The sequence below is a fragment of the Salmonella sp. A29-2 genome (assembly GCF_020150755.1).
GTDB classification, from domain to species: domain Bacteria; phylum Pseudomonadota; class Gammaproteobacteria; order Enterobacterales; family Enterobacteriaceae; genus Salmonella; species Salmonella enterica.
In genome coordinates this window covers 1-461,373 of record NZ_CP083731.1, presented here as the reverse complement: position 1 = coordinate 461,373, position 461,373 = coordinate 1, and the positions used below count along the sequence as shown (strand labels likewise).

Here is a 461,373-nt window from a genome sequence, read left to right as displayed (position 1 = left end):
GCAGTGCAACGCGGCTTTCGCTCACCGTTGCGAGGTGGCGTATATTACGCTTTCCTCTTTCAGAGTCAACCCTGAATTTCAGGATTTTTCTCTTCAACCGACCGGCTGTTTGTGTGAAGTGATTCACATCCGCCGTGTCGATGGAGGCGCATTATAGGGATCCCATTTTTTTGCACAAGCGTTTTTTGGATCTTTTTTTCTGTTTGTTGATTTTTCATCCCTTTCGCTCCATTCCTGCGCAAAGTGGCGATTTTTTGATGCTATCTCCCCTTGCACAACGCCATTAAAGCAACCAAAGTCTTCATGACTATTCATTTATGATGAGGTAGACATGTCTGACACATTACGTCCTTATAAGGATCTTTTTCCTGAAATCGGTCAGCGCGTGATGATCGATACCAGCAGCGTGGTTATTGGCGATGTCCGTCTGGCGGATGATGTCGGGATCTGGCCGCTTGTGGTGATTCGCGGCGATGTGAATTACGTTGCGATAGGGGCTCGTACGAACATTCAGGATGGCAGCGTTCTTCACGTAACCCACAAGTCTCCATCCAATCCACACGGCAACCCATTAATCATTGGCGAAGACGTTACCGTTGGCCATAAAGTTATGCTGCACGGCTGTACCATCGGTAACCGCGTACTGGTCGGTATGGGCTCCATTGTGCTGGATGGCGCGATAATAGAAGATGACGTAATGATTGGCGCGGGAAGCCTGGTGCCACAGCACAAACGGCTGGAAAGTGGCTATTTATATCTTGGCAGTCCGGTAAAACAGATCCGCCCCCTAAGCGATGCTGAGAGATCGGGCCTGCAGTACTCTGCCAATAACTATGTAAAATGGAAAGACGACTATCTTTCTCAGGATAACCATATCCAACCGTGATCGTCTTCCTGCTGGGCCAGGATTAATGCTTCAGCCTCTTCTTCCAGGTCCCAGCGATACTCACGAAAAATGGTCAGCCATTGCTCCGCTGTTTCTCCACCAAAGCGATACGCCAGTACATCTTTTTTTATTGCACACGTGAGTTGCATCCCATTAACCAGGGCGGGAAAGATGACAGCGCTGGCGGCAGTATCCCATTCTTCGCGATCAGGAAATTGTATGGCCTGGTTCACGCTAATAATTCCTGCTGTAGCAGCTCAATCACTGGCTCGACCTGCGGTAATACACCGTGCCAAAGCAAAACGGCATGTGCAGCCTGCCCCACCAGCATTCCCAGCCCATCTGCGTAGCGTTTTGCGCCCTGTTGTACACACCAGGAGAGAAATGGCGTATTCCCTTTTTGATAGAACATGTCATAGCAACAGAGGGAAGGGTGAATAAGTGACGCCGGAATCGCCGGGATTTCGCCCCGTATGCCGCTGGAGGTCGCATTAATAATCAGGTCAAACTCACAACCATCCAGCTTGTCCATATCCATGGCATGAACGCTGCCGGTATGAGCAAAGATTTTCGCCAACGCTTCGGCACGTGAAGCTGTACGGTTAGTGATAGTGACCGCGCAATCCAAAGAAAGCAGAGGTAACAGCACGCCCCGGGATGCGCCGCCCGCGCCAATCAGCAAAATACGCCATCCTGGGCGGATAAAATTTAAACGTTTGAGATCGCTTAATAAACCGATACCGTCAGTATTGTCGCCAAGCAAACGACCATCTTCCAGCCGTTTTAATGTGTTGACGGCTCCCGCCAGCGATGCTCGTTCCGTTAACTCATCCGATCGCGCAAACGCCTCCTCTTTAAAAGGTACTGTGATGTTTGCGCCTTTTCCCCCTGCCGCGAAAAAGGCATCAAGCGTATTAATGAAATTATTAATAGGGGCCAGCACGCGACCATAGGGGTGAACAATATCTAGCTGCTGAGCAAATTGCTGATGAATAAATGGCGATTTGCTGTGCGCAATCGGATTTCCAAAAACAGCATAGGTTTCCATCATATTACCCCTGTCGAAACAGTTCGCCCGTCAGAGCATCGCGAATTTCTGAAGGATTTAAACGCCCACCCGTTGCGCCTTCAACCACCGGAAAATCATCACCAAATTGCGCACGCACCTCTTCAACGGTACGGCATGGCGGTAATCCGCTCAGATTAGCGCTGGTGGAAACCAGCGGTTTGCCATACGCATTGCATAGCGCGACCACCAGCGGGTGGTTGGTAACACGAACGGCCAGGGAATCAAAACGTCCCGTGAGCCACCGCGGCGTTGTCGCGGGCGCAGGAAAAACAAACGTTACCGGCCCGGGCCAGCAATCAAATACTGCTTTACGCTGTGCGGCGGTAAGTATGCTGTCATCAACATAAGGTTTTAACTGCTCAAAGCTGGCGGCAATCAAAATGAGTCCCTTATCGACGGGCCGTTGTTTTAACGCCAACAGGCGCGTAACGGCTGTTTCACTATCGGGATCGCAGCCGACGCCGAAAACGGCTTCTGTTGGATAAGCGATGACATTTTCTTTATTCAGGAGATCTACCGCTGCGGCGATAGATCCTGTTGGCAGGTTATTATTCACTTGTTTATTCCACCGGAACCGGCTTTCCACATTGTTTACTGGCGCAAAAGCGCTTCACGCCCTGCGCGGTTTTCTTTTCGATGAGTAGCGGATAATGGCACTCGGGGCATTCCCCCGCAACCGGTGTGAAGTTAATGACGAACTGACATTCCGGGTAGCGATCGCAGGAATGAAAGATTTTACCGTAACGAGAACGGCGCTGGACCAAATGTCCTTGCTGGCAGGCTGGACAGGCAATCGCCGTTTCATCCGGTTTATCAATAACCACTGTATGTTCACATTGCGGATACTGACTGCATCCGATGAACATGCCAAAGCGCCCCTGACGCAGCACCAGTACGGCGCCACACTCAGGACACAGTTGCCCCTCCAGAATTTTAACGATATGCCCGTCCGCCTGACTTTTCAGCGGACGAACATAATCGCATTCCGGATAGCGAGAACAGCCGAGAAACGGACCATGTTTCCCGGAACGAATTACCAGTTCGGCCCCGCACTGCGGGCAGGGCTCATTTTTACGCACCGAAAACAGTGCTGATTTAGCCATATTCACTCATGCAGCATTAACACCTATCAATGCAGCATACCTTCATTTACCTCAAAGAGTAATTCTTCCATTTGCTGATAGGCGTTTTCACAGCCCGGAATGTTGAATAACACCATCAAAATAACCCATTTCAAGTCTTCCAGGTCAAACTCTGCGGTATCCAGCGCCAGCACACGCTCAATCACCATTTCTCGTGTTTCGAGGTTTAGCACCTGAATCTGCTCAAGGAATAACAGGAACCCCCGGCAACTGGCATCAAGCCTTTCACACTCTTCAACCGTATAAATGCGCATTGAAAGAGGGTCGGAAGCAAGTTGCATGGGTTCCGCGAGGCCATCCTGATAGTCAGCGAGTTTTTCCAGCCACAGCAGCGCATTGTAGATGTCTTCGCGATCAAACCCAGCGTCGGTGAGATCACGCTCCAGTCTGTCCTGATCCACGCGCAGCTCGGCTTCGTTATGGATGTATGTTTCAAACAAATACATTAGTACGTCGAACATGGCTTGCCCTCCTTAATCGGACATAGCCGCCGGGTACAGCTGCGATCCATCCTGCTAACTCCAGTTCGAGTAGCTGAGCCACTACCGCTGGCACAGGTTGGCCGGCACGTTCAGCGACGACGTCAACAGGTGTTACCTCATCTCCTACGTTAGCCAGGAGCTCAGGAAATGGCAATGCCGCCTCATCCTGATTTAGTGAATAAAGTGAATTTTCCGCCGTAGTTGGCAACCAGTGTAAGCCGTATTGCAAATTTTCCAGAATATCCTCCGGCGTCGTCACAAGCGTGGCCCCTTGTTTAATTAACCAGTGCGTGCCTTCGCTTCCCGGACTACCGATAGGACCTGGTAATGCAAAAACGTCCCGTCCCTGTTCAAGCGCGCAGCGCGCCGTCACCAACGAACCGCTACGCAACGCCGCCTCAATCACCAGCACGCCTTTGCTCAGTCCGCTGATGATACGGTTTCTGCGAGGAAAATGTTGCGGTAGCGGAGGCGTTGAAAGCGGAAATTCTGAGACCACTGCGCCGCCGGTAGCAATCAAGTTTTCAGCCAGCATGGCATGTCGGCGAGGATAAATCTTTGCCAAGCCATTCCCTAACACCGCTACACTTTTTCCCCCCATACTCACCGCGGCGTTGTGTGCTACGCCATCAATTCCCCGGGCAAGGCCGCTGGTGATCGTCAAACCGCTTTTCGCAAGGCTTTCGCAAAGCAGACGTCCCCAACGTTCTCCATACCAGGAGTGGCTCCGGCTCCCTACGACGGCAAGTTGGCAGGTATGCAGACAGGCAGGATCGCCGTCAATAAAAATAGCGCCGGGATAATCGTCAATAGCACGCAGTTGGGGAGGATAAATTTCACTATCCGCACACAGAAAATGGTGCTGCGGTAGTTCAAGCCAGCGTAACGTCTCATCAAGCACACCTGCTGGAAGCTGTAAAAAACGTTCAGCTTGCCGCGCGGTAAGACCAGCCTCCTGAAGGTGCGTGCGATTTATCTGAGGCTGGCGAATAAGCGAATTCGCCATGTTCAACATCGCCTCGCCATAAAGGTCGCCGACGTACATTAAACGTAACCAAATTTCGGTACGGGCCATCCTTTCCCTCCCCTGCCACAAGCAGTCTGAACAATCTTTGCGATTGGTCACTGATGCTGTCAATCAGGTGGGGATTTGTCTAGAATAGAGGTAATAATCTTTTCAACTCCTGAACACAACTCTGGATAATTATGTCAGTTTTGCAAGTGTTACATATTCCGGACGAGCGCCTTCGCAAAGTCGCAAAGCCGGTTGAAGAAGTGAATGCAGAAATTCAGCGTATCGTCGATGATATGTTCGAAACGATGTACGCGGAAGAAGGTATCGGTCTGGCCGCAACGCAGGTCGATATCCACCAGCGGATCATCGTGATTGACGTTTCGGAAAACCGCGACGAGCGCCTGGTACTCATTAACCCGGAATTGCTGGAGAAAAGTGGCGAAACGGGTATAGAAGAAGGCTGTCTGTCGATTCCGGAACAGCGCGCTTTAGTGCCGCGCGCCGAGAAAGTGAAAATCCGCGCGCTGGATCGCGACGGCAACCCGTTTGAGCTTGAAGCGGATGGTTTGCTGGCAATTTGCATTCAGCATGAGATGGATCATCTGGTCGGTAAACTGTTTATCGATTATTTGTCGCCGCTGAAGCAACAACGTATTCGTCAGAAAGTAGAAAAACTCGACCGCCTGAACGCCCGGGCTTAAAGGACAAGAACCAACGTGTCAGATTCACTACGTATTATTTTTGCGGGTACACCTGACTTTGCAGCGCGTCATCTCGACGCGCTGTTAACTTCTGGACATAACGTTGTCGGCGTATTTACCCAACCCGATCGTCCAGCAGGTCGCGGCAAAAAGTTGATGCCCAGCCCGGTAAAAGTGCTGGCGGAAGAAAAAGGCCTGCCCGTTTTCCAGCCCGTGTCGCTTCGTCCTCAGGAAAACCAGCATCTGGTTGCTGACTTACATGCCGACGTCATGGTTGTCGTAGCATATGGCCTGATTCTCCCAAAGGCAGTGCTGGATATGCCCCGTCTCGGATGTATCAACGTTCACGGTTCGCTGCTTCCACGCTGGCGCGGCGCGGCGCCTATTCAGCGCTCACTCTGGGCAGGCGATGCGGAAACCGGCGTCACAATTATGCAGATGGATGTAGGGCTGGATACCGGCGACATGCTGTATAAACTTGCGTGCCCGATTACCGCAGAAGATACCAGTGGCTCACTGTATAATAAGTTGGCTGAACTTGGCCCGCAGGGGTTAATTACCACACTAAAACAACTGGCGGACGGCACAGCGACGCCTGAAGCGCAGAATGAAGCGCTGGTCACTCATGCGGAAAAGCTCAGTAAAGAAGAAGCGCGTATCGACTGGTCTCTCTCCGCAGCACAGCTGGAGCGTTGCATTCGCGCCTTTAATCCGTGGCCAATGAGCTGGCTGGAAATCGACGGTCAGCCGGTAAAAGTCTGGCAGGCGTCCGTCATTGAGGACGCCACGCAGTCGCTGCCGGGAACCATTCTGGCCGCGACGAAACAGGGCATTCAGGTTGCAACAGGCAAGGGGATATTAAATTTGCTTTCGCTTCAGCCTGCCGGCAAAAAAGCGATGAGCGCCCAGGATCTGTTAAATTCACGCAGGGAATGGTTTATTCCTGGTAACCGTCTTGCCTGACGGTCACGTCTTTATAAGCCCGGTGTTACCGGGCATTTTTATTTTATACATATGAAAAAACAAAACAATTTACGTAGTCTGGCGGCACAGGCCGTTGAACAGGTCGTCGAGCAGGGACAATCATTAAGTAATGTGCTCCCGCCGCTGCAACAAAAAGTCGCCGATAAAGACAAAGCGCTACTTCAGGAGCTGTGCTTTGGCGTCCTGCGCACCCTTTCACAGCTGGAATGGCTGATCAATAAGCTGATGTCTCGTCCAATGACCGGCAAGCAGCGTACAGTGCATTACTTAATTATGGTCGGCTTTTATCAGTTGCTGTACACCCGCGTTCCTCCCCATGCGGCGCTGGCTGAAACCGTTGAAGGCGCGGTCGCCATCAAACGTCCGCAGTTGAAAGGGTTAATTAACGGCGTCCTGCGCCAGTTCCAGCGCCAGCAGGAAACGTTGCTTAATGAGTTTGCGACCAGCGATGCGCGCTTTTTACATCCAGGTTGGCTGGTAAAGCGTTTGCAAAATGCTTACCCCACACAGTGGCAACGCATTATTGAAGCGAATAACCAGCGTCCACCGATGTGGCTACGTGTAAATCGTACACACCACACCCGCGACGGTTGGCTTGGCTTACTTGAAGACGCAGGCATGAAGGGATATCCCCATCCCGATTATCCCGACGCTGTACGTCTGGAAACGCCAGCTCCGGTACATGCTTTACCCGGTTTTGCTGAGGGTTGGGTAACTGTCCAGGATGCCTCTGCGCAGGGATGTGCGGTTTTTCTCGCTCCTCAGAACGGTGAGCACATTTTAGACTTGTGCGCCGCGCCCGGCGGTAAAACCACGCATATTCTCGAAGTGGCCCCCGAAGCAGACGTGTTGGCGGTTGATATTGATGAACAACGACTCTCCCGCGTTTACGACAACCTAAAGCGTCTTGGGATGAAAGCGACAGTTAAACAAGGGGATGGACGTTATCCCGCCCAATGGTGCGGCGAGCAGCAGTTTGACCGTATTCTGCTGGATGCGCCCTGCTCCGCAACCGGCGTCATTCGCCGTCATCCAGATATCAAATGGCTGCGTCGCGATCGCGATATCGCGGAACTGGCGCAATTACAGGCGGAAATTCTTGATGCCGTCTGGCCGCGCCTGAAGCCTGGCGGGACGCTGGTTTACGCCACCTGTTCCGTACTGCCGGAAGAAAACCGCGATCAGATCAAAACCTTTTTGCAACGCACTCCCGATGCCGCGCTCAGCGAAACGGGAACACCTGATCAGCCAGGACAGCAAAATCTGCCGGGCAGCGAAGAAGGTGATGGGTTCTTTTACGCTAAGCTAATCAAGAAGTGATGAGATAACGGGCCACGACTGATGAAAATTATCATACTGGGCGCAGGGCAAGTTGGCGGAACACTGGCGGAAAACCTGGTCGGCGAAAACAACGACATCACGGTGGTTGATACCAACGGCGAACGGTTACGCAGTTTGCAAGATAAGTTCGATCTACGCGTAGTTCAGGGGCATGGTTCGCATCCCCGCGTGTTGCGCGAAGCGGGCGCTGACGATGCGGATATGCTGGTCGCTGTCACCAGTTCAGATGAAACTAATATGGTTGCCTGCCAGGTAGCCTATTCACTCTTCAACACTCCAAACCGTATCGCCCGCATTCGCTCCCCGGACTATGTTCGCGATGCGGATAAACTCTTTCATTCTGAAGCGGTTCCGATTGATCATCTGATCGCGCCGGAGCAGTTGGTTATCGATAATATTTATCGTCTGATCGAGTATCCGGGAGCATTACAGGTTGTAAACTTTGCTGAAGGGAAAGTCAGTCTGGCAGTAGTAAAAGCCTACTATGGCGGTCCACTAATAGGTAACGCGCTCTCGACAATGCGAGAACATATGCCGCATATCGATACCCGCGTTGCCGCAATTTTCCGTCATGACAGACCAATCCGTCCTCAGGGCTCAACTATCGTGGAAGCAGGGGATGAAGTCTTCTTTATTGCGGCTTCACAGCATATCCGTGCAGTAATGAGCGAATTACAGCGTCTGGAAAAACCCTACAAGCGCATCATGCTGGTGGGCGGCGGCAACATCGGCGCCGGGCTGGCAAGGCGTCTGGAAAAAGACTATAGCGTTAAATTGATCGAACGCGATCAACAACGCGCCGCAGAACTGGCTGAGAAACTGCAAAACACGATCGTCTTTTTTGGCGACGCCTCCGATCAGGAATTGCTGGCGGAGGAGCATATTGATCAGGTCGATCTCTTTATCGCGGTCACTAACGATGATGAAGCCAATATCATGTCCGCGATGTTGGCCAAGCGGATGGGCGCCAAAAAAGTGATGGTGCTGATTCAGCGCCGCGCTTATGTCGATCTTGTGCAGGGTAGCGTTATAGATATTGCGATTTCTCCGCAGCAGGCCACCATCTCTGCATTACTGAGCCATGTGCGTAAAGCGGATATCGTCGGCGTTTCCTCACTACGTCGCGGGGTTGCCGAAGCCATCGAAGCCGTCGCGCACGGCGATGAAAGCACTTCCCGCGTGGTTGGCCGCGTCATTGACGAAATTAAACTGCCGCCAGGCACCATTATTGGCGCGGTCGTTCGCGGTAATGATGTCATGATTGCTAATGACAATTTGCGCATTGAACAAGGCGATCACGTCATTATGTTTTTGACCGATAAAAAGTTTATTACCGACGTCGAACGTCTGTTCCAGCCAAGTCCTTTCTTCCTCTAATTTAAGGGGCGCTCATTCAGCGCCCTTTTTAATTCCCTTTATTTATCAAGGTTTAATTTATTTCGCTAAACAGAAGCCGTAAATGGAAAATGCCTTAGCATTTGTTAAACTTATAACGTCAGCTGCATAGGGAGAATAAAAATGAGTTTTATTAAAGAATTTCGCGAATTCGCGATGCGCGGGAATGTTGTGGATTTGGCAGTGGGTGTCATTATTGGCGCGGCATTCGGTAAGATTGTTTCTTCACTGGTTGCCGATATCATTATGCCACCGTTGGGATTGTTAATCGGCGGGATCGACTTTAAACAATTTGCTTTTACGTTACGCGAAGCGCAGGGAGATATTCCGGCGGTCGTCATGCATTACGGCGTGTTTATCCAGAACGTATTTGATTTTGTGATTGTGGCCTTTGCTATCTTTGTTGCCATTAAGCTTATCAACAGACTCAACCGTAAAAAAGCAGAAGAGCCGGCAGCCCCGCCAGCGCCTTCTAAAGAGGAAGTGTTATTGGGCGAAATCCGCGATCTGCTGAAAGAACAAAATAACCGTTCTTAATAAGCAGAAGGCCAGTGGTAAAAAAGTCACTTACTTTCTTGCCACTGGCCTCCCAGTTCCCTCGATTACCGTGTTTACCTTTACGCAGATAACTTCCTTTGCCTTTCTTATTTTTTTCAACGCGTTGCCTGAAAAGGGGATCGTGTAACAATGCCTCGATGGCATTGTCCTTTATCTGCCCTTTCTTATGTTGATAACGGCTCATAATGTCTCCCGATTGTATAAATTAACGGCGCGAGTGTAGCCCCGCCGGTTCAATAAATCAACATCCTGATTTCGCCCCACTGGCCCCCTGTTCCAGGGCTTCCAGAATGGAACAATAGACGCTACTGTGGGCCGTTCCGCAACAAGCATCATTAAGCCTTTGTAACGAACGCTGCATCGTTTGCAGTTCCGCAATCCTGGCTTCAACCTCCTGCAATCGCTCTTGCACAATACTTTTTGACTCCTGACAGGTATGGTGCTCAGGATCAATTCTGATCGATAAAAGCTCGCGGATCGAGTCGAGCGTGAAACCCAACTGTCGCGCATAACGAATAAACTTGAGACGCTGCAGATCGTTTTCGGTATACAGACGAAACCCGCCTTCAGTACGTACCTCATGATCCATCATCTGCTGTTTTTCATAGTAGCGAATGGTATCAGGCGTTACGTCTGCCAGCTTTGCCAGCTCACCAATGCGATACATACAAGCTCCGTTAATTATCGTTGATTTTATGCAGCAGTTTTTCTGCATACTCACCGTGTAAAAAGTCGGTACTCAACCCAGCCTGCCGAAGTTTTAGTTCAAGCAGCGAGAGCTGGCGACTAACCTGATGGTATCGAGGGTCATCTTCCCGGATACTGTTGAGGATATCAAGTAACTGAATAGCGTCTCTGCGCTGCTCCAGTTCAGGGGGAAGACAGCCCGCATTCTTGAGTAAGCGATAACCCGCACGAAGTTCCGCCGGCACATGAGAATCATCATCCAGAATAAGCGGCTCGCCACGGCCAGGCAAATTATCAAACTCGCCTTTACGCTGTGCCTCGATAATATGACGCTCTGCCCACTGGTCAAGTAACCACATACGTCGCTCCAGGGATTGAACGAAAAGAATACAATTATTGTAGATATGTGGGGTTCAGGAGGGTATAAAAAAACCCGCCGAAGCGGGTTTTTTTACGTTACTACAGATTACTCTGCAGCAGCTTCTGTTTTCTCTGAACGATCAACCAGCTCGATGTATGCCATCGGCGCGTTGTCGCCTGCACGGAAGCCACACTTCAGAATGCGAGTGTAACCACCGGCGCGGCTCGCGAAACGCGGGCCCAGCTCGTTAAACAGTTTTGCCACGATCTCGTTATCACGAGTACGGGCGAATGCCAGACGACGATTAGCAACGCTATCAGTCTTGGCAAGAGTAATCAGCGGCTCAACTACGCGACGCAGCTCTTTCGCTTTAGGCAGGGTCGTCTTGATGATTTCATGACGAACCAGTGAACCTGCCATGTTGCGGAACATAGCCTGGCGATGGCTGCTGTTGCGGTTCAGTTGACGACCACTCTTACGATGGCGCATGACCTTATCCTTCTCAGTAAAACCTTAACCTGTGATCCGGTTACTCGTCAGCGATGCTTGCCGGTGGCCAGTTTTCCAGGCGCATACCCAGAGACAGTCCACGGGAAGCCAGCACGTCTTTAATCTCGGTAAGAGATTTTTTACCCAGGTTAGGCGTCTTAAGAAGCTCAACCTCGGTACGCTGTACCAGATCACCGATATAGTGGATAGCTTCTGCCTTGAGGCAGTTAGCAGAGCGGACAGTCAATTCCAGATCGTCAACAGGGCGCAGCAGGATCGGATCGAATTCTGGTTTCTCTTCTTTCACTTCCGGTTGACGTACATCACGTAAATCAACGAAAGCTTCCAGTTGTTCAGCCAGGATGGTTGCCGCACGACGAATCGCCTCTTCAGGATCGATTGTGCCGTTGGTTTCCATTTCGATGACCAGCTTGTCCAGGTCGGTACGCTGTTCTACACGCGCTGCTTCAACATTGTAGGCAATACGCTCTACAGGGCTGTAGCAGGCGTCGACCAGCAGACGGCCGATTGGGCGCTCATCTTCTTCCGAATGAATTCGGGTAGAAGCCGGCACATAACCACGACCGCGCTGAACTTTGATACGCATACTAATAGACGCGTTTTCATCGGTCAGGTGGCAGATCACGTGCTGCGGCTTGACGATTTCGACATCCCCATCATGGGTGATATCGGCTGCAGTCACAGGGCCAATGCCAGATTTATTCAAGGTAAGAATAACTTCATCTTTACCCTGAACTCTCACCGCCAGCCCTTTCAGGTTGAGCAGGATTTCCAGGATGTCTTCCTGAACGCCTTCTTTGGTGCTGTACTCATGTAGTACACCATCAATCTCAACCTCGGTCACCGCGCAACCCGGCATCGATGAGAGCAGAATACGGCGCAGTGCGTTACCCAGAGTATGGCCGAAGCCACGCTCTAAAGGCTCAAGGGTCACCTTGGCGTGCGTCGAACTCACTTGCTCGATATCTACCAGGCGCGGTTTTAGAAACTCTGTCACAGAACCCTGCATTGTGTCCTCTCTTTGGTACTAAGCTTTACTTGGAGTAAAGCTCGACGATCAGGTGTTCGTTAATGTCCGCAGACAGATCAGAACGCTCAGGCTTACGCTTGTACGTACCTTCCATCTTGCCAGCATCAACTTCCAGCCAGGTTGGCTTTTCACGCTGCTCAGCCAGCTCCAGAGCGGCTTTCACGCGAGACTGCTTCTTCGCTTTCTCACGAATGCTAACAACGTCATTCGGACTAACCTGATAAGAAGCGATGTTAACAACACGACCGTTTACCATAATTGCTTTATGGCTAACCAGCTGACGTGCTTCTGCACGAGTGGCGCCGAAGCCCATACGGTATACAACGTTGTCCAGACGACCTTCCAGCAGAGCCAACAGGTTTTCACCGGTGTTGCCTTTCAGACGTGCTGCTTCTTTGTAGTAGTTACGGAACTGACGCTCCAGCACACCGTAAATGCGGCGAACTTTTTGCTTTTCACGCAACTGCACACCATAGTCAGACAGACGCGGCTTACGCGCACCGTGCTGGCCAGGAGCTTGTTCAATTTTACACTTGGTATCGATCGCGCGAACGCCAGACTTAAGGAATAAGTCGGTGCCCTCACGACGGCTCAGCTTGAGCTTAGGACCCAAATATCTTGCCATTTTCTTTCTCCAACTAACCTGGAAAACGAAGCGTTATACGCGACGTTTTTTCGGCGGACGACAACCGTTATGAGGGATCGGAGTCACATCAGTAATATTAGTGATGCGGAAACCAGCGGCGTTCAGAGCACGAATAGTAGATTCGCGGCCTGGACCCGGACCTTTAACCATAACTTCCAGATTCTTGATACCGTATTCTTTCACGGCGTCAGCGCAACGCTCTGCTGCAACCTGAGCTGCAAACGGAGTGGATTTGCGAGAACCACGGAAACCGGAACCACCGGCTGTTGCCCAACCCAGCGCATTACCCTGACGATCGGTAATAGTCACGATGGTGTTGTTGAAAGAAGCATGGATATGAGCCACGCCGTCAGAGACTTGTTTTCTTACACGTTTACGTGCGCGAACTGGTGCCTTTGCCATTATTCAATCACCCCGATTATTTCTTGATCGGTTTGCGCGGACCCTTACGGGTACGAGCGTTGGTCTTGGTACGCTGACCGCGAACCGGGAGACCACGACGATGACGCAAACCGCGATAGCAACCAAGATCCATCAGGCGCTTGATGCTCATGCTGATTTCACGGCGCAGATCACCTTCAACGACAAATTTGGCAACTTCGTCACGCAGCGTGTCGATTTGTTCTTCAGACAGCTCACTGATCTTAACATTTTCAGCGATACCCGCTGCAGCCAGGATGGCTTTAGAACGGGTCTTGCCGACACCGTAGATCGAAGTTAACGCGATCACGGCGTGTTTCTGATCAGGAATGTTAATGCCTGCTATACGGGCCACTATGCACTCCTACTATTTAATATGTACGTACCATGCTGAAAAGCCCGTTTTCAGGATACTCAAATGGAAACGTACAGACATACAAAAGATTGGCTGGCTAATCTAGCCAGCTCAACCCAACTTTGCAAGAAAAATATGCGAAAAAATCAGCCTTGGCGCTGTTTATGCTTCGGCTCGGCACTGCAAATCACACGGATGACACCATCACGCTTAACGATTTTGCAGTTACGGCATAATTTCTTGACGGAAGCACGAACTTTCATTTTTACTCTCCGTAACTTCTCAGGCGACCAATTAACGGCCGTAGCCTTTCAGGTTCGCCTTCTTCAATGCAGACTCATACTGACTGGACATCATCAGAGTTTGCACTTGAGCCATAAAGTCCATAATCACGACAACAACGATAAGCAGTGAGGTCCCACCGAAGTAGAACGGCACTTTCATTGCATCACGCATGAACTCCGGGATCAGGCAGATAAAGGTAATATACAGCGCACCAACCAGGGTCAGGCGGGTCATTACTTTATCGATATACTTCGCCGTTTGCTCTCCCGGACGAATTCCTGGTACAAATGCACCGGACTTCTTCAGGTTATCTGCTGTTTCACGCGGGTTGAAAACCAACGCCGTGTAGAAGAAACAGAAGAAGATGATTGCAGACGCATAGAGTAACACATAAAGCGGTTGCCCAGGCTGCAAATACAGCGAAATTGTTGTCAGCCAGTTCCAACCAGTACCGCCCCCGAACCATGACGCGATGGTCGCCGGGAACAGAATAATACTGGAAGCGAAGATTGCCGGGATTACCCCCGCCATATTCACTTTCAGCGGTAAATGTGTGCTCTGTGCAGCATAGACACGACGACCTTGCTGACGTTTGGCGTAGTTTACCACAATACGGCGTTGACCACGTTCAACGAATACTACAAAGAACGTCACTGCAAATACTAATACTGCAACCAACAGCAACACGAGGAAGTGCAGGTCGCCTTGACGCGCTTGCTCGATAGTATGGGCAATGGCTGGCGGGAGTCCCGCAACGATACCAGCGAAGATGATGATTGAGATACCGTTACCGATACCGCGCTCAGTAATCTGTTCGCCGAGCCACATCAGGAACATGGTTCCTGTAACCAGACTTACAACAGCGGTGAAATAGAATGCAAAGCCTGGATTCATCACCAGGCCCTGCATACCAGGCATATTCGGCAAACCGGTAGCAATACCGATCGACTGGAATATCGCCAGCACCAGAGTACCGTAACGGGTGTACTGGCTGATCTTACGACGACCAGACTCCCCTTCTTTCTTAATTTCTGCCAGCGTTGGATGAACCACCGTCAACAGCTGGATAATGATCGACGCCGAAATATACGGCATGATCCCCAGGGCAAAGATAGAAGCACGGCTGAGAGCACCACCAGAGAACATGTTAAACATTTCAATGATGGTGCCTCGCTGTTGCTCAAGCAGTTTGGCAAGTACAGCGGCATCAATACCAGGGATCGGAATAAAAGAGCCAATACGGAACACAATCAGCGCGCCGATAACAAACAGCAGTCTGCGTTTCAGCTCACCTAAGCCACCTTTGGCACTTTGAAAATCTAATCCCGGTTGTTTAGCCATCTGCTACTTATTCCTCGATTTTACCGCCAGCAGCTTCGATAGCAGCACGAGCGCCTTTAGTAACACGCAGGCCACGAACAGTTACCGGAGTAGTGACTTCGCCAGCCAGGATCACTTTCGCGAACTCGATCTGGATACCGATAATGTTTGCCGCTTTCAGCGTGTTCAGGTCTACAACGCCGCCTTCTACTTTCGCCAGGTCAGACAGACGAACTTCGGCTGTAATCGCTGCTTTGCGAGAAGTGAAGCCGAATTTCGGCAGACGACGGTACAGAGGCATCTGACCACCCTCGAAACCGCGACGTACGCCACCGCCAGAACGAGACTTCTGACCTTTGTGACCACGACCACCGGTTTTACCGAGGCCAGAACCGATACCACGACCCAGGCGTTTACCCGCCTTTTTGGAGCCTTCGGCCGGAGACAGAGTATTTAAACGCATCTCTTACTCCTCAACTTTAACCATGAAGGAAACCGCGTTGACCATACCACGAACAGCAGGAGTATCCTCGCGCTCTACGGTGTGGCCAATACGACGCAGACCCAGGCCAAGCAGCGTTGCCTTGTGTTTCGGCAGACGACCGATTGCACTGCGGGTTTGAGTAATTTTAATAGTCTTTGCCATGGTTTATTTCCCCAGAATTTCTTCAACGGATTTACCACGCTTGGCAGCGACCATTTCTGGAGAATTCATATTTTCCAGGCCATCAATAGTTGCACGAACCACGTTGATCGGGTTGGTGGAACCGTATGCTTTAGCCAGAACGTTATGAACCCCAGCAACTTCCAGAACGGCGCGCATTGCACCACCGGCGATGATACCGGTACCTTCGGAAGCTGGCTGCATGAATACACGAGACCCCGTGTGAACACCTTTAACCGGGTGCTGCAGGGTGCCGTTGTTCAGCGCGACGTTAATCATATTGCGACGGGCTTTTTCCATCGCTTTCTGGATCGCTGCTGGAACTTCACGCGCTTTACCGTAACCAAAACCTACGCGACCGTTACCATCGCCTACTACAGTCAGAGCTGTGAAGGAGAAAATACGACCACCTTTAACGGTTTTAGATACGCGGTTTACCGCGATCAGCTTTTCCTGCAGTTCGCCAGCTTGTTTTTCGATGTGAGCCATCTTACACCTCTACCTTAGAACTGAAGGCCAGCTTCACGGGCAGCATCTGCCAGTGCCTGGACACGACCATGATATTGGAACCCGGAACGGTCAAAGGACACATCTTTGATGCCTTTTTCCAGAGCGCGTTCAGCGACAGCTTTACCCACAGCTGCAGCCGCGTCTTTGTTACCGGTGTACTTCAGTTGTTCAGCGATAGCTTTTTCTACAGTAGAAGCAGCTACCAGAACTTCAGAACCGTTCGGTGCAATTACCTGTGCGTAAATATGACGCGGGGTACGATGTACCACCAGGCGAGTTGCGCCCAGCTCTTTGAGCTTGCGGCGTGCGCGGGTCGCACGACGGATACGAGCAGATTTCTTATCCATAGTGTTACCTTACTTCTTCTTAGCCTCTTTGGTACGCACGACTTCGTCGGCGTAACGAACACCCTTGCCTTTGTAAGGCTCAGGACGACGGTAGGCGCGCAGATCTGCTGCAACCTGACCGATCACCTGCTTATCAGCGCCTTTCAGCACGATTTCAGTTTGAGTCGGACATTCAGCAGTAATACCTGCCGGCAGCTGATGGTCAACCGGGTGAGAGAAACCTAAAGACAGGTTTACTACATTCCCTTTAACCGCTGCACGATAACCTACACCAACCAGCTGCAGCTTCTTAGTGAAGCCTTCGGTAACACCGATAACCATTGAGTTCAGCAGGGCACGCGCGGTACCAGCCTGTGCCCAACCGTCTGCGTAACCATCACGCGGACCGAAGGTCAGTGCATTATCTGCATGTTTAACTTCAACAGCATCGTTGAGAGTACGAGTCAGCTCGCCGTTTTTACCTTTGATCGTAATAACCTGACCGTTGATTTTGACATCAACGCCGGCAGGAACAACGACCGGTGCTTTAGCAACACGAGACATTTTTTCCTCCGATTAGGCTACGTAGCAGATAATTTCGCCACCAAGACCAGCCTGGCGCGCTGCACGATCAGTCATAACACCTTTAGAGGTAGAAACAACTGCGATACCCAGACCGGCCATAACTTTCGGCAGCTCATCTTTACGTTTGTAGATGCGCAGACCTGGGCGGCTGACACGCTGAATGCTTTCTACAACAGCTTTACCCTGGAAATACTTAAGAGTCAGTTCCAGTTCCGGCTTGGTGTCGCCTTCAACTTTAAAATCTTCAATAAAACCTTCTTCCTTCAGCACGTTGGCAATTGCCACTTTCAGCTTGGAGGAAGGCATGGTGACCGCAGCTTTGTTCGCGGCCTGACCGTTACGGATACGGGTCAGCATATCCGCGATCGGATCTTGCATGCTCATCTGTCTTTACTCCCGTGATTCAATTGGTGACAATTACCAGCTAGCCTTTTTCAGACCCGGAATTTCACCGCGCATAGCGGCTTCACGGACCTTAATACGGCTCAACCCGAACTTCCGCAGGAAAGCGTGCGGACGACCAGTTTGACGGCAGCGGTTACGCTGACGTGACGGGCTGGAATCACGCGGCAGAGTCTGCAGCTTAAGAACCGCATTCCAACGATCTTCGTCGGTTGCGTTCACATCAGAGATGATCGCTTTCAGTTCAGCGCGTTTCGCGAAGTATTTATCAGCTAAAGCTACGCGTTTTACTTCGCGTGCTTTCATTGATTGCTTAGCCATTTAGTAACCCTACCTTACTTGCGGAACGGGAAGTCAAAGGCAGCCAGCAGAGCACGGCCTTCTTCGTCAGATTTCGCAGTAGTGGTAATGGTAATATCCAAACCACGAACGCGGTCGACTTTATCGTAGTCGATTTCTGGGAAGATGATCTGCTCACGGACACCCATGCTGTAGTTACCACGACCGTCGAATGACTTAGCGGACAAGCCACGGAAGTCACGGATACGAGGAACAGCAATAGTGATCAGGCGCTCAAAGAACTCCCACATGCGTTCGCCACGCAGAGTTACTTTACAGCCGATCGGATAGCCCTGACGGATTTTGAAGCCTGCAACAGATTTGCGTGCTTTGGTGATCAACGGTTTTTGACCGGAGATTGCTGTCAGGTCTGCTGCTGCGTTATCCAGCAGTTTCTTGTCAGCGATCGCTTCACCAACACCCATGTTCAGGGTGATCTTCTCGACCCGAGGGACTTGCATGACAGAATTGTAGTTAAACTCAGTCATGAGTTTGTTAACTACTTCGTCTTTGTAGTAATCATGCAGTTTCGCCATCGTACTACTCCAAATTACTTGATAGTTTCGCTGTTAGACTTGAAGAAACGGACTTTTTTGCCGTCTTCGAATCTAAAGCCTACACGGTCAGCCTTGCCGGTTGCCGCATTGAAGATTGCAACGTTAGAAACCTGAATTGCAGCTTCTTTTTCAACGATGCCGCCCGGTTGGTTCAGAGCCGGAACCGGCTTCTGGTGTTTCTTAACCAGGTTGATACCTTCAACAATGACCTTGCCGGAAGACAGGACATTCTTAACTTTACCGCGTTTACCTTTATCTTTACCGGTTAACACGATAACTTCGTCATCACGACGGATTTTCGCTGCCATGATTCGCTCCTTAGAGTACTTCTGGTGCCAGAGAGATAATTTTCATGAACTTCTCGTTACGAAGTTCACGAGTTACCGGCCCAAAAATACGCGTACCGATAGGCTGCTCGCTGTTATTGTTTAAAATAACGCATGCATTACCATCGAAGCGAATGACAGAACCGTCCGGGCGACGAACACCCTTCTTGGTGCGCACCACTACCGCCTTCAGCACATCACCTTTTTTGACCTTACCACGCGGAATCGCTTCTTTGATGGTGATCTTAATGATGTCGCCTACGCCTGCGTAGCGACGGTGCGAGCCACCCAGAACCTTGATACACATTACGCGACGTGCACCGGAGTTGTCGGCGACGTTCAGCATAGTCTGTTCTTGGATCATTTTAGTGCTCCGCTAATGTCAACTACTACTGAGACCCGAAAATCAGGTCGTTAAAAAAACCCCATATCGAGGGCGCGGCATTATAACACCGCAAATCAGATATGGGTAGAAAAAATAAACGGCCCATCGCTGAGCCGTTTATTCGTTGAGAATGCGTACTGTATTACAGAACCGCTTTCTCTACAACGCGAACCAGAGTCCAGGATTTGGTCTTGGACAGCGGACGGCATTCGCGGATTTCAACCACGTCGCCGATACCGCATTCGTTGTTCTCGTCATGTACGTGCATTTTGGTCGTACGCTTGATGAATTTACCGTAGATCGGGTGTTTCACAAAACGTTCGATAGCAACAACAATGGATTTCTCCATTTTGTCGCTAACCACGCGACCTTGCAGAGTACGGATTTTATCGGTCATTACGCACCCGCCTTCTCAGTCAGTAAAGTCTTAACGCGTGCGACATCACGACGCACTTGCTTCAACAGGTGAGACTGTTGCAGCTGGCCACTTGCAGCCTGCATACGCAGGTTGAACTGCTCACGCAGCAGGTTCAGTAGCTCGGTGTTCAGCTCTTCAACGCTCTTCTCACGCAGCTCTTTTGCTTTCATTACATCACCGTCTTAGTTACAAAGGTGGTTTTAATCGGCAGTTTCGCTGCTGCCAGCTTGAATGCTTCACGGGCCAGCTCTTCCGGTACGCCGTCCATTTCATACAGGACTTTACCCGGCTGAATCAAGGCAACCCAATACTCCACGTTACCTTTACCTTTACCCATACGCACTGCCAGCGGCTTTTCAGTGATCGGTTTGTCCGGGAATACACGGATCCAGATCTTACCTTGACGCTTAACTGCACGGGTCATAGCACGACGTGCTGCTTCGATCTGACGGGCAGTCAGACGACCACGGCCAACAGCTTTCAGGCCGAAGCTGCCGAAGCTAACATCCGCGCCTGCAGCCAGACCACGGTTGCGGCCTTTGTGCATTTTACGGAATTTTGTACGCTTTGGTTGTAACATCAGCGACGCTCCTTATTTACGGCCTTTACGCTGCTGCTTTTTCGGTTGAGCAGCCGGTTTTTCCGGTTGTTCAACAGCAGCCATACCACCCAGGATCTCGCCTTTGAAGATCCACACTTTAACGCCGATTACACCATAAGTGGTGTGCGCTTCAGAGGTGTTGTAGTCGATGTCAGCACGCAGAGTGTGCAGCGGTACGCGACCTTCGCGGTACCATTCGGTACGTGCGATTTCCGCGCCGCCCAGACGGCCGCTAACTTCAACTTTGATACCTTTAGCGCCCAGACGCATGGCGTTCTGTACAGCACGCTTCATCGCACGACGGAACATAACGCGACGTTCCAGCTGAGAAGTGATGCTGTCAGCAACCAGTTTAGCGTCCAGTTCAGGTTTACGAACTTCGGCGATGTTGATCTGTGCAGGAACGCCAGCGATATCCGCTACGACCTTACGCAGTTTTTCTACGTCTTCACCTTTTTTACCGATAACGATACCCGGGCGAGCGGTGTGAATGGTCACACGGATGCTCTTAGCCGGACGCTCGATAACGATACGAGATACAGACGCTTTAGCCAGTTCCTTCGTCAGGTACTGACGTACTTTAAAATCGCTGTCCAGGTTGTCAGCGAATTCTTTGGTGTTCGCAAACCAGGTAGAGTTCCATGGTTTTACAATACCCAGGCGAATACCATTAGGATGTACTTTCTGACCCATTGCTAGTCTCCAGAGTCTCAGCGATCGGACACAACCACAGTGATGTGGCTGGTGCGCTTCAGGATGCGATCTGCACGACCTTTTGCACGCGGCATAATGCGCTTCATGCTCGGGCCTTCGTCTACGAAAATTTTCGTAACTTTCAGATCGTCAATGTCAGCGCCATCGTTGTGTTCAGCGTTAGCAATGGCAGATTCCAGAACTTTCTTGACCAGTACAGCCGCTTTCTTGTTGGTGTAGGTCAGAATATCCAGAGCCTGCGACACTTTCTTACCGCGAATCAGGTCAGCAACAAGGCGAACCTTCTGAGCAGAAGAACGAGCATGGCGATGTTTAGCGATAGTTTCCATCTCTTCCTCCTACCTTATTTCTTCTTCGCTTTTTTATCAGCAGCGTGGCCGCGATAAGTACGAGTCGGTGCGAATTCACCCAGTTTGTGACCGACCATTTCGTCGGAAACAAATACCGGAACGTGCTGACGACCATTATGGACAGCGATGGTCAAACCGATCATGTTAGGAAAGATCGTTGAACGACGGGACCAGGTGCGCAGGGGCTTCTTGTCTCCGCTTTCCACCGCTTTCTCTACCTTCTTCAGCAAGTGCAGGTCAATAAAAGGACCTTTCTTGAGAGAACGTGGCATGGCTTATCCTCTAAAATTATTTGCTACGGCGACGTACGATGAATTTATCAGTACGCTTGTTGCTGCGGGTCTTCTTACCTTTGGTCTGAACGCCCCACGGAGTTACCGGGTGCTTACCAAAGTTACGACCTTCACCACCACCATGTGGGTGGTCTACTGGGTTCATCGCAGTACCGCGAACGGTAGGACGAACGCCACGCCAGCGTGCAGCACCTGCTTTACCCAGAACGCGCAGCATATGCTCAGCATTGCCAACTTCGCCCAGGGTTGCACGGCAGTCTGCTTCGACTTTACGCATTTCACCAGAACGCAGACGCAGGGTGACATAAGCGCCATCGCGAGCAACGATCTGAACGTAAGTACCAGCGGAACGTGCCAGCTGACCGCCTTTACCAGGTTTCATTTCTACGTTATGAACGGTAGAACCAACCGGGATATTGCGCATCGGCAGGGTGTTGCCTGCTTTGATTGCAGCATCAACGCCAGACTGAATCTGGTCGCCAGCTTTCAGGCCTTTCGGGGCCAGGATGTAACGGCGTTCGCCGTCTTTGTACAGAACCAGCGCGATGTTCGCGGAACGGTTCGGATCGTACTCAAGACGTTCAACAACTGCCGGGATACCGTCTTTGTTGCGTTTGAAGTCAACAATACGATAAGCCTGTTTGTGACCACCACCGATATGACGAGTGGTGATACGGCCATTGTTGTTACGACCACCGGATTTGCTGTTTTTTTCAACCAGCGGAGCAAAAGGTTTGCCCTTGTGCAGCTCTGGGTTGACCACTTTAACGACGTGGCGACGACCCGGAGATGTCGGTTTACATTTAACAACTGCCATTGTATTACTCCTCCGACTTACTCAGCGCCGCCGACGAAGTCCAGATTCTGGCCTTCTTTCAGGGTGACGTAAGCTTTTTTCCAGTCGCTACGACGACCGATACGCTGTCCGTGACGTTTAACTTTCCCTTTAACGACCAGGGTGTTAACGACTTCGACTTCGACTTCAAACAGTTTCTGCACAGCAGCTTTGATTTCTGCTTTGGTCGCGTCTTTAGCAACTTTGAGAACGATGGTGTTGGTTTTTTCCATCGCAGTAGACGCTTTTTCAGAAACGTGCGGTGCGCGCAGCACCTTCAGCAGACGTTCTTCACGAATCATGCCAGCATCTCCTCAACTTGCTTAACAGCATCAGCAGTCATTACGACTTTGTCGAAGGCGATCAGGCTAACCGGGTCGATACCAGTCGCATCGCGTACGTCAACCTTGTGCAGGTTACGTGCGGCCAGGAACAGGTTCTCGTCCAGCTCACCGGTGATGATCAGCACATCTTCCAGAGCCATGTCTTTCAGTTTCTGTGCCAGCAGCTTAGTTTTCGGCGCTTCTACAGAGAACTTCTCGACAACGATCAGACGATCCTGACGTACCAGTTCGGACAGGATGCTTTTCAGCGCGCCGCGGTACATCTTCTTGTTAACTTTTTGACTGTGGTCCTGCGGACGAGCAGCGAAGGTCACGCCACCGGAACGCCAGATCGGGCTCTTGATAGAACCTGAACGCGCACGGCCAGTGCCTTTCTGGCGCCACGGTTTTTTACCGGAACCAGTTACTTCAGCACGAGTCTTCTGAGCACGAGTACCCTGACGAGCACCAGCTGCATAAGCAACAACAACCTGGTGAACCAGCGCTTCGTTGAAATCACGACCGAAGGTAGTTTCGGAAACAGTCAGCGCGCTCTGCGCGTCTTTCAATACTAATTCCATTGCTATCCCCTTACGCCTTCACAGCTGGTTTAACGATCAGGTCGCAACCGGTTGCACCCGGAACACCACCCTTAACCAGCAGCAGGTTGCGCTCAGCGTCAACGCGTACTACGTCAAGGCTCTGAACGGTTACGCGCTCATTACCCATCTGACCTGCCATTTTCTTGCCTTTGAACACTTTGCCCGGAGTCTGGTTCTGACCGATAGAACCCGGAACGCGGTGAGACAAGGAGTTACCGTGAGTAGCGTCCTGGGTACGGAAGTTCCAGCGCTTAACGGTACCAGCGAAACCTTTACCTTTAGAGGTACCGGTTACGTCAACTTTTTTAACGTCAGCAAACAGTTCAACGCTGATGCTCTGACCTACGGTGTATTCTTCGCCTTCAGCCAGACGGAATTCCCACAGACCACGGCCAGCTTCTACGCCAGCTTTAGCAAAGTGACCCGCTTCCGGCTTGGTGACACGGTTAGCTTTTTTAGCACCCGTAGTAACCTGAACAGCGCGGTAGCCATCGTTAGCCAGGTCTTTAACCTGAGTAACACGGTTTGCTTCAACTTCGATTACGGTTACTGGGATAGAGACGCCATCTTCAGTGAAGATGCGGGTCATACCCACTTTTTTACCGACTAAACCAATCATTGTATCAACCTCTCAATCGCTCGATGACCTGATTAACCCAGGCTGATCTGCACGTCTACACCGGCAGCCAGGTCCAGACGCATCAGAGCATCAACGGTTTTCTCGGTTGGCTCAACGATGTCAACCAGACGCTTGTGAGTGCGAATTTCGTACTGATCGCGCGCATCTTTGTTAACGTGCGGAGAGATCAGAACGGTAAAGCGCTCTTTGCGGGTCGGCAGCGGGATCGGACCGCGAACCTGCGCACCAGTGCGCTTGGCAGTCTCGACGATTTCCGCGGTTGATTGATCGATCAGACGATGATCAAACGCTTTCAGGCGGATACGGATTCTTTGGTTCTGCATGAGACCAGAGCTCCAATTATTTTATAAACGAAAATGATTACTCCTCACACCCATTACGATTGATGGGAGAGTGTAACCGTTCTTACGTAGCTCCCCGATTGGGAGCATTGTTAAATAGCCAAATCGGCTATTCGAGGTTCAAATCGAACCTGCCGTCAATTACGACAAGCCCGCGCATTATACGTAAATCTCAGCCTGACGCAAGTGTCGAATAGAAATTAAGCGCTTTATTCTTATGCGAGCACGATTCCAGATGGTACGCATGGGTTGGTAACGCGCATCTTTTCTTTGGAAGGCATCAGGCAAACCTGGCAATACGTCGTTGTCGCTGTCGCATAAATCTATAAAGGTGAGCACAAGCCTTGACGAGGATTTGCTTATGTTTGTTGCCCTCCCCTTTCTCATTTTTTATGCGTCGTTCTCTTTATTACTTGGCATATACGACGCGCGTACCGGACTGCTGCCTGACCGGTTTACCTGTCCATTACTGTGGGGTGGTCTGCTTTATCACCAGATTTGCCTGCCGGAGCGTTTACCGGATGCGCTTTGGGGTGCTATCGCCGGCTATGGTGGATTCGCGTTAATTTACTGGGGCTATCGCCTGCGTTATCAGAAAGAGGGGCTTGGATATGGCGACGTCAAGTACCTTGCTGCCTTAGGGGCGTGGCATTGTTGGGAAACACTGCCGTTACTGGTTTTCCTTGCCGCCATGTTGGCCTGTGGCAGGTTTGGCGTCGCGCTACTGGTGAGAGGTAAATCGGCATTAATAAACCCGCTACCTTTTGGGCCATGGCTGGCGGTGGCGGGTTTCATAACAGGTTGGAAAGTTTTCTTTCCAGACGGTTAATCGGTCACCTTAATTTGTGATTGCAGATAATTTTGCATACCAAGTTTGGCAATCAAATCCAGCTCAGTTTCCAGCCAGTCGATGTGGCCTTCCTCGTCGGCAAGAATTTCAATCATCATATCCCGGCTGACATAATCATGAACGCTATCAGCATAGGCTATTGCCTCACGTAGATCTTTTGCGCCTTCCAGTTCGAGTCGGAGATCCGATCGTAGCATCTCTTCGACATCTTCACCGATGCCCAGCTTGCCCAGATCCTGTAGGTTCGGTATGCCTTCCAGAAATAAAATACGCTCAATATACTTATCGGCGTGTTTCATCTCATCAATGGATTCATGGTACTCAACATCATTAAGCCGGGTCAGGCCCCAGTTTTTGAACATACGGGCATGAAGAAAATACTGATTAATTGCGACAAGCTCATTTCCCAATAGTTTATTGAGATAATTTATGATTTTAACATCACCTTTCATTTTATAGTCCCTCCGCTTCCACTCTCTAGAGCGTAGATGGGGCTACAGGGATGTCAAAAAAAAGAGTGTGACTCAGGCGATCTCTTTAAATTCCGGCATTTGCGTTAACTCATCCTGCATCACTTCTCGCGCGGCGCGAATACACTTACCACATTGATTTCCCACAGGAATAAATTTACGCAACTGTTGAAATGACTGCGGATGAAATTGTCGTACAGCCTGGCGGATTTTTTTATCGCTTATACCATTACACAAACAAACGTACATGATCGCTCCCGTTCAATTTCCGCACAAAGTGTAAATGAGAATGGTTATGATTACAATAGCACAAAGCGATTTACGCCACGGGAGAAGCGTTAAAAAAGGCAAATAAATATAACAGCGGCTAAATAGCAGGCAACAAAAAGGGCGCCGAAGCGCCCTCTTCAATTCAAAACTAATTAACGAGTAATTAGCCCAGAACTTTAGCAACAACGCCCGCGCCAACGGTACGGCCGCCTTCACGGATTGCGAAACGCAGACCGTCGTCCATTGCGATCGGGTGGATCAGGGTAACAACCATTTTGATGTTGTCGCCCGGCATTACCATCTCTACGCCTTCCGGCAGTTCGATGGTACCAGTCACGTCAGTAGTACGGAAGTAGAACTGCGGACGGTAGCCTTTGAAGAACGGAGTATGACGGCCGCCTTCATCTTTGGACAGAATGTACACTTCAGATTCGAACTTGGTGTGCGGCTTGATGGTGCCCGGCTTAGCCAGTACCTGACCACGTTCGATTTCTTCACGTTTGATACCACGCAGCAGAACACCTACGTTCTCACCAGCACGGCCTTCGTCCAGCAGTTTGCGGAACATTTCAACGCCAGTACAGGTAGACTTCTGAGTCTCTTTGATACCAACGATTTCAACTTCTTCACCCACTTTGATGATACCGCGCTCTACACGACCGGTAACAACGGTACCACGACCGGAGATGGAGAATACGTCTTCGATCGGCAGCAGGAACGGCTTGTCAATCGCACGCTCTGGTTCCGGAATGTAAGAATCCAGGAAGCCAGCCAGTTCGATGATTTTCGCTTCCCACTCTGCGTCGCCTTCCAGCGCTTTCAGAGCAGAACCACGAACGATCGGCGTGTCGTCGCCCGGGAAGTCGTACTGAGACAGAAGTTCACGAACTTCCATTTCAACCAGTTCCAGCAGCTCTTCGTCATCAACCATGTCGCATTTGTTCAGGAACACGATGATGTACGGAACGCCTACCTGACGACCCAGCAGGATGTGCTCACGGGTCTGCGGCATCGGGCCGTCAGTCGCAGCAACAACCAGGATCGCGCCGTCCATCTGCGCAGCACCGGTGATCATGTTTTTAACATAGTCGGCGTGCCCCGGGCAGTCTACGTGTGCGTAGTGGCGGGTCGGGGTATCGTATTCAACGTGAGAAGTGTTGATGGTGATACCACGCGCTTTTTCTTCCGGAGCGTTATCGATCTGGTCGAATGCACGAGCAGCACCGCCGTAGGTTTTAGCCAGTACGGTGGTGATTGCAGCGGTCAGGGTAGTTTTACCGTGGTCAACGTGGCCGATGGTGCCGACGTTAACGTGCGGTTTTGTACGTTCAAATTTTTCTTTAGACACGGCTATATTCCTTACTATAGCGCTCTCCCCTTCAGGAGAGAGCACGGGATTTTGGTTTTTAACCCTGCGGCTTATTTACCACGGGCTTCGATTACGGCCTGAGCAACGTTGTTCGGCGCATCATCATACTTCAGGAATTCCATAGTGTACGATGCGCGACCTTTGGTCAGAGAACGCAGCTGAGTTGCATATCCGAACATTTCAGACAGCGGTACTTCAGCGTGGATCTTAACGCCTGTAACTTCAGATTCCTGACCTTTGAGCATACCACGACGGCGGCTAAGGTCGCCGATAACGTCACCGGTATTCTCTTCAGGTGTTTCTACTTCAACCTTCATGATCGGCTCAAGCAGAACTGGTTTTGCTTTCTTAAAGCCTTCTTTAAAGGCGATAGACGCAGCCAGTTTAAACGCCAGCTCAGAGGAGTCAACGTCATGGTAAGAACCGAAGTGCAGACGCACGCCGAGATCAACTACCGGATAACCCGCCAGCGGGCCAGACTTCAGCTGCTCCTGGATGCCTTTATCAACGGCCGGGATGTATTCGCCAGGAATTACACCACCTTTGATGTCGTTGATGAACTCGTAACCTTTCGGGTTAGAGCCCGGCTCCAGCGGGTACATGTCGATAACAACATGACCATACTGACCGCGACCACCAGACTGTTTCGCGTGTTTACCTTCGATGTCGGTAACTTTCGCGCGAATCGCTTCGCGGTAAGCAACCTGAGGTTTACCCACGTTAGCTTCAACGTTGAATTCACGCTTCATACGGTCAACGATGATATCCAGGTGAAGTTCACCCATACCAGCGATGATGGTCTGGTTAGATTCTTCATCAGTCCATACGCGGAATGACGGGTCTTCTTTCGCCAGACGGCCCAGAGCCAGACCCATTTTTTCCTGGTCAGCTTTGGTTTTCGGTTCTACCGCGATGGAGATTACCGGCTCAGGGAATTCCATACGTTCCAGAATGATCGGGTTTTCCGGATCACACAGGGTGTCACCGGTAGTCACGTCTTTCAGGCCGATAGCAGCCGCGATGTCGCCCGCGCGAACTTCTTTGATCTCTTCACGTTTGTTGGCGTGCATCTGAACGATACGACCGAAACGCTCACGTGCGGTTTTCACGGAGTTCAGTACGGTATCACCAGAGTTAACCACACCGGAGTACACACGGAAGAAGGTCAGGTTACCCACAAACGGGTCGGTAGCGATTTTGAACGCCAGCGCAGAGAACGGCTCGTCGTCGCTTGCGTGACGCTCAGCCGGAGTATCTTTACCGTCGTCCAGAATACCGTTGATCGCAGGTACGTCTACCGGGGATGGCAGGTAATCAATTACCGCATCCAGCATCGCCTGAACACCTTTGTTCTTAAATGCAGAACCACAGGTTACCAGGATGATTTCGTTGTTCAGAACGCGCTGACGCAGAGCTTGTTTGATCTCTTCTTCAGTCAGTTCTTCACCACCCAGGTATTTTTCCATCAGCTCTTCAGAAGCTTCTGCGGCGGACTCGATCAGGTTCTGGTGCCATTCGTTAGCCAGGTCCTGCATGTCAGCCGGGATATCTTCGTATTCGAAGGTAACGCCCTGGTCGGCATCGTTCCAGTTGATGGCTTTCATTTTCACCAGGTCAACAACGCCGGTGAAACCTTCTTCAGCACCAATTGCCAGCTGCAGCGGAACCGGGTTCGCGCCCAGACGGGTTTTGATCTGACCAACAACTTTCAGGAAGTTCGCGCCCATGCGGTCCATTTTGTTAACGAACGCAATGCGCGGAACTTTGTATTTGTTTGCCTGACGCCATACGGTTTCAGACTGCGGCTGAACACCACCAACTGCGCAGTAAACCATTACCGCACCATCGAGAACACGCATGGAACGTTCTACTTCGATAGTGAAGTCAACGTGCCCCGGGGTGTCGATGATGTTGATGCGATGCGGTTCATACTGCTTAGCCATACCAGACCAGAATGCAGTAGTCGCTGCGGAGGTGATAGTAATACCACGCTCCTGCTCCTGCTCCATCCAGTCCATGGTAGCTGCGCCGTCATGAACTTCACCGATTTTGTGGTTTACACCGGTGTAGAACAGAATACGTTCGGTAGTAGTGGTTTTACCGGCGTCGATGTGCGCACTGATACCGATATTACGGTAGCGTGCGATGGGTGTTGTACGAGCCATTTGATTCCTCGTTGATATCTTTAGGCGTTCAGTTAAGTTATCCAAAACGGGCGACTTACCTGAAGCGCCCGCCTGGTGACTATGACTCCGAAGGGATTACCAACGGTAGTGTGCGAACGCCTTGTTGGCTTCTGCCATACGGTGAACGTCTTCACGTTTCTTAACTGCAGTACCTTTGTTTTCTGCAGCGTCAGAAAGTTCGTTCGCCAGGCGCAGAGCCATGGATTTATCACCGCGTTTACGAGCAGCTTCTACGATCCAACGCATTGCCAGAGCATTACGACGGACCGGACGGACTTCAACTGGTACCTGATAAGTAGAACCACCTACACGGCGGGATTTAACTTCTACAGTCGGGCGAACGTTTTCGAGAGCGACTTCGAAAGCTTCCAGTTCAGATTTACCAGAACGCTGAGCCAGGGTCTCCAGCGCGCTGTATACGATTGATTCTGCAGTAGATTTTTTACCATCTACCATCAGGATATTGACAAATTTAGCCAGCAGTTCTGATCCGAACTTCGGATCCGGCAGAATTTTACGCTGACCAATGACGCGACGACGTGGCATGGAAATACTCCGTTGTTAATTCAGGATTGTCCAAAACTCTACGAGTTTAGTTTGACATTAATTTAAAACGTTTGGCCTTACTTAACGGAGAACCATTAAGCCTTAGGACGCTTCACGCCGTACTTAGAACGAGCTTGCTTACGGTCTTTAACGCCGGAGCAGTCAAGCGCGCCACGAACGGTGTGGTAACGAACACCCGGGAGGTCTTTAACACGACCGCCACGGATCAGGATCACGGAGTGCTCCTGCAGGTTGTGACCTTCACCACCGATGTAGGAAGTCACTTCAAAACCGTTAGTCAGACGAACACGGCAAACTTTACGCAGTGCGGAGTTCGGTTTTTTAGGAGTGGTAGTATATACACGAGTACATACGCCACGTTTTTGCGGGCATGCTTCCAGCGCAGGCACGTTGCTTTTCGCAACTTTGCGAGCACGTGGTTTGCGTACCAGCTGGTTAACTGTTGCCATTAAATAGCTCCTGGTTTTAGCTTTTGCTTCGTAAACACGTAATAAAACGCCCTCACACAATATGAGGACGCCGAATTTTAGGGCGGTGTCGAAAAGGTGTCAAGAAATATACAACGATCCCGCCATCACCAGGCCATCTGGTTGGCATACTTAACCGTGAGTCTGACAAACTCAGTATAGTCAACCCTGACGACACTGTCTGAAATTTGACCACCCAGGCCGCGGGCGTCAATGTCTTCTTTCAAGGCATAGACCGTTATGGGGGCATCGCGCAGACTTTCAAGGAAGCGGTTACCTTCAATCGCGACGGTAACGCCATCCTGGAGCAACAAAAGCGCATCGCCCTCTTTTAGCAGGCGCAGCAAAGCGGGAAAATCAACGCCCGAGGCGCAATGAGGTAAGGTATGCAGCATAAACGCCTCAGAATCTCAGGATGACATCATAGTTGCCAAGCTCGCGGCGTAACGCCACGGGTTCCAGCGGCGTGGCGTCTACCACAAAATTAACGTTCTCCAGACCACGCTCGCGCAGCGATGCCGCGCAGATCCAGCATTGATCAATATCGTACAAATCAAAGAGCTTGAAAGTAGCAATATAGTCACGCGCCAGCACAGCGTCTGGTTTTTGTCCCGGTAATAACTGAAAGACGCCGTCGCTGATAAAAAAGACGCCCAACGCTTCCGTTAGCGCTGACGTCGCCAGCAGCGCATCCAGTCCTTCACGGCCTGAGGCGCTGCCGTGCGGCGCGGTGGAAAAGACAAATGCAATACGTTTCATTAAAACTGCACCACCCGATCGCAGGTGAGAGATGCCTCCGCCAGCGCGCCCAGGCCGCTTAGCGTAAAGCCCGGCTGAAGATTGGCGGACGGCAACGCCAGTCTGCCGGCTTCAGTTTCATCAATAATACCGCGACGAAGCGCCGCCGCCACACAGATGTTCAGCGCTACGCCATGCTGCGTATTCAATTTCTGCCAGGCGCGTACCAGATCATATTCATCGCTCGCCGGCGAGGTCAGGAGATTGGCGTTATAGACCCCTTCCCGATAGAAAAAGACGCTGGCTAACTCATGCCCCTCATTGAGCAGCGCGTGGGCGAACTGCAATGCGCTGCTGGCCTGCTGGGTGCCATATGCCGGCCCGGTGACCATAATGGCATAACGCATTATTTATCCTGCCCCTGAAAATCGCCGCTTTTGAACTGGCGAATATAGAGGTAAACCGTGTGCTTTGAGATATTCAGACGATCGGCTACCTGATTAATGGCGTCTTTAATATCGAAAATGCCTTTTTCGTACAGGTTAAGGACGATCTGACGATTTTTCGCGTTGTTAGAGACATTACGATCGGCATTCACTTCTTCGATCGTGAACTCCAGCGTCTGGGTGACTAAATCTTCGACTGAGGAGGCAAAATTAACCGCTGAGCCGACTTCCGGCGTTTCCGGCGGAATAAAGGTATTCATAATCTGTGAAAATGGCACATCAAGATTCATGTTGATGCACAGTAGACCAATGACGCGCTGCTCGCGGTTGCGAATGGCAATCGTCAACGACTTCATCAAGACACCGCTTTTCGCGCGCGTGAAATAGCATTTCGACACGCTACTGTCCGCCCCTGTCATGTCGTGCAGCATGCGCAACGCCAGGTCGGTAATCGGCGAGCCAATTTTACGGCCCGTATGTTCGCCATTGGCAATACGAATGGCAGAACATTTTAGATCCTGCAAAGAGTGCAATACGATTTCACAATGGGAACCTATAAGCATCGCTAACCCGTCCACTACCGCTTCGTAGGATTTCAGAATATCGAAGTCGGTTTGCTCGAAGGGACGCTGATCCAGCAAATCAAGTTCACTGGTTTCGTTGGTTAAAAGCGACCTGGACATGAAAAAAAACACTCCTTTTCAGGAGCCTGTCGTTATGTTTTCAGGGCAGGCTCATTATTTACGCGGATGATTAAATTAATACAGTGAGGGTTCATCTTTCCAGTACTAATTTGCTCGTCTATTTCAGACTACGTGTGCGTTGGCGGTCATTCAGCCTACGGTCTCGCCCTTAACGACCAGCGCAAGCGCCGTTATCCGCAAATCAAATTATGGTGAGTAATATATCCAGCCTGAATAAAAAAAACCGCCGCTATTACAAGCGGCGGCTCTCAGTTTTTATTTTTTAGCAGCATCTGCGGCTTTAGCGTCAGCCGCATCGGCAGGTTTAGCATCCGCTTTCGGCGCTGGTTTGATATCCAGCAGCTCTACGTCGAATACCAGGGTGGAGTTCGCCGGGATACCCGGAACGCCCGTTTTACCGTAGGCCAGCGCCGGTGGGATAACCAGTTTGATCTTGCCGCCTTTCTTAATATTTTTCAGGCCTTCAGTCCAGCCAGGGATAACGCCGTCCAGACGGAAGGAGAGCGGTTCGCCGCGCGTGTAAGAGTTATCAAACTCTTTACCGTCGATCAGCGTACCTTTGTAGTTCACCACAACGGTATCGCTATCTTTCGGCGCCTCGCCTGTGCCTTCTTTCTCTACTTTGTAAAGCAGACCGGTAGAGGAGGTTTTCACGCCTTTCTCTTTAGCAAAAGCGTCGCGGAACGTTTTACCTTTTGCTTCGTTATCGGCAGCGTCTTTTTCCATCTTCGCCTGAGCAGCGCTCTTCACGCGTGCTTCAAACGTCTGCAGCGTTTGCTCAATTTCCTGATCGGACAATTTGCTCTTATCGGCAAAGGCATCCTGAACGCCGGCAATCAACTGATCTTTATCCAGTTTGATGCCTAACTTTTCCTGCTCTTTAAGCGAATTTTCCATGTAACGACCCAGCGAGGCGCCCAGCGCATAAGCCGCTTTTTGATCGTCGTTTTTAAATGCTGCTTTGCTATCAGCGGTAGCTGCCGGTTTCGCCGCATCAGCAGCAAAAGTGATCGGTGCGTGCATAGCAACGGCCATCGTCGTTGCCAGCAGCGTGGCTTTAAACAGTGATTTCATCCATATCTCCAGGGCCGGGGCATCTCGCCCCATGTTAACTTACGTAAGAAGCGTACTATAAATCGTTGCAGAACAAATCAACATACAAACACGCCCTATTATCACTTCTTTTCAGACTCTTTTTGTTTAAATTAGTTTCGTAGTGCGCGTAATGGTTGCTGTGAAAGCCGGTAAAGTTAAGTAGAATCCGCCGACGGAGACAACATAAAGAGGTACATCATGCAGGATATCACGATGGAGGCTCGTCTGGCTGAACTGGAAAGCCGTCTGGCGTTCCAGGAGATTACCATAGAAGAACTAAACCTGACGGTAACCGCACATGAAATGGAGATGGCGAAGCTGCGCGATCATCTGCGTTTGCTCACGGAAAAGTTAAAAGCCAGTCAGCCGTCAAATATCGCCTCTCAGGCAGAAGAAACGCCGCCGCCGCATTATTGAGACGAAAAAAAAGCGGGGTTAACCCGCTTTTTTTGTGCCCGATGATTTATCGAACCAATGATAATACCCTAAGGATTTCGAGTCACGGCAAGGCGGCAAGCTTGAAAATTCCCCGGGAGCATAGATAACTATGTGACCGGGGTTTGAAAGCGTAGCCAACACCGCGGTGGCTTGAAAGACGACGGGGATTAATGGCAACCGCAGCCGCCTTTACCACCACCGCCGCAGCAGCCTTCGCCGCCGTGCTCGTGACCATGGTCATGACCATGACCGCCACAGCAGCCGTCTTCACCGTGATCGTGGTGGTGATCGTGCGCGCCGTGAACATGACCGTGAGCCAGCTCTTCTTCAGTCGCTTCACGAATCGCAACAACTTCTACGTTAAATTTCAGATTCTGGCCAGCCAGCATGTGGTTACCATCAACCACAACGTGATCGTCTTCCACTTCGGTAATTTCTACCGGTACCGGGCCCTGGTCGGTTTCCGCCAGGAAACGCATCCCTACCTGCAGTTCATCAACGCCCATAAAGACGTCTTTAGGCACACGCTGCACCAGATTTTCGTCATACTGGCCGTAAGCGTCGTTCGCGCCAACAGCGACATCAAATTTGTCGCCAACTTCATGGCCTTCCAGCGCCGTTTCCAGGCCAGAGATCAGAGAGCCGTGGCCGTGCAGGTAATCCAGCGGCGCACTCACCGGAGACTCATCAACCAACACACCGTCTTCTGTACGTACCTGATAGGCCAGGCTGACCACCAGGTCTTTTGCTACTTTCATGATATCTCCTGAGCATGGGAAGAATAGTGGCGCAGATTGTAGCGGAATTCTGCAGCCGTGTACCCCTTAGCTTAAAAAAACCTGCGGCATATCGCTAGTCCGGATGAAAAATCCCGATCACTTGCTCTTCTTTGCGAACATGCTCGCGAACGTCTTTATCCGCTTCCCGCATTTGATGCCCGCACTTAACGCATTCAACAATATCGACATTATTTTCACGCCACATCGCCATTGTATCCTGCGCCTGACAGGCCGGACATTTCGCGCCTGCAATAAAACGTTTACGGATTGCCATTGTTTACCCCTACTCAAATTCATCCCAGCCATCCAACTGGCGCCGTTCCTGTTGCATTTCGCGCTGAAAAATCTCCTCCAGTTCGCGTCGGGCCTCTCTGGCGCGCGAAATCTGTACCATGTCGCTATGCTCCGGGATCAGCTCCCGCAACATTCGCATATCCAGCCGACGAAAATGCAACTGCGCGCGTTGCGCCTGATGCGGATGCATACCTAACGACACCAGAGTTTTACGTCCCAATTCCAGCGCGCTGGAAAACGTTTCACGGGAAAACTGCGTGACGCCAGCCTGTAATAACTCATGGGCCTCCACACGTCCACGCGCTCGCGCAAGAATATGCAGATGAGGAAAATGCTGCTGACACAGCGCCACCAGCTTCATCGTGTCTTCCGGTTCATTACACGTGATGACTATCGACTCCGCCGCTTCCGCGCCCGCAGAACGCAGCAGCTCGACTTGTGTAGCGTCGCCGTAATACACTTTATAACCATATTTGCGCATCAGATTAACGGCGCCGATATCGCGTTCCAGCACGGTGATACGCATCTTATTCGCCATCAATAAGCGAGCGATCACCTGACCAAAACGGCCAAAGCCGACGACAATCACCTGGGGCTTATCATCCTCAACCCACGGCTTTTCATCATTCTCTTCCGGGCCATTAAGGCGGCGCGATAACCACTTATCAATCCCTTTCATCAGTAGCGGCGTGGTCATCATTGATAACGTGACAGTCACCAATAATAACGCCATCTGATCGCCCTGAAACAGGCGCTGAGAAGAGGCGGTAGAAAAGAGCACAAAAGCGAACTCGCCCCCCTGACTCAGCACGCTGGCAAACTGCATCCGTTCAGAACTTCTTATTCCATATAACCGCGCCAGCAGATACAGCGTCAGCATTTTTATGACGACCAGAATAACAACGCTCGCCGCCACCCACAGTAAATGGGTATAAAGTACGCCGAGATTTAGCGACATACCGACGGAGATAAAGAACAGCCCAAGCAGTAAACCTTTAAAGGGATCGATAGCATTTTCCAGCTCATGCCGGTATTCGCTCTCTGCCAGTAAAACGCCGGCAATGAAGGTTCCCAGGGCCATCGACAGTCCCAGCGCATCCATAAATAAGGCGGCGCTCAACACCAGCAACAGCGTCGCGGCAGTGAAGACCTCCCGCACGCCGGACGCAGCAATAAAACGAAATACCGGGCGCAACAGGTAGCGGCCGCCAATCAACATTACCGCGAAGGCCAATACCTTCATTGCCACTTTAAACCAGTCGAAATGCTCGTCGGCCGATCCCGCCAATAAAGGCACCAACGCCAGTGCGGGGATCACCGCTAAATCCTGAAACAGTAAGACGGAAAACCCTAACTGCCCGGACTCGCTACGATTCATGCCTTTCTCGCGCATCAGTTGTAGCGCCATCGCCGTCGAAGACATCGCCAGGCCAATCCCGCCGACGACCGCCGCCTGCCATAAGAAATCAGCAAGCATCAATAATCCCGCCAGCACCGCCGCGCTTAACAGCACCTGAGCAGCGCCGACGCCGAAGATAGAGCGCCGCAGTTGCCAAAGCCGGGACGGATTGAGTTCGAGACCAATGATAAACATCAGAAACACGACGCCCAGTTCGGAAAAGTGCAGGATCTCGTCAACGTCGCTGATAAATCCCAGCCCCCACGGACCAATCGCAATCCCCGCCAGCAGATAACCTAGCACCGCGCCGATGCCCAGCCTCGCGGCCAGCGGCACCGCCGCTACCGCCGCGAAGAGGAACAACACTCCCGCGGTCAATAAATCAGCACCTTCCATCAATAGCCTCCCGCGCTCACAGGATTCGCCAGCCACTCGCCATAGGCTTTCGCGTGACTGGCCAGCGTCTGCGGCGACTGGCGGCGCGCCCAGTACACAATAATGGGCGGCATCCAGTGCATCCGGCACATGGCCGCGGTCAGTTCAAAAGGGCGGAGTACATCGCTCATTGGATAGCGGTTTAACGCGTCATACCGGTAAGCGCTCTCCGGCTCGCCGGTCGTAATCACGCTACGCCAGTACTTTCCCACCAGTTGGTTTCCCCCTGGTCCGCTGGCGAACCCCCGACTCAAAACGCGATCAAGCCATTCTTTCAGTAAAGCCGGACAGCTATAGGTGTAAAGGGGATGCTGAAAAACAATGACGTCGTGCTCACGTAACAGGGCTTGTTCATAGGGCGTGTCGATAAAAAAATCAGGATAGCGCGCATAAAGATCGTGCACGGTTACGTTATTGTGCTGTATGGCCGGTTTAAGCAGTACCCGGTTAGCAACCGAGTCCTGAGATTCCGGATGGGCATACAACAGCAAGACTTTCGCTGGCTGAGACATCAATCCCCCTCCCGGTTGTTTTGGGTCGATACATGCCATTCTTCAGGCCGCTTCTACGTTGATAGCGTTTGTTCAACTCAGAAACGTACTCTATGTCCGCCGCTGGGGATTAATGAGAGATATTCTTGTCCCTCACCAAAGGCGGCCTGAATGATTTTGTGTATCGTTGTTGTTTTGAGCTACCATTGCGCTCCAGCGCGGCGGTACGCCCGAATATTACATTATCATAATGATAAATTAACATAGTCTGAACATACGGCGCCTTATGATTGTTTTCTCCTCGTTACAAATTCGTCGCGGCGTGCGCGTCCTACTGGACAATGCCTCGGCTACCATTAATCCAGGCCAGAAAGTCGGCCTGGTGGGTAAAAACGGCTGCGGTAAATCTACCCTGCTGGCATTGCTAAAAAATGAAATCAGCGCCGATGCCGGGAGTTTTACCCTGCCCGGAACCTGGCAATTAGCGTGGGTGAATCAGGAAACACCTGCGTTGCCTCAGCCAGCGATTGAGTATGTCATTGACGGCGACCGTGAATACCGGCAGCTGGAGGCGCAGCTTAACGACGCCAACGAACGTAACGACGGACATGCTATCGCCTCCATACACGGCAAGCTGGACGCCATCGACGCATGGACCGTTCGCTCGCGCGCCGCCAGCCTGCTACACGGCCTCGGCTTCTCTAACGATCAGCTGGAACGTCCGGTCAGCGACTTTTCCGGCGGCTGGCGGATGCGCCTTAACCTGGCCCAGGCGCTGATTTGCCGTTCCGATTTACTGCTGCTCGACGAACCGACCAACCACCTCGATCTGGATGCCGTTATCTGGCTGGAAAAATGGCTGAAGAGCTATCCGGGCACCCTGATTCTGATCTCCCACGATCGCGACTTTCTTGACCCGATAGTGGATAAAATTATCCATATCGAACAGCAGACTCTGTTCGAGTACACCGGCAACTACAGCGCGTTTGAAGTTCAGCGCGCCACGCGCCTGGCGCAACAGCAGGCGATGTATGAGAGTCAGCAGGAGCGTGTGGCGCATCTGCAAAGCTACATCGACCGTTTCCGCGCCAAGGCCACCAAGGCCAAGCAGGCGCAAAGCCGTATCAAGATGCTTGAGCGTATGGAGCTGATTGCGCCGGCTCATGTCGACAACCCGTTCCATTTCAGCTTCCGCGCGCCGGAAAGCCTGCCGAACCCGCTGCTGAAAATGGAAAAAGTCAGCGCAGGTTATGGCGATCGCATCATTCTGGAATCCATCAAGCTGAACCTGGTGCCCGGCTCGCGTATCGGCCTGCTGGGCCGCAACGGCGCGGGGAAATCGACGCTGATCAAGCTGCTGGCGGGCGAACTGGAACCGTTGCACGGTGAAATCGGCCTCGCCAAAGGCATTAAGCTCGGCTACTTCGCCCAGCACCAACTGGAGTTCCTGCGCGCGGATGAATCCCCGCTGCAACATATGGCGCGTCTGGCGCCGCAGGAACTGGAGCAGAAGCTGCGCGACTATCTCGGCGGCTTCGGTTTCCAGGGCGACAAAGTAACGGAAGAGACGCAACGCTTCTCTGGCGGCGAGAAAGCGCGTCTGGTGCTGGCGCTGATCGTCTGGCAACGTCCAAACCTGCTGCTGCTCGATGAACCGACTAACCACCTGGATCTCGACATGCGCCAGGCGCTCACCGAAGCGCTGATTGATTTTGAAGGCGCATTGGTCGTCGTGTCGCATGACCGCCACCTGATTCGCTCCACCACTGACGACCTCTATCTGGTTCACGACAAAAAGGTCGAACCGTTCGACGGCGACCTGGAAGATTATCAGCAGTGGCTGAGCGATGTGCAGAAGCAGGAAAACCAGGCCGACGACGCGCCGAAGGAAAACAACGCCAACAGCGCCCAGTCACGCAAAGATCAGAAGCGTCGCGAAGCCGAGCTACGCACTCTGACACAGCCGCTGCGTAAAGAGATTACCCGTCTGGAAAAAGAGATGGAAAAGCTCAACGCCCAGTTAGCACAGGCGGAAGAGAAGCTCGGCGACAGCAGCCTGTATGACCCAAGCCGTAAAGCGGAGATGACCGAGTGCCTACAACTGCAGGCCAGCGCCAAATCCGGGCTGGAAGCGTGTGAAATGGCATGGCTTGAGGCGCAGGAGCAGCTTGAGCAGATGATGCAGAACGACTAAGAGCCTATCCCATTAGGCTATTTTATTCGCCATTTTAGGGCCGGGCAGTGCTCGAAATCCTCACATACTATGTGTACGCTCCGGTTTCTGCGCGCTGTCCTGCCCCAAACTGGCTTCAACAATTACGCCTGGTGGGATAGGCTCTAACGCACGGGGCGGACGATGAACCTGTCAATTACCGATGACATTACCTTCCGCAAGCTCACCATCTTAATGATGCTTGTGGAGAAGGGCAACATCGCCCGCACCACCGAGGCGCTGCACACGCTGGAAGAGAACGTTCGTGGTCCGCTGTTCGTCCATAAAGGCCTCTTCGGTACTCGCCCCGGTATAAAGATTACCGTTGCGGTCGGCAGCACCGGAACAGAAGCCTGCGTTATGTGATTTAGCGGCAAAGGTTGCCGTGATTTATTTTCGTCAGCGCGTCGTTCACGCCAAATAATGTAAACGTCACCTCATCAACGCCAAGATTTTTCAGACGCGCAGTGTGTTTTTTAATATAAGCCTGCGCCGTTTCTTCGGATTCAAACAAGTAAATGCCGCCAGCTTGCTGGTTTTTCTCGCTTTCTGTCCAGATTTTCCAGATGAAGCCCGGCTCCTCATTGATAGACTCCGCCAGCCCGACCAGTTGCTGAGTCATCTCCTCGCCAAAAGGGCCGCTAAAGTTAAAATGGATCTGTAAAAGTGTTTTCGACATGCCTTCTCCTTGAGTCGCATAACTATCGTGTTGCCACACTACCACGATTAATTCGGCTGATGCAGAGGTTCACGCGATTTCTGTGGGGTATTGCGCGCGCCTTGCATACCGCCCCCGCTGGTGAAATGAGGCGCAATTTTATTTCGCCAGACGACCAATTGAACGTAAAATCACATATTGACTAATCTGTGAACCTTATGCGCGGTATAGTATTGTTTCCAATTATCAATTGTTCTGGTGCTATGGTTGAGATCACGTCCACAGAAATGACCCCGCCTGTCAATGACTCGCATGAATTTATTCCCATGCGTGGCATTCGTAATCGCCATTTACAAACTATGCTGCCGCGCTTAATCCGCCGCAAAGTGAAGTTCAACGCCCACTGGCAGCGGCTGGAGCTACCGGACGGCGATTTTGTCGATCTGGCATGGAGCGAAGAACCGCAACAGGCAAAGCATAAACCGCGGCTGGTGGTCTTTCACGGTCTGGAAGGCAGCCTGAACAGCCCCTATGCCCACGGGCTGATTGAGGCGGCGCAAAAGCGCGGCTGGCTGGGCGTGGTGATGCACTTTCGCGGCTGTAGCGGCGAACCCAACCGTCTGAATCGTATTTACCACTCCGGTGAAACGGAGGACGGAGCCTGGTTTTTACGCTGGCTACAGCGGGAGTTCGGCACCGTTCCGACAGCCGCCGTGGGCTATTCGCTCGGCGGTAATATGCTGGCGTGCCTGCTGGCGAAAGAAGGCCGCGATATTCCCATCGAGGCGGCGGTGATTGTTTCTGCGCCCTTTGTTCTCGAAGCCTGTAGCTACCACATGGACAAAGGGTTTTCCCGCGTCTATCAGCGTTATTTGCTTAATCTGTTAAAAGCGAATGCGTCACGCAAGCTGGCGGCGTATCCCGGGTCGCTGCCGGTGAATCTGGCGCAACTGAAATCAATGCGCCGAATTCGCGAGTTTGACGACCTGATCACCGCGAAAATTCACGGCTTTGCCGACGCCATCGACTACTATCGTCAGTGTAGCGCCATGCCGTTGCTTAACCAGATTGCTAAACCGACGCTGATTATTCACGCTAAAGACGATCCGTTTATGGATCATCATGTGATCCCTAAAGCGGAAGATCTGCCCCCGCAGGTGGAGTATCAGCTGACTGAGCATGGCGGACACGTAGGATTTATCGGCGGTACGCCGCTGCGCCCTGAAATGTGGCTGGAACGCCGAATTCCTGACTGGCTGACAACGTACCTGGAGGCGTCATCATGATCATTCCCTGGCAGGGGCTCGCCCCCGACACGCTGGACAACCTGATCGAAAGCTTTGTGTTGCGCGAAGGCACCGATTATGGTGAACATGAACGTTCGCTTGAACAAAAAGTCGCTGACGTAAAACGCCAACTGCAATCCGGCGAGGCCGTGCTGGTATGGTCTGAATTACATGAAACGGTCAATATTATGCCGAAAAAGCAGTTTCGCGAATAAAACGCCTTTGCCGACAATACATTATTACTAAAGCTCAATCATGGAGTTGCCATGTCAGCCAAACATCCGGTGATAGCAGTAACAGGGTCAAGCGGCGCGGGGACCACCACCACCAGCCTCGCGTTTCGTAAAATTTTCGCGCAGTTAAATCTGCATGCCGCCGAGGTGGAAGGCGACAGTTTTCATCGTTACACCCGCCCGGAAATGGACATGGCGATCCGCAAAGCGCGTGACGCCGGGCGGCATATCAGCTATTTCGGGCCTGAAGCCAATGACTTCAGCCTACTGGAACATACCTTTATTGAGTACGGGCAGACGGGTAAAGGCCAGTCGCGTAAATATCTGCATACCTATGATGAAGCCGTACCGTGGAATCAGGTTCCCGGCACGTTTACGCCGTGGCAGCCGCTTCCCGAACCGACCGATGTGCTGTTTTATGAAGGACTGCACGGCGGCGTCGTCACCCCGCAACATGATGTCGCGCGTCATGTTGATCTGTTGGTTGGCGTGGTGCCTATCGTCAACCTCGAGTGGATTCAGAAACTGATTCGCGACACCAGCGAGCGCGGACACTCCCGTGAAGCGGTGATGGATTCCGTGGTGCGTTCCATGGACGACTACATCAATTACATTACGCCGCAGTTCTCGCGTACCCATATTAACTTCCAGCGCGTGCCGACCGTCGATACATCCAATCCGTTCGCCGCAAAGGGTATTCCCTCGCTGGATGAGAGTTTTGTGGTGATCCATTTCCGCAACCTGGAAGGGATCGATTTTCCCTGGCTCCTGGCGATGCTCCAGGGCTCGTTCATTTCTCACATTAATACATTAGTGGTGCCGGGCGGCAAAATGGGGCTGGCGATGGAGCTGATTATGTTGCCGCTGGTGCAGCGATTAATGGAAGGCAAAAAAATCGAATAACCGCGGTGAAATGCCCGATGGCGCTACGCTTATCGGGCCTACGAGATAAAAACGGGTAGGCCGGATAAGGCCACGCCGCCATCCGGCATCACGTGTTACGCCGCAATCACTTCATACGAATGGGTAATATTGACCGCTTTTTCCAGCATTAGCGCCACCGAGCAATATTTTTCCGCGGAGAGATCGACAGCGCGCACAACGGCAGCCTCTTTCAGATCGCTGCCGGTAACGATAAAATGCAAATTAATGTGCGTAAACAGGCGCGGCGCGTCTTCCCGGCGCTCGGATGTCAGCTTCACTTCGCAGTTGGTGACATTCTGACGGCCCTTTTGCAGGATTGATACCACATCAATAGCGCTACATCCGCCAGCCGCCATTAATACCATCTCCATCGGACTCGGCGCTTTGTCACCGGAGTTGCCATCCATTAAAATCTGGTGGCCGGAGGAGGACTCTCCGAGGAACGTGAGCCCTTCAACCCACTTTACACGCGCTTGCATATTTCGTAACTCCAATGTTTCAATTTTCCTGAAAGATTACGCGCATACAACAAAAGTCGCAATGGAAGGCGACCTGGGTCATGCTGAAGCGAGACACCAGGAGACACACGGCGAAAGCTATGCTAAAACAGACAAGATGCTACAGTAATACATTGACGTACTGCATGTATGCAGAGGACATCACATTACAGGCTACAATCTATTTTCGTAGCCCCCTTCCCAGGTAGCGGGAAGTATATTTTTGCAACCCCAGAGACAGTGCCGTTTTCTGGCTCTGGAGACAGCTTATAACAGAGGATAACCGCGCATGGTGCTTGGCAAACCGCAAACAGACCCGACTCTTGAATGGTTCTTGTCTCATTGCCACATTCATAAGTACCCGTCAAAGAGCACGCTGATTCACCAGGGTGAAAAAGCAGAAACGCTGTACTACATCGTTAAAGGCTCCGTGGCAGTGCTGATCAAAGATGAAGAAGGGAAAGAAATGATCCTTTCTTATCTGAATCAGGGTGATTTTATTGGTGAACTGGGCCTGTTTGAAGAAGGCCAGGAACGCAGCGCCTGGGTACGTGCGAAAACCGCATGTGAGGTCGCTGAAATTTCCTACAAAAAATTTCGCCAATTAATCCAGGTCAACCCGGATATTCTGATGCGCCTCTCTTCCCAGATGGCTCGTCGCTTACAAGTCACCTCTGAAAAAGTAGGTAACCTCGCCTTCCTTGACGTCACCGGGCGTATCGCTCAGACGCTGCTGAATCTGGCGAAACAGCCCGATGCCATGACGCACCCGGATGGGATGCAGATCAAAATCACCCGTCAGGAAATCGGCCAGATCGTCGGCTGCTCCCGCGAAACCGTTGGTCGTATTTTGAAAATGCTGGAAGATCAAAACCTGATCTCCGCGCATGGCAAGACCATCGTCGTCTACGGCACCCGTTAATTCCGTCAGAATGGCGCGTTTTATCATGCGCCATTTTTGTTTGCATCGATGTGGCGAAGACTGATTTATCACCCAGAGATTAATTACGCACTACGGCAAACGCTGGTGCTGTGCCTGCCTGTGGCTGTTGGTTTATTGATAGGCCAGCTACACCTGGGCTTGCTTTTCTCTCTCGTTCCCGCCTGCTGCAACATTGCAGGTCTGGATACCCCGCACAAACGCTTTTTTAAACGCCTGATCATCGGCGCGTCGCTGTTCGCCGGATGCAGTCTGGTAACGCAACTTCTGCTGGCGGAATCCATCCCCCTGCCGTTGATCCTGACCGGGCTCACGCTGGTGCTTGGCGTGACGGCGGAAATTAGCCCGCTTCACGCGCGGTTACTGCCAGCATCGCTGATTGCCGCCATCTTTACCCTGAGCCTTGCGGGATACATGCCCGTCTGGGAGCCGCTGCTCATTTATGCGCTGGGCACGCTATGGTACGGCGTGTTTAACTGGTTTTGGTTCTGGCTATGGCGCGAACAGCCGCTGCGCGAGTCATTGAGTTTGTTATACCGTGAACTGGCCGATTATTGCGAAGCGAAATACAGCCTGCTCACCCAACATATCGATCCGGAAAAAGCGCTGCCTCCCCTGCTGATACGCCAGCAAAAAGCGGTCGATCTTATTACCCAGTGTTACCAACAGATGCATATGCTTTCGGCGCACAACAATAATGATTACAAGCGCCTGTTGCGGGCTTTTCAGGAAGCGATGGATTTGCAGGAGCACATCTCCGTCAGCCTGCATCAGCCGGAAGAGGTACAGAAACTGGTAGAACGCAGCCATGCGGAAGAGGTGATTCGCTGGAATGCGCAAACGGTCGCCGCCCGTCTGCGCGTGCTGGCGGATGACATTCTTTATCATCGTCTGCCGACGCGTTTCTCCATGGAAAAACAGATTGGCGCTCTGGAGAAGATCGCTAATCAGCATCCTGAAAATCCGGTAGGCCAGTTCTGCTATTGGCACTTCAGTCGAATCGCCCGTGTGCTGCGTACTCAGCGGCCGCTGTACGCCCGCGACCTGATGGCCGATAAACAGCGTCGTCTGCCGCTACTTCCGGCGCTGAAAAATTATATGTCTCTAAAATCGCCGGCGCTACGCAACGCCGGACGCATCAGCGTGATGATGAGCATCGCCAGTCTGATGGGCAGCGCGTTGCACCTGCCTAAACCGTACTGGATCCTCATGACGGTGCTGTTTGTCACCCAAAACGGCTATGGCGCGACGCGCGTACGTATTCTGCACCGTTCGGTCGGAACGCTGGTCGGCCTGGTGATTGCCGGCGTCACGCTGCACTTACATATTCCCGAAAGCATTACGCTGGCGGTCATGCTGGTACTAACGCTGGCAAGTTATCTGATTATTCGTAAAAACTACGGCTGGGCGACGGTCGGCTTTACGGTGACGGCGGTATACACCATCCAGTTACTGACGTTAAACGGAGAACAGTTTATTGTGCCGAGGCTGATCGATACGCTGATTGGCTGTTTAATTGCCTTTGGCGGCATGGTCTGGCTGTGGCCGCAATGGCAAAGCGGGCTATTACGTAAAAACGCCCATGATGCGCTGGAAGCCGATCAAGAAGCTATCCGACTGATCCTCAGTAACGATCCGCAGGCCACCCCGCTCGCTTATCAAAGAATGCGGGTCAACCAGGCGCATAACACGTTATTCAACTCGTTAAATCAGGCAATGCAGGAACCCGGATTCAATACCCACTATCTGTCGGATATGAAACTGTGGGTCACGCACAGCCAGTTTATTGTCGAGCATATCAACGCTATGACGACGCTGGCGCGGGAACACACCATGCTGACGCCGGATCTGGCGCAGCGCTATCTGGAATCTTGCGAGATTGCGATTCAGCGCTGCCAGCAGCGCCTGGAGTACGACAGGCCAGGCGGCTCCGGCGATGTCAATATTCTGGAGTCGCCGGACATGCCGTCACATGGCTTATTGAGCACTCTGGAACAACATTTACAGCGCATCATTGGCCATCTGAACACCATGCACACCATTTCGTCGATGGCCTGGCGTCAGCGTCCGCATCACGGTATCTGGCTGAGTAAGCGGCTACGGGATACAAAAAGTTAAGACCGACTGCCGGATGCGCTACGCTTATCCGGCAATCCGCCATCAGGCCACCACCTTCCCTACCGCCTGCGCAAAGCGCTGCATTCCTTCATTGATATCCGCCTCTTCCACCACCAGCGACGGGGCAAAACGCATCACGTCGGCTCCGGCATTGAGCACCATCACGCCGGCCTCCGCGCCTGCGTACAGAAAATCACGCGCCCGACCTTTGTACTTCGGCTTCAGTTCCGCGCCAATCAGCAGCCCCATGCCGCGAATATCGCTGAAAATGTCAAATTGCTCGTCAATCGCCTGCAAATGTTGCACAAACTGTTGCCGCTTAGTGTGAATGCCTTGTAGTACCTCTGGCGTATTAATAATATCGAATGCCGCGCCAGCCACCGCACAGGCCAGCGGATTACCGCCATAGGTTGAACCATGCGAACCGACATGGAAGGCCGAGGCTATTTCCTGCGTGGTCAGCATGGCGCTCACCGGAAAACCGCCGCCTAACGCTTTGGCGCTGGTGAGGATATCCGGCGTGACGCCGTAGTGCATATAGGCAAACAGGTCTCCGGTGCGCCCCATCCCGCACTGTACTTCATCAAACACCAGCAACGCCTGATGCTCGTCACACAGGTCGCGTAACCCTTTGAGGAATTCCGGTGTAGCCGCCTGCACGCCGCCTTCACCCTGAATCGGCTCGACCACCACCGCGCAGGTGTGGTCATCCATTACCGCTTTCACCGCATGAAGATCGTTGAAGGGAACGTGAATAATATCGGCGGGTTTTGGCCCAAAGCCGTCGGAATATTTCGGCTGCCCGCCTACAGAGACGGTAAACAAGGAACGGCCATGAAAGGCGTTATGGAAGGCAATGATTTTCGTTTTGAACGGGCTATGGCGCACGCAGGCATAATGACGCGCCAGTTTAAAAGCGGTTTCGTTCGCTTCGGTGCCGGAATTCATAAACAGCACGCGCTCGGCAAACGTGGCGTCGATCAGTTTACGTCCCAGACGCAACGCCGGTTCATTGGTAAAAACGTTACTGGTATGCCACAAGGTTTCCCCCTGGGATTTCAGCGCCTCGACCAGTGCCGGATGGCAATGGCCCAGCGCAGTCACTGCAATCCCGCCGGCGAAATCGATATACTCTTTGCCCTGCTGATCCCATACGCGGCTGCCTTTACCTTTGACCGGAATAAAGTCCGCCGGTGCATAAACAGGCAGAATTACCTCATCAAAAGTTGCGCGCGTAATAGCCGTTTGTTCAGTTGCCATATCATTACCACCCGGTTAAGTAGAAATGCCAGTGAAATTATAATCACAAAATATGAATAAAAAATCACTCAATAGCAACCACAAATCAACGCCGGAGGAAATTTTCCAGCAGAGCGTGTCCTTGTTCGCTGAGAATACTTTCCGGGTGGAACTGCACGCCTTCCAGATCCCACTCGCGGTGGCGAATGCCCATAATCTCCTGCGTTTCGCTCCAGGCGGTGATCTCAAAACACTCAGGCAACGTGGCAGGGTCGACAATCAGCGAGTGGTAACGTGTCACGGTTAACGGGCTGGGCAATCCCCGAAACACGCCCTGTCCATTATGCGTAACAGGTGACGTTTTACCGTGCATCACTTTCGCTGCCCGCACCACCGACGCGCCAAAGGCCTGCGCCATCGCCTGATGACCCAGGCAAACGCCCAGCATCGGAATACGTCCGGCATAATGGCGGATGACCGCCAGTGAAATGCCAGCGTCATTCGGCGTACAGGGGCCAGGAGAGATAACGATTTTTTGCGGGTTCAAAGCGTCAATGTGCGCCAGCGTCAGCGCATCATTGCGCCGGACCTGCACTTCCGCGCCCAGTTCACAAAAATACTGGTAGAGGTTCCAGGTAAAGGAATCATAGTTATCGATAAGCAGGATCATGGCGGCTCCGGGTCAGTAGAACCGCACTATTTTACTCAGTTTCGCGAGCTTCGCTTATCGCTTTCTGAAAAATCGCCTGCAAAGCGGAGAGATCGCCCATCGCGCCGCTCTGGTTCGCCTGCTTCCATGTTTCAACCGCAATACCTTGCCAACTCAGCGCGTAGCCTGCATGTAACGCCAGCTGTTCAAAGAAGATGCGCTGCGCCAGCCCGCTCCCCAAACGAAACGGATGAAGCACGTTAATTTCACAGTAGTAATGCGCCAGCCGCTCGACAAACTTCTCGTGCGCCAGACCGACCAGATAGCCCTCTTCTTCCAGATCCTGCATCAGAGCGTTGCCCTCTTTTTCGATATAGGCAAAGTGGCAGAAACGGGTATCGCCCTGGTAAATATCGACCTCCCGCAGTTGTCCTGCCCAGTCGAAAATATCCTGATAGAGCTGGCGATGAATCGCGCACAGATGAGGCAAGCCGCGTATCAGCGGCCCCAGTTCAATCGTGGCGGCACGAAGCGCGGTCATTTCATATGCCGCTTGCGCCAGTCGCTGGGCCTGATGAATCCCCAGCCGATTACGCATCACATTCAGCCCCGGATAGAGGTACGGATCGCGCCCTTCGCCAAATTTATCGCTCATAGTGCCTCCGAAGCTCGTCAAGACGTGCCAGCGCTTCATCGGCGGTCAGAGTTACTAAGGGGATCTCAATACCTTCGAGACGGCGGCTTTGCTGGAAGTTAACGTTGCGCCGCTGTTCCCAAAAGCGTGACTTTTGTTTATCGGTAAGTTTCTTCACCGGGCCTCCCTGAATATGTCTGTGCTTGACCACAAGTATAAGCAGCAATTTCAGGTTACGCTGAGACAGGGAGAAAACGCGGGCGGCTCGCGCCCGCGCAGGCATGTTTTATGGCAGGACTTTCGCGGAAAGGATAACGACTGGTTTTGTCGGCACATTCTGATAAGGCCCGACATCGTGCGTCGGTACCTGTGAGATTTTATCGGCGACATCCATACCTTTTACCACTTTACCAAATACCGCATAGCCAAAGTCGCGCTGGCCGTGGTCGAGAAAAGCGTTATCCGCGACGTTAATAAAGAACTGGCTGGTGGCGCTGTCTTTATCTGCGGTGCGCGCCATCGCGATCGTGCCGCGAGTATTACGCAGACCGTTGTCGGCTTCATTCTTAATCGGCGGATTCGGTTTCTTCTGCTGCATCTGCTCGTTAAAACCACCGCCCTGAATCATAAAGCCAGGAATAACGCGGTGAAACGTAGTGTTGTTATAGAAACCACTGTTGACGTAATCGACAAAGTTTTTCACAGAAACCGGCGCTTTCTGGCTGTTCAGCTCCAGCTCAATATTCCCGGCGGAGGTGGTTAACAGCACATGAGGATCGCCTTTTGCTGCCAACGCTGCGGGAGAAAGAGCAGAAAGAGCGAAAACAGCTGCGACAGCCGCCAGAGTCGATTTGAGCATGAGATTTCCTTAAAGAGAGCAGAAATAAAGCAAGTGGAATGATTTTAAAGAGCCTTCCTGGGCCAGGCCAGCCCTTTACCTAATTTTACGTATATGAAACAAATGTAACGTTACGACGCAACGCCGTATTCTTGCAATATGATGTGACAAACATCACATTAAAAAATGTAATGAACATTACTATCACTAATAATTATTTAAATGCATCACAAAAGCGCCTAAAATCTGCCCGCTTAACGCGCCCTCCACGCGCTTCACTTCTCTTCAAGGCCAGACATGACTAACAGCAACCGCATCAAGCTCACATGGATCAGCTTTCTTTCCTACGCCCTGACCGGGGCGCTGGTGATTGTCACCGGGATGGTGATGGGAAATATCGCAGACTATTTTCAGCTGCCCGTTTCCAGCATGAGTAACACCTTTACTTTCCTGAACGCCGGGATTTTGATCTCGATCTTCCTCAATGCGTGGTTGATGGAAATCATCCCGCTGAAAACACAGCTACGCTTTGGTTTTATCCTGATGGTGCTGGCGGTGGCCGGGCTGATGTTCAGCCACAGCCTGGCGTTGTTCTCAGCGGCGATGTTTGTGCTGGGGCTGGTCAGCGGGATCACCATGTCGATTGGCACCTTCCTGATTACGCAACTGTATGAAGGGCGTCAGCGCGGTTCCCGACTGCTGTTTACCGACTCCTTCTTCAGCATGGCGGGGATGATTTTTCCTATGGTCGCCGCCTTCCTGCTGGCGCGTAGTATTGAGTGGTACTGGGTCTACGCCTGTATCGGCCTGGTCTACCTGGCGATTTTCATCCTGACCTTCGGCTGTGAATTTCCGGCGCTGGGTAAACATGCGCAGCACTCTCAGGCGCCTGTCGTCAAAGAAAAATGGGGCATTGGCGTACTGTTTCTCGCCGTCGCCGCGCTGTGCTATATCCTTGGCCAGTTGGGCTTTATCTCCTGGGTGCCGGAATACGCCAAAGGCCTCGGCATGAGCCTGAATGACGCCGGGGCGCTGGTGAGTGATTTCTGGATGTCCTATATGTTTGGCATGTGGGCGTTCAGCTTTATCCTGCGCTTTTTCGATCTGCAACGCATTCTGACCGTACTGGCGGGTATGGCGGCGGTACTGATGTATCTGTTTATTACCGGCACGCAGGCGCATATGCCGTGGTTTATTCTGACGCTGGGCTTCTTCTCCAGCGCCATTTATACCTCCATCATTACGCTGGGATCGCAGCAAACGAAAGTGGCCTCGCCTAAGCTGGTTAACTTTATTCTGACCTGCGGCACTATCGGAACGATGCTGACCTTCGTCGTCACCGGCCCGATTGTGGCGCACAGCGGTCCACAGGCGGCGCTACTCACCGCGAATGGCCTGTATGCGGTGGTCTTTGTGATGTGCTTTGTGCTCGGCTTTGTGTCCCGTCATCGCCAACATAGCGCGCCGGCTACGCATTGATAATCCTTGCCGGATGGCGACGTCGCCCTCCGGCACTCTATCCCCCTCCTGACGAGGTAGGCCTGTTGGTCTAAAAACCCCTCATTTTGTATGTTATTTGTACAAACCTGAAAAGCCTGACAATTCCGCCACTTATAAAAATCCAGACAAATCAGCTATATACCCATTAAGAGGTATATAAAGGTGAATTTGATTTACATCAATAAGCGGGGTTGCTGAATCGTTAAGGTAGGCGGTAATAGAAAAGAAATCGAGGCAAAAATGAGCAAAGTCAGACTCGCTATTATCGGTAATGGTATGGTCGGCCACCGCTTTATTGAGGATCTCCTTGATAAATCCGACGCTAGCCTGTTCGACATTACCGTGTTCTGTGAAGAACCCCGTAAAGCCTATGACCGTGTCCACCTGTCATCCTACTTCTCTCACCACACCGCGGAAGAGCTCTCTCTGGTGCGTGAAGGATTTTACGAGAAGCACGGCGTGAAGGTACTGGTTGGCGAACGCGCAATTACCATTAACCGTCAGGAGAAAGTGATTCACTCCAGCGCGGGTCGTACCGTTTATTATGACAAGCTGATCATGGCGACCGGTTCCTATCCGTGGATTCCGCCGATTAAAGGCTCCGAAACCCAGGATTGCTTCGTTTACCGTACCATTGAAGACCTCAACGCTATCGAAGCCTGCGCCCGTCGCAGCAAACGCGGGGCGGTGGTCGGCGGCGGTCTGCTGGGGCTGGAAGCCGCTGGCGCGCTGAAAAACCTCGGCGTGGAAACGCACGTCATTGAATTTGCGCCAATGCTGATGGCGGAACAGCTCGATCAGATGGGCGGCGAGCAGCTACGTCGCAAGATCGAAAGCATGGGCGTGCGTGTACACACCAGTAAAAACACGCAAGAGATTGTTCAGCAGGGTAACGAAGCGCGTAAGACTATGCGTTTTGCCGACGGCAGCGAGCTGGAAGTCGATTTTATCGTCTTCTCTACCGGTATTCGCCCCCGCGACAAGCTGGCTACCCAGTGTGGTCTGGCCGTCGCGCAGCGCGGCGGTATCGTGATTAACGACACCTGCCAGACGTCCGACCCGGATATCTACGCTATCGGCGAGTGCGCCAGTTGGAACAACCGCGTTTACGGTCTGGTCGCACCAGGCTATAAAATGGCCCAGGTCGCCGTTGACCATATCCTCGGCAGTGCAAACGCCTTTGAAGGCGCGGATCTCAGCGCCAAACTGAAGCTGCTGGGCGTGGACGTCGGCGGCATCGGCGACGCGCATGGCCGCACGCCGGGCGCGCGTAGCTACGTTTACCTCGATGAAAGCAAAGAAGTCTACAAACGTCTTATTGTCAGCGAAGATAACAAAACGCTGCTCGGCGCAGTACTGGTCGGTGACACCAGCGATTACGGCAATTTGCTGCAACTGGTACTGAATGCCATCGAACTGCCGGAAAACCCGGATTCACTGATCCTGCCGTCGCACGCGAGCAGTGGTAAACCCGCTATCGGCGTGGATAAACTGCCGGACAGCGCGCAGATCTGCTCCTGCTTCGATGTGACTAAAGGCGATCTGATCGCCGCTATCAATAAAGGCTGCCATACCGTGGCGGCGCTGAAAGCGGAAACCAAAGCCGGAACCGGCTGCGGCGGCTGCATCCCGCTGGTGACGCAGGTACTGAACGCCGAACTGGCGAAACAGGGTATTGAAGTCAACAACAACCTGTGCGAGCACTTTGCTTATTCTCGTCAGGAACTGTTCCACTTAATCCGCGTGGAAGGTATCAAAACCTTTGAAGAACTGCTGGCGAAACACGGTAAAGGCTACGGCTGCGAAGTGTGTAAGCCGACCGTCGGTTCGCTGCTGGCGTCGTGCTGGAACGAATACATCCTCAAACCGCAGCACACGCCGCTACAGGATACTAACGATAACTTCCTGGCGAATATCCAGAAAGACGGCACCTACTCGGTGATCCCGCGCTCGGCGGGCGGTGAAATCACCCCGGAAGGTCTGGTGGCCGTGGGGCGTATCGCCCGCGAGTTTAACCTCTATACCAAAATCACCGGTTCTCAGCGTATCGGTCTGTTTGGCGCGCAAAAAGACGATCTGCCGGAAATCTGGCGTCAACTGATTGAAGCCGGTTTCGAAACCGGTCACGCGTATGCCAAAGCGCTGCGGATGGCGAAAACCTGCGTCGGCAGCACCTGGTGCCGCTACGGCGTGGGCGACAGCGTCGGTTTCGGCGTCGAGCTGGAAAACCGCTACAAAGGCATTCGTACCCCGCACAAAATGAAATTCGGCGTCTCCGGCTGTACCCGTGAATGTGCGGAAGCGCAGGGTAAAGATGTCGGTATCATCGCGACAGAAAAAGGCTGGAACCTGTACGTCTGCGGTAACGGCGGCATGAAACCGCGTCATGCGGATCTGCTGGCAGCCGATCTCGATCGCGACACGCTGATCAAGTACCTCGACCGCTTTATGATGTTCTACATCCGTACTGCCGATAAGCTGACCCGTACCGCGCCGTGGTTAGATAACCTGGAAGGCGGCATCGACTATCTGAAATCGGTCATCATCGACGATAAGCTGGGCCTGAACGAACATCTGGAAGAAGAGATGGCGCGCCTGCGCGCAGCGGTGGTCTGCGAGTGGACGGAGACCGTCAACACGCCAGCGGCGCAGGTTCGTTTCAAACACTTCATCAACAGCGACAAGCGCGACCCAAATGTCCAGGTCGTCCCGGAACGTGAACAGCATCGACCGGCCACGCCGTATGAACGTATCCCGGTCACTCTGGTGGAGGAAAACGCATGAGCCAGTGGCAAAACATCTGCAAAATCGATGACATCCTGCCGGGAACCGGCGTCTGCGCGCTGTCAGGCGGCGAACAGGTGGCGATTTTCCGTCCTTACCATAGCGATCAGGTGTTCGCGATCAGCAACATCGACCCGTTCTTTGAGGCCAGCGTGCTGTCTCGTGGACTGATTGCGGAACACCAGGGCGAACTGTGGGTCGCCAGCCCGTTGAAAAAGCAGCGCTTTCGTTTAAGCGACGGGCTGTGCATGGAAGATGAGCAGTTCTCTGTGAAACAGTACGACGCGCGGGTAAAAGACGGCGTGGTGCAGTTGCGCGGTTAATTATTTTTGGGAGGCGCAACGCCTCCCCTTTTTTGTATTTTTTTCATTTTAATTGTTATCACAAAATCATTTGTACTGCATCGCGGCGGCAACTGAGCAACAAATTCGTCAGGAACGAATTTGAACAGCCGCTGGCTGCCTTCGGTGAGGGACAAGGATGTCCCTCATTAATCCCCAGGAGCATAGTTCACTATGTGACTGGGGTGAGCGAGGGCAGCCAACAAAGAGGCAGTGCAAAGGATGAAGTGAGAAAAGGATAATCAAATGTTTACAGACACTATTAATAAGTGTGCGGCTAACGCTACACGCATCGCACGCCTGTCGGCGAATAATCCGCTCGGCTTCTGGGTCAGTTCAGCAATGGCCGGGGCTTATGTCGGTCTCGGCATCATTCTTATTTTCACCCTCGGCAATCTGCTCGACCCGTCCGTGCGTCCTTTGGTGATGGGAGCCACCTTCGGTATCGCCTTAACGCTGGTCATCATCGCCGGTTCCGAACTGTTTACCGGCCACACCATGTTCCTGACGCTGGGCGTCAAAGCAGGCACCATCAGCCACGGTCAAATGTGGGCTATCCTGCCGCAAACCTGGCTCGGCAACCTGGTCGGTTCCGTCTTTGTCGCCCTGCTTTACAGCTGGGGCGGCGGCAGTTTGTTGCCGGTCGATACCAGCATCGTTCACTCAGTCGCGCTGGCAAAAACCACCGCGCCCGCCACGGTACTGTTCTTCAAAGGCGCGCTGTGTAACTGGCTGGTTTGTCTGGCAATCTGGATGGCGATCCGCACCGAAGGCACGGCAAAATTTCTTGCTATCTGGTGGTGTCTGCTGGCGTTTATCGCTTCCGGCTACGAGCACTCCGTCGCGAATATGACGCTGTTTGCCCTCTCCTGGTTTGGTCATCACAGCGACGCCTATACCCTGTCCGGAATCGGACACAACCTGTTATGGGTCACTCTGGGTAATACTTTGTCCGGCGTCGTGTTCATGGGATTGGGTTATTGGTATGCTACGCCGAAATCGGAGCGTCCTGTTCCGCAAAAAACCAACCAAATTAAGGTTACAGCCAACCATTAAGGGGTAATGTCGTGGACCATTTGCCTATATTTTGTCAATTACGCGACCGCGACTGTCTGATCGTCGGCGGTGGCGATGTCGCAGAACGCAAAGCACGGTTATTGCTGGAAGCAGGCGCACGTTTAACGGTCAATGCGCTGAACTTTATTCCACAGTTCACCGTATGGGCAAATGAAGGCATGTTGACTCTGGTTGAGGGGCCGTTCGACGAAACGCTTCTCGACTCGTGTTGGCTGGCGATCGCGGCCACTGACGACGATACCGTCAACCAGCGCGTCAGCGACGCGGCGGAGTCACGCCGTATCTTCTGCAACGTGGTGGATGCGCCGAAAGCCGCCAGCTTTATCATGCCCTCCATTATTGACCGCTCGCCGCTGATGGTCGCCGTCTCCTCGGGCGGCACTTCCCCGGTGCTGGCGCGTCTGCTGCGCGAGAAGCTGGAATCGCTGCTGCCGCAGCATCTGGGGCAGGTCGCGCGCTATGCCGGACAACTCCGCGCCCGAGTGAAAAAGCAGTTTGCCACGATGGGCGAACGTCGTCGCTTCTGGGAAAAATTTTTCGTCAATGACCGGCTGGCGCAGTCGCTGGCGAATGCCGATGAGAAAGCGGTTAACGCGACAACCGAACGCCTGTTTAGCGAACCGCTGGATCACCGTGGCGAAGTCGTGCTGGTCGGCGCCGGGCCGGGTGATGTCGGACTGCTGACGCTGAAAGGGTTACAACAAATCCAACAGGCGGATATCGTGGTTTACGATCGCCTCGTCTCCGACGACATTATGAACCTGGTACGCCGCGATGCCGATCGGGTCTTTGTGGGGAAACGCGCGGGTTACCACTGCGTCCCACAGGAAGAAATCAACCAGATCCTGCTGCGTGAAGCGCAAAAAGGTAAACGCGTGGTACGCCTGAAAGGCGGCGATCCCTTTATCTTTGGTCGCGGCGGCGAAGAGCTGGAAACGCTGTGTCATGCCGGTATTCCTTTCTCGGTAGTGCCGGGGATTACCGCGGCTTCCGGCTGCTCCGCCTACTCCGGTATTCCGCTAACTCATCGCGATTACGCCCAGAGCGTACGTCTGGTCACGGGTCACCTGAAAACCGGCGGCGAGCTGGACTGGGAAAACCTGGCGGCAGAAAAACAGACGCTGGTGTTCTACATGGGGCTGAATCAGGCAGCGACTATCCAGGAAAAACTGATCGCATTCGGTATGCAGGCCGATATGCCGGTTGCGCTGGTAGAAAACGGTACCTCCGTGAAGCAACGCGTCGTCCACGGTGTGCTGACGCAGCTTGGTGAATTAGCGCAACAGGTTGAAAGCCCGGCGCTGATTATCGTTGGCCGGGTCGTTGGCTTACGCGATAAATTAAATTGGTTCTCTAATTATTAATTAAAATAAAGCCCTGAATAACAGGGCTTTATTTTACAACTACTCGTAATCTCAAATTATTTTTACTTAAAAGTGAATTAAGAAATCAACTTTAAATACACCAGAAAAATTTAAATAGTAATAATTCTGCCTAAAAACCCTTTTACTCGTCAAATTCACCTCTTATTCATTCATACAATAAATAACACCGTTAAGCACTCAATTTGACCTGATCTGGTTATCGGGTGATAAAATAAACACTAAAGCATAATTTTTCTTCTGGCCATTTCTTCATTGCCTGTATCGGTCGCTGCATATGTTTAGTACGCAAGGAAAATATTAATTAAGGATGAACCCTATGCAAAAGAAAAAACTTATTTCTATCGCTATCGCTTTAACGCTACAAAGTTATTACATTCCGGCCATCGCCGCAGAAAATAACGATGATGAAAAAGAATGTCCCAGTAATATCTCCTCCCTGCCTAAAGAAAAACGCGCAAAACTCTCACCGACCTGCCTTGCTACACCTGAAAATGATAATCACTGGGGCTGGGTTGCTGGCGGCGTTGCTGCACTGGTCGCAGGTGTGGCTATTGGCGTTGAAAATAACGGTGGCGGAGATTCTAATCATTCTTATACCCCCCCTACGCCCGATAATGGCGGCGACGTTACCCCGCCCGACGATGGCGGCGATGACAATGTGATCCCGCCCGATGATAGCGGCGATGACGATGTGACCCCGCCCGATGATAGTGGCGATGACGATGTGACCCCACCCGACGATAGCGGCGATGACGATGTAACCCCGCCTGACGATAGCGGCGATGACGATGTAACCCCGCCCGACGATAGCGGCGATGACGATGTGACCCCGCCTGACGATAGCGGCGATGACGATGTAACCCCGCCTGACGATAGCGGCGATGACGATGTAACCCCGCCCGACGATAGCGGCGATGACGATGTAACTCCGCCTGACGATAGCGGCGATGACGATGTAACCCCGCCCGACGATAGCGGCGATGACGATGTGACCCCGCCCGATGATAGCGGCGATGACGATGTAACCCCGCCCGATGATAGCGGCGATGATGATGTGACCCCGCCCGATGATAGCGGCGATGATGACGACACGCCCCCAGATGACTCTGTTATTACCTTCAGCAACGGCGTCACCATCGATAAAGGCAAAGACACCCTGACCTTCGATAGCTTCAAACTGGATAACGGCAGCGTTCTCGAGGGTGCCGTGTGGAATTATTCAGAACAGGACAACCAGTGGCAGCTCACCACCGCGGACGGCAAAACGCTGAACGTCACCGGCTGGGACGTGACCGACGCCAATGCCGCCGTGATTGAAGGCACCCAGGAAAACGGTCTCTACTGGAAGTACGACAGCCGTGGCTATCTGATTATTGCCGACGATAAAACCGCCGTTATCAGCGGCGATGACCAGGCGCATAATTCCGATCGCGGCATGGATATCAGCGGCCAGGATCGCACCGGCGTGATTATTTCCGGCGATAGAACCGTCAACACGCTCACCGGGGACTCCAGTGTGACCGACGGCGCCACCGGCATGGTTATCTCCGGTGACGGCACCACCAACACCATTTCGGGCCACTCAACGGTGGACAATGCTACCGGCGCGCTGATTTCCGGCAACGGCACCACCACCAATTTCGCCGGTGACATTGCCGTGAGCGGCGGCGGCACCGCCATCATCATCGACGGCGACAACGCCACGATTAAAAATACCGGTACCTCTGACATCAGCGGCGCAGGCTCCACCGGCACCGTCATTAACGGCAATAACGCCCGCGTCAACAACGACGGTGATATGACCATCACCGACGGCGGCACCGGCGCCCACATTACCGGCGACGACGTGGTTATCGATAACGCCGGGAGCACCACCGTCAGCGGCGCAGACGCCACGGCGCTGTATATCGATGGCGACAACGCGCTCGTTATCAACGAAGGTAATCAAACTATCTCTGGCGGCGCCGTCGGTACGCGTATTGACGGCGACGACGCCCATATCACCAATACCGGCGATATCGCGGTGGATGGCGCGGACTCTGCCGCTGTAGTTATCAATGGCGACAATGGCAGCCTGACCCAGGCGGGCGATCTGCTGGTCACCGACGGCGCGATGGGTATCATCACCTACGGCACCGGAAATGAAGCAAAAAATACCGGCAACGCCACCGTGCGTGATGCGGACTCGGTGGGTTTTGTGGTCGCAGGCGAAAAAAATACCTTCAAAAACAAAGGGGATATCGACGTCAGCCTTAACGGCACCGGTACACAGGTGAGCGGAGATATGTCACAGGTTACGCTGGATGGCGATATCAATGTAACCGCCGTCGAAGACAGCGATAGCGTCTATCGTGGCGCAACGGGTATCGACATTACGGGGGATAACAACACGCTGGATATTGTCGGTAACGTCACAGTCAACGGCGATTATGACAACGACAGCGTGATGGCTGGCAGCACTGATACCCTGCAGGGGATGTCCGTCAGCGGCGACAATAATCAGGTGGATCTCACCGGCACGCTCAACATTAACGTCAGCGATATGAGTAATGTAGACGGGCAATATCTGAATGCCGTTGGCCTTAGTGTAACGGGTGATGGTAATTCCGTGGACTTAACTGGCGGTATTAATATCAACTACACCCAGGATGCTGATGGCATCGAATCGCCCGTTGTCGGCATAAATATCAACGGCGACAGCAGCGTAACGCTAAGCGGTCAGTCCACGCTCGATATTACCAGCGTCACCGGCGGCGCGGTGACGCTGGCCTATGTGCAAAACGGCGGCAACTTAACGTTAGACCAAAGCTCAACGATTAATGTCAACAGCACACTTCTGCCTGCTGGTTATTACATGGAAAATGCGCTCTTAACCGCCACGGGTCAGGGCTCCACGATCAATAATCAGGGAACGATCGTGGATAATGGCGCGGTCTCTTTGTTGCTGGCGAACAGCGGCGCACAGGGAGGAAACAGCGGCGATATTACCGCCTATGCCACAACCGGTGAGGATAACCGTAATGCAATCACCGCCGCCAATGGCCAGGGCTCCACGTTCAACAATGAAACGGGAGGAACCATCACGGTAGTGTCGTCATTAACTCCGGTTGTGGATGGTGGCGCATTCGGATTCCCGCTTGCGTGGCGCAACAACACGCTTTACGCCATGCTGGCGGAGGGGTACGGCGAGGTGAGTAACGATGCCGGCGCCCACATATATTTGCAGGGCGCAGGAGTATATGGCGTATCCGCCAGTAAAGGCACGGCGTCCAATGCCGGGGATATTTACCTGGACGGTTTAGTCCCGACGCTGGATGATGAAAGCCATATCACCGACAAAACTTACTGGGCGCCGCCGCAACTTTATGTCACCAGTTCCGCAATGGTAGCGGGCTCCACCGATGGCGGTTATGGCGACGCCACCGCTATCAACACCGGCACCATTACCGTTAACAACGCCGGGTTCGGCATGATGGCGCTCAACGGCGGTACCGCCATTAACCAGGGCGTAATCACCCTGACCGCCGATGACGGCGTTACCGGCCAGGCAAACGAGTTGGTCGGGATGGCGGCGCTCAGCGGCGGCACCGTCATCAATGACACCAGCGGCATCATCAATATTGATGCCGATTACGGCCAGCCCTTCCTGACCGACGGCAGTGGCCTGATTATTAACTATGGCCAGGTCTGCTTTGGCGACGATTGCCAAAACAGTGAAGAGTACAATCCAACAAACGGTGACGTTTCAATCCCTTACACGGATGGCGCAACTATTGCCGATGCCGGAACAAGCACCACGCTTGAAAATAACGCCGTGGTGACAGGGAACGTCAATAATGCCGGAGAGGTCAGCGGCAAGCCAATCACAGTCCTGGATAGCGGCACGCTGACCAACAACGACAGCGGTGTTATCAATAGCGATACCAAGGTATCCGGTAACCTTGTCAATGATGGCACCATAAGCGGTAAACTGACGCAAAATGGCGGCGATATCGTTAATAATGGCACCATTGACAGCCGTAGCCTGACGACCGGCGGCGTATTAACTAACGGCACGGATGGCACCATGACCTCCGGCGCCAAAGTCACCGGTGCGAATAGCGCCATCATCAACGATGGTACCTTCCAGCTTGGCTCCGCAACAGACGCGACCAACGCCTCAATGCTGGAAATTAACGATTACGCACAATTCTGTAATACCGGCACGCTGATCCTTGATAACAACAAAAACGCCATTCACCTGAATCCGAATAACGGAACGCTGTATAACACAGGGACGATGGATCTTACGGCAACCTCCAATAAGGGGGCGATTAACTATTGGGGCGCAGGCGCTACATTCATCAATGACGGTACGGTCAATGCCACCACGGCGACACTGGCTTATGCGGCCGGTGGCGCAAGCAGCGCGCCGGATCAACACGCGTTCTTCTGGAACCAGTCAAACGGCGTTATCAACTACGATGCGGATAATGGCCGCGCGGTAGATTTTTCTGCCAACAGCAATTACGTGGCGGTCAACGACGGCACCATGAATATCAGCGGTAATAACGCTTACGGTATGTATGGCGGCAAAAATGCGCAACTGGTCAACAACGGCACCATTGAACTGGGTACAGAAGGCACCACCGACACGGGCATGGTGGCGATGGCGCTGGATAAAAATGCCACCGCCGACGCAGTTATTGAGAACAACGGCACGATTAATATTCACGCCAATAACTCTTACGCGTTCAGCGTGGCGGGCGCAGGTCATGTGGTCAATAACGGTACGGTCGTCATTGACGATAACGTGACGGGTTCCGGCCTCATTAAACAGGGTGACAGCGTTAACGTCGAAGGGACAAACGGTAATAACGGCAACAGCGATGAGGCGCATTATGCCGACTATACGTTGCCGGGAACGCCGGTTGAACCTGACGGTAACATGACTTCCGGCTCCACCACCGATGGCGCGTCCAACAACCTGAACGGTTATGTGGTTGGCACTAACGCCGACGGCAGCGCCGGTAAGCTTAAGGTCAGCAATGCCAGCATGAACGGTGTGGAAATTAACACCGGGTTCACCGCAGGCACCGCCGACACCACCGTCAGCTTTGACAACGTGGTTGAGGGCAGCAACCTGTCCGACGCAGGCGCGATTCAGTCCACTTCCGTAGTCTGGAACGCCCAGGGTAGCCAGGATGCCGACGGCAACGTTGACGTCACCATGACCAAAAACGCCTATGCCGATGTGGCGACCGACAGCTCGGTAAGCGACGTGGCGCAGGCGCTGGATGCCGGTTACACCAACAACGAGCTGTACACCAGCCTTAACGTGGGTACTACCGCCGAGCTGAACAGCGCACTCAAGCAGGTGAGCGGTGCTCAAGCCACCACGGTATTCCGTGAAGCGCGTGTACTCAGCAACCGCTTTACCATGCTGGCCGACGCCGCGCCGCAGATCAAAGATGGCCTGGCGTTCAACGTCGTGGCGAAAGGCGACCCGCGTGCGGAGCTGGGCAACGACACCCAGTACGACATGCTGGCATTACGCCAGACGTTAGATCTCACCGCCAGCCAGAATCTGACGCTGGAGTACGGTATTGCGCGTCTGGATGGCGACGGTTCGAAAACCGCAGGCGATAACGGCCTGACCGGCGGCTACAGTCAGTTCTTTGGTCTGAAGCACAGCATGGCGTTTGATGAAGGTCTGGCGTGGAACAACAGCCTGCGTTATGACGTGCATAACCTCGACAGCAGCCGTTCTGTCGCCTATGGCGATGTCAACAAAATTGCCGATTCCGACATGCGTCAGCAGTACCTTGAGTTTCGCAGTGAAGGGGCGAAAACTTTCACCATGATGAGTGATACGCTGAAAGTCACGCCGTATGCCGGAGTGAAATTCCGTCACACCATGGAAGATGGCTACAAAGAGCACAGCGCCGGAGATTTTAACCTGTCCATGAACTCTGGCAACGAAACGGCGGTAGACTCTATTGTCGGCCTGAAGCTGGATTACGCCGGGAAAGACGGCTGGAGCGCCAGCGCTACCCTGGAAGGCGGCCCGAACCTGAGCTACAGCAAGAGCCAGCGTACAGCGTCATTACAGGGTGCGGCGGGTCAATCGTTCGGCGTGGATGACGGTCAAAAAGGCGGCGGCGTTAATGGTCTGGCAACCATCGGCGTGAAATATAGCAGCAATGGTACCGCGCTACATCTGGATGCCTACCAGTGGAAGGAAGACGGTATCAGCGATAAAGGCTTTATGCTTAACGTTAAGAAAACATTTCGTTAAATAAACGACATTATATAACACTAATAAAGGCCGCTTATTATTAAGCGGCCTTTTTAAATCATATCCCCTGGTAAAGATAAAGTCCTTATTTGGACTACCTGGATGATTCATTAATTGCTATCGTACTATACGCTAAATAGATCTTATATTTATTCCATCAGTAGTGCTCGTTTTATCAACAAGGATTTTGAAATGTTTAAATTTGTAAAAATTGCCGTTGTGGCAGGGGTTCTGGCGACGCTCACTGCTTGTACTGGTCATATCGAAAACAAAAAAAATAACTGCAGCTACGATTATTTGCTGCACCCTGCAATTTCTATTTCTAAAATTATTGGCGGTTGCGGCCCGGCTGCCGATCAATAATAGAAACGACTGCGCAGATACAAAAAAACCGGGATTTTCCCGGTTTTTTTACAGGTCTGATAAACGGTACGGCGCAAATGTCTTGTCCAACTTACGCTCGTTTGTAGGCCCGATAAGCTAGCGCCATCGGGCAAGAAATAACCCTTACGGTTTCGCCACAAAGCCAATGGCTTCGTAAACGGCTTTCAGCGTTTCGGCCGCACGTGCGCTGGCTTTTTCCGCCCCGTCTTTCATCACCTTCTGCAAGAACGCTTCGTCGTTGCGGAAACGATGATAGCGCTCCTGCAACTCAGACAACATTCCGGAAACCGCCTCCGCCACTTCGCCTTTCAAATGGCCATACATTTTACCTTCAAACTGTTTTTCCAGTTCAGGAATGCTCTGACCGGTCACGGCGGAAAGAATATCCAGCAGGTTAGAGACACCCGCTTTCTCTTTCACATCATAACGCACTACCGGCGGCTCGTCGGAGTCAGTGACCGCACGTTTGATTTTCTTCACTACCGATTTCGGATCTTCCAGCAGGCCGATCACGTTATTACGGTTATCGTCCGATTTGGACATTTTCTTCGTCGGCTCCAGCAGCGACATCACGCGCGCGCCGGATTTTGGAATAAACGGTTCCGGTACTTTGAAAATATCGCCATACAGCCCGTTAAAACGCTGGGCGATATCGCGGCTCAGTTCCAGATGCTGCTTCTGATCTTCGCCTACCGGCACCAGATTGGTTTGGTACAACAGGATGTCTGCCGCCATCAGCACCGGGTAATCAAACAGGCCGGCGTTAATGTTTTCCGCATAGCGCGCAGATTTATCTTTAAACTGCGTCATACGGCTCAGCTCGCCGAAATAGGTATAGCAGTTCAGCGCCCAGCCAAGCTGCGCATGTTCCGGCACATGGGACTGAACGAAAATAGTGCTCTTTTCAGGATCAATACCACATGCCAGGTACAGCGCCAGCGTATCCAGCGTCGCTTTACGTAGCTGCTGCGCGTCCTGACGCACGGTAATAGCATGTTGGTCTACGATGCAGTAGATGCAATGATAGTCATCCTGCATGTTTACCCACTGACGCAATGCCCCCATATAGTTGCCAATGGTCAATTCACCTGAGGGCTGTGCGCCACTAAAAACGATGGGCTTAGTCATTTTTTATTTCCTGGTTATCGCTATGCGGAAGCCCAAGTGCGGGCAAAAGATCGTTAAAACTGTCATAAATGACGTCCGGCTCGCTAAGGGCGATCGCTTCGCCATAATTGTAGCCGTATGTCAGGCCAACCGAAGGGCAGCCCGCCGCTTTTGCAGCCTGAATATCATTACGCGAATCGCCGACAAAAAGCATCTGCTCCGGCATCATGCCCAGCCGGCTTGCCACCAGCAACAGCGGCTCCGGATGCGGCTTCTTATTTTGCACATCATCGCCGCCGATAACCACACTAAAGTATTTGGCGATATCAAGCGATTCCAACAACGGCGCGACGAACGGCGTCGGCTTATTCGTCACCAGACCTAATGACAATCCGCTGGCGTGCAGCGCGCCCAGCGTGTCGGCGACATGCGGAAATAAAAAAGTGCCTTCTTCCGCCACTTCGCCATAATACCTGTCGAACAGTTTACGCAGAATGCGTACCTGTTCCTCGGCAGGAATATCTTCATCAACGGGCGGTTTCCCCATCGTCTTACGCAGCGTGGCGCGCTCCTCGCGAGCCCAGGTCAGCGCGCGTTCCATCAATACGTCTGCGCCGTTACCAATCCAGGTAATCACGCGCTCCTCGCCCGCGACCGGCAGTTCCAGCGCATACAGCGCCATATCCACCGCCGCGGCAAGACCCGGCGCGCTATCCACCAGCGTGCCGTCAAGATCAAAGGCGACGCCCCGAATATTCTGCAACTTATCCATGAGTTACCTTTGCCAGCTCACTGCGCATTTCATCAATCACTTTTTTGTAGTCGGGCTTATCGAAAATTGCCGACCCCGCAACAAACATGTCCGCACCTGCTGCGGCGATCTCGCCGATATTGTTCACCTTCACGCCGCCGTCCACTTCCAGGCGAATGTCGTAACCGGAGGCATCAATGCGGCGACGCACTTCGCGCAGTTTATCCAGCGTCTGCGGAATAAAAGACTGGCCGCCGAAGCCTGGGTTCACGGACATCAGCAGGATCACATCCAGTTTGTCCATGACGTAATCGAGATAACTGAGCGGCGTTGCCGGGTTGAATACCAGCCCCGCTTTACAGCCGTGTTCTTTAATCAGCTGTAGCGTGCGGTCAACATGTTCGGAGGCTTCCGGGTGAAAGGTAATGATGCTCGCGCCAGCGGCGGCAAAGTCGGGCACGATACGGTCGACTGGCTTGACCATCAGGTGGACATCAATAGGCGCGGTAATACCGTACTGACGCAGGGATTTCAGCACCATCGGGCCGATAGTCAGGTTCGGCACATAGTGATTATCCATGACGTCAAAGTGTACAACATCAGCACCGGCAGCCAGCGCTTTGGCGGTGTCTTCACCCAGGCGAGCAAAATCAGCCGACAGAATTGAGGGGGCAATCAAATACTGTTTCATCCGCTTCTCCTTGAGAATTATTTTCTTGCAGGCGTTGCGACTCCTGGTTGGTACAGAGCCAGCAGTTCGTCCACCTTTTTACGTGTGCCGCCGTTGCTGCTTATACTGCGTCTAACTTTGACGACATGCAATTTTGCGAGTTGATACCACTCGCGTGTGAGCGCCGTATCATGGTTGGAAATGAGCACCGGTATCCGGTTACTGACCAGATTCTCAGCGATTTCCGCCAGATGCGCTTGTTGCGTCAGGCTAAAACTATTGGTGTGATACGCTGTGAAGTTAGCCGTGGCGGACAACGGCGCATAAGGCGGATCGCAATAGACCACCGACGACTTGTCCGCACGCGCCATACTGTCTGCGTATGACTCACAGTAAAAGAACGCATTCTGCGCTTTTTCTGCAAAGTGGTACAACTCCGCTTCCGGGAAGTAAGGTCTTTTATAACGACCAAACGGTACATTAAATTCCCCGCGCAAGTTATAGCGACAGAGTCCGTTATAACCGTAGCGATTCAGATATAAAAACAGTACCGCCCGACGAAAGGGGTCCTGGCAGGTGTTGAACTCCTCACGGAGTTGGTAATAGACCTCAGCCTGGTTAGTTTCAGGCATAAACAGCTCGCGCGAAGCCTGTACATACTCGTCAGTACGTAACTTCACGATGTTATAGAGGCTAATAAGGTCGCTGTTGATATCGGCGAGGATATAACGAGAAAAGTCGGTGTTAAGAAACACCGATCCGGCACCCACAAAAGGTTCGACAAGGCACTCACCTTTTGGCAAATGTCGTTTGATATCATCAAGCAGAGGGTATTTTCCCCCTGCCCACTTCAAAAAAGCGCGATTTTTTTTCATGCTGACTAACTAATTACACCTTCTCCGGCTGTGGAGAAAGCTCCGACAGCATCCTGCGCTTTAGGCTGTGCCGCGTTGCTTTACGGCGCATTTGACGGTAGCAAATGCGCCCCTCGCGCCTGTCCTGAACAAAAATAGCTGTCAGCGACACTCACAGGCAATTGCAGGACACAGCCTGGATTATTTCAGATCGGCCTGAACCTGATGCAACGGTTTTGCCCACGGGTTTTTCGCCTGCACATCGGCAGGTAAGGTGGACACCGCACGTTTAGCATCTTCTTTCGAAGCATACATCCCCGTTACCAGCACATACCACGGTTGTCCATTACGCGTCGTCTCGTATACCACATAATTTTTCAGGTTCTCTTTCTTCGCCCAACCGTTCAGGTTGTCGTAATTTGAAGAACTACTGAGCTGCAATGTGTAGTGGCTGGATGGCGCGCTCTTTAAGGCGCCAACGTTGCCGGCGCTTTTCCCGCCGCCTGCGACAGGCGTCGTCGAGGCTTGCGCTGGCTTCGCGGTTTGTACCGGCGCAGCGCTTGCCGTCGCTGTCGGCGCAGCCGTCGTGGTGGTCGCTTTCGGCGTCGCGGCTGGCGCTGCCGGTTCCGTGCGTTTCACTGGCGCGACCGGTTTCTTCGGTTCCGCAGTCGTGGTTTTCGCCGTGGTCTGCGGTTTCTTAGGTTCAATGACGGCCTGTTTACGTTCCGGACGCGTGGTATGACGCTCGGCAGGTTCGCTAACCGCCGCCTGACGCGTCGTGCTGCCATTGCGAACTGGCGCGACGGTTGCAGGCTCTGTCGGCAACGTAGAGTTCACCGCAACATTGTTCATCTGCTCTGGATTCTGCGTCAGCGCATTATTCAGATCGCCCTGCACTTCCACGCGCTGCTGACCGTCAGCGACCACAGGCGACTGTCCCTGCGTCGGCGTTGAAGAAATCGGCGGCAACGAAATATCCTGCGACGTATTGCCCGCGGTTTGTTCTGCGGAGGTGGCGCCCGGCGCAGGCTGGGTCGCATTCGCCTGATCGGCGGCGTTACCGGAAAGATCGATACTCTTTTCGCCAGAGGCCGACGGCTCGCTGGAAGACGTTGAGGGGGCTTTCAGCGCGGAGCCGATACCGATAATCAACAGCAGCAGCACCAGCACGCCAACGCCCATCATCATGTATTGACGAGAGGCTGGCTTATGGGCCGCTTTTTTACGCTTACGTGGACGGCGTTCAACACGCTCTTCGTCCACCGTATCGTCTTCATCGGATTCGTACTCTTCTTCAACTTCAGGTTCTTCACTACGCGCTTTACGCGTACGCGTCGGACGGCGATCGTCGGCATCCAGATCAACGTCATCAAAGTTGATCTGCGGCTCATTATCGCGTTCTGAAGATTGACGAGAACGACCAGTACGACGATCGCTGGGATCGGGTTTCAGCTCGTCTTCTGGTTTGAATTCATCCATTTAACACCCCACTCAAAGGTTAATGCTTACGACATTGCACATAACCTGAAGCTAAAAGACTGACATCTACGCAATATCAGTCTGACCTTTCTTGTTGTTACGCCTGCTGACAGTCAGCAATCGCGCTAAGAACGACTTCGTGCGACACTCCGCCGCGCACTTCACTTTTCCCTATGGCCAGCGGAAGCACTAAACGCAGCTCCCCCGCTAACACTTTTTTATCTCGCAGCATGTGCGGCAAATAGTCCTGCGCGGACATCTCGCAAGGGCCATTGACTGGCAGCCCGGCCCGTTCGAGTAGAGCGATGATGCGCTGCGTATCAGCAGAACTGAACTGCCCCAAACGCTCGGATGCGCGCGCAGCCATCACTATACCTGCGGCAACGGCTTCACCATGTAACCAATTGCCATATCCCATTTCCGCTTCAATGGCGTGGCCAAAGGTATGTCCAAGATTCAGTAAAGCACGTAAGCCCGCTTCACGCTCGTCGGCGGCAACAACTTCGGCTTTCAGCTCGCAACAACGACGAATACAGTACGCCATCGCCGGGCCGTCCAGACGCAATAGCGCATCCAGATTATCCTCAAGCCAGGTAAAGAAGTCCGCGTCGAGTATAATGCCGTATTTGATCACCTCTGCCAGTCCCGATGCCAGTTCGCGTGCGGGAAGCGTTTTCAGGCAATCAAGATCGACAACCACAGAAGCGGGTTGGTAAAACGCGCCAATCATGTTTTTGCCAAGGGGATGGTTGACGGCGGTCTTCCCGCCCACGGAAGAATCAACCTGCGACAGTAAGGTAGTTGGCACCTGGATGAAACGAACGCCTCGCTGGTAGCTGGCCGCCGCAAAACCGGTGAGATCGCCAATCACGCCGCCGCCAAGCGCGACCAGCGTGGTATCACGACCATGCGGTTTTTTCAGTAACGCCGTAAACACCGTATCCAGCACCGTCAGGCTCTTATACTGCTCGCCGTCAGGAAGAATCACGCTGTCTACGTTAACGCCCGCCCGTTCGAGTACGCCGCGAACCTTGTCCAGATAAAGCGGCGCCAGGGTTTCGTTGGTCACTAACATGACCTGATCGCCTGATTTCAGCGGCAAGAATGAAGCTGGTTCGTTAAACAAACCAGCCGCGATGGTGATCGGGTAACTACGTTCCCCGAGAGTGACTGTAATCCTCTCCATGACGCGACATCCACCTTAGTTACTTGTGCCCGCTTACCCAGCGTATTCTGCTTGAATTAGTTGCTTTCCAGCATATGAATAATCTGGTTTGCCACAACCTTAGCGCTTTGATCGTCGGTGCGAATGGTGACGTCGGCAATCTCTTCGTACAGCGGATTGCGTTCGTTAGCCAGCGCTTCCAGAACTTCGCGAGGCGGTGCTTCAACCTGCAACAGCGGGCGTTTTTTATCACGCTGCGTGCGCGCCAGTTGTTTTTCGATGGTCGTTTCAAGGTAGACCACGACGCCACGCGCGGAGAGACGGTTACGCGTTTCACGCGATTTTACAGAGCCACCGCCGGTTGCCAGCACAATACCCTGTTTTTCCGTCAATTCGTTGATAACTTTTTCTTCACGATTACGGAAGCCGTCTTCACCTTCAACATCGAAGACCCAGCCCACATCAGCTCCGGTTCGTTTCTCAATCTCTTGATCAGAATCGTAAAATTCCATATTGAGTTGTTGAGCTAACTGGCGCCCAATAGTGCTTTTTCCGGCACCCATAGGCCCAACCAGAAAGATATTGCGTTTCTCTGCCATTTTTTCGGTACTACTAAGACTATTCGTTAATGGTAAACCCGCTTCACAGACACCCAGCGCAGCAGGACATGAACTGAAACCTCATAAGATATTGCGAGAGTCAGACTGAAAATTATCTCAATACTCAAGCGGGTTTGGCAACTGAATAAATCACCAAGCCTGATTGTTGCAAAACCCGAGTTAGCGTTGCCGGATGGCGGCCAGAACAACATATCCGGCCTACAAATTGTTCTACTTTCAAACAATTGTGCGCAATCCGCAGAACCAATACGTCTGCATCAGCGGACATTCAGCCGTTTATCATCGGTCTTATGCACACCTTAGGCAAGGCAAAGCGCATTAATCAATGCGTAAGCAACGAAAAGCACGACTCTCAAATCGGTACTCCTTGTATGCTAAATACATCCGCACGTCAAATCCCGCAGATGCGTTCAGTGCAAAAACAGCGCTTTTTTATGCATAAATTATTCTGTCGCCACCAGTCTGGGGGTGATAAACACCACTAATTCGCGTCGCTCGTCCTCTTTGCCGTCATGGCGGAAGAGCTGACCAAGCCAGGGAATATCCCCCAACAGCGGCACGCTATCGCTACCCGATTTATTTTTTCGCGAAAAAATACCGCCCAGCGCCAGCGTCTCGCCGCTTTTTACCTCTACCTGCGTTTCAATTTCCTGTTTATCTATCGCCAGCACTTCGCCGTCAGCCTGTTGTAGTACCTGACCGGGGACATTCTGGCTGATATGTAACTTCAGGCGGATGCGCCCTTTTTGCAAAACGGTGGGCGTCACCTCCATTCCCAGCACCGCTTCTTTAAATTCCACGGAGGTCGCGCCGCTTTCGCCGCTGGAAACCTGATAAGGAATTTCGCTGCCTTGCTTGATACTGGCTGGCTGCAGATGGGAAGCCAGCAGCCGGGGGCTGGCGATAATATCCAACTGCTGCTTTTGCTCCAGCGCTGACAGCTCCAGATCCAGCAAGCGTCCGTTAATGCGCCCGATGTTAAACCCGACGCGTGAGGTGGCGGCGGCGACAGATAAATCACTGGAAAGCGTCGTCACGTCACCCACCGAGCCCGCTTGCGTCGCGTCAGCCAGCGTCCACTTTACGCCCAGTTCCCGTAGACTCTTTTCGTTAATGGTGACGATATGCGCCGCCAGCTCCACCTGCGCCACCGGCAGATCCATTTGCGATACCCATTTTTCCAGCTCCGCCAGGGCCGCGCGGTTATCGCGCAACAGCAGGCGGTTGGTGCGCTTATCTACCATGATGGTTCCCTTCGCGCTCAGGAGTTTCTCGCCCGCTTTCGCCAGTTCGCCGGCATCGGCGTATTGCAGGCTAATGCTGCGGTTTTCCAGCGGTAAATTAGCCTGAAGCCTTAACCGCTCGGCATCCTGCCGCGCACTGTGTTCTTTCTGCCAGGCCTGTGAATGAACATGGAAAATATTCCCCTCCTGACGCAGCACCAGCCCCGCGCTATTGACCACCGTCTGTAGCGCCTGTTTCCACGGCACATCCGTCAGATGTAGCGATAATGTCCCGCTGACGTCCGGCGACACCACCAGATTCTGCCGCTCCTGCTCGGCTAAAGCCTGCAAAACCTGCACCACAGGGACGTCGTCAACCACCAGCGTCACTTTCGCCGCTTTTCCCGCCTGCGCGGCGGGCATCAAGGCTATCAGTATTATGGCTATCCATCGCTTCATTGTCCGCTCCCTGACGTAGCCACCGCCACTGCGGCGGCGCACAATTTTTACCAGTCGTTAACGTTAAGGCTTCCGCCGTCAGGCGGACAATCGTCCAACCGTTTTCCAGCGTCTGCCCTTCTTCCACTCGCCGCCATTTTTGCTGGCTATCTTTAAGAATGCCTGTCCATCGCTCGCCTTTACGCACTGCGCCCTGATACCGCCACTGCGAGAGTTCCGCTATCCGGCAGCGATCTTCCGGCGGGCGGAAGGGATCGCGCATTCCTGTCAACGTCAGCAAACAAAAACAGAGCAATACACTACGGCTAGCCTTCATTCGCCAGGCGCTCCAGTTGCAGCGTTATCAATAATTCCGCCCCCTCTCTACGCAATGAAAACCGACTTACGCTCATCTCGCTTTCGGCCAACCGGACAAACAGCGACGGCATCGCATCCCAGGACGTTTTCAGCGCCATTTCTCCCCCCTGCGCCGATGGCTGCCAGTGCAGCAAACGCAGAGGAGGCGCCTGGAAATCTAACGGCGAAAAAGGACGCGGATTTTCAACGGTGCCCCCGAAAAGCGGTTCAGCCGCGACGCTCAGACGGCGCAGATGACGCCACTGTTGTCGGGCGGCCTCGCGCTGCTGGCTTAACCGCGTTTGTTGCGTATCCAGCGTTTTCCAGCCGGGATAGCCCACAGATAACGCGACCGTCAGCGTCAGGCACAGCACGCCTGCACACCAATAAAAAACCCGACCACGGCGCGACATCCCGTACCAGATATCAAAGAGCGCGTTCACGGGCGGCGCTCCTCGTTAACTGATAATGGAACTGCCAGCGCCCTTGCGCATCCTGCCGCGTGGCGCCCGTGCGGTTTAGCGGAAAACTGACATAGTGACGAAGCGATGTCTCAAGCGTGAGCAGGGCGTCAAACGTTCTCGCCAGCCCTTCCAGCTCTAGCGTCTCTTGCTGATAATTGAGGCTTGTCAGCCATGCCTGCTCTGGCAACAGGTTGGCAAGGTCAGTCAAGATAGATTGCCAGGCTTGCGTCAGTTCACGCTGCGCCTGACGTTGTAATCGCGCCTGTTGCTGTCGCTGACGCTGCTGCAACTGCGGTATGTTCGCCGCAAGCGCCGTCGTGCGTCCGTTTTCCGCCGTCAGTAGCAGTTCATTAATCCTCCCCTCCTGCCAAAAAACCAACCGGGCGATCGTCGCGAGGCTTGCTATCAGCAGCAGGGACGCGCCCCATACCACGCACCACAGCCGCAGACGCGCTACGTAATGTTGGCGCCGCCAGGGGAGCAAATTGACAGAATGCGCCATCAGCGTATCTCCCCTATGGCTAAACCCAGCGCAATCGCAAAGCGATAACCGTCCGGCGGAACCGGCGGTTGGCGGACGGTAACGGCGCGCCAGGGGTCGAATTCGCCTTCGGCGCATAATGAAATATGTTCCGGCACGACGGATAACGTCGCGGCAAGGTCATGCAGCGTCGTCGCATCGCGCGCCGATTTACGCCCCCACGCATAGCGCGTCGCCCACAGCCACTGGCTCTCATCGCGCCAGACCAGACATTGCCGCCCCGAAGGTATAAACGGCAGCAAGCGCTGTAACGCGCAGGCATCGGGCGTTACAGCAGCGATGCGCACATTGAGCGTTTGCGCCAGCGTTAACAGCGCTGAAATTTCTTTGCTTTGCACGGCGGTAACGTTGAACGCGGGGCTCAGCGCATCGTCCTGAAAGTCGAAACGCAATAAGTCCGGATCCATATCCAGCTCACGCGCCATCGTTTGTGAAAGCCATGCGACTTGCTCACGTTCCCGCAGACGCATTGGCGGATGTGGAAAAGCGCGTTGCAATGTCCGATTTGCGGGAAAAGAGAGATAAATACGGTGACGTAGCGGCAGCTCGCGGCTCCAGGGTCGCAGTACGTGAGCCAGCGATTGCGGGTCAGGAATCGTACCCTCTGCCGTGGAGGCGTTCATCAGCGGCAGTCGCCACCAACGTTGCAGGGACCAGCCCGATGCGCCGCGAATAACGGCGATGGCCAGCGCTTCATGCTGCTGAATATGCAATCCTATTTGCCAGGTTTTAAAAGCCATAACGGTCGATCTCCTTATCACCCGTCGCGTTAACGGGTATATCAATGCGTCTGGCTTGCCTTTATACTACCGCGCGTTTGTTTATAAACTGCCCAAATGACACTAAATGGGAAATCTCCAGTGAAGTTCGTAAAGTATTTATTGATCCTTGCAGTATGTTGCATCCTGCTGGGAGCAGGCTCGATTTATGGCCTTTATCGCTATATTGAGCCGCAGCTACCTGACGTCGCGACATTGAAAGATGTGCGTTTGCAAATTCCGATGCAGGTTTACAGCGCGGATGGCGAACTTATCGCGCAATATGGCGAAAAACGTCGTATTCCCGTTACGCTCGATCAAATTCCGCCGGAAATGATCAACGCCTTTATCGCCACCGAAGATAGCCGCTTTTATGAGCATCACGGCATTGACCCGGTAGGTATTTTCCGTGCGGCCAGCGTCGCGCTCTTCTCCGGTCACGCATCGCAGGGAGCAAGTACCATTACCCAGCAACTGGCGCGAAACTTCTTCCTTAGCCCCGAACGCACGCTGATGCGCAAGATCAAGGAAGCGTTTCTGGCGATTCGTATTGAGCAGTTGCTGAATAAAAATGAGATCCTCGAACTCTATCTGAACAAGATCTATCTCGGCTACCGCGCCTATGGCGTTGGCGCAGCGGCACAGGTCTACTTTGGTAAGACGGTCGATCAGCTTAGTCTAAGCGAAATGGCGGTTATCGCCGGGCTACCTAAAGCGCCTTCTACCTTTAACCCGCTCTACTCGATGGATCGGGCGATAGCGCGCCGTAACGTAGTGCTTTCGCGAATGTTAAGCGAGGGATATATCACTCAGGCGCAGTACGATCAGGCCCGTAGCGAACCTATCGACGCAAATTATCACGCGCCGGAAATCGCCTTCTCCGCGCCTTATCTGTCGGAAATGGTGCGCCAGGAAATGTATAACCGTTATGGCGAAAGCGCCTATGAAGATGGTTATCGTATTTACACGACCATCACCCGCAAAGTGCAGCAGGCCGCGCAACAGGCGGTGCGTAATAACGTGCTGGACTATGACATGCGCCACGGTTATCGCGGCCCGGCGAATGTGCTATGGAAAGTGGGCGAAACGGCGTGGGACAGTAAAAAAATTACCGATACGTTGAAAGCGTTGCCGACCTACGGACCGCTGCTTCCCGCCGTGGTCACCAGCGCTAATCCGCAAGAGGCGACCGCTGCGCTTGCCGACGGTACGTCCGTTTCGCTACATATGGAAGGAATGCGTTGGGCGCGGCCTTACCGCTCGGATACACAGCAGGGGCCGACGCCGCGTAAAGTTACCGATGTCGTCCAGACAGGTCAGCAAATCTGGGTTCGTCAGGTGGATAACGACTGGTGGCTGGCGCAGGTACCGGAAGTGAACTCCGCGCTGGTTTCGCTTAACCCGCAAACAGGCGCGGTACTGGCGCTGGTCGGCGGTTTCGATTTTAATCAGAGTAAATTTAACCGCGCGACGCAAGCTTTGCGTCAGGTGGGGTCGAACATCAAACCGTTCCTCTACACCGCCGCAATGGATAAAGGGCTGACGCTCGCCAGTATGCTCAACGATGTGCCGATTTCCCGCTGGGACGCCGGGGCAGGTTCAGACTGGCGTCCGAAAAACTCCCCGCCGCAGTACGCCGGACCGATTCGTTTACGCCAGGGGCTGGGGCAGTCGAAAAACGTGGTGATGGTACGCGCCATGCGCGCCATGGGCGTCGACTATGCGGCGGAATATCTGCAACGCTTCGGCTTCCCGGCGCAGAATATCGTGCATACCGAATCGCTGGCGCTGGGCTCCGCCTCCTTCACGCCGATGCAGGTTGCGCGCGGTTATGCGGTGATGGCGAACGGCGGTTTCCTGATCGACCCGTATTTCATCAGCAAGATTGAGAACGATCAGGGCGGCGTGATCTTCGAAGCGAAACCGAAAATCGCCTGCCCGGAGTGCGATATCCCGGTCATTTACGGCAATACGCAGAAATCCGACGTGCTGGAAAACACCAATGTGGAAGAGGTCGCGGTTTCGCAAGAGCAGCAAAACAGCGCCGTACCGATGCCTGAGCTGGAACAGGCAAACCAGGCGCTGGTCGCGCAAAACGGCACGCAGGAGTACGCGCCGCATGTGATCAATACGCCGCTGGCGTTTCTGATCAAAAGCGCGCTGAACACCAATATCTTCGGCGAACCCGGCTGGATGGGTACCGGCTGGCGTGCGGCGCGCGACCTTAAACGTCGCGATATCGGCGGCAAAACCGGTACGACCAACAGCTCGAAAGACGCATGGTTCTCCGGCTATGGTCCTGGCGTCGTCACTTCCGTATGGATCGGCTTTGACGATCACCGCCGTGATTTAGGCCGCACCACCGCTTCCGGCGCGATCAAAGATCAAATCTCCGGCTATGAGGGCGGCGCGAAGAGCGCGCAACCTGCATGGGACGCCTATATGAAAGCCGTGCTGGAAGGCGTGCCGGAACAGCCGCTAACGCCGCCGCCGGGCATCGTCACGGTGAATATCGACCGCAGTACCGGACAACTGGCGAGCGGCGGTAACAGCCGTGAAGAGTATTTCATCGAAGGCACGCAGCCGACACAACAGGCGGTACACGAGGTGGGAACCACCATTATTGATAATGGTGAAACACACGAACTGTTCTGATCAAAAAAGGCGCTCCGGCGCCTTTTTTATTGTGTTTAGCGGATGACGGCGAACGGGGAGACAAACTTTCCGTTAGCTTGATCAACGCCGCGCCATCAGGCAATTCGGCCCTGCGCTTTCAACCACTCGCGTACCAGAAACAGCGCGCTGACGTTGCGGGCCTCGTTAAAATCGGGGTCTTCCAGCAGATCCATTAAATGCGCCAGCGGCCAGCGTACCTGCGGCAATGGCTCAGGCTCGTCGCCTTCCAGCGACTCCGGATAGAGATCTTCCGCCACCACGATATTCATTTTGCTGGAAAAATAAGAGGGCGCCATGCTGAGTTTTTTTAAGAAGGTCAGGTTATGCGCGCCAAACCCGACCTCTTCTTTGAGCTCCCGGTTCGCCGCTTCAAAAACGGTCTCGCCCGGGTCGATCAATCCTTTCGAGAAGCCCAGCTCATAGGATTCGGTTCCCACCGCATACTCACGAATAAGAATCAGATGCTCATCAACGATCGGCACAATCATTACCGCCTCACGGGTTGATGGTCGCATACGTTCATACACGCGACGCACGCCGTTGCTGAACTCCAGATCCACGCTTTCTACGTTAAACAGTCGGGATTGTGCGACGGTTTCCACTTTCAGAATGGTGGGTTTTTGTAATGATTTGCTCATTGTGAGAATCTTTGCAGTGTAATCTGTGGTCATTGTGCGACATACCGCACGGTTTCGGCAATGCGAATTGCCGTTTATTTACATTTATGTAACGTAATAAAAATTAATTCTTATTTCAAATTAAAAGTCAATAGGTTGAAATAACTCCAGGAATTTGCTGATATTCCGTTTTTGGTGGTATTGCTATGATTTGCCTTCACTGGGATGCGCTTTACAATGCTCAAGTTCAACTCCACGCTTGCCGATAGCCAACCACAGAAAAATGTTTATTGGACAGGGTGCGACTGACCACGCCTGACAGACTTAGTAAGATGGGGAAAGCATGAGCACCATTCTGATTTTTATAGCTGCTTTGCTGGCCTGCTCTCTACTGGCAATATGGCGGTTCCGGGTAAAGTCCAGACGAGGAAGCTTACCGTGGATCAGCGCCTTTCAGGACGCGCAAACGCGTAAACTGTTGCCCGAAGAGCGCAGCGCGGTAGAAAACTATCTCGATAACCTTAGCCAGATCCAGCAAGTTCCGGGGCCGACAGGCGCCAGTGCTGCGCCCATCTCGCTGACGCTAAACGCGGAAAGCAACAGTGTCGTGATACTGACCCACTCCATCACCCGCTACGGCATTACCACTGACGATCCTAATAAATGGCGCTACTACCTCGACTCCGTCGAAGTCCATCTGCCGCCTTTCTGGGAACAGTACATCAATGATGAAAACAACGTTGAGCTGATCCTCACGGATACGCTGCCGCTGGTGATCTCTTTAAACGGCCATACGCTGCAAGAGTATATGCAGGAGTCGCGCGGCTACGCGCTACAGAATACGGCCTCTACGCAGGCGTCGATTCGCGGCGAAGAGAGCGAGCAGATTGAGCTGTTGAATATCCGTCAGGAGACCCACGAAGAATATGCGCTCAGCCGCCCGGCTGGCTTGCGCGAAGCGTTGTTAATCGTCGCCTCCTTTTTGTTATTCTTTTTCTGTCTGATAACGCCAGACGTTTTTGTACCGTGGATGATAGGCGGCGCTATCCTGCTGCTGGCAGCCGGACTTTGGGGGCTTTTTGCGCCGCCGTCGAAAAGCGCGCTGCGGGAAATTCACTGTCTGCGGGGAACGCCCCGCCGCTGGGGACTGTTTGGGGAGAATAATCAGGAGCAGATTAACAATATTTCGCTGGGCATCATCGACCTTATTTACCCTGCCCACTGGCAACCCTACATTACGCAGGATCTTGGGCAACAAACGGATATTGATATTTACCTTGATCGCCATGTCGCGCGCCAGGGCCGGTTTTTATCCCTGCATGATGAAGTGAAAAACTTTCCGTTGCAGCACTGGTTACGCAGCACTGTTATTGCTATCGGTTCGCTGCTGGTGTTGTTTATGCTGCTGTTCTGGATCCCGCTGGATATGCCAATCAAGTTCACGCTATCGTGGATGAAAGGCGCGCAAGCCATTGAAGCGACAACGGTAAAACAGCTTGAAAAAGCTGGCGTGCGGGTGGGCGATACGCTGCACCTGAGCGGTAAAGGAATGTGTAATATTCATTCCGGCGCGACCTGGAGCGGCCAGTCTAACTCACCGTTTATGCCGTTCGATTGCTCGCAAATCATCTGGAATGACGCGCCTGCGCTACCGCTGCCGGAATCAGACCTGGTGAATAAAGCGATGGCGCTAAGCCAGGCGGTAAATCGTCAGCTCCATCCAAAACCCGAAGACGACTCGCGCGTCAGCGCATCTTTACGCTCCGCGATCCAAAAATCGGGCATGGTATTATTAGATGACTTTGGCGATATTGTTCTGAAAACCGCTGATTTGTGCGCGGCGGAAGACGAGTGCGTGCGTCTGAAAAATGCGCTGGTTAATCTCGGTAACAGTAAGGACTGGAACGCGCTGGTGAAACGCGCGAACGCCGGCAAACTGGACGGCGTCAACGTACTGCTACGCCCCGTAAGCGCAGAGTCGCTGGAAAATCTGGTCACGACCTCAACGGCGCCGTTTATTTCTCGCGAGACCGCGCGTGCCGCCCAGTCGCTGAATAGCCCCGCTCCCGGCGGATTCCTGATCGCCAGCGATGAAGGCAGCGAACTGGTTGATCAGGCCTGGCCGTCAACGCCGCTGTATGACTATCCCGCGCAGGAACAGTGGAGCGCCTTCCAGCGTCTGGCGCAAACGCTCATGCAGACGCCATTTAGCGCCGAGGGCATTGTCACCAGCGTGTATACCGATGCCAACGGTACGCAGCATATCAGCCTGCATCGTATCCCCGATAAATCCGGCTGGTGGCGTTACCTCGGCACCACGCTGCTGATGCTGGCAATGATAGTGAGCGCGGTCTACAACGGCATTCAGGCGTTCAGACGTTATCAACGCCACCGTACCCGTATGGCGGACATCCAGGAATACTATGAAAGCTGCCTCAATCCCAGGTTAACCGTCTCTCCGGAAAATCTCATCTGATAGCGCCGCCGTGCGACAGGGTATGCTACCCTGTCGCGCAAATTGCGTTACCCTGGAGTTCCCCATGCATATTGATATTGACTGGCAAAATGTGGATACCGTTTTGCTGGATATGGACGGCACGCTGCTCGATCTCGCGTTCGATAACTATTTCTGGCAAAAGCTGGTACCGGAAACCTACGGCGCGCAGCAGGGTATTTCGCCGCAGGACGCGCAGGAATATATTCGTCAGCAGTATCATGCCGTACAGCATACGCTAAACTGGTACTGTCTGGATTACTGGAGCGAGCGTCTGGGTCTGGATATTTGCGCCATGACGACGGCGCAAGGGCCGCGCGCCGTTTTGCGCGACGATACCGTACCGTTTCTGAATGCGTTAAAAGCCAGCGGAAAACGTCGGATTCTGCTCACCAATGCGCATCCACATAACCTGGCGGTGAAGCTGGAGCATACCGGTCTGGCCTCACACCTTGATTTATTACTTTCCACCCACACATTTGGTTATCCCAAAGAGGATCAGCGGTTATGGCGCGCTGTCACTGAGGAAACGGGAATAAGCGCAGAGAAAACGCTGTTTATCGATGACAGCGAACCGATTCTCGACGCCGCCGCCCGGTTTGGTATTCGCTACTGTCTTGGCGTGACGAATCCTGATTCCGGCCTGGCGGAAAAGCACTATACGCGCCATCCGTCCCTGAACGACTACCGCCGTCTGATCCCCTCGCTGAAGTGAAGGAGACGCCATGAAAGAAAAGTCCTCCGTTGAGGTCAGACTGGATAAATGGCTGTGGGCCGCGCGTTTTTATAAAACCCGCGCGCTGGCCCGCGAGATGATTGAAGGCGGTAAGGTGCATTACAACGGCCAGCGCAGTAAGCCGAGCAAAATCGTCGAGCTGAACGCAACCCTTACCCTGCGTCAGGGAAATGACGAACGGACGGTGATCGTTAAAGCCATCACCGAACAGCGCCGTCCGGCCAGCGAAGCCGTCGCTCTGTATGAAGAGACGGCGGAAAGCGTGGAAAAACGCGAAAAAATGGCGCAGGCGCGCAAGCTTAACGCCCTGACCATGCCGCATCCGGACAGGCGACCGGACAAGAAAGAGCGCCGCGACCTGTTACGATTTAAACACGGCGACAGCGAATAACTGTCACCCGCAAGAGAGATGATTATGCCGCAACATGACCAATTACATCGTTATCTGTTTGAAAACTTTGCCGTTCGCGGCGAGCTGGTGACCGTTTCGGAAACCTTGCAACAGATCCTCGACAATCATAACTATCCGCAGCCGGTGAAAAACGTACTGGCCGAACTGCTGGTCGCCACTAGCCTGCTGACCGCAACGCTGAAGTTTGCCGGTGACATTACGGTACAGCTCCAGGGCGACGGGCCGTTAAGCCTGGCGGTGATCAATGGCAATAATCAGCAGCAGATGCGCGGCGTGGCTCGCGTTCAGGGTGACATCCCTGACAATGCGGATCTCAAAACGCTGGTTGGCAACGGCTATCTGGTGATCACCATTACGCCGGAAGAGGGTGAGCGCTATCAGGGCGTGGTGGGTCTGGAAGGCGATACTCTGGCGGCGTGCCTGGAAGATTACTTCCTGCGCTCCGAGCAGTTGCCGACGCGCCTGTTTATCCGTACCGGCGATGTCGACGGTAAACCGGCGGCAGGTGGAATGTTGCTCCAGGTGATGCCGGCACAGAACGCGCAGGCGGAGGATTTCGACCATCTGGCTATGTTGACGGAAACCATTAAAAGCGAAGAGCTGCTGACGTTACCGGCAAATGACGTGCTGTGGCGTTTGTATCACGAAGAAGAAGTCACGCTCTACGATCCGCAAGATGTTGAATTCAAATGCACCTGTTCACGCGAACGTTGCGCGGGCGCGCTGAAAACATTGCCGGATGAAGAAGTGGACAGCATTCTGGCGGAAGAAGGCGAAATCGATATGCACTGCGATTACTGCGGCAATCATTATCTGTTCAATGCGATGGATATCGCGGAGATCCGTAACAACGCCTCTCCTGCCGATCCACAGGTTCATTAATCGCCTTTCAGTCGACAACATCATTGCCTGATGGCGCTGCGCTTATCTGGCCTACAGCATCCCGCTCCGTAGGCCGGATAAGGCATTTATGCCGCCATCCGGCAAAAAACTTACTCGTTGTAGTAATCCACATCCAACCGCTGACCATCAACAATGATATCGCGCCAGGCTTTGGGGGCTGAGTCTAACTGATGCCCGGCAATCGCGTGCAACAGTTGCGTCTTAGAAAACCCGTCCGGCAGTCGGGCGAACGCTTTCTGCGTCCATTTCCCCTCTTTTAAGCCGTAGACCTGGCTCTCGGCAACAATAAAGTTATACAGCACCTGCTCAGGCTGACCGTCACCGTTAAGATCCTGACTCACCAGCACGCAGGCATCCGGTTCAAGGCAGGAATCGTCCGAATAACTCTGCTCTTTGACAAACGCCCAAAATGCGGCATCCGGCTTCTGGCTACCGGGCGCAATCATCACCACCCGCGCTAAATCGTCCGCCGTCGGAGAGACCTTATTTCTCTGCAAAAACGTCATCAGTTCACGATTGCGCTTTCTGTTCTGCGTAAACGCCTCGTCATCCCGCAACGATTTCAACGCTTCCTGGCCAGGTTTGCCGCTGTGATCCAGCATATACAGGCTGATCTGATCCGCAGTAATTTTACCGCTATGGTAACGCGCCATATGGCTGTTGACGCTAATACGCCAGACATCAAGTACAGGCGAGGCCAGCAACAGCAATATCACCAGCGTCAACAAAGAGACGCTCAGTACCACCTTGCCTTGCCACTCACCAGGGTCGCGTCCGCGGCGTAACAGACCGATCAGATAACCGAAGGACCATACCAGCAAGACAGACGCCGTCAGCGCGCCATACAGACGATCCGGCGTCCAGCCGTATTGCTGAATACGTACCCATAACGCCCAGCCCGCCAGCAGCATATATATCGGGGCAACGCACAGCGAGGCGCTAATCATGCCGCGTAGTACGCGCGGATAGGGTAATACGCGCTTTTGCGGTTCATTGACAATCGCCACGAGGAGCAGCAGCATCAGCGTCAGCGTGGATAGCAGCCCCGCAGCGGAAACACGCGCAGAAATCGCCTCCAGTCCGGTAAAGGGTAACGTCACAATAAACAGCAATGCCAGCAGCGACACCACCGGCAGTAAACCTGTCGCGATCAGCGTCAGCAGCTTTTGCACCGCCGCCACAAGGCGCGACTGCGTGCGGGCGAGAATGACCGCCAGCGCCGTAATCAGGCCGATGGTCACATAAATAAAGGCTTCAGTTTCAAAGAAAAGGGTGCTGAAAAAGCGGATGCCCACCAGCCTGAATAGCGCGCTCCAGAGCAGAAGCACCAGCCAGAACAGTCCGTTGGCGACCAGGACGATAAACAATGTCAGTACGTTATGCCATAACCGCAGATAAAACTGGGGATAACGCGCCGAACCGGTTTGCGAATGTAACTGATATTGCATCCAGGGTAAGACCAGCATCGCCATCAACACAAGCCGGAGACCATACAGCCAGAGGAGCTCGGCCAGGCGCCATTTCTCCACCGTCTCAACCTGCCATTTCAGCCAGCCGCTCATTGCCAGCACGACCACAAAGGTCAGCCCCAGCCAGCCCCACAGCGCGCGCTGTTTAAAAGAAACCACGGTAAGCAATAGCATTGACGACAACGCTATCGTTGCAGGCATACCATAGAACAGCCAGTCGCTATTTTGTGGTACCAGCCAGGCCATCAGCAGGTAGCACAAGACGCCCTGCAGCAAACCGGTGAGCAACATACCCCAGCGAGTAGTACGTGAAAGCGCTACACTTTCCATGTCGTTATCCAGAATGATGAGAAAGTCGCATTATTGCATCATCTGTTCACCGCCAGGCGTCGTCATGCATAATTCAGAAAAAAACGCAGAGAGGTGAATCGATATTGTTAATGTTGGTGTTACGTAACTTTCTTACATGAATGCGATTACAGTCACATTATGTCGGTCAAAAACACTTCCTTTTAACGTTTTCAGAACATTTTCCACAACAAAAGTAGGTTTCCTGCCATAATAACCGCCGCTGCGTGACAGGAGTCACAGTGTTTTTCGTCAATCGTGATTTTGTCCAGATACGTAAATCTATGAGCCTTGTCGCGGTTAACCAACCTCAAAAAACCTTACTATTTTCGGTAATATATATTGGCTAAGGAGCAGTGATATGCGCGTTAACAATTTAACCCCGCAAGATCTCAAGGCTTATGGTATCAACGACGTCCAGGATATCGTTTACAATCCCAGCTACGACACCCTTTATCAGGAAGAACTTAATCCTGGTCTGGAAGGCTATGAGCGTGGCGTGTTAACTAACCTGGGCGCTGTTGCCGTTGATACCGGTATTTTTACCGGTCGTTCGCCTAAGGATAAGTATATTGTTCGCGACGACACCACGCGTGATACGCTGTGGTGGTCCGATAAGGGTAAAGGTAAAAACGATAATAAGCCGCTTTCCCAGGAAACCTGGCAACACCTGAAAGGTCTGGTGACGCATCAGCTTTCCGGTAAACGCTTATTCATTGTTGATGCGTTCTGCGGCGCAAATGCCGATACGCGTCTTTCCGTGCGCTTTATTACGGAAGTCGCCTGGCAGGCCCACTTCGTTAAAAATATGTTCATTCGCCCAACGGACGAAGAGCTGGTAGGCTTCAAACCTGACTTTATTGTCATGAACGGCGCGAAGTGCACCAACCCGCAGTGGAAAGAGCAAGGGCTGAACTCGGAAAACTTCGTGGCGTTCAACCTGACTGAACGTATTCAGCTTATTGGCGGCACCTGGTACGGCGGCGAAATGAAAAAAGGGATGTTCTCGGTAATGAACTACCTGCTGCCGCTCAAAGGTATCGCCTCAATGCACTGTTCCGCCAACGTGGGTGAAAAAGGCGATGTCGCGGTCTTCTTCGGCCTTTCCGGTACCGGAAAAACCACTCTGTCCACCGACCCGAAACGTCGTCTGATTGGCGATGATGAGCACGGTTGGGATGACGACGGCGTGTTCAACTTTGAAGGCGGCTGCTACGCCAAAACCATCAAACTGTCGAAAGAAGCGGAGCCAGAAATTTATCATGCGATTCGCCGTGATGCGCTGCTGGAAAACGTCACCGTGCGCGAAGACGGCACCGTAGATTTCGACGATGGTTCCAAAACCGAAAACACCCGCGTCTCTTACCCGATCTATCATATCGATAACATCGTTAAGCCCGTGTCCAAAGCAGGTCACGCCACCAAGGTTATCTTCCTGACGGCGGATGCTTTCGGCGTGTTGCCGCCGGTTTCCCGTTTAACCGCTAACCAGACGCAGTACCACTTCCTGTCGGGTTTCACCGCTAAACTGGCCGGCACCGAACGCGGCGTCACCGAACCGACCCCCACCTTCTCCGCCTGCTTCGGCGCCGCGTTCCTGACGCTGCACCCGACGCAGTATGCTGAGGTGCTGGTGAAACGTATGCAGGCAGCAGGCGCGCAGGCTTATCTGGTTAACACCGGCTGGAATGGCACCGGCAAACGTATCTCCATCAAAGATACGCGCGCGATTATCGACGCCATTCTGAACGGTTCTCTTGATAACGCGGAAACCTTCCGTCTGCCGCTGTTCGATCTGGCGATCCCGACTGAACTGCCAGGCGTGGATACCCACATTCTCGACCCGCGTAACACCTACGCGTCGCCGGAACAATGGCAGGAAAAAGCCACCGCGCTGGCGAAACTGTTCATTGAGAACTTCGAGAAGTATACGGATACCCCGGCAGGCGAAGCGCTGGTTAGCGCCGGACCGAAGCTGTAAGGAACAGGCCGGATGGCGGCTTTGAACGGCGTCATCCGGCGTTGAGAAGAAAGGGAGGGTAATACCTCCCTTTCTTATGCCTCTTTTGTCGTCCCCTGGACGCGAGCCACAGGAACCGGTAGCCAGGCGCGAATTGACAATCCGCCACGCTCGCTGGTGCCAATCTCCAGCATCCCGTTATGGTTATCGATAATGCGCTGCACAATCGCCAGCCCCAGCCCTGTGCCACTGGTGCTACGGGCGCTGTCGCCACGCACAAAAGGCTGGAACAGATGTTTACGCTGCTCCGGCTTAATGCCCGGCCCGTCATCTTCTACCTGGAACCAGGCGCGATGCGACTCGGTGCCGCTGCTGACCTTAATCCAGCCGTTGCCATAGCGGGCAGCATTGACCACCATATTCGCCACCGCGCGCTTAATCGAGAGCGGGTGCATTTTCACCTGGATACTGCCTGCCTGAAGCGCAGTGTTAATCTCACGCTCATAGCCGCTTTCCGCCGCAATCACCTCGCCCAGTACGGAATTGAGATCCGCCATCTCCATTGGCATTTCCTGACCGGTACGCAGATAGTCAATAAACTGTTCGATAATGGCGTTACACTCTTCGATGTCTTTATTGATCGACTCCGCGAGATAACCGTCTTCCTCGCCCATCATCTCCGTCGCCAGACGAATACGGGTCAGCGGCGTGCGCAAGTCGTGGCTGACGCCCGCCATCAATAGCGTACGGTCATCGGCCAATTGTTTCACGCCGGCTGCCATATGGTTAAACGCCCGAGTCACAGAGCGCACCTCAGAGGCGCCATATTCACGCAGCGGCGGCGGAATAATTCCCTTCCCTACCTGCAAAGCGGCATGTTCAAGATCCACTAACGGTCGATTCTGTATACGAATAAACAGCCACGCGCCGCCTATCGCCAGGAGCATGATCGCCAGCGTGTAACGGAAAAGCGGAGAAAAATCGCCCTGATGAATCTCGGTCAGCGGCACGCGCACCCAGATATTGGGCGACAGCCAGGTTTTGAGCCACACAACGGGCGAGCTTTTGTTGACCTCAACGCGCACTTCCGTCGGGCCGCCTAATTGCTGCGCCATCTGGTGGCTTAAGAATTCGTAGTGTTGCGCCCAACGCAACCCGGCCTCTTCGGCGGCTTCGTTGGTGTAGAGAGAGATCCCCAGCTCGCGATAGATTTCCCGGCGAAACGCAGGCGGCACGACTAACTGCGTGCCGTCCTCCAGTTGCAGCTTATCGGTCATCAGCATACGGACTTCGTAAGCCAGAACCTTATTAAACTGCTGGAGGCTCGGCAAAATCGCGAAGTTCAGCACCACCAGGTAGGTCGTCACCAGGCTGACGAACAGCAAGGTGACGATGAGCAACAGCGTGCGGGCAAATGAACTTCGCGGCGAGAAGCGCATTCGCCTCATGCTTTAGAACCGTCCGGTACGAAGACGTAGCCCAGGCCCCATACGGTCTGAATATAACGCGGATGTGCCGGATCTTCTTCCACCATACGGCGCAGGCGGGAGATCTGGACGTCGATGGAGCGTTCCATCGCGGAATACTCGCGGCCACGGGCCAGATTCATCAGCTTATCGCGAGAGAGCGGCTCGCGCGGATGGCTGACTAACGCTTTCAGTACCGCAAACTCCCCGCTGGTCAGCGGCATCGGTTCATCTTCACGGAACATCTCGCGCGTACCGAGGTTCAGTTTAAACTTACCGAACGCGATAACGGCCTCTTCCTGCGACGGCGCGCCGGGCAGTTCGTTTGCCTGACGACGTAGCACGGCGCGGATACGCGCCAACAGCTCGCGCGGGTTAAACGGTTTAGGAATGTAGTCATCGGCGCCGATTTCCAGCCCGACGATACGGTCAACTTCTTCACCCTTCGCCGTGACCATAATGATCGGCATTGGATTACTCTGACTACGCAGGCGACGACAAATCGACAGACCATCTTCACCTGGCAGCATTAAATCCAGTACCATGAGATGGAAAGATTCACGGGTCAGCAGACGATCCATCTGCTCGGCGTTAGCGACGCTTCGAACCTGGAAGCCCTGCTCGGTCAGATAACGTTCCAGTAGCGCCCGCAGACGCATATCGTCATCAACCACCAGAATCTTATAATTCTCTTGCATTGTCTGTACTCCCAAAGGTTCGCAACAAATGTAAGTGTGTATTCTTAAAAAAGCTCACGTGAGTCACCAGCAAATTCTGGTATGAATTTCAGGCTAAATTGTTACAAAGCATATTTAACAGCAGCTTAAATATACAATTAATCGGCAACCCCATTATTTATTCTGTCGGGACGATCACGTTATACCCCGTGTGCGCAATATCGACAGCAAAGGTAAATCAACGAGATGAAAACGCCCCTGATCACCCGCGAAGGGTACGAAACACTCAAACAAGAGCTCAATTATCTCTGGCGTGAAGAGCGCCCGGAGGTCACCAAAAAAGTGACCTGGGCTGCGAGTCTGGGCGACCGCAGCGAGAATGCCGACTATCAGTATAATAAAAAGCGCCTGCGTGAGATCGACAGACGCGTCAGATATCTGACCAAATGCATGGAAAATCTCAAAATCGTGGATTATTCCCCACAGCAGGAGGGCAAAGTCTTCTTCGGCGCCTGGGTGGAAATTGAAAATGATGACGGCGATACGCTGAAGTTCCGCATTGTCGGCTACGATGAAATTTTCGGACGTAAGGATTACATCTCTATCGACTCGCCGATGGCGCGGGCGCTACTGAAAAAAGAAGTGGGCGATCTGGCGGTGGTCAACCCCCCTGTCGGCGAAGCAAACTGGTACGTCAATGCGATCGAATACGTCAAATAAGACAAGAAGAATCCTAAGCCCCCGCTGATGGCTGGCATTTTTGCCAGCCAATCCGTATAACTATCCCCTGATTTTTATCCTGAAGACGAAGCTAACCCATGATGAATGATTCTTTCTGCCGCATTATTGCGGGTGAAATCCAGGCAAATGCCGGGCAGGTTGAAGCTGCCGTTCGCCTGCTTGACGAAGGGAACACCGTGCCGTTTATCGCACGTTATCGTAAAGAAATCACCGGCGGTCTGGATGACACGCAGTTGCGTAACCTGGAAACGCGTCTGGGCTATCTGCGTGAGCTGGAAGACAGGCGTCAGGCCATCCTCAAGTCCATTTCCGAACAAGGCAAACTGACCGATGAGCTGGCTGGCGCCATCAACGCTACGTTAAGTAAGACCGAGCTCGAAGACCTCTACCTGCCCTATAAACCTAAACGCCGCACCCGTGGACAAATCGCCATTGAAGCCGGCCTTGAGCCGCTGGCCGATCTGCTCTGGAACGAGCCGTCCCACGATCCTGACGTGGAAGCGGCAAAGTACATTGATGGCGACAAAGGCGTGGCGGACACGAAAGCCGCGCTCGACGGCGCACGCTACATTCTGATGGAGCGCTTTGCCGAAGACGCCGCATTGCTGGCGAAAGTGCGTGATTACCTGTGGAAGAACGCCCATCTGGTCGCCACCGTCGTGAGCGGCAAAGAGGAAGAAGGGGCAAAATTCCGCGACTATTTCGACCATCATGAGCCCATTGCTAACGTCCCGTCTCACCGTGCGCTGGCCATGTTCCGTGGTCGTAACGAAGGCATTCTGCAACTTTCGCTCAATGCCGACCCACAGTTTGATGAGCCGCCAAAAGAAAGCTACTGCGAGCAAATCATCATGGACCATCTCGGCCTGCGGCTGAATAACGCCCCGGCGGATAGCTGGCGCAAAGGCGTAGTGAGCTGGACGTGGCGTATCAAAGTCTTAATGCACCTCGAAACCGAACTGATGGGCACCGTGCGCGAACGTGCGGAAGACGAAGCGATTAACGTGTTTGCGCGTAACCTGCACGACCTGCTGATGGCAGCCCCCGCAGGCCTGCGCGCCACGATGGGCCTTGATCCTGGCCTGCGTACCGGCGTAAAAGTCGCTGTCGTTGACGGCACCGGCAAGCTGGTGGCGACGGATACCATTTATCCGCATACCGGTCAGGCGGCCAAAGCGGCTACCGTGATCGCCGCGCTGTGCGAAAAATACCACGTCGAACTGGTCGCGATTGGCAACGGTACGGCCTCGCGTGAAACCGAACGCTTCTATCTCGACGTACAAAAACAGTTCCCGAACGTGACGGCGCAGAAAGTGATCGTCAGCGAAGCGGGGGCGTCCGTGTATTCCGCTTCTGAGCTGGCGGCGCAGGAGTTTCCGGATCTCGACGTCTCCCTGCGCGGCGCGGTCTCTATCGCGCGTCGTCTACAGGATCCGCTGGCGGAACTGGTGAAAATCGATCCGAAATCGATCGGCGTCGGCCAATATCAACACGATGTCAGCCAGACCCAGTTGGCCCGTAAACTGGATGCGGTGGTCGAAGACTGCGTAAACGCCGTCGGCGTCGATTTGAATACCGCCTCCGTACCGCTGCTGACCCGCGTCGCGGGCTTAACGCGCATGATGGCGCAAAACATCGTCGCCTGGCGCGATGAGAACGGTCAGTTCCAGAACCGCCAGCAACTGTTGAAGGTGAGCCGTCTGGGGCCGAAAGCGTTTGAGCAGTGCGCGGGCTTCCTGCGTATTAACCACGGCGATAACCCGCTGGATGCCTCCACCGTCCACCCGGAAGCCTATCCGGTTGTCGAACGCATTCTGGCGGCGACGCAGCAAGCGCTAAAAGATCTGATGGGCAACAGCAACGAATTGCGTCACCTCAAGGCCGCTGATTTTACCGACGATAAATTCGGCGTGCCGACCGTGAGCGATATCATCAAAGAGCTGGAAAAACCGGGCCGCGACCCGCGTCCTGAATTTAAAACCGCGCAATTCGCCGATGGCGTCGAAACCATGAACGACCTGCTGCCGGGGATGATTCTGGAAGGGGCGGTCACTAACGTCACTAACTTCGGCGCGTTTGTCGATATCGGCGTTCATCAGGATGGCCTGGTCCACATCTCTTCCCTGTCGACTAAGTTCGTCGACGATCCACACACCGTGGTGAAAGCGGGCGATATTGTGAAGGTGAAAGTGCTGGAAGTGGATCTGCAACGTAAGCGTATCGCGCTGACGATGCGTCTGGACGAACAGCCCGGCGAAACCGCCGCTCGCCGCGGCGGCGGCGCCGATCGCTCTCAGGGCAACCGCCCGGCATCAAAAGCGGCGAAACCGCGCGGTCGTGACGCCCAGCCAGCCGGTAACAGCGCCATGATGGACGCGCTGGCAGCGGCAATGGGAAAAAAACGCTAATCGGGTAATACGCAGGCCGGGTTACTTCTTATCCGGCCTGCGATTTTGCAATACGTCCAACCCTTTCTTTTTTAATTAACAATTAAATCTTACCCATTAGAATCTGTTAATTAATTTCCTTCTGCTATCCGCACTATTAATTATCACTTTATTAACAGATGAAACCTTAATTAAACATTAAAAACGGTGAATATTTGCACATTAGAGGTATTTGCAAAAAGACAAATAAATGTTGAGCCATATCAACATCGGCGCAAATTATCGCTTATTTGTACATTCCGTCACATTTTAATCGTTGAAGATAGAAACCATTCTCATTATCATTGTGTTGTTGATTATTTACTCTTTCCTTCGTTGGCTAAACATCGGGTCTCCTGCCGCCCCCCTGAGCGCCGCATGAGGTATACATCCAGTTAGTAAGAAACAAGTAGGTCGTATGCAATTCACTCCTGACACTGCGTGGAAAATCACCGGCTTTGCGCGTGAAATCAGCCCGGCGTATCGTCAAAAACTGCTTTCGCTCGGCATGTTGCCCGGCTCTTCATTTAATGTCGTCCGCGTCGCGCCCTTAGGCGATCCGATCCATATCGAAACACGACGCGTGAGTCTGGTTTTGCGTAAAAAGGATTTGGCGTTAATAGAAGTGGAAGCGGTTTCCTGTTAATACAGTGAGTCTATAAAAATGAAAAAATTAACCATTGGTTTAATTGGTAATCCTAATTCCGGCAAGACCACCTTATTTAACCAACTCACCGGCGCGCGTCAGCGCGTGGGGAACTGGGCGGGCGTCACCGTCGAGCGTAAAGAGGGCCAGTTCGCGACAACTGACCACCAGGTCACGCTGGTAGATTTACCCGGCACCTATTCTCTGACGACCATCTCGTCACAAACCTCTCTCGACGAACAGATCGCCTGCCACTACATCCTGAGCGGCGACGCCGACCTGTTGATAAACGTTGTGGACGCCTCCAATCTGGAGCGCAACCTCTATTTGACGCTGCAACTGCTGGAGCTGGGTATCCCCTGTATTGTCGCGCTCAACATGCTGGATATCGCCGAAAAACAGCAGGTTCGTATTGATGTCGACGCTCTGTCCACGCGTCTGGGTTGCCCTGTCGTACCGCTGGTATCGACTCGCGGCCGCGGTATCGAGGCGCTGAAACTGGCCATTGACCGTCACAACGCTAACGACAACGTCGAACTGGTGCATTATGCCCAGCCGCTGCTGCGCGAAGCAGGTTTCCTGGCCGACGCGATGGCCCAGGAGATGCCTTTACAACAGCGCCGCTGGCTGGGTCTGCAAATGCTGGAGGGCGATATCTACAGCCGGGCCTACGCAGGCGAAGCGGCGCAAAACCTGGACACCTCCCTTGCCCGTCTGAAGGACGAAATGGACGACCCGGCGCTGCATATCGCCGACGCCCGTTACCAGTGTATCGCCGCTATTTGCGACGTGGTCAGCAATACCCTGACAGCCGAACCCAGCCGCTTCACCAGGGCGGTCGATAAAATTATCCTGAACCGCTTCCTCGGCTTACCGATTTTTTTGTTCGTGATGTACCTGATGTTCCTGCTCGCCATTAACATCGGCGGCGCGTTGCAACCCCTGTTTGATGCCGGTTCCGTCGCCATCTTTATTCATGGCATTCAATGGATTGGCTACACGTTGCACTTCCCGGATTGGTTAACCATCTTCCTGGCGCAAGGTCTTGGCGGCGGGATCAATACCGTCCTGCCGCTGGTGCCGCAAATCGGGATGATGTACCTGTTCCTCTCCTTCCTTGAAGACTCCGGTTATATGGCGCGCGCGGCCTTCGTCATGGATCGCCTGATGCAGGCGCTGGGACTACCGGGTAAATCCTTCGTGCCGCTGATTGTCGGCTTCGGCTGTAATGTACCTTCCGTGATGGGCGCCCGCACGCTTGACGCTCCGCGCGAACGCCTGATGACCATCATGATGGCGCCGTTTATGTCCTGTGGCGCGCGCCTGGCGATTTTCGCCGTCTTTGCCGCCGCCTTCTTCGGGCAAAACGGCGCGCTGGCGGTCTTCTCGCTGTACGTGCTGGGTATTGTCATGGCGGTATTAACCGGCCTGATGCTGAAGCATACCATTATGCGCGGCGAAGCTTCTCCGTTTGTGATGGAGCTGCCGGTTTACCACGTCCCGCATATCAAGAGCCTGATCATCCAGACCTGGCAACGCCTGAAAGGTTTTGTACTACGCGCCGGTAAAGTCATTATCATCGTGAGTATTTTCCTGAGCGCGTTTAACAGTTTCTCGTTGAGCGGCAAAATCGTCGATAACATTAATGACTCTGCCCTCGCCTCTGTAAGCCGGGTCATCACGCCAGTCTTTAAACCGATCGGCGTCCATGAGGATAACTGGCAAGCGACCGTGGGTCTGTTTACGGGCGCCATGGCGAAAGAGGTTGTCGTCGGTACGCTGAACACGCTCTACACCGCCGAAAATATTCAGGACGAAGCGTTTAATCCTGCCGACTTCCACCTCGGCGATGAACTGCTGGGCGCGGTTGACGATACCTGGCAAAGCCTGAAAGACACCTTTAGCCTGAGCGTACTGGCTAACCCGATCGAAGCGAGTAAAGGCGACGGCGAAATGGCGACCGGCGCGATGGGCGTGATGGATCAAAAATTCGGCAGCGCCGCGGCGGCGTACAGTTACCTGATTTTCGTCCTGCTTTACGTACCGTGTATCTCGGTAATGGGCGCTATCGCCCGCGAGTCCAGCCGCGGCTGGATGGGCTTCTCCATCCTGTGGGGGCTGAATATCGCCTATTCGCTCGCCACGCTGTTCTACCAGGTTACCAGCTTCAGTCAACACCCGACATACAGCCTGATCTGTATTCTGGCAGTGATCGTCTTTAACGTTGTGGTGTTAAGCCTGTTACGCCGCGCCCGCAGCCGTGTAGACATTGAACTGCTGGCAACCCGCAAAAACGTCAGTTCCTGTTGTTCGGGCACTGCGGGCAATTGTCACTAAGGGATGTAAAAAATGGCTTCATTGATACAGGTTCGCGATCTACTGGCGCTGCGGGGGCGTATGGAGGCAACGCAAATCAGCCATACGCTGCACGCTCCGCAGCCCATGATCGACGCCATGCTGAATCAACTGGAGATCATGGGTAAAGCGGTACGTATCCCGGAAGAAGCGGACGGCTGCCTTTCAGGCAGCTGTAAAAGTTGTCCGGAAGGTAAAGCCTGCCTGCGCGAATGGTGGGCCTTGCGTTGACCTTCGCCGGGTAGCGGCGTAACGCGTCTTATCCGGCCTTTATCCCGCATTATGTTGCCCGGTACGCGTCACGCTGCCGGGCAATTTTGCGTCATGCCTTCCACAAAGATGAAAGCGTTACCGCCGTGCGCATTTATCTCCCCACGCGCCTCGCAAGCGCACTAATCCTCTACTGCAATCAGCCCGGTCTGCGCGTAGTGTCACGCCATTGAACTTCACCGATGACGGATCGATATGGCGACCTCAACAACATCCACGCCGCATGACGCGGTATTCAAACAGTTTCTATGCCACCCCGATACTGCACGGGATTTTTTGGAAATTCATCTCCCGACGACATTACGTCAAATCTGTAATCTGAATACGTTACGGCTGGAGTCCGGTAGCTTTATTGAAGAGGATTTACGCCCCCATTATTCCGATATTCTTTGGTCGCTGGAAACAAGTGAAGGTGAAGGTTACATTTACGTGGTTATTGAACATCAGAGTACGCCGGACGCGCATATGGCATTTCGGCTGATGCGTTACGCAATGGCTGCAATGCAACGGCACCTGGAAGCCGGGCATAAGACGTTGCCGTTAGTGGTGCCAATGCTGTTTTATCACGGAAACCGCAGCCCGTATCCGTTCTCATTATGCTGGCTGGATGAATTTGCCGACCCGGTGATGGCGCGTAAGCTATACGCCACCGCCTTTCCTCTGGTCGATATTACGGTCGTGCCGGACGACGAGATTATGCGACACCGACGGGTCGCGCTGCTGGAACTCATACAAAAACACATCCGCCAGCGTGATCTGATGGGGCTTGTCGAACAGCTGGTCGCCCTGCTGGTTAAGGGATACGCTAATGACACCCAGCTTCAAAGTTTGTTTAATTACATGATGCACACTGGCGACGCCGCGCGCTTCAATACGTTTATCCGCCAAGTGGCTATGCGTATCCCACAGCATAAGGAGAAGATCATGACTATCGCAGACAGATTACGTCAGGAAGGACATCGTAACGGGTTACAGAAAGGGCTACAGCAAGGCAAACAGGAAGGCCAACGGCTCGCCGCATTGCGCATTGCCCGCTCCATGCTAAACGATGGTTTCGATCGCGATACCGTGCTTAGGGTTACCGGGCTGGCGCCTGCCGATCTGGCGTCTGAAAGCCATTAACCTTGCAGAATGGTCCGGGCCCGGCAACGCCCTGGTTACAGCGATGATTTTAGCGTCATCAGCGCCTGACAAAACGCCGCCGGATGCGAGATAAACGGCGCATGGGCCGCTTTCGCCATTATCTGTGATGTACTGTGCGGCCATAACGTATCGAGCAAAGGCACAATTTTACGCGGCACCAGACCGTCCAGATAACCATACAAACGCAAAAACGGCATGTTCACATTTTTAAGCGCTTCTCGTAGATCGACCGTTTTTAAGATTTCCAGTCCGCCATTGAGCACGTCTACATCCGGCATAGGCTGCGCCAGCACTACGCTTTTTAAGGTGCGGGCATCCTGACGCGCCGTCTCCGTCCCTAACGTTTGCAGCGCCAGAAAACGCTCCACCGTGCGCTGAAAATCGTCGCTAAGCTGCTGCTGGAATCCGCCGAGGATTTCCGGTTTTATTCCCGGCCACCCCTCACGCGCGCTAAAGCATGGCGAAGAGGCGACTGTCACCAGCGCCTGAACGCGTTCAGGGTGTGTGAGCGCCATCTGACTCGCCACCAGGCCGCCCAGGCTCCAGCCAAGCCAGATAGCCTGGTCCGGCGCGTTTTTCGCTACCTGCGCCGTCATCTCTTCAAGCGTCATGGCGCCAAACCCCGAGCTGCGACCATAGCCCGGCAAGTCGACCAGATGCAGCGTAAAATGCGAGCCGAGTTCCTCGCGAATGCAATGCCATACCTCCGCGTTCAATCCCCATCCGTGCAGCAGCACAAGATGACAATTTCCCTCGCCGTAGGTCTGCCACCAGACGTCATTCATCAGTTACTGTTCTCTTTTGTCTAACAAGGATGCACCTATGCTAACAGTACCGGGATTATGCTGGCTATGCCGAATGCCGCTGGCGTTAAGCCACTGGGGGATTTGTTCCGTATGCGCGCGCGCCGTCCGCCAGCGCGTCAGCCTGTGTCCGCAATGTGGATTACCCGCCGCGCATCCTTCGCTCCCCTGCGGTCGCTGCCTGCAAAAACCGCCGCTCTGGCAGCGTCTGGTGAGCGTCAGTGACTATACGCCGCCCTTGAGTTTACTGGTGCATCAGCTTAAATTTACCCGCCGCAGCGAAATTGCCGCCGCACTGGCGCGTCTACTGTTGCAGGAAGTCCTCATGGCGCGCCGCAGCACTGGCTTGCAGCTTCCCGACAGAATCGTCAGCGTTCCGCTCTGGTCGCGCCGACACTGGCGGCGGGGATTTAACCAAAGCGATCTGTTATGTCAACCGTTAGCGCGCTGGCTTGGCTGCGCGTGGAACAGCCAGACCATCACGCGGGTACGGGCGACCGCAACACAACATCATCTCAGCGCCAGGTTACGTAAACGCAATTTGAAAAACGCGTTTCGCCTTGAATTGCCGGTACAGGGTCTCCATATGGTTATTGTGGATGATGTCGTCACTACCGGAAGTACCGTCGCGGAAATCGCGCAACTGCTTTTGCGCAACGGCGCAGCGACTGTCCAGGTATGGTGCCTGTGTCGAACCTTGTAGAGCCTCGATGATGGGCGTATTATAACCAACTAAAATAGTCAACTATTAGGCCATTACTATGATCCGTATTTCCGATGCTGCACAAGCGCACTTTGCCAAACTGTTGGCAAATCAGGAAGAAGGGACGCAAATCCGCGTATTTGTCATTAATCCCGGCACTCCTAACGCAGAGTGCGGTGTTTCTTATTGTCCGCCCGACGCCGTAGAAGCCACCGATACTGCACTGAAATTTGACCTGTTGACCGCTTATGTTGATGAACTGAGCGCGCCCTATCTGGAAGACGCGGAAATTGATTTCGTGACCGACCAGCTAGGTTCTCAACTCACATTGAAAGCGCCAAACGCGAAGATGCGCAAAGTGGCCGATGACGCGCCGCTGATGGAGCGCGTGGAATATGCTCTGCAATCGCAGATTAACCCGCAGTTGGCGGGCCACGGCGGTCGCGTCTCGCTGATGGAAATTACCGATGAAGGCTATGCAATTCTGCAGTTTGGCGGCGGTTGTAACGGTTGCTCGATGGTTGACGTCACGCTGAAAGAAGGGATCGAGAAACAATTGCTGAATGAATTCCCGGAACTGAAAGGGGTTCGCGATCTGACCGAACACCAGCGCGGCGAGCACTCATACTACTAAGATTTTCCCCGCATCCATGCCCGATGGCGCTTGCGCCTGTCGGGCCTTGTCTGCCCCACCGTAGGCCGAATAAGGCGTATACGCCGCCATCCGGCGCTATCAGCCATATCTCAGAACAATGGTCCTTCTTCTTCCGCCGATAACATGACCTGTGTCTCATAATTTAAATTTTGCCTGCCAGGGTCATTTTCAACACCCACATGTTACCCGTATCATTCTTATGGGCACCTAACATCCATATAACATCTGACTACGCTCATTCGTTTCAACGGTAATCAGTATTGGTGCTATTGCGACTCTGTTCCCGTCGGGAACAACAGGAATTTGTCGTCGAAACAATGACGTTACCCATAACAAAGTAAAGGCCAGGTAAATCATGCCATTAGTCATCGTTGCTATCGGTGTTATCTTGTTACTTCTTCTGATGATCCGCTTCAAAATGAACGGATTTATCGCCCTTGTCCTGGTAGCGCTCGCTGTCGGGTTGATGCAGGGAATGCCGCTGGATAAAGTCATCGGCTCCATCAAAGCCGGTGTCGGTGGTACGCTTGGCAGTCTGGCCCTGATTATGGGGTTCGGCGCCATGCTGGGCAAAATGCTTGCCGACTGCGGCGGCGCTCAACGTATCGCCACTACCCTGATCGCGAAATTTGGTAAAAAGCATATTCAGTGGGCCGTAGTGTTAACCGGCTTTACCGTCGGCTTCGCTCTGTTCTATGAAGTGGGCTTCGTTCTGATGCTGCCGCTGGTATTCACCATTGCCGCAGCAGCGAATATCCCGTTACTGTACGTCGGCGTGCCGATGGCCGCGGCGCTCTCCGTCACACACGGCTTCCTGCCGCCGCACCCGGGTCCAACCGCAATCGCCACGATTTTCCATGCCGATATGGGTAAGACGCTGCTGTTTGGTACGATTCTGGCGATCCCGACCGTGATCCTTGCCGGACCGGTTTACGCCCGTTTCCTGAAAGGCATCGATAAGCCGATCCCGGAAGGCCTGTACAGCGCGAAAACTTTTACGGAAGAAGAGATGCCGGGCTTTGGCGTCAGCGTCTGGACGTCGCTGGTTCCGGTTATTCTGATGGCGATGCGTGCGATTGCCGAGATGATTCTGCCAAAAGGCCACGCTTTCCTGCCCGTTGCCGAGTTCCTGGGCGACCCGGTAATGGCTACGTTAATTGCCGTACTGATTGCGATGTTCACCTTTGGCCTGAACCGCGGGCGTTCCATGGATCAGATTAACGATACGCTGGTCTCTTCCATCAAAATTATCGCCATGATGCTGCTGATCATCGGCGGCGGCGGCGCATTCAAGCAGGTGCTGGTCGATAGCGGCGTGGATAAATACATCGCTTCAATGATGCATGAAACCAATGTCTCTCCGCTGTTGATGGCGTGGTCTATCGCGGCGGTTCTGCGTATCGCGCTGGGCTCTGCGACTGTCGCGGCGATTACCGCAGGCGGCATTGCGGCGCCGCTGATCGCCACTACCGGCGTTAGCCCTGAACTGATGGTTATCGCAGTCGGTTCCGGGAGCGTGATTTTCTCTCATGTCAACGACCCGGGCTTCTGGCTGTTCAAAGAGTATTTCAATTTGACTATCGGCGAGACCATTAAATCCTGGTCGATGCTGGAAACGATCATCTCCGTCTGCGGCCTGATCGGCTGTCTGCTACTGGGTATGGTGGTTTAAGCGAGGCGGCTTGTAGGCCGGATAAGGCAGCAATGTGCGCCAGGATTGCCTGATGGCGCTGCGCTTATCAGGCCTACGTGCTCTCTCCATAACAAAGCCGGGGAAATCCCCGGCTTTATTACTTCTTCTTCGCGGCCGCTTTTCGGCGCTTATCCAAATCCTTAATCAACTTGTTTACGCCCTCATCGGCAAACATCTGCTCCAGCGTGGCGGTGAGCTTCCGTCGCCAGTTTTTATACTGATCGCTGGTGCCCGGTACGTTAACCGGATCGGCCATATCCAGCCAGTCCTCCGGCTGAAGCCCCAACAGACCGCTGTTACTGTCGGCGATATAGCGCTGAAGTCCGCGATTTAGCGTTGGCGTCATCGACATTAACGATGCCTTATGCCCGGCGCGTTTTGGCAGACAGCCATATTTATGCAGCGCGTCCAACAGCCCCTGTTTCGCCCGCTCGCGATCCTCATACAGCCCGCGCAGAATCACTTCATCCGGATAAAGCCCCAGAGCTTTACCCAACGTCAGGTCACCGCATTCCCAATAGCCGCGCAGCGTGGGGAGATCGTGCGTCGAGGCGACAGCCATCGATTGTTGCGGATATGCGCCTGGAGCGCGGAAGTTTTTCTCAAGGTCATTTTCAAACCACAGCACTTTATAAGAATAGACCCCGCTATCGCGCAGCTTGCCGACAATCTCAACTGGCACAGTCCCCAGATCTTCGCCTATCACCATACAGCGGTGACGTTGGCTCTCCAGCGCCAGAATAGCCAACAGATCGTCAACCGGATACTGAACATATGCCCCGCGATCCGCGGTTTCGCCATACGGTATCCACCACAGACGCAGCAACGACATGACATGGTCAATGCGCAACGCGCCACAGTTTTGCATATTGGCGCGCAGCAGATCGATAAAGGGCTCATAGGCCCGGGCGACAATAATATGCGGGTCCATTGGCGGCAGCCCCCAGTTCTGACCGAGCGGGCCGAGGATATCCGGCGGCGCGCCGACAGATGCTTTCAGGCAGTACAGCTCCCGGTCGCACCAGGTTTCCGCGCCGCCTTCCGCTACGCCAACCGCCAGATCGCGGTACAGACCAATCGGTAGTTTAAAACTCTGGCAGGTATCCCAGCAGGCGGCGAATTGGCGCCAGGCCAGCCACTGAAGCCAGAGGTAAAACTCCACCTCTTCGCGGTGCGCTTCACAGAATTGTTTGACAGCGGGAGACTCTACCGACTGGTAAGCCTCCGGCCAGGCTGGCCAGCCCCAGCGCTGCTCATCCTCTTTTACCTGATACGCATGCAGCGCGTCGAATGCCGCCTGCCAGTAAAGGCTCTCGCCTTCGCGGGCGATAAAGTGACGAAACTCCGCCATTTGCGCATCGTCGCGAGCGGCAAACCGCGTCCACGCCATCCGCAGCGCCGTGATTTTCAGCGCGGTAACGGTAGCGTAATCCACCCATTGCGCATCGCGTGCCTGTCGCAGCTTTTGCTGTGTGGCAGGCATTTGCCACCATGACTGCGCCTCTTCGCTCAGGCGGAAATCTTCGACGGCATTGACGTCGATATATATCACGTTCAGCCAGCGACGAGACGAGGGGCTGTAGGGACTGGCGCTCTCCGGATTCGCCGGATAAAGCGCGTGGATCGGGTTCAGGCCGATAAACGCGCCGCCGCGTGTCGCCACGTCGACCAGCATCGACTTTAAATCGCCGAAATCGCCAATACCCCAGTTTTTTTCTGAACGCAGAGTATAAAGCTGGACGCAGGCCCCCCACAGTTTTTTCCCCTCCAGCAGCGCCTGCGGCTCATAGCATCGCGGCGGGGCAACGATAATACGGCAGTGCGTACGCTGTTCATCCTGAGTCAACGTCAGGGCGTGGTAGCCCTCCGGCAATGTAGCCGGAAGGTTAAGTTTTTTACCGCCCGTCACGCGCCCTTTGTAATGCACGCCCTCTTCCGTAGTCAGCAGCCAGGCAAACTCACCGCGCCCCTCTACCGGCAACGCCATTTTTTTACCCGCGGTATACACCTTCACATTCGGCACGACCGCCTGTGGTCCTGTTGTCGTGCCGTGCATCGCCGCCAGCAAACGTCTCTTGGTTTCAGCGCCAATAGACTGCGGTTTGCCATGAGCATTGATGTAACTGGGGCTGATCCCCGCCGCCAGCGCGGCACTATCGAGACGTTTATTTTCCATCGCGCTCCCTTAGCGTTTTGCCTGCCAGATACGGGCCTGATAATCGCGAATAGAGCGATCGGAACTGAACATACCGCAGCGCGCGGTATTGAGGATCGCGGCGCGCGTCCACGCTTCCTGGTCGCGATACAGCGCATCCACCTGCTTTTGCGCCTCGACATAAGCGGCGAAGTCCGCCATGACCAGGTACGGATCGCCCCCCTGTTTGCCGAGGCTATGCAGCATCTGGTCAAAGGCATGTTTATCGCCATCGCTGTATTGACCGCTTTCCAGCTCTTTTAGCACCGCATCCAGCACTTTGTCTTTTTTACGCCATTTCACCGGATCGTAGCCTTTGGCTTTGAGCGCCTTGACCTCTTCCACAGTATGGCCAAAGATAAAGATATTCTCTTCACCCACTTTCTCAGCGATTTCAACGTTAGCGCCGTCCAGCGTTCCCACAGTCAACGCCCCGTTCAGCGCCAGTTTCATGTTACCGGTGCCGGACGCCTCTTTCCCGGCAGTAGAAATTTGCTCGGAAATATCCGCCGCCGGAATGAGCATTTCCGCCGCCGAGACGCAGTAATCCGGCAGGAAAACCACCTTCAGCTTATCACCCACCGCCGGGTCGTTATTAATGGCTTCCGCAACCTTATTGATAGCAAAAATGATGTTCTTCGCCAGGTAATAGCCCGGCGCCGCCTTCGCGCCAAACAGGAATACGCGCGGTACGCGGTCGGCCTGCGGGTTTTCGCGGATCTCTTTGTACAGCGCCAGAATATGTAACAGATTCAGATGCTGACGCTTGTACTCGTGCAGACGTTTGATTTGAATATCAAAAATCGCATGGCTCGAAATCTCAATCCCGGTACGGGCCTGGATAAATTTCACCAGCCGTTCTTTGTTCGCCCGTTTGATGTCGCGATATTGCTGACGGAATTTGGCGTCGTCAGCGTATTTTTCGAGGTTGATCAACTGGTCGAGATCGTTAGCCCACTCTTTTTTCAGCGTTTTATCCAGCAACGCCGCAAGCTGCGGATTGCACTGTTTGATCCAGCGACGCGGCGTAATGCCGTTGGTGACATTGTGGAATTTGTTCGGCCAAAGCTGGTGATATTCCGGGAACAGATCTTTCACCACCAGATCGGAGTGCAGCGCCGCCACACCGTTGACCGCAAAGCCGCTGACCACGCACATATTGGCCATGCGTACCTGACGGTCGTGCACCACCGCCAGTTTTGCCCATACCTGCTTATCGCCAGGCCAGGTGTTATCGACCAGCGTCTTAAAGCTGTCGTTAATCTGCTTGATAATCTGCATATGACGCGGCAACAGCGCTTTGATTAACCTCTCATCCCAGCACTCCAGCGCTTCTGGCATCAGGGTGTGGTTGGTGTAGGCGAAGGTTTTGCTGGTGATAGCCCAGGCGTCATCCCAGCTCAGCTGGTGCTCGTCAATCAGCACGCGCAGCAGTTCAGGGATGGCAATAGTCGGGTGGGTATCATTTAGCTGAATGACCTCATAATCCGCCAGCTCATGCAGTTTGCGTCCGGCCAGATGATGGCGGCGCAGAATATCCGCTACCGAGCAGGCGCACTGGAAGTATTGCTGCATCAGGCGCAGTTTTTTGCCCGCCGTGTGGTTATCGTTGGGATAAAGCACCTTCGTCAGTTTTTCCGCATCGATACCCTGCTGTTCCGCCCGCAGGAAAGCGCCGTCGTTGAATTTGGTCAGATCAAACGGATGCGCGTGGGTCGCCTGCCACAAACGCAGCGGTTGCGCGACGCCGTTACGATAGCCTAACACCGGCAGATCCCAGGCCTGGCCTGTAATCACAAAACCGGGCTCCCAGCGCCCTTCTTTGGTGACTTTACCGCCGATCCCAACCTGGACGTCCAGCGCCTCGTTGTGGCGGAACCACGGATAGCTGCCGCGATGCCAGTCATCCGGCGCTTCCATCTGCTTGCCCTCAACAAATGACTGACGGAACAGCCCATACTGGTAGTTCAGACCATAGCCCGTAGCGGACTGCCCGACGGTGGCCATCGAATCGAGGAAGCAGGCGGCCAGACGTCCCAGACCACCGTTGCCGAGCGCCGGATCGACTTCCTCTTCCAGCAGATCGGTCAGATTAATATCGTGCGCTTTCAGCACATCGCTAACGTCCTGGTACCATCCCAGATTTAACAGGTTATTTCCCGTCAGGCGGCCAATCAAAAATTCCATCGAAATGTAGTTCACATGACGCTGGCCTTTCGTCGGCTGCGCTACCGGTTGCGCGCTCAGTAATTCCGCCAGCGCGCCGCTAACGGCCTGCCACCACTGACGAGGCGTCATGTCAGACGCCGACAGTAAACCGAAACGCTGCCACTGACGCGTCAGGGCGGCCTGGAATTGATCTTTATTGAAGGTTGGCTGTGACATAGGAAATCCGTCCTCGGGTAATAAAACAACGTTATCGCTAGTTTGCCAGGCTCGATGTTGACCTTCCTCCTCCCGGCAATGATTAGGGAGGGAGGAGGAGCGGGGATGAGCATAAAAGTGTGATCGCCGCCACTTACCCCTGTATAAACGCGCCGATTCCTGTCAACGACACCCAGTGTTACGCATAATCAAATGAATAAACAGAAATAACAGTAAATCGCGAAGGGGTATTTTCGAAAGATTATATGAACGCCGAAATAGTTTCTTACCTGAAATATTCAGCGGCGGGAGATTCACTCACTAAACATAATTAATTAAACGCCTGGTATCGCCATTGTGTTAAATCCGGATGATGTCCAGGACATTATTTACAATAACGGAAATATGACCTGAGCCCAGCTCTGACGCTCGTTTCAACCGCGCCGAATACTTTTTTAATACCGTTATTTAGAATTGTGACAGAGTGCAAATTCAGACACATAAAAAGTCTGCTTAGCTTGCATTAAAATGCTTTCTGGCCGACCTTATATCTATTAATTACGAAGCGCAAAAAAAATCGCAGTTCCCCCCATTTCCCACAGTGAAGTGATTGCTATGTTGATTCCGTCTAAATTAAGTCGTCCGGTTCGTCTCGACCATACCGTGGTTCGTGAGCGGCTGTTGGCTAAACTTTCCGGCGCGAACAATTTCAGGCTCGCCCTGGTAACCAGTCCTGCTGGCTATGGGAAAACCACGCTTGTCTCACAGTGGGCGGCGGGCAAAAATGAATTAGGCTGGTACTCTCTCGACGAAGGCGATAACCAGCAAGAGCGATTCGCCAGTTACTTAATTGCCGCTATCCAACAGGCCACCGGCGGACACTGCTCTACCAGCGAAGCGATGGCGCAAAAACGTCAGTACGCCAGCCTGACGTCCCTCTTCGCACAGCTCTTTATTGAACTGGCGCAGTGGCATCGCCCGCTTTATCTGGTGATTGACGACTACCATTTGATTACCAATCCGGTGATTCACGACGCGATGCGCTTTTTCTTACGGCATCAGCCGGAAAATTTCACCCTGGTGGTGTTATCGCGTAATTTGCCGCAACTGGGCATCGCTAACCTGCGCGTGCGCGATCAGCTGTTGGAAATCGGCAGCCAGCAGTTGGCTTTTAACCATCAGGAAGCAAAGCAATTTTTTGACCGTCGTCTTTCGTCGCCCATTGAAGCCGCTGAGAGCAGCCGCATGTGCGATGATGTGGCCGGTTGGGCCACTGCGCTACAGTTGATCGCCCTCTCCGCGCGCCAGAACCATACCTCTGCGCATCACTCCGCCCGCCGTCTTGCCGGGATTAATGCCAGCCACCTTTCTGATTATCTGGTGGACGAAGTACTGGATAACGTGGATGTCAGCACCCGACATTTTTTACTTAAAAGCGCGATCTTACGCTCAATGAATGACGCATTGATTGTGCGCGTGACCGGCGAAGAAAACGGCCAGATGCGGCTGGAGGAGATTGAGCGCCAGGGGTTATTCCTGCAACGCATGGACGACACGGGCGAATGGTTCAGCTATCACCCGTTGTTTGGTAGCTTTCTGCGCCAGCGTTGCCAGTGGGAACTGGCGGCGGAACTACCGGAGATCCACCGTGCGGCCGCGGAAAGCTGGATGGAACAAGGTTTTCCCAGCGAAGCTATTCATCATGCGCTGGCGGCGGGTGACGCGCAAATGCTGCGCGATATCCTGCTTAACCATGCGTGGGGGCTGTTTAATCACAGTGAACTGGCGCTGCTGGAAGAGTCATTAAAAGCGCTGCCGTGGGAAAGCCTGCTGGAAAATCCGCGGCTGGTGTTGTTACAGGCCTGGCTGATGCAAAGCCAACACCGCTACAGCGAAGTGAATACGCTGCTGGCGCGCGCCGAGCAAGAGATCAAAGGGGTCATGGACGGCACGCTGCATGCTGAATTTAACGCGCTGCGCGCCCAGGTCGCCATCAACGACGGCAATCCGGAAGAGGCTGAGCGGCTGGCGAAACTGGCGCTGGATGAGCTTCCTCTCGCCTGGTTTTATAGCCGCATTGTCGCGACCTCCGTTCACGGCGAAGTGCTGCACTGTAAAGGCGATCTTAGCCAGTCTTTATCGCTGATGCAGCAAACCGAACAAATGGCACGCCATCATGACGTCTGGCATTACGCGCTGTGGAGCTTAATTCAACAAAGCGAAATTCAGTTCGCCCAGGGATTCCTGCAGGCCGCATGGGAAACGCAGGAGAGAGCCTTCCAGTTGATCAAAGAGCAACATCTGGAACAACTGCCGATGCATGAGTTTCTGGTACGTATCCGCGCGCAATTGCTGTGGGCGTGGGCGCGCCTTGACGAAGCGGAGGCCTCGGCGCGCAGCGGTATCGCTGTGCTGTCCACCTTCCAGCCGCAACAACAGTTGCAGTGCCTGACGTTACTGGTGCAGTGCTCGCTGGCGCGCGGCGATCTGGATAATGCCCGTAGTCAGCTTAACCGACTGGAAAATTTATTAGGCAATGGCCGTTATCACTGCGACTGGATCTCTAACGCCGATAAGGTGCGTGTCATTTACTGGCAGTTAACCAGCGACAAAAAATCCGCCGCCAACTGGTTACGCCATACGCCCAAACCGGCGTTTGCCAATAACCATTTTCTGCAAGGGCAATGGCGGAATATCGCCCGCGCGCAGATCCTGCTGGGCGAATTCGAGCCTGCGGAAATCGTGCTGGAAGAGTTAAATGAGAATGCCCGTAGCCTGCGCTTAATGAGCGATTTAAACCGCAATCTGCTGTTACTCAATCAGCTTTACTGGCAATCCGGGCGGAAAAACGACGCCCAGCGCGTATTGCTTGATGCCTTACAGCTCGCCAACCGCACCGGATTTATCAGCCATTTTGTGATTGAAGGCGAAGCCATGGCGCAACAATTGCGTCAGCTGATTCAACTCAATACGCTGCCGGAGATGGAGCAGCATCGCGCGCAGCGCATCCTGCGAGAGATTAACCAACATCACCGGCATAAATTCGCCCATTTTGACGAAGGCTTCGTCGAGCGCCTGCTTAACCATCCGGATGTCCCGGAGCTTATTCGCACCAGCCCGCTCACCCAGCGTGAATGGCAGGTGTTAGGGCTTATCTATTCCGGTTACAGCAACGAACAGATTGCCGGCGAACTGGCGGTGGCCGCGACCACCATTAAGACGCATATCCGCAACCTCTACCAGAAACTCGGCGTCGCGCACCGTCAGGACGCGGTACAGCACGCGCAGCAGTTGCTGAAGATGATGGGGTATGGCGTGTAACGTGTGCCTGATGGCGCTTCGCTTATCAGGCCTGCAACGTCATTTTAAAACATATTGATATTGCTGGTTTTGTAGGCCGGGGGCATAAACGTAAATCCAGACGTTGAGTTGGCTTCAGGCCCGATGGCCGTCGCTCAGCCGCAGGTTAAATGGCGCCCATCCATCCGGCGGGTCCCATTCGCCACTGCCATAAATAATACCCTCCCGGATATCGTGAATAATGACGCCATCAATACCACACGGTTCCGATCGCCAGATAATGCCGGAACTCACGTTGATAAGAAACGTATACTGAAAGGTTGTGACCAAGAAATTCTCGCTCAGCGAGGCCTTATGATCCCAAACATCGGGTATTGAATAAATATGGCCAACATAATCATCAAGAAACAGGCTTTTAACCTGATGTGAATCCGTATCAAATAAGTGAACGTGCTGACCGTATAATATCGCAATAGTCTTATCATTATTCATGATGCCGCTGAAGCACTGCTCAACGATCCAGCGCCCCTCTTCCAGCGCAACAAAAAGACACAGCACGATAACCGGCTCGCCGTCCTGACTCACCAGCACTCTTCGCCGCATCGTTGAAGGGCCGGAAAAGGGATTAACATCCCTCTCCGGGATGGCGTCAGTAACGCGTTGTTCAGCATCAAGGAAATCAGCGTGGTATGTCATGATCCGCTATCCTTTTTACTTACCATAACCTGCACCATCCCCCTCGCCTCCTCCAGGTTGAACGTTACCGGCAAAAACCGTTCCACCACCGCAATATTGGTAAGCAAGTGAGCGGAAGCCCGCGCCACGGTAAACGCGCCTTCGCCCGCCAGCGCCAGCGGTAAAATCAGCTGGTCGGCCAGATGCTCTCCCACCGCTGCCGGGCTTGCGAGATAGCGCCGCGCTTCATGCGCAACCTGGTTAGCTACCGCTTCCGCGCTGGTGCCTTTTACGCCGAACGCGGCGAACAGTTCGGTTAACTGTTCGCTTTGGATCATCAGCGACAGCGCGTTGCCCGGCCCGCAGCCGCCTTCCAGCGCAACGACGTTTTTCTCCGCCAGCGGGAAGTAGGCTTCCAGCGTTGCGACTTCACGTTCGCCAACGTGGTGAGGCACCGAGGCCAGCAAAGCTTCGGCGGTGATACGCAGCGTCTCGCCGCGCGATATCAGCGTCAGACCGCGTAAAGACGCCGCCGGTTCGACGACCGTTGCCGCCGCGCCGCCGCCTGCCGGATAAAAGCCGTGTTTTATCAGCGTAGTGCGCTGGTTGATGCCCATCCTCGCCAACAGCGGCTCCCAGACGCGGCAGATAAAATCGGCGCTGGGCGCGGCCTGATTATGCGTCCCGCCGTGAAGCTCCACGCGGGATGAACCATCGGCAAACCACAGCGCGGGCAGGACGGTTTGCAGCACCAGCATACAACTGCCCGCGCTGCCAATCGCGAAACGGTACTCGCCGCCGCGAATCGGCCCCGGCGTAAAACGCAACTGTTGCGAGCCCAGCTCGTCGCCGTTCACCTGCGCGCCGCAGATTTCCGTTGCCGCCCGCACCGCCGTTAAATGCTGGCGTAGCAGCCCCGGTTTAGCGCGCCCGGCGCGGATGCCGCTCATTTCAAACGGCTGGCCGGTTATCATTGATAAACTCAGCGCCGAGCGCAAAATCTGCCCGCCGCCCTCTCCCTGTGCGCCATCCAGCGCGATAATCCTTGCCATTTTCTATCCTTTAACGCACACCACCTGCCGCAGAGTGTACATGATTTCCACCAGGTCAGACTGCGCCGCCATCACCGCATCAATGTCTTTATACGCCATTGGGATCTCGTCGATCACGTCCGCATCTTTACGGCATTCGACATGCGCGGTGGCGCGAATCTGATCGTCAACGCTAAACAGTTTCTTCGCTTTCGTTCGGCTCATCACACGCCCGGCGCCGTGGCTGCACGAACAGAACGACTCTTCGTTACCCAGCCCGCGCACGATAAAGCTTTTCGCCCCCATCGAACCGGGAATGATACCGAACTCACCGCGCCGCGCCGAAACTGCCCCTTTACGCGTCACATAGATCTCTTCGCCAAAGTGCTGCTCTTTTTGCACATAGTTATGGTGGCAGTTGATCTCGTCCATATCGAGGGCGATCGGTTTTTCCACGCAGCGCTGGAGCGCCGCCAGCGCGTTTTCCATCATCGCCTCGCGGTTCAGGCTGGCGAATTGCTGCGCCCAGTGTACCGCTTTCAGGTAATCGTCAAAATATTCGCTTCCTTCATTAAAATACGCCAGATCGCGGGACGGCAGCGTTTCTAACTGCTCCTGCATTTCTTGCTGCGCCAGGCCGATAAAATAGGTGCCGATGGCGTTACCGATCCCGCGCGAACCGGAGTGCAGCATGATCCATACCCGATCGGTTTCATCCAGACAGATCTCAATAAAGTGGTTACCGGTTCCCAACGTTCCCAGGTGCTTATAGCTATTGGTATTCAAAAAGCGCGGATATTTTTGCGTTAACCACTGATATCCCGCTTCCAGCTGCGCCCATTTTTCATCAACGTTGGCGGGCGGGTTTCCCCATGCGCCCACATCGCGACGCCCGCGTCCGGTGGTACGCCCGTGAGGCACAGCGGCCTCTATGGCGTTACGCAGTTCCGCCAGATTTTCCGGCAGATCGGCCGCCGTTAAGCTGGTACGCAGCGCGTTCATTCCACAGCCGATATCCACGCCCACCGCCGCCGGAATAATCGCCCCTTTCGTCGGGATCACGCTACCGATGGTCGATCCTTTCCCCAAATGCACATCCGGCATAACGGCAATATGTTTGAAAATAAACGGCATTTTCGCCGTATTGATCAGCTGCTGACGGGCATCGTCTTCTACCGGTACGCCTTTGGTCCACATTTTTACCGGTGCGTTCTGGGTGGTCATCAATTCGTAATTCATCATTTTTTCTCATTTTAATCATTAGGGTGGCGACAAGTGGTGAAGAATCTTAACTCCGGTTAAACCGGAGGCGCAGGGATTGAACCTGCTAGCGGCATTACCTCCGCGTTACCTGTAGATCCTCCGGCATTCGCCAAAACAGGGTGGCGCGACAAGTTAAGGTGAATCACCCGCTCTACCGTTGAGCTACAGAGCTAAGCCCCGGCAGGGTTCGAACCTGCGTCTGGCCATACAAGGTGTAGATCCACCAGCATTCGTGCCTTCAGCGTTGCGCGACAAATTCATAGCCGGGATGATACGCATCGGGAAAGATGTAATCCCGGCCAGCATTCGCGCCGCGCTGAATACTCTTTACAACGTCACGGCTTCAATCTCTTCCAGCCAGTGCGCGCTGCCATAGCGACCGTTAACAAAGTTATCTATTACCGTAAACACCTCGTCGCTGAAGCCGCCGACGTTCAAAATATCGCTTCGTTCCGCCGCCTGCGTGGTGCCGTAAGGCAGCAGATCGATACACACCAGGCGCGCCTGCGGGTTGCGCTTTTTCAGTTCGATCCAGCATTCCATGGTGGCCGTTGAGCCATGGCGCGATTTATCAACCCACGATTCGTTATCCGACACCATAATTACCAGATCCACCCGCGCCCGCTCGTTCAACAACCTACGCAGCGGCGCGGAGCAGTTGGTGCCGCCGCCGCCAACCGCCGCCAGCTTTTGCGCGTTGTGCATAACCGACTGGCGCGCATCAAGCCGCACGTCGACCACATCGCATTCAAACGGCAGCACGCGGGCCTGCGGATGATTACGCAGCACAGCGGCGGCGATCAGCCCGGCAACGTCCACGCAGCGGATCTTACTGGTCGCCCCCTTGCGATAGCCGGTTATCGATGACTTCATCGACCCCGACACGTCCGGGCAGACCACCACGTTGCCGCGAAACGGCGGAATGTTCTCCAGCGCGTACTCCATCGCCTGCGCTAAAGCCTCACGAATAACCTGCGGCACGCTGCATTGCAGATTGCTCCACGCCGACAGCAACTGATAAGGATAAACCCAGGACTGGCGCACCTGCGCCCTGTCCGCCAGCCGCTGCGCCACGCTGGCGGCAAGCGTTGCATTCTCAAACACGTCATGACGCGCCAGCGTATTCAAATTCATCCGCAACGTTTGCCAACTCATCCGCTGCGCCAGCTGCGCCCACTGTTCGCGACTCAGCGGCGCGTTGGTCAGCAGTAAAAACGGCACATCGGGTAAGGCCGCGCCCATGTCGCCTTCACGAAACGCCAGCAGCGCGCGCGTTTTTTCCGGCAGTTGCGTCTTATCGCACGGCTTACCAATCAGCCAGGCGAAGAAGGCTTCCTGCCACGCCGCTTGCGGCCGTGGGTGCACCATTTTGACGATATCCGCCAGCGACGGCGCATTGCCCACCGATGCCTGCAATAAACGCTCTTCGCTGGCGTTCTGTAACCAACGCTGCACCAGCTTCTTTGGCCGCGTCCCCAGCGAGCGCCGCCCGGTCACGCCGCTGCGCAAAATTTGCACAAAGTTACGCAGCATCCGGCCATTGTTGATCACCCGCGCAAATACTACCGGCAGCAGCGCCGAACCACGCGCCGCCAGAATGGCGGTCAACAGCGCGGGCATATCCTTCATCATCCCGCGTTCGCGGCCATAAATCGCCAGTTGCGCTAAAAACAGATCGTCGAGATCTTTCGCCGTTGCCAGAACATCATTTAGCTGCGCCTGGCCGCTGGCATAAAAAGTCTCGTTCATGCAGCCGGTCATCACCATTTGCGCCAGTTTATGGCGCGGGGTGAAGGCAAAGGCCGCTGCGCCTTGCTGATTGCTGGCGTTGGCCAGCGGCACGTCCCTTAACAGCGAACGGAACAAAAGTGGATTAGCCATTTGTTTTTCCCATTTCCGTTATTCTCCATGCCATGGTTATTGCAACCAGCGTGCCAGAAAATAAATTATTTTTTAATCTATTGATTTTTAATTGATTTATTTCTTTAGCGTTCAAGTGAAGAAAAATGCCTGCACGGTAGTCATTAAAAAGCGATAAAATTATCTCGTCTTTTAGAAGGAAATCTAAGATGCGAAAAACGGTGGCCTTTGGTTTTGTCGGTACGGTGCTCGACTATGCAGGACGCGGCAGTCAGCGTTGGGAAAAATGGCGCCCTACTTTGTGTCTGTGTCAGCAGGAGACGCTGGTCGTTCACCGCCTGGAACTGCTGTACGATGCCCGCTCTCGCTCGCTGTTTGAAGGATTAAAGAAGGATATCGCCAGCGTCTCGCCGGAAACGGAAGTCGTCGGCGTAGAAATCGCGATCCGCAACCCGTGGGACTTCGAAGAGGTTTACGCCTGCCTGCACGATTTCGCCCGCAGCCATACCTTTCATCCCGAAGATGAAGACTATCTGATTCATATCACCACCGGCACCCACGTCGCGCAGATCTGCTGGTTCCTGCTGGCGGAGGCGCGCTATCTACCGGCGCGATTAGCGCAGACCTCGCCGCCGCGCAAAAAAGATAAACCGCATAGCACGGGCGACGTGACGATCATTGACCTCGATCTCAGCCGCTACAATGACATCGCCACCCGCTTCGCCCAGGAGCGGGAGGAGACGCTCAACTTCCTGAAGTCCGGCATTGCAACCCGCAACCCGTGTTTCAACCGGATGATTGAGCAAATTGAGCGCGTCGCGATACGCTCCCGTTCGCCAATCCTGCTCAATGGCCCGACCGGCGCGGGCAAGTCGTTTCTCGCCCGTCGCATCTATGAACTAAAACTGGCCCGCCACCAGTTCAGCGGCCCGTTTGTCGAAGTGAACTGCGCCACCCTGCGCGGCGACACGGCGATGTCGGCGCTGTTCGGCCACGTTAAGGGGGCGTTTACCGGCGCGAGAGAGGAGCGTGCAGGGCTGCTGCGCAGCGCCGACGGCGGCATGTTGTTTCTTGACGAAGTGGGAGAGCTGGGCGCGGATGAACAGGCCATGTTGCTGAAAGCCATTGAAGAGAAACGCTTTTATCCTTTCGGCAGCGACCAGCAGGTCAGCAGCGATTTCCAGTTGATTGCCGGCACGGTGCGCGACCTGCGCCAGCGAGTGGCGGAGGGGACATTCCGCGAAGACCTGTACGCGCGCATTAATCTCTGGACCTTCGAACTACCGGGCCTGCGTCAGCGCCAGGAAGATATTGAACCAAACCTTGACTACGAACTGGAACGCCACGCGGCGCTAACCGGCGACAGCGTGCGTTTTAATACCGAAGCGCGCCGCGCCTGGCTGAGCTTCGCCACCTCGCCGCAGGCCGCCTGGCGCGGTAACTTCCGCGAACTCTCCGCCAGCGTCACCCGCATGGCGACGCTGGCGGACAACGGGCGAATCACGGTCGAAACGGTAGACGATGAAATCGCGCGTTTGCGCTATAGCTGGAATGACCATCGCCCCTCCGCGCTCGACGGACTGCCGGGCATTGACGCAACGGCGCTGGATCTGTTTGACCGTATGCAACTGGAAAACGTCGTTGCCGTCTGCCGCCAGGCGAAAACCCTTTCCGACGCCGGGCGGCAGCTATTCAACGTTTCCCGTCAGGGGAAAGCCACGGTGAATGACGCTGACCGGCTGCGTAAGTACCTGGCGCGTTTTGGGCTGACGTGGGAAGTTTTACAGAATTAACACAGCTCCAGTTGGATATGGTTCTCCGTCAACACCTGCATCACGCCCGGCGGCGGCAGGGTATCGGTGTAGACCGCATCGACCATACTAATGCTGCCCATGTTTACCATCGCGTTACGGCCAAATTTAGAGTGATCCACCACCAGCATCACGTGGCGCGAATTTTCGATAATCGCGCGCTTGGTGCGTACCTCATGATAATCAAACTCCAGCAGCGAACCATCGCTGTCGATGCCGCTAATCCCCAGAATACCGAAATCGAGACGGAACTGGGAGATGAAATCCTGCGTCGCCTCGCCAATAATGCCGCCGTCGCGGCTGCGGAGTTCGCCGCCGGCGAGGATAATACGAAAATCCTCTTTCGCCATTAGCGTGTTCGCTACGTTCAAATTGTTGGTCACGATCCGCAAATTACTGTGCCCTAACAGGGCGTGCGCTACGGCTTCCGGCGTCGTGCCGATATCAATAAACAGCGTTGAACCATTGGGGATCTGGGCCGCGACTTTGCGAGCGATGCGCTCTTTTTCTTCCGTTTGCGTCGCCTTACGATCGTGCCACGGCGTGTTCACCGAGCTGGAGGGCAACGCCGCGCCGCCGTGGTGGCGCAAAATCATATTCTGTTCCGCCAGATCGTTAAGATCCCGACGAATGGTTTGCGGGCTGACAGAAAAATGCTCCACCAGCTCTTCCGTACTGACGTACCCCTGTTTTTTCACCAGTTCAATGATCGCGTCATGCCGTTGTGTTTGTTTCATGAATAATCTCTGAAAGTAACCAACCTTGCGCCGGATAGCGGCATTCGCCCTACCCGGCCTGGAAAAATATCTCGACCACAGGCCGGATACGCCTCACGTTCGTTTTCGCGCATTCAGCGTATCAACAAAGGCCATCGCTAAACCGACGATAAGCCCGGCGATGTGCGCGCCGTTCGCCATAGACATGCCAAACCAGTCAAACCAACCAGCGACTATCCACAATAATGCAAAAATAATTAAGCCGCGCTGGAGGTAAATTCCGCTTTGCGGATCGCGCTCTCCGCGCAGCCACACGTACCCCATCAGCGCATAGACGACGCCAGACAGTCCGCCAAACCACGGGCCGCTAAATTTCTGCTGTACATAGCCGCTTAGCAGCGCGCTTATCACCGTAATGACGATTAATTTACCGCTGCCCAGGCGCTTCTCTACCGCCCCGCCGAGATACCACCACCACAGCAGGTTAAAAAGAATATGCATCAGTGAGAAGTGCATAAAGATATGGGTGAAGTAGCGCCAGACTTCAAATTTTAAAACCGGATCGAACGGCCACGCCAGCCACACCATCACCGTCTGATCGCCGATGAGACTCATCGCGATATAGACCACCACGCAGGCGAGCATCACGATCCAGGTAACAGGGCCGGCTCGTTCACGCAGCGTGGCGAGAAAGGGAAAACGGCGGTAGCGTAGCCCGCTGTTAGTCTGCCCGGACTGCCAGCTAGCCGCCAGATAACGCGGATCGCCGGGATTTTCTATAAACCGCGCCAGCTCGACCCGCACACGTTCGGCCTGCGATTCATCTGCCAACCAGATATCGCTTTGATTATGTTGCTGAATAGTAAGAATGACGCCCTGGGTGGCCATGTAATCAACAAATGCCTGCGCCACGCGAGGATTCGCAAAGGAAGTAATCATCAACATTATTGCTGTCGCTTAGTCCATACAAAAGAAGACAGTATATATACCCTTCTCGTCGGAGGCTGCATCTTTATGGGATTACGCGCCATTCGCGACATCGGCAGGGAAACGGCGATGCCAGGCCTCAAACCCGCCGTCAATGCTGTAAACCGCATCATAGCCTTGCTGGAGCAGATACTGCGCGGCGCCTTTACTACTGTTGCCGTGATAGCACATTACCATCACCGCGGTATCGAAACCATGCTCACGCATAAACGCGCCCAGCGTATCGTTAGTCAAGTGAAACGCCTGCGGCGCATGACCCATGGCATAACTTTGCGGATCGCGAATATCGACCAGCACCGCCGCGCCCTGGCGCAGTTTCTGATACGCCTCTTCTACAGTGATACATTCAAATTGTTCCATGAATCGCTCTTTCATTATTGCCGGTGAAGCCAATTAAGGCATTTTATCGCCCAGTGTACGTTGACGGAGTAGCTTAACGCCATAATGTTATACATATCACTCTAAAATGTTTTTTCGATGTTACCAATAGCGCGTTTCTTTGCTATTATGTTCGATAACGAACATTTTTGAACTTTAACGAAAGTGCAAGAGGGCAGCATGGAAACCAAAGATCTGATCGTGATAGGCGGGGGCATTAACGGTGCAGGCATCGCGGCTGATGCCGCCGGACGCGGTTTGTCCGTACTCATGCTGGAAGCGCAGGATTTGGCCTGCGCGACCTCATCCGCCAGTTCGAAGCTTATCCACGGTGGCTTACGCTACCTTGAACACTACGAGTTCCGTCTGGTCAGCGAAGCGCTGGCAGAACGTGAGGTACTGTTGAAAATGGCGCCGCACATCGCCTTCCCGATGCGTTTTCGTCTGCCGCACCGCCCGCATTTACGTCCGGCCTGGATGATCCGTATCGGTCTGTTTATGTACGATCACCTCGGCAAACGTACCAGTTTACCCGGTTCCACCGGTGTGCGGTTTGGCGCAGATTCGGTGCTCAAACCGGAAATCGTGCGCGGATTCGAATACTCCGACTGCTGGGTAGACGATGCGCGTCTGGTGCTGGCTAACGCACAGATGGTGGTGCGTAAAGGCGGCGAAGTCCTTACCCGTACTCGCGCAACCGCCGCTCGTCGGGAAAATGGCCTGTGGATTGTCGAAGCGGAAGATATCGACACCGGTAAAAAATATGTCTGGCAGGCGCGCGGGCTGGTTAACGCCACCGGACCGTGGGTCAAACAGTTCTTCGACGAAGGGATGCATCTGCCGTCACCGTATGGCATCCGCCTGATCAAAGGCAGCCATATCGTCGTGCCGCGTGTCCATAATCAGAAGCAGGCGTATATTCTGCAAAACGAAGATAAGCGTATCGTCTTTGTCATTCCGTGGATGGAAGAGTTTTCGATCATTGGCACAACCGATGTCGAATATAAAGGCGATCCGAAAGCGGTAAAAATTGAAGAGAGCGAAATTAATTACCTGTTGAAGGTTTATAACGCGCACTTCCAGAAACAACTAGGGCGCGATGACATCGTCTGGACGTACTCCGGCGTCCGTCCGCTGTGCGATGATGAGTCCGACTCACCGCAGGCGATCACTCGCGATTACACCCTGGATATCCATGATGAAAACGGCAAAGCGCCGCTGCTTTCCGTGTTTGGCGGTAAGCTCACGACCTACCGTAAGCTGGCCGAACACGCGATGGAAAAACTGGCGTCTTATTATCCAGGCATCGGGCCGGCATGGACCAAAACGTGCGTACTGCCCGGCGGCGACATCGACGGCAGCCGCGAAGATTACGCGGCGAAGCTGCGTCGTCGTTACCCATTCCTGACGGAATCGCTGGCGCGCCACTATTCGCGCACTTACGGCAGCAACACGGAGTGGATTCTCGGCGAAGCCACGTCGCTGCTTGATTTAGGCGAAGATTTCGGTCATGAGTTTTACGAAGCGGAACTCAAGTACCTGGTGGATCACGAATGGGTGCGCCGTACTGAAGATGCTATCTGGCGTCGCACCAAAGAAGGCATGTGGCTGACCGCCGAGCAGCAGTCCCGCATCACCCAGTGGCTGGCGGCGTATGTTGAGAAACACCAACTTTCACTGGCGTCGTAATAAAATCCGGGGCGGTTTATACCGCCCTTTTCGCCACATACCGCATTCACTCGCCGGGTTTTGTACAGCCGGGCATATGATTAGTGATACGGTAGCGATCGACACTTATTTGGGTAATAAAGAAGGGTTTTGCCCGCGCTTCGCTATTCCAGAGAGTTTTCCCCGTTTTACACCAGCTTTTATGAGAAAAGTTGGCATAATGAACCACGCTCTCCTCCCCCAGCACGCTTTCAAAATGCGCGCGTTTATCACCGTCGGCCACGCTAAAGTCAGCATAAAAAAGATTGCTGTCCAGGTTAAACGTCATCTCTATTTCACTGGCGGACGATGGAAAGAACACAGGCAGCCAGGTCCAGATACCGGATTGCTCGGGTATGGCGGCATAATCAGGAAAGTAGCTTACCTGGCGATCATCGCAGGCGGTCAGCACAGCGACGATGATTAATGTTGCACCACACCGGAGAACCTGATTAATCAGCTCAGCAACAATATCTTTATGCCACGAAGTGGATTCACGCCGTGCAATACGAATATCAGCGCCACTGGCCGGGTCTACGCCTACCAGTTCCACATATAATTTAACATCTTCCATTTAGTCCCTTTATTTCGCGGCCGGATACAGCGGCACATATCCCACATCCTGCACCAACTGCTGCCCCTGCGGGCTTAGAAACCAGTCCACCAGCTTTTGTGTTTCCGCTGTGGGGTGTTCACGGGTAACCATATAAACATCAACCGTGTACGGGTAACTGCCGTTACGAATATTTTCAACCGTCGGCGCAACATCGTTTATCGCCAGTAATTTAATCTCTTTATTGCTGTGCATCTGCGTAGCGTAATAACGAAAGGTATAGCCAATGGCGTTGTGCGTATTGCGATACTCAGCCACGATATCCACCATTTCCCCCATCGCGGTTGCCACGGATGTTGTTTGCGCTGGCATCAGCTTTGTTTCTTTCATTACCTTCGCCAGCATCGCCGTTTGGCTGCCAGAGTTTTCCGGTCGCTGCCAGGGCTTAATGTCGATTGCCTCTCCGCCTACCTCATTCCAGTGGGTGATTCTTCCGCTAAAAATGCCGCGAATTTGTACATCACTCAACGATGACACGGGATTGTTTTGGTTGACGATAAACACAAACGCTTCACGTGCAAAGGGGGTGTAAACCAGTTTTACGCCACTGGCCTCGGCCAATTGCTTTTGAGCAGTGGAAGGCTGGGCGACAAAAATAAGATCGGCATTACCGTTAAGGATATTTTGATAGGCTTCAATGGTTCCCTGGTTTTCAAGGTAGTCTTCAGGGCAGATATCATCCGGAAAGCGCGTAAGCGCATAAAAAGCCGAGGCGTATAACGGCAAGCCAGCCGTTGCGCCATCGAGCCGCGGCCAATTTTGGGTGAGCAGAAGTGTCGGTTCATCGCGCAGCCCGGTTAGCTTGTTGCCCCATGTGTGCGCCTGATAATCGCGGAAATAAAGATATTCACTGCTCTCGGGAGCGGGATACTTCACGGCATAAAGATGTGACTGGTATACGGCACAGCTCCCGAAAAACAGCAGGCAAATCACCAGCAGATTACGACAAGAGTAGCCCGCACCGCCGCGTAGCACTCCCCAACGCGCACCGCCATACCCCAATGCAAAACAGAGCTGCGAGCCAACCGGGATGAGCAACACTGCCCATACCCAGCCATTGAAAAAGGATATTACGCTGGGTACTAACCAAAGCGTTTGCACTACCTGGGCGATGGGTTTACGCCCTATCGCGCGAATATTAAGATCGGTGAGAAACATCAGGATGACCCACCCCATCAGCACCACCAGAGCGGGCATAAGCAGGCAGCAATCACGCCATTCTGGATTTACCTCTGATGCATTTCCCTTTCCCCATATTCGGCCACAAAGAAAAATTAACCCTGCGCCCAGAAGCGCTACCGGGATAATGGTCGCCTTCTCAATAGATTGCGCGACGGGGATACTATTTTCAAGAACGCTAATGTACGCCCACGTTCCCCCCACGATAATCGTAATAATGTTCACCAGCAGCGGCACGCCGATAAACGCCATTATGATTGACAAAAAAAGCCACTTAGCATTTTTCATTTTTCTATCCGCTAATCCCTGCGATAGCGGAAGTATAAACCCGGTAGTCCTGAGCACCCTCCAAGCATTTTTCTGAAATCACGACGTTAAAACATTCACGATAGCGGCAGACAGAAGCTGAAAGTTCCGGCTGCCGTTTTTTATTTACAGGCTCACATTAACCTGCAAGATCGATCTTTTTCCGCGCCTGCCCAACAGCATCGGCGGCCCGCAATGCCGCCTGCACAGCCTCCGGCGTAATGGTAAACGGCTCGTTGTGTATCGTTTCCCCAGTTTGACAAGAGGCCCTGGCAACGGCCAGCAGTTCATCATCGCTAACGCCAGCCAGACCAATATCCGCCAGCGTGGTGGGCAAGCCTATATCTTCACAAAATTGATAAACCTCCTCGATAAGCTCAGGCGCTCTATCGGTGAGCATAAGCATTGCCAGCGTGCCAAACGCAACCTTTTCCCCATGCCAGTATTTGTGCGTGGCGGGCAGTACCGTCAGACCATTATGAATGGCGTGCGCCGCCGCCAGCCCACCGCTTTCAAAACCAAGCCCGGATAATAGCGTATTCGCTTCAATAACATGTTCGAGCGCCGGAGTAACCTGATGTTGTTCACAGGCAAGTTTCGCCAGGCGCCCATAGCGCATCAAGGTGGTGTAGCAAAAGCGCGCCAGCTCAAATGCGGTCATCGGTCCTGGCCTAGTGGTCATATTGCCTGCCCCTTTGATGCGGCAATCTTCCGCTTCAAACCAGGTTGCCAGCGCATCGCCTATCCCGGAAACCAAAAAGCGTACCGGCGCGGCAGCAATAATACTGCTGTCCACCAGCACAAGCGTCGGGTTACGTGGAATCATCAGGTAGCGTTTGAATTTCCCTTCTGGCGTATAGATAACAACCAGTGAACTGCACGGCGCATCCGTTGAGGCCAGAGTAGGAACCACGGCAATAGGCAACCGCAGGCTGGCGCCGGTTGCTTTTGCCGTATCCAGGGTTTTCCCACCCCCCATACCGACAATCACATCGGCGCCAATTTCCTGCGCGCGTGCGGAGATGCGAGCAATTTCCTCATCACTGCACTCGCTACTGAACACTTCGATATCAAATTCAATCACCCCGTGCAGTGCCGTTGCAACTGTATCCCGGTAGGTGTTGTGAACAACAGGATCCTGCAAAATCAGCGCCTTATGACCGAGTGCGGCCAATTCCTGCGGGAGATGCGTTGTCAACGCTCCTTTACCCTGAACATATCGTGACGGAAAGATCGCGGTAGTAACCATTGTTTCTCCTTAAAAAGCATTAAAGTTCAATATACAGAACAAAAATTCCACATAAAGAATTTAATGCTGTTTACTCTGAACGCACAATGACCAGGTGAGAGCATAATCTTATCCTGTGAGGCAGCGCACAATTTTGGCGATGTATTAGACCGATGAGCAGTTTCCAGTGGGTTATCCGCTCTTTCTCACTTTATCTCCGTTCATTTTTGAAGCAAATCACAAAATATAACCTTCCTTAGAGTATGGAATTGACGCTATATGAATACGTCTGCATAGTATCAATATACAGAACAGCAGTTCCATATAGAGAACATATTTTTGATACTAAAGGGATGCAATGATGAGCATTGAAATAGAGAAACCGACCACACGAGGGCGCTGGCTGCATATTATTCCAGCCACGATCCTCGTTTATATCGTGGCCTATATGGACAGGACCAATATCGCCATTGGGATCGCAGGCGGCATGGATGAAGATTTAGGCATGACGGCTTCTTTTGCCGGTCTGGTCGCCGGGATCTTCTTTATTGGTTATATCTTCCTGCAAATTCCCGGCGGTCAGATAGCCGAGCGGCTAAGCGCCAAAAAGTTAATTGCCTGGACAATCGTCGCCTGGGGTGGCTTTGCCCTGCTGACCGGTTTTGTTCAGACACCGACGCAGTTGTTGATTATCCGCTTTGTGCTCGGCGTGGCGGAAGGTGCTGTGTATCCCGCCATTCTGGCGCTGATTGGCCACTGGTTCCCAAATGAGGAGCGCGCCAGGGCTATCGCCTATTTCCAGATGAACCTGGCCGTCGCTTCTATTATTACCGGGCCGCTTTCCGGCTGGCTTATTGAAACCTACGGCTGGCGGGAGATGTTTATCATCGAAGGCTTGCTCTCTCTGGGACTGCTCTTTGTCTGGCTACCTTTGGTTTCCGATCACCCGCATCAGGCAAAGTGGCTGGATCCGAAAGAGCGCGCCTGGATCGAACAAAAATTGCTGGCCGATCGCGCGTTGAGTATTGGCGGAGAGCAAAGCAGCATTCGCGGCGTATTAAAAAGCATCAACCTGTGGAAGCTTGTCGGTATCTATTTCTTCGTACAGGTCGGCTTCTATGGCTTCGCGCTATGGATGCCAAATCTGATTAAACACCTGACCGGCAGCGGCATGACCATCGTTGGGGTACTCACTGCGGCGCCTTACGTTCTGTGCATTATCGGTCAGTATTACATCGCCAAATGGTGTGATAAGACGATGAATCGCCGCCTTTACACGGCTATTCCTCTGCTGGGTTTCGCGGTCTGCCTCGCCCTCTCCTTATTACTGAAAGATAACGTCTGGCTCGCCTACGGCATGATGGTTATTTGCGGGTTCTTCCTGCAAGCCTATGCCGGTCCATTCTGGACGCTGCCGCCATTACTCTTCGCCCCCAACGTTCTGGGCGGCGTGCGCGGCACGATCAACGCCCTGGGCAACATCGGCGGGTTTATCGGTCCGTACCTCGTCGGGCTGTTAACGGTGACGTTCTCGCAAACAGCAGGAATGACCGTACTGGTTGCCGCCCTGCTTATCGCCGTTGGACTGCTTTTCAGCTTGCCTTCTGTTACCGCTCGTCCTGCAGGTAGCAGCAACACACCTAACACCTCGACGCCGGGTGCGTCACTTAAACAGGAAGGAATCGCCAAATGAGCCAAAAATGTCAACATGCTCGCGATCTGTGGTCGCAGCTCGACGCCCTGCGTCTTGGAATGAATTACAGCAAAGAAGATGTCAATAAACTGCAGGTCCTGGTGGATGATTGCTATGGCGAAAGTCATCCGGGCAGTTTCCATCTTAACCAACTGGGCGATGAAGCCGTGCTGGGTGTTCATGAAAGCGGCGGTCGCGCGGTCCGTCACCATGTGACGGATATCTGCGACGGCTGGGGTCAGGGCCACGATGGGATGAATTACATCCTGGCATCTCGAGAAGCTATTGCCAACATGGTCGAAATTCATGCCTCAGTGGTGCCTTATGATGCTGGTATTCTGATCTCAAGCTGCGATAAATCTATCCCGGCGCATCTGATTGCCGCCGCGCGCCTGAACCTGCCGCTGCTGCATATTCCCGGCGGTTCTATGCGTCCGGCACCGAATATGAGTACTTCTGACCTCGGCGGGATCACTGCTAAGTTGAAGAAAGGCGAAATCGGCATTCAGCAAGTAGAAGCCATGCAGCAATGCGGTTGCCCCACCGCCGGAGCCTGCCAGTTTATGGGAACGGCCAGTACCATGCAGTGCATGTCGGAGGCCTTGGGGCTGGCCCTGCCAGGCAGCGCTTTGCTGCCATCGACCCTGGCGGAAATTCGCCGCGTTGCCAGAACTGCAGGCCACCAGGCGCTGTATCTGGCGGAGAAAAATATCACCACCCATAAGATCCTGACTCCTGCTGCGTTTGAAAATGCTATCAAAGTCCATGCTGCTATTGGTGGCAGCACCAATGCGATGATCCACCTTCCGGCCATCGCTCATGAACTTGGATGGGAGCTGAAGCCCGAACTGTTTGATCGGATCAATAACGAAATCCCTTATCTGACCAATATTCAGCCCAGCGGTGAATACGTTACCGAAATGATGTGGTTCGCTGGCGGCGTGCCAATGGTGCAATGGTATCTGCGCGATTATCTGGATCTTGATGTTCTTACCGTGACTGGCCGTACGCTCGGCGACAACCTGGAAATGCTCCATCAATCCGGCTTCTTTACCCGCAACCACGGTTACCTCAACAATTACAAAGTCAGTCCGGAGGAGGTGATCCGTAAACCAGAAAATGCCACCAAAAAAGGGTCGATTGCGGTACTGAAAGGCAACATCGCGCCTGAAGGAGCGGTCATTAAATACGCGGCCTGTGCGCCGGATATGCACCACCATACCGGTCCGGCTCGGGTCTTTAACTCCGAAGAAGACGCTCAGCAGGCCATTATCCATAACCATATCGAACCCGGCGACGTCATTTTCATTCGCTACGAAGGCGCAAAAGGCTCTGGCGCACCGGAAATGCTGATGACCACCGATGCCATCGTGTATGACAAACGCCTCGACGGAAAAGTCGCATTGATTACCGACGGTCGTTTCTCTGGAGCGACCAGCGGGCCATGTGTCGGACACGTCTCGCCAGAAGCCGCTGATGGCGGGCCGATTGCCCTGGTGGAAGATGGTGATTTAATCGAAATGGATGTGAAAGGCCGCAAGCTCAATATTGTAGGGATCGACGGGATGCCTAAAACAGAAGAGGAAATACGCCGCTGTCTTGAAGAGCGTCGAGCAAGCTGGAAGAAACCTGATTATTCAAACCGTCGCGGCGTCTTTAAACAGTTCACCGCTAATGCAACATCATTAATGGCCGGAGCCTGGCTTAAATAATATCCCTGGCGGGCTACGGCTCGCCTGTTTTAAGGATCAATACATGACTCAGATTACGAAATTTCACGGCGTATTTCCGCCAGTTCCGACCATTGTTAATGCGCAGGGAGAGTTAGATAAAGTCGGCATGGCAACCTTGCTGGATCATCTTATTGCAAGCAAGGTCAATGGCGTATTACTGCTGGGCAGCGGGGGGGAATTTTGCCATATGACCAATGCGCTGCGTCTGGAAACCGCAGAGTTTTGCGTCCGTCATATTAACCGCCGTATTCCAGTACTATTAGGTATTAGCAGCACCAGCACGCAGGAAGTGATTGAGTATGGTCAACATGCCGACCGACTCGAAGTCGATGCCGTGCTGGTACTCAATCCCTACTATGCCAGATTGACCGATGAGTATATTTATCATCATTTCAAAACCGTGGCTAATAACATAAAAAGCCCGGTCATTCTCTACAACTTTCCAGCATTGACGGGACAGGACCTTAGCGTTGATTTAATTACCCGGCTGGCGCAGGATCACCCCAATATTATCGGCATTAAGGATACCGTTGATAATATCAGCCATATTCGTGAAATCATCAATAATGTCAGGCCAGTGCGTCCGGACTTCGTTATTTTCTCCGGCTATGATGAATATATGATGGATACGCTTATCTTAGGCGGCAACGGCGGGATCCCAGCGACAGCAAACTTTGCGCCGCAGCTAACCTGCGGGATCTACCGCGCGTGGTGTGAAAAAGAGTATGAGACAATGTTCGGATTACAGCGCCGGCTGTCCGCGCTTTCCACTATTTACAGCCTGGATTCACCTTTCTTCGGGATAATCAAAAAGGCAATTCAGCTTAGCGGAGTCGATATTTCAACTCATGTAATGCCCCCCGTTTTTCCGGCAAATGAAGAACATATTTCGAATTTGAAGCAGATCTTACAGCGTGCGGGACTTTAAGCGATGACGAAAGCGGGCTTCTTGCCCGCTATGTCTTTTTATTTCAGCACATCAGACGCGTCAGGCTACGGCTGGCATCCATCATCAGCGTAGCAAGCGACTCGCGTTTATCATCGGGGATCTGGAACGTAACGCCGGATACGCTCAGGGCGGCGATCACTTTCCCCTGCGTATTGAATACCGGCACCGCAATGCAGCGCACGCCAAGGGAGTCTTCTTCGTTATCATAACCCCAGCCGCGACGGCGAATTCCTGCTAACTCCTGCTTAAGGATATTCACATCCGTGATCGTCGTATCCGTAAAACGCGTTAATATCTGATCTGGAGGCAGCAACTCCTCCAGCTCTTCCCCGCTAAGCCATGCAATCAGCACCTTTCCCAGCCCTGAGCTATGTAATGAGAGACGCTTGCCCTCCCAGCTTCGAATCACAATAGCCTGTGGGCTTTCGACTTTCAGAAGATAAATGGGGGCATCGCCCTCCAGAACGCCAAGATGGCAGGTCAGGCCGGTGTTATCGCGAATCTCTTCAAGAATCGGTAACGCGATTTTTTTAATATCGTACTGTTCCGCCGCTTTATTACCTAATTCATACAGGCGTAGCCCCAGATAATACTTGTCTTTTTCCTGGCGTAATAACCCATGCTCCACCATGCCGTTGAGCAAAGATGAGGTACTGCTTTTCGCAATCCCTGAATTTTGATGGATCTGGGTAAACGTTGCGCCATCGCACTCCAGAAGGTAAGCAAATACGCGCATAATTTTATCGAGAGCCGGAATAGATGTCGTAATCTTTTTCATATTATTATCAATTAATTATGGATTTTTCTGCTAATACTATACACCAGTACTCAACCCTTTTTCCATGACAGAGACCAAGTGCCGCTAACAGATTCAGCAGACGAATATCGGCATACCCCCCGAATATACCACGATAAAAAACGGGGCCGTTTGGCCCCGTTCTCAAGCGTTAAACCGCTACAACCGCACCGGATCAATATGCCAGATATTTTCGGCATACTCTTTGATGGTTCTGTCCGATGAGAAGTAGCCCATATTGGCAATGTTGAGCATCGCTTTCGTCGTCCATTCTTCCGGGCGACGATACAACTCATCCACCTTATCCTGGCAGTCCACGTAGCTGCGGTAGTCCGCCAGCACCTGATAGTGATCGCCAAAGTTAATCAGCGAATCTACCAGATCGCGGTAACGACCTGGCTCTTCCGGATTAAAGACGCCGCTACCAATCTGCGTCAGTACCTGATGTAGCTCTTCATCTTTTTCATAATAGTCGCGAGGCTTATAACCCTGCCTGCGCAACGCTTCCACCTCTTCGGCAGTATTACCGAAGATAAAGATATTCTCCTCGCCGACATGCTCCTGCATCTCTACGTTCGCACCATCCAGCGTACCAATGGTGAGCGCGCCGTTCAGGGCAAATTTCATATTACTGGTGCCGGAAGCTTCTGTCCCTGCCAGCGAAATCTGCTCAGACAGGTCAGCAGCGGGAATGATCACCTGCGCCAGGCTGACGCTGTAGTTCGGGATAAACACCACTTTCAGCTTGTCGCCAATCTGCGGATCGTTGTTAATCACTTTCGCCACGTCGTTGATCAGATGAATAATGTGTTTTGCCATGTAATAGGCGGAAGCCGCCTTACCGGCAAAAATATTCACCCGCGGCACCCAGTCGGCCTCCGGATTTTCTTTAATGCGGTTATAGCGGGTAATGACATGCAGTACGTTCATCAACTGCCGCTTGTATTCGTGAATACGCTTAATCTGCACGTCGAATAACGCTTTAGGGTTCACCACCACATTCAGTTGTTGCGCTATCACTACCGCCAGCCGTTTTTTATTTTCCAGCTTCGCCTGACGCACCGCATGATTGACCAGCGGATAATCACAATGCTGCTTCAGCTCGCTGAGCTGACTAAGATCGGTACGCCAGGTACGACCAATATTCTCATCCAGCACGTCAGACAGCGGCGGGTTTGCCAGCGCCAGCCAGCGGCGCGGCGTAACGCCGTTAGTGACGTTACAAAAACGGGTCGGAAAAATCTTCGCAAAATCCGCGAACAGCGACTGCACCATCAGGTTGGAATGGAGTTCAGAAACGCCGTTGACTTTATGGCTGACCACCACCGCCAGCCAGGCCATCCGTACCCGGCGGCCGTTCGACTCATCAATAATCGACGCGCGTCCAAGCAGGCTGGTATCGTTGGGATATTGCTCCTGCAACGTTTTCAGGAAATAGTCGTTAATCTCGAAGATAATCTGCAGGTGACGGGGCAGAATTTTCCCCAGCATATCGACGGGCCAGGTCTCCAGCGCCTCGCTCATCAACGTATGGTTGGTATAAGAGAAGACCTGACAGCACACCTCAAACGCGTCGTCCCAACTAAATTTATGTTCATCAATCAGCAGGCGCATCAGCTCCGGAATTGACAGCACCGGATGCGTATCATTGAGGTGAATGGCGATTTTATCCGCCAGATTGTCATAGGTTTTATGCAGTTGATAATGACGGTGCAGGATATCCTGCACCGTCGCCGAGACCAGAAAATACTCCTGGCGCAGGCGTAGCTCTCGTCCGGAATAGGTGGAATCGTCCGGGTAGAGCACCCGCGACACGTTCTCAGAGTGGTTTTTATCTTCCACCGCCGCGAAGTAGTCGCCCTGGTTGAATTTACCGAGGTTGATTTCACTACTGGCCTGCGCATTCCACAGCCGCAGTGTGTTAGTGGCGTCGGTGTCGTAACCGGGGATGATCTGATCATACGCGACGGCCAGAATCTCTTCCGTCTCAATCCAGCGCGCTTTTTTACCTTCCTGCTGAATGCGCCCGCCAAAAAGCACTTTATAGCGCGTATTGTGGCGCTTGAACTCCCACGGGTTGCCATATTCCAGCCAGTAATCCGGAGATTCTTTTTGCCGCCCGTCGACAATATTCTGCTTAAACATGCCGTAATCGTAGCGAATGCCATACCCGCGACCCGGTAATCCTAGTGTCGCCAGCGAGTCCAGGAAGCAAGCCGCCAGCCGTCCTAAGCCGCCGTTGCCAAGCCCTGGGTCATTCTCTTCATCGATCAGCTCTTCGAGATCTAAGCCCATGGCCTCCAGCGCGCCTTTAACGTCGTCATAAATGCCCAGCGAGAGCAGCGCGTTAGAGAGAGTACGACCAATCAAAAACTCCATCGACAGGTAATAAACCTGCCGGGTTTCCTGCGATAATTGGGCTCGATTAGAACGCAGCCAGCGCTCCACCAGACGATCGCGCACCGCGAACAACGTGGCGTTCAGCCATTCGTGTTTATTGGCAATGACCGGGTCTTTACCAATCGTAAACATCAGCTTATAGGCAATAGAATGCTTAAGCGCCTCAACGCTGAGTGTGGGCGATGCATAAGTAAACGGAGCATTCATATAAATGATTCCTGGATGACTATTTCAAGCGATAGTACAGCTCGCGGTATGATTTCGCGGCAACTTGCCAGCTAAAATCCATCGCCATCGCCTGCCGTTGTACAAACCGCCAAAGCGAAGGCCGTGACCACAACACAAAAGCACGCCGAATCGCGCGTAGCAACGACCAGGCGTTACTGTCTTCGAAGACAAAACCGCTGGCGATACCGTCCGCCAGATTTTCCAGCGAACTGTCGGAGACCGTATCGGCCAACCCCCCGGTACGTCGCACCAGAGGCAGCGTGCCATACTTTAAGCCATATAACTGCGTTAAGCCGCACGGTTCGAAACGACTGGGCACCAGAATAACGTCCGCGCCGCCCATAATGCGATGCGAGAAAGCTTCGTGATAGCCGATCTGTACGCCAACCTGCCCTGGGTGTTCCGCCGCCGCCGCGAGGAACCCCTCCTGAAGCACCGGATCGCCCGCGCCGAGTAGCGCCAACTGCCCGCCCTGCTCCAGCAGCCCCGGTAACGCCTCCAGCACCAGATCCAGACCTTTCTGGTTGGTCAGACGGCTTACCACGGCAAACAGCGGCACTTTGTCGTTAACCTTCAACCCCATCGCAATTTGTAGCTGACGCTTGTTTTCCGCCTTCTCTTCCAGGGTATCGCGCGTGTAGCGCGACGCCAGCAGCAGATCGGATTCCGGGTTCCAGATCTTCTCATCCACGCCGTTCAGTATGCCGGACAAGCGCCCTTCCAGATGACGCTGGCGCAGCAGGCCTTCCATACCATAAGCAAACTGCGGTTCGGTAATTTCACGCGCATAGGTCGGGCTCACCGCCGTAATATGGTCGGCATAGTACAAACCGGCCTTCAAAAAGGAGAGTTGTCCGTTGAACTCCAGCCCATGCATATTAAAGAATGACCACGGCAGTTCGATGTCATCCATATGCTTTGCATAAAACATGCCTTGATAGGCCAGGTTGTGTACGGTAAAGACCGATTTCGCCGGCCGCCCGCGCGCCGCCAGATAGGCGGGCGCCAGCCCGGCGTGCCAGTCATGGGCGTGCACCACGTCGGGGCGCCAGAATGGATCAAGTCCGCAGGCCATTTCACAGCCGACCCACCCTAACAGGGCAAAGCGCAGCACGTTATCGGTATAGGCATATAAATTCGTATCGTGATAGGGACTGCCTGGACGCTCGTACAGATGCGGCGCGTCGATCAGATAAATGCCCACGCCGTTATAATGCCCGAACAGCAGCGATATCTTACCTGCGAAAGTATCGCGGCGGCTCACCACATGCGCATCGGGTATCCCCCGACGGATATCGGGAAACCCTGGAAGCAGAACGCGAACATCAACACCATCCGCAATTTGTGCCGCAGGCAACGCGCCTATCACATCCGCCAGCCCCCCAGTCTTCAGCAGGGGGAACATCTCTGAACATACATGTAAAACCTGCATTATCGCTCCTGTTTGACCTGCAGTTTGCGCAGCATTTCACGCGTGACCAGTACAATACCTTCTTCTGAACGGTAGAAACGACGAGCGTCCTCTTCCGCATTTTCACCAATCACCATGCCTTCCGGGATAATACAGGCACGGTCAATAACACAGCGACGTAAACGGCAGGAGCGCCCTACCCAAACCTCAGGTAACAACACTGCCGAATCAATATTACAAAAAGAATTTATTCTCACCCGTGGGAAAAGCACAGATTGCACCACCACCGAACCGGAGATAATGCAGCCGCCGGAGACCAGCGAGTTCAGCGTCATACCGTGGCTACCGGAGCGGTCCTGCACGAATTTCGCAGGCGGTAGCGATTCCATATGCGTACGGATAGGCCAGTTCTGGTCATACATATCCAGCTCCGGCGTCACTGAGGCTAAATCCAGGTTCGCCTTCCAGTAAGCTTCCAGCGTACCTACATCGCGCCAGTACGGTTCGGCTTGCGGATCGGACTGCACGCAGGAGAGCGGGAAAGGATGCGCGTAAGCCATACCTTCGCGGGTGATTTTGGGGATAATGTCTTTACCGAAATCGTGGCTGGACGCGTCATCTTTATCGTCTGCCGCCAGCAATTCATACAGGTAATCGGCGTCAAAAACGTAAATGCCCATACTGGCCAGCGCTTTGCTGGCGTCACCAGGCATTGCGGGGGGATTCGCCGGTTTTTCGACAAAATCAATAATCTTGTCGCTTTCATCGACCGCCATCACGCCGAACGCCGTCGCTTCTTTGATCGGCACCGGCATACAGGCCACCGTGCAACGCGCGCCCTTTTCAACGTGATCGATCAACATACGCGAGTAGTCCTGCTTGTAGATATGATCGCCTGCCAGGATGACGACATATTCCGCTTTATAGCGACGAATAATATCCAGGTTCTGGGTCACCGCGTCTGCCGTGCCGCGATACCAGTTTTCGCCCTTCATACGCTGTTGAGCTGGCAGCAGATCGACAAATTCGTTCATCTCTTCGCTAAACAGTGACCAGCCGCGCTGAATATGCTGCACCAGCGTATGGGACTGATACTGAGTGATCACGCCGATACGGCGAATCCCGGAGTTCAGACAATTAGATAAGGCGAAATCGATGATGCGGAACTTCCCACCAAAGTGGACGGCTGGTTTGGCGCGTTTGTTCGTTAAATCTTTTAGACGCGTGCCGCGGCCGCCGGCCAGGATTAGGGCAACAGATTTCAATGGCAGCTGGCGCGCCAACATTACACGATCGTTCTTCTCTAAACTCACCATGATTAACTCCTTTTTTATCCTCTCTGGAACACACACAGTCCATGCGCAGGTCCCTGCCAGACCGCCGTTATCACCGGATTATCCTCTCCAGCGAATGGGGGAACGGCGCGCCATTCCCCTTCGGGTAAAACTATATCTGTCACCTCAAGCGTGGCATTTATCGCAATCAGAAAACGGTCCGACAACAGAATTTGCATCAGCTTAGGCCCGTTTTGCCACTCATCCGCACTCAAGGGTTGCGCGTTTTTATTTAGCCAACGCACGTTGCCATCGCCTTCTTCCCACCAGCTATTGCCGGTTAAAGCCGGTATCTGCTGACGCAAACGAATCAGCGCGGCGGTAAACGTGGTTAACCCACGGTTTGCCTGCTGCCAGTCCAGCCAGGTTAAGGCATTATCCTGACAATAGGCGTTATTGTTGCCGTGCTGGCTATGGCCGTGTTCATCGCCTGCCAGCAGCATCGGCGTTCCCTGAGAGAGCAGTAGCGTCGCCAGCAGGGCATGAATGCTGTCGCGCCGCCGCTCCATTAAATCAAGCGGACCGCCTAATCCTTCTTTACCATGATTGTCGCTGTAATTGCTGTTGGTGCCGTCGCGATTTTCCTCACCGTTCGCCTCATTGTGTTTCTGATTGAAACAGACGCAGTCCCGGAGCGTAAAACCGTCATGCGCCGTGAGCAGATTGACAGAGGCGCCGGGCGCGCGGCCATTGCGTTTAAACACATCGCTGGAAGCGGCGAAACGACAGGCAAACTCCCCGGTCGTCAGGTTACGCGGCAACCAGAATCGGCGGGCCGCATCGCGAAAATGGTCGTTCCACTCGGCAAACGGTGGCGGAAAATTCCCGACCTGATAGCCGCCCTCGCCAATATCCCACGGTTCAGCAATCAGCTTGACCGTTGATAACACAGGACACGCTTTAATCGCGGCGAACAGCGGCGCATCCTGGCGAAACGTCGGCGTGCGCCCCATGACGGACGCCAAATCAAAACGAAAACCATCGACATGACAGGTTTCCACCCAATAGCGCAAACACTCGCACGCGTATTCCACCACGCCGGGATGGCTTAAATTGAGCGTGTTGCCGCACCCCGTCCAGTTGTGATAATCGCCATCGTCCCTTATCCAATAATAGCTACGGTTATCAATTCCGCGCAGGGAGAAGGTTGGACCGTCCAGATCCAGCTCGGCGCTATGGTTTAATACGATGTCCAGAATGACCTCAATCCCCGCGCGATGCAGCGCTTTCACCGCGTCGCGAAACTCGTCCAGCGCCGTCTCGGGCGAACTGGCCCAGGCGGGATGCAGCGCGAACATCGCCATCGGGTTATAACCCCAATAATTGGTCAGTCCCATACGTTGCAGGCGCGGCTCGCTGGCAAACTGCGCCACCGGCAACAGTTCCAGCGCCGTAATGCCAAGCTGTTTGAAATACGCCACCATGACCGGATGACCGAGCGCTTTATAGGTGCCGCGTATCTCCTGGGGGAGTTCCGGATGCAGGTAGGTCAGCCCTTTGACATGCGCTTCATAGATGACCGTTTTTCCCCACGGCGTGCGCGGCGCGGCGTCATCTTCCCAGTCATAATGGTCGCTGATTATCACGCTTTTCGGCGCCACCGCCGCGTTATCGCGGTAGTCCGGTTCATCGTGTCCGCCGTGCAACAGCGGATGATCTTTTAGTTCGCCCTCGACCCGGCGCGCATAAGGGTCAAGCAGTAACTTCGCCGGATTAAACCGATGCCCCTGCGCTGGCTGCCACGGGCCATGTACGCGATAGCCATAGCGCAAACCTGGCCTGGCGCCTGCCAGATAACCATGCCAGACATCGCCGCGACGTCCTGGCAGGTCATAGCGACGCTCATTCCCTCGGGAATCAAAAACGCACAGCTCTACGCGCTCCGCATGGGCGGAAAAGAGCGTGAAATTCACGCCATGACCGTCATACGTTGCGCCATGCGGCGTTGCTTCGCCGATCGCAAGCTGCGTCATTCCCCCTCCCGCATCAGCCAGATCGTCGCCAACGGCGGTAACGTCAGGTTAAGAGAGTGCTGACGGCCATGGCTTTCGATCTCATCGCTGTGCACCACGCCGCCATTGCCGGTGTTGCTACCGTGATAATGCATCGAATCAGTATTGAGAATTTCACGCCAGCGTCCCGGCTGGTTGATGCCAAAGCGGTAGTCGTGGCGAGGCACGGGCGTAAAGTTGCTGGCGACGATGATCTCGTTACCGGCTTTATCACGGCGTACAAAAATCAGTACCGAGCGTTCATTGTCATCGACCACCAGCCACTCAAAGCCGTAAGCATCAAAATCCAGCTCATGCAACGCTTTATGGTGGCGATAGGTGTGGTTGAGATCGCGTACCAGACGCTGAACCCCGTGGTGCCAGTTATCGCCCCCCTCCAGCAGGTGCCAGTCGAGGCTGGCGTCATGGTTCCACTCGCGTCCCTGGGCAAACTCATTCCCCATAAACAGCAGTTTCTTGCCGGGAAAGGCCCACATCCAGCCATAATAGGCGCGCAGGTTGGCAAATTTTTGCCACGCATCGCCCGGCATACGATCGAGAATGGATTTCTTGCCGTGAACCACCTCATCGTGCGACAGCGGCAGAACAAAGTTTTCGGTATGGTTGTACAACATACCAAAGGTCAGCTTGTCGTGATGATACTGGCGGTACACCGGGTCCAGCTTCATGTAGTCCAGCGTGTCGTGCATCCAGCCCAGGTTCCACTTGTACCAGAACCCCAGGCCGCCCGTTTCCGGTGGACGCGTCACGCCAGAGAAGTCTGTCGACTCTTCCGCCATGCTGACCGCGCCGGGCACCTGCTCGCCAATAATGCGGTTGGTATTACGCAGAAACTCAATGGCTTCCAGGTTTTCACGACCGCCGAACTCGTTCGGTATCCACTCGCCCTCTTTGCGGCTGTAGTCGCGGTAGATCATAGAGGCCACCGCATCGACACGCAGCGCATCAATCCCAAAACGCTCCATCCAGTACAGGGCGTTACCCACCAGATAATTACTGACTTCACGACGACCATAGTTGTAGATCAACGTATTCCAGTCCTGGTGATAGCCCTCGCGCGGGTCGCTGTGCTCATAGAGGTGGGTGCCGTCAAACTCCGCGAGGCTAAATTCATCGGACGGGAAATGGCCCGGCACCCAGTCGAGAATGACGTTAAGGCCCGCCGCATGGGCCGCATTGATGAAATAGCGGAAGTCGTCCCGCGTACCAAAGCGGCGGGTCGGCGCGTAGAGGCCGGTCGGCTGGTAGCCCCAACTGCCGTCAAACGGATGTTCGTTGACTGGCAAGAGTTCAAGGTGCGTAAAGCCCATCCATTTGGCGTAAGGCACAAGCTGATCCGCCAGCTCACGATAGCTCAGCCAGAAATTGTTATCCGTATGGCGGCGCCATGAACCTAAATGCACCTCATAAATCGAGATCGGCGCATCAAACTGATTGGCTTTTTGTCGTTCTTCGCTTGGCGTCACTTTCTCCGGCAGTCCGCAAATCATCGACGCCGTTTCCGGACGCATCTGCGCCTCAAAAGCATAGGGATCGGCTTTAATGCGCAGATTACCGTTCGCATCAAGCAGCTCGAATTTATACAGTTGTCCATTATGCGCGCCGGGGATAAACAGCTCCCAAATACCGCTCTCTTTGCGCAGACGCATCGGGTGGCGACGCCCATCCCAATAGTTGAATTGCCCGACAACCGAAACGCGGCGAGCATTAGGCGCCCAGACGGAGAAACGGGTGCCGGTGACGCCATCCATCGTATCGGCGTGCGCGCCCAGCGTTTCATAAGGACGCAGGTGGGTGCCTTCCGACAATAGCCAGGCATCCATTTCCTGTATTAATGGACCAAAACGGTAAGGATCGTCGATGAGGTTCTGCTGTCCGTGCCAGGTCACGGCGAGCTGATAGCGAAAGAAATTTTTACGTCGGGGTAAAACGCCGCAGAAAAAACCGCGAGCGTCGAGACATTCCAGTTTGCCGACTTTACGTCCGGTTTTGGGTTCAATCACCCATACGTCGGTGGCGTCAGGTAATAGGGCGCGGACTTCTAGTCCGGCTTGGGTCTGGTGCATTCCGAGTACGGAAAAAGGGTCCGCAAAATGTCCTGCAATTAGCGCATTAATCACGTCTCTATCGATACGACTGGACATGGTTTGTCATCCTGTTTTGTGGCGTCACTCCATCTCACTGAATTCAACATCAGGTAGTGACACTTCTTTGACCTGAACGGCGCAGCACACTGTGCATCCTATCTGCGTCGTCCTACCTTCAGGTTAGGCTTAATACCCGTGGGATTAAGCTACCCTTAAAGAATAGCCAATGCTCTGCTTAACTCCTGATAAAAATGAAACATCTGCGTTTACTCCTGTATTACGCAAAAAAAAGGGTGACGATGCACCCCTGGTTTAACACAAATTCCCCCGCCGGATGGCGGCGCGAGCGCGCCTTATCCGGCCTACAGAACCACACGCAGGCCCGATAAGCGCTGCAATAGCTACTACGCCAACTGGCGCAGCATTCGACGCAGCGGCTCGGCGGCGCCCCATAACAACTGGTCGCCTACGGTAAACGCCGACAAGAACTCTGGCCCCATGTTCAGCTTACGCAGACGACCAACCGGCGTAGTCAACGTGCCGGTCACCGCCGCCGGGGTTAATTCGCGCATAGTGATATCACGATCGTTCGGCACCACTTTCGCCCACGGATTATGTGCCGCCAGCAGTTCTTCCACCGTCGGAATGGATACCTCTTTTTTCAGCTTGATGGTGAACGCCTGGCTGTGACAGCGCAGCGCGCCGACGCGCACGCACAAACCATCAACCGGAATCACAGAGGCAGTATTGAGAATCTTGTTGGTTTCCGCCTGGCCTTTCCACTCTTCGCGGCTCTGGCCGTTATCGAGCTGTTTGTCGATCCAGGGGATCAGGCTTCCCGCCAGCGGTACGCCAAAGTTATCCACCGGCAGCTCGCCGCTGCGGGTCAATGCCGTAACTTTGCGTTCAATATCAAGAATTGCGGAAGACGGCGTCGCCAGTTCATCGGCGACATGGCCATACAACTGACCCATCTGGGTTAACAGCTCGCGCATATGGCGCGCGCCGCCGCCGGAGGCGGCCTGATAGGTCGCGACGGATACCCAGTCAACGAGATTATGGGCAAAGAGACCGCCCAGCGACATCAACATCAGGCTAACGGTACAGTTACCGCCCACAAAGGTCTTCACGCCATTGTTCAGGCCGTCGGTAATCACGTCCTGGTTGACCGGGTCGAGAATAATAATGGCATCATCTTTCATGCGCAGCGTAGAAGCCGCGTCAATCCAGTAACCCTGCCATCCGCTTTCGCGCAGCTTTGGATAAATTTCGTTGGTATAATCGCCGCCCTGGCAGGTCACGATGATATCGAGCGCTTTTAGCGCATCCAGATCAAAAGCGTCCTGTAGCGTGCCGGTGGAGGTGCCGCCGAAGGTGGGCGCCGCCTGTCCAAACTGGGAGGTAGAAAAGAAAACAGGGCGAATAGCGTCGAAATCGCGCTCCTCTACCATGCGTTGCATGAGAACAGAGCCGACCATTCCGCGCCAGCCGATAAAACCAACATTTTTCATAGCGTTTTTTTCCTGCAAAGAGATGTGCTGTGTATGCGCGCCAGTATCCTGTGGCGCATCCTTCACCATACAAAAAGCAGCCAAAGTCGCAAGTGAAATTAATCAATGATAGCGAAGCCATCAGTAATGCGACTTATCCTGCCTTACCGCGCAAGCAGAAAGTCCAGTGGCGATTATCAGGGAATTTGCGTTAGGAAGGGAATCATTTCCGTCGCTGTTTTATTGATCCTAATTATGGATCAGCGTAGAAATTTGCCTGCTTTTATGCGCGTACTGAAACATGGCGAGGCAAAATGTCGTTGGGCGATTGCCATGCACACCTCAATAAAAAAACCGGGTAGCGATTACGCCTTACCCGGCTTACGGTATCGACATGTGCCCGTTTCCAGGCCCGGTAAGCACAGCGCCACCGGGCAACAAGACTCAGCTCAGCAGTTGGAAAGCAATCATCCCGACAATCGCGCCGACCGTGCCGAGGATAGTTTCCATCATCGTCCAGGTCTTCAGCGTCTGCGCTTCGGTCGCGCCGGTAAATTTACCGAACAGCCAGAAGCCGGCGTCGTTAACATGAGAAACCACAATTGAACCGCCGGCGATACAGATAGAGAGCGCCGCCATCTGCGCGCCGGAGAAATTCAGTTGCTCAATGACCGGCATCACCAGACCGACCGCGGTTAAACACGCCACGGTCGCGGAACCCTGAATGATGCGCACCGCCGCCGCCAGCACAAAGCAGGTAATGGCAATCGGCAGTCCCATACCGGTTAACGCTTCGCCCAGCGCCGGGCCGACGCCGGAGTCAACCAGTACCTGTTTGAACACCCCGCCTGCGCCAATCACCAGCAGGATAATGCCCGCCGGTTGCAGCGCGTGGCCGCAGATTTCCATCACTTTGTCTTTCGGCATCCCCTGACGCATCGCCAGGCCGTAAATCGCTACCAGACAAGCGACCAGAATCGCAGTGAAGGGGTGGCCGATAAACTCAAACCATTCGTAAGCGGTGGAACCTTCCGGCACAAAACGCGCGGCGATCGTTTTCAGTCCTACCAGCACCAACGGCAGCAGGATCAGCGACAGGCTGAAGCCGAAAGAAGGCATTTTACCTTCACCCAGATGCGGCTCGGTAATGTCGTCAGGAATACGCAGCTCAACATAACGGCTGATAAAATTCCCCCACAGCGGCCCGGCGATAATCATGCCAGGAATGGCGGCACACAGGCCAATCAGGATCATCCAGCCGAAATCAGCATGCATCTGGGAAGCCAGCAGCATCGGCGCAGGCCCAGGCAACAAAAACGCCGCGGCTGCCGCCACGCCCGCAAACAGCGGAATGACCAGCTTCACCAGGTTTGTGCCGGTATGACGCGCCATTGAGAACGCCACGCTTATCAGCAGCACAATCGCCACTTCAAAGAACAGCGGGAGCGCGCAAATCAAGCCGGCCAGGCCAATCGCATAGTGCGCGCGGTTATGGCCAAAGGATTTAAGCATCTTGACGGCTATCTGATCGACCGCGCCGGTTTCATGCAGAATTTTACCGAACATCGCCCCCAGCGCGACCACAATCGCCAGGAAGCCCAGCGTGCCGCCCATCCCTTTTTCCATGGTCGCGGCGATTTTATCAAGCGGCATCCCTGAAAAAAGCCCCGCGCCCATTGAGACGACCATTAACGCGACGAAGGCGTGCATACGCGCCTTCATCACGAGAAACAGCAGCAGTAAGACGGAACCGACGGCGGTTAAAACCAGTGTTAATGTACTCACAGCGTACTGCCTTTATTGATGACCTCAATGGTGCTCGCCACGACGCCTTCCAGCGGCTGGTCGATATCCACCACCAGAACATCGCGTTCGTCGGCACCCGGCTCTTGCAGCGTTTCAAACTGCGTCACCAGCATCTGGGTTTTGAAGAAATGACCTTTGCGCGCTTTCAGACGGCTTTCAATGACGTCGAAATCACCTTTCAGATAGATAAAGGAGAGGTTCGGGTTTCCCTCGCGCAGCAGGTCACGATAATGTTTTTTCAGTGCGGAACAGACGATCAGCGAGATTTTATTGGTACGCTGCATCGCGAAAGCGGCGTCGTTCAGCGCCTGTAACCACGGTTTGCGGTCATCATCATTCAACGGCTCGCCGGAGGCCATTTTTTCAATATTGCAGCGCGGATGCAGAAAATCGCCGTCCAGAAACGCGGCATGAAGCTGATGCGCCACGGCGCTTGCGACAGCGGATTTACCGCTGCCTGATACGCCCATCAGAACGTAAACGTGGTGATCATGATTAGTCGTGCTCAAAGCGGGCCCCCACTCTACAAGTTGCAAAATTTGTTACGGGTAACTGTTATCGGTAACATTGTCCAACCGCACCATTCACGACGCAATGACCATTCGTGCCAAAAGTGAATAAGTGTGAGCTACTTCAAAGTTGTCAGACTAAATAGATCCGCCCGGTGACAAGGTGAAACCTAAATCTAACATTTTCGGCGTGACCGTTTCGCCGCGAATGCGGGCCAACAGACGTTCCGCGCCAATGCTGCCCATTCGCTCGCGCGGCGTCAGGACGCTTGCCAGACGCGGTTCCATCACCTGGCCGATGTCATGACCGTGGAACCCGGCGATCGCCATGTCGTCCGGGATTTTTAGCCCCAGGCGCTGGCATTCGAAGGCCGCCCCCACCGCCAGGTCATCGTTGGTGCAAAAAATACCGTCAAGCTGTGGGTATTCACGTCGCGCCTGGCGCATGAGTTCGATACCGGAAGAGTAGGATGAAGATTGCTCCATCATCACACTGTAAGGAACCAGGCCTGCGTCCCGCATCGCCTGTTCATAACCCTTCTGCTTGATGATAGTACGTTCGTCGAGGCGCGCCCCCAGATAGGCGATATGACGATGACCACGCGCGATAATCGCGGCGGTCATCTGGCGTGCGGCCTCGAAGTTATCAAAACCGACGGCAATATCGAGACACGGCGACTGGCTGTCCATCAGTTCCACCACCGGAATCCCGGCGACTTCGATCATTTTTAAGGTGCGCGGCGTATGGGTACGCTCAGTGAGGATCAGGCCGTCGATATTCCAGGAGAGCATCGATTCCAGGCGCTCCTGCTCCATCTCCGGTTTATAGCCGTAGTGCGCCAGCATGGTCTGATACCCGTGGGCATCGGTGACGGCCTCAATGCCGCGTAACACTTCCGCAAAGACCTGGTTGGTTAAAGACGGCAGCAGAACGCCAATGGCGCGGCTGGTGGCATTGGAAAGAATGTCAGGCGCGCGATTAGGAATGTACCCGAGCTCATCAAGCGCAGCCGCAATTTTACCCCGCAGCGCGACGGAGACCTGCTCCGGATTACGCAAAAAACGGCTGACCGTCATTTTGGTCACGCCCACACGGTCGGCCACATCCTGAAGTACGGGTCTTTTCTTTTTCATCGTCCTGAAAGGTATAAAAGGGATAGATTTGCCCAGTTTACCACGGACGTGCGTGAACCTTCGCAGAGAAAAAAAGTCGTTTTTTTATTGTGAGAAATACACAAAATCATTCGAGTTGCATCAAGGCGGCGACGCAGTGACAAATTCGTCAGGAACGAATTTGAACAACCGAAGGTTGCCTCTGGTGAGGGACAAGGATGTCCCTCAGTAAATCCCCGGGAGCGTACATTAAGTACGCTCCCGGGGTGAGCGACAAATCTGCCGGGAGCAGATTTGAACGCTGCTCGCAGCGGCCCCGAAGGGGCGAGGCCTATGGATGGGCCGAGTAATAAAGCCAACACAGATGCGGCTTGAAGGATGACGTGTATTTTTAGACTGGCGGCAAGTCAAACAACAACACTTCGCTGTCGCTGTCGCTGTCGGCATGAATCGAGATTGCCTGCTCATCCCAAATCGCCAGGCCGTCGCTGGTCGTCGCTTTGGTACCGTTAATGGTCACGTTACCTTTTACCACCTGGATCCAGACGCGGCGCTCAGCGGCAATCTGATGCACCGACTGCTCATCTTTGAGCAGCGCCCAGCGGTACAGCTCCATATCCTGGTGGACCTTCAGCGAACCATCGCGAGCATCTGGCGAAAGCACCAGTTGCTTGCCCTGCGCGGCGTCGAAGCGGCGCTGTTCGTAGCGCGGCGTGATGCCGGTTTCTTGCGGAATGATCCAGATCTGGTACAGCCGCAGACGATCCGTTTTGCTCGGGTTGTACTCGGAGTGGCGAACGCCGGTCCCGGCGCTCATAATCTGGAATTCACCGGCCGGAACCTGTTCTTTATTGCCCATACTGTCCTGGTGTTCTACGGCGCCTTCCAGTACATAGGTCAAAATTTCCATGTCTTTATGCGGATGCGTGCCGAAACCCTGGCCTGCGTCGATCACATCGTCGTTAATCACACGCAGCGCCGAGAACCCCATAAAGTTCGGATCGTAATAATCGGCAAAAGAAAAGGTATGCCAGGAGTCAAGCCAGCCATGATTCGCATGACCGCGGTCGTTTGCTTTGCGTAAGTAGATCATTGTGTTCACCCCCAGATGTTTTCGATGGAATAAGTGTGGACTCATTCCGTCCGGGATCATAGAGGGTGAAAATTGACTCCTCTGTTCAAAAAATATGAATAAGCGCAGAGGAGTCTGTAAGGGCTATTTAGCGAGGGTTATCGTCGCAGGCGTTGCCTGTTCGAAAGCACGTTCGAGGATTTCCAGGTTGGTAAGAACTTCAGATTCCTTGACGTAATTAGGCGTACCGACGGTCAACGTCTGGTACAGCGCATCATAGACGCGACCATAGTCACCCGTTTCCGGTTTCACCTCTTCTTTCACCGTAACGCCGTCGTCATTGACATACTCCAGCACACCGACGGATTCGTCAGCGGCAAAACCCGGCTCGCCAGGCATAATGTTCGCTTTCAGGCTGGTTTCTTGTTGATCGATACCGTATTTCACAAACGAACCTTTGGTGCCGTGAACAATAAACTTCGGATAGTCGATTTTCACCAGATGGCTGGTTTTAACGATAGCCTTCAAATCGCCATAAAACAGTTGCGCTTCAAAGGTGTCATCCGGATTCGCTTTATTACGCAGGCTACGAATGTCATACGCGACATGATCCGGACGGCCAAATAGCGAAATAATTTGATCCATGGTGTGGACGCCAAGTCCATAGAATGCGCCGTCCTGCGGCAGGCCCGGTTTGGTTTCTGCTACCGGGCGGTAATAATCGAAATGGCTTTCAATTTCGACAATCTTGCCCAGTTTCCCGCTCTCAATCGCTTTTTTAGCAGTAAGAAAACAGGAATCAAAACGCCGATTCTGATACGGCGTGACGGTCAGTCCTTTGCTTCGCGCCAGGTCGAACAACACTTTTGCCTCCGCCAGCGTCGGCGTGAAAGGTTTCTCAACCAGCACATTTTTACCCGCTTCCAGCGCGCGTTTGGCGTATTCGAAATGGCTGTCAGCATGCGTACAGACGATCACCAGCTTTACCTGCGGATCGCCCAACACCTCATCCAGATCGCTGGTGAAGTGAATATGCGAATACTGCGGCGCCTGCTCTTCCGGTTTAGCGTGACGACGGAAAATATGTGCGACATGCCAGGTATCTTTACGATTCAGAACGTAGGGGAGATGGTAACGGGTGGTACTTTTGCCGAATCCAATAAATGCGCAGTGTAAGGTCATGAGACGATCCTTTTGAAGATGATTGTTTACACCATAGCGCAAAGCGTGAGGAGACTGAATGTTGGATTCTTTGCCGGATGCGGCGTTGCCTTTTTGGGCCTACAAAAGCAGATGCCTCAAGATCGGGCGTAAGTGGCGCAGGCAGATTGTTCACGGCAAGCGCGCAGGGCCCGGAGCGTACTAAATGTACGTGAGGAGCACGAGCACTTCCCGGGAACAAAATGACAAGTAAGCCAGGCTGAAACAAAACCCCAAAAAAAAAAAGCCAGCAAAAGCTGGCCAAAGTAATACTGGAAGCAATGTGAGCAATGTCGTGCTTTCAGGTTCTCCGTAGGGGTTCCCCTGAACGCAAGGCAATAATAATCATTCTCATTCGCACTTGTCTACTTCTTTTTGCAAAAAAATGCGGTTGACGGAATTTTCTTTCTCAGCGAGTGTAAATACACAATTACCCCTGCAGGAGATAAGGAATGAGTGAAATAGTGATACGCCACGCTGAACCGAAAGATTACGACGCCATTCGTCAGATCCACGCCCAGCCGGAGGTGTACCACAACACGCTACAGGTTCCTCATCCTTCCCTCGAAATGTGGCAGGCGCGGCTAACCGAGCAAGCCGGGGTTAAACAACTGGTTGCCTGCATTGACGATATTGTCGTTGGCCATCTTTCTATTCAGGTCACCCAACGTCCCCGCCGCAGCCACGTGGCCGATTTTGGTATCTGCGTGGATGCCCGGTGGCACAATCGTGGCATTGCCAGCGCGCTGATCCGCACCATGATCGACATGTGCGACAACTGGCTGCGCGTCGAGCGTATTGAGTTAACGGTGTTTGTTGATAACGAGCCCGCGGTGGCGGTGTATAAGAAGTACGGCTTTGAAATCGAAGGTACCGGTAAGAAATACGGCCTGCGCAACGGTGAGTACGTTGATGCGTACTTTATGGCGCGCGTGAAATAGCGCTTCCCCGCCCCACCCTGTGGGGCGAAACGTCACAAACCTTCACAACATTCCAGTTATTGCAGCCTACTTCCCCTATATCAAAACAATAACCACCTGAATTTCATGGTTATTACCACTTTAAGCTTTATCACCGTTTTTTCCGTAATTTTAGCAATATTAATATTACATTTTTGTTTTTTTTTGGTTTCTGCCATCACTTTATGGTGACAATCACAACAATATACTCCTCCCGGGACTAATTTAACCACGGTGAGGTAAAAAATGAAATTTGAACGCCATCATAGAATATTGAAGGAACTCAGTATTTCGGGAGTTGTAAAAGTTTCAAATCTGGCGAAAAGTCTCAAGGTAACAAAGGAAACTATTCGTTCAGATCTCAATGAACTTGCCGGACAGGGATATCTTACTCGCTGTCATGGTGGTGCATTTATTACCCTTGATTCTCTTGATAACGTCGCAAAAAATGAAATTGCTTATGTGCTGGAAAAATATGAATCAGCGCAGAAAATAAAAAAAGGTCTCTCTGCCATGAAAAATAATGTATGTGTTATTGGCTCGTTCAATGTTGATATCATCAGTTATCTACCGAGATTACCCTCAACGGGAGAATCATTGCTGGCCGATAAATTTATTTTTTCACCCGGCGGTAAGGGATGTAATCAGGCATTAGCAGCAAGCTATGCCGACTCTGATGTGCATTTTATTACTAAAGTCGGCTCAGATCATTTTAGTGATTACGCCATTAATTTTATAAACTCATCAAAAATCCATAAAAGTGTTATCTACCAGACCAAAGAAACACAAACAGGAACAGCAACCATCATGGTGAATGGAGATACCGGAGATAACGTCATCGCTATCTACCCTGGCGCCAACATGACAATTTCCCCTGATGAAATCACCATTCAGAAAGAAGCCATTGTTCATTCAGATATTGTTCTTGTCCAACTGGAGACGAATTACGAAGCGCTGCAGCAAACAATTCGTCTCGCACAAAAAAATGACATACCGGTCATCATCAATCCAGCGCCGTACAATGACATGGTTAACACCATCATTGATAACATTGACTATATTACGCCAAATGAAACGGAAGCAGGCCTGCTGGCCAATATGGCGGTTAATGATATCGAATCAGCCAAATGCGCGGCCAAAATTATTCATCAGAAAGGCGTCAAAAATACCATTATTACATTAGGTAGCAAAGGTTCTCTCGCTTATGACGGAACACAATTCATCTATTCCCCGGCATTTCCGGCAGTTGTAAAAAATACTGCGGGAGCGGGTGACGCTTTCAATGGCGCCCTCGCATCTGGTCTTGCAAAAGGAAAGTCACTGGCATCCGCATTGTGCTACGCCAGCGCATTTGCCTCACTTGCGGTTGAAACGCCTAATGCCTCTGATATGCCGGAAAACGACTCCGTTCTTCATCGTATTCAGGGTTCACATTACAAACAAACTATCTCTACTCACTAAATCAAGGAGCAGACTATGAACAATACGCAGAAAAAACTAAAGGTGCTCTTTATTGGAGAATCCTGGCATATTCATATGATTCATTCAAAAGGTTATGACAGTTTCACCTCCAGTAAATATGAAGAAGGCGCTACATGGTTACTAGAATGCTTGAGGAAAGGCGGCGTTGATATTGATTACATGCCTGCCCACACAGTACAAATTGCCTTTCCAGAGAGTATTGACGAATTAAATCGTTACGATGTGATTGTTATTAGCGACATTGGTAGTAATACCTTCCTGTTGCAAAACGAGACATTTTATCAGCTAAAAATAAAACCAAACGCTCTGGAGTCCATTAAAGAGTACGTCAAAAATGGCGGTGGACTACTCATGATTGGCGGCTATCTGTCATTCATGGGTATTGAGGCAAAAGCCAATTATAAGAACACCGTTCTTGCTGAGGTTCTGCCAGTTATTATGCTTGATGGCGATGACCGGGTAGAAAAGCCCGAAGGTATCTGTGCTGAGGCTGTCTCACCTGAACATCCTGTTGTTAACGGATTCTCAGATTATCCGGTATTTCTTGGATATAACCAGGCCGTCGCCAGAGACGATGCCGATGTCGTATTAACAATAAATAATGACCCATTGTTAGTGTTCGGTGAATACCAACAGGGTAAAACAGCCTGTTTTATGAGCGACTGCTCCCCACACTGGGGAACCCAGCAGTTTATGTCATGGCCGTTTTATACCGACCTGTGGGTCAACACGCTTCAATTCATCGCCAGAAAATAAAAAACAATGGAGTAACGAAAGTTACTCCTTTTATAAAATATAAGGATTGATGTATGAACAAGAATAAGTACTCAACCCCCTTACTGATGCTTGCCACCATCTTAGCCGGTATGCTTTCCCCGATGCAGTCTGCCGTTAATGGGCAGTTAGGACATTGGTTACAAGACGGTAATGCTTGCGCAGTAATCTCGTTTGCCAGCGGTCTGGTCGTCATGTTTTTTATTATTATTGCGCGCAAAGAAACACGCCAGCAATTCGCCTCAATCCCTACTCTGATTAAAAAGAGAAAAATCCCGCTATGGAATTGGTTTGCAGGATTATGCGGGGCTATGGTCGTATTTTCTGAAGGCGCATCCGCCAGCGCGCTGGGCGTTGCCACCTTTCAAACGGCATTAATTTCTGCCCTGCTTCTTTCCGGCCTGCTGTGCGACCGTTTTGGCATCGGTGTGGAGGAGAAGAAATATTTTACGCCATGGCGCATTACTGGCGCATTGTTCGCCGTTATCGCCACCATTTTTGTCGTGTCGCCACAGTGGCACTCAACCTCGTTTATCCTGCTCGCTATCCTCCCCTTTTTGGCAGGGTTACTCGCTGGCTGGCAGCCTGCGGGGAATGCGAAAGTCGCCGAGGCAACGGGCTCCATGCTGGTGTCCATTACATGGAACTTCATCGTCGGCTTTTGTGTCCTGGGCGCAGCGCTGGCGATACGTATCGCATTAGGCCATGTCACCATCCAGTTACCCGATACATGGTGGATGTATCTCGGTGGTCCGCTGGGTCTGCTGTCCATCGGGCTAATGGCGATTCTGGTGAGAGGCTTAGGGCTATTGATGCTGGGCGTAGCGTCAACAGCAGGCCAACTGCTTGGCTCAGTGCTAATTGATGAATTGATCCCTTCATTAGGCAATACGGTCTACCTGGTCACCATCATCGGTACGCTGTTCGCGTTAGTCGGTGCGATTGTGACCACCATCCCTGAATACAGAGCATCCAAAATGGCGCAAAGAATAGAGGTGTCAGAATGAAAGGTTTCCTGCAAACCGTAACAGGCCCGGTGGCGCATACGGATATGGGGCTGACGCTACCGCATGAACATCTGTTTAACGATCTGTCTTCGGTCGTAGACGAGCCACATTATGCTTTTTCTCAGCAACTGGTGGGAAAGAAAGTCAGTGCTGACCTGCAGTGGGGGCTGAAACACGACCCATACTGCTGCGCCGATAACATGGACCGCAAAGAGATTGATGATGTTATCTTCGAAATCAATAACTTTATGTCTTTGGGCGGCAGGACGATTGTCGACGCCACCGGATCAGAATCCATTGGACGGGACGCCTCAGCGCTGCGAGAAGTTGCCTTAAAAACGGGTTTGAATATCGTTGCGTCATCCGGACCTTATCTGGAGAAATTTGAAAGTACCCGGATCCATAAACCTGTTGAGCTGTTAGCCTCACTCATTGATAAAGAACTGAATCAGGGTATTGGCGAGACGGATATTCGCGCTGGCATGATCGGTGAAATCGGCGTATCTCCCGCGTTTACCCAAGCGGAGCGTAACAGCCTGCGGGCAGCGTCTCTGGCACAATGTAACAACCCCCACACGGCGATGAATATCCATATGCCAGGGTGGCTGCGGCTGGGGGATGAGGTGCTGGATATCGTGCTGGAAGAAATGAACGTCTCTCCGGCAAAAGTCTCGCTGGCGCATTCGGACCCTTCAGGAAAAGATGTCGTCTATCAACGTAAAATGCTCGACCGCGGCGTATGGCTTGAATTTGACATGATTGGTCTGGACATCACCTTCCCAAAAGAAGGTGTCGCGCCGGGCGTTCAGGAGACCGCAGATGCAGTAGCGAATCTGATTGCACTGGGTTACGCCGACCAAATCGTTTTAAGCCATGATGTTTTTCTCAAACAGATGTGGGCGAAAAATGGCGGAAATGGCTGGGGGTTTGTCCCGAATGTCTTCCTCGCCTATCTGGCTGCTCGCGGAGTAGACAACGATACTCTGCGCAAGCTTTGTATTGATAATCCAGCCCGATTACTCACGGCATAATCTGCAAATAGCCCGGTGTCTGACACCGGGCCTGGAATTAAAAATCAGTATCCCGCCGTTAAATCATCCACCGAACGCGGGTCAGACGCACCGTACAGTTCGCCATCCGGTCCAACCATAATACTTTGGGTGCTGCCCATCGCTTCTTTCAGCGCGACTTTCTGCCCTTTCTGTTCCAGCAACTTTAGCGTATCGGGGCTGAAGCCCTTTTCTACCCGCAGTTCGTCCGGCAACCATTGATGATGGAAACGCGGCGCGTTGGTCGCTTCGGCGACGTTCATGCCAAAATCAATGCTGTTCACTACCATTTGCAGCACAGTAGTGATGATTCGACTCCCGCCAGGACTGCCGGTCACCAGCCAGGTTTTGCCGTCTTTTACCACGATAGTGGGCGACATCGACGACAGCGGACGCTTCTTCGGACCGACCGCGCTAGCATCGCCGCCTACCAGGCCATAAACATTAGGTACACCGGGTTTAGCAGAAAAATCATCCATTTGATTATTCAGCAGAATACCGGTATTTCCCGCCACAATTCCTGTGCCGAAGGTGGTGTTCAGGGTATAGGTCACCGCCACAGCATTGCCGTCTTTATCCACCACCGAGAAGTGGGTGGTCTGGTTGCTTTCATACGGGGCGAGCTTGCCCGGTTTTATCTGGCTGGAAGGTTTGGCCTTGTTGATATCAATTTGATCGGCCAGCGTTTTCGCATAGGCTTTGTTGGTCAGCGCCTGCCACGGCACTTTCACAAAGTCCGGATCGCCCAGATACTCTGAGCGGTCAGCGTAGGCGTATTTTTCCGCTTCCGCCATGATTTGCATGGCATCGGCGCTGCCAAAGCCGTACTTCTTCATGTCGAAATTTTCAAGGATATTGAGAATTTGCACGATGTGAATACCGCCTGAGGATGGCGGCGGCATGGAGAAGACCTGATACCCGCGATAGTCACCGCTGATTGGCGAACGCTCAACGGCTTTATAGCTGGCTAAATCCTCTTTGGTCATCAGACCGCCGTTCTTCTGCATTTCTCCGGCAATCTGGTCAGCAATCGCCCCTTTATAAAACGCATCCGGGCCATTTTCGGCAATCATTTCCAGGCTTTTCGCCAGATTCTTCTGGACCAGCTTATCGCCTTTTTTCAGCGGCTCGCCGTCTTTCCAGAAAATGGCTTTGCTGTTTTCATGATTAGGGATCACTTCGCTGCCGTAAGTTTTTAAGTCGTCGGCCAGCGCATCGTTAACCACAAAACCCTCTTCCGCCAGCTTCATCGCCGGACGCACCACTTTATTCAGCGGCATCGTGCCGTATTTCTCCAGCGCCAGCGAGAACCCCGCCACGGTACCCGGCGTACCGGATGCCAGATGCGACGTCAGCGACTTTTTCGCATCGGCGTTACCCTGCTCGTCGAGGAACATATCACGGGTCGCGCCAGCAGGCGCCATTTCACGAAAATCAATCGCCGTAGTAGCGCCATCTTTAGTGCGCAGCAGCATAAATCCCCCGCCGCCCAGATTCCCGGCTTGCGGATGCGTCACAGCCAGCGCATAGCCCACGGCGACGGCGGCATCCACGGCATTACCGCCCTGCTTTAAGATATCCACGCCAACCTGCGTCGCCGTTGCATCCACCGAGGCCACCATCCCTTGCGTCGCCCGCACAGGATGAAAGACATCTTCTTCAACACCATAGGAGACTGGCGGCGCGACGGGAGGATTGGCCACCGCGCTAAACGTCCCCCCGGCCAGCAGAGCGGCGATCGCCACCCAGCGCATAAACGTTGGTTTCATCGTTGTTTTTCTCCAGATAAATGGGTGTATGTCCCGTTTAATCCTGGTCCACAACGCTTAAAAAATCATCATCATGGCGAAATAGAGGTACACTTAAAAAGAGGCCTCATCGGGAGGAGACGACAATGAAACGCTTACTACTTATTACGGCTTTGTTACCCTTTGCTGTATTGGCCCAGCCAATTAACACTATGAATAATCCTAATCAGCCAGGTTATAAGATTCCCAGCCAGCAGCGTATGCAGACGCAGATGCAAACGCAGCAGATTCAGCAGCAGGGTATGTTGAAACAACAGATGCAAACGCAGGCGCGCAGCCAGCAGCAAAATCTACAGTCGCAGTTAAATGCCAATACGCAGCGGGTTCAGCAGGGACAGCCGGGCAACGGTATGCTCGGCCAGCAAACGCTGCCCAATACGCAGGGCGGAATGCTCAGCGGCAGCGGAAATCCGGACCGGATGCTAAACCATTCCCAGCCAATGTTGCAGCAGGACAGCGGGACGCCGCAGCCTGACATCCCGCTGAAAACCATCAGCCCTTAAAACTGAAAGTGAGGGCCGATGTCATCAATACGATCGGTGCAGATACAATCCACGCCCCAGCGCAGCAGTTCTGCCGCCCGCTGGGGCTGATTGACGGTATACACCAGAATCCGCAGACCCGCGGCCTTAATCTCTTGTACTCGCGTCTCATCGAGTAATTTATAGTTGAGATGGAGGGAAACACAGCCCAGACGGGTCGTCAGTTCACGCCAGTCTTCACGCCATTTATCCAGCAGTAACCCGCGCGGCAGTTCAGGTGCTGCCGCCTGCGCCGCTTCCAGCGCCTCTATCTCAAAGGAAGAAAGCAGCGGCGGCGTCATCCCGGCCCACAGTTCGCGGGCGGCCGACGCCACGACGCGTCCTGTTAGCCTTCCGCTCCCCGTTGTCGGTTTGATCTCAATATTCGCCATCATGCCGTGTTTACGGCAGCGCTCCGCCACCTGCGAGAGCAACGGCAGCGGCTCGCCTTTAAATTCGCCGCTAAACCAACCGCCAGCGTCCACACGCAATAAATCCTGCCAGTTCAACTCGCCCGCCACGCCCCAACCGTTGCTGGTGCGCTCCAGGTTATCGTCATGCAGCAGGAAAATTTCGCCGTCTTTCGACAGCTTGGCATCAAACTCAATCATGGTGTGCCCGTATCGCGCGCCCACGTCAATCGCCGCCAGAGTGTTTTCCGGCGCCAGTTTACCGCCGCCGCGATGGGCGACAATGTGAGGATAAGGCCAGTTACTCATACACGTTGTCCTGTTTCGCCATCAAAAAGATGTCGCTGATGTTCCGGCAGATGCAGCCATAGCGTACTGCCCGCCGCCGGGCGCTGCTGATGCGCCAACCGCACCACCAGTTTCTGATCGCCCCAGCGCCCATGCGCCAGATTATCCGCGCCCAGAATCTCCAGCGTGTCTACCGTTAACGGCACGCCGCCTTCCGCCTGCGAGCTTAACGCAATATGCTCCGGGCGGATACCCAGCGTCATGTTACGTCCGGCATGCCCCCGATAGCCCGCACCAATCGGCAACGCCAGACCGCCAGGCAATTCGAAACGGTCGCCGGAAGCGCTGATAACGCCATCCAACAGGTTCATCGCCGGGCTGCCGATAAAGCTCGCCACGAAGCGACTGGCCGGTTTTTCATATACCTCTACCGGCGTGCCAATCTGTTCTGCGACGCCTTTATTCATCACCATCACCCGCTGGGCCAGCGTCATCGCCTCTACCTGATCGTGAGTAACATAGAGCGAGGTGGTACGAAGACGACGATGCAGATGTTGTAACTCCAGACGCATCTGCACGCGCAGCTTGGCGTCGAGGTTAGAGAGCGGTTCGTCGAATAAAAAGACTGCCGGCTCGCGGACGATCGCGCGCCCCATTGCCACGCGCTGCCGTTGACCGCCGGAAAGCTCGCGTGGACGGCGTTTAAGCAGGCCGTCCAGCTCCAGAATGCGCGCCGCCTCCCGCACGCGTTCTTCAATATGCGCTTTGCTCATACCGCGAATTTTTAGTCCCCACGCCATGTTCTCCTCTACGCTCATATGGGGATAGAGAGCATAGTTCTGAAATACCATCGCGATGCCGCGATCTTTGGGCTCCATCTCGGTGACCCGTTTGCGATCAATCCAGATATCGCCGCTGGTCACGCGTTCCAGACCGGCCACCATCCGCAACAACGTTGATTTGCCGCAGCCGGACGGCCCGACCATCACGATAAATTCGCCATCCGCCACGTCCAGCGTCAGCGGTTGAATTACCTGGGTTTTGCCGTCCCAGCTTTTGGTTACTGCCTGTAGTTTTAAACCAGCCATTTTATTTCTCACTATCGACCAGGCCACGCACAAACGCGCGCTGCATGGCTAAAACGATGACAACCGGGGGAATAAGGGTCAGCAGCATTGCCGCCATCACCTGGTTCCATTGCGTGGTACCTTCGCCAGTGGCGATCATCCCTTTGATACCCGCTACGGCAGTGCCAAGATTCACGTCGGTGATAATCAACAGCGGCCACAGATACTGGTTCCAGCCGTAGATAAAGGTGATGACGAATAACGCCGCCAGGTTGGTTTTTGACAGCGGCAACACGATGTCGCGGAAAAAGCGCATCGGCGACGCGCCGTCAATACGGGCCGCCTCCACCAGTTCATCCGGAAGCGTCATAAAGAACTGACGAAACAGGAAAGTGGCGGTAGCGGACGCCATCAGCGGTAGCGTCAGACCGGCATAGCTGTCGAGCATTTTCAGGTTGGCGATCACTTCCACCGTCGGGAAGATACGCACTTCAACCGGCAGCATCAGGGTGATAAAAATCATCCAGAAGAACAGGTTACGCAGGGGAAAACGAAACCAGACGATGGCGAATGCGGAAAGCATAGATACCGTGATTTTGCCTACCGTAATGCTGAACGCCATAATGAAACTGTTAAGCATCATCAGCCAGAATGGCGCGCTATTAACACCGACGCCGTTGACCCAAATAGTTTTGATATTCTCCAGTAACTGCGTGCCGGGAAGCAGCGTCATCGGCGTCTCAAACACCGCGCGGTCGTCCAGCGTCGCCGCGACAAACGCGACATACAGCGGAAACAAAATGACCGCGATCCCCAGAATCAGCATGGTATGGCTGAATATTGTCAGCCCGCGACGATTCTCTATCATTGGTAACGCACCTTACTTTCCACATAGCGGAACTGCACCACCGTCAGAATGATGACGAGGAACATCAACACCACCGACTGCGCGGCGGACGCCGAGAGATCCAGGCCGGTAAACCCTTCGCGATAGATCTTATAAATCAGCGTCGTGGTGGCTTGTACCGGCCCGCCAGCGGTCGCGGCGTCGATCACCGGGAAGGTGTCGAAAAAGGCGTACACCAGGTTGACCACCAGCAGGAAGAAACTGACCGGCGCAATAAGCGGCAAAGAAAGCCGGAAGAAACGACGAATCGGCCCGGCGCCGTCAATGGCCGCCGCTTCCACCAGCGAGCGGGGAATGGATTGCAGCGCGGCAAAGAAGAATAAAAAGTTGTAACTAATCTGCTTCCAGACTGACGCAAATACCACCAGGAACATCGCCTGACCGCTGTTTTGCGCGTGGTTCCAGTCATAGCCGAATTCGCCGAGGAAATGGGTGATTAATCCCCGCCCCGGGTTAAACAGGAAAATCCACAATACGGCGGCGACGGCGGGCGCGACGGCATAAGGCAGCAGCATCAGCGTCTGATAAAAACGGCTGCCGCGCACCACGTAATCCACCAGGGCGGCGAAAAACAGCGAGACCAGCAGGCCGCTAAACGTGACCAGCGCGCTGAATTTAATCGTCGTCCAGAAGGCGTCGAGATAATAACTGTCGTGAAAAAGCGCGACGAAATTCTCCAGCCCGACAAATTGGCTGGAAAAACCAAACGGATCGACGCTTTGCAGCGAATACCACAGCGCTTCGCCCGCAGGCCAGATAAAGAAAATAACGGTGATAACCAACTGCGGGGCAACCAGTAAATACGGCAGCCAGCGCGAGCGGAACACCGGACGGGATGATGACATGAAGGTTCTTTTCCTGGAAGGTGCCGGATGGCGGTGCAAGCACCTTATCCGGCCTACAAACGCTGTAGGCCTGATAAGCGCAGCGCCACCAGGCACTTATACACTTAAGATTTGCTCGCTTTCTCAAAACGACGCAGCAACTGATTCCCGCGCTCCACTGCGGTATCCAACGCCTGTTGTGGGGTTTTCTTCCCGGTCCAGACGCTTTCCAGCTCTTCGTCCACGATAGTACGAATCTGCGGCATATTGCCCAGACGCAAGCCTTTGGTGAAGGGTAACGGCGGCTTATTCAACATCTGGCGAGTGGCGATATCCGCACCGGGGTTTTTATCGTAATAACCCTGCTCGCGGGTCAGCTCGTAGGCGGCGGTGGTAATCGGCAGGTAGCCAGTTTTTTGATGCCATTCAGCAGCGTTTTCCGGTTTTGCCAGGAAGTCGAGGAATTTGGCGACGCCGGTATAGGTTTCTTTATCTTTACCCTGCATGACCCATAGGCTGGCTCCGCCGATAATGGCGTTTTGCGGCGCGCCCTTGATATCAGCGTCGTACGGCATCATACCCACGCCATAGTTAAATTTGGCATACTGGCGGATATTGGCGAGCGAGCCGGAGGACGCGGTTGTCATCGCGCAGTCACCGTTATAAAACTTCTCGGTAGACTCGTCCTTACGCCCAACATAGCTAAAATCGCCTTTTTTATTCATCTCTTCCAGCAGCGCGATATGTTTCACCTGCTCTGGCTTATTAAACTTCAGCACCGCATCTGTACCGTCAAAGCCATTGTTTTTACTGGCGAAGGGGAGACCGTTCCAGGCGCTGAAGTTTTCCAGTTGGATCCAGCCTTGCCAGCCGCTGGCGTAACCGCATTTCATGCCTGCCGCTCTCAGTTTCGCGGTATAGTCAGCCAGCTCCTGCCAGGTTTTCGGCGGCTGTTCCGGATCTAAACCGGCTTTCTTAAAGGCGTCTTTGTTGTAGTACAGTACCGGCGTGGAGCTGTTAAAGGGCTGGGAGAGCAGATGCCCGCTTTTAGCATCGGTGTAGTAGCCTGCAACGGTCGGTACAAACTGGGACTCGTCAAAGTTAATACCGGCGTCTTTAAACACTTCATAAACCGGCTTAATGGCTTTCGAGGCCATCATGGTCGCTGTCCCAACCTCATAAACCTGCAATATTGCCGGCGCGTTGCCGGTACGGAATGCCGCGATCCCGGCGCTCAGGTTCTGTTCATAGTTCCCCTTATAGACCGGAACGATTTTGTAATCCGGATTGGCCTGGTTGAAACGTTGCGCCAGTGAATCAACTTCTTTGCCTAACTCCCCTTCCATTGAATGCCAGAATGGAATAGTGGTGACGGCCAACGCCTGACCCGTAAATGCCAGACTCAGCGCCAGTCCTAAAGCTGTATGTCGTAACGATATCATCGGTTATCTCTCTTTTTGTGCCGGGATGCGCGATATCACGCGTTTTATGTTCGCGGGGGTAACATGACATGCTCGAATGACAGAAAAATAACTTTTTTATTACAAAAAAAAGATAGTAAGGCGACAGAGAGATGGCAAGGCAGTGAAAGCGCCGGAAAAGAAAAGTGGGAGCTACGGCACGTCTGACAGCGTAATGCCGACCAGACATGCGTTATTTGGCTGGCGTCAGCAGTTAATCACGATGAGAATACTTTTTGTACAGATTTTGTAAGCGCCGCTGATCTCGCCGCTCGCGTTCACGCTGAATGTCGGATTTTTCATCCTCCCACGTTGCACAATCCGGATGATGACGCACTTCGCAGGTCGTTGCGGCCAGTGGATAAGGCGTTGCGGTTTCTTCTTGCCAGATAGCAGGATCGCGGGGATCAAAATCGTTTGAGGTTAAGGCGTTAACACTGAACGAAGCCGCGAACAACAGCGTTCCCATTATGCAGGCGCCTGAACGTATCATCCTTGCTCCTTCTTCGGTGGATATAGTTGATAATTATTCTCAACTATAACATATTGGTACGAAAAATGTTCTACTGATTTGCCGAATGCCGAGTAATCCGCCAGGTCCGGTAAGCGGTAGCGCCACCGGGCGCGTTTGCCAGATGGCAGCTGTAAACTGCGCCTTATCCGCCCAGATAGGCGCTGCGCACCGCTTCGTTCGCCAGCAGCGCATCACCGGTATCGGATAGCACCACGTGGCCGTTTTCCAGCACATAACCGCGGTCGGCGAGCTTCAGCGCCTGGTTGGCGTTCTGCTCGACAAGGAAGATGGTCATACCCTGCTCGCGCAACTGCTCAATGGTGTCGAAGATCTGCTGGATGATGATCGGCGCCAGCCCCAGCGACGGTTCATCCAGCAGCAATAGCCTCGGCTGGCTCATCAGCGCGCGGCCAATCGCCAGCATCTGCTGTTCGCCGCCGGACATGGTGCCCGCTCGCTGGATACGGCGTTCATGCAGGCGCGGAAACAGCTCGTATACCCATTTGATACGCTCCTGAAACCGATCGCGCTCGGCAAAAAAACCGCCCATCGCCAGGTTCTCTTCCACCGTCATCCGCGAGAAGACGCGCCGCCCTTCCGGCACTATCGCTACCGCTTCACGCATGATTTTCGCCGTCTGCCAGTCGGTGATGTCTTTACCGTCAAACACCACCCGTCCGCTGGAGGCGCGCGGATCGCCGCACAAGGTGCCAAGCAGCGTCGTTTTCCCCGCGCCGTTAGCGCCAATCAGGGTAACGATTTCCCCCTGGTTGATGTGCAGACTGACGTCGTGCAGCGCCTGAATCTTGCCGTAGTGGGCGCTGACTTTTTCAAACGTTAACATCGTTTTTTCCATCTTATGCCTCACCCAGATAAGCGCGGATGACGTCCGGGTTGTTGCGGATCTCTTCCGGCGTGCCGTTCGCCAGCGGCGTGCCCTGGTTCACCACGTAAATGCGATCGGAAATGCCCATCACCAGCTTCATATCGTGTTCAATCAGCAAGATAGTGGTGTTGTGATGGTTACGTAGTTCGGCAATCAGCTCATCCAGCTCTTTGGTCTCTTTCGGGTTAAGGCCAGCCGCCGGTTCGTCGAGCATCAGAATTTCTGGCTGCGTCACCATGCAGCGGGCAATCTCCAGCCGGCGCTGGTCGCCGTAGGCCAGATTACTGGCCTGGCGGTTGGCATGTTCCAGCAGGCCAATACGCTCAAGCCAGGTCGCCGCGCGGTCCAGCGCTTCGCTTTGCGCGCGGCGGAAAGCGGGCGTTTTCAACAGGCCGGAAAAGAGGCCCGTTTTCAGTTGCTGGTGCTGCGCCACCAGCAGATTTTCAATCACCGTCATTTCGCGAAACAGGCGCACATGCTGGAAAGTGCGTACCACGCCCATGCGGGCGATCTGCTGGCCCGGCAATCCTTCCAGATGCCGCTCGCGCAACGTGATCGTACCACCTGTCGGCTTATAAAAACCGGTCAGGCAGTTAAACACCGTCGTTTTACCCGCGCCGTTAGGGCCAATCAGCGACACAATTTCCCGCTCACGCAATTCCAGCGATACATTGTTGACCGCCAGCAAACCGCCAAAGCGCATCATCAGGCCGTTAACCGCTAATAATGGCTGACTCATGCCTGCTCTCCTTTCGCCTGACCACTTTTCAGCTTCAACTGCGGACGCGTCATCGGCAGCAATCCCTGCGGGCGCCAGATCATCATCAACACCATCAAACCGCCGAGCATCAACATGCTGTATTCGTTGAAATCGCGCATCAACTCGCGCGACACCACCAACAGAACCGCCGCCAGGATCACCGCAAACTGCGAGCCCATTCCGCCCAGCACCACAATCGCCAGCACGAAGGCGGATTCGGCGAAGGTGAAGGATTCCGGGCTGACAAAGCCCTGGCGGGCGGCAAACAACGTCCCGGCGAAACCGGCAAACGCGGCGCTGATAGTAAAAGCGGTCAGCTTGATGCGCGTCGGGCTTAAACCTAATGAGCGACAGGCGATCTCATCTTCACGCAACGCTTCCCACGCCCGGCCCAGCGGCATACGCAGCAGGCGGTTAATGACAAACAACGACAGGACCACCAGCAACAGGGCCACCAGATAGAGGAAAATGACCCGGTCGGATGGGTCGTACTTCACGCCAAAGAAATTGCTGAAGGTATCCCAGCCGCCTTCGCGGGTACTGCGGCTAAACTCCAGACCAAACAGCGTCGGTTTGGGGATCTGACTGATGCCGTTCGGGCCGCCGGTAATTTCAGTGTTGTTGAGCAACAGGATACGGACGATTTCGCCGAAGCCGAGCGTCACAATCGCCAGATAGTCGCCGCGCAGACGCAGGACCGGGAAGCCGAGCAGGAAACCAGCGGCGGCGGAGACCAGTCCCGCCAGCGGCAGACAGGTCCAGAAACCCAAACCATAATAGTGGTTGAGCAGCGCAAAGGTATAAGCGCCGATGGCGTAAAAGCCGCCGTAGCCCAATACCAGCAGGCCGGACAGCCCCACCACCACGTTCAGCCCCAGACCGAGGATGATATAAATCATGGTCATGGTGGCGATATCGACGCTACCGCGCGACACCATAAACGGCCACGCCACGGCGATAACCAACAGCGCCATCAGAAACAGCTTTTGCTTAACGGTAGAGCCATCGATCGCCGGCAGAATAAACTTCGGTCCGGAGACGTGCTTCACCGCTTTCTGGAACATCGGACGCAGCAACTGAAAGAAAAAAACCACTGCCGTACCGATAAAGATCCACTGCCAGCGGATGTCGGCGGCGGTATCCACCACCAGTTTGGTGCCGTCCAGCTCCAGTTGTACGCCCATGAAGACGCCAGCCAGAACGAAGAACATCGCCGCAGAGAACAGAGCCATCGCAATATGCATCGGTTTCATACTTTCTCTACCTCCGGACGCCCCAGGATACCGGTCGGCATCACCAGCAGTACCAGAATCAGCAGAGCGAACGACACGACATCTTTATATTCGGTACTTAAATATGCAGACGAGAGCGCTTCGGCGACGCCCAAAATCAGACCGCCGATCATCGCGCCCGGAATGCTGCCAATACCGCCCAGCACCGCCGCGGTGAACGCTTTCATCCCGGCCATAAAACCGATGTAGGGGTTAATTACGCCATAGAACTGGCCGAGCAGCACGCCCGCCACCGCCGCCATTGCCGCGCCGATAACAAACGTTAGCGCAATGACGCGGTCGGTATTAATGCCGAGCAGGCTGGCCATTTTCAGATCCTCCGCGCAGGCGCGGCAGGCGCGGCCCATCCGGGAGTAGCGAATGAAAATGGTGAGCGCCAGCATAGCCAGAAAGGTGACTATCCAGATAACCGCCTGCATGGTGGTGATGGACGCGGCAAAGTTTTCGCTGCTGCCCACAATCCACTGGCCGTTAAACAGGCTGGGTAACGCCACGTCGCGCGAACCTTCCGTCAGGCTGACGTAGTTTTGCAGAAAGATGGACATCCCGATGGCGGAAATCAGGGCGATCAGGCGCTTGGAGTTGCGCACAGGCCGGTAAGCGACTCGCTCGATACTCCAGCCGTAGGCGCTGGCAATAATAATCGCGCCGATAAATCCGGCGGCCACCAGGAGCCAACTGGTGTCTATTCCCATCATCATTAGCGCGGCGATGATCATAAAAGAGACGTAGCTGCCGATCATATACACCTCGCCATGAGCGAAGTTGATCATGCCGATAATGCCGTACACCATCGTATAACCGATAGCAATCAGCGCGTAGGTGCTCCCCAGCGTGACGCCGTTAAACATCTGCTGCAAGAAATAGAGAAACTGCTCGGACATAAGGTAACCTTTTTAAACCCGCCCGGCGTGCGGGCGGTGGGATAACTTATCTTCTGGCATTACTTCGCGACGGTTGACGAGCCGTCGGCGTGCCACTGGAAGACGCCAAATTCAAATCCCTTAAGATCGCCTTTTTCATCCCATTTCAGCGGCCCAATAACGGTATCAGCCCCGTTAGCTTTAAGATCTTTCACCAGATCCAGTGGAGCATGGCTGGCGCTACGCGTCATTGCGGTCGCCAGCGACTGGACGGCGGCGTAGGTGATCCAGACATACGGACCGCTGGGATCTTTCTTTTCGGCTTTCAGCGCCTCGACAATCGCTTTATTCGCCGGGTCCTGGTCATAACGTTTTGGCATCGTCACCAACATGCCTTCCGCCGCACCGCCCGCAATATTGGACAGCGACGCGTTACCCACGCCTTCCGGCCCCATAAATTGCGTTTTCAGGCCATTAGCCCGCGCCTGGCGCAGCATCTGCCCCATTTCCGGGTAGTAGCCGCCGTAATACACAAAGTCGATATTCTCTTTTTGCAAGCGAGCAATCAGGGCGGAGAAATCTTTTTCACCGGCGGTAATACCATCAAAAAAGACAATATTGGCATTGCCCTGCTTCAGGCCATCCTGCACGGAGCGCGCCAGTCCTTCGCCGTATTGCTGTTTATCGTGAATGATAGCGATGCGCTGCGGTTTCACCGTTTCCAGGATGTATTTCGCGGCCGTTGGCCCCTGGGAGGAGTCCAGTCCGGCGGTACGCATAATGTACTGATAGCCGCGCTGGGTCAGCTCCGGGTTAGTCGCCCCCGGGGAGATCATCAGAATACCTTCATCTTCATAGATATCGGATGCTGGCTGAGTAGAAGAAGAACACAAGTGACCAATAACGTACTGAATACCGTCGTTAACGATTTTGTTGGCCACCGCCACCGCCTGTTTTGGATCGCAGGCATCATCGTACTCTACGCCGACCAGCTTATCGCCTTTAATCCCGCCTTTAGCGTTGATGTCTTTAATGGCCTGGCGCGCGCCGTTAAATTCCATATCGCCCCATTGCGCTACCGGGCCGGACATCGCCCCGACTATGGCGACTTTAATATCATCTGCCATTGCCCCCTGCGAGACTGCTAATGCAACAATCCCTGCGATTATTGTTTTCGCTTTCCGTTTCATGTGCCTGTATCCCCATTCGTGATGTTATATGTTTTGTTTTTTGCTGGTTAAAAAGCAGACTGTACTTTTTATAAATGGTGCGCTTTTTACTGACTCATTAATGAGTTAGCGCAGCATTTAAAGCATAATAAGATTAAAATCTCTATTTTTCAGTCTATTAAGAAAAGATAATATTCTGCTTTTCGCTATAGATAAACAAAAAAAAGCACGCTTGTCAGCATAAAATAACGGCATATTAAGCGGAATAATGCACTAGCATTCAGGGAATTATGCTGCCTGTTTTCCATTCTCTAATGCTTCAAACTGTAATTATCGTTGTTAAAAAATTAATAACCTGGTAAATGACACAAAAAAGAGAAAGCATCTGGCCTGCCTGTTTCGGTACACTGATCGCATCTTTTGAAATCGGGACAAGCCGTCGATGAAGCTGACCATTCTTCGTTTAGAACACTTTAGCGCTCAGGATCAGATCGATCTGGGCAAAATCTGGCCGGAATATTCCGCCTCCTCATTAAGCGTAGATGAAACGCACCGGATTTATGCCGCGCGGTTTAACGAGCGTTTGTTGGGCGCCGTAAGAGTGACGCTGAGCGGAACGCAGGGCGCGCTGGATTCCTTACGCGTGCGTGAAATCACCCGTCGCCGCGGCGTCGGGCAATACCTGGTAGAAGAAGTCATCCGCGATAATCCCAACGTCTCGTCGTGGTGGATGGCGGATGTCGGTGTTGAAGACCGCAGCGTGATGGCCGCGTTTATGCAGGCGTTAGGTTTTACCGCCCAGCATGACGGCTGGGAGAAGCGCTAGCCAAAAAGTTGCTCAATCGACTTTGTCGGGTAAAACAGCGCGTGCTCGTTTTCTCCGGATAAAGAAATAAAGCCCAGCCGCTGATAAAAGGCCTGGGCTTTTTCGTTTAACGCTTCCACAAAGATGCCATGAATCCCAACGGCCAGTGATGCCGACCACACCACTTTCATCGCATGCGTGACCAATATAGCTCCCCACCCTTTTCCCTGTAATGAGAGATCGACCGCTAAACGGCCCAGCGTAACGCTGGGGATATTCTGGTAAGGGATGCGCTTTTGCTGGGTTCTGGAAGGCAACGACGCGCGTTCAAAGCAGCTTCCTGACAGGGTGTAATACCCCAACACTCGCCGTTCTGGCGTAGTGGTTCTGAGTACATAACCGCGCAAGATTTTGTTGTTATGCTGGCGCTGAAGATGCTGCGTTAAAAAAAGGTTTAATGATGCCTCACCGCAGTCGAACTGCCGCCAGTTGTATTCTGCGTTATCAGCCAGAATCTCTATTGTCAGGTTGTCCACGGTTCACTCCATGTCTTGTAGACGTTGCGCCGCGCGTTTTAATTTCTCATTGGGGGTGGGAGGATGACTAAGCGCATCCATGACTCGCGCCCAGGATGCTTCATTAAGAATAACCCGACGGTGCTGTTCAAGCACTTCTGCGGCTCGCTCCGCTGCGCTATTCAACATAAATTGCGTGATTGATTGATTAGTAATGGCGGCCGCTTCTTCAATCATGCTTTTATCGCCGTCTGTGAGCCGCAGATCGATACGCTGTTTTTTTAGGGCTGACATGAAAGAGACTCCTGGATAATGTACGGTAATACACCGTACATACAGTGTATTTCGTCGTGATATTTTTTTCAACATCGGGCGGATTACAGGCGCAAAAAAGCCGGATGGCGCTTTGCTTATCCGGCCTACGAAGTGCTCGTTGTAGGCCCGGTAAGCAAAGCGCCACCGGGCTGTTACTCACTTAGCGTCTGTCGCCGTACCATTCGCATGCCAGTCAAACACGCCGAACTCAAATCCTTTCAGATCGCCTTTCTCATCCCACGACAGCGGTCCCATTACGGTGTCGACCGTGGCGCCTTTCAGGTATTTGGCGATTTCCGCCGGATCGTCAGACTGGTTCAGCCCCGCCTGTAAGGATTGCAGCGCGGCGTAGGTGGTCCACACGAATGCGCCGCTAGGATCTTGTTTCTTGGCTTTGATGGCATCCACAATCGGTTTGTTCGCTGGCACCTGATCGTAGTTCTTCGGTTTGGTGACCAGTAAGCCTTCCGCCGACTCTCCGGCGATGTTAGACAGCGAGACGTTCGCGACCCCTTCCGGCCCCATAAACTGGGTTTTCAGCCCTGCGGCGCGGGACTGGCGCAGGATCTGCCCCATTTCCGGGTGATAACCGCCGTAGTAGACAAAGTCGATATTCTCTTTCTTCAGGCGCGCTACCAGAGTGGAGAAATCTTTTTCGCCGGCGGTGATGCCGTCAAAGAATACGACGTTAACGCCGCCTTTCTTCAGACCGTCCTGCACCGCGCGCGCCAGCCCTTCGCCGTACTGCTGCTTATCGTGGATAATCGCGATGCGCTGCGGTTTTACCTTCTCCAGAATATACTTTGCCGCCGTTGGTCCCTGGTCAGAGTCCAGGCCGGTCGTGCGCAAAATCAGGTTATAGCCGCGCGCGGTCAGCTCCGGCGCGGTCGCCGCCGGGGTTATCATCAGGATGCCTTCGTCTTCGTAGATATCAGACGCTGGCTGTGTGGAAGAGGAGCATAAGTGACCGATAACATACTTGATGCCGTCGTTCACCACTTTGTTAGCGACAGCTACCGCCTGTTTCGGGTCACAGGCGTCGTCATATTTCACCGCGACGAGCTTATCGCCTTTAATACCGCCTTTCGCATTGATATCGGCAATTGCCTGCTCCGCACCGGTAAATTCCTGGTCGCCATACTGCGCCACCGGACCGGACATCGCGCCGACAACCGCGACTTTAATGTCCTCGGCGAATGCCATATGGCTTAATGACAGGGCGATACATCCTGCCAATAACGTTTTACCCTTCATATTCATCCTGATAATCCCCATTATTCTGGTTGTTACGTGTGTTGTGGTGTTATTGTTCAGCACTTTATTTCGATTATTGGCTAGCTACCCGTGCTTTAGTAGCATACTCTGCTAAAACATACCCGATTTTTATTATTTTGGAATAGCTAAATTTACATCCAGATAACAGATTTGTGTCGGTGGGGGAGAGGAAGGGCCCGTAGGCCCGATAAGCGAAGCGCCATCGGGCAAACGTGTTGCCGGATGGCAGGGTAAACGCCTTATCCGGCCTACAAAAAACAAAACCCCCGAATTCACATTCGAGGGTTCATTGGCAATTCGCGAAGATTACGCTTCGATCGCAGCGCGAAGCTTTTTCATGGCGTTCTTTTCAAGCTGGCGCACACGCTCAGCGGAGACGCCGTAACGATCGGCCAGCTCCTGCAACGTAGACTTATTGTCTTCGTCCAGCCAGCGAGCGCGGATAATATCCTGGCTACGCTCGTCGAGCCCCTGCATCGCGTCGGTCAGTCGGTTGGCGGCCTGCTCTTCCCAGTTATCGTCTTCAATGCCGTCGGCAAAGTTAGACGATTTATCCTGCAGATACAGCACCGGCGCCATTGGCTGGCTGTCGGACTCATCGTCCGAAGACATGTCAAACGTCATGTCCTGCGCCGCCATACGCGACTCCATCTCACGCACGTCTTTACTGGAAACACCCAGTTCGCGCGCCACCATTTCAACCTCATCCTGATTAAACCAGCCCAGACGCTGCTTGGTTTTACGCAGATTAAAGAACAGCTTACGCTGCGCTTTCGTGGTTGCGACTTTAACGATACGCCAGTTACGCAGCACGTATTCGTGAATTTCTGCTTTAATCCAGTGTACGGCGAAGGAAACCAGGCGCACGCCTACTTCCGGGTTAAAACGACGTACGGCTTTCATCAGGCCGATGTTGCCTTCCTGGATCAAATCCGCCTGCGGCAGACCATAGCCCGCATAGTTACGAGCAATATGAACAACAAAGCGCAGGTGAGACAGGATCAGCGTTTTAGCTGCTTCCAGATCGCCCTGGTAATGCAGCCTTTCAGCCAATGCCCGCTCCTCGTCAGCCGATAACATCGGCCACGCGTTCGCCGCCCGGATATAAGATTCCAGGTTGCCAACAGGGGCTAAAGCTAAATTTTGCATTTCTTTGGTCATTCAAATCCTCTCAATCAGTATTGCCTGGCACCGTCAGCGAGCAACAACCGTGCCAAAGCCGATGAGCAACGAGAATATCACCCACTCTTTTATCAGACAGTGATTTTATCCACAAGTTCAATGTAACACTGTGCATAATTTGCACAAATCTTGTGACATAAAGATGACGCGCGGGGAAGAGACAACAGGGACTCTTTCCCTGCGAACGGAAGCCCATTGCAGGGAAAGATTATACCACGATTTTATCAATCGGGAGTAAAGTGACGTAAATGTTGCACCGTGGCCAGCCAGGCGGCGATCCAGCCAATCATGGAACAGACCAGCAGCAGCAGCAGGCACTCATCGAACGATAAGCCATTGAGATCAAACTTCGTGCCGAAGACCTGCGCCACTTCAGTCACCGCCGATGATAAACGCATCACCAAAATTTCAGACAATATCAGTGAAAGAAACGCGCCGGAAAAACCGAGCAACGCGCCGCCATAGAGGAACGGACGCAGGATAAAGCCATCGGTCGCGCCAATCAGCTTTTGCACGTTAATGGTGTCGCGACGGGCAAAAATGCTCAGGCGCACGCTGTTGCCGATAACGAGGAAGACCGCCGCGACCATCAGCACGCCAATCATCGCCGACACGCGGCCCACCAGCCCGGTGAGCGCCGCCAGGCGCGCAAACCAGCTATCATCCATGCGGACTTCGTCAATGCCGTTAATCTGCGAGATACGGTCGCGCAGCGTATTAAGCGAGGCGGTACTCTGGAAGTCCAGCTTGGGGATCACCACCGCTACCGCCGGCAGCGGGTTCTCTTCCAGCATGTCCAGCGCGCCGCCAAAACCCGACCAGTTGCGGAATTCTCCCAGCGCGTCCTCACGGGACAGGTAGTTGACCTTCTCAACGCCCTGCTCGGCCTGAAGCTGCCCAACAACCCGCGCCGCCGCGTCATCATCCAGCGTTTTTTGCAGATAAACGGTGATCTGCGGCGACGGATAATACTGAGTCGCCGCCTGGTTGACGTTCTTATAGACCATGTAACAGACGCTGGGCAGCGTCAGGGAGATGGCGATCACCATCACCGTCAGAAACGTCGCCAGCGGTTTGCTTTTCAGATCCTGCAGCGCGCCGTGCCAGGCATAGCGCACCTGTTCATTAAAGACATTCGTTTTACGTGAGTTCGGTTTTGGCGTCGGCTTCTGGCGTCCTGGCGCGTTGCGCCCGCCGCCTGTTCCGCCGCGAGACTTACGCAGTCGATCCAGCCGTCCGCCGAACTGCCTGATTTGGTTAATCGCGTCGCGCCTATTCATTGGCCAGGCCTCCATGCAGATGTCCATCGCTCAGGACGAGCTGCCTATAGGAACGACGGGAGATAAGTCCAATATCGTGCGTCGCCATCAGTACCGTCACCCCTACGCGGTTAAACTCTTCAAACAGACGTAAAATCCCTTCCGACAACGCGTCGTCCAGGTTCCCGGTCGGTTCATCCGCCAGCAATACCGCTGGCTTATTGACCACCGCGCGGGCGATGCCCACGCGCTGTTGTTCGCCTCCGGAGAGTTGAATCGGGAAGTTTCTCGCTTTGTCCAGTAGTCCAACCTTATCCAGCGCCGCCGACACACGACGACGGATATCATCGCCGCTGGCGCCGGCAATGATTAACGGTATCGCCACATTGTCATAGACCGTGCGATCCATCAGCAGATGGTGATCCTGGAAAATCATCCCAATCTGGCGGCGCAAAAACGGCACTTCGCGGTTTTTCAGACGCGTAATATCATGCCCGCTGAAGAAGATTTTGCCGGCGCTGGGCCGCTCAATCCCACAGATTAGCTTCAGCAGGGTACTTTTCCCCGCGCCGGAGTGGCCGGTCAGAAACGCCATCTCGCCTGGCCGCATATGGAATGTCACTCCCTGCAGCGCTTGTCTCCCGCCGAGATAGGCCTTGCTGACATGTTCAAAGCGAATCATTGTTAATCCTCTCGGGCAAAAAGTGCCTCAATAAAATCGTCCGCCTTAAACGGACGCAAATCCTCGATACGTTCGCCCACGCCAATGTAACGGATAGGAATGCCAAACTGGTCAGCTACCGAGAAAATCACCCCGCCTTTCGCCGTACCGTCCAGCTTGGTCAGGGTAATACCGGTTAAGCCTACCGCTTCATGGAACAGTTTGGCCTGGCTTACCGCGTTCTGTCCGGTGCTGGCGTCAATGGTCAGCATAACTTCATGTGGCGCTTCTTCGTCCAGCTTTTTCATGACGCGAACGATTTTTTTCAGCTCTTCCATCAGGTGCGACTTGTTCTGCAGACGCCCTGCCGTATCGGCAATTAACACATCCACATTACGCGCCTTCGCGGCCTGGATAGCGTCAAAAATCACCGAGGCGGAGTCCGCGCCGGTATGCTGGGCGATAACCGGAATGTTGTTACGCTGTCCCCAGACCTGTAGCTGTTCGACCGCCGCCGCGCGGAAAGTATCCCCCGCCGCCAGCATCACTGATTTACCCTGCTGCTCAAACTGGCGCGCCAGTTTACCGATAGTGGTGGTTTTACCCACGCCGTTCACGCCAACCATCAGAATAACAAAAGGCGTTTTACCTTCAATATTAAGCGGTTCGTCTACCTTCGCCAGAATCTCGCCCATCTCGTCTTTCAACAGACCATACAGCGCCTCGGCATCTTTAAGCTGTTTGCGGCTGGCGCCTTCCGTCAGATTAGCGATAATCTTACGCGTGGTTTCCACCCCGACATCAGCGATGAGCAACTGCTCTTCCAGCTCCTCGAACAAATCATCGTCGATTTTCTTGCCGCGGAACAGACTGATAAATCCGGAACCGAGATTTTCTTTGGTTTTCAGCAGACTGCGTTTCAGGCGGGCAAAGAAACCTTCTTTAGTCGGTTTTTCCTGCTCCTGAACGATCGCTTCCACCGGCGCGTCTTCTTCCGCCGGCGGAACAACCATCACCGCCTCTTCCGCCGCCTGAGCGGCCAGCGCCTGCGCTTCCAGCTCTTCGTCGGTGAATTTCGCCGCGTTTTCGCCCTCTTCTTCTACCGCGGCAATGACCTCTACAGTTTCCGCTTCGGCCTGCCACTCTTCCGGCGAGATAGCCTCGTCTTTGACCTCTTCCGGCAGCGGCAATTCCTCGCGTTCCACCGCGATCTGCGGCGCTGCCGTCTCAATGGCCGCCGCGGGCTCCGGCTCTACCGGCTGCGGTTTTTCGCTCTCCTGAACTTTCTCAGTAACGTCCACCACCTCTTCCGCAAAGGCTTCTGTTTCTGCTTTGCTGTGCGCGGGCGTTTGCGCGTCTACGTCTGCCGCCGTTTCAACAGGGGGCTCAGCCGGTCGTTGTTCCTCAACAATCTGCTGTTCTTCGGTCTGTTCCTGCTTCTGCTCTTTATCACCGAAGCCCAACCAGGAAAAGAAGCCACGTTTTTTCTGTTTTGCCATCTGCGACTACACCCCTCGCGGCGCTATATACATGGAAGCTAAAAAAATGATGAAATAGTCTATCACTTAACTTAATTCACATCACCGCCTGGAATAACTTGCAACAGGCGGTTCGAGCAAGAGAAATGAAAAAACCGACTCACTCTGGCAGCGGCCAAATCCGCATTATTGGCGGGCAATGGCGTGGCCGTAAATTACCGGTTCCGGACAGCCCGGGTCTGCGTCCCACCACCGATCGCGTGCGCGAAACGTTATTTAACTGGCTGGCTCCGGTAATGGTAGACGCCCATTGTCTGGATTGCTTTGCCGGCAGCGGCGCGCTGGCTCTGGAAGCGCTATCGCGTTATGCGGCCCAGGCAACGTTACTGGAAATGGATCGCGCCGTATCGCAGCAGTTGCAAAAAAATCTGGCGACGCTGAAAGCCAACAATGCTCGCGTCGTCAATACCAATACTCTGGCCTTCCTCAGCCAGCCGGGGACGCCGCATCACGTCGTCTTTGTCGACCCGCCGTTTCGTAAAGGGCTGCTGGAAGAGACGTTACAATTGCTGGAAACCCAGGGATGGCTGGCCGACGACGCGCTAATCTACGTAGAAAGCGAGGTGGAAAACGGTCTGCCGCCCGTTCCGGCGAACTGGGCATTGTATCGAGAAAAGGTGGCCGGACAGGTCGCTTATCGTCTGTATCAGCGCGACGCGCAAGGAGAAAATGATGTTGATTAATCTGGGCCGCTTATTAATGCTCTTCGTGTGGGCATTTTTGATTCTTAATCTGGTGCATCCCTTCCCGCGCCCGCTCAATATCTTCGTCAACGTGGCGTTGGTGTTCATGGCGCTGATGCACGGTATGCAGTTGGCGTTGCTGAAATCAACGATACCGAAAGCGGGTCCGCAGATGACGGCGGGAGAGAAAATCCGCATTTTCCTGTTCGGCGTGTTTGAGCTGCTGGTCTGGCAGAAGAAGTTTAAGAACAAAAAATAACGTTTGCTGCCGGATGACGGTTTATTCGTTATCCGGGGTACGGCTAACAAACCCGACGAACCGCGTTCCCTTATAGCTCAACGTACCTTGATCGCCCACCGTCAAAGCGTGGTACTGCTGCGCTTGTAAACGGAACGTTTTTTCGAGACCGCCATTGAGCGGCTTAAAACTGGCCTCATAGCGCATACTGGTTCCCGCCGGGCTCACTTCCTGCTGGCGAGAGCGTCGGTCGTTAACCGGCTTCTCCCGTTTATTGCTGACCACGACCTGCTTTTGCTGTAACGGCGCCGCCTCATTAGCGGCTTTTTCCCGCCGTTGCTGAACGAAGCGGAACGACGCGGCAACTACGATTAATGCAATGATTATAATGAAGAAAAGCGGTGGCTTACTCATACTGTTAACCTGTCAGAAAATGCGGAAATAAGCATACCCTGCCCGTTATAGTGTTGTCATCTGACCGTCACGGCCTCTACACTGAATAATAGAGCCGCAAGCATACCGTTTGCGAAAAAATAACGAATTCAAGGAATTAAGATGCTTTGGTCGTTTATCGCTGTCTGCCTGTCCGCATGGCTGTATGTGGACGCCTCCTATCGCGGGCCAGCCTGGCAACGCTGGGTTTTTAAGCCCGTCACGTTATTACTGTTGCTGTTACTGGCCTGGCAAGCGCCGATGTTTGACGCCATCAGTTATCTTGTGTTGGCCGGACTGTGCGCCTCGCTGGTCGGCGATGCGTTAACGCTCTTACCGCGTCAACGCCTGCTGTACGCCGTCGGGGCATTTTTCTTATCGCATCTGCTCTACACCATTTACTTTGCCAGCCAAATGACGTTGTCGTTCTTCTGGCCGCTGCCGCTGGCGTTACTGATAGTCGGCGCGTTGCTTATCGCCGTTATCTGGACGCGACTGGAGGAGCTACGCTGGCCGGTGTGTACTTTTATCGCCATGACGCTGGTCATGGTCTGGCTGGCGGGCGAACTGTGGTTCTTCCGTCCAACGGCGCCAGCCCTTTCGGCCTTTACCGGCGCGACGCTGCTGTTTATCGGCAATATCGTCTGGCTGGGTAGCCATTACCGCCGCCGTTTCCGGGCGGATAACGCGATTGCCGCCGCCTGCTACTTTGCCGGACACTTCCTGATTGTTCGCTCGCTGTACCTGTAAATAATAGCGCTTGACTCTGGAGTCGACTCCAGAGTGTATCCTCCGGTTAATGAGAAAATTATCATCAACCGGAGGACGTTATGTCGACCCCTGATACCGATGGCAAAAAAGTCCCGCCCTTTACCTCCTTCAGATTAGCCCCGGCAATACAGAAGGCCGATAGCTGCTGCTGCGAAGAACATTGCGCGTCCAGCGCGCCTGTTTCTACTGCCGTAACAGGCACGCGCTATACCTGGAAAATCTCCGGCATGGACTGCGCCGCCTGCGCCCGAAAAGTGGAGAATGCGGTACGCCAAATTCGCGGCGTCAACCAGGCGCAAGTGCTGTTCGCCACCGAAAAGTTAGTGGTCGATGCCGACAACGACCTCCGCACGCAAATTGAACGCGCCGTACAGAAGGCGGGTTATACCTTGCGTAGCGAAGATTCGCGCGACGCCGCACCTGAATCTCGTCTTAAAGAGAACCTGCCGCTTATTACGCTGATCATTATGATGGCGATAAGCTGGGGGCTGGAGCAATTTAACCACCCGTTCGGCCAACTGGCCTTTATCGCCACCACTCTGGTCGGTCTGTATCCTATTGCCCGCCAGGCGCTGCGGCTGATGAAAAGCGGCAGTTGGTTCGCTATTGAAACGCTGATGAGCGTCGCCGCCATTGGCGCGCTGTTTATAGGCGCGACGGCGGAGGCAGCAATGGTATTGCTGCTGTTCCTCATCGGCGAGCGCCTGGAAGGATGGGCCGCCAGCCGCGCCCGTAAAGGCGTCAGCGCGTTAATGGCGCTTAAACCGGAAACGGCGACCCGTCTGCGCGACGGCGTGCGGGAAGAGGTCGCTATTAATACCCTGCGACCGGGCGATATTATCGAAGTCGCCGCCGGGGGGCGTTTACCCGCCGACGGTAAACTGGTTTCCGGTTTCGCCAGCTTTGATGAAAGCGCGCTCACCGGCGAGTCTATCCCTGTGGAGCGCGCAACGGGCGACAAAGTCCCGGCAGGCGCGACCAGCGTTGACCGTCTCGTCACCCTGGAGGTGCTATCTGAACCTGGCGCCAGCGCGATTGACCGTATCCTGACGCTGATTGAAGAGGCGGAAGAGCGCCGTGCGCCCATTGAGCGGTTTATTGACCGTTTCAGCCGCATCTATACGCCAGTCATTATGGTCATCGCGCTGCTGGTGACGCTTATTCCGCCTCTGATGTTCGATGGCGGCTGGCAGGAGTGGATTTATAAAGGGCTGACGCTGCTATTAATCGGTTGCCCGTGCGCGCTGGTGATCTCCACGCCCGCGGCCATTACCTCCGGGCTGGCGGCGGCGGCACGGCGCGGCGCATTGATTAAAGGCGGCGCAGCGCTGGAGCAACTGGGCCGTATCACGCAGGTCGCCTTTGATAAAACCGGTACGTTGACCATCGGTAAACCACGGGTGACGGCGATTCATCCGGCAAGCGGTATCAGCGAAGCTGAACTGTTGGCGCTGGCGGCAGCCGTAGAACAAGGCGCTACGCACCCGCTGGCGCAGGCTATTGTCCGCGAAGCGCAGACACGCGATCTGGCGATCCCGACGGCGGAATCGCAGCGAACGCTGGCCGGCACCGGGATTGAAGCGCAGGTTAACGGCGAACGAATTCTGATTTGCGCGGCGGGAAAACAGCCTGCGGCAGCGTTTGCCGGGCAAATTAGCGAACTGGAAAACGCCGGGCAGACGGTGGTTCTGGTGCTGCGTAACGAGACCGTACTTGGCGTCCTCGCCCTCCAGGATACGTTGCGTGACGATGCGCGCGACGCCATCCGCGAACTGCATCAGTTAGGCGTTAACGGCGTGATTCTGACCGGCGATAACCCACGGGCGGCGGCAGCGATTGCCGGCGAGCTGGATCTGGCGTTTAAAGCCGGGCTACTGCCGGAAGACAAGGTGCGGGCAGTCACCGCCCTTAACCAACAAGCGCCGCTGGCCATGGTGGGCGACGGCATTAATGATGCGCCCGCGATGAAAGCCGCCAGTATCGGAATTGCGATGGGCAGCGGTACTGACGTCGCGCTGGAAACGGCTGACGCCGCCCTTACTCATAACCGTCTGCGCGGGTTAGCGCAGATGATTACGCTGGCGCGCGCTACCCACGCGAATATCCGGCAGAACATCACCATTGCGCTGGGGCTGAAAGCCATTTTTCTGGTGACGACGCTACTTGGTTTTACCGGGCTATGGCTGGCAATCCTGGCGGATACGGGGGCCACGGTATTGGTGACCGCCAACGCGCTACGTTTGCTGCGTAAAAACTAATCTTCTCCCACCCGGCGGCGTCGTGTCGCCGGGTTATCCCGCGATATTCCTTTCTTTGTTCATATTATTCACGCGAAAATTATTTATTTTCTATTACTTATCAAACCATTAATCAGAAATAGCGTGATTTGATGTAAGGTTAATTTTTATCCAACCGATATTGATCATACCGTCTACAAAATAAGGAATGTTAGGCACTATGAAAAATATCAAAGTCATCACCGGCGTTATCGCGACGCTGGGCATATTTAGCGCCTTATTGTTGGTGACAGGAATACTGTTTTATTCCGCCGTCAGCAGCGATCGGCTGAATTTCCAGAATGCGAGCGCGCTGAGTTACCAACAACAGGAACTGGGCGGCAGTTTTCAGACATTGATCGAAACCCGCGTCACCATTAACCGCGTGGCGATACGCATGTTAAAAAATCAGCGCGATCCCGCCTCACTGGACGCCATGAACACGCTGTTAACTAACGCTGGCGCGTCGCTCAACGAAGCGGAAAAACATTTCAACAACTACGTGAACTCCGAAGCGATCGCAGGCAAAGATCCGGCGTTGGATGCCCAGGCCGAAGCCAGCTTTAAGCAGATGTATGACGTTTTGCAGCAGTCTATCCACTATCTTAAAGCCGATAATTACGCCGCTTATGGCAACCTTGACGCGCAAAAAGCGCAGGATGACATGGAGCAGGTATATGACCAGTGGCTCTCTCAAAATGCGCAATTAATAAAATTAGCCAGCGATCAGAATCAGAGCAGTTTTACCCAGATGCAATGGACGCTGGGGATAATTCTACTTATCGTGCTCATCGTGCTGGCGTTTATCTGGCTGGGGCTGCAACGCGTTCTACTCCGCCCGCTGCAACGGATTATGGCGCACATTCAAACGATCGCTGACGGCGATCTTACCCATGAGATAGAGGCCGAAGGACGCAGTGAAATGGGCCAACTGGCCGCCGGTCTTAAAACGATGCAGCAGTCGTTAATCCGTACCGTCAGCGCGGTGCGCGATAACGCAGACTCTATCTATACTGGCGCAGGCGAAATTTCCGCCGGCAGCAGCGACCTCTCTTCCCGTACCGAACAGCAGGCCTCGGCGCTGGAGGAGACCGCCGCCAGCATGGAACAGTTAACCGCCACGGTACGGCAAAACACCGATAACGCACGACAGGCGACGGGTCTGGCGAAAACCGCATCAGAAACCGCGCGTAAAGGAGGACGCGTGGTGGATAACGTAGTGAGCACCATGAACGATATCGCCGAAAGCTCGGAAAAAATCGTGGACATCACTAGCGTGATTGACGGTATCGCCTTCCAGACTAATATCCTGGCGCTGAACGCCGCGGTAGAAGCCGCCCGCGCCGGCGAACAGGGGCGAGGATTCGCGGTTGTGGCCGGAGAGGTACGCACGTTGGCCAGCCGTAGCGCGCAGGCCGCCAAAGAGATCAAAGTGCTGATTGAAAACTCCGTGTCGCGCATTGATACCGGCTCTACGCAGGTACGCGAAGCGGGAGAAACCATGAAAGAGATCGTCAACGCCGTGACCCGCGTGACCGATATTATGGGCGAAATCGCCTCTGCCTCCGATGAGCAAAGCAAAGGCATTGAGCAGGTGGCGCAGGCGGTATCGGAAATGGACAGCGTGACGCAGCAAAACGCCTCGCTGGTAGAGGAATCCGCAGCAGCGGCGGCGGCGCTGGAAGATCAGGCTAACGAACTTCGTCAGGCGGTCGCCGCGTTCCGCATCCAGAAACAACCTCGTCGGGAGGCGTCGCCGACGCCGTTAAGCAAAGGCTTAACGCCACAGCCCGCCGCAGAACAGGCGAACTGGGAAAGCTTCTAATCAGAATGCTATCTGCCGTGCGGTTAATGCGCTTTACGCAATAAATAACGGTACGGCAGACCCTCCGTCTCTTGCGCCAGCAAATCGTGTTCCATAAAGGTACAGAACCCCGGAATATCACGCGTCGTCGCCGGATCGTCGGCGATAATCAGCAATGTTTCGCCAGTTTGCATGTTGCGCACCGTTTTGCGCACCATCATTACCGGTTCAGGGCAACGCAGCCCCAGGGCGTCAAGCGTATGGTCAGGGGAGGAAAACAGATCGCTCATCTTCGTCTCAATAGTAGAAAAACGGCGATATTTTACGCCCATCTTCGTCAGTAAGCCAGGCAGGTTAACGATTGCGTGAAAATTAGCCATTGCAATGCCAGCGCAAAACAGTATCATGCGGCGGTTCTTTATTGGGTTCCCTCACCCCATCCAACAAAAAGGTCACAATATGACTCCGTTTACACAATCACAGCGCGTAAAAGCGTTGTTCTGGCTATCGCTATTCCATTTACTGGTGATCATTTCCAGTAACTATCTGGTGCAGCTCCCCATCACTATTTTTGGTTTCCACACGACCTGGGGCGCGTTTAGTTTTCCTTTTATTTTTCTCGCCACCGATCTTACCGTGCGTATTTTTGGCGCACCGCTGGCGCGCCGCATTATCTTCGCCGTCATGATCCCCGCGCTGCTGGTGTCGTATGTGGTGTCATCGCTGTTCTATATGGGCGCCTGGCAAGGTTTCGCCGCGCTGGCGAACTTTAATCTGTTTGTCGCCCGTATCGCCGCCGCCAGCTTTATGGCCTACGCGCTGGGACAGATCCTTGATGTCCATGTGTTTAACCGCCTGCGCCAAAATCGTCGCTGGTGGCTGGCGCCGACCGCTTCAACGCTGTTTGGCAATATCAGCGATACCCTTGCCTTTTTCTTCATTGCGTTCTGGCGAAGCCCCGATGCCTTTATGGCCGGGCACTGGATGGAAATTGCGCTGGTGGATTATTGCTTTAAGGTGCTCATCAGCATTATTTTCTTCCTGCCGATGTACGGCGTTCTACTGAATATGTTGCTGAAAAAGCTGGCAGATAAATCTGAAATTTCCCCATTACCGGCAAGTTAAAGGTTCGTTTTCCGAGTTGTGATAAGATGAGCGAATGAGCCGTTATGGCCGTTTATCGAAAGGAAGAAGTCAATGCGCAATTTGGTTAAATATGCCGGTATTGGCCTGCTGGTTATGGGGCTTGCGGCCTGTGATAACAACGATACGAAAGCGTCGGCAGAAAGCGCCGCCGCAGAAAGCCAGGCCTCCGGTCAGCCCATCAGCCTGATGGATGGCAAACTCAGTTTCTCACTGCCGGCGGATATGACCGATCAAAGCGGTAAGCTGGGCACCCAGGCGAATAATATGCACGTTTATTCTGACCCGACGGGCCAGAAAGCGGTGATTGTTATCGTCGGCGATAATACCGATGAAGCGTTGCCGGTGCTGGCGAACCGCCTGCTTGAGCAACAGCGTAGCCGCGACCCGCAGCTTCAGGTCGTCACCAATAAGTCTATTGAGCTCAAAGGCCATACGTTGCAACAACTGGACAGCATTATCTCCGCGAAGGGCCAGACGGCGTACTCTTCCATCGTGCTGGGCAAAGTGGATAACCAATTGCTGACGATTCAGGTCACGCTGCCTGCGGACAATCAGCAAAAAGCGCAAACCACGGCTGAAAACATCATCAATACGTTGGTTATTAAGTAACCTTTACGACGATGATGCGGCCTCCGGCAGTGCAGACGGAGGCCGTTTTTTTAAGCGCCAGGTCAGCAATAGCGCCATCGCTACCAGCCCGGCCGCCGCCAGATAAATCACCGGCACGCCCGCCCAGGTCATCACCAGCCCCGCCAGCGGCCCGGTAACCCCCAAAGACATATCCATAAAGACGGTATAGGTCGCCAGCGCCGCGCCCTGGTTCTGCGGCGGCACGGCTTTGACGGCCACCACGCCCAGCGCCGGAAAGACCAGCGAAAACCCCATCCCCGTGAGTAAAACGCCGATTTTTGCCATCCACGGCATGGCTGCTGTCCCCACCAGTAACAGACCAATAATCTCCACGCCAAAGCAGATCATGGCGACATTCAACCCGCCTAAACGATTGATGCCGTTAGGGAACAGCAAACGCGTGCCGACAAACGCGACGCTAAATAACGTGAGCGCAAAGGCGGCGCCATCCCAACCTTTAGCATCATAAAATAAGGTAATAAACGTCGCGATGACGCCAAACCCTGCCGAGGCCAGCGCCAACGCCATACCATACAGCCAGACACGCCCCAGCACCGCGCGAAACGGCAGCGGCTTGCCTTTGTTCGCCTTCACCGACGGACGTGGAAGGGCTAACAGTATCGCCAACAGCGCCACGCCCATCACCGTTAGCGCCAGTCCCTGTAACCCGCCCCAGGCATAACACAGCACGCCCAGCGGCGCGCCCATCGCCATTGCGCCGTAGGTGACGATACCGTTCCAGGAGATGACCCGACCAATATGCAACGACCCGACGACGCCGACGCCCCACAGTGTCGAACCGGTGCCGGCAAAACTTTGCCCAATCCCCAAAATCACGCGACCCAGCCCCAATAGTAACAAACTGATCAGCGGCCAGGCGCTGGCGATATCCGCCAGCAGGTAGCCGAGTCCGCTTAAAAAACAGCCGCATAAGCCAAAGACAACGATTTTTTTCGGCCCTAATACATCCGCATACCGCCCGGCATGGGGACGGCTTAACAGAGTGGCGAAGTATTGCAGGCTGATAATAAGCCCCGCCCAGAACGCGCTGAATCCCATCGCATCATGTACATAGCCGGGCAAGACGGCGAGCGGCAGGCCGATGGTCAGGTAGCTGGCAAAGTTAAACATCACAATGGAGACAATACGCAGATTGAGGCGCAATCCGTTTAGCGCCGGTTCAGCGACGGGTTCGGGCATGAGTATCACCGCATTTTTACAACATGTTTTCTTTTCTATCATGGCGCGCGGTGAAAATCAGTAGTGAGATTCAGATTATCGGTATCAGGGCAGCCGCTACACTTAGAAAAAAACACAACAAGGAAAACTTCATGGCAACCGCTCAACCCGACAAAACGGGTATGCATATTCTGCTGAAACTGGCCTCCCTGGTTATTATTCTCGCCGGGATTCATGCCGCGGCGGATATTATTGTACAACTCTTGCTGGCGCTCTTTTTTGCCATCGTTCTTAACCCATTAGTGACCTGGTTTATTCGTCGGGGCGTGAAGCGACCGCTGGCGATTACTATCGTGGTGGTCGTCATGCTGATCGTGCTTACCGCGCTGGTGGGTGTGCTTGCTGCATCGCTTAATGAATTTATCGCTATGCTGCCTAAATACAGCAAGGAGCTGACGCGTAAGGTCTTACACCTTCAGGAGTTAATGCCCTTCCTGAATTTACATATGTCGCCGGAACGTATGCTCCGCGGGATGGATTCCGATAAAATCATGCTCTTCACCACAACATTAATGACCGGCGTATCGGGCGCGATGGCAAGCATTGTGCTGCTGGTGATGACCGTGGTTTTTATGCTGTTTGAGGTGCGTCACGTGCCTTATAAATTACGTTTCGCGCTAAACAATCCACAAATCCATATTGCCGGCCTGCACCGCGCCCTGAAAGGCGTCTCGCATTATCTGGCGCTGAAAACGCTGCTCAGTTTATGGACGGGCGCGATTATCTGGCTGGGACTGGCGTTAATGGATATTCAGTTTGCGCTAATGTGGGGCGTACTGGCCTTTTTGCTCAATTACGTTCCTAATATCGGCTCGGTGATTTCCGCCGTTCCCCCCATGATTCAGGCGCTGTTATTTAACGGTTTTTACGAGTGCGTACTGGTCGGCGCGCTCTTTTTGGTGGTCCATATGGTGATTGGCAACATTATGGAGCCACGCATGATGGGCCATCGTCTGGGAATGTCCACGCTGGTGGTATTTCTTTCGTTATTGGTCTGGGGATGGCTATTAGGCCCGGTCGGGATGCTCTTGTCCGTTCCTTTGACCAGCGTCTGCAAAATCTGGATGGAAACTACTAAAGGCGGCAGCAAACTGGCGATCTTGCTGGGGCCAGGCCGACCGAAAAGCCGTTTACCGGGATGAGGCGACAGATGCTACAATCTCCTCTTCTTCATAGGCAACGTTGGTCCTGATATGTACCAGATCGTTCTGGGAAAAGTGTCAACATTAAGCGCAGGTCAATTGCCCGACGCGTTAATCGCTCAGGCACCGCAGGGCGTTCGCCGGGCAAGCTGGCTGGCCGGGCGCGTGCTGCTTTCCCGTGCACTCTCGCCGCTACCGGAGATGGTGTATGGCGAACAGGGTAAACCGGCTTTTTCCGCCGGAACGCCGCTGTGGTTTAACCTCAGCCATAGCGGCGACACTATTGCTCTGTTGCTTAGCGACGAAGGTGAAGTCGGCTGCGATATTGAAGTGATCCGCCCGCGCGATAACTGGCGTTCGCTGGCAAATGCGGTATTCAGCCTCGGCGAACATGCTGAAATGGAAGCGGAACGTCCGGAGCGACAACTGGCGGCCTTCTGGCGTATCTGGACGCGTAAAGAAGCCATCGTAAAACAACGCGGCGGCAGCGCCTGGCAAATCGTCAGCGTGGACAGCACGTTGCCCTCTGCCTTGTCGGTCAGCCAGTGTCAGCTCGATACGCTCAGTCTGGCAGTCTGTACCCCCACACCGTTTACGCTGACGCCGCAGACGATAACAAAAGCGTTATGACACATTAATTTTTCCCTCTGGCGGCGGACGTGTGTTACAAAATGCGGAGCTTCCCATGCGCCGACGCGCCATACCAAAAGGTTTAAGTCAGATGCAACGTGTCACCATCACCCTCGATGACGATTTACTGGAAACGCTGGACAGCCTGAGTCAGCGACGCGGCTATAACAATCGCTCCGAAGCGATCCGTGATATTCTGCGCGGCGCTCTGGCGCAGGAGGCCACCCAGGAACACGGTACACAAGGTTTCGCGGTACTTTCATATGTTTATGAACATGAGAAACGGGATTTAGCCAGCCGCATCGTCTCCACCCAGCATCATCATCATGATTTATCCGTCGCCACGCTGCACGTCCATATCAACCACGATGACTGTCTGGAGATCGCCGTTCTGAAGGGCGATATGGGCGACGTACAGCATTTTGCCGATGATGTTATCGCCCAGCGCGGCGTGCGCCACGGCCACTTGCAGTGTTTGCCGAAAGAAGACTAACGCCCCAGCGCCTTACCGGGGGCGCTTCGCTTGCCCGGCCTACGCTCGCACGTCTGTCGTTTGTAGGCCGGATGAGGCGCAGCCGCCATCCGGCAATAATGTTTACGCCATTGTGCCAATCGTTTTTCTGAAGCGTAACAGCGCTATCAGGAAGAACACGCCGCCTATCGCCAGCAGGGTCAGGAACTGCGGCCAGACGATGCTCAAACCTGCGCCGCGATAAAGAATAGCCTGGGCAAGGCTGACAAAATGCGTCGTCGGCATGGTCAGCATAATATCCTGCACCGCCTGCGGCATACTTTCGCGCGGCGTGGAACCGCCGGAAAGCATTTGTAGCGGTAACAGTACCAGAATCATTAATAACCCCAGTTGCGGCATCGAACGGGCGATGGTGCCCATAAAAATCCCAATTGAAGTGGTGGCGAACAGGCTCAGCGCTACGCCCAACATAAACAATGGGATCGATCCTTCAATCGGTACGCCAAGTACGCCTTTCACCATCAACATCAAAGACAAACCGGAAACCACCAGCACGACCAGCCCCATCGACCATACTTTTGCCATCATGATCTCAAAGGGCGTGACCGGCATCACCAACAGATGCTCTACCGTGCCGTGTTCTCGCTCGCGGATCAGCGCCGATCCGGTCAGCACTATCGCCAGCATGGTAATGTTGTTGATAATCGCCATCACGCCGCCAAACCACGCCGGGTCCAGATTCGGGTTAAAGCGCATCCGAATCTCCAGCGACACCGGCTGAACGTTATCTCCCCGCGCGCGCGCCACAAAGCTGTTGACCTCGCCGCTAATAATATTCTGGATATAACTGTTGCCGGTAAACGCCTGGCTCATGCGCGTCGCATCGACGTTAACCTGAATATCAGGCTGACGTCCGGCCAGCACATCACGCTGGAAATTCGGCGGAATATTGACCGCAAAGGTATAGCGTCCGGCATCCAGTCCGGCATCCATTTCCGTTGCCGTAATCATCTCCGGCGGCAGAAACCACGGGCGGTAAAAACTATTCACAATACGGTTCGACAACTGCGACTGATCCATATCGGCGATGGCGATAGGGGCAAGATGCAACGAACCGGGCAGGACGGTAGCGGAGGAGTAAACCGAAATCGTAAAGGCGAAGACGATCAGCGCCAGCATCGCTTTGTCGCCCAGCAGACTGCGCAGTTCTTTGACGCCGAGGTTATAAATATTACGTAATCCGCGCATTACCCCTCCTGTTTTTTCAGCAGCAGAATGCTCAGACCCATCACCACCGGGACGGCAATCAGTAACGGCATAAATAACGACCAGAGATCGGACAGATCCAACGCTTTGGAAAACGTCCCGCGCGCGATCGTCAGAAAATGGCTGGTCGGGTAGATCTCGCCGATCCATCTTCCCGGTCCTTCCAGCGAAGCCACCGGATCGATCATGCCGGAAAATTGTGTTGCCGGAATGAGGGTAATAATCGACGTCCCAAAAATAGCGGCGATTTGGCTCTTCATAAACGTAGAGATCAGCAGCCCCAAACCGGTGGCGATGATGACGTAAAGTAGCGCCGCGAGGGTAAGCGTGAGAAAGCTGCCTTTCAGCGGCACGCCGAACACAAAGACCGACAGCGCGCACAGTAGCAAGAAGTTCAGCATACCCAGCGCGATATACGGCAGTTGTTTACCCAGCAAAAATTCGCTGCGCGTCGTCGGCGTTACGTACAGATTAATCATCGACCCCAGCTCTTTCTCCCGCACCACGCTCAGGGCGCTAAGCATTGACGGGATCATCATGAGCAGCAGCGGAATGACCGCCGGAACGATAGCGGGCAGACTTTTCACATCCGGGTTATAACGATAGCGCGTTTCAATGTTGAGCAGCCCGGTCTGTTTAACCGGGTTCGGCTGACGACTTGCCGCCTCCTGCAGCCAGCTTTGGTGCATCGCCTGAACGTACCCCTTCACCGTCTCGGCGCGGCTGGGCATGGCGCCATCCACCCAGACGCCAATCTGCGCTGGCGTACCGCGAGCAATATCGCGGCCAAAATTAGGCGGGATCTCAATGGCAACCGCCAACTCTCCCGAACGCATCCGCCGGTCAAGCTCGTCATAGCTGGCGAGCGGCGGCTGTTCGATAAAATAGCGCGATCCCGCCAGATTGAGCGACCATGCCTGGCTGCTGACGGTTTGATCGCGGTCGAGTACGGCAAAACGCAGGTTCTCCACGTCCATACTGATGCCATAGCCCATAATCAGCATCAGAATTACCGTTCCCAGCAGCGCCAGCGTCGAGCGTACCGGATCGCGGCGTAGCTCCAGCGCTTCGCGGCGACTGTAGCTGAACAAACGCCGGAAGCTCAATCCCTGCCGCGACGGTTTACCTGACGCGGCGGGCGTCTGGGATGGCGGTATTGGGGTTTCAGGAGCCGCTCCCGCAGCTTCCTGTAGCCAGGAAATAAACGCCGCCTCCAGATTGGCCGCGCCCCGCTGTTGCACCAATTCCTGCGGTGTACCGCTGGCGAGCACTTTACCGGCGTGCATCAATGACATTCGGTCGCAACGTTCCGCTTCGTTCATAAAATGGGTCGAGATAAAAATCGTCACCTTATCCTGACGCGAAAGATCGACCATAAGCTGCCAGAACATATCCCTGGCGACCGGATCAACGCCGGACGTTGGCTCATCAAGAATCAGCATTTCCGGGCGATGGATCACCGCTACCGCCAGCGATAAACGCTGGCGGATACCGAGCGGCAACGAAGCGGGGAGCGTATCTTCCACCTCCGTTAGCATAAAGCGTTCGATCATCTGCGCGACGCGCGCCGGGATCTCCGCTGGCGGAATATGAAACAGGCGGGCATGAAGTTCCAGATTCTGCCGCACGGTGAGTTCGTTATAGAGCGAAAATGCCTGCGACATATACCCGACCCGGCGACGGGTATCGATGTCGTTCGGGTCTACCGGCTGGCCAAATAGCCAGGCCTGGCCTTCGCTGGCGGGAAGCAGACCGGTCAGCATTTTCATGGTGGTCGATTTGCCGCAACCGTTTGAACCGAGGAAGCCAAAAATCTCGCCGCGCGGAATGCGGAAATTAACATGGTCAACCGCGACGAACTTACCGAAGCGCATGGTCAGATCTTTCGCCTCAATGGCAATCTCTTCCTGCTCAGCGTGATAGGGCGGGATCACCACTGGCTTATGCGCCTGGCGCTGCGCTTCTGGCAACAGGGCGATAAACGCCTGTTCCAGCGTCGCGCTATGGGTTTTTGCCCGCAGTTGCTGCGCGCTGCCGGTTGCCAGTACCTCGCCCGCATTCATCGCCACCAGCCAGTCAAAACGCTCCGCCTCTTCCATATAGGCCGTTGCGACCAACACGCTCATATTGGTCTGCCGTTGGCGGATACCGTCGATTAAGTCCCAGAACTGAGCGCGGGAGAGCGGGTCCACGCCGGTGGTAGGCTCATCAAGAATCAGCAATTCCGGGTCATGAATCAGCGCACAGCACAACCCCAGCTTTTGTTTCATCCCACCGGACAGCTTCCCGGCAGGACGGTCACGAAACGGCGCCAGGCCGGTGCTGTTCAGCAGCTCGGTAATACGCGCTTCGCGTTCAGCTTTGTCATGACCAAAGAGACGAGCGAAAAAATCGACGTTCTCATAAACCGATAACGTGTGATAAAGGTTTTTCCCCAGCCCCTGCGGCATCCAGGCGATGCGCGGACAGACGTCGCGGCGATGTTTCGCATCGCGCATATCGCCGCCCAGGACGATAACGTTCCCTTGCTCAATCACCCGCGCGCCAGAAATCAGCGACAGCAGGCTCGACTTACCCACCCCGTCCGGACCAATCAGCCCGACCATACTACGGGCGGGAATGTCCAGCGTGATATTGTTCAGCGCGACCGTTTTTCCGTAATGCTGGCTCACCCCCTCAAGCTGCGCCACGGGAGGAACAGGCACCAGCGTCAGCGACGTCATTGCGACAGCCTCACGTTCAGATCGTCAGGCCAGGGCACGCGCTCATCCAGACGAACCCATGCCATTCCCGGTAAACCGGTTTTGACATATTCCAGATGCTGTCGCAACAGCTCTGGCGGAATACGCGCTTTGACGCGGAACATCAGCTTTAACCGTTCATCGTGGGTTTCCACGGTTTTGGGTGTGAACTGCGCCACGCTGGCGACAAAACTGATCGTCGCCGGAATACGCAGATCCGGCGCGGCGTCCAGCACCAGTCGCGCTTCGCCGCCGATCTTCAACAACCCCGCCTGTTCGGTCGGCAGGAAAAATGTCATATAAACGTCGCTGAGATCGACCATGTTCAACACCCGGCCGCCAGCCGATAACACTTCGCCCGGCTCCGCAACGCGGTACTGCACGCGTCCATCGCGCGGCGCTTTTAATTCGCTGTCGTCGATGTCGGCGACAATACGCCGCTCGGTCGCCTGCGCCGCTTCCACGCGCGTTTGCGCCTGGATAATACTGGTACGCGCCGCCTCAATCGCCGCTTTTGCCGCAGATACCTGCGCTTTGGCGGTCTCCAGGGCGGCGCGCGCGCTTTCCGCCGCCGCGCGATCGTCATCTAACTGTTGTACAGATACCGCGCCACGCTGCGACAGCGAACGGGAACGCACGTGACGTTTAGAGACGGAGTCCAGCTCAGCTTCCCGCTGTTTGACGACCGACTGCGCGGCGCGCATTTCACTCTGGCGTTGCTCCAGCAAGGCGCGGGCGGCGGCAACTGCGCTCTCGGCCTCTTTAATCTGCGCAATCGCCTCCAGCCGCTGCTCCTGCAATACGCGGGTATCCATTTTCGCCAGCACCTCGCCCTGACGAACGAACTGCCCTTCCGAAACGAGGATGGTATCAATACGCCCGGCAATCTTAGTGGCAATATCCACTTCGGTGGCTTCAATTCTGCCGTTACTGGCGGCAAACCCCTCCGGTATTCCCGCAGGGCGCAGCATCCACCAGGCTATCGCGGCCACCGCCACAAGAATCCCCGCTCCCCACCACACCAGATGACGCTTCATTTTGTCCATAATCGACCCGCCGTAATCCCTGTTGTCTAACCATGCGTGTCACAAAGTCCGCCGGGCGTGCGCTCAGCGGGGGTTTCCATCCGGGATAAGAATGAAAAAAGAAAAGGGGCCAGACGACGAACAGACGCCGATGAAGCGCTCGCCGTCAAAGGGAGTGAATGATGTAGGTACCCGGAAAAGAGGGAGTAATGTTGTCATCATCAGCGTTCCTGGCCGTAAATGAAACACGCATACTCATAACTGCTATAAATCGATACTAACACCTCTGTCCGGGATGTCTATTCGCTTATTGTTTGTAATGGTACTTAGCGTTTTGCCGCCAAATCCTGCGCGCAGGCCCAGGCGCTCGACCACGCCCACTGGAAGTTATAGCCGCCCAACCAGCCGGTGACGTCCATCACTTCGCCGATAAAATAGAGACCCGGCACGCGGCGCGCTTCCATAGTCCGCGATGATAGTTCGTTTGTATCCACGCCGCCCAGCGTCACTTCCGCTGTCCGATAGCCTTCGGTGCCGTTAGGCTGCACTTGCCAGGCCGTAAGCGTGTCAACTAACGCCTGCTGGTCACGAACGTTCAACTGCCTGAGCGATACATCCGGGATGTGCCCCAACTGTTGTAAACACTCCACCAACCGTTTCGGCAAATGCATCGCCAGCGTGTTCTTCAGACTCTGGTTCGGGTGCGCGTTACGCTGTTCATTGAGAACGTCTTCCAGCGAGAGGTCCGGCAATAAGTTAATGCTCACTAACTCGCCCGGTTGCCAGTAGCTGGAAATCTGTAAAACAGCGGGGCCGGACAGCCCACGATGGGTAAAAAGTAGGTTTTCCCGAAATACCGTGCCATTGCGGGCGGTAATCACGCAGGGCACAGAGACGCCAGACAGCGTCTGGAGCTGTTCTAACAGCGGCTTATGCAGCGTAAAGGGCACCAGCCCGGCGCGCGTCGGCAACACCTTGAGACCAAACTGTTCGGCGATTTTATAGCCAAACGGCGATGCGCCAAGCCCCGGCATCGACAGGCCGCCGCTGGCAATCACCAGCTTTTGCGTAGTCACCGTCTCGCCGTTCAGCGCCAGTATGAAACCCGACTCATCACGCTCGACGCTCAGTACCTCGCTACGCAGGCGCATCGTTACGCCGCCTTTGTCGCACTCGGCAACCAGCATATCGACAATGCGTTGGGCGGAATCATCGCAAAAAAGCTGTCCCAGCGTTTTCTCATGCCAGGCTATCCCATACCTGCCGACCAGATCGATAAAGTCCCACTGGGTATAGCGGGCTAATGCTGATTTGCAAAAATGGGGGTTCTGGCTCAAATACGCAGCAGGCTCAACATAAAGATTAGTAAAGTTGCAGCGTCCACCACCGGACATGAGGATTTTACGTCCTGGCTTCTTGCCATTATCGATGAGCAGCACGCGGCTACCCGCCTGTCCTGCCTGCGCGGCGCAAAACATGCCCGCTGCGCCAGCGCCTATAATAACGGCATCAAACCTTTCCACGTCGCCTTCCTCTCTCAAATTCGGGCGGGAATTGTAAAGTTTCCTCAGTGGTCGCACCAGCGCGAAAAGCGCCTGAAAATGGTATTTATCTGAAATATATAAGATAATTCTTTAGTGATATCAAACAAAGCACGAAGTACATCAAAAAAAGTCTATATTTCACTTTGCCCGCGCCGCCAAAGTCACTGATAATGCGCCGCGTTCATGTCCTCAAAATGGCGTAACGTCCTATGCTACATTTGTTTGCTGGCCTGGATTTACATACCGGGCTTTTATTATTGCTTGCTCTGGCTTTTGTGCTGTTCTACGAAGCAATTAACGGCTTCCATGACACAGCCAATGCAGTCGCAACCGTGATTTACACCCGTGCGATGCGTTCGCAGCTGGCGGTTGTCATGGCGGCGGTGTTTAACTTTTTTGGCGTTTTGCTGGGGGGTCTCAGCGTGGCGTATGCCATTGTGCATATGCTACCGACGGATCTCCTGCTCAACATGGGTTCCGCGCACGGCCTCGCTATGGTCTTTTCCATGTTGCTGGCGGCGATTATCTGGAACCTCGGCACCTGGTATTTCGGGTTGCCGGCGTCCAGTTCCCACACGCTGATTGGCGCCATTATCGGCATCGGTTTAACCAATGCGATGATGACCGGCACGTCAGTGGTGGATGCGCTTAACATCCCGAAAGTTATCAATATTTTCGGTTCACTCATTATCTCCCCTATTGTCGGTCTGGTATTCGCCGGCGGTCTGATTTTCTTGCTGCGCCGCTACTGGAGCGGTACTAAGAAACGCGCCCGTATCCACCTGACGCCAGCCGAACGTGAAAAGAAAGACGGCAAGAAAAAGCCGCCGTTCTGGACGCGTATCGCGCTGATCCTCTCCGCTATCGGCGTGGCGTTTTCGCATGGCGCGAACGATGGTCAGAAAGGCATTGGCCTGGTCATGCTGGTGCTGATTGGCGTCGCGCCTGCGGGTTTCGTGGTCAATATGAATGCCTCCAGCTACGAAATCACCCGTACGCGCGATGCTATCAACAATGTCGAAACGTACTTTGAGCAACGTCCTGACCTGCTGAAAGCCGTCACCGGCGTTGACCAACTGATTCCCTCTCCGGAGCCGGGCGCGACTGAACCGACTGAATTCCACTGCCATCCGGCTAACACCATTAACGCGCTTAACCGTGCGAAAGGGATGCTGGCAAACGTGGAAAGCTACGATAAGTTAAGCGTTGAACAGCGTAGTCAGTTGCGTCGCATTATGCTGTGCATTTCCGACACGACCGATAAAGTCGTGAAATTGCCTGGCGTAAGCAGCGATGACCAGCGCCTGCTGAAAAAGCTGAAGACCGATATGTTAAGCACCATTGAGTATGCGCCGGTGTGGATCATTATGGCAGTGGCGTTGGCGCTGGGTATTGGTACGATGATCGGCTGGCGTCGCGTGGCGACCACTATCGGCGAGAAAATTGGTAAAAAAGGCATGACGTATGCGCAGGGAATGTCGGCGCAGATGACGGCGGCAGTCTCTATCGGTCTTGCCAGCTACACCGGTATGCCAGTTTCTACCACTCACGTACTCTCCTCTTCAGTGGCGGGAACCATGGTCGTTGATGGCGGCGGGTTGCAGCGTAAAACCGTGACCAGCATTCTGATGGCCTGGGTATTTACGTTACCGGCGGCGATTATTCTTTCCGGCGTGCTGTACTGGCTTTCCCTGAAGATTATTTAAGCCAAATGGGCCGGATAGCGCTGTCGCTAATCCGGCCTGTCAGGATGAAACGACACAGGCCTGATAGGCCGCTACAAGCGGCGTCATCCGGAGGCTTATCTAATACGAGCGGGTCAGGAAACTGGCCCGCTTTTTTTATTCAGTGCCAAATCATGAGCGCAATCAAGCTCACCACCACCAAACCGCATAACGCGCTGGTCAGCAGAAACTGGCGGCGCACGCGTTCACAACGGCGAATAAATTCTTCATCATGATGATCGCGATAGCGCTGAGCGTAGATATACCATACCAGGCGCACCTGTTTGTTGGGCTGACCATGCGTGGTAAAGAAGCCGCCGCCATCGACATATTGATAGAGCAAAGGATCGCAACCACGAAGTACCACTAACAGTGCGCGTAGCGATGAGAAATAGCGCGCCATATTAACAATGCAAACGACACATAAAGCCCAGAATAGTGAGACGGTGCTTATCATATCTCCTCCCCGGCGACCCGCCCACGGAGTTCCTCTCCGGGACTACCGCTCCCCGATACCCTGCCAGACAATCAGTGAAAGAGTACTACGAAAGCCGTCCATATTAGCGCTCCGCATTCGAACGGCTCTTATACACATTGTAGGAGATCAGTTAATTTTTTTACCAGAAGGTTAATCACTATCAATGCAATTCCCTGAAAATTTTGTTTAACTAACTGGCAAGCAAGGCAGATTGACGGATTATCCTGGTCGCTATAATGTAAGGATAGTTATGGTAAACGGCTGAGCTAGCCCCGCGCATAGAGTTCGCAGGACGCGGGTGACGCGGCGGCATAAGAAACGCCAGTAGCTCAATGGTCATCGACAACTTATGGAAGGAGTAACACTATGGCTTATAAACACATTCTTATCGCAGTTGATCTCTCCCCGGAAAGTAAAGTTCTGGTTGAAAAAGCGGTCTCTATGGCGCGCCCCTACAACGCGAAAATCTCCCTCATCCACGTTGACGTGAATTATTCAGACCTGTACACCGGTCTGATTGACGTCAATCTGGGCGATATGCAGAAACGTATCTCCGAAGAAACCCACCACGCGCTGACCGAGCTGTCTACCAACGCTGGCTACCCTATCACTGAAACCCTGAGCGGTAGCGGCGATTTGGGCCAGGTGCTGGTTGACGCCATCAAGAAATACGATATGGATCTGGTCGTTTGCGGTCATCACCAGGACTTCTGGAGCAAACTGATGTCTTCTGCGCGCCAGCTGATCAACACCGTTCACGTTGACATGCTGATTGTTCCGCTGCGCGACGAAGAAGAGTAATACTTGCCGTGCCGGCTGGCGGCTAAGACCGCATCTGGTCTATAGTCAATCAGGTTGGCCTGAACCATCAGGCAAATTCCGGCTCTCAACAACAACGCCCGCTTAGGTGGGCGTTTTGTTTATCCCCCCTTCTTCGCAGTACTCAGTACATCATTCCATCACACCAAACATAATTAGTGTGATCCACTAATTAGTTTGCGTATCATTTGTATAATAACCTATTGATCAGGCTAATAACCGCAGTCTATGTCAGGGTAAGTCTTTTCGGCGCGTTTTGATATACGCGCTCATACGTTTCGGGATGGCATTAAAAGGCGAAGGAATATGAATACAACTGCACCTACGGGCTTGCTGCAGCAACCTCGTCCATTCTTCATGATCTTTTTTGTAGAATTATGGGAACGATTTGGCTATTACGGCGTCCAGGGCATCCTGGCGGTCTTTTTCGTTAAACAATTGGGTTTTTCTCAGGAACAGGCCTTTATTACCTTTGGCGCTTTTGCGGCGCTGGTTTATGGCCTGATCTCCATCGGCGGCTATGTTGGCGACCATCTGTTAGGGACTAAACGCACCCTGGTCCTGGGCGCGATTGTGCTGGCGATTGGCTATTTTATGACCGGCATGTCGCTATTAAATCCCGATCTGATTTTTATCGCACTGGGTACGATTGCCGTGGGCAACGGGTTATTTAAAGCCAATCCCGCCAGCCTGCTCTCTAAATGCTATCAGCCTAAAGATCCCCGGCTGGATGGCGCTTTCACCCTGTTTTATATGTCGATTAACATCGGTTCTTTGTTATCGCTATCGCTGGCGCCGGTGATTGCCGATAAATTTGGCTATGCGGTGACCTATAATCTGTGCGGCGCTGGTTTAATTGTTGCGCTTCTGGTGTACTTCGCCTGCCGTGGCATGGTGAAAAATATCGGTTCTGAACCGGATCATAAACCGCTACGTTTTCGCAATTTGCTGCTGGTACTGCTCGGCACCGTCGTCATGATTTTCCTCTGCGCCTGGCTGATGCACAACGTTAAGATTGCCAATCTGGTGCTCATCGTCCTTTCTATCGTCGTCACTATTTTCTTCTTTCGCGAAGCGTTTCGTCTGGATAAAACCGGCCGCAATAAAATGTTCGTGGCGTTTATTCTGATGATTGAAGCCGTGCTGTTTTACATTCTGTATGCGCAGATGCCTACCTCGCTGAACTTCTTTGCGATTAATAACGTACATCATGAAATTCTTGGATTCGCCATTAACCCGGTGAGTTTTCAGGCGCTGAACCCATTCTGGGTGGTCGTCGCCAGTCCGGTACTGGCAGCGATTTACACCCGACTGGGTAGCAAAGGCAAAGATCTGACTATGCCGATGAAGTTTACGCTCGGCATGTTCCTCTGCGCGCTGGGTTTTCTGACCGCCGCCGCCGCCGCCGGGATGTGGTTTGCCGATGCGCAAGGATTGACGTCGCCGTGGTTTATCGTGCTGGTGTATCTGTTCCAGAGTCTGGGCGAGCTGCTGATTAGCGCGCTGGGACTGGCAATGGTCGCCGCTCTGGTGCCGCAGCATCTGATGGGCTTTATTCTGGGAATGTGGTTCCTGACCTAGGCCGCCGCCTTCCTGCTCGGCGGTTATGTGGCGACCTTCACTGCCGTACCGGAAAACATCACCGATCCGTTACAGACGCTGCCCATTTATACCGGCGTCTTTAGCAAAATTGGTCTGGTAACACTGGCGGTCACCGTGGTGATGGCCATTATGGTGCCGTGGTTAAACCGAATGATTAATACGCCAGGTACCGAACAGTAATACTCAGTGCCGGATGCGGCTTACGCCTTATCCGGCCTACAAATAATTGAGAATCGTAGGCCCGATAAGCGCAACGCCATCGGGCAATCCGTTACTCCGTCAGAGGGGTTCCGGCATAAATATCAAACCGATGCCCTTTGGTGACGATGGCGTTGGGCGTCGCGACATCCGCCAGCGGCGGCGCATAATCGGGACGTTTGACCACCACGCGTTTGGTCGCCAACTGACGCGCCGGTTCCAGCAGTCCGTCGGCGTCTAAATCCGGCCCCACCAACGACTGAAACACCCGCATCTCTTTCTTCACCAGCGCGCTTTTCTGCCGGTGAGGAAACATCGGATCGAGGTAGACCACCTGCGGGCGCGGCGTGATATCAGTCAACGCCGTCAGGCTGGAAGCATGAATCAACTGCAAACGCTCCTGAAGCCAGCCGCCAATGTCCGCATCGGCGTAGCCGCGCGTCAGACCGTCATCGAGCAACGCGGCGACCACCGGATTACGCTCCAGCATCCGCACGCGGCAACCGACGGATGCCAGCACAAACGCATCGCGCCCCAACCCCGCCGTGGCATCGACCACATCCGGCAGATAATCGCCTTTGATACCGACGGCTTTCGCCACCGCTTCGCCGCGCCCGCCGCCGAACTTACGTCGATGGGCCATCGCGCCGCCGACAAAATCGACGAAAATGCCGCCAAGCTTCGGTTCGTCGCGCTTGCGCAGCTCCAGATGTTGCGGCGTCATCACCAGCGCCATCGGGTTGTCTTCGTCATGCTCCAGCCCCCAGCGGGCAGCCAGAACAGATAAGGCGCCGTCTGTGGCGCCCGTTTCATCCATTAAGCAGATTTGCACGTAAAATCAGCCTTTAATCCCGTAATGCTCCAGCATCGCGTCCAGTTGTGGTTCACGGCCACGGAAGCGTTTAAAGAGTTCCATCGGCTCTTCAGAACCACCGCGAGTCAGGATGTTATCAAGGAACGACTGACCGGTCTCACGGTTGAAAATGCCTTCCTCCTCAAAGCGGGAATACGCGTCCGCCGCCAGTACGTCGGCCCACAGATAGCTGTAGTAGCCTGCCGCATAGCCGCCAGCAAAGATATGGCTGAATGCATGTGGGAAGCGGCCCCATGTCGGTGACGGCACCACGGCGACCTGTTTTTTAATTTCAAAGAGCGTCTCAAGAATTTTCGCTCCTTGCTGCGGGTTAAATTCCGCATGCAGACGGAAATCAAACAGACCGAACTCCAGTTGACGCAGAATAAACAGCGCCGCCTGATAGTTTTTCGCCGCCAGCATTTTATCCAGCAGTTCCTTCGGCAACGGCTCGCCGGTTTCATAGTGGCCGGAGATAAACGCCAGCGCTTCCGGCTCCCAGCACCAGTTTTCCATAAACTGACTTGGCAGTTCGACCGCGTCCCACGGCACGCCGCTGATACCGGAGACCCCGGCGGTCTCAATGCGGGTCAACATATGATGCAAGCCATGACCAAACTCGTGGAACAGGGTGATCACTTCGTCATGGGTAAACAGAGCGGGTTTACCGTTCACCGGACGGTTGAAATTACAGGTCAGATAAGCGACCGGCTTTTGCAATGTGCCGTCCGCCTTACGCATCTGGCCGACACAGTCGTCCATCCACGCCCCGCCGCGTTTGTGTTCGCGTGCGTACAGGTCAAGGTAGAAGCTGCCGCGCAGCTCGTTATTTTCATCATACAGTTCGAAGAAGCGCACTTCCGGGTGCCAGACATCAACGTCAGTACGCTCTTTGGCGGTGATGCCGTAAATACGTTTCACCACTTCAAACAGGCCATTCACGGCTTTGTTTTCCGGGAAGTACGGACGTAGCTGCTCATCGCTGATGCTGTACAGGTGCTGTTTTTGCTTTTCACTGTAGTACGCGATATCCCACGGTTGCAGCTCCTCAACGCCAAATTCGGCTTTGGCGAAGGCGCGCAGCTGGGCCAGCTCTTTTTCCCCCTGCGGACGGGCGCGTTTCGCCAGATCGGTTAAGAAATCGAGCACCTGCTGCGGATTTTCCGCCATCTTGGTGGCCAGCGATTCATGGGCATAATTTTCGAAGCCCAGCAGTTGCGCCAGTTCATGGCGCAGCGCAAGAATTTCTTCCATCACCGGGCTGTTATCCCACTTACCGGCGTTCGGCCCCTGATCGGAGGCGCGAGTGGAATAGGCGCGATACATCTCTTCACGCAACGCCTGGTTGTCGCAGTAGGTCATGACCGGCAGATAGCTCGGGATATCCAGGGTCAGCAGGTAACCTTCCTGCTCTTTGGCTTCCGCCTGGGCTTTAGCGGCGGCGAGCGCGCTTTCCGGCATTCCCGCCAGCTCGGCTTCGTCGGTGATGAGCTTCGTCCAGCCCATGGTGGCATCGAGCACATTATTGCTGTACTGGTTGCCCAGCTCAGACAGGCGAGTGGCGATTTCGCCGTAACGCTGCTGTTTCTCTTTCGGCAGACCGATGCCGGACAGTTCAAAATCACGCAGCGCGTTATCGACCGCTTTCTTCTGCGCGGTATTCAGAGTGGCGTAATGATCGCCGTCGCGCAGGTCGCGGTACGCGTTGTACAGTCCTTCATGTTGCCCAACCCAGGTGCTGTATTCAGACAGCAGCGGCAGCGTCTGTTCGTAGGCTTCACGCAGCTCCGGACTATTTTTCACCGAGTTTAAGTGGCTAATTGGCGAGAAAATACGCCCCAGAACATCGTCGGCTTCCGCCAACGGCTGGCAGAGGTTTTCCCAGCTATACGGCGCGCCATGCGCCACAACGCCTTCTACCGCCGCCCGGCAATCGGCCAACGCTTTGGTGACCGCAGGCACCACATGCTCCGGTTTAATTGCAGAAAAAGGCGGCAGTGAAAAAGACGTTAGTAATGGATTGGTCATATGCGCAGTCCTGGTCTAAAAAAGAAATGAAGCGCTCTATCGCGCTTTCGCTATGGATCTAGAATGGGGGATAGTTGGGGGAATTTCAATGATGGTGGGCGCTCATTTCACCCGTGCAGCAACGCCAGCATCCGAACGTAGGCATTGCTGCTGAATCCAATTTTAACGACTGAAGATCAGTAGCTGTAGCGGCATAGTGACAATATCCAGCGCCAAAGTTACCGGCAGCAACACTCTGCCAAATTTTGCCCCGGACATACTGCGCTGATACTGATAGAACTCAACGGTGAAAGGATGGTAAAACGCTAGCTGCTGAGTAACGCTCTGATCTTTATTTTTCTGATGGATAGTCCCCTTCAGGTCCATGACGGATAGCGTGCAATTTACCGCGCCGTCTGCACAAATAAACCCATAGCCTACCGCCGCCAGTTTATCTTTCTCGTCCACCCAGGCGTAAGTCACATTGACTTCACCCGTAAACTCCTTCTTATCTGTATCAATCAGGAATTTAACACCATCCTTTACTCGCATTTTATCCCGGCGAATAGTCGCATCTTTTAACAGCGCCACCACATTATCGCCGCCCTGGGTCAACAGGTAGTCAAAATGTTCGCCAACAAACACCCAGCCCGTTTTCCCGTTGCTATCTTTACCTAAGGAAAGCGCGGTAACGGTATCCGATTTCCAGGTAGACTGATGACGATTGCCATCTTTATCGGTGGCAAGTATCAGCCCAAATGAAAGACAGCCCGACAGCGAACAGCAAACCAGTAATAAAAACAGCGTGCGAACGACACATTTTCCATAATGGAACATCAATGAATCCTTTCTTTTCTATTATTAGCGCTATCGTTTTAATCAAATAAACAAGGTAAAACCAGCACTATCATCATAATAAAAACGATTTCAGAATAAGACCCGACAGGGGTAAGTCAGTGGACGCGTCGCGGCATGATTAGCGTTAAATTCAGATAGGCTTTTCATGGGTGTTTTTCTGAAAACAGGGCCGTGGCATCAATCGCTGTCATTTTTGCGCAAACTGCCCATGTATAATATTCTCAACTTTTTCGTTTCTGGAATACAAGGATTGTATATGACCACGTTATTACAGGTTATTGTACTGATATTTATTGTTTTCTTTATTTTCCCTGGGCGAAAAATTTTCCGTCGGAGTAAGCATCTGCAAGATGGCCGTAAATTAATTTCATCTTCTTCGCTGATGCTGCGAAAATTTGGCAGTTCTCGCGGCTATAACGCGGATTACTACTTTGACATGCAGTACCTCTATGAAGTCGCGGACGGTATCACCACCGCGATACCACTCACCAGCATTATTGAGGCGAAACCGGGAACAACGAGAGTCAGTGGTCGTTCAGTCTGGTCAGTCGACTGGATAACAGCGGAAGGGCAAAGAAAACAGACGCGCTTCCTTCATAACTACACCCTATTCAATCAAAGTTTTGCCACCTTCCTTAAGACCGTGAAACAGGCCAATCCAGACGCCTGCATCACTTCGTTGACGTTATTTACGCTCTGACGCCACAGCCTACTTGTTTTTCCTCCTGGCCAACGGCGATAAAAGCGCAAGAGCGGTAATCTCTACGGATCTGCGGTAAACTATCGGCTAACTTGTTTACTTCCCGGAATATCTGCATCCATGCTCAGTTATCGTCACAGCTTTCACGCTGGCAACCACGCCGACGTCCTTAAACATACCGTTCAGAGCCTGATCATCGAGTCGCTAAAAGAGAAAGAAAAACCGTTTCTCTATCTGGACACGCACGCGGGCGCGGGGCGTTATCAGTTGGGCAGCGAACATGCTGAACGTACCGGAGAGTATCTGGAAGGCATCGCCCGTATCTGGCAGCAGGACGATCTGCCCGCCGAACTGGAACCGTATATTAGCGTCGTAAAACATTTCAACCGCAGCGGGCAGTTACGCTACTACCCGGGCTCCCCGTTAATCGCCCGCCAGTTGCTGCGTGAGCAGGACAGTCTGCAACTCACGGAATTGCATCCCAGCGACTTCCCACTGTTGCGCGCGGAGTTTCAAAAAGACAACCGCGCCCGTGTGGAACGCGCTGACGGCTATCAGCAACTGAAAGCCAAATTACCGCCGGTTTCCCGCCGCGGTCTGATCCTCATTGACCCGCCTTATGAAATGAAAACCGACTACCAGGCGGTAGTCAGCGGCATCAGCGAGGGTTATAAACGTTTCGCCACCGGGACATACGCGCTATGGTATCCGGTGGTACTCCGCCAGCAAATTAAGCGCATGATTCATGATCTGGAGGCCACCGGCATCCGTAAAATCCTGCAAATTGAGCTGGCGATCCGCCCGGACAGCGATCAGCGCGGGATGACGGCGTCCGGTATGATCGTGGTTAACCCGCCGTGGAAACTGGAGCAGCAGATGAACAACGTGCTACCGTGGCTGCACAGCAGGTTGGCGCCAAACGGTCACGGACACACTTCGGTAAGCTGGATCGTGCCGGAGTAATCACAGCCATCGGTGGAACCTTTCACCTTCAGGTATACAATCGCGAATATTTTGGCGGGTAGCGCAGAATCTATCCGTCCGACAACGAACATAAAGGAGCGGTCATGACCAAACACTATGATTACATCGCTATCGGCGGCGGCAGCGGCGGTATCGCCTCGATTAACCGCGCCGCTATGTACGGCCAGAAATGCGCGCTCATCGAAGCCAAAGAGCTGGGCGGCACCTGTGTTAACGTGGGCTGCGTGCCGAAGAAAGTGATGTGGCATGCCGCGCAGATTCGTGAAGCGATTCATCTGTATGGCCCGGACTACGGTTTTGACACCACGATTAATCAGTTCGACTGGAGCAAGCTGATTGCCAGCCGTACCGCGTATATTGACCGCATCCATACTTCATACGACAACGTGCTGGGCAAAAATAACGTGGATGTGATTAAAGGCTTTGCCCGCTTTGTCGATGCCAAAACCATTGAAGTGAACGGCGAAACCATCACCGCCGACCATATTTTGATCGCTACCGGCGGCCGTCCGAGCCATCCGAGCATTCCAGGCGTGGAATACGGCATTGATTCCGACGGTTTCTTTGCGCTGTCTGCCTTGCCGGAGCGCGTCGCAGTGGTAGGCGCAGGTTATATCGCCGTTGAACTGGCTGGCGTTATCAACGCGCTGGGGGCGAAAACGCATCTGTTTGTCCGTAAACATGCGCCGCTGCGCAGTTTTGACCCGATGATTAGCGAAACGCTGGTTGAGGTGATGAACGCCGAAGGCCCGCAACTGCATACTCACGCCGTGCCGAAAGCGGTGGTGAAAAACGCCGACGGCAGTCTGACTCTGGAACTGGAAGATGGCCGCAGTGAAACCGTTGATTGCCTGATCTGGGCCATTGGTCGCGAACCGTCGACCGACAATATTAATCTGGCGGCAGCGGGCGTGAAAACCAATGAAAAAGGTTACATCATTGTCGATAAATTCCAGAATACCAACATTGAAGGCATTTACGCCGTTGGCGACAATACTGGCGCGGTAGAACTAACGCCAGTCGCCGTCGCCGCCGGTCGCCGTCTCTCCGAACGCCTGTTTAACAACAAGCCGGACGAGCATCTGGACTACAGCAACATCCCGACCGTGGTCTTTAGCCATCCGCCTATCGGCACCGTCGGGTTAAGCGAGCCGCAGGCGCGCGAGCAGTACGGCGACGAGCAGGTGAAAGTCTATAAATCATCGTTTACCGCTATGTATACCGCGGTGACGACGCACCGCCAGCCGTGCCGTATGAAGCTGGTCTGCGTCGGGCCGGAAGAAAAAATTGTGGGTATCCACGGTATCGGCTTCGGCATGGATGAAATGTTGCAGGGCTTCGCAGTGGCGCTGAAGATGGGCGCTACCAAGAAAGACTTCGATAATACCGTCGCCATTCACCCGACCGCATCGGAAGAGTTTGTGACCATGCGTTAATATCTTGCGCGCCCATCTTCGAGGGTGGGCGCACAGGCCTGCATGATTAATACGTACTGAAATAACTCTGGATCAGTTCCGGATTACGCGTCTGAGTTAATGCCGTCATCAGCAAGACTCGCGCCTTCGCCGGGTTGAGCGAGTCAGACACCAGTCCAGGCTGCCCTTGCGCCATCGGCGCTGATTGCCGACGCGGGCCGCATTGCAGCGGTAAACACCACCGGTTTGTCGCTTTTCACGGTCAAATTAAGAGCCTATCCCACCAGGCGTTATTGGCGCAGCCAGTTTGGACACGGACAGCGCGCAAAAACCGGAGCGTACACGTAGTACGTGAGGATTTTGAGCACTGCCCAGGACCAAAATGGCAAGTAAAATAGCCCTAATGGGATAGGCTCTAAGAAAGTAGGCGGTTTCATCGAGCGTGTCAGTGCCATGAGTAATAACCACACCGTCAACATCGTCCCGCGCCAATAACGCATTCACCTTCTGTGAAAGTTTCAGGATAATATCGCTGGTCATATTTTCGCTACCAATATTCGCCACCTGCTCGCCGTCAACGCGAGCGATATTATTCATTTCCGGCACGGCATTTATTAATGTTTGCACGCCAAGTTCACCAGATTTATATCCGGCGGTTTGCGTATGATTGGCTGCCGTCCCGGCGATAGTACCGCCTGTCGCGAGAATAACAATATGCGGTAGTGACGTTGTGCTAAATACACAGTGGCTGATGAGCAGCAACACGGCGGCCATGAAAACTCTGATTTTCATTTTCTTCCTCTGAATTAAAAATAATAAGTGACGTGTGCTATAAAAATATTAATAACAATCAGGCCAGAACCATTTTTCCTATTAACAGCCCGACAATGACCGAGACAATCACGTTAACTAATCCCGGACGCATAAAACTATGGTTAAGCACATATTTGCCGATACGCGTCGTACCGGTATCGTCAAACGCCAGCGCCGCCAGACACTGCCCCGCCACCGGAATAAAGAAATAGCCGTTAACGGCAGGCCAGGAGCCGATTAACGCATAAGCGGGCAACCCTAACGCCAGCCCCAGCGGCAACAGAATTAACGTCGTTGCCGCCTGACTACTGACCATAGCGGACACGAAAAACATCATAATGGCGATAAGCCAGGTATGCTGTTGCAATAGAGTTTGCACTTCTGCCTTAATCAACGCGATATGACCATTCACGAACGTCTCACTCATCCAGGCCAGGCCGAAGGCGCAGACAATCGCCAGCGCGCCCGCCCGAAATACCGTACCGCTGATAATCTGATCGACCTGCGGCCGGCATAACAACACAATCAGGCAGGCAAAAGAGAGCATCGTAATCTGGATAGCGGCGGACATCGAAAGCGGTTGTAGCCCTTTCGCTGTTTCCACCATGGGTCGCAGCGCCGGAATCAGTCCTAACAGAACGATAACGATCGCGCTGGTCAGAAATAACGCCACCGACAATTTGGCGCGCGCAGTGACCACCGTATTTTTACGTTCTTTCTGCGCAGGTTTAATTAACCCTTCAGCAAGCCGACGTTGATATTCCGGATCGTCTTTTAACTCTTTTCCTTTATTAAAGGTCGCTATTGCCCCCATCGCTACACCGATTAACGTGGCGGGCACGCAAATCATCATAATGGTTGAAATAGAGACGCCCAACGGCGCCATTAAACCAATCATCGCCGCCATGGCGGCAGATATAGGACTGGCGGTGATCGCCTGTTGCGATGCAATAACAGAAATAGATAAAGGACGTTCCGGTCGAATACCTGAATCCCGTGCGACTTCAGAAATAACCGGCAGCAAGCTATAAACGACATGCCCCGTTCCTGACATAAACGTGAAGATATAACAGATAAACGGCGCTAATAACGTAATGTAACGAGGGTGGCGACGCAGAATTTTTTCCGCCAGTTTGACCAGTAAATCCAGCCCGCCGGAGGCCTGTAAAGATGCGGCCGCCAGGACAACAGAAAGAATTATCAGAATAACATCAATCGGTGGCGTAGAAGGCGTCAGGCCAAAAATAAAAACCATCACGCCGACGCCTAACCCGCCGACCATCCCTAAAAATACGCCGCCGATCCTGGCTCCTATCATCAGGGCCACAAGGATAAAACATAATTCCGTCCAAAACATACTTCCTCCTGGGTTATCTGGAGTGAGTGTCGCTTTACATTGAGGGACGTAACCTATTGTGCAAACGGTTTACCAAAACCAAATGCGCCGTAATGAGATAACACCTGCGCCGCCGATTTCCCGCCCTGCCGCATGGCGCGTAACACGCTTTCTTTATCGGGTTCCGCCATACCCGATTGCAAAATGGAAAGCAAAAAACCGGTTAAGAAGGCGTCGCCTGCGCCCAGCGTATCGACAGGTTCGATATAAGCAGGTTGCCACTCCAGATAATCCGCGCCGGAAAAATAATAAACTTTTTCATGCCCGCAGGTGGCAATAATATGCCGACAGCCATAACGATAAAGTTTATTGAGTTTTATTTTGATTTCATCTGGCGATAACCCGCTACAGGAGACAAATCCATAATCTACCCACGGGCATACCTTTTCAAAATAGTCGTCTGTACCGCGCCCGGAAAAATCAAAAGAGAGTAAGACGGTTTGTTGTTTAATTTTCTCCAGTTCCGATTCCAGGTGGCCGTTAATACTGGAATGGACTAAGGTAAATTGTGATATATAGCGAAGATCGTCGTCAGACAGACTAAAAGGATGTTCCCGCAATACGCCGTTTTTGTTGCTGGCGACAAATTGTCGATCGCCATGCGAGAGACGGATACAGGCATACCCATTTTCGCCGGTATAATGGCGGCTGTGAGAGATGTCTATCTGTAGCTGGTGTAATACATCCTGTACGTGCTGCGCGGCGTCGTCATTGCCAAACGCCCCCATAAACGCGCTGGGGATGTCTGCTAATTTCGCATAGACAGCAAAATTTAATGCATTACCGCCGGGGTACATGATGCCGGAATGCAGGTATTTATCGACAACGTTGTCGCCAATACCCAATACGCTGATGCTCATCATTATTCCTTGTTTGTCTTTACAATAAAAAGCGTCCCTGCTTTTTTATCCATCCTGATGTAATTAATATTCCACTTTCCACATATAGCGGCGCGTCGTTAACGGATGCTGACGCGCCTCAGCTAACGCCCGATTGTAAACGGGATAAACATTATTAAAGAGAGAGTGGTTAAAGTAATCAATAACCGTGGTTTTAATGGTCGATAGCCCCAGCTCTTTCGCATCGACAACTTCAATCCGGCGGCCATATTTTTTCAGGAAGTTTAACGCGCGTTCATCCACCGCCCGCGTATTGCCCTCGGAAAACTGGAAGAAGAAAGGCGTATTCGCATCGGTAATTTCAAACGGCCCGTGGAAAAACTCACCGCTATGAATACAGGCGGAATGTATCCATTGCATTTCCATAAAGATACAGATGCTCTGTAGGTAGGCAGCGCCATAGCCCGCGCCGCTGGCGACGGTATAAATGACTTTATCGTCTTTATATTCCTGCGCGAACGCCTGCGCACGCTCCGCAACCTGCTCGCAAGCGCGCCAGACGATACGGTTGATTTTGCTGACGCCATCCTGAAAATCGTCATAGTGCGCATACCCTTCCGTCTGCTGGAGCAGTTCGACCGCACTCAGCAGGCCTTTCATCGTTTTCTCTCCGGCAATATCTTTACCGTCGCCAAACGTGTACGTTTCCACATAGTCGCAATGCGCCACCAACGGTGAATCCATTATCCAGGTTAAACCAATAACCGGCGCGCCGTGCTGACGGGCGATTTCAGCCGCTTTAATTGTCTCTGGCGTATTACCTTTGTGGGAGGCGACAACCACAACGGCATTTTCTCCCAGCGCTACCGGCGGGTTGTTAATAAATTCTCCGCTGTTATACAGACCGACAGTCAACGCTTTCGCTTCTTTTTCTAAAAATGCTTTCGCCGGATAGAACGCCGCATAAGAACCGCCGCACGCCACGTAATAGACGTGTTTAACGCCTCCTTTCTCTGCCTGGCTGGTCACAATATTGCTAACTGTCTCTTTCATACCCATCATGCTTTCCTCTGGTTCCATCAATGATACAGGCGAGGATTCGCCATAAATGACTCATAATGTATTATTATTTTTATATGACATTTAAAGACATTTGATCAAGATGAAAACCAAAAAAAAATCGGGATCCGCGATCTGGATCCCGATTCAGCCTGCTCTTCGTTAGCGTAATGCTGACATCATACGGTAAACCGTATTTTATCGCCGACAATCAACTGTTGCGAAACGCAGGAGAGTTCTCCTTTGTTATCAATCATTTCACTTTTTATCAGGATCAGCGGATAACCCTCGTTGACGCTAAGATAATGGGCGACTTCAAAGCTGGCATAAACCAGTTCGATCATCTTACGGGAGTGGGTAAACCATAAGTGGTGTTTCTCGCGTAAGCATTCATACAAAGAGTGATTATTAAGATCTTCGTCCAGCAAAAACGCAAAACGTGGGGGAAGATGTACGGTTTCCAGCGATACCGCCACATCGTCGGCATAGCGGATACGTTCAATGACGACCGCTTTTTCGCCATCGTTCATATTCAGTAACGCTTTTGTCTCATCGTCTACCGATTCAAAAACGGATTTGATGGTGCGTGACCCCGGGCGACGTCCCTGGGACTGGCATAACTCGCTGAAACTCATGATGCCGGTCATGCTGCGCTGAAATTTCTCACCAGAGACAAAGGTGCCTTTGCCGGAGACACGGGTCAGCAAATTTTCACGCGTCAGCGCATCCAACGCCTTACGGACCGTGACCCTGCTCACCTGCCAGCGCGCGCTCAGTTCATTTTCCGTCGGGATCTGCTGGCCTGGTTTATACTCTCCACGCGCAATGGCCTCTTTTAAGGCGGCTTCAAGCTGCTTATAAAGCGGTTTGGCGCTTTTACTGTCGGGTTGCTCGATCATTTGTATCCATTTGTATTATCATGGTGCCATAGCTTGTATTATAACTATTTACGTTACCTTTGCTTGTGAATCCACGCCATGCGGCGACGTAGTGATACCGCTATGAAACGAATGTTCTGATTTTAGGTCTGGGGCGGGCGTCATGAAAATAGGATTTTCGCAATACTATTCAGTAAGTTATGAAGTTTTTTTCTTGAGAGATAAATTGCAAAATGTGATCTATCGCACACTTTGCCACTCAGGTATCGAAGCGAATGTCTACGCTTAATAGACAGCCGGGCAACACCCGTATCTTTTACGACGCAAGCCGGAGGTCCTTGTCATTATGCTCAACCAGAAATTAAACCCCACGCCTTCTGAAGATCTGACTATTGATGTCGATCTGCTTTATGAAACAGACCCGTGCGAGTTAAAGCTGGATGAAATGATCGAGGCGGAACCGGAGCCGGAGATGATCGAGGGGCTTCCCGCCTCTGACGCCCTGACCCCTGCCGATCGGTATCTCGAACTGTTCGAGCATGTACAGTCAACAAAACTGTTTCCAGACAGTAAAACGTTCCCGGACTGCGCGCCGAAGATGGACCCGCTTGATATCCTGATCCGCTACCGTAAGGTCAGACGCCACCGTGATTTTGACTTACGCCGCTTCGTCGAGAACCATTTCTGGCTACCGGAAACCTTATCCAGCGAGTATGTCTCTAACCCCGAAAACTCGCTCAAAGAACATATTGACCAGCTTTGGCCGATACTGACGCGCGAACCGCAGGATCATATTCCGTGGTCTTCGCTGCTGGCGCTGCCGCAATCCTATATCGTGCCGGGAGGCCGCTTTAGCGAAACCTATTATTGGGACTCTTATTTTACCATGCTGGGTCTGGCGGAAAGCGGGCGCGAAGATTTACTTAAATGTATGGCGGATAATTTCGCCTGGATGATTGAAAACTATGGCCATATTCCCAACGGCAACCGGACCTATTATCTGAGCCGCTCGCAGCCGCCGGTTTTCGCCCTGATGGTTGAACTGTTCGAAGAAGATGGCGTACGCGGCGCGCGGCGTTATCTCGACCATCTCAAAATGGAATACGCCTTCTGGATGGATGGCGCCGAATCGCTGGCGCTCAACCAGGCTTATCGCCACGTTGTGCGGATGCCGGACGGTTCCCTGCTGAACCGCTACTGGGACGATCGCGACACGCCGCGCGACGAGTCCTGGCTGGAAGATGTCGAAACTGCAAAACACTCCGGTCGTCCGCCCAATGAAGTCTACCGGGATTTGCGCGCCGGGGCGGCGTCCGGTTGGGACTATTCTTCACGCTGGCTACGCGATGCGGGCCGGCTTGCCAGCATACGTACGACCCAGTTTATCCCTATCGATTTGAACGCTTTTCTGTATAAACTGGAGAGCGCTATCGCCAATATTTCAGCACTGAAAGGCGAACGTGACACCGAGGCGCTATTTCGCCAGAAAGCCAGCGATCGACGCGCCGCCGTAAACCATTATCTGTGGGATGATGAAAACGGCTGTTATCGGGACTATGACTGGCGACGCGAAGAAATGGCGCTCTTTTCCGCCGCCAGTATCGTGCCGCTGTATGTCGGTATGGCGAACCACGAGCAGGCCGACCGTCTGGCAAATGTGGTACGCAGCCGTCTGTTAACGCCCGGCGGGATTATGGCGACCGAATACGAAACCGGCGAACAGTGGGATAAACCGAACGGCTGGGCACCGCTGCAATGGATGGCGATTCAGGGCTTCAAACGGTATGGCGACGATATGCTGGGCGATGAAATCGCCCATAACTGGTTAAAAACGGTGAACCATTTTTATCAGGAGCACCATAAACTGATCGAGAAATACCATATTTCCGGCGGTACGCCCCGCGAAGGCGGCGGGGGCGAGTATCCGCTACAGGATGGGTTCGGCTGGACCAATGGCGTGGTGCGCCGCCTGATTGGCCTTTACGGAGAGCCTTAACCTGCTCCGGCCTCAGTGAATCGCATCATAAATGGCTGACTGAATTTTCAGCCATTTTTTATTGTCTGCGCTGGGCCGGGCCTGAGCGCGCAATCGGGCCTGCTCCGTATCGTGCTGCTGGCGCGTCACAACAGCCGGAACGGTGCAAAACGTTTGCAAATAGGTTTTATGCATCGCGGTCAGCGGCGCGCCGCTCGACATGTCATGACTTAACGTTGTGATAAATCGTCGGCAGGGTTTGACCTCATCCATCAGCGCGGGATAACGCAACAACAGTTGCAGCACCTCGGTATGTCCTGCCGCAAACGCCTGCTCCGTCCACGCGAGCTGCCAGTTCATTCCGCCCTGGAGGAACAGCGCCGTCACCCGCGTATCATTGCGCTCTATCGCCGCCCGCATGGTAAACGCATCCCAGGTAATCCCCATATGATTGAGCGTTTCCCGCGCGGAAGGCGCCTCGCGCGGCGGTTCATCCTGCGCCATTGCGGGAGCTTGCCCGTTATCGGAGCCTGGCGACGACGAACTAAATAGCCAGAACGCGCCCGCCAGTATCGCCAGCGTCATGACGCCAACCCCGCCCCACAAAGCGCCGGAAATAAGTTGCTCACGCTCTTCAGGCGTACGCGGAGGCCGCTTACGCGGTGGTTCTATGCTCTCGCTAATCTCATGCTTATCTCCCCCGGCCTGCCGATCTTTAAGCCGCGCGGTTTCCCAGAACTGGCGCAATTCACGTTCATCCGCCAGCAGAAACGAAGCGGGATTCACGCGAGTACGTTTTTCGGCATAGGCGCGCTGGATGGGCCGAACGATTTGCTGATACTGAACGTTTAGCAGCATAAGCTGCGCTGAGGTGAGCGGCTGCCTGGCGATAACCTCGTTTCGCGAGAGGCGGCAATCATCCAGAAACATACGCAGGGTGGTGCGCGACTCGGCGAACAGCGTTAACGCTGAGGCGTCATTAAAAATTCTGACGTAATGACGGGCAAATAATTTTTTATCGACCACCATAAGCGCCAGTTCGCTGAACAACATGCCTTCCAGCGCATGTTGATCTTCTCCCTGTTTTAACCACTGGCGCAAACGGTCCGGGCCAAAATGTTGCTTGAGGTAGTGATTCAGCGACGCCCGATCCGGCCATGCGCGCGCAATAAGCGCTTTTAACGTCAGTTCTATCGCCCGAAGCTGACGCTGCGCCTCAAGATGCGCCTCCTGGTCGGGGTCTTCCAGCTCAGTTTGATACGTCAGTAGCGGCTGCTGCTGACGTAGATGTTCCAGCGAGGTGACAAAACGCAACGCGGCAAGGAGTTGATTTTCGCTCACCTCTTGCCCGCTGTCATACTGGGGAACATGCTGCTGAAGGTGACGCAGTTGCAGCATAAACTGGCTCAACTGCGCGTCATTTATCCGCAATTTTTTCGCCACCGCGCCCCAACCGCCCAGGTTAAGACGCGCCTGCTCAAGTTGTTCCATGAACCACCGGGGCTCTTTTCCCTCGGTGGTATGAATACCCAGCAGCAGCAGGATTTCTATTGATGCCTGGCGGATAATCCCCAGGCTATGTTCAAAAGGCGCGCGTGTCGCCTGCGAAGCGCTATTCGTCATTATCTTCCCTAAAAAGACGATCCCGCGACGAGATCTTCGTTTTCTTTTAATTATGTTTTTTCATAGATATAACAGATTTAGCCACATTTCAGTGACTTAATCTTAATGATTGCAAATTTATAAGAAGATCGGTTACTAACCAAAAACATCAGTTTTTCATTCTGTCAACGCGGCGTGACGCTGAACGGCATAGACCTTTTCCCTGCCTGCGTTTGGCCGTCTGACCGCTAGCCACGCGTGCAGCACACTTTATAATCGCGCTTTTTATGAGAAAGATGCCATGCCGCACATTTCATCTCGCTTTAGCTCCGCCTGCATCGCGTTTATTAAACAGTGGCAGGGTCTGTCGCTGGAAAAGTATCGCGATCGGCAGGGTAACTGGGTGATTGGTTACGGGCATATGTTGACGCCGGATGAGACGCTGACGTTCATTACGCCCGACCAGGCGGAGGCATTCTTGCTGGATGACCTCAATAGCTGCGATATGCTGCTACAGAATTGTTTGCCGGAACTTAATGATCGGTTTCAACGCGAAACGCTTATTGCGCTGATGTTCAGCATCGGACATCAGCGTTTTTTATCATTAATCAATACGGGTGATATTTCACAGCCAGAAATAAGCGGACTGCGAATTTAACGTCGTTAATTCGATTCATTTAACATCATGGCGGCCTGGGTACGATTTTTTACATCCAGCCGCCGGTAAAGCGACTCCAGATGCGCTTTAACCGTCCCGGTACTAATATTTAACGCCCGCCCAATTTGTTTATTTGATTCTCCTGCGGCAAGCATCTGTAAAATTTCCCGCTGGCGGGCGCTTAACGCTTTTATATCACGGGACTCCAGCTCCGTTGAATTTAACCAATCCCCCGGTAAAAACATCATCCCGCGAGCGACAGCATTGAGCGCAAGGACAAAGGTTTCGGCATCAGAATCGCGTGGCACCACGGCCTGAACGTTAAATTGCATGACTTCATGCAGCCACTTTTGACTGCCATCCATCGCCGTGATAATAATCTTCACCTCCGGAAATTGCTGCGCGATTCTTTGTAACACCTCGCGGCAAAATTCAGCATCGAGGCCGCTATCCAGCATGACCAGCGCATCCGGCGCGCTTTCTATTTTTTGCCAGAGTTCTTCTGCCTGACCGACACTCTGGATACTTATTCCTGGAATGTGCTGCTGCAAACTGATTTTCATTCCATGAATAAATATTGACTGCCTGTCAAACATGATTACCTGCATTACTTTTCTCCACTTGGGTAAGATAATAGTCTCAAGATGAGGAAGGGTATTACCCGTAGGGTAAAATAAGAAGTCGCCATTTGGTATAGGCCATTTTACCGATAGTCATTGGTTGAGGAAGGGAAAGGTTATGAATATTTACAGCTTCAACATCGGGATTACAGAATTCGCTAAAATTAGCCTTTTAAAGTAAGGAATATCTTATTAGCGCGAACAGCCAAGGCTAATTTGAATATTAATTCAATGAAGAGTACGCCTGGCGCGTCACAAAGGAAATATCTGCTTTTCACCTGATGTGTTACAAAAAATAAAGTAGCACATTTTGTTAAAAAATAGCCAATCCGCCTGAAAACCGCGACGATGGGTCAATGACAATACCGTATATGTACATGCATTTCTCTCTCCCACTACACCCGCGGCTATCAGCGTGTTTTACCGCTCTCGTCCCGTTTATCGGCTTTTTGGCGCTAAAAAGCCTGGCCGGAAAACGATAAATCCGCCGCGCAACGCGATCAGACGTATTCGTCACGCGAGCAATGATTGCGAAAGGGCTTATTAGATGATAGAAAATCAATAAAACCAGCCGCCTCAGCGTCACTGTTTCAATAAAAACAATAATAGAGCCTGATGATGGATAAAATATATGCAATGAAATTGTTTGTACGCGTGGCGGAACGGGAAAGTTTTTCCCGTGCAGCAGAGGATATCGGCCTTCCCAAAGGCAGCGTCTCACGGCAAATACAAGCGTTAGAACATCAACTGGGCATCCGCCTGCTCCACCGCACCACCCGGCGGGTACAGCTTACTCAGGACGGAATGGTTTACTACGAACGGGCAAAAGATCTGTTGAGTAACCTGGATGAACTGGAGGGTCTTTTCCAACCTGATCCCGCCAGTATCAGCGGCAAAATACGGGTAGATATACCGCCATGTCTCGCAAACAGCCTTATCATGCCGCGCCTGCCCACTTTTTTGCATCAGTATCCCGGCATTGCGCTGGAACTTTGTAGTAGCGATCGACAGATCGATTTACTACGGGAAGATTTCGACTGCGTGGTGCGCACAGAGCCGCTACATGCGCCAGGGATACTGACGCGCCCGCTTGGCAAACTGAGGATGGTGAACTGCGCCAGCCCACAATACCTGGCGCGCTTTGGGTATCCGGAAAACCTTGACGACCTCGCCTCACATGCGGTGGTGCATTATTCATTGACGCCGGGAGTCTCTTCACCGGGTTTTGCCTTTGAAACTCCCCACGGTATGCAGTGGGTAAAAACCGGCGGAATGCTAACGGTAAACAGTACGGAGACCTGGCATACGGCCTGTCTGGCAGGATTAGGGATCATTCAGACGCCGCGCATTGCTGTACGGGAGGCGTTACGCGCCGGAACGCTCATTGAAATTTTACCGCAATATCGCGCCGCTCCACTGCCGGTGACGCTGCATTATCCCCATCGCCGTAATCTTTCCCGCCGGGTACACCTGTTTATGGTATGGCTGACGGAAACCATTAAAGAGGCCGCAGAGTAGCCGCATTTTCAGCATCCACCGGGGAGAAGCTATACTGACATATTCTATTAATGATGAAGGACTACCGACCTGATGACGCAGGAAAATGACGTAAAACGCCCTATTCAGGAACTGGAGCACGACCCGATACAAAAAATAGAAACGCAGCCGCATGACGCCCCGGAAAAAAACGAAAAGGCAAATCAGGCGTTGCATTCCGTCACCTCCCTGATGCAAAAAATTCAGCGTCAACCAATGGTGGCCCACCTCATTCGCGCGACCGAACGTTTTAACGATCGACTGGGTAATCAGTTTGGCGCGGCTATCACCTACTTTTCGTTTCTGTCGATGATCCCGATAATGATGGTGTCCTTTGCCGCGGCAGGTTTTATCCTCGCCTCGCACCCTAATCTACTGGAAGATATTTTCAGCAAGATATTGATGAATGTGAGCGATCCTACGCTGGCGTCCACGCTTAAAAATACGATTAATACGGCGGTTCAACAGCGTACCACGGTAGGGCTGGTCGGACTGGGTATCGCGCTCTATTCCGGCGTTAACTGGATGGGCAACCTGCGGGAAGCGATTCGCGCCCAGTCACGGGACGTCTGGGAGCGCAAGCCGCAGGATCAGGAGAAAATCTGGCTCAAATATCTGCGCGATTTTATCTCGCTGATTGGATTATTAATCGCTTTAATCATTACGCTGTCCATTACTTCCATTGCCGGTTCCGCCCAGCAGATGATCATCTCCGCCTTGTACCTCGACAGCATCGAATGGTTAAAACCGGCCTGGCATTTGATCGGTCTGGCCATCTCTATTTTTGCCAACTATCTGCTTTTCTTCTGGATTTTCTGGCGACTGCCTCGCCATCGTCCCCGTAAAAAAGCGTTGATTCGCGGGACATTTATCGCCGCTATCGGTTTTGAGGTGATTAAAATCATTATGACCTATACGCTGCCGTCACTGGTGAAATCGCCTTCCGGCGCGGCGTTTGGCTCCGTACTCGGTCTGATGGCCTTCTTCTACTTTTTTGCCCGCCTGACGTTATTCTGCGCGGCCTGGATAGCCACCGCCGAATACAAGGACGACCCGCGAATGCCGGGTAAAACGCAACGCTAGTCTGCGGCTTGCTGCCGAATGGCACGCACGGCGTCGTCATTCGGCCTACTGATGTGTAGATCCAGGCCGGGCAAGCAAAGCGTACCCGGCGGTACAATCAGGTACGTCCTTCCGCCTCATCTCATTGTTTCAGCATATAAATCCAGTAATTAACTTTTATTTAACCCGAAACCAGTTTTATCCACCAATTCTAAAATTATGTGAAGCATTTCATAGACGCAAAATGGCAGGCTTAAACATTATCCCCTTTTTGCGTTTTTTTTGACCATTTTTGGCTTTTGTTACACATTGAAATATAACTTTTGCTGTGCGTAATATGGCTATTCGTTCGCTAAAAATAAGAAAATAGTATGCAAGCAACCGCCACAACACTCGACCATGAGCAGGAACATGTTCCGGTAAACTCACGCAATAAAGTCGTTATTGCCTCGCTTATCGGCACCGCAATTGAGTTCTTCGACTTCTATATTTACGCCACCGCTGCGGTGATCGTGTTCCCCCTTATCTTCTTCCCCCAGGGCGATCCCACTGCGGCAACGCTACAATCGCTCGCCACCTTCGCTATCGCGTTTGTGGCGCGTCCGATTGGCTCTGCGCTATTCGGCCACTTCGGCGACCGGGTAGGCCGCAAAGTCACGCTGGTGGCTTCGCTGCTGACGATGGGGATCTCCACGGTCATTATCGGTCTGTTACCGGGCTACGCGACGATAGGTATTTTCGCGCCGCTGCTGCTGGCGCTGGCGCGTTTCGGTCAGGGACTGGGGCTGGGCGGCGAATGGGGCGGCGCAGCGTTATTAGCGACGGAGAATGCGCCGCCGCGCAAACGCGCGCTGTATGGCTCCTTCCCGCAGTTGGGCGCGCCGATCGGCTTCTTTTTTGCCAATGGCACCTTCCTGTTGCTCTCCTGGCTGCTGACCGACGAGCAGTTTATGAGCTGGGGCTGGCGCGTGCCGTTTATCTTCTCGGCGGTGCTGGTGATTATCGGCCTGTATGTGCGCGTGTCGCTGCATGAAACGCCGGTGTTTGCGAAAGTTGCCGCAGCGAAAAAACAGGTAAAAATACCGCTGGGCACGTTGCTGACGAAGCATGTCCGCGTAACCATTCTCGGCACGTTTATCATGCTGGCGACCTACACGCTGTTCTATATCATGACCGTCTATTCCATGACTTACAGCACTGCCGCCGCGCCGGTGGGGCTTGGCTTGCCGCGCAATGAAATACTGTGGATGCTGATGATGGCGGTGATTGGTTTCGGCGTGATGGTGCCCGTCGCCGGCCTGCTGGCGGACGCATTTGGTCGTCGGAAAAGCATGGTCATCATTACCACGCTCATCATTCTCTTCGCGTTGTTCGCCTTTACCCCGCTGCTGGGTTCAGGCAATCCAGCGCTGGTATTCGTGTTCCTGTTGTTAGGCCTGAGCCTGATGGGGCTGACCTTCGGCCCAATGGGAGCGCTGCTGCCGGAGCTATTTCCGACGGAAGTGCGCTATACCGGCGCATCGTTTTCCTACAATGTGTCATCGATTCTGGGCGCTTCCGTCGCGCCGTATATTGCCGCATGGCTGCAAAGCCACTACGGGCTGGCGGCGGTAGGGGTTTACCTGGCGTCAATGGCGGCGCTGACGCTGATTGCACTGCTATTAACCCATGAGACGCGTCATCAGGCGTTGTAATAGGGCGCCGGATGGCATCATCCGGCGCTACGTTTCACGTTACTGCTTCATCTGCGTTAAAATCGTCCGGCACTGATTGGCTTCGCCTTCAGAGGGCGAAATGAGCGCCAATAGCGCGGCGGCGGGCGTTACCAACGTCGCCAGCGCTGCCGCAACCGCGCCGCGCGCAATCAGCGGGCCGGGCTTGACGCCCGCCTGCGGATTTTTAAATGTCCCGCGCACGTACAGCGGCGATCGCAGCGTAATAATACGAATCCCCTTACTTTCCGGATCAATGGTTAAATCGAGCTGTTCAGAGGCGAAGCTCGCCGTACCGGTCACGTTAATTAACGCATTTTCTGTATCAAAAGCAAAAATTTGCGGTCGCGCCACGCCGTTCGCAATATTGAGATTCGCCGCCGCGCAGTTAACCCGCACTTCGTCATCGCCAAAAATCTGCCCGACAATATAGTTGCCGACGTTCAGCCCCACGATTTCCATCAGGTTGCGGCTAATCAATCCATCATTCATCAATAATTTCAGATTGCCGTTACTGTTGCCAAGCAGCGCGGCGACCGAGTTGCCCGTCCCGCGAATATCCGCATCGCCGTTCAGCTCGCCCAGCGTTTTCTGCATCAGCTCCACATCCGGCATCAGTTCTTTAAGCTTCAGCCGACGCGCCTGTATATCCGCCCGCCCCTGCATTGGCTTTTTATCCCCTTCCAGATGGATGTTGGAGACAATACTGCCGCCTGCCAGACCAAACTTCAGCGGCTGTAGACGTAAGTCGGCGTTTTTCAGGATGATATGGGTCGAAAGATCGCTAATCGGTAGACTGCCGCCATGCTCAATACGTCGGCCTTTAAACCGGACATCGGCGTCCATAACGTCCCATTTGTCGGTTTCAAAGCGATCGTAAGGCAACACTTTATCCGCCGGCTGAACATTCTTCTCGCCTTTGCGCTGTTCAGACCGTTTCGACTGCTCAGCGTCTTTCCCGGAATCCACGCCAATCAGCGGCCCAAGATCGGCCAGTCGTAACTGGCGCGATTCGACATCGCCTTCCAGTTTAGGGCGCGGTTTACCGGTGGTATAAGTGAGGGAGCCGTGGATATCACTGTCGCCAATGCGCCCGTTAAAACCACGATAATCAAATACCGATGACTTTTCGGCGTCAATTTTCGCCACCAGTCGCCCATCGGTCTCAAACGGCGGCGTATCCGGCAGCAGCACGCCGGTTAAATCATATAAATCGCCCAGTGAATCGCCAGAGAATTTAAGCCGCAGATCGACGCCGCCCATTTTCATCGGCTCGTTCACCACGCCGCTAAAAGCCACCCGCGTATTGCCAGAGCGGAAATCGGCTTGCACAGGAAAAGGCGTACTTTCGCTGCGTAGCGCCAGCATACCGCCTATTTTGCCCGTACCGGTCAACGGTTCCCCGTTATAACGCCCCTGCGCCTTCAGGCCGAAGACATAGTCGCCCACGGTGGATTTGTCTGCTTTGCCTTTCGTTCCCGTCACTTCGCTGAACGGCAACGGTTTGCCTAACGGATCGACCAGAATAGTGATATCCGCTTTACTGACCTTATCATCGATCGCGATTCGCCCCTGGTCGAAGAGAATATTATCCAGCCGGAAGGACCAGGCGGAAGGTTTAGCATTGGGGTCCGTATTCTTGTCTTGCGCGAGGTTAAAGGTCCAGTTATTGGTTTTCTCAGACAGGCGAATAAGACGCGCGTCGGGTTTCACCAGTTTGATCCACGGCAGCCAGACGGTTTTGGTCAGGAGCGCCAGCGGAGCAAGCGTCGCCTCAACGCGTGGCAGATGCACCATCGTGACTTCCGGAATATCCGGCGGATTGCCGAGAATGACGTCTTCCGCGTGAACATGCGGCCACGGTACCCAGCTTCGCCAGCCGGTCTCCTGTTTTTGGCGTTCCCACACCACGCCTAAATCGCCGCGAATAGCGAAAGGCCGGTTCAATTCGGTAGAGACTTTCTGGTTGATGGTCGGTTTGAGGCGGTTCCAGTCAAATGTTGCGATCAACAAAATCACTATGACGATCAACAACAAGAAAGTCCCTGTGATGGCGGCGGTTATTTTGCCTGCTTTAGTCATGTGTTATTTCCTCACTTCTTCCCTTGCCTGTCCTAAAGATAGTTCAGCCAGACGAAAAAGGAGGATGACCGCGCCTCGTAATACCACGTATTACGGGAACAGTCTGGCGTTACAGGGTCAGAATCACCTCTTCGAGCGATATCAGCGGCACGGGTCGAGAAAGAAAATAGCCCTGGGCGGCAAAGGCGGGCGAACGCTGCACATCACGCCACTCTTCCAGCGTCTCCACGCCCTCGACAATAACGCCGCGGCAGTAGCGGTTCATCAGTTGCAGCAGCAGAGTGAACAGGTTGCGTCCCTCCGGGGACTGACGCAGCATGACGAACAGCTCGCGCGCCACTTTAATGTAGTCATAACGCACTTCGCTCAGCGCTGAAAAATTGGCCATACCAGTACCAAAATCATCCAGCCACAGCGGGCCGAACTCACACATCGAGGCGAAAGAGGAGTCTTTCGGCAAACGAATATGTTCCACCAGTTCGAAACGCAGCCAGGGTAAGCGCTCCATCGCGGCCAGAATGTCCGGCTGTCGTCGCATGGCAATCAGCGTAGGGCCGTCAACATTGACCGATGCCAATAAGTGATGGCGAGTGAAAAAATCCGCTTTTTGTTCAAGCTGATGAAGTTGTTCTTTCACTACGTCAATGCGGTGTCGAACCGCTAACTCCGCGAAATAACGATCCGGGGCAATACGTCTGGAAGGGTTATCAGGATGGGTGACGACAGTGAGAAGTTCAACCGCCATCAAACGGCCATCCGTCTGGTATATCGGCTGGTAAGTATAGGCACGCTCGCATTGCAGCCAATAGCGCCGTTCCTGCAAATTCTCTATACCTGCATCAGGAACGCGTAGCTGCTGGATAACCTGCTTTATCATCTCAGTTGTCCTGTTAATGGGAGTGTGACTGTCCGGACTCGTCAAAGGTTATCGGCGTTCAGGCAGAGAACTTTACCCTCGGTCCCTGGCAAAATAAAAACAGACCACGAAACTTGTCAAAAATACGCACTTGCTCAAAAAAATAATGGACCGATGTTTTAATATTATTGACCACTAAACATCCACAGCGCACACTAACGCTAATTTTTACAGATCAGGTTCACGACTATGTCTAAAAAGATTGCCGTGATTGGCGAATGCATGATTGAGCTGTCGCAGAAAGGCGCTGATGTTCAGCGCGGCTTCGGCGGCGACACGCTGAATACCTCCGTTTATATTGCCCGTCAGGTCGATTCTGCCGCTCTGGCCGTTCACTATGTGACGGCGCTGGGTACCGACAGTTTCAGCCAACAGATGCTGGAGGCGTGGCAGCATGAAAATGTGGATACCTCGCTAACGCAGCGGATGGAAAATCGCCTGCCAGGCCTCTATTACATCGAAACCGATGACACTGGCGAGCGTACCTTCTACTACTGGCGTAACGAAGCGGCAGCGAAATTCTGGCTGGAGAGCGAACAGTCAGCGGCTATCTGCGAGGCGCTGGCGACCTTCGATTATCTCTACCTGAGCGGCATTAGCCTCGCGATTTTAAGCCCGACCAGCCGTGATAAGCTGCTGTCTTTATTGCGTGAATGCCGGGCCAACGGCGGGAAAGTCATTTTTGATAATAACTATCGCCCGCGTTTATGGACAAGTCGCGAAGAAACGCAGCAGGTCTATCAAAAGATGCTGGAATGTACTGATATCGCCTTCCTGACACTGGACGATGAAGACGCGCTATGGGGTCAGCAACCCGTGGAAGAGGTCATTGCCCGCACCCATGCGGCAGGCGTGCAGGAAGTGGTGGTAAAACGCGGGGCGGATTCTTGCCTGGTCTCGATTCAGGGCGAGGCGCTCATTGACGTTCCGGCAGTCAAACTGCCGAAAGAGAAAGTGATAGACACCACTGCCGCAGGCGACTCCTTCAGCGCCGGTTATCTGGCCGTTCGTTTGACGGGCGGCAGCGCGACGGATGCCGCGAAGCGCGGACACCTGACGGCCAGCACGGTGATTCAGTACCGTGGGGCCATTATTCCGCACGACGCGATGCCGCAGTAAGTCATTCGCTCTTGCCCGGTGGCGCTGCGCTTACCGGGCCGACAGGCGGCAGCTTACTGTGCCGCCGGTGTTTCCGTCACTTCCGGATGCGCCTCATCTGCTTCAACAGCGGCGGCAGTTGTCGGGACCATGATTTCATCCCACGTCGCCTTTAACGCCTTCATATTAAATTCCGGCTCGCCTTGCGGTTGCAGCAAAATTAATGCCATCTCCTGCGATAGCTGCTGACGTAGATTCTGATTGAGCATATCGACGGTCAGGCTGTTGAGGAAATTCTGACGCAGCTTCTGATACTGCTCCGGCGCGATATCCACCACTTGATTCTGCAGCGAGCGCATACGCTGTCCAGTCAAAATGTCAGTATCGGTACGCGCGTAGGTCGCGAACAGCTTTTGCAATTCGAGATTTTTCTGCGCCACCAGCGCAGTAAACTCCTCTTCCGACAAACCTTTATCGCGTACTTTCGCCAGTTCATTCGCCACCAGGCTCAAATTGGTATTGAGCTTATCATTAGGTGATTCAATGTTGATGGCGCACTGCGCGCGCAGGAACAGAACCCGGCAGTCAAACCCCAGACCAATATCTTTCGCGTTATTTTTAGTAAGCTCTTGCTGGATATGCCAGAACAGCGCTTCGCGCGCCAGATCCGCCTGCCAGTAGCGCAACAGCGCCGCCGATTCGCGAATCGGTTGCCACGGCGTATCCCACATAATGGAGAGACGATCCTGGCGCACCGCATCGGTCATAATGCTCACTGATTCCGCCCGCAGCGGCGAAAGCGTCGGCACCGGGGCGGGCGTTTCGCGTTTACCTTTCAGCGTACCGAACGTTTTATTGATCTGCTCGGCGACGGAGCGCGCATCAATGTTGCCGACAACAATCAGCGTCATGGCATCCGGGGTGTACCATTTTTCATAGAAAGCCTGAATTTTGGCTGCGTCTACCGGTTGCTTTAACGGTTCCGCGGGATCGTGCCCCAATAACGCCGACCCTTTCAGCCGATAACGCCACCAGCCCTCTTTAGTATCTGCTGGCCATGTCGCAACCATATCTTCGCTGCTTAACGCATGATTCACCGTCTCTGGCGTAATGGTTAATTTACCGGAGACGTTAGCCAGATAGGTCAGCGCTTCTTTCAGCAGATCGTTACGGTTATTGGGTAAACTGAGGTTATAGAGCGTGGAATCATAAGAAACAATAACGGGCGGCATGGGACGTTTCGGATCAAACCCTTGCTGCCATAAAGAACGTGCCTGTGCGGCATCCAGACCACCGCTTTGCGTCAGCGCGATACGGGGAATCGCATGGCTGAACCCGCTCTGTTGCGTACTTTCGGTGAGCGAACCGGTATTAACCTGGAGACGAACTTCAATACGATCGCTGGGGCGCTGAGGCGTAGCCAACACTTGCCACTGTAACCCATTAGCCAGCGTCCCCTGTTGCCATGCCGGATCGGGCTGGAGCGCATCTGCCTGCACATAGCCGGCAGAGGCCAACATCAACAGACTGCCCGCTAAGAGTCGAATTTTTGTGCCCTGCATGTGAACCCCTGATCAACAATCCTGGTAATAAAAAGACAGCCCCGGCAGGGATGTCTGAATATGACGTAAAAACACTTCGTGTTAGACCGCGAGAACCTAAAAATGTCACGGAAGAAGTGAAATAATCCCTAAGCATCATGCTGTATGCTTTGGGCGCAGGGGTCAATTATGCGCAAACACCCGCAGTCCTGGAAGGGACTACGGGCATAAGTGGCGAGATTAGGAGGAAATTTCGTGCGTTTTGCCATCCGGCGCACGATTATTAAGCACATCGTCCAGCTTTTGGTGATCTAACTCTTTCACCCATTTGGCAACCACCACCGTCGCCACGCCGTTACCCACCAGGTTAGTCAGCGCGCGCGCTTCGGACATAAAGCGGTCGATACCGAGGATTAACGCCAGTCCCGCAACCGGTAAATGGCCCACGGCGGAGATAGTGGCCGCCAGCACGATAAAGCCGCTTCCGGTCACGCCCGCGGCGCCTTTTGACGAGAGCAGCAACACGACCAGCAGCGTTATCTGGTGGAAGATATCCATATGGCTGTTGGTCGCCTGGGCGATAAACACCGCCGCCATCGTCAGGTAGATAGAGGTGCCATCGAGGTTGAACGAATACCCCGTCGGGATCACCAGCCCTACCACCGACTTACGGCACCCCAGTTTTTCCATCTTATCGAGCATACGCGGCAACGCTGACTCGGAAGAGGAGGTGCCGAGCACAATGAGTAATTCTTCCCGGATATAGCGAATAAATTTAAAAATGCTAAAGCCCGTTACCCGTGCAATCGTCCCCAGCACCACCACCACGAAGAGAATACAGGTGATATAGAAGCAGATAATGAGCTGCCCCAGTTGCACCAGAGAACCGACGCCGTATTTACCGATGGTGAAGGCCATCGCGCCGAATGCGCCAATCGGCGCCAGGCGCATGATCATATTGATGATGCCGAAAATGACCTGCGAAAAACTCTCAATCACATTGAAAATGAGCTGGCCTTTGCTGCCCAAACGGTGCAGCGCAAAACCAAACAACACCGCAAACAGTAAGACCTGCAGAATGTTGCCGCTGGCAAACGCGCCGATCACGCTGCCCGGTATGACATCCATCAGGAAGGCAATAATGCCCTGCTCCTTGGCTTGTGCGGCATAAACGGCCACCGCCTGCGCATCCAGCGTTGCCGGATCGACGTTCATCCCGGCGCCAGGCTGCACAACGTTGACGATGATAAGACCGATAATCAGCGCAATCGTACTGACAATTTCAAAGTAAAGCAGCGCGACCGCGCCGGTACGGCCCACCGCTTTCATGCTTTCCATGCCTGCGATGCCCGTCACGACAGTACAGAAAATGACAGGAGCGATGATCATCTTAATGAGCTTAACGAACGCGTCGCCAAGCGGTTTCATTTGTGCGCCCAGTTCAGGATAGTAATGGCCAAGGAGAATACCAATGGCGATTGCTGTCAGGACCTGAAAATAAAGACTTTTGAACAGAGAGGTTTTCATAGGGTGTCCTTGAAGTAAAAACCACAGGTCTTGTAAGGTTATGAGTAACCTGCGGCCTTAAAATAACACCCACACAACATGACAGAAATGCGCCAGGATCATAATTGAAACAAAAATGTTAAAAAGTTTGAGCTGGCTCGCACAAGCGCGACCTTTTTTAACTTTTGTAATCAGGATTTTCGTGCGACAGATACCGTTCTTCAAAGATATCCGCGGGAACGGGCCGAGCAAACAGGAAGCCTTGCGCGACGTTGACTCCAGCCTGTTCCAGCCACGCGCGTTGCGCCTCGTTCTCCACGCCCTCGGCAATCAATTGTAAATTAAGACTGCGGGCCATCAGGATAATCGCCGTCACCATACTGTGATCATCCGGTAACCCATCGACAAACATTTTATCAATTTTAAGGATATCGACCGGTAGCGACTTCATATGCTGTAACTGGCGCAGCCCCGCGTAACCCATGCCAAAATCATCCAGTGCGATACGCACGCCAGCATTACGTAACGGACGTAAGATAGCGACGGCAGCGTGCGGATCGTCGATACGGCGGCTTTCAGTGACCTCAAGAATCAGCGTACCCGGTTGAATACGATAGCGGTTTAACAATTCCAGCAGCTCCGACACCATGCCAGGGTGCATGAGCTGTAACGCGGAAAGATTGACGGAGAGCGGCAATGTCACGCCGCGCTCCTGCCAGGCAGCAAGCTGGCGACAGGACTCTTCCAGCACCCAATGGCCCACCGTGACCATCAGGCCGCAGGATTCAATGCGCTCAATCAGCCCCTCCGGTAATTCCCAGCTACCGTCCGGCTGCTGCATACGTAACAAGGCTTCGGCGCTTAATACGTTGCCGCTGCGCATCTCGACCTGCGGCTGCAGCCAAATGGCAAACTGATGATTATCCAGCGCGGTAAGGATATCGCTCTCTTCGGTAAGGCGCTGTTGAGCGGCCTCCATCTGCGCCGGGTCAAAGAACTGGATTTGATTTTTACCTTTTCGGCGCGCGGTAAACGCGGCGGAGACGGCGCGACCATAGAGCTCTTCGGCGGTCAGATCGCCATAATACATCGCAATGCCAATACTGCAGCTTGGGCGCAGTTGAATACCCTGGATGGGCAGTCGTTCATTAATGATAGTGAGTATTTGCTGACCTAATGTAATGGCGTGCCACGGCTCTTTAACGCCGTGGGCGATAATGGCGAAGTCATACCCGCTGACCTGCGTAAGCACCATGCGCGGCGCCAGCACCGACTTCAGCTTCTCAACCAGCGTCAGTAATAGAATCTCCCGCTGCGTTTCTTGCAGCACGCCTGCCGTGTCACGCAACGTTTCGCACGTCACGATGATAAGCGCGGTGGTCTGTTGGCGGGTGATAACCTGTTCCAGCAGCGCCATTAAAAAGGCTTTATTGGGCAGCTCGGAAACCGGAAAACGCATCGCATTGTCCGTTTGCTCCTCGCGTTGACGCTGCATAAGCTGCTGGTTGAGGTTATAGCTGCGCACCAGCATTCCAATTTCATCATCCTGATGCAGACGCGGCAACGCCAGCTGATGTCCGATCAGCTCCTGCTGCGGAATGTCGTTCAGCTCGCGGGCGATTTTGCGCAGCGGATGCACAATCAGGCGGTTTACGCACCAGGCGATGGCCACCGTCAGGATCAGCGATAAAAGTAAGTAAATGGTCACTAACGTAGAGAGCGCGCTCATGACGAACTTGTACATACGGTACGAATCCGCCTGCAATACAAGGTAGGCCAGCGGTTGCGGATTGGCGGGACGCTCCAGCGAATAAACCGGCAAAGAAATTTGTACCGGCAGTTCGAAGAGACGCGTCACCATAACCGGGACGGGGCGTTCAGGAATGAAGCGCTTACGCAACGCCTGGAACTGATTCGGCAATACCACATCGGCGCGACTCACCACGCCCGCAGGTTTAATACTTTCCAGAATGGTTTCCGCGCCGGGGAGATCCGCTTTTAAAATCGCGGAAGAAAGAGGTTCCCGAACAGATCGCGCGATGCTTTCCAGTTGCGTAGCCGTGTTGTAGCGGTTCTGCTGTACCAGATGGAACAACAAAACGGTGCAAAAGACAAAAACAAACACCATGACAACGGCCGCAACCATTGCCATCTGTTTAATTGTTAACGAGCGGCTGACGCGCAAATTGACTCTCCCTGGATATCCCGGACTGCCGCCTGAGTATACCCGATTGCTGCGGCATTAAGAGAGGCTGTATCTGAAAAGGACTTTTCTGAATAACGGTTAATGATAGCGTCTGATGGCGCTGCGCTTCTCAGGCCTACGACGCCTGTCAATTCGTAGGCCTGACGCAATGATTACCAGTCAGCGTAAGGCACCAGAGGCTGCGGCGGTAAATCCATATCCCCCTGCCAGCCCGCCGCGGAATAACGGACATACAGCAGCAGATGACTGGGGGTATAATCTTTCGCCTGCTGAATATCGACAGCCGTACCCACAAACCAGTTGGCAGTGACCCGGCGTTCAATGAGCGCCCGCGCGGTATAGCCAAATCCCTGGCTGCTACCGCCGCCGTTGGTCTGGTCACGCGCATCCTCCTGATAATCCGCCGGGATCAAATTCATCAGCGGATAACGCGGCATGGTACGGTTGCGGGAGTGCGACCAGGATACCGAGCCGCCCAGCTCCCACGACCAGTTTTCCGTACGCTGCCGCCACATCACCGGCACCGCAAACGACAGGTATTCCTGCGGGCTATAATAACCGCCCTGACCCAGTGAATAACCGCTCAAATCTTTGTCGTAATGCCAGATCATGTTGTTCAGCCCGACGGTAACGCGGCGGTTATTCTCGTTAATCACCTTATAGTAATAACCGGTCATCCAGCGCACGCGCCAGTTATCTTCCACATTTTTACCGCTCAACTGGTCGCCGCTGAGCGACGCCCAGACACCGTTTGCTTCGCCTTTATCATAGCTGAGACTGACGCCGCCGCCGTTGGCCCGCACGCCGCCCCATTTGGTGCCGGTATTGCTGCTGGCGTCCTTTTGCCCGCCAAACGCCAGCAGCGAACTGGAGATCGGGCGACGATGCGCGTTCAGGGTATAACCCAACGGCCCGATATCGTCGCTATAGCTGACGCCGCCGACCACATCAACGACATTAAAGCCCATCGGCGTCGTGCCGATATCCCAGCGCCAGGTCTCATTCTGCCAGCCGACCGCCACGCTCGCGCCCGTATCGGCCTGGCTACGATGTCCGCTGCATTTCTCCAGCGTACAGGTACCCCAGTTATTATCGTATTTTCCATCCGCATCCGTAGAGAAGCGGCCAACATCCATATTCACCATATCAGTACGAAAGAACGCCCGTCCGTCCGACCAGGGCGCATCCACCTGAAGCATCGTGGTATGCGCCTTCAGATCGGAGTAACCGCCAGTCCCGCTCGACCCCCAATAATCGTGCGCCAACGTGACATTGAGATCCTGCTGACGGTACAACTCCGCCGCATCGCTACGCACGCCGCGTTTTAGCCAGTCATCTTTTTCATCATTGCGCGTCAGGCGGGTAAAGGTATCGTTATCCTGGGGACGAACCGGCGTAATCGCCGCGGCGACCATTGCCTCTTTGTAGGTCTCCAACGCCCGCTGCGGCTCGCCCGTTTGCGCCTGAAAAGCGGCGGCGTCACGCAATACCATTGCGCTTTCCATTGATGGCGGCTGTGCTTTTGCCTGCGGCGTAATGCGGTTGAAGGTCCGCGCTGCCGCCGTGATATCGCCAAGCTGGAGCTGCGCCAGCGCGACGCGGCGCTGCATGTTAATAGAGGTGATTTGCGACGCAGGCAGCGCCGCCAGCTGAGCGCGCGCCGCAGCGTTATCGCCCTGTGCGATGTCGATTTCCACCCGCCCCAGCATGGCATCGACATTACCCGGTTCCCGCGCCAGAACGGCGTCATAAGCGGCGCGGGCCGCCGCATTATCGCCACGCTGCTGCGCCCAGTCCGCCAACGTTAACGCAATGCGCGTAGAGGGCGGCTGCTGACGTAACAACGCTTCCGCTTCGCGTTCTTTGCCGCTATCGCGCAAGCGGTTAGCGCTTTCCAGCACCTGGTTACTTTGCAATCGGCCCGCCAGTTCCTGAATATTGCTGTTCCATTGGCTGGTCGGTAGGGTATTGAGATGCGCCAGCGCCGCCCGGTCCCGATCGCTGCCGGAAAGATAAAGTCCATAAGCATAGACCTGTTCCGGATCGTTTGGCTTCTGCTGCGCCAGAGAGCGCATTTGCGCATCGGCCTGGGCGTGCTGCCCGGCCTGCCACAGATCGCGTGACAGTCGGTACGTCACCCACACGCTCCCCGGATCTAATGCCAGCCGACGACGGTGCAGTTCTGCGGCCTGCGCCCATTTGCCCTCGCTTTCCAGCGTTTCCGCCTGCTGCGCCAGACGGTCATTTTCCAGACTGCGTTCGATATCGTCGATACTGCGCCGCTGGCTGGCGGAAAGAGAAGCGATAAACGCGGCGGCTTTTTGCGGCGACTGCTGGCGATAAAGATTCGCCAGCCCGCGTACAGCATTGGTATTACCGCTATCCATACGCAGCGTCTGCTGATAATAACGTTCGGCGGCGGCATTATCTTTGCGCGCCATCGCCACATCCCCCAGCCCCAGCACCGCGTAGCTGTCGGTGTTATCCACCGCTCGCGCCTGCTGATAGAAACGCTCCGCCTGGGCCAGATTATTCGCTTTTAAGGCCGCGTCGCCCTGCTGAATTAACAGCCAGTAGCGATTGACCTTCAGCAGACTCTCCCACTTATCGCGGCTGCTGCTGTGCGGCGCCATCGCCAGCGCCTTTTCAAACTGCGCGACGGCGCGGGCGCGATCGCCACGCTGTGAGTATGCCTGCCCCAGCGCGCCGACCGCCTCGCTGTCGTCCTGCCGGGCGCTCACCGCCTGCTGCAATTGCGCAATGGCCTTACCGCCTTCTCCGGCATTAACCGCCGCGATGCCCTGCGAGCGCGCGCGGAACGCCGGATCGGCTAACTGTTTTTGCTGCTCGCTAAGCTGGGCGCGGGCGGCAGACACGCTATCGCCTTCGCTAAACTGCGTCAGATAGTCTTGCAACGCTTTTACGCTGGCGTCGCTAACCGGGAGATCTTTTATCTGCTGGTACCAGATGGCGGAGGCCGCGCTGCGTCCCGTACTGGATTTCGCCATCTGTTTTAGCACCGCGAATCCCTCATCGCGCCGCCCACTGGCGAACAACAGTTGCGCCAGCGCATTTTGCAGAGCGTTATTACCCGGACTGACGGCATTGATTTTCTGTAGCTGGTTAATCGCTTCGTGACGGCGGGCGGGCAATTTCGCTACGGTCGTCCAGTATTCGACCGCCAGTTCGTCCTCCGGCGGATAACCTTTAAACAGCTTGTCGTAGCTGGCGATCGCTTGTTCAGTATGGCCGGTCGTCGCCAGTAAACGCGCCTCCTGCAAAGACTGGCGTCCTTGCGGCGTGGAGAGCAGCATCGCGGTGCGGGAAGATTGATACGCCGTCGACTCCGGCGCCAGTTGCGCCAGCCGGTCAAGTAGCTTCTGCGCCCCGTCGCTATCCCCCTGGCGCAACAGATAGCGGAAACGGGCGGCGATAACCTGTGGATCATTGGGGTCGATCAGCTCCAGGCGATAGAGCGACTGACGGACTAAGTCCTCACGGTGCGTGGCCTCGCCCAGCCGAACCTGCTCCAGCAACTGTTGCTGCGCGGAGGTCGCTGCGCCGGCAAGCGGTGTTAGCGCCATACCAAGCGATAAACCCAACAATGCCCGAGAAACGCCTCTTTTGCCAGGTAAGGCGTTTCGACCGCCAGCCGGCAAAAAAGCGTGCATGAGACTTAACGTGAACTTACGCATTCCTGGCCCCAGTCAGGTAATAATTCACCTTTGACGGTGAAGCGAAAACGGTGCTGATCCCAGCCTTGTCCAAAGAGAGTCAGCACATAGTTGTAATAGGCATCGCTGCCAGGAAAATGGTCTGCGACCCGCTGTCGCTGCACGGCCTGGGCGTCGCGATTTTGCAGGAAAGGCAGTAAGGCGGCGGAAAACCCGACCGGCCCCGTCCCTTGCGCATTCCCGCTGACGACATCCACTTTCTCCGGTGGAACGCCGTTTTTCATCGTTAACGTCGCCATCGGTTTAAATCGCGCCAGTAAACGCGCTTTTTGCGGATCGCCATCATGCATCATTCCCGCCCATAAATAGACGCGAATCGCATCGTAGCTACTGATCAGCGTCTTTTCCGCTTTCAACTGCCAGCCTTGCTTGCTTTCATAACGCACCCAGTCCGGCGAGAAACCTTTCGGCGCGGTTTCCAGCAAAAGCCGCAAATTGGTTTCCCGTAGCGTCGACCACGGCGCGCCAAAACGGCTAAAGTATTGCGCCAACTGCGGCGGCAGATAGCTTGGGTTAAAACGCCAGCTATTCGCCTCGGCAAAGCCGATTTTGCCAGGTAGCAGCATTGAGCCCAGCCCCGGCACATTCACGACCTCTTCGCGGGCGATGCGTTTTAGCAACGCCGTGCCCACCTCGGTATAACGCGTCTCTTTCCACAGACGACCGGCCTCCAGCAGCGACCATGCCATCCAGATATCGCCGTCGGACGCGGAGTTGCTGTCCAGCACCGACCAGGTGTCGGGATCTTTTTGTCCCCACAGCCAGGCGGGCAGATGTTCACGCAGCGATCCCTGCGCCAGATTGTTTTGCGTCCAGTTAAACAGTTGCGCGAACGCCGGTCGATCGTTCGCCGCCAGGGCAAAGAACATGGCGTAGCTTTGCCCTTCGGAGGTGGTAATTTTTCGCGCATCGCCCGGATCGATAACGCGTCCCTGCTGGCTAATGTAATCTTTCTTGAACTGTTCCCACGCAGGCCAGCTACAGGCTGCCTGCGCATTTATTGCCGTCAGCATGACGAGCATCGTTATCCATCCGCGCAGCATAGTCATCATGCGTTACTCATGGTCAGGGTCGAGACGACGGCGACTGAGAATACGTAGCAGACGCCACAATACCCACGCCAGTAATACCACACTGAGGGCCGCCAGTACCGCCAGCAGCACCGGGTGATTCGCCAGCGCATACCACAGCCGCTCAAACCACGGCAGATGTCCGACGTAATAGATATCGCCAACGCGCAGACTGTGAACGCCGGACTCGCGGATCACCGCCACGGAACCAAACATCGCGGCGCGTTTACCGCTGTCGTTCACAGCGTCGTTCAGTAGCTGGTAGCCGCGCGGGCTGTCAGCCAGCAGAGCAATCACGCTGCGCTGATCATTAAACGGCGACTGGAAGCCCACCACTGCCGCCATCGGGCCGCTGGCGGTGACGGTGGACTGCGCATCCGCCGCGCGATCGGCCTCATCCGGCATAATCGACGGGAAAGCGGTCTGCCGCATCGGGGTTTTTACCCAGCTTTGTGTCGCCTGCACCAACAGATCGATACGCTTATCGTCTTTTAGCTTGCCCGGAATAGCGCCAATAATCAGCAGATCGGCGTCTTTGTCGGCTATCTGAGCGCTATCATCGGTGATGGTCAGATTAATTGCCGGGAAACCGGTCTGCCCGCCAATGGCGCCGACCGTATTCAGCAGCGTTTCCATTTGCGCTTCGGTTGGGGTCTTCGGCATCACCGCCAGCGTGTCAGACAAGTCGGCCATCCGGCTGAACGGGAAACCCGCATTGGCGAACGCGCGTAAATCCGGCATCGCGATAAAGTGGTAATATTTCGAAAAATCGATAGTGGAGTCATCCCCTATCACCACATGATTCGGTACCGGCTGGAAGGTAATACAGTTGTCCACCGACCCGCCCGGCATCGGGTTCATGTAGCGGAAGTCAAAACGTAGTTGGTTCATCGCCCCCAGTTTGAGCGCCGGAATAGACACATCCGTTTTACCATCCAGCAGTCCCTGAAGTACCGGCAGGCGCAACAGGAGTCGATTAGTTTCCTGCGTGCTGTTAAGGCTAAAGGCTTGCAGGAACTGGTTATTCAGACTGATATCCAGCCGTGAACTGTCTTTGGTCGGCGGCGAGGTATAACGGTAGTTGAGATCCATATCAATACCGTTGCTACGCAGCAAATAGAGGTCCGGCGGCAGATTCAAAGAAACGTTGATGGGCGCCGGCTCCAGCCCACTCGACTGGAGCTGCTCTTCATAGGTTTTCAGCTCGCCAAAAGTGACCGGGCGATCGGTACGCACCCAGTTCGGCGCATCATACGGTTTGCGCGCCAGCAGCGGTTTTACATCGTTAACCACCACGCTGGAACCACGAAAGAGAATATTCCCTTGCGCGATACCTTTTGCCGCCTGCAACAGGTCTTTATCATCTCGACCAAACACGACCAGCAACTTCACATACGGATTATCCGGATGGCTCATCATCTCGATAACCGGCGCGTTAACCGCAGGATGATCGCGTAGGAAATCGGGGCGTCGATCGTTGGTGGCGAACACGATCGCATTGCGATCCGGCAGGTGATTATACAACACCGGGAAGCGCTGACCGCGCCAGCCCGCCCGCGAGCCAAACCAGGACGCGACAATAGAAGCCGCCTGCTGCTGCGCCAGATCAGGCATATCAGCAAACACTATCGGCAACGTCACCGGACGGTTATCCCGCGGATCAAAAAACGGCACCGGGAAGTGGGACAGATCGTTATTCACCGCCAGCATGTTATAGGTCAGATCCAGGGCGCTATTTCGCCCGATGTCTAACCACAGAGTACTGCTGGCCGGGTTTTCACACACGTCGCGATAGTGGCCGACAAACTCCAGCCGCACCCGGTTAAAGTCGGTGATAAATAGCGGATTGATAGGTACCTGCGCCAGCGTCTTTTTCCCCAACTGCTCTTTTGTCACCGGCAGTACGCCCATCAGTTCATCATTGAGATAAACCTTGAGCTGCGACTGAACCGGCAGGAGCGACGGCGAGGGCGTATATTCCAGATTCAGCACCGCTTTCGACGCCACTTCATCGCTGCGCATACCAAATTCAATGCCGCCGTTAGGGTTAACGCCACGCAGCGCCATACTACCCGGCGGCGGCGCGATTTGCGCAAAGGTCAGCTTGACCTCGCGCGAAGGCGCGGTTTGCGCCACGACGGGCGCCTCAGTTGCGGGCGACGGCGCAGGCTCGGTGGGTTCAGCATTGATCAATGGCGGCGTAGCAGGCGCCGCCGCCGTCATGAAAGCAGGAAACGCGCTTAATCCTATTACCGCCGCACACATCCAGGACAATTTTCTTTTCATCGCATTATCATCATTGTTGAGCCTGAGCCATAACCCGATCCGACGGCTGTATCGCCGCTTGCCGCTCCGGGCGACGCGGAATAAACGATACAATCCAGGCAATTAACGCCGTCAACGATCGGAAAATTACTTTTACTGAAGGCGGCGCGAATTCCGCGAGGTGGCGATATCCGCGGAAGCCCAGCTTCAGAATATCCAGCAAGCTTTCCAGCGGTTTATCTTCCGGGAAGCTATCTTGCCAAAGCGCCCACGTATCGGCGCGCGCGAAGGTACACTGCACAAAATCAATATGTTGTTTGGTGGTGAGCGGCATCAGTTGCAGCCCAACCTCATTGCCCGTTACGCGCACCACCTGCGTTGGAAAGACATATTCCTGCTGCCCGCGTTTAAGCAACAGATTCACTTTCTGCCCTTCCAACACCTGCGCCTGACCGTTGATCTTGATGCCTAACCCGCCGTCGGAGAAGTCATGTACGGTACAGGAGAACAAATGTCCATCTTCGCGGGCGATGGCCCCCGGCATGGCAATCTCGACCCGATGCGCGCGCCTGACCTGTTTACTCTCTACCGAAACCGCAACCGCGCCGCCGAGAATGACCAGGTTATAGAAGACCCACACCAGGCTAACGATGACGGTCAGCGTTTCATTTTCCGGCCCGTAATAGTATCGCCATACGCCCGCCGCCACGCCGAGCAGGTTAAGCAAGACAAGGAAGATATACGGACGCGAGATTACCCAGTCGACGTACTTCTCTTCCACCAGCCCGCCTTTCGCCGTGACGTTAAATTTCCCTTTGTGCGGATTGATCAACGCGACCAGAGTCGGCGGTGCGATATACCATGCCAGTACCGTTTCATAGATTTCACTCCAGAAAGAGTGACGATACTTGCCCTGAATCTTCGAGTTAGTCAGGCTGGCGTGGACCATGTGCGGTATCACAAATAGCGCAATCATCAACGCAGGCGCATAAATGATATAGGCGTGCAGCAGCAGAAAAGCCAGCGGCGCGGTCAGAAAGATCAGGCGCGGAATGCCGGACAAGAAATGGAACATCGCGTTGAGGTAGCACAGCCGCTGCGCCAGTTTTAAGCCTTTACCAAACAGAGGGTTATCGAGGCGGAAAATTTGCACCATGCCCCGCGCCCAACGAATACGCTGCCCGATATGCGCCGACAGGCTTTCCGTCGCCAGCCCCGCCGCCTGCGGAATGCGCATATACGCTGAGGTATAACCTCGCCGGTGCAGCCGGAGCGATGTATGCGCATCTTCCGTCACCGTCTCAACGGCGATACCGCCAATCTCATCCAGCGGCTTACGGCGAATCACCGCGCACGATCCGCAAAAGAAAGTGGCATCCCACATATCGTTACCGTCCTGCACCAGTCCGTAAAACAGCGTGCCTTCGTTAGGCGTTTTACGAAAACGTCCCAGGTTGCGCTCAAACGGGTCCGGGGAGAAGAAATGATGCGGCGTCTGCATCATCGCCAGCTGTTTTTCTTTCAGGAACCAGCCCATTGTCATTTGCAGAAACGAGCGTGTCGGCACATGGTCGCAATCGAAGATCGCCACAAACTCGCCTTTCGCGTGTTTTAGCGCATTGTTGATGTTGCCGGCTTTGGCATGTTCGTGCGTGGCGCGGGCAATGTAATGCACGCCAACATGTCGGGCAAACTGACGAAATGATTCGCGCCCGCCGTCATCAAGGATCCAGATATTCAGCTTGTCCTTCGGCCAGTCAATGCCAAGCGAAGCGTAAATGGTATTTTTGACCACATTAAGGTCTTCGTTATAGGTCGGTACAAAAATATCCACCGTCGGCCACTGCGACATCTCTTTCGGCAACGGCACCGGTTGACGATTTAACGGCCACACCACCTGGAAGTACCCCAGCACCAGCACAATCCAGGCGTAGGTTTCCGCAAACAGCAGAATCAGCCCGCACACCAGACTGACCGGGTCGTCCCAATTTAGCGTCGAGGTATAGCGCCACCAGATATAACGACAGGAGACCGTTAGCGACAGCACGATGAGCATCAGCGCGGAAAAGCGTCCCGGCATACGTCGTACCAACAGCGCAACGCCCCACAGCAACAGCAGAAAGATAAATTGCGATAGCGGGTTAAATGGCTGCGTAATACAGATCAGCGCCAGTATCAGTGAAAAAGTCACGATAACGCCCAGAATAAAACGCCGGGCGCCGTTGCTAAGATGTCCCAGCTCTTTTTCCTTTTCCAGATGCGTTGTCTTTTGGCGCACCCGTTCCGGTAAGGTATCCATCCATTGATGGTAACGTCCACGAACGTCCTTCAGGCGCGCAAATGACCGCCAGCGCGGTTCATGACGTTCTTTAGTCGACGAGATCATCACCAGCCAGAGGGTCTGAATGAGGTAACGGGCCGGGTCCAGCGGGCGCGGGCGGGCGGCGTTAATATGCGGATAAAGCGCTTTATGCCCGTCGCGAATACGCTGCCAGCGCGGATGCTCAAGCGGAAACACTATCCACGCCAGAATCGTCCACAGGCAGCCGAGCGCTGCGCTAAACGGCGACGCGCCGTGGCGGCGGTAACCCTGATAGCGCTCGCTCAAGCGCGCGCTAACCGGCGGGATAAGCAGCCACCGGGAAAGGGCGCTCATCGCAGGCTCCCGGCGGACGTTTTGTCGCCCGCATCATGCAGCAGGCACCAGTTCGCCAGCGTTAACACCTCTTCGGCGGCTAACGAATCGCTGCGATATTCGCCTAACGGCTGTTTCGACGCCATGCACTCCGCCATCGCCTCATCGCGATGGATCACAATGGGCAGCAACCGGCGCTGGCTTTGCAGCCAGACCTGGTACAGATCGTCCTGTAACTGGCTGCCAATGCGTAAGTCATTGATCAGAATATGCGCCCCGGCAGGCAACGCCTGCTGATGAAGGCGAATATGGCAGTTAGCGTCAACCTGGGCTATCGCCAGCGTATGGTCGCAGAGGCTCACCAGCTGCCCTGTCAGCGGTGACGCGCCGTAGGGCAAGTCCAGTAAAATCCAGCTATAACGCCCGCTCGCTTTCAGCGCCTGGATAGCCGATCCGATCTCTCCCAGCGTCTCCTGCCAGGCCTGCGGATTTTCCCGCTCTTGCGCGGTGAGCTGTCCAAACGGCAGTAGATCAAGCTGTGAGGTATAACGTAATCCGGCATCGCGCCAGTCCTGGCCGTCCAGCAACGATCGCGCCCAACCGCCCTGATGGACGAAGTCGACGTTAAACGACATGCGCAGCAGGTTATCGGGGCTGGCGTCAATCACCAGGACATTTTCCCCTAAGATTTGTAACGCCCAGGCGAGTGCTGCGGTGAGAGATGTGGTTCCCACCCCGCCGCGCACGCCCTGCAGTCCCAGAATCGCCATTCATGGCTTCCTTAATGAATGTGGTTGCGCAAATTCAGCCAGGAGTGGCCATCTTTTAATCGCCGCCGCCAACTGTTCGCGTTGGGAAATATCGGTGTAATCTATTTCGGGTAGTGAAAACGCCTGGCTTAATGCCAGAAAATCATTTTGAAAAGTGTAGCCCAACGTTGGATCAGACTGAGCGCCAGGTTCATTGTTATACATTCTGGTTGCTCCTTTTTAAATATTTCTCACTGGCAGCATTACGCCCCGTCGTCAATACGGGAGAACGCGCATTTTTCATCTTTCCGTGACATCATTTATAATGTGTAAAAATGCAAAGCGCAGAGTTACAGGGCATCCTGCCGGACAAATTGATTCACATGCTAAATCTGATGCGTTTTAATTTCAATGTTAGGTTTATTTCTGTGCTTTCGCTAGTAAACTGATAAACAGTTAAAATAGTGACATGAGGGACACTGTGGACCCCGTATTTTCTCTCGGCATCTCATCATTATGGGATGAACTGCGCCATATGCCAACCGGCGGCGTCTGGTGGGTTAACGCCGATCGCCAGCAAGATGCCATCAGCCTGGTGAATCAAACGATTGCGTCACAAACGGAGAATGCAAATGTCGCCGTCATCGGCATGGAAGGCGATCCTGGCAAAGTAATCAAATTAGATGAATCTCACGGTCCGGAGAAAATCCGCTTATTTACCATGCCGGATTCAGAAAAAGGGCTATACTCTTTGCCCCACGATTTGCTTTGTTCTGTTAACCCGACGCATTACTTTTTCATTCTTATTTGTGCAAATAACACGTGGCGGAATATAACGTCAGAAAGCCTGCATAAATGGCTGGAAAAAATGAATAAATGGACTCGTTTTCATCACTGTTCATTGTTGGTTATTAACCCTTGTAATAATAGCGATAAACAGTCCTCGTTGTTGATGGGCGAGTATCGCTCACTTTTTGGCCTCGCCAGTTTACGTTTTCAGGGCGACCAACATTTGTTCGATATTGCCTTCTGGTGTAACGAAAAAGGCGTCAGCGCCCGACAGCAGTTATTGCTGTGTCAGCAGGACGAACGCTGGACGCTATCCCATCAGGAGGAGACGGCAATTCAGCCGCGTAGCGACGAAAAACGCATTCTTAGCCACGTCGCCGTCCTTGAAGGCGCGCCGCCGCTCTCGGAACACTGGACGCTTTTCGACAATAACGAAGCGCTATTCAACGACGCGCGCACGGCGCAGGCCGCGACAATTATTTTTTCGCTTACACAGAACAACCAAATCGAGCCGCTTGCTCGTCGCATTCATACTTTGCGGCGCCAGCGGGGAAGCGCGCTGAAAATTGTCGTGCGCGAAAATATCGCCAGTTTGCGCGCCACCGATGAGCGCCTGCTGCTGGGCTGCGGCGCGAATATGATCATTCCCTGGAACGCCCCGCTTTCACGCTGCCTGACGCTTATTGAAAGCGTGCAGGGGCAGCAGTTCAGCCGTTACGTACCGGAAGACATCACCACGCTACTGTCGATGACGCAGCCGTTGAAACTGCGCGGTTTTCAGCCGTGGGATACCTTCTGCGATGCCATCCATACGATGATGAGCAACACCCTGCTCCCCGCCGACGGGAAAGGCGTTCTGGTCGCGCTGCGCCCGGTGCCGGGCATTCGGGTTGAGCAGGCGTTAACATTATGTCGGCCAAACCGAACCGGCGACATTATGACCATCGGCGGCAACCGTCTGGTGCTGTTTTTATCATTCTGCCGGGTCAACGATCTGGATACCGCGTTAAACCATATTTTCCCTTTGCCGACGGGCGATATTTTCTCTAATCGTATGGTCTGGTTCGAAGATAAACAAATCAGCGCCGAGCTGGTGCAGATGCGCTTATTGTCGCCGGAACTGTGGGGAACGCCGCTACCGCTGGCAAAACGCGCCGACCCGGTAATAAATGCCGAACACGATGGCCGCATCTGGCGTCGTATTCCTGAACCCCTGCGATTGCTCGACGACACCGCGGAGCGTGCATCATGATGACCATCAGCGATATCGTGCAAATTATTCTTTTTTGCGCGCTGATTTTCTTTCCGCTGGGGTATCTGGCGCGCCATTCGCTACGCCGTATCAGTGATACGACCCGGCTGCTATTTGCCAAACCTCGTTATGTAAAACCAGCCGGAACTCTGCGCCGCGCTACGAAAGTCAAGGCAGACAAAAAATGACTCAGCATACTCAAACTCCTTCAATGCCTTCTCCGCTCTGGCAGTACTGGCGCGGTCTTTCCGGCTGGAACTTCTATTTTCTGGTCAAGTTTGGCCTGCTGTGGGCAGGCTATCTGAATTTTCATCCTTTACTGAATCTGGTATTCATGGCGTTTCTGCTCATGCCAATACCAAAGTATCGCCTTCACCGATTGCGCCACTGGATTGCCATTCCCGTCGGCTTCGCGCTGTTCTGGCATGATACCTGGCTGCCCGGCCCGCAAAGCATTATGAGCCAGGGGACGCAGGTGGCGGAATTCAGCTCCGGTTATCTGCTCGATCTGATCGCCCGTTTTATTAACTGGCAAATGATCGGCGCCATCTTCGTACTGCTGGTTGCCTGGCTATTTTTATCACAGTGGATTCGGGTCACGGTGTTTGTGGTCGCCATCATGGTATGGCTGAATGTCCTGACATTAACCGGCCCAGTTTTTACGCTGTGGCCGGCAGGCCAGCCAACCGATACGGTGACGACGACTGGCGGTAATGCGGCCGCTACCGTCGCGACAGCGGGCGATAAGCCGGTCATCGGCGATATGCCTGCGCAAACCGCGCCGCCGACGACCGCGAATCTGAACGCCTGGTTGAACACCTTCTATGCCGCGGAAGAAAAGCGGAAAACGACGTTCCCGGCGCAGCTTCCGCCTGATGCGCAGCCGTTCGACCTATTGGTCATCAATATTTGTTCGCTCTCCTGGTCGGATGTCGAAGCGGCAGGCCTGATGTCACATCCGCTATGGTCGCACTTTGACATTTTGTTTAAACACTTTAATTCCGGCACGTCTTACAGCGGCCCGGCGGCCATTCGTCTGCTGCGCGCCAGCTGTGGTCAACCTTCGCACACCCGACTTTATCAACCAGCCGATAACGAATGTTATCTGTTTGATAATCTGGCGAAACTGGGCTTTACTCAGCATCTGATGATGGATCATAACGGTGAATTTGGCGGCTTCCTGAAAGAAGTTCGCGAAAACGGCGGTATGCAGAGCGAACTGATGAACCAGTCCGGCCTGCCAACCGCCCTGCTGTCATTCGACGGCTCGCCGGTATATGACGATCTGGCGGTCCTGAACCGCTGGTTGACAGGGGAAGAACGTGAAGCCAATTCCCGCTCCGCGACTTTCTTTAACCTGCTGCCGCTGCACGATGGCAACCACTTCCCTGGCGTCAGCAAAACGGCGGATTATAAAATCCGCGCGCAGAAACTGTTCGATGAACTGGACGCCTTCTTTACCGAACTGGAGAAATCCGGGCGTAAGGTGATGGTGGTGGTCGTACCGGAGCACGGCGGTGCGCTGAAGGGCGACAGAATGCAGATCTCAGGCCTGCGCGATATTCCCAGCCCCTCCATCACCAACGTCCCGGCGGGCGTGAAATTTTTTGGCATGAAAGCCCCGCATGAGGGCGCGCCGATTGATATTAACCAGCCGAGCAGCTACCTGGCTATTTCCGAACTGGTCGTACGCGCCGTGGACGGTAAGCTCTTTACCGAAGACAGTGTGAACTGGAACAAGCTGACCAGCAATCTGCCGCAAACCGCGCCGGTTTCAGAAAACGCTAATGCGGTGGTGATTCAGTACCAGGGTAAGCCATACGTTCGTCTGAATGGCGGCGACTGGGTGCCTTACCCGCAGTAAACCGAAAAAGGCCGCAAGGTTTCCCCTGCGGCCTGGTTCGGGCGCATGTTGCCATTACGGCGGACAGACGCTCAAAACGCATTACTTCCTGTCACGTAGCCAGTTGACGATCACACTGGCGATAATGCCAGCAATGATCGGCGCCGCCAGATCGTGCCAGAAGGCCACGCCCAACTGCGTAAGCGTCATATAGCCGCCTTGTTGCAATGGCAACCGTTCGCGGCTATCCTTGATGTGTTGAGGTTCAAGTTAGCCCCCGTCAGGTTGCCAGGTTTATACCAGTCAACGTGCGGGGGTTTTCTCTATCCAGCAACCTATGCCGCCGGGGATCAAGCCCCCGCAACATTGCGCCTCACCGGGTAAACCCGGCTTGCTGCTGATATTACGGCAAAATCTCCGTCCCGGCACGGCGCTAACGTGCAATCTGCGTAACGCTTCGCAGACGATTACTTTTATTTGCCAGAATACATTCAGCATTTCTGAGGCTGGCAGTCAGCCGCTCAATTCTGTAAATTATGCCTCCTCGCGGCCAGTCCCGGTGATACCGAAACCCTCGTTCAGCATCCTGCGTCTATGACATATTCGCCTGTTGCGCCAGAGGAATGGCTAAAAGCAGGTATTACCGACGAACTTATCCGTCTTTCAGCGGGACCTGAAGATCCCGACGATATTATTCATGACCTTGAACGCGCCAGCAGAAAAGCAGCATTCTGACGATTGCTCGGCGAACCGCTGTCACCGGTTTGCCGCATCGGGTATCAAGGCACTATAGCCTGGTTATAGGCAGCATTCTTTATGAGAGAGCTGCGTATATTTTGGGCAGGGGGCTCTATGCAGGACGACACATTACCATTAAATAACAGTAACGCTACGACCACACCGCTTTCAACGAGATTACCGTTTACAAAATATGATTTTGGCTGGGTGCTCTTGTGTATCGGTATGGCGATCGGCGCCGGTACCGTCTTAATGCCAGTGCAAATCGGTCTCAAGGGGATCTGGGTATTTATTACCGCTTTTATCATCGCCTATCCCGCTACCTATATTGTGCAGGATATTTATCTAAAAACGTTATCTGAAAGCGAAACCTGTGACGATTATACCGATATTATCAGTCACTATCTTGGCAAAAACTGGGGCGTTTTTCTCGGTGTAATCTATTTTCTTATGATTATCCACGGAGTGTTTATTTACTCCCTGTCGGTGGTGTTTGATAGCGCCTCCTATATCAAAACCTTCGGCCTTACTGAGGCCGATCTTTCACAGTCTATTATCTATAAAGTCGCGATTTTCGCCGTGCTGGTGGCGATTGCCTCCGGCGGGGAAAAGTTATTATTTAAAATTTCCGGACCGATGGTGGTGGTAAAAGTCGGGATCATTCTGATATTCGGTTTCGCGATGATCCCACACTGGAATCTTGATAATATTTCCGCCTTTCCCGCCGCATCGGTTTTCTTTCGCGACGTACTGCTCACTATCCCATTTTGCTTCTTTTCTGCGGTCTTCATTCAGGTGCTAAACCCAATGAACATCGCCTATCGTAAGCGCGAGCCTGACCGTGTGCTGGCCACCCGGATGGCGATTCGCACGCATCGCATTAGCTATATTACGCTGATTGCCATTATTCTCTTTTTCTCGTTCTCGTTTACCTTTTCGATTAGTCATGAAGAGGCGGTATCAGCATTCGAGCAGAATATTTCCGCCCTTGCGCTGGCAGCTCAGGTAATCCCTGGCCATATCATCCACATTACCTCTACCATCCTCAATATTTTTGCCGTACTTACCGCGTTCTTTGGTATTTATTTAGGTTTTCACGAAGCGCTTAAAGGTATTGTGCTGAATGTATTGAGTCGTATTATGGATGTCAAAAACGTCAACCCACTGTTACTGACATCTGGAATCTGTGTCTTTATCGTGGTTACTCTGGTTATTTGGGTTTCGTTTCGCGTCTCAGTATTGGTCTTTTTCCAGTTAGGCAGTCCGCTTTATGGCATTGTCGCGTGTATTATTCCCTTTTTCCTGATTTATAAAGTAGCGCAACTGGAAAAATTACGCGGCCTGAAAACCTGGCTTATTCTGTTATATGGAATATTGTTGTGCCTGTCGCCGTTATTAAAATTGATTGAATAAGTCGTACCGGAGAGCCATGTCCGGTGGCGCTACGCTTACCAGGCCTACAGGTACGGTGTAGGCTTGATAAGGCGCAGCCGCCATCCGGCATAAAACGCAATTAACTCAGCGGTTTCTGCGGATTTTCATCCTGATCGACGGCAAAGCAGGCCACCAACTGGCCGTCGTACTCTTTAAGCTGCGGCTGTAACTGCGTGCAGGGTCCGAAGCGACGGCTGCAGCGGGCGTTGAAGGCGCAGCCCGGCGGCGGGTTCAGCGGGCTCGGCAACTCGCCGGTCAGCTTAATCCGCTCACGGCGATCGTCCGGATTCAGCCGCGGCGTGGCGGAGAGTAACGCCTGGGTATAGGGATGACGTGGATTGTTAAAAATCTGCTCTTTGGTCCCTTTCTCCACGCAGCGGCCTAAATACATGACCATCACTTCATCGGCGATGTGTTCCACCACCGACAGGTCGTGCGAGATAAAGACATAAGACAGCCCCAACTCCTGTTGCAAATCCATCATCAGGTTCAGCACCTGGGCGCGCACCGACACGTCGAGCGCGGAGACCGGTTCGTCGGCAATTACTACGTCCGGATCAAGCATCAGACCGCGGGCGATAGCGATACGCTGACGCTGGCCGCCGGAGAACATATGCGGATAGCGGTCGTAGTGCTCGGTTTTCAGCCCCACCTTCGCCATCATCGCCAGCGCTTTTTCACGACGCTGCGCTTTACTCAGGCTGGTATTGATCAGCAACGGCTCTTCCAGAATTTGCCCCACTTTCTTGCGTGGGTTCAGGGAACCGTAGGGGTTCTGAAACACAATCTGAATTTTCTGCCGCCGCAGTTTCTGCGCGTGCGGATCGTGTTTGAGCAGATCCTGCCCCTGGTAATAAAGCTCGCCGCCGGTTGGCGTTTCAATCATCGTCAGCAGGCGGCCCAGTGTGGATTTTCCACAACCGGACTCCCCCACTACGGCCAGCGTTTTACCGCGTTCGAGATTAAACGACACGCCATCCAGCGCTTTTACCAGCCGTTCCGGAGAAAAGATCCCCTTCTTCACCGGATAGTGTTTTTTCAGGTCGATAGCCCGCAACAGCGGCTGTTGCAAGGTGGCCTCATGCGTACTCATAGTGTGGGCCTCCCGGCATCATCGAGTGGGTAATGACATTTTGACTGACGTCCATCGTCCAGTTGGTTGAGAGCAGGTTCTTCCGCACGGCATCTGTCCGTGGCGTAGGGGCAGCGCGGGTTAAGCAGACAACCCGTCGGTCGGTCATATTTCCCCGGCACCACGCCCGGCAGCGACGCCAGACGCGCTTTATCTTGCGCAAACTCCGGTAACGCACGTAGCAATGCCTGGGTATACGGATGACGCGGCGCGCGGAAAATATCCTGCGCAGCGCCTGTTTCGACGACCTGCCCGGCGTACATGACGATAATTTTGTGCGCCGCTTCCGCCACCAGCGCCAGGTCATGGGTAATCAGCACCAGCGCCATGTTCTCTTTTTGCTGCAACTCCAGCAGCAGTTCAATGATTTGCGCCTGAATGGTCACATCCAGCGCCGTGGTCGGTTCATCAGCAATTAACAGCTTTGGTCGACAGGCTATTGCCATCGCAATCATCACGCGCTGACTCATGCCGCCAGAAAGCTGGTGCGGATAGACATCCAGACGAGAAGCCGGATCGGGAATGCCCACCTGGTTCAACAGGTCAATCGCTCGCTGACGACGGGTTTTCTTGTTCCCGCCCTGATGTACCTTGATGGCTTCCATAATCTGAAAGCCAACGGTATAGCAAGGATTGAGGCTGGTCATCGGGTCCTGGAAAATCATCGCCACTTCAGCGCCCACCAGGTTGCGACGTTCCTTCTCGGAAATGCGCTTCAGATCCTGTCCGTTAAAGAGCAGGTTTTCCGCCATCACGCGGCCTGGGTAATCGATAAGCCCCATAATCGCCAGCGAGCTGACGGATTTGCCGGAACCAGACTCGCCGACAATACCGACCACCTCACCCTGCTTCACGCTGTAGCTAATGCGGTCGACGGCTTTGAACGGTGTCCCTTCGTCGCCGAAGTGCACCGATAATTGATCTACATTTAATAACGCCATCTCGAACCTCTTACTGCTTCAGTTTGGGATCGAGCGCGTCACGCAGACCGTCACCCATCAGGTTAAATGCCAGTACCGTCAGCAGAATCGCCAGCCCCGGGAAGGTCACCACCCACCAGGCGCTTTGCGCGAACTGCAATACGTCAGAGAGCATGGTGCCCCATTCCGGCGTAGGCGGCTGTGCGCCCATGCCAAGAAAGCCGAGGGCGGCCATATCGAGAATGGCGTTAGAGAAACCGAGCGATGCCTGAACAATCAGCGGCGCAAGGCAGTTCGGGAAAATATTGACGAACATCTGACGCATCGCGCCTGCGCCCGCCACGCGGGAGGCAGTCACATAATCGCGGTTCACCTCTACCAGAACCGCCGCGCGGGTTAAGCGGACATAGTGCGGCAGCGCCACAAACGTCAACGCCAGCGCAGCGTTGCCGATGGAGGGGCCGAAGATCGCTACCAGCACCAGCGCCAGCAGCAGGCTCGGCAGGGCCAGCATAATATCGACCACGCGCATGATGATGTTATCGACCAGACCGCCGAAGTAGCCCGCGACCAGGCCGAGAATAATCCCCATTACCAGCGACAGGACGACCACCAGACAGCCGACCAGCAGTGACAAACGCGCGCCATACATCAGGCGCGAGAGGACATCGCGACCAACATCATCCGTTCCCAGAATATGCGCCCAACTGCCGCCTTCCTGCCAGACCGGCGGTGCCAGCAGCGCATCGCGGAACTGCTCTGCCGGGTTGTACGGCGCAATAAAGTTGGCAAACACCGCAATCAGGATCACGATGAGAACATACGCCAGCCCGACGACCGCGCCTTTATTGCGTTTGAAATAGTGCCAGAACTCCCGCAATGGCGTCATGGGCGCCGGTGCGGCATTAACATTATTTTCAGTAACCTGTGACATGATGGCCCCTTACTTCTTATGCCGAATACGCGGGTTCACCACGCCGTACAGCAGGTCTACCAGCAGGTTGACGAGAATAATCATCGTCGCTACCAGTAACACGCCGCCCTGCACTACCGGATAATCGCGGCGTTGCAGCGCATCGATCAGCCAGCGCCCCAGACCGGGCCACGAGAAGATAGTTTCTGTCAGAATCGCGCCTGCCAGCAGCGTCCCGACCTGCAGGCCGATCACGGTGACGACTGGCAGCATGGCGTTACGCAGAGCATGGACGATAATGACGCGCATCCTGGTCAACCCTTTGGCGCGTGCGGTACGGATGTAATCCTCCCCCAGCACTTCCAGCATCGACGAACGGGTCATACGCACAATGACGGCCAGCGGGATTGTGCCGAGCACCATCGCAGGCAGGATCATATGCGCCAGCGCATCAATAAAGTTACCCTCTTCGCCCCAGATAGCGGTGTCGATCAGCATAAAGCCCGTCAACGGATTGGTATCATCAAGGAACACCATATCGCTCACGCGCCCGGAAACCGGCGTCAGGTTCCAGTGGACGGAGACCAGCATGATCAGCATCATGCCCCACCAGAAGATAGGCATAGAGTAACCGGTCAGCGCCAGGCCAACAGCAGTGTGATCGAAGATAGAACCGCGCTTCACTGCGGCCAGCACGCCCACCGGAATCCCCACGGCGACGGCAAAAATCATGGCGCAGACGCCAAGTTCCAGCGTCGCTTTAAAGCGAGGTACGAACTCGTCCCACACAGGGATTCGGCTTTTCAGCGAGATGCCTAAATCGCCATGCATCACCCCCCAGATATAATGGAGGTACTGCTGCCACATCGGTTTATCAAGACCGAGTTCAGCCAGCAGTTGAGCATGACGCTCAGGGGAAATACCTCGCTCACCCGCCATGATCATCACCGGATCGCCGGGGATCATGTGGACAAAGGCAAAGGTGAGAAGGGTAATACCGATAAACGTCGGGATAACGAGTCCCAAACGTCGGAGAATGAACTGCAACATAACCCGAATTCTCTCTCATGACCCACGGCCTGGAACCGTGAGTCTGTATTGCTCACAAATCTTATCCCACGCAAACTGCATCGCGGATAAAGCATTACGCCGGATGGCGCTGCGCTTATCCGGCCTACACAACACCGGGGCGCAGCGCTCTTTTAATTATTCGACAGAGACGTTTTCGAAGTGATGTTTGCCTAATGGATCAACCACATAGCCTTTAACTTCTTTACGCACTGGCTCATAAACCGTGGAGTGAGCGATGATCAGCGCTGGCGCCTGGTCATGCATCACAACCTGGGCCTGTTTATAGAGCTCAATACGCTTGTTGTGGTCATCGGTCGCACGCGCAGGCTGAATCAGGTCTTCAAACGGCTTATAACACCATTTTGAATAGTTGGAGCCTTGCTGGGCGGCATCGCAGCTGAACAGCGTGGCGAAGAAGTTATCCGGATCGCCATTATCGCCGGTCCAGCCCATCATCACCGTCTGGTGCTCGCCATCTTTAGCGCGCTTGAGGTATTCGCCCCATTCATAGGTGACAATTTTGGCCTGAACGCCAATCTTCGCCCAGTCCGCCTGGATCATTTCCGCCATACGACGCGCATTCGGGTTATAGGGACGCTGTACCGGCATCGCCCACAGATCGATGGTGAAGCCTTTTTCCAGGCCGGCTTCTTTCAGCAGCGCCTTGGCTTTTTCCGGATCGTAGCCGTAGTCTTTAATATCGTCGTTGTAGCCCCACATTGTCGGCGGGATCAGGTTTTTCGCCGCAACGCCCGCGCCCTGATAAACGGCTTTGATGATGGCCTCTTTATTCACGGCATAGGTCAACGCCTGGCGAACTTTGACGTTATCCAGCGGTTTTTTCTGTACGTTGTAGGAGAGATAACCCACGTTCAGACCGGCCTGCTCCATCAGGTTGATGTTTTTATCTTCTTTCATGCGCGCAATATCCGCCGGGTTCGGATACGGCATCACCTGACATTCGTTCTTCTGCAGTTTGGCGTAACGCACAGAGGCGTCAGGGGTGATGGAGAAGACCAGACGGTCGATCTGCGGCTTCGTGCCCCAGTAGCCGTCAAAGGCTTTGTAGAGAATGCGGGAGTCTTTCTGATATTGCACCAGTTGGAACGGGCCAGTGCCGACCGGGTTCAGATCCACTTTTTCCGGCGTACCGGCTTTCAGCATGTTGTCAGCATATTCTTTGGAAAGAATAGAGGCGAAGTCCATGGCTAAATCGGCAAGGAACGGCGCTTCCGGACGCGTCAGCACAAACTGCACCGTGTGATCGTCTACCTTCTTCACTTCGCTAATCAGATCCGGCAGCCCCATGCCTTCAAAGTATTCATAGCTGCCGCCAGACACTTTATGGTACGGGTTTTGCTCGTTTTTCTGCCGGTCAAAAGAGAACACGACATCATCGGCGTTCAGCTCGCGCGTGGGTTTGAAATCCTTGCTGGATTGCCATTTCACCCCTTTACGTAGGTGGAACGTATAGGTTTTACCGTCTTCGCTGATATCCCACTTCTCAGCAAGACCCGGGATCACTTCCGTGGTGCCGGTTTTGAATTCAACCAGACGGTTATAGATAGGTACGGAGCTGGCATCATAGGTGGTGCCAGACGTAAAGAGCTGTGGGTTAAAGCCTTCCGGCGAGCCTTCTGAACAATAAACCAGGGTTTTGGCCTGCACGCTTGCTGCAACGGTCATGGCCACCAGGCTCAAACCAAGCTTCAGCATCCCTGACTTCTTCAAGGAAATACTCATTCTTCTGCTCCAATTGTGATGTATGTTGTTTTGCCCTTTGCAAAGGCTTTTACCGCCCGGCCTTTTTTGTTTTTTACCTGGTCAGGTCAGTAGTGAGAGGTGGGGATTCCGTTCGCATAATCGACTGAGTTGCAGTGCGGATTCTCCATAAAATGCCCCTCATTCCCTACAATCTGTCAATAGAATGTCAAAACGTCAATACAGGTAACCAGCTTTTACAACAACGGTGAGAATTAACAAACAAAGATTAAAAAAAGTTCAGAAGGGTATTTTCAGCAGGGAAATTTGTGCTATGGGCAGAAAGGCAGAGTTATTCACTTAATATTTTGCAACAGTTAGTGATTAACAATTAGACATTAATTGAAAAATTTCTTTCGATATGTTGATTATCTGAGCGATTAATACCACTAACGCTAAAACGCACAGGCGAAAATGCTGAGGTTATCCATAAGCCGTGTGCAAAAAAGAGTTATCCGGACATTGAAAAACACCATCGAATATGTCACAAAATTGTAAATAAGTAGGCCGTCGTGCGGCCTACCGCGATCACAAAAACTAACTTTTGACCCTGGCCTGCGTGCGCTTTTCGCTCCAGTTAAACAACGAGTTCACCAGAATCGCCGTCAACGTCCCCGCTGCCATGCCGTTGCCAAAGACCATCTGTACGCCCGCCGGGAAATTCTGATACAGGCCGGGTACCAGTATAGGTAGCATTCCCATGGCCAGCCCCATCGCCAGCGCGTAGGTTTTACCCGGCGTATGCAGTGGCTCACGCGCAATCATATCAATACCGATAACCCCGATAATGCTGAAGACAATCACCGCCGTACCGCACACCACCGAACCTGGCAGACAGGTCGCCAGACGTACCAGCGGCGCGAATATGGCAATCAGGATTAACAATCCTCCGGCAGTCGCAGTCACGAAACGCGATTTCACATTAGTGGTGCGTACCACCCCAATATTTTCGCCGGAGGTGATAATTAAGGAGGTGCCAAAAATCCCCCCCAGCAGCGACATTACCGCATCACCACGAATGGTGCGTGGAATCGCCTGCTGCACATTTTGCGTGGAATTGACTATTTCCGCGGTCGCAATCGTTTGCCCGGTTGCTTCAGCCATAGAGATGACCGCGTAAATCAGCAACGGCAGCGAGGCGGAGAGATCAAAAATCGGCCAGCCGAACGGCAAAAGCTGTGGGAAACTAAACAGCGGCCCGTGACCAACACCGCTAAAATCGGTGCTGCCCAGCGCCATTCCCAGCAGCGTTCCCGCTAAAAGGCCGAACATCACCGCCAGCTGGCGCAAAATACCGCTAAACGCCAGCGCGAAAATCAGCGTTATCAGGATAGTCCCCAGCGATAAAATGATACTGGTTGGATGAGCGAAGTCGGCGCTCCCTGGCTGGCCAATGATCAGCCCGCCGTACAGGCGAATAAGGTTAATCGACACCATTAGCAGCATGATGCCAATGATAAAGGGGGGAAAATGGTGCAGGCAGCGGCGGAAAATCGGCAACGCGATAAAGTAGAACAGCGAGGTCAGAATTACGGCGCCAATCGCGGTCTGGATATTGGTCTGTAAAGCGATCGCAACGAAAATCGCAATCGGCGCGCCCCCCGGTACCATAATAAACGGCAAACGCGCGCCCACCCCTTTCACACCCAGGCTTTGCAGAATAGCGCCCAGACCGCACATCAGAAAGGTCGCGCTAAGTACCGAGGCGGTCACCGTATCGGTAAAGTGGAGCGCTTTGGCGATCAGAAAGACGGAGGTAATGGGGGTGGCGGCAACGACCAGCACATGCTGAAGCGCCAAAAGTAAGGTGGTTTGCCAGGGTAATGCATCGTTATCCGGCGTAGTAAGGCCAGGTTGCGGCATGATTAACTCCCATAAAACATCAAAAAAATAACCGCCAGCGCGGGCTGGCGGTCTGTATTATTTCAACCAACTAATGGCATCAGCGGCATAGCGATGCGCACGGAAGGCGCTGTTCTGTTTTCCAGGAATAATGCCTTTACTGAGGTGCTCCGGATATTCATTAAAGAACGGAATGATATATTCCCATACCGTTTCGCCTTCGGGGGTGACTTCAAACAGGCGGCCAAACGCCGATTCACAGATAAAGGTGTTGCCGTTCGCCAGCCGCTGCGCGCTCCCCATATACGGCGAGAAAAACGCCGGCGGGAAGATATCGCGATACTGCCAGGTAATCGCTTTGGTCTGCGGATCGAACTCCAGCACCGTGGAATGCGGCGAGGTGACGCCGGGACGCAGGTTGCCGTTATCGAAAACCAGAATCGACCCGTTCTCCATCTCAACCGGCGTGTGCTGCTGCGCTACGACTTCCGGCCCTGCATGCCAGATAACCTTCCCGCTCTCTTTATCCACGGCAATAACGCCGGAAGTGGTACGCAGGCTCATCAGTACCAGGCCATCACGGGTGACGGACAGGCCGTTAATCATCGGCCAGTGGCGGCGGTCGAAAATATCATGAATCGGGAAATCTTCCGGATTCAAATGCTCCCAGGCACGCCATTCCCAGACCACTTCACCGTCGCGATTGACCTCTTTGACGACGTCGCTCTGAATCACACCGTCCGGCGCATCGCGGCGCGGGTCGCCGCCGGTAACACGGGCGGCGATATCGGCAGGTAACGGCGACGCGGCGGTATACAGCAGATTACCGTTCGCCAACCATTGCGCATCATGGTGATGGTAAATATCTTCGTAATGCCAGACGATTTCGTTATCCGGCGTCACTTCGTAGAAGTCGCCGCCGTGCCAGAGATCCCACGCCGGATAGAGGTTCGCTGAAGTGCGGTGGCTGCCGTTATAACCCAGATTACCGTTCGGCAGCAGCACCGCATCACGCCCGGCGCGAACCGGAAGCTGCCACTGATGCGCGACTTCGCCCTGCTCGTCCACCAGGTAAACCCGCCCTTCGGCGGTTTGCGGCGCAAAAAGCGTATAGCCGCCAAAGCTCTTCGCCTTATCAGCGTAGATAAGGCCCGCCGGACGGCGTCCAAGGGTAAAAGTCGAGTCCTGAGTTAAGTGTGCCACATCGCCTCCTGAGGAATAAATTTGCGCCAAAATACCCCATTAAAACGTTTTAATGAAGAGTTTTTTACGATCCTCACTGAAAAAAAGCAAACGTTACCGTCTGGTAAATATGCTACCCTGTGCGCAAATTTTCGCAGGTCAGGAAGCAGATGGCTGTTCAAAATAAAAAACGCGCAAAGTTGATTGATGTTGCCCGCCATGCAGGCGTGTCGCCAGGGACGGTATCCAATGCCTTGCACAACACCCGCTTTGTCGAGCCGCAGACGCGACGGCGTATTGAAGAGGCCATTGTTGCGCTCAACTACACGCCGAATATTCGCGCCCGCCAGTTACGAACCGGCAAAACCAATACCATTGCCTTGCTCTCTTCGGTGCCGCTGGCGATTGCCTCCGGCGCATCACGACTGGGATTTATGATGGAGGTGGCGTTAACGTCCGCGATGATGGCGCTGGAAAAGCAGCATGCGCTGATTCTGGTGCCGCCGGGGGCAAATCCACTGGATGCCGTCAGCTTTGACGCGGCGATCCTGATTGAGCCGGCGGAGAACGACCCGCAGCTCCAGGCGCTGGCGCAAGCGGGCATTCCCTGCGTCACCATTGGCCGCACGCCGGGGACCGACACGCCTGTGCCGTGGGTTGAGCTGCACTCGGCGGCAACAGCACAGCTTCTGCTAACGCATCTGGAGGCCTCCGGCGCCAGAAAATGTGCGTTATTTGTCGGTAACACACGGCGAACATCAGTTCTGGAGAGCGAAGCGGCTTACCAGCGCTGGTGCGCGGGGCGCCAGGCCCCCGTCGTCTACTCTCTCAATGAAAGCGAGGGTGAAAATGCCGGCTACCAGGCCGCGCAGCAGCTATTACAGGCACATCCCAACGTTGACGGCGTGCTGGTGCTGATCGATACCTTTGCCAGCGGCGCGGTACGCGCTTTTCAGGAACAGGCAGTCGCTATCCCGGAGCGGATGCGCGTGGTCACCCGCTATGACGGTATCCGCGCGCGCGAATCGCTGCCGCCGCTGACGGCAGTGAATATGCATCTTGATGAGGTGGCGCGACAGGCAATCACACTATTATTTGATTTGCTGGCGGGCAAGAAGGTCAGTCACAGCGACGGGATCATGCCTGAGCTGGTGGTGCGAGCGTCAACCTGTCGGTGATAGAGGATGACTCGCCACTGCGTGGCTCGCCCTGCGGGCTGTTGCTGACGCAACGTTCTCTCGCTTCGCTCGGGTCGAACCTCTTGCCCCCGGAGGTTCTCATCCTCGTCAGGCTTCAGATACAAAAAAACCCTGCTCGCTGAGCAGGGTTTCTGAATTTGGTCGGTGATAGAGGATGACTCGCCACTGCGTGGCTCGCCCTGCGGGCCGTTGCTGAAGCAACGTTCTCTCGCTTCGCTCGGGTCGAACCTCTTGCCCCCGGAGGTTCTCATCCTCGTCAGGCTTCCGATACAAAAAACCCTGCTCGTTGAGCAGGGTTTCTGAATTTGGTCGGTGATAGAGGATTCGAACCTCCGACCCCTTCGTCCCGAACGAAGTGCGCTACCAGGCTGCGCCAATCACCGAATGCGGGCGCATCTTACTGCTCAGGCGCACGCCCGTCAATCCCTTAGTCGCAAAATACAATTCAATCGGCGAGAAAGTCGGCAGACAACCTACTTCGCGGCGACTTTCTGCGCATCAGGAATATGGCACCAGTTGTTGTTCTGGTTAATGCCGCCATCCGGCGATGTATACCCCAGGCAGCCCATTATCGTATCGTACAGCTCCACATGACGACGCGGCACTTTGATCTCCGCCTGCTGTTTCAGGTGAGCGAACATCTGCGCATGTTGCGGACTGGCAAGATATTTATCCGACATCCATACCAGCATCGGAACGCGGAATTGCTCCGGCGGCGCCATATTGCGCGGCGTACCGTGCAAATGTTCGCGTTCGTTAATCGACTCGCCGTGGTCAGCCGCGTAGAACACAATCGCTTTTTTATCACGTAGCTGATCGAACACACTGGTAATAAAGTGATCCACATAGGTCACGGAGTTATCGTAAGAGTTGATCATCTGCGCTTTCGTGCAGCCGCTATCGACCCCAATACATTCGGGCTTCCACTGAGCGTAGCTGCGCGGATAACGTTGCGTATAGTTAAAATGCGACCCCTTAGTATGCAGGATAATCAGATGCTTACCCTCCGGGTTCTGGGCAAGCGAGTTCTGCATCTCATCAATCAACAGCATGTCATCAACCGTTTTACCACGGTTACGCGGCTCGGCGCCGATCTGCTCGCGGTAGGAGATATTATCCGCCATGGTATTGCTATAGAACCACATCTCGCTCTGCATGGCGTACAGATCGGAACTGAATCCGAGCTGTTTGAGTACGGCAAAAACATTCTGCTCTTTTAAGGTACGCTGCGGGTTATTATCCGCCCCACCTTCCCGTACAAACATACAGCGTAAAGAAAGCTTCGTCGCGGTATCGCAGGAATAGCCGCGGAACGCCGCCAGATTTTTTTCCTGCGCCAGTTTCGGCGTGGTATTACGCTCGTAGCCGAAAATCCCCATGTGATCCCAACGGGTCGTCTCACCGATAATGAAAACGACGTAGGTGTCATCCCCATCCTTCGGCGCAACATAGGTAAATTTCCTGGCCGGGTTTATTAACGAATTATTGTCCGACGACTCATCTACCTGCGCCCAGGCATACAGCCCTAACGCAGATAACCAGTTTGAAGGCAGATAGGAGTTCGCCACCACGCCGCCATAGCTGGGTAAGTCGATACCTGTCGCCCGTTCAACCTTTTTTTGCTGGACATCCAGCAGGCGGATAGGCGCCCACACCATTACGCCTGCGAGTACCACTACAGCGGCGCTGCGAAAACGCTGCCCCGGCGTACGTAGCTGGCGCAACAACGTGTAGCGACAGTGGTTACTCCAGATAAAGATGAGCGGAAGCACGCTCACGGCAATCAGCCACAATACGAAGTGCAGCCCCACCACCTCTTTCGAGAGATCGATATCGGTGGTCATAACAGACGCAATAATGCCGTAGCCAATCACCACGTTCAGGAAGGTCATGTAATAACTGGCGCCAGCGGAAAACAGCACCACCAGCGTGGCCAGCACGCGCCAGACGCGTCGGCCAAACAGTGAAAGAAGACGAAGTAAGAAGAAAGTGACCAGCACCGTGGCGCCAAGTTCGACAACTGCGGAGAGGCCTTTCCAAATGGTAAATTCTTGCGCATAACTGCCGAAACGGCGGTAAAACACGGCGCAATTCATAAACAGACCGATATAGAGCGCAAGCAAGAAACTAAGTTTCTGTTGCGTCATCGATTTAATGTATCTCATGCAAACAAACCCTGGGAATCGGGATAAAAACGACCTGTACAACGATTCTTTAATCAAACAGGTAAATATGCGGCTAACGCAGATGTAAGAAAGTCTACAAGCACGGTTAAGTAGACCACAAGCAGAGGGGAAAGTGGCAACGGAGAGTGTGATCGGAGAAGATTTTTACAAAAAATCACTAAAAATGGAAAAGGGCCAGCGAACTGGCCCTCAGTGATTATTCGTATGTGACGCTAAAATTCACCGTCGCATTCGCTGGGCCAACGGTGGCATCCGGCTTAACAGGCACATAGCTGGCGATATAGTTCAGCTTGTTAGTACCATCAAACCAGACGGTGTGTTCTACGGGCGTAGAGTCGGTACTGGAGGGGTATTGTTGCTCCCCACCAGATGTTTTAATTTTTAACGCCACGCCCGTCGCGCCGCCGCTATCCAGGGCAAAAAGCGAGGGGTCAGTCGGGTCTGGAGAACCGTCCATCGTAACGCTGGCCTTTGTGGCATACGCGCAATCTTTTAAGCCGATGCTAAAGTTTTTCTGGTTCAGCTCTTTACCCACTTTTACCGGGCGCTGAAGCACCACAGTCTCCATATTGACGTCGATACTGTCGTTTTCCAGTTCACAGGTAGCCGCCTTAATAGTAATGGTAAAGTGGATATCACCAGCAGAACCGATATTCGACGGTGCCGCCATCGCGGAAGTGGTAAGCAGTAAACACGCTGGCATCAAAGCATGAAGGTTTTTCATCCTGCTTACTCCACATCAATACGCATGGTGGCAATTCCCTCGAAATCCCCGGCGGCCGGCAATTTGCCGGTGGTACTGATGGGGTAAGCCGAAATGGTCGTTGAGGCGGTACGGTGCGTGTCGTCAACAAGACCCGATACGCTCAGCTCCTGATTAACACTGGCGTCATTTGGCACCAAAATTTTACCGTTAGCACCCTCAATGATGGCACCGATATCCGGGTTGCCCATGTCGATGGCATTCGAATCATTGGCGTTTGGCATTCCCTCAATACGCAGGAAGATCTTTACGCCATCGGAAATATTGGTGCATTTAAACTGCAGCTCTTTGGTGAATTTCGTGGCGTTCTTTGCAACTTGTCCTTTGCGATCTTTAAAATCACTGGCCTTAAATTCCCCAAACGGAATTTCCAGCGTGCTGCCGCTGGAGAGTTCACAGCCCTGAGGTACCGTAATTGAACCACTGATATATACAGACGACGCAGGTATGCTGCCATATACACTGGGTTTCTTTGTCACAAAAAGGTCCATTATTTTGGTGCTAGGTATAATACTTTCACCCACAAACGGATGGAGAATATAGAGCGATAAGTGACCTTTGCCACCGGATCCCCACACGGCATCTTTACTACTTGCATTTTGCGAACACTGAGAGCGGTTGTTTGTCAGGTTACCTACATTCTCAAACGGTGTGTTAACGTATTCTCCTCGCCCCCCCGAAATCAGTACATCGCTCGCAATGGCGATATTATTATTAATCTGGTAATAGGAGCGACTCTCTATATTCGTAACAAAGGCTAGAGGAACCACAGCCTTAAATAAGGTGTCATTTATAAGAGAGGTATCATCAGGGCATTCACAGGACATCGCATAGGCTCCACCTAAATTCCAGCTATCGAAATCTACGAAGGTCGCACCCGTTGTGTTCTTTGACGTATCTGAAACTGTTTTATTTATGGTGGCACTGAAGATATGGGTTCCACCTTCAGGAGTACATGGTCCAAAATCTGCCGCTGCCAGCGCCTGCCCCGAAAACAGCGCCGACCCGCCCAACAGGCCCGTAAACATTATCAACTTTTTCAACATAATCGTTTCCTTCCCTGTTACCGGCAGACGGCATTCGCCATCACCACGCCGGTATTATCCTGTTGTTCCGGCAGCGTAAACGCCACGCGGCATTGCTGTGCCTGGTCTTTACCCCAGTTCACCTGAAGGGCACCTTTCTCCGGCATCCCGCTGATATAAAGCTGACCGTCTTCACCCACGATACTGCTGGACTCTTTTGTGGTATCCAGCAGCGTGGCGGTAGCACCAAACGGCACCGCTTTGCCATTGGCCTGCGTCAGGTTCATCAGCACGCGATAGCCCACTCGGGTATCGAAGCGGGCACGAACAATCGCGCCGCGCGTCGGCACTACGTTGACGGAGGCGGTATCCAGGTCAACCTGGTTGTTCAGGCTGTCGCTTCGCAGTGAGACTTCCGTTTCACGGTACGGAGTGAGATAAGGCACGACCGCATTACCCATCCAGTCCACTTCCACACCACCGTTGTTGATCACGTGCGCGCCGCGCGCCCCCGGTGCGGAGATAATGGCCATAGATTCACCCAGCGGTTGAGAAAGAGTGATGCCTTCGCTATGGGCTATTACACCGCCGCGCAAACCGTAGTTCACCTGCTGGCCGTCACGGTTGTAGTTGTAACCCAGGCTGGCGCTACCCACGCCGCCCTGGTAATCCAGGTTCACGCTGCCGCTGTTACCCACGCCGTTGCTGCCGTAGCCTTCCTGCACGCTATAGTTCAGGTTGTGGTCTTCCAGCGCGGTGCCGCTCACCCCTAACTGCTGGTTGGTTCGGCCATGCTGATCGGTCGTAAGGTGGTAGTTACTCCACACGCGTCCCAGTGGAATCGACATGGAGAATGACAGTAAACGATCGCTCTCATCCCACTCCGGGCTTTTCGTCCAGGTGTAAGCAATGCTGTAGTTCACGCGGCCAATACGGCCGTTATAACCGGCATTCAGCGAACGCTGTTTACCTTCATCATTCCAGTAGTCCTGCTGCGTGACGTTAAAATAGACCGAGCCCCAGGCGCCCAGTTGCTGCGTCACGTTGCCCTGAATCTGACTACGTTTGTGGTACTGGCTATAAGAGCTGTCCGCATCGCTGCGCACATCCGTCGCTTCCTGGAAGGTGTAATAGCCGCTGGTCGAATACTTGTAACCCAGCAGACGGAAATCGGTACCGCTGTTAAAGCTCTTGGAGTAGAGGAAACGATAAGACTGACCTTCCGAATTCTCCTCATTTGCCAGCTTGCTTTTTGCCTGGGTTACATCGATGGAGATCGCGCCGATATAGCCGAAGTTTTTACCTAATCCTCCCGCCAGCGAGTAATAGTCGTCAGAGAAGATCGCACCACCATAAACGGTAAAGCCATACGGCAGGCCGTACATGGCATCAAGCTGCCCGAATTTCGGCTCGGCGCTGTTATAGTTCCCGGCACGGTATTCCCCGGCGGAAAGGCTGTACTTGAGATGGCCTTCACGCTGGAGGAGCGCCACCGAGGAGAACGGCTGAACGAACTTCTGCTCACTGCCGTCCGATTCTTTAATGGTGACCGTCAGGTCGCCGCTGTTTGAGGTTGGATACAGGTCGTTAATTTCAAACGCACCCGGCTGAACAAACGTACGGTAAATAACGTAGTTGTTCTGCTCAACGGTGACTTCGGCGTTACTTTTGGCAATACCCCGGATGACGGGCGCAAACCCGCGCTGGCTGTCAGGCAGCATCTCTTCGTCGGAAGTTAACTGCACCCCGCGCATCTGAACGCTGTCAAAAATATCACCGGCGGTGGAGGTATCCCCCAACGTCAGCTGTGATTTCAGCGGCACAATGGCGCGGCTTAGGGATGTGCCAATGTTATCCCATGTGTTGTTACCGTCGTTTCGCGTCCAGGTACTATAGTTACGTAATCGCCATGCCCCCAGGTTCATACCGCTGCGCAGGTTCAGATAGTAGCTGTCGCTGTTGTAGTTGGTATCACTGTCGTGCGCGTCATAGCTGGCGTTGCTGCCGGAGAAGTTATAATCCACCAGCAGGGCATTCACCCCTTCGTCCCACTGCGATTCTGGCACCGTACCGCGCGCTGTCTGCTTCATCGCAGCCTGCGGGAAGCTCATGATCAGGGTCTGGTCTGCAAAATCGAAATGGCTGGCGGCCTGGGGAATAATGTCGTCAAAAGCAACACAGGCTTCAGGCGGGGCCATTTTCAGCGCCGGGAAGCTATCAATACGCACGCCCATATCTTCAAGCTGCACGCGGCTTAAGCACGGCACCAGGGATTCACCCATTTTTGCGCGCTGCGCCTCTGTCGCTGCCTTAAACTCCAGGGTGCGAGACTCCATTTTTTTTTCGTTGACCACCACCGAGACGCGGTATTTACCTGGCAGGTGTTCAGCTTTATTGGATTCATACATTGAAAGGTCAACGTGCTGATCAATACCCGGCACATCCTCCAGAAAGCGCGGGTTAAATGTTCCCGCATACGCGGGGAGCGTACTCGCTATCATCAGCGCAAGCGCAGACTGCGTAAAACGCGAGGTCTTATTGCCCAGAGGAAGATGCGTCCATGTCATAGTAATAATCCTTTAAAACGTGTTAGTTAACGCGCTGTGTCAACATGTCGCCAGCCGTGCCAAAGTCATTAATAATGTTGTATTTAACTTCGCTTACCTTGCCGGTGCCGGCTGGCAGTTCAATATTCAATGAGCCTTTTGCCGGAACCATTCCCGTTTTTTCAATATCACGGCCGTTGGCATAAAATTTATTAAACGTCAGGTTAAAGGCAGATGGGTTTTCCACTTTGATCTGGTTAGCCCCTGCGCTGGTGAACTGCAGTTTGTTCCAGCCGTCCATGCTATTGCCTTTCAGGCCCGCCGGACGATAGAACAGTTTTAAGCGGGTACGTACGGCGATCTGCAGTACGTTTTTAGCTTCCGCGTCTTCACTTTTGGCAGGAATAGCTTTTACGTTAATCCAATAAACGGACTCGCGATCCTGCGGTAACGTGCTCGTCGTATTAACAATACGTAAAACGTTATTTTTAGTCGGGCTTAATTTAAATAACGGCGGAGTGATAATAAAGGGCGTCTTTTTATTACCGTTAGCATCATCAATCCATGACTGAATGAGAAATTCATCCGTGGTGCTTTTATTATTTACCGTAAGAGAAGCTTCCTTTCTACTACCGTCATAAATAACACGTGTGCTGCTTAATGCCACGCCACCGGCAAAACTGTTTTGAGCAATCAGCGCCAGCACCAGTGCTGTGCAAGATATCAAACGTGAGCGGTTCATGATTCTCTTCCTGAGCCTCCGCTGGAAAAAATGGCAACGGGATTTCCGTTGCCATTATGATTGACTGTATTAACGAAAATTCGATTATTCGTAGGACAGGTTGAAGTCCACTTCTGCGTTACCGTAACCAGTGGTTACAGTATCTTTTGTTGCAACGTAGTTAGCGGTGTAGTACAGCACGGTCTGACCAGCAGCCAGCGTAGTGGTGGATTTACCGGTGTTCATTTCAACAAGCTTGTTAGCGTTGTCGTAGATACCGATGCCCACGCCAGTTGCCGCACCTGCTTCAGTGTTAACAGAAACCAGTGTCGCGTCGTCTGCATCTCCAACGCCAGCGAAGCTCACGTTAACTTTGGTTTGAGAGGTGATGTCACAGTCTTCCAGTTTGATTTGGAAAGGCTTGGAAACAGATTTATCGCCAATGGCTTTGAAGATATTTTTCTTAACCTGACCCAGCACAACTTCCTGGTTCTGAGAGTCAGTAGAAACGACGCATGGCGCGTCAACGATTTCACCGGTGAATTTAATGGTGCCGTCACCAGATTCAGCAGCGAAAGCAGAAGTGGAAACTACAGCGAGAGCAGACAGAGCAAAAACAACTTTTTTCATTAAAAACTCCATTTATGACGGTAGATAACAGAACGCATCCTTAGGGTTATCTGCATTCTGTGAGGAAATGGAGTGTATAGAGATGGGTATTAGATACTATAATTAGTATATATAAAAATATTTTTTAGTTAAGCTTAAAAAAAATAGAAATCAATATGTTACAAATGTAACGTACATAAATGTAAATTTTTATTAAGAATAAATTAATATAAATAATATATTATTTCTTCTGATTCATAAATAAGTTAAATGCATTCCTTATTTATTAGACGTTTTTTTAACTCCAATTGATTAGGTATTTGTGCTAAATAAAAATAAAGAGCACCAAATGGGTGCGCTGTACGCCTGGTGTTGCATGTGTTACGCAGACGCTTCGCTAACCCTCTCCCGCTGCGGCTGGCGAATAGTGGTGGAAACTGCCAGCGAGATGATTAACAGCGCAAAGATAACGCAGAAGGTTAGCACCCTACTTCCGCCACAAGATCTGTTATCACAGCGTTTCGATGGTAGTTTTTAAGTTAAAACCTGGCGCTCACCCCCAGGGTATACAAATAATCGCTATCCGTAGCGCTATTTTCCGCCTGGGAAAACGCCGCATACGCCGCCATGTGCGGGTTAAGTAACACGTCCGCGCCTACGGTGACATCCAGCCAGTTTCCCGCCTGATTTCCTGCGGTCATACGACTCAACCCGGACTGCGCTTTCCAGATATTTTCCCCAAACTGTTGGTTATAGCTGATTTGCGCCCAGGGACGGACATCGCCGAACTGCGAGTTTACCCGCCAGCCTAACGTACTGACGCTGGCGTGCCATAACGGATCGGTAAGTGCTAATGTCGTCGCGCTATCGCCATATTCGTTATACATTGATGACGTCGAACCGTCGTAATGCAGCGCCGCGACCGGCCCAGTGGTCACGCGTCGGGAAAGCGGAAAATTCCAGCCCATAATGATACCGCTGGTCGCATCAAGCGGGGTTTCATCCGCCAGGCTAAGCACCGGACCCACCGTATTTTGCGTAGACTGAATACGTTCGGCCAGTATGTCGTTGTAATTCGGTTGGTGATCGCTGTCCCAGGTATAGCGTTCCGTCGTATGCCCCGGAGCCGCTTCAGCGATATATTCTTGTTGCCAGGCATACGTGGTATTGATAAAAAACGAGCAGGCCATAAGGCCCGCCAGACAACGCAATGTCCGGCGACCACGGCGTTTTCTTACAATCATCAACGCGACTCCAGAGTAGAGCCGAATTCGGCGATATTATTGTCATTGAATGAAGGATGTCGGGCATCAGCCCTGTATTAACTATTGTCCTTTTAGCGGGCCCGTCAAGGCGGGTTGAAGGAAATTTTCGCGGTAACCACAATAACGAGGAAGTCTATGCAGCGTTGCGACTGGGTCAGCCAGGACCCCCTTTATATTGCCTATCATGATAACGAGTGGGGCGTGCCGGAAACCGATAGCAGAAAGCTGTTTGAAATGCTCTGTCTTGAAGGTCAACAGGCCGGTTTATCCTGGATCACCGTGCTTAAAAAGAGGGAGAACTACCGCGCCTGTTTTCATCAGTTTGACCCGGTACGCATCGCAGCTATGCAGGAGGAGGAGGTTGAACGCCTGCTGCAGAACACGGGCATCATACGACATCGCGGTAAAATTCAGGCCATTATCAGTAACGCCCGCGCCTGGCTTGCGATGGAGCAAAACGGCGAGTCTTTCGCCGATTTTGTCTGGTCATTCGTTGATGGCCAGCCGCAGATCACCCAGGCGGCCAGCCTGGATGAGATTCCTACCTCAACACCTGCGTCCGATGCGCTTGCTAAGGCATTGAAAAAACGCGGTTTCAAGTTTGTCGGTACGACTATCTGTTACTCCTTTATGCAGGCGTGCGGACTGGTCAACGACCATATTACCGGCTGTTTTTGCCATCCGGGAGAAAAACATGATTCGCAAATCCCAGAGTGAAGACATGGCGTCTATTCTGGCGCTGTGGATGAAAAGTACCATTTATGCCCATCCCTTTATCGAAGAACGTTACTGGCACGAGAGCGAAGCAATTGTACGCGACGTCTATTTACCCGCCGCGCAAACCTGGGTATGGGAGGAAAATGGACAACTGAAAGGCTTCGTCAGCGTACTGGAAGCCCGTTTTGTCGGGGCGCTGTTTGTCGCCCCCGACGCGTTAAGACACGGCATTGGCAAAGCGCTTCTGGAATATGTCCAGCAACGTTTTCCTCTGCTGAGCCTTGAGGTTTACCAGAAAAATCAATCCGCCGTAAACTTCTACCATGCGCTTGGTTTTCGTATTGAAGATAGCGCCTGGCAGGAGGATACCGCCCACCCCACCTGGATTATGAGTTGGCAGGCGGATCAAACGCCGTAAGCGGTAGCGCCGGGCCGGTATATTTCTCAAACCAGACCAGCGCGGTGTTGCCCGCACAACCGTTCCCCAGCCGGGAACTGGGAAGATCTTTTGTCAGGACGTTTACCGCGCCGTTTTTGCATATGCCGCCTGCGGTAGGTTCAGGGTCCGGCCATGCGCCTTCGTGAATACAGATAACGCCAGGCCGAATTCCGTCGGTAACGACCGCGCCCGCCAGAACCTGCCCGCGATGATTCCAGACGCGTACCGTATCGCCATCGACGATTCCACGCGTTGTCGCATCCTGCGGATGAATCGTCACCGGTTCGCGTCCGGCTACCGCATACCGCTCCCGTAACGAACTGTAGTTGAGCTGGCTATGCAGACGATGCGCCGGATGCGCGGAAAGTAGCTGAACCTGTCCCGCATCGGCGTTCCCGTGCCACTCATCCGGCACCAGCCACATCGGATGACCGGGACAATCCGCGTAACCATAGCTGGCAATGCGCGCAGAATAGATTTCGATTTTGCCGCTGGCCGTTTTTAGCGGATGGTTATCAGGATCGCGGCGAAAATCCGCGAAGCGCACAAACTGCGCGTTGGCGGGATTTTCCGGCATCTCCAGTAAACGGTTAGCCTGCCAGAATGCGGCAAATGGCGGCAGCGTCACCCCCTGGCTGGCGCCACGCTGGGCGGCAATATTGTAGAAAGTCTCCAGCCACGCCAGCTCGCTTTTTCCTTCGGTGAACCGAGCGTAACCACCGGCTTCCCACCGTTCGCTCAGTTCAGCAAAAACGTCAAAATCATTCCGCGCCTCCCACCGGGGCGACACGACCTGCTTCATCGGCGCCAAATGCTGATTGCTATAGTCGCCGGTCATGGTTAAATCGTTACGCTCATAGCTGGTGGTCGCAGGCAGAACAATATCCGCGTGTTTCGCGGCGGCCGTCCAGAAACATTCCGAGATAACGACCAGTTCCGGTTTTTGCCACGCGCGAATCAGACGGTTGGTATCCTGATGATGGGTAAAGTTCGCGCCGCCCGCCCACCAGATAAAACGAATATCCGGGAAGCGGCGATCCATCCCATTGTGTTGGTAAAACCCACCGGGGTTTTCCAGCGCCTCGACAATACGCGCCACCGGTATTTTATCTACCGCATCGACCCCGCCAGGGATGCTTCCCTGCATCGAGGCTAACACGGCGGCGCGGCGCGTCGGGTTTCCGCCGTTAGCAAAATGATAAGAAAAACCAAACCCGCCGCCAGGCGTACCAATTTGCCCCAGCATTGCGGCCAGCGTAACGATCATCCAGTGCTTTTGCTCGCCGAACTGCTGACGCTGCATTCCCCAACCAGCCATCAACATGGTGGTGTTATGATGAAATATTTCCGCCAGTTCGCGGATTTTCACCGCAGAAACGCCGCAAATTTCTGCCGCCCATTCCGCTGTTTTGGCCGTACCGTCGGTCGTGCCCAAAAGATAGTCGGCGAAGCGGTCATAACCCGTCGTGCAGCGGGCAAGGAACGCTTCATCCTGCCAACCGTTTTCCACCAGCGTATGGGCGATTCCCAACATTAACGCCACATCGGTGCCCATATGTGGGGCGATCCACTCCATCTTATCGCCAAAAAAGTCGACGCTTTCCGATCGCATCGGATCGATGCAGATCAGGCGCTTGCCGCTTTGTCGCAACGCCGCAAAATAGTCGAGCCCCTGTTCATCCGAGGCATTCCAGGCAATTTTCAGAGTATTCAGCGGGTTCGCGCTCCAGAGCACCACCACCTCGCTGTGTTCCAGCACCACCGGCCAGCTAGTCTGCTGCTGGTAAACCTCGTTGCCACCCACCACATAAGGCATGATAGCCTGCGCCGCGCCGGTGGAATAATCGCCAAGATGGCCGGTATACCCTCCCGCCAGCGCCATGTAACGCTGCAATAGCGTAGCCGCTTTATGCAATACGCCGTTCGAACGCCAACCGTAGGAGCCAGCGAAGATGGACGATGGTCCATAACTTTCGCGAATACGTTTGTGCTGAGCGTGGATCAGATCCAGCGCGTCATCCCAACTTACGCGAACAAACTCATCCTGCCCGCGTATGCCTTGCGGCTTATCGGGAGAAGCCAGGAACCCTTTACGCACCATCGGGAAGCGAACCCGCGTTTTACTGTGCACCTGGTCATGCACAACGGTTTGCAGGGAGTTCTGGTGTGCCGTCGGGAGTTCGCCATACGAGGCAAAAATGCGTTCTCCGTCGGTTTCAACGCGGACTGGCCCCCAGTGTGCGGCGGTCAATACCGAATGACGCGATGGTGCGTGGGTCAAGGTTCGCTCCTGAATTATTGGGATTATTTATTTTGCCGATCAATGTTACTTACAAATTTCAGAGTTTTCCCTGGAATTTTCTTCATGTGCAGACGTCATAATCAACCGCCACGGTCGCTGTGGTAAAAATAAAAAAGTGATAAGGATTTAAGATGAAAAAACGTGTATTTGTGATTGCTGCCATCGTGAGCGGCGCCCTGGCAGTATCTGGCTGCACAACAAACCCTTACACCGGCGAACGCGAAGCAGGTAAATCCGGCATTGGTGCGGGTATTGGATCGCTGGTCGGCGCAGGCATCGGCGCACTCTCCTCCTCCAAAAAAGATCGCGGTAAAGGCGCGCTGATTGGCGCGGCGGCTGGCGCGGCGCTGGGCGGCGGCGTGGGTTACTACATGGACGTACAGGAAGCGAAACTGCGTGACAAAATGCGGGGCACAGGCGTTAGCGTGACGCGAAGCGGCGATAATATCATTCTGAATATGCCGAATAATGTCACCTTCGACAGCAGCAGCGCGACGCTGAAACCGGCAGGCGCTAACACGCTGACCGGCGTGGCGATGGTGCTGAAAGAGTATCCCAAGACCGCCGTCAATGTGGTGGGCTACACCGACAGTACCGGTAGCCACGATCTGAATATGCGTCTGTCGCAGCAGCGTGCTGACTCCGTCGCCAGCTCGCTGATCACCCAGGGCGTCGACGCCAGCCGTATCCGTACCAGCGGAATGGGTCCGGCGAACCCGATCGCCAGCAACAGTACGGCAGAAGGTAAGGCGCAAAACCGCCGCGTCGAAATTACCTTGAGTCCATTGCAGTAAACTATCGTACCGGGTAAGGCGGTATGCTTTACCCGGCCTGCATTATTCCCTCGCCAGACCGGTTACATCGCACATCATTCGGTATTCATTCATTATTTACCACGACACGGCTGCCGACAGCGGGGAAATTGGCTGGTCGATGATGGCTAAACGGGTTAATAATAAGCCTGTTCCGGTTGGCGCATGCCGCGCTTACCTTTTGATTTACGGAGAGTCGCATGAAGCCGTCCATCATTCTCTACAAAACCCTGCCTGATGATTTGCTGCATCGCCTGGAGGCGCATTTTACCGTCACCCAGGTACCGAACCTGCATCCGGAAACGGTAGCGCGACACGCGCAGGCATTTGCCAGCGCGCAAGGCCTTCTGGGCGCCAGCGAAACCGTTAACCGCGCGCTGCTGGAAAAAATGCCGGCGCTACGCGCGGCGTCGACCATCTCGGTGGGATACGATAATGTCGAGGTGAACGCCCTTACTGCCCGCAAAATAGTCCTGATGCACACGCCTGCCGTTTTGACGGAAACCGTTGCCGATACGGTGATGGCGTTGATGCTGACCACTGCCCGCCGCGTGGTAGACGTCGCAGAACGGGTTAAGGCGGGTGAATGGACGGAAAGCATTGGCCCGGCGTGGTTTGGCGTCGATGTGCATCACAAAACACTCGGTATCGTTGGGATGGGGCGTATCGGGATGGCGCTGGCGCAGCGAGCGCACTTTGGGTTTACCATGCCGGTTCTCTATCACGCCCGTCGGCGGCATCAGGAGGCGGAAGACCGGTTTAACGCCCGCTACTGCGATCTGGATACGTTGTTGCAGGAGGCTGATTTTGTCTGCGTGATCCTGCCGCTAACGGCAGAAACGCGACATCTGTTTGGCGCAACACAGTTTGCCAGAATGAAATCGTCCGCCATTTTTATTAATGCCGGACGCGGCCCGGTGGTCGATGAAAACGCGCTGATTGCCGCGCTGCAAAACGGGGAAATATATGCGGCAGGTCTGGATGTCTTTGAGCATGAACCGCTATCCGTGGATTCGCCCCTGCTGAACATGTCTAATGTCGTCGCGGTGCCGCATATTGGCTCGGCAACGCATGAGACGCGCTACAACATGATGGCCTGTGCGGTGGATAATTTGATTGATGCGCTGCAGGGAAAAATAGAGAAGAACTGCGTCAACCCGCAGGCGGCGGGATAGCGCTACAGGCCCGATAAGCGCTGGCTTGCGCTTATCGGGCAGACTGTCATTACTGGGTTGCGTTTACCGCCGCCGTCCAGGCCTGATTAAACGCCTGATGCTGCGAGGCCAACGGCCCAATCAGCGCATTATATTGGCTGGCCTGCTGTGAGGTCGGGAACTGAATGCCGTTCGCGACGAAGCTCACCTGCTCGCCCTGTTGCGCAATATAATCGCCCACTTGTACCAACTGCTGCGTAAAGATCTGCGCCGCCGGGATCAGCGGCTGCAAAGCATCTGCCGGCACGGTGACTACTTTTTTGTAGACCTGATCAAACACAGGTTTCAGGTCATCGGCCTGCTTTAACGCGCCATGCGCGGCATCAGCCTGCAGTTTTGCATTCTGCAACTGTTGCGCCAGCACGCCTAACGAACCATTTGCCTGCCGCAGCGGCTCGCGTTGCGTCATATAATCCTGCGGAACGCGGATGGCGTTAACGCTATCGACCACCGGGCGCAGACCGGAATCCATCGCCTGGTTTACCTGCTGCGAGTAGCCATACAGTATCGCGTAATCAGACACGAACGGACCAAACTGTTTTTTCTGATCGGCCGTCAGCGTTGGTAAACGCTCTCCGCTACGCATTGCTGTATTCTGCAGGAAATCGACAAACGCTTTGCGCTGATCGCCTTCTTTATCAAAACACCCGCTCAGGCTAAACACCATTAATAACGCCACAACAGGCGCAAACCAGCGAGAGCAGGACTTACCTGTCGCCATTGTTAATACTCCTTTCACCCAAAAATGCGCACAACGACACCTGCGTGCCTGACGGCTTACAAGGATAGTCCAGGTCAGGCTTGCAGGATACCCTTTCCACGCGATCTTGTAGCGGAAAATTATGTTTATCTGCATCAATGCTTAATTTGTTATTTTATTGTTAATTTTTGGCCTGACACTGCGATAAAAAACGCGGCAAGAAAGCTTTCCAGCGGGGAGTGTAATATTTTTTTAATCTTTACAATTATTTTCTGAAAGACGGATATACCTTCCTGGATCAAATTGTTAGCGTCCTAAAAGTCGCGTAGCGTAAGGCATCGAAACGAATCGATAGCGCTTCCTGGCGGCGCGTCGCCCCCCACCCGCAAGTTTCCCGACTATTCTTAAGAGGCTTCGATGCACTTCACGATCCCGCTGTGTGATTTACAGGAGTTCTCAATGGAATATAAAGATCCGATGTTTGAGCTGCTGAGCAGCCTGGAACAAATTGTTTTTAAAGATGAAACGCGAAAGATCACCCTGACGCAAAAACCCAATCCTTTTACCGAATTTGAACAGTTACGGAGAGGGACGGGACTAAAAACAGATGAATTCGCCAGAGCGCTGGGCGTAACGGTTGCCATGGTTCAGGAATGGGAATCGAAACGCGAAAAACCCACGCCAGCAGAGCTCAAATTGATGCGCCTGATACAGGCGAACCCACGCTTAAGTAAGCAATTGATGGAGTAATTTTTACCCCTTTCTGTTTTAACGGTCCTGCGTAAGGACCGTTTTCCCCGCCCGATTCCTGACCTGGAGAAATAAAGTAAAATAAAAGTTGCATCGCCCGGCATTACATGAGTTAATGTGCTCAACGGTTTGACGTACAGACCATTAAAGCAGTTTAGTAAGGCAAGTCCCTTCAAGAGTTATCCATTAGATACCCCTCGTAGTGCGCATTTCCTTAACGCTTAAAAAATCTGTAAAGCACGCCATAACGCCGAAAGGCACACTTATTTTTTAAAAGGTAATACACTATGTCCGGTAAAATGACTGGTATCGTAAAATGGTTCAACGCTGATAAAGGCTTCGGCTTTATTACTCCTGATGACGGTTCTAAAGACGTGTTCGTACACTTCTCCGCTATTCAGAACGATGGTTACAAATCTCTGGACGAAGGTCAGAAAGTTTCCTTCACCATCGAAAGCGGCGCTAAAGGCCCGGCAGCTGGTAACGTAACCAGCCTGTAAGCTTAAAAAGCTCAGAATTTTGAATCCCTGCCTGATGGCGGGGATTTTTTTTATTCCAATTCCCCCTCTCCCCCAGCATAACTTTGCATTACTTTACCCTGCGTTCCTTTGACCTTTCCCTTAGGGGAACCCCTATAGTAGGCAAGGAGATTGTTCACAAGGAATTGAAGTTATGTCGAAATCATCATGGTTATTACTTTTGGGTTTATGCGCCAGCGGCTCCGCGCTTGCGGCATCCTCAGAATCCGCTTTTCTGGCGCAACATGGGCTGGCGGGAAAAACGGTTGAGCAGATCGTGGATTCGATTGATCAGACGCCGCAGAGCCGTCCTTTGCCTTACTCCGCGTCGATTACCAGTACCGAGCTCAAATTATCTGACGGAGAGCAGATTTATACGCTGCCGTTAGGCGACAAATTCTATCTCTCTTTTGCGCCCTATGAATGGCGGACACACCCCTGTTTTAACCACAGCCTTTCCGGCTGTCAGGGAGAAATGCCGAATAAACCGTTCACTGTAAAAGTGACAGACAGTAAAGGCGCTGTCATCGTACAAAAAGAGATGCAAAGCTATCGAAACGGATTTATCGGTGTTTGGCTACCGCGCAATATGGAAGGGACGCTCGAAGTAAGCTACAACGGTAAAACGGCGTCACATGCCATTGCCACCAGAGATGACAGCCAGACCTGTCTGACGGAATTACCATTACGTTAAAAAAATGCCCGATAACATAATGGGTTATCGGGCCTATAAAACGCCAACAAGATAAAATTAACAGAGTGCCTTGAGAATGCATAACGCCACAAGAATGGCAGAGGGGGCTCACTTTGTACTGACCCCAAAACCTGGACAGATTAACCGAGGCATCAGCGAAAGAGTCCATTTAATACATGGGCTCTTTTTTGTTTCTGGCTATAACTAAATAACATTGTCCGCAATCGGATTATCCATTCCGTTGCTTTCTTGCATCACGCGGATTCCTGTCTCATCAATATTTTGTTCGTCGTATTCTTCCTGAATTTAACCTTAGACGTTCTATCAAATTATCGCTTATAGCGATTTGAACATAACAGTCTTTGCATTCTATTGAGGGAGCCTAAGGAACAATGTTCGCTGCTGAGTTTGTGATGATTTGAAACCATGGTGAATGTAGAAATTTTTGGCTTCTTCGGTAAGTGCATGAACCATGATTGCACGTACACCAATATTCTCGGCAACCCGATAGCAACGAAGCACTGCATCATGAAGTAAATCAGCACCAAGCCCTTTTTCATGGAATGAGAGATCGACAGCAAGACGGGCAAGTATAATGACAGGGATGGGATCTGGCATGTTACGCCGAAGGTTGCCTGTTGCTTCTGTATGGTTGACGCTACCGGTGGCCAGAGAGTAAAAACCGGCTACTTGCTTCGTGTCTTTCTTGCACACCACAAATGTTCTGGCCGCTCCGAGAGCCTGGTTTTTGAGGCCCTTTTGCTTCAACCAGTCATCGAGCACAGCTTCACCGCTGACGAACTCAGCTACCTGATGAAAAGCGGACAAAGGTTCTGGTGCTGTTACATGTCCCACTGAGGTTTCCTTGCCAGCAGTTTTTCGATAACGGGATCATCTGCGACCGGTGCATCAAGCAGATTGATGAACTCCTCATATTGCTCATCGTTAAAGTTAAATACACGGCGGTCAAGGATCACTTTCTCGGCAGCCTGGCAGGCCGTTTCCAGAATGAAATCTGTACGTGACTTGTGAAGGATTTCCGCAGCTGCATCAATGAGCGCCCGCTGCGATTCCTTAGCTCTAAGGTTAAGTTGAACATCTGATTTCATGAGACACCCCTTGTATAGCATTTGCTTTACAATGATAGCACAACCACCATGTATAGCAAACGGTATACATCAAGTCGTCGTTTTTCATTTTTTGAATACTGATGTCCGCTTTGTGCCAGAAGCGGACGTTTGTGACCAGTTAATCATGCCAGCAAGATCTTAACGAAGGCATCCCAGCGGCCTTCGATATTGTCTTTGTTGATAGGGAGCAGCGTTTTGCGCATCGTTATCCCATCAATGGCCGCGAGATCTGCGTCTTTTTTTACCAGGTCTGGCGCGAACCAGAGTTTAAGCGTGTGTGGATCGATGGCGCATAGTCCCGCGTCAAAGAGCTTGTGGATATCAGCGCGCAGCAGCAGACCGTTTTTAAAGCTCGCGCCACCTTTGCGAGCGTGGGCTTTAAGGTGCGCGGCTTCACAGCGTACCGCAATGGCATTCGTGTAGACGCAACGGCCACCGCAGTTAAGCATCACATCTTCACGGAATTTCCCCTGATCACGACGGCGACGGCCATAGAACGGTACATCTTCTTTGTGTTCGCGTTCTTCAGCCAGCGACCGTTCGGCTTGCGGTTCTTCAGCCTGGGGTTCTTCGACCACCACGGGTTCAGGTTCGACCGCTTTCGGTTCTTCCCAAGTTCCCAAGAACATGGCAACGCGCTGGGGCATTTTGACACGATTCAAAATCCCAAGGTGCGCTTTTTCCCAGGCCAGGAATTCTTCCAAGCGACTCGCTGGGCAACCATGTTTAAGCGCCGGATGGGGGGATTCCTTTTTGACTGGAGCGGGCGCGGGAGCAGATACAGTCGTGCTGCTACTGCCTGTGCTGTAGCTGCTACGGCCACCCACATGGCGTTTAACCGAATTTCCTTCAACCAGGATTTGCTTGCCCTCGTCGATCTGACGCTGGAAGAACGCCTCAATTTGGGTGTAGTTCAGCTTGAAGTGGCGCATAACTGCGCCACGGAAAGCCAAACGAACTTCTTCGTTACGATTTGGCGGGCAGGCACGGTCAACGCGCTGGGAAGCATAGGTATCATTCCCCCAGGCTTGCGTACCGTAACGGCTAAATATGACCGTCCAGTTTTTCCCCGATTGGCTGCGATAAACCTTACCATCGCAGACGAACACGAACGGAGACGAAATAATAAACCCGTGAACTTCCATAGTCATTTTAATCCACCTCAACCAGCTTTTTTTCCAGTCCACCCCTTCGAGATCGACCTTGCCAACTTATTCCTGCCAACAATTGCCGTAAGGATAAATGTAGTGACCTGTATTTGAAATCGGTTCGACCTGCATTTACGATTAGCTGATCGCCCACCCGCAATATCTGCAACTGAAAATCGTGGCTGTTGGGTTCCACAAAACGTTCGATTTCTGGATACTTTGCCAGTCGGCGAGCGGGGCTGATGGGCGCTGGTGCTCTGAGTGCAGTTAGTCATTACAGGAATCAAAGACCAGAAACAACGATGACCGCTGAGTTAATGGAACAACCGCTGGTCACAAATAAAGTGGGTTCGTCAAAATGAAATGCAGGTCGAAGTGTTCGAATGTAGGTTCATTTGTAGTTAATCCGGGTTTGGTCACCCGGATAGATGCAGGTATTGTGGGCAAAAATGACGCGATAAATGCGGGCCTGAGCATTTATAAATGCAGGTCACTACAGTTACTCGCTCAAAGCAGCTTGTAAAATTCTGGCTCCCTAAAAAACAGGCTTGACGCGGGATAACTTTCGTTTTCCAAGCGGCCCCTTATAGGCCGCAGAAAAATCTGGGGTGCCGGCGTAGAACCCCTATTGCGTGATAGCATGTACCTAGAGTTATACGTCAGCGAGACATCTCCTTTACGGCAAGTTGCAGAGATCTTCTTTTCTGATATTACTCACGAATTATTTTTGACCTGTTACGAAGAGAACATTCCTCTGGAAGTAATTGAAAAATTGATTTCGAAGGCAAGAACATCTCTTCCACCAGTGGCGTCAGAACAATAAACAGCCACATAGTGCTGTGCTGCTTGCATATCAACTTTTACTCCTCGCTCATATAAGACCTTCGTCCTGCCCGTCAAGTGCCGTGAGTAGATTGTGCGAGCGTATGGATACACTAGATACCTAAAGGCTCTTGAGTAGACCCACAAACATTGTCTGTCGCTTGGGTTGAGCATAAAATACCCATTTAATTTTATGTGGGTATTTGTATGGAATACGTGGCTTTTGGTGATGAGAGTGGTACGACAGGGAGTGACCGCTGTTATGGCATTGGTTTGCTGTGTGTGCGTAAAGACACGTTACACATCTTCAATGAGCGCGTCCAGAAATTAAAAGATAAGTACGGGATTGTCGGTGAGTTGAAGTGGTCCAAGATTAAGAACAGTGCAGGGCAGGCAAACATCTGCATTGAGCTGCTGGCTATGGTGCTCAAGAACTCGTGCTGCTTCCACTCAATTGTTGTAGTTAAGAACATTTACAACAACTGGCAGACGGACAGGGAGTTGGCTTTTTACCAGACGTACACAATGCTCGTTAAGAACGTTGCTAAGCAGATTAAGAGTGACGTTGAGGTGATCATCGACCAGAAGATTGATAAATACAAAAAGAACGATGAAGTGACAGGTATTGTTGCTAACAACATGCTGGCTAGGGCAGGGATGAAGAAGCTGATTAAGTCTGTGACGATGCACGACTCTAAGCATCATCTTGGATTACAGGTTGTCGACATTCTGACCGGAGCTGTGAATTCTGGGTACTTAAAGTACCTTAATCCTCGGCTAGAACTATCAGTGGCTAAGGAGCTTGCCTTTGAACGTATGGCTGCTCTGCTTGGCTGGGATTTTTTCCATTACGATACATTCCCGAATAAGGATTTTAATATCTGGCATTTCCCGCAAGAAATGCGAGCTATGCCGGGTTCAAAGAGTATTCGACCTGATTACAGCGTTCCATTGGTTAAGCGGGAAGAGCTGTCCTAACCTTGACTTCAAAAATCGATTGTTTATGCATAGGCCGACCAGATTTAAAGGATAGGTGTCAACCGATACTGTAGTAGTGCACTAAATTTGGCCACTGGAACAAATATTTAAATGTCCGCTTCACGCCCTGAGACATTTGCGTGAGCGTATCTACCGACGTTCAGGTTTCCTGATAGCATCCCTGTACAGACCTTGTTAATTTCTGCCTGGATAGCTCTTTAGGCGGTATTCAACCGGGCTGAGTCCGTTAAATCTAAGGCTAATTCGTCGGGTATTGTAGTATCGTATGTAATCCTCAATAGCTATCTTAAGTTCATCAATATCCTTAAATTTACTGGTGTAAAAACTTTCTGATTTTAAAGTCCCGAAAAAACATTCTGCACAGGCATTATCAAGGCAGTTGCCTTTGCGGGACATACTTTGGATGATGCCAAACTCTCGTAACTGATACTGGTACCATCTATGACGGTATTGCCAGCCCTGATCTGAATGAAGAACCGGATTGGTACCCGCATCAAGTCTGGCAAATGCCTTCATGAGTATGTCATCGATCATCGGCATGGTTGGACATTCTGAAATACTGCAGGAGATCGCTTCGTTATTGAAGAGATCAATAATGGGCGCAGTGCACTTTTGATTTATATACCCTTCATACTTCAAGTTGCTTATGTGTTGGCTACGGATTACTCGGCCCATCCATGGGCCTCGCCCTGACGGGCCGTCGCACGCGACGTTCAAATCTGCTCCCGGCAGATTTGTCGCTCACCCCAGTCACATAGTTATCTATGCTCCTGGGGACTCACTCCCTTGCCGCCTTTAAGCAACTCGAATTATTTTGGGTATAGTCAGGTGGGGCTTTTCTCTGTCTGCCTTTTGATGAATATCTGAGACAAACAGTCTCAAGCACCCGCAGCTATTCTAACGCCAATATCCGTACCGCCAGCGTTAATGTATTCATGAAATATTTTTTGCCAATCAATAGAAATAACCGCGTCTATGAGTTACAGAATTATTAGCGAATCGACTGATACTATTTATGTTATAAAAAAACCTGCCCGAAAGCAGGTTTTTGTTTAATTAACTGAACGCTTATTGCAGTAACGAAATATCTGCAACCTGCAGGAACAGTTCGCGTAGTTTCGACAACAGCGTCAGGCGGTTGATACGGATATCTTTCTCTTCCGCGTTAACCATGACATTTTCGAAGAATTCATCCACCGGCGCGCGCAGAGCAGCCAGCTCAATCAACGCTTCCTGATAACGACCATCGGCAAAGTACGGCTGAAGCTTATCACGCAGCACAACCAGATGTCTGGCCAACTCAATTTCCGCCGCTTCTTTCAGTACGGAGGCGTGGACGATATCGTTCAGCGGCTCAGTGGCTTTCGCCAGGATGTTGGAGACGCGCTTGTTCGCCGCCGCCAGCGCAGAGGCTTCTTCCAGGGTACGGAAGTGCGATACCGCTTTCATACGAGCATCGAAATCTGCCGGACGGGTCGGACGACGCGCCAGTACCGCCTGGATGGTGTCGACGGTGTAACCTTCATCCTGATACCAGGCGCGGAAGCGACCCAGCATAAAGTCGATCACATCATCGACTACGTTGGCATTGGTCAGCTTGTCGCCATACAGACGCGCCGCTTCTTCAGTCAGCGTTTGCAGATCAAGAACAAGGTTCTTCTCAACGATGATGCGCAGCACGCCCAGCGCGGCACGACGCAGCGCAAACGGGTCTTTGTCGCCTTTCGGATGCTGACCGATACCGAAGATACCCGCCAGAGTGTCCATCTTATCGGCGATCGCCAACGCACAGGCCACCGGGTTAGACGGCAGGTCATCACCGGCAAAGCGCGGCTGATACTGCTCGTTAAGCGCCACGGCCACATCTTCCGCTTCACCATCGTGACGCGCGTAGTGCATCCCCATCACACCCTGGGTGTCGGTGAACTCGAAGACCATGTTGGTCATCAGGTCGCACTTGGAGAGCAGGCCCGCACGAGTGGCGTGGTTGACGTCAGCGCCAATCTGACCGGCAATCCAGCCCGCCAGCGCCTGAATACGGTCGGTCTTGTCGCGCAGCGTGCCCAGCTGTTGCTGGAACAGCACGGTTTGCAGACGCGGCAGATGGTCTTCCAGACGTTTTTTACGGTCGGTATTGAAGAAGAATTCAGCATCTGCCAGACGCGGACGCACCACTTTCTCGTTACCGGAGATAATCTGGGTCGGATCTTTCGACTCGATGTTGGCGACGAAGATAAAGTTCGGCAGCAGCTTGCCCGCGTTGTCATAAACCGGGAAATACTTCTGGTCGCCCTTCATGGTGTACACCAGCGCTTCGGCAGGCACGGCGAGGAATTTCTCTTCGAATTTCGCCGTCAATACCACCGGCCATTCCACCAGCGAGGCCACCTCTTCCAGCAGGCTTTCGCTCAGATCGGCATTACCGCCAATCTTGCGCGCTGCTTCTTCGGCGTCCGCTTTGATTTTGGCTTTACGCGCTTCGTAGTCCGCAATGACTTTACCGCGCTCCAGCAGAATTTGCGGGTACTGGTCAGCATTGTCGATAGTAAACTCCGGCTCACCCATAAAGCGGTGGCCGCGAATGACGCGGTCAGACTGAATACCCAGAATTGTCGCCGGAATGACCTTATCGCCCAACAGCAGGGTCACGGTGTGCACCGGACGCACGAAGTGTACGTCAGACGCGCCCCAGCGCATCAGTTTCGGGATCGGTAGTTTCGCCAGCGAGGTGGCTACCATGTTCGGCACCAGCGCTTCGGTACTTTCGCCCTTCACGTGGGCACGATACAGCAGCCATTCGCCTTTGTCGGTCTTCAGACGCTCGGCCTGATCAACGGTGATCCCGCAGCCGCGCGCCCAGCCTTCTGCCGCTTTGCTCGGTTTGCCTTCGGCGTCGAACGCCTGAGCAATCGCCGGACCACGTTTTTCGACTTCGCGATCGGGCTGAGATTCAGCAAGATTCGCCACTTTCAGCGCCAGACGGCGCGGGGCGGCAAACCATTCAACGTTACCGTGCGCGAGGCCGGCGTTATCCAGCTCCGCAGTGAAGTTCGCAGCAAAGGACTCAGCCAAACTGCGCAGTGCTTTTGGTGGCAGCTCTTCAGTGCCGATTTCCACCAGAAAAGTTTTCTCAGACATGGCCGCCTCTTACTTGTCTTTGTTGCACATCGGGAAGCCGAGGGCTTCACGGGAAGCATAATAAGCCTCTGCCACTGCTTTGGTCAGGGTGCGAATACGCAAAATGTAGCGCTGACGTTCGGTGACGGAGATAGCTTTACGCGCATCCAGCAGGTTGAAGCTATGGGCGGCTTTCAGAATACGCTCGTAGGCCGGCAGCGGCAGCGGGTTTTCCAGCGCCAGCAACTGCTGGGCTTCTTTCTCATACTGCTCAAAGCAGGAGAACAGGAAGTCGACGTCGGCGTATTCGAAGTTATAGGTGGATTGCTCCACTTCGTTCTGATGGAACACGTCGCCGTAGGTGGTTTTACCCAGCGGGCCATCGCTCCAGACCAGGTCGTAAACGCTGTCTACGCCCTGAATGTACATGGCCAGACGCTCCAGACCATAGGTGATTTCACCGGTCACCGGCTTACACTCCAGGCCGCCGACCTGCTGGAAGTAGGTGAACTGCGTCACTTCCATGCCATTCAGCCACACTTCCCAACCCAGACCCCAGGCGCCCAGCGTCGGGTTTTCCCAGTTGTCTTCCACGAAACGGATGTCGTGAATGGTCGGGTCCATACCCAGCTCTTTCAGCGATCCGAGGTACAGCTCCTGAATATTTTCCGGAGACGGCTTAATCACCACCTGGAACTGGTAGTAGTGCTGTAAGCGGTTCGGGTTTTCGCCATAGCGGCCATCGGTTGGACGACGGGACGGCTGCACGTAGGCAGTCGCCATCGGTTCCGGCCCCAGCGCACGCAGGCAGGTCATTGGATGAGAAGTTCCCGCGCCGACTTCCATGTCCAATGGTTGAACAATGGTACAGCCCTGGCGAGCCCAGTAATCCTGTAAGGTCAGGATCAAGCCCTGGAAGGTCCTGGTATCAAACTTTTGCATATTATTTCGTGCTGGATACGTGTGGATTTAAAGGAAGGAGCCAGTATACCCGCTGGATGCGAGATATACAGTATGAAACCGGTTTGTTTAGCGAAAATTGCCGGATTTCGCGGCATCACACCTCACCAGGCGCGGCTTTTACCGCATAGAAAGATGTAAAAACTGCCCATCTGCATCAAAAGAGCAGACAAAACTCTCTTTACGGAAGGTATTACCCCGCATCTCATAGCTCCCCTGAAACTGTTCGAAGCCGGTAACAGCAATTTTCTGTGCGCCAGTGTTGTAACGCTGCGCCGCCTGAGCTTTACACAATGCTTCCATATCCAGCGTGCGTGTTGGGCTCACTTTACTCTGCTGGGCTTTTTGCGTCGGTGGCGGTGTCGCTGTGCATCCCACCAGAACGATGGCTATCATCACAGTACAGAAATACTTCATTATCATTTTTATTACCGTCTGGTTTGCTGGTCAGTCTTATTATTAAGGTTTGTGGGTAGCAGACACATTGTGCGAATCTCCTTACGCCATCACAAGATGTAGCGTAGAAAGTCGGATTTTTCCAGTGAGCCACCGCACTGGAACTCTATTCAAACGGAAGCTGAGGAACTGATGCAGCCTAAAATTAACTGGATTGATAACCTGCGAGGGATCGCCTGTTTAATGGTAGTGATGATCCATACTACAACGTGGTACATCACCAACGCCCACAGCGTCAGCCCGCTAAACTGGGATATTGCGAATGTCCTGAATTCGGCTTCGCGCGTTAGCGTTCCCCTGTTTTTTATGATTTCAGGCTATCTTTTTTTTGGCGAGCGCTGCGCGCAACCGCGGCATTTTTTACGTATCGCCCTGTGCCTTATCTTTTACAGCGTTGTCGCCCTGGCTTACATTTCACTTTTTACTTCGATCAACGTCGAGCTTTCGCTAAAAAATGCGCTGCAAAAACCCGTGTTTTACCACCTGTGGTTTTTCTTTGCGATTACGGTGATCTACCTGGTATCGCCATTAATCCAGGTAAAAAACGTGAGCGGCAAAATGCTCCTGATGCTGATGGTGATCATTGGTATTATTGCTAACCCAAATACTGTGCCGCAAAAAATCGGCGGCGTTGAATGGTTGCCCATCAATCTGTATATCAGCGGCGACACGTTCTACTACATTCTCTACGGTATCCTGGGCCGCGCCATTGGAATGATGGAGACGCAAAAGTCATCGCTGACGCTTATCTGCACTGCCCTGTTTATCATCGCGGTATTTGTTATTTCTCGCGGCACATTGCATGAATTACGCTGGCGCGGAAATTTTGCCGATACCTGGTATCTGTATTGCGGTCCCATGGTGTTTATTTGCGCCGTCTCACTGTTCACGGTAGTTAAAAATAAGCTGAATGCGCGGACGTTACCTGGACTGGGGCTTATCTCCCGCCACTCGTTGGGTATTTATGGTTTCCACGCGTTGATTATCCATGCGCTACGTACTAATGGTCTGGAGTTAAAGCGTTGGCCGCCGTTAGACATCGTGTGGATTTTTGCCACGACGGTGACAGGAAGCCTACTACTTTCCATGCTGTTACAGCGTATTGATAAACGGAAATGGGTTAGCTAAACGATAATGATGGCTCCGGCCATCATTCATCATCACTGTAGGAAGCGTAAAGATCGGTTCCATATATACTGACCCCCAGCGCCACCAGACACAGTATTTTCAGCGCGCCCGCCAGCGCCAGGTTAAATACGCCGACCGCGACCATGCCGATGCCAAGCAACAGCAAAGATTTGCAACGAGAAAGCAAGCGGTCATTCCCCGTGTGTTCCTGGCGAATTAAGACTGGAAAACCGCACATGACGATTGCCGCAAAAAAATATCCCTTTTCGCTTAATGTATGACAGCCTGGCCACAGTCCCACCAGGTATACCACTGCACCGACAACTAACATTCCCAGGCCGAACATCCGTTTCCTGCGTGCAACGTGATCGTCCATCTCACTCTCCTTGTGGTTGTGTGAGACACATTAAGCGAAGAAATAGCGATGAAAAAGGCGCCTGCTCAGCAATAATATAAAAATCAGAAAACACACATACTTACTTCGATATAATTCAATAGAATTAATATTTACGGGAAATGCCTTTCAGCCAAAACCGAAAGGCATTCTGACTTATGACATCAACGGCAACAGCTGCTGATAGAGTCGACGGAAGGTTTCACGACGTTGTTGATAAACCGCATGACGCTGCGCATCGGGATAATGCGCCTGCTCCAGCGGCAACTGCGGCAATACATCGGCGAGCGGAGTCTGTTTATTCACCGCAATTTGCGCCAGACGCGCCGCGCCCAGCGCTGGCCCCACATCGCCGCCAGTACGATAATCAAGCTGTAGCCCGCTAATATCAGATAGCATCTGACGCCAGTATTCGCTGCGCGCCCCGCCGCCGATAAGCGTCACGCTGGCGGGTTTGACGCCGCAGGCGTGAACCACATCCATGCCATCCGCCAGAGCATATCCCACGCCTTCCAGTACCGCCCGCGCCAGTTCCGCCGGGCCATGCTGATGGGTTAAACCAAAGAAAACGCCTTTTGCCTGCGGATTATTGTGCGGCGTGCGCTCGCCGGACAGGTACGGCAAAAACCAGATCGGATCGGTATGCTCATCCGCCAGCTGCGCGGCGGCAATCAGCGTCGGGACGTTCTTCTGCCCGGTGAGTTTAGCCGCCCAGTCCAGACAAGAGGCGGCGCTCAACATTACAGACATTAAATGCCAGCGTTCCGGCAGCGCATGGCAAAAACTGTGTACTGCGCTCTCCGGTTTACTCAGAAAGCCGTCGCTGACGGCAAAATAGACGCCCGATGTTCCGAGTGAGAGCATCGCCTGTCCGGCATCGATCATTCCTACGCCGACCGCGCCAGCCGCATTGTCGCCGCCGCCCGCCACCACAGGTACTGCTGGCATTCCCCATGCGCTGGCTACCTCTGGCAGCAACGTTCCGGTAATGTCACTACCTTCAAATAACGCTGGCATCTGCTGTCGGGTTAAATGACAGGCGTTGAGCATAACGTCGCTCCAGTCGCGCTTTTTCACGTCCAGCCACATCGTTCCCGCCGCATCCGACATATCGCTGGCAAAGACGCCCGTCATTCGCAGCCGCAGAAAATCTTTCGGCAGCAGAACTTTGTCTATCTGGCGGAAAATATCCGGTTCGTGGCGCTGCACCCAGACTAATTTGGGCGCGGTAAAACCGGGCATCATCAGATTACCGGTTATCGCACGCGACTGCGGCACCTGTTTTTCCAGCCAGGCGCACTCTTCGCTACAGCGTCCGTCATTCCATAAAATCGCTGGTCGCAGAACCTGCTGACGGCTATCAAGCAATGTCGCGCCATGCATTTGTCCGGCGATGCCCAACGCCCGGACGCCACTTAACGACTGTTGCCGACCTAAACCTTTAACCGCACGATCCGTCGCCTGCCACCACTGCTCTGGTTCCTGTTCCGACCATAAGGGATGCGGACGCGATACGGTCAGTTTTTCAGTATGCGTAGCCAGCACATCGCCCTGCTCATTCAACAGGATAGCTTTTACACCCGATGTACCAAGATCGATCCCGATATACATAGTGTGGGTTCCTTTACTGAAAGCGCCCGGCAGCGCTACGCTTACCGGGCTAATCACGACTACAGGCCGGGCTAACGCGGAGTCGCCCGGTAGATAAGGTTATTTATCAAACAGATAACGGTTAACCAGATTTTCTAACAGCTCCTGATGACCGCTTTGATGTACTGGCGCCAGATTATGCTGCTCCGCATACTGCGCCAGTTCGCCTAAGGAGAGTTGTCCTTTCAGAATCTGCTGCCCCAGCTCGCCATTCCAGCCGGCATAGCGCTTCGCCACGCGTTTATCCAGCTCGCCGTCTTCAACCATACGCGCGGCGATTTTCAGCGACAACGCCATCGTATCCATCGCGCCGATATGACCGTAGAACAGATCGTATTTATCGGTGCTCTGGCGACGAACTTTGGCGTCGAAGTTGAGACCGCCCGTCGTGAATCCGCCCGCTTTCAGGATTTCGTACATCACCAGCGCGTTCTCTTCAACGCTAATCGGGAACTGATCGGTATCCCAGCCCAGTTGCGCATCGCCGCGGTTGGCGTCAACGGAGCCAAAAATACCCAGCGCGATAGCGGTCGCGATTTCATGGTGGAACGAATGGCCCGCCAGCGTCGCGTGGTTCGCCTCAATGTTCACTTTGATCTCTTTTTCCAGGCCGAACTGTTTGAGGAAGCCATAGACCGTTGCAACGTCATAATCATACTGATGTTTTGTCGGTTCCTGCGGTTTCGGTTCAATCAGCAGCGTGCCCTGGAAACCCATTTTATGTTTGTGCTCAACCACCATTTGCATAAAGCGGCCAATCTGTTCGCGTTCCTGGCGCAGATCGGTATTCAGCAACGTTTCATAACCTTCGCGCCCGCCCCACAGGACGTAATTTTCGCCGCCCAGTTTATGCGTGGCGTTCATTGCCGTAACCACTTGCGTCGCTGCCCAGCTAAAGACTTCCGGATCCGGGTTAGTGGCGGCGCCTGCGCCATAGCGCGGGTTGGTAAAGCAGTTCGCCGTTCCCCACAGCAGTTTTACGCCGCTCTGCTCCTGTTTCGCCGCCAGCACATCCACCATCTGCGCGAAGTTGTTTTTATATTCTTTCAACGACGCGCCTTCCGGCGACACATCCACGTCATGGAAGCAATAAAAAGGCACATTCAGTTTGTGGAAAAATTCAAACGCCACGTCCGCTTTGCGTTTCGCCAGCTCCAGCGCTTCGCCCGGTTGCTGCCACGGACGATTAAACGCGCCTACACCAAACATATCCGCGCCGTTCCAGCAGAAGGTATGCCAGTAACAGGCCGCGAAACGCAGGTGATCTTCCATACGTTTACCTAAAACCAGCTCGTCGGGATTGTAATGACGAAATGCCAGCGGGTTAGTCGATTGAGGGCCTTCATAGCGAACACGATCGAGTTGGTCAAAATAAGCCTGCATAGTGAGCTCCATAATCAGATAAGACGGCAAGTAAACGACATAACGTCATACTGGAATTTCCTGATTTATTGCTCAATTACGTTATTTCACACCGCTATTAAGAGAATCCCCAAATGTGCTCTGGCTCTCAAAAAAACGCTGAAAACCACAGAAGAAAAAAGCGATCGCGATCGAATCCTGGCAAATAAACAAAAAACCGTAATATATAGATAAGAAATGACAATTGTCATCCGCCGTTTGCTGTGATGAATTTCGCATAACGTTTCAGGCGCAAAATAATTTGTCATCATTCGCCAGACCGTTATGTCAGCCGTTTTGATAGTATCCATGAGTCCAGGTTCACTTTTGCAGGATATATCCTCATGTTTGATAAACGTCACCGCATCACTCTGTTATTTAACGCGAATAAAGCCTATGACCGTCAGGTAGTGGAGGGGGTGGGTGAATATTTACAAGCCTCGCAATCCGAATGGGATATATTTATTGAGGAAGATTTCCGTGCCCGTATCGATAACATTAAAGAGTGGTTAGGCGACGGCGTTATTGCCGATTACGATGATGACGATATCGCGCAATTATTGGCCGATGTCGACGTACCCATTGTCGGGGTCGGCGGTTCTTACCATCTTGCTGAAAATTATCCTGCCGTTCATTACATCGCCACCGATAATCATGCGCTCGTTGAAAGCGCTTTCCTGCATTTAAAAGAAAAAGGCGTTAACCGCTTCGCGTTTTACGGTTTGCCCGACTCCAGCCGCAAACATTGGGCGGCGGAACGGGAATACGCCTTTCGCCAGCTGGTCGCCGAGGAAAAATACCGCGGCGTAGTCTATCAGGGGCTGGAAACCGCGCCGGAAAACTGGCAGCACGCGCAAAATCGCCTCGCCGACTGGCTTCAGACGCTGCCGCCGCAAACCGGCATCATTGCCGTAACGGATGCCCGCGCCCGTCACGTATTGCAGGCCTGTGAACACCTGCATATTCCGGTGCCGGAAAAACTTTGCGTTATCGGTATTGATAACGAAGAGCTTACACGCTACCTGTCACGCGTCGCGCTTTCCTCCGTCGCGCAGGGGGCGCGGCAAATGGGCTATCAGGCGGCGAAACTGCTGCACCGTTTGCTGGCGCGCGAAGAGATGCCGTTACAGCGCATTCTGGTGCCGCCGGTGCGCGTCATTGCGCGCCGCTCAACAGACTATCGCTCCCTGACCGATCCGGCGGTTATCCAGGCAATGCACTTTATTCGTAACCATGCCTGTAAGGGCATTAAAGTCGAGCAGGTGCTGGACGCGGTTGGGATTTCACGTTCAAACCTGGAAAAACGTTTTAAGGAAGAAGTTGGCGAGACGATACATGCGCTGATCCACGCCGAAAAGCTGGAAAAAGCGCGTAGTTTGTTGATTTCTACCACGTTGGCGATAAACGAAATTTCGCAAATGTGCGGCTACCCGTCACTGCAATATTTCTATTCGGTGTTTAAAAAGGAGTACGTCACTACGCCGAAGGAGTATCGCGACCAGCATAGTGAAGCGTTGTTGTAGTTTATCCAGCCTACAGACGCCTTGTAAGCCGGATAGCGTAGCGCCATCCGGCACACAGAATTACATATGCGCGGCGATCAGACGCTGGTTGTCCTGGTACATCGCGAACAAGTAGTTGTTATAGCGCGACCCCTGGGTAGAGTAACCCTTCAGCTTATGAATCATCGCCGTGGCGGTGACTTCCTGATCCGCCTTACGCAGTTGGGCGCGCGACTTGCGGAAAGAGGAATAAGCCGGATGCGTGTTCAGGTTGGCGACATACGCGCTCACCGACTCCTCAACCGACGCGAATTGCGAGTAACCTTTCACCTTACCCGGCGTATTGGTACAACGCCCTTTCGTGCACTTCATGCCGAACAGGTTATTGTTGCTACGCGCCAGTTTAGAGGTTCCCCAGCCGCTTTCCGCCGCCGCCATCGTCGCCACCATGCTGGTTGGGATAATGTCGACGCGCTCCAGCAACGTATTCCACGGAATACGACGCGTGTTGCCGGACCAGCTCACTTTATAGCGCTTCGCGATATCTTTCATACGCGCGCGTTCAGACGGCGACCAGCGGTTCTGGTACTGTTTTGAGATCAGCCAATTACGGTCCGCGGTAATCGCGGCATTTTGGCTGGTGATGTAAGGCATAACGGTCCGGAGAAACGCTTTTTTTCTGGGGGTTCCGGAAGGGTATTTTCGCAAATCAGGAAGTGAACTGCTCTTTGCACTATTGCGAGAATACTCTTGTTTACTGCTAACCTGTTTATAACTTGTCTCAGTTATGTGGGACTTTTGACTCGTTTGTGTTGCGTGCGTCTTTGCCAGCACCTCACCCGAAAATGCGATGGTGAGTAACATAAGAATCATTGCCCCATATCGTCGCATGGGAGTCAATATCATTAGGTCTCCTGGTCGGATTGATACATTCCAACACCTTTTATTTTTCACGAAGTTGAGGTTTGAACCCCAAATTCTAGCAAAAATAGGCTTAAAAAGCACCTCAGGGAATAGTCTTAATCCGAAACTATGTCAACTATTAACGATAACAGGCAGCAATAATGCCAATAAAATGTGGTGCTTATCGCAAATAGAGGCGTTTTTTTGCGCCTCGTCGCTCACCCTCGCGCCTCCTCCTGCGCGACTCTCTGCTGAGGAGGAGTTCATTCGCCTAAAAACCAGGCAAGCTGATGAATATTGCCCACAAAGGATAGCGTGATGAAACTTGCCGCCTTCGCTCTGACGCTGATACCCGGTATCGCGATCGCCTCATCATGGACCTCACCCGGTTTTCCGACGTTCTCGACGCAGGAAACCGGGCGCTTTACCAGCCATGCTGCATTAACAAAAGGTACACGCGCGTTAACGCTCCATATTGACCAGCAGTGCTGGCAGCCCTCCGGCGCCATAAAACTCAACCAGATGTTGTCGTTAAAACCCTGCGAAGGCGCGCCGCCGCAATGGCGTTTGTTTAAAGATGGCGACTATACGATAACGGTAGATACCCGCTCCGGTACGCCGACCCTGTTGTTATCGATAAAAACTGAACCTGAACGCACCACACAGCTCACCTACCAGTGTCCCGTCTGGGATGGTTCGCCGCTCACGCTGGATGTTCGCCAAACCTTTCCGGAAGGGACGGTAGTGCGCGATTATTACAGTGGTCAAACCGATACCGTCCAAAACGGGCAAATCACGCTGCGACCTGCCGACAGCCACGGGCTTTTATTGCTGGAACGCGCGGAAACCCATGCATCAGCGCCTTTTAACTGGCGCAACGCCACCGTTTATTTTGTGCTTACGGATCGTTTTCGCAATGGCGATCCAACCAACGACCACAGCTATGGTCGCCATAAGGATGGTATGCAAGAGATTGGCACTTTCCACGGCGGCGATTTACGCGGGTTGACGAGTAAACTGGACTATCTACAGCAATTAGGCGTGAACGCCTTGTGGATAAGCTCGCCGTTTGAACAGATCCACGGCTGGGTCGGCGGCGGAACAAAAGGCGATTTTCCTCATTACGCCTATCACGGCTATTACACTCAGGACTGGACGACGCTGGATGCCAATATGGGCAGCGAAGCCGATCTCCGCGCGCTGGTCGACGGCGCGCACCAGCGCGGCATCCGTATTTTATTTGACGTAGTAATGAATCATGCCGGTTACGCCACGCTGGCGGATATGCAGGAGTATCAGTTCGGCGCGCTCTATTTATCCGGCGCGGAACGGCAAAAAATTCTCGGCGATCGCTGGACAAACTGGCGACCCGCCGCCGGACAAAGCTGGCACAGCTTTAACGACTACATCAACTTCAGCGACAGCGCCGCCTGGGAAAAATGGTGGGGGAAAAAGTGGATTCGTACCGATATTGGCGACTACGACAGTCCGGGATTTGACGATTTAACCCTGTCGCTGGCCTTCCTGCCGGATATAAAAACGGAATCTACCACGCCTTCCGGCCTACCCGTGTTCTATGCCAACAAACCCGATACTAAAGCAAAGTTCATTGAGGGCTATACGCCACGGGATTATCTGACTCACTGGTTAAGCCAGTGGGTGCATGATTACGGCATTGACGGGTTCCGGGTCGATACTGCCAAAAACGTTGAGCTTCCTGCCTGGCAACAGCTAAAAACCCAGGCCAGCGCGGCGTTACATGAATGGAAGCAGGCCAATCCGGACAAAGCGCTGGATGATAGCCCGTTCTGGATGACTGGCGAAGCGTGGGGCCACGGCGTCATGAAAAGTGATTATTATCGCTATGGTTTCGACGCGATGATCAATTTTGATTATCAGGAGCAGGCGGCGAAAGCGGTCGATTGCCTGGCGGAAATGGGGCCAGTCTGGCAGCAGATGGCGGATAAAATGCAGGATTTCAACGTATTAAGTTACCTCTCCTCGCATGATACGCGCCTTTTCCGTGAGGGCGGTGATAAGGCGGCGGAACTGCTGCTGCTTTCGCCGGGCGCGGTGCAGATCTTTTACGGCGATGAATCCGCTCGTCCCTTCGGCCCCACCGGCTCCGACCCGCTGCAAGGCACCCGTTCAGATATGAACTGGCAGGACGTGAGCGGAAAGTCAGCCGCAGCCGTCGCGCACTGGCAGCGTATTAGCCAGTTCCGCGCCAGACATCCCGCCATCGGCGCAGGCCAACAAACCACGCTGACGCTAAAACACGAGTACGGTTTTGTACGCCAGTACGGCGACGATACGGTGATGGTCGTCTGGGCGGGCCGCCGCTAATCGTGGCGCTACCGGTCTCCTCGCGTACCGGTAGCCCCTTCAAAATAAAAAACTAACCTGATAAAAATTTGTAGCATAAAACATCAATACCACCGCCTGACCCCCATTTGCGCCCCGCCATTTGTAGCGTTATGGTTATCCACTTTGACAGACAGTTCGATAGATCACCCGTTATGACATTTTCACTTTTCGGCGATAAATTTACCCGCCATTCAGGCATTACCCGCCTGATGGAGGATCTCAACGACGGCTTACGCACGCCAGGCGCCATCATGCTTGGCGGCGGTAACCCGGCACACATCCCTGCAATGCAGGATTATTTCCAGACGCTACTGACAGAGATGGTAGAAAGCGGCAAAGCCGCTGATGCGCTTTGTAATTATGACGGTCCCCAGGGAAAAACGGCGCTACTGAATGCACTGGCCGTACTGCTACGTGAAACGCTGGGATGGGATATCGAACCACAGAATATTGCGCTGACAAATGGCAGTCAGAGCGCGTTTTTCTACTTATTTAATCTCTTCGCCGGACGTCGCGCCGACGGCAGTACGAAAAAGGTACTATTCCCGCTTGCGCCGGAATACATCGGCTATGCGGATTCCGGTCTGGAAGACGACCTCTTCGTTTCGGCGCGCCCGAATATTGAACTGCTGCCGGAAGGCCAGTTTAAGTATCACGTCGATTTTGAGCATCTGCACATCGGCGAAGAAACGGGGATGATTTGCGTCTCGCGCCCGACCAACCCAACCGGTAACGTTATCACCGACGAAGAGCTGATGAAGCTGGACAGACTGGCGAATCAGCACAACATCCCACTGGTGATTGATAACGCTTACGGTGTACCGTTTCCGGGCATTATCTTTAGCGAGGCGCGCCCGCTGTGGAACCCCAATATTATCCTGTGTATGAGCCTCTCGAAGCTGGGGCTGCCCGGTTCCCGCTGTGGGATTATCATCGCCAATGATAAGACGATTACCGCCATTGCCAACATGAACGGCATCATCAGCCTTGCGCCCGGGGGCATGGGCCCGGCGATGATGTGCGAAATGATTAAGCGTAACGATCTGCTGCGGCTGTCGGAAACGGTTATCAAACCTTTCTACTATCAGCGCGTTCAACAGACGATCGCGATCATTCGTCGCTATTTATCCGAAGAACGCTGCCTGATTCATAAACCGGAAGGCGCAATATTTTTGTGGCTGTGGTTTAAAGATCTGCCGATTACCACCGAGCTACTCTATCAACGCTTGAAAGCGCGCGGCGTGCTGATGGTGCCAGGCCACTATTTCTTTCCCGGACTGGATAAACCCTGGCCGCACACACACCAGTGTATGCGGATGAACTACGTGCCTGAACCGGACAAAATCGAGGCGGGCGTAAAAATTCTTGCAGAAGAGATAGAACGCGCCTGGCGTGAAGGCTGACGGCTATTCCGGCCATCATGCAGGCCGGAACGACGTTCAGAAAGGTTGAGAATAGAGGCGCTGGCGCTGCACGTGTGCTGCGTCAACGCACTGTAACGCACTGGTCGGGCAGGCTTCCACGCACGCCGGCCCCGCTTCCCGATGCCAGCAAAGATCGCATTTAATCGCCTGCGCGCCTGACGCGGACGCCACCACGGTCATCGCACCAAACGGGCAAGCCAGCATACAGCTTTTACAACCAATGCAGCGCGATGACGTCACGAAGATATGCCCCCGATCACGGCGAATCGCCTGTACCGGGCAGACATTCGCGCACGGCGCGTCCTCACACTGATGGCAGACCGTGGCCGTGGTGAAGCTATCCTCTTTTATCACCCGGATACGCGGCACAAAGTCCGCCGTCGTCACCGCCGCGCTATTCTGCTGTTCCTGGTGCGACACCACGCAGGCGACCTCGCAGGTACGACACCCGATACACGCCGACGCATCCGCCATAATAAACCGGTTCATTGTTCTCCCCCTGCGTTAAAACGCCAGAATGCCAGAGAGCCATTCCCCGCCGCTTTGATCCCACTACGCAAACGGACAAATTTTGTCAGATGCCTGATAAAACCTGGCGAGCTGTCTTATTCGCGAACGGTAAATCCCAGCTCATTAGAGATAGCCTGTGCGGTTTCACGCAACGGTTTGAGCAGATTTTTCTCGCCGATCTGTTTTAGCCGTGACGTCGACAGTGAAATAGAAATGGCGTAAGGCACCCGATGGTGAATATCAAACACAGGCACGGCAATACAGGAGACGCCCAGTTCATTTTCTTCGCGGTCCATCGCCATGCTGGTTTCACGAATTTGCGCCAGCTCATCGTACATTGCTGGTAAATCGGTAATGGTGTTGCGAGTCAGCGGCTGGATCTGATCTTTATGGCTTTCCCAGTAAGACGCCACATAATCCGGCTGACCAAACGCCATATAAATTTTCCCCATCGCCGAGCAGTACAGCGGCATATGCTGGCCAATGTAGGCACGCGTGCGCAGCATACCGGTGGTCGGTTCCAGCTTATAAATCAGGATAGCGTGATCATCTTCACGGCTGGAAAAATTCACCGTCTCGCCGGTGGCCAGGTTGAGCGCCTCAAGGTGCGGTGCCGCAACGTGGATGATATTCAGCGATGACAGGGCTTTTTGGCCGACGGCAATAAACTTTGTCGTCAGACGGTAGCTCCCGGCCGCCGGCGCTGGCGTCACGTATCCGCAGGATTGAAGCCCCTGCAACAAACGATGGACGGTACTCTTGTTCAACCCCGCCAGCTCCGACAGGTGCGCCAGTGGGCAACCGTTCGGGTAGTTACTCAAAATTTCTATCAACATCAGGCCACGAAACAGGCTCTGACTCCCCGCAGGCTTCTCTTTATCGTTGTTCTGGCTCATCAGAAAACTCTCTCCTTTCTTGGGCGATCAGATGGTAGCTCAAAGTGTGTTGCAGTTCACGATATCAGCATAAAAAACATAACCCGATGATTTTAATCGTTTTTAAAAACCTTCTCTGGCGTTGCCATGTCAATTTTTGATCTATATATTTGGAACTACATTTCGTATTATGAAATTTATCGATAAAAAAACATACTAAAATTTCTAACAATCGACCAGGAGAACAGGGATGAAAGTAGCTTTCGAAGAGTTAAAAGGGGCCTTCTACCGCGTCTTGCGGTCGCGGAATATTGCGGAAGATACCGCCGACGAGTGCGCGGAAATGTTCGCTCGCACCACCGAGTCCGGTGTCTATTCCCACGGCGTGAACCGCTTTCCCCGCTTCATCCAGCAACTGGATAACGGCGACATTATTCCTGATGCTAAACCGCAGCGAGTTACCAGCCTCGGCGCCATCGAACAGTGGGATGCTCAGCGCGCTATCGGCAACCTGACGGCGAAAAAGATGATGGACCGGGCCATCGAGCTGGCTTCCGATCATGGTATTGGCCTGGTGGCGTTACGTAATGCTAACCACTGGATGCGCGGCGGCAGCTACGGCTGGCAGGCGGCGGAAAAAGGCTATATCGGCATTTGCTGGACCAACTCCATCGCCGTCATGCCGCCGTGGGGCGCGAAAGAGTGTCGTATCGGTACCAATCCGCTGATCGTCGCCATCCCGTCTACGCCGATCACGATGGTAGATATGTCGATGTCGATGTTCTCTTACGGAATGTTAGAAGTTAACCGTCTGGCGGGCCGCGAACTGCCGGTGGACGGCGGTTTCGACGATAACGGTCAGTTGACCAAAGAACCGGGCGTGATCGAGAAAAATCGCCGCATTTTACCGATGGGTTACTGGAAAGGATCTGGTCTGTCGATTGTGCTGGACATGATTGCCACCCTGCTTTCCAACGGTTCTTCCGTTGCCGAAGTGACCCAGGAAAACAGCGATGAATATGGCGTTTCGCAGATCTTCATCGCCATAGAAGTGGATAAGCTGATCGATGGCGCAACCCGCGATGCCAAACTGCAGCGGATTATGGATTTTATTACTACCGCTGAACGCGCCGACGACAACGTCGCTATCCGGCTGCCTGGCCACGAATTTACCAAACTGCTGGATGACAACCGCCGTCACGGTATCACCATTGACGACAGCGTCTGGGCCAAAATTCAGGCGCTGTAAGGAGCCACATCATGATTTTTGGACATATCGCGCAGCCTGATCCGTGCCGGTTACCGTCGGCCATAGAGCAGGCGCTCGATTTCCTGCGTAATACGGACTTTCGCACGCTGGAACCCGGCGTAGTGGAAATCGACGGCAAAAATATCTTCGCGCAGATTATCGATATGACCACCCGCGATGCTGCTGAAAATCGTCCGGAGGTTCATCGCCGCTATCTGGATATTCAGTTTCTGGCATGGGGCGAAGAGAAAATTGGGGTTGCCATTGATACCGGTAATAATCAAATCAGCGAGTCATTATTAGAACAGCGCGATATTATTTTTTATCACGACAGTGAACATGAATCATTCATTGAAATGATACCGGGAAGTTATGCCCTGTTTTTCCCGCAGGATGTTCATCGTCCAGGTTGTAATAAAAGCATTGCTACGCCGATACGGAAAATAGTCGTAAAAGTCGCCATAGACGTTTTATAAAATAGAGTTTACTGGAGCACAAAATGAAAAATAATACCGGTTATATTATCGGTGCGTACCCTTGTGCACCCTCATTTCACCAGAAGAGTGAAGAGGAAGAGACGGAATTCTGGCGGCAACTCTCTGATACTCCGGATATCCGGGGGCTGGAGCAGCCTTGTCTTGAACATCTTCACCCGCTCGGCGACGAGTGGTTATTGCGCCATACACCGGGAAACTGGCAAATCGTGGTCACCGCGATAATGGAAACCATGCGCCGCCGTAGCGAAAACGGCGGTTTTGGATTAGCGTCCAGTGACGAGGAACAGCGTAAAGCCTGCGTGGAGTACTATCGTCATCTGCATCAGAAGATCAATAAAATCAATGGGAACAATACCGGCAAAGTCATAGCCCTTGAGCTTCATGCCGCCCCACTGGCGGGCAATCCGAACGTAGCGCAGGCAACCGACGCCTTTGCGCGCTCATTAAAAGAGATTGCCAACTGGGACTGGTCCTGCGACCTGGTGCTTGAATACTGCGACGCGATGACCGGCCCCGCACCGCGCAAAGGATTCTTACCGTTGGTAAACGTACTGGAAACTATTGCCGACTATGACATAAGCGTCTGTATTAACTGGGCGCGCTCGGCTATTGAAGGGCGGGATACCTCTCTACCACTGATCCACACGCAGCAGGCCAAACAGGCTGGAAAACTCGGGGCGCTGATGTTCTCCGGTACAACGCTGGATGGAGAATACGGCGAATGGCAGGACCTCCATGCTCCGTTTGCACCTTTCTGTCCACAAAGCCTGATGACGGAGAAACATGTTAAAGAACTCATTACCGCCGTAGCTCCCGATCTGTTGCAGTTTACCGGTATTAAATTGTTGGAAATCAATGCCAGCGCCGATATTAATCACCGCATCAATATATTACGCGATGGTATTAACATGATGAAAAAGGCCACACGCCGCTAACCTGAATTAAACATCATCACCTTAATTCTCGGCCTGCAACTCAACGTTGCGCCGACCTAATATAAACCAAACATAAGAAATTAAGTTCCACTATTCAGCATCGAAAGAAATAAGTTTCTATAACCTGATGGAGTCGTTATGAAGCGGGTACTTGAGGGCATACTTGCGGTATTAATTGCCGTACTTTCCTGCATTGTATTTATTAACGTTATTTTACGTTACGGTTTTGAGAGCAGTATTTTGTCGGTAGATGAACTATCACGTTATCTATTTGTATGGCTGACGTTTATTGGCGCCATCGTTGCATTTATGGATAACGCTCACGTTCAGGTCACTTTTGTGGTGGAAAAACTTTCGCCAGCGAATCAGCGTCGTCTCTCGCTGCTGACGCATTCACTGATTTTATTGTTATGCCTCGCATTAGGCTGGGGCAGCCTGCAAAAAGCGTTGCAGGACTGGAGCGATCACTCGCCAATCCTCGGTTTACCGATCGGCCTGATGTATATCGCCTGTCTGCCCACAAGCGTTGCCATCGCGTTAATCGAGCTGCGTCGGCTTTATCACTTAATAACGCATAACGATTCCTTTCAACAACCACAGCAAGGAGCCTAATCATGGCCGTGGTGATATTTCTCTGCTGTCTGCTCGGCGGGATCGCGATAGGTTTACCCATCGCCTGGTCGCTGCTGCTTTGCGGCGCTGCTCTGATGGCATACCTGGATATGTTTGACGTGCAGATTATGGCGCAAACCCTGGTTAACGGCGCGGACAGTTTCTCCCTGCTGGCCATTCCCTTTTTTGTTTTGGCCGGTGAAATCATGAACGCGGGCGGCCTGTCAAAGCGAATTGTCGACCTGCCGATGAAGCTGGTCGGCCATAAGCCCGGCGGCCTGGGCTACGTGGGCGTCATTGCGGCAATGATTATGGCCAGCCTTTCCGGCTCTGCGGTAGCAGATACCGCTGCGGTCGCCGCGCTGCTGGTGCCGATGATGCGCTCCGCAAACTACCCGATCAACCGCTCCGTTGGGTTAATCGCTTCCGGCGGGATCATTGCGCCAATTATTCCGCCCTCGATTCCTTTTATTATCTTCGGCGTTTCCAGCGGCTTGTCGATCAGCAAGCTGTTTATGGCCGGGATCGCACCGGGCATCATGATGGGCGCGGCGCTTATGCTCACCTGGTGGTGGCAGGCCGGGCGATTAAATCTCCCTTCTCAGCCCAAAGCAACACCGCGTGAAATCTGGCAATCATTGGTTTCAGGTATCTGGGCGCTGTTTTTACCGGTGATTATTATCGGCGGCTTCCGTTCCGGACTTTTCACGCCAACGGAGGCAGGGGCGGTTGCCGCCTTTTACGCCCTCTTTGTCGCCGTGGTTATCTATCGGGAATTAACGTTTTCCAGTCTCTACCACGTGCTGGTCAATGCCGCCAAAACGACGTCAGTCGTCATGTTTCTGGTGGCCGCGGCCCAGGTATCCGCCTGGCTGATTACGATCGCGGAATTACCCATGATGGTGTCAGATTTGCTGCAGCCGCTGGTCGACTCTCCGCGACTCTTATTTATCGTCATTATGATCTCAATTATGGTCGTCGGTATGGTGATGGATTTAACGCCAACGGTGTTAATTCTTACCCCTGTATTATTGCCATTAGTTAAAGAAGCCAATATTGACCCGATTTATTTCGGCGTCATGTTCATTATTAACTGCTCTATTGGATTAATCACACCGCCCGTTGGCAACGTCCTCAACGTTATTTCCGGGGTAGCAAAATTGAAATTTGATGACGCGGTAAGAGGCGTATTCCCTTACGTTGTCGTACTGATGTCGCTGCTGGTTTTATTTATTTTTATTCCCGAGCTAATTATCACACCGCTTAAATGGATTAATTAAAGGATAATATTATGAAATTACACGTTATTGCTCGTTCATTATTGATAGCTGGTCTGACGGTTTTCAGCGTGTCGTCTCTGGCGGCGCAATCTTTACGTTTTGGTTATGAAACACCGCAAACTGACTCCCAACATATTGCCGCGAAAAAATTTAACGAACTATTAAAAGAAAAAACTAACGGCGAATTAACGCTAAAACTCTTTCCTGACAGCACATTAGGTAACGCCCAGGCAATGATCAGCGGGGTGCGCGGCGGAACCATTGATATGGAAATGTCCGGTTCGAACAATTTCACCGGCCTGGCCCCTGTATTCAACTTACTTGATGTCCCCTTCCTGTTTCGCGATACCGCGCATGCGCATAAAACGCTCGACGGCAAAGTCGGCGATGAACTGAAAAAATCACTCGATTCAAAAGGGTTAAAAGTCCTCGCCTACTGGGAAAACGGTTGGCGCGACGTCACCAACTCCCGCGCGCCGGTAAAAACGCCGGGCGATTTGAAAGGCTTAAAAATCCGCACTAACAACAGCCCAATGAATATCGCGGCCTTTAAAATCTTCGGCGCGAACCCTATTCCGATGCCATTCTCCGAAGTCTATACCGGCCTCGAAACCCGTACGATTGATGCCCAGGAACACCCTATCAACGTCGTGTGGTCAGCGAAATTCTATGAGGTACAGAAATACCTCTCCCTCACTCATCACGCCTATTCGCCTCTGCTGCTGGTGATCAATAAAGCCAAATTCGACGCTTTAAGCCCGCAGTTCCAGGAGGCACTGCTGAGTTCCGCCAAAGAAGCGGGTGACTATCAGCGCAAACTGGTCGCCGAAGATCAGCAAAAAATTATCGATGGCATGAAAGAAGCCGGAGTTGAAGTCCTGACCGATATCGACCGTAAAGCCTTCAGCGATGCGCTGGGCAGCCAGGTGCGCGATATGTTCCTGAAAGACAACCCGCAGGGCGCCGATCTCCTGAAAGCCGTGGACGAGGTGCAATAAGTCATGAGCAACTACTGGCTGGGGTTAGATTGTGGTGGGAGTTGGCTAAAAGCCGGGTTGTACGATGGCGCAGGCCGGGAAGTAGCGGTGCAACGCCTGCCGCTGCACGCTTTAAGCCCGCAGCCAGGCTGGGTTGAACGCGATATGACCGAACTGTGGCAACAGTGCGGCTCGGTCATCAGCAAACTGCTGACGCACACGGGGGTGAGCGGCTCACAAATCCGCGGTCTGGGTATTTCCGCTCAGGGTAAGGGCCTGTTCCTGTTAGATAAAAGCGATCGGCCATTAGGTAAAGCGATACTCTCTTCCGACCGTCGCGCCATGGAAATTGTCCAGCGCTGGCAAAAAGAAGCGGTTCCGCAAAAACTCTACCCGCTGACCCGGCAAACCCTGTGGACCGGGCATCCAGTCTCCCTTTTACGCTGGGTAAAAGAGAATGAGCCGCAGCGCTACGCGCAGATAGGCAGCGTCATGATGACGCATGACTATCTGCGCTGGTGCTTAACCGGCGTGAAAGGCTGCGAAGAGAGCAATATCTCCGAGTCCAACCTCTACAACATGGCGACGGGCCAGTACGACCCGCGTCTGACCGAATGGCTGGGCATCAGTGAAATCGACAGCGCGCTGCCCCCCGTGGTGGGTTCAGCCGAAATATGCGGGGAGATCACCGCTCAGGCAGCCGCCATCACCGGTCTGGCGGCGGGCACCCCCGTCGTCGGCGGCCTGTTTGATGTGGTTTCCACCGCCCTTTGCGCCGGTATTGAGGATGAATCAACGCTCAATGCGGTGATGGGTACCTGGGCCGTCACCAGCGGCATCGCTCACGGCCTGCGCGACCATGAGGCCCACCCTTACGTCTATGGCCGCTACGTCAATGACGGGCAGTATATCGTTCACGAAGCCAGCCCGACCTCCTCTGGCAACCTCGAATGGTTTACCGCCCAGTGGGGCGACCTCTCTTTTGACGAGATCAACCAGGCGGTCGCCAGCCTGCCGAAAGCCGGTAGCGACCTTTTTTTTCTGCCGTTTCTCTACGGCAGCAATGCCGGGCTGGAGATGACCTGCGGCTTTTACGGCATGCAGGCGCTGCACAACCGCGCGCACCTGCTACAGGCGCTCTATGAAGGCGTGGTCTTCAGCCATATGACCCACCTCAACCGCATGCGTGAACGTTTTACCGACGTTTGCGCCCTGCGCGTTACCGGCGGACCGGCCCACTCCGACGTCTGGATGCAGATGCTGGCGGACGTCAGCGGGTTACGCATCGAGCTGCCGCAGGTGGAGGAGACCGGCTGCTTCGGCGCGGCGCTGGCTGCCTGCGTCGGCACCGGCGTATATCGCAATTTCCGCGAGGCCCAACGCGACCTCCGGCACCCGGTGCGCACGCTGCTGCCGGACATGGCCGCGCACGCCCTCTATCAGCGTAAATACCGCCAATACCAGCATTTGATTGAAGCACTACAGGGCTATCACGCCCGTATTAAGGAGCACGCATTATGAGCCGACCACTACTGCAACTGGCGCTCGACCACACCAATCTGGAAGCAGCCCAGCGCGATGTCGCCCTGCTACAGGATCATGTCGATATCGTTGAGGCTGGCACCATCCTCTGTTTAACCGAAGGCCTTAGCGCGGTGAAAGCCCTGCGAGCGCAGTGCCCGGAAAAAATCATCGTCGCCGACTGGAAAGTGGCCGATGCCGGTGAAACCCTGGCGCAGCAGGCTTTTAGCGCTGGCGCCAACTGGATGACTATCATCTGCGCTGCGCCGCTCGCAACCGTCGAGAAAGGCCACGCCGTCGCACAATCCTGTGGCGGTGAAATTCAAATGGAACTGTTCGGCAACTGGACGCTGGACGACGCCCGAGACTGGTATCGCGTCGGGGTTCGCCAGGCGATTTACCACCGCGGACGCGATGCGCAGGCCAGCGGGCAACAGTGGGGAGAAGCGGACCTAACACGCATGAAGGCGTTGTCCGACATCGGCCTTGAACTATCGATTACCGGCGGCATTACCCCAGCGGATCTGCCGCTGTTCCGCGACATTAACGTTAAGGCATTTATCGCCGGACGTGCGCTGGCAGGTGCCGCCCATCCGGCGCAGGTCGCCGCCGAATTCCACGCCCAAATTGACGCCATTTGGGGAGAAAAGCATGCGTAATCATCCATTAGGTATTTACGAGAAAGCACTGGCGAAAGATCTCAGTTGGCCAGAGCGGCTGGTGCTGGCAAAAAGCTGCGGTTTTGATTTTGTCGAGATGTCGGTGGACGAAACGGATGAACGCCTTTCGCGCCTCGAATGGACCTCGGCTCAGCGCGCATCTCTGGTGAGCGCGATGCTGGAAAGCGGCGTCGCCATCCCGTCGATGTGCCTCTCCGCCCATCGTCGATTCCCTTTTGGCAGCCGCGACGAAGCGGTACGCGAGCGGGCGCGTGAAATCATGACCAAAGCCATTCGCCTGGCGCGCGACCTGGGGATCCGCACCATCCAGTTGGCAGGTTACGACGTCTATTACGAAGAGCACGACGAAGGCACCCAGCAACGTTTCGCCGAAGGGCTGGCGTGGGCGGTGGAACAGGCCGCAGCGGCGCAGGTGATGCTGGCGGTGGAGATCATGGATACCGCGTTTATGAACTCCATCAGCAAGTGGAAAAAGTGGGACGAGATGCTTTCGTCACCGTGGTTCACCGTTTATCCAGACGTCGGCAACCTCAGCGCCTGGGGGAACGACGTGACCGCCGAGCTGAAGCTGGGTATCGACCGTATCGCCGCTATCCACCTGAAAGACACGCTGCCGGTGACCGGTGACAGCCCCGGCCAGTTCCGCGACGTGCCGTTTGGCGAAGGATGCGTTGATTTTGTCGGCATCTTCAAAACGCTGCATGAGCTGAACTATCGCGGTTCATTTCTGATTGAGATGTGGACAGAGAAAGCCAGCGAGCCGGTGCTGGAAATTATCCAGGCCCGCCGCTGGATTGAATCACGGATGCAGGAAGGAGGTTTCACATGTTAGAGCAACTGAAAGCCGAGGTGCTGGCGGCCAACCTGGCCCTCCCGGCGCACGGGCTGGTCACCTTTACCTGGGGCAACGTCAGCGCAGTCGATGAGACGCGCAAGCTGATGGTCATCAAGCCTTCCGGCGTTGAATATGAGGTGATGGCCGCCAACGATATGGTGGTGGTAGAGATCGCCAGCGGTAAGGTCGTTGAAGGCAACAAAAAACCGTCGTCCGATACCGCGACCCATCTGGCGCTCTATCGCCGCTATCCGCAGATCGGCGGGATCGTTCATACCCATTCCCGCCATGCGACGATCTGGTCGCAGGCCGGGCTCGATCTGCCCGCCTGGGGCACCACCCACGCCGACTATTTCTATGGCGCGATCCCCTGTACCCGACTGATGACCGTTGAGGAAATTAACGGCGAGTACGAGTATCAGACCGGCGAGGTGATTATTAAAACCTTTGAAGAGCGCGGTCTGGATCCGGCGCAAATCCCGGCGGTATTGGTTCATTCGCACGGCCCGTTTGCCTGGGGTAAAAATGCCGCCGATGCCGTCCACAACGCCGTGGTGCTTGAGGAGTGTGCCTATATGGGGCTGTTCTCGCGCCAGCTGGCCCCGCAGTTGCCGGATATGCAACCGGAATTGCTCGATAAACACTATCTGCGTAAACACGGCGCGAATGCCTATTACGGGCAGTAATGCCGGCAGCCACAGCCTGTGTCGGATGGCGGCTGCGCCTTATCCGACCTACAAGATTTGCAATATCAATACGTTGTGATGAACTCTTGTAGGCCCGATAAGCAAAGCGCCATCGGGCATTCAGTTTGCAACCGCGTTGTCAGAGGGCCAAAGATTATGCTCAAGAATTAACGTGTTCCTTACTGTAGCGCCGCTTCCAGGCGGTAGGCGTCAGGCCGGTGTGCTTGCGGAAGATCTGGCGAAAGTAACCAACGTCATTAAAACCGCACCGCTCCGCCACCTCTTTTAACGAACGCGCGTCGCTAATCAGCAACTTTTCCGCCTCGCGCACCCGCTGGCGGTGGATGGCTTCCGTTAGCGTAAGGTGAAATACCCGCCGATAAACGCGTCCCAGATAATCCACATTGCAATGCAGTTCTTTCGCCAGAACCGAGCTGGAAAGCGGCAGGTGATAGTGCGTTCGAATCAGCTGCTGCACTTTCCAGGCCAGCGACACGCCAGCGGCCTCGGCGTTTTCATTCTGCCGGGCGTCAACGGTGAGCTGCTGCAAAATCAGCAGCACGATGAACTCCAGCGCCGGGCTGCGCTGGTGCTTTTCCTGCTCGTTCATAAACTGGCGAAAAAGCGCAATCAGCGCCTGCGGATCGGCAACCTGGGTATGCTGCGGCACGGAAAGATGCGTCAGCCAGCGCGGGTCGCTGTCCGGCGCTTTGACCTCAAAATGGAGCCAGTAAAATTTAAGATCGGCGGGAAACTCCTCAACGCCAATATGGCGGCGATGCGGCCAAAGCAACAGGCTTTCCCCGGCTTCGACACAGAAAACACATTCTTCTTCCTGAATTTTCAGGCAGCCTTTTTCCACAAATATAATTTCCCACGATTGCAGACGCCTGGCAGGATGACGCCCAATGCCGCGAGAAATAAATAATCCGCCGTTTTGGACTTTAATCGGTAATGTTATGGATAATTCGAGCATTAATATGTCATTTCCCGCTCATTCAGCACCGTATTTCATATTACCTTTTGATTATTAACTAAAAATAGTCATTTCACTCGATCCATCTCACATTTTTAAATACGGGTCGGAATCGTCATCTTTTTTTACTCTTTTATCGCCTTGTCGCTCACCGCTATCCGGGCAAAATGAATCAGGTCATAACGCGAAAATAAAAATTACTGCCATAAAATACCCCGTCAGCGAGGAATATCTATGACCTCTACAACCTTAAGGAGCACGAAATGAACGTACTGGAAGTCGATCTGCATAAACTGACGGTCAGCGATCCGTTCCTCGGACAGTATCAACAACTGGTTCGCGATGTGGTTATTCCTTACCAGTGGGATGCGTTAAACGATCGTATTCCAGAGGCTGAACCCAGCCATGCCATTGAAAATTTCCGCATTGCCGCAGGCCAGCAGACGGGCGACTTTTACGGCATGGTCTTTCAGGACAGCGACGTGGCGAAATGGCTGGAAGCGGTTGCCTGGTCACTGTGCCAGAAGCCCGATCCCGCGCTTGAGAAAACCGCCGATGAGGTGATTGAACTGGTGGCCGCCGCGCAGTGTGACGATGGCTATCTCAATACGTACTTTACGGCAAAAGCCCCGCAAGAACGCTGGAGCAACCTGGCGGAGTGCCATGAGCTTTATTGCGCCGGGCATCTGATTGAAGCGGGCGTCGCCTTCTTTCAGGCCACCAGCAAGCGTCGGCTGCTAGACGTCATTTGTCGCCTGGCCGATCATATCGACAGCACTTTCGGCCCTGGCGAAAATCAGCTGCACGGCTATCCGGGCCACCCGGAAATTGAGCTGGCGCTGATGCGTCTGTATGAGGTAACAGAGCAGCCGCGCTATATGACGCTGGCAAGCTACTTTATCGGGCAGCGCGGCACCCAACCGCACTTCTACGACGAAGAGTACGAAAAACGCGGCCAGACCTCGTACTGGCACACCTACGGCCCGGCGTGGATGGTCAAAGACAAAGCCTACAGCCAGGCGCATCTGCCAATTTCGCAGCAGCAGACGGCCATTGGCCACGCGGTACGTTTTGTCTATCTGATGACTGGCGTGGCGCATCTCGCTCGCCTGAGCAACGATGAAGGCAAACGCCAGGACTGCCTGCGTCTGTGGAAAAATATGGCGCAGCGTCAGCTGTATATCACCGGAGGCATCGGTTCCCAGAGCAGCGGCGAAGCCTTTAGCAGCGATTACGATTTACCGAATGATTCGGTCTATGCGGAAAGCTGCGCTTCAATCGGCCTGATGATGTTCGCCCGCCGGATGCTGGAAATGGAAGCCGATAGCCAGTACGCCGACGTGATGGAGCGCGCGCTGTACAACACCGTCCTCGGTGGTATGGCGCTGGATGGCAAGCATTTCTTCTACGTCAACCCGCTGGAAGTGCATCCAAAATCGTTAAAATTCAACCATATTTACGATCACGTTAAGCCCATCCGCCAGCGCTGGTTTGGCTGCGCCTGCTGCCCGCCGAACATCGCCCGCGTGCTCACCTCCCTTGGTCACTACATCTACACGCCGCGTGCGGATGCGCTGTACATCAATATGTACGTGGGTAACAGCATGGAAATACCGGTTGAAAATGGCGCGCTCAAACTGCGAATCAGCGGGAACTACCCGTGGCATGAGCAGGTGAAGATTGCCATCGACTCTGTGCAGCCGGTACGTCACACGCTGGCGCTACGCCTGCCGGACTGGTGCCCTGAGGCAAAAGTGACGCTCAACGGGCTGGAAGTGGAACAGGATATTCGCAAAGGTTATCTGCATATCCGTCGGACCTGGCAGGAGGGCGATACGATAACCCTGACGCTGCCGATGCCGGTTCGCCGCGTGTATGGCAATCCGCTGGCGCGTCACGTCGCCGGTAAGGTCGCCATTCAGCGCGGGCCGCTGGTCTATTGCCTTGAGCAGGCCGATAACGGCGAAGAACTGCATAATCTGTGGCTACCGAAAGAGAATGAGTTCCGGGTCTTTGAGGGCAAAGGGCTTTTTGCGCATAAGATGCTGATTCAGGCTGAAGGCGAGAAGCAAAGCGCCCCAGATGCGCAGCATCAGGCGTTGTGGCACTACGATAACGCGCCGTCATCGCGCCAGCCGCAGACGCTAACCTTCATTCCGTGGTTTAGCTGGGCCAACCGTGGCGAGGGAGAAATGCGGATTTGGGTTAACGAGCGGTAATACTGTGCCGGATGGCGGCTGCGCCTTATCCGGCCTACAAGATTTGCAATATCAGTACATTGCGATGAATTTTTGTAGGCCTGATAAGCGAAGCGCCATCAGACATTACCACCAGGCTAATATCAACGCGGTAGACCCGATAAGCGAAGTGCCATCGGGCATTACCACCAGACTGATATCAATGCGGTAGGCCCGATAAGCGCAGCGCCATCGGGCATTACCTCTTGCGTCAGAACAGCCCCAGCGGCTTATCGGAATAGCTCACCAGCAGGCACTTGGTTTGCTGGTAGTGTTCCAGCATCATCTTATGCGTTTCGCGCCCGATGCCCGACTGCTTATAGCCGCCAAACGCCGCGTGTGCCGGATAGGCGTGATAGCAGTTGGTCCATACGCGCCCGGCCTGAATGCCGCGACCCATCTTATAAGCCAGATTGCCGTTGCGGCTCCAGACGCCTGCGCCGAGGCCATACTGCGTATCGTTAGCGATTTCCAGCGCCTCCTCCATGGTTTTAAAGGTGGTTACCGCCAGCACCGGGCCAAAGATCTCCTCCTGAAAGACGCGCATATTATTCTTACCAAACAGAATGGTAGGCTCAAGGTAATAGCCCTCTTTAAGTTCGCCATCCAGCTCCTTGCGTCGCCCACCGGTCAGAATATCGGCCCCCTCTTTTTTACCGATATCGATATAATTGAGGATAGTCTCAAGCTGGCCGTGAGAGACCTGCGCCCCCATCTGTGTACCGCTATCTAGCGGGTTCCCGCTGCGAATGCTCTCTACCCGGCGAATAGCGCGCTCCATAAAGCGCTCATAGATGGACTCCTGAACCAGCGCACGGCTTGGACAGGTACACACCTCGCCCTGGTTAAAGGCAAACAGGGCAAATCCCTCCAGCGCTTTATCAAAGAACGCATCTTCCTCATCCATCACGTCGGCGAAGAAGATATTGGGCGACTTGCCGCCTAACTCCAGCGTCACAGGAATAATATTCTGCGTGGCGTACTGCATGATCTGTTGACCCACTTCCGTCGAACCGGTAAACGCCACCTTCGCGATACGTTTCGAGGTCGCCAGATATTCACCGATCTCGCCGCCCGCGCCGTTCACGACGTTGACGACGCCCGGCGGTAACAGATCGCCAATGACTTCCATTAACAGCAGAACGGAAAGCGGCGTCAGGCGTGCCGGTTTAAGCACCACGCAGTTACCCGCCGCCAGCGCTGGCGCCATTTTCCAGCTTGCCATCAACAACGGAAAGTTCCACGGGATTATCTGCCCCACGACGCCAAGCGGTTCGTGAAAATGGTAGGCCACGGTTTCGCTATCAACTTCGCTGATCCCGCCCTCCTGCGCACGTATACAGGAGGCGAAATAGCGGAAATGATCGATCGCCAGCGGTACGTCGGCGGCGCTGGTTTCACGAATCGGTTTACCGTTATCCCAGGTTTCCGCTGTCGCCAACAGTTCGAGGTTTTGTTCCATCCGATCGGCGATCTTAAACAAGATAGCGGCACGGTCTTGTACTGACGTATGCGCCCACTTATCTTTCGCCTTATGCGCGGCGTCGAGCGCTAAATCGATATCTTTTTTACCGGAGGAAGCGACTTCACATAGCGGCTGGCCGGTCACTGGCGTCAGGTTTTGATAATATTCGCCGTCGGCGGGCGCAACCCAGTCACCGCCAATAAAATTGTCATAGCGGGCTTTTAATTTCAGTGGGTACCCGTATTCACCTGGCTGAATACGTGTTGAAGGGGGATTGTTCGTCATGACCAACTCCTTATTGTAAAGGTACTCCACAAGGGTAGACGGTACTGGTGAATTTTTCGCCAATGGTTTTCCGCTTTACGACAGCAATCACGAATTACTTTCCTTTACGTTTCTCCGTCTGGTTTTAGCCATACTAAACAGGTGCCTGTTTAACGTACGGAGAACACTATGCAGCAATATATCGGTATTGATGTGGGAGGAACTCACGTCAAATATGGCGTGATTAACAGTGACGGCGAAGAATTAACCCATCATCAATTCGATACGCCAGAGGACGCCTCCACGTTTACCCGCAAATGGCAGGATGTGGTGGCGCGTTGCCAACAGGACTATGACATTGCGGCAATCGGGGTCAGTTTCCCCGGCCATATTAATCCCCATAACGGTCATGCGGCAAAAGCGGGCGCGCTGGCTTACCTGGATGACGTCAACCTGATGGAGTTGTTCAGCGGGCTGACCGATCTGCCGCTGGTCGTGGAGAACGACGCGAACTGCGCGGCGCTGGGCGAAATGTGGCGAGGCGCCGGGCAGCATTACGAAAACATGGTCTGCATTACCATTGGAACCGGCATTGGCGGCGGTATTATCGTCGGACGAGAACTGTATCGCGGCGCACATTTCCATGCCGGTGAATTCGGCGTCATGCCGGTCGGGAATAATGGCGAAAGTATGCATAAAATCGCGTCAACCAGCGGATTAATGGCGTCGTGCCGCCAGGCGCTGGCGCTGCCCGCCGAAGAGATGCCGCCTGCGGATGTGATCTTCGAACGAATGGCGACCGATGTTCATCTGCGTGAGGCGGTCAATGACTGGGCGCGTTATCTGTCACGCGGCGTTTACAGCGTGATCTCTATGTTTGATCCGGGCGTGGTGCTGATCGGCGGAGGAATAAGCGAACAGGAAAAGCTCTACCCGCTCCTGACGCGGCATCTTGAAACGTTTGAAATGTGGGAGGCGCTCCAGGTGCCGATTCAGCCCTGCCAACTGGGAAATCAGGCGGGCAGGCTGGGCGCCGTCTGGCTGGCGCAGCAAAAGCTCGCCCGAAGCTAACGAGTTACGCCTTATCCGGCCTGCATCGTCTACGCAGGCCCGGTAAGCGTCCGCGCCACCGGGCAAAGGCGTTACATCGCCGCGCGATAAATTTCCACAATCTCATCGTGAGTCGCCTGACTAAGGCGCAAAGAATATGGGCAAAACTATTCTGATAATAGGCTCACGCTGGCTATTTTAAGAAGCCAGAAAAATAAAAAGCAACGCAATAATTGTATTGCTTCATTTGTTATTTAATTTAACCATTTCATTCTTTTTGCGGAAATAATAACGCATCACGTAATAAATGATCATTCCCACGACGTCGTGTAAACCCAATCCGGTCAAAATATTCAAGGATCTGAATGGCCAGCTTCCGCCCTACATTCAGCCTGTCGCGAAAATCCGCCGCACAGGTTGATCCTCTCTCTTGATCCAGCTCGCGGATCATATTGGCGAAAGCGACAATCCGATCGTTACGATAGTACCGATCTTTTACGATCGCGGTAATGATGCCTTGCTGTGCCGCCTGCCGCAGCACCAGCCGCATCAATTGTTCTTCCGTTCCGGTCTCTTTCGCCAGATCGCGTACCCACCAGGGCTCATCGCCAAATAGCGGTTCAACTTTTTGCCAGACGGCCTGCTGCTCATCGCTAAATCCTGCTTTATGATCCGGCAGATGCAACCAACCGTGATGGCTATGAATCAGGTCGTCGTCGCGCATCCGCTCGATCAGCATCAGGACCAGCGCTTCATCCTCCATTGGCAGGGCCATGCGGCGTAAACGCTCGCGTCCCGGCCCCGGTTCATCGCGGTGCTGTTCGTGGTAGGTCGCCAGCGTATCAAGAATCTTACGCTGCCAGCGGGCGGCGACGGGCGCGCTTAACAGATTGTCTCCGGCCTGGATAAAACCATGTTGCTCAATAAGCTGACGCATACCGAGAGGATTAAGCTGACGCGCCCAACCGAAATCCGGCAGGTTGACGGCGCCGCGTTCCAGATGAATGGCCAACGCCGCGCTATCGTCCTGCGCGTCGGCAAGCGTTGAAAGCCAGTGCAAATAATCTGGTTTACGTTTACCGCGACGCGGCGCCTTAAGCGTCACCACGCGTGCGCCGGCAAGGGTGGCGCGTGCGGAAATATCACGCAGCACCAGTCTGTCATTATCGGCCAGCCACAACGGCGTATCAAAGATCAGCTCGGCCAGCCCGCCTTCCAGCAAAGAGACGCGACCGGTCACATGGCTGGCGGCATGGTGAATATGTAGCGGCTGCCATTGGGAAAGCGGCGCATGAAGCGCCAGAGAAACGATCACCCGGGAAAAAGCTTCCCCCACCGGCGCATCGGAAAGCAGCCAGTCGCCGCGGTTAAGCTGCTCCTTCTCCGCATCGCCCGCAATATTGAGCGCAATACGTTGCCCGGCATACGCATGGTCGGTGGGCTGATTTTGCGCGTGTAGACTTCGTACGCGCATCGGCGTATTAACGCCGGTCAACCATAGCGTATCGCCCACGTTTACCTCTCCGCTCAGCGCCGTTCCGGTCACCACCAGTCCCGCCCCTTTCACCGTAAACGCACGGTCGATAGCCAGACGGAAGCGATGCTGCGCGGCGTGCGAACGTGCAGGAAGTTGCTGTAAATGAGCGCGAAGTTCTGCAATACCGCGTCCTTCATTGGCGGCGGTGACAAATAAAACGGTATCGGCGAAGCCATAGTTGTCGAGCGCCGCCAGTACCTCTTCACGTACTTCACCGATACGCGCCTCGTCCACGCGATCGGCTTTGGTCAGCGCGACGGTGAGCTGGAGATTGCCCGTCAGTTGCAGGATCTGTAAATGCTCGCGCGTTTGCGCCATAACGCCGTCATCACAGGCGACCACCAGCAAAGCGTGATCGATACCGCCTACGCCCGCCAGCATGTTAGAGAGGAATTTTTCATGCCCAGGCACATCGATAAAGCCCAGCACACGACCATCCGGCTGCGGCCAATAGGCGTAACCCAGATCGATAGTCATCCCGCGTTTTTTCTCTTCCGGCAGACGGTCGGCATTAATGCCGGTAATCGCCTGGAGCAACGTCGTTTTACCGTGGTCTACGTGTCCGGCAGTTGCAATAATCATTTCAGCATCATCTCCATAAACCGGCTTTCGTCTTCAAGACAGCGCATATCCAGCCATAAACGGCCATCATAAATTCGGCCAATGACCGGTACAGGCAGCATGCGCCAGCGGGCCGCCAGCGCCTCCAGCCGACTACCGCGCCCGTCGTGCGGGGTAAAGGTCATGGCGGCGCTGGGAAGGCGGTCTACCGGTAATGAACCGCTGCCGATTTGCGACAGGCAGGGTTTAACCTCCAGCGCAAATTCATCGCCGTAACGTGCCGCCAGCCGCGCCTGTAATCGCTGCGCTTGTTCGCGAATCGACGCTTCACTGCGGGTTAACAGACGCAGGGTGGGTAATTTCTCCGCCAACGCTTCCGGGTGCAGATACAGACGTAACGTTGCCTCCAGCGCCGCCAGCGTCATTTTATCCGCGCGCAGAGCGCGTTTCAGCGGATGGCTTTGCAGTTGGGCAATCATCGCTTTTTTGCCGACGATGATCCCGGCCTGCGGCCCGCCCAGCAACTTATCGCCGGAGAAGCTTACCAGGCTGACGCCTGCGGCAATGAGCTGCTGCGGCATCGGCTCTTTGGGTAAGCCATATTGACTTAAATCCACCAGCGAACCGCTGCCCAGATCCGCCACCACCGGAATATCCAGCTCTCGCCCGATTTCCGCCAGTTCCGCTTCCTCTACCGTTTTGGTAAAGCCCTCAATGCTGTAATTACTGGTATGCACCTTCATCAACAGACCGGTATTTTCATTTACCGCCTGACGGTAATCTTTCGCGTGCGTCCGGTTGGTGGTGCCCACTTCATGCAGCGTACAGCCCGCCTGGCGCATAACATCCGGAATACGAAACGCGCCGCCGATTTCGACCAGCTCGCCACGCGAAACCACCACCTCTTTGCCGCTGGCGGTCGCCGCCAGCATCAGCAATACCGCCGCCGCATTGTTATTGACGATACAGGCGTCCTCCGCCCCGGTGATACGGCATAACAGCGTCGCCAGCGCCCGGTCGCGATGCCCCCGCCCGGCGCCATCCAAATCATATTCCAGCGTCACCGGCGCGCGCATCGCCTGCGTTACCGCCTCAATCGCTTCTTGCGCCTGCAATGCGCGGCCAAGGTTGGTGTGCAGCACCGTCCCCGTCAGGTTAATCACCGGGCGCAGCGCGCTTTGCGCCGCATTTTCCAGCCGGAGTTTCGCCTCTTGCGCCCAGTCTGCGTACCAGTCGGGAAGCGTTTGCGTATTCCGGATGACGTCGCGCGCGTCGTCAAGCATCCGCCTAAGCAGATCAACCACCTGGGTATGGCCATACCGATCGCGCAGAGAAAGAAAAGCGCTATCGTGCAATAAGCGATCGATAGCAGGAAGCTGGCTGTAGAGTGTACGCGTTTCGCTTGTCATGAAAATGCCTGGCTGTTGGTGGCCCTCTCCTGGCGGGAGAGGGATATCGACATAAGGGGGATTGTAACGTGAGTTTGCTCAGGCGGACATAATGCGCGTCAAGCCTTTGGCGCTTCGGTGCGGGCAAAGCTTTCGCGTTGAAAAAGCGTTTCGACCAGTTTGACCAGGTGGGGGCGGCTAACGCACCAGCCAGGCGCGACCCGGCGGAAGTTGAGATAGCCTACCGCACAGGCAATCGCGATAGTCGCCAGATTGACCGTATCCGTTTTTAGCGTCCCGTCGCTCAGATAACTTTCGAGCATATCCAGGCTGCGGTTGATTTTTTCCCGCTGGCGCAGCAGTTCCGTTTCCGATTGTTGCGCCGCCGGACGCGCCTGTTCGCGTACAGAAACCAACGCTGCATCCATAATGCCGTCAGCCAACGCTTCAAGCTGGCGAACTTTAAGCGCTGCCATCGGGTCACGCGGGAGCATCGCTGGCGCGATATCCAGCAGTTCAATATATTCCGCGATGATCGGCGAATCGAACCAATACTCGCCTTTCTCCGTCACCAGCGCTGGCACCTTACCCAGAGGGTTGTATTGCGCCACGCCGTTATCCGCCTCGTAGGGTAGTTCATTAATAAATTCGAAGGTAATGCCTTTTTCGAGCAGCAGAACAGAGATTTTGCGCACAAAAGGGCTGGTGTAGCTACCGATGAGTTTCATGCCGTGTCCTTTTTGCCAACCAGTAAAAATCATAGTATGGCTCAAATAAGACGAAAAGAGACGCAAAAGGAGGTTGCTGAATGACATAACGTGAGTGAGCTCGCGACAAAATGTTTGCCGGATCGTATTGGCGTTACCCGGGCTTAAAATTTCTTGTGAAGAGGATCACAAAAATTCAACAAAGCACCAAAATAAAAATGTGAAATATCTCACATAAAATGGTCTTTTAAGGGCTAAAAATTAGATTCGTTGTTTTTTTACACAGCCACTTTGTGATCAATATCACATCAATTACCTCTCTACCCCCTATATTTATGTGACACAAATCACATAAATTGTCCCTGTCTGGACAGTTGAACGATTCAGTGCCAGATTGCGCAGTATCTACACTACAGGGTCCGGCTACCTCTGCCGCTACATTAACAAACCTCGGGCTTTCAGCCTGCGCGACAGCAACATAAGAAGGGGTGTTTTTATGTCATCCGATATTAAGATCAAAGTGCAAAGCTTTGGTCGATTCCTCAGCAATATGGTGATGCCTAATATCGGCGCGTTTATCGCGTGGGGTATTATCACCGCATTATTTATTCCAACAGGGTGGTTGCCTAACGAAACGCTGGCGAAACTGGTTGGTCCGATGATCACCTACCTGCTGCCGCTGCTCATCGGTTATACCGGCGGTCGTCTGGTTGGCGGCGAACGCGGCGGCGTGGTGGGCGCTATCACTACCATGGGCGTTATTGTCGGCGCGGATATGCCGATGTTCCTCGGCTCGATGATCGCCGGTCCATTAGGCGGCTACTGCATTAAGAAATTCGACAGTTGGGTAGACGGTAAGATCAAATCCGGTTTTGAGATGCTGGTGAACAACTTCTCCGCTGGCATCATCGGTATGATCCTCGCCATCCTGGCGTTCCTCGGTATTGGTCCGGCGGTTGAAGTCCTGTCCAAAATTCTGGCGGCGGGCGTTAACTTCATGGTGGCGCACGATATGCTGCCGCTGGCGTCCATTTTTGTTGAACCGGCGAAAATCCTGTTCCTCAATAACGCGATTAACCACGGCATCTTCTCACCACTGGGTATCCAGCAGTCCCATGAGATGGGTAAATCCATCTTCTTCCTGATTGAAGCTAACCCGGGTCCGGGGATGGGCGTCCTGCTGGCGTACATGTTCTTCGGTCGCGGCAGCGCTAAACAGTCTGCGGGCGGCGCGGCAATTATCCACTTCCTGGGCGGTATCCATGAGATCTACTTCCCGTATGTGCTGATGAACCCACGTCTGATCCTGGCCGTTATCCTTGGCGGTATGACTGGCGTATTCACCCTGACCATCCTGAACGGCGGTCTGGTTTCTCCGGCTTCTCCTGGCTCCATTCTGGCGGTACTGGCGATGACGCCAAAAGGCGCTTACTTCGCTAACATCGCTGCCATCGTGGCGGCAATGGCGGTCTCCTTCGTGGTTTCTGCAATTCTGCTGAAAACCAGCAAAGTGAAAGAAGAAGATGACATTGAAGCGGCCACCCGTCGTATGCATGACATGAAAGCGGAATCTAAAGGCGCCTCTCCGCTGGCGGCTGGCGACGTGACTAACGACCTGAGCCATGTGCGTAAAATCATCGTGGCTTGCGATGCCGGTATGGGTTCCAGCGCGATGGGCGCAGGGGTACTGCGTAAGAAAGTACAGGATGCGGGCCTGAGCCAGATCTCCGTCACCAACAGCGCCATTAACAATCTGCCGCCGGATGTGGATCTGGTCATTACTCACCGTGACCTTACCGAGCGCGCGATGCGTCAGGTACCGCAGGCGCAGCATATTTCGCTGACCAACTTCCTGGATAGCGGCCTGTACACCAGCCTGACCGAACGTCTGGTTGCCGCACAGCGCCACAATACTAATGAAGAGAAAGTACGCGACCATCTGAAAGACAGCTTTGAGGAGGGTGATAACAACCTGTTCAAACTGGGTGCGGAGAATATCTTCCTGGGCCGTAAAGCCGCTAACAAAGAAGAGGCGATTCGCTTTGCCGGTGAACAACTGGTGAAAGGCGGCTATGTTGAGCCGGAATACGTCGAGGCGATGCTGGACCGCGAAAAGCTGACGCCGACTTACCTCGGTGAATCCATCGCAGTACCGCACGGTACAGTGGAAGCGAAAGATCGCGTGCTGAAAACCGGCGTGGTGTTCTGCCAGTATCCGGAAGGCGTACGCTTCGGTGAAGAAGAAGACGATATTGCCCGTCTGGTCATTGGTATCGCTGCACGTAACAATGAGCACATCCAGGTCATCACTAGCCTGACCAACGCGCTGGATGATGAATCCGTGATCGAACGTCTGGCGCACACCACCAGCGTGGATGAAGTGCTGGAACTGCTGGCAGGTAAAAAAGCTTAACAGTTAAGTATCCCCAAAATAGTTCGAGCTGCAGGAAGGCGGCAACGCAGTGAATCCCCAGTCACGTACATAAGTACGTGACTGGGGTGAGCGAGGAGAGCCAACGCATCTGCAGTTCGAAATATGAAGGCGATACCCTCTCCCTTGTGGAGAGGGTTAGGTTGAGGGGAAATCTATGCAGTCCCTCACCCCAGCCCTCTCGGGTAAAAACATTAATGAAGGTTAATACTATGAAAGCATTACATTTTGGCGCAGGTAATATCGGTCGTGGCTTTATCGGCAAACTGCTGGCTGACGCGGGGATACAACTGACGTTTGCGGATGTAAACCAGGTCGTACTCGATGCCCTGAATGCCCGTCATAGCTATCAGGTTCATGTTGTGGGTGAAAATGAGCAGGTTGATACCGTTTCCGGCGTCAACGCTGTCAGCAGCATCGGCGATGATGTTGTCGACATGATTGCCCACGTTGATTTAATCACTACTGCCGTGGGTCCGGTTGTGCTTGAGCGTATCGCTCCGGCCATCGCTAAAGGGCTGGTAAAACGTAAGGCGCAGGGCGTGGATGCCCCGCTGAATATCATCGCCTGTGAAAATATGGTGCGCGGCACCACGCAGCTGAAAGGCCACGTAATGAACGCGCTGGCGGATGGCGATAAAGCCTGGGTTGAACAGCACGTCGGTTTTGTCGATTCCGCCGTTGACCGTATTGTGCCGCCATCTGCTTCTGCGACCAACGATCCGCTGGAAGTGACGGTAGAAACCTTCAGCGAGTGGATCGTCGATAAAACCCAGTTTAAAGGCGCGTTGCCAAACATCCCGGGGATGGAGTTAACGGATAACCTGATGGCATTTGTCGAACGTAAACTCTTCACGCTGAACACGGGTCATGCTATAACCGCGTACCTCGGCAAATTAGCCGGTCATCAAACCATTCGCGACGCTATTCTCGATGAGAGTATTCGCGCGGTGGTGAAAGGCGCGATGGAAGAAAGCGGCGCGGTGCTGATCAAACGCTACGGTTTTGATGCTGACAAACATGCGGCATACATTCAGAAAATCCTCGGTCGTTTTGAAAACCCGTATCTGAAAGATGACGTCGAACGCGTAGGTCGTCAGCCGCTACGCAAACTCAGCGCGGGCGACCGTCTGATCAAACCGCTGCTTGGCACCCTGGAATATGGTCTGCCGCATGTGAATCTGGTCAAAGGGATCGCGGCGGCGATGCATTTCCGTAGTGTTGAAGATCCGCAGGCGCAGGAGTTGGCGGCTCTGATTACCGAAAAAGGCCCGCAGGCCGCGCTGGCGCAAATTTCCGGGCTGGATGCCAATAGCGATGTGGTGGCGGAGGCGGTTAACGCATATAACGCGACCAAATGACGCAGAATCCGGCGCAGGTTAGCCTGCGCCCAAATAACAGATTGTCAGATATGCAGGCAATAATGGAACAAACCCAGGCCTTTGAAAATCGTGTGCTTGAGCGTCTGAATGCTGGCAAAACCGTACGGAGCTTCCTGATTACCGCCGTCGAGTTATTGACCGAGGCGGTGAATATTCTGGTGCTCCAGGTGTTTCGCAAAGACGACTATGCGGTGAAATACGCTGTGGAACCGTTGCTGGACGGCGACGGGCCGCTGGGCGATCTTTCGGTACGTCTGAAACTTATCTATGGTCTGGGCGTACTCAGCCGCACCGAATATGAAGATGCGGAGCTGTTAATGGCGCTGCGCGAAGAGCTGAATCACGACGGCAATGAGTACGCCTTTACCGACGATGAAATCCTCGGGCCGTTTGGCGAACTGCACTGCGTCATGGCGCTACCGCCGCCGCCGCATTTTGATACGTCCGACGCGGCGCTATACGCCATGCAAATTCAGCGCTACCAGCAGGCGGTGCGTTCGACGATGGTCCTCTCTCTGACCGAGCTGATTTCTAAAATCAGCTTAAAAAAGGCCTTTCAAAAGTAAATCCCGCCGTTAACCTCTTTTTTCTTCTTTTGGTCGGTACAGCCGTCGGTAATATTCCAGACGCTGCAAATAAATGGGCGCGCTCTCCGACGGCACTTCGGAAGGAACATAATCACGCGGCGGCGTTTTATTCAGGTATTCACGGAACGCCTGGCTGGACGCCATAAAATCGACGGCTTTATCAATAAGAAGTGGTACGTTCTCACCTATTTTTGCCATGATAGATCCTCCATGTGGGACCCGCGTCTGACTCCCGCGGTCGCTTATTTGAGTTTAGGATCAATTTAGCGTTGTCATTGAGGAAAATGTGCTTAATCGCTTTTCTTGCCGACAAAAGGGCGCTTCATCTTTTCTTTCGACAAAAAGGATTTTATTCTCAACGAGATAATTAAATAATGAGCAGTGTAATACTTGCCATAATTGATTATCTTTACGTCATGAGTTGTGAAGAATCACTCACTGCGCGCATACTATAAGGTATCTATCCCATTTCTATCAGAAGCTATCCCATGAAAGAAGTCGAAAAAAACGAAATTAAACGCCTGAGCGATCGTCTTGACGCTATTCGCCACCAGCAGGCAGGTCTCTCTCTGGTTGAATCCGCCGATAAATACGCGGAGCTGGAAAAAGAAAAAGAGACGCTGGAAGCAGAAATTATCCGTCTGCGCCAAGTACACAGCCAGAAACTGAGTAAAGAAGCGCAGAAGCTGATGAACCTGCCGTTTCGCCGCGCGATCACTAAAAAAGAGCAGGCCGATATGGGCAAACTCAAAAAAAGCGTACGCGGCCTGATCGTGGTCCACCCGATGACGGCGCTGGGCCGGGAAATGGGGCTCAAAGAGATGACAGGTTTTAATAAAACAGAATTCTAAACGTTGACCGGGCGGCACTTTCGCTTACCCGGTTCTTCCTTTCTGACTGACTAAATTATTGGTCCTACCAATTCCCGCTGGATCCGACCACAGGTTCACATTTCATTAAATTAACTCTACAATACCGTTGCCAATAAATAACATATGGTTAACTATTTGTTGTCATTATCCATACACAACAATATTGGCAGGACCACTTTTACACATAATGTGACCCCAACGAGATGAGCAAAGATTCATCCCATTATGCGTGTGGTTCTCAGGAGACCTGCAATGAACCTCTGGCAACAAAACTATGACCCGGCGGGTAATATCTGGCTTTCCAGCCTGATCGCATCGCTCCCAATCCTGTTCTTCTTTTTCGCCCTGATTAAACTCAAGCTGAAAGGCTACGTTGCCGCTTCGTGGACGGTGGTTATCGCGCTCGCCGTCGCGCTGCTGTTCTATAAAATGCCGGTCGATCACGCGCTGGCATCGGTCGTGTATGGCTTCTTCTACGGGCTATGGCCGATTGCCTGGATAATCATCGCCGCGGTCTTCGTCTATAAAATTTCGGTCAAGACCGGGCAGTTTGACATTATTCGCTCGTCAATTCTGTCGATTACCCCCGATCAACGTCTGCAAATGCTGATTGTCGGCTTCTGCTTCGGCGCGTTCCTTGAAGGCGCGGCGGGTTTCGGCGCGCCGGTGGCGATAACCGCCGCGCTGCTGGTGGGTCTGGGCTTTAATCCGCTGTATGCGGCAGGGTTGTGCCTGATTGTAAACACCGCGCCTGTCGCCTTTGGCGCGATGGGGATCCCGATTCTGGTTGCCGGACAGGTCACGGGCCTGGACAGCTTTGAAATCGGTCAGATGGTCGGTCGTCAGCTACCATTCCTGACCATTATCGTGCTGTTCTGGATTATGGCGATTATGGACGGCTGGCGCGGCGTGAAAGAAACCTGGCCTGCGGTGATGGTCTCTGGCGGTTCGTTTGCTATCGCCCAGTATCTCAGCTCCAACTTTATCGGGCCGGAACTGCCGGACATTATCTCTTCGCTGGTGTCTCTGGTGTGCCTGACGCTGTTCCTCAAACGTTGGCAGCCGGTACGCATCTTCCGCTTCGGTGATATGGGCGCGTCACAGGTCGATCAGACGCTGGCCCGTACCCGCTATACGACAGGACAAATTGTTCGCGCCTGGTCGCCGTTCCTGTTCCTGACCGCCACGGTCACTCTCTGGAGCATACCGCCGTTCAAAGCGCTGTTTGCCCCCGGCGGCGCGCTGTATGACTGGGTAATTAACGTTCCGGTACCGTATCTCGATAAACTGGTCGCCCGTATGCCGCCGGTTGTACACGAAGCGACCGCTTACGCGGCGGTGTATAAATTTGACTGGTTCTCCGCCACCGGCACGGCGATCCTGTTTGCCGCGCTGTTGTCTATCGTCTGGCTGAAAATGAAGCCCTCAGCCGCAATCCAGACCTTTGGCAGCACGCTGAAAGAGCTGGCGTTGCCGATTTACTCCATCGGCATGGTGCTGGCGTTCGCGTTTATCTCGAACTATTCCGGGCTTTCCTCCACGCTGGCGTTAGCGCTGGCGCACACCGGCAGCGCCTTCACGTTCTTCTCGCCGTTCCTCGGCTGGCTGGGTGTCTTCCTGACCGGGTCCGACACCTCATCTAACGCGCTGTTTGCCTCTCTACAGGCTACCGCGGCGCAGCAAATCGGCGTCTCTGATGTGCTGATGGTGGCGGCGAACACCACTGGAGGCGTAACCGGGAAGATGATCTCGCCGCAGTCTATCGCCATCGCCTGCGCGGCGGTGGGACTGGTAGGGAAAGAGTCCGATCTGTTTCGTTTTACTGTCAAACACAGCCTGATCTTCACCTGTATGGTGGGCGTGATCACTACGCTTCAGGCCTATGTTTTAACCTGGATGATTCCGTGATTGTGATGCCAAAACGCCTGTCAGACGAGATTGCCTCTCGCGTGCGGGCGCTGATTGAAGAACAAAACCTGGAAGCGGGCATGAAATTGCCCGCCGAGCGCCAGTTGGCTCTACAGCTTGGCGTATCACGCAACTCTTTACGCGAAGCGCTGGCGAAGCTGGTCAGCGAAGGCGTGCTGGTGAGCCGTCGCGGCGGCGGGACATTTGTCCGCTGGCAGCACGAAACCTGGTCTGAACAGAATATCGTGCAACCGCTGAAAATGCTGATGGCGAACGATCCGGACTACAGTTTCGACATTCTGGAGGCCCGCCACGCCATTGAAGCCAGTACGGCCTGGCACGCCGCCATGCGTGCCACCGCTGCCGACAAAGAGAAAATCAGACTCTGCTTTGATGCGACGCTCAGCGAAGACCCGGATCTCGCCTCCCAGGCCGACGTGCGCTTTCATCTGGCGATCGCGGAAGCTTCGCACAATGTGGTGCTGTTGCAAACCATGCGCGGTTTCTTCGACGTCCTGCAATCCTCCGTCAAACAGAGTCGCCAGCGTATGTATCTCGTTCCGCCCGTATTCTCAAAGCTGACGGAACAACACCAGGCAGTGATGGACGCCATTCTGGACGGTAACGCCGAGGGCGCGCGTAAAGCGATGATGGCGCACCTCAGTTTTGTCCACACCACGATTAAACGATTTGATGAAGACCAGGCCCGCCAGGCGCGTATTACCCGCCTGCCCGGCGACCATAATGAGATGACCAGGGAGAATAAATCATGATTATTTCAGCAGCCAGCGATTATCGCGCCGCAGCTCAGCGCACGTTGCCTCCTTTCCTCTTCCACTACATCGACGGCGGCGCGTATGCGGAATATACCCTGCGCCGAAATGTGGAAGACCTGTCGCAAGTCGCTCTGCGCCAGCGTGTGCTGAAAAATATGTCCGATTTAAGCCTGGAAACGACCCTGTTTAACGAAACGTTGTCGATGCCGGTGGCATTAGCGCCGGTAGGTCTGTGCGGCATGTACGCCCGTCGCGGCGAAGTACAGGCCGCCGCCGCCGCAGACGCAAAGGGCATTCCGTTCACCCTTTCCACCGTCTCCGTCTGTCCGATTGAAGAAGTTGCACCAACCATTAAGCGCCCGATGTGGTTCCAGCTTTATGTACTGCGTGACCGGGGCTTTATGCGCAACGCGCTTGAACGTGCGAAAGCGGCGGGCTGCTCCACGCTGGTCTTTACCGTGGATATGCCGACGCCGGGCGCGCGCTACCGTGACGCCCACTCCGGGATGAGCGGCCCAAACGCGGCCATGCGCCGTTACTGGCAGGCGGTGATGCACCCTAAATGGGCGTGGGATGTCGGCCTGAACGGTCGCCCGCATGATTTAGGCAATATTTCCGCCTATCTGGGTAAACCGACCGGCCTTGAGGACTATATCGGCTGGCTGGCAAATAACTTCGATCCGTCCATCTCCTGGAAAGATCTGGAGTGGATACGCGAATTCTGGGACGGCCCAATGGTGATCAAAGGGATCCTCGATCCAGAAGATGCCCGCGATGCGGTACGTTTCGGCGCTGACGGTATCGTGGTGTCGAATCACGGCGGCCGCCAGCTCGATGGCGTGCTCTCTTCCGCCCGCGCCCTGCCCGCCATTGCCGATGCGGTGAAAGGCGATATCGCCATTCTGGCGGATAGCGGGATTCGTAACGGGCTGGATGTCGTGCGTATGATTGCGCTGGGGGCCGATACCGTACTGCTGGGTCGGGCCTATCTCTACGCGCTGGCGACGGCAGGAAAAGCGGGGGTCGCCAACCTGCTGGACCTGATCGAGAAAGAGATGAAAGTCGCCATGACCCTGACCGGCGCGAAATCCATTAGCGAAATCAGTGGCGATTCACTGGTGCAGGAACTGGGGAGAAGTTTGCCCGCCGCGCTGGCGCCAATGAGCAAAGGCGATTCCGCCTGAGCGCCTGGCGCGTGAGAGCCCGGTAAATTTCTGCTATTCTGCCCCCCGCATTTAAGGGGGCATCATGCTTAACATCGTACTCTTCGAACCAGAAATCCCGCCGAATACCGGCAACATCATTCGTCTTTGCGCCAATACCGGCTTTCGTCTGCACATCATCGAACCGATGGGGTTTACATGGGATGATAAGCGCTTACGCCGCGCAGGGCTGGACTATCACGAATTCGCCGCGGTTCAGCGCCATCACGATTATGCCGCCTTTGTCGCCGCCGAAAACCCGCAGCGCCTGTTTGCGTTGACGACAAAGGGCACGCCCGCCCATAGCGCCGTAAGCTATCAGGATGGCGATTATTTGATGTTTGGCCCGGAAACGCGCGGCCTGCCCGCCAGCATTCTCGATGCGTTGCCTAAAGAGCAGAAGATTCGCATTCCGATGATGCCGGATAGCCGTAGCATGAACCTGTCGAATGCGGTGTCGGTGGTGGTGTATGAAGCGTGGCGCCAGTTAGGATATCCCGGCGCGGTATTGCGGTCGTAATATATTCAATGCCGGATGGCGGCTAACGCCTGATCCGGCCTGGCCGATCCCGATGGCATGTTCCCGTTTATGCGGACTCTCGCTCAATCAAATGAAAGCCAATATCCACAATAGCTTCTGCGCACGGTTTCTGTTCAATACGATCGGCCAACAGCGTAGCGGCGCGCTGACCAATGGCGCGTCTGTCAACGCTTACGGTAGTAATTGACGGTCGATTGCTGGCGGCAAAATCAAGGTCGCCAAAACCAATAACCGCTAAATCATGCGGGATGCGCAAACCACGGCTTTCCGCCTCCATCATCGCCCCCTGTGCCAGGGTATCAGAACTGCAAACAATGACATCAAACGTCCCTTCGTCAAAAAGCTGGCTTAAACCGCTGCGCCCCAGCGAAAGCGATGCCGGAAGGGGTACATCCACCTGTGGTACGGCATGAATAGCGTGGCGTTGAAGAACACTACATAACCCCTGCTTACGTTGCGCGGCTCGGCGATCGGCGGTCCACAACAAGCCGGGACGACGATAGCCCTTACTCAGAAGATACTCCCCCGTCGCCTGCCCGACTTTTTCATGGGAAAAACCGACCAGCATATCAAGCGGCGTGGGCGTTAAGTCCCAAATTTCCACCACCGGAATAGCCGCGTTCAGGATGACCTTTTTCAGTTCTATCGTGTGATGGATCCCGGTAAGCACCACGCCATCAGGGCGGCGTGAAAGCAGTGTCGCCACCAACTCCGCTTCCGTTTGTTCGGTATATCCCGCCACGCACAGCAATATGTGATATCCGCGTCGGGCCAGTTCATCGCTCAGCGACTGGATGGTATCGACAAACATATTGTTGTTAATTTGCGGCACGACGACAGCGATTAATTTACTCCGTCGCGACGCCAGACCACCGGCTAACGCGTTGGGTATGTAGCCTGTGACGCGAACCGCCTGCATGACTTTCTCAACCGTTTTGGGGCGAACCAGTTGTGGCGAATTCAATGCCCGGCTGACTGTCATCGGAGACAGCCCGGCGCTACGTGCTACATCTTCCAGCGTCGGCGCACGAGGTGATTTGGTTCTCTTCACGTCTGATGCCCCTGCAAAGATTGGCTGATTTATCCGCGCATTATTCATCATGCCTGCGGCTATTGCCAGCTTCGCATCAGGAAAGGCCGTAAATACAGTAGCTTATCAAGCTCAGTCATTACAAAATGATAGCGCCATCATTTTGTATTATGCATTTCCCCAGATATTTTTGGATCGTGATCCATTTTGCAATAAATTCTGCTTTTTATACGACATATGTGATCAAATGTTCAAATCAACATCAACTTTCTGGATCCTGTGTTCGCTTAATAATAAAAATGTTAGCGCAATCATTTTGTGATTATCAGGAGAAAAAAAATGGCTTTAAGCGCGAATTCCGACGCCGTAACGTATGCAAAAGCGGCGAATACCAGAACCGCGGCAGAAACCGGCGATCGTATCGAATGGGTGAAGCTATCACTGGCTTTTCTACCGCTGGCGACGCCAGTGAGTGACGCGAAGGTACTGACCGGTCGCCAGAAACCTTTGACCGAAGTGGCAATCATCATTGCCGAAATCCGCAGTCGCGACGGCTTTGAAGGCGTTGGTTTTAGCTACTCCAAACGTGCTGGCGGCCAGGGTATTTATGCTCACGCCAAAGAGATAGCCGATAATCTACTGGGCGAAGATCCCAATGATATCGACAAAATATACACCAGGCTGCTGTGGGCCGGAGCCTCGGTGGGGCGTAGCGGGATGGCGGTACAGGCTATCTCCCCTATCGATATCGCCTTATGGGATATGAAGGCTAAACGTGCCGGTCTGCCACTGGCAAAACTGTTGGGCGCGCACCGCGACTCCGTTCAGTGTTACAACACCTCAGGGGGGTTCTTGCATACACCGCTCGATCAAGTGCTGAAAAATGTGGTGATTTCCCGCGAAAATGGCATTGGCGGTATTAAGTTGAAAGTCGGACAACCCAACTGCGCTGAGGATATTCGCCGCTTAACCGCAGTACGTGAAGCGCTTGGGGATGAGTTTCCGTTAATGGTTGACGCTAACCAGCAGTGGGATCGCGAAACGGCTATCCGCATGGGGCGTAAAATGGAACAGTTCAATCTTATCTGGATTGAAGAACCATTAGATGCTTACGACATCGAAGGCCACGCCCAGCTTGCTGCCGCGCTGGATACGCCTATCGCCACCGGGGAAATGCTGACCAGTTTCCGGGAACACGAGCAGTTGATTCTGGGCAATGCCAGCGATTTCGTTCAGCCAGATGCGCCGCGTGTCGGCGGTATCTCTCCGTTCCTGAAGATTATGGATCTGGCGGCGAAACACGGGCGTAAGCTGGCGCCGCACTTTGCGATGGAAGTACATCTGCACCTTTCCGCAGCGTATCCCCTGGAGCCGTGGCTGGAACATTTCGAGTGGCTGAACCCATTATTCAACGAGCAACTTGAGCTGCGCGATGGCCGCATGTGGATTTCCGATCGTCATGGTCTGGGTTTTACGCTCAGTGAACAAGCGCGCCGCTGGACACAATTAACCTGTGAATTTGGCAAACGCCCTTAACCCGACTGGCGGGAATCCGTCCCGCCTCTCTTACCTTACAGGATGCATTCTGCCCTTATCTGAGGAGTAGATAATGAACACAATAATAAAGCGCACAAAAGTGCGTCATACCATTCTTATATTTTTATTTCTTGCTACCGTATTTAATTATGCGGATCGCGCAACTCTATCCGTAGTTGCCCCAATAATGAGTAAAGAATTAGGTTTTGATCCGGAAGCGATGGGCCTGGCCTTCTCCTCATTTGGTATCGCCTATGTCATTATGCAACTACCCGGTGGTTGGCTATTAGACCGCTACGGTTCACGACTGGTTTACGGTTGCGCATTGATTGGCTGGTCGTTAGTAACCATGTTTCAGGGAACGATCTATCTGTATGTCAGCCCATTAATTGTACTGGTTATTCTACGTCTGCTGATGGGCGCGATTGAAGCGCCTGCCTTTCCGGCGAACAGTCGTTTAAGCGTACAATGGTTTCCCAATAATGAACGAGGTTTCGTTACTTCAGTTTATCAGGCTGCGCAATATATCTCGCTGGGCATTATCACCCCGCTAATGACGATCATTCTGCATAATTTAAGCTGGCATTTTGTCTTCTATTATATTGGCGCTATTGGCGTGATGCTCGGTATATTCTGGTTAATGAAAGTCAAAGATCCGATGCACCACCCAAAAGTTAATCAAGCGGAAATTGACTATATTCGTAGCGGTGGTGGCGAGCCCTCTCTGGGCTGTAAAAAGGAGCCGCAGAAAATAACGTTCGCGCAGATTAAAACCGTCTGTGTTAACCGGATGATGATCGGTGTTTACATCGGGCAATTCTGCGTCACCTCTATCACCTGGTTCTTCCTGACCTGGTTCCCGACCTACCTGTACCAGGCGAAAGGCATGTCGATTCTGAAAGTCGGTTTTGTGGCCAGTATTCCAGCCATTGCCGGTTTTATTGGCGGCCTGCTCGGCGGCGTGTTCTCCGACTGGCTACTCAAACGCGGCTATAGCCTTACCGTCGCGCGGAAACTGCCTGTTATCTGCGGTATGTTGCTCTCTTGCGTAATAGTGATCGCCAACTACACCTCTTCAGAATTTGTGGTCATTGCGGCGATGAGTCTGGCCTTTTTTGCCAAAGGGTTTGGTAACCAGGGCTGGTGCGTACTCAGCGACACCTCGCCGAAGGAAGTTCTGGGTATTGCCGGCGGCGTATTTAACATGTGCGGCAATATGGCAAGCATCGTTACGCCACTGGTCATCGGCGTGATTCTTGCCAATACTCAGTCGTTTGACTTTGCCATTTTATACGTTGGCTCGATGGGACTTATTGGTCTCATTTCATATCTGTTTATCGTCGGCCCGCTGGATCGCATCACGCTGACATCATCCGCAGCCTGATTGTCCACATTGCGAATTCTTCGCTCCGCTGTTCCGGGATTGCACTCCATCGGAACAGCGTTTTTTAGTTGTACCGCGCAATTCAGATGCCGTCGCCATACTCAAACGTATGGTGTAGCCCGTTGAAATGCTGGTCCATATCCATCGACGGCTTATCGCTGCCCGGCTTGCCGACAATACGCGCCGGAACGCCTGCGGCGGTAGTGTGCGGCGGGACAGGCTGTAAAACGACGGAACCTGCGCCAATTTTCGCGCCGCGCCCCACCTCGATATTGCCGAGAATTTTCGCGCCCGCGCCAATCATCACGCCTTCGCGGATTTTAGGATGACGATCGCCGCTCGTTTTCCCGGTACCGCCCAGGGTGACGGATTGCAGGATCGACACATCATCTTCAATAACCGCCGTCTCCCCCACCACAATACCGGTGGCATGGTCGAGCATAATCCCGCGGCCAATTTTCGCTGCCGGGTGAATATCCACCTGAAACGAGACTGAAACCTGATTTTGCAGGAAGATAGCCAGCGCGCGGCGACCTTTATTCCACAACCAGTGACCAATGCGGTAGGCCTGTAGCGCATGAAAGCCTTTCAGATATAACAGCGGCGTGGAGTATTTATCCACCGCCGGATCGCGAGTGCGCACGGCCTGAATATCGCAGGCTGCCGACGCGATCATTTCCGGGTCGGCGGCATAGGCTTCTTCAACTACTTCACGGATAGCGATAGCGGGCATGATGGGCGAAGCCAGTTTATTTGCCAGCATATAGCTCAGCGCACTGCCCAGATTTTCATGCTTGAGTAGCGTGGCGTGATAAAAACTGGCCAACATAGGCTCACAGTCAGCTAAAGCGCGGGCTTCAGCTTTAATATTCTTCCAGACGATTTCCAGTTCTTCACACGGCATGGCTTACTCCAGACGGGCAGAAAACGACCAACCCGTTCTGTGCGGGTTGGGTCGTTTATGCAAACAGTTCCTTACGGCTAGTGGCGACTCAGCTCTTCCTTGCGGGCGCGACCTAATAACGTTAATGCTGCCTCGCGCGCGTTTTTTCCGCAATACAATACTTGATAAATTTCCTCGGTTATTGGCATTTCAACACCAAAACGGTGCGCCAATTCACGAACTTCTTTCGTATTGCGATAGCCTTCGACCACCTGGCCAATCTTATCCTGCGCGCCTTTAACGTCCATACCCTGGCCAAGCATCATGCCAAAACGACGGTTGCGCGACTGGTTGTCGGTACAGGTCAGCACCAGATCGCCTAAACCCGCCATCCCCATAAAGGTGGCGGGATCGGCACCAAGCGCTGCGCCAAGCCGCGACATTTCGGTCAGTCCACGCGTGATTAGCGCCGTGCGGGCGTTCGCGCCGAAGCCGATGCCGTCAGACATCCCCGCGCCAATCGCAATCACGTTTTTCACCGCGCCGCCAAGCTGCACGCCGATAAAATCCGCATTGATATAGACGCGAAAACTTTTTCCGCAGTGCAACAGTTGCTGGAGATCGTCGGCAAAGGTCTCATCGGTTGAGGCCAGCGAGATTGCCGTCGGCAAACCCGCCGCCAGCTCTTTAGCGAACGTCGGACCGGAAATCACCGCCAGCGGGATTTGATCGCCTAACGCCTCGCGAGCGACATCCTGCAACAGGCGCCCCGTTTCCGCTTCCAGGCCTTTGGTCGCCCATACCAGACGCGCATCCGGACGCATCAGCGGTTTAATCTGCCGCAGCACGTCGCTGAAAACATGGCTTGGCACCACCACCAGAATGTTACGACTGGCCGCCAGCGCGGTTGCTAAGTCGCTTTCCAGGTGTAACGTATCGGGAAAAGGCACATCGGGAAGGAACGCGACGTTGCAGCGATCGTGCTCCAGGGTCGCGATATGTTTTGGGTCGTGGCCCCACAGGACAACCTGGTGGCCGTTTCTCGCCAGAGTGATGGCAAGAGCGGTGCCGTACGAGCCGGCACCGATGACTGTCATTGACGCATTACTTTGGTTCATCAGGCATCCTGATGTTCTTCAGTACCTTCGCCAGCCTGCTGCTGCAAATAGTTCATGAACAGCGCATCAAAGTTGACCGGCGCAAGGTTCAGTTGCGGGAACGTACCGCGTGAAACCAGGCTGGTGATGCACTCGCGAGCATACGGGAACAGAATGTTCGGGCAGTATGCACCCAGGCAATGCGCCATCTGAGTACCTTCAATACCGCTGATGGAGAAAATACCGGCCTGCTGAACTTCGCACAGGAACGCGGTTTCTTCCCCCAGGGAAGCCGTTACGGTAACACGCAGCACAACTTCATAAACGTCATCCGCCAGTTGGGAAGATGCCGTATCAAGATCCAGTTTAACCTCTGGCTGCCAATCTTTCTGGAAAACATGCGGTGCGTTTGGCGCTTCGAAAGAAACATCCTTGGTATAGATACGTTGGATCTGGAAAGCCATTTCAGTGTTATTTTGTTCTGACATGTGTAAAACCCTTTAGTGTTGTCCTTAAATACTTGAGTACGCCTTAACGCAACAGCGGATCCAGTCCACCACGCGCATCCAGCGCATACAAGTCGTCACAACCGCCAATGTGCTGTGCATCAATAAAAATTTGCGGAACCGTCGTTCGGCCACTACGTTTGATCATCTCTTCACGCTTCACGGCGTCGCCGTCAATCGCAATTTCCTGGAAACTCACGCCCTTGCTGTTTAACAGCGCCTTTGCACGATGGCAAAACGGACAGGTTGCTTTGGTGTAGATTTCAATATTGGCCATGACTTCGCTCCTGTTTTTTACCCGATGGATTTCATGTCGACGCAAGGGCAAGTCATTCCCCTTGCGTCATGAAAACGACGGGTAATCACTTACCGCGCACCAGAGGCAGATTCTCGCCGCTCCAGCCTGCTACGCCTTCTTTCAACACAAAGACCTTTTCAAAGCCGGCTTTTGTCAGCGCGTTAGCGGATTCCTGGCACTGCATACCAGAACCGTCGACCACGATAATCGGCTTGTCTTTGTGCTTTTCCAGTTCGCCAACATTGTTGGCTTTGATTTCGCTCGGCAGCAAATTGGTCGCGCCAGCGATATGGCCTTTACGGAAATCGTCACGTTGACGTAAATCCACAACAACGGCGTCCTCTTTGTTGATAAGGCGCGTGGCTTCGCCGCGTGTAATCACCTTAACTTTTGAAGTCAGACCTTTGAACGTGGTAAATAAAACCGCCACCAGTAACGCAATCCAGGCGATACTCAGTATGGGATGACGGCCAACAAATTGCATAATTTCTTGCATGGGGGGTAACAACTCCCGACGTAGTGATTAAAAAACCAGGAAAGGAGTATACCTGTGCAGTGGCGCAAATACAGCCAGAGCGTGCACTGGAATGCATTTTTGCGGGGCGCTACGAAAAAAAATCACGCTATTACTTGCCTTCTCACGCCAGCGCGATCCCTTTCTTTGATCTTCTGAGGCTATTTTATCGATTCAGCTGTAGTAAAATTACGCAATTATTTTGTCTATTGAGTATGAGGTTGTCGCAATGTCGGTTTCTAAAAAACCTATGGTACTGGTGATTCTGGATGGCTACGGCTACCGTGAAGAACAGCAGGATAACGCTATCTTAAACGCCAAAACCCCGGTGATGGATGCTCTGTGGGCAAAACGTCCGCATACCCTGATCGACGCATCCGGTCTGGAAGTGGGTCTGCCTGACCGCCAGATGGGCAACTCCGAAGTGGGCCACGTTAACCTGGGCGCAGGCCGCATCGTTTATCAGGACCTGACGCGTCTGGACGTTGAAATTAAAGAACGTACTTTCTTTGCTAACCCAGTCCTGACCAATGCGGTAGACCAGGCGAAAAACGCCGGTAAAGCGGTTCATATTATGGGTCTGCTGTCCGCGGGCGGCGTCCACAGCCACGAAGATCACATTATGGCGATGGTGGAGCTGGCCGCAGAGCGCGGCGCAGAAAAAATCTATCTGCACGCCTTCCTCGACGGTCGCGACACGCCGCCGCGCAGCGCTGAAGCCTCGCTGAAAAAATTCGAAGACAAATTCGCCGCGCTGGGCAAAGGCCGCGTGGCGTCTATCGTCGGTCGTTACTACGCTATGGACCGCGACAACCGTTGGGATCGCGTGGAAAAAGCGTATGATCTGATGACCCTGGCGCAGGGCGAATTCCAGGCGGATACCGCCGTGGCTGGCCTGCAGGCCGCTTACGCTCGTGATGAAAACGATGAGTTTGTCAAAGCGACCGTTATCCGCGCCGAGGGCCAGGCTGATGCGGCGATGGAAGACGGCGACACGCTGATTTTCATGAACTTCCGCGCTGACCGCGCGCGCGAAATTACCCGCGCTTTCGTTAATGCTGATTTCGACGGCTTTGCGCGTAAGAAAGTGGTTAATCTGAACTTCGTGATGCTGACCGAATACGCCGCCGACATCAAAACTGCCGTTGCCTACCCACCAGCGTCGCTGGCGAATACCTTTGGCGAATGGATGGCGAAAAACGACAAAACCCAACTGCGTATTTCCGAAACGGAAAAATATGCGCACGTAACCTTTTTCTTTAACGGCGGCGTAGAAGAACCGTTTGCTGGTGAAGAGCGCATTCTGATCAACTCCCCGAAAGTGGCCACTTATGACCTGCAACCGGAAATGAGCTCTGCAGAATTGACTGAAAAATTGGTCGCGGCGATCGAAAGCGGTAAGTACGACACCATCATTTGTAACTATCCAAACGGCGATATGGTCGGTCATACCGGCGTGATGGAAGCCGCCATCAAAGCGGTGGAAGCGTTGGATAACTGCATTGAACAGGTAACAAAAGCGGTTGAGTCCGTTGGTGGACAACTGTTGATTACCGCGGACCACGGCAACGCGGAGCAGATGCGCGATCCGGCGACCGGTCAGGCGCATACCGCCCACACCAACCTGCCGGTGCCGCTGATTTATGTCGGCGAGAAAAACGTGAAGGCGGTCGAAGGCGGCAAACTTTCAGACATTGCGCCTACCATGCTGTCGCTGATGGGGATGGAAATCCCGCAAGAGATGACTGGTAAGCCGCTGTTCATCGTGGAATAATCCCTCCCCATGAGGGGAAAGGCGATTAACACCATTCAACAGGCCGTGAAACCAAGAACGTTTTCAGTCAGGCCTTTGTTCTACGCCAGCGTACTTAGCGCTGGCGTATTGTTGTGCGCCTTTTCCGCCCACGCGGATGACCGCGATCAACTCAAATCTATTCAGGCCGATATCGCCGCGAAAGAACGCGACGTACGCCAGCAGCAGCAACAGCGCGCCAGCCTCCTGGCACAACTGAAAGCCCAGGAAGAGGCCATCTCGGCCGCAGCGCGTAAGCTGCGCGAAACGCAAAGCACTCTGGATCAGTTAAACGCGCAAATTGATGAGATGAACGCCTCAATTGCCAAACTGGAGCAGCAAAAAGCCAGCCAGGAGCGTAATCTTGCCGCGCAGTTGGACGCCGCTTTCCGCCAGGGCGAACACACCGGCATTCAGCTTATTCTTAGCGGAGAAGAGAGCCAGCGTGGGCAACGCCTGCAGGCCTACTTCGGCTATCTGAACCAGGCGCGCCAGGAGACTATCGCCGAACTGAAACAGACTCGCGAACAGGTCGCCACGCAAAAAGCCGAGCTGGAAGAGAAGCAAAGCCAACAACAAACGTTGCTGTATGAGCAGCGCGCCCAACAGGCGAAGCTGGAGCAGGCGCGTAATGAACGTAAGAAAACGCTTGCCGGACTGGAGTCGTCTATTCAGCAAGGCCAGCAACAGTTAAGCGAACTACGCGCCAACGAATCACGCCTACGCAACAGTATCGCGCGGGCGGAAGCGGCGGCCAAAGCGCGAGCGGAGCGTGAAGCCCGCGAAGCGCAGGCGGTACGCGATAAGCAGCAGGAAGCCTCGCGTAAAGGCAGCACCTATAAGCCGACGGAAAGCGAGCGTTCACTAATGTCCCGCACCGGCGGTCTGGGCGCGCCTCGCGGTCAGGCATACTGGCCGGTACGCGGCCCGATATTGCATCGCTATGGCGAACGGCTGCAGGGTGAGCTACGTTGGAAGGGGATGGTGATCGGCGCGTCGGAAGGCACCGAGGTCAAAGCCATCGCCGACGGCAGGGTGATTCTGGCAGACTGGCTGCAAGGCTATGGCCTGGTGGTGGTCGTGGAGCATGGTAAAGGCGATATGAGCCTTTACGGCTATAACCAGAGCGCGCTGGTCAGCGTAGGCGCGCAGGTGCGCGCCGGACAACCTATCGCCCTTGTGGGCAGTAGCGGCGGTCAGGGCAGACCTTCGCTTTATTTCGAAATTCGTCGCCAGGGTCAGGCCGTCAATCCACAGCCGTGGTTGGGAAGATAAGTTTTGCCTCAGTTTCGTCGCTCCATTCTCACGCTGGCCACTTTGCTGGCGTTTGCACATCCCGTTTTCGCTGGCAAGCTCGCCATCGTGATTGATGATTTTGGCTATCGCCCGCACACGGAAAACCAGGTTCTGGCGCTGCCGCCAAACATCTCCGTCGCCGTACTGCCCAACGCGCCGCACGCGCGCGAAATGGCAACTAAAGCGCACAATAGCGGGCATGAGGTGTTAATCCATCTGCCGATGGCGCCGCTAAGCAAACAGCCGTTGGAGAAGGATACGCTGCGACCAGATATGAGCAGCGATGAGATCGAGCGCATTATCCGCGAGGCGGTAAACAACGTGCCGTATGCCGTCGGGCTTAATAACCACATGGGCAGCGCAATGACTTCCAGCCTGTTCGGTATGCAAAAAGTTATGCAGGCGCTGGAACATTACAATCTCTATTTTCTCGACAGCATGACGATTGGCAATAGCCAGGCGATGCGCGCGGCATCCGGTACGGGTGTGAAAGTGATCAAGCGCAAAGTGTTCCTCGACGATACGCAAAACGAGGCGGATATTCGCCGTCAGTTTAATCGCGCTATCGAACTGGCCCGTCGCAACGGTTCCGCTATCGCGATTGGACATCCGCATCCCGCAACGGTTCGCGTGCTGCAACAGATGGTTTATCGCCTGCCGGCGGATATCACCCTGGTACGTCCAGGCAGCCTGCTCAACGAACCGCAGGTAGATACGTCTCGACCTGATTTGACGCCGCAGAAAATTGACGCGCCGCGCAATCCCTTTCGCGGCGTGAAGATGTGCAAGCCGAAAAAACCGCTGCAACCGGTCTACGCTACGCGCTTTTTCAGCGTCATCGGTGAGAGCATTACGCAAAGTTCCGTGGTTGTCTGGTTTCAGCACCAGTGGCAAGGCTGGGGGAAAATCGCCGCGCCTAAAAACGTGAGCGCTAAGACAGATTGAGCGCCTTACGGGCCATACGACGGTGTGACAAGGTTTTGTCGCGCCATTGCCACAGCCGGAAGGACCAGAGCAGCGTCTGATAAGCTGCTTTCGCGCTGCGGACGTTAGCCATCATCCGTCTATACATGCCAGAAGTAAAAATTTCGGCAATCATACGCTGGCGGGTCAAAATATCAGGCTCTTTACGTACCGCATGACAAACACGTAACGCTTCCCAGGTAATTTGCTGGCGAAATTCCGGGTAAATCGGAATACGACGGGCATAATCACGATTGAGCTTTTCTAATAATCGCGTAATTTTAATATAATGCCGCTGATAATTAAGATTTTTATTGCCTTGTCTTTGCAAACGGCTTACCGAATTATCATGCAGGAAATATTTATATAATGATTGTTCGGTATAACGTACGCGCGTGGCATTAAACATAACTTCCGTCGACCATAATATGTCCTGATGATGTAGTCCGGGAACGAAAGTAATATTGTTATCGATAATCAGCGCACGTCGATAAACGCCCATCCAGACAACATGCGTCCAGCGCCGCGAGGCCAGCGCCATACGCAACCAATCCGGTCCACTTAATACTCCGGTGGAGCGCAGACGATCGGTCGGAATAGATTGCCAGGCGTGCCCGGTTTTTCGGACGCACCAGTCCGCGTTGCACTGCGCAACGTCCAGATCATCGTTAAGCGCCATGGTCATCAGCGTTTCATACATCTTCGGATAGACCAGGTCATCTGCATCGACAAAGGCGACGTAATCGCCGGTCGCCGCTTGCAGGCCAAGATTACGGGCGACAGATGCGCCAGCATTGGCCTGATGAAGCAGTCGAACATGCGGGTAATGTTCCGCGTAATGTTTTGCTATCTCAACGGAATGATCCGTCGATCCATCATTCACAATAATAATTTCCAGCGCCGACCACGTTTGCGCGATTAACGACGCCATGCAAGCATTAAAATCCGCTCCCGCATTATATAACGGGACAATGATACTCACTTTGGTTTTACTATTTTTCATAACGATTACCAGAAAAACCTTAATTTACCCTGCCTTTATACTGTGGCTCTATTAAGAAACTATTAAGCCGCCATAATTAATTTTTACAGTAAAAAGCAAGCACAAAACTCAGAGTAGAGCGTGACGTTAGCGAGTAAAATAAGAGTAAAGCGCAATTACGAATGCTTGATGTCTATGACAATTCTTTACTGCTTTCCAGATTTTCCCTAACAAAAAAGGTTGGCGAATGACACCAACCTTTTACGATGAAACGTATATCAGACCCGATAAAATTATCGGGTCTCTATACATATTAATCCCAGCTCAGAATAACTTTTCCTGACTGGCCTGAACGCATGGCGTCAAAACCTTTCTGGAAATCATCAATAGAGAAACGATGGGTGATAATCGGTGACAGATCCAGACCGGACTGGATCAGCGCCGCCATTTTGTACCACGTTTCGAACATCTCACGACCATAAATACCTTTAATGAACAAGCCTTTAAAGATAACTTTTGTCCAGTCGATAGACATATCTGATGGCGGAATCCCCAGCATCGCAATACGACCGCCGTGATTCATGGTGTCCAGCATGGTACGAAACGCCGGCGGCGCGCCGGACATCTCCAGACCCACATCGAATCCTTCGGTCATTCCCAGCTCCGCCATGACGTCGTTCAGGCTCTCTTTCGCGACGTTGACCGCGCGGGTGACGCCCATTTTACGCGCCAGCTCCAGACGGTATTCATTGACGTCAGTAATCACCACATGACGCGCGCCGACATGTTTCGCCACCGCGGCGGCCATTACGCCGATTGGCCCCGCCCCCGATACCAGTACATCTTCGCCGACCAGATCGAAAGACAACGCCGTATGCACCGCATTACCAAACGGGTCGAAAATAGAGGCTAAATCATCAGAAATGTTATCCGGGATTTTAAACGCATTGAACGCCGGGATGACCAGGTATTCCGCGAAGCAGCCGGGACGATTGACACCCACGCCGGTGGTGTTGCGACACAGGTGAGTACGACCGCCACGGCAGTTGCGGCAATGACCGCAGGTGATATGACCTTCGCCGGAGACGCGATCGCCAATTTTAAAGCCTTTCACTTCCTGACCGATGCCGACCACTTCGCCGACATATTCATGCCCCACGACCATCGGAACCGGGATGGTTTTTTGCGACCAGTCATCCCAGTTATAGATGTGAACGTCAGTACCGCAGATGGCTGTTTTACGGATTTTAATCAGTAAATCGTTATGGCCGACTTCCGGTTCCGGAACGTCGGTCATCCAGATGCCCTCTTCCGCTTTCAGTTTGGATAACGCTTTCATCTTACATCCTCAGGCAATCACGCCCAGTTGTTTACCAATACGCGTGAACGCGTCTACCGCACGCGTAATTTGCTCAGGCGTATGCGCCGCAGACATCTGGGTACGAATACGCGCCTGACCTTTTGGTACGACCGGATAGAAGAAACCGGTAACGTAAATGCCCTCTTTTTGCAGTTCGCGGGCAAATTTCTGCGCGACAACCGCATCTCCCAGCATTACCGGGATGATGGCGTGATCCGCGCCTGCCAGCGTAAATCCCGCGGCAGACATCTGCTCACGGAACTGCCGGGCGTTCGCCCACAAGCGATCGCGCAGTTCTGCGCCCGCTTCCACCATCTCTAACACTTTAATAGAAGCCGCCACGATCGCCGGCGCCAGGGAGTTGGAGAACAGATATGGGCGGGAACGCTGACGCAACCACTCAACGACCTCTTTACGCGCCGCGGTATAGCCGCCGGATGCGCCGCCTAACGCTTTGCCCAGCGTACCGGTAATAATATCTACGCGGCCCATTACGTCGCAGTATTCATGGGAACCACGACCGTTTTCGCCGACAAAGCCTACCGCGTGAGAATCATCAACCATCACCAGCGCATCGTATTTATCGGCCAGATCACAGACGCCTTTCAGATTGGCGATGACGCCATCCATTGAGAACACGCCGTCGGTGGCGATCAGGACATGACGCGCGCCGGCCTCACGCGCCTCTTTCAGCCGCGCTTCCAGCTCAGCCATATCGTTGTTGGCATAGCGATAGCGCTTCGCTTTACACAAACGCACGCCGTCAATGATAGACGCGTGGTTCAGCGCGTCGGAAATAATAGCGTCTTCCGCGCCCAGCAACGTCTCAAACAAGCCGCCGTTAGCGTCGAAACAGGAGGAATACAGAATCGCATCTTCCATGCCGAGGAAGCTTGCCAGCTTTTGCTCCAGCGCTTTGTGGCTGTCCTGGGTGCCGCAGATAAAACGCACGGACGCCATACCGAAACCGTGGCTGTCCATGCCCGCTTTTGCGGCATTAATCAGCTCAGGGTGATTCGCCAGCCCGAGATAGTTATTGGCGCAAAAGTTAATAACGTGGCTTCCATCCGCCACGGTGATATCCGCCTGCTGCGCAGACGTAATAATGCGCTCTTCTTTAAACAATCCTTCCGCCCGAGCGGTTTCCAGATCGTTGGTTAACTGTTTGTAAAAATCCCCACGCATTGCGATTCTCCAGACTGGGCAAATTTCAGCACATATTACCCAAAGCGATACGTTGATACGAGATGACGCGTCATCACTTCTTTAAAATGCAGCATAAATCACGCGTATCCTCACGGGTTATCAGTGAATGGATGAATAGTGTTATGATAAGAGCATTCATGTCTGAGACAGTCTCTGACACCATAATTCAAAGGTTACAGTTATGATCATCGTTACCGGCGGCGCGGGCTTTATCGGCAGCAATATCGTTAAGGCCCTGAATGATAAAGGTATCACCGATATTCTGGTGGTGGATAACCTGAAAGACGGCACCAAGTTTGTAAACCTGGTGGATCTGAACATTGCTGACTATATGGATAAGGAAGATTTCCTGATCCAGATTATGTCCGGAGAAGAGCTCGGCGATATCGAAGCTATTTTCCATGAAGGCGCCTGCTCTTCCACCACCGAGTGGGACGGCAAGTATATGATGGATAATAACTATCAATACTCCAAAGAGCTGCTGCACTATTGTCTTGAGCGCGAAATCCCGTTCCTCTACGCCTCTTCTGCCGCCACCTATGGCGGTCGCACGTCTGATTTCATCGAATCGCGCGAATACGAAAAACCGCTTAACGTTTACGGCTATTCTAAATTCCTGTTTGATGAATATGTGCGCCAGATCCTGCCAGAAGCGAACTCGCAGATTGTCGGTTTCCGCTATTTCAACGTCTATGGACCACGTGAAGGCCATAAAGGCAGCATGGCAAGCGTGGCATTTCATCTGAATACACAGTTAAACAACGGCGAAAGCCCGAAACTGTTTGAAGGCAGCGAAAACTTCAAGCGCGACTTCGTTTACGTGGGCGATGTGGCCGCCGTTAACCTGTGGTTCCTGGAAAGCGGCAAGTCCGGCATCTTTAACCTGGGCACAGGCCGCGCGGAATCTTTCCAGGCCGTCGCCGACGCGACGCTGGCATACCATAAAAAAGGCAGCATTGAATACATTCCGTTCCCGGATAAGCTGAAAGGCCGCTATCAGGCGTTTACGCAGGCGGATTTAACCAATCTACGCAACGCGGGCTATGACAAACCCTTTAAGACCGTCGCCGAAGGCGTCACGGAGTATATGGCCTGGCTGAACCGCGACGCGTAAGTATGAAAATTTTGGTCATTGGCCCGTCCTGGGTGGGCGACATGATGATGTCGCAAAGTCTCTATCGCACGCTTAAAGCGCGCTATCCCCAGGCGATAATCGACGTGATGGCGCCCGCCTGGTGCCGTCCGTTGTTATCGCGTATGCCGGAAGTTAACGAGGCGATACCCATGCCGCTGGGCCACGGCGCGCTGGAAATAGGCGAGCGCCGCAGATTGGGCCATAGCCTGCGAGAGAAGCGCTACGATCGCGCCTGGGTGCTGCCAAATTCGTTTAAATCGGCGCTGATTCCTTTCTTTGCCAATATCCCGCACCGTACCGGCTGGCGCGGCGAAATGCGCTATGGCCTGCTGAACGATGCGCGCGTCCTTGATAAAGACGCCTGGCCGCTGATGGTAGAGCGCTACGTGGCGCTGGCTTATGACAAGGGCGTGATGCGCACGGCGAAAGATCTGCCGCAGCCGCTACTCTGGCCACAGCTCCAGGTTAGCGAGGGTGAAAAATCGTTGATGTGCAGCGACTTTTCACTATCTTCTGAACGTCCTCTGATCGGCTTTTGCCCCGGCGCGGAATTTGGCCCGGCAAAACGTTGGCCGCACTATCACTACGCCGAACTGGCAAAACAGCTCATTAACGAAGGGTATCAGGTCGTACTGTTTGGCTCGGCAAAAGACCATGAAGCCGGAAATGAGATCCTGGCGGCGCTGAATAGCGAGCAGCAGGCATGGTGTCGCAACCTGGCGGGGGAAACCCAGCTGGAACAGGCCGTCATTCTGATAGCCGCCTGTAAAGCCATCGTCACTAACGATTCCGGGCTGATGCACGTCGCGGCGGCGCTCGACCGCCCGCTGGTCGCCTTGTATGGCCCAAGTAGCCCGGATTTCACGCCGCCGCTGTCTCATAAGGCCCGGGTGATTCGTCTCATTACGGGTTATCACAAAGTGCGTAAAGGTGATACGGCGCAAGGCTATCACCAGAGCCTGATCGATATCACGCCGCAGCGGGTTCTGGAAGAGCTTCATTCGCTGTTGTCGGAAGAGGGCGTTTAATGCGGGTTTTGATCGTTAAAACATCATCGATGGGCGACGTATTACATACCCTGCCTGCGCTTACCGACGCGCAACAGGCGATTCCGGGGATTCAATTTGATTGGGTTGTCGAAGAAGGGTTTGCGCAAATTCCGTCCTGGCACAGTGCTGTCGATCGCGTGATTCCCGTCGCTATTCGCCGTTGGCGCAAAGCCTGGTTTTCCGCGCCCATTAAAGCGGAACGCACAGCCTTTCATCGGGCGGTATGCGCATACCAATACGACGCTGTGATTGATGCGCAGGGGCTGGTAAAAAGCGCGGCGCTGGTGACGCGTCTGGCGCATGGGATAAAGCACGGTATGGACTGGAGTACCGCCCGCGAACCACTGGCCAGCCTGTTTTATAACCGTAAACACCATATCGCAAAGCAACAACATGCGGTTGAACGGACGCGCGAGCTGTTCGCCAAAAGCCTGGGATACGATAAACCGCAGTCGCAGGGCGATTATGCCATCGCAAAACATTTTCTGCATTGCCAGCAGGCGGTTAGCGATCCGTATGCGGTGTTTTTACATGCCACGACCCGCGATGATAAACACTGGCCGGAAGCAAACTGGCGCGAGCTTATCGGTATGGTGGGCAACACCGGATTACGGATAAAACTTCCCTGGGGCGCGCCTCATGAGGAGGCCCGTGCTAAACGACTGGCCGAAGGCTTTGACTATGTGGATGTGTTACCGCGCATGAGCCTGGAGGAGGTCGCCAGAGTGCTGGCTGGCGCAAAATTTGTCGTATCGGTTGATACCGGCCTGAGCCATCTCACCGCCGCGCTCGACAGACCGAATATTACGCTATATGGCCCAACGGACCCTGGGTTAATTGGAGGTTATGGGAAGAACCAAATGGCATGCTGCTCACCAGAACAGAACCTGGCGAATTTAGATGCCACAAGCGTATTTGGAAAGATTCATTAAAGAGACTCTGTCTCATCCCAAACCTATTGTGGAGAAAAGATGCTAACCACATCATTAACGTTAAATAAAGAGAAATGGAAACCGATCTGGAATAAAGCGCTGGTTTATCTTTTTGTTGCCACGTATTTTCTGGATGGTATTACGCGTTATAAACATTTGATAATCATACTTATGGTTATCACCGCGATTTATCAGGTCTCACGCTCACCGAAAAGTTTCCCCCCTCTTTTCAAAAATAGCGTATTTTATAGCGTAGCAGTATTATCATTAATCCTTGTTTATTCCATACTCATATCGCCAGATATGAAAGAAAGCTTCAAGGAATTTGAAAATACGGTACTGGAGGGTTTCTTATTATATACTTTATTAATTCCCGTACTATTAAAAGATGAAACAAAAGAAACGGTTGCGAAAATAGTACTTTTCTCCTTTTTAACAAGTTTAGGACTTCGCTGCCTTGCAGAGAGTATTCTATATATCGAGGACTATAATAAAGGGATTATGCCATTCATGAGCTATGCGCATCGACATATGTCCGATTCCATGGTTTTCTTATTTCCAGCATTATTGAATATTTGGCTGTTTAGAAAAAATGCACTTAAGTTGGTTTTTTTGGTGCTTAGCGCAATCTATCTTTTCTTTATCCTGGGAACCCTATCGCGAGGGGCATGGTTGGCGGTGCTCATAGTAGGTGCGCTGTGGGCAATACTGAATCGCCAATGGAAGTTAATAGGAGTCGGTGCCATTTTATTAGCCATCATCGGCGCTTTGGTTATCACTCAACATAATAACCAATCAGATTCAGAACATTTACTTTATAAATTACAGCAGACAGATAGCTCATCTCGTTATACTAACGGAACCCAGGGCACCGCGTGGATACTGATTCAGGAAAACCCGATCAAGGGCTACGGCTATGGTAATGATGTGTATGATGGTGTTTATAATAAACGCGTTGTCGATTATCCAACGTGGACCTTTAAAGAATCTATCGGTCCGCATAATACCATTCTGTACATCTGGTTTAGTGCAGGCATATTGGGTCTGGCGAGTCTGGCCTATTTATATGGCGCTATCATCAGGGAAACAGCCAGCTCTACCTTCAGGAAAGCAGAGATAAGCCCCTACAATGCTCATCTCTTGCTATTTTTATCTTTCGTCGGTTTTTATATCGTTCGTGGCAATTTTGAACAGGTCGATATTGCTCAAATTGGTATCATTACCGGTTTTCTGCTGGCGCTAAGAAATAGATAAAAAAACGCGCTGATACTTATTACGGTATCAGCGCGTTTTTCATCATCCGGACTCAATCACTTATCAAACCAGCTTTTCATTTGTTCCTCGAAACGCTGCGCTACATTTTCCCAACTGTATTTTGAAAACACCAGGGATTTTGCTTTTTCGGCAATCTGGTGGCGTTCCTTATCAGCAAGCGCACGGTTAATATCATTAATTATACTTTCGCTCGACATAGGCTCTGCGAGGTGATAGCCCGTTATGCCATCTAACACAAATTCGCTAATCCCCCCTTTTTTGCTGGCAAGAACCGCTTTTCCTGCTGCCATCGCTTCTACAGCCACCATGCAAAATGCTTCTTCAACCTGAGATGGCACAATAACCAGATCGGCTATATGATAGAAGTTATGCATCTGGTCAGGAGATTGCCCCCCAGCCATAATACAATCAGTTCCAATCTCTTTTGCGGCGTCCAGTACTTTCTTTTGATACTCTGCTTTTTCACCCTTGCGGCTTGCATAAGGGTCGCCAACAACGACAAGTTTAATATTACTTCTTAAGGTACGTAATTTTTTGAACGCCTGCAAAAGCAACAGGATGCCTTTATCAGGCGAAATTCTCCCGGCATATAAGAGAACGGTGGCATCTTCCGCAATATTTAATTGCTGACGAAGATTATCTTGTGGGTTTCTTTTATAAGTCTCAGCACAAAAACCATTAGGCACAATACTAACAGCAGCGGCAGGCAATCTTTCTTCATAAAACGCTTTAAGAAACTGACTGGGCACGATAATTTTTGCATCGTTATCAGGAAGTTCTGGTTCAAATGCGTTATGCATGTGCATAACCAGTTTTGCATTTGGATTGCGCTCTCTGATCTGCCGATACAGTTTCATACTATTATGAATAACAATGACGCTATCTTCCTGGGTAGTCACTTTATCTCTAATATTAAGGATGCGCTGGGAATAGGGTAATGGGTCGAGACGAGTCCATTTCTGAAAAAGACGCTTATAAACTTTACTAAACCCAATGTAATGAATATCACAGTTATCGTTTATTTTATTATATTCAGGATAGCCAGCATTCTTTATACAAGCAATAGCATTCGGTATTGATAGTCGTTTTGCAACCTGGTAAATCCAGGTTTCTACCGCAGCCGCGCCACGTGGAGGAATTGAAAATATAGGAGTAACAGTAAATATGATTTTTTTAATCATAATAGCTATAATCCAGAATAGTTAACTTTATAGAAAAAGAAATGTTATAGAAAAAGAAATGCGTGCCGAAGCAACGCAAAATAATGATTTATCTAGTATCTAGACAATTTTATCGTAATATATTTCATCCTCAAGTTCCGAGGCTGTAATATATGGAATAATCTCGTAATGAATTGCAGTATCATCTGATAAATTAAAGATATTTAAATCACTCACATTTTTTCTCATAAAAGTAAAAAATGGCAGTATTTTAAACAGATCTTTACTAAGCTCAGATGGCATAGGGCTGGTAGATTCGTCATAGAAACGTGGGCAACTTCCTGTTAAGTCAAGCCCAGAACATATAATACGGCCATACTTGAGGGAATAGGCAACCTGAATAGCGGTATAAGCAATAGTATGGCAAGAGCAATACCCGATGCTGATATCCTTGCAAAATCCAGCCAGTCGTCCTCTTTTCGAAAGGGGAACTGAAATAAGTAATGCTTTATGAACCCGCTTGAGGATATTAAATTTAATTTTCTTTAAAAAGCCCCCTTTTTCTCGGCGATAAAAGGAGCGAATAATTAAACAGTTTTCTTCAATATATTTTTGATCATCCACTGAAGCCTGTTCGTACACATCAAGATTGACGATAGTAAACTGACTGTTACGGCTAAAGTTATAAAAATCTTCACGCCGGCGATGGAGGAAGCGAACATCCGTCAGAAGGTACAAAAATGGCTTGACGTTATTGTTTAGCAAATATTGAACAGAACCATTAACTGCAATGACATCTTTCATTCGTAACAAGGACAGCGGCGTCTTTCTGGACGTAGGACCAGAAAGAAAAATAATACAATCTTCAGCCGTTCTTTTCGCAATAAGTTGCAGAACATCGGCGTGAGTTATGAAGTTAACGCTGCCCATAAAAAACTCGTATGTTTATCATGCAACCTATAAATAAATGTTATATTCAATAACTAATATTACATCTCAAATTCTCTCAAGTATGTCATAACGCTGCAGCAAATAAAAGTCAGTCAGCCCCTTAAATTAAACCAAACGTGCTACATTGATCAGCGCTTTTCCTTACCCTTAATACGACGCAAGAAATTTCGAAGTTTTTTCTTATAAATCAATAAGTAAAATCCGATATCTCTCACATTATTTTTGATACCATAATGTCTTTCTAAATCAATACGATCCTTTGCTTTTCGTTGTCTGGAAGGTCTTTTTCCGGACAAATCGATAATTCTGATCTCATTGCCTTGCAGGATAAAGTTACCTTTATGGGGATCGCCCGAAACCATACCATGTTGATGCAGAGAATATATCGACTGTTTGATTTTTCCTCTCACCTCGTCAGAAATTTCTGGCATATCAACAAGTTCAATACCTTCAATATACTCAATTATCATCACGTATGTTTTTACATAGCGTAATGTTTTAATTTCCGCCAGCAGGTAAAAATCATTAAGCGCCGCAAACCCTTCACGCCGCACACGATCTGTCTGATGAAAAAGCTTTTCGTAGTAATCTCCTTTTACTAACGATTTGAAAAAGCGTTCAGTATTTTTTACTTTTGGGCTAAATACTTTGAGAATATATTTTCCGTAGTCTGTATTAATCAATACAACTTTTGTATCTTCTATATTACGAAAGACTTTAATAACCTGATGATTATAAGATAGAAAATCTTTGAATATCTCAATGTATTTTTCACCGTCTTTTTTGACAAAGACGGTATAGTTTTTAACCTTTTTTTCAATAATCATAATGGAGATTTAGGGAAGGGAATTATTTGTGGAAAAGTTTACGATAAAGATATGCGCTTCCAGCCAGAAGGCCTTTAAAATAATGACCTTGCACGAGAAGATGTTTATATCGCTTCTTAAATTCGACTATGGTACGCGCATCTTTTGCGGGAAAATCTTTCCAGGGCGAGTTCAGTCGTGCATTTTTATAATAGATAACTGAAGGATAATTTGCCCAGGCATGCCATGGTTTTGTAGCGCCCGTATAATGAATTAAAATAGTATTATCATTAATTATATTTCTATATTTTTTATGTGACTTATCTTTCAACTCACTTTTAATAGTATAAATAGTATTATACGGTCGCGGTAGAAAAATGACTTTATCCTGTAGGAGAATATTCAAAACATCCTGATCGGGATATTTAAAAGAGTCAGCCTCTTTACCTGCCAAAAGTAAAAATGCCTTTTTGGTTAAGGCATTCTCTTTCCATAATTTCAGGTTAACAAAAACCACGCCGGAGTTAAAATAACCACCTTGTAAATTAAAAGCGCTTAATCTCTCATTTACCTTATTCTGGATGGAATCAACATCTTTTACGACCGCAGCGATCTTCTCTGTCAGATCAAGCTGTAGAAGATCTTGCAAAGATCCTTTGCATACAACATCGGCATCCAAATAAAGTAAGGTGTTTACCTTCTTGCTGAGATAATCGAAAGCAAATAAACGAAAATACATTGCTCTCGACCATACTTTAGTTTGAGGCAATACCTCAAGGCTTTCTACTTTAATAAGATAAAGAGAAATTTTTATGTGATGCTGTACGGCTAAACGCTCTATATATTTTACAAAACACGGGGAGTATGAATCACAAATAATGTGAAAAGCGAGCGGGATATTATTGTTTAATACAACTGAAGCGATTGATACCCCCACACCATCAAGATAGTTTTCATCAACGCCATAAGAAATGTTTAATACGTTATCATCATTATTATTACTTTCATCAAAAACTTTATATTCAGCTATTTCTATCTCAGGAAATGAATCCATTACATCACCTATGGGTTTTATTCAAGAAGTTTACGTTTAAAGTAGGCTATATAATAATTTATACCCGAAGTATAATGCTTCTGATTAAACATATGCTTTGCCGCATAACGTAACTGATGGCTAGTGACTGGATTTAAAAGTGCACAATGAGACCATGGTGAGTTGCTCTTAGCCTGTAAAAAATATTGTGACACAGGGTAAGCCCCCCAACTATGCCAGGGCTTCGTTGGCCCAATATAATGAACAAATACAGTCTCAGCATCGACTGGATTAATAACTGAATCTTTTAATTCATAGTTAAGGCTAAATTGTGTATTAAATTTTTTATCAACAAAACGCGCTTTATTCACTAACAATATATTTAATACATCCTGATCAAGGTGCGTTATGCGCTGTACTACCTCCGGATCTTTTAGCATTTCAATCGCTTTCTTAGAGATATTTTCTGCGGTCCAAAGAGGTATGTTAATTAAAATAAAACCGGCATTAAAATAGCCAGAAACCAGCCCAGGCGTTGCCAGGCTAACCGAGCGTTTAGTCCACCATTCCAACTCGCCTTCAGCAACGACAGCCGCAATCTCATTTTCAGTGAAATTAAGATCAATAAGTTCCTGAATACTCCCCTTACATGCAATATCTGCATCCAGATAAAGTACTCTATCTGTTTTATCTGAAAAATAATCGGCAATAATGAATCTAAAGTATGTTGCATAGGTCCAGTTTTTGGTACTGGGTAGCGATTTTAAGCGTTCACAGTCGATTAGGTAAACAACAATCTGCGTAGCGTACTGTTTTGCTAATGCCTCAAATCGCTGCTGGTCTTCAGAGTCAAAGAAATCGGTAAAAACATGGAAAGCTAACGTCTTCTCTGGGTTAGCGAGGAGAACCGATGCAATAGAGACACCACAGCCAAAAAGAAAGTTTTTATCAATCCCATAAGCTATATTAAATTTATCAGCATCACTATGTTGTGCATAGTTATAATCTAAAGTCTGTTGAATGACTTCTTCTTCAAAATATTTTCTGCTCATAGTGATCACTTTTGTAATTTCGAGAATATCGCATTATTAAAATTTTTAAAATATAGCACATCGTAAAATCTCTCAATCGAGCCGGGAATAATATCATGCTGATATTTTACTTCACCAGAAATAACGCGATTAAGGTGTCCTACAAAATCATCTATAGTCCCCGTGGTGTAAAGCTCACCATTCAAACCGGGTTTAATCATATCGCGCGGACCAGACATACAATCAGAACTAATACACGGAATTCCATATGACATTGCTTCCAGCAGGGTCATAGGAAATCCCTCAAATGCAGAGGTAAGTAGTAACGCGGTGACATTTCTTATTTTTTGCTGTACGACTTGCCACGGCGCGCTTTGCCAACCATACCAGATCACACGCTGCTCAATACCAAGCTCCCGACTATAGGCCTGGCACTTTTCAAAATCTGAGCCATCACCAATAATATGTAGCTGCCATTCCCCTGTCGTACGAGCTAAGCCATCAAATAAATCTTTAACTCTTTTCTGTCCTTCAAATTTAAGACGCCCTACATAGAGAAATACAGCGGGTTTATCGCGCTCAGGCGGAGGCACAATGATTGTTTTAATAGAGACAGGATTATAAACGACGCTAATCTTTTGCGCTGAGATACCCCGTGCCATCATCTGTTCTTTAATACCACTACTTATGGCCAGATGATAATCCGCGTACGTTATACATTCTGCATGTTTTTTATGGTCGAGCGAAAAATGCGGCCACGAGAAAATAGTAAACTGTTTACCACTTTTCTTTCGTGCTTTATTGGCATAAAGACATGAGATGACATCAATACATATCACAATATCTGGTGACGTTTCTTTCAGCCATTGACTAAAATTATAAACATGCTTAGCTCGACGAAGAAAACTTAATTTTATATTTGAGAATGATTGCGCATATTTAATCTCTTTTAGCCATGCTTTATCCATTTTGTCATTACGGCAAAAGAAAAACATTTCACAGTTGATTTTCGGAGAGCTATTTTCAAACGTATGGATAACGTTGCTAATAACGGTTTCCATCCCTCCAAAACCGGATACCGCTTCGCCAATAAAAGCTATTTTCATATATACTCCAGAGTTAAAACCTTAATCTAAAGACTTTAGATATTAAATAGCAAAAATAGTAATATAACCCTATAGAGTAATTTTTACCTGACATCTCTCTTTTGGCTTTAAGGCGTATTCAATATCTTTATTATTTTCGATAATGGAATATATTGCCACACCTGCTGGCATTATAAAACCATGATCAAAGCAAAGAGCAATGTCCAGTCTTCTTCCAAAAAAATCATCATGTTGAATTATGTTTTTTTGGTTTGAAATATAACTTTTAATGTCAGACATTCTGTCTATCCTTGTCTCACTCATAAATTACTCACTGAGTGCATAATTATTATAATTACAGATTTTTTCTTATTGTTCTTTCTTTAATTCGAGCGGCTTTAACATCTGCCTGATGAATCAACCCCGATTCTTTTTGCAAAATCTCTCGTAGGGGGAGAGAGAAATACTCACGCATAAACCGGAATATATCTCGCTGAGTCAGGCCAATATTCATTGAAGAAAAATAAAGCCCAATTAAATCTTTGTCACGCCAGCGAAGGGGAACGTGCTGACGTATCTGCGCGCGATGCAGGTCGATTACGGAGATTTTTAAATCCTCTTCGCGACCAGTGAAAGGTAAATGCAGAAGAAAGTGGCAAATATAACAGTCGCGATGATTAATTCCCCCGGCGTGCATTTTACGTACCATAGTCGCAACACGCTTAATGATCATCCACTTCACCTGCGCGTCCGGTGGATTAACAGCCCAGTCAGCACAGTAGTCTTCAAGGCTAATGGTGGGCGTTAAATCTTCGGTGATAATAAATGATGTTCTGGTTAGCGGGTTTACGCCTTTTTCACCAAAACCAACGCCGTGCATCGTATCAACGCCCAGCTCATGTAGACGATGAATGGCGTGCCATTCTCTGTCAGCGCCCAGAACAGGCATACGTAACGAAATCAGGTTCTTCACAATTTCTTTCAGCGAAGTGCCTTTATGCCACTTCAGGAAGTAGCTTTTGCCGTCCAGCTCAAACCGCAATGTTCGACGCGTCTCCAGCTCTCTGAACACTTCGCCCTGTAACGTTTTCACTTCCTCAAAAGCATCTTTACCGTGCCATAGTGTGGTTAACGGCGCTTTCAGCTCAACCATCTAAATCACCTGTAATAATATCTGCAGCCTTCTCCGGTAAGCTGTATAAATCCTGGGTATCAGCATAATACCGCGCATTTTCAGCCCAGGCGTTGCGTAAGGAAGGCTGTGTCAGCGCTTTGAGTAAAACCTCATTTAGCGCATCCTGGCGAAAAGGTTCAGTCATCGCTTCGCCACAGTTTGCATCCACAATATAATGTGCATAACCGCACACCGCGGTTGTCAGCACCGGCAAACCAGCAGTAATGGCTTCCAGCAAAACAATACCTGCAGCTTCCTGATAGGCTGGATGCAGTAAAAGGTCGGCTGCCGCCATTAACTCCGCGATATCATTACGTCCGGAGAAAAAATGTACATTCGTGCCGACGCCGCTTCTTTCAGCCAGTGCTGCAAACTTCTTCGGCTTATCCTGCCCGACAACATAGAGCACCGTATTTTGCCGTAAAGATTCGGGTAGCGATGCCAGCGCTTCAATAGAGCGATCCACACCTTTACGGGTAAAGTCAGACCCTACTTGCAACAGTAATTTTTGCTGTTCTGAGATACCATTTTTCTGACGATAAATTTGACGACTGTTTGGGATCTGTTGGCTATATTTTCTGTCCGGGTAAATCCCCGGAGGAAGGATATGGAAACGCTCCGCTTCAGTCTGATAATGTTTTTGGAAGTCAGCAATCTGCTTATTCGTCAGCATTAATAGTTGCGTCGGCTTGCCGTGTTCAAACGTGGCGCGTTCAAAAGCAGCATAATGCCGATACCGTGATGTCAGGCGATAGAAAAATCCTTTTTCCTGTGCGACTTTTTCGGCATAACACACGTCTGCGGCGTAATACACATCAAGGCCCGGCATCTTATTGAATCCAACCACCCGATCGACAGGGTGGTCGCGCAAATGGTGTTGCACCCAGGCATAATATTCTGCGTTACGACCGTGGTTCGTCCGGGATTTAACCGGCACGCGGATTAATTCAAAGTTATCCGGGCATTCCCCTTCCCATGACTGAGTATAAACACGAACCTGATGACCTCGCGCCGCCACGGTTTGGGCAATGCGCATAAAATCACGCTGCAGACCGCCAAAAGGAAAATATTTATATAAGCAAAAGGCAACTCTCATAGCAGGCTGTCCAAATCTATGGTGCGTGCCTCATGCGGCAGCATTTTTTCCGTCGCGGCGATAACATCTTCAGCCGGAATCACGGAAAGGTATTTTTTATTACGATCAAGCTCATGCCGTTCAGGCATCGGCTGATAATTTCCTGCCCAAAACTGAATGATGTCGTCGGTCCAGGGACGCCAGAATACATGATCCGTCGCGCCGAAAAGGCAAATGACCGGCGTTTTGACTGCTGCGGCAATATGACCAGGGGCCGAATCAACGCCGATAAAGAGATCCGCATGGTCAATCAACGCGCCCAATTCAGGAAAGCGAGTTTTACCCGCCAGACCAGTAACCGGTTTTGTTTCACAGCCGCGTGCAATAGCATCCACGCAGGCCATCTCGTCTGCGGCCGGGCCTGACGTCAGTACAACTTGATAACCGCGGCGCTGCACGGCATCAATAACCTGAGAGAATTTATCATTATCCCAGCACTTAAATAACTGCCGTGCCGTAGGCTGAATAACAACATATTGTCGGGTCACACCAAGTTGTTTGAGCTGTTGTCGCATGTTTTCCCAATGTTCCGGGCGATAGCTCATGGTGGTTTCCGTGACATACTGTTTTAGCGCTAACGGCTTTAGCGCGGATAATGTGCGCTCAACAGCATGTTCTCCCGCATAAGGTACTAAATACGTAAAGCTTTTTTTCCATAAAGCAGACTGACGATTACCGAAATCCTGCGAGATTTTTATTTTTGCGTTTAAAAAACGCACAATAAGCGCCACGCTCCACTGATCGGTGAGATTGACGACCAGATCATACGAGTTAGCACGCAATTTTTTGATTAACGATAGCGCGTTTTTGATCTTCTCTTTTGTTCCTGCGCCTTTGTTACTGATGCCGTAGAGTGTATTAATCTCCGGATTTTCCGACAATATCGGTATGGTGTTCTGGTAAAGAAGCACATCGATTTTTGCATCGGGATAATTCTGCTTCAGCGTGCTGATGACAGGGGTGGTAAGTAACATGTCTCCATGAAAACGCATTTTTATAATCAGAATTCTTCGAAATGGCTTTTCCACAAGCGACTCTTTGGTTGAAATTGTCCGGATAAATAAGCAGAAAAAAGCACGCTACCGCCCCAGGCTTCACAGCAACCCGATGGCTAATACCGCACTCATTTTAGATGCGCTAGTGTAACACTTCTTTCGCAGCAATCCGATACGAATAATTTTTATACACAATCATTTTTTTAATCATAAATTCAAAGAGATATTAATTTATCCCTCTCTTGTGAATGGTCATTCCCATTGTCTGGGGCGACAAGGGCGGCAAATTTCAATGGATTGCGTAAAAATGCAAAAATAATGGGGTTCAGCGCCTGGAATCCTCGCTTCTGAGCCAATTTGGCGCAAAAATGGGAAAAGTAATGGTAAAGCCCAGGCTAAATACATAGAATCCCCAGCACATCCATAAGTCAGCTATTTACTATGCTCGAATTGCTTTACACCGCTCTTCTCTACCTTATTCAGCCTCTGATCTGGATACGGCTTTGGGTGCGTGGACGTAAAGCGCCGGCCTATCGTAAACGCTGGGGTGAACGCTACGGATTCTACCGCCGTCCGTTGAAACCGGGCGGAATCATGCTGCATTCCGTCTCGGTGGGCGAAACTCTGGCGGCCATCCCATTGGTCCGCGCTCTACGTCATCGCTATCCCGATCTGCCTATTACCGTAACGACCATGACGCCGACCGGCTCGGAGCGCGTCCAGTCCGCCTTTGGCAACGATGTTCAGCACGTTTACTTGCCTTATGATTTGCCCGATGCGCTCAATCGTTTCCTCAATAAGATTGATCCTAAGCTGGTATTGATCATGGAGACTGAGCTCTGGCCAAATCTGATTGCTGCGCTGCACAAACGTCATATTCCGCTGGTTATCGCTAATGCGCGGCTTTCCGCCCGCTCCGCCGCGGGTTATGCGAAGCTTGGCAAGTTTGTCCGTACGCTCTTGCGCCGTATCACCCTGATTGCCGCGCAAAACGAAGAAGATGGCGAACGCTTTGTGGCATTGGGCGCGAAGAACAATCAGGTCACGGTCACCGGCAGTCTGAAATTTGATATTTCAGTTACGCCGCAGCTGGCGGCTAAAGCCGTTACGCTACGCCGCCAGTGGGCGCCGCACCGTCCGGTCTGGATTGCCACCAGCACCCACGATGGCGAAGAGAGTATCGTTATCGCCGCTCACCAGGCGTTATTACATCAATTCCCGAATTTATTACTGATTCTGGTGCCCCGCCATCCGGAGCGTTTCCCGGATGCTATCAATCTTGTGCGTCAGGCAGGGTTAAGCTACATCACTCGTTCTTCGGGCGAAGTACCGTCCGCCAGCACCCAGGTCGTGGTAGGCGATACCATGGGCGAATTAATGTTGCTCTATGGCATTGCCGATCTCGCCTTTGTTGGTGGTTCGCTGGTTGAACGCGGCGGTCATAACCCGCTGGAGGCCGCCGCTCATGCGATTCCGGTACTGATGGGTCCGCATACCTTTAACTTTAAAGATATTTGCGCCCGTCTGGATCAGGCGAGCGGACTTATCACGATTACCGATGCGGCTACGCTGGCAAAAGAAGTTTCCTCTTTACTGACCGACGCTGATTATCGTAATTTCTACGGACGTCACGCAGTTGAAGTGCTGTATCAAAATCAGGGCGCGCTCCAGCGTCTGCTGCAACTGCTGGAACCTTATCTGCCACCGAAAACGCATTGAGGACTGTCATGCAAAAACGGGCGATTTATCCAGGTACGTTTGATCCGATTACTAACGGTCATCTCGATATTGTGACGCGCGCAACGCAGATGTTCGACCATGTCATTCTGGCCATCGCCGCCAGCCCCGGCAAGAAACCCATGTTCACCCTGGACGAACGTGTGGCGCTGGCGCAAAAAGCGACCGCACACCTGGATAACGTAGAGGTGGTGGGCTTTAGCGACCTGATGGCCAATTTCGCCCGCGACAGACAGGCGAATATCCTGATTCGTGGTCTGCGCGCGGTGGCGGATTTTGAATATGAAATGCAGTTGGCGCATATGAATCGCCATCTGATGCCGCAACTGGAAAGCGTTTTCCTGATGCCGTCCAAAGAGTGGTCGTTTATTTCATCGTCGCTGGTCAAAGAAGTGGCGCGCCATCAGGGCGATGTGACCCACTTTCTGCCGGACAACGTGTATCAGGCGCTAATGGATAAGTTGAAATAAGTTTCCTTGCCTGGCCTGGCGTTTTACTTCTGACAGTGACGGCAATAGAACGTCGCACGCTGTGCGTGTTTCGTTGCGACTATCGGCGTACCGCATACCCGACACGGCTCGCCTTTGCGCCCGTACACCTGCAACTCCTGCGCAAAATAGCCCGGCTTCCCATCGCTTTGCAGAAAATCCTTCAGCGTTGTCCCGCCTTGTTCAATAGAGCGCAGCAAAACGGCTTTAATCACCCGCGCCAGCAGGTCGCACTCCTCTGTCGAGAGTGACGACGCCAGGCGGTCAGGGTGAATACCAGCGGCAAACAGCGACTCGCTGGCGTAGATATTCCCCACGCCGACCACCAGCTTGTTATCCATCAGCCAGGGTTTAATCGCCGTCTTCTTCTTCGCGCATTTCTGCTGCAAATATTCGCCATTAAACTCATCGCTTAGCGGCTCCGGTCCCAGATGCGCCAGTACGTTATGCCCTTCCAGCTCTTTGGTCCATAACCAGGCGCCAAAGCGGCGAGGATCGGTATAACGTAGAATTTTGCCATTGCTCATCACCAAATCGACATGGTCGTGCTTTTCCGCCGGCAGCGCTTCCGACAGTATCCGCAAGCTTCCCGACATCCCCAGGTGAATAATTATCCAGCCGTCAGGCAGCTCCAGCAGTAAATATTTAGCACGACGCTGAACGCTAAGGACGGGTGTATCGCTCAGACGATAAATTTCGTCTGAAACCGGCCAGCGCAGACGGCCGTTACGGATATGGGCGTGCAGGATAGTAGCGCCAACTAAATGGGGTTCAATACCCCGGCGGCTGGTTTCAACTTCGGGTAATTCAGGCATAACGTCTCCGGCTGTGTGGCAGGTCTCATTAATATGGGGACGGCCAGAAAACAAAAAACCCCGCCGAAGCGAGGTTTTTGTTACATCAAAGCGAGAATTATTTGATTTTCGCTTCTTTGTAGATCACGTGCTGACGGACAACTGGATCGAATTTTTTCAGTTCCAGTTTTTCCGGTTTAGTACGTTTGTTCTTCGTCGTGGTATAGAAGTGACCAGTACCAGCAGAAGAAACCAGCTTGATTTTCTCACGAATACCTTTAGCCATGACTTATTTCCTCTTAGTACTTAGTACTTTTCGCCACGGGCACGCAGTTCAGACAGAACTGTTTCGATGCCTTTTTTATCGATGATACGCATACCTTTAGCAGATACACGCAGGGTGACAAAACGCTTCTCGCTCTCAACCCAGAAACGGTGAGAGTGCAGGTTAGGCAGGAAACGGCGTTTAGTCGCGTTCAGTGCGTGGGAACGGTTGTTACCGGTCACCGGACGCTTGCCAGTAACTTGGCAGACTCGGGACATGTCTATTCTCCAAAAATCAAATTAGCTCGAGCTTCGTATGGGGTATCGGCGCCTCGTCAGGCTTTACAGCCTGGTCATCGCGCAGTTCTATTGAACTCTCGATTGCCAGGCCCAAATGCCAAACCCGAGATTCTCAAAGGTGGCGTAGTATACGCTGACCCGGCGATATGCTCAAGTCCCGAACAGACAAAGATCCCGATGGATCGCGCAAAGAATCTTAAATCCAGCCGCGTTCGGCAAAAGAAACGTACTCTCCGCGCCCAATTATCAGGTGATCGAGCACCCGGATATCCATAAACTGGCAACACTTTATCACGCGCTCAGTGATAAGTTTATCTGCTTTACTTGGCTCTGCGCAGCCTGAAGGGTGATTATGCGCCAGAATGACCGCTGAAGCATTGAGTTTAATCGCTTCCCGAACAATCTCACGCGGATGCACCTCTACGTGGTTAAGCGTGCCGGAAAACAGGCGGCTGTGCTGAAGCACCCGGTGCTGGGCATCGAGGAAGATCACCAGAAAGATCTCACGCTCTTCGCCCGTCAGTTGGCTTTGCAGAAATTCCCGCGTCATTTCCGGACTCAGCAACGCACTTTCCTCATTCATGCGCACGCTGTAATAGCGCCTTGCCAGCTCAGCAATGCCTTTCAACTGCGCGAATTTCGCCAGGCCGATGCCGTTTACGCCGCGAAACTGCGCAAAGTCCGCCGACAGCAGGCCATACAGCGACCCAAAGTGCTGCAATATCTCTTTTGCCAACGTCATAACATCTTTTCCCGGCGTGCCGGTACGTAAAAAAAGCGCCAGCAGCTCCACGTCGCTGAGGGAAGCAATGCCGGATCTGAGCATTTTTTCACGCGGTAATAATTCGTCCAACGTATCCATACGCGCACCTCCTTTTTTAAGGAAGCGGCATAGTGGCACAGCCTTTGGGAGAGATCGACGCCCCGATTTTGTTCTTGCGTAGCGCCTCGCAAAGTGGAGCGCAGGCAAAGACACGACGCCGTAGAGATTGTGATAAAATAGCCGCCTTTCAAAGTCACCCAACAGGAAAGACATGATGAGCCTGGCCGGTAAAAAAATTGTTCTCGGCGTTAGCGGCGGTATCGCTGCGTATAAAACGCCGGAGCTGGTGCGCCGTTTACGTGAGCGCGGCGCTGACGTGCGCGTGGCAATGACCGAGGCGGCAAAAGCCTTTATTACCCCCCTGAGCTTACAGGCAGTGTCGGGCTATCCCGTATCCGACAGTCTGCTTGACCCTGCCGCCGAAGCTGCGATGGGGCATATCGAGTTGGGGAAATGGGCCGACCTGGTGATTCTTGCCCCCGCGACCGCCGATCTGATCGCCCGTGTAGCATCGGGTATGGCTAATGATTTAGTCTCCACCATCTGCCTGGCGACGCCAGCCCCGGTGGCCGTTCTTCCGGCCATGAACCAACAGATGTACCGCGCTGCCGCCACGCAACATAATCTGGAGGTGCTCGCCTCTCGCGGCCTGTTCATTTGGGGGCCGGATAGCGGCAGTCAGGCGTGCGGCGATGTAGGCCCAGGCCGAATGCTGGACCCATTAGTTATCGTTGATAAGGCCGCCGCGCATTTCGCTGCCGTCAACGATTTGCGACATCTTAATATCATGATTACGGCAGGCCCGACGCGCGAACCGCTCGACCCGGTGCGTTATATTTCCAACCACAGCTCCGGTAAAATGGGCTTCGCTATTGCGGCGGCCGCCGCGCGTCGCGGCGCAAATGTCACGCTGGTCTCCGGTCCCGTTTCGTTACCGACGCCGCCTTTTGTAAAACGGGTTGATGTCATAACCGCGCTGGACATGGAAGCCGCTGTTCAGGCCGCCGTTCAACAGCAGCATATTTTCATTAGCTGCGCCGCCGTGGCTGACTATCGCGCAGAGACTATCGCCAGTGAAAAAATCAAAAAACAGGCGGCGCAAGGTGATGAATTACTAATAAAAATGGTCAAAAACCCGGACATTGTCGCCGGGGTGGCCGCACTCAGTGACAATCGCCCCTATGTTGTTGGGTTTGCCGCGGAAACGAATAATGTGGAAGAATACGCCCGGCAAAAACGTATCCGTAAGAACCTTGACCTGATTTGTGCAAATGATGTTTCTATTTCAAATCAGGGATTTAATAGCGATAAAAACGCTTTACACCTTTTCTGGCAGGATGGAGATAAAGTCTTACCGCTTGAGCGAAAAGAACTCCTGGGCCAATTATTACTCGACGAGATCGTGACCCGTTATGATGAAAAAAATCGACGTTAAGATTCTGGACCCGCGTGTTGGTCAGCAGTTTCCGCTGCCGACTTATGCTACTTCTGGTTCTGCCGGGCTTGACCTGCGCGCCTGTCTCGACGACGCCGTAGAACTGGCGCCTGGCGCAACGACGTTGGTGCCTACCGGATTGGCCATTCATATCGCCGATCCATCACTGGCGGCAGTCATGTTGCCGCGTTCTGGCCTGGGCCATAAACATGGTATCGTGCTGGGCAACCTGGTCGGGCTGATTGATTCCGATTATCAGGGGCAACTGATGGTTTCGATCTGGAACCGTGGTCAGGACAGTTTTACCATTGAACCGGGCGAACGTATCGCGCAAATGGTGTTTGTTCCGGTCGTTCAGGCCGAATTTAATCTGGTGGAAGCATTTGACGCCACCGAACGTGGCGAGGGCGGCTTCGGTCATTCTGGCCGTAAGTAAATTTTACGCATCCCCATAACGTCATAATACTGCCGCAAGCGCTGAGTTTGCGGTTATAGCGTGGGTGCTCGCCTGGCAAGTGCTTATTTTCAGGGGTATTTTGTAACATGGCAGAAAAACAAACTGCGAAAAGGAATCGTCGCGAAGAAATACTTCAGTCACTGGCGCTGATGCTTGAATCCAGCGATGGAAGCCAACGCATCACGACGGCAAAACTGGCGGCCTCGGTCGGCGTTTCCGAAGCGGCGCTATACCGCCATTTTCCCAGCAAGACCCGCATGTTCGATAGCCTGATTGAGTTTATCGAAGATAGTCTGATTACCCGTATCAATCTGATTTTAAAAGATGAAAAAAACACCAGCACGCGTTTGCGCCTGATTGTGTTGCTGATTCTGGGTTTTGGCGAACGCAACCCTGGCCTGACGCGCATTCTTACCGGGCACGCGCTGATGTTTGAACAGGATCGCCTGCAGGGGCGCATTAATCAGCTTTTTGAACGCATCGAAGCGCAGCTCCGCCAGGTGCTACGAGAAAAAAGAATGCGTGAAGGCGAAGGCTACACGACGGATGAAAATCTGCTGGCAAGCCAGCTGTTAGCCTTCTGTGAAGGTATGCTTTCACGGTTCGTGCGTAGCGAATTTAAATACCGCCCAACGGACGATTTCGACGCCCGCTGGCCGCTCATTGCCGCTCAGCTACAGTAACGCTGACTGGATAGTGGCTCACGCCTTATCCAGGCGACAGAAACATAAGCCCGGTAAAGCGCCACCGGGCAATTCGCTTACACGCCAAATTCTTCCCGGTATGCTCGCACAGCCGCCAGATGCTCAGCCATATCAGGTTTTTCTTCCAGATAGGCAATCAGGTCTTTCAGCGTAATGATGGAGATAACCTTACAACCATAGTCGCGCTCCACTTCCTGAATCGCGGAAATCTCGCCGCGGCCACGTTCCTGACGATCCAGCGAAATCAGTACGCCAGCCAGCGTAGCCCCGTGCGCCTGAATAATCTCCATCGACTCGCGAATCGCCGTACCTGCGGTAATCACGTCATCCACCAGCATCACGCGGCCCTGTAGCGCGCTGCCCACCAGACTCCCGCCTTCGCCATGATCTTTTGCCTCTTTGCGGTTAAAGCAGTACGGCAGGTCTTTATCGTGATGTTCCGCCAGCGCAACCGCCGTCGTCGTCGCGATCGGAATACCTTTGTACGCGGGGCCAAACAGCAGATCAAATTCAATACCGGAATCCACCAGCGCTTCGGCATAAAAACGGCCTAACAACGCCAGGTCGCGCCCGGTATTAAACAGCCCGGCGTTGAAGAAATAGGGGCTTTTGCGCCCGGATTTCAGCGTAAACTCGCCAAACTTTAGTACCTGCTTGTTAAGCGCAAACTCAATAAACTGGCGCTGATACGGTTTCATGGATTCGCTCCTTTTCTTACTTTCATCATTTACGAAATTTACGGACAAAAAAAAGGCGACTTTTCAGTCGCCTTAAAATCAATTTTCTAACGCCGCCTTCTGCGTCGCCACAATGGATTCAATTCCCCCTCGGGCCAGCGCCAACAAAGTGAGAAGTTCTTCATGGCTGAACGGCTCGCCTTCCGCAGTACCCTGAACTTCAATAATGCGGCCGTCTTCAGTCATCACGACGTTCATGTCGGTTTCTGCGGCGGAATCTTCAACATATTCCAGATCGCAGATCGCTTCGCCGTTAACGATGCCTACGGAAACCGCCGCCACCATGCCTTTCATCGGGTTGGTTTTCAGCTTACCGTTGGCAACCAATTTATTCAGCGCATCCGCCAACGCCACGCAGGCGCCGGTAATAGACGCTGTACGCGTACCGCCATCGGCCTGGATTACATCGCAGTCCAGCGTAATGGTAAATTCGCCGAGCGTTTTCAGATCGACCGCCGCACGCAGCGCACGCGCGATCAAACGCTGAATTTCCATAGTACGACCGCCCTGCTTACCCTTTGCCGCTTCGCGCGCGTTACGGGTATGAGTAGCGCGAGGCAACATGCCATACTCTGCGGTGATCCACCCCTGGCCTTGTCCTTTCAGAAAACGTGGGACACCTTCTTCAATGGAGGCGGTGCACAACACTTTGGTATCTCCAAATTCGACCAGTACCGAGCCTTCAGCGTGTTTTGTATAGTTACGGGTCAGGGTTACGGGACGCACCTGATTAGCGCTACGGCCTGCTGGACGCATATTGAGATCTCCGGCTTAAAACGAATGTGGCTGCGCATTATACGGACTTCCGATGGTTATTCCTATCCTGACAAGGCCTGGATAGCTATAATCCCCTCATCTCTCCTTTAAAAACGGGAACATCTATGATCCGCAGTATGACCGCCTACGCCCGGCGTGAAATCAAGGGTGAATGGGGTAGCGCGACCTGGGAAATGCGCTCGGTAAACCAGCGTTATCTGGAAACTTACTTTCGTCTGCCGGAACAGTTCCGTAGTCTTGAACCCGTCGTGCGCGAACGCATTCGTACACGCCTGACGCGTGGCAAAGTCGAATGTATGCTGCGTTTTGAACCCGATGCCAGCGCGCAAGGCGAGCTTATTCTGAATGAAAAGCTCGCGAAACAATTAGTTAGCGCCGCAAACTGGGTCAAAATGCAGAGCGACGAAGGGGAAATCAATCCGGTTGATATTTTGCGCTGGCCAGGTGTCATGGCGGCGCAAGAGCAGGATCTGGACGCGATTGCCGCAGAAATTCTAGCCGCGCTGGACGGTACGCTGGATGACTTTATCGTCGCGCGTGAAACGGAAGGCCAGGCGCTGAAAGCGCTGATTGAACAACGGCTGGAAGGCGTCAGCGCCGAAGTAGCGAAAGTCCGCGCGCATATGCCGGAAATCCTGCAATGGCAGCGTGAACGTCTGGTCGCGAAGCTGGAAGATGCTCAGGTTCAGTTGGAAAACAACCGTCTGGAGCAAGAGCTGGTGATGATGGCGCAACGCATAGATGTGGCGGAAGAGCTGGATCGTCTGGAAGCGCACGTCAAAGAGACTTACAACATTCTGAAGAAAAAAGAGGCGGTAGGTCGCCGTCTGGACTTCATGATGCAAGAATTTAACCGTGAGTCGAACACCCTGGCCTCCAAATCCATCAACGCTGATGTAACTAACTCCGCTATTGAATTAAAAGTGTTGATCGAGCAAATGCGCGAGCAAATCCAGAATATTGAATAATTCTGGCGCTCAATATGTCACAGAGCCCGCCTTATGCGGGCTCTCGCGTTTATCGGTAGTACGTTTTTAATTTCCGGCGAATAGCGTCGATAAGGCGCCGCTTCCACTCTACCGTCGAAGCCCGATACTGCATAAAAATAGCGCCTTCCGCCTGCTCCCCGGCAAGCGGCAGGACAAAAAGACCGCGCTTATCGGATAAATTTTCATACCAGGGGCGCGGTACAATCGCCATTAGCGGCGCCGACTGGACAGCAGGCGCAAGTTGACTGTAATCATGACAAACAAACGCCAGCGGACGTTCAAACCCGGCACGAGCCTGCTGCCTGTCCAGTTCATTGTTCTCTTTTGTCCACGGCAAACAGTAAATGTGCTGATAATGCTGTAGATCAGCAAAATTCAACTCTGCGGCATTCTCCAGACGTGAACGCAATGGCGCGCCATAAACCGCGATCAAACGCGTAGTCCCCACCCGCTCGTAATGCAGAGCGCTTACCTGCTTTTGATGGTCGCCAATTGCCAGCACCAAATCAACCGAGCTATCCAACAGTTCATCACGCCAGGGTCGGCGGGCAAAAGGAAGGCACTCGATCACCGCCTGATGAAGATGACCTTTCTCTGCGAGAACGGGCGTAAGCAGCGCGTTCAATGCGGGAGGAAGTACCACCCGGAAACAACGGGAGCCGTTCTCTTTATCGCCAAACAGCTCCTCATTAAGCGAAACAAACACAGGCGCCAATTTGTCACGCAGCGCCTGCGCATAAGGCGTAGCAATCTGGCGGTTCCCTTCCCGTCGAAACAACGGGTCGTTTAGCGCATCGCGCAATCTCATTAACGCATGACTTACCGCAGAAGGCGACAAAGCCAGCTTTTGCGCCGTTTTCCCCGTAGAGCTCGTCTCCAGCAGCACATACAGTACTTTTAACAGGTTCATATCCATTTGCAGCAAGTTCATTAAACGTTTCTCTTATTGAACCTGGCTAAATTACTGCCAGGTATACTGCGGGCGCTTCAATCAGGAGAACATTATGAATCGCTATGCATTATTCCTTGTATGTATATTTTCAACATCAGCACTTCCTGCCATGGCGGCATTAGATCCTTCACAACCGTTATCACCCGCGCCTCCGTTATCACTGTTTAAAGCGTGGGCTAAGCCTATAAAGCCGTTTCAAATCACAGAAGGCGTGTGGTATGTCGGCACGGAAAATCTCTCTTCTATTCTGCTGACCACTCCGGCAGGGCATATTCTTATTGATGCGGGGTTGGATGAAAGCGCACCGCAAATTAAAGCGAATATTGAAGCGGCAGGATTCCGCCTCACAGACGTGCGCTATCTGTTGAATAGCCATGCGCGGCTGGATCAAGCGGGGGGCATGGCACGTTTGAAAGCGTGGAGCGGCGCACAATTGGTCGCCAGCCAACCCAACGCCGATCAGATGGCGAGGGGTGGACGAGAGGATTTTGCGCTTGGCGATGCGCTCCCCTTCCCGCCCGTCACCACCGATAAAATTATCCACAACCAGGAAAGCATCAGCCTCGGAGGGATAACCGTGACAGCGCTATTCACGCCTGGACATCTACCCGGCTCAACCTCCTGGCGCGTAACGCTCCGCAACGGCAAGACGCTAATTTACGCAGATAGTCTCGCCACACCTGACTATCTGCTGATTAACAACAAAAATTACCCTGACCTGGTTACTGATATTCAGAGCAGCTTTAAGACACTGGCCGCCCAGCATGTTGATATCTTTATTGCCAACAAAGGTGACCGCTTCGGGCTACTGGAGAAACGACAGCAACTTCGCAACGGCGATACACAGGCTTTCTTTGATTCCAATGGCTTGCAACAGTATGTGGAACGCTCGCGCCAGCGCTTCATCACACAACTTACCGCACAGCAGCCATAATGAAATGACTCACCGGCGGCGCGTCCAGGGCGCCGTTCAGGTAATTTATCTAAGTCAAAACAGAAAAACCTCGCATACAATAAACCACAAAAATGACGTTCAATTTATTGATATTTATAATAAATAATTATTAATCATAAATTTAAAATCATTACTAAAATTTATTAATCGCGTAATGCCTTAGAAAATCTCAATCGTGATACAGCGCACAAATCGTTAATCTTCGCCCCCAGTAAATTAGGGGGAAATCATGCTGTTGCACGTTCTTTATTTAATTGGCATCACTGCCGAGGCCATGACGGGCGCACTCGCTGCGGGTCGTCGTCGCATGGATACATTCGGCGTAATTATTATTGCTACCGCCACCGCCATTGGTGGAGGCTCGGTTCGCGACATTCTGCTCGGTCACTATCCGCTGGGTTGGGTGAAGCATCCCGAATATGTCATTATTGTGGCGACTGCCGCTGTATTGACCACCATTGTTGCCCCCGTCATGCCCTATTTACGCAAGCTTTTCCTGGTACTTGACGCGCTGGGGTTGGTGGTTTTCTCTATTATTGGCGCTCAGATAGCCCTTGATATGGGCGAAGGGCCAATTATCGCCGTGGTAGCCGCCGTCACTACCGGCGTCTTTGGCGGCGTGCTCCGCGATATGTTCTGCAAACGCATTCCACTGGTGTTTCAAAAAGAGCTATATGCCGGCATTTCGTTCGCCTCGGCGGTGCTCTATATTGCGCTGCAACATTACGTCATGAATCCGGATGTCGTCGTTATCTCTACGCTACTGTTTGGCTTTACAGCAAGGTTATTAGCGCTACGTCTTAAACTTGGCCTGCCGGTATTTTATTACCGCCATGAAGGGCACTAAGACCCAAATCCTGGAATATGCTGAGCAGCCAGCCATCTGCTCAGCGTTTTGATCTGCGGATTATCCCGCCAGTCGATAACTCTCCCGGCACGGCGCTCGCCCGTCGCTGGCAACTGCCGCCAGTGTTGCTCTGTTCGCATTAATAACTGCTCCCATGAGCGATCGCCGCTGGCCTGTAATGCGGCCTGCGTTAAGGGGATATCCATCGCCATGATCCAGCGGGTAAACGGCTGCCGGCGCGCCAGGTTAAATTGCCGCCATATCTGCTCGCTTTTTCCTTTAGCAAAGCCTGGCGTGTTGGCTATTTGCGCTGACGTCAGGGTAAGCCAGGAGAAGATATGCTCAAAGCGATGCGTCTGATGCAAGGCCCGCCAGCTGGCTTCACCCATTCCGTCCAGACCCAACGCCGACCGTGACCCCAGCCATACCAGCCTGGAGATAAACTGTTCCTGACACGTTGCCGACGCGTAAAAGCAGGTCAGCGAGTTGAAATGGCTATCAGGCGGTACAGGCTTACTCCGCTCACGACTCCGCCAGACGACCTCATCAAGCCGGGGAATGCCTTGCCCCGCCAGACTCACCAGGATCTGATCGCCCGGCGCGATATCCCACGCTTCCCAACGTTTCACAGAGCCGATATTGACCCGCTGAACCCGCTTATCATCCAATATAACGGGGACAAGCGACGCTACTACGGTAATTTTGCCGCTTTTCCCCACCGAGAACTGAATAGCGCTCACTTGCGCGACCTGCGCTACTGGCGGATATTTCCATGCTGCCAGCCAGTCGCCCTGCCCGGGTCGCCAGTATTGTGCCGCGGGCTCTTTAGCCATGCGTATCACTACGCCATCCGTTACAAAGGGTAATGCTGACGTCAGCCATGACTGGCGCGCCCGCTCGACCTCGCTGGCATCTTTTACCGCCAGGGAATATTTCTTCGTCAGACTGAATCCAGCCTTAGCAAGTTGGCTTAATCTTTCGGGCATATTTGCCGGACCGTCCGGCCACGCCCAAATAAAAATACCCAACGAATTTAGCGCGGAGGCGTTATCCTGGCGCATTAACATTCCTGCGACTTTCGAGCGCGCATTCATCCCGCCCATCCGTTGCTGGATATGCCCCTCGCGCTGTAGAAAGATTTCGCCCTGCAACACCGCGTTAGCTAGCGCGCCTTGTGTTGTCTGCGGTATAGAGGGGATCAGGCGAATTTTTGGCATCCAGTCCTCGCCTTGTAGTCCGTTACCCCGGCTAATGGCCCTGGTCAGTTTACCGTTTTGATAAACCAGCGTTACCGCTACGCCATCCACTTTTGGCTGTACCCAAAGCTCGCTGCGCCCGCGCATCCACTGTTCTACCGCCTGTCGGTCCGCGAGTTTGCGTACGCCCGTATGCGCAACAGGATGCATTGTTGTACCGTTTAACGGCGGTGAAACCGGAGTAGATGAAACATCCTGACCAACACAGCGTTGCCACTGAACCAGCCTTGCGCTGAGTTGGTCGTACACACTATCGTCAACCGCGCTAACACCTTGTTTCCAGTAGATGTCATTCCAGTCAGCGAGCTGTTGCTGTAAACGGGCGATTTCTTCAGCGGCCCTTGCTGGCGGCCAGGCCGGGCAAAGCGCCCCACTCTGCGAATGCCACAATAAAATTCCCCACGCCATACTTTTCCATAATCTCATCACGACCTCCTGCGCACATTGCCCGGCAGGTATAGCGCTTTAGTGAATAAAAACCGACAGGTAAAAATGCATCATCCGAGCCGCTTTCCAGATTTTTTGGTGGGTTGCTGCAACGACGCGATAAAAGCGGAAAAAGGGACGCAAAATGCAATAATCTGGCGCAAAAAGTGTGACAAAGACTACGTCGCATAACGGCGATGTGTATAATAAGCCCGTATCAAGGCTCTATTTCGATAATCACAGACGTAAGATACTCATGGCTCAAGGTACGCTTTATATTGTTTCTGCCCCCAGTGGCGCGGGTAAATCCAGCCTGATTCAGGCTTTATTAAAAACCCAACCGTTGTATGACACTCAGGTTTCCGTTTCACATACCACGCGCGCGCCGCGTCCGGGTGAAGTGCACGGTGAGCACTATTTCTTTGTAAATCATGATGAGTTTAAAACCATGATTGGCAGGGAGGCGTTTCTGGAGCACGCGGAAGTGTTTGGCAATTACTACGGCACTTCGCGCGAAACCATTGAGCAAGTGCTGGCAACCGGCGTTGATGTTTTTCTGGATATCGACTGGCAGGGCGCCCAGCAAATTCGCGAAAAGATGCCGCAAGCACGCAGCATTTTTATTTTGCCGCCATCAAAGATCGAATTGGATCGCCGTTTACGCGGCCGCGGGCAAGATAGCGAAGAAGTCATTGCCAAACGAATGGCGCAAGCGGTTGCAGAAATGAGCCATTACGCCGAATATGATTATCTTATTGTGAATGACGACTTTGATACCGCGTTAAGCGACTTGAAAACCATCATTCGCGCTGAACGTCTGCGTATGAGCCGCCAAAAGCAGCGTCATGACGCTTTAATCAGCAAATTGTTGGCAGACTGAACCCACTTTCAGTATCATGCCCAGTCATTTCTTCACCTGTGGAGCATTTTAAGTATGGCACGCGTAACTGTTCAGGACGCTGTAGAGAAAATTGGTAACCGTTTTGACCTGGTACTGGTCGCCGCGCGTCGCGCTCGTCAGATGCAGGTAGGCGGAAAGGATCCGCTGGTACCGGAAGAAAACGATAAAACTACCGTTATCGCGCTGCGCGAAATCGAAGAAGGTCTGATTAACAACCAGATCCTTGACGTCCGCGAGCGCCAGGAACAGCAAGAGCAGGAAGCCGCTGAATTACAAGCCGTTACCGCTATTGCTGAAGGTCGTCGTTAATCACAAAGCGGGTCGCCCTTGTATCTGTTTGAAAGCCTGAATCAACTGATTCAAACCTACCTGCCGGAAGACCAGATTAAGCGTCTTCGGCAGGCGTATCTCGTTGCACGTGACGCTCACGAGGGCCAGACACGTTCAAGCGGTGAACCCTATATCACGCACCCGGTAGCGGTGGCCTGTATTCTGGCCGAGATGAAACTCGACTACGAAACGCTGATGGCCGCTCTGCTGCATGACGTGATTGAAGATACCCCCGCCACCTATCAGGACATGGAACAGCTTTTCGGTAAAAGCGTTGCCGAGCTGGTAGAGGGGGTATCGAAACTTGATAAGCTCAAGTTCCGCGATAAGAAAGAGGCGCAGGCCGAAAACTTTCGCAAAATGATTATGGCGATGGTGCAGGATATCCGCGTCATTCTCATTAAGCTTGCTGACCGTACCCATAACATGCGCACGCTGGGCTCGTTACGCCCGGATAAACGTCGTCGTATTGCCCGTGAAACGCTGGAAATCTACAGTCCTCTGGCGCACCGTTTAGGTATTCATCACATTAAAACCGAGCTGGAAGAGCTGGGTTTTGAAGCGCTGTATCCCAATCGTTACCGCGTCATTAAAGAAGTGGTAAAAGCGGCGCGCGGCAACCGTAAAGAGATGATCCAAAAAATCCTCTCTGAAATCGAAGGACGTTTGCAAGAGGCGGGAATTCCGTGTCGCGTTAGCGGTCGCGAAAAACATCTTTACTCGATCTACTGCAAAATGGTGCTCAAAGAGCAGCGTTTTCACTCGATCATGGACATTTACGCTTTCCGCGTCATCGTTCATGACTCCGATACCTGCTATCGCGTACTCGGCCAGATGCACAGTCTCTATAAGCCTCGTCCGGGACGGGTGAAAGACTATATTGCCATTCCCAAAGCGAACGGCTATCAGTCTTTGCACACCTCGATGATCGGCCCGCACGGCGTTCCTGTTGAAGTCCAGATCCGTACCGAAGATATGGATCAGATGGCGGAAATGGGGGTCGCGGCGCACTGGGCGTATAAAGAACACGGTGAGACCAGCACCACGGCGCAGATCCGCGCCCAGCGCTGGATGCAGAGCCTGCTGGAGCTACAACAGAGCGCCGGTAGTTCGTTTGAATTTATCGAAAGCGTAAAATCCGATCTCTTCCCGGATGAGATTTACGTTTTCACCCCGGAAGGACGCATTGTCGAACTGCCCGCTGGCGCTACGCCGGTGGACTTCGCCTACGCCGTGCATACCGATATCGGCCACGCCTGCGTCGGCGCGCGTGTCGACCGGCAGCCTTATCCGCTGTCGCAGCCGCTTAGCAGCGGTCAGACCGTCGAAATTATTACCGCGCCGGGCGCGCGTCCCAACGCCGCCTGGCTGAACTTTGTCGTCAGCTCTAAAGCGCGCGCTAAAATTCGTCAGTTGCTGAAAAACCTCAAACGTGATGACTCCGTAAGCCTGGGCCGTCGTCTGCTTAACCATGCTTTAGGCGGCAGTCGTAAGCTGGCGGAAATTCCGCAGGAAAATATTCAGCGCGAACTGGATCGAATGAAGCTGGCAACGCTTGACGATCTGCTGGCGGAGATCGGTCTCGGCAACGCGATGAGCGTAGTGGTCGCGAAAAATCTGCAGCAAGGCGAAGCCGTGGTGCCGACCGTTGCGCAATCGAATCACGGCCACCTGCCGATTAAAGGCGCGGATGGCGTGCTTATCACCTTTGCGAAGTGTTGTCGTCCGATCCCAGGCGACCCGATCATCGCTCACGTAAGCCCAGGTAAAGGACTGGTGATCCACCACGAATCCTGCCGTAATATCCGTGGATACCAGAAAGAGCCAGAGAAATTTATGGCGGTCGAATGGGACAAAGAGACGGAGCAGGAATTCATTACCGAAATCAAGGTGGAAATGTTTAACCATCAGGGCGCGCTGGCTAACCTGACGGCGGCGATTAATACCACCACCTCCAATATTCAAAGCCTGAATACTGAAGAGAAAGATGGTCGCGTCTATAGTACCTTTATTCGCCTTACCGCACGCGATCGCGTACATCTGGCGAATATCATGCGCAAAATCCGCGTGATGCCAGACGTTATTAAAGTCACCCGTAACCGAAACTAGCGCTATGAATCCAAAACGTTATGCGCGTATATGCGAAATGCTCGCCAGGCGTCAGCCTGATCTCACGGTCTGCATGGAGCAAGTCCACAAACCTCATAACGTTTCTGCAATCATTCGTACCGCAGATGCCGTTGGCGTCCATGAAGTCCATGCCATCTGGCCTGGTAGCCGGATGCGCACCATGGCTTCCGCGGCGGCGGGCAGCAACAGTTGGGTACAGGTGAAAACTCACCGTACCATTGGCGATGCGGTAGCCCATTTGAAAGGTCGGGGAATGCAGATTCTGGCAACCCATCTTTCTGATAAGGCCGTAGACTTTCGCGAGATTGATTACACGCGCCCGACCTGTATTCTGATGGGTCAGGAGAAAACCGGTATTACGCAGGAAGCATTAGACCTGGCGGATCGGGATATCATCATTCCGATGATCGGTATGGTACAGTCGCTGAACGTTTCCGTCGCCTCCGCGCTCATTCTTTATGAAGCCCAGCGCCAGCGTCAGAACGCGGGCATGTATCTGCGTGAAAATAGCATGTTGCCGGAAGATGAACAGCAGCGCCTGCTGTTTGAGGGTGGTTATCCGGTGCTGGCGAAAGTCGCTAAACGTAAAGGTCTGCCTTATCCTCGCGTCAATCAGCAGGGCGAAATCGACGCCGATGCTGACTGGTGGGCGACGATGCAGGCGGCAGGGTAATCACCATGTCAGGCCGCTTGTTAGACGCTGTTCCGCTCAATTCCCTGACAGGCGTCGGCGCAGCGCAAAGCAGTAAACTGGCGAAAATTGGCCTGCATACCGTGCAGGACCTCCTGCTTCACCTCCCTCTGCGTTACGAAGACCGTACACATCTCTACCCCATTGGCGAACTGCTACCTGGCATCTACGCCACCGTTGAAGGCGAAGTGCTGAACTGTAACATCACTTTCGGTGGTCGTCGGATGATGACCTGCCAGATTAGCGACGGTTCCGGCATTCTTACCATGCGCTTTTTCAATTTTAACGCAGCGATGAAAAACAGCCTGGCGACGGGACGACGTGTGCTGGCCTACGGGGAAGCGAAGCGCGGCAAGTATGGCGCAGAGATGATCCATCCGGAATATCGCCTGCAGGGCGATCTCAGCACGCCGGAACTTCAGGAAACGCTCACCCCCGTCTATCCGACCACCGAGGGCGTGAAGCAAGCGACACTGCGCAAGCTTACCGATCAGGCGCTGGAGTTGCTCGACACCTGCGCCATTGCCGAACTACTGCCGCCGGAACTGGCGCAGGGTATGATGAGCCTGCCGGAGGCGCTACGTACCTTGCATCGCCCGCCGCCGACGCTCCAGCTCGCCGATTTAGAAACCGGCAAACACCCGGCGCAGCGGCGGCTTATTCTTGAAGAGCTACTGGCGCATAATCTCAGTATGCTGGCGCTTCGCGCAGGCGCGCAGCGTTATCACGCTCAGCCGCTAAGTACCAACAACATATTGAAAGACAAGCTGCTGGCGTCGTTGCCGTTTAAACCCACCAGCGCGCAGGCGCGGGTGGTAGCAGAGATCGAACGTGATATGGCGCTCGATGTGCCGATGATGCGTCTGGTTCAGGGCGACGTCGGCTCAGGGAAAACGCTGGTTGCGGCGCTTGCCGCCTTGCGCGCTATTGCCCACGGTAAGCAGGTGGCGCTGATGGCGCCGACCGAATTGCTGGCTGAACAGCACGCAAATAATTTTCGCAACTGGTTCGAACCGTTGGGCGTTGAAGTGGGTTGGCTGGCGGGTAAGCAAAAAGGTAAAGCGCGTCAGGCGCAGCAAGAGGCTATTGCCAGCGGTCAGGTGCAGATGATTGTCGGCACCCACGCTATCTTTCAGGAACAGGTGCAGTTTAACGGGCTGGCGCTGGTCATTATCGATGAGCAGCACCGCTTTGGCGTCCACCAGCGGCTGGCATTGTGGGAAAAAGGCCAACAACAGGGCTTTCATCCGCATCAGTTGATTATGACCGCAACGCCCATTCCGCGCACCCTGGCGATGACTGCCTACGCCGATCTCGATACCTCGGTGATTGACGAGCTCCCGCCGGGCCGTACCCCTGTCACTACCGTTGCTATTCCGGATACCCGTCGCCATGAAATCATTGATCGTGTGCGCAACGCCTGCACAACCGAAGGCCGTCAGGCCTACTGGGTCTGTACGCTGATTGAAGAGTCTGACCTGCTGGAAGCGCAGGCGGCGGAGGCCACCTGGGAGGAACTCAAGCTGGCGTTACCGGAGTTGAATATTGGCCTGGTACACGGCCGCATGAAGCCCGCCGAAAAACAGGCGGTGATGCAGGCCTTTAAGCAGGGTGAACTGCATCTGCTGGTCGCCACTACGGTGATTGAGGTGGGGGTCGATGTTCCTAACGCCAGCCTGATGATTATTGAAAACCCCGAGCGGCTGGGCCTGGCGCAGCTGCACCAGCTCAGAGGACGCGTTGGCCGTGGCGCGGTCGCGTCGCACTGCGTGCTGCTCTATAAATCACCGTTGTCGAAAACGGCGCAGAAGCGTTTACAGGTATTGCGCGACAGCAATGACGGCTTTGTGATTGCGCAAAAAGATTTAGAGATTCGCGGCCCGGGAGAATTACTGGGCACGCGCCAGACGGGTAACGCCGAATTTAAAGTAGCTGATTTGCTGCGCGATCAAGCCATGATCCCCGAAGTTCAGCGTATTGCCCGTCATATTCACGAACGTTATCCGCAGCAGGCACAAGCGCTGATTGAGCGCTGGATGCCGGAAACCGAACGTTATTCCAACGCCTAGTGAGCACGGCGGCTTTAATGCCGCCGTACAAACCCTTATTGCGCGAAAATCGGTAACATCAGGTACAGCTTGATCACCAACGCATTGACGATATCGATAAAGAACGCGCCGACCATCGGCACCACCAGGAACGCCATATGCGAGGGGCCAAAACGGTCGGTAATCGCCTGCATATTAGCAATGGCGGTCGGCGTTGCGCCCAAGCCAAAACCACAGTGACCCGCCGCCAGCACCGCCGCATCGTAGTTTTTCCCCATCATGCGCCAGGTGACGAAGATCGCGTACAGCGCCATGAAGATGGTCTGTACCACCAGAATCGCCAGCATCGGCAGCGCCAGCGACGCCAGTTCCCACAGCTTCAGGCTCATCAGCGCCATTGCCAGGAACAGTGACAAACTCACGTTCCCCAGCACCGAAACAGCACGCTCAAATACGCGATAAAAACCCACCAGCGCCAGGCCATTGCTGAGGATCACCCCAACAAATAGCACACAAACGAAGACCGGCAGTTCAAGCACCGTTCCCGCCAGTAGCTGCGCTACGATTTTGCCCACGGTCAGACAGATAGCAATCAGGGCGATGGTTTCGATTAGCACCAGAGAGGTGATCATACGGCCCACATCCGGCTTTTCAAAGGCCGTCGGCACGGCCTGATCGTCAGGCATTCCATCCGGCGTGGTGGAGTGTTTCACCAGATAACGCGCTACCGGGCCGCCAATCAACCCGCCCAGCACCAGGCCAAAGGTTGCACATGCCATCGCAACTTCGGTGGCACTGGCAAAACCATAACGTTCGACAAACAGTTTACTCCACGCCGCGCCGGTACCGTGTCCGCCGGACAGCGTAATTGACCCGGCAATCAGCCCCATTAACGGGTCCAGCCCCAACAGACTCGCCATGCCGATACCGATGGCATTCTGCATCAGCAGTAATCCGACCACGACGACCAGGAAGACGCCAACAACACGCCCCCCCTTGCGCAGGCTGGCAAGGTTAGCGTTAAGGCCGATCGTCGCGAAAAACGCCAGCATCAACGGATCGCGCAGGGTCATATCAAAGTTGACCTCCCAACCGACGCTTTTTTTCAGCACCAGCAGCGCAACCGCGACCAGTAGCCCCCCCGCCACCGGCTCCGGAATCGTATATTTCTTCAGTAAGGAGACAGACTGGACCAGCTTGCGACCCAGTAGCAGCACCAGCGTGGCGGCGACAAGGGTCGATAAGGTATCGAGTTCAAACATTTAAAGCTCCTGTAGTGCGCTGTGACATGTGCGCACAAATCATTTCCTGAGTCAGTTTTTTAGCTCTTTGCGAGTCTTCGGCATGGATTTTAAGCAGAAAAAGGCAAAAAGTTATATAAAAAGGTGCATTTATCTTTTTTAAATATTAAGAATATTCGCTCGCAATCGTTTGCTTTTACCATCTGGTCAGATAAAATCACCGCTTTTCCACCACGAGAATGTCCCTGATGTCCGTTAACGCCATCGAGCCGGCAGATGCGCAACCGGTTGCGCAGACGCAAAACAGCGAATTAATTTACCGTCTTGAAGATCGCCCGCCGCTCCCTCAAACCCTTTTTGCCGCTTGTCAGCATCTGCTGGCCATGTTTGTCGCGGTAATCACGCCAGCGCTGTTAATCTGCCAGGCGTTGGGTTTACCGGCGCAGGATACGCAGCACATTATCAGCATGTCGCTGTTCGCCTCCGGCGTAGCCTCTATTATTCAAATCAAAGCGTGGGGGCCGGTAGGATCGGGGCTGTTATCCATCCAGGGAACCAGTTTTAACTTTGTCGCCCCGCTGATTATGGGCGGTACCGCGCTGAAAACCGGCGGCGCGGACGTCCCGACGATGATGGCGGCGCTGTTCGGCACGCTGATGCTGGCAAGCTGCACCGAGATGGTGCTTTCTCGCATTCTACATCTGGCGCGCCGGATTATCACGCCGTTAGTCTCCGGCGTCGTGGTGATGATTATTGGCCTGTCGCTGATTCAGGTGGGGCTAACCTCCATCGGCGGCGGCTATGCCGCCATGAGCGACAACACCTTTGGCGCACCGAAAAACCTGCTGCTGGCCGGCGTCGTCCTGGCCATTATTATCCTGCTGAATCGGCAGCGTAATCCCTACCTGCGCGTGGCTTCTTTGGTTATTGCCATGGCGGCTGGCTATCTTTTGGCCTGGTTTATGGGCATGTTGCCTGAGAATAACGCGCCGGTCTCACAGGACATCCTGATGGTGCCGACCCCGCTGTATTATGGTCTGGGTATTGACTGGAACCTGTTACTGCCGTTGATGCTGGTCTTTATGATTACGTCGCTGGAGACCATCGGCGACATCACCGCTACCTCTGATGTCTCCGAGCAGCCGGTATCCGGCCCCTTGTACATGAAACGGCTAAAGGGCGGCGTACTGGCTAACGGCCTGAACTCATTTGTTTCAGCGGTATTTAATACGTTCCCGAATTCCTGTTTCGGTCAGAACAACGGCGTAATTCAGTTGACCGGCGTCGCCAGTCGCTATGTGGGATTTGTCGTCGCGCTGATGCTGATTGTGCTCGGCCTGTTCCCGGCGGTAAGCGGTTTTGTGCAGCATATCCCGGAACCGGTGCTCGGCGGCGCCACGTTGGTGATGTTCGGCACCATTGCCGCCTCCGGGGTGCGTATTGTCTCGCGTGAGCCGCTGAACCGCCGCGCGATTCTGATTATCGCCCTGTCGCTGGCCGTGGGTCTTGGCGTCTCGCAACAGCCGCAGATCCTGCAGTTCGCGCCGGAATGGGTGAAAAATCTGCTCTCATCCGGAATTGCCGCTGGCGGCATCACGGCTATCGTGTTGAACCTGATTCTCCCGCCGGAAAAACCGTAAAAACCCTGCGGCGGCGACACGATTCGCCGCTGCTGTAACGCTCTTTCACCATTCCTGTCTTGAGGATTGCACGCAAATCGTGCATAAATCCCCTATGTGCATTTCACGGGATGGAAGACCATGAAATTGATTGGGAGGTTGCTTCTCTATGTGCTGATCGCCTGTTTAGTGGTGATTTTCGGCTTTTATTTTCTGCTGCAAACGCGCTGGGGCGCAGATCACATCAGCAACTGGGTATCAGAGAACAGCGGTTATCACCTCACATTCGACGTGATGGATCATCGTTTTTCCGCCCCATCCCATCTTTTACTGGAGAATGTGACCTTTGGTCGTGATGGTCAGCCTGCTACCCTGGTCGCGAAAACCGTAGATATCGGTCTGAGCATTCGCCAGTTAACCGCGCCGCTGCATGTCGACACGATTCTGTTACAGGACGGCACGCTGAATATTTCAGTGCAAACCGCCCCTTTCCCGTTTGAGGCCGACCGCCTGCAACTTCGCAATATGGCGCTCAATAGTCCCGGCAGCGAATGGCGGTTGAGCGCCCAGCGCGTTAACGGCGGCGTTATGCCCTGGCGCCCCGAAGCCGGTCGGGTATTAGGCAATAAAGCCCAGATCCAACTGAGCGCCGGTTCGCTGACGTTAAACGACGTTCCCGCCACTAATGTGCTTATTGAAGGCAGTATCGACCATAATCAGGTGATGTTAAACACCGTCGGCGCCGATATGGCGCGCGGAGCGTTAACCGGCGTCGCCCGACGTAACGCTGATGGTAGTTGGGTCGTTGAAAATCTGCGGCTGAATGATATTCGGTTACAAAGCGATAAATCCCTGAGCGAGTTTTTCGCGCCGCTGACTACGGTTCCATCTTTGCAGATTGGTCGTCTTGAAGTGACGGACTCCAGCCTGCAAGGACCAGACTGGGCAGTCACCGATCTTGACCTGAGTTTGCGCAATCTGACTCTGCGCAAAGAAGACTGGCAAAGTCAGGAAGGTAAATTATCGATGAACGCCAGCGAGTTTATTTACGGCTCACTGCACTTGCTCGATCCAATCCTGAACGCCGAATTTTCACCACAGGGCGTTGCGCTACGCCAGTTCACCACCCGCTGGGAAGGCGGTATGGTCAGAACTTCCGGCGCCTGGTTACGCGAAGGCAAAGCGCTTATTCTGGACGATACCGCTATCGCCGGGCTGGAGTATACGCTGCCGGAAAACTGGAAGCAGTTATGGATGAAGCCGCTGCCCGACTGGTTGAACAGCCTGACGCTGAAAAAATTCAGCGCCAGCCGCAATCTGGTGATTGATATCGACCCGGCCTTCCCGTGGCAAATCACCGCCCTGGACGGCTACGGCGCAAACCTGGAGCTGGTACAACATCATCAATGGGGCGTCTGGAGCGGCAATGCGACCCTCAACGCCGCAGCGGCAACCTTTAACCGTGTGGACGTGCGCCGCCCGTCGCTGTCGTTGACGGCTAATGCCAGCACGGTCAACATCAGCGATCTGAGCGCGTTTACTGGAAAAGGGATACTGGAAGCCACTGCCAGCGTATCGCAACTGCCGCAGCGTCAGACGCAAATCAGCCTGAACGGACGCGGCGTACCAATGGATGTGCTACAGCAGTGGGGCTGGCCGGCATTACCGATTGCTGGCGATGGCAATATTCAGCTCACGGCCAGCGGCAATATTCAGGCCGATGCGCCGTTGAAACCGACGGTAAACGGGCAATTACACGCGGTCAACGCACAAAAGCAGCAGATAACACAGACGATGCAAGCGGGCGTGGTGTCCGGCGGTGAAGTTACGTCAACGGAGCCAGCGCTGTAATTGGGGGCTTGCCCGGTGGCGATGGCGCTTACCGGGCTTACGGTTCTTGCTCATTTGTAGGCCGGATAAGCGCAGCTAACGGCGCCATCCGGCGATTCAGATTTAAAGCGTAATTACCACTTCATTTCCCTGCGGGGTGACCACTACGCCCAGTTCACTTCCCGCATATGAACCGCATTTGGTACCGCTAATCTGCGTAATATTACGCAGACACAGCGTCCAGTTGCGCGCCTCGCCTTCGCCGCTCACCGTAATGGTATTGCCTGTGCGTTTCGCCTGCAGCGTAAAGATTGTCGAACCATCCGTAGCAGGGACTTCGCAGACCGCTTCGCAGCCGTCATCCAGATGGAATAACTGGAAGGCCGTACCCTCATGCCAGGCGTAATCGGGCTTCTGGCTATTGTTGCCCAGCGCCAGTAGTGTATTGTCACGCACATACACTGGCAGGCTCAGGAAGTCATGCTGCTGTTTATGCCAGCGGCTGCCCTGCACTTCATCGTTGCGCCACAGGTGCGTCCAGCGGCCTTCTGGCAGGTAGAACTCCACGTCGCCCGCTTCACTAAATACCGGCGCTACCATGACCGCATCTCCCAGCATGTACTGGCGATCAAGATAATCACACGCCGGATCGTCCGGGAACTCCAGCATCATCGCCCGCATCATTGGCGTACCGGCTTCGTTGGCACGCGCCGCTTCCCGATACAGATACGGCATCATCCGGCACTTCTGTTCGGTGAAGAAGCGCACCACGTCACAGGACTCCTCGTCATAGGCCCACGGAACCCGGTAGGATTTGCTACCGTGCAGGCGGCTGTGGCTGGAGAGCAAGCCGAATGCGCACCACCGCTTGTAGACATGCGCCGGCGCGGTATTCTCGAATCCGCCAATATCATGACTCCAGAAGCCAAACCCTGACAGGCCGATGGACAGCCCGCCGCGCAGGCTTTCCGCCATCGATTCGTAGTTGGCGTAGCAGTCGCCGCCCCAGTGCACCGGGAACTGTTGCGCGCCCACCGAGGCGGAACGGGCGAACAGCACCGCCTCTTCAACGCCGACGGTCTCTTTCAGCACGTTCCACACCAGTTCGTTGTAGATGTAGGCATAATGGTTGTGCATTTTCTGTGGATCTGAACCATCAAACCACTGCACATCCGTTGGAATGCGTTCGCCGAAGTCAGTTTTGAAGCAGTCCACTCCCATCTCCACCAGGCCCTTCAGCTTGTCGGCATACCATTCGCAGGCTTGCGGGTTGGTGAAGTCGTAAATCGCCAATCCCGGCTGCCATTTATCCCACTGCCACAAGGAGCCGTCCGGGCGTTTTAGCAAATATCCTTTCTCTTTCAGCTCCTGGAAGACCGGGGATTTCTGGCCGATGTAGGGGTTAATCCACACGCAGACTTTCAGCCCTTTCGCTTTCAGGCGGCGAATCATCCCTTTCGGATCGGGGAAAGTCACCGGGTCCCATTCAAAATCGCACCACTGGAAGGCCTTCATCCAGAAACAGTCGAAGTGGAAGACGTGCAGCGGCAGATTGCGCTCGGCCATACCGTCGATAAAGCTGTTAACGGTCGCTTCGTCGTAGTTGGTGGTGAATGAGGTGGTCAGCCACAGGCCAAACGACCAGGCGGGCGGCAGCGCCGGACGACCCGTAAATTGGGTATAGCGGTTCAGCACGTCTTTCGGGGTCGGGCCGTCGATGACGAAGTATTCCAGATACTCGCTCTCGACGCTGAACTGAACTTTGGAGACTTTCTCGGAGCCAATTTCAAACGACACGCACTGCGGATGATTCACCAGCACACCGTAGCCACGGTTGGTGATATAGAACGGGATATTCTTGTACGATTGCTCGGTGCTGGTGCCGCCGTCGCGGTTCCAGGTCTCCACCGTCTGACCGTTACGCACCAGCGCGGTAAAGCGCTCGCCCAGCCCGTAGACGGTTTCGCCCACGCCGAGATCCAGCCGCTCGAACATGTAGTTGCGCCCGCTATTGGTGTCCTGCACATAGCCGTTATTTTTCAACTGACTACCGGTGATACGTACACCGTTGCGCAGAAAATCCAGAGACCAGAGCTCGCCTTTGGTGACGCGCACGCTCAGGCTGCCGCTCTTGAGTTCGGCAAATTCAGCGTTGTTCTGCATCTCTACGTTGATATCTTGCAAGACATTGAGCGGATAATGTGGGCCGTTATCCAAAGCGCCCTGGAAGTGTTCCATCCGTACACCTATCACTCCTTCCTGCGGCGAGAAAAAGCGCAGGGTAAACAACGGGGTATCCAGTTGCCAGGTACGTTCGCGGACATCACGCGGCGCGGCATAGATCACCATCTCATTCCCGTGCTGTTCAACGTCGAACACCTGAACCGGGTGAATCAAATTAAGGCCAGGCTGGATCAGCCAGTTTCCGTCGCTAATTTTCATAGTCTGTTCCTTTAGTTTTGCAATTCTTTATGGGTAAATTCTTGTTCGTTGCGGTGTGCGCCCTGCGCCAGTTGTTCCAGAATGGTTTTCAGGAACGGGCTTTTCAGGGTGTAGTAGCGTTTAGCGATCGCGGCGCTCAGCAGATAACAGATGGCCGGGACGATAGTGAACAGAGCGATGATGATGCTGATCGTGGCGCTGTTTTGCGATTTCGCCGCCGCGTCGTAACCGCCGCCTGCCAGCATCCAGCCAATCAGCGCCCCGCCGAGGGCAAGACCCAGTTTCAGCACGAACAACGTGCCGGCAAAACTGATCCCCGTCAGGCGTTTGCCGTTACACCATTCGCCGTAGTCGACGGTATCAGACATCATCACCCACTGGATAGGCGTGACTAACTGGTGCAATACGCCAATCACAAAGATAAAGACGAACATAGCGATCGTGGCGTGCATCGGTACGAAGAACATCGCCACGCTGATTACTGCGAGTAAGGCGTTGGTCCACCAGAAAACGCTCACTTTGCATTTCCAGTCGGTCAACGGTTTTGCCAGCGCCGAGCCAATCAGGTTGCCGACACAATAGGTGGTGAGGAAGGCGACAAACACGCCCGGTTTGCCCAATATCCAGGTGACGTAATACATCATCGCCCCGCCGCGCACGCATACCGCCAGAATATTCAGGATGGTGAGCAGGCCGACTATGCGCCACTGGTCGTTGTGCCAGATATCACGCAGGTCTTCACGCATGGAGGTATGGGTGGCAGGCGCTTCAACGCGCTCTTTGGTGGTAAAGAAGCAGAACGCCAGCATCAGGAACGCCACCACCGAGAGCGCCGCGATACCCCCCTGGAAGCCCAGCGCCTTATTCTCGCCGCCAATCAGTTTCACCAGAGGCATCATCAGTACGGTAGAAAGCATTCCGCCCGCCGTTGCCAGCACAAAGCGCCAGGATTGCAGGGAGATACGCTGCGTTGGGTCATTGGTTATTACACCCCCCAACGCGCAGTAAGGGATGTTGACCACAGTGTACAGAAGGGTGAGCAACGTGTAGGTGATGACGGCATAAATCATTTTGCCGTTCAGACTGAGATCCGGCGTGCTATAAGCCAGCACACAAACGATACCAAACGGCAACGCGCCAAACAGCACCCAGGGTCGGAATTTGCCCCAGCGAGAGCGGGTACGGTCGGCCAGCAGGCCCATGCAAGGGTCGGAGATGGCATCAAGCGCACGCGCCAGTAAAAACATGGTGCCAACAAAACCAGCGGGAATGCCGAAAATATCGGTATAGAAGAACATCATATATAACATGACGTTATCAAAGATGATGTGGCTCGCGGCATCGCCCATACCATAGCCAATCTTCTCCTTAACGGAGAGAATCTCACTTTTCATTACGCATCCTTAACACTTACAACGCTCACTGATACCGGTTACAGTTTTTGTAAACTTTCCCTGCGAGCGTGAATATTCCGTTATTTGGTTATCAAATTACGATTCTTGTTTTCTGTGATCAGGGTAGCGCCAAAAAGTGTGATGAAATGTAACTAATGGATTTTATGGGGGGTTATATGAAACCGATCATGGCAGAAGGAAAGGGAAGTTAAAAAAGCACGGGAGGGGATGTGGAAACGCCAGGAAGTAGCTATAATGCGCGCGCCTCCATGTAGCAATCGAGGCGCGGAAGATCGTCGTCTCCGGTGAGGCGGCTGGACTTCAAATCCAGTTGGGGCCGCCAGCGGTCCCGGGCAGGTTCGACTCCTGTGATCTTCCGCCAATTAGCCTCTTCTGACCTCAATAAAATGAATCGCCACGCGCCCGTGGACTTCGGTATCCGACCTGAGCCTTTATCTCCACACGCTGCATCAACCACCAGACTTTGTTTACACCGCATTGTTCCCGATATCCAGCAGATCGAGACAGATCTTGCGATAACCATAAACACAGCCCGATTCCAGCCAGAACTGCCTGTATGCCCCGTCAGATTCAGGTCAACATGATGCCGTCGTGAATGTGGCGGCTTTATCCAGGCGTAAAGACTATGGGTAGTAATATCAAGACGTGTTGCGACGCTGGAAACAGAATGGCCGCGCTCAATAATCTGTTTTACCGCTTTAATTTTAAACGCTTCGGGATAACATTTACCGCTCATGGGCTCTTCTCTTTAAGTCATCTTAAATGACTCAGCGGTGTCTGTTAAACCTGTGGCGATTCATTCCTCCGTTTTATCCAGACGAAATTATCCTGATAATGTGCTGTAGCGGCTGAATGACTTAATATCACATCAACCTAAACACTGAATAGTTTCTCAGTTACCTGATTTTTCATTGTTATCTATTAGATACTGCAAGCATTTTATCTTTATACCCTTTCTCTCCCATACGTCCTGTTTATTCTTAACCCCTCCCATTATTATATTTCAGTAGTAATATATCCGTATACATTCTTATACCAGGTACTCATATTACTGGCAGTTAGTTTAATTTTTTGTACGTATCCCACATAATCGTGCTATTCACATTTAGAGATCACGTCATCGATCTGCTGACGAAGGAATCTCTATGCATAAAGCCCGTCTCACTGAGCATCAGAACATCACCATAATTAAGTTGGTCGAAGCTGGACGAGCGGTTAAAAATATCTGCCAGGAGGCGGATATTTCTGAAGTGACTGACTATATCTATGGACATTGGGTTTCACCACATCCTGTTTCTCACTAATGTGCTCCGGGAAAGAGTTTTCATCAGATGATCGATTGAAAAGAGAAGCCAGAAGCTGAAGTTGCTTCGACCAATAAGTCTGTCACTTGCTCAGACTGTCACGATCAGAATTAAGTCAGATCAACTTATTGGCAAGGTATGACTCCCGGCGTTAAGTTACAAAATTTTCTCATGGCATTAGCATTACACCCTCTTAAAGTTTACATGCGTCTCTATAAAATAGTCTTAAATTTGTATATAAGAAGTTGATGAGAGCACAAATATCACCATTAAGTCATTGAATAACAATGCAATAAAAGAAAAAATCTTAAATTAGCTTTTAATAATAAGAATTCATTACAGGTTTACAGGAATTACTTTTATATTTCATCACATCACCCCGATAGTGACAAAGGCAGCAGACAGATGGTATTGAGAACCGTTATTTATCACTCTCATGATTTAGCAAATAGTGCTGTTTTAAGATTTTTTATGATACTGGAGATACTGTATAAAAATCTCAATGGGTGAAATACAAATCCGAAATGATGTATTACGACTGTCGGATCTGTCATGGTTCCTTAAAGCTGTATTTTAGGTCTTTCCAGGAGTTTATGACACTGACAATAATTCGCGACTTTTGACAACCGTAGCACGGTATATTATCTGGATTGACACATTTATTTACCAATGAAATATTAATAGAAACATCGACGGGAGTCGTTCAGGATGATGAGAAAGCCTTCACAAATTGTCCATTGCATTAGTTGCGATTTATCCTGTCAATTATTTCCTGACAGCGCAGTACGGGTGCAATACTGCCATAATGCGGCATTTTCCATCTGGCCAGATGGTAATGCTTTCCTGAAAAAAGGGTTTATTGAAAAGTTATTGCTTGATAGACACAACCATTTATCCAGCGGTTTTATCTTTGTTGATTTTTCTTTCCCGAATCTTCGACGATTTACCGATTTGCAATGGGCTGACAGTCTGGCAGACAGTGGCATGCATATTGTCCTGATTTCTGACAGAAGTTTAACTCCGCTGGCCAATTACTGGATTTTGAAAAGCAATAAAATACAAGGAATTATTTATTCCGATGACGATGATATTGTGCAACAGCAAAAGATGCACCGCTTGTTTACCGGTCGGCTCGCCAACAGTAAACGTGGACGAACGCTTAACTATACGGAATTTATATTACTGAAGCGCTTTGTATCAGGAATAAGTATTCAGCAGATTGTAAATATTGACAATATTGATATTAAGAAACTTTATGTGCATAAGCTGCGGCTTGAAAATAAGCTAGGGCATAGCATTCATAAAATAATATCAAATATTTTATAGATCCGTTTCCATTTTTATTATTTCCATATTATTGCGATGTGGAAGACGCTTTACGCCATAATGCAGGAGGCAGAATGCCAACTCCCCAAAATTACTCATTCATCGCCATAGCGGTATCAGCAGCGTTAGCCTCTATGGTATTTCCCTCCCAGGCGGCCTGGGTTGACGTTGATAGTCTGCCATCCAGTGGGCTAGTCAGCCAGTTGCCGCCGGAATTACAGGCCATTATTCCCGCTCAGGCCAGTACCGGTTTCACCAAAGTCGGTACCATGCCCAACTACGTTTATCAGTGGAACACCGGTACCATCCCGGTTTATGGCAATGGCCTCACGCTTAATGGGCCGGGCGCGGAGGCGTTTGAACACACTGTCACGGTTATTCAGAACAGCGGGACGGGAAGTCCGGGCGTGATTTTTGGCAACGACCTGACCATTCGGACGCAGTCGGCGAATGCCGCGAATAATGGTAGAGACGTCGATGGCATCCGTACTCACGGCGCAAATACTCCGGATAACCCGGTATTTATTATTACCGGTGACCGTACCAACATCTACGTGGATGGTCAGGATGGTGACGGTATTAACGCCGGATATAACTCACTGGGCCAGGGTTGGACCGGATCGGCCAATATTTACGTCGGCGACGATCTGTATATCAAAACAACAGGTAGCCAGGGACGTGGAATTACAGCTAACGCCATGCGGGATGCGTCACGTGCCAAAAATACGATTGTCGTCGGCAATCGTGCACATATTGTTACTACCGGAGACAGTTCGGAGGGGCTGCGTACCGGACAAAGTGGTTCGTTGATTCGTCTGGGTGACGATGCAACCATCGAAACCTCCGGCGCATCCTCAACGGGGATTTACGCAGCATCCTCCTCCAGAACCGAGCTTGGCAACAACGCTACTATTACGGTGAACGGTGCCAGCGCACACGCGGTATATGCAACTAACGCTACCGTTAATTTGGGAGAGAATGCCACTATTAGCGTTAACAGCGCCAGTAAGGCTGCATCCTATAGTAAGGCTCCTGCCGGTTTATATGCCCTCTCCCGAGGCGCCATTAATCTGGCAGGCGGTGCGGCTATTACTATGGCGGGCGATAACAGTAGCGAAAGTTACGCCATCAGCACGGAAACTGGCGGCATTGTTGACGGTTCTTCAGGAGGTCGTTTCGTCATCGACGGTGATCTTCGTGCTGCTGGCGCCACCGCTGCCAGCGGTACGCTACCGCAGCAGAACAGTACAATTAAGCTCAATATGACGGACAACTCGCGATGGGACGGGGCGTCATACATCACCAGCGCTACGGCGGGCACAGGCGTTATCTCTGTACAAATGAGCGATGCGACCTGGAATATGACCAGCAGCTCAACGCTCACTGACCTGACGCTGAATAGTGGCGCAACCATTAACTTCAGCCATGAAGATGGCGAGCCATGGCAAACGCTCACCATCAATGAAGATTATGTAGGCAACGGCGGTAAGCTGGTCTTTAATACTGTGCTCAACGATGATGATTCCGAAACGGACAGGCTGCAGGTTCTCGGCAATACTTCAGGCAACACATTTGTTGCAGTAAATAATATTGGAGGAGCCGGGGCGCAAACCATTGAAGGTATTGAAATTGTTAACGTTGCTGGCAATTCCAACGGTACTTTCGAAAAAGCAAGCCGTATTGTTGCCGGAGCCTATGACTACAACGTGGTGCAGAAAGGTAAAAACTGGTATCTGACCAGCTACATTGAGCCGGACGAACCGATTATTCCCGATCCGGTGGACCCTGTTATTCCCGATCCGGTAGACCCTGATCCAGTAGACCCGGTTATCCCTGACCCTGTGATTCCCGATCCGGTGGACCCTGATCCAGTAGACCCTGAGCCAGTAGACCCGGTCATCCCTGATCCGGTCATTCCTGACATAGGGCAATCTGACACACCGCCGATAACAGAACATCAGTTCCGTCCGGAAGTGGGCAGCTATCTTGCCAACAACTATGCGGCAAATACGCTGTTCATGACGCGTCTCCATGACCGTCTGGGTGAAACCCAGTACACCGACATGCTGACGGGTGAGAAGAAGGTCACTAGCCTGTGGATGCGTAACGTCGGCGCCCATACTCGCTTCAACGATGGCAGCGGGCAGCTAAAAACCCGCATCAACAGCTATGTGTTACAAGTGGGAGGCGATCTGGCACAGTGGAGCACTGACGGTCTTGACCGTTGGCATATTGGTGCAATGGCAGGTTATGCCAACAGCCAGAACCGCACGCAGTCTTCCGTGAGTGACTATCATTCCCGTGGTCAAGTCACCGGTTACAGCGTCGGCCTTTACGGCACCTGGTATGCTAACAATATCGATCGGTCTGGGGCTTATGTGGATACCTGGATGCTGTACAACTGGTTTGATAACAAGGTCATGGGTCAGGATCAGGCCGCTGAGAAATATAAATCCAAAGGGATTACCGCCTCGGTTGAAGCCGGTTACAGCTTCAGGTTAGGTGAAAGCGCGCATCAAAGCTACTGGTTGCAGCCCAAAGCGCAGGTGGTATGGATGGGCGTGCAGGCTAACGACCATCGCGAAGCCAATGGTACTCTCGTGAAGGATGATACCGCCAGTAATCTGCTAACCCGCATGGGCGTAAAAGCCTATATTAACGGCCACAACGCTATTGATGACGATAAATCTCGAGAGTTCCAGCCGTTCGTGGAGGCGAACTGGATCCATAATACGCAGCCTGCCAGCGTGAAGATGGACGATGTCAGCAGCGATATGCGTGGTACGAAAAATATTGGTGAACTGAAAGTGGGTATTGAAGGGCAAATTACCCCGCGCCTGAACGTATGGGGTAACGTGGCGCAGCAGGTAGGTGACCAGGGCTATAGTAATACCCAAGGCCTACTGGGGGTTAAATACAGTTTTTGATTCAGGTAACAACAGAGCCGCTGATCTTCAGCGGCTTTTACCCGGAAGCGCTTTCATTTGGCTGATATATTTCATGAACGGCTTCCAAAACCGCTTAATGTGTACAGAAAAATATCGGGCGTTTCCCGATGGTGAACATAAAGCCACGATGGCCCTGAGTCAGGATGGTGTAACTGATACTTTTCCCTGGATAGACATAAAAATCGGGTAAAACCGTCTCGATAACCGCATCGGACAGTGTTTCGTCACGCGTGACTTTGTTGATATCCGTCGATATAAAATGGGTGCTGTCTTTATTTTCACTCCATACATAGGAAACATCACGGCGGATCACGCCGCTCATTTTATTATCGACGTAATACGTTCCGCTGATGGAAACCACCCCAGTGCGTTTTTTCAGCGAATACATAAAATCCAGCGTCAGGTTAGCCTGAGTGTTGTTATAAAACACAATCACAGGCGCCGTACATTTCTCTGGATCCCGGTTCTTTTCCGTATACAAATGAAAAAGATGCCCAAGCCCTACTCCCAGAAACAGTAGAGTCAGGCAGGCTAACATCAGTGCCTTTTTACCCATGTGTCACCCCGCGGAAAAAAAGCGTCACGCAGCCTGTATCACCGCGCGTTTTATAAGGTTGCTGACAAATCAATGCCGTAACCGCTGGGGTGCGGCTGCTGGAAGGGAAATAGACCCATGGGTATTTCTGACAATCCATACCGGTTTTTAGAATCATTGACTTATAGCTTGCAAAGCGGCTACCGCTTTCGATATCTTCATTCCGCGAGAAAAAATGACAGCCCTGAGTTGTTTCAACCAGCGTGTAGCGATCGTAAAAATCCTTATCGGGAACGGTTTGCCAGCTTATAGTGCCAAGCAAAATACCAACAGCAAATGTCCCGGTCATCCAAAGTACAGGTACATAATGTTTAAACCAACGCCCTGACATACGCGGTGGCGTCTCACCCTTTTTTTCTATTGCCTGAGCGAAGTCTTTGCGGATGGTCATGAGGCTCACACCTGGCTCAATCTGAAAGCCTCTACGTGGAACCGTGATTATCAGCGTATCTTCATTTTCGCCAACGGTACGTAATCCGCGGCGAATAATGGAGATATTCTGATAAAGCGTATTTGCCGACACCACCATGCCGTCTTCTTCCCACACTTTTTGAAAGAATGTTTGTTGTGAGACGACGGAGGGGGCGTTTTCCAGCAGAAGGCGCAAGCAGCGGCTGGCGGGCGTTGTCAGAATAATGTTGAGATCTGGCCTCGATAATGACGCCAGGCGATTCATTTCTGGATTAAATTCAATATTATCGTTAATTATCCATAACATCGCATTGTTACCATGCCAAAACATAACGTAGTTGGAGAGGGTTAATAGACACCACTGAGTATAGTCTGATGCTGTGGCTGCGTAGCAGGACATGGATTGTCCCCTGCACATACCGATCATATAGAAGAGCGAGAGGCATAAGACATTAACAGGTAAGCGTAGACACCGCTTTTCTCATTATAGCAGACTCAGGGGTGAAAGTACGTTTGGTTTTCTTGTTCGTTAAGTCTCCTGTTTTGTATTGAGGTGAGAATATCACCTTTAATCAAGTGGCCAAATTTACTGTGCCACTACGCTTTAATATCTCATATATAAATCATGAGAAAAAATATCCTGATAATCTACCCCACATGAAAGACAAGGTTTTATTCAATGTGTTCCTATAATGGCTTGTAATATCCCAAAAAGCAGCACTCGTTATATAGGGATAGTTTCCAATTTATTAAGAGTTACAGTAGCCATACTTAATAAAAGCACGCTTCCCACTTAATATTTAAGCTGTGCTTTATGTTATTTAAATATAAATAAGTTAATCCTTAACCAACATATTTCAAATTTATACCAAATAATTTTAAAACTATCTATCAGAAACAATTTGTAGGGGCATAGTTTGTTTTTTCAATCAATAATCCTCTCTGACATGTAAAATAGAAACATTTATTCATAATATGAATATTGTTGTGATAACAAATTCGCGTGAAATTAAATCGACTGAAGGTGATGCCGATGAATATTCCTTCAGAAAGAACTCAACAGGGTAATCCAGAATCGGCAACGGATTACTGTCATCAGCTTAAAAACGGAAATCGCCCCGGCGATTAATGACTTTAACACTGATAGTGACTATCAGTGAAAGGCAACAACAAGGAATGAATTATGTCTACACCCGCGAATTTTAACGGTCAACGCCCTGCCATTGATGCTAACGACGCAGTAATGCTGCTGATTGATCACCAAAGTGGCCTGTTTCAGACCGTCGGCGACATGCCGATGCCGGAATTACGCGCGCGCGCCGCGGCGCTGGCTAAGATCGCCACCTTATGCAATATGCCGGTCATTACTACCGCATCCGTACCACAGGGACCGAATGGTCCGCTGATTCCGGAAATCCATGCGAATGCGCCCCACGCGCAATATGTCGCGCGTAAAGGGGAAATTAATGCCTGGGATAATGCCGATTTTGTACAAGCGGTAAAAGCGACAGGCCGTAAAACGCTGATCATAGCCGGCACTATTACCAGTGTCTGTATGGCTTTTCCAGCCATCAGCGCCGTCGCGGAAGGGTACAAGGTATTTGCGGTAATTGATGCCTCCGGTACGTACAGTAAAATGGCGCAGGAAATTACGATGGCCCGCGTGGTGCAGGCGGGCGTAGTACCAATGGATACCGCGGCGGTAGCCTCTGAGCTGCAACGTACCTGGAATCGGGAAGATGCCGCAGAATGGGCGGATGTATATACCAAAATATTCCCGGCCTATCAGCTACTGATTGAAAGTTATACCAAAGCGCAGGAAGTAGTAAAAAATAATGAACTACTGGATTCTCAACGCGCATAAATAACGCCCTGAAGAGGCTAAATAGCCCCATTTAATGGGGCTATTTTACTTGCCATTTTGGACCAAGGCAGTGCTCGCCAAAACGCGTTAGCGTTTTGAACGCCGCTTGCGGCGGCCCGAAGGGCGAGCGTAGCGAGTCAAACCTCACGTACTACGTGTACGCTCCGGTTTTTGCGCGCTGTCCGTGTCCAAACTGGCTACGCCAATAACGCCTGGTGGGATAGGCTCTTAATCAAATACGCCATTAATAATCGCCGTGACCACCGCGGTACTGAGCGCGATCAGCACCAGATTATCCCCAACGATTTTCCACTCATAGCCCGGATAATAAGGTAATTGTCCCAGCATAGACGCCGGCACCGTTTTTTTAGCGATTCCCGGCGGCAGCGGTTTTCCTCTCGTCAGATTTTTCGCAATCCCCGGAGGTAAAGACTGATAACCCGTCAGCCCTAAATTCACTGCCAGTTGCCTGGCGACAGCATAGCTAATGTCCGACTCGACGTGATCCGGTTTACCGCCATTTTTACGGTGTTCCGTTTTTTGCCCGGCATTTCCTTTATGTCCGTTACCGTTATTACCCTGATTAGCCGCGTTATTACCATGTCCGCCGCCATTACCATTTCCCGGATTCGCCAGCACAGGCGTAGCGCTCAGGGAAAACGTAATCAACGTCGCCAGGACGGCGGTTAAACCACGACGATTATTCATGATATTGCCCTTCTGATGTGGGATACCATGAAAATAGCGCCCCGCCATAAAAAGAACAACTACATCGATTCTTATTTTAAGCGGGGCTCGCCAACAGCAGCTTATCGTATCCAGATAGTCAGTAAAATCAGGATGATTGCTATCAGGACAACCTGATAAAAAATTTTGTCCAACCCTCTTTTTTGCATGGCGTCACCTCGTTAGAAAACGATTTGCCAGAGGGCTAAACACAACACCAACAGGCTAATCAGTAAAAATATCAGCGCGATGATTTTATCGGGTGAGCGATTCATCTGGGCGATCCTCAAACATCATTAAAACCACTGGCCAAAGCGTTTGATATAAAAGCGCTTCATGCCTTGCGCCACCAGACAGTAGCTCAATAATGTCGCCACCAACCATGGGAAGTAGCTCAGTGGCAGCGGCTCCAGTCCAACCATCGCGCCCAGAGGTGAGAATGGAATATAAATGCCTATCGCCATAATCAAGCCGGTCGTCAATAATACCGGCAACGTCGCCCGACTTTGGATAAACGGTATTTTCTGCGTCCTTAGCATATGCACGACCAGTGTCTGCGAGAGCAGACCCTCAATAAACCAGCCGGACTGAAAGAGCGCCTGCGCCTCTACGTTATTAGCCGCAAAAACGTACCACATCAGCGCAAAGGTTGTGATATCGAAAATAGAAGACGTTGGGCCAATCCATAGCATAAAACGACCAATATTTTTCGCGTCCCATTTCCGCGGCTTACGCAGGAACTCTTTATCCATTTTGTCCCACGGCAACGACAACTGCGAAATATCGTACATCAAATTCTGGATCAACAGATGAATCGCCAGCATCGGCAGAAACGGAATAAACGCGCTGGCTACCAGTACCGAAAAAACATTGCCGAAATTAGAGCTGGCGGTCATATTCAGGTATTTAATGATATTACCAAAGGTTTCCCGCCCTTTGATAACGCCTTCCTCAAGCACCATGAGATCTTTTTCCAGCAGAATAATATCTGATGACTCTTTAGCAATATCGGCGGCGCTATCGACGGAAATTCCCACATCCGCATCACGAAGCGCGGGCGCGTCGTTGATCCCATCTCCAAGAAAACCAACGGTATGACCATTTCTCTGTAGCGCTTGCAAAATACGCGTTTTTTGTAACGGCGTCAGCCGGGCGAATACTGCGCGTTTCTCCACCTCAGATGCCAGTTCGGCATCCGACATCGCCTCAACCTGGGTTCCGGTCAGGATATCGTGCGTATCAATACCCACTTCCAGACAGATACGCGCCGTCACGACCGGATTATCGCCGGTGAGGACTTTGACCGCCACGCCGTTATCCCGCAACGCGGCAATCGCTTTACCGGCGCTCTCTTTCGGCGGATCGAGAAAAGTGAGCATCCCTTCGATGGTAAGTTCGGTCTCATCCTCCACACTTAATGTCGGATTGTTCCCGGAACCATCCAGCTTACGTGTCGCTATCAGCAATACACGGAATCCCTGCGCATTGTAATCTTCGGTTTTCGCCAGCAGCAGCTCGCGGCGTGTTTCCGTCAGCGCCACTACACGATCGCCTTCGCGAAGATGGGTGGCTACCATCATCATCTCTTCAACAGCGCCTTTGCAGATCAGGCATCTGTCTCCATGCTGCGTATCCTCCACCAGGACCGATACCCGGCGACGTACAAAGTCGAATGGCAGTTCATCGCGTTTAATGAAGCGCGCTTTTGTCGATGGCGCGATGCGGCCCTCGCCAAAACGCAGTATGGCGCGATCCATCACATTCCGTGCGCCGCTCTGGCTGCTACTATTCAGCCAGGCCAGCATCAATACCCGGCTGCTTTTTACACCGCTCACATCCAGATGATGCTCCAGAAAAATATTGTCCTGGGTTAAGGTGCCGGTTTTATCTGTACACAACACATCCATCGCGCCGAAGTTTTGAATAGCGTTCAGGCGCTTGACGATCACTTTGCGCCGCGACATCGCAATCGCGCCTTTTGCCAGGTTGGAACTGACAATCATGGGCAACATTTCCGGCGTCAACCCCACCGCAACCGCCAGCGCGAACAGCGAAGCCTCTACCCAGTCTCCCTTACTGAACCCATTGATCAGCAGGACAACCGGTACCATGATCAGCATAAAGCGTATCAACAGCCAGCTCACGCTGTTGACTCCGCGATCGAAAGCCGTCTGGGTACGCGTACCCACAATGGATTTCGCCAGCGAGCCGAACCAGGTACGGCTTCCCGTCGCGACCACGACCGCTTGCGCTCTGCCGCTGGTTACATTGGTTCCCATCAGACAGATATTGCCCAAATCTAACAGGCTTTTATCTTTGTCAGGCAATTGCTCGCTGTCTTTACCTGCCACATCAGCCATAACATCGTATTTTTCTACGGGTAATGATTCACCACTAAGAATTGACTGGCTGATAAAGAGATCGCGCGACGCCAGCAGTCGGACGTCGGCGGGCACCAGATCGCCTGCGGCCAGAAAAACCACATCGCCCGGCACCAGTTCTTCAATGGGAATCTCTTCCTGCACCGCGCCTATATTGCCCGGCCCACGACGCAACACCGTGGCGGTGGTGCGAACCATCTTTTTCAGCGCCTGTGCTGCTCTGTTAGTGCGAAACTCCTGCCAGAAACGCAATAACCCGCTCAAACTGACCATCGTCAGAATAATCAGCACGCCGGTGAGATCGGTCTCTTCGCCACGGCGTAACGGGAGCCAGTAATCCGTGATGAAACTGACCCCTGCCAGTGCCATCAGAACGTAAATAAACGGGTTATTGAATGCCTGCAGAAGCTGAACCAGCACCGGAGGAACTTGCTCATGCGCCACTTCATTGCGCCCATACACTTTCAACCGTTCGCTGGCCTCTTCTATCGTGAGGCCCTGACGATGGCTGTTCAGCCGCGCCAGTGTCTCCTCCGGGCTATGAAAAGCTTCCGCTTCGATCGGAAATACTTTTTTATGCTGCTTATCATTTTCTGACGCCGGGCGATTGAGTTTCCGGTTTTCAATGTTCATGTCAGTCATGATGAATCCCCAAAATTAAGGTGTAGTGTTTCCTGCATATCACGCCCAGGGAATAGTAAACTCACGATTTGAAGGTGAATGCCCCGGGAGAATTATCTATGCATAAAAAAGGTTATTGCTTACTCACTATTTTGAGTGGGTTTTATTTTATCGACTCGGGAATATCCATCATTCCCTCCTTATACGCCTGGCGTAATGTTGAAATTGAATAAAAAACTATTATTGACTATCAATGCTCCAGTGAATTGCGGTGATATTATCGTTATCACCTATTCTGGATATAATCAGTTCTCGCGTTTTACGATAATCAGCATGACCCACAAGCTCGGCACGAATTTCTTTATAGCCCTGTTCCTGAGCGGGGACCGAACCTAACCCTTGTAAACAGATCGCGGCCTCTTTTACGATATTCAGTAACCACTGACGAACCGCGCTCTCATCTTCTTTATTACAGGTTACTTTCAGGATATAACGTTTTTCTCCCTCGGCGGATACCGGGAGTTGATTTATACGCTGCGCCGCTTCACGCAATAAAATATTGGCACAAAGAATAATGATCGTCGCCGCCAGCGCATTTTTGAACTGCCCTAAGCCGCATAACACGCCGATGCCCGCCGAACACCATAGCGTTGCCGCAGTGTTCAGTCCGCGCACATTCATCCCTTCGCGCATAATGACGCCCGCCCCCAGAAAGCCAATACCAGAGACAATCTGCGCCGCAATTCTCCCGGGGCTGTCTGGCGATGTCGTCATGGAGCTCAGAATAAAAACGGCGGCGCCTGTCGCCACCAGCGCATTAGTGCGTAATCCCGCCATACGTTGACGCCATTGTCTTTCCGCGCCAATCAGCGCGCCCAACAGCATAGCGGCCAGTAAATTTAAAATATAAGGAAACATTAACATACGTTCCTCCATTTTTTCTGGAAGAATAAGTACGTGCTATATTTAGCACACGACAAATTTCTGCCCTGAGGCAATTAGCGTCGTGTTAACGGCGGAGGAAATAAAGCGTGTTTAAACATGAACATGACGATTACCTCGCGACAATGCGCGTGTTGTAACATTATTGGGATGACAATCGTCACAAGGGGAGATTGCTGCCCACCGGTTCGGCAAGCAGCGCAGGAATAGCGTGCGTTAACTTGCCAGATGATTTACGTAAAAGTGACTGTCCAACATATTACTCCTGCATGAATTTGCGCTTATTATAGTCAGTCAATATGTTCTGTAAAGTGCAAAGGCGGGGATAGTGACGATTTGTTTAAGTTTGTTTGATATTTCCTATGACAAAAAAATGACAATATTATGTCAATAACAGGCTCGTCTGAAATCATTAAACAATAAATTCCTGCTTAATGCCGGCGATAGCTCTGTTATGATGCCTGCACGTAAAAAAATAAAACAACATGACGAGGAAAAAATGGGTTCCACCAGAAAAGGGATGCTAAACGTCCTGATTGCCGCCGTATTGTGGGGGAGTTCAGGTGTTTGCGCGCAGTACATCATGGAGCAAAGCCGTATGTCGTCACAGTTCCTGACGATGATACGTTTGTTATTCGCCGGGCTGATACTGGTGACCTTCTCCTTTATGCACGGCGATAAGATATTTTCGATTCTTAAAAACCGCAAAGATGCACTGAGTCTGCTGATTTTCTCCGTGGTGGGCGCGCTCACCGTTCAGCTAACCTTCCTGCTTACGATTGAAAAATCCAATGCCGCCACCGCGACAGTGCTGCAATTTTTATCGCCGACCATTATTGTCGCGTGGTTTGCATTAGCGCGAAGAACACGACCAGGCATTCTGGTCTTAACCGCCATTCTTACATCGCTTATCGGCACCTTTTTACTGGTGACTCACGGCAATCCAACATCGCTGTCGATCTCTTCAGGCGCGCTGTTCTGGGGTATCGCCTCCGCATTTGCCGCCGCCTTTTATACGACCTGGCCTTCCAGGCTAATCGCCCAATACGGCACGCTGCCAGTGGTCGGCTGGAGTATGTCCTTTGGCGGCCTTATTCTGCTGCCCTTCTACGCTAAAGAAGGAACGCACTTTGCGGTGAGCGGCAGCCTGATTCTGGCCTTTTTCTACCTGGTGGTGATCGGTACGTCGCTGACGTTCAGCCTGTATTTGAAAGGCGCGCAACTGATTGGTGGCCCCAAAGCCAGCATTTTAAGCTGCGCGGAACCGTTAAGCAGCGCCCTGCTGTCGCTACTGCTGTTGGGGATTAGTTTTACCTTGCCGGACTGGCTGGGCACGCTGCTCATTCTCTCGTCAGTGATTCTGATCTCCCTCGATTCCCGTCGACGCGCGCGGGCCGCTTAACGCCGTTGATAATCACGATGACCGGGCGGAAGAGGGAAAAGTTTAATGGCGCTTTGCCTTAATCTCTTCGTCAGAAAGCCCGGTAATCATCAGCACCATCTCTCGCTCGATCCCCTGTTCCAGCATCGTATGCGCAATACGCAAGGCTTCCTCCTGCTTACCTTGATGTATACCTTGTTGCACGCCTTCACGCTTACCTTTTCTGCGCCCCGATTCACGTATTCTGTCTACGATCGTCATTAATCTCTCCTTGTGTTGGGGAACACGACGCGCCACCTCGCGGATAAACTTGCCAAAACGAGGCGTGCTGCCATGCTGTATTAGCAAATAATTAAACAGCGCTTTTAGCTGACTGTCATTAGCGTTTCCCGTAATCAGAAGTACCGCTAAGCGCTCGACCAATCCCATCAGGTCGCGCTGACGTATATGCTTTTGTACCAGCTCCAGCATCGCGATACGTCGATGCTGCATAATCTCGTTATCCGGCACCACCGTAATGTCTACCAGTGGAAATGCCGTCGCATAAAGCTGACGCGCCAGTGCAGGATCGTCAAACTCATCCAGCCAGCACAGCGAAAAGGGATACGGGCTTTTCGCGCCATGGTAAAACAGCATGGGAATCACCAGCGGTAACGTTTTATGACCAGCATCCAGATGGCGCTGCATCGCGGCAGTCGCGTAACGCATTAACCGGAACGCCATATGCGCGTCCGGCGTACTCTGATGCTCTATAACGACATAGATATAACCGTCGCCTTCACACGTTTTTAGTGACCAAAGGACATCGGAATAAAACGCGCGTAAATTTTTCTCGATAAAACTGTCCGGCGCCAGTTTCAACGTCGTCAGATCGCAACGTATTCTTAGCGAATGGGGAAGATGAATATTGAGAAAATCCCGCGCGGTATCCGGATGGCGTAAAAACGTTTTGAATACCGCATCATGAGGCGTGGACGTGGGGCTTTTTTTCATGGCGATCCGTCACCTGAGGAATAAGATGACGCCACTGTACTCGCCAAAAATACAGACAGCATTCAGGAAAATTTAACCCTGCGAGGAGGCTCGAAAGGGAATCTCTGACGGCTGCAATACGTACATTTTTGCCCGGCCTGCTACGCATTATCGCCCGGTAGCGTAACGCTAACCGGGCCTACAAATACACGTCATCTGTAGGCCCGGTAAACGTAGCGCTCTTCGGCGATAAATCTCACACCAGCGCTTTGACTATCTCCATCAACCGAATGACGTCTTCGGGGCACGTATTGCCGGTTTGCGGATCGATAATCGAGCTGTAAACATGCGGCATGACGCGCGGCACGCCTGCTTCCAGGCAGGTTTGCAGGATAATACCGAAATTATCCAGTGAGATACCGCCGGTCGGCTCGATGAGCGTCATGCCGTGGCGGGCGGCGGTTGTCGCCAGCGCATAGAGTTCCGGTAACGACTTTTCGCCGCCCATCGGGAAAAACTTCGCCGCATGTGCGCCCATATCCTGCATCATGCGTACCGCCGCTTCACAGGAAACGCAGGCTGGCGTTCCCTGGCTGCTGCTGACGCCGGTAGAAATCACCACCTCGCCAGGCGTTCCCGTCGGGCTGACCAGGGCGTTAATATGTGTTTGCTCGCCGCCTGTCGCCGCCAGTGCGCCCGCTGCGAAGCCGCTGCCGGTAAAGGTCTGGTTGACATGGGCCGGGTGAGTATGGGCGGCAATCATCGCCGCTTTGTAGTACTGCGCCGGGTCGCCTGCGCCCAGACCCACTGAGATAGACGGCACCTCCGCCATCCAGCGTTTCACCTCCGGCACGCCCTCTTCTACCGTAGCGAACTGTGCGGAAAGTACGCCAATGACCGCATGGCCTTCGGCGGCTTCATAGATAGCCTTCGCGTTGGCGATATCCTTTGCCAGTACGTTAATCGCTACCCGCTGACGATAAAAATTAATCTGCTGCATGTTCTGCAATCTCCCTGAGTCGCGCCACAATCAATGCCATTTCCCCTTCAGCTACCGTGCGTGGATCGAGGCTAAAAACCCCCTGATGAAGCTGATATTTGCGGGCGTAAATCGCTATCTCGCCGCCGCGCAACTGCGCTTCGACGTCCTGCGCATTCAGCCCCAATTCAGATGCGTTCACCCGCACACGAATACGCCAGATTGCACGCCCGGCCTCATCCTGTTCGATATCGGCATAAAGCCCATGGATGGCGGAAATCGCTTCCGCGATCGGCTGTAACTGTGCTGCGGTCACGGTCGTCTGGCCCTGGTGGTAATTCTCCAGCGCATATACCAGCCCAACCATGTTTTCCTTGCCGATTTTCATTGCCCTGGCAATCCCCTGGTGCTGCGCTTTGCAGGCGGCAATCCACGTTTTCTTACCAGTGATAAACCCGGAGGTTGGCGCATTAAAGGCTTTCGCGCCGCTATAGATAACCATATCCGCGCCGCTCGCCACCCAGCCGCGCAAATCCTCTTCCGCCGCGGCATCGACAATCAACGGCAGGTGGTTGGCCTGCGCCACCTGTACAAAATCGTCAATGCTCAACATGCCTTTCTGTACGCAATGGTGTGATTTCACGTACAACAAGGCGGCAGTGTTCCCGGTAATCGCACTCTCCAGTTGCCAGCGGGCGGAGAGGTTACTTGACCCGACTTCCACCACACGCCCGCCCCCCAGGCGAATCGCGCTGGTGATGGGCGCGCCGTAATCGACGTTATGCCCGCGCAGCATCACCACTTCATTGGCCATCCCGGCGCTGTCCGGCATCAGGGCGACGCGCGTCCGATCGCCGCGGGTGATGGCGGCAGCGACGGCAATGGCAATACCCGCCGAGGCGCACGAGGTGATATAGCTATCTTCAGCACCCGTATAGCGCGATACCAGTTCGCCGGTTTTTTCCACCAGCGCATCAATCTCGACGAAAGCGGAAGCCGCGCGCGCGGTGGCCTGCATGACCTCCGGCGCGACGCTTGAGACGCCCAGAATGGTCATTTTGCCGCAGGCGTTAATGACCTTTTTCAACCCCAGTTGTTGATAGATATTCGGCGTCATGATTTACAGCACTCCCAACAACGAACAGACTATGCTCAGTGCGACAATCGACAGCAAAATGGTGGTGTAGCGCGGCCCTTTTTTTACCAGATAGAAGTAGATGGCGAATACCGCCGCCAGTGGCAGTAAGCCCGGCGCGATAGAGTCGAGGATCTGCTGAACCACCACTTCAGATCCTTTCAAGGCGCTAATTTTTAACGGCGTGGTGATTTTGACGTAGCTGGCGGAAAGCGCGCCCATCATGATCAAACCCAGCACGTTGGCCCCGTAGATCAGTTCTTTGATTCGCCCCCCTTGCAGCAGGCCGATAATCGAATCACGCCCCAGCGTATATCCTTTGTGGACCATGCCGTAGCTGATCGCCAGGGTGATCGCCGGGTAGAGAATCAGCGGAATAATACCGCCCATCGCGCTGCCATTTGCCGCGAACGGAATAAAGATCGCTATCAACAGCGGCATCACCGCCGCCCAGATAATCGAGTCGCCCATCCCGGCAAGCGGCCCCATCAGGCCAGTTTTAATGCCGGTGATAGACGAGTCATTAATCGGCTCGCCGCGCGTTTTTTGTTCTTCCATGGCAATAGAGATGCCCTGAATCACCGCGCCGAAGGTCTGCTCGGAGTTAAAGAAGTTAAGGTGGCGTTTTAGCGCTTCTACCTGCTCCTCTTTTTGCGGGTAAAGTTTTTTGATGATCGGCGTCATCGAGGCGCAGAAAATCAGGCTTTGTAAGCGCTCATAGGAGCTGGAAACCTCGGCGCCCAGCCAGTAGATAAACCAGGCTTTGGTGATATCTGCTTTGGTCAGCGCCCCGCTTTCCCGCGCACGCTCAACCAGTTCATGTTGCATTACGTCACTGCTCATCATGCTGCTCCTTCATTTTTCGCCAGGTCTTTAATCAGGAAGGCGACACAGGTGCCGAAGATGGCCATCGCCATGATGTCGACCTTGAGGTATAACACCGCGAAGAACCCGCCGATAAACCACGGCAACAGGCTCTTTTTACCGATCACCATAATGGTGATGGCAAAGCCCAGCGCCGGCAGAATGCCGCCCATGATTTCAAAGGAGTGGGTTAACCAGTGCGGCATCAGTTTAAGGAAACTTTCCACCACATCCTGGCCAAAGTAGTTAGCGGCAAAGACCACCGGGAAGCGCAGCACCAGCCCCAGCAATGCCGGGTAAAGAAAGGCGCAACGCATGATGCCCGCCATGTTTGCCGTTTCCGCGTGTTTATCCGCCATATGCACCCAGGCGGCGTTCAGCGTGCGCCTAAGCTGATCGAGAAACACGCCAATCACGCCAAACGGGATTGCCAGCGCGATCGCCAGGTTTGGGTCCATACCGGCCTTCACCGCGATAGGAATGGAGATACAGGCCGCCAGCGCCGGGTCCGACGGCACGTTGCCGCCCGGCGTTGAGGTCACGCCCAAATAAACGAGCTGCATCCCTGCGCCGATGATCATCGCGGTCTGCATATTGCCAAGCAAAAGCCCGACAAATACCGCGATCACCACCGGTTGTAACAGCATCGCGGAGAAGGTGTAGCCGAGGCGTAAACGGGCAAACCAGTAATACAACCCCATCAGGCTTGCAAAAAGTAAGGTATCCATAGTGTTATCCTATACACTTCATCCTTCAGGCTGCCTCTTTGTTGGCTGCCTTCGCTCACCCCAGTCACTTACTTTAGTAAGCTCCAGGGGATTCACTCAGTTGCCGCCTCGATGCATCCAGAATGATTTTGTGTCTATTAAAGGGTTAGAATTTTTTCAGGATATCGTCGAGCGGCTGCGGCTTATCTTCCGGAATGGTCTGGAAAAATACCTGAACGCCACGGTTTTTCAGGTCGTTAAGAATGCCGACGTCTTTTTCATCCAGCGTAATATTCTGAAAAACCGCCTTGCGGTTTGGCCCGCCGCCGAGACCGCCAACCTGAATGCGGGTGACGTCAAAGCCCAATTGTATGGCGTCCTGCACCGCCGCCAGTGAGGGAAAAAGCACCAGCACGTTACCGTCGCCAAGCTGATTTTCTTTCCATGCAGCGGCAAAACTCTGGTTGCCGAAGCAATCCACTTTGATATTTGGCGGCGCCGCCATCAGGTAGATATTTTTCATAAACGGATCGGCGTCCAGTTCATCACTCACAACGGCTATCCGGTTCGCCTGAGATTGTCCGACCCACTTCGTGACAACCTGTCCATGAATGAGACGGCTGTCGATGCGGCATAAAACGATATTGGCCATGATGTTTTCCTTAGAGTGATTGTTGTAGCTGACGTACATGGGCGACCACATCCAGGCAGCTACTGCGCCCGGCCTCAACTAACTCATCCACGCAGGCGGTTAGCATCCCTTGTTCGCGCCTGTCCAGCGCCTCCAGCAGTAGCGACGCATTCAATCCGGCAATCACCGCCACCGGATAATCGGCGCTTAGCCGAGCCGCGACGTTGGACGTCGTGCCGCCGACAAAATCCGTCAGGATCAGCGAGCCTTCCGGCAGCGTTTTCACCACGGCCTCGACGCGTTGATAAAACTCGCCCAGCGTATCGACAGGCATTAGCGCGATTTCCGTCACGCCTTTAATTTCGCCCGTGACCATACGCAGGCTGTTGCAAAGCGGTTGTCCCCAGCCGCCATGCGTCAGCAGCAGGATGTGGGGCAACGGTTGTGTGGTAGTCAAAATAATGGCCTCCTGGCGCAATTACATGAGAACACCGGCATATATTGCCCGGTGGCACTGCGCTTACCGGACCTACAGGACACTCCCGGTAGGCCGGATAAGGCGTTTACGCCGCTATCCGGCATAACGCATCATCAGAAGAGCAAAGGTTGTGCCAGAATTTGTGTCACGCGAGGAAGAAGAAAGGTCTGGCGAGGCGCGAAGCCCCGCCAGTAAAAGGATTAGCTATAGAGCAGTTCGTAGATATAAAAATATTCCGCATCCGATAAACGGATGGCGTAGGCGTCTTCGATCGGCAGAAAAGCGGATTTGATGACACTAAACGCGCGCGCGTCCAGATTCGGCTGACTTTCCAGCGCCATCTGTAACGGTTTTCGGTTAATCACAATACGCTCTACCATACAGCAGCAGTGGATCAGGAAGCGCAGTGTCACCTGGCGGCTTGGTTTCAGGGAAAGCGAAGACGTCAGATGGTTAAAAACGCCCTCCATCTCTTTCAGAATACGCTGCGGGTTAAGCACAGAAATATGGTTGATGATGCTCTCCATCGTTAGCGCGCTGATAAAGCGCATCGCGCTGCGCTCCATCTCCAGACGGCGTTCAGCGTTGGACAGATCGGGCGTTAACAGGCTCAACACCAGTTCCGGCCCTTGTTCGGAGAAAAGCTCTTCCAGCGAAATAAACGGAATATCCGGCAACCCCGGCTGGAAAGTGCCGACAATCCCCGCCAGCCGCTCGCTGGCATTCAATGCCTGCTGAACGCGCTCCAGACTACGTACCTCGTTATAATCAAGGATCACCATCCTGGTGTCCTGCGACATCAGTTCGCCAAAGCTCTCCTCCAGCACCTTTTTGATTTTTTCCGCCGTTCCCATGCCGGTAATACAGGAGATGACCAGCACTTTGCCGCCGTTCTCCTGCTGCGGCGTACAAAGCTGACAGGGGATATTTTTACTCTGCAGGAGCGCCGTCAGCTGTGGTAAGTCGCTGGTTTCATAGCTTAAATCCAGCCCGACTTCCAGTAGACTGGTCAGCGTGATGTTCGGCATGAGCAAAACATCTATCTGAAATAATTTACTGATGGTGCTGCCGAAATGGATCAATGAACCGATGTCCACCAACAGGATAAGCCGCCGATATTGGCGGGTTTGAATCATTTGGGTCAGCGTTTCCAGCGTGTCATGCACCGACTGTTCAAACGGCATGTCGATGGCGCTGAACAGCTCGCGCTCCAGCACGCGGTTGACATATTGCGCCTGGCTGGTGGCGGTGGTCGCGCCGTGGGCGATCAAAATAACCCCGCAGTCGGGGCTGGCATCGATGCGCTGACGATAATGGCGGCACTCTTTCAGGAACAGGCATAGCCAGACCACTTCCGTCGCCGGACACTGAATATGCAGCAGTTCGTTGATTTTCCGACACAGCAGCGTGGCGTTGTCATATTCGTCTTTGCAGCGATCCAGGATCAAACTGGAAGAGTAAAGCTGCGGGATCAGGCCGCGCTGCACGTAGCCTATCAGTGCCAGGAAGTGTTTACGCAGTGGGTTAACCAGATTTTCCGGCAGCGAAAAGCCCAACACCTGCTCTACGCAGCCAATCAGCAGCGTCACGCGCTCTTCAATCTGGTCGCCATAGCGCGGCGGATGCGCCACGCTGTCGCGGCTGTAGAGACCGTATTCAAAAATCGAGCTGAGTTTATTTTTCAGGATCGCCAGCGTCTCCGCCGGGGGGACGTTACTGTTGCGCAAATTAACATATTCGCGCGTCAGGAAACTGTAAAAGAGGTCGCTCTCTTCAATTTCCGCCCCGGTCGCCAGCGACGTCTTCAATGCGGGCAGCGTGCGCGCGTCTATATTTAGCCGCGCTTTACCGTCAAACAGAGTATCCACCAATAGACGCTGTTCCGGCGTTGGGTTAACCGACATCTCCGCCAGCCGCTTATCCAGCTGTAGCGTGTCGTTATGCTCGGTCATTCCCGATGCCCACGCCTGAGCGCAAAGAAACTGAATATCGCTTTTTAGCTGACCGATATTGCCTTCCAGGGGTTTATTCAGCAACCAGAGCAACAACGGTTTATCAATGCTGACCGTGCGTTCTATTTTGCGGCTTTCCCGCTGTAAGAACCCCACGATCAGTTCGATCTGTTCTTCAACGGAGCGCTGGCGAATGCCCGGCAAATCAATGCATACCTGAATACGCCGCTGGAAAGTACGTAACAGCGCCGACCCGACCGGCTCGGTAGTGGCGCAAATCAGGCGTACCGAAATTGATCGCGGCTGGCTGCTCACGCCAAGCGGACGGTACTCGCCTTTATCCAGAATAGAGAACAGCTTTTCCTGCCCTTCATAAGACAGACGGTGCACCTCGTCCAGCAGCAGATAACCACCGTCCGCCTGCTCCACGAGGCCTGTTTTATGTTCATTCGCGCCGGTAAACGCCCCCTGCCGATGACCAAACAGATGCGAGGAGAGCAGTTCCGGGTTATGGGCGTATTCCGCGCAGTTAAAGTAGACCAGCGGCGGGATAGCGCCGTTCGCCTGTTCACAGGCGAAACGGTGCATCAGTTCCGCAAAAAAGGTTTTACCGACGCCGGACGGCCCGGTAAGCAGAACGTGTAAACCGTGCGGATAGAGCACTGCCGCACGGCCTTTTTCTACCGCATCGCGCAGGCTGCGATCGTAACCAATCAGGCTGGTAAACGGATCGTCGGGCGCATAATGCTCTTCATGCGGCAGCACATCCGCCACCGACCGCACCTCGCGTTCAGACTCTTCCAGCTGTCGTCCCAGCAACGTTTCCAGCGCCTGGCGATGCAAAAAATAGACCGGGCGGCCACGGCTTTTGATTGCCAGGCCGTCATTCCATAACTGATTGAGATCTTTGCTGACGGAGTTACGCGCCAGCCCAAGATTGAAACCTATCGCCTCCGCCGTAAACGCCGTCTCCTGCGCCAAATCGGCAAGGCATAGCCCGCGCGTCAGCCGTTCCAGCTCTCCCAGTACGATCTCAATACGTCTCATTACACTACCGCTTACGAAATAAAAGAGTGTTCAGAACATACACTATTCTGCCACGCAAGAAAGTGAAGGCGCAGCGAGAAACCGCCTTCCCACTTTTGCCTGACTTCAACGCCAACGGATAGCACGCCACGATGAGTGAACGTCGCACGGTCTACACTTACTCTTGAAAAAGTGCAAACCGATAAGGATACCGTTTATGAAACGAAAAACGCTTCTGCTTATTGCCGCGCTTGTCGCGCTACCGGGCGTCACGTATGCCGACTCTCCGTTTAGCTCGCTTCAGACGGCACATGAAAAAACCACGATTTTAAAGGATTTGCGCAAAATGTGTACGCCCAAAGGCGCTCTAACCGATGAAGCCTGGGAGAAAAAAATCATGGCGAGCGAGGGGAACCAGCAGCATATTCGGGAGGCGATGATCGCGATAGAGCGCAACAATCAGCATAACTACTGGCAGGCTCTCGGCAAGGTGGAATGCCCGGAGATGTAGCACACCTTTTCCGTTTTTTGGTCGCGAAAATGCGGACTGTAACCGGTTTCTGTTCGCCAAAACCGCGTATTCTGGAGCGAATTTACGCGATCAAGGAGCACGACAATGCGATACCGTTTTCCCGATAACTTCTGGTGGGGCAGCGCCTGCTCAGCGTTGCAAACCGAAGGGGATAGTCTGAATGGCGGTAAAAGCCAGACCACGTGGGATGTGTGGTTCGAGCGCCAGCCGGGTCGTTTTCACCAGGGCGTCGGCCCAGCGGAAACCTCAACGTTCTATCGCCACTGGAAGCAAGACATCGCGCTACTGAAACAGTTAAAACATAACAGTTTTCGCACCTCACTAAGCTGGGCGCGGCTCATTCCAGACGGCGTAGGCGAGGTGAATCCACAAGCGGTGAGCTTCTACAATCACGTCATCGACGAGCTACTGGCGCAGGGCATCACGCCGTTTATTACGCTGTTCCATTTTGATATGCCGATGGTCATGCAGGAGAAAGGCGGCTGGGAAAATCGCGACGTCGTAGAGGCGTTTGGTCGGTACGCGCAAACGTGTTTTACCTTGTTTGGCGACCGCGTGAAGCACTGGTTTACCTTTAATGAGCCGATTGTGCCGGTGGAAGGCGGCTATTTGTACGACTTCCACTATCCCAATGTGGTGGATTTTAAACGTGCGGGCACCGTGGCGTACCATACCGTGCTGGCGCACTCGACCGCCGTGCGCGCCTGGCGCGCCGGGCGCTACGACGGTGAAATCGGCATAGTACTGAATCTGACGCCGTCCTACCCACGCTCGCAGCATCCCGCCGATGTGCAAGCCGCGCATCATGCGGATCTGTTATTCAACCGCAGTTTTCTTGACCCGGTATTAAAGGGAGAATACCCGGCGGACTTGGTGGCGCTGCTGAAAACCTATGACCAGCTGCCTGCCTGTCAGCCAGGCGACCGTCAGCTTATTGCCGACGGCAAAATCGATTTACTGGGGATTAACTATTATCAGCCGCGCCGCGTGAAATGCCGTGATACAGCGGTGAATCCGCAAGCGCCGTTTATGCCGGAGTGGTTATTTGACTATTACGACATGCCGGGGCGCAAGATGAACCCTTACCGCGGCTGGGAAATTTACGCGCCAGGAATTTACGACATCATCACCAACCTGCGGGATAATTACGGCAATCCGCGCTGTTTTATCTCCGAAAACGGGATGGGCGTTGAGAACGAGCAGCGTTTTGTGCAAGCGGGACAGATTCACGATGATTACCGGATTGACTTTATCTCTGAGCATCTTAAATGGCTGCATAAAGGCATTAGCGAGGGCTGTCACTGTCTTGGCTACCACATGTGGACCTTTATCGATAACTGGTCATGGCTGAACGGCTATAAAAATCGCTATGGTTTTGTACAACTGGATTTAGCCACCCAAACGCGCACGGTGAAAAAAAGCGGAGAATGGTTTGCCGCCACCGCAGAGCATAACGGTTTTGATTAAGCGTTTATTATTGCCGGATAACGACTAACGTCGTATCCGGTCTACAAATGGCAGCAATATCAACTCATTGGCGTAATACGGACTTTCGCCGCCACGACTAACGCCGTCAACAGCATCAGACCGCCGGAAAGCGCCAGCGGCGAAAGCAGCCCGAAATTGTCGAGCGCATAACCGCCCACCGCCGCGCCACAGGTATTTGCCAGTTGAATCACCGCGACCTGGATGGAACCGGCTTTTTCCGCCTGATCGGCAAGGGAACGAGTGATCCACGTTGACCATCCCACCGGCACCAGCGCAAACGCCAGCCCCCAGATAATCGCTATGACCGCCGCCACGGTTTTGTCGCCTCCCCACACAATGAGCGTCAGCGCGCTCAGCGCCAGTAGCAGCGGCGCACCGGCCAGCGCCAGTTTTACCGAACGTTTCAGGACATAAGATGAGAAAGAAGTGCCAACGAAGCTGGCAATACCAAAACTGAGCAACACCAGCGTCAGACCATCAACGTCAAAGCCCGCCAGATTCATATAGACCGGGCGAATATAGGTAAAGAAAGCGAACTGCCCGGCAAAAGACATAAAGATGGCGATCATCCCGGCCATCACGCCAGGGCGTTGCAACAGGCTAAACATATTCTGTTTCTGGTGAGAAGGTTCGCCCGGCAGCGACGGCAGTGATTTCACCACCCAGATGACGCACAGTACGCCCATCACCGCAGCGGCGTTAAAGACATTACGCCAGCCAATAATACCGCCCAAAAAACTGCCCAGCGGCGCGGCGATCACTAACGCGATGGAAACCGCGCCAAAAATCACCGACAGCGCTTTCGGCACGGTACGCGCGGGAACCAGTCGCATGGTCAGCGACGCCGACATCGCCCAGAATCCGCCCAGCGCCAACCCAAGACAGGCGCGGCCCAGCAACAGCAGCGTAAAGCTGTTGGCAAAGGAGACCATCAGACAAGAAGCCGTCAGCAAAACGGCGAACAGAATAACGATATAACGCCTGTCGGTCGCCTGAATAATCTGGGTAATGAACAGGCTGGAAAACATCGCGACAAACGCCGTAACGGTGACCGACTGACCGGCGACGCCCTCGGAGATCCCCAGATCCTGCGCCATCGGCGTCAACAGACTAACGGGCAAAAACTCAACGGTAATCAGGCAGGCGACACAAAACGCCACGGCAAAAACGGCTGACCAGTTAGGCCTGGCAACCCCATCAGCGCGGAATTTTTCTGCGATATTTTCATTCATTGTGGTTACCTGCGTCGTTTTAGTGCGGAAAATTCATGCAGTGTAACATTACAAAATGTGATCTGATTAACGTTTTAGCAACTGACATTGTTGCGCTGCATTTTGCGAGGCTGGTCGAGCGTTGAGAATTATCTTCTCTCGTTGCGTGCAAAACCAAAAGGTAAGACATAGTGTATCACCTAGTGCTATACTTTAGATTACAGGATGTCAACCTGATGCGAATCTTCAAAACCAGGTGGTTTAACAGAGAAGCGAAGTCCCACACGATAAAAGATGACGAGTTAAGCGAGGCCATCAACGCCGTACTGCAAGGAAAAGCAGATAATCTTGGCGGCGGAGTTTATAAAAAACGTCTCAATCAAAATCGCGATCGCGCAATCGTGTTGGCAAAGGGAGGCGAGCATTGGTTTTACACCTTCCTGTATGCCAAACAGGATATGGCCAACATTAGCTATCGCGAACTCGCGGGTTTCCGTGAGTTAGCAAAACACTATGCTTGCCTGACCGAAGATCAGATAACGGCACTCATTAATAACAAAGAACTGGTAGAGGTGCGCTATGTCAGCAAAAACTAAATTCAAAAGCCCTGCCTTTGAAGCGATTCATAGCGCGGCATCTGGATTATTTAGCGTGGATGCCATTCCCCAGGAGACAATGCGCAGTTTTGACACGGCCTGCTTAAGCAGCATCAAAGATCTGCAGCCACTTGAAATAAAAGCGTTACGAGAAGAACTCAACGTTAGCCAGTCGGTTTTCGCTCGCTACCTGAATACCAGCGTATCAACGGTTCAAAAGTGGGAAAGCGGCGCCAAGCGTCCCAGCGGGATGTCACTGAAACTACTTAATGTTGTCCAAAAACACGGGCTAAAGGTGCTGGTATGAGGGTTTTACCGATGGTCTGTTAAGGCTATTCATACGATAATGAGTGCAGGAAGCCTCTACAACTTCCTGCGCCGTTTGATGGGAATTGCACTATACTGACTCACCAAAGCCATCAGCAAATGCAGATTTTAATTCATCCATAAAAGCCAGTTCATCCTGTCCATCACAAATTAAATCAATCATTGTGTTTCCCTTTACGCCAGCCCCCAAAATACTCATCATTCCTTTAATGGGAATTTCTTTGTCATTATTAACTAGCGTTAATGAAGACTGGTATTTTTTGACAATTTTCGCAAGTGTAGCGGCTGGCCGCGCATGAAGCCCCGTACTGTTCATAACGCGTACTGTTTGTCTAATCATATATTTTCCTTAAGAGACTTTGCGGAATGCTGAGTGATTTTTATTCATCATCTTAATTTTAGAATAAACATCATCCTCAACTGCCTGTTTTGCGTTCGCCATGACACGTGCCAGATTAGCCTCGTTGTTATTATTTACCCAAGCCTTACCGACAGTAGTAATAAAGGCTTTACGCAAATCACTCGCAATATTCACTTTGGCTACTTTGTAATTAACAAAGCTGCGAAGAATATCCGCGTCAATACCAGAACCTCCATGAATAACCAAAGGTACCGGACTGACAGACGCGATGCGTTGTAATAGCGGGATATCAATGCGTGGGATATCTTCAAGACCATGTACATTACCAATTGACACTGCCAGCATGTCGCACCCTGTCTCCTCAACAAAGCGCTGAACCTTCTCAGGTTCAGTTTTGCAGTCAGCCTCGCTGACATGATCATCTTCCTTACCCAGAATAGCGCCTAATTCCGCTTCGACGGGAACACCAAATGATTTACAGAAATCGACAGCTTCTCGGGTAAATGCAATATTTTCTTCGAACGGTAGCGCCGCGCCATCAATCATTACTGAGGTAAATCCGGCCCGGACAGCCTGCTTAACATCTTCCAGAGTTTTCCCATGATCCAGATGCAGGCTGACAGGAATATCCATTTTATCGGCATGTCGCTTAACTATTTCATAAATGTAATCGTAACCAGAAAGCTGTGCATTAGTAGGAGCAATTTGAATAAAATTGGGCAATCCGGAACGTTCTATTGCATTAAGAATGGAAATTGTTGTCTCCAGGTTCGTTGTATTAAATGCCCCCGCAAGGACATGTTTTTCCTGAATACAATTGAGCAGGATCCTACCATTGACTAAAGGCATATTAACTCCAGATATTTATGTGAGCAGTGTAAGTAAATTATCGAACTATTGAGTTATCACAGTTATTCACCAATAAGCGCCCCTTCTTGCCGCAGTTTAAATTGATAAAATGACAGCCATTGCTGCTGATATATTTTCAACTTTGCAGAACGAACCGCGTCAGGAAAATATCGCTCAGCCACAGGAACAGTCGGGGGGACAACATTCGGACAGGCTATCAACAATGCTCCAAGGGAGACGGTTTCATCAAAAGCAATGGCCTCAATTGGACACTGGAGGATGTCAGCCTTCAACTGGAGCCAGTATGGGTTTTTCACCGCAGGGCCAATGACTTTTACTGTCCTGCCCGCCGGGATATTAAAGCACCCGTGACAGTGTGCAAACTCCATCGCCAGGCCGATAAAGACACTCTCAAGCAGAGACTCCGGAGGAAGTGAATCCGTCAGACCAAAAAGCAGGCCACGGGTGTGCCGATTTTTATTTGGCGAACCCGAGCCCCGCAAATGAGGAATAAATACCGGCACATGCTCGACAGACCAGGAAGGTTTGAGGTATTGCTCCATGGCTTTTTCCAGGCCTGTGCTTATTTCCTTATCAGTTAAACGAAAGGTTTTTTTCACCCATTCAAGCGCATAACCGCCGACAGGCAGAGAAGCGAAAAGCGTGAAAAATTCACCATCGGAGTAACAACCATTTGCCAGCTTATCCCTGCGAGCCTGCACATCAAGCGTTGGTTGTGTATTCAGCAGTAAAATACCCTCTGTCGTGCCGGTAGAATTCAGCACATCGCCCGGTTGCAGCTGTAATGCGCGGGCACCGACCATATGATCGTGCCCGGCCAGGGTAACTTTTACCTCATGAGAGAAGCCCAATTCCTCTCTAAGCGTTGCCGTCACCCATCCGGCCACTTCACCTGGCTTTATCAACGGAGCCAGTACACCGAACGGTATGCCGAGAATCCCGGCAGCATTACGAGACCAGGTACGGCGAGCAATGTCCAGACACAACGTTCTACTGGCCAGGGATATTTCCGTCTTTTTCGCACCTGTCATTCGCCACAACAACACTTCTGGTGCATGTAACCAGCAGATATCTTTTCTTTCATGCAAGGAGTAGTTATCAAGCAACCATCTCATTTTAAATGCTGAGTAATTACTGTGAGGTGGCAATCCCGTTATAGAATACAGTTCTTCAGCCTCTGCCTTGCTTAATGACGAGAGATAAGATTCACCACGTCGATCATACCAGGCCAGCATCGGGGTAAGAATGACGCCCTCCTTATCCACAAAGACACCAGACTCACCGAAACTCGCAATACTGATATTTTTTACCGGAAACGGTACTGAAGCCACCAGTTCAGCCATTACCAGTCGCAGTGCCTGCCACAGCGCTTCGATATCGAAATCTACCTCGCCTTTGTCCGACGATATTATTGGCGTCGGAAACTTGCGGACTTCCAGAACTGACACGTCATGACAGGAATAACAGCTGACTTTGCAGTTAGTTGTGCCAATGTCAATGACAAGCGCTGCGTGGTAATCAGGCATAGACCGTTCCTTTTGTCAGGCGAAAAACACCATAAATAATCAGCGCAAGCACAGGAATCAGCCCGATAGCAATAATATTTCCGTTGAATATTTCAAGCAGCCAGAAACGGAAGGGGTTACCGCCATCAAGGAAGCTTGATACCTGACCACTTGACCCCTCAGCCATTTTGAAATTGACATCTTTAGCCATACCGGTAATAAATGGCGCAATTTTGGTCGCAATCCACAAGTCGGCGACAATAACAGGAATTGCGGTTATCACAGCCCGGAAAATATTGCCACGACATGCCAGTACAATCATGGAAGCCATGACTGCCAGGTTCGCAAGGTCTCCGAGTGGCAGGACTTTATTGCCAGGAAGAAGGAATGCAATAAAGACAGAGATAGGTGTCAGAATCAGTGCTGTAGATATAATGGCTGGGTTACCTACTGCTACCGCGATATCCAGTCCGATAAAGAGATCATCACGGCCAGGATATTTGGCATTCAAATATTTCTTAATGGCTTCAGACAGAGGTAATAAACCTTCCATCAAAATTCGTACCATACGCGGAAGAATGAACATGACACCGCCAATGCTGATCCCCAGCAACAGGATATGTTTAAAGTCATATCCGGCAATGATGCCCAACAAGACCCCCAGAATAGTACCCACCATCATAGGCTCGCCGAAGATTCCCATTTTTTTCTGAACGTTTTCCGGATCAATATGAATACGGTTAACGCCTGGGATCTTGTCGATAATTTTATCGAACAGCAATCCAATCGGAAAGAAGACGACAGATGACAGGGTCGGAAGTGAAATACCTTCCAGACCGAAGTACTTTGCCACTAATGGCGCAGACCAGTCCGCCAGTTTGAGAACCACGATCGCGGCAATAGCGGCTGCGGACAGACCCAAAACAAAACTCCCTGTGCTGTAGTAAACCAGCGTTCCAGCCAGGGCAAAGTGCCAGTAGTTCCACATGTCGACATCAACAGTACGTGTCTTATTCAGGGCCAGCATGGCGACATTAATCAGCATCGTCAGCGGAATGACAAAGGGTGCGATTGGTGAGCCCCAGGTAATTGCGGCCAATGGTGGCCAGCCTAAATCGACAACAGGAAGGCTAATACCAGTTCGCTCAACCATTGCCTGTGCAGCCGGGCCTACGTTGCTGGTAAGTATGTCAAAGATGGCATAAATTCCGACAAACCCTATTCCGACAATTAACGATGAGCGAAGTGCTTTAGCGGGTTTTACTTTGAAGAACAATGCCAGGAAAAAAAGGACCAGCGGCAATAAAACCGTTGGGCCAAATCCCAGGACATATTGCACAACGGTATAGAGAGTATGTGCTATATCATTCATATCCGACCTCTTATTCAGATGTGACCAGACCTCGCGTTAGCGCCTGGGTAATTTATCTGTTTTTTATTTATGAAATCAGGCTTGGCCTTTAAGGATTGAAACTATTTTTTCAAGAACTTTATCTTCACCTACTCCGGTAATGATTGGCAGACCACTAACAACCGGAATATCCAGTTCATAAGGAACTTTCGTTGTTGATACAACCAAAGCTGCACCATCGGTATTGTTTGGCAATGAGGCTACATTAGTTTGGGAATAATTAACATCAAGCCCATTGTCTTTACAATATTCCATTACTTTTTCTGCCACAGCCGTGGAAGTAGCAACACCCGTTGCGCAAACAAATAGTATCATTTTACTCATACTTCACCTCTTTCAGATATGCGTGTGTAAATTGACTGATAAATTTCATCATCATTCATGACCAGTAACTGCTGCATAAAATCCTCATCCTGGATCACATCCATAATCCAACCCAGTACGTTGAGCTGCTTATTGCTTTCACCTAAAGCAAGCATAAACACCACCCTGACAGGTACGGGATCTGGTTCCCCGCCCATATCTTCGAAATTGACGGGTTCTGCCAGTATTCCAACGCTAATGGCGTTTTGGCGAACATACCTGTGATCAGTATGTGGAATAGCGACACCTACAGGCTCAACCGGTAGACCCGTTGGAAAATTCTGTTCTCGCGTAATGACGTGATCGGCAAAATCAGATACAACCATACCATCGTTAATTAACGGACTGGCAAGAGCCTTGATTATGTCATTCTGACTCACCTCTTTAGGGAGGTGTCGAACATAATGACGGCGAAAATGAATATCCTGCATAGATTCCTCTTTGCTAGTCAGGCATCCAGGCGCTGTAAAATAGTGCCAAGATAATATTTATTACCTTTTAACCAGACGTTACCAAAATCAATGGCCAATCCTCTAGAAAAAAACACCAACTGTTCCAAATGCAAAACAGGTGCGTCTTCACCAATATCAAGATAATGACCTCGCTCATTACCAATTAATTTAGCTGCGTAACGGCTTTCAGAAAAACTTATTTTCTTATCAGATAATCTTTCTATTGCTGAAAATAAATTCTCCCTGGTAAAATCCACATCAATAATACCGGGGCAGAGATCAATGTTGATACGATTTTCAATCAACATGACTTTTTCATCGCCAATACAACGAAGGCGTTTAAGAAATAAAACATCTTGTCCCGGTTTGATACTCAGTTTCTCTGCTACAAAGCGGTTAGCGGGTTCCAGTCGGGAGGTTATGACGCTGGTTGTGAAGTTTATCTTCTGGCTGGCTAAGGCTTCAGCAAAGGAGAGCAAACCTTCACCCAGTGGGTAAGCAACATTTTCCTTCTTTACGAAAGTTCCTTTACCCTGCACTTGCACAAGAACACCTTCCCGGACAAGTTGGTCAACCGCTTTTTTAACGGTACCGCGACTCACCTCCAGCATATCCATGATTTGAAACTCTGAAGGTATCCGGTCATCCTCAACCAATTCTCCGCTATAAATACTTTCCCTTATCCACTCCACAACTTGTTGATACAGTGGGATGTGTGAACTTTTACTCAATGTTTTCATGGTGCGCGCCTAAACATTTAGAGTTGTCTATAGACAATCATGTACAACTTCGAGTTTATGATAAGAAATTTTGAGACAGGAGGTATGGCAAGGAGTCACAGTTTTAGTGTTCAAAACAAGATCACATTTCCGTGATATATGTCACGGAAATGATGAGCTATAAGTCTCTGATGTTTTGGCGTCGTTAGCGGTTATTCGGTGCGTTACTTCTGTGGTTCACCCTTAGCAAATACGATGGCGGCTACGCTTTATTTGGCTAACGATGAATCGCGCCATCTGGCCGTTAATCGTGGCTCTCCGCCCTTGCCAGCCTCATTCATCTCGTCTTTTGTTAACGAGATAGTGAAGAGTATCAATGCAGCCAGTGGACACCCTCTTCCGGCTGAAAAAAGGCGTTATAGCGCAGTTGAAACGCGTTGATCTCCTGCATATCGGGTTCCATTTCGCGCAAAAAGCCCAGCGCCAGCCGTACCTGTGTGTCGGTGATCGGCGCGGCTAAACGCGCTTTTTGCAGCAAGCGATGCCACCGCTGCAAATTCTGATCGCCGCCATCGACAATCACCATTTGCCAGATCAGTAACACCTGAGCGGCATTTTGCAAATGCGACTCATCAGGGCGATGCAGATACTGTAAAAATTCACCGCCCGCCGTTTTACCCATCTGATCAATCATCGATTCTATCGGCACTACATCAATATTCAGACGTTCGCTCAGGCGGCGAATCGCCCGGCGAGTATCCGATGTCAGCACCCGAAAACCCACAATAAACACCACCACAAACGTGGCCAGAATCAACCAAATCATGCGCACATCCGTCACCAAACAGGATGCCCATCATAACGGTAAATTTATAACTGTCGACGTTCTGGCCTGTCAGGATGTGATTTATTAACGCCTGTCTTCATTTACGCAAGACGCCGGATATCCTGTCTGACGAACGCAAGGCATAAAAAAGCCCGGCGTTAAGCCGGGCAAAACGTTACCAAATGCACACATTTAAGCGATATTGACTTGCTGAATTTTTTTCTCACGGCGGATTTTGCGCTCTTCCATCACGGCGACCATCGCCATCAGGCAGATACAGCCGATCGCGGCGGCGTCCAGCGCGGCGAAGGTGCCCGCCCAGCCGGTCAGACCAAAAACGGGGGTGCCGTCGGCAATCATGCCCAGACCCAGCTTGGCAAAGCTATCGCCGATAAGATAAGCGAAGGTTCCCTTGATACCGTCCGCAGCGCCGATGGCTTTTTTCGGTACGAAACCGACAGCCGCCACGCCAATTAACAGCTGCGGCCCAAACACCAGGAAACCGAGCGCGAACAGCGAGGCCAGATAGACATACTGGTTGCTGGCGTGCTGGTAGACGCCGAGGGTGGCGATGATTAACGCCAGCGCCACACAGGCTACCAGCGCACGACGACCGTTCGCCAGGTCAGAGAGCCAGCCCCACAGCAACGTGCCGACCAGCGCGCCCACTTCAAACAAGGTAAAGCCCTGAATCGCCACCTCTTTAGAAAGTTTCAGTTCCTGGAAGGCGTAGACGGTTGACCACTGGTCGATACCAATACGTACCACATACAGGAAGATATTGGAGAAGCACAGCAGCCAGATCACTTTGTTTTTCAACACATATTCAACAAAGATCTGCCACTTGGTCATTTCGTTTTCTTCAGTCTCTTTATCCTCTTCGCTGATCTCTTCGCCGAACAGTTCTTCAGCTTTACCCAGACCGTAAGACTCCGGGGAGTCGCTGCCAAAACGCAGACCGATAAAGCCAACAATCAGCGCGATAATCGACGGGAAGATAAACATGCCGATGACGTGACCGTCGAACAGGTAGTTGGCGCCGAACAGCGCCACGCCTGCCGCGCCCGCGCCGCCGAGGTTGTGGGAGATATTCCAGAAGCCGAGAAAGGTGCCGCGTTTACGACGCGGAGTCCATTTGGTGATGGTCGAGTAGCTGCACGATCCGCCGGTACTCTGGAAGAAACCGCTCAGGGCATAGAAAGCGATCATCAGAAACAGACTGGTTGACCCCGCGCCCATGCTGGCGCTGAAGCCGAGCATACAGATAGCGGAGAGGATCAACATAAACGGTAGAAACTGCTTGGTATTTTTACCGTCAGCGTAGTAGGAAACCAGCGTTTTCCCCACGCCATAGGTGATCGAGAAGCCCAGGCCAATCATCCCCAGCTCGGTCATGCTCAACCCGTAGGTAGAGATCATGTCGTTCTGCGCGATATTAAAGTTTTTGCGGATCAGGTACATGGTCAGGTAGCCGATAAAAACCACCAGATAGGACTGCATGAACGGCTTGAACCACATTTTACGCCGCACATCGAGCGGCAGATCCAGGGTCGGCTTGCGCACCTGGTTTAAGAAGGCCAGCATGGATTACTCCTGAGCTAATTTTTATACCTGCGAATGGCAGGCATTGTAAAAATCCACAGGAAAAGGGGCCTGCGACAGCGTCCAGGCAAAACCGGGAAAATTTCTTAGTTTTGCCCCATTCAGCGCAAAAAGGTGAGGTGCATCACGCTTCGCTGGTCTCGCGTGGGGCCTGAGCGTTCAGAAATGGCAGCAGCAATAGTGCGGAGATCCCCGCCGCGATGGCGATAACCGCAAAAAAACCGGTCCAGTGCCAGATCTCCAGCACTTTCGCTAACGGCCAGCCGGAAAGCGACGCGCCGAGATAGGCGAACAGGCCGACAAAGCCGGTGGCCGCGCCCGCCGCCTCTTTATGCGAGCACTCCGCCGCCGCCATGCCAATGAGCATCTGCGGGCCGAAGACAAAGAAACCGGTGGTGAAGAAACAGGCCGCCTGCATGACGTAGCTGGCGAACGGCATCAGCCACAGCGAACCCACAGAGAGCAAAATCCCGGCAGCGAAGATTAAATTCATCGGTCCGCGGTTACCGTTGAAGAGTTTGTCCGAGCCCCAGCCCGCCACCAGCGCGCCGATAAATCCACCCAGTTCAAACATCGATACTGCCGTGTTGGCCGTGACCAAATCCACGCCCAGCGTCTCGGACATATACAGGTTGCCCCAGTCGTTGATCGCCGCGCGCACCACGTACACTAAGACATAACACAGCGAAAGCAGCCAGATATAGGGATTCAACAGCACATATTTAGCGAGGATTTCTTTGCGACTTAGCCCCGCGCCCTCTTGCTGTTGGGCGACCTCCAGCGCATCGTGCCGCCAGTCGCCTACCGGCGGTAAACCAATCGCCTGCGGACGGTCGCGCAGCCGCCAGCAGAGGACCATGCCCACCCCGATGGCAAGCAATCCGGCCACCATCATTCCGACGCGCCAGCCATAATGCAGGGCGACAGCGGCCATAACGAGAGGGATCAGCGCCCCGCCGACATTATGCGCGGTGTTCCATAACGCCCACCAGCCGCCGCGCTCGGTACGCGAGTACCAGGCGGTCAGCAAACGGGCGCAAACCGGCGATCCAAACCCCTGGAAAAAGGCGTTCAATGCCCATAGCAGCGCAAAGGCCCACAGCGAGGTCGAGAAGCCGAACAGAATATTCACTACGCCGGTCGCAATCAGCCCGATGCCCATAAAATAGCGAGCGTTAGAGCGATCGCTAACGATGCCGGAGACAAATTTCGACACCCCGTAGGTGATGTAAAACAGCGTCGCCAGCAGGCCGATATCGCTGCGACTCAGTATGCCGCTGGCAAGGATTTCCGGCGCGGCGGCGTTAAAGCTTTTACGGGTGAAATAGAACAGCGCGTAACCCAACCAAATGGTGATCAGGATATGCCGCCGCCAGTAGCGATAGCGGGCATCAACCTCGTGCTTATCGGTGATGAGCGGCGCGTTGGCCGGGGCTTTTAAAAACGAAAGCATTATCCTTCCTTAAACGTAACGCTGGGGCAACGAGACGCTCACCCGCGTACCGTGGGTACAAGAGATGGTTAGCGTCCCGCCGAGCGCCGACACGCGTTCGCGCATTCCGGTCAGGCCGAAGCCCTGCTGCTGAGAGCCCGGCGGCAGGCCGCTGCCGTCATCCTCAATCACCAGCATCAGCCGCTCATCCTGCTGCCAGCCCTGGAGCGTCACCGCGCTGGCATTGGCATGTTTTACGATGTTATTCAGCCCTTCCTGACAGACGCGAAACAGCGTCACGCGCTGACTTTCACTCAGCGCCGTTTCGTCAATTCGCCAGTCGAGGTGACTGACAATACCGCGGCTTTCCAGCTCCATTTCGCGCAGCAGCGAACGGATGGCTTGCGCCAGCGTTAAGTCGTCTAGCTGACGCGGGCGCAAGCGCCCCAGCAGGCGACGCACGGCGTCATACACGCCCAGCGAAAGCTGCTCGATAAGTTGCCCGCTCTGCTTCACGCCGCCGTTATCCGCCGCCAGTCGTTGCACAATGCCCGCCTGGGTACGAATCGCGGTGATGGTCTGTCCGATGTCATCGTGCAGCTCACGCGCAACATCGCGCCGCACGCTCTCTTCGGTCTCCAGAAGACGCTCCGCCAGCCGATGGTTGCGCGCCAGCTCCTTTTGCAACGACTGGTTCAGCTCGCGCAGGCGCTGAATGCCCGCGCCAAGCAGTAGCCCGGTCAGGCTTTGCGCCAACAGCGAAAGTAATAAATCGACGGGATGATCGTGCCAGGTCTGGCTGGCGATCAGCGCGATAGCGTTCATCAGTGTGGCAATGAGCGCGCCCTGCCAGCCATAATGCCAGGCGAGCGCGATAATCGGCAACGCCAGGCAGAACGGCGTAAAGCGCGAAAGTTCAGCAGGTAACCCCAGTTGCAGCCACAGACTGACGATAAACAGCAGCAGATACCAGATCAGATGCCGCCCGCGCCAGTTTACCGGCTGCGATACCAGCGATGGTCCCAGCGGCAGCCAGGTAGTGCTGGTGAGATAGTGCCAGAAAACCAGGCAGATGGGGGCCAGCGTCAGACCACCCGTGAGGGTCAGCAGTAGCGCGTTCCATGCCGCTTCCCCCTGCCCCAGCCAGGGCAGGGATTGCAGTAGCGCCGCGGCGGTGAGGGCCGCGCCCTGAAGCAATAACGTGCGCCAGTCGCGCTGATGGCGGTAACGTGAGGTTAGCGCCACGGGCAGTAGCGTCAACACACCACCGATCATCAAAAGCGGCAGATGGGCCAGCGCAACTTCCTGCGCCAACCAGTACACCAGCAGCCACTCCGCGCCCAGCAATACTGGCCAGTATCCGCGCGGGCATTGCAGCATAAGTCCCAGGCGCAGGCCGAAGGGAAAGAGTAGCGCCGCCAGCTCCGGGCGCTCTACCAGATGCAGGCTGATGCTCCACAGGCAGAACCACGCGGCGGAGAAAATAAAAAAGCAGGCAACAACGGTGATTAAACGGGAAAAAAAGGTGTTCATTACCAACCATCAAACATGCGATGCGCCAGTTCAACGTCATTGCTGACGCCTAATTTTTCCAGCAGATTCGCGCGATGGACATGCACCGTTTTTGGCGACAGCCCCAGCTCGGCGGCAATCTCTTTTACCGCCATACCCTGGGCGAGTTTTTCCGCCACCTGACGCTCGCGTTTGGTCAGCGGATCTTGCCGACCCGCCGCCAGTTTCACGGCAATATCGGGGGTCAAATAGCAGCCGCCCGTCGCCACCGTATGCACCGCGGCGATCAGCTCATCCGGACTACAGCGTTTAGAGAGAAAACCGCGCGCGCCGGCGTTCAACGCCTGTTCCACCAGCGCCGGGCTATCGTGAACCGAGAGCATGATCGTCGCCATCCCTTTTGGCAGTTGGCTTAGCAGCTCCAGTCCGGAAATATCCGGCATCGAGATATCGCAGATACACACCTGTACGCCGCGCCCCGGCAAGCCTGCCAACGCTTCGCGCCCGGAACCAAATTCGGCGACCACCTGCAAATCAGGTTCCAGCCCCAGTAGCTGTGCAAAGCCGGAGCGGACGATAAGGTGGTCGTCGATAAGGGCAACGGTGATCATGGGTTCTGTCCTGATGGATAAAAAAAACGCGCTTACCTTAACGATAAGCGCGCGGCTGTTCAAGCCTTGAGCGGTCAGACAATGCCTGTCGTGACGGTGAACGTCCGGGTTTGCTGCGGTTCCAGTTGAAGCAAGGTTCCATTTCGCTGCGCCGCGAGAAAACCTTCAGGCCGACAGGTCGCGGGCAGGGCAAAGGCGGCTACCTGCTGATCGCCGTTATAAAGAATCCAGCGGGTCACGTAATTTAGCTCCGCGCTGGCGAAACGTGTCACGAACGTGGTGCCATCCGGGGCGATCATACTGAATTCCGGGGTATCCGTGTACCTGTCCAGTTCATCGGCGAAGAACACGATTTCCGGGTCGTAAAAGCCAGGCTCGTTGAGCGTTGCCAGCGAGGCTTCACCCTGCAAAAGTCGTTGATTAAACGCCAGCCACTGCGCCGTGGGTTTGACATGCGCCGGCACCGACTCGCGTAGCTTCAGCGCGGTATCCGGGATATTCTGGCGGAACGTGGCGTTCGGCACATAGGCATAGTTCATGTGGCACATGTACTGTAGCGGCATGGCGACTGAAGCCAGGTTAGTCACTGTCATCTGAATATCAAACAGCGCGCTTGCTTTACGCATTACCACCGCAGGTTGCGCCTGATAATGATGACCGAACCCCATCACATACTCGTAGCGCCCGGTCACGCGCAGACTGTCGCCCTCTAACTCCAGCCAGGCGTCGTCCATGGCAGCGCAGGGCATCTCGCCGTGCAGCGGATGTGTATCTTCCGGCGACGGGCAGCCATTCGCCAATAGTCCGGAATGGAAAGCAAAGCAACCATACGTTGCCACCACTTCCGCAGCCGGCTTCGGCTGGCGGAACATGTTGCGCATAGTCAGATCATGACCGTCAAACTGCGCGTCCCAAATCATCTGCCCCATCCAGGGCAGAATCACCAGATGACCGCGGCTGTTTTGTATTTTCAGTCCTTCCACGCCGCTGGCGTAACGAAACGCCGTAACCGTAAAATCATCATTTTCCAGCAAGATACGCGGCTGCTCGTTAAAAAGCTCCCGCCATAATGTAATACGTGTTGTCATGGTTGATCTCCTCAGGACGCGGCGACTTCAGCCAGGTTGCCGCGCACTTTGCTTTCGCGCCAGAAGTAAACGCCAACGTAAACAAAGCACAGCATGGAAACCAGGAATGAGAGCTGTAGCGAGTGGAACATGTCCGCCACGTAGCCCTGAATCGCGGGAACCACCGCCGCGCCGACAATCGCCATCACGATGACCGCCCCCGCCATTTCGGTATGCTCGTTATCGACGGTATCGAGCGTTCCGGCATAAATGGTCGCCCAGCAGGGGCCAAACAGAACACTGACCAGCACCGCCACGTATACCGCGCTAAAGCTGGGCGCCAGCGCCACGTAGGCCAGGAACAGCGCGCCGATCACAGAGTAAAGGATCAGGACTTTTTCCGGGTTAAAGCGTGTCATCAGAATGTTGGCGATAAACTTGCCGATAAAAAAGCAGGCGAAGCTGTAGACCATAAAGGTTGAGGCATCGCGCTCATTGATATCGCCTAACTCCAGCGCCAGACGGATAGTGAACGACCAGACCGCCACCTGCATTCCCACATACAGGAACTGCGCCACAATACCGCGACGGAAACGGGCGTTGCTGGCGAGATAGCGTAGCGTATCCAGCGCCGAGGGGCGTTTATGACTCGCGGTTTGCGCGACTTTACAGGTCGGGAAACGCGTCAGCAGGAACAGTACCATCACCACTACCAGAACCATAATCATGTACTTATAGGGTTCCAGAGTGTTTTCCAGCATCAGCACCTTGAAGTTGTGGACTTGCTCGGCATTCATGCCCGCCATCTGTTTTTCCAGGCTTTCCCCTTCGGAAAAGACCAGATACTTACCCAATAAAATGCCTGCCGCCGCGCCGATCGGATAAAAGGTCTGGCTGATATTCAGCCGCAGCGTGGCGTAGGCTTTCGGCCCGATCATCGAACTGTAGGTGTTCGCCGCCGTTTCCAGGAAACTCAGGCCAATCGCAATGGCGAAAATCGCCGCGAGGAACATGGTGTAGGTCGCCATGTGCGACGCCGGGAAAAAGAGCGTACAGCCGACAATGTATAGCGTCAGGCCGATAAGTATCGCCACTTTATAACTGGTTTTTTTAATGACCAGCGAGGCCGGAATAGCAATTAAAAAATAACCGCCATAAAAGGCGCTTTGTACTAATGCCGAAGCAAAGTTGCTCAGCGAAAATACACTTTTAAATTGCGTAATCAGAATATCATTTAACGCGGCTGCGCATCCCCATAATGGGAATAAACAGGATAACAAAATAAACTGGAACAGAGGTGTCTTATTCAGATACCCGTCGGGCATCTGAACGATGTTTTTATCGTTCATAGTGCTACCTTTAACAGTGCAGGGTGATTGTTATTCGTTCAACGAAAGATACTCATTAAATTGCTCAATACTTGGATAAGAGGATTGGGTGCCTTTCCCGGTGACGCTGAAAGCGGCAAAGAGAACGGCTTTTTTCATGGCGGCTTCCACATCCCCGCTCTGGACGTAGTAATGCGCGAAACAGCCGATAAAGGCATCGCCCGCGCCGCTGGTATCAACAGCGTTCACTCTAAACGCCGGAACATGGACTTCCTGGTCACGCGTCATCCACAGCGCGCCTTTCTCACCCATGGTGACAATAATATTGTTCAGCCCTTTATCTACCAGCGAACGTGCCGCTGCGCGAATATGGTCATAGGTATCCACTGGCATACCGGTTAATATTTCCAGCTCGGTTTCATTGGGTACAAAGAAATCGCATTTACAGGCATAAGACATATCTAATTCCCGTAATGCTGGCGCAGGGTTTAATAACACTTCAATCCCGTGTTTCTTGCCAAATTCTATTGCGTGATAAACCGTTTCCAGCTGAACTTCCAGTTGCAGAACAATAAGCTGGCATTTTTTTAAATCTTCCGCCGCGCGATCGATATCTTCCGGCGAGAGAAACTTGTTAGCGCCTTTGATGATCAGAATGCTGTTGCTGGAGTTGGCGTTGACGAAAATCGGCGCTACGCCGCTGCTGGTACACGGTACTTTTTCTACATACGTCGTATTGATCCCCCAGGATTCGAGATTACGAATGGTGTTGTCGGCAAAAATATCGTCGCCCACTTTGGTCAACATCAATACTTTTGAATTGAGCTTAGCGGCCGCCACGGCCTGGTTCGCCCCTTTTCCGCCGCAGCCGATTTTAAACGCCGGCGCTTCCAGAGTTTCCCCTTCTTTGGGCATCTGGTTGGTGTAGGTGATAAGGTCCACCATGTTAGAGCCAATAACCGCGATATCCATTTTACTCCCTCTCAGAAATCGTCACACGACAATGATATTAAAATAACATTATCATGTTACTTCCGTATCATTTGTGACTATGATCGCGATTAGAGGATCATTTTGCCATTTACTGCGTGAACAATCCCTGGCGGAACATACGCGCATCAAATCATTTTTAGGGTTACAATTTACTGAAAATTAACTATTTATTGTTATAAAACGCGAATAAACCCACTTTTATTTCCTGACGGCCAGACGTATAGTAGTGCCACACTGTAATGTTCTCAGAAACACATAAATGTTACTGATGGAACATAACAACATGATTTGCGGAGAGGGTGAATGGAGACCAAGCAAAAAGAACGTATCCGACGCTTGATGGAGTTACTGAAAAAGACCGATCGAATCCATCTGAAAGACGCCGCGCGGATGCTGGAAGTTTCGGTGATGACCATTCGCCGCGATCTCAGCCAGGATGATGACCCTTTACCGCTGACGCTGCTCGGCGGCTATATCGTCATGGTAAATAAGCCTACGTCTTCAACCAATATGCCGCTGCCGGCGAAAAAGACGCATCATCGGGACGACCTTCCCGTTGCGATCCTGGCCGCCGGCCTGGTGCGTGAAAACGATCTGGTTTTTTTTGATAACGGTCCGGAAATGCCATTAGTTATCAGCATGATACCGGATGATATTACCTTTACCGGGATTTGCTACTCGCATCGGGTATTTATCGCGCTGAATGAAAAGCCTAATGCCACGGCGATTCTGTGCGGCGGCACCTATCGGGCCAAGAGCGATGCCTTTTATGATGCCAATAATCCTTCGGCGCTGGATTCGCTCAATCCGCGCAAAGTGTTTATTTCCGCCAGCGGCGTACATGAACATTTTGGCGTGAGCTGGTTTAACCCGGATGATCTTGCCGCCAAACGTAAAGCGATGGAGCGCGGTCTGCGCAAAATTTTGCTGGCGCGTCACGCCCTGTTTGATGAGGTCGCGCCTGCCAGCATTGGTCCGCTTTCTGCCTTTGATGTCCTGATTAGCGATCGCCCATTACCGACAGATTATGCCGTTCACTGTCGGAATGGTTCCGTCAAAGTCATCACGCCTGATTCGGAAAGTGAATAACTTACTCAAAAAAGACGGCAATTTTATTGAACATGGTGGGATCGGACTGGTTTCGTACCACCTTCGCCACGTCTTCCAGTTTATCGATCTGGCTTATCATCTGTTCAAGCCGCTGATCGTCATTGACCAGAAGCCAGATGCGGCTCTGATCGCTACCCTGAATCGGTAAACAGAGAATACCCTCAACGTTGAAAGCGCGTCGGGCGAACAGCCCGCAGACGTGGGTCATCACGCCAGGATGGTTGCGAACGGTCAGCTCCAGAATAACGTTATCATGTGATTGTTTCTGCATGGCTTATTCCCCCACCATCTCTGTATTTGCCGCGCCCGGCGGCACCATCGGATACACTTTTTCTTCTGCATCAATGCGCACATGGATCAACGCCGGTCCAGGACGACGAATGATAGCCTGCAACGCCGCCTGCGGATCGGCTTCGTTATTCAAATCACAGGTGTCCAGACCAAACCCGGCGGCAATCTGCATAAAATTGATGCTTCCCGGATAGGTTGCCGCAAAAACGCCCTGTTTATAGAACAGACTCTGTTGCTGATGTACCAGTCCCAGCGCGTCGTTATTCATCAGGATAATTTTCACATCCAACTGGTTTTCACTGGCGGTAGCCATCTCCTGAATATTCATCATCAAACTACCGTCGCCGGAAAAACACAGCACCTTGTTGCCCGGATTCGCCAGCGCCGCGCCAATCGCCGCGGGCAGACCAAACCCCATGGTGCCCAGCCCGCCGGAAGTCAGCCACTGACGCGGACGGTTGAGCGGATAAGCCTGCGCGGTCCACATCTGATGCTGACCTACGTCAGTGGTAATAATCGCGTTGTCGTCCACACAGGCGGCGACTGCGTTAATCAGCCCATAGTGACTAAGCGGGTTATTTTCCTGGGGAATACTGCAGGGGAATTCTTGCTGCAAGTCCGCCACCAACTGATGCCATGCTTCCCGCGGCTGTGCCTCGATATGGGGAATTAACTGTGCCAGTACATCATCGACATCCGCCTGAATAGCCACATGCGGCTGCTTAATTTTGCCTAACTCGGCGCGATCGATATCCACATGGATGATTTTGGCGTTCGGACAAAACTGCTCCGTTTTGCCAATCGCCCGGTCATCAAAACGCGCGCCCAGGACAATCAGTAAATCGGCCTCTTGCAGAATAAAATTGGTACTGCGCGCGCCGTGCATCCCCAGCATTCCTAACGACAGCGGATGCGCCTTAGGCAGCATTCCCAGCGCCATTAAGGTCATTGTCGTCGGCAGTTGCGCTTTTTCCGCCAGTTCGCGCACGCGTGTCGGCGCATTGATCACGCCGCCGCCCAGATACAGCACCGGACGCTTCGCCGCGTTAATCATTGCGGCGGCCTCGCGGATACTCTCCGCGCTAAACTCCGGCGGGGGTGATTTTTCCGCCGGCGACGGCAACGCATCCAGCTCAATTGTCGCCGTCTGCACATCTTTAGGAACGTCTATCCACACCGGTCCGGGACGCCCAGACTGCGCCAGACGAAAAGCATCGCTCATCACCTGAGGCAGCTCGTTGATATTTCTGACCAGATAGTTGTGCTTGGTGATGGGGATAGAGATACCGTAGGTATCCACTTCCTGAAACGCGTCAGTACCGATCATGGACGCCGGAACTTGCCCGGTAATGCAGATTAACGGAATGGAATCCAGGCGCGCATCGGCAATGGCCGTGACCAGATTGGTCGCGCCCGGTCCGCTACAGGCCATACAAACAGCAGGTTTACCCTCCGTCCGCGCCATCCCCTGCGCAATAAACCCCGCGCCTTGTTCATGGCGCGCCAGAATATGACGGATTTGCGTGCTTTGGCTTAACGCGTCGTAAACGGGGAGGATCGAACCACCGGGAATGCCGGTGACGATACGAATCCCCTGGCGCTCCAGAAAATGAACTATAAATTCCGCGCCCGTAAAGCGCTGAGGTGTAGATGTTGTGCCCGAACTTGCCATGCTCCATTCCTTTTATTCTGAGCCGACGTTCCGGGAAGGTGTCTTAAACAAAAAACCCCGCCCGGTTTGCGCCGGCGGGGTTTTGGAATCGTGTGTGTTCCGGACCCTACGGCGCATTGCCGACGACCACCACCACACGCACGACGACCACTGCGCGAGATGGCGCAGTTGTTAGTAGGGTCGCGTTCAGCATGGAAGGGTTCATTAGGGGCCTTGTCTGTTTGTTATTAACACGTTTTATACAAGCACAGCGCTTTCAGCATGACAACGGAAAAATTTTCATCTGCACAAAAATGCGTCAGCGATCACATTTTTCTACGAATTTACACGCTTTGAGTATAGGCGTAATAAGCGTAGCGCCCTCCGGTAATCGCCGGGATTGATGATTACGCGTTTCACAATGCCGGAAAACAAAAAACCTCGCCGAAGCGAGGTTCTTACAGCGTAATGCGGGTGGTAGCCGCGAAGCACACTGTGTTATGTCAACAGCAGAAGTATACGCGTTCTGTGCAGAACGCGCAATTTCGGCGCGAATTTTGATGAATTTGAGTATGGATCAGAAGCTCCGTTCTGTCTATAAATTACTGTTCATTTATACAGTACTTAACTATAATGTCTTTGACACAATGTGTTATGCGGGGGCCGCATCGTAAACCGGCGCAACGAAGTCCTGGCTGAAACGGGTGGTGCCGTCAGCGCCTTAACCCCCTCGTGAGCACACTGTGTTATGTCAACACGCACACTATTCCTCGCAAAAGGGATCGCGTGCGCAACAGCTGGCAACAGGCAGCGGAAAGGTACGTCGGCTGGCAGTGCTCCTTAACCACAGGAGACGCGTATGAGCGTAGTGGATATCACCATTCTTATCCTGAAACTCATTGTTGCAGCACTGCAACTGCTTGATGCTGTTCTGAAATACCTTAAGTAATTCAGATTCAAGCCGCACCGAAGGGGAGCGGGCAACCGCTCCCCTTTCACCTTATCCGCTGGTCTTTCGCTTCCCGGGTATGTTACGTTTTTATGACACCCTCAACGACGCCTGACGCTATGACCCTTTCCGTTTTCTGCATTTTGCTGTTCGCCGCGCTGCTACATGCCAGCTGGAACGCCATTGTCAAAGCGGGAAACGATAAGCTCTACGCCGCGATCGGCGTCAGCGGTTCCGCGGCGGTCATGGCATTGATCCTTTTGCCCTTCTCGCCGCAGCCAGCTCACGCCAGTATCCCTTTTTTAGCGGCCTCTACCGCGCTCCAGGTGGTGTATACCGTCCTGGTGGCGAAAACCTATCAGGTCTCGGACATGAGCCAGACCTATCCTCTTATGCGCGGCACCGCGCCGCTGCTGGTGGCGCTCATTAGCGTTCTGTTTCTTGGCGACAGCCTGTCGTCGATGGCCTGGGTCGGCATCGCAGTGATCTGCATGGCGATACTTGGGATGGCCTGTAATGGCCGCGCCAGCTCTCAACGTGGTGTCGTGCTGGCATTAACTAACGCTTGTTTTATTGCCGGATATACGCTGGTGGACGGGACCGGCGTAAGACTCTCCGAAACGGCGCTGGGCTATACGCTATGGTCATTTTTTCTCAACGGCGCCTGCCTGTTAACCTGGGCGATGATTGCGCGGCGGCGGGAAGCGTCGCGTTATCTGGCGCAACAGTGGAAAAAAGGCATTTTTGGCGGGATTGGCACTATGGGATCTTATGGGCTGGCGCTATGGGCCATGACCCAGGCGCCGCTGGCGGTGGTCGCCGCGCTGCGTGAGACGTCGATTTTATTCGGCGCGCTGATAGCCTGGCTGTTGCTTAAAGAGAAAGTGGCCGGGCTACGTCTGGTGGCGGCTGGCGGGATTGCCCTCGGGGCGATTTTACTCCGTCTGTCATGATCGCCCAATAACAGCCGCAGACGTAACACATTCTCGGCAACATTTGTTGCCGCTTTTGTTTACATATCCTGCCGTTCCTTCGTCTGCCATTGCTGGTTGCTGTCTGGCCTTCTTTTTCTGGTGTGATAGATTCCTCTCGCATTTATGGGAATGCGCAGCAAGTTATTCTTATTTTTTCTTTTTTTGAAAAGTAATCAGCGAAATGAAAAGGCAGAGAAACGTCAATTTGTTGTTGATGTTGGTGTTACTGGTGGCCGTAGGGCAGATGGCGCAAACCATTTATATTCCCGCCATCGCCGATATGGCACAAGCGCTAAACGTCCGGGAAGGCGCCGTCCAGAGCGTAATGGCTGCTTACCTCCTGACCTACGGCGTCTCGCAACTGTTTTACGGCCCGCTTTCCGACCGGGTTGGGCGCCGCCCGGTAATCCTCGTCGGCATGTCTATTTTTATGGTAGCGACCCTGATCGCCATGACCACGCATAGTTTGACGGTGTTGATTGCCGCCAGCGCCATGCAAGGGATGGGAACCGGCGTTGGCGGAGTAATGGCGAGAACGCTCCCGCGCGATCTGTATGAAGGAACGCAACTTCGTCATGCCAATAGCCTGTTAAATATGGGGATTCTGGTCAGCCCGCTGTTAGCGCCGCTGATTGGCGGCCTGCTGGATACCCTGTGGAACTGGCGCGCGTGTTACGCTTTCCTGCTGGTGCTTTGCGCTGGCGTCACCTTCAGCATGGCGCGCTGGATGCCGGAAACCCGCCCCGCCGGCGCGCCGCGCACACGGCTGATCGCCAGCTATAAAACGCTGTTTGGCAACGGCGCATTTAACTGTTACCTGCTGATGCTAATCGGCGGGCTGGCTGGCATTGCGGTCTTTGAAGCCTGTTCCGGCGTGCTGATGGGGGCAGTATTAGGTCTCAGCAGTATGGTGGTAAGCATTCTGTTTATTCTGCCGATTCCGGCGGCGTTCTTCGGCGCCTGGTTTGCCGGACGCCCGAATAAACGCTTCTCAACCCTGATGTGGCAGTCAGTTATTTGCTGTCTGCTGGCAGGCCTTATGATGTGGATTCCCGGCTGGTTTGGCGTGATGAACGTCTGGACGCTACTCATCCCCGCTGCGCTGTTTTTCTTCGGCGCCGGGATGTTATTTCCACTGGCCACCAGCGGCGCGATGGAGCCGTTTCCGTTCCTCGCAGGCACCGCTGGCGCGCTGGTCGGCGGGCTGCAAAATATTGGTTCCGGCGTACTGGCGTGGCTTTCGGCAATGTTGCCGCAAACCGGTCAGGGCAGTCTGGGACTGTTGATGACCCTTATGGGATTACTGATCCTGGCGTGCTGGCTGCCGCTGGCGTCACGGATATCGCATCAGGGACAGACGGTTTAACGTTCCCCTCGCCCGGCTTTTTGCCGGGCGTTTCACATTCCGGCGCGATCATCGCATTGAGCAGGGGCTCCTGCGCCGGACGCCACGCTCCTTCTTCGCCGTCATAAAACTGAGTGTCCGCGTTTATCGCATACGGAATATGCGCTTTTTTCAGTTCGCAGGCCATAAAACGGGCAAACGCGAACTGTGAAGCGACCGGCGTGATTTTTATCGACTCTCCCGGCGCCCATCCGCCCACCCAGCTTGCATGGCCGGTCTTATGCTGCCAGCGAACCGCGGCATTAATCCGTGCCCGAATCGCCGCTTTTTCCGCCGCCGTGCCTGACGTCCACGGATATTTACCGCCGCTTTTCAGGAGCCCCCACGGGAAGATGTGCCACTCCGCCAGTACATAGTTCTGGCTTTGCGCCGGCAGTTTAAGCGCCGACAAATCCTCCGGCGCGGCGCGCATGCGGGGGGCAACGAAAATCATCCGCTGTGGGTCAATGGCGTGAATCAGGCGGATGGTTTTGTCATATACGCGATTCAGCGACGCCATATTATGATTAAGTTTGTCGGCAGGCTCATAAATGAGATCGAACCCCAGAAGCGGGGATGTCTGACCAAAATAGCGCGCGACCACGCTCCACCAGTTGATCAGCTCCTTTTCATGGCTGGCGCTGGGATCGGTTTTATACGCATCCGCCTGATAGGCAATAATGGGTATGACGCCATAGTATTCGCAGGCTTCTACCAGCTTACGCAAATGGATGAGGCGCGCTTCCGTCGGCGCGCCTGCCACACGGATACGGACATGCGTTAACCCTTTTGCCTTAAAATCCCGCACGACCAGCGGATCAAACTCACGGATACCCCGTTCCGTTCGCGCCCAATCAACATCCATCCCAACGCCAAGCTGCTGCGCATAGCGCGCCGCCGTCAAAGGCATCGGTTTCGCATAGACGACCGCGCTGGTCAGCATGAGAGAGGCAATAAGCGGTTTAAACACGGCGCCCCCTAAAATTTTTACCACGGTGATAGCACGTATTTAGCATATTCACTCCCGGCAGGTGTAGCGACAAAGCGTAATAAATCTTCACACCTGTTCCTGCAACCAGCGAATAAATGCCTCGATTTTCGGCCACTGCCTGCCAGGCAGAGTGGTGACATAATAATGCTGATGACATTTCAGCCTCATGTCACCAAAAGGCGCAATCAGTTCACCGCTGTCGAGACGCTTTTGCACCAGCCGTTTACGCCCCATCGCCACGCCAATGTGGTTCATCGCAGCAATCACCGCTAAATCAGAACGATCGAAGCCAATGCCGGATGAATCCGGCAAATTTACCGCAAAATGCTGCGCCCAACTGTGCCACTCATCGGTGCCCGAATCGTTACTCCACGCCTGTCTGTCGTGTAAGAGCGTACAGTACCGCAGGTTATTCAGGTTGTCCTGCAAGGCGAAACGACGGGCATAATCCGGGCTGCAAACGGGCAAAATTGCCTCATCCATTAAAAAATGGTGCGTGAGCTGCGCCGACGGCGCATCGTCAAAATAGATAGCCAGGTCAATGCCGGCACGCTGTAGGTTAACGTTATCGTTGCCGGTCAGCATAGTGAGAGAAATTGACGGATAGCGACGGGTAAAGTCCCCCAGCGCGGGCACCAGCCAGCACTGGGCGATAGAGGGACGTGAATACACGGTTAGCGTGCCGGACAGTTCCTGATTTTTGATATCGAGGATTTCCTGATTCAACGTATCCAGCGACGATTTCAGCGCCCAGAATACCCGTTTGCCTTCATGGGTAAGCTCCACCTTACGGTGAGAGCGGACAAATAGCTGGATTCCCAACTCGGCTTCCAGTTGATTGATACGATGGCTTACCGCACTGGGGCTTAACGACAGCTCATCTGCCGCCAGAGCAAAGGACTGGTGTCTGGCCGCGACTTCAAAAGTATAGAGTTTGGATAACTGCCAGCCGTTGAGTAAGCGGTTTCGGGTATCGCGAAGGGGTTCCATGGCAACCTCAGTCATCTTTTAATTTCCCGAAGTGTAAAAAAACACGCTGAAAAAATCCGCACATAGATGAAGCGAAATGAACCATATCGCAAAATAAAGGCAATATTAGATGGAAATCACATAGTTGATTCAATTTACATCATGTGAATGGCAAATTATATCGTTTGTCAGGAGGTGCTGTTTTTCTGTCCAATAAGAACAGATTAATCACAGGGTAGGTGAGATATGCACGCTCAAATCTGGGTAGTGAGCACGCTGCTGATCAGCATCGTGTTAATCGTATTGACCATCGTGAAGTTTAAATTCCACCCCTTCCTGGCGTTACTGCTCGCCAGTTTCTTTGTCGGCGCGATGATGGGCATGGGGCCGCTGGAGATGGTCACAGCGATAGAAAACGGAATAGGCGGTACGCTCGGTTTTCTGGCCGCCGTTATCGGTCTTGGCACCATCCTCGGCAAAATGATGGAGGTTTCCGGCGCGGCGGAACGCATCGGGCTTACGCTCCAGCGCTGCCGCTGGCTCTCTGCTGACGTGATCATGGTACTGGTGGGGCTGATTTGCGGTATCACGTTGTTCGTGGAAGTGGGCGTCGTGTTGCTCATCCCACTGGCGTTTTCTATCGCTAAAAAAACCCATACCTCGCTGCTGAAGCTGGCCATTCCGCTGTGTACCGCGCTGATGGCCGTCCATTGCGTGGTACCGCCGCATCCGGCTGCGCTGTTTGTCGCAAATAAACTGGGGGCGGATATCGGCTCGGTGATTGTCTACGGTCTACTGGTCGGGCTGATGGCCTCATTGGTCGGCGGCCCGCTGTTCTTAAAGTTTCTGGGTAATCGTCTGCCGTTCAAGCCCGTACCGACAGAGTTTGCGGATCTTGAAGTGCGCGCCGAAAACACCCTGCCATCGCTGGGCGCAACGCTGTTTACCGTTCTGCTGCCGATTGGCCTGATGCTGGTGAAAACCGTCGCTGAACTGAATATGGCGAAAGACGGCACGTTGTATACGCTGCTGGAGTTTATCGGTAATCCGATCACCGCAATGTTTATCGCTGTCTTTGTAGCGTATTACATACTCGGTCTGCGCCAGCATATGGGTATGAGCGCGCTACTTACCCACACCGAAAACGGCTTTGGCGCCATTGCGAACATCCTGCTGATTATCGGCGCGGGCGGCGCGTTCAACGCCATTCTCAAAAGTAGCGGGCTGGCGGACACGCTGGCGGTGATCCTCTCAAATATGCATATGCACCCGATTCTGCTGGCATGGCTGGTAGCGCTGATTCTGCACGCGGCGGTCGGCTCTGCGACGGTGGCGATGATGGGCGCCACGGCGATTGTTGCGCCCATGCTGCCGCTCTATCCTGACGTCAGCCCGGAGATCATTGCGATTGCCATTGGTTCCGGCGCCATTGGCTGCACGATCGTGACCGATTCCCTGTTCTGGCTGGTCAAGCAGTATTGCGGCGCTACGCTGAATGAAACGTTTAAATACTATACGACGGCCACGTTTATCGCATCTGTCGTTGCACTGGCTGGCACATTCCTGCTTTCCTTTATCATCTGATCGTAAAGAGACGTACTATGGAAAACATACAAAAGCTCATCGCCCGGTATCCTTTGGTCGAGGATCTGGTCGCCCTCAAAGAAACCACCTGGTTTAACCCGGGCGCCACCTCTCTTGCACAAGGTCTACCGTATGTCGGCCTGACGGAGCAGGACGTAAACGCCGCCCATGACCGTCTGGCGCGCTTTGCGCCGTATCTGGCGAAAGCGTTTCCGCAAACCGCTGCCGCTGGCGGCATGATCGAATCTGACGTGGTCGCTATTCCGGCCATGCAAAAACGGCTGGAAAAAGAGTATGGGCAAACGATTGACGGTGAAATGCTGTTAAAAAAAGACAGTCACCTGGCAATCTCTGGTTCCATTAAAGCGCGCGGCGGCATCTACGAGGTGCTAACGCACGCGGAAAAACTGGCGCTGGAGGCGGGTCTGTTAACCACCGACGATGACTATAGCGTGTTGCTTTCGCCGGAATTTAAACAATTCTTCAGCCAGTACAGTATCGCCGTCGGTTCAACCGGCAATCTGGGGCTATCGATCGGTATCATGAGCGCCTGCATCGGTTTTAAAGTGACGGTACATATGTCTGCCGACGCCCGCGCCTGGAAAAAGGCGAAGCTACGTAGCCACGGCGTGACGGTCGTGGAATACGAAGATGATTACGGCGTGGCGGTTGAGCAGGGTCGTAAAGCAGCGCAATCCGATCCAAACTGTTTCTTTATCGATGATGAAAACTCTCGCACGCTATTTCTGGGCTATGCGGTAGCGGGTCAGCGTCTGAAAGCGCAATTCGCGCAGCAGGGACGCGTCGTTGACGCCAGCCACCCACTGTTTGTTTATCTGCCGTGCGGCGTTGGCGGCGGCCCTGGCGGCGTCGCCTTTGGCCTGAAACTGGCGTTTGGCGACAACGTCCACTGTTTCTTTGCCGAACCGACCCATTCACCCTGCATGTTACTCGGCGTTTATACCGGTCTGCACGATGCCATCTCAGTACAAGATATCGGTATTGATAACCTGACGGCGGCTGACGGCCTGGCGGTAGGTCGCGCTTCGGGCTTTGTTGGGCGGGCAATGGAGCGTCTGCTTGACGGCCTCTATACCTTAGACGATCAAACAATGTACGACATGCTGGGCTGGCTGGCGCAGGAGGAAGGAATTCGACTGGAGCCATCAGCTCTGGCGGGGATGGCCGGGCCACAGCGCATTTGCGCCGCCACCGAGTATCAGCAAAGGCATGGATTCAATCAGACGCAGCTCGGCAACGCGACGCATCTGGTATGGGCAACCGGGGGCGGCATGGTGCCGGAGGATGAAATGGAACAATACCTGGCAAAAGGACGCTAATACTCGCTCAGTGCCGGAAAGACGGCAGCGCCATCCGGCACGCCATCGCCTGATGGCGCTACGCTTATCAGGCCTGTGACGTTAACGCAGCATCGCCATCAACTCCTCAGGCGAGCGATGCTGTTTCAGTAAATCCCGCATCACCCGCATATGCGGCGAGGAGTAGTTAAAAAAGGTCTGGTAGCCCTCGCAAAGCTGATTTTTCCCCTGGCTATCCCGATGCTCAGGGCATCCGCCGCCGCAAAATCGTAATAAAGAACACTTCTGACATTCAGCGCTTAGCGGCGCCTTGTCCGGCGTTTTAGCACCATTCCTGCCGCCGCACCACTGCTGTAGCGTCTCATCAAAAAGGCGGACCGAGATACGCTGAATATCTTCACGTACCCAGATATCAAATACGCTATTTAAAAACCGCCCCCAGTCTGCTGAACACAATGAATCCTCGGTCAACATTCCGTTCCGGTCATGTTCCAACAATGGGATAAAATGGACATTGCGAATGCCGAGCCGTTGTAAGTTACGGTACAGTTGCTGAGGGCGCTGGCTATTCTGGCGATTTACGACGACCTGAATCTGGTCATCACTCACGACAATGTCCTGACGTCCTGTCATATAAAATTCCCGATAAATGCAATAAGTTGGCGAATATGGGTAACAGCAAACAGGATTGCGAGCGACAACACCGCGAGGGAGATCAAAAATTTGTCACGCATGACATGAGTTTCGGAAAAATCGCTATGCGCGACATCCATCAAATTACGACTCAGGGTATAACGCCAAAGAATCACCGCCACTATCGCCAGAACGCTGATTGACACCCAGAACAAGAACCCCGCCTGATGCCAGTGGTGCCTGACGGCTAACGCCATTAACGCCCCGTATCCCAGCAGCGTGCGAAACCAGGCCAGCGACGTACGCTCCGGTTGCAGTCCCGGATCGTTCTGCCGACGGGCTTTACGACTATCCGGCATACAGTACCAGCCCCATCACTATCACCGCGACAATCATCAAAATAACGCTGATGATCAACAGGCTATGGGTATAGGGCAAATCCTCTTTCAGACGCATCGCTTTTTCATTACGTAACCAGCGTAGATAGCCATAAATCGCCAGGCCGCCCGCAAACAGACACAACAGTAGCGCCAGCAGTTCACGGATCACCGGCGTGGCAAAATCCGGGGCGAGCTGATCAAGACCGACGCCTGCCGCCAGAAATCCCAGCGAGGTGCGAATCCACGCCAGAAAGGTACGCTCATTTGCCAGCGAGAAGCGATAATCCGGCGCTTCTCCGAGGCGGGAAATCTTCATGACGACTCCTTTTACGTTCTTATGTATTCCCGTTCGTTTTCAGAATACCACTCACGTTGTTGCTGATATGCTTCACATTATCCCGCAGCAAGGGAATCTTATTGCAAAATAACTGTAGTTCACTGGTGATGCGTTTCGGCGCAACCGCGCTCATTCCCGCTATTTTTCATTTCAGTTACGACCTTTTTCAACGCCACCGCCAGGAAAGGCATTATTGCCGAATTAAAAGCTGAAAAACCACCCGTCGCGACGAAAAAAAAGGCGAAGAAGATTGATAACCAACTGAAAAAATTGGAATTATGCTCGTTGCCATTACGCTGATTAGCGCGTTCATTGAGGAAGGAGATAAGAAGAAGAGCAGAGGTGTGACCGGTGCGGCGCGCGTTATCCAGCCTGGATTTAACACAGTGCATAGGCCGGATAAGCAACGCGCCATCAGGCGCTAACCCATTCCCCAAAAAATCACCGCCAGCAGTTGTGGCGTGATAATACGCAGGAACATCACTAACGGATAGACGGTCGCGTAAGAGAGCGCCGCCGCGCCGCTGGTGGCATGAAGATTGTTGGCAAATGCCAGCGCTGGCGGATCGGTCATCGAACCGGCCAGCATCCCGCATAGCGTCAGATAGTTCATTTTGGCAAAAATCCGCGCCAGCAAACCGACGGTAATCAGCGGAATAGCGGTGATGAAAATACCATAGCCAATCCAGCTTAATCCTTCGCCCTGCGTCAGCGTATCGACAAAATCGCCGCCGGATTTCAGCCCAACGACCGCCAGAAACAAAACGATGCCTAACTCACGCAGCGCGAGGTTGGCGCTCGGCGGCATAAACCAGTACAGCTTACCGATGCTGCCGATACGCCCCAAAATTAGCGCCATGATCAGCGGCCCGCCGGCCAGCCCCAGTTTTAACGCGACCGGGAATCCCGGCACAAACAACGGGATTGACCCAAGCAGAACCCCTAATCCGATGCCGATAAACACCGGCAGCATCTGCACCTGCTGGAGTTTTTGCTGCGCGTTGCCGACCACATTGGCTACCGCATCAATCGAGGCAGGACGCCCCACCAGATTGAGAATGTCGCCAAACTGCAGGCTAGCGTCACTACTGGCGACCAGCTCAACGCCCGCGCGGTTAAGGCGGGAGATAACCACGTCATAACGCTCTTTAAAGTGCAAATCGCGGATACGTTTGCCGAGCACTTTTTCGTTGGTGACGACCACACGCTCGACGCGTAAATCCGTGCCGCGCGTCGACAACGAGGTGTCCACTTCCTTGCCGATCACCAGTTGCGCGTTATGCAGGTCGGTAGATTGGCCGACGAGGTGCAGCAGGTCGCCTGCCTGGATAATCGTCCCCGGCGACGGCACCATCAGCGTGTCGTCGCGTTTCAGGCGTGAGCAAATGATTTTATCGCTGTTCAGGATCGGCACATCCTGAATAGCCATATTATTGAGGTTCGGATTCTCGACACGGATATTCATTGTTTGAATTAATGAATGACCGTTAGCGAGAGAGGATTCGTGCTTCTGCGCTTCCGCCTCGACGTTAACGCGAAAAATCAGCCGCATCAGCCACATGGTGAGCAAAATACCGCAGATGCCAAACGGATACGCCATCGCATAGCTCATCCCCATCTGATCCACCAGATCCACTGGCGTTCCCAGATCGCGCAGGATTTGCTGACCCGCCCCTAACGCAGGCGTATTGGTGACTGCGCCGGAGAAAATCCCCAGCACCACCGGCAGCGGAATAGCGAAAATTTTATGCAGAATCGCGGTGACCAACCCGCCCATAATCACAATCAGAATGGCAAACAGATTGAGGCGCAGCCCGGAAACGCGCAGCGAAGCGAAAAACCCCGGCCCCACCTGTATGCCGATGGTATAAACAAAAAGGATCAGGCCGAATTCCTGGATAAAGTGCAGCATATCGCCGCTCAGCGTCACCCCAGCCTGATCGACGAAGTGGCCGACGATAATACCGCCGAACAGAACGCCGCCAATACCAAAGCCGACACCGCGCACTTTAATGTTGCCGATCCATAAACCGACAACCGCCACCAACGCCAGAACGCTGACCGTCAATGCGATATCACTCATCTTTTCTTCCCTGTGAGTAACATTTCAATTTATAGGGATTATGACTGAACCGTTAAGGCATATATACAGCATGGCGCACATTCTCATGTTACAAAACCGCCCAGACGTCCTGACTTCGGCAGCGTCTTACCCTTTTTCGTGGCACAAAAAAGCCCCGCCATCTCTGGCGGGGCAAGGCAAGGAGCTCATTAGCTATTTAATGCGGAGCGTTCGTTAATGGCGATACGCTGCGGCGCAATGGTTTCCGGCTCGTTGCGGGTTAAATCAATATGCAGCAGGCCGTTGGTAAACGTCGCGCCGGAAACTTCCATATTCTCAGCCAGCGTAAAGCTCAGGCTAAAAGGCTGCATGACCAGGCCCTGATGTAACCATTTGGGCTCGTTTTCCGGCTGTTCCGGCGTACCTTTCACCGTCAGGCGCGTGCCTTCCAGTTGAATATCCAGATCTTCCTGACGGAAACCGGCTAACGCTAAGGTGATGCGATAATGGTTATCGTCGCTTTTTTCGATGTTATAGGGCGGGAAGCTCTGGCTTTCGCCGCTGTTTTGCAGCGCATTGGCCAGCTTGTCAAAACCGATCCATTGACGCAGCAGTGGGGATAAATCGTAGTTACGCATAATCATTTCTCCTTCTAAGAAGCGAGTTTTTACCTTCACACTTTACGTGCGAATATGCTCCCTGACGGCGAGCATGGGATGACAGGCCGCGCAACGCGACCCGACGGAATCAGTTAATTTCGATACGGCGCGGTTTGTTCGCTTCCGGAATCACGCGCTCCAGTTCGATATACAGCAGCCCGTTGACCAGGTTTGCGCCGCGAACGTGAATGTTCTCCGCTAACTGGAACTTACGTTCAAAGTTACGCTCGGCAATGCCCTGATACAGGTAAGTACGTTCTTTCTGCTCGTCCGCATGAGCGCCTTTTACCACCAGTAAATTATCCTGGGCGGTAATCTCCAGTTCGCTTTCCGCGAAACCGGCAACGGCAATGGCGATGCGGTAGTGGTTTTCGTCTACCAGCTCAACGTTGTACGGAGGGTAGCCGCCATTACTTTGGCTTTGGTTATTTTCAAGCAGGTTAAACAGACGGTCAAAACCAATGGCAGAACGGTACAGCGGGGATAAATCAAAGTTACGCATAATCATAAACTCCTGAAATCAGCGAGAATGTCAGACCTTCCATCATGGACAGGCCAGGATTGCCAGGACACCCATCAGGCGTGCCCTTCTATTCACTACATCTTATAAATGGGTCTGAATACGTACTTTTCAAGTATTTTAATCCGACTTTTTTTTGCAGTTTATTGGCTATTGCATAGACTGGTTGGGACAGCACTGATTGTTAAAGTGCGATTACCGCCACAGTGCCACGTACTGGTGATGTTATTTTTAGCAACGGATCGCTATAACTCATCATGCAAATAACGACAACCAACAGATGAATGAGTGATGATAAAAAACGTGTGGTTAACGCTGATAATATGGAATGGGATGCTTTTATTAAGCGGTTGTTCAAGCGTCATGTCGCACACCGGCGGTAAAGAAGGCACTTATCCTGGCACGCGCGCCAGCGCTACGATGATCGGTAACGATGAGACAAACTGGGGCACCAAATCGTTGGCTATCCTGGATATGCCGTTTACCGCCGTGATGGATACGATCCTTCTGCCGTGGGACATCTTCCGCAAAGACAGTTCGGTAAGATCGCGCGTCGAGAAAAGCGAGGAGGAGACGAAAATGACCAATGCCGTCATCCCCCCGGCGAAGATGCCTCCTCCCTGATTTATCGCCCGGTTTCCGTCACCCATAGCTGACGGAACCCTTTCACCTCTTCCATCCATGCGACGTGTCGCCCATCCGGTGAAAAAACGACGGCGTCCGCCGACGGCGGGTTGTCGTGCCTGGCGGTTAAGAAGTCGATCCTCCCACTTTGTGCGTCGCAGCAGGCAATCCGGTTTTCCAGCACCAGTCCCAGCCATTTACCCGACGGATGCCAGTTAAACGCTGACTGTACGCCGGTCGCATGATGCGTTAACTGCCGGGGCTCGCCTCCCTGCGGCGATATCAGCCACAGTTGCGCTACGCCGTTATCGTCCCGCATCAAAAAGGCGATCGCCGTCGCCTGCGGATTACTGCGGACCCAGTGGCGTGGTTCGTTAGTGAGTCCAGGATAAACACGCTGGTGAGTAAAGGTAAGACGCCGCTGAACTACGCCCAACGGCGGCGATGGCATCGTTGATTCGGTTCCCGTCAGCGGCGTGTCGCCTGCCTGTTTCCAGCCGTTTTCATGACACGGTAAATCGACAATAAACAGCTCCGGGACTTTTTGGCCCGTCAGCGACAGCGTATCGCCAATAAAGGCGATCTGGCGGTTGCCCACCCAGCCCTCTTCATAGGCGCGGTTAATGTCATCGCTGCCAGGTCTCGGCGCCGACGTCGTGCGGCTAACCAGTACGCACCAGTAGCTACCGCTGTATTCGCGCGGATGCTGAACCGGCACCGTTACCGGCCCATACGGCACGGCCACGCCGACATTACGCAGATCCAGCGCCGGATCTCGCTCATGCAGAACGTGGTCATTATAGGTAAAACTCACCAGCTCGCCGTTCGGGCTAAACACATGGACGTGGCTGCCGCCGCGCAGCGCGCCGGGAGTATACGGCGCAGTAATATCCATCGCATCGAGGTTAGTCACGCCCCCCGGCGTTGCAATAACGCCCCGGCGGTGGTGGAAATCGTAATGCCACGTCTCATCAGGGTTTTCAGGGCCATGAATAAACACATAGTGATTGTCGGCAGGATGCACCGTCACCACACCGACATGCGCGCCCTGCACAGCGCGATAAATCACCTCCACGTCGCCGGTATGCACATTGACACGCTCAATAGTCTTGCCCGTAAATGACGCGCCTGAAGGCCGCACATCAAAGACCAGCCACTGGCTGTCAGGTGTCCAGGTATTGGTGTTGGTAAGCTGGTGATGGCGCGGCGTAAAGGTGATTTGTTTCATAGGATGTCCTGATAAGAGACGATGCTCGTCATCATACTTCACACGGGCTTCACTTTCAGGCTTTAGCGTATCATTGGGATAACCAGGCCCGATGGCGCCTCGCCACCGGGCCGTCAGGGTCTTATTTCTCCTGCGCCAGCCGGATACTGCGCTCTATCACCGCCCGCCGGGCGTCACCCGCCGGCAGCAGTTTCAGCATCATCTCCCAGGCCGCCACCGCCTCGCCAAAGCGCTGCTGCTCAAAGGCGCTGAACGCATACAGGCTTAACACCCGGATATCCGTGTGGTCGCGGCTCACCAGCTGACGCAGCAGCTCCCCGCCGCGGCGGTTATCCTCCGGGTCGGACGAGCGCGTCAGCGCCTCCGCGTAACCCAGCGCCGCATCGCGGTTTTTCGGGTCCAGACGGTAAGCGTTCGCATACGCCCCGGTGGCGGTACCGGCATTACCCAGTACCATACCGGTGCGCCCCAGCATGAGCCAGCCCTCAACATTGCCGGCATCATTCTGCAGGCGGGTGCGCAGCCCCAGCGCCAGCCGCGCCATCTCCTCCTCATTCAGCGGCTGCGCCTGCGGGTCCAGCGCCCGCGCCAGCAGTCCCGGCGTCTGCGCCGTTGCCTGCTGCCAGGCCCTCACCTGCGGATAGCTGCCGGTCAGGGCGTAGCTGCCGGCGCCGACCGCCAGCGCAATGACGGCCCCCGGCACGTAAACGCCCCACCCGGCGCGCGCGCCGCAAACCGGGGTGTCCGCCGGCAGCGGCTCCCGGCGCAGGCGTACCCGCCGGCGCGTGCGGGCGACGATTATCCACCCGCCCGCCACGATGGCGGCCAGCGGCAGCACCCACAGCAGCACCGTCAGCGGGGTCAGCGGCGGGTCGTAGGTGACAAAGTTGCCGTAGCGCGCCACCATGTAATCGATGATTTCCTGGCGGCTCTTCCCCTCCTGCATCAGGTCATACACCCTGCGGCGCATGTCGGTGGCTATCATCGCGTTCGAGTCCGCAATGCTGTTGTTCTGGCATTTCGGGCAGCGCAGCTGCTCCGTGAGCTGGCGGAACTGCTGCTCCTGCGCTTCATCTTTAAACGGCATCACGTCGGTGGTCGCCCGCGCTGACCCGGCGATAACCAGCGCCAGCATCAGCATCACCATGCCCGGTAACAGTCTCATTGCGCCGCCTCCCGGCTGTATCTGTCCCACAGCGGTTTCAGTTCACTTTCCCATACCCGGGCATTCAAATCGCCCGCATGGCGGTAGCGGATAATCCCCCTGCCGTCGATGAGGAAGGTTTCCGGCGCGCCGTACACGCCCAGGTCCAGCCCCAGCATCCCGTCGCTGTCCGATAAACTCAGCGCATACGGGTTGCCCAGTTCCTTTAACCAGGCCACCGCCTTCGCCCGGTCGTCCTTATAGTTCAGCCCGACCACCCGGATACCCTGCGCAGAAAGCCGGTTCAGGTACTGATGCTCGGCGCGGCAGGTCGGGCACCAGGTGGCCCAGACGTTAAGCAGCACCGGTTTCCCCTGCGTCAGCACCTCCGCCTGGTAGTACTGACCCGGTGTCTCCAGTGATTCCAGGCGGAACGCCGGCACCGGCTTTCCGGTCAGCGCCGATTCGAGATTCGTCGGGTCATCCCCCTGCGCGTTGCGCGCCAGCTGCCACAGCAGCGCCGCGGCAATCAGCAGAAAAATCAGCAGCGGTAATAACAGTACGTTGCGTTTCATCCGGCCTCCGGCAATGGTTTACGGCGGCGGTAGCGCGGGTCCGCCAGGCACAGCAGCCCGCCCAGCGCCATCAGCAGTCCCCCGGCCCATATCCAGCGGACAAACGGTTTGTAGTACAGGCGCACGGCCCACGCGCCGTTGTCCAGCTCCTCCCCGAGCGCGGCGTACAGGTCGCGGGTCAGCCCGCCGTCAATCGCCGCCTCGGTCATCACCATCCGGCTGGTGTTGTAGAGCCGTTTCTCCGCGTGCAGCACCGCCTCCGGCTCGCCGTGGCGCGTCACCCCGATGAGGGCCACCCCGCCGCGGTAGTTGGGGCCGGTGATGTCCCGCACCTCCCGGAAGGTGAAGCGGTAGTCGTGAATGGTCACGCTGTCGCCCGCCCGCATCCGCACGTCACGCTCCACGCTGTAATTCTGGCTGAAGGCGATGCCGGTAATCGTCACCGCCAGCCCGAGGTGCGCCGCCACCATTCCCCAGTAGCTGAGAGAGGTTTTCGTGCCGCGGGACACGCGCTGTACGGCTTCGGCCACCGCCAGCACCGCAATCCAGCAGGCCATCGCCATCCCCACCGCCGTCATGGCGATGATTTTATCTTCCAGCAGCCATGGCAAAAGTACCGACAGCACCAGGGTGGAGACCAGGGCGGTGAGCAGCAGTTTCCTGATGTTACGCGGCCGGTCCCGGCCCCAGCGCACCAGTGGCCCCACCCCCAGCAGCAGGGCAAAGGGGACCATCAGCCAGGTGAACATGGTGTTAAAGAACGGCTCCCCCACCGAAATGCTGCCCAGCCCCAGCTGTTTGTGCACCAGCGGCAGCAGGGTGCCCAGCAGCACCACCAGCATGGCGGCCATCAGCAGGACGTTGTTGCCGAGCAGCAGCGACTCGCGCGACCACAGCGCGTTGTTCACCCGCGAACGCACCCTGTGCCCGCGCACCGCGAACAGCAGCAGCGAGCCGCCGGTGACCAGCACCATAAAGGCGAGAATAAACATTCCGCGCGCCGGGTCGGAGGCGAAGGCGTGCACCGACACCAGCACCCCGGAGCGCACCAGGAAGGTGCCCAGCAGGCACAGCGAGAAGGCGCAGATGGACAGCAGCAGCGTCCACGCCTTGAAGCCGGCGCGCTGTTCCGTGACCGCCAGCGAGTGCAGCAGGGCGGTGCCCGCCAGCCACGGCATAAAGGAGGCGTTCTCCACCGGGTCCCAGAACCACCAGCCGCCCCAGCCCAGCTCGTAGTAGGCCCACGCCGAGCCGAGCACGATGCCCAGCGTCAGGAACACCCACGCCGCCAGCGTCCACGGACGGGCAAAACGGGTGAACGCGCTGTCCAGACGCCCGCTCAGCAGCGCGGCGATGGCGAAGGCGAAGGCCACCGAGAAGCCGACATAGCCCATGTACAGCAGCGGCGGGTGGAAAATCAGCCCCGGGTCCTGCAGCAGCGGGTTCAGGTCGCGCCCCTCCACCGGAAAGGCCGGCAGCGTGCGGGCGAACGGGCCGGAGGTGAACAGGATGAACGCCAGAAAACCGGCGCAGACCATCCCCATCACCGCCAGCACCCGGGCGACGATATCCGCCGGCACCCGCCGGCTGAACACCGCCACCGCCAGGGTCCAGCCGCTCATCAGCAGCACCCACAGCAGCAGCGAGCCCTCGTGCGCCCCCCAGGTGGCGGCCACCCGGTACCACACCGGCAGCTGCGTGTTCGAGTTGCCGGCGACATAGGCCACGGTGAAGTCGTTAACCACAAAGGCGTGCACCAGCACGAAAAACGCGCCCGCCACGCAGATGAACAGCAGCCAGGCGAACACCCCGGCCGACGCCATCATCCGCGCGTCGCCGCGCGCCACGCCCCACAGCGGGTAAACGGACAGCAGCAGCGCCACGCCGAGCGCCAGGCACAGCAGTGCGTGGCCGTATTCAGGCATCATGATGAGGTGTCCTTATCAGCGCGTTGCGGGCGGCGGTGGTTTTCCTGCATCGCCTTTTCCACTTCCGGCGGGGTGTAGTTCTCGTCATGCTTGGCCAGCACCTCGTGCGCCAGGACGTGGTTGCCCTTCTCCAGGGTGCCCTGCACCACCACCCCCTGCCCCTCGCGGAACAGGTCCGGCAGTATCCCCTCATAGCTCACCGTCACCGACCCTTCGGCGTCGTAGAGGCTGAAGTTCACCTTCAGCGAGTCCGGGTCGCGCCTGACGCTGCCGGGCATCACCATCCCGCCGACGCGCAGGCGCTGGCCCGCCGCCGGCAGCTGCTGCGTCTCGCGCTTGCCGTAGAGGATTTCGCCGGGGGTATAGAACAGGTCGATATTCGCGCGCAGCGCGTACAGGACCAGGGCGGTGGTCAGCCCCAGGCCCGCCAGCACCGCGCAGACCACCCATAGCCGGTTTTTACGTCGCAGGTTCACGCCGCCTCCTGTTGCGCCTGTGCGGCGCGCATCCGCGCCTCGCGCGCCCGCTGCTGCGCCACGCCGCGCAGAATGGCCCGGCGCTGCAGCACCGTGTGCAGCGCCAGCAGCGCCAGCGGCGCCACGGTCATCGCCACCGCCAGCCAGACAAAAAAGGCGTACCCGCCCATGGCGAAAAAATCGCTCCACGATGAAAATGCCGGACTCACCGGTGCCCCCTTTTCAGTATCAGTTCGCTCACCCACGGGCGGCGTTTTTCCATCAGTAAAATCAGGTTGCGCATCCGCATCAGCGCCAGCGTCATAAAGAGCAGCAGGTAGCCGGCGATGGCCCAGCGCAGCGGCGAGCGCATCGCCGGGTCGATACTCTGCTGCATCCGCGTCGAGCCCTGGTGCAGGGTGCTCCACCACTCGACGGAATAGTGGATAACCGGCAGGTTCACCACGCCGACCAGCACCAGAATGCCCGCCGCGCGCCCGGCCATTTTACGGTCGTCAAAGGCGTGCCACAGGGCGATGACCCCGGCGTAGAGAAACAGCAGCACCAGCTCCGAGGTCAGGCGCGCGTCCCACACCCACCAGGTGCCCCACATCGGTTTGCCCCACGCCGCGCCGGTGACCAGCGCGATGAAGGTGTACACCGCCCCCACCGGCGCCATCGCCGCGACGGCAAGGCTGGCCATTTTCATCTGCCAGACCAGCCCGGTAAACGCCGCCACCGCCATCGCCGCATAGATACCCATTGACCAGATGGCCGCCGGGACATGCAGGTACATAATGCGGTAGCCCTCCCCCTGCTGGTAGTCCGCCGGGGCGAAACCAAAGCCCCGGACCCAGCCGGTGGCCAGCGCGATGATGCCGGCCGCCGCCAGCCACGGCACGAGCCTGCCGCAAATCTGATACAGCCGGGGCGGCGCCGCCAGCTGATGAAGGGTTTTCCACATCGTTGTCACCTGACCTCCTGAAACCAGTAAAATGTCCGTCGCGCCGGGGCGCTACTGCACGCTGAGGCGCAGCGCCGCCGCGGTGGCGAACGGGCTTAACGTCGCGCTGCCCGCCAGCAGCGCCCCCAGCACCGCCAGATAGCCGTCAGCGGGTAAATGCATCGATGCCGCGTCCATCGCCGCGGCGGCGAAAATCAGCACCGGGACACTCAGCGGCAGCACCAGAATGCCCAGCAGGACGCCGCCGCGCCGCAGCCCGGCCGTCAGCGCGACGCCCGGCGCGGCGAGAAACCCCAGCGCCGGCGTGCCGAGCAGCAGCGTCAGCGCCATGATTTTCCAGCCGTACACGTCCATCCCCAGCAGCAGCGCCACCAGCGGGGAGAGCATAATCAGCGGCAGGCCGGTCACCGCCCAGTGGGCCAGCACCTTCGCCAGCACCACCGCCGGCAGCGGCACCGGCAGCAGCATCAGCTGCTCCAGGCTGCCGTCCTGCAGGTCGTCGCGAAACAGCCGCTCCAGCGCCAGCAGCGAGGCCAGCAGCGCCGCCACCTGGATGATGCCCGGCGCGATACGCGCCAGCAGCTGCGGCTGCGGCCCGACGCTTAACGGAAACAGGGTGATGACCATCAGGAAGAACCACAGCGGGCCGGCGATGTCCGCGCCGTGGCGGAACGCCACGCGCAGCTCGAGACAGAAGACACGCCACATCACAGCCCTGCCCCCCCGCCGGTCAGCGCCAGGCGGCGGACGGTATCCGCGGCCCCCGGCAGCGGCTGGTGGGTGGTGAGAATGACCATCCCGCCCTGCGCCGTGTGCGCCGCCATCCGCCGGGTGAGGCGCGCCACGCCGTTAACGTCAATGGCGGTGAACGGTTCGTCGAGCACCCACAGCGCGGCGCGGGTCAGCCACAGGCGGGCCAGCGCCTCCGGGAGACGCGCGCCGTCGCCGGGGTGGAAGAAGTGCAGGTTCTCCCGCGCCGTCAGGCGGGTTTTTATCCCCGGCTGGTGCCCTATCCACAGCAGGCTGCGATGGAAGCTGTCGCGCACGCGGCGCAGGGGCTCGCCCTGCCAGTACACCTCGCCGCCGTCCGGGCGCGCCAGCCCGGTCAGCAGGCGCAGCAGGGTGGTTTTTCCGGCGCCGTTGCCGCCGGTGACCTGCACCCACTCCCCGGCCTCCATGGTGAACGACAGCCCGCGAAACAGCGTCCTCTCGTCCCGCTCGCAGTACAGATCTCTGGCTTCAAGCATCATTGTCATTGCGCATATTGAGGTTGATATGGCGTATAAACACCGGTCAGGCTTTCCAGGAAGGCGACGATATCGTCAATATCGTTTTGCGGCAGATCGGTGCCAACCTGATAACGCAGCATCAGTTTTACCGCGCCATCCAGCGTCGGTACGTCGCCCCGATGGAAATAAGGCGCCGTTAACGCGACGTTGCGTAAGCCCGGGACTTTTTGCCGTAATTTATCGCGAACCTCTTTGGTGACGTTCATACGACCAATATCCGCTGCGGTAATTTCGCCAAAATTAAAGTCTCGCTTTAATCCCAATGGTTCAAAAGAGCGCCCGCCTAAAATGATACCGCCGTGACAGGTTGCACATTTATTCTCTTTAAATAATTGATAACCGTGTTTCTGTTGCGCGGTCAGCGCATTTTCATCTCCACGTAGCCATTTATCAAAGGCGGAATCCGGCGTTATCAACGTTTTTTCGAATTCGGCGATCGCATCAGTAATATTTTCCCCGGTAAATCCTTGCGGATAAACCGCCTGGAAATCTTTTTTCAGGACAGGATCTTTATCAAGCTTGCTAATAATTTCATCCCAGGATTTAGAAGCCATTTCAATAGGATTTAACGGCGGTCCGCCTGCTTGCTCCTGCAGAGTTGCAGCACGACCATCCCAAAATTGTTCGATATTAAATACGGAGTTGAATACCGTCGGCGCATTTATTGGTCCTACCGCACCGCCAACGCCAATTGAGGTTTTTCTGCCATCGACACCGCCCGCATTTAACGCGTGACAATGCGCACAGGATATTGTGCTGTCGCCGGATAAACGTTCATCATGATAAAGCCGGAAACCCAAGTCGACTTTTTTCGCATCGACGGGAATATTGCGCGGAATAGGCTGAACGGGTTCATTCCGGTGCGCGGGGTCGGTATCGGCGCTGGCATAGTTGTGCTCACGCTGATCGGCTATCCAGTTCAGGATGTCAGTACGCTCTTTATCGCTGACGCCCCCCGCCCAGTGCAGCGCGACATAGCGGGTTGGCGGCATGGTCTGATGTTGCATAACCCATTCAATTTTATTCAGTTCGCTTTGCGGCACCGGCGTATCCGCAATCAGGGCGGCCCGTACCGCCTCCAGGTTAAACGATTTGTAGCCGAGCTGGATATCGTAATCCATTAGCTGCTTTGCCACCGGAAAAGAGGAATAAAAAGGCAATTCAGCGGAAGGCGTATGACAATAATCACATCCTTTCTCCCTGAAATAACCCAGTATTTTATTATTTTCACCCACAACCGAGGCCTGCACATCGCTTTTTTTACTGCGCTGTTTGTCGTAATACCATACATACCCGGACAAACCTAAATAACATAACAGCCCAACGGTGATAACCGTTGTCGCATAGAGGGTAATTTTTTTCATATCACTATCCTTATGGGGTATTGCGGCATGATTAATTAAATTTTATTTTTTTACTCATGAGGCCCGTCAATACTAAATACAAACCCATCATGGATATTGATTGGTATCAATAATTACAATTGGCTAAACCTATAGATATGATAACCCCCGACTATCGTAAGATTTATTCTGCGATGCCCGTCACAGGGTTTATTCAGCCGCAACAATGGATAAATCCTCTTTTCCGTCATCAAAACGAACGATAGCCAACAATAATTGACTTAACGCAGCATAAAAACCATAAGGATCATGCTTAAGGCAATTATTTGTAAATTCCGGAAGCCATTCCAGTAATGACGACAATGTTTTCTGGCGTAATTTATTCATTCTCCGTTGTTGGAACGATTCACCCAATGAAAAATGTAAATGGCTGAGTAATTCCAGATAAATCGCCAGGTGGTCGGTCGGCTCTTTAAAATCGTCGTTGACTTCCATCCCGGCTTCAAGCAATAAATGTTTAATCATGCCGGGTTCCTGCTGCGGGTATTGCGAGGCGTAGGGCAACGCCGATTTTTTATCCGTCATCAGGAACAATCCGCAAAAATCTGCGGCCAGCTCCAGCTGCGCATCCTGGCGCAGGCTAAGCGCGGCAATTTTTTGTTCGAGTAACGCCACCGACGCCGCCAGCGCAGGCTGACGCTTTAACAGCGCCAGCCAGTCCGCGATTTCCGCGGACTGTAATTGCATTAGCCCTTCATCATCCACTTCCCGAAAAAAGAGTAACGCCAGCCATGCATATACGCAGGCGTACTGTTCCTGAGCAAGCGCTGGCTGCTTAATCATGCGGATTCCCCTGCGATGCGGGTACATATTCACACTGCGCGACCATCTCGACCGGACCGTTAAACGCCGTGACGTTATCAATAGGGCCGGTATATTTTTCAATTTCCACCAGCGTCGTATGCGCGCTGGTCGCCTGCGCGAGCTGTGATGTACCGATATCCAGCGTTAATACGTTAGGGTTGCCGTACTTACATAACGCGTTGAGATCGCCGCCTTTATCAGGATCGTACCAGGCGCCTTCATGAATTCGCGCCACGCCCGGCGCATAGCGATCGGAAACTACCGCCCCTGCCAGTACCTGCCCGCGTGCATTGAATACCCGCACGATGTCACCGTTGCGGATCCCGCGCGCGCTGGCATCCTGTGGGTTAATAAAGACCGGCTCCTTGCCGCCAACGGCATATTGCTGACGCAGCGTTTCCGACTCGCACAGTTGGGAATGCAGACGGAAATCAGGGTGGACGGATTGTAAGTGCAACGGCCAGCGCTGCGATCCCGGCCCGCCATGCGAGCGTTCGATTTTTTCGAACCACATGGGATGGCCCTGACAATCGTCGTATTGCATGTCGGCGATCGTTTTGGAGTAAATCTCGATCAAACCGCTTGGCGTGCCCAACGGCTCCAGGTCCGGATCTTCACGGAAAGCCTGATGGCGCACAAACATCTGCGGATGATCAAACTCGATGTACTCCTGTTGATTCCAGAACACCTCGAAAGTCGGTAAGTGGATACCGCGGCCTTTTCCCTGCTGGCTCCCTTCCTGCCAGATGCGTTTCAGCCAGCCCATTTCATCAAGACCTTCCGTGAATGCCGCTTCACGGTTAAAGCGTCGGCAGAGATCGCGGAAAATATCAAAGTCGTTACGCGCTTCAAACTGCGGCGACACCACCTGTTTCATGGCGATAATGCCGCGGTTAGAGTGGTTGCCGAACTGATCGAGGTCGTTACGCTCAAATTGGGTGGTAGCCGGCAAAACGATATCCGCAAAGCGGCAGGTCGACGTCCACTGGTTATCAATGGCGATGACCGTTTCCAGCTTGCGCCAGCCTTCAATTATGCGGTTAATTTGTTGGTGTCGGTGGAACGGGTTGGTCCCGGCGAACACGCACATCTTCAGCGGCGGTAATTTAACCGATTTGCCGTTCCAGTTAATGACCTTGCCCGGTTCAAGAATGGCATCCATAAAACGCGCAATAGGAATGGTGCTGCTGTAGCCTTTGTAATCCGTGCTGTCGTGTACTGGCGGAACGGTCGTCGAACCGGAAAAGCCGCTTAAAATGATCCCTTTACGGCCAGGCGTCCCGGCGCCGTTGTAGTGCCAGCCAAAACCAAAGCCGCCGCCCGGTAAACCAATCTGTCCCAGCATTGCCGCCAGCACGACGACCATCCATGACCACTGTTCGCCATGCTGCATACGTTGTACGCACCAGCCAGCGATGATTTGCGTTCTGTCGCCCGCCATCTGCCGCGCCAACGCGCGGATGGTGTCGGCGTCAATACCGCACAGTTTTTCCGCCCAGGCGGCATCTTTGGGCTGTCCATCTTTTTCGCCCAGCAAATAGGGGAGGAACTGGTCAAAACCGACACAGTAGTTATCGAGGAAATTTTTATCGTACAGTTTCTCGCTGTACAGCGTATGCGCCAGCGCCAGTTGTAACGGGACATCCGTCTGCGGGTTAATGGCGATATGTTTGACCTTATCGCGCCCCAGATAATCGTGCGTGGAGGTGACGACCGGGTCGATGCTGATGACCGAGATAGCGCCGCTGGCAACCTTCTCTTTTAATTGTTCATAATACTGATAGACATCGTGATCCGGGCACCACCAGTTTGCCTGCTGGTTTTTCACCATATCAGAACCCCATAGCACAATCGTTTTACTGTTCTGTAAAACCAGAGGCCATGACGTTTGCTGCTCGTACACTTCCATTGAACCCACCACGCGCGGCAGAATCACCTGCGCCGCGCCGGTCGAATAGTCCCCTCCCGTGCTAACGCTATTGCCATGTAGCGCAATCGCGCGCGCCAGCATCCCGGAGGCGTTATGGAACATGCCGGTAGATTGCCAGCCGCTCGCCGTCAGTAGCGCGCTCGGCCCGTAGGTTTTTTGCACCCGCTCCAGTTCCTGATAGAACAGATCCAGCGCTTCATCCCAGGAAACGCGCACAAAACGATTATCGCCGCGCTGCGAGGTGTCGCTTTGATGACCTTTGCGCATCCAGTCGACGCGCACCATCGGATAGCGAATACGCGCCGCGTTGTGGACGTGATCGGGCAGACCGGCGATCATTTTGGACGGGTATTTATCCTGTTCAAACGGTTTTGCCGCCACAAATCGACCGTCAACCACCGTGGCGCGAATCGCCCCCCAGTGAGAACCGGTAAGGATACCTTCTTTCGTCGCGGCGCCTGGCGCAACGGCATCCGCTGCGCGGGCGCTACGGGGCGTCAGCAGTGACGGCCCCAGCATTCCTGCCACCGTCAAACCGCCAAGCTGCGCCAGAAAACGTCGACGAGAGACGTGTAACGAGTCCTTATTTTTCATTGTTTTCTCCCTTATCGCTGTGCGGCGTGTTGGTGGTATCAGACGCATTCATCTGGAGATATTTCAACAAGGTACGTTCTTCACGCTTATCCAGACTGGTGAAACCGATCATGCCGTTGAGCGTGCCGATCCAGCCGTTAGCGTCAAAGTGCGCTTTGTCCGGCGCGCCGTGACACTGATTACAGGTGCCGTTATAGAGGGAGTCGGCATAGGCCCAAATCGGTTTAATGTCATTTACCATGTCGCCTTTTTGCATCCACGCGGTTGCCTGTAATTTGCTCCACTGAGTATTGGTCGCCGCGACGGTGGTCTCTTCCAGCGTTTTCACATGCTGTTGCACATCGCCGCGAATCGAGGCGACAAAAATACGTTTACCGGGCAACTGCGTCAGCACGCGCTGGCGACCGTCCGTCTCCGTCCAGCCTTCGATTTGCACTTGCAGCCAGTCACCGTCCCGTTTAAGGACTTTCACTTCAGAAGCAGGTAACAGCGAACCTGCCGGTTCTTTATCGCCTTTAGCGGCGTAAATCGGCTTGATATCCAGCGAATAGAGCGTATCGCCGTCATTATGCGTACTGGCGCTGGCGCGCAGTTCATCAAACTGTTTGCGGAAACCGCTGCTCATATCCGGTAGCTGGTGGGCAATCCCTTTATGGCAGTCGATGCAGGACTGATTTTCTTTCGCGGCGATTTTCATTTGCCGCGCCGCTTCCGGGTTCTGTTTCGCGTGATCCATCGCATCGTAGTTATGGCAGGAACGACAGGTCGCGGAGTTATTCTCTTTCATGCGCGCCCATTCACGCTCGGCAAGCTCGGCGCGTTTGGCTTCAAATTTTTCTGGGGTATCAATCGAGTGGGCGATAAATGTCTGGTAAAGATCGTTGCTGGCTTCCAGCTTACGTTTCACCATGCCTGGAATATCAGGGGGGATATGGCAATCGTGGCATTCCGCGCGTACGCCGGAAGCGTTCTGGAAATGTACGGACTGTTTATATTCCTGATACACCGGCTGCATACTATGGCAGCTGACGCAAAACTCTGTCGTACTGGTCAGTTTGATACCGACGTGAGGTAACACGATCAGCGCAACGCCGATCACAATCCCGACAATGACCAGCGCCAGTATCGACCAACGGGCGCTTGGCCTGAGTAGCGCTCTCCAGAGTTTTCGCATAATAGCCCCTGTAATTATATGGTTTAATGCGCAGATCTTATTCCGCAAATATGAACAGCGTCACTGGTCAGGATGAACGGGATACGGCAATATATGAACAGATATGAACAGAAAGAGACCGCGCGCAGGATGTCACATCACATTGTTATTGTTGAGGATGAACCTGTTACTCAGGCCAGATTACAGGCCTATTTTGAGCAGGAGGGGTATCGCGTTTCGGTGACCGACAGCGGCGCGGGCCTGCGTGACATCATGGAGCATGAGCACGTTTCGCTGATCCTGCTGGATATCAACCTCCCCGATGAAAACGGGTTGATGCTGACCAGGGCGCTACGAGAACGCTCCACGGTGGGCATTATTCTGGTGACGGGGCGTTGCGACCAAATCGACCGCATCGTCGGACTGGAGATGGGCGCGGACGACTACGTCACCAAGCCGCTGGAACTGCGCGAGCTGGTAGTGCGGGTGAAAAACCTTTTGTGGCGCATCGATCTGGCCCGCCCCACGCCGCAAAATGCCAGTGAAAACTGCTATATGTTTTCCGGTTACTGCCTGAACGTGATGAATCACACGCTGGAGTACAACGGTGAAGCCATTAAGCTTACGCGCGCGGAGTACGAGCTACTGCTGGCCTTTGTGACCAACCCAGGCAAAGTGCTGCATCGTGAACGCCTGCTGCGAATGCTTTCCGCCCGCCGCGTAGAGACTCCGGATCTCCGCACGATTGATGTCCTGGTTCGCCGCTTACGCCATAAAATTACGCCGGAACTGTTGGTCACACAGCATGGCGAAGGCTACTTTTTAGCCTCGGAGGTGTATTGATACAGATAGACGGGCCGAAATCCCGGAGGCGATAGCGAACGACGAACGCGCGCGCTGTCAGCGTTGTTATGCGTCAAAATAAGCACCGGCGGGCTGATATTTTCAGGTACCGGTTGCCCCTGTAAGACCTTAATCGACTGCGTTATCGCTAATTCTCCCTGCCAGGCCATCTGATCGCTGAGCGCCATCAGGATATGGCCGCGTTTTAAACCGCGATAAACCTGATGCGTCAGATAAAATGAGACGATCGTGAGCGGAGTCGTCAAATTTCGCCCTTCGCCCATCGCCGCCTCCGCCGCTATCGCCGACCCGGCGACCACATTGGCGTCCGGATGGCGCTCCAGCATTTCCTGGAGTAAGTTTCGCTGCACTTCAATGTCGTTATCGCCCCAGGCGATATCCACAATGTTGATGGCGCTGCCTTTAATTGCCTGACGAAAACCCGCCACCATCTCCTGACTGCCGCCGGCTTCTTCCGGCCCCGGGAAGAGTAAAACGTTAAGCGCTTTTCCTTTGTTCCACTGCACCAGGAAACGTCCCGGCAGATACCCCATCTGAAACCACGGCAGACCAACGCGGGTTGCGACGCTGGCATCGTGAATCATGTTCACCAGTTCAATAACCGGCACATTACCGGCATACCGTTCCAGTTCCGGGAAACGATCGGTACTGCTGCCAAGCAGAATAGCGTCGGCGCCCCACTCCCGGCACTGCGTCATTTGCTGTTGTTGCGTCGCCAGTTGCCGATAGCCATTCGCTTCCAGCACTTTTAAATCAACGCCATACAATTTGGCCGCTTTTTGCATCCCGTAGTTGACGGACAACCAGTAAGAATCTTTCAGGCTGGGGTATAATGCGCACAGTTTCCAGGGTTTACTCGCATTGACTGACGTTTGCCGCCAGGGAATCGCCCGATCGGCGCGCGTCCAGTGTAGCAGTCCGGTTTCGGCTGACGCCGTTTCTACATTCGAGACGATGATTATCAAAAAAAAGAACGAAATAAGCGCGCGCATGATAGCCCCACCAGCAACAAGGTTTTATCCTAATGGTTTTTCCGGCGGCAACTCAACCCATTTCACCCGCGGCGCATAAATGTCAACGCCTTCACTGACCCGCAGATTATGGCTGGCCTTCGCCCTGATGGCGGCACTCACCCTGCTCAGTACCGTGATCGGCTGGATAAGCCTGCGCGTCATTAGTCAGGTGGAGCAAACCAATACGCAAGCGCTGCTCCCCACGATGAATATGGCCAGGCAGTTAAGCGAAGCCAGCGCTTACGAGCTCTTTTCTGCGCAAAATCTGACCAATGCCGACAGTGAGGGCGTTTGGCTGGCGCAGGGGAAGATGCTGAAAGCGCAAAGCCTTAAAATTAACCATCTTTTGCAGGCATTAAGCGAGCAGGGGTTTAATACCTCGGCCATCGCCCGGCAAGAAAAAGAGATTGCGCAAACGCTTGGGCAACAGGGAACGCTGGTCGGTGAAATTCTCACGCTGCGCGCACAGCAACAGCAGTTAAGCCGCCAGATTGCGGAGGCGGCGGAAAGCATTGCCGCCCAGGCTCACGGTCAGGCCAATAATGCAGCGACATCTGCGGGCGCCACCCAGGCCGGTATTTACGATCTTATCGAAAGCGGTAAAGGGGATCAGGCTGAACGCGCGCTTGACCGATTGATTGATATCGACCTTGAGTATGTGAATCAGATGAATGAGTTGCGGGTCAATGCCCTGCGGTTTAAGCAGCTCATTGTGACCTTAAAAGACGCGCAAGGGCTGAGCGATGCCGAGGAAACCGATGAAAAACTTAATCAGTTGGTTAAAATTTTATCCCGCCGCCAGCAGCGTATAGAAGATCCTACCGTTCGCGCCCAAATCGCCGACGCGCTGGAGAAAATAAACCAGTACACCACGCTGGTTACCCTGTTTCGTAAGGAAAACGCCATCCGCGACCAGCTTCAAACGCTCATGGCCAATAACCTCTTCCAGTTTACCCGCTTCAGTACGGAAGTGTCGCAGTTGGTGAACGCCATCGAAAAACGAAACGAGGCTGGGTTAGCGCGTCTTACACACGCCAGTCAGCGTGGGCAAATAGGGTTAGTGATCTTAGGCATCCTGGCGCTGTGCTCATTAAGTTTTATTCTTTGGCGAGTGGTTTACCGTTCCGTATCCCGCCCGCTGGCGCAACAAACGCAGGCCTTACAGCGGCTACTGGAGGGCGATATTGATTCGCCGTTTCCGGAGGCGGCTGGCGTCAGCGAACTGGATACCATCAGCCGTCTGATGGAAGCGTTTCGCGCCAACGTGCGCAAATTAAACCGCCATCGTGAGGATTTGGCGGAACAGGTGCGATCGCAAACGGCGGAGCTTCATGCGCTGGTGCTGGAACACCGGCAGGCGCGCGCCGAAGCGGAAAAGGCCAACGAGGCGAAATCGACGTTCCTTGCCGCCATGAGCCATGAAATTCGCACGCCGCTTTACGGCATTCTCGGTACGGTACAATTGCTGGCCGATAAACCGCTCATGGCAAACTACCGCGACGACTTACAGGCCATTAATGATTCAGGCGAATCGCTACTGGCGATTCTTAACGATATTCTGGATTACTCGGCGATTGAAGTAGGCGGCACCAACGTTTCTATTAGCGAGGAGCCGTTTGAACCGCGACAATTGTTGAATAGCGCGCTGCATTTAATGCACAGCCGCGTGCAGGTGGCGCTCATCGCCGACTTTAGCGAGCAACTCCCCTCCACGCTACAAGGCGATCCGCGCCGGATACGTCAAATTGTGATTAATCTTTTAAGTAATGCGGCGAAATTTACCGATCGCGGCAGCATAGTGCTGCGCACGTTTTGCGACGATCAGAGCTGGTTTATTGAGGTTGAAGATACCGGGTGCGGTATCCCTGAAGCAAAGCTGACGGCTATTTTCAAACCGTTTGTGCAGGCGACAGGACGCCGGGGCGGGACGGGCCTGGGGCTGGCTATCAGCGCCAGCCTGGCAGAGGCAATGGGCGGGACGCTAACCGTCACCAGTACGCTTCATGTTGGCAGTTGTTTTCGTTTACAACTGCCGGTTCGCCACCCCAAACCCGCAAGCAAAAATGCGTTCAGAGAACCGATAAATCTTAACGGACTACGCCTGTTGCTGATTGAAGATAATATGCTGACGCAGCGTATTACCGCTGAAATGCTCACGGGTAAAGGGGTGAAGGTCTCAGTAGCTGAAAGCGCGAATGACGCGCTACGCTGTTTAGCCGAAGGCGAGTCCTTTGATGTGGCGCTGGTGGATTTTGATTTACCGGATTATGACGGCTTAACCCTGGCGCAGCAGTTGATGAGCCTGTATCCCGCCATGAAACGCATTGGTTTTAGCGCGCATGTGATAGACGATAATCTTCGTCAGCGTACCGCCGGTCTTTTCTGCGGGATTATTCAAAAGCCCGTTCCCCGCGAGGAGCTTTACCGCATGATAGCGCACTATTTACAGGGCAAATCTCACAACGCGCGGGCGATGCTGAATGAACATCAGCTTGCCGGCGATATGGCGTCTGTCGGCCCGGAAAAACTCCGGCAATGGGTCGCGTTATTCAAAGACAGCGCGCTGCCTTTAGTCGAGGAGATCGAGGCGGCGCGCGCCATGAATGACGACGTTAACATTAAGCGGCTGGCGCATAAATTAAAAAGCGGCTGCGCCAGCCTGGGGATGACGCAGGCAACCGAAGCCTGTCGGGAGTTGGAATTGCAACCGCTTAGCGATATAGATATTAAAACTATCGTGACGCAGGGAGTGACGGCGCTCGACGCATGGATAGCCGGTCATCCTTCGCCATAATAGCTTCCGGCTCGCCAAACGACGCGTTTCACATCACCAGTTATCAGAACATAAAACAGTACGCCGAGGGTATAAGAGGGAAATAGCCTACGGCTACTGCCTGTTTAATGATTCTGTGTTTTTTCGTCCTGTAGCCGTGCCTGCTCCGCCAGGGCGGCAAAATCTTTTTCGCTGTAATAGTGCGCGGGAGGCGGTAGCTGCGCCATATCCTCGCTGGGCCACAATTGTAGTTGCGCCAGCGTGCTAAGCTGGATACCGCGCCAGCGATGGGGCAAGCTCAGCGGCAATAGCGGCATTATCTCGCCAGGAATGGCGGTCGGCAGGCGGTCATCGCCCATCTGATAATTACGATGCAGCACCAGATATTTTTCCGGTACCCGCCGCTGGCTGTTCCACCAACGGCCATCAAGCATATCAAACTGAAAACGGGTGATCTGCGCCGGCTGCGCTGCCAGCTGCGTCAGCGCTTGCCGCAGCGCGGTTTCCATCGCCGTGTTGTACATCTCTTGCGTTTTCGTCTGACCGCCGACAATTAAAGACGCCGCCAGACGGGCACCCGCGAGGTTAGAATAGAGATCTTCCGGCGAAAAGGCCGATACTCCCTCAGAAAATCCGCGAACAGACTCGAAACCGTACCATTGGGCGATTTCGTGCCACTCCGCCACCTGGAACGCCAGATGCGCCGACAGCCAGGCGGCCAGCGTGTAACGCTCGCGTGCATCGACCGGAGGGGTAAAAGCAGTAAAAACCAGACGCCGTTCGGCCAGCTCCTCGCCCAGATTCAGCGTAAAAGCCTGCCCCAGCTTTGGTAGTAGTTGGCTGAAGATATACACTGTCATATCAGCGGTATCCCGCACATGTGCGGTGTCGATGAATCCGCCACGCAAGGTATACACAATACCGTTATTCTCACCGCTAAGGCCAATCAGGTTTGCCACGCCTGAGTACAGATGGTCGTTGTACTGATGATGCCCCAGCGAGTCCACCGTCACGATGTTATTTAACTGATAGAACGGAACCGGCAGTCCCAGCAGCTCGGCATGCAGGTCGTAACCAAAAGCGCAACACGGCCGCAACCCCTTTGGCAGCGGCTGCGGCGGCATCGTCGGCCAGGCTTCACTGGCAGCAGGCATTGGGTGAGTGGACAGATAGAGCGACAGTGGTAAGGCGGCGCGGGCGCTCCCCGCCAGAAACAGCAGCGCCAGAAAGATAACCCGAACGACGGACCTCAAAATGCTTCTCCTACCTGAAAATAAAAACCGCTGCTAGCTTTGCCCACGCCGTAATCCAGCCGCACGTTGACGCGCGGCTTGAACTCAAAGCGATAGCCCACGCCCGCAGAAGGCAGCCATCGTCCGTCATCCAGATGGTGCAAAGACGATCCCATGGTGCCCGCGCCCACCCAACCGACAACGCCATGCCGCCAGCTCAGCTTATGGCGATATTCCAGCTGACCGCTGATAGCATTTTTATCGCGATAGCGTCCTTCATAATAGCCGCGCATACGATGGTTACTGCCCAGCAGCGGCAGCATATTCCACGGCACATCACCCTGAGTAAAGGCGCCGTCCGTTTCCCAGGCCAGCACATCTTTATCATTGACGGCATGGTAACGACTATAGTGCAGTTGGTATTCATCAAACCGCGTATCGCTACCGACGTCCGGTGCGAAGTGGGTATAGCGAAGGGTGGCATACTGCCCTTTGCGTGGGTTAGGTATAAAATCACGATCATCCCAGCTAATCTCAACGCTACCGCCGTTACTCAGTGAAGAACCGCCCTGCGCTGTATGTTGAATTCTGGGCGGATCGTCCTCATCAATTTGCGCGGCGTGCTGTACATCCAGCGTCCAGCCAACGCCAAGATAGATATTGTTAACAAGCCGACGATACAGCATGGGTTGCAGATCCAGCACCTGCGCAGTATAGGCCTGCTTATGGCTGTCTTTATCACCGGCGGCAAAACCCTGTCCCCAATAGTAAGTGGGCGTGTCGCTCAATGCGCCAGTGAGGAAGAAACGCCAGCGATCTTGCGCGAAAAAAGCGTAATTTTGCAGGCTTACGCCAAAAGCGCCTGTGGAGCTGAAATAGCCGCTCAGCGACAGCGTGGATACCTGGCTAACCTTATCGGCAGGATCGGGGCGATACATACCGACGATGGCGGTGCCGATGCCCAGGCCCAGTTCAGGGGTATAAAATGGCCCGGGCATTACTCCCCAGTTGACGCCTTTGGCGGCATCGTAAGTATCGCTATCCCCCATTTGTTGTAGCCAGCCGTCCACCTGACTGCGGCTGGGCAGCGCCGCCTGCGCCACGCCGGACAGCACACCAGCGACGCAAAGCAACAGTCGGCAATGGCAGCGGTTCAAAAGCGGTACTCACCGGCCACAAAGAAGCTATTGCGCTCGGCAAAGCCAAACTCGGTGGTAACGTTGAAATGGCGGGTTATTTCATACTGAGCGCCCAGCAGCATGTTCCACGGTGATTGTAGATGCTGTTTGACGTCAAAGCGGCCGTTATTGTTATAGTTAGCCATACTCACCAGCCTTTGTAGCGTCGCTGACGGCATGGTCAGGTCGTCGAGGCTGCCTTTAAACTCCTGCTGCACATCCTGATACATGCTGCCGACCCAGACGTTTAGCTTGCCCGACGGCAGATGCATCTTATCTATACCCGGGGTGGTAAAACGGTAACCAACGCGAGGTGAGACGGTAAAGGCGTCGATGCTGCCATCAAGAATATCGAACTGTGTCTGGGTGTAGTTAGCATCAACAGCGGTAAACCAGTTACCTACGCCGCCGACCAGTGTGGTGCCGATGCCATAGGTAGTGCCTTTAAAGTCGAGTTTAAACTTGAGGTTTTGCAGATCAGCGGGATGAAAAACGTGGCCATTTTTCGTCATCAACCCAACACCAATTTGCGAAATGGAATGACCATCGGTATAGCCCACCAGGCCGTACACATTCATAAATGGCAGCAGCCAGGCATCCAGCTTGACCGTTTCGGTCTTGCTCTTTTCACGGGTATGACCGACGTTAATTTTAAATGCGTTATCTAATGGAATTCCCCCGTTGGGACCTAAAGCCAGGCCATTAAAGTTGATGCTATCAACGTTAATATTCTGCCCAATATTCATGTAGTTAATATTGAGGCCAAATGGTTCGGGAAGCTCATAGCCACGCTTTCGGGCGTCATCACCCAGAAAAGGCAACACTGATGTACTGGCAGGCTTTGCCACCGGCGTTGTCGCAACTGGCGGTGTGGCAGCAGATGGGACGTCATCCTGATAGCTATAAACAGGCGACAGGTTCGCCGGGGGGCTGGTAGCCGCCCAGGTAGAAAAAGCCATAGCGGGCAGCGCCAGCAGCAAAAGGGAGCGTTTTTTCATAATGATGAAGCGTTTATTCTGGCGAGAAGCGCCGCCGGATCGAAAGGAGGAGGGAGAATATAGTAATCGTCGCCTGGTGGGCGGGATTTCTGTGCGAATTAATCTTTTGAAATAAAAAACTATTTTCTACAACGTCTTTGTTGCAACACATTAGCTTCATGGGTGGAACTATCGGCCCGACGGCGATCGGGCCGGAGTGAATCAGGACAGAACATGTTGTTCAATCGCCCAGGCAACACCATCTTCAAGGTTCGATTTAGTCACAAAGTTAGCCACCTCTTTGACCGACGGAATGGCGTTGTCCATTGCCACGCCCATACCGGCGTATTCGATCATCGCAATGTCGTTTTCCTGATCGCCAATCGCCATCACCTCCTCTGGCTTAATACCCAGCGCCTCGGCCAGTGATTTTACGCCGGTGCCTTTATTAACCCGTTTATCGAGGATTTCAAGGAAGTACGGCGCACTTTTCAGCACGGTGTACTTTTCCTTCACCTCTGCCGGTATACGCGCAATCGCCCGGTCAAGAACTACAGGCTCATCGATCATCATAACTTTCAGGAACTGGGTGTTCGGGTCCATCTTCTCCGCTTCACAAAATACCAGCGGAATGGTCGCTACATACGACTCATGCACCGTGTAGTAGCTGATATCGCGGTTAGCGGTATAAAGCGTATTTCGGTCTAATGCGTGGAAGTGAGAACCCACCTCACGGGACAGTTTTTCCAGGTAACGGTAGTCATCATAGCTGAGCGCCGTTTGCGCAACCGTACTGCCGTCCCCTGCTTTCTGCACCAGCGCCCCGTTATAGGTAATGCAATAATCGCCGGGCTGTTCCATGTGAAGTTCTTTCAGGTAACTGTGCACACCCGCATACGGACGGCCTGTGGTCAGCACCACATTTACCCCTTTTTCACGCGCAGCGGCAATCGCGTTTTTAACCGCCGGAGAAATGGTGTGATCGGGCAGCAGAAGAGTGCCATCCATGTCGATAGCAATGAGTTTAATAGCCATGAAATCCCCGCATTAAATGAGTCCTGACTCATGCTAACGCGATTCCTCTCAAAAAACAGTAAAGAATCCGAGAGAAAGGGGGATAAACTCTGGAAAAAGGATTCCTCTTTTGTCCGACATGATGAGGAGTTTAACGGTCTTTACAATGGTTGCTTCTATTGTGCATTGACCGATTTATCAGGCAATAACATACAGAAAAATAAAGGAGGTTATTGGGAAACTCACCGTCTATAGAAGAAAAAGAGACTGGGTGTCCCGTTAAACCATTTGAGGAATGAATAATTTGATGACAATTACCGTTAGTACTCTCTAAAAAAAATAAAAATAACACAGCTTTCGATTAAACGGCACACCGGTAAGAAAGCGCAGATAGAAAAAATAGCAATAAAATTAGCGGCGTGGTAATAATAACGAATATGACATGTAAGGAATACATTCATGAAAATGATTAAAATAATATCAGCCATTGCCATGAGTTATTTTTTAAGCGGTTGTATGACGTCATCTTTACTCGATACTATAAAAACGGAAAGCGCACCCACGACAGAAGTCTGGAAAACAGATGAAATAAAAAGTATCAAACCATCAACGACCACAAACGGAGAGGAAACGTTGACATTTGTTGGTGAAGACAATAATTATCAACTTGATATAAAAGATGATAATATCAACACAACAACCAGAAATTTCGTCACTTTACTGAATAATCCTCATATCGATAAAAGAATTATCGAATTTTCCAAACAGCTTTACTGTTCTACCGATAGTAAAAAAGGGAACAAACAAAATGAGTTTCATTGCGTCCGCCCTTCAGATATTGGATATAGTTATAAGTCTTTGACGGAAGAAGAAAAATCAAAAGTCAGAGAGGCATTTTATGTACATGAAAACGATCCTGGCAGTCCTTTTTATTTTACGTTAGCAGGAAAAATCCAACCCAAAGATGCCGATAATGAAAATGAAATATTACTAAAATCTTCCCATAAAATAAATTTCACACGTGATAAGAAGCATTTCTCGGCTAAGGTTTTATTAATGCCATTCTCTATTATTGGCGATGTTGTCACTGCGCCCTTCCAGGCAATTGGCTATATTATTATCATGAATTCTTTACCGGCGATGCGCTACTAATAATAAAGAATGCCTGAATGTATTCAGGCATTCTATGACAGCCTTACCTTGTCGGATGGCGGAGTAAATACTCTATCCAACCAACAAAGTATCTTTAATGCTAAACAATGGAAAATACATCAAGGATATATTATGAACAAATTATTAGAAATATTAATTTTAACGATACTTGTAGTGGCTATAATTCTTTATATTGGATATGTCATTGTATTGCACTCACTACCCCCAATGCGTTACTAAATCTCAGACTGCTGACAAACCTTCCAGGCGCTGTTAAATGTTGGGATTCGCTCCCCTCAACCTACAGACTAAATCTCTCCCTTATATAAGGGAGAGATTACGCGGGAATATTAAATATCGATATTCGCTGCTTTCAGGGCGTTCTCTTCAATAAAGGCACGACGCGGCTCAACGGCATCACCCATCAGCGTGGTGAACAGCTGGTCGGCAGCAATCGCATCTTTAACGGTCACACGCAGCATACGGCGGCTTTCCGGGTCCATGGTGGTTTCCCACAGCTGATCCGGGTTCATTTCACCCAGACCTTTATAACGCTGGATAGCCAGACCGCGACGTGATTCTTTCACCAGCCACTCCAGCGCCTGCTCGAAGCTGGTTACCGGCTGGCGACGCTCGCCGCGTTCGATAAACGCGTCCTCTTCAATCAGACCGCGCAGCTTCTCGCCCAGCGTGCAGATACGACGATATTCCGCGCCGGTCACAAACTCGTGATCCAACGGATAATCGGTATCCACGCCATGCGTACGCACGCGAACGATCGGCTCGAACAGATTCTGTTCCGTATTAGTATGAACATCGAACTTCCACTGGCTGCCGTGCTGCTCTTTCTCATTCAGCTCGGTAATCAGCGCATTCACCCAACGCGTTACAGTCTGCTCATCAGAAAGATCGGCTTCGGTCAGAGTTGGCTGATACACCAGCTCTTTGAGCAGCGCTTTCGGGAAGCGACGCTCCATACGACCAATCATTTTCTGCGTGGCGTTATATTCAGAGACCAGTTTTTCTAACGCTTCGCCGGATAGCGCTGGCGCATGGGCGTTCGCGTGCAGAGTCGCACCGTCAAGCGCGATGGAAATCTGGTACTGATCCATCGCTTCGTCGTCTTTAATGTACTGTTCCTGCTTGCCTTTCTTGACTTTGTACAGCGGCGGCTGGGCAATGTAGACGTGGCCGCGCTCGACGATTTCCGGCATCTGACGATAGAAGAAGGTCAACAGCAGCGTACGGATGTGCGAGCCGTCGACGTCCGCATCGGTCATGATGATGATGCTGTGATAGCGCAGCTTGTCCGGGTTGTACTCGTCGCGACCGATACCGCAGCCCAGCGCGGTGATCAGCGTCGCCACTTCCTGAGAGGAGAGCATCTTGTCGAAGCGCGCTTTCTCGACGTTGAGGATTTTACCTTTCAGCGGCAGAATCGCCTGGTTTTTACGGTTACGCCCCTGCTTCGCAGAGCCGCCCGCGGAGTCCCCTTCCACCAGGTACAGTTCGGACAGCGCCGGGTCGCGTTCCTGACAGTCCGCCAGTTTGCCCGGCAGACCGGCTAAATCCAGCGCGCCTTTACGACGGGTCATTTCACGGGCGCGACGCGCCGCTTCACGCGCACGCGCGGCGTCGATAATTTTGCCGACGACGATTTTCGCGTCAGATGGGTTTTCCAGCAGGTATTCGCTCAGCAGTTCGTTCATCTGCTGTTCTACCGCCGATTTCACCTCGGAAGAGACCAGCTTATCTTTGGTCTGTGAGGAGAATTTCGGGTCCGGTACTTTTACGGAAACCACCGCAATCAGACCTTCACGGGCATCATCGCCGGTAGCGCTGACTTTAGCTTTTTTGCTGTAACCTTCTTTGTCCATGTAGGCGTTCAGCGTACGGGTCATCGCCGCACGGAAGCCTGCCAGGTGGGTACCGCCGTCGCGCTGCGGAATGTTGTTGGTAAAGCAGTAGATGTTTTCCTGGAAACCGTCGTTCCACTGCAGCGCTACTTCCACGCCGATACCGTCTTTTTCGGTGGAGAAGTAGAAGATATTCGGGTGGATCGGCGTTTTATTCTTGTTCAGATATTCAACAAACGCCTTGATGCCGCCTTCGTAGTGGAAATGATCTTCTTTGCCATCGCGCTTGTCGCGCAGACGGATGGAGACGCCTGAGTTCAGGAATGACAGTTCACGCAGGCGTTTCGCCAGGATCTCATATTCAAATTCAGTGACGTTGGTGAAGGTTTCGTGGCTCGGCCAGAAACGTACCATCGTGCCGGTTTTATCGGTATCGCCAGTGACGGCCAGGGGTGCCTGCGGCACGCCGTGCTCGTAGATCTGACGGTGAATTTTGCCATCTCGCTGGATAACCAGTTCCAGTTTTTGCGACAGAGCGTTGACTACCGAGACGCCCACGCCGTGCAGACCACCGGAGACTTTATAGGAGTTATCGTCAAATTTACCGCCCGCGTGCAGAACGGTCATGATCACTTCCGCCGCCGAGACGCCTTCTTCCGGGTGAATCCCGGTAGGAATGCCACGGCCATCATCCGTTACGGACACGGAGTTATCGGCGTGAATAGTCACGACGATATCTTTACAGTGACCCGCGAGCGCTTCGTCGATAGCGTTATCTACCACCTCGAATACCATGTGGTGCAGACCGGTGCCGTCATCCGTGTCGCCGATATACATACCCGGGCGCTTACGCACCGCATCCAGCCCTTTCAGGACTTTGATACTGGAGGAGTCATAAGAATTCGACATCAACGTTTCTCGCTCATTTAATCTTGGGTTAATCCGTTATTTTACCCTTTTCCACGGTAAACATCTTCGAATTTTCATCCGACATGTCTATAACGTGTTCAGCGCTAATTGCGCTGACAAAGACCTGCGATTGCGTGGCTTTTAAGCGGCTGGCCAGCAGTCCGCGACGCGCATCGTCAAGTTCAGAGGCAAAATCATCTATCAGGTACAGGCAGCGCCGCCCGCTTTCGCGGGTGAGGAACTCGCCCTGCGCCAGACGTAAGGCGCACATCAATAACTTTAGCTGCCCGCGCGACAGGGTATCTTCCACCGGCGCGCCGTCGGCGCGAATGCGAAAGTCCGCTTTATGCGGCCCGTGCGCGGTGTAGGTCAACATACGGTCACGCTCAAAGCTTCGCTCCAGCACGTCCGCATAGTCTGTCTCTTTCTCCCAGCCGCGCTGGAAAGAGAACGTCAGGGAAAATTCAGGTAAAAACTGCTGACAGGTATCCGCCATGTCCTGTGCGATAGCGCTACTGTACTCCGCCCGCCAGGTACTAATTTGTTCCGCCAGCGGAATCAGCTCTTTATCCCACGGGCGCAATTGCTCATAACGACTCACCTGGCGCAGCGCAGCATTACGCTGTTTCAGCAATCGTTTCAGGTTACTCCAGGCGGTGAAGAATCCGGCTTCGTTGTGAAAGCATCCCCAGTCAAGGAACGCTCTTCTGTATTTGGGGCCGCCGTTGAGTAAAGTAAACCCCTCCGGCGTAATCAACTGCATCGGCATTAAATGCGCCAGCTCCGCGATCTTGTGACCGTCGGTACCGTCGATACGGACCTTGCTGTCGCCCTGCTTATCTTTGGTTAAGCCAATCGACGTCTCACGCTCTTCGCCCTGTAATCGCCCGTGAAGAACAAACGCTTCCTGCTCATGACGAATCACGCGGCCAGGCTGCAAACTGCGAAACGCCCGACCGTGGCCAAGCGTATAGATAGCTTCCAGCACGCTGGTTTTGCCGCTGCCGTTGGCGCCAACCAGGAAATTAAAGCCGGGGGATAAAGCGAGATCCGCATTTTCTATGTTGCGGAAGTCTTTGATTAAAAGGCGCGTCAGTGACATATATTAGTACATTCGTCCAGGGGCGTGTGTGTCGCAGCCAGTTCGTCTACCGCCAGCGCGCAGAAAGCGGAGCGTACACGAAGTACGTGAGCATTTCGAGCACTGCCGGGAGGCGAAATGGCAAGTAAACCAGCCCCTTTTCAGATTCTACAGCCTCATTGGCATAACAACGTAGGCAGCACTCTGTGACGCCGCATCCTCAATCTGTACGCTGGATACGGAATCCGTCAGCATAATGCGCACGGTTTCGCACTTCAGCGCATTGAGCACGTCCAGCACGTAACTGACGTTAAAGCCGATTTCCATCTCCGTCCCGCCGTAGCTCACGTCCAGAATCTCTTCCGCTTCTTCCTGCTCCGGGTTATTGGCGGTGATTTTGAGCTGATTCTCACTGACGTACAGACGCACGCCGCGGAATTTCTCATTCGAGAGGATTGCCGCGCGGGCAAACGCCTGCTTGAGGATATCGCAGCCCGCTTCCAGATGTTTATCCGGATTCTTCGGCAGAACGCGACGGTAATCCGGGAAGCGACCATCCACCAGCTTCGAGGTAAAGATAAAGTCGCCGACGTGCGCGCGGATATTATTACTGCCGATCTGCACGCGCAGCGGGTTTTCGCCACCGTCGAGCATACGCATCAGTTCAATCACGCCTTTACGCGGCACAATCACCGAATGGCTGGGTAAAGACGCTTCCAGCGGCATTGAGCACACCGCCAGGCGGTGGCCGTCGGTCGCGACAGTGCGCAGTTCGCTACCTTCCGTTTCAAACAGCATACCGTTTAAGTAGTAGCGCACATCCTGATGGGCCATCGAAAACTGGGTCGCTTCAATCAGGCGCTTCATCGTGGCCTGCGGCAGCGTAAATTCAACTTCGCTTTGCCAGTCGTCAAGATTCGGGAAATCGGCGGCAGGCAGCGTAGACAGCGAGAAGCGGCTACGGCCAGAACGCACCAGCATCCGATCGCCTTCCAACTGAACGGCAATCTCCGCGCCCTCCGGCAGGCCGCGGCAGATATCAAAGAATTTCCGCGCCGGCACGGTAGTGGCGCCTGGCTCATGCGGCTGAGAAAGCGTAACGCGCGCGACCATCTCCATTTCAAGATCGGTGCCGGTCAGAGAAAGCGTACCGTCCGCTACCTGGAGGAGCAGGTTACCGAGAATCGGCAGCGTAGGACGACCGCCCAGCGGGCCGCTGACCTGCTGAAGCGGTTTTAATAAATGTTCACGTTCAACGGTAAATTTCATAGGATCACGACGATAGTGTTCTGATTAAATTCGAAAAATCTTCTTTGATATCGTGGCTTTCTTCACGCAGTTGCTCAATTTTACGACAGGCATGAAGTACGGTAGTGTGGTCGCGCCCGCCAAACGCATCGCCGATTTCCGGCAGACTGTGGTTGGTGAGCTCTTTTGCCAGCGCCATAGCCATCTGGCGCGGACGTGCTACCGAGCGAGATCGACGCTTAGAAAGCAGATCCGCAATTTTGATTTTGTAATACTCGGCCACCGTCTTCTGAATATTGTCGATGGTGACCAGTTTTTCCTGCAACGCCAGTAAATCGCGCAGCGCTTCGCGCACAAAGTCGATAGTAATCGCCCGGCCGGTAAAGTTGGCATTGGCGATCACCCGGTTCAACGCGCCTTCCAGTTCACGCACGTTAGAGCGTAGACGTTTGGCGATAAAGAACGCGACCTCGCCTGGCAGACGAATATCATTTTCGTCCGCTTTTTTCATCAGGATCGCCACGCGGGTTTCCAGTTCTGGCGGTTCGATCGCCACTGTTAGCCCCCAACCAAAGCGGGACTTGAGACGATCCTCAACGCCGTTGATCTCTTTCGGATAGCGATCCGACGTCAAAATGATCTGCTGATTGCCTTCCAGCAGAGCGTTAAAGGTATGGAAAAACTCTTCCTGGGATCGTTCTTTATTGGCGAAGAATTGAATATCGTCGATCAGCAATGCGTCAACGGAGCGGTAGTAGCGTTTAAACTCTTCGATGGCGTTATTTTGCAGGGCTTTTACCATGTCCTGCACAAAGCGCTCGGAGTGCATATACACGACTTTCGCGTTGGGTTTACGCGCCATAATGCCGTTACCCACCGCGTGCAGCAGGTGAGTTTTACCCAGACCGGTGCCGCCATAGAGGAATAACGGGTTATAAGCGCCGCCAGGATTATCCGCCACCTGACGTGCCGCCGCGCGCGCCAGTTGGTTGGATTTACCTTCGACGAAGTTATCAAATGTATGTTTTACATTGACGTTGGAACGGTAGGTCGGCTCCGCCGGCGCTGGTACGTTATCCCAGCCCGAACGGGCCGCAGGCGCTACGCGCTGCGGCTGCGCCGTTGTTGTCTGCGCAGGCGCGACAACGTTATGCACAGGCGTTTTTAGCGTTTGCGTAACGGGCTTTGTTCCCACTTCAAAACGCAGTTGTGGGGCATCCGCGCCGCAGAATGTGTTGAGTAATCCATTGATATTGTTGAGGTACTTATCTCTTACCCAATCGAGCACAAAACGGTTTGGCGCATACAAAGCCAGCGTGTTATCGCTCAGTTCCGCCTGCAACGGGCGTATCCACATACTGAATTCTGTGGCTGGTAACTCATCCTGCAATCGGGCAAGACACTGCTGCCAAAGCGAAAGTGACACGGCGGACTCCACTCGAACAAAAGTCGATAAATGACAAAGGCTGATACATTAATGATTGTTGGCGCACGTCGATAAGACCCTGCATGAAGGGTGACGCACGAACCGCTGTCTGCGGTTTTCACGGATCTTTCAAACGATCGCGACTTCACGCAGTCTGAAAGATTTC

General features: G+C 53.2%; 427 protein-coding genes, 2 tRNA genes, 2 other RNA genes, 11 pseudogenes and 1 other annotated feature. Of the genes and pseudogenes, 156 read left to right on the top strand and 286 right to left on the bottom strand.

All coding sequences use genetic code 11. The annotated features are described in order from the left end of the window. Positions 1-65 precede the first annotated feature (65 nt). Complete coding sequence (locus K8W53_RS02210; RefSeq protein ID WP_000795911.1) at positions 66-218, bottom strand: hypothetical protein; 153 nt, start codon at positions 216-218, stop codon at positions 66-68. 113 nt (positions 219-331) lie between these two features. Between K8W53_RS02210 and K8W53_RS02205 the strand changes: the two genes are divergently transcribed. After that, positions 332-886 carry a gamma carbonic anhydrase family protein gene (locus K8W53_RS02205; protein WP_001285635.1) on the top strand — a complete coding sequence of 185 codons (555 nt, stop codon included), beginning with the start codon at positions 332-334 and terminating at the stop codon, positions 884-886. On the opposite strand, the gene K8W53_RS02200 is transcribed toward K8W53_RS02205, so the two are convergent. From K8W53_RS02200 to dprA, 6 genes are read right to left on the bottom strand one after another with little or no spacing between them, the layout of a single operon-like run. Then, positions 862-1,119, bottom strand: coding sequence for a DUF1488 domain-containing protein (locus K8W53_RS02200; protein ID WP_001070576.1), 258 nt, complete (start codon positions 1,117-1,119; stop codon positions 862-864). The genes K8W53_RS02205 and K8W53_RS02200 overlap by 25 nt on opposite strands. Further along, positions 1,116-1,934: a shikimate dehydrogenase gene (gene aroE / locus K8W53_RS02195; protein WP_000451202.1), complete on the bottom strand. Its 819-nt coding sequence runs from the start codon at positions 1,932-1,934 to the stop codon at positions 1,116-1,118. The genes K8W53_RS02200 and aroE overlap by 4 nt, the downstream gene beginning before the upstream one ends. A 4-nt stretch (positions 1,935-1,938) precedes the next feature. After that, positions 1,939-2,511 (bottom strand): L-threonylcarbamoyladenylate synthase type 1 TsaC, encoded by a 573-nt coding sequence (tsaC, locus tag K8W53_RS02190; RefSeq protein ID WP_001650846.1) that lies wholly within the window; start codon positions 2,509-2,511, stop codon positions 1,939-1,941. A 4-nt stretch (positions 2,512-2,515) separates the two neighbouring features. Then, the gene (locus K8W53_RS02185) at positions 2,516-3,058 is read right to left on the bottom strand and encodes a type I DNA topoisomerase (RefSeq protein WP_001129708.1); all 543 of its coding nucleotides are present in this window, start codon (positions 3,056-3,058) and stop codon (positions 2,516-2,518) included. 26 nt (positions 3,059-3,084) lie between these two features. Then, entirely contained in the window at positions 3,085-3,558 is a 474-nt protein-coding gene (smg, locus tag K8W53_RS02180) for a DUF494 family protein Smg (protein ID WP_000460663.1), read from the bottom strand. Next, positions 3,530-4,654 (bottom strand): DNA-protecting protein DprA, encoded by a 1,125-nt coding sequence (gene dprA, locus K8W53_RS02175; RefSeq protein WP_000124529.1) that lies wholly within the window; start codon positions 4,652-4,654, stop codon positions 3,530-3,532. The genes smg and dprA overlap by 29 nt, the downstream gene beginning before the upstream one ends. Positions 4,655-4,785: 131 nt before the next feature. Here dprA and def point away from each other — a divergent pair, with 131 nt between their 5' ends. From def to mscL, 5 genes are all read left to right on the top strand, one after another. Beyond that, entirely contained in the window at positions 4,786-5,295 is a 510-nt protein-coding gene (def, locus tag K8W53_RS02170; RefSeq protein ID WP_000114987.1) for a peptide deformylase, read from the top strand. A gap of 15 nt (positions 5,296-5,310) precedes the next feature. Then, positions 5,311-6,258 (top strand): methionyl-tRNA formyltransferase, encoded by a 948-nt coding sequence (gene fmt / locus K8W53_RS02165; protein ID WP_001285165.1) that lies wholly within the window; start codon positions 5,311-5,313, stop codon positions 6,256-6,258. A 51-nt stretch (positions 6,259-6,309) separates the two neighbouring features. Continuing rightward, entirely contained in the window at positions 6,310-7,599 is a 1,290-nt protein-coding gene (rsmB, locus tag K8W53_RS02160) for a 16S rRNA (cytosine(967)-C(5))-methyltransferase RsmB (protein ID WP_023224017.1), read from the top strand. A 21-nt stretch (positions 7,600-7,620) separates the two neighbouring features. Beyond that, complete coding sequence (gene trkA / locus K8W53_RS02155; protein ID WP_000691374.1) at positions 7,621-8,997, top strand: Trk system potassium transporter TrkA; 1,377 nt, start codon at positions 7,621-7,623, stop codon at positions 8,995-8,997. Between the two features lie 141 nt (positions 8,998-9,138). After that, complete coding sequence (mscL, locus tag K8W53_RS02150; protein ID WP_000008119.1) at positions 9,139-9,552, top strand: large-conductance mechanosensitive channel protein MscL; 414 nt, start codon at positions 9,139-9,141, stop codon at positions 9,550-9,552. A 1-nt stretch (position 9,553) separates the two neighbouring features. Here the strand turns inward: mscL and K8W53_RS02145 are convergent. The 31 genes and pseudogenes from K8W53_RS02145 to rpsJ all read right to left on the bottom strand — a co-directional run. Beyond that, positions 9,554-9,757 (bottom strand): annotated as a pseudogene (locus K8W53_RS02145) (alternative ribosome-rescue factor A); the annotation flags it as partial. Positions 9,758-9,814: 57 nt separating this feature from the next. After that, positions 9,815-10,240 (bottom strand): Zn(2+)-responsive transcriptional regulator, encoded by a 426-nt coding sequence (zntR, locus tag K8W53_RS02140; protein WP_000285585.1) that lies wholly within the window; start codon positions 10,238-10,240, stop codon positions 9,815-9,817. A 10-nt stretch (positions 10,241-10,250) separates the two neighbouring features. Continuing rightward, a complete protein-coding gene (locus K8W53_RS02135) occupies positions 10,251-10,619 on the bottom strand; it encodes a DUF1992 domain-containing protein (RefSeq protein ID WP_000266515.1) in 369 nt (122 codons plus the stop codon). Positions 10,620-10,726: 107 nt separating this feature from the next. Continuing rightward, positions 10,727-11,110, bottom strand: coding sequence for a 50S ribosomal protein L17 (gene rplQ / locus K8W53_RS02130; protein ID WP_001216370.1), 384 nt, complete (start codon positions 11,108-11,110; stop codon positions 10,727-10,729). Between the two features lie 40 nt (positions 11,111-11,150). Continuing rightward, positions 11,151-12,140, bottom strand: coding sequence for a DNA-directed RNA polymerase subunit alpha (locus K8W53_RS02125; protein WP_001162094.1), 990 nt, complete (start codon positions 12,138-12,140; stop codon positions 11,151-11,153). A gap of 25 nt (positions 12,141-12,165) precedes the next feature. Continuing rightward, positions 12,166-12,786, bottom strand: a complete 621-nt coding sequence (gene rpsD / locus K8W53_RS02120) for a 30S ribosomal protein S4 (protein ID WP_000135226.1) — start codon at positions 12,784-12,786, stop codon at positions 12,166-12,168. Positions 12,787-12,819: 33 nt separating this feature from the next. Beyond that, complete coding sequence (gene rpsK / locus K8W53_RS02115) at positions 12,820-13,209, bottom strand: 30S ribosomal protein S11 (RefSeq protein ID WP_001029758.1); 390 nt, start codon at positions 13,207-13,209, stop codon at positions 12,820-12,822. 16 nt (positions 13,210-13,225) lie between these two features. Continuing rightward, positions 13,226-13,582: a 30S ribosomal protein S13 gene (rpsM, locus tag K8W53_RS02110; protein WP_000090780.1), complete on the bottom strand. Its 357-nt coding sequence runs from the start codon at positions 13,580-13,582 to the stop codon at positions 13,226-13,228. Between the two features lie 146 nt (positions 13,583-13,728). Then, positions 13,729-13,845 (bottom strand): 50S ribosomal protein L36, encoded by a 117-nt coding sequence (gene rpmJ / locus K8W53_RS02105; RefSeq protein ID WP_000868187.1) that lies wholly within the window; start codon positions 13,843-13,845, stop codon positions 13,729-13,731. Between the two features lie 31 nt (positions 13,846-13,876). Further along, positions 13,877-15,208 (bottom strand): preprotein translocase subunit SecY, encoded by a 1,332-nt coding sequence (gene secY, locus K8W53_RS02100; RefSeq protein WP_001118864.1) that lies wholly within the window; start codon positions 15,206-15,208, stop codon positions 13,877-13,879. 7 nt (positions 15,209-15,215) lie between these two features. Further along, positions 15,216-15,650, bottom strand: coding sequence for a 50S ribosomal protein L15 (rplO, locus tag K8W53_RS02095; protein ID WP_001238917.1), 435 nt, complete (start codon positions 15,648-15,650; stop codon positions 15,216-15,218). Positions 15,651-15,653: 3 nt separating this feature from the next. Beyond that, positions 15,654-15,833 (bottom strand): 50S ribosomal protein L30, encoded by a 180-nt coding sequence (gene rpmD / locus K8W53_RS02090; RefSeq protein WP_001140434.1) that lies wholly within the window; start codon positions 15,831-15,833, stop codon positions 15,654-15,656. A 3-nt stretch (positions 15,834-15,836) separates the two neighbouring features. Then, positions 15,837-16,340 (bottom strand): 30S ribosomal protein S5, encoded by a 504-nt coding sequence (gene rpsE, locus K8W53_RS02085; protein WP_000940121.1) that lies wholly within the window; start codon positions 16,338-16,340, stop codon positions 15,837-15,839. Positions 16,341-16,354: 14 nt separating this feature from the next. Then, positions 16,355-16,708, bottom strand: a complete 354-nt coding sequence (rplR, locus tag K8W53_RS02080) for a 50S ribosomal protein L18 (RefSeq protein ID WP_000358956.1) — start codon at positions 16,706-16,708, stop codon at positions 16,355-16,357. A gap of 9 nt (positions 16,709-16,717) precedes the next feature. Beyond that, entirely contained in the window at positions 16,718-17,251 is a 534-nt protein-coding gene (gene rplF, locus K8W53_RS02075; RefSeq protein WP_000091939.1) for a 50S ribosomal protein L6, read from the bottom strand. Between the two features lie 12 nt (positions 17,252-17,263). Next, positions 17,264-17,656 carry a 30S ribosomal protein S8 gene (gene rpsH, locus K8W53_RS02070; protein WP_000062611.1) on the bottom strand — a complete coding sequence of 131 codons (393 nt, stop codon included), beginning with the start codon at positions 17,654-17,656 and terminating at the stop codon, positions 17,264-17,266. A gap of 33 nt (positions 17,657-17,689) precedes the next feature. Continuing rightward, complete coding sequence (gene rpsN / locus K8W53_RS02065) at positions 17,690-17,995, bottom strand: 30S ribosomal protein S14 (protein ID WP_001118932.1); 306 nt, start codon at positions 17,993-17,995, stop codon at positions 17,690-17,692. Between the two features lie 14 nt (positions 17,996-18,009). Continuing rightward, complete coding sequence (gene rplE / locus K8W53_RS02060) at positions 18,010-18,549, bottom strand: 50S ribosomal protein L5 (protein WP_001096206.1); 540 nt, start codon at positions 18,547-18,549, stop codon at positions 18,010-18,012. A gap of 14 nt (positions 18,550-18,563) precedes the next feature. Beyond that, a complete protein-coding gene (gene rplX / locus K8W53_RS02055; protein WP_000729185.1) occupies positions 18,564-18,878 on the bottom strand; it encodes a 50S ribosomal protein L24 in 315 nt (104 codons plus the stop codon). 10 nt (positions 18,879-18,888) lie between these two features. Then, the gene (gene rplN, locus K8W53_RS02050; RefSeq protein WP_000613954.1) at positions 18,889-19,260 is read right to left on the bottom strand and encodes a 50S ribosomal protein L14; all 372 of its coding nucleotides are present in this window, start codon (positions 19,258-19,260) and stop codon (positions 18,889-18,891) included. Between the two features lie 163 nt (positions 19,261-19,423). Then, positions 19,424-19,678: a 30S ribosomal protein S17 gene (rpsQ, locus tag K8W53_RS02045; protein WP_000130101.1), complete on the bottom strand. Its 255-nt coding sequence runs from the start codon at positions 19,676-19,678 to the stop codon at positions 19,424-19,426. Further along, complete coding sequence (gene rpmC, locus K8W53_RS02040) at positions 19,678-19,869, bottom strand: 50S ribosomal protein L29 (RefSeq protein WP_000644742.1); 192 nt, start codon at positions 19,867-19,869, stop codon at positions 19,678-19,680. Before rpmC ends, rpsQ begins: the two co-directional genes overlap by 1 nt. Further along, complete coding sequence (gene rplP / locus K8W53_RS02035) at positions 19,869-20,279, bottom strand: 50S ribosomal protein L16 (protein WP_000941208.1); 411 nt, start codon at positions 20,277-20,279, stop codon at positions 19,869-19,871. The genes rpmC and rplP overlap by 1 nt, the downstream gene beginning before the upstream one ends. Before the next feature lie 12 nt (positions 20,280-20,291). After that, entirely contained in the window at positions 20,292-20,993 is a 702-nt protein-coding gene (gene rpsC / locus K8W53_RS02030; protein WP_000529945.1) for a 30S ribosomal protein S3, read from the bottom strand. A gap of 17 nt (positions 20,994-21,010) precedes the next feature. Then, entirely contained in the window at positions 21,011-21,343 is a 333-nt protein-coding gene (gene rplV, locus K8W53_RS02025; protein WP_000447529.1) for a 50S ribosomal protein L22, read from the bottom strand. Positions 21,344-21,357: 14 nt separating this feature from the next. Then, positions 21,358-21,636 carry a 30S ribosomal protein S19 gene (gene rpsS / locus K8W53_RS02020; protein WP_001138115.1) on the bottom strand — a complete coding sequence of 93 codons (279 nt, stop codon included), beginning with the start codon at positions 21,634-21,636 and terminating at the stop codon, positions 21,358-21,360. 16 nt (positions 21,637-21,652) lie between these two features. Continuing rightward, entirely contained in the window at positions 21,653-22,474 is an 822-nt protein-coding gene (gene rplB, locus K8W53_RS02015) for a 50S ribosomal protein L2 (protein ID WP_000301869.1), read from the bottom strand. Positions 22,475-22,491: 17 nt separating this feature from the next. Further along, positions 22,492-22,794: a 50S ribosomal protein L23 gene (rplW, locus tag K8W53_RS02010; protein WP_000617546.1), complete on the bottom strand. Its 303-nt coding sequence runs from the start codon at positions 22,792-22,794 to the stop codon at positions 22,492-22,494. Then, entirely contained in the window at positions 22,791-23,396 is a 606-nt protein-coding gene (gene rplD / locus K8W53_RS02005) for a 50S ribosomal protein L4 (protein ID WP_000424395.1), read from the bottom strand. The genes rplW and rplD overlap by 4 nt, the downstream gene beginning before the upstream one ends. Before the next feature lie 10 nt (positions 23,397-23,406). After that, entirely contained in the window at positions 23,407-24,036 is a 630-nt protein-coding gene (rplC, locus tag K8W53_RS02000; protein ID WP_000579838.1) for a 50S ribosomal protein L3, read from the bottom strand. A gap of 32 nt (positions 24,037-24,068) precedes the next feature. Continuing rightward, positions 24,069-24,380 (bottom strand): 30S ribosomal protein S10, encoded by a 312-nt coding sequence (gene rpsJ / locus K8W53_RS01995; protein ID WP_001181005.1) that lies wholly within the window; start codon positions 24,378-24,380, stop codon positions 24,069-24,071. Between the two features lie 379 nt (positions 24,381-24,759). Here rpsJ and hopD point away from each other — a divergent pair, with 379 nt between their 5' ends. Next, positions 24,760-25,227, top strand: coding sequence for a prepilin peptidase (hopD, locus tag K8W53_RS01990; RefSeq protein WP_000495849.1), 468 nt, complete (start codon positions 24,760-24,762; stop codon positions 25,225-25,227). On the opposite strand, the gene bfr is transcribed toward hopD, so the two are convergent. From bfr to fkpA, 11 genes are all read right to left on the bottom strand, one after another. Continuing rightward, the gene (gene bfr / locus K8W53_RS01985) at positions 25,224-25,700 is read right to left on the bottom strand and encodes a bacterioferritin (RefSeq protein WP_000675530.1); all 477 of its coding nucleotides are present in this window, start codon (positions 25,698-25,700) and stop codon (positions 25,224-25,226) included. The genes hopD and bfr overlap by 4 nt on opposite strands. A gap of 72 nt (positions 25,701-25,772) precedes the next feature. Then, positions 25,773-25,967 carry a bacterioferritin-associated ferredoxin gene (gene bfd, locus K8W53_RS01980; protein WP_000289082.1) on the bottom strand — a complete coding sequence of 65 codons (195 nt, stop codon included), beginning with the start codon at positions 25,965-25,967 and terminating at the stop codon, positions 25,773-25,775. Positions 25,968-26,151: 184 nt separating this feature from the next. Further along, positions 26,152-27,336 (bottom strand): elongation factor Tu, encoded by a 1,185-nt coding sequence (gene tuf / locus K8W53_RS01975; protein ID WP_000031748.1) that lies wholly within the window; start codon positions 27,334-27,336, stop codon positions 26,152-26,154. A 71-nt stretch (positions 27,337-27,407) separates the two neighbouring features. After that, positions 27,408-29,522: an elongation factor G gene (gene fusA, locus K8W53_RS01970; protein WP_000124693.1), complete on the bottom strand. Its 2,115-nt coding sequence runs from the start codon at positions 29,520-29,522 to the stop codon at positions 27,408-27,410. A gap of 96 nt (positions 29,523-29,618) precedes the next feature. Then, positions 29,619-30,089 carry a 30S ribosomal protein S7 gene (gene rpsG / locus K8W53_RS01965; RefSeq protein ID WP_001138043.1) on the bottom strand — a complete coding sequence of 157 codons (471 nt, stop codon included), beginning with the start codon at positions 30,087-30,089 and terminating at the stop codon, positions 29,619-29,621. 95 nt (positions 30,090-30,184) lie between these two features. Next, positions 30,185-30,559, bottom strand: coding sequence for a 30S ribosomal protein S12 (gene rpsL, locus K8W53_RS01960; protein ID WP_000246815.1), 375 nt, complete (start codon positions 30,557-30,559; stop codon positions 30,185-30,187). A 125-nt stretch (positions 30,560-30,684) separates the two neighbouring features. Next, the gene (gene tusB / locus K8W53_RS01955; protein WP_000903398.1) at positions 30,685-30,972 is read right to left on the bottom strand and encodes a sulfurtransferase complex subunit TusB; all 288 of its coding nucleotides are present in this window, start codon (positions 30,970-30,972) and stop codon (positions 30,685-30,687) included. Between the two features lie 7 nt (positions 30,973-30,979). After that, positions 30,980-31,336, bottom strand: a complete 357-nt coding sequence (gene tusC, locus K8W53_RS01950; protein WP_000820705.1) for a sulfurtransferase complex subunit TusC — start codon at positions 31,334-31,336, stop codon at positions 30,980-30,982. Beyond that, positions 31,336-31,722: a sulfurtransferase complex subunit TusD gene (gene tusD / locus K8W53_RS01945; RefSeq protein WP_001268010.1), complete on the bottom strand. Its 387-nt coding sequence runs from the start codon at positions 31,720-31,722 to the stop codon at positions 31,336-31,338. The genes tusC and tusD overlap by 1 nt, the downstream gene beginning before the upstream one ends. Beyond that, on the bottom strand, positions 31,722-32,444 hold the full coding sequence (locus tag K8W53_RS01940) for a transcriptional regulator (protein WP_000091471.1): 723 nt from the start codon (positions 32,442-32,444) through the stop codon (positions 31,722-31,724). Before K8W53_RS01940 ends, tusD begins: the two co-directional genes overlap by 1 nt. A gap of 276 nt (positions 32,445-32,720) precedes the next feature. Then, complete coding sequence (gene fkpA / locus K8W53_RS01935) at positions 32,721-33,539, bottom strand: FKBP-type peptidyl-prolyl cis-trans isomerase (RefSeq protein WP_000838225.1); 819 nt, start codon at positions 33,537-33,539, stop codon at positions 32,721-32,723. Between the two features lie 219 nt (positions 33,540-33,758). Here fkpA and K8W53_RS01930 point away from each other — a divergent pair, with 219 nt between their 5' ends. Then, positions 33,759-33,977, top strand: coding sequence for a protein SlyX (locus K8W53_RS01930; protein ID WP_001152701.1), 219 nt, complete (start codon positions 33,759-33,761; stop codon positions 33,975-33,977). A 188-nt stretch (positions 33,978-34,165) separates the two neighbouring features. Here the strand turns inward: K8W53_RS01930 and slyD are convergent, their stop codons facing one another. From slyD to kefG, 4 genes are all read right to left on the bottom strand, one after another. After that, positions 34,166-34,756 carry a peptidylprolyl isomerase gene (gene slyD / locus K8W53_RS01925; RefSeq protein ID WP_000861341.1) on the bottom strand — a complete coding sequence of 197 codons (591 nt, stop codon included), beginning with the start codon at positions 34,754-34,756 and terminating at the stop codon, positions 34,166-34,168. Between the two features lie 94 nt (positions 34,757-34,850). Beyond that, the gene (locus K8W53_RS01920; RefSeq protein ID WP_001007735.1) at positions 34,851-35,051 is read right to left on the bottom strand and encodes a YheV family putative zinc ribbon protein; all 201 of its coding nucleotides are present in this window, start codon (positions 35,049-35,051) and stop codon (positions 34,851-34,853) included. A gap of 9 nt (positions 35,052-35,060) precedes the next feature. Continuing rightward, positions 35,061-36,866: a glutathione-regulated potassium-efflux system protein KefB gene (gene kefB / locus K8W53_RS01915; protein WP_000398133.1), complete on the bottom strand. Its 1,806-nt coding sequence runs from the start codon at positions 36,864-36,866 to the stop codon at positions 35,061-35,063. After that, complete coding sequence (gene kefG / locus K8W53_RS01910) at positions 36,866-37,417, bottom strand: glutathione-regulated potassium-efflux system ancillary protein KefG (protein WP_000081820.1); 552 nt, start codon at positions 37,415-37,417, stop codon at positions 36,866-36,868. The genes kefB and kefG overlap by 1 nt, the downstream gene beginning before the upstream one ends. A 265-nt stretch (positions 37,418-37,682) precedes the next feature. Here kefG and K8W53_RS01905 point away from each other — a divergent pair, with 265 nt between their 5' ends. Together K8W53_RS01905 and K8W53_RS01900 are read left to right on the top strand one after the other, a co-directional pair. Further along, entirely contained in the window at positions 37,683-39,590 is a 1,908-nt protein-coding gene (locus K8W53_RS01905; RefSeq protein ID WP_000634764.1) for an ABC transporter ATP-binding protein, read from the top strand. A 162-nt stretch (positions 39,591-39,752) separates the two neighbouring features. Beyond that, positions 39,753-39,974, top strand: coding sequence for a hypothetical protein (locus K8W53_RS01900; RefSeq protein WP_023224862.1), 222 nt, complete (start codon positions 39,753-39,755; stop codon positions 39,972-39,974). A 1-nt stretch (position 39,975) separates the two neighbouring features. Here the strand turns inward: K8W53_RS01900 and K8W53_RS01895 are convergent, their stop codons facing one another. Next, positions 39,976-40,287, bottom strand: coding sequence for a monooxygenase (locus K8W53_RS01895; protein ID WP_000047690.1), 312 nt, complete (start codon positions 40,285-40,287; stop codon positions 39,976-39,978). Between the two features lie 197 nt (positions 40,288-40,484). Here K8W53_RS01895 and K8W53_RS01890 point away from each other — a divergent pair, with 197 nt between their 5' ends. From K8W53_RS01890 to K8W53_RS01880, 3 genes are read left to right on the top strand one after another with little or no spacing between them, the layout of a single operon-like run. Further along, complete coding sequence (locus tag K8W53_RS01890) at positions 40,485-41,552, top strand: hydrolase (RefSeq protein WP_001214116.1); 1,068 nt, start codon at positions 40,485-40,487, stop codon at positions 41,550-41,552. Continuing rightward, on the top strand, positions 41,549-41,767 hold the full coding sequence (locus K8W53_RS01885) for a YheU family protein (RefSeq protein WP_000586568.1): 219 nt from the start codon (positions 41,549-41,551) through the stop codon (positions 41,765-41,767). Before K8W53_RS01890 ends, K8W53_RS01885 begins: the two co-directional genes overlap by 4 nt. 51 nt (positions 41,768-41,818) lie before the next feature. Next, positions 41,819-42,688, top strand: coding sequence for a phosphoribulokinase (locus K8W53_RS01880; protein ID WP_001274690.1), 870 nt, complete (start codon positions 41,819-41,821; stop codon positions 42,686-42,688). A gap of 95 nt (positions 42,689-42,783) precedes the next feature. On the opposite strand, the gene K8W53_RS01875 is transcribed toward K8W53_RS01880, so the two are convergent. After that, positions 42,784-43,188, bottom strand: a complete 405-nt coding sequence (locus tag K8W53_RS01875; protein ID WP_023224863.1) for an OsmC family protein — start codon at positions 43,186-43,188, stop codon at positions 42,784-42,786. A gap of 307 nt (positions 43,189-43,495) precedes the next feature. Here K8W53_RS01875 and crp point away from each other — a divergent pair, with 307 nt between their 5' ends. Together crp and K8W53_RS01865 are read left to right on the top strand one after the other, a co-directional pair. Beyond that, entirely contained in the window at positions 43,496-44,128 is a 633-nt protein-coding gene (gene crp, locus K8W53_RS01870; RefSeq protein WP_000242758.1) for a cAMP-activated global transcriptional regulator CRP, read from the top strand. A 48-nt stretch (positions 44,129-44,176) separates the two neighbouring features. Then, the gene (locus K8W53_RS01865; RefSeq protein WP_000269312.1) at positions 44,177-46,264 is read left to right on the top strand and encodes a YccS/YhfK family putative transporter; all 2,088 of its coding nucleotides are present in this window, start codon (positions 44,177-44,179) and stop codon (positions 46,262-46,264) included. A gap of 42 nt (positions 46,265-46,306) precedes the next feature. Here the strand turns inward: K8W53_RS01865 and argD are convergent, their stop codons facing one another. The 5 genes from argD to ppiA all read right to left on the bottom strand — a co-directional run bounded on the left by argD (position 46,307) and on the right by ppiA (position 49,645). Continuing rightward, positions 46,307-47,524 carry a bifunctional acetylornithine/succinyldiaminopimelate transaminase gene (argD, locus tag K8W53_RS01860; protein ID WP_000190024.1) on the bottom strand — a complete coding sequence of 406 codons (1,218 nt, stop codon included), beginning with the start codon at positions 47,522-47,524 and terminating at the stop codon, positions 46,307-46,309. Positions 47,525-47,609: 85 nt separating this feature from the next. Then, positions 47,610-48,173, bottom strand: a complete 564-nt coding sequence (pabA, locus tag K8W53_RS01855) for an aminodeoxychorismate synthase component 2 (protein ID WP_000601879.1) — start codon at positions 48,171-48,173, stop codon at positions 47,610-47,612. A gap of 31 nt (positions 48,174-48,204) precedes the next feature. Further along, a complete protein-coding gene (locus K8W53_RS01850; protein WP_001280665.1) occupies positions 48,205-48,807 on the bottom strand; it encodes a putative adenosine monophosphate-protein transferase Fic in 603 nt (200 codons plus the stop codon). Next, complete coding sequence (locus tag K8W53_RS01845; RefSeq protein WP_001519136.1) at positions 48,797-48,964, bottom strand: YhfG family protein; 168 nt, start codon at positions 48,962-48,964, stop codon at positions 48,797-48,799. The genes K8W53_RS01850 and K8W53_RS01845 overlap by 11 nt, the downstream gene beginning before the upstream one ends. Positions 48,965-49,072: 108 nt before the next feature. Further along, positions 49,073-49,645: a peptidylprolyl isomerase A gene (ppiA, locus tag K8W53_RS01840; protein WP_000920478.1), complete on the bottom strand. Its 573-nt coding sequence runs from the start codon at positions 49,643-49,645 to the stop codon at positions 49,073-49,075. A 276-nt stretch (positions 49,646-49,921) separates the two neighbouring features. Between ppiA and tsgA the strand changes: the two genes are divergently transcribed. The 7 genes from tsgA to K8W53_RS01805 all read left to right on the top strand — a co-directional run bounded on the left by tsgA (position 49,922) and on the right by K8W53_RS01805 (position 63,351). Further along, positions 49,922-51,103, top strand: a complete 1,182-nt coding sequence (tsgA, locus tag K8W53_RS01835) for an MFS transporter TsgA (RefSeq protein WP_023224865.1) — start codon at positions 49,922-49,924, stop codon at positions 51,101-51,103. A 261-nt stretch (positions 51,104-51,364) separates the two neighbouring features. Further along, the gene (gene nirB / locus K8W53_RS01830; protein WP_023224866.1) at positions 51,365-53,908 is read left to right on the top strand and encodes an NADPH-nitrite reductase large subunit; all 2,544 of its coding nucleotides are present in this window, start codon (positions 51,365-51,367) and stop codon (positions 53,906-53,908) included. Continuing rightward, the gene (nirD, locus tag K8W53_RS01825; RefSeq protein WP_000084817.1) at positions 53,905-54,231 is read left to right on the top strand and encodes a nitrite reductase small subunit NirD; all 327 of its coding nucleotides are present in this window, start codon (positions 53,905-53,907) and stop codon (positions 54,229-54,231) included. Before nirB ends, nirD begins: the two co-directional genes overlap by 4 nt. 264 nt (positions 54,232-54,495) lie before the next feature. Then, the gene (gene nirC / locus K8W53_RS01820) at positions 54,496-55,305 is read left to right on the top strand and encodes a nitrite transporter NirC (RefSeq protein ID WP_023205242.1); all 810 of its coding nucleotides are present in this window, start codon (positions 54,496-54,498) and stop codon (positions 55,303-55,305) included. An 11-nt stretch (positions 55,306-55,316) separates the two neighbouring features. Next, positions 55,317-56,690, top strand: a complete 1,374-nt coding sequence (gene cysG / locus K8W53_RS01815) for a siroheme synthase CysG (RefSeq protein ID WP_023224867.1) — start codon at positions 55,317-55,319, stop codon at positions 56,688-56,690. 337 nt (positions 56,691-57,027) lie between these two features. Then, the gene (locus K8W53_RS01810) at positions 57,028-62,988 is read left to right on the top strand and encodes an autotransporter domain-containing protein (RefSeq protein WP_102765268.1); all 5,961 of its coding nucleotides are present in this window, start codon (positions 57,028-57,030) and stop codon (positions 62,986-62,988) included. A 192-nt stretch (positions 62,989-63,180) separates the two neighbouring features. Beyond that, positions 63,181-63,351, top strand: coding sequence for a YhfL family protein (locus tag K8W53_RS01805; protein WP_000472323.1), 171 nt, complete (start codon positions 63,181-63,183; stop codon positions 63,349-63,351). Positions 63,352-63,495: 144 nt separating this feature from the next. Here K8W53_RS01805 and trpS read toward each other — a convergent pair whose 3' ends face one another. The 12 genes from trpS to K8W53_RS01745 all read right to left on the bottom strand — a co-directional run bounded on the left by trpS (position 63,496) and on the right by K8W53_RS01745 (position 73,781). Continuing rightward, the gene (gene trpS, locus K8W53_RS01800; protein WP_000165562.1) at positions 63,496-64,500 is read right to left on the bottom strand and encodes a tryptophan--tRNA ligase; all 1,005 of its coding nucleotides are present in this window, start codon (positions 64,498-64,500) and stop codon (positions 63,496-63,498) included. After that, positions 64,493-65,251 (bottom strand): phosphoglycolate phosphatase, encoded by a 759-nt coding sequence (gene gph, locus K8W53_RS01795; RefSeq protein ID WP_000359652.1) that lies wholly within the window; start codon positions 65,249-65,251, stop codon positions 64,493-64,495. Before gph ends, trpS begins: the two co-directional genes overlap by 8 nt. Further along, a complete protein-coding gene (rpe, locus tag K8W53_RS01790) occupies positions 65,244-65,921 on the bottom strand; it encodes a ribulose-phosphate 3-epimerase (RefSeq protein WP_000816284.1) in 678 nt (225 codons plus the stop codon). Before rpe ends, gph begins: the two co-directional genes overlap by 8 nt. 17 nt (positions 65,922-65,938) lie before the next feature. Continuing rightward, a complete protein-coding gene (gene dam, locus K8W53_RS01785) occupies positions 65,939-66,775 on the bottom strand; it encodes an adenine-specific DNA-methyltransferase (protein WP_000742132.1) in 837 nt (278 codons plus the stop codon). Between the two features lie 180 nt (positions 66,776-66,955). Then, on the bottom strand, positions 66,956-68,233 hold the full coding sequence (damX, locus tag K8W53_RS01780) for a cell division protein DamX (RefSeq protein WP_000343142.1): 1,278 nt from the start codon (positions 68,231-68,233) through the stop codon (positions 66,956-66,958). Between the two features lie 97 nt (positions 68,234-68,330). After that, positions 68,331-69,419, bottom strand: coding sequence for a 3-dehydroquinate synthase (aroB, locus tag K8W53_RS01775; RefSeq protein WP_000439820.1), 1,089 nt, complete (start codon positions 69,417-69,419; stop codon positions 68,331-68,333). Between the two features lie 56 nt (positions 69,420-69,475). Next, complete coding sequence (aroK, locus tag K8W53_RS01770; protein WP_000818621.1) at positions 69,476-69,997, bottom strand: shikimate kinase AroK; 522 nt, start codon at positions 69,995-69,997, stop codon at positions 69,476-69,478. Between the two features lie 464 nt (positions 69,998-70,461). Next, on the bottom strand, positions 70,462-71,700 hold the full coding sequence (gene hofQ, locus K8W53_RS01765) for a DNA uptake porin HofQ (protein WP_052939268.1): 1,239 nt from the start codon (positions 71,698-71,700) through the stop codon (positions 70,462-70,464). After that, entirely contained in the window at positions 71,615-72,016 is a 402-nt protein-coding gene (locus K8W53_RS01760; protein WP_000648140.1) for a HofP DNA utilization family protein, read from the bottom strand. Before K8W53_RS01760 ends, hofQ begins: the two co-directional genes overlap by 86 nt. Next, a complete protein-coding gene (locus K8W53_RS01755) occupies positions 72,006-72,479 on the bottom strand; it encodes a hypothetical protein (protein WP_023224187.1) in 474 nt (157 codons plus the stop codon). The genes K8W53_RS01760 and K8W53_RS01755 overlap by 11 nt, the downstream gene beginning before the upstream one ends. Then, positions 72,463-73,002 (bottom strand): PilN domain-containing protein, encoded by a 540-nt coding sequence (locus K8W53_RS01750; RefSeq protein WP_000951390.1) that lies wholly within the window; start codon positions 73,000-73,002, stop codon positions 72,463-72,465. The genes K8W53_RS01755 and K8W53_RS01750 overlap by 17 nt, the downstream gene beginning before the upstream one ends. Continuing rightward, positions 73,002-73,781, bottom strand: a complete 780-nt coding sequence (locus K8W53_RS01745) for a hypothetical protein (protein WP_023198911.1) — start codon at positions 73,779-73,781, stop codon at positions 73,002-73,004. Before K8W53_RS01745 ends, K8W53_RS01750 begins: the two co-directional genes overlap by 1 nt. Before the next feature lie 120 nt (positions 73,782-73,901). Between K8W53_RS01745 and mrcA the strand changes: the two genes are divergently transcribed. Then, positions 73,902-76,454: a peptidoglycan glycosyltransferase/peptidoglycan DD-transpeptidase MrcA gene (mrcA, locus tag K8W53_RS01740; protein WP_000673808.1), complete on the top strand. Its 2,553-nt coding sequence runs from the start codon at positions 73,902-73,904 to the stop codon at positions 76,452-76,454. A 95-nt stretch (positions 76,455-76,549) separates the two neighbouring features. On the opposite strand, the gene nudE is transcribed toward mrcA, so the two are convergent. Next, positions 76,550-77,113: an ADP compounds hydrolase NudE gene (nudE, locus tag K8W53_RS01735; RefSeq protein WP_000045725.1), complete on the bottom strand. Its 564-nt coding sequence runs from the start codon at positions 77,111-77,113 to the stop codon at positions 76,550-76,552. Positions 77,114-77,435: 322 nt separating this feature from the next. Here nudE and igaA point away from each other — a divergent pair, with 322 nt between their 5' ends. The 4 genes from igaA (at position 77,436) to hslO (ending at position 81,616) form a co-directional block, all read left to right on the top strand. After that, positions 77,436-79,568, top strand: coding sequence for an intracellular growth attenuator protein IgaA (gene igaA / locus K8W53_RS01730; protein WP_000104088.1), 2,133 nt, complete (start codon positions 77,436-77,438; stop codon positions 79,566-79,568). Positions 79,569-79,632: 64 nt separating this feature from the next. Continuing rightward, complete coding sequence (gene yrfG, locus K8W53_RS01725; protein ID WP_001681571.1) at positions 79,633-80,301, top strand: GMP/IMP nucleotidase; 669 nt, start codon at positions 79,633-79,635, stop codon at positions 80,299-80,301. A 10-nt stretch (positions 80,302-80,311) separates the two neighbouring features. Then, a complete protein-coding gene (gene hslR, locus K8W53_RS01720; RefSeq protein ID WP_000660721.1) occupies positions 80,312-80,713 on the top strand; it encodes a ribosome-associated heat shock protein Hsp15 in 402 nt (133 codons plus the stop codon). Positions 80,714-80,737: 24 nt separating this feature from the next. After that, positions 80,738-81,616, top strand: coding sequence for an Hsp33 family molecular chaperone HslO (gene hslO, locus K8W53_RS01715; protein ID WP_001804940.1), 879 nt, complete (start codon positions 80,738-80,740; stop codon positions 81,614-81,616). A gap of 110 nt (positions 81,617-81,726) precedes the next feature. Here the strand turns inward: hslO and K8W53_RS01710 are convergent, their stop codons facing one another. Then, on the bottom strand, positions 81,727-83,436 hold the full coding sequence (locus K8W53_RS01710; protein ID WP_023224186.1) for a DUF4153 domain-containing protein: 1,710 nt from the start codon (positions 83,434-83,436) through the stop codon (positions 81,727-81,729). A 379-nt stretch (positions 83,437-83,815) separates the two neighbouring features. Between K8W53_RS01710 and pckA the strand changes: the two genes are divergently transcribed. Continuing rightward, complete coding sequence (pckA, locus tag K8W53_RS01705; RefSeq protein WP_001265689.1) at positions 83,816-85,435, top strand: phosphoenolpyruvate carboxykinase (ATP); 1,620 nt, start codon at positions 83,816-83,818, stop codon at positions 85,433-85,435. A gap of 74 nt (positions 85,436-85,509) precedes the next feature. On the opposite strand, the gene envZ is transcribed toward pckA, so the two are convergent. Further along, positions 85,510-86,862: a two-component system sensor histidine kinase EnvZ gene (gene envZ, locus K8W53_RS01700; protein WP_001253818.1), complete on the bottom strand. Its 1,353-nt coding sequence runs from the start codon at positions 86,860-86,862 to the stop codon at positions 85,510-85,512. Next, on the bottom strand, positions 86,859-87,578 hold the full coding sequence (ompR, locus tag K8W53_RS01695; RefSeq protein ID WP_001157751.1) for a two-component system response regulator OmpR: 720 nt from the start codon (positions 87,576-87,578) through the stop codon (positions 86,859-86,861). The genes envZ and ompR overlap by 4 nt, the downstream gene beginning before the upstream one ends. Before the next feature lie 225 nt (positions 87,579-87,803). Between ompR and greB the strand changes: the two genes are divergently transcribed. From greB to K8W53_RS01665, 6 genes are all read left to right on the top strand, one after another. Continuing rightward, a complete protein-coding gene (greB, locus tag K8W53_RS01690; protein WP_024154018.1) occupies positions 87,804-88,277 on the top strand; it encodes a transcription elongation factor GreB in 474 nt (157 codons plus the stop codon). Between the two features lie 98 nt (positions 88,278-88,375). Then, positions 88,376-90,706, top strand: a complete 2,331-nt coding sequence (locus K8W53_RS01685; protein ID WP_023224185.1) for a Tex family protein — start codon at positions 88,376-88,378, stop codon at positions 90,704-90,706. Positions 90,707-91,142: 436 nt separating this feature from the next. Next, positions 91,143-91,370, top strand: coding sequence for a ferrous iron transporter A (gene feoA, locus K8W53_RS01680; RefSeq protein ID WP_001160955.1), 228 nt, complete (start codon positions 91,143-91,145; stop codon positions 91,368-91,370). An 18-nt stretch (positions 91,371-91,388) separates the two neighbouring features. Then, complete coding sequence (gene feoB / locus K8W53_RS01675) at positions 91,389-93,707, top strand: Fe(2+) transporter permease subunit FeoB (protein ID WP_000736983.1); 2,319 nt, start codon at positions 91,389-91,391, stop codon at positions 93,705-93,707. Between the two features lie 12 nt (positions 93,708-93,719). Beyond that, positions 93,720-93,956, top strand: coding sequence for a [Fe-S]-dependent transcriptional repressor FeoC (feoC, locus tag K8W53_RS01670; protein WP_000157587.1), 237 nt, complete (start codon positions 93,720-93,722; stop codon positions 93,954-93,956). Between the two features lie 234 nt (positions 93,957-94,190). Further along, positions 94,191-95,117, top strand: coding sequence for an Rpn family recombination-promoting nuclease/putative transposase (locus tag K8W53_RS01665; protein WP_000235954.1), 927 nt, complete (start codon positions 94,191-94,193; stop codon positions 95,115-95,117). Between the two features lie 35 nt (positions 95,118-95,152). Here K8W53_RS01665 and bioH read toward each other — a convergent pair whose 3' ends face one another. Continuing rightward, a complete protein-coding gene (bioH, locus tag K8W53_RS01660; protein ID WP_023224184.1) occupies positions 95,153-95,923 on the bottom strand; it encodes a pimeloyl-ACP methyl ester esterase BioH in 771 nt (256 codons plus the stop codon). A 37-nt stretch (positions 95,924-95,960) separates the two neighbouring features. Here bioH and gntX point away from each other — a divergent pair, with 37 nt between their 5' ends. The 3 genes from gntX (at position 95,961) to gntT (ending at position 98,971) form a co-directional block, all read left to right on the top strand. After that, complete coding sequence (gene gntX, locus K8W53_RS01655; protein ID WP_023224183.1) at positions 95,961-96,644, top strand: DNA utilization protein GntX; 684 nt, start codon at positions 95,961-95,963, stop codon at positions 96,642-96,644. A 58-nt stretch (positions 96,645-96,702) separates the two neighbouring features. Next, positions 96,703-97,278 carry a Fe-S biogenesis protein NfuA gene (gene nfuA / locus K8W53_RS01650; RefSeq protein ID WP_000619387.1) on the top strand — a complete coding sequence of 192 codons (576 nt, stop codon included), beginning with the start codon at positions 96,703-96,705 and terminating at the stop codon, positions 97,276-97,278. Between the two features lie 376 nt (positions 97,279-97,654). Continuing rightward, a complete protein-coding gene (gntT, locus tag K8W53_RS01645) occupies positions 97,655-98,971 on the top strand; it encodes a gluconate transporter (RefSeq protein WP_001131737.1) in 1,317 nt (438 codons plus the stop codon). A 118-nt stretch (positions 98,972-99,089) separates the two neighbouring features. Here gntT and malQ read toward each other — a convergent pair whose 3' ends face one another. After that, positions 99,090-101,168 (bottom strand): 4-alpha-glucanotransferase, encoded by a 2,079-nt coding sequence (gene malQ / locus K8W53_RS01640; protein WP_023224182.1) that lies wholly within the window; start codon positions 101,166-101,168, stop codon positions 99,090-99,092. A 9-nt stretch (positions 101,169-101,177) separates the two neighbouring features. After that, the gene (malP, locus tag K8W53_RS01635) at positions 101,178-103,571 is read right to left on the bottom strand and encodes a maltodextrin phosphorylase (protein ID WP_023224181.1); all 2,394 of its coding nucleotides are present in this window, start codon (positions 103,569-103,571) and stop codon (positions 101,178-101,180) included. 594 nt (positions 103,572-104,165) lie between these two features. Here malP and malT point away from each other — a divergent pair. Then, a complete protein-coding gene (malT, locus tag K8W53_RS01630; protein ID WP_023224180.1) occupies positions 104,166-106,871 on the top strand; it encodes an HTH-type transcriptional regulator MalT in 2,706 nt (901 codons plus the stop codon). 114 nt (positions 106,872-106,985) lie between these two features. Here malT and K8W53_RS01625 read toward each other — a convergent pair whose 3' ends face one another. The 4 genes from K8W53_RS01625 to K8W53_RS01610 all read right to left on the bottom strand — a co-directional run bounded on the left by K8W53_RS01625 (position 106,986) and on the right by K8W53_RS01610 (position 111,700). Then, a complete protein-coding gene (locus tag K8W53_RS01625) occupies positions 106,986-107,546 on the bottom strand; it encodes a hypothetical protein (protein ID WP_023224179.1) in 561 nt (186 codons plus the stop codon). Continuing rightward, positions 107,543-108,577 carry an RNA 3'-terminal phosphate cyclase gene (gene rtcA, locus K8W53_RS01620; protein WP_023224178.1) on the bottom strand — a complete coding sequence of 345 codons (1,035 nt, stop codon included), beginning with the start codon at positions 108,575-108,577 and terminating at the stop codon, positions 107,543-107,545. The genes K8W53_RS01625 and rtcA overlap by 4 nt, the downstream gene beginning before the upstream one ends. A 3-nt stretch (positions 108,578-108,580) precedes the next feature. Continuing rightward, positions 108,581-109,795 (bottom strand): RNA-splicing ligase RtcB, encoded by a 1,215-nt coding sequence (gene rtcB, locus K8W53_RS01615; RefSeq protein ID WP_001105526.1) that lies wholly within the window; start codon positions 109,793-109,795, stop codon positions 108,581-108,583. Positions 109,796-110,146: 351 nt separating this feature from the next. Further along, positions 110,147-111,700, bottom strand: a complete 1,554-nt coding sequence (locus tag K8W53_RS01610; RefSeq protein ID WP_023224176.1) for a vWA domain-containing protein — start codon at positions 111,698-111,700, stop codon at positions 110,147-110,149. A gap of 188 nt (positions 111,701-111,888) precedes the next feature. On the opposite strand from K8W53_RS01610, the gene rtcR reads away from it, so the two are divergent. Next, on the top strand, positions 111,889-113,472 hold the full coding sequence (rtcR, locus tag K8W53_RS01605; RefSeq protein ID WP_023224175.1) for an RNA repair transcriptional activator RtcR: 1,584 nt from the start codon (positions 111,889-111,891) through the stop codon (positions 113,470-113,472). On the opposite strand, the gene K8W53_RS01600 is transcribed toward rtcR, so the two are convergent. From K8W53_RS01600 to glpE, 3 genes are all read right to left on the bottom strand, one after another. Next, positions 113,469-114,227: a DeoR/GlpR family transcriptional regulator gene (locus K8W53_RS01600; protein WP_052939266.1), complete on the bottom strand. Its 759-nt coding sequence runs from the start codon at positions 114,225-114,227 to the stop codon at positions 113,469-113,471. The genes rtcR and K8W53_RS01600 overlap by 4 nt on opposite strands. A 93-nt stretch (positions 114,228-114,320) precedes the next feature. Then, the gene (gene glpG, locus K8W53_RS01595; RefSeq protein WP_000928705.1) at positions 114,321-115,151 is read right to left on the bottom strand and encodes a rhomboid family intramembrane serine protease GlpG; all 831 of its coding nucleotides are present in this window, start codon (positions 115,149-115,151) and stop codon (positions 114,321-114,323) included. Between the two features lie 75 nt (positions 115,152-115,226). Then, on the bottom strand, positions 115,227-115,553 hold the full coding sequence (glpE, locus tag K8W53_RS01590) for a thiosulfate sulfurtransferase GlpE (RefSeq protein WP_020899329.1): 327 nt from the start codon (positions 115,551-115,553) through the stop codon (positions 115,227-115,229). Between the two features lie 198 nt (positions 115,554-115,751). Between glpE and glpD the strand changes: the two genes are divergently transcribed. Further along, positions 115,752-117,260, top strand: a complete 1,509-nt coding sequence (gene glpD / locus K8W53_RS01585) for a glycerol-3-phosphate dehydrogenase (RefSeq protein ID WP_000448178.1) — start codon at positions 115,752-115,754, stop codon at positions 117,258-117,260. 46 nt (positions 117,261-117,306) lie between these two features. Here the strand turns inward: glpD and K8W53_RS01580 are convergent, their stop codons facing one another. From K8W53_RS01580 to K8W53_RS01570, 3 genes are all read right to left on the bottom strand, one after another. Beyond that, entirely contained in the window at positions 117,307-117,852 is a 546-nt protein-coding gene (locus K8W53_RS01580; RefSeq protein ID WP_023224173.1) for a hypothetical protein, read from the bottom strand. Positions 117,853-117,861: 9 nt separating this feature from the next. After that, positions 117,862-119,358 carry a PstS family phosphate ABC transporter substrate-binding protein gene (locus K8W53_RS01575; protein WP_023224172.1) on the bottom strand — a complete coding sequence of 499 codons (1,497 nt, stop codon included), beginning with the start codon at positions 119,356-119,358 and terminating at the stop codon, positions 117,862-117,864. A 157-nt stretch (positions 119,359-119,515) separates the two neighbouring features. Further along, a complete protein-coding gene (locus K8W53_RS01570) occupies positions 119,516-120,625 on the bottom strand; it encodes a glycerol dehydrogenase (RefSeq protein ID WP_000258839.1) in 1,110 nt (369 codons plus the stop codon). Positions 120,626-120,962: 337 nt separating this feature from the next. Here K8W53_RS01570 and K8W53_RS01565 point away from each other — a divergent pair, with 337 nt between their 5' ends. The 3 genes from K8W53_RS01565 to K8W53_RS01555 are packed head-to-tail and all read left to right on the top strand — an operon-like array spanning position 120,963 to position 124,958. Further along, the gene (locus K8W53_RS01565) at positions 120,963-122,297 is read left to right on the top strand and encodes an MFS transporter (RefSeq protein ID WP_001518078.1); all 1,335 of its coding nucleotides are present in this window, start codon (positions 120,963-120,965) and stop codon (positions 122,295-122,297) included. Then, positions 122,294-124,009: a dihydroxy-acid dehydratase gene (gene ilvD, locus K8W53_RS01560; protein ID WP_000078494.1), complete on the top strand. Its 1,716-nt coding sequence runs from the start codon at positions 122,294-122,296 to the stop codon at positions 124,007-124,009. The genes K8W53_RS01565 and ilvD overlap by 4 nt, the downstream gene beginning before the upstream one ends. 43 nt (positions 124,010-124,052) lie before the next feature. Continuing rightward, a complete protein-coding gene (locus K8W53_RS01555) occupies positions 124,053-124,958 on the top strand; it encodes a dihydrodipicolinate synthase family protein (protein WP_017441606.1) in 906 nt (301 codons plus the stop codon). A 43-nt stretch (positions 124,959-125,001) separates the two neighbouring features. Here the strand turns inward: K8W53_RS01555 and K8W53_RS01550 are convergent, their stop codons facing one another. The 7 genes from K8W53_RS01550 to asd all read right to left on the bottom strand — a co-directional run bounded on the left by K8W53_RS01550 (position 125,002) and on the right by asd (position 136,758). After that, complete coding sequence (locus tag K8W53_RS01550) at positions 125,002-125,757, bottom strand: IclR family transcriptional regulator (RefSeq protein WP_000724553.1); 756 nt, start codon at positions 125,755-125,757, stop codon at positions 125,002-125,004. A gap of 177 nt (positions 125,758-125,934) precedes the next feature. Continuing rightward, positions 125,935-128,382 (bottom strand): glycogen phosphorylase, encoded by a 2,448-nt coding sequence (gene glgP, locus K8W53_RS01545; RefSeq protein WP_000993420.1) that lies wholly within the window; start codon positions 128,380-128,382, stop codon positions 125,935-125,937. Positions 128,383-128,401: 19 nt separating this feature from the next. Then, positions 128,402-129,835: a glycogen synthase GlgA gene (gene glgA, locus K8W53_RS01540; RefSeq protein WP_001197669.1), complete on the bottom strand. Its 1,434-nt coding sequence runs from the start codon at positions 129,833-129,835 to the stop codon at positions 128,402-128,404. After that, complete coding sequence (glgC, locus tag K8W53_RS01535; protein ID WP_000253994.1) at positions 129,835-131,130, bottom strand: glucose-1-phosphate adenylyltransferase; 1,296 nt, start codon at positions 131,128-131,130, stop codon at positions 129,835-129,837. The genes glgA and glgC overlap by 1 nt, the downstream gene beginning before the upstream one ends. A gap of 14 nt (positions 131,131-131,144) precedes the next feature. Next, the gene (gene glgX / locus K8W53_RS01530) at positions 131,145-133,121 is read right to left on the bottom strand and encodes a glycogen debranching protein GlgX (protein WP_017441607.1); all 1,977 of its coding nucleotides are present in this window, start codon (positions 133,119-133,121) and stop codon (positions 131,145-131,147) included. Further along, positions 133,118-135,304 carry a 1,4-alpha-glucan branching enzyme gene (gene glgB / locus K8W53_RS01525; protein WP_000098552.1) on the bottom strand — a complete coding sequence of 729 codons (2,187 nt, stop codon included), beginning with the start codon at positions 135,302-135,304 and terminating at the stop codon, positions 133,118-133,120. Before glgB ends, glgX begins: the two co-directional genes overlap by 4 nt. Positions 135,305-135,651: 347 nt before the next feature. Further along, positions 135,652-136,758 (bottom strand): aspartate-semialdehyde dehydrogenase, encoded by a 1,107-nt coding sequence (gene asd, locus K8W53_RS01520; protein ID WP_023224171.1) that lies wholly within the window; start codon positions 136,756-136,758, stop codon positions 135,652-135,654. Positions 136,759-136,884: 126 nt separating this feature from the next. On the opposite strand from asd, the pseudogene K8W53_RS01515 reads away from it, so the two are divergent. Beyond that, positions 136,885-137,259 (top strand): annotated as a pseudogene (locus tag K8W53_RS01515) (MarC family protein); the annotation flags it as partial. Here the strand turns inward: K8W53_RS01515 and gntU are convergent. The 5 genes from gntU to K8W53_RS01490 all read right to left on the bottom strand — a co-directional run bounded on the left by gntU (position 137,182) and on the right by K8W53_RS01490 (position 142,419). Next, the gene (gene gntU, locus K8W53_RS01510) at positions 137,182-138,522 is read right to left on the bottom strand and encodes a gluconate transporter (RefSeq protein ID WP_000105950.1); all 1,341 of its coding nucleotides are present in this window, start codon (positions 138,520-138,522) and stop codon (positions 137,182-137,184) included. The pseudogene K8W53_RS01515 and the gene gntU overlap by 78 nt on opposite strands. Further along, on the bottom strand, positions 138,519-139,052 hold the full coding sequence (gene gntK / locus K8W53_RS01505; protein ID WP_000108342.1) for a gluconokinase: 534 nt from the start codon (positions 139,050-139,052) through the stop codon (positions 138,519-138,521). The genes gntU and gntK overlap by 4 nt, the downstream gene beginning before the upstream one ends. A 138-nt stretch (positions 139,053-139,190) precedes the next feature. Further along, positions 139,191-140,186 (bottom strand): gluconate operon transcriptional repressor GntR, encoded by a 996-nt coding sequence (gntR, locus tag K8W53_RS01500; RefSeq protein WP_000730239.1) that lies wholly within the window; start codon positions 140,184-140,186, stop codon positions 139,191-139,193. Positions 140,187-140,556: 370 nt separating this feature from the next. Then, positions 140,557-141,258, bottom strand: coding sequence for a pirin family protein (locus tag K8W53_RS01495; RefSeq protein WP_023224170.1), 702 nt, complete (start codon positions 141,256-141,258; stop codon positions 140,557-140,559). Between the two features lie 123 nt (positions 141,259-141,381). Beyond that, entirely contained in the window at positions 141,382-142,419 is a 1,038-nt protein-coding gene (locus K8W53_RS01490; RefSeq protein WP_000172396.1) for an oxidoreductase, read from the bottom strand. Between the two features lie 470 nt (positions 142,420-142,889). Between K8W53_RS01490 and yhhY the strand changes: the two genes are divergently transcribed. The 5 genes from yhhY (at position 142,890) to K8W53_RS01465 (ending at position 147,690) form a co-directional block, all read left to right on the top strand. Then, entirely contained in the window at positions 142,890-143,378 is a 489-nt protein-coding gene (yhhY, locus tag K8W53_RS01485) for an N-acetyltransferase (protein ID WP_001290279.1), read from the top strand. A 264-nt stretch (positions 143,379-143,642) separates the two neighbouring features. After that, positions 143,643-144,857 (top strand): PfkB family carbohydrate kinase, encoded by a 1,215-nt coding sequence (locus tag K8W53_RS01480; RefSeq protein WP_000667440.1) that lies wholly within the window; start codon positions 143,643-143,645, stop codon positions 144,855-144,857. Positions 144,858-144,872: 15 nt separating this feature from the next. After that, positions 144,873-145,634, top strand: a complete 762-nt coding sequence (locus tag K8W53_RS01475) for a glutamine amidotransferase (RefSeq protein WP_001066509.1) — start codon at positions 144,873-144,875, stop codon at positions 145,632-145,634. 53 nt (positions 145,635-145,687) lie between these two features. Next, positions 145,688-146,659: a DMT family transporter gene (locus tag K8W53_RS01470; RefSeq protein WP_001038948.1), complete on the top strand. Its 972-nt coding sequence runs from the start codon at positions 145,688-145,690 to the stop codon at positions 146,657-146,659. Further along, entirely contained in the window at positions 146,656-147,690 is a 1,035-nt protein-coding gene (locus K8W53_RS01465; RefSeq protein ID WP_000675710.1) for a phosphotriesterase, read from the top strand. The genes K8W53_RS01470 and K8W53_RS01465 overlap by 4 nt, the downstream gene beginning before the upstream one ends. A gap of 44 nt (positions 147,691-147,734) precedes the next feature. Here the strand turns inward: K8W53_RS01465 and ggt are convergent, their stop codons facing one another. After that, complete coding sequence (ggt, locus tag K8W53_RS01460) at positions 147,735-149,477, bottom strand: gamma-glutamyltransferase (protein WP_161400180.1); 1,743 nt, start codon at positions 149,475-149,477, stop codon at positions 147,735-147,737. A gap of 125 nt (positions 149,478-149,602) precedes the next feature. On the opposite strand from ggt, the gene K8W53_RS01455 reads away from it, so the two are divergent. After that, the gene (locus K8W53_RS01455) at positions 149,603-150,019 is read left to right on the top strand and encodes a DUF2756 family protein (protein ID WP_023224168.1); all 417 of its coding nucleotides are present in this window, start codon (positions 149,603-149,605) and stop codon (positions 150,017-150,019) included. Here the strand turns inward: K8W53_RS01455 and ugpQ are convergent. The 11 genes from ugpQ to livK all read right to left on the bottom strand — a co-directional run bounded on the left by ugpQ (position 150,016) and on the right by livK (position 160,498). Further along, positions 150,016-150,756 carry a glycerophosphodiester phosphodiesterase gene (gene ugpQ, locus K8W53_RS01450; protein WP_023224167.1) on the bottom strand — a complete coding sequence of 247 codons (741 nt, stop codon included), beginning with the start codon at positions 150,754-150,756 and terminating at the stop codon, positions 150,016-150,018. The genes K8W53_RS01455 and ugpQ overlap by 4 nt on opposite strands. Continuing rightward, complete coding sequence (locus K8W53_RS01445) at positions 150,753-151,823, bottom strand: sn-glycerol-3-phosphate import ATP-binding protein UgpC (protein WP_001646570.1); 1,071 nt, start codon at positions 151,821-151,823, stop codon at positions 150,753-150,755. Before K8W53_RS01445 ends, ugpQ begins: the two co-directional genes overlap by 4 nt. A 1-nt stretch (position 151,824) precedes the next feature. After that, positions 151,825-152,670, bottom strand: coding sequence for a sn-glycerol-3-phosphate ABC transporter permease UgpE (gene ugpE, locus K8W53_RS01440; protein ID WP_000572196.1), 846 nt, complete (start codon positions 152,668-152,670; stop codon positions 151,825-151,827). Continuing rightward, the gene (ugpA, locus tag K8W53_RS01435) at positions 152,667-153,554 is read right to left on the bottom strand and encodes a sn-glycerol-3-phosphate ABC transporter permease UgpA (protein WP_000099303.1); all 888 of its coding nucleotides are present in this window, start codon (positions 153,552-153,554) and stop codon (positions 152,667-152,669) included. The genes ugpE and ugpA overlap by 4 nt, the downstream gene beginning before the upstream one ends. 104 nt (positions 153,555-153,658) lie before the next feature. Then, positions 153,659-154,975 (bottom strand): sn-glycerol-3-phosphate ABC transporter substrate-binding protein UgpB, encoded by a 1,317-nt coding sequence (ugpB, locus tag K8W53_RS01430; protein ID WP_023224166.1) that lies wholly within the window; start codon positions 154,973-154,975, stop codon positions 153,659-153,661. Positions 154,976-155,207: 232 nt separating this feature from the next. Continuing rightward, on the bottom strand, positions 155,208-155,486 hold the full coding sequence (locus K8W53_RS01425; RefSeq protein WP_000621260.1) for a hypothetical protein: 279 nt from the start codon (positions 155,484-155,486) through the stop codon (positions 155,208-155,210). 163 nt (positions 155,487-155,649) lie between these two features. Next, on the bottom strand, positions 155,650-156,363 hold the full coding sequence (gene livF, locus K8W53_RS01420; protein ID WP_000416114.1) for a high-affinity branched-chain amino acid ABC transporter ATP-binding protein LivF: 714 nt from the start codon (positions 156,361-156,363) through the stop codon (positions 155,650-155,652). A 1-nt stretch (position 156,364) separates the two neighbouring features. Continuing rightward, a complete protein-coding gene (gene livG / locus K8W53_RS01415; RefSeq protein WP_000082083.1) occupies positions 156,365-157,132 on the bottom strand; it encodes a high-affinity branched-chain amino acid ABC transporter ATP-binding protein LivG in 768 nt (255 codons plus the stop codon). Beyond that, positions 157,129-158,406: a branched chain amino acid ABC transporter permease LivM gene (gene livM, locus K8W53_RS01410; protein ID WP_000803766.1), complete on the bottom strand. Its 1,278-nt coding sequence runs from the start codon at positions 158,404-158,406 to the stop codon at positions 157,129-157,131. Before livM ends, livG begins: the two co-directional genes overlap by 4 nt. After that, on the bottom strand, positions 158,403-159,329 hold the full coding sequence (gene livH, locus K8W53_RS01405; protein ID WP_000003005.1) for a high-affinity branched-chain amino acid ABC transporter permease LivH: 927 nt from the start codon (positions 159,327-159,329) through the stop codon (positions 158,403-158,405). Before livH ends, livM begins: the two co-directional genes overlap by 4 nt. A gap of 59 nt (positions 159,330-159,388) precedes the next feature. Then, positions 159,389-160,498: a high-affinity branched-chain amino acid ABC transporter substrate-binding protein LivK gene (gene livK / locus K8W53_RS01400; protein WP_023224165.1), complete on the bottom strand. Its 1,110-nt coding sequence runs from the start codon at positions 160,496-160,498 to the stop codon at positions 159,389-159,391. Positions 160,499-160,919: 421 nt separating this feature from the next. Here livK and panM point away from each other — a divergent pair, with 421 nt between their 5' ends. After that, entirely contained in the window at positions 160,920-161,303 is a 384-nt protein-coding gene (panM, locus tag K8W53_RS01395) for an aspartate 1-decarboxylase autocleavage activator PanM (RefSeq protein ID WP_000778873.1), read from the top strand. Here the strand turns inward: panM and K8W53_RS01390 are convergent. From K8W53_RS01390 to ftsY, 7 genes are all read right to left on the bottom strand, one after another. Further along, entirely contained in the window at positions 161,300-161,818 is a 519-nt protein-coding gene (locus K8W53_RS01390; RefSeq protein ID WP_000369560.1) for a GNAT family N-acetyltransferase, read from the bottom strand. The genes panM and K8W53_RS01390 overlap by 4 nt on opposite strands. A 3-nt stretch (positions 161,819-161,821) precedes the next feature. After that, the gene (locus K8W53_RS01385; protein WP_001275017.1) at positions 161,822-162,091 is read right to left on the bottom strand and encodes a DUF1778 domain-containing protein; all 270 of its coding nucleotides are present in this window, start codon (positions 162,089-162,091) and stop codon (positions 161,822-161,824) included. A gap of 177 nt (positions 162,092-162,268) precedes the next feature. Then, positions 162,269-163,372 (bottom strand): branched chain amino acid ABC transporter substrate-binding protein LivJ, encoded by a 1,104-nt coding sequence (gene livJ, locus K8W53_RS01380; protein ID WP_001533929.1) that lies wholly within the window; start codon positions 163,370-163,372, stop codon positions 162,269-162,271. 321 nt (positions 163,373-163,693) lie between these two features. Further along, positions 163,694-164,548 carry an RNA polymerase sigma factor RpoH gene (gene rpoH / locus K8W53_RS01375; protein ID WP_000159621.1) on the bottom strand — a complete coding sequence of 285 codons (855 nt, stop codon included), beginning with the start codon at positions 164,546-164,548 and terminating at the stop codon, positions 163,694-163,696. Positions 164,549-164,793: 245 nt separating this feature from the next. Then, a complete protein-coding gene (gene ftsX / locus K8W53_RS01370) occupies positions 164,794-165,849 on the bottom strand; it encodes a permease-like cell division protein FtsX (protein WP_001081707.1) in 1,056 nt (351 codons plus the stop codon). Beyond that, positions 165,842-166,510, bottom strand: coding sequence for a cell division ATP-binding protein FtsE (ftsE, locus tag K8W53_RS01365; RefSeq protein ID WP_000617729.1), 669 nt, complete (start codon positions 166,508-166,510; stop codon positions 165,842-165,844). Before ftsE ends, ftsX begins: the two co-directional genes overlap by 8 nt. Positions 166,511-166,512: 2 nt before the next feature. After that, positions 166,513-167,988, bottom strand: coding sequence for a signal recognition particle-docking protein FtsY (gene ftsY / locus K8W53_RS01360; RefSeq protein ID WP_023224164.1), 1,476 nt, complete (start codon positions 167,986-167,988; stop codon positions 166,513-166,515). Positions 167,989-168,113: 125 nt separating this feature from the next. Between ftsY and rsmD the strand changes: the two genes are divergently transcribed. Together rsmD and K8W53_RS01350 are read left to right on the top strand one after the other, a co-directional pair. Next, a complete protein-coding gene (gene rsmD / locus K8W53_RS01355) occupies positions 168,114-168,710 on the top strand; it encodes a 16S rRNA (guanine(966)-N(2))-methyltransferase (protein ID WP_023224163.1) in 597 nt (198 codons plus the stop codon). Then, positions 168,700-168,969: a DUF1145 family protein gene (locus K8W53_RS01350; RefSeq protein ID WP_023224162.1), complete on the top strand. Its 270-nt coding sequence runs from the start codon at positions 168,700-168,702 to the stop codon at positions 168,967-168,969. The genes rsmD and K8W53_RS01350 overlap by 11 nt, the downstream gene beginning before the upstream one ends. Positions 168,970-168,990: 21 nt before the next feature. Here the strand turns inward: K8W53_RS01350 and K8W53_RS01345 are convergent, their stop codons facing one another. Beyond that, positions 168,991-169,362, bottom strand: coding sequence for a DUF2500 domain-containing protein (locus K8W53_RS01345; RefSeq protein ID WP_000042855.1), 372 nt, complete (start codon positions 169,360-169,362; stop codon positions 168,991-168,993). 141 nt (positions 169,363-169,503) lie between these two features. Here K8W53_RS01345 and K8W53_RS01340 point away from each other — a divergent pair, with 141 nt between their 5' ends. The 3 genes from K8W53_RS01340 (at position 169,504) to tcp (ending at position 174,252) form a co-directional block, all read left to right on the top strand. Continuing rightward, on the top strand, positions 169,504-170,130 hold the full coding sequence (locus K8W53_RS01340; RefSeq protein ID WP_000964735.1) for a lysoplasmalogenase: 627 nt from the start codon (positions 169,504-169,506) through the stop codon (positions 170,128-170,130). Positions 170,131-170,210: 80 nt separating this feature from the next. Then, entirely contained in the window at positions 170,211-172,409 is a 2,199-nt protein-coding gene (zntA, locus tag K8W53_RS01335; RefSeq protein WP_023224161.1) for a Zn(II)/Cd(II)/Pb(II) translocating P-type ATPase ZntA, read from the top strand. Between the two features lie 199 nt (positions 172,410-172,608). Next, entirely contained in the window at positions 172,609-174,252 is a 1,644-nt protein-coding gene (gene tcp, locus K8W53_RS01330) for a methyl-accepting chemotaxis citrate transducer (protein ID WP_000789682.1), read from the top strand. Positions 174,253-174,275: 23 nt separating this feature from the next. Here tcp and tusA read toward each other — a convergent pair whose 3' ends face one another. Then, positions 174,276-174,521, bottom strand: a complete 246-nt coding sequence (gene tusA, locus K8W53_RS01325) for a sulfurtransferase TusA (protein WP_001541054.1) — start codon at positions 174,519-174,521, stop codon at positions 174,276-174,278. 169 nt (positions 174,522-174,690) lie between these two features. On the opposite strand from tusA, the gene K8W53_RS01320 reads away from it, so the two are divergent. Further along, positions 174,691-175,356 carry a 7-cyano-7-deazaguanine/7-aminomethyl-7-deazaguanine transporter gene (locus K8W53_RS01320; RefSeq protein WP_001518097.1) on the top strand — a complete coding sequence of 222 codons (666 nt, stop codon included), beginning with the start codon at positions 174,691-174,693 and terminating at the stop codon, positions 175,354-175,356. 72 nt (positions 175,357-175,428) lie between these two features. Further along, positions 175,429-175,986, top strand: a complete 558-nt coding sequence (locus tag K8W53_RS01315) for a DcrB family lipoprotein (RefSeq protein WP_001245277.1) — start codon at positions 175,429-175,431, stop codon at positions 175,984-175,986. 3 nt (positions 175,987-175,989) lie between these two features. Here the strand turns inward: K8W53_RS01315 and K8W53_RS01310 are convergent, their stop codons facing one another. Continuing rightward, complete coding sequence (locus K8W53_RS01310) at positions 175,990-177,249, bottom strand: MFS transporter (protein ID WP_077905455.1); 1,260 nt, start codon at positions 177,247-177,249, stop codon at positions 175,990-175,992. Positions 177,250-177,338: 89 nt separating this feature from the next. Between K8W53_RS01310 and K8W53_RS01305 the strand changes: the two genes are divergently transcribed. The 3 genes from K8W53_RS01305 (at position 177,339) to nikR (ending at position 179,511) form a co-directional block, all read left to right on the top strand. Further along, positions 177,339-178,388 carry an AI-2E family transporter gene (locus tag K8W53_RS01305; protein WP_000179588.1) on the top strand — a complete coding sequence of 350 codons (1,050 nt, stop codon included), beginning with the start codon at positions 177,339-177,341 and terminating at the stop codon, positions 178,386-178,388. 51 nt (positions 178,389-178,439) lie between these two features. Then, a complete protein-coding gene (gene acpT / locus K8W53_RS01300) occupies positions 178,440-179,018 on the top strand; it encodes a 4'-phosphopantetheinyl transferase AcpT (protein ID WP_000284366.1) in 579 nt (192 codons plus the stop codon). 91 nt (positions 179,019-179,109) lie between these two features. Further along, positions 179,110-179,511, top strand: a complete 402-nt coding sequence (nikR, locus tag K8W53_RS01295; RefSeq protein WP_001190057.1) for a nickel-responsive transcriptional regulator NikR — start codon at positions 179,110-179,112, stop codon at positions 179,509-179,511. Positions 179,512-179,613: 102 nt separating this feature from the next. On the opposite strand, the gene K8W53_RS01290 is transcribed toward nikR, so the two are convergent. The 4 genes from K8W53_RS01290 to K8W53_RS01275 form a co-directional block, all read right to left on the bottom strand. Further along, positions 179,614-180,738 (bottom strand): ABC transporter permease, encoded by a 1,125-nt coding sequence (locus K8W53_RS01290; RefSeq protein WP_001214750.1) that lies wholly within the window; start codon positions 180,736-180,738, stop codon positions 179,614-179,616. Continuing rightward, positions 180,738-183,479: a ribosome-associated ATPase/putative transporter RbbA gene (rbbA, locus tag K8W53_RS01285; RefSeq protein ID WP_023224160.1), complete on the bottom strand. Its 2,742-nt coding sequence runs from the start codon at positions 183,477-183,479 to the stop codon at positions 180,738-180,740. Before rbbA ends, K8W53_RS01290 begins: the two co-directional genes overlap by 1 nt. Further along, entirely contained in the window at positions 183,476-184,543 is a 1,068-nt protein-coding gene (locus K8W53_RS01280; protein WP_000359837.1) for an HlyD family secretion protein, read from the bottom strand. Before K8W53_RS01280 ends, rbbA begins: the two co-directional genes overlap by 4 nt. Before the next feature lie 305 nt (positions 184,544-184,848). Beyond that, a complete protein-coding gene (locus tag K8W53_RS01275) occupies positions 184,849-186,045 on the bottom strand; it encodes an NAD(P)/FAD-dependent oxidoreductase (protein WP_001627041.1) in 1,197 nt (398 codons plus the stop codon). A 230-nt stretch (positions 186,046-186,275) separates the two neighbouring features. On the opposite strand from K8W53_RS01275, the gene pitA reads away from it, so the two are divergent. Beyond that, positions 186,276-187,772, top strand: a complete 1,497-nt coding sequence (gene pitA / locus K8W53_RS01270) for an inorganic phosphate transporter PitA (protein ID WP_000902764.1) — start codon at positions 186,276-186,278, stop codon at positions 187,770-187,772. 139 nt (positions 187,773-187,911) lie between these two features. On the opposite strand, the gene uspB is transcribed toward pitA, so the two are convergent. Next, a complete protein-coding gene (gene uspB / locus K8W53_RS01265; RefSeq protein ID WP_000626193.1) occupies positions 187,912-188,247 on the bottom strand; it encodes a universal stress protein UspB in 336 nt (111 codons plus the stop codon). Positions 188,248-188,634: 387 nt separating this feature from the next. On the opposite strand from uspB, the gene uspA reads away from it, so the two are divergent. Next, a complete protein-coding gene (gene uspA, locus K8W53_RS01260) occupies positions 188,635-189,069 on the top strand; it encodes a universal stress protein UspA (RefSeq protein ID WP_000323565.1) in 435 nt (144 codons plus the stop codon). Between the two features lie 324 nt (positions 189,070-189,393). Beyond that, positions 189,394-190,869: pseudogene (dtpB, locus tag K8W53_RS01255) on the top strand (dipeptide/tripeptide permease DtpB). A 91-nt stretch (positions 190,870-190,960) separates the two neighbouring features. Here dtpB and rsmJ read toward each other — a convergent pair. From rsmJ to K8W53_RS01240, 3 genes are all read right to left on the bottom strand, one after another. Beyond that, entirely contained in the window at positions 190,961-191,719 is a 759-nt protein-coding gene (rsmJ, locus tag K8W53_RS01250) for a 16S rRNA (guanine(1516)-N(2))-methyltransferase RsmJ (RefSeq protein ID WP_001165134.1), read from the bottom strand. A gap of 6 nt (positions 191,720-191,725) precedes the next feature. Beyond that, positions 191,726-193,768 (bottom strand): oligopeptidase A, encoded by a 2,043-nt coding sequence (gene prlC / locus K8W53_RS01245; RefSeq protein WP_000184178.1) that lies wholly within the window; start codon positions 193,766-193,768, stop codon positions 191,726-191,728. A 162-nt stretch (positions 193,769-193,930) separates the two neighbouring features. Continuing rightward, complete coding sequence (locus tag K8W53_RS01240; protein WP_000469190.1) at positions 193,931-194,584, bottom strand: hypothetical protein; 654 nt, start codon at positions 194,582-194,584, stop codon at positions 193,931-193,933. A gap of 277 nt (positions 194,585-194,861) precedes the next feature. Between K8W53_RS01240 and K8W53_RS01235 the strand changes: the two genes are divergently transcribed. The 3 genes from K8W53_RS01235 to gorA all read left to right on the top strand — a co-directional run bounded on the left by K8W53_RS01235 (position 194,862) and on the right by gorA (position 197,725). Further along, entirely contained in the window at positions 194,862-195,305 is a 444-nt protein-coding gene (locus K8W53_RS01235; protein ID WP_000209570.1) for a hypothetical protein, read from the top strand. Between the two features lie 120 nt (positions 195,306-195,425). After that, complete coding sequence (locus tag K8W53_RS01230) at positions 195,426-196,268, top strand: 23S rRNA (adenine(2030)-N(6))-methyltransferase RlmJ (protein WP_000954233.1); 843 nt, start codon at positions 195,426-195,428, stop codon at positions 196,266-196,268. A 104-nt stretch (positions 196,269-196,372) separates the two neighbouring features. Continuing rightward, a complete protein-coding gene (gene gorA, locus K8W53_RS01225; RefSeq protein ID WP_000160777.1) occupies positions 196,373-197,725 on the top strand; it encodes a glutathione-disulfide reductase in 1,353 nt (450 codons plus the stop codon). Between the two features lie 46 nt (positions 197,726-197,771). Here gorA and K8W53_RS01220 read toward each other — a convergent pair. From K8W53_RS01220 to K8W53_RS01190, 7 genes and pseudogenes are all read right to left on the bottom strand, one after another. Continuing rightward, positions 197,772-197,897, bottom strand: a pseudogene (locus K8W53_RS01220) (asparginase); the annotation flags it as partial. Next, a pseudogene (locus K8W53_RS23940) lies at positions 197,893-197,976 on the bottom strand (asparaginase domain-containing protein); the annotation flags it as partial. The pseudogenes K8W53_RS23940 and K8W53_RS01220, both read right to left, overlap by 5 nt. Positions 197,977-198,124: 148 nt before the next feature. Continuing rightward, positions 198,125-198,496, bottom strand: a pseudogene (fraE, locus tag K8W53_RS01210) (fructose-asparagine asparaginase); the annotation flags it as partial. 58 nt (positions 198,497-198,554) lie between these two features. Next, positions 198,555-199,874: an anaerobic C4-dicarboxylate transporter family protein gene (locus K8W53_RS01205; RefSeq protein WP_023224159.1), complete on the bottom strand. Its 1,320-nt coding sequence runs from the start codon at positions 199,872-199,874 to the stop codon at positions 198,555-198,557. Between the two features lie 53 nt (positions 199,875-199,927). Further along, a complete protein-coding gene (gene fraD, locus K8W53_RS01200; RefSeq protein WP_000028430.1) occupies positions 199,928-200,773 on the bottom strand; it encodes a fructose-aspartate kinase in 846 nt (281 codons plus the stop codon). 63 nt (positions 200,774-200,836) lie between these two features. Beyond that, positions 200,837-201,814 (bottom strand): 6-phosphofructose-aspartate deglycase, encoded by a 978-nt coding sequence (fraB, locus tag K8W53_RS01195; RefSeq protein WP_010989080.1) that lies wholly within the window; start codon positions 201,812-201,814, stop codon positions 200,837-200,839. A gap of 176 nt (positions 201,815-201,990) precedes the next feature. Then, positions 201,991-202,710 (bottom strand): GntR family transcriptional regulator, encoded by a 720-nt coding sequence (locus tag K8W53_RS01190; protein WP_023224158.1) that lies wholly within the window; start codon positions 202,708-202,710, stop codon positions 201,991-201,993. 325 nt (positions 202,711-203,035) lie between these two features. Between K8W53_RS01190 and K8W53_RS01185 the strand changes: the two genes are divergently transcribed. Then, the gene (locus K8W53_RS01185) at positions 203,036-204,685 is read left to right on the top strand and encodes an alpha,alpha-trehalase (RefSeq protein ID WP_000934257.1); all 1,650 of its coding nucleotides are present in this window, start codon (positions 203,036-203,038) and stop codon (positions 204,683-204,685) included. A gap of 12 nt (positions 204,686-204,697) precedes the next feature. Here K8W53_RS01185 and K8W53_RS01180 read toward each other — a convergent pair whose 3' ends face one another. Further along, positions 204,698-206,287 carry an STY4199 family HEPN domain-containing protein gene (locus K8W53_RS01180; protein WP_052939263.1) on the bottom strand — a complete coding sequence of 530 codons (1,590 nt, stop codon included), beginning with the start codon at positions 206,285-206,287 and terminating at the stop codon, positions 204,698-204,700. Between the two features lie 280 nt (positions 206,288-206,567). Here K8W53_RS01180 and K8W53_RS01175 point away from each other — a divergent pair, with 280 nt between their 5' ends. Beyond that, positions 206,568-206,924: a glycoside hydrolase family protein gene (locus K8W53_RS01175; RefSeq protein WP_001120251.1), complete on the top strand. Its 357-nt coding sequence runs from the start codon at positions 206,568-206,570 to the stop codon at positions 206,922-206,924. Between the two features lie 5 nt (positions 206,925-206,929). Here the strand turns inward: K8W53_RS01175 and K8W53_RS01170 are convergent, their stop codons facing one another. Continuing rightward, positions 206,930-207,532, bottom strand: coding sequence for a response regulator transcription factor (locus K8W53_RS01170; RefSeq protein ID WP_001196081.1), 603 nt, complete (start codon positions 207,530-207,532; stop codon positions 206,930-206,932). 630 nt (positions 207,533-208,162) lie between these two features. On the opposite strand from K8W53_RS01170, the gene K8W53_RS01165 reads away from it, so the two are divergent. From K8W53_RS01165 to K8W53_RS01155, 3 genes are all read left to right on the top strand, one after another. Continuing rightward, entirely contained in the window at positions 208,163-209,062 is a 900-nt protein-coding gene (locus K8W53_RS01165; RefSeq protein ID WP_023225077.1) for a LysR family transcriptional regulator, read from the top strand. A 72-nt stretch (positions 209,063-209,134) separates the two neighbouring features. Beyond that, positions 209,135-210,163, top strand: coding sequence for an inner membrane protein YhjD (yhjD, locus tag K8W53_RS01160; RefSeq protein ID WP_000191228.1), 1,029 nt, complete (start codon positions 209,135-209,137; stop codon positions 210,161-210,163). A gap of 350 nt (positions 210,164-210,513) precedes the next feature. Continuing rightward, entirely contained in the window at positions 210,514-211,836 is a 1,323-nt protein-coding gene (locus tag K8W53_RS01155; RefSeq protein ID WP_001148981.1) for an MFS transporter, read from the top strand. A 39-nt stretch (positions 211,837-211,875) separates the two neighbouring features. Here K8W53_RS01155 and K8W53_RS01150 read toward each other — a convergent pair whose 3' ends face one another. Next, a complete protein-coding gene (locus tag K8W53_RS01150) occupies positions 211,876-213,936 on the bottom strand; it encodes an AsmA family protein (protein ID WP_023225078.1) in 2,061 nt (686 codons plus the stop codon). Between the two features lie 109 nt (positions 213,937-214,045). Continuing rightward, complete coding sequence (gene pdeH, locus K8W53_RS01145; RefSeq protein WP_000595626.1) at positions 214,046-214,813, bottom strand: cyclic-guanylate-specific phosphodiesterase; 768 nt, start codon at positions 214,811-214,813, stop codon at positions 214,046-214,048. A gap of 228 nt (positions 214,814-215,041) precedes the next feature. On the opposite strand from pdeH, the gene K8W53_RS01140 reads away from it, so the two are divergent. Then, the gene (locus K8W53_RS01140; protein ID WP_000037575.1) at positions 215,042-215,971 is read left to right on the top strand and encodes a sugar kinase; all 930 of its coding nucleotides are present in this window, start codon (positions 215,042-215,044) and stop codon (positions 215,969-215,971) included. A 53-nt stretch (positions 215,972-216,024) separates the two neighbouring features. Here the strand turns inward: K8W53_RS01140 and K8W53_RS01135 are convergent, their stop codons facing one another. The 9 genes from K8W53_RS01135 to bcsR form a co-directional block, all read right to left on the bottom strand. Beyond that, the gene (locus tag K8W53_RS01135) at positions 216,025-217,512 is read right to left on the bottom strand and encodes a M16 family metallopeptidase (RefSeq protein ID WP_001163182.1); all 1,488 of its coding nucleotides are present in this window, start codon (positions 217,510-217,512) and stop codon (positions 216,025-216,027) included. Between the two features lie 219 nt (positions 217,513-217,731). Further along, complete coding sequence (gene dctA, locus K8W53_RS01130; protein ID WP_000858228.1) at positions 217,732-219,018, bottom strand: C4-dicarboxylate transporter DctC; 1,287 nt, start codon at positions 219,016-219,018, stop codon at positions 217,732-217,734. 157 nt (positions 219,019-219,175) lie between these two features. Beyond that, complete coding sequence (gene hmsP, locus K8W53_RS01125) at positions 219,176-221,182, bottom strand: biofilm formation regulator HmsP (protein WP_001266362.1); 2,007 nt, start codon at positions 221,180-221,182, stop codon at positions 219,176-219,178. A 173-nt stretch (positions 221,183-221,355) separates the two neighbouring features. Continuing rightward, the gene (gene bcsC, locus K8W53_RS01120; protein ID WP_023225079.1) at positions 221,356-224,898 is read right to left on the bottom strand and encodes a cellulose synthase complex outer membrane protein BcsC; all 3,543 of its coding nucleotides are present in this window, start codon (positions 224,896-224,898) and stop codon (positions 221,356-221,358) included. Continuing rightward, positions 224,880-225,989, bottom strand: coding sequence for a cellulose synthase complex periplasmic endoglucanase BcsZ (gene bcsZ / locus K8W53_RS01115; protein ID WP_000988811.1), 1,110 nt, complete (start codon positions 225,987-225,989; stop codon positions 224,880-224,882). The genes bcsC and bcsZ overlap by 19 nt, the downstream gene beginning before the upstream one ends. A gap of 3 nt (positions 225,990-225,992) precedes the next feature. After that, positions 225,993-228,293: a cellulose biosynthesis cyclic di-GMP-binding regulatory protein BcsB gene (gene bcsB / locus K8W53_RS01110; RefSeq protein WP_000823812.1), complete on the bottom strand. Its 2,301-nt coding sequence runs from the start codon at positions 228,291-228,293 to the stop codon at positions 225,993-225,995. A 10-nt stretch (positions 228,294-228,303) separates the two neighbouring features. Next, positions 228,304-230,928 carry a UDP-forming cellulose synthase catalytic subunit gene (bcsA, locus tag K8W53_RS01105; protein WP_001275342.1) on the bottom strand — a complete coding sequence of 875 codons (2,625 nt, stop codon included), beginning with the start codon at positions 230,926-230,928 and terminating at the stop codon, positions 228,304-228,306. Next, on the bottom strand, positions 230,925-231,677 hold the full coding sequence (gene bcsQ, locus K8W53_RS01100) for a cellulose biosynthesis protein BcsQ (protein WP_000996115.1): 753 nt from the start codon (positions 231,675-231,677) through the stop codon (positions 230,925-230,927). The genes bcsA and bcsQ overlap by 4 nt, the downstream gene beginning before the upstream one ends. Further along, on the bottom strand, positions 231,678-231,881 hold the full coding sequence (bcsR, locus tag K8W53_RS01095; RefSeq protein WP_000282616.1) for a cellulose biosynthesis protein BcsR: 204 nt from the start codon (positions 231,879-231,881) through the stop codon (positions 231,678-231,680). A 244-nt stretch (positions 231,882-232,125) separates the two neighbouring features. On the opposite strand from bcsR, the gene bcsE reads away from it, so the two are divergent. Genes bcsE through bcsG form a run of 3 tightly spaced genes read left to right on the top strand, consistent with a single transcriptional unit; the run spans position 232,126 to position 235,561 of the window. Then, the gene (gene bcsE / locus K8W53_RS01090) at positions 232,126-233,697 is read left to right on the top strand and encodes a cellulose biosynthesis c-di-GMP-binding protein BcsE (protein ID WP_001205771.1); all 1,572 of its coding nucleotides are present in this window, start codon (positions 232,126-232,128) and stop codon (positions 233,695-233,697) included. Further along, a complete protein-coding gene (gene bcsF / locus K8W53_RS01085) occupies positions 233,694-233,885 on the top strand; it encodes a cellulose biosynthesis protein BcsF (RefSeq protein WP_000988321.1) in 192 nt (63 codons plus the stop codon). The genes bcsE and bcsF overlap by 4 nt, the downstream gene beginning before the upstream one ends. Continuing rightward, positions 233,882-235,561, top strand: coding sequence for a cellulose biosynthesis protein BcsG (gene bcsG, locus K8W53_RS01080; protein WP_000192022.1), 1,680 nt, complete (start codon positions 233,882-233,884; stop codon positions 235,559-235,561). Before bcsF ends, bcsG begins: the two co-directional genes overlap by 4 nt. 81 nt (positions 235,562-235,642) lie before the next feature. Here bcsG and K8W53_RS01075 read toward each other — a convergent pair whose 3' ends face one another. After that, positions 235,643-235,750: a type I toxin-antitoxin system toxin Ldr family protein gene (locus tag K8W53_RS01075; RefSeq protein ID WP_001537650.1), complete on the bottom strand. Its 108-nt coding sequence runs from the start codon at positions 235,748-235,750 to the stop codon at positions 235,643-235,645. Between the two features lie 372 nt (positions 235,751-236,122). Between K8W53_RS01075 and K8W53_RS01070 the strand changes: the two are divergent. Both K8W53_RS01070 and K8W53_RS01065 read left to right on the top strand, forming a co-directional pair. Next, positions 236,123-236,275, top strand: a pseudogene (locus K8W53_RS01070) (PLP-dependent transferase); the annotation flags it as partial. A 117-nt stretch (positions 236,276-236,392) separates the two neighbouring features. Next, a complete protein-coding gene (locus K8W53_RS01065; RefSeq protein WP_001150175.1) occupies positions 236,393-237,691 on the top strand; it encodes an aromatic amino acid transport family protein in 1,299 nt (432 codons plus the stop codon). Between the two features lie 100 nt (positions 237,692-237,791). Here K8W53_RS01065 and dppF read toward each other — a convergent pair whose 3' ends face one another. From dppF to K8W53_RS01030, 7 genes are all read right to left on the bottom strand, one after another. Continuing rightward, entirely contained in the window at positions 237,792-238,805 is a 1,014-nt protein-coding gene (dppF, locus tag K8W53_RS01060) for a dipeptide ABC transporter ATP-binding subunit DppF (protein WP_023202873.1), read from the bottom strand. After that, on the bottom strand, positions 238,802-239,785 hold the full coding sequence (gene dppD, locus K8W53_RS01055; protein ID WP_001196509.1) for a dipeptide ABC transporter ATP-binding protein: 984 nt from the start codon (positions 239,783-239,785) through the stop codon (positions 238,802-238,804). The genes dppF and dppD overlap by 4 nt, the downstream gene beginning before the upstream one ends. Before the next feature lie 10 nt (positions 239,786-239,795). Further along, positions 239,796-240,698, bottom strand: coding sequence for a dipeptide ABC transporter permease DppC (dppC, locus tag K8W53_RS01050; protein WP_000084690.1), 903 nt, complete (start codon positions 240,696-240,698; stop codon positions 239,796-239,798). A gap of 9 nt (positions 240,699-240,707) precedes the next feature. Further along, a complete protein-coding gene (gene dppB, locus K8W53_RS01045) occupies positions 240,708-241,727 on the bottom strand; it encodes a dipeptide ABC transporter permease DppB (RefSeq protein WP_000938843.1) in 1,020 nt (339 codons plus the stop codon). 156 nt (positions 241,728-241,883) lie between these two features. Further along, the gene (gene dppA / locus K8W53_RS01040) at positions 241,884-243,491 is read right to left on the bottom strand and encodes a dipeptide ABC transporter periplasmic-binding protein DppA (RefSeq protein ID WP_000028049.1); all 1,608 of its coding nucleotides are present in this window, start codon (positions 243,489-243,491) and stop codon (positions 241,884-241,886) included. Between the two features lie 555 nt (positions 243,492-244,046). Next, positions 244,047-245,372 carry a uracil-xanthine permease family protein gene (locus tag K8W53_RS01035; protein ID WP_023181748.1) on the bottom strand — a complete coding sequence of 442 codons (1,326 nt, stop codon included), beginning with the start codon at positions 245,370-245,372 and terminating at the stop codon, positions 244,047-244,049. A 57-nt stretch (positions 245,373-245,429) separates the two neighbouring features. Then, complete coding sequence (locus K8W53_RS01030) at positions 245,430-246,554, bottom strand: aryl-sulfate sulfotransferase (RefSeq protein WP_000940825.1); 1,125 nt, start codon at positions 246,552-246,554, stop codon at positions 245,430-245,432. Positions 246,555-246,703: 149 nt separating this feature from the next. Here K8W53_RS01030 and K8W53_RS01025 point away from each other — a divergent pair, with 149 nt between their 5' ends. Continuing rightward, entirely contained in the window at positions 246,704-247,711 is a 1,008-nt protein-coding gene (locus K8W53_RS01025) for a substrate-binding domain-containing protein (RefSeq protein WP_023225081.1), read from the top strand. On the opposite strand, the gene K8W53_RS01020 is transcribed toward K8W53_RS01025, so the two are convergent. From K8W53_RS01020 to K8W53_RS00975, 10 genes are all read right to left on the bottom strand, one after another. Further along, positions 247,702-247,835, bottom strand: a non-coding RNA gene (locus tag K8W53_RS01020) — RtT sRNA. The genes K8W53_RS01025 and K8W53_RS01020 overlap by 10 nt on opposite strands. A gap of 35 nt (positions 247,836-247,870) precedes the next feature. Beyond that, positions 247,871-248,004: non-coding RNA, RtT sRNA (locus K8W53_RS01015), on the bottom strand. Positions 248,005-248,038: 34 nt separating this feature from the next. Continuing rightward, positions 248,039-248,115 (bottom strand) — tRNA-Pro (locus K8W53_RS01010). 90 nt (positions 248,116-248,205) lie between these two features. Next, positions 248,206-249,897, bottom strand: coding sequence for a kdo(2)-lipid A phosphoethanolamine 7''-transferase (gene eptB, locus K8W53_RS01005; protein WP_001269263.1), 1,692 nt, complete (start codon positions 249,895-249,897; stop codon positions 248,206-248,208). A 217-nt stretch (positions 249,898-250,114) separates the two neighbouring features. Beyond that, positions 250,115-250,642, bottom strand: a complete 528-nt coding sequence (lpfE, locus tag K8W53_RS01000) for a long polar fimbrial protein LpfE (RefSeq protein WP_000792959.1) — start codon at positions 250,640-250,642, stop codon at positions 250,115-250,117. Positions 250,643-250,647: 5 nt separating this feature from the next. Next, positions 250,648-251,727 (bottom strand): long polar fimbrial protein LpfD, encoded by a 1,080-nt coding sequence (gene lpfD / locus K8W53_RS00995; protein ID WP_023225082.1) that lies wholly within the window; start codon positions 251,725-251,727, stop codon positions 250,648-250,650. Between the two features lie 17 nt (positions 251,728-251,744). Next, positions 251,745-254,273: an outer membrane usher protein LpfC gene (gene lpfC, locus K8W53_RS00990; protein ID WP_000220315.1), complete on the bottom strand. Its 2,529-nt coding sequence runs from the start codon at positions 254,271-254,273 to the stop codon at positions 251,745-251,747. A 22-nt stretch (positions 254,274-254,295) separates the two neighbouring features. Continuing rightward, positions 254,296-254,994, bottom strand: a complete 699-nt coding sequence (gene lpfB / locus K8W53_RS00985; protein ID WP_001082125.1) for a long polar fimbrial chaperone LpfB — start codon at positions 254,992-254,994, stop codon at positions 254,296-254,298. Positions 254,995-255,078: 84 nt separating this feature from the next. After that, the gene (lpfA, locus tag K8W53_RS00980) at positions 255,079-255,603 is read right to left on the bottom strand and encodes a long polar fimbria major subunit LpfA (protein WP_001518613.1); all 525 of its coding nucleotides are present in this window, start codon (positions 255,601-255,603) and stop codon (positions 255,079-255,081) included. 518 nt (positions 255,604-256,121) lie between these two features. Continuing rightward, entirely contained in the window at positions 256,122-256,826 is a 705-nt protein-coding gene (locus K8W53_RS00975; RefSeq protein WP_023225083.1) for an autotransporter outer membrane beta-barrel domain-containing protein, read from the bottom strand. 156 nt (positions 256,827-256,982) lie between these two features. Here K8W53_RS00975 and tag point away from each other — a divergent pair, with 156 nt between their 5' ends. Together tag and K8W53_RS00965 are read left to right on the top strand one after the other, a co-directional pair. Then, positions 256,983-257,564, top strand: coding sequence for a DNA-3-methyladenine glycosylase I (gene tag, locus K8W53_RS00970; protein WP_023225084.1), 582 nt, complete (start codon positions 256,983-256,985; stop codon positions 257,562-257,564). Beyond that, positions 257,542-257,982, top strand: coding sequence for an N-acetyltransferase (locus K8W53_RS00965; protein WP_000619902.1), 441 nt, complete (start codon positions 257,542-257,544; stop codon positions 257,980-257,982). The genes tag and K8W53_RS00965 overlap by 23 nt, the downstream gene beginning before the upstream one ends. On the opposite strand, the gene K8W53_RS00960 is transcribed toward K8W53_RS00965, so the two are convergent. Continuing rightward, on the bottom strand, positions 257,951-260,284 hold the full coding sequence (locus tag K8W53_RS00960; RefSeq protein WP_000148455.1) for a molybdopterin guanine dinucleotide-containing S/N-oxide reductase: 2,334 nt from the start codon (positions 260,282-260,284) through the stop codon (positions 257,951-257,953). The genes K8W53_RS00965 and K8W53_RS00960 overlap by 32 nt on opposite strands. A 152-nt stretch (positions 260,285-260,436) precedes the next feature. On the opposite strand from K8W53_RS00960, the gene K8W53_RS00955 reads away from it, so the two are divergent. Next, positions 260,437-261,099, top strand: coding sequence for an OmpA family lipoprotein (locus tag K8W53_RS00955; RefSeq protein WP_000747548.1), 663 nt, complete (start codon positions 260,437-260,439; stop codon positions 261,097-261,099). 218 nt (positions 261,100-261,317) lie between these two features. Further along, positions 261,318-262,292 carry a glyoxylate/hydroxypyruvate reductase GhrB gene (gene ghrB / locus K8W53_RS00950; RefSeq protein WP_023225087.1) on the top strand — a complete coding sequence of 325 codons (975 nt, stop codon included), beginning with the start codon at positions 261,318-261,320 and terminating at the stop codon, positions 262,290-262,292. Between the two features lie 49 nt (positions 262,293-262,341). Here the strand turns inward: ghrB and K8W53_RS00945 are convergent, their stop codons facing one another. Continuing rightward, positions 262,342-263,052, bottom strand: a complete 711-nt coding sequence (locus K8W53_RS00945; protein WP_000190524.1) for a DUF3053 domain-containing protein — start codon at positions 263,050-263,052, stop codon at positions 262,342-262,344. A 438-nt stretch (positions 263,053-263,490) separates the two neighbouring features. Between K8W53_RS00945 and K8W53_RS00940 the strand changes: the two genes are divergently transcribed. The 3 genes from K8W53_RS00940 to cueP all read left to right on the top strand — a co-directional run bounded on the left by K8W53_RS00940 (position 263,491) and on the right by cueP (position 264,993). After that, positions 263,491-263,781 (top strand): HTH-type transcriptional regulator, encoded by a 291-nt coding sequence (locus K8W53_RS00940; protein ID WP_000455790.1) that lies wholly within the window; start codon positions 263,491-263,493, stop codon positions 263,779-263,781. Between the two features lie 287 nt (positions 263,782-264,068). Then, positions 264,069-264,281 carry an RNA chaperone/antiterminator CspA gene (gene cspA / locus K8W53_RS00935; protein ID WP_000014594.1) on the top strand — a complete coding sequence of 71 codons (213 nt, stop codon included), beginning with the start codon at positions 264,069-264,071 and terminating at the stop codon, positions 264,279-264,281. 172 nt (positions 264,282-264,453) lie between these two features. Then, on the top strand, positions 264,454-264,993 hold the full coding sequence (gene cueP / locus K8W53_RS00930) for a copper-binding periplasmic metallochaperone CueP (RefSeq protein WP_000047141.1): 540 nt from the start codon (positions 264,454-264,456) through the stop codon (positions 264,991-264,993). Positions 264,994-265,362: 369 nt separating this feature from the next. Here the strand turns inward: cueP and K8W53_RS00925 are convergent, their stop codons facing one another. The 3 genes from K8W53_RS00925 to K8W53_RS00915 form a co-directional block, all read right to left on the bottom strand. Then, positions 265,363-265,848: a GNAT family N-acetyltransferase gene (locus K8W53_RS00925; protein ID WP_023225088.1), complete on the bottom strand. Its 486-nt coding sequence runs from the start codon at positions 265,846-265,848 to the stop codon at positions 265,363-265,365. Beyond that, on the bottom strand, positions 265,836-266,123 hold the full coding sequence (locus tag K8W53_RS00920) for a DUF1778 domain-containing protein (protein WP_072106018.1): 288 nt from the start codon (positions 266,121-266,123) through the stop codon (positions 265,836-265,838). The genes K8W53_RS00925 and K8W53_RS00920 overlap by 13 nt, the downstream gene beginning before the upstream one ends. A 122-nt stretch (positions 266,124-266,245) precedes the next feature. Next, the gene (locus K8W53_RS00915) at positions 266,246-267,274 is read right to left on the bottom strand and encodes an HNH endonuclease signature motif containing protein (protein WP_023196719.1); all 1,029 of its coding nucleotides are present in this window, start codon (positions 267,272-267,274) and stop codon (positions 266,246-266,248) included. Between the two features lie 1,026 nt (positions 267,275-268,300). On the opposite strand from K8W53_RS00915, the gene K8W53_RS00910 reads away from it, so the two are divergent. Further along, positions 268,301-269,071 carry a DUF3800 domain-containing protein gene (locus tag K8W53_RS00910; RefSeq protein ID WP_000456879.1) on the top strand — a complete coding sequence of 257 codons (771 nt, stop codon included), beginning with the start codon at positions 268,301-268,303 and terminating at the stop codon, positions 269,069-269,071. Positions 269,072-269,266: 195 nt separating this feature from the next. Here K8W53_RS00910 and K8W53_RS00905 read toward each other — a convergent pair. From K8W53_RS00905 to K8W53_RS00890, 4 genes and pseudogenes are all read right to left on the bottom strand, one after another. After that, a pseudogene (locus K8W53_RS00905) lies at positions 269,267-269,695 on the bottom strand (transposase); the annotation flags it as partial. A 465-nt stretch (positions 269,696-270,160) separates the two neighbouring features. Beyond that, positions 270,161-272,230: a glycine--tRNA ligase subunit beta gene (glyS, locus tag K8W53_RS00900; RefSeq protein ID WP_023225090.1), complete on the bottom strand. Its 2,070-nt coding sequence runs from the start codon at positions 272,228-272,230 to the stop codon at positions 270,161-270,163. Between the two features lie 9 nt (positions 272,231-272,239). Then, positions 272,240-273,151 (bottom strand): glycine--tRNA ligase subunit alpha, encoded by a 912-nt coding sequence (gene glyQ / locus K8W53_RS00895; RefSeq protein WP_023138212.1) that lies wholly within the window; start codon positions 273,149-273,151, stop codon positions 272,240-272,242. Between the two features lie 138 nt (positions 273,152-273,289). Then, positions 273,290-273,592: a YsaB family lipoprotein gene (locus K8W53_RS00890; protein ID WP_023206518.1), complete on the bottom strand. Its 303-nt coding sequence runs from the start codon at positions 273,590-273,592 to the stop codon at positions 273,290-273,292. Positions 273,593-273,757: 165 nt separating this feature from the next. Here K8W53_RS00890 and K8W53_RS00885 point away from each other — a divergent pair, with 165 nt between their 5' ends. After that, the gene (locus tag K8W53_RS00885; RefSeq protein ID WP_052939262.1) at positions 273,758-274,753 is read left to right on the top strand and encodes an acyltransferase; all 996 of its coding nucleotides are present in this window, start codon (positions 273,758-273,760) and stop codon (positions 274,751-274,753) included. Positions 274,754-274,775: 22 nt separating this feature from the next. On the opposite strand, the gene K8W53_RS00880 is transcribed toward K8W53_RS00885, so the two are convergent. From K8W53_RS00880 to xylA, 3 genes are all read right to left on the bottom strand, one after another. Continuing rightward, positions 274,776-275,129: a YiaA/YiaB family protein gene (locus tag K8W53_RS00880; RefSeq protein ID WP_001635944.1), complete on the bottom strand. Its 354-nt coding sequence runs from the start codon at positions 275,127-275,129 to the stop codon at positions 274,776-274,778. 174 nt (positions 275,130-275,303) lie between these two features. Continuing rightward, positions 275,304-276,758, bottom strand: a complete 1,455-nt coding sequence (xylB, locus tag K8W53_RS00875) for a xylulokinase (protein WP_000275322.1) — start codon at positions 276,756-276,758, stop codon at positions 275,304-275,306. A 99-nt stretch (positions 276,759-276,857) separates the two neighbouring features. After that, entirely contained in the window at positions 276,858-278,180 is a 1,323-nt protein-coding gene (gene xylA / locus K8W53_RS00870; RefSeq protein ID WP_001149561.1) for a xylose isomerase, read from the bottom strand. Between the two features lie 362 nt (positions 278,181-278,542). Here xylA and xylR point away from each other — a divergent pair, with 362 nt between their 5' ends. After that, positions 278,543-279,721, top strand: a complete 1,179-nt coding sequence (xylR, locus tag K8W53_RS00865) for a D-xylose utilization transcriptional activator XylR (RefSeq protein WP_000459824.1) — start codon at positions 278,543-278,545, stop codon at positions 279,719-279,721. A gap of 60 nt (positions 279,722-279,781) precedes the next feature. On the opposite strand, the gene K8W53_RS00860 is transcribed toward xylR, so the two are convergent. After that, positions 279,782-280,606 (bottom strand): protein bax, encoded by an 825-nt coding sequence (locus K8W53_RS00860; RefSeq protein WP_001575119.1) that lies wholly within the window; start codon positions 280,604-280,606, stop codon positions 279,782-279,784. 315 nt (positions 280,607-280,921) lie between these two features. On the opposite strand from K8W53_RS00860, the gene K8W53_RS00855 reads away from it, so the two are divergent. Continuing rightward, a complete protein-coding gene (locus tag K8W53_RS00855) occupies positions 280,922-282,949 on the top strand; it encodes an alpha-amylase (protein WP_023225091.1) in 2,028 nt (675 codons plus the stop codon). A gap of 173 nt (positions 282,950-283,122) precedes the next feature. Next, entirely contained in the window at positions 283,123-284,373 is a 1,251-nt protein-coding gene (gene avtA / locus K8W53_RS00850) for a valine--pyruvate transaminase (protein WP_000144384.1), read from the top strand. 36 nt (positions 284,374-284,409) lie between these two features. Here avtA and K8W53_RS00845 read toward each other — a convergent pair whose 3' ends face one another. Then, positions 284,410-284,883, bottom strand: coding sequence for a 4Fe-4S dicluster domain-containing protein (locus K8W53_RS00845; RefSeq protein WP_001078820.1), 474 nt, complete (start codon positions 284,881-284,883; stop codon positions 284,410-284,412). Positions 284,884-284,999: 116 nt separating this feature from the next. Continuing rightward, entirely contained in the window at positions 285,000-285,800 is an 801-nt protein-coding gene (gene yiaJ / locus K8W53_RS00840; RefSeq protein ID WP_000081338.1) for an IclR family transcriptional regulator YiaJ, read from the bottom strand. 229 nt (positions 285,801-286,029) lie between these two features. Between yiaJ and yiaK the strand changes: the two genes are divergently transcribed. The 10 genes from yiaK (at position 286,030) to araD (ending at position 295,051) form a co-directional block, all read left to right on the top strand. Then, a complete protein-coding gene (gene yiaK, locus K8W53_RS00835; RefSeq protein ID WP_000861183.1) occupies positions 286,030-287,028 on the top strand; it encodes a 3-dehydro-L-gulonate 2-dehydrogenase in 999 nt (332 codons plus the stop codon). A gap of 11 nt (positions 287,029-287,039) precedes the next feature. After that, entirely contained in the window at positions 287,040-287,504 is a 465-nt protein-coding gene (locus K8W53_RS00830; RefSeq protein WP_000576056.1) for a YhcH/YjgK/YiaL family protein, read from the top strand. A 23-nt stretch (positions 287,505-287,527) separates the two neighbouring features. Beyond that, the gene (locus tag K8W53_RS00825) at positions 287,528-288,460 is read left to right on the top strand and encodes a DUF4862 family protein (protein ID WP_023225092.1); all 933 of its coding nucleotides are present in this window, start codon (positions 287,528-287,530) and stop codon (positions 288,458-288,460) included. Positions 288,461-288,598: 138 nt separating this feature from the next. After that, positions 288,599-289,072 (top strand): 2,3-diketo-L-gulonate TRAP transporter small permease YiaM, encoded by a 474-nt coding sequence (gene yiaM / locus K8W53_RS00820; RefSeq protein ID WP_000832315.1) that lies wholly within the window; start codon positions 288,599-288,601, stop codon positions 289,070-289,072. A gap of 2 nt (positions 289,073-289,074) precedes the next feature. Beyond that, complete coding sequence (gene yiaN, locus K8W53_RS00815; protein ID WP_000301822.1) at positions 289,075-290,352, top strand: 2,3-diketo-L-gulonate TRAP transporter large permease YiaN; 1,278 nt, start codon at positions 289,075-289,077, stop codon at positions 290,350-290,352. An 11-nt stretch (positions 290,353-290,363) separates the two neighbouring features. Next, complete coding sequence (yiaO, locus tag K8W53_RS00810; protein ID WP_000766337.1) at positions 290,364-291,350, top strand: 2,3-diketo-L-gulonate TRAP transporter substrate-binding protein YiaO; 987 nt, start codon at positions 290,364-290,366, stop codon at positions 291,348-291,350. A gap of 3 nt (positions 291,351-291,353) precedes the next feature. After that, positions 291,354-292,850, top strand: coding sequence for an FGGY-family carbohydrate kinase (locus tag K8W53_RS00805; RefSeq protein ID WP_023225094.1), 1,497 nt, complete (start codon positions 291,354-291,356; stop codon positions 292,848-292,850). Further along, the gene (gene ulaD / locus K8W53_RS00800) at positions 292,847-293,509 is read left to right on the top strand and encodes a 3-keto-L-gulonate-6-phosphate decarboxylase UlaD (protein WP_023254921.1); all 663 of its coding nucleotides are present in this window, start codon (positions 292,847-292,849) and stop codon (positions 293,507-293,509) included. The genes K8W53_RS00805 and ulaD overlap by 4 nt, the downstream gene beginning before the upstream one ends. Next, positions 293,502-294,362, top strand: a complete 861-nt coding sequence (locus K8W53_RS00795) for an L-ribulose-5-phosphate 3-epimerase (protein WP_001244040.1) — start codon at positions 293,502-293,504, stop codon at positions 294,360-294,362. The genes ulaD and K8W53_RS00795 overlap by 8 nt, the downstream gene beginning before the upstream one ends. Next, complete coding sequence (araD, locus tag K8W53_RS00790; protein WP_023225095.1) at positions 294,356-295,051, top strand: L-ribulose-5-phosphate 4-epimerase; 696 nt, start codon at positions 294,356-294,358, stop codon at positions 295,049-295,051. The genes K8W53_RS00795 and araD overlap by 7 nt, the downstream gene beginning before the upstream one ends. 160 nt (positions 295,052-295,211) lie before the next feature. On the opposite strand, the gene K8W53_RS00785 is transcribed toward araD, so the two are convergent. Continuing rightward, complete coding sequence (locus K8W53_RS00785; RefSeq protein WP_000891808.1) at positions 295,212-296,027, bottom strand: AraC family transcriptional regulator; 816 nt, start codon at positions 296,025-296,027, stop codon at positions 295,212-295,214. 263 nt (positions 296,028-296,290) lie between these two features. Between K8W53_RS00785 and K8W53_RS00780 the strand changes: the two genes are divergently transcribed. After that, complete coding sequence (locus K8W53_RS00780) at positions 296,291-298,246, top strand: glycoside hydrolase family 127 protein (RefSeq protein ID WP_023225096.1); 1,956 nt, start codon at positions 296,291-296,293, stop codon at positions 298,244-298,246. A 229-nt stretch (positions 298,247-298,475) separates the two neighbouring features. On the opposite strand, the gene aldB is transcribed toward K8W53_RS00780, so the two are convergent. Continuing rightward, positions 298,476-300,014 (bottom strand): aldehyde dehydrogenase AldB, encoded by a 1,539-nt coding sequence (gene aldB / locus K8W53_RS00775; RefSeq protein WP_000183988.1) that lies wholly within the window; start codon positions 300,012-300,014, stop codon positions 298,476-298,478. Positions 300,015-300,182: 168 nt separating this feature from the next. Between aldB and K8W53_RS00770 the strand changes: the two genes are divergently transcribed. Further along, positions 300,183-301,064, top strand: coding sequence for an ROK family protein (locus K8W53_RS00770; RefSeq protein ID WP_001188273.1), 882 nt, complete (start codon positions 300,183-300,185; stop codon positions 301,062-301,064). A gap of 247 nt (positions 301,065-301,311) precedes the next feature. Here K8W53_RS00770 and selB read toward each other — a convergent pair whose 3' ends face one another. The 3 genes from selB to K8W53_RS00755 all read right to left on the bottom strand — a co-directional run bounded on the left by selB (position 301,312) and on the right by K8W53_RS00755 (position 305,257). Next, the gene (selB, locus tag K8W53_RS00765; protein WP_023225097.1) at positions 301,312-303,162 is read right to left on the bottom strand and encodes a selenocysteine-specific translation elongation factor; all 1,851 of its coding nucleotides are present in this window, start codon (positions 303,160-303,162) and stop codon (positions 301,312-301,314) included. Then, a complete protein-coding gene (gene selA / locus K8W53_RS00760) occupies positions 303,159-304,550 on the bottom strand; it encodes an L-seryl-tRNA(Sec) selenium transferase (RefSeq protein ID WP_000200187.1) in 1,392 nt (463 codons plus the stop codon). The genes selB and selA overlap by 4 nt, the downstream gene beginning before the upstream one ends. A 98-nt stretch (positions 304,551-304,648) precedes the next feature. Beyond that, positions 304,649-305,257: a glutathione S-transferase gene (locus K8W53_RS00755; RefSeq protein WP_000766681.1), complete on the bottom strand. Its 609-nt coding sequence runs from the start codon at positions 305,255-305,257 to the stop codon at positions 304,649-304,651. Positions 305,258-305,732: 475 nt separating this feature from the next. Here K8W53_RS00755 and mtlA point away from each other — a divergent pair, with 475 nt between their 5' ends. The 3 genes from mtlA (at position 305,733) to mtlR (ending at position 309,615) form a co-directional block, all read left to right on the top strand. After that, on the top strand, positions 305,733-307,649 hold the full coding sequence (mtlA, locus tag K8W53_RS00750) for a PTS mannitol transporter subunit IICBA (RefSeq protein ID WP_000093287.1): 1,917 nt from the start codon (positions 305,733-305,735) through the stop codon (positions 307,647-307,649). A gap of 230 nt (positions 307,650-307,879) precedes the next feature. After that, positions 307,880-309,028, top strand: coding sequence for a mannitol-1-phosphate 5-dehydrogenase (gene mtlD / locus K8W53_RS00745; RefSeq protein ID WP_023225098.1), 1,149 nt, complete (start codon positions 307,880-307,882; stop codon positions 309,026-309,028). After that, the gene (gene mtlR / locus K8W53_RS00740) at positions 309,025-309,615 is read left to right on the top strand and encodes a mannitol operon repressor MtlR (RefSeq protein WP_000193201.1); all 591 of its coding nucleotides are present in this window, start codon (positions 309,025-309,027) and stop codon (positions 309,613-309,615) included. The genes mtlD and mtlR overlap by 4 nt, the downstream gene beginning before the upstream one ends. Before the next feature lie 9 nt (positions 309,616-309,624). Here the strand turns inward: mtlR and K8W53_RS00735 are convergent, their stop codons facing one another. After that, a complete protein-coding gene (locus K8W53_RS00735) occupies positions 309,625-309,834 on the bottom strand; it encodes a hypothetical protein (protein WP_023225099.1) in 210 nt (69 codons plus the stop codon). Positions 309,835-310,124: 290 nt separating this feature from the next. Here K8W53_RS00735 and K8W53_RS00730 point away from each other — a divergent pair, with 290 nt between their 5' ends. The 5 genes from K8W53_RS00730 to trmL all read left to right on the top strand — a co-directional run bounded on the left by K8W53_RS00730 (position 310,125) and on the right by trmL (position 314,914). Next, the gene (locus K8W53_RS00730) at positions 310,125-310,487 is read left to right on the top strand and encodes a YibL family ribosome-associated protein (RefSeq protein WP_023225100.1); all 363 of its coding nucleotides are present in this window, start codon (positions 310,125-310,127) and stop codon (positions 310,485-310,487) included. Positions 310,488-310,760: 273 nt separating this feature from the next. Beyond that, complete coding sequence (gene lldP / locus K8W53_RS00725; protein ID WP_001055308.1) at positions 310,761-312,416, top strand: L-lactate permease; 1,656 nt, start codon at positions 310,761-310,763, stop codon at positions 312,414-312,416. Continuing rightward, entirely contained in the window at positions 312,413-313,189 is a 777-nt protein-coding gene (gene lldR, locus K8W53_RS00720; RefSeq protein ID WP_000636696.1) for a transcriptional regulator LldR, read from the top strand. Before lldP ends, lldR begins: the two co-directional genes overlap by 4 nt. Then, positions 313,186-314,376 (top strand): FMN-dependent L-lactate dehydrogenase LldD, encoded by a 1,191-nt coding sequence (lldD, locus tag K8W53_RS00715; RefSeq protein ID WP_023195158.1) that lies wholly within the window; start codon positions 313,186-313,188, stop codon positions 314,374-314,376. The genes lldR and lldD overlap by 4 nt, the downstream gene beginning before the upstream one ends. 64 nt (positions 314,377-314,440) lie before the next feature. Beyond that, positions 314,441-314,914 carry a tRNA (uridine(34)/cytosine(34)/5-carboxymethylaminomethyluridine(34)-2'-O)-methyltransferase TrmL gene (gene trmL, locus K8W53_RS00710; RefSeq protein ID WP_000932335.1) on the top strand — a complete coding sequence of 158 codons (474 nt, stop codon included), beginning with the start codon at positions 314,441-314,443 and terminating at the stop codon, positions 314,912-314,914. A gap of 67 nt (positions 314,915-314,981) precedes the next feature. On the opposite strand, the gene K8W53_RS00705 is transcribed toward trmL, so the two are convergent. Next, complete coding sequence (locus tag K8W53_RS00705) at positions 314,982-315,986, bottom strand: LacI family DNA-binding transcriptional regulator (protein WP_001537635.1); 1,005 nt, start codon at positions 315,984-315,986, stop codon at positions 314,982-314,984. A 318-nt stretch (positions 315,987-316,304) separates the two neighbouring features. Between K8W53_RS00705 and K8W53_RS00700 the strand changes: the two genes are divergently transcribed. Together K8W53_RS00700 and K8W53_RS00695 are read left to right on the top strand one after the other, a co-directional pair. Then, positions 316,305-317,501, top strand: a complete 1,197-nt coding sequence (locus K8W53_RS00700) for an L-talarate/galactarate dehydratase (RefSeq protein ID WP_023202893.1) — start codon at positions 316,305-316,307, stop codon at positions 317,499-317,501. Between the two features lie 73 nt (positions 317,502-317,574). Then, the gene (locus K8W53_RS00695; protein WP_058654686.1) at positions 317,575-318,885 is read left to right on the top strand and encodes an MFS transporter; all 1,311 of its coding nucleotides are present in this window, start codon (positions 317,575-317,577) and stop codon (positions 318,883-318,885) included. Between the two features lie 82 nt (positions 318,886-318,967). Here the strand turns inward: K8W53_RS00695 and cysE are convergent, their stop codons facing one another. From cysE to K8W53_RS00670, 5 genes are all read right to left on the bottom strand, one after another. After that, positions 318,968-319,789, bottom strand: a complete 822-nt coding sequence (gene cysE / locus K8W53_RS00690; RefSeq protein ID WP_001112114.1) for a serine O-acetyltransferase — start codon at positions 319,787-319,789, stop codon at positions 318,968-318,970. A gap of 77 nt (positions 319,790-319,866) precedes the next feature. Beyond that, positions 319,867-320,886, bottom strand: coding sequence for an NAD(P)H-dependent glycerol-3-phosphate dehydrogenase (gpsA, locus tag K8W53_RS00685; protein ID WP_001076596.1), 1,020 nt, complete (start codon positions 320,884-320,886; stop codon positions 319,867-319,869). After that, positions 320,886-321,353, bottom strand: a complete 468-nt coding sequence (secB, locus tag K8W53_RS00680; RefSeq protein ID WP_000003370.1) for a protein-export chaperone SecB — start codon at positions 321,351-321,353, stop codon at positions 320,886-320,888. Before secB ends, gpsA begins: the two co-directional genes overlap by 1 nt. Before the next feature lie 43 nt (positions 321,354-321,396). Next, positions 321,397-321,648, bottom strand: coding sequence for a glutaredoxin 3 (gene grxC / locus K8W53_RS00675; RefSeq protein ID WP_001273795.1), 252 nt, complete (start codon positions 321,646-321,648; stop codon positions 321,397-321,399). Between the two features lie 85 nt (positions 321,649-321,733). Continuing rightward, positions 321,734-322,165: a rhodanese-like domain-containing protein gene (locus K8W53_RS00670; RefSeq protein WP_001156179.1), complete on the bottom strand. Its 432-nt coding sequence runs from the start codon at positions 322,163-322,165 to the stop codon at positions 321,734-321,736. Positions 322,166-322,412: 247 nt separating this feature from the next. On the opposite strand from K8W53_RS00670, the gene gpmM reads away from it, so the two are divergent. Genes gpmM through K8W53_RS00655 form a run of 3 tightly spaced genes read left to right on the top strand, consistent with a single transcriptional unit; the run spans position 322,413 to position 326,216 of the window. After that, positions 322,413-323,957 carry a 2,3-bisphosphoglycerate-independent phosphoglycerate mutase gene (gpmM, locus tag K8W53_RS00665; protein WP_000116576.1) on the top strand — a complete coding sequence of 515 codons (1,545 nt, stop codon included), beginning with the start codon at positions 322,413-322,415 and terminating at the stop codon, positions 323,955-323,957. 33 nt (positions 323,958-323,990) lie between these two features. Beyond that, positions 323,991-325,250, top strand: coding sequence for a murein hydrolase activator EnvC (gene envC, locus K8W53_RS00660; RefSeq protein ID WP_058814511.1), 1,260 nt, complete (start codon positions 323,991-323,993; stop codon positions 325,248-325,250). 3 nt (positions 325,251-325,253) lie between these two features. Further along, on the top strand, positions 325,254-326,216 hold the full coding sequence (locus K8W53_RS00655) for a divergent polysaccharide deacetylase family protein (RefSeq protein ID WP_001135513.1): 963 nt from the start codon (positions 325,254-325,256) through the stop codon (positions 326,214-326,216). Here the strand turns inward: K8W53_RS00655 and K8W53_RS00650 are convergent. From K8W53_RS00650 to kbl, 3 genes are all read right to left on the bottom strand, one after another. Beyond that, positions 326,203-327,237, bottom strand: a complete 1,035-nt coding sequence (locus tag K8W53_RS00650) for a glycosyltransferase (RefSeq protein ID WP_000798198.1) — start codon at positions 327,235-327,237, stop codon at positions 326,203-326,205. The two genes, K8W53_RS00655 and K8W53_RS00650, sit on opposite strands and share 14 nt — an antisense overlap. A gap of 292 nt (positions 327,238-327,529) precedes the next feature. Then, positions 327,530-328,555, bottom strand: coding sequence for an L-threonine 3-dehydrogenase (gene tdh / locus K8W53_RS00645; RefSeq protein ID WP_000645990.1), 1,026 nt, complete (start codon positions 328,553-328,555; stop codon positions 327,530-327,532). A gap of 9 nt (positions 328,556-328,564) precedes the next feature. Continuing rightward, on the bottom strand, positions 328,565-329,761 hold the full coding sequence (gene kbl, locus K8W53_RS00640; protein WP_001213790.1) for a glycine C-acetyltransferase: 1,197 nt from the start codon (positions 329,759-329,761) through the stop codon (positions 328,565-328,567). Between the two features lie 202 nt (positions 329,762-329,963). Between kbl and rfaD the strand changes: the two genes are divergently transcribed. Genes rfaD through rfaL form a run of 4 tightly spaced genes read left to right on the top strand, consistent with a single transcriptional unit; the run spans position 329,964 to position 334,152 of the window. Then, entirely contained in the window at positions 329,964-330,896 is a 933-nt protein-coding gene (gene rfaD, locus K8W53_RS00635; protein WP_000587771.1) for an ADP-glyceromanno-heptose 6-epimerase, read from the top strand. 2 nt (positions 330,897-330,898) lie between these two features. Beyond that, the gene (rfaF, locus tag K8W53_RS00630; RefSeq protein WP_000699196.1) at positions 330,899-331,945 is read left to right on the top strand and encodes an ADP-heptose--LPS heptosyltransferase RfaF; all 1,047 of its coding nucleotides are present in this window, start codon (positions 330,899-330,901) and stop codon (positions 331,943-331,945) included. Next, positions 331,945-332,898 carry a lipopolysaccharide heptosyltransferase RfaC gene (gene rfaC, locus K8W53_RS00625; RefSeq protein WP_001264617.1) on the top strand — a complete coding sequence of 318 codons (954 nt, stop codon included), beginning with the start codon at positions 331,945-331,947 and terminating at the stop codon, positions 332,896-332,898. Before rfaF ends, rfaC begins: the two co-directional genes overlap by 1 nt. A gap of 39 nt (positions 332,899-332,937) precedes the next feature. Continuing rightward, a complete protein-coding gene (gene rfaL, locus K8W53_RS00620; protein WP_058654684.1) occupies positions 332,938-334,152 on the top strand; it encodes an O-antigen ligase RfaL in 1,215 nt (404 codons plus the stop codon). Between the two features lie 56 nt (positions 334,153-334,208). Here rfaL and K8W53_RS00615 read toward each other — a convergent pair whose 3' ends face one another. The 10 genes and pseudogenes from K8W53_RS00615 to rfaQ all read right to left on the bottom strand — a co-directional run bounded on the left by K8W53_RS00615 (position 334,209) and on the right by rfaQ (position 343,576). Beyond that, a complete protein-coding gene (locus tag K8W53_RS00615) occupies positions 334,209-335,354 on the bottom strand; it encodes a lipopolysaccharide N-acetylglucosaminyltransferase (RefSeq protein ID WP_052939260.1) in 1,146 nt (381 codons plus the stop codon). A gap of 99 nt (positions 335,355-335,453) precedes the next feature. Further along, positions 335,454-336,263, bottom strand: a complete 810-nt coding sequence (waaZ, locus tag K8W53_RS00610) for a 3-deoxy-D-manno-oct-2-ulosonate III transferase WaaZ (RefSeq protein ID WP_023225108.1) — start codon at positions 336,261-336,263, stop codon at positions 335,454-335,456. A gap of 149 nt (positions 336,264-336,412) precedes the next feature. Then, a complete protein-coding gene (rfaY, locus tag K8W53_RS00605; protein WP_000582820.1) occupies positions 336,413-337,111 on the bottom strand; it encodes a lipopolysaccharide core heptose(II) kinase RfaY in 699 nt (232 codons plus the stop codon). A gap of 22 nt (positions 337,112-337,133) precedes the next feature. Continuing rightward, complete coding sequence (gene rfaJ, locus K8W53_RS00600) at positions 337,134-338,144, bottom strand: lipopolysaccharide 1,2-glucosyltransferase RfaJ (RefSeq protein WP_045342571.1); 1,011 nt, start codon at positions 338,142-338,144, stop codon at positions 337,134-337,136. A 17-nt stretch (positions 338,145-338,161) separates the two neighbouring features. Continuing rightward, positions 338,162-339,175, bottom strand: a complete 1,014-nt coding sequence (gene waaO, locus K8W53_RS00595; protein WP_000088490.1) for a lipopolysaccharide 3-alpha-galactosyltransferase — start codon at positions 339,173-339,175, stop codon at positions 338,162-338,164. A gap of 5 nt (positions 339,176-339,180) precedes the next feature. Further along, positions 339,181-340,260, bottom strand: coding sequence for a lipopolysaccharide 1,6-galactosyltransferase (gene waaB / locus K8W53_RS00590; RefSeq protein WP_023225110.1), 1,080 nt, complete (start codon positions 340,258-340,260; stop codon positions 339,181-339,183). Between the two features lie 117 nt (positions 340,261-340,377). After that, a pseudogene (locus K8W53_RS00585) lies at positions 340,378-340,539 on the bottom strand (glycosyltransferase family 8 protein); the annotation flags it as partial. A gap of 55 nt (positions 340,540-340,594) precedes the next feature. Continuing rightward, positions 340,595-341,392, bottom strand: coding sequence for a lipopolysaccharide core heptose(I) kinase RfaP (rfaP, locus tag K8W53_RS00580; RefSeq protein ID WP_023225111.1), 798 nt, complete (start codon positions 341,390-341,392; stop codon positions 340,595-340,597). Next, on the bottom strand, positions 341,385-342,509 hold the full coding sequence (locus K8W53_RS00575) for a glycosyltransferase family 4 protein (protein WP_001261577.1): 1,125 nt from the start codon (positions 342,507-342,509) through the stop codon (positions 341,385-341,387). The genes rfaP and K8W53_RS00575 overlap by 8 nt, the downstream gene beginning before the upstream one ends. Beyond that, positions 342,506-343,576: a lipopolysaccharide core heptosyltransferase RfaQ gene (rfaQ, locus tag K8W53_RS00570; protein WP_072106017.1), complete on the bottom strand. Its 1,071-nt coding sequence runs from the start codon at positions 343,574-343,576 to the stop codon at positions 342,506-342,508. The genes K8W53_RS00575 and rfaQ overlap by 4 nt, the downstream gene beginning before the upstream one ends. A 408-nt stretch (positions 343,577-343,984) precedes the next feature. Here rfaQ and waaA point away from each other — a divergent pair, with 408 nt between their 5' ends. Both waaA and coaD read left to right on the top strand, forming a co-directional pair. Continuing rightward, positions 343,985-345,262: a lipid IV(A) 3-deoxy-D-manno-octulosonic acid transferase gene (gene waaA / locus K8W53_RS00565; RefSeq protein ID WP_000891582.1), complete on the top strand. Its 1,278-nt coding sequence runs from the start codon at positions 343,985-343,987 to the stop codon at positions 345,260-345,262. A gap of 8 nt (positions 345,263-345,270) precedes the next feature. Next, a complete protein-coding gene (gene coaD, locus K8W53_RS00560; RefSeq protein ID WP_001171882.1) occupies positions 345,271-345,750 on the top strand; it encodes a pantetheine-phosphate adenylyltransferase in 480 nt (159 codons plus the stop codon). 23 nt (positions 345,751-345,773) lie between these two features. On the opposite strand, the gene mutM is transcribed toward coaD, so the two are convergent. The 4 genes from mutM to radC form a co-directional block, all read right to left on the bottom strand. Next, on the bottom strand, positions 345,774-346,583 hold the full coding sequence (mutM, locus tag K8W53_RS00555) for a bifunctional DNA-formamidopyrimidine glycosylase/DNA-(apurinic or apyrimidinic site) lyase (RefSeq protein ID WP_001114515.1): 810 nt from the start codon (positions 346,581-346,583) through the stop codon (positions 345,774-345,776). 97 nt (positions 346,584-346,680) lie between these two features. After that, a complete protein-coding gene (rpmG, locus tag K8W53_RS00550) occupies positions 346,681-346,848 on the bottom strand; it encodes a 50S ribosomal protein L33 (RefSeq protein ID WP_001051798.1) in 168 nt (55 codons plus the stop codon). A 20-nt stretch (positions 346,849-346,868) separates the two neighbouring features. After that, the gene (gene rpmB, locus K8W53_RS00545) at positions 346,869-347,105 is read right to left on the bottom strand and encodes a 50S ribosomal protein L28 (RefSeq protein ID WP_001519051.1); all 237 of its coding nucleotides are present in this window, start codon (positions 347,103-347,105) and stop codon (positions 346,869-346,871) included. A 217-nt stretch (positions 347,106-347,322) separates the two neighbouring features. Next, positions 347,323-347,988 (bottom strand): RadC family protein, encoded by a 666-nt coding sequence (radC, locus tag K8W53_RS00540; RefSeq protein ID WP_000380129.1) that lies wholly within the window; start codon positions 347,986-347,988, stop codon positions 347,323-347,325. A 175-nt stretch (positions 347,989-348,163) separates the two neighbouring features. On the opposite strand from radC, the gene coaBC reads away from it, so the two are divergent. The 3 genes from coaBC to slmA all read left to right on the top strand — a co-directional run bounded on the left by coaBC (position 348,164) and on the right by slmA (position 350,524). Next, positions 348,164-349,384, top strand: coding sequence for a bifunctional phosphopantothenoylcysteine decarboxylase/phosphopantothenate--cysteine ligase CoaBC (gene coaBC / locus K8W53_RS00535; protein ID WP_023225114.1), 1,221 nt, complete (start codon positions 348,164-348,166; stop codon positions 349,382-349,384). Next, positions 349,362-349,820: a dUTP diphosphatase gene (dut, locus tag K8W53_RS00530; RefSeq protein WP_000976078.1), complete on the top strand. Its 459-nt coding sequence runs from the start codon at positions 349,362-349,364 to the stop codon at positions 349,818-349,820. The genes coaBC and dut overlap by 23 nt, the downstream gene beginning before the upstream one ends. A 107-nt stretch (positions 349,821-349,927) precedes the next feature. Then, complete coding sequence (gene slmA, locus K8W53_RS00525) at positions 349,928-350,524, top strand: nucleoid occlusion factor SlmA (RefSeq protein WP_000818607.1); 597 nt, start codon at positions 349,928-349,930, stop codon at positions 350,522-350,524. Between the two features lie 77 nt (positions 350,525-350,601). Here the strand turns inward: slmA and pyrE are convergent, their stop codons facing one another. Both pyrE and rph read right to left on the bottom strand, forming a co-directional pair. Beyond that, the gene (gene pyrE / locus K8W53_RS00520) at positions 350,602-351,243 is read right to left on the bottom strand and encodes an orotate phosphoribosyltransferase (protein ID WP_000806167.1); all 642 of its coding nucleotides are present in this window, start codon (positions 351,241-351,243) and stop codon (positions 350,602-350,604) included. Between the two features lie 78 nt (positions 351,244-351,321). Further along, positions 351,322-352,038, bottom strand: a complete 717-nt coding sequence (gene rph / locus K8W53_RS00515; RefSeq protein WP_001247078.1) for a ribonuclease PH — start codon at positions 352,036-352,038, stop codon at positions 351,322-351,324. Between the two features lie 125 nt (positions 352,039-352,163). Here rph and K8W53_RS00510 point away from each other — a divergent pair, with 125 nt between their 5' ends. After that, positions 352,164-353,027 (top strand): YicC/YloC family endoribonuclease, encoded by an 864-nt coding sequence (locus tag K8W53_RS00510; protein WP_000621352.1) that lies wholly within the window; start codon positions 352,164-352,166, stop codon positions 353,025-353,027. 49 nt (positions 353,028-353,076) lie between these two features. Here the strand turns inward: K8W53_RS00510 and K8W53_RS00505 are convergent, their stop codons facing one another. Beyond that, the gene (locus K8W53_RS00505; RefSeq protein WP_017442019.1) at positions 353,077-353,979 is read right to left on the bottom strand and encodes a LysR family transcriptional regulator; all 903 of its coding nucleotides are present in this window, start codon (positions 353,977-353,979) and stop codon (positions 353,077-353,079) included. 73 nt (positions 353,980-354,052) lie between these two features. Here K8W53_RS00505 and K8W53_RS00500 point away from each other — a divergent pair, with 73 nt between their 5' ends. Both K8W53_RS00500 and K8W53_RS00495 read left to right on the top strand, forming a co-directional pair. Continuing rightward, positions 354,053-354,934, top strand: a complete 882-nt coding sequence (locus K8W53_RS00500; RefSeq protein ID WP_023138289.1) for an HARLDQ motif MBL-fold protein — start codon at positions 354,053-354,055, stop codon at positions 354,932-354,934. 250 nt (positions 354,935-355,184) lie between these two features. After that, positions 355,185-355,802, top strand: a complete 618-nt coding sequence (locus tag K8W53_RS00495; RefSeq protein WP_000924334.1) for a trimeric intracellular cation channel family protein — start codon at positions 355,185-355,187, stop codon at positions 355,800-355,802. On the opposite strand, the gene ligB is transcribed toward K8W53_RS00495, so the two are convergent. Next, on the bottom strand, positions 355,799-357,484 hold the full coding sequence (gene ligB / locus K8W53_RS00490; RefSeq protein ID WP_023225115.1) for an NAD-dependent DNA ligase LigB: 1,686 nt from the start codon (positions 357,482-357,484) through the stop codon (positions 355,799-355,801). The genes K8W53_RS00495 and ligB overlap by 4 nt on opposite strands. A 256-nt stretch (positions 357,485-357,740) precedes the next feature. On the opposite strand from ligB, the gene gmk reads away from it, so the two are divergent. From gmk to recG, 5 genes are read left to right on the top strand one after another with little or no spacing between them, the layout of a single operon-like run. Next, entirely contained in the window at positions 357,741-358,364 is a 624-nt protein-coding gene (gene gmk, locus K8W53_RS00485; protein ID WP_000046966.1) for a guanylate kinase, read from the top strand. Between the two features lie 54 nt (positions 358,365-358,418). Beyond that, positions 358,419-358,694 (top strand): DNA-directed RNA polymerase subunit omega, encoded by a 276-nt coding sequence (gene rpoZ / locus K8W53_RS00480; protein WP_000135058.1) that lies wholly within the window; start codon positions 358,419-358,421, stop codon positions 358,692-358,694. 18 nt (positions 358,695-358,712) lie between these two features. Further along, complete coding sequence (gene spoT, locus K8W53_RS00475) at positions 358,713-360,824, top strand: bifunctional GTP diphosphokinase/guanosine-3',5'-bis pyrophosphate 3'-pyrophosphohydrolase (protein ID WP_000280481.1); 2,112 nt, start codon at positions 358,713-358,715, stop codon at positions 360,822-360,824. Positions 360,825-360,828: 4 nt separating this feature from the next. Beyond that, complete coding sequence (trmH, locus tag K8W53_RS00470) at positions 360,829-361,518, top strand: tRNA (guanosine(18)-2'-O)-methyltransferase TrmH (RefSeq protein ID WP_001068436.1); 690 nt, start codon at positions 360,829-360,831, stop codon at positions 361,516-361,518. 5 nt (positions 361,519-361,523) lie between these two features. Then, positions 361,524-363,605, top strand: a complete 2,082-nt coding sequence (gene recG, locus K8W53_RS00465) for an ATP-dependent DNA helicase RecG (RefSeq protein ID WP_000016748.1) — start codon at positions 361,524-361,526, stop codon at positions 363,603-363,605. 35 nt (positions 363,606-363,640) lie between these two features. On the opposite strand, the gene gltS is transcribed toward recG, so the two are convergent. Further along, a complete protein-coding gene (gene gltS / locus K8W53_RS00460) occupies positions 363,641-364,846 on the bottom strand; it encodes a sodium/glutamate symporter (protein ID WP_000462255.1) in 1,206 nt (401 codons plus the stop codon). A gap of 227 nt (positions 364,847-365,073) precedes the next feature. Here gltS and xanP point away from each other — a divergent pair, with 227 nt between their 5' ends. Beyond that, positions 365,074-366,465, top strand: coding sequence for a xanthine/proton symporter XanP (gene xanP, locus K8W53_RS00455; protein ID WP_000115428.1), 1,392 nt, complete (start codon positions 365,074-365,076; stop codon positions 366,463-366,465). 120 nt (positions 366,466-366,585) lie between these two features. After that, positions 366,586-368,295, top strand: coding sequence for an AsmA family protein (locus tag K8W53_RS00450; RefSeq protein ID WP_000766646.1), 1,710 nt, complete (start codon positions 366,586-366,588; stop codon positions 368,293-368,295). Positions 368,296-368,397: 102 nt separating this feature from the next. On the opposite strand, the gene yicI is transcribed toward K8W53_RS00450, so the two are convergent. Together yicI and K8W53_RS00440 are read right to left on the bottom strand one after the other, a co-directional pair. Continuing rightward, on the bottom strand, positions 368,398-370,716 hold the full coding sequence (gene yicI / locus K8W53_RS00445) for an alpha-xylosidase (RefSeq protein ID WP_052939258.1): 2,319 nt from the start codon (positions 370,714-370,716) through the stop codon (positions 368,398-368,400). Positions 370,717-370,727: 11 nt separating this feature from the next. Next, on the bottom strand, positions 370,728-372,110 hold the full coding sequence (locus tag K8W53_RS00440; RefSeq protein WP_023225118.1) for a glycoside-pentoside-hexuronide family transporter: 1,383 nt from the start codon (positions 372,108-372,110) through the stop codon (positions 370,728-370,730). Between the two features lie 287 nt (positions 372,111-372,397). Here K8W53_RS00440 and K8W53_RS00435 point away from each other — a divergent pair. Next, positions 372,398-372,492: transfer RNA gene (locus K8W53_RS00435), tRNA-Sec, on the top strand. Between the two features lie 35 nt (positions 372,493-372,527). Here K8W53_RS00435 and K8W53_RS00430 read toward each other — a convergent pair. Further along, a pseudogene (locus K8W53_RS00430) lies at positions 372,528-372,867 on the bottom strand (transposase); the annotation flags it as partial. A gap of 409 nt (positions 372,868-373,276) precedes the next feature. Between K8W53_RS00430 and K8W53_RS00425 the strand changes: the two are divergent. The 3 genes from K8W53_RS00425 to misL all read left to right on the top strand — a co-directional run bounded on the left by K8W53_RS00425 (position 373,277) and on the right by misL (position 377,688). After that, positions 373,277-373,435, top strand: a complete 159-nt coding sequence (locus K8W53_RS00425) for a transposase (protein ID WP_023225120.1) — start codon at positions 373,277-373,279, stop codon at positions 373,433-373,435. 708 nt (positions 373,436-374,143) lie between these two features. After that, complete coding sequence (locus tag K8W53_RS00420) at positions 374,144-374,761, top strand: helix-turn-helix transcriptional regulator (RefSeq protein WP_000984806.1); 618 nt, start codon at positions 374,144-374,146, stop codon at positions 374,759-374,761. A 74-nt stretch (positions 374,762-374,835) separates the two neighbouring features. Beyond that, positions 374,836-377,688 carry an intestinal colonization autotransporter adhesin MisL gene (gene misL, locus K8W53_RS00415; protein WP_024148016.1) on the top strand — a complete coding sequence of 951 codons (2,853 nt, stop codon included), beginning with the start codon at positions 374,836-374,838 and terminating at the stop codon, positions 377,686-377,688. Between the two features lie 94 nt (positions 377,689-377,782). Here the strand turns inward: misL and K8W53_RS00410 are convergent, their stop codons facing one another. Both K8W53_RS00410 and K8W53_RS00405 read right to left on the bottom strand, forming a co-directional pair. Then, positions 377,783-378,247, bottom strand: coding sequence for a hypothetical protein (locus K8W53_RS00410; protein ID WP_001521985.1), 465 nt, complete (start codon positions 378,245-378,247; stop codon positions 377,783-377,785). Positions 378,248-378,257: 10 nt separating this feature from the next. Further along, on the bottom strand, positions 378,258-379,115 hold the full coding sequence (locus K8W53_RS00405) for a winged helix-turn-helix domain-containing protein (RefSeq protein WP_001278062.1): 858 nt from the start codon (positions 379,113-379,115) through the stop codon (positions 378,258-378,260). Positions 379,116-379,898: 783 nt separating this feature from the next. Here K8W53_RS00405 and K8W53_RS00395 point away from each other — a divergent pair. Next, positions 379,899-380,579 (top strand): isochorismatase family protein, encoded by a 681-nt coding sequence (locus tag K8W53_RS00395; protein ID WP_000106461.1) that lies wholly within the window; start codon positions 379,899-379,901, stop codon positions 380,577-380,579. Positions 380,580-380,807: 228 nt separating this feature from the next. Here the strand turns inward: K8W53_RS00395 and cigR are convergent, their stop codons facing one another. The 5 genes from cigR to K8W53_RS00375 form a co-directional block, all read right to left on the bottom strand. Next, positions 380,808-381,287 carry an anti-virulence regulatory inner membrane protein CigR gene (gene cigR / locus K8W53_RS00390; protein ID WP_021000918.1) on the bottom strand — a complete coding sequence of 160 codons (480 nt, stop codon included), beginning with the start codon at positions 381,285-381,287 and terminating at the stop codon, positions 380,808-380,810. Positions 381,288-381,388: 101 nt separating this feature from the next. Then, positions 381,389-381,475, bottom strand: coding sequence for a magnesium transporter protection protein MgtU (gene mgtU / locus K8W53_RS23825; RefSeq protein WP_252515021.1), 87 nt, complete (start codon positions 381,473-381,475; stop codon positions 381,389-381,391). Positions 381,476-381,487: 12 nt separating this feature from the next. Further along, a complete protein-coding gene (mgtR, locus tag K8W53_RS00385) occupies positions 381,488-381,580 on the bottom strand; it encodes a protein MgtR (protein WP_001082117.1) in 93 nt (30 codons plus the stop codon). A 21-nt stretch (positions 381,581-381,601) separates the two neighbouring features. After that, positions 381,602-384,328, bottom strand: a complete 2,727-nt coding sequence (gene mgtA / locus K8W53_RS00380; protein ID WP_023202920.1) for a magnesium-translocating P-type ATPase — start codon at positions 384,326-384,328, stop codon at positions 381,602-381,604. Between the two features lie 219 nt (positions 384,329-384,547). Next, positions 384,548-385,243 (bottom strand): MgtC family protein, encoded by a 696-nt coding sequence (locus K8W53_RS00375; protein ID WP_000392699.1) that lies wholly within the window; start codon positions 385,241-385,243, stop codon positions 384,548-384,550. Positions 385,244-385,748: 505 nt separating this feature from the next. On the opposite strand from K8W53_RS00375, the gene K8W53_RS00370 reads away from it, so the two are divergent. Then, entirely contained in the window at positions 385,749-386,651 is a 903-nt protein-coding gene (locus K8W53_RS00370) for an EamA family transporter (protein ID WP_000535970.1), read from the top strand. Positions 386,652-386,693: 42 nt separating this feature from the next. On the opposite strand, the gene K8W53_RS00365 is transcribed toward K8W53_RS00370, so the two are convergent. The 8 genes from K8W53_RS00365 to dagR form a co-directional block, all read right to left on the bottom strand. Then, positions 386,694-387,623, bottom strand: a complete 930-nt coding sequence (locus tag K8W53_RS00365) for an Rpn family recombination-promoting nuclease/putative transposase (protein WP_000749536.1) — start codon at positions 387,621-387,623, stop codon at positions 386,694-386,696. A 235-nt stretch (positions 387,624-387,858) separates the two neighbouring features. Next, positions 387,859-388,602 (bottom strand): 2-dehydro-3-deoxy-phosphogluconate aldolase, encoded by a 744-nt coding sequence (gene dagF / locus K8W53_RS00360; RefSeq protein ID WP_023225122.1) that lies wholly within the window; start codon positions 388,600-388,602, stop codon positions 387,859-387,861. Further along, positions 388,589-389,698 (bottom strand): D-glucosaminate-6-phosphate ammonia lyase, encoded by a 1,110-nt coding sequence (gene dgaE, locus K8W53_RS00355; RefSeq protein ID WP_023225123.1) that lies wholly within the window; start codon positions 389,696-389,698, stop codon positions 388,589-388,591. The genes dagF and dgaE overlap by 14 nt, the downstream gene beginning before the upstream one ends. Before the next feature lie 3 nt (positions 389,699-389,701). Further along, positions 389,702-390,562 carry a PTS system mannose/fructose/sorbose family transporter subunit IID gene (locus K8W53_RS00350; RefSeq protein WP_001526325.1) on the bottom strand — a complete coding sequence of 287 codons (861 nt, stop codon included), beginning with the start codon at positions 390,560-390,562 and terminating at the stop codon, positions 389,702-389,704. Continuing rightward, positions 390,559-391,308 (bottom strand): PTS mannose/fructose/sorbose/N-acetylgalactosamine transporter subunit IIC, encoded by a 750-nt coding sequence (locus K8W53_RS00345; RefSeq protein WP_058654780.1) that lies wholly within the window; start codon positions 391,306-391,308, stop codon positions 390,559-390,561. Before K8W53_RS00345 ends, K8W53_RS00350 begins: the two co-directional genes overlap by 4 nt. Before the next feature lie 145 nt (positions 391,309-391,453). Next, positions 391,454-391,939 carry a PTS system mannose/fructose/N-acetylgalactosamine-transporter subunit IIB gene (locus tag K8W53_RS00340; protein ID WP_001284295.1) on the bottom strand — a complete coding sequence of 162 codons (486 nt, stop codon included), beginning with the start codon at positions 391,937-391,939 and terminating at the stop codon, positions 391,454-391,456. Between the two features lie 10 nt (positions 391,940-391,949). Further along, a complete protein-coding gene (locus K8W53_RS00335) occupies positions 391,950-392,375 on the bottom strand; it encodes a PTS sugar transporter subunit IIA (protein ID WP_000214106.1) in 426 nt (141 codons plus the stop codon). 221 nt (positions 392,376-392,596) lie between these two features. Further along, positions 392,597-395,395, bottom strand: a complete 2,799-nt coding sequence (gene dagR, locus K8W53_RS00330) for a transcriptional regulator DagR (protein ID WP_023225124.1) — start codon at positions 395,393-395,395, stop codon at positions 392,597-392,599. Between the two features lie 196 nt (positions 395,396-395,591). On the opposite strand from dagR, the gene K8W53_RS00325 reads away from it, so the two are divergent. Together K8W53_RS00325 and K8W53_RS00320 are read left to right on the top strand one after the other, a co-directional pair. Further along, a complete protein-coding gene (locus tag K8W53_RS00325) occupies positions 395,592-395,885 on the top strand; it encodes a YicS family protein (protein WP_000824215.1) in 294 nt (97 codons plus the stop codon). Positions 395,886-395,990: 105 nt separating this feature from the next. Beyond that, positions 395,991-397,373, top strand: a complete 1,383-nt coding sequence (locus K8W53_RS00320; protein ID WP_023225125.1) for a glycoside hydrolase family 1 protein — start codon at positions 395,991-395,993, stop codon at positions 397,371-397,373. Positions 397,374-397,432: 59 nt separating this feature from the next. On the opposite strand, the gene nepI is transcribed toward K8W53_RS00320, so the two are convergent. Further along, positions 397,433-398,626, bottom strand: a complete 1,194-nt coding sequence (gene nepI, locus K8W53_RS00315) for a purine ribonucleoside efflux pump NepI (protein ID WP_001004796.1) — start codon at positions 398,624-398,626, stop codon at positions 397,433-397,435. A 215-nt stretch (positions 398,627-398,841) separates the two neighbouring features. Between nepI and K8W53_RS00310 the strand changes: the two genes are divergently transcribed. Both K8W53_RS00310 and K8W53_RS00305 read left to right on the top strand, forming a co-directional pair. Further along, entirely contained in the window at positions 398,842-399,201 is a 360-nt protein-coding gene (locus K8W53_RS00310) for a type II toxin-antitoxin system RelE/ParE family toxin (RefSeq protein ID WP_017442035.1), read from the top strand. Then, positions 399,185-399,508 (top strand): helix-turn-helix domain-containing protein, encoded by a 324-nt coding sequence (locus K8W53_RS00305; protein WP_001274842.1) that lies wholly within the window; start codon positions 399,185-399,187, stop codon positions 399,506-399,508. The genes K8W53_RS00310 and K8W53_RS00305 overlap by 17 nt, the downstream gene beginning before the upstream one ends. 90 nt (positions 399,509-399,598) lie before the next feature. Here the strand turns inward: K8W53_RS00305 and K8W53_RS00300 are convergent, their stop codons facing one another. From K8W53_RS00300 to rbsK, 15 genes are all read right to left on the bottom strand, one after another. Further along, the gene (locus tag K8W53_RS00300; protein ID WP_000621109.1) at positions 399,599-399,868 is read right to left on the bottom strand and encodes an HPr family phosphocarrier protein; all 270 of its coding nucleotides are present in this window, start codon (positions 399,866-399,868) and stop codon (positions 399,599-399,601) included. A gap of 9 nt (positions 399,869-399,877) precedes the next feature. Beyond that, positions 399,878-400,738 (bottom strand): class II aldolase, encoded by an 861-nt coding sequence (locus K8W53_RS00295; RefSeq protein ID WP_001131798.1) that lies wholly within the window; start codon positions 400,736-400,738, stop codon positions 399,878-399,880. 62 nt (positions 400,739-400,800) lie between these two features. After that, positions 400,801-402,285, bottom strand: a complete 1,485-nt coding sequence (locus K8W53_RS00290) for an FGGY-family carbohydrate kinase (protein ID WP_001113551.1) — start codon at positions 402,283-402,285, stop codon at positions 400,801-400,803. Continuing rightward, positions 402,278-403,636 carry a PTS galactitol transporter subunit IIC gene (locus K8W53_RS00285; protein ID WP_000997824.1) on the bottom strand — a complete coding sequence of 453 codons (1,359 nt, stop codon included), beginning with the start codon at positions 403,634-403,636 and terminating at the stop codon, positions 402,278-402,280. Before K8W53_RS00285 ends, K8W53_RS00290 begins: the two co-directional genes overlap by 8 nt. 75 nt (positions 403,637-403,711) lie before the next feature. After that, the gene (locus K8W53_RS00280) at positions 403,712-403,999 is read right to left on the bottom strand and encodes a PTS sugar transporter subunit IIB (RefSeq protein WP_000041396.1); all 288 of its coding nucleotides are present in this window, start codon (positions 403,997-403,999) and stop codon (positions 403,712-403,714) included. After that, the gene (locus tag K8W53_RS00275) at positions 403,996-404,469 is read right to left on the bottom strand and encodes a PTS sugar transporter subunit IIA (RefSeq protein WP_001152237.1); all 474 of its coding nucleotides are present in this window, start codon (positions 404,467-404,469) and stop codon (positions 403,996-403,998) included. The genes K8W53_RS00280 and K8W53_RS00275 overlap by 4 nt, the downstream gene beginning before the upstream one ends. Before the next feature lie 17 nt (positions 404,470-404,486). Beyond that, on the bottom strand, positions 404,487-405,230 hold the full coding sequence (locus tag K8W53_RS00270) for a GntR family transcriptional regulator (protein ID WP_000854956.1): 744 nt from the start codon (positions 405,228-405,230) through the stop codon (positions 404,487-404,489). Positions 405,231-405,582: 352 nt separating this feature from the next. Beyond that, positions 405,583-406,035 carry a DUF1198 domain-containing protein gene (locus K8W53_RS00265; protein WP_001519640.1) on the bottom strand — a complete coding sequence of 151 codons (453 nt, stop codon included), beginning with the start codon at positions 406,033-406,035 and terminating at the stop codon, positions 405,583-405,585. Between the two features lie 192 nt (positions 406,036-406,227). Next, positions 406,228-407,619, bottom strand: coding sequence for a hexose-6-phosphate:phosphate antiporter (uhpT, locus tag K8W53_RS00260; protein ID WP_000879181.1), 1,392 nt, complete (start codon positions 407,617-407,619; stop codon positions 406,228-406,230). Positions 407,620-407,761: 142 nt separating this feature from the next. Then, on the bottom strand, positions 407,762-409,090 hold the full coding sequence (locus K8W53_RS00255) for an MFS transporter (RefSeq protein WP_000948164.1): 1,329 nt from the start codon (positions 409,088-409,090) through the stop codon (positions 407,762-407,764). A gap of 9 nt (positions 409,091-409,099) precedes the next feature. Further along, positions 409,100-410,602, bottom strand: a complete 1,503-nt coding sequence (uhpB, locus tag K8W53_RS00250) for a signal transduction histidine-protein kinase/phosphatase UhpB (protein WP_001091258.1) — start codon at positions 410,600-410,602, stop codon at positions 409,100-409,102. Beyond that, positions 410,602-411,192 (bottom strand): transcriptional regulator UhpA, encoded by a 591-nt coding sequence (uhpA, locus tag K8W53_RS00245; RefSeq protein ID WP_000633672.1) that lies wholly within the window; start codon positions 411,190-411,192, stop codon positions 410,602-410,604. The genes uhpB and uhpA overlap by 1 nt, the downstream gene beginning before the upstream one ends. 74 nt (positions 411,193-411,266) lie before the next feature. Then, positions 411,267-412,280: an aldose 1-epimerase family protein gene (locus tag K8W53_RS00240; protein ID WP_001541149.1), complete on the bottom strand. Its 1,014-nt coding sequence runs from the start codon at positions 412,278-412,280 to the stop codon at positions 411,267-411,269. 11 nt (positions 412,281-412,291) lie between these two features. Further along, positions 412,292-413,608, bottom strand: coding sequence for an L-fucose:H+ symporter permease (gene fucP, locus K8W53_RS00235; RefSeq protein ID WP_000998359.1), 1,317 nt, complete (start codon positions 413,606-413,608; stop codon positions 412,292-412,294). 30 nt (positions 413,609-413,638) lie between these two features. Next, positions 413,639-414,559 carry a ribokinase gene (gene rbsK / locus K8W53_RS00230; RefSeq protein ID WP_000350272.1) on the bottom strand — a complete coding sequence of 307 codons (921 nt, stop codon included), beginning with the start codon at positions 414,557-414,559 and terminating at the stop codon, positions 413,639-413,641. A 324-nt stretch (positions 414,560-414,883) separates the two neighbouring features. On the opposite strand from rbsK, the gene K8W53_RS00225 reads away from it, so the two are divergent. Beyond that, positions 414,884-415,669 (top strand): DeoR family transcriptional regulator, encoded by a 786-nt coding sequence (locus K8W53_RS00225; RefSeq protein WP_000448642.1) that lies wholly within the window; start codon positions 414,884-414,886, stop codon positions 415,667-415,669. A 1-nt stretch (position 415,670) separates the two neighbouring features. On the opposite strand, the gene ilvN is transcribed toward K8W53_RS00225, so the two are convergent. From ilvN to ivbL, 3 genes are all read right to left on the bottom strand, one after another. Next, on the bottom strand, positions 415,671-415,961 hold the full coding sequence (gene ilvN / locus K8W53_RS00220; RefSeq protein WP_001171826.1) for an acetolactate synthase small subunit: 291 nt from the start codon (positions 415,959-415,961) through the stop codon (positions 415,671-415,673). Between the two features lie 3 nt (positions 415,962-415,964). Continuing rightward, positions 415,965-417,653: an acetolactate synthase large subunit gene (gene ilvB, locus K8W53_RS00215; protein ID WP_000168439.1), complete on the bottom strand. Its 1,689-nt coding sequence runs from the start codon at positions 417,651-417,653 to the stop codon at positions 415,965-415,967. A 106-nt stretch (positions 417,654-417,759) separates the two neighbouring features. Next, a complete protein-coding gene (gene ivbL / locus K8W53_RS00210) occupies positions 417,760-417,858 on the bottom strand; it encodes an ilvB operon leader peptide IvbL (RefSeq protein ID WP_001541152.1) in 99 nt (32 codons plus the stop codon). 522 nt (positions 417,859-418,380) lie between these two features. On the opposite strand from ivbL, the pseudogene K8W53_RS00205 reads away from it, so the two are divergent. The 4 genes and pseudogenes from K8W53_RS00205 (at position 418,381) to emrD (ending at position 420,921) form a co-directional block, all read left to right on the top strand. Next, positions 418,381-418,495: pseudogene (locus tag K8W53_RS00205) on the top strand (hypothetical protein). After that, the gene (gene tisB, locus K8W53_RS00200) at positions 418,492-418,581 is read left to right on the top strand and encodes a type I toxin-antitoxin system toxin TisB (RefSeq protein WP_000117642.1); all 90 of its coding nucleotides are present in this window, start codon (positions 418,492-418,494) and stop codon (positions 418,579-418,581) included. Before K8W53_RS00205 ends, tisB begins: the two are co-directional and overlap by 4 nt. Before the next feature lie 92 nt (positions 418,582-418,673). Then, positions 418,674-419,534 carry a DMT family transporter gene (locus K8W53_RS00195; protein WP_001531658.1) on the top strand — a complete coding sequence of 287 codons (861 nt, stop codon included), beginning with the start codon at positions 418,674-418,676 and terminating at the stop codon, positions 419,532-419,534. Between the two features lie 202 nt (positions 419,535-419,736). Next, the gene (gene emrD / locus K8W53_RS00190; RefSeq protein ID WP_000828744.1) at positions 419,737-420,921 is read left to right on the top strand and encodes a multidrug efflux MFS transporter EmrD; all 1,185 of its coding nucleotides are present in this window, start codon (positions 419,737-419,739) and stop codon (positions 420,919-420,921) included. Here the strand turns inward: emrD and K8W53_RS00185 are convergent. Beyond that, positions 420,848-421,933: a cellulase family glycosylhydrolase gene (locus K8W53_RS00185; protein WP_052939256.1), complete on the bottom strand. Its 1,086-nt coding sequence runs from the start codon at positions 421,931-421,933 to the stop codon at positions 420,848-420,850. The two genes, emrD and K8W53_RS00185, sit on opposite strands and share 74 nt — an antisense overlap. Positions 421,934-421,996: 63 nt before the next feature. Beyond that, the gene (dsdC, locus tag K8W53_RS00180) at positions 421,997-422,920 is read right to left on the bottom strand and encodes a DNA-binding transcriptional regulator DsdC (protein ID WP_001651066.1); all 924 of its coding nucleotides are present in this window, start codon (positions 422,918-422,920) and stop codon (positions 421,997-421,999) included. Between the two features lie 225 nt (positions 422,921-423,145). Here dsdC and dsdX point away from each other — a divergent pair, with 225 nt between their 5' ends. Further along, positions 423,146-424,483 (top strand): D-serine transporter DsdX, encoded by a 1,338-nt coding sequence (gene dsdX, locus K8W53_RS00175; protein WP_000543317.1) that lies wholly within the window; start codon positions 423,146-423,148, stop codon positions 424,481-424,483. Between the two features lie 17 nt (positions 424,484-424,500). Next, positions 424,501-425,823 (top strand): D-serine ammonia-lyase, encoded by a 1,323-nt coding sequence (gene dsdA / locus K8W53_RS00170; protein ID WP_023220712.1) that lies wholly within the window; start codon positions 424,501-424,503, stop codon positions 425,821-425,823. Positions 425,824-425,904: 81 nt separating this feature from the next. Here the strand turns inward: dsdA and K8W53_RS00165 are convergent, their stop codons facing one another. The 7 genes from K8W53_RS00165 to ibpA all read right to left on the bottom strand — a co-directional run bounded on the left by K8W53_RS00165 (position 425,905) and on the right by ibpA (position 430,375). After that, positions 425,905-426,435: a radical SAM protein gene (locus K8W53_RS00165; RefSeq protein ID WP_000147833.1), complete on the bottom strand. Its 531-nt coding sequence runs from the start codon at positions 426,433-426,435 to the stop codon at positions 425,905-425,907. Beyond that, on the bottom strand, positions 426,432-426,794 hold the full coding sequence (locus K8W53_RS00160) for a DUF202 domain-containing protein (protein ID WP_001113452.1): 363 nt from the start codon (positions 426,792-426,794) through the stop codon (positions 426,432-426,434). The genes K8W53_RS00165 and K8W53_RS00160 overlap by 4 nt, the downstream gene beginning before the upstream one ends. Next, on the bottom strand, positions 426,784-427,131 hold the full coding sequence (locus tag K8W53_RS00155; protein ID WP_000703964.1) for a YidH family protein: 348 nt from the start codon (positions 427,129-427,131) through the stop codon (positions 426,784-426,786). The genes K8W53_RS00160 and K8W53_RS00155 overlap by 11 nt, the downstream gene beginning before the upstream one ends. 119 nt (positions 427,132-427,250) lie before the next feature. After that, the gene (locus tag K8W53_RS00150) at positions 427,251-427,589 is read right to left on the bottom strand and encodes a hypothetical protein (protein ID WP_052939255.1); all 339 of its coding nucleotides are present in this window, start codon (positions 427,587-427,589) and stop codon (positions 427,251-427,253) included. After that, positions 427,574-429,235 (bottom strand): putative transporter, encoded by a 1,662-nt coding sequence (locus K8W53_RS00145; protein WP_001279781.1) that lies wholly within the window; start codon positions 429,233-429,235, stop codon positions 427,574-427,576. The genes K8W53_RS00150 and K8W53_RS00145 overlap by 16 nt, the downstream gene beginning before the upstream one ends. A 188-nt stretch (positions 429,236-429,423) precedes the next feature. Further along, the gene (ibpB, locus tag K8W53_RS00140) at positions 429,424-429,852 is read right to left on the bottom strand and encodes a small heat shock chaperone IbpB (protein ID WP_001246919.1); all 429 of its coding nucleotides are present in this window, start codon (positions 429,850-429,852) and stop codon (positions 429,424-429,426) included. A gap of 109 nt (positions 429,853-429,961) precedes the next feature. Continuing rightward, positions 429,962-430,375, bottom strand: a complete 414-nt coding sequence (ibpA, locus tag K8W53_RS00135; RefSeq protein ID WP_001532742.1) for a small heat shock chaperone IbpA — start codon at positions 430,373-430,375, stop codon at positions 429,962-429,964. Next, positions 430,369-430,442, bottom strand: a sequence feature (ROSE (Repression Of Heat Shock gene Expression) occurs in the 5'-region of heat shock genes and acts as an RNA thermometer to modulate expression.). (Overlaps the previous gene by 7 nt.) 242 nt (positions 430,443-430,684) lie before the next feature. Between ibpA and K8W53_RS00130 the strand changes: the two genes are divergently transcribed. Continuing rightward, positions 430,685-431,017, top strand: a complete 333-nt coding sequence (locus K8W53_RS00130; RefSeq protein WP_001581211.1) for a YceK/YidQ family lipoprotein — start codon at positions 430,685-430,687, stop codon at positions 431,015-431,017. A gap of 1 nt (position 431,018) precedes the next feature. Here K8W53_RS00130 and K8W53_RS00125 read toward each other — a convergent pair whose 3' ends face one another. The 13 genes from K8W53_RS00125 to torC form a co-directional block, all read right to left on the bottom strand. Continuing rightward, entirely contained in the window at positions 431,019-432,245 is a 1,227-nt protein-coding gene (locus tag K8W53_RS00125) for a DUF3748 domain-containing protein (RefSeq protein WP_023224398.1), read from the bottom strand. 121 nt (positions 432,246-432,366) lie between these two features. Further along, positions 432,367-433,410 carry a cytochrome c-type biogenesis protein CcmH gene (locus K8W53_RS00120; RefSeq protein WP_020838449.1) on the bottom strand — a complete coding sequence of 348 codons (1,044 nt, stop codon included), beginning with the start codon at positions 433,408-433,410 and terminating at the stop codon, positions 432,367-432,369. Beyond that, the gene (gene dsbE, locus K8W53_RS00115; RefSeq protein ID WP_001533716.1) at positions 433,407-433,964 is read right to left on the bottom strand and encodes a thiol:disulfide interchange protein DsbE; all 558 of its coding nucleotides are present in this window, start codon (positions 433,962-433,964) and stop codon (positions 433,407-433,409) included. Before dsbE ends, K8W53_RS00120 begins: the two co-directional genes overlap by 4 nt. Then, the gene (locus tag K8W53_RS00110) at positions 433,961-435,892 is read right to left on the bottom strand and encodes a heme lyase CcmF/NrfE family subunit (protein WP_000982525.1); all 1,932 of its coding nucleotides are present in this window, start codon (positions 435,890-435,892) and stop codon (positions 433,961-433,963) included. The genes dsbE and K8W53_RS00110 overlap by 4 nt, the downstream gene beginning before the upstream one ends. Beyond that, complete coding sequence (ccmE, locus tag K8W53_RS00105) at positions 435,889-436,368, bottom strand: cytochrome c maturation protein CcmE (RefSeq protein ID WP_001053618.1); 480 nt, start codon at positions 436,366-436,368, stop codon at positions 435,889-435,891. Before ccmE ends, K8W53_RS00110 begins: the two co-directional genes overlap by 4 nt. Continuing rightward, positions 436,365-436,577: a heme exporter protein CcmD gene (gene ccmD / locus K8W53_RS00100; protein ID WP_000074110.1), complete on the bottom strand. Its 213-nt coding sequence runs from the start codon at positions 436,575-436,577 to the stop codon at positions 436,365-436,367. Before ccmD ends, ccmE begins: the two co-directional genes overlap by 4 nt. Then, a complete protein-coding gene (locus K8W53_RS00095; protein ID WP_058654957.1) occupies positions 436,574-437,311 on the bottom strand; it encodes a heme ABC transporter permease in 738 nt (245 codons plus the stop codon). Before K8W53_RS00095 ends, ccmD begins: the two co-directional genes overlap by 4 nt. A 51-nt stretch (positions 437,312-437,362) precedes the next feature. Beyond that, positions 437,363-438,022 carry a heme exporter protein CcmB gene (gene ccmB, locus K8W53_RS00090; RefSeq protein ID WP_000990028.1) on the bottom strand — a complete coding sequence of 220 codons (660 nt, stop codon included), beginning with the start codon at positions 438,020-438,022 and terminating at the stop codon, positions 437,363-437,365. Next, positions 438,019-438,558, bottom strand: coding sequence for a heme ABC exporter ATP-binding protein CcmA (locus K8W53_RS00085; RefSeq protein WP_208207309.1), 540 nt, complete (start codon positions 438,556-438,558; stop codon positions 438,019-438,021). The genes ccmB and K8W53_RS00085 overlap by 4 nt, the downstream gene beginning before the upstream one ends. A 5-nt stretch (positions 438,559-438,563) precedes the next feature. Further along, positions 438,564-439,964 carry a cytochrome-c peroxidase gene (locus tag K8W53_RS00080; protein WP_023224013.1) on the bottom strand — a complete coding sequence of 467 codons (1,401 nt, stop codon included), beginning with the start codon at positions 439,962-439,964 and terminating at the stop codon, positions 438,564-438,566. A gap of 189 nt (positions 439,965-440,153) precedes the next feature. Continuing rightward, positions 440,154-440,786 carry a molecular chaperone TorD gene (torD, locus tag K8W53_RS00075; protein ID WP_023203248.1) on the bottom strand — a complete coding sequence of 211 codons (633 nt, stop codon included), beginning with the start codon at positions 440,784-440,786 and terminating at the stop codon, positions 440,154-440,156. Further along, positions 440,779-443,331 (bottom strand): trimethylamine-N-oxide reductase TorA, encoded by a 2,553-nt coding sequence (gene torA, locus K8W53_RS00070; RefSeq protein ID WP_020437375.1) that lies wholly within the window; start codon positions 443,329-443,331, stop codon positions 440,779-440,781. Before torA ends, torD begins: the two co-directional genes overlap by 8 nt. Then, positions 443,321-444,505 carry a pentaheme c-type cytochrome TorC gene (gene torC / locus K8W53_RS00065; protein WP_001230255.1) on the bottom strand — a complete coding sequence of 395 codons (1,185 nt, stop codon included), beginning with the start codon at positions 444,503-444,505 and terminating at the stop codon, positions 443,321-443,323. Before torC ends, torA begins: the two co-directional genes overlap by 11 nt. 129 nt (positions 444,506-444,634) lie before the next feature. Between torC and torR the strand changes: the two genes are divergently transcribed. After that, the gene (gene torR, locus K8W53_RS00060; protein WP_001747553.1) at positions 444,635-445,327 is read left to right on the top strand and encodes a two-component system response regulator TorR; all 693 of its coding nucleotides are present in this window, start codon (positions 444,635-444,637) and stop codon (positions 445,325-445,327) included. Here the strand turns inward: torR and torT are convergent. Continuing rightward, positions 445,300-446,340: a TMAO reductase system periplasmic protein TorT gene (torT, locus tag K8W53_RS00055; protein WP_023224012.1), complete on the bottom strand. Its 1,041-nt coding sequence runs from the start codon at positions 446,338-446,340 to the stop codon at positions 445,300-445,302. The genes torR and torT overlap by 28 nt on opposite strands. Positions 446,341-446,419: 79 nt before the next feature. Here torT and torS point away from each other — a divergent pair, with 79 nt between their 5' ends. Next, complete coding sequence (gene torS, locus K8W53_RS00050) at positions 446,420-449,155, top strand: TMAO reductase system sensor histidine kinase/response regulator TorS (protein WP_023224011.1); 2,736 nt, start codon at positions 446,420-446,422, stop codon at positions 449,153-449,155. Between the two features lie 104 nt (positions 449,156-449,259). Here torS and K8W53_RS00045 read toward each other — a convergent pair whose 3' ends face one another. The 4 genes from K8W53_RS00045 to yidA all read right to left on the bottom strand — a co-directional run bounded on the left by K8W53_RS00045 (position 449,260) and on the right by yidA (position 453,556). After that, positions 449,260-450,387, bottom strand: coding sequence for a DUF4056 domain-containing protein (locus tag K8W53_RS00045; protein ID WP_023224010.1), 1,128 nt, complete (start codon positions 450,385-450,387; stop codon positions 449,260-449,262). Next, a complete protein-coding gene (locus tag K8W53_RS00040) occupies positions 450,384-451,523 on the bottom strand; it encodes a BamA/TamA family outer membrane protein (protein ID WP_024147921.1) in 1,140 nt (379 codons plus the stop codon). Before K8W53_RS00040 ends, K8W53_RS00045 begins: the two co-directional genes overlap by 4 nt. After that, positions 451,520-452,542, bottom strand: coding sequence for a hypothetical protein (locus K8W53_RS00035; protein WP_024147920.1), 1,023 nt, complete (start codon positions 452,540-452,542; stop codon positions 451,520-451,522). Before K8W53_RS00035 ends, K8W53_RS00040 begins: the two co-directional genes overlap by 4 nt. A gap of 201 nt (positions 452,543-452,743) precedes the next feature. Beyond that, the gene (gene yidA, locus K8W53_RS00030; RefSeq protein ID WP_000985574.1) at positions 452,744-453,556 is read right to left on the bottom strand and encodes a sugar-phosphatase; all 813 of its coding nucleotides are present in this window, start codon (positions 453,554-453,556) and stop codon (positions 452,744-452,746) included. 438 nt (positions 453,557-453,994) lie between these two features. On the opposite strand from yidA, the gene K8W53_RS00025 reads away from it, so the two are divergent. Beyond that, positions 453,995-454,687, top strand: coding sequence for a hypothetical protein (locus tag K8W53_RS00025; RefSeq protein WP_023224007.1), 693 nt, complete (start codon positions 453,995-453,997; stop codon positions 454,685-454,687). 350 nt (positions 454,688-455,037) lie between these two features. Here the strand turns inward: K8W53_RS00025 and gyrB are convergent, their stop codons facing one another. The 4 genes from gyrB to dnaA form a co-directional block, all read right to left on the bottom strand. Next, positions 455,038-457,452, bottom strand: coding sequence for a DNA topoisomerase (ATP-hydrolyzing) subunit B (gene gyrB, locus K8W53_RS00020; RefSeq protein ID WP_000072047.1), 2,415 nt, complete (start codon positions 457,450-457,452; stop codon positions 455,038-455,040). Between the two features lie 28 nt (positions 457,453-457,480). After that, on the bottom strand, positions 457,481-458,554 hold the full coding sequence (gene recF, locus K8W53_RS00015) for a DNA replication/repair protein RecF (protein WP_000060081.1): 1,074 nt from the start codon (positions 458,552-458,554) through the stop codon (positions 457,481-457,483). A gap of 147 nt (positions 458,555-458,701) precedes the next feature. Further along, positions 458,702-459,802, bottom strand: a complete 1,101-nt coding sequence (dnaN, locus tag K8W53_RS00010; protein ID WP_000673474.1) for a DNA polymerase III subunit beta — start codon at positions 459,800-459,802, stop codon at positions 458,702-458,704. A gap of 4 nt (positions 459,803-459,806) precedes the next feature. Further along, the gene (gene dnaA, locus K8W53_RS00005; protein ID WP_000059093.1) at positions 459,807-461,207 is read right to left on the bottom strand and encodes a chromosomal replication initiator protein DnaA; all 1,401 of its coding nucleotides are present in this window, start codon (positions 461,205-461,207) and stop codon (positions 459,807-459,809) included. Between the last annotated feature and the right edge of the window lie 166 nt (positions 461,208-461,373).

What these genes read in the sequence shown, in the direction of transcription:
- K8W53_RS02210 (WP_000795911.1), bottom strand. Translation starts at nt 218, where the DNA reads ATGAAAAATCAACAAACAGAAAAAAAGATCCAAAAAACGCTTGTGCAA.
- K8W53_RS02205 (WP_001285635.1), top strand. Translation starts at nt 332, where the DNA reads ATGTCTGACACATTACGTCCTTATAAGGATCTTTTTCCTGAAATCGGT.
- aroE (WP_000451202.1), bottom strand. Translation starts at nt 1,934, where the DNA reads ATGGAAACCTATGCTGTTTTTGGAAATCCGATTGCGCACAGCAAATCG.
- K8W53_RS02185 (WP_001129708.1), bottom strand. Translation starts at nt 3,058, where the DNA reads ATGGCTAAATCAGCACTGTTTTCGGTGCGTAAAAATGAGCCCTGCCCG.
- smg (WP_000460663.1), bottom strand. Translation starts at nt 3,558, where the DNA reads ATGTTCGACGTACTAATGTATTTGTTTGAAACATACATCCATAACGAA.
- dprA (WP_000124529.1), bottom strand. Translation starts at nt 4,654, where the DNA reads ATGGCCCGTACCGAAATTTGGTTACGTTTAATGTACGTCGGCGACCTT.
- def (WP_000114987.1), top strand. Translation starts at nt 4,786, where the DNA reads ATGTCAGTTTTGCAAGTGTTACATATTCCGGACGAGCGCCTTCGCAAA.
- rsmB (WP_023224017.1), top strand. Translation starts at nt 6,310, where the DNA reads ATGAAAAAACAAAACAATTTACGTAGTCTGGCGGCACAGGCCGTTGAA.
- trkA (WP_000691374.1), top strand. Translation starts at nt 7,621, where the DNA reads ATGAAAATTATCATACTGGGCGCAGGGCAAGTTGGCGGAACACTGGCG.
- mscL (WP_000008119.1), top strand. Translation starts at nt 9,139, where the DNA reads ATGAGTTTTATTAAAGAATTTCGCGAATTCGCGATGCGCGGGAATGTT.
- zntR (WP_000285585.1), bottom strand. Translation starts at nt 10,240, where the DNA reads ATGTATCGCATTGGTGAGCTGGCAAAGCTGGCAGACGTAACGCCTGAT.
- K8W53_RS02135 (WP_000266515.1), bottom strand. Translation starts at nt 10,619, where the DNA reads ATGTGGTTACTTGACCAGTGGGCAGAGCGTCATATTATCGAGGCACAG.
- rplQ (WP_001216370.1), bottom strand. Translation starts at nt 11,110, where the DNA reads ATGCGCCATCGTAAGAGTGGTCGTCAACTGAACCGCAACAGCAGCCAT.
- K8W53_RS02125 (WP_001162094.1), bottom strand. Translation starts at nt 12,140, where the DNA reads ATGCAGGGTTCTGTGACAGAGTTTCTAAAACCGCGCCTGGTAGATATC.
- rpsD (WP_000135226.1), bottom strand. Translation starts at nt 12,786, where the DNA reads ATGGCAAGATATTTGGGTCCTAAGCTCAAGCTGAGCCGTCGTGAGGGC.
- rpsK (WP_001029758.1), bottom strand. Translation starts at nt 13,209, where the DNA reads ATGGCAAAGGCACCAGTTCGCGCACGTAAACGTGTAAGAAAACAAGTC.
- rpmJ (WP_000868187.1), bottom strand. Translation starts at nt 13,845, where the DNA reads ATGAAAGTTCGTGCTTCCGTCAAGAAATTATGCCGTAACTGCAAAATC.
- secY (WP_001118864.1), bottom strand. Translation starts at nt 15,208, where the DNA reads ATGGCTAAACAACCGGGATTAGATTTTCAAAGTGCCAAAGGTGGCTTA.
- rplO (WP_001238917.1), bottom strand. Translation starts at nt 15,650, where the DNA reads ATGCGTTTAAATACTCTGTCTCCGGCCGAAGGCTCCAAAAAGGCGGGT.
- rpmD (WP_001140434.1), bottom strand. Translation starts at nt 15,833, where the DNA reads ATGGCAAAGACTATTAAAATTACTCAAACCCGCAGTGCAATCGGTCGT.
- rpsE (WP_000940121.1), bottom strand. Translation starts at nt 16,340, where the DNA reads ATGGCTCACATCGAAAAACAAGCTGGCGAACTGCAGGAAAAGCTGATC.
- rplR (WP_000358956.1), bottom strand. Translation starts at nt 16,708, where the DNA reads ATGGATAAGAAATCTGCTCGTATCCGTCGTGCGACCCGCGCACGCCGC.
- rplF (WP_000091939.1), bottom strand. Translation starts at nt 17,251, where the DNA reads ATGTCTCGTGTTGCTAAAGCACCGGTCGTTGTTCCTGCCGGCGTTGAT.
- rpsH (WP_000062611.1), bottom strand. Translation starts at nt 17,656, where the DNA reads ATGAGCATGCAAGATCCGATCGCGGATATGCTGACCCGTATCCGTAAC.
- rpsN (WP_001118932.1), bottom strand. Translation starts at nt 17,995, where the DNA reads ATGGCTAAGCAATCAATGAAAGCACGCGAAGTAAAACGCGTAGCTTTA.
- rplE (WP_001096206.1), bottom strand. Translation starts at nt 18,549, where the DNA reads ATGGCGAAACTGCATGATTACTACAAAGACGAAGTAGTTAACAAACTC.
- rplX (WP_000729185.1), bottom strand. Translation starts at nt 18,878, where the DNA reads ATGGCAGCGAAAATCCGTCGTGATGACGAAGTTATCGTGTTAACCGGT.
- rplN (WP_000613954.1), bottom strand. Translation starts at nt 19,260, where the DNA reads ATGATCCAAGAACAGACTATGCTGAACGTCGCCGACAACTCCGGTGCA.
- rpsQ (WP_000130101.1), bottom strand. Translation starts at nt 19,678, where the DNA reads ATGACCGATAAAATCCGTACTCTGCAAGGTCGCGTGGTTAGCGACAAA.
- rpmC (WP_000644742.1), bottom strand. Translation starts at nt 19,869, where the DNA reads ATGAAAGCAAAAGAGCTGCGTGAGAAGAGCGTTGAAGAGCTGAACACC.
- rplP (WP_000941208.1), bottom strand. Translation starts at nt 20,279, where the DNA reads ATGTTACAACCAAAGCGTACAAAATTCCGTAAAATGCACAAAGGCCGC.
- rpsC (WP_000529945.1), bottom strand. Translation starts at nt 20,993, where the DNA reads ATGGGTCAGAAAGTACATCCTAATGGTATTCGCCTGGGTATTGTAAAA.
- rplV (WP_000447529.1), bottom strand. Translation starts at nt 21,343, where the DNA reads ATGGAAACTATCGCTAAACATCGCCATGCTCGTTCTTCTGCTCAGAAG.
- rpsS (WP_001138115.1), bottom strand. Translation starts at nt 21,636, where the DNA reads ATGCCACGTTCTCTCAAGAAAGGTCCTTTTATTGACCTGCACTTGCTG.
- rplB (WP_000301869.1), bottom strand. Translation starts at nt 22,474, where the DNA reads ATGGCAGTTGTTAAATGTAAACCGACATCTCCGGGTCGTCGCCACGTC.
- rplW (WP_000617546.1), bottom strand. Translation starts at nt 22,794, where the DNA reads ATGATTCGTGAAGAACGTCTGCTGAAGGTGCTGCGCGCACCGCACGTT.
- rplD (WP_000424395.1), bottom strand. Translation starts at nt 23,396, where the DNA reads ATGGAATTAGTATTGAAAGACGCGCAGAGCGCGCTGACTGTTTCCGAA.
- rplC (WP_000579838.1), bottom strand. Translation starts at nt 24,036, where the DNA reads ATGATTGGTTTAGTCGGTAAAAAAGTGGGTATGACCCGCATCTTCACT.
- rpsJ (WP_001181005.1), bottom strand. Translation starts at nt 24,380, where the DNA reads ATGCAGAACCAAAGAATCCGTATCCGCCTGAAAGCGTTTGATCATCGT.
- hopD (WP_000495849.1), top strand. Translation starts at nt 24,760, where the DNA reads ATGTTTGTTGCCCTCCCCTTTCTCATTTTTTATGCGTCGTTCTCTTTA.
- bfr (WP_000675530.1), bottom strand. Translation starts at nt 25,700, where the DNA reads ATGAAAGGTGATGTTAAAATCATAAATTATCTCAATAAACTATTGGGA.
- bfd (WP_000289082.1), bottom strand. Translation starts at nt 25,967, where the DNA reads ATGTACGTTTGTTTGTGTAATGGTATAAGCGATAAAAAAATCCGCCAG.
- fusA (WP_000124693.1), bottom strand. Translation starts at nt 29,522, where the DNA reads ATGGCTCGTACAACACCCATCGCACGCTACCGTAATATCGGTATCAGT.
- rpsG (WP_001138043.1), bottom strand. Translation starts at nt 30,089, where the DNA reads ATGCCACGTCGTCGCGTCATTGGTCAGCGTAAAATTCTGCCGGATCCG.
- rpsL (WP_000246815.1), bottom strand. Translation starts at nt 30,559, where the DNA reads ATGGCAACAGTTAACCAGCTGGTACGCAAACCACGTGCTCGCAAAGTT.
- tusB (WP_000903398.1), bottom strand. Translation starts at nt 30,972, where the DNA reads ATGCTGCATACCTTACCTCATTGCGCCTCGGGCGTTGATTTTCCCGCT.
- tusC (WP_000820705.1), bottom strand. Translation starts at nt 31,336, where the DNA reads ATGAAACGTATTGCATTTGTCTTTTCCACCGCGCCGCACGGCAGCGCC.
- tusD (WP_001268010.1), bottom strand. Translation starts at nt 31,722, where the DNA reads ATGCGTTATGCCATTATGGTCACCGGGCCGGCATATGGCACCCAGCAG.
- K8W53_RS01940 (WP_000091471.1), bottom strand. Translation starts at nt 32,444, where the DNA reads ATGTCCAGGTCGCTTTTAACCAACGAAACCAGTGAACTTGATTTGCTG.
- fkpA (WP_000838225.1), bottom strand. Translation starts at nt 33,539, where the DNA reads ATGAAATCACTGTTTAAAGCCACGCTGCTGGCAACGACGATGGCCGTT.
- K8W53_RS01930 (WP_001152701.1), top strand. Translation starts at nt 33,759, where the DNA reads ATGCAGGATATCACGATGGAGGCTCGTCTGGCTGAACTGGAAAGCCGT.
- slyD (WP_000861341.1), bottom strand. Translation starts at nt 34,756, where the DNA reads ATGAAAGTAGCAAAAGACCTGGTGGTCAGCCTGGCCTATCAGGTACGT.
- K8W53_RS01920 (WP_001007735.1), bottom strand. Translation starts at nt 35,051, where the DNA reads ATGGCAATCCGTAAACGTTTTATTGCAGGCGCGAAATGTCCGGCCTGT.
- kefB (WP_000398133.1), bottom strand. Translation starts at nt 36,866, where the DNA reads ATGGAAGGTGCTGATTTATTGACCGCGGGAGTGTTGTTCCTCTTCGCG.
- kefG (WP_000081820.1), bottom strand. Translation starts at nt 37,417, where the DNA reads ATGTCTCAGCCAGCGAAAGTCTTGCTGTTGTATGCCCATCCGGAATCT.
- K8W53_RS01905 (WP_000634764.1), top strand. Translation starts at nt 37,683, where the DNA reads ATGATTGTTTTCTCCTCGTTACAAATTCGTCGCGGCGTGCGCGTCCTA.
- K8W53_RS01900 (WP_023224862.1), top strand. Translation starts at nt 39,753, where the DNA reads ATGAACCTGTCAATTACCGATGACATTACCTTCCGCAAGCTCACCATC.
- K8W53_RS01895 (WP_000047690.1), bottom strand. Translation starts at nt 40,287, where the DNA reads ATGTCGAAAACACTTTTACAGATCCATTTTAACTTTAGCGGCCCTTTT.
- K8W53_RS01890 (WP_001214116.1), top strand. Translation starts at nt 40,485, where the DNA reads ATGCGCGGTATAGTATTGTTTCCAATTATCAATTGTTCTGGTGCTATG.
- K8W53_RS01885 (WP_000586568.1), top strand. Translation starts at nt 41,549, where the DNA reads ATGATCATTCCCTGGCAGGGGCTCGCCCCCGACACGCTGGACAACCTG.
- K8W53_RS01880 (WP_001274690.1), top strand. Translation starts at nt 41,819, where the DNA reads ATGTCAGCCAAACATCCGGTGATAGCAGTAACAGGGTCAAGCGGCGCG.
- K8W53_RS01875 (WP_023224863.1), bottom strand. Translation starts at nt 43,188, where the DNA reads ATGCAAGCGCGTGTAAAGTGGGTTGAAGGGCTCACGTTCCTCGGAGAG.
- crp (WP_000242758.1), top strand. Translation starts at nt 43,496, where the DNA reads ATGGTGCTTGGCAAACCGCAAACAGACCCGACTCTTGAATGGTTCTTG.
- K8W53_RS01865 (WP_000269312.1), top strand. Translation starts at nt 44,177, where the DNA reads ATGTGGCGAAGACTGATTTATCACCCAGAGATTAATTACGCACTACGG.
- argD (WP_000190024.1), bottom strand. Translation starts at nt 47,524, where the DNA reads ATGGCAACTGAACAAACGGCTATTACGCGCGCAACTTTTGATGAGGTA.
- pabA (WP_000601879.1), bottom strand. Translation starts at nt 48,173, where the DNA reads ATGATCCTGCTTATCGATAACTATGATTCCTTTACCTGGAACCTCTAC.
- K8W53_RS01850 (WP_001280665.1), bottom strand. Translation starts at nt 48,807, where the DNA reads ATGAGCGATAAATTTGGCGAAGGGCGCGATCCGTACCTCTATCCGGGG.
- ppiA (WP_000920478.1), bottom strand. Translation starts at nt 49,645, where the DNA reads ATGCTCAAATCGACTCTGGCGGCTGTCGCAGCTGTTTTCGCTCTTTCT.
- tsgA (WP_023224865.1), top strand. Translation starts at nt 49,922, where the DNA reads ATGACTAACAGCAACCGCATCAAGCTCACATGGATCAGCTTTCTTTCC.
- nirB (WP_023224866.1), top strand. Translation starts at nt 51,365, where the DNA reads ATGAGCAAAGTCAGACTCGCTATTATCGGTAATGGTATGGTCGGCCAC.
- nirD (WP_000084817.1), top strand. Translation starts at nt 53,905, where the DNA reads ATGAGCCAGTGGCAAAACATCTGCAAAATCGATGACATCCTGCCGGGA.
- nirC (WP_023205242.1), top strand. Translation starts at nt 54,496, where the DNA reads ATGTTTACAGACACTATTAATAAGTGTGCGGCTAACGCTACACGCATC.
- K8W53_RS01810 (WP_102765268.1), top strand. Translation starts at nt 57,028, where the DNA reads ATGCAAAAGAAAAAACTTATTTCTATCGCTATCGCTTTAACGCTACAA.
- K8W53_RS01805 (WP_000472323.1), top strand. Translation starts at nt 63,181, where the DNA reads ATGTTTAAATTTGTAAAAATTGCCGTTGTGGCAGGGGTTCTGGCGACG.
- trpS (WP_000165562.1), bottom strand. Translation starts at nt 64,500, where the DNA reads ATGACTAAGCCCATCGTTTTTAGTGGCGCACAGCCCTCAGGTGAATTG.
- gph (WP_000359652.1), bottom strand. Translation starts at nt 65,251, where the DNA reads ATGGATAAGTTGCAGAATATTCGGGGCGTCGCCTTTGATCTTGACGGC.
- rpe (WP_000816284.1), bottom strand. Translation starts at nt 65,921, where the DNA reads ATGAAACAGTATTTGATTGCCCCCTCAATTCTGTCGGCTGATTTTGCT.
- dam (WP_000742132.1), bottom strand. Translation starts at nt 66,775, where the DNA reads ATGAAAAAAAATCGCGCTTTTTTGAAGTGGGCAGGGGGAAAATACCCT.
- damX (WP_000343142.1), bottom strand. Translation starts at nt 68,233, where the DNA reads ATGGATGAATTCAAACCAGAAGACGAGCTGAAACCCGATCCCAGCGAT.
- aroB (WP_000439820.1), bottom strand. Translation starts at nt 69,419, where the DNA reads ATGGAGAGGATTACAGTCACTCTCGGGGAACGTAGTTACCCGATCACC.
- aroK (WP_000818621.1), bottom strand. Translation starts at nt 69,997, where the DNA reads ATGGCAGAGAAACGCAATATCTTTCTGGTTGGGCCTATGGGTGCCGGA.
- hofQ (WP_052939268.1), bottom strand. Translation starts at nt 71,700, where the DNA reads ATGAAGCGATGGATAGCCATAATACTGATAGCCTTGATGCCCGCCGCG.
- K8W53_RS01760 (WP_000648140.1), bottom strand. Translation starts at nt 72,016, where the DNA reads ATGAAGGCTAGCCGTAGTGTATTGCTCTGTTTTTGTTTGCTGACGTTG.
- K8W53_RS01750 (WP_000951390.1), bottom strand. Translation starts at nt 73,002, where the DNA reads ATGGCGCATTCTGTCAATTTGCTCCCCTGGCGGCGCCAACATTACGTA.
- K8W53_RS01745 (WP_023198911.1), bottom strand. Translation starts at nt 73,781, where the DNA reads ATGGCTTTTAAAACCTGGCAAATAGGATTGCATATTCAGCAGCATGAA.
- nudE (WP_000045725.1), bottom strand. Translation starts at nt 77,113, where the DNA reads ATGAGCAAATCATTACAAAAACCCACCATTCTGAAAGTGGAAACCGTC.
- igaA (WP_000104088.1), top strand. Translation starts at nt 77,436, where the DNA reads ATGAGCACCATTCTGATTTTTATAGCTGCTTTGCTGGCCTGCTCTCTA.
- yrfG (WP_001681571.1), top strand. Translation starts at nt 79,633, where the DNA reads ATGCATATTGATATTGACTGGCAAAATGTGGATACCGTTTTGCTGGAT.
- hslR (WP_000660721.1), top strand. Translation starts at nt 80,312, where the DNA reads ATGAAAGAAAAGTCCTCCGTTGAGGTCAGACTGGATAAATGGCTGTGG.
- hslO (WP_001804940.1), top strand. Translation starts at nt 80,738, where the DNA reads ATGCCGCAACATGACCAATTACATCGTTATCTGTTTGAAAACTTTGCC.
- K8W53_RS01710 (WP_023224186.1), bottom strand. Translation starts at nt 83,436, where the DNA reads ATGGAAAGTGTAGCGCTTTCACGTACTACTCGCTGGGGTATGTTGCTC.
- pckA (WP_001265689.1), top strand. Translation starts at nt 83,816, where the DNA reads ATGCGCGTTAACAATTTAACCCCGCAAGATCTCAAGGCTTATGGTATC.
- envZ (WP_001253818.1), bottom strand. Translation starts at nt 86,862, where the DNA reads ATGAGGCGAATGCGCTTCTCGCCGCGAAGTTCATTTGCCCGCACGCTG.
- ompR (WP_001157751.1), bottom strand. Translation starts at nt 87,578, where the DNA reads ATGCAAGAGAATTATAAGATTCTGGTGGTTGATGACGATATGCGTCTG.
- greB (WP_024154018.1), top strand. Translation starts at nt 87,804, where the DNA reads ATGAAAACGCCCCTGATCACCCGCGAAGGGTACGAAACACTCAAACAA.
- K8W53_RS01685 (WP_023224185.1), top strand. Translation starts at nt 88,376, where the DNA reads ATGATGAATGATTCTTTCTGCCGCATTATTGCGGGTGAAATCCAGGCA.
- feoA (WP_001160955.1), top strand. Translation starts at nt 91,143, where the DNA reads ATGCAATTCACTCCTGACACTGCGTGGAAAATCACCGGCTTTGCGCGT.
- feoB (WP_000736983.1), top strand. Translation starts at nt 91,389, where the DNA reads ATGAAAAAATTAACCATTGGTTTAATTGGTAATCCTAATTCCGGCAAG.
- feoC (WP_000157587.1), top strand. Translation starts at nt 93,720, where the DNA reads ATGGCTTCATTGATACAGGTTCGCGATCTACTGGCGCTGCGGGGGCGT.
- K8W53_RS01665 (WP_000235954.1), top strand. Translation starts at nt 94,191, where the DNA reads ATGGCGACCTCAACAACATCCACGCCGCATGACGCGGTATTCAAACAG.
- bioH (WP_023224184.1), bottom strand. Translation starts at nt 95,923, where the DNA reads ATGAATGACGTCTGGTGGCAGACCTACGGCGAGGGAAATTGTCATCTT.
- gntX (WP_023224183.1), top strand. Translation starts at nt 95,961, where the DNA reads ATGCTAACAGTACCGGGATTATGCTGGCTATGCCGAATGCCGCTGGCG.
- nfuA (WP_000619387.1), top strand. Translation starts at nt 96,703, where the DNA reads ATGATCCGTATTTCCGATGCTGCACAAGCGCACTTTGCCAAACTGTTG.
- gntT (WP_001131737.1), top strand. Translation starts at nt 97,655, where the DNA reads ATGCCATTAGTCATCGTTGCTATCGGTGTTATCTTGTTACTTCTTCTG.
- malQ (WP_023224182.1), bottom strand. Translation starts at nt 101,168, where the DNA reads ATGGAAAATAAACGTCTCGATAGTGCCGCGCTGGCGGCGGGGATCAGC.
- malP (WP_023224181.1), bottom strand. Translation starts at nt 103,571, where the DNA reads ATGTCACAGCCAACCTTCAATAAAGATCAATTCCAGGCCGCCCTGACG.
- malT (WP_023224180.1), top strand. Translation starts at nt 104,166, where the DNA reads ATGTTGATTCCGTCTAAATTAAGTCGTCCGGTTCGTCTCGACCATACC.
- K8W53_RS01625 (WP_023224179.1), bottom strand. Translation starts at nt 107,546, where the DNA reads ATGACATACCACGCTGATTTCCTTGATGCTGAACAACGCGTTACTGAC.
- rtcA (WP_023224178.1), bottom strand. Translation starts at nt 108,577, where the DNA reads ATGGCAAGGATTATCGCGCTGGATGGCGCACAGGGAGAGGGCGGCGGG.
- rtcB (WP_001105526.1), bottom strand. Translation starts at nt 109,795, where the DNA reads ATGAATTACGAATTGATGACCACCCAGAACGCACCGGTAAAAATGTGG.
- K8W53_RS01610 (WP_023224176.1), bottom strand. Translation starts at nt 111,700, where the DNA reads ATGGCTAATCCACTTTTGTTCCGTTCGCTGTTAAGGGACGTGCCGCTG.
- rtcR (WP_023224175.1), top strand. Translation starts at nt 111,889, where the DNA reads ATGCGAAAAACGGTGGCCTTTGGTTTTGTCGGTACGGTGCTCGACTAT.
- K8W53_RS01600 (WP_052939266.1), bottom strand. Translation starts at nt 114,227, where the DNA reads ATGAAACAAACACAACGGCATGACGCGATCATTGAACTGGTGAAAAAA.
- glpG (WP_000928705.1), bottom strand. Translation starts at nt 115,151, where the DNA reads ATGTTGATGATTACTTCCTTTGCGAATCCTCGCGTGGCGCAGGCATTT.
- glpE (WP_020899329.1), bottom strand. Translation starts at nt 115,553, where the DNA reads ATGGAACAATTTGAATGTATCACTGTAGAAGAGGCGTATCAGAAACTG.
- glpD (WP_000448178.1), top strand. Translation starts at nt 115,752, where the DNA reads ATGGAAACCAAAGATCTGATCGTGATAGGCGGGGGCATTAACGGTGCA.
- K8W53_RS01580 (WP_023224173.1), bottom strand. Translation starts at nt 117,852, where the DNA reads ATGGAAGATGTTAAATTATATGTGGAACTGGTAGGCGTAGACCCGGCC.
- K8W53_RS01575 (WP_023224172.1), bottom strand. Translation starts at nt 119,358, where the DNA reads ATGAAAAATGCTAAGTGGCTTTTTTTGTCAATCATAATGGCGTTTATC.
- K8W53_RS01570 (WP_000258839.1), bottom strand. Translation starts at nt 120,625, where the DNA reads ATGGTTACTACCGCGATCTTTCCGTCACGATATGTTCAGGGTAAAGGA.
- K8W53_RS01565 (WP_001518078.1), top strand. Translation starts at nt 120,963, where the DNA reads ATGATGAGCATTGAAATAGAGAAACCGACCACACGAGGGCGCTGGCTG.
- ilvD (WP_000078494.1), top strand. Translation starts at nt 122,294, where the DNA reads ATGAGCCAAAAATGTCAACATGCTCGCGATCTGTGGTCGCAGCTCGAC.
- K8W53_RS01555 (WP_017441606.1), top strand. Translation starts at nt 124,053, where the DNA reads ATGACTCAGATTACGAAATTTCACGGCGTATTTCCGCCAGTTCCGACC.
- K8W53_RS01550 (WP_000724553.1), bottom strand. Translation starts at nt 125,757, where the DNA reads ATGAAAAAGATTACGACATCTATTCCGGCTCTCGATAAAATTATGCGC.
- glgP (WP_000993420.1), bottom strand. Translation starts at nt 128,382, where the DNA reads ATGAATGCTCCGTTTACTTATGCATCGCCCACACTCAGCGTTGAGGCG.
- glgA (WP_001197669.1), bottom strand. Translation starts at nt 129,835, where the DNA reads ATGCAGGTTTTACATGTATGTTCAGAGATGTTCCCCCTGCTGAAGACT.
- glgC (WP_000253994.1), bottom strand. Translation starts at nt 131,130, where the DNA reads ATGGTGAGTTTAGAGAAGAACGATCGTGTAATGTTGGCGCGCCAGCTG.
- glgX (WP_017441607.1), bottom strand. Translation starts at nt 133,121, where the DNA reads ATGACGCAGCTTGCGATCGGCGAAGCAACGCCGCATGGCGCAACGTAT.
- glgB (WP_000098552.1), bottom strand. Translation starts at nt 135,304, where the DNA reads ATGTCCAGTCGTATCGATAGAGACGTGATTAATGCGCTAATTGCAGGA.
- asd (WP_023224171.1), bottom strand. Translation starts at nt 136,758, where the DNA reads ATGAAAAATGTTGGTTTTATCGGCTGGCGCGGAATGGTCGGCTCTGTT.
- gntR (WP_000730239.1), bottom strand. Translation starts at nt 140,186, where the DNA reads ATGAAAAAGAAAAGACCCGTACTTCAGGATGTGGCCGACCGTGTGGGC.
- K8W53_RS01495 (WP_023224170.1), bottom strand. Translation starts at nt 141,258, where the DNA reads ATGATCTACTTACGCAAAGCAAACGACCGCGGTCATGCGAATCATGGC.
- K8W53_RS01490 (WP_000172396.1), bottom strand. Translation starts at nt 142,419, where the DNA reads ATGACCTTACACTGCGCATTTATTGGATTCGGCAAAAGTACCACCCGT.
- yhhY (WP_001290279.1), top strand. Translation starts at nt 142,890, where the DNA reads ATGAGTGAAATAGTGATACGCCACGCTGAACCGAAAGATTACGACGCC.
- K8W53_RS01480 (WP_000667440.1), top strand. Translation starts at nt 143,643, where the DNA reads ATGAAATTTGAACGCCATCATAGAATATTGAAGGAACTCAGTATTTCG.
- K8W53_RS01475 (WP_001066509.1), top strand. Translation starts at nt 144,873, where the DNA reads ATGAACAATACGCAGAAAAAACTAAAGGTGCTCTTTATTGGAGAATCC.
- K8W53_RS01470 (WP_001038948.1), top strand. Translation starts at nt 145,688, where the DNA reads ATGAACAAGAATAAGTACTCAACCCCCTTACTGATGCTTGCCACCATC.
- K8W53_RS01465 (WP_000675710.1), top strand. Translation starts at nt 146,656, where the DNA reads ATGAAAGGTTTCCTGCAAACCGTAACAGGCCCGGTGGCGCATACGGAT.
- ggt (WP_161400180.1), bottom strand. Translation starts at nt 149,477, where the DNA reads ATGAAACCAACGTTTATGCGCTGGGTGGCGATCGCCGCTCTGCTGGCC.
- K8W53_RS01455 (WP_023224168.1), top strand. Translation starts at nt 149,603, where the DNA reads ATGAAACGCTTACTACTTATTACGGCTTTGTTACCCTTTGCTGTATTG.
- ugpQ (WP_023224167.1), bottom strand. Translation starts at nt 150,756, where the DNA reads ATGAGTAACTGGCCTTATCCTCACATTGTCGCCCATCGCGGCGGCGGT.
- K8W53_RS01445 (WP_001646570.1), bottom strand. Translation starts at nt 151,823, where the DNA reads ATGGCTGGTTTAAAACTACAGGCAGTAACCAAAAGCTGGGACGGCAAA.
- ugpE (WP_000572196.1), bottom strand. Translation starts at nt 152,670, where the DNA reads ATGATAGAGAATCGTCGCGGGCTGACAATATTCAGCCATACCATGCTG.
- ugpA (WP_000099303.1), bottom strand. Translation starts at nt 153,554, where the DNA reads ATGTCATCATCCCGTCCGGTGTTCCGCTCGCGCTGGCTGCCGTATTTA.
- ugpB (WP_023224166.1), bottom strand. Translation starts at nt 154,975, where the DNA reads ATGATATCGTTACGACATACAGCTTTAGGACTGGCGCTGAGTCTGGCA.
- K8W53_RS01425 (WP_000621260.1), bottom strand. Translation starts at nt 155,486, where the DNA reads ATGATACGTTCAGGCGCCTGCATAATGGGAACGCTGTTGTTCGCGGCT.
- livF (WP_000416114.1), bottom strand. Translation starts at nt 156,363, where the DNA reads ATGGAAAAAACGATGTTAACGTTTGAAAAAGTCAGCGCCCACTACGGC.
- livG (WP_000082083.1), bottom strand. Translation starts at nt 157,132, where the DNA reads ATGAGTCAGCCATTATTAGCGGTTAACGGCCTGATGATGCGCTTTGGC.
- livM (WP_000803766.1), bottom strand. Translation starts at nt 158,406, where the DNA reads ATGAAACCGATGCATATTGCGATGGCTCTGTTCTCTGCGGCGATGTTC.
- livH (WP_000003005.1), bottom strand. Translation starts at nt 159,329, where the DNA reads ATGTCCGAGCAGTTTCTCTATTTCTTGCAGCAGATGTTTAACGGCGTC.
- livK (WP_023224165.1), bottom strand. Translation starts at nt 160,498, where the DNA reads ATGAAACGGAAAGCGAAAACAATAATCGCAGGGATTGTTGCATTAGCA.
- panM (WP_000778873.1), top strand. Translation starts at nt 160,920, where the DNA reads ATGAAGCTGACCATTCTTCGTTTAGAACACTTTAGCGCTCAGGATCAG.
- K8W53_RS01385 (WP_001275017.1), bottom strand. Translation starts at nt 162,091, where the DNA reads ATGTCAGCCCTAAAAAAACAGCGTATCGATCTGCGGCTCACAGACGGC.
- livJ (WP_001533929.1), bottom strand. Translation starts at nt 163,372, where the DNA reads ATGAATATGAAGGGTAAAACGTTATTGGCAGGATGTATCGCCCTGTCA.
- rpoH (WP_000159621.1), bottom strand. Translation starts at nt 164,548, where the DNA reads ATGACCAAAGAAATGCAAAATTTAGCTTTAGCCCCTGTTGGCAACCTG.
- ftsX (WP_001081707.1), bottom strand. Translation starts at nt 165,849, where the DNA reads ATGAATAGGCGCGACGCGATTAACCAAATCAGGCAGTTCGGCGGACGG.
- ftsE (WP_000617729.1), bottom strand. Translation starts at nt 166,510, where the DNA reads ATGATTCGCTTTGAACATGTCAGCAAGGCCTATCTCGGCGGGAGACAA.
- ftsY (WP_023224164.1), bottom strand. Translation starts at nt 167,988, where the DNA reads ATGGCAAAACAGAAAAAACGTGGCTTCTTTTCCTGGTTGGGCTTCGGT.
- rsmD (WP_023224163.1), top strand. Translation starts at nt 168,114, where the DNA reads ATGAAAAAACCGACTCACTCTGGCAGCGGCCAAATCCGCATTATTGGC.
- K8W53_RS01350 (WP_023224162.1), top strand. Translation starts at nt 168,700, where the DNA reads ATGTTGATTAATCTGGGCCGCTTATTAATGCTCTTCGTGTGGGCATTT.
- K8W53_RS01345 (WP_000042855.1), bottom strand. Translation starts at nt 169,362, where the DNA reads ATGAGTAAGCCACCGCTTTTCTTCATTATAATCATTGCATTAATCGTA.
- K8W53_RS01340 (WP_000964735.1), top strand. Translation starts at nt 169,504, where the DNA reads ATGCTTTGGTCGTTTATCGCTGTCTGCCTGTCCGCATGGCTGTATGTG.
- zntA (WP_023224161.1), top strand. Translation starts at nt 170,211, where the DNA reads ATGTCGACCCCTGATACCGATGGCAAAAAAGTCCCGCCCTTTACCTCC.
- tcp (WP_000789682.1), top strand. Translation starts at nt 172,609, where the DNA reads ATGAAAAATATCAAAGTCATCACCGGCGTTATCGCGACGCTGGGCATA.
- tusA (WP_001541054.1), bottom strand. Translation starts at nt 174,521, where the DNA reads ATGAGCGATCTGTTTTCCTCCCCTGACCATACGCTTGACGCCCTGGGG.
- K8W53_RS01320 (WP_001518097.1), top strand. Translation starts at nt 174,691, where the DNA reads ATGACTCCGTTTACACAATCACAGCGCGTAAAAGCGTTGTTCTGGCTA.
- K8W53_RS01315 (WP_001245277.1), top strand. Translation starts at nt 175,429, where the DNA reads ATGCGCAATTTGGTTAAATATGCCGGTATTGGCCTGCTGGTTATGGGG.
- K8W53_RS01310 (WP_077905455.1), bottom strand. Translation starts at nt 177,249, where the DNA reads ATGATAGAAAAGAAAACATGTTGTAAAAATGCGGTGATACTCATGCCC.
- K8W53_RS01305 (WP_000179588.1), top strand. Translation starts at nt 177,339, where the DNA reads ATGGCAACCGCTCAACCCGACAAAACGGGTATGCATATTCTGCTGAAA.
- acpT (WP_000284366.1), top strand. Translation starts at nt 178,440, where the DNA reads ATGTACCAGATCGTTCTGGGAAAAGTGTCAACATTAAGCGCAGGTCAA.
- nikR (WP_001190057.1), top strand. Translation starts at nt 179,110, where the DNA reads ATGCAACGTGTCACCATCACCCTCGATGACGATTTACTGGAAACGCTG.
- K8W53_RS01290 (WP_001214750.1), bottom strand. Translation starts at nt 180,738, where the DNA reads ATGCGCGGATTACGTAATATTTATAACCTCGGCGTCAAAGAACTGCGC.
- rbbA (WP_023224160.1), bottom strand. Translation starts at nt 183,479, where the DNA reads ATGACGTCGCTGACGCTGGTGCCTGTTCCTCCCGTGGCGCAGCTTGAG.
- K8W53_RS01280 (WP_000359837.1), bottom strand. Translation starts at nt 184,543, where the DNA reads ATGGACAAAATGAAGCGTCATCTGGTGTGGTGGGGAGCGGGGATTCTT.
- pitA (WP_000902764.1), top strand. Translation starts at nt 186,276, where the DNA reads ATGCTACATTTGTTTGCTGGCCTGGATTTACATACCGGGCTTTTATTA.
- uspB (WP_000626193.1), bottom strand. Translation starts at nt 188,247, where the DNA reads ATGATAAGCACCGTCTCACTATTCTGGGCTTTATGTGTCGTTTGCATT.
- uspA (WP_000323565.1), top strand. Translation starts at nt 188,635, where the DNA reads ATGGCTTATAAACACATTCTTATCGCAGTTGATCTCTCCCCGGAAAGT.
- prlC (WP_000184178.1), bottom strand. Translation starts at nt 193,768, where the DNA reads ATGACCAATCCATTACTAACGTCTTTTTCACTGCCGCCTTTTTCTGCA.
- K8W53_RS01240 (WP_000469190.1), bottom strand. Translation starts at nt 194,584, where the DNA reads ATGTTCCATTATGGAAAATGTGTCGTTCGCACGCTGTTTTTATTACTG.
- K8W53_RS01235 (WP_000209570.1), top strand. Translation starts at nt 194,862, where the DNA reads ATGACCACGTTATTACAGGTTATTGTACTGATATTTATTGTTTTCTTT.
- K8W53_RS01230 (WP_000954233.1), top strand. Translation starts at nt 195,426, where the DNA reads ATGCTCAGTTATCGTCACAGCTTTCACGCTGGCAACCACGCCGACGTC.
- gorA (WP_000160777.1), top strand. Translation starts at nt 196,373, where the DNA reads ATGACCAAACACTATGATTACATCGCTATCGGCGGCGGCAGCGGCGGT.
- K8W53_RS01205 (WP_023224159.1), bottom strand. Translation starts at nt 199,874, where the DNA reads ATGTTTTGGACGGAATTATGTTTTATCCTTGTGGCCCTGATGATAGGA.
- fraD (WP_000028430.1), bottom strand. Translation starts at nt 200,773, where the DNA reads ATGAGCATCAGCGTATTGGGTATTGGCGACAACGTTGTCGATAAATAC.
- fraB (WP_010989080.1), bottom strand. Translation starts at nt 201,814, where the DNA reads ATGATGGGTATGAAAGAGACAGTTAGCAATATTGTGACCAGCCAGGCA.
- K8W53_RS01190 (WP_023224158.1), bottom strand. Translation starts at nt 202,710, where the DNA reads ATGATCGAGCAACCCGACAGTAAAAGCGCCAAACCGCTTTATAAGCAG.
- K8W53_RS01185 (WP_000934257.1), top strand. Translation starts at nt 203,036, where the DNA reads ATGCTCAACCAGAAATTAAACCCCACGCCTTCTGAAGATCTGACTATT.
- K8W53_RS01180 (WP_052939263.1), bottom strand. Translation starts at nt 206,287, where the DNA reads ATGACGAATAGCGCTTCGCAGGCGACACGCGCGCCTTTTGAACATAGC.
- K8W53_RS01175 (WP_001120251.1), top strand. Translation starts at nt 206,568, where the DNA reads ATGCCGCACATTTCATCTCGCTTTAGCTCCGCCTGCATCGCGTTTATT.
- K8W53_RS01170 (WP_001196081.1), bottom strand. Translation starts at nt 207,532, where the DNA reads ATGCAGGTAATCATGTTTGACAGGCAGTCAATATTTATTCATGGAATG.
- K8W53_RS01165 (WP_023225077.1), top strand. Translation starts at nt 208,163, where the DNA reads ATGGATAAAATATATGCAATGAAATTGTTTGTACGCGTGGCGGAACGG.
- yhjD (WP_000191228.1), top strand. Translation starts at nt 209,135, where the DNA reads ATGACGCAGGAAAATGACGTAAAACGCCCTATTCAGGAACTGGAGCAC.
- K8W53_RS01155 (WP_001148981.1), top strand. Translation starts at nt 210,514, where the DNA reads ATGCAAGCAACCGCCACAACACTCGACCATGAGCAGGAACATGTTCCG.
- K8W53_RS01150 (WP_023225078.1), bottom strand. Translation starts at nt 213,936, where the DNA reads ATGACTAAAGCAGGCAAAATAACCGCCGCCATCACAGGGACTTTCTTG.
- pdeH (WP_000595626.1), bottom strand. Translation starts at nt 214,813, where the DNA reads ATGATAAAGCAGGTTATCCAGCAGCTACGCGTTCCTGATGCAGGTATA.
- K8W53_RS01140 (WP_000037575.1), top strand. Translation starts at nt 215,042, where the DNA reads ATGTCTAAAAAGATTGCCGTGATTGGCGAATGCATGATTGAGCTGTCG.
- K8W53_RS01135 (WP_001163182.1), bottom strand. Translation starts at nt 217,512, where the DNA reads ATGCAGGGCACAAAAATTCGACTCTTAGCGGGCAGTCTGTTGATGTTG.
- dctA (WP_000858228.1), bottom strand. Translation starts at nt 219,018, where the DNA reads ATGAAAACCTCTCTGTTCAAAAGTCTTTATTTTCAGGTCCTGACAGCA.
- bcsC (WP_023225079.1), bottom strand. Translation starts at nt 224,898, where the DNA reads ATGCGTAAGTTCACGTTAAGTCTCATGCACGCTTTTTTGCCGGCTGGC.
- bcsZ (WP_000988811.1), bottom strand. Translation starts at nt 225,989, where the DNA reads ATGATGACTATGCTGCGCGGATGGATAACGATGCTCGTCATGCTGACG.
- bcsB (WP_000823812.1), bottom strand. Translation starts at nt 228,293, where the DNA reads ATGAAAAGAAAATTGTCCTGGATGTGTGCGGCGGTAATAGGATTAAGC.
- bcsA (WP_001275342.1), bottom strand. Translation starts at nt 230,928, where the DNA reads ATGAGCGCCCTTTCCCGGTGGCTGCTTATCCCGCCGGTTAGCGCGCGC.
- bcsQ (WP_000996115.1), bottom strand. Translation starts at nt 231,677, where the DNA reads ATGGCGATTCTGGGACTGCAGGGCGTGCGCGGCGGGGTGGGAACCACA.
- bcsR (WP_000282616.1), bottom strand. Translation starts at nt 231,881, where the DNA reads ATGTATAACAATGAACCTGGCGCTCAGTCTGATCCAACGTTGGGCTAC.
- bcsE (WP_001205771.1), top strand. Translation starts at nt 232,126, where the DNA reads ATGAGGGACACTGTGGACCCCGTATTTTCTCTCGGCATCTCATCATTA.
- bcsF (WP_000988321.1), top strand. Translation starts at nt 233,694, where the DNA reads ATGATGACCATCAGCGATATCGTGCAAATTATTCTTTTTTGCGCGCTG.
- bcsG (WP_000192022.1), top strand. Translation starts at nt 233,882, where the DNA reads ATGACTCAGCATACTCAAACTCCTTCAATGCCTTCTCCGCTCTGGCAG.
- K8W53_RS01075 (WP_001537650.1), bottom strand. Translation starts at nt 235,750, where the DNA reads ATGACGCTTACGCAGTTGGGCGTGGCCTTCTGGCACGATCTGGCGGCG.
- K8W53_RS01065 (WP_001150175.1), top strand. Translation starts at nt 236,393, where the DNA reads ATGCAGGACGACACATTACCATTAAATAACAGTAACGCTACGACCACA.
- dppF (WP_023202873.1), bottom strand. Translation starts at nt 238,805, where the DNA reads ATGAGTACGCATGAGGCCACCTTGCAACAGCCGCTGTTGCGGGCTATC.
- dppD (WP_001196509.1), bottom strand. Translation starts at nt 239,785, where the DNA reads ATGGCGTTATTAAATGTAGATCAATTATCGGTGCACTTCGGCGACGAA.
- dppC (WP_000084690.1), bottom strand. Translation starts at nt 240,698, where the DNA reads ATGTCACAGGTTACTGAAAATAATGTTAATGCCGCACCGGCGCCCATG.
- dppB (WP_000938843.1), bottom strand. Translation starts at nt 241,727, where the DNA reads ATGTTGCAGTTCATTCTCCGACGTTTGGGACTCGTTATCCCGACGTTT.
- dppA (WP_000028049.1), bottom strand. Translation starts at nt 243,491, where the DNA reads ATGAGTATTTCCTTGAAGAAGTCAGGGATGCTGAAGCTTGGTTTGAGC.
- K8W53_RS01035 (WP_023181748.1), bottom strand. Translation starts at nt 245,372, where the DNA reads ATGCCGCAACCTGGCCTTACTACGCCGGATAACGATGCATTACCCTGG.
- K8W53_RS01025 (WP_023225081.1), top strand. Translation starts at nt 246,704, where the DNA reads ATGGCTGTTCAAAATAAAAAACGCGCAAAGTTGATTGATGTTGCCCGC.
- eptB (WP_001269263.1), bottom strand. Translation starts at nt 249,897, where the DNA reads ATGAGATACATTAAATCGATGACGCAACAGAAACTTAGTTTCTTGCTT.
- lpfE (WP_000792959.1), bottom strand. Translation starts at nt 250,642, where the DNA reads ATGAAAAACCTTCATGCTTTGATGCCAGCGTGTTTACTGCTTACCACT.
- lpfD (WP_023225082.1), bottom strand. Translation starts at nt 251,727, where the DNA reads ATGTTGAAAAAGTTGATAATGTTTACGGGCCTGTTGGGCGGGTCGGCG.
- lpfC (WP_000220315.1), bottom strand. Translation starts at nt 254,273, where the DNA reads ATGACATGGACGCATCTTCCTCTGGGCAATAAGACCTCGCGTTTTACG.
- lpfB (WP_001082125.1), bottom strand. Translation starts at nt 254,994, where the DNA reads ATGAACCGCTCACGTTTGATATCTTGCACAGCACTGGTGCTGGCGCTG.
- lpfA (WP_001518613.1), bottom strand. Translation starts at nt 255,603, where the DNA reads ATGAAAAAAGTTGTTTTTGCTCTGTCTGCTCTCGCTGTAGTTTCCACT.
- K8W53_RS00975 (WP_023225083.1), bottom strand. Translation starts at nt 256,826, where the DNA reads ATGATTGTAAGAAAACGCCGTGGTCGCCGGACATTGCGTTGTCTGGCG.
- tag (WP_023225084.1), top strand. Translation starts at nt 256,983, where the DNA reads ATGCAGCGTTGCGACTGGGTCAGCCAGGACCCCCTTTATATTGCCTAT.
- K8W53_RS00965 (WP_000619902.1), top strand. Translation starts at nt 257,542, where the DNA reads ATGATTCGCAAATCCCAGAGTGAAGACATGGCGTCTATTCTGGCGCTG.
- K8W53_RS00955 (WP_000747548.1), top strand. Translation starts at nt 260,437, where the DNA reads ATGAAAAAACGTGTATTTGTGATTGCTGCCATCGTGAGCGGCGCCCTG.
- ghrB (WP_023225087.1), top strand. Translation starts at nt 261,318, where the DNA reads ATGAAGCCGTCCATCATTCTCTACAAAACCCTGCCTGATGATTTGCTG.
- K8W53_RS00945 (WP_000190524.1), bottom strand. Translation starts at nt 263,052, where the DNA reads ATGGCGACAGGTAAGTCCTGCTCTCGCTGGTTTGCGCCTGTTGTGGCG.
- K8W53_RS00940 (WP_000455790.1), top strand. Translation starts at nt 263,491, where the DNA reads ATGGAATATAAAGATCCGATGTTTGAGCTGCTGAGCAGCCTGGAACAA.
- cspA (WP_000014594.1), top strand. Translation starts at nt 264,069, where the DNA reads ATGTCCGGTAAAATGACTGGTATCGTAAAATGGTTCAACGCTGATAAA.
- cueP (WP_000047141.1), top strand. Translation starts at nt 264,454, where the DNA reads ATGTCGAAATCATCATGGTTATTACTTTTGGGTTTATGCGCCAGCGGC.
- K8W53_RS00920 (WP_072106018.1), bottom strand. Translation starts at nt 266,123, where the DNA reads ATGCTATACAAGGGGTGTCTCATGAAATCAGATGTTCAACTTAACCTT.
- K8W53_RS00915 (WP_023196719.1), bottom strand. Translation starts at nt 267,274, where the DNA reads ATGACTATGGAAGTTCACGGGTTTATTATTTCGTCTCCGTTCGTGTTC.
- K8W53_RS00910 (WP_000456879.1), top strand. Translation starts at nt 268,301, where the DNA reads ATGGAATACGTGGCTTTTGGTGATGAGAGTGGTACGACAGGGAGTGAC.
- glyS (WP_023225090.1), bottom strand. Translation starts at nt 272,230, where the DNA reads ATGTCTGAGAAAACTTTTCTGGTGGAAATCGGCACTGAAGAGCTGCCA.
- glyQ (WP_023138212.1), bottom strand. Translation starts at nt 273,151, where the DNA reads ATGCAAAAGTTTGATACCAGGACCTTCCAGGGCTTGATCCTGACCTTA.
- K8W53_RS00890 (WP_023206518.1), bottom strand. Translation starts at nt 273,592, where the DNA reads ATGATAATGAAGTATTTCTGTACTGTGATGATAGCCATCGTTCTGGTG.
- K8W53_RS00885 (WP_052939262.1), top strand. Translation starts at nt 273,758, where the DNA reads ATGCAGCCTAAAATTAACTGGATTGATAACCTGCGAGGGATCGCCTGT.
- K8W53_RS00880 (WP_001635944.1), bottom strand. Translation starts at nt 275,129, where the DNA reads ATGGACGATCACGTTGCACGCAGGAAACGGATGTTCGGCCTGGGAATG.
- xylB (WP_000275322.1), bottom strand. Translation starts at nt 276,758, where the DNA reads ATGTATATCGGGATCGATCTTGGTACATCGGGTGTAAAAGCTATCCTG.
- xylA (WP_001149561.1), bottom strand. Translation starts at nt 278,180, where the DNA reads ATGCAGGCTTATTTTGACCAACTCGATCGTGTTCGCTATGAAGGCCCT.
- xylR (WP_000459824.1), top strand. Translation starts at nt 278,543, where the DNA reads ATGTTTGATAAACGTCACCGCATCACTCTGTTATTTAACGCGAATAAA.
- K8W53_RS00860 (WP_001575119.1), bottom strand. Translation starts at nt 280,606, where the DNA reads ATGATATTGACTCCCATGCGACGATATGGGGCAATGATTCTTATGTTA.
- K8W53_RS00855 (WP_023225091.1), top strand. Translation starts at nt 280,922, where the DNA reads ATGAAACTTGCCGCCTTCGCTCTGACGCTGATACCCGGTATCGCGATC.
- avtA (WP_000144384.1), top strand. Translation starts at nt 283,123, where the DNA reads ATGACATTTTCACTTTTCGGCGATAAATTTACCCGCCATTCAGGCATT.
- K8W53_RS00845 (WP_001078820.1), bottom strand. Translation starts at nt 284,883, where the DNA reads ATGAACCGGTTTATTATGGCGGATGCGTCGGCGTGTATCGGGTGTCGT.
- yiaJ (WP_000081338.1), bottom strand. Translation starts at nt 285,800, where the DNA reads ATGAGCCAGAACAACGATAAAGAGAAGCCTGCGGGGAGTCAGAGCCTG.
- yiaK (WP_000861183.1), top strand. Translation starts at nt 286,030, where the DNA reads ATGAAAGTAGCTTTCGAAGAGTTAAAAGGGGCCTTCTACCGCGTCTTG.
- K8W53_RS00830 (WP_000576056.1), top strand. Translation starts at nt 287,040, where the DNA reads ATGATTTTTGGACATATCGCGCAGCCTGATCCGTGCCGGTTACCGTCG.
- K8W53_RS00825 (WP_023225092.1), top strand. Translation starts at nt 287,528, where the DNA reads ATGAAAAATAATACCGGTTATATTATCGGTGCGTACCCTTGTGCACCC.
- yiaM (WP_000832315.1), top strand. Translation starts at nt 288,599, where the DNA reads ATGAAGCGGGTACTTGAGGGCATACTTGCGGTATTAATTGCCGTACTT.
- yiaN (WP_000301822.1), top strand. Translation starts at nt 289,075, where the DNA reads ATGGCCGTGGTGATATTTCTCTGCTGTCTGCTCGGCGGGATCGCGATA.
- yiaO (WP_000766337.1), top strand. Translation starts at nt 290,364, where the DNA reads ATGAAATTACACGTTATTGCTCGTTCATTATTGATAGCTGGTCTGACG.
- K8W53_RS00805 (WP_023225094.1), top strand. Translation starts at nt 291,354, where the DNA reads ATGAGCAACTACTGGCTGGGGTTAGATTGTGGTGGGAGTTGGCTAAAA.
- ulaD (WP_023254921.1), top strand. Translation starts at nt 292,847, where the DNA reads ATGAGCCGACCACTACTGCAACTGGCGCTCGACCACACCAATCTGGAA.
- K8W53_RS00795 (WP_001244040.1), top strand. Translation starts at nt 293,502, where the DNA reads ATGCGTAATCATCCATTAGGTATTTACGAGAAAGCACTGGCGAAAGAT.
- araD (WP_023225095.1), top strand. Translation starts at nt 294,356, where the DNA reads ATGTTAGAGCAACTGAAAGCCGAGGTGCTGGCGGCCAACCTGGCCCTC.
- K8W53_RS00785 (WP_000891808.1), bottom strand. Translation starts at nt 296,027, where the DNA reads ATGCTCGAATTATCCATAACATTACCGATTAAAGTCCAAAACGGCGGA.
- K8W53_RS00780 (WP_023225096.1), top strand. Translation starts at nt 296,291, where the DNA reads ATGAACGTACTGGAAGTCGATCTGCATAAACTGACGGTCAGCGATCCG.
- aldB (WP_000183988.1), bottom strand. Translation starts at nt 300,014, where the DNA reads ATGACGAACAATCCCCCTTCAACACGTATTCAGCCAGGTGAATACGGG.
- K8W53_RS00770 (WP_001188273.1), top strand. Translation starts at nt 300,183, where the DNA reads ATGCAGCAATATATCGGTATTGATGTGGGAGGAACTCACGTCAAATAT.
- selB (WP_023225097.1), bottom strand. Translation starts at nt 303,162, where the DNA reads ATGATTATTGCAACTGCCGGACACGTAGACCACGGTAAAACGACGTTG.
- selA (WP_000200187.1), bottom strand. Translation starts at nt 304,550, where the DNA reads ATGACAAGCGAAACGCGTACACTCTACAGCCAGCTTCCTGCTATCGAT.
- K8W53_RS00755 (WP_000766681.1), bottom strand. Translation starts at nt 305,257, where the DNA reads ATGAAACTCATCGGTAGCTACACCAGCCCTTTTGTGCGCAAAATCTCT.
- mtlA (WP_000093287.1), top strand. Translation starts at nt 305,733, where the DNA reads ATGTCATCCGATATTAAGATCAAAGTGCAAAGCTTTGGTCGATTCCTC.
- mtlD (WP_023225098.1), top strand. Translation starts at nt 307,880, where the DNA reads ATGAAAGCATTACATTTTGGCGCAGGTAATATCGGTCGTGGCTTTATC.
- mtlR (WP_000193201.1), top strand. Translation starts at nt 309,025, where the DNA reads ATGACGCAGAATCCGGCGCAGGTTAGCCTGCGCCCAAATAACAGATTG.
- K8W53_RS00735 (WP_023225099.1), bottom strand. Translation starts at nt 309,834, where the DNA reads ATGGCAAAAATAGGTGAGAACGTACCACTTCTTATTGATAAAGCCGTC.
- K8W53_RS00730 (WP_023225100.1), top strand. Translation starts at nt 310,125, where the DNA reads ATGAAAGAAGTCGAAAAAAACGAAATTAAACGCCTGAGCGATCGTCTT.
- lldP (WP_001055308.1), top strand. Translation starts at nt 310,761, where the DNA reads ATGAACCTCTGGCAACAAAACTATGACCCGGCGGGTAATATCTGGCTT.
- lldD (WP_023195158.1), top strand. Translation starts at nt 313,186, where the DNA reads ATGATTATTTCAGCAGCCAGCGATTATCGCGCCGCAGCTCAGCGCACG.
- trmL (WP_000932335.1), top strand. Translation starts at nt 314,441, where the DNA reads ATGCTTAACATCGTACTCTTCGAACCAGAAATCCCGCCGAATACCGGC.
- K8W53_RS00700 (WP_023202893.1), top strand. Translation starts at nt 316,305, where the DNA reads ATGGCTTTAAGCGCGAATTCCGACGCCGTAACGTATGCAAAAGCGGCG.
- K8W53_RS00695 (WP_058654686.1), top strand. Translation starts at nt 317,575, where the DNA reads ATGAACACAATAATAAAGCGCACAAAAGTGCGTCATACCATTCTTATA.
- cysE (WP_001112114.1), bottom strand. Translation starts at nt 319,789, where the DNA reads ATGCCGTGTGAAGAACTGGAAATCGTCTGGAAGAATATTAAAGCTGAA.
- gpsA (WP_001076596.1), bottom strand. Translation starts at nt 320,886, where the DNA reads ATGAACCAAAGTAATGCGTCAATGACAGTCATCGGTGCCGGCTCGTAC.
- secB (WP_000003370.1), bottom strand. Translation starts at nt 321,353, where the DNA reads ATGTCAGAACAAAATAACACTGAAATGGCTTTCCAGATCCAACGTATC.
- grxC (WP_001273795.1), bottom strand. Translation starts at nt 321,648, where the DNA reads ATGGCCAATATTGAAATCTACACCAAAGCAACCTGTCCGTTTTGCCAT.
- K8W53_RS00670 (WP_001156179.1), bottom strand. Translation starts at nt 322,165, where the DNA reads ATGCAAGAAATTATGCAATTTGTTGGCCGTCATCCCATACTGAGTATC.
- gpmM (WP_000116576.1), top strand. Translation starts at nt 322,413, where the DNA reads ATGTCGGTTTCTAAAAAACCTATGGTACTGGTGATTCTGGATGGCTAC.
- K8W53_RS00650 (WP_000798198.1), bottom strand. Translation starts at nt 327,237, where the DNA reads ATGAAAAATAGTAAAACCAAAGTGAGTATCATTGTCCCGTTATATAAT.
- tdh (WP_000645990.1), bottom strand. Translation starts at nt 328,555, where the DNA reads ATGAAAGCGTTATCCAAACTGAAAGCGGAAGAGGGCATCTGGATGACC.
- kbl (WP_001213790.1), bottom strand. Translation starts at nt 329,761, where the DNA reads ATGCGTGGGGATTTTTACAAACAGTTAACCAACGATCTGGAAACCGCT.
- rfaD (WP_000587771.1), top strand. Translation starts at nt 329,964, where the DNA reads ATGATCATCGTTACCGGCGGCGCGGGCTTTATCGGCAGCAATATCGTT.
- rfaF (WP_000699196.1), top strand. Translation starts at nt 330,899, where the DNA reads ATGAAAATTTTGGTCATTGGCCCGTCCTGGGTGGGCGACATGATGATG.
- rfaC (WP_001264617.1), top strand. Translation starts at nt 331,945, where the DNA reads ATGCGGGTTTTGATCGTTAAAACATCATCGATGGGCGACGTATTACAT.
- rfaL (WP_058654684.1), top strand. Translation starts at nt 332,938, where the DNA reads ATGCTAACCACATCATTAACGTTAAATAAAGAGAAATGGAAACCGATC.
- K8W53_RS00615 (WP_052939260.1), bottom strand. Translation starts at nt 335,354, where the DNA reads ATGATTAAAAAAATCATATTTACTGTTACTCCTATATTTTCAATTCCT.
- waaZ (WP_023225108.1), bottom strand. Translation starts at nt 336,263, where the DNA reads ATGGGCAGCGTTAACTTCATAACTCACGCCGATGTTCTGCAACTTATT.
- rfaY (WP_000582820.1), bottom strand. Translation starts at nt 337,111, where the DNA reads ATGATTATTGAAAAAAAGGTTAAAAACTATACCGTCTTTGTCAAAAAA.
- rfaJ (WP_045342571.1), bottom strand. Translation starts at nt 338,144, where the DNA reads ATGGATTCATTTCCTGAGATAGAAATAGCTGAATATAAAGTTTTTGAT.
- waaO (WP_000088490.1), bottom strand. Translation starts at nt 339,175, where the DNA reads ATGAGCAGAAAATATTTTGAAGAAGAAGTCATTCAACAGACTTTAGAT.
- waaB (WP_023225110.1), bottom strand. Translation starts at nt 340,260, where the DNA reads ATGAAAATAGCTTTTATTGGCGAAGCGGTATCCGGTTTTGGAGGGATG.
- rfaP (WP_023225111.1), bottom strand. Translation starts at nt 341,392, where the DNA reads ATGGTTGAGCTGAAAGCGCCGTTAACCACACTATGGCACGGTAAAGAT.
- K8W53_RS00575 (WP_001261577.1), bottom strand. Translation starts at nt 342,509, where the DNA reads ATGAGAGTTGCCTTTTGCTTATATAAATATTTTCCTTTTGGCGGTCTG.
- waaA (WP_000891582.1), top strand. Translation starts at nt 343,985, where the DNA reads ATGCTCGAATTGCTTTACACCGCTCTTCTCTACCTTATTCAGCCTCTG.
- coaD (WP_001171882.1), top strand. Translation starts at nt 345,271, where the DNA reads ATGCAAAAACGGGCGATTTATCCAGGTACGTTTGATCCGATTACTAAC.
- mutM (WP_001114515.1), bottom strand. Translation starts at nt 346,583, where the DNA reads ATGCCTGAATTACCCGAAGTTGAAACCAGCCGCCGGGGTATTGAACCC.
- rpmG (WP_001051798.1), bottom strand. Translation starts at nt 346,848, where the DNA reads ATGGCTAAAGGTATTCGTGAGAAAATCAAGCTGGTTTCTTCTGCTGGT.
- rpmB (WP_001519051.1), bottom strand. Translation starts at nt 347,105, where the DNA reads ATGTCCCGAGTCTGCCAAGTTACTGGCAAGCGTCCGGTGACCGGTAAC.
- radC (WP_000380129.1), bottom strand. Translation starts at nt 347,988, where the DNA reads ATGGATACGTTGGACGAATTATTACCGCGTGAAAAAATGCTCAGATCC.
- coaBC (WP_023225114.1), top strand. Translation starts at nt 348,164, where the DNA reads ATGAGCCTGGCCGGTAAAAAAATTGTTCTCGGCGTTAGCGGCGGTATC.
- dut (WP_000976078.1), top strand. Translation starts at nt 349,362, where the DNA reads ATGATGAAAAAAATCGACGTTAAGATTCTGGACCCGCGTGTTGGTCAG.
- slmA (WP_000818607.1), top strand. Translation starts at nt 349,928, where the DNA reads ATGGCAGAAAAACAAACTGCGAAAAGGAATCGTCGCGAAGAAATACTT.
- pyrE (WP_000806167.1), bottom strand. Translation starts at nt 351,243, where the DNA reads ATGAAACCGTATCAGCGCCAGTTTATTGAGTTTGCGCTTAACAAGCAG.
- rph (WP_001247078.1), bottom strand. Translation starts at nt 352,038, where the DNA reads ATGCGTCCAGCAGGCCGTAGCGCTAATCAGGTGCGTCCCGTAACCCTG.
- K8W53_RS00510 (WP_000621352.1), top strand. Translation starts at nt 352,164, where the DNA reads ATGATCCGCAGTATGACCGCCTACGCCCGGCGTGAAATCAAGGGTGAA.
- K8W53_RS00505 (WP_017442019.1), bottom strand. Translation starts at nt 353,979, where the DNA reads ATGAACTTGCTGCAAATGGATATGAACCTGTTAAAAGTACTGTATGTG.
- K8W53_RS00500 (WP_023138289.1), top strand. Translation starts at nt 354,053, where the DNA reads ATGAATCGCTATGCATTATTCCTTGTATGTATATTTTCAACATCAGCA.
- K8W53_RS00495 (WP_000924334.1), top strand. Translation starts at nt 355,185, where the DNA reads ATGCTGTTGCACGTTCTTTATTTAATTGGCATCACTGCCGAGGCCATG.
- ligB (WP_023225115.1), bottom strand. Translation starts at nt 357,484, where the DNA reads ATGAGATTATGGAAAAGTATGGCGTGGGGAATTTTATTGTGGCATTCG.
- gmk (WP_000046966.1), top strand. Translation starts at nt 357,741, where the DNA reads ATGGCTCAAGGTACGCTTTATATTGTTTCTGCCCCCAGTGGCGCGGGT.
- rpoZ (WP_000135058.1), top strand. Translation starts at nt 358,419, where the DNA reads ATGGCACGCGTAACTGTTCAGGACGCTGTAGAGAAAATTGGTAACCGT.
- trmH (WP_001068436.1), top strand. Translation starts at nt 360,829, where the DNA reads ATGAATCCAAAACGTTATGCGCGTATATGCGAAATGCTCGCCAGGCGT.
- recG (WP_000016748.1), top strand. Translation starts at nt 361,524, where the DNA reads ATGTCAGGCCGCTTGTTAGACGCTGTTCCGCTCAATTCCCTGACAGGC.
- gltS (WP_000462255.1), bottom strand. Translation starts at nt 364,846, where the DNA reads ATGTTTGAACTCGATACCTTATCGACCCTTGTCGCCGCCACGCTGGTG.
- xanP (WP_000115428.1), top strand. Translation starts at nt 365,074, where the DNA reads ATGTCCGTTAACGCCATCGAGCCGGCAGATGCGCAACCGGTTGCGCAG.
- K8W53_RS00450 (WP_000766646.1), top strand. Translation starts at nt 366,586, where the DNA reads ATGAAATTGATTGGGAGGTTGCTTCTCTATGTGCTGATCGCCTGTTTA.
- yicI (WP_052939258.1), bottom strand. Translation starts at nt 370,716, where the DNA reads ATGAAAATTAGCGACGGAAACTGGCTGATCCAGCCTGGCCTTAATTTG.
- K8W53_RS00440 (WP_023225118.1), bottom strand. Translation starts at nt 372,110, where the DNA reads ATGAAAAGTGAGATTCTCTCCGTTAAGGAGAAGATTGGCTATGGTATG.
- K8W53_RS00425 (WP_023225120.1), top strand. Translation starts at nt 373,277, where the DNA reads ATGCATAAAGCCCGTCTCACTGAGCATCAGAACATCACCATAATTAAG.
- K8W53_RS00420 (WP_000984806.1), top strand. Translation starts at nt 374,144, where the DNA reads ATGATGAGAAAGCCTTCACAAATTGTCCATTGCATTAGTTGCGATTTA.
- misL (WP_024148016.1), top strand. Translation starts at nt 374,836, where the DNA reads ATGCCAACTCCCCAAAATTACTCATTCATCGCCATAGCGGTATCAGCA.
- K8W53_RS00410 (WP_001521985.1), bottom strand. Translation starts at nt 378,247, where the DNA reads ATGTTAGCCTGCCTGACTCTACTGTTTCTGGGAGTAGGGCTTGGGCAT.
- K8W53_RS00405 (WP_001278062.1), bottom strand. Translation starts at nt 379,115, where the DNA reads ATGTCCTGCTACGCAGCCACAGCATCAGACTATACTCAGTGGTGTCTA.
- K8W53_RS00395 (WP_000106461.1), top strand. Translation starts at nt 379,899, where the DNA reads ATGTCTACACCCGCGAATTTTAACGGTCAACGCCCTGCCATTGATGCT.
- cigR (WP_021000918.1), bottom strand. Translation starts at nt 381,287, where the DNA reads ATGAATAATCGTCGTGGTTTAACCGCCGTCCTGGCGACGTTGATTACG.
- mgtU (WP_252515021.1), bottom strand. Translation starts at nt 381,475, where the DNA reads ATGCAAAAAAGAGGGTTGGACAAAATTTTTTATCAGGTTGTCCTGATA.
- mgtR (WP_001082117.1), bottom strand. Translation starts at nt 381,580, where the DNA reads ATGAATCGCTCACCCGATAAAATCATCGCGCTGATATTTTTACTGATT.
- mgtA (WP_023202920.1), bottom strand. Translation starts at nt 384,328, where the DNA reads ATGACTGACATGAACATTGAAAACCGGAAACTCAATCGCCCGGCGTCA.
- K8W53_RS00375 (WP_000392699.1), bottom strand. Translation starts at nt 385,243, where the DNA reads ATGGAGGAACGTATGTTAATGTTTCCTTATATTTTAAATTTACTGGCC.
- K8W53_RS00370 (WP_000535970.1), top strand. Translation starts at nt 385,749, where the DNA reads ATGGGTTCCACCAGAAAAGGGATGCTAAACGTCCTGATTGCCGCCGTA.
- K8W53_RS00365 (WP_000749536.1), bottom strand. Translation starts at nt 387,623, where the DNA reads ATGAAAAAAAGCCCCACGTCCACGCCTCATGATGCGGTATTCAAAACG.
- dagF (WP_023225122.1), bottom strand. Translation starts at nt 388,602, where the DNA reads ATGCAGCAGATTAATTTTTATCGTCAGCGGGTAGCGATTAACGTACTG.
- dgaE (WP_023225123.1), bottom strand. Translation starts at nt 389,698, where the DNA reads ATGACGCCGAATATCTATCAACAACTGGGGTTGAAAAAGGTCATTAAC.
- K8W53_RS00350 (WP_001526325.1), bottom strand. Translation starts at nt 390,562, where the DNA reads ATGATGAGCAGTGACGTAATGCAACATGAACTGGTTGAGCGTGCGCGG.
- K8W53_RS00345 (WP_058654780.1), bottom strand. Translation starts at nt 391,308, where the DNA reads ATGGATACCTTACTTTTTGCAAGCCTGATGGGGTTGTATTACTGGTTT.
- K8W53_RS00340 (WP_001284295.1), bottom strand. Translation starts at nt 391,939, where the DNA reads ATGGCCAATATCGTTTTATGCCGCATCGACAGCCGTCTCATTCATGGA.
- dagR (WP_023225124.1), bottom strand. Translation starts at nt 395,395, where the DNA reads ATGAGACGTATTGAGATCGTACTGGGAGAGCTGGAACGGCTGACGCGC.
- K8W53_RS00325 (WP_000824215.1), top strand. Translation starts at nt 395,592, where the DNA reads ATGAAACGAAAAACGCTTCTGCTTATTGCCGCGCTTGTCGCGCTACCG.
- K8W53_RS00320 (WP_023225125.1), top strand. Translation starts at nt 395,991, where the DNA reads ATGCGATACCGTTTTCCCGATAACTTCTGGTGGGGCAGCGCCTGCTCA.
- nepI (WP_001004796.1), bottom strand. Translation starts at nt 398,626, where the DNA reads ATGAATGAAAATATCGCAGAAAAATTCCGCGCTGATGGGGTTGCCAGG.
- K8W53_RS00310 (WP_017442035.1), top strand. Translation starts at nt 398,842, where the DNA reads ATGCGAATCTTCAAAACCAGGTGGTTTAACAGAGAAGCGAAGTCCCAC.
- K8W53_RS00305 (WP_001274842.1), top strand. Translation starts at nt 399,185, where the DNA reads ATGTCAGCAAAAACTAAATTCAAAAGCCCTGCCTTTGAAGCGATTCAT.
- K8W53_RS00300 (WP_000621109.1), bottom strand. Translation starts at nt 399,868, where the DNA reads ATGATTAGACAAACAGTACGCGTTATGAACAGTACGGGGCTTCATGCG.
- K8W53_RS00295 (WP_001131798.1), bottom strand. Translation starts at nt 400,738, where the DNA reads ATGCCTTTAGTCAATGGTAGGATCCTGCTCAATTGTATTCAGGAAAAA.
- K8W53_RS00290 (WP_001113551.1), bottom strand. Translation starts at nt 402,285, where the DNA reads ATGCCTGATTACCACGCAGCGCTTGTCATTGACATTGGCACAACTAAC.
- K8W53_RS00285 (WP_000997824.1), bottom strand. Translation starts at nt 403,636, where the DNA reads ATGAATGATATAGCACATACTCTCTATACCGTTGTGCAATATGTCCTG.
- K8W53_RS00280 (WP_000041396.1), bottom strand. Translation starts at nt 403,999, where the DNA reads ATGAGTAAAATGATACTATTTGTTTGCGCAACGGGTGTTGCTACTTCC.
- K8W53_RS00275 (WP_001152237.1), bottom strand. Translation starts at nt 404,469, where the DNA reads ATGCAGGATATTCATTTTCGCCGTCATTATGTTCGACACCTCCCTAAA.
- K8W53_RS00270 (WP_000854956.1), bottom strand. Translation starts at nt 405,230, where the DNA reads ATGAAAACATTGAGTAAAAGTTCACACATCCCACTGTATCAACAAGTT.
- K8W53_RS00265 (WP_001519640.1), bottom strand. Translation starts at nt 406,035, where the DNA reads ATGATTTGGTTGATTCTGGCCACGTTTGTGGTGGTGTTTATTGTGGGT.
- uhpT (WP_000879181.1), bottom strand. Translation starts at nt 407,619, where the DNA reads ATGCTGGCCTTCTTAAACCAGGTGCGCAAGCCGACCCTGGATCTGCCG.
- K8W53_RS00255 (WP_000948164.1), bottom strand. Translation starts at nt 409,090, where the DNA reads ATGCTTTCGTTTTTAAAAGCCCCGGCCAACGCGCCGCTCATCACCGAT.
- uhpB (WP_001091258.1), bottom strand. Translation starts at nt 410,602, where the DNA reads ATGAACACCTTTTTTTCCCGTTTAATCACCGTTGTTGCCTGCTTTTTT.
- uhpA (WP_000633672.1), bottom strand. Translation starts at nt 411,192, where the DNA reads ATGATCACCGTTGCCCTTATCGACGACCACCTTATCGTCCGCTCCGGC.
- K8W53_RS00240 (WP_001541149.1), bottom strand. Translation starts at nt 412,280, where the DNA reads ATGACAACACGTATTACATTATGGCGGGAGCTTTTTAACGAGCAGCCG.
- fucP (WP_000998359.1), bottom strand. Translation starts at nt 413,608, where the DNA reads ATGAACGATAAAAACATCGTTCAGATGCCCGACGGGTATCTGAATAAG.
- rbsK (WP_000350272.1), bottom strand. Translation starts at nt 414,559, where the DNA reads ATGGATATCGCGGTTATTGGCTCTAACATGGTGGACCTTATCACCTAC.
- K8W53_RS00225 (WP_000448642.1), top strand. Translation starts at nt 414,884, where the DNA reads ATGGAGACCAAGCAAAAAGAACGTATCCGACGCTTGATGGAGTTACTG.
- ilvN (WP_001171826.1), bottom strand. Translation starts at nt 415,961, where the DNA reads ATGCAGAAACAATCACATGATAACGTTATTCTGGAGCTGACCGTTCGC.
- ilvB (WP_000168439.1), bottom strand. Translation starts at nt 417,653, where the DNA reads ATGGCAAGTTCGGGCACAACATCTACACCTCAGCGCTTTACGGGCGCG.
- ivbL (WP_001541152.1), bottom strand. Translation starts at nt 417,858, where the DNA reads ATGAACCCTTCCATGCTGAACGCGACCCTACTAACAACTGCGCCATCT.
- tisB (WP_000117642.1), top strand. Translation starts at nt 418,492, where the DNA reads ATGAGCGTAGTGGATATCACCATTCTTATCCTGAAACTCATTGTTGCA.
- K8W53_RS00195 (WP_001531658.1), top strand. Translation starts at nt 418,674, where the DNA reads ATGACACCCTCAACGACGCCTGACGCTATGACCCTTTCCGTTTTCTGC.
- emrD (WP_000828744.1), top strand. Translation starts at nt 419,737, where the DNA reads ATGAAAAGGCAGAGAAACGTCAATTTGTTGTTGATGTTGGTGTTACTG.
- dsdC (WP_001651066.1), bottom strand. Translation starts at nt 422,920, where the DNA reads ATGGAACCCCTTCGCGATACCCGAAACCGCTTACTCAACGGCTGGCAG.
- dsdX (WP_000543317.1), top strand. Translation starts at nt 423,146, where the DNA reads ATGCACGCTCAAATCTGGGTAGTGAGCACGCTGCTGATCAGCATCGTG.
- dsdA (WP_023220712.1), top strand. Translation starts at nt 424,501, where the DNA reads ATGGAAAACATACAAAAGCTCATCGCCCGGTATCCTTTGGTCGAGGAT.
- K8W53_RS00165 (WP_000147833.1), bottom strand. Translation starts at nt 426,435, where the DNA reads ATGACAGGACGTCAGGACATTGTCGTGAGTGATGACCAGATTCAGGTC.
- K8W53_RS00160 (WP_001113452.1), bottom strand. Translation starts at nt 426,794, where the DNA reads ATGCCGGATAGTCGTAAAGCCCGTCGGCAGAACGATCCGGGACTGCAA.
- K8W53_RS00155 (WP_000703964.1), bottom strand. Translation starts at nt 427,131, where the DNA reads ATGAAGATTTCCCGCCTCGGAGAAGCGCCGGATTATCGCTTCTCGCTG.
- K8W53_RS00145 (WP_001279781.1), bottom strand. Translation starts at nt 429,235, where the DNA reads ATGAGTGATATCGCATTGACGGTCAGCGTTCTGGCGTTGGTGGCGGTT.
- ibpB (WP_001246919.1), bottom strand. Translation starts at nt 429,852, where the DNA reads ATGCGTAACTACGATTTATCCCCACTGCTGCGTCAATGGATCGGTTTT.
- ibpA (WP_001532742.1), bottom strand. Translation starts at nt 430,375, where the DNA reads ATGCGTAACTTTGATTTATCCCCGCTGTACCGTTCTGCCATTGGTTTT.
- K8W53_RS00130 (WP_001581211.1), top strand. Translation starts at nt 430,685, where the DNA reads ATGATAAAAAACGTGTGGTTAACGCTGATAATATGGAATGGGATGCTT.
- K8W53_RS00125 (WP_023224398.1), bottom strand. Translation starts at nt 432,245, where the DNA reads ATGAAACAAATCACCTTTACGCCGCGCCATCACCAGCTTACCAACACC.
- K8W53_RS00120 (WP_020838449.1), bottom strand. Translation starts at nt 433,410, where the DNA reads ATGAGACTGTTACCGGGCATGGTGATGCTGATGCTGGCGCTGGTTATC.
- dsbE (WP_001533716.1), bottom strand. Translation starts at nt 433,964, where the DNA reads ATGAAACGCAACGTACTGTTATTACCGCTGCTGATTTTTCTGCTGATT.
- K8W53_RS00110 (WP_000982525.1), bottom strand. Translation starts at nt 435,892, where the DNA reads ATGATGCCTGAATACGGCCACGCACTGCTGTGCCTGGCGCTCGGCGTG.
- K8W53_RS00095 (WP_058654957.1), bottom strand. Translation starts at nt 437,311, where the DNA reads ATGTGGAAAACCCTTCATCAGCTGGCGGCGCCGCCCCGGCTGTATCAG.
- K8W53_RS00085 (WP_208207309.1), bottom strand. Translation starts at nt 438,558, where the DNA reads ATGCTTGAAGCCAGAGATCTGTACTGCGAGCGGGACGAGAGGACGCTG.
- K8W53_RS00080 (WP_023224013.1), bottom strand. Translation starts at nt 439,964, where the DNA reads ATGAAAAAAATTACCCTCTATGCGACAACGGTTATCACCGTTGGGCTG.
- torD (WP_023203248.1), bottom strand. Translation starts at nt 440,786, where the DNA reads ATGATTAAGCAGCCAGCGCTTGCTCAGGAACAGTACGCCTGCGTATAT.
- torA (WP_020437375.1), bottom strand. Translation starts at nt 443,331, where the DNA reads ATGAAAAATAAGGACTCGTTACACGTCTCTCGTCGACGTTTTCTGGCG.
- torC (WP_001230255.1), bottom strand. Translation starts at nt 444,505, where the DNA reads ATGCGAAAACTCTGGAGAGCGCTACTCAGGCCAAGCGCCCGTTGGTCG.
- torR (WP_001747553.1), top strand. Translation starts at nt 444,635, where the DNA reads ATGTCACATCACATTGTTATTGTTGAGGATGAACCTGTTACTCAGGCC.
- torT (WP_023224012.1), bottom strand. Translation starts at nt 446,340, where the DNA reads ATGCGCGCGCTTATTTCGTTCTTTTTTTTGATAATCATCGTCTCGAAT.
- torS (WP_023224011.1), top strand. Translation starts at nt 446,420, where the DNA reads ATGTCAACGCCTTCACTGACCCGCAGATTATGGCTGGCCTTCGCCCTG.
- K8W53_RS00035 (WP_024147920.1), bottom strand. Translation starts at nt 452,542, where the DNA reads ATGAAAAAACGCTCCCTTTTGCTGCTGGCGCTGCCCGCTATGGCTTTT.
- yidA (WP_000985574.1), bottom strand. Translation starts at nt 453,556, where the DNA reads ATGGCTATTAAACTCATTGCTATCGACATGGATGGCACTCTTCTGCTG.
- K8W53_RS00025 (WP_023224007.1), top strand. Translation starts at nt 453,995, where the DNA reads ATGAAAATGATTAAAATAATATCAGCCATTGCCATGAGTTATTTTTTA.
- gyrB (WP_000072047.1), bottom strand. Translation starts at nt 457,452, where the DNA reads ATGTCGAATTCTTATGACTCCTCCAGTATCAAAGTCCTGAAAGGGCTG.
- recF (WP_000060081.1), bottom strand. Translation starts at nt 458,554, where the DNA reads ATGTCACTGACGCGCCTTTTAATCAAAGACTTCCGCAACATAGAAAAT.
- dnaN (WP_000673474.1), bottom strand. Translation starts at nt 459,802, where the DNA reads ATGAAATTTACCGTTGAACGTGAACATTTATTAAAACCGCTTCAGCAG.